The following is a 461,373-nucleotide window of genomic DNA, read 5'->3' as shown; positions in this document are numbered from 1 at the left end:
GGTGATTAGGCCGACCCAATAGCCGTATGGGCCTTGGCCGGTATAATTGGCGAGGACAAATCCGAGCGGCAGTCCGATAATCCAGTAGGCCAGGAGCGAAATCCAAAAGCCCGGGTTGACGTCCTTGTAGCCCCGCAGCACCCCTTGCACCGGCGTGGCGATGGCGTCGGAGATTTGAAAGAAGATGGCGTACACAAGAAAATGGGTGATTAGGACAATGACCTCCGGTTCATTTGAATATAGTCCGGCCACTTTTGAACGGAAGACCATCAGGATGACCGCTGTGAACAACGAAAGGGCGACGGCGGTACCGACGCCGAGGATACCGTATTGCTTCGCGTCCTTGAGCCGGTTTGCGCCCGCTTCATAGCCGACGAGAATCGTCAAAGCGAGGCAGATGCTCAGCGGGATCATATACAGGGTCGAAGCGAAATTGTTCGCCGCCTGATGCGCGGCAATCGTCAGCGTATCGAACCGGCTCATCAGCAGGGTCACGGCGGCGAATACTGCGGTTTCGAAGAAAATCGCGAAGCCCATCGGCACGCCGATCTTCATCAGTTCCTTCCATTTGGCCAGGGATACGCCGTGCAGCTTGCGGAAGATGCCGTAGCCCGCAAAAGGCTCGCGTTTATGTACGATCAGCAGCGCCAAGGCGAAAATGCACCAATAGGTAAATGCGGTCGCGATGCCGGACCCGATGCCCCCGAGGCGGGGAAAGCCGAGACGGCCGAAAATCAGCACGTATCCGGCGCCGACGTTGATCGGCAGCGAGACGAGGGTGATTAGCATCGAAACCCGCGTTTGACCGAGCGAATCGATAAAGGAGCGGATGATGGTATATCCGAACAACGGAATAATGCCGGTCGAGATCGCCACGAGAAAATAAAATGCGACATGATGAACTTTCGGCTCCAGGTTCATGCTGTTCAGCAGCGGGGAGAGGACCAGCCCGCCGATAAGGAGGATGGCAATGCCGACGGCGACGGCCAGCCACAACCCCTGCATGACATGATATCCGACCTTGCGATGTTCCCCGCGGCCGACCAACTGGGAAACGATCGGCGTAATCCCCATCAGGATGCCGCTGAGTCCGGTTTGCACCGGCACCCAGATGCTGGACCCGATCGCCGCTCCCGCCAGATCGGCCGCACTGGCATGGCCGGACATCGTCGTGTCAAAGAAGGTCATGAGCGACATCGTGACCTGCGTAATCAGGATCGGAATCAATATTTTCAAAAATTGAACGTACTTCTGCTTCAGACTATAAGTTTGGTTCATAAGCGGTAACTCCGTTTCTTCGAGTGAAAACCCGGGCGGGAGGCCCGGGTTCGGTATGATTTAAGTATAGATCATATTAAGGATGATGGCTGTTTGCTTATTTACTAGTAATCCACACCGGACGTGTACCGGTTATTGGCGTTCCAGAGCAAATATTCGTCGATCTCCATCTCGCTTAAGGCGCGGATTTGTTCCTCCACCTCATGCTTGCCGTATTTCGTATAATGACCCTTGCCCAGCCAGCTCGCCGTAAAATCCTGAATCCAAGGGCGGATAATCGGCTTCTCTTCGCCCAGCGGGTCCAGCTTCTTCAGCGTATCCGTCACCGCTCCCTTGATCGTTTGGTACGGAGCCTTGTCCGGGTCTGTGGCGTTGAACCAGCCGGTCGTGTAATGGCTCGGATAGATCATCGGACAGATGATGTCGACCTGGTTCGAGATTTTCACGAAATCCTGTCCGATCCCTTCGGCGGCCGGAACCGATGCGGCGTAGCCGAAAATGTCGACCGACACTTTGATGCCCAAAGGCTCGAGCTGCTCGCGGGCGTACTGGACAAAAGCGGCGACGGTGTCGATCCGGCTGAGCTCGTTCTTCGTATATTTGAGCGAGTCGGCCCGTTTCTCAAAACCTTCCGGAAAGCGGACATAGTCGAATTGAATCTCTTTGAACCCGTGTTTCGCGGCTTCTTTGGCGACTTCTATATTATAATCCCATACTTCCTTGCTATACGGATTGACGAAGCTGTCGCCTTTGCCGTTGCTCCAGACGGTCCCGTCGGCTTTGCGGAACGAGAGCTCCGGATTTTTCTTGGCCAAAACCGTATCCTTGAACACGACGATGCGGGCGATCGGATAGATATCGTGCTTCTCCAGCCGGGCCATCAAGGCGTCGACATCGCCGATGAACGGCTGGGGCTTGCCCATTTTCTGAAGCGTGGGATTATCCGTTTTGTAGGTAATGTATCCAGCGTCATCCTTAATGTCTATGACCATGGAATTAAGCTCGGTGCTGTCGACCAGATCGATCAGCGTATTCAGTCGCGAGCCTCCGGCGCTGTACGCGGTCACGTAAATTCCCTTGACTTTGGGTGCTTCTTCCTGCTTAAGCGATTGTGCCATCGCCGCAGGAGACAACGGATCATCGATCCGCCCCGCCGCCGCATTGGCGGCAAAAGTGCTGTAGGCCGACTGCAGGATCGCCGGCATTCTGCCCGGTTCCGCAGGCTGATCGGCCGGGGTTCCCCCGCTGCCGGTTCCCAAGGCCAGAAGTAAAAGTGTCCATAGGATGTTCATGTTATTCTCTCCCTTGTATGCGCTCGCTTTAGATTATATCCGATGACCGGTTTGCAGAAGGAACAGCTTTGTCACCATTGGCGCTTCTCTCGCTTGACGCTGCAATGTACTTTTTTTAAACGAATCGCCCCGTTCTTAAACGGTTGTTTTCGGACCGGCCGGTTTCATGTGCCGAAAAAAAGCCGCTTCTTCCGCTTTTGCAGAAGAAACGGCTTTGGCGACTCGGTGTTTATTTAATGAAGAAATGCGGAATTTTGATGCTCGCAGATGCTGAATTGAATAATTTCCATCGCATCTTCCGGTTCCAGGACGGTCATCCCATCGCGCAGGACGATCATGGAGTTCAGTTCCTTCTGATCGAAAAAAGGCAGCATATCCGGGAACCACTTCATGACAATTTGCTCCAGTTTTACCGTTTCCATTTCCACATCCATCACCCTTTCCTAAAAGAATCATTCGTTGCCGGAATCATTCCTACTTCGGAAAAGCATACAGCCTGTGAAATAAGGTAAAGCTGACCATGATATGGAGATTTTGAAGGAACCGCTGCTATAATTATATCACCAAACCTCACGAATTGGAACGGTAAACGCGCGTCTATGAAGGCTAGCGCCTGCGGAACGAACCCATGACGCCGACGGTTTCCACAATATTGACAAACGCGCCGGGATCGGTAGCTTTGATGATTTCTTTCAGTTCGGTAAGCTCATAACGGGTCGTTACGGTCATGAGCATATCTTTTTCCTTATGGGAAAACGCTCCTTGCGTCTTGATCAGAGTTACGCCGCGCGGGCGGGTGAGCAGCCGCTCCCGCAGTTCCTCCGTCCGGTCGGTAATGATAAAGAGCGTGACTTTGAGATGGTGGATATGGATAAAATCCAGCACCTTCCCCGCGAGGTAAATGGAAACCATCGAGGCGAGCGCCAAATTCCAGTTTCCTTCCAGATAGCCCATCGCTAAAATGACCAGGGCGTTCAGCCCGACGAGGAACTGGCCGACGGGGAAATCCCGGTACCGCGTAACGATGGAACCGACGATGTCGAAGCCGCCGGAAGAGCCGCCGACCCGGAAGGAGAAGCCGCTGCCAAGGCCGACCAGTACGCCGCCGAATACGGCGGAGAGCAGCGTATCCGATGCCAGCGCCCTCTCCGGGATCAGCGACATGAACCAGGTCACGGCCACGACCGACAGCATGCTTAGGCCGATAAACCGCTTGCCGAGCAAGAACCAGCCGGCGATAAGGATCGGCACATTGTATGCCAAGTACATGGTGTTGATGCTGAGCGGGGAGAAGTACCCGGTCAGCATGGCGAGTCCCGAGACGCCGCCGCTGAGCAGATGTTGCGGAACGAGGAACAGGTTGAAGCCGGATGCGATGCAGGCCGCCCCGATCAAGATGACGATACAGTTCCTGATTTCCTTTAACACTAAATTCACCTCGCGATAATATGCAGTATCTAAAGCCTGCTTGCTAGTATTCTTTATTTGTTTTGTGCTATAATGTTTGAGATATTCTTGAGTAGGGATGGATTTCCATTTTTAAACAGTATTTGCCGTTCGTAAAGATTTCGTTTTCCAGTCCGCTATGTAAAATTTCCGGTGAGATTGGATAGTCTATAAACGTTTAATGCTACTTAAGAATACAGTCAAGTTTGTGGAATGTCCACTATAGAAGGAGTATGAACAATTTGAACACATTTGCAGATTTCGGCCTAGAGCCTAAAGTATTACAAGCCATAACCGAACTCGGATTCGAAGAAGCGACCCCGATTCAAGCCAAGTCGATTCCGATCGCTCTCACCGGGCGCGATTTGATCGGACAGGCCCAGACGGGGACGGGCAAAACGGCCGCCTTCGGCCTTCCGCTGATCAACAGAATCCCTAAAGAAGAAGACCGCATCGTCGCATTGGTTATGACCCCGACCCGCGAACTCGCCATTCAGGTAGCCGAGGAGATCGGCAAGCTGGCCCGTTTCAAAGGTACGCGCTCCCTTCCTATTTACGGCGGCCAAGACATCGTCCGCCAAATTCGCGCATTGAAGAAGAAGCCTCAAATTATTATCGGTACGCCGGGCCGTTTGCTTGACCACATCAACCGGAAAACGATTAAACTTGACGATGTTCAAACCGTGGTGCTTGACGAAGCCGATGAAATGCTCGATATGGGCTTCATGGACGATATCCAGTCGATCTTGAAGCTCGTTCCGGAAGAGCGCCAGACGATGTTATTCTCCGCCACGATGCCGGCGAATATCCAAAAGCTGGCTCAGCAATTCCTGAAAAATCCCGAGCATGTCTCCGTCATCCCGAAACAAGTCAGCGCGCCGCTGATCGACCAAGCTTATATTGAGGTGCATGAACGTCAAAAATTCGACGCTTTGACCCGTCTCCTGGATATGGAATCGCCGGAGCTGGCCATCGTCTTCGGACGTACGAAGCGCCGGGTCGACGAATTGTCGGAAGCCCTGCAAAAACGCGGATATTCCGCGGACGGCCTGCACGGGGACTTGTCCCAGAATCAGCGCGATAACGTGATGCGCAAATTCCGCGACGGCAGCATCGACGTGCTCGTGGCTACGGACGTGGCCGCGCGCGGTCTCGACGTATCCGGCGTATCGCATGTCGTCAACTTCGACCTGCCGCAGGATCCGGAGAGCTATGTGCACCGGATCGGCCGGACCGGACGCGCCGGCAAGGAAGGCGCCGCCTGGTCGTTCGTCACGCCGCGAGAAATCGACCACCTGCATTTCATCGAGCGCATCACGCGCCATAAGATTGCCCGTAAGCCTCTGCCAAGCATCGCCGAGGCGATCGAAGGCAAGCAGCGGATTACGGCGGAACGCCTGCTTGAGCTGGTGGAAGCCGGCGAGCTGAACGAATACAAAGGCATCGCCATTCAGCTTCTGGAGCAATACGATTCCGTGAACCTGCTGGCGGCCGCATTCAAGCTGATCACCGGCGAGAAGAATGAGAAAGCGAATATCGAGCTTACGCCGGAAGAACCGATCCGCGTGAAACGCCGGAATCCGGATATCCGTTCCAGCGGCCGCAAGCCGTCCGGCTACGGCAACCGCGGAGGCGGCGGGTATCGCCGCGATAACCGCGACGGCGGGAGCCGCGGAGGTTACGGCAGCGGCAAAGGCGGGTACAACAAGGACGGAGGACGCGACTCCTACCGTTCCTCGTCCGACCGCAAGCCGCGCACTTCGAACTACAACGGCGGCGACCGCAGACCGTCCAAACGCAGCGACAGCTCGTTCGACAATTAAGAAGCAGCTTTCGCAAAAAGTCGCAAAGAAGACGAAGCCTCACTTCGTCTTCTTTGCTTTTTCATCATTAGTACAGAATTGTACGGGTGATGATAACAAGCAGGATGAACAATACGAGAATTGTTCCAGTCGAAGTCCAGAAGTGCCCATATCCTCCAACGTGGGACATGCGATAACCTCCTTTTAAATATTAGGTGGGTTAAATACGTAATATTGTATGGAGGGCAGGGCGCCCCAGTTTAGACAATAACCCAGAACCGTCAAAATAGGCGCTGGATAGTCGTTATGCAAACATGCTATAGTATTACATATGGACAAGACTTAAACATATCGGAGGGAGATTTTTACTTGGAACCAAAAGGTTTAATGGGCGGGTTTTATAAAATTACGGAATGGATTATGAGAGTGGCCGGCAGCAATTTGCTGTGGCTCATCTGCTCCCTGCCATTTTTGTTTTTTGCGTTTACCGCTTTCTTTCTGTCGGATTTTGGGTCGGATTTCTACTACCAGAACATTATTTTTATGGCTGTTTTGACACCGTTTACACTGTTCCCGGCCACATCCGCGCTTTTTTCGGTGACGCGCAAATGGGTGATGGGGGAAGCGGATGTAGGTGTAACAAGAACTTACTTCAAAGGATACAAAGAGAACTATAAGCAAAGCATGATCGGCGGCATTTTCTACACCTTGCTCACGGCGATTATGTACTTTGATTACACCGTCTACATGGAACAGTTCAATAATCTGCAGTTTATCGGAATCATCATCATGGTATTCCTGGTGATTCTGCTGGTTTCCTTGTTCCACTTCTTCTCTATGGTGGCTCATTACTATTTGAAGACTACCCAATTGATCAAAAACGCGGTCTTATTGACGATTCTCAAGCCGTTCCGGATGCTGTCGACGGTGATTTGCACCGGCGTCCTGCTATTTTTGACCTACCGTTTCCCGTGGCTGATCTTCTTCGGTCTCGCCAGCCTTACCGCGCTGGTCGCTTTCTTTAACTTCTATGCGGCTTATAACAAAGTCCAGGAGAAAGTGGAGAAGATGCGCGCGGCCGAGGAAAGCACGGATTCGGAAGCGGCGGATGGTGAAGGAGACGGAGAGGGAGCGCTTGAACTTACTTCCGGTGAAGGCAAAGAGAAGGAGTAATTCCTTTATCTTTCGGCAAAAGATGAGCGAATTTGCTTGTCAGCCAAGTTTACTTTTGGCCGCCGGAGTCCTATAATAGGAATACGTCCTGCGATGTGCGTTTCGGTTCTATGTTATTTTGAACCAATGACAATGTCTCGGGAGACTTACATTGCGTCATGGCTGAAAGGCCCTATCCGCTTGTGATGCGGGGACTTCAAAAATGCCGCTGCGGTCACCCACCTGCTGATGCAGGTTCGAGATAATGTAACCGGACGGCATAGGCGGGTCTACTTTTTTACAGGGAGAGCACTTTGAAATCTTTGGAACACCGGAGGCTTCAAGGTGCTTTTTTGTGCCCAAAAAACGCCATGGAAAACTTTTGTTTGTCGCTCAACAATGCTAAACTATACATATAGTGAAATCGCATACTTGTTGGTCAGTAGGATAAAGGAGGAAGAGCGGTTTGTCATTCAAAAGAACGCTTACCGGCATTTTTCGCAGTCAGGAAGGGACGAGCGACCGCGCGAAGGTGCCCGAATTAAAAACACGATATTATCAATTATCGAAAGACAAAATTTGGGAGGAAGTATCCTCAACTTTAAAAAAGGTGCCCGGCTACAAAGTGCTGCATGAAGTGCAGTCCGTCGGGGAAATTACGCTGGAGAAGCGCAGCACGTTCGGGCGGACGATGGATCTGACCGTGTCGATCGTATCGACCGGACCGATGCGCAGCGCCGTCGATATCTATTCGGCGACCCGCGGATCCCTCGGCGATCTCGGCGCGAATTACCGCAATATTCAGCAGTTGTTCTCCGTTTTGGACAAGAAGCTGGCAGCCTATAAGGTCGTTTCCTAGGAGCGCCGGCCCGGAAATATCACATGAAAAAAACGAGCAGGGGAGCTGTTTCCCCGGCTCGTTTTTGGTTTGGAGCTTGTTTGTAATTCGGGATGTATGCGAAAATCAGGATAGCAAGGCCTTGACGGCCGCTACCGGCTTCTCGTAATCCGGATGCTCGGACATTTCTTTCAGCACTTCGACGTAGCGGATGGTGTCGTCCTTATCCACGACGAATACGGCGCGGTGATCGAGCGCAAATTCTTTGATAAGCACGCCGTAAGATTTGCCGAAGGAGTTATCCTTATAATCGGACAAGGTGATCACGCGGTCGACGCCGGCGGCACCGCACCAGCGGGCTTGCGCGAAAGGAAGGTCAGCGCTGACGGTCAGAACGACCACGTCGTCGCCGAGACCGGATGCTTCCTGATTGAAGCGGCGGGTTTGCGCGTCGCATACGCCCGTATCGAGCGACGGCACGACGCTGATCAGCTTGATCTTGCCGGCGAAGTCGCCAAGCGTGGCTTCCTCCAGCAGGTTTTTGCTTAACCGGAAATCCGGCGCTTTGTCGCCGACTTTGAGTTCGGGGCCGATCAGGGTGAGGGGGTTGCCTTTAAAAGTCGCAACGTTTGTGCGTTCTTGGGTCATTTATTTCTCCTCCTAGTCATGAGATAATGGGATACAATCCTAATTATAATCGTTTTAAAAAAAGAAACCAACAATAGTAAAAACATGTAAAGGAAGGTTCGCAATGATTTTTATCCGCTATGAGAATTTACGAAGCTATCTCCGCTATTACCCGGTGACCTGCCTGATTTTGGCCGCCAATCTGGCGATGTTCGTGTTGGTCGCCTTTAACGGGGGGAGCGATAATCCCCTGACTCAGTTGAAATACGGGGCATTAACCAATATCGAACCCTTGGCGAGCGAATGGTGGCGGTTGTTTACATCGATGTTTCTGCATTCCGGCTTCAGCCATCTGTTCTCCAACTGTTTCGCCATTCTCGTCTTTACTCCGCCGCTGGAGCGTTTGCTCGGTCACTGGCGGTATGCTGTGCTGTATCTAGGCAGCGGGATCATCGGCAATCTCATTACCCTGGAGATCTATAACCGCTCCTTGGAGCCACATCTCTCCGTCGGGGCCTCAGGAGCCGTATACGGGGTTTACGGCGCGTTTCTGTACATCGCCCTGTTCCAGCGTCATATGATGGATGAGAGCTCGCGCAAGACGCTGTACAGCCTGCTGATCATCGGGGTTGTATTCTCGTTTTTGGTGCCTCAGGTGAACTGGATGGCCCATTTCGGGGGCCTGATCGGAGGCTTCTTCCTCTACGGAATCATTATCCGGCTGTTAAAACGCCGTTGAACACCCGGGAGGTCCATGGTACATTAGAGATAAGCCACCACATTTGTGAGATCTAGTGAAATATTAATATGTAAGCCCTTTTATTTGTAATCGGCCCTAATTCGGATTTTAAGAGCAGATGCGAAATGGAGCGATCGGATTCGTGGAATTGAGACAATTGCAGTACTTTCTTAAAGTGGCGAGAAAAGAGCATGTTACCCAGGCGGCAGAAGAGCTGCATGTGGCCCAATCCGCGGTAAGCCGGCAAATTCACCAGCTGGAACAAGAGCTGGGCGTCAACCTGTTCATGCAAAAAGGAAGGAATTTACAATTGACGGCCGTGGGCCAGCTTTTTTGTAGCCGTGTCGAAGGCATTCTGAAGGACTTGGACCGCGCGGTCAATGAAATCCATGAGTTTTTGGATCCCGAGCAGGGCGAGATCCGGCTCGGATTTCCCAACAGTCTGGGGATCCATATGATTCCCAGCGTCGTGGCCGAGTTCCGCAAATTATATCCCAATGTCAAATTCCGCTTCAGGCAAGGGACTTACCCGACATTGATCCGCGATGTCGTATCGGGCGAAGTCGATTTGGCGTTTATCTCGCCTTTCCCGGAGAACCATGATCAAGTGGTCGGAAATGTGGTGTTGACGGAGGATTTGGTGGCGATCATCCCGCCCGGCCATCCGCTGGCCGGCGAGCAGAGCATCAGACTGAATCAGCTTAAGGACGATAAATTTATTTTGTTCAGCAAGGGTTATTCGCTTAGGCCGATCGTGTGGCAGGCGTGTCTGGATGCCGGATTCACTCCGAAAGTCGCCTTTGAAGGCGAGGAAACCGACACGATCCGCGGTCTTGTCGGCGCGGGCATGGGCGTGAGTCTGTTGCCGGAAATGGCGCTGTTTCAAAGCTACACGCTGCAGCCTGCGCGGGTAAGGATTTCGGATCCTAAGGTGACGCGAACGATAGGGCTGATTCACCGGGCGGATGAGAAATTGCCGCTCGTTGCCCAGTCTTTTAGAATTTTCCTGCTCGAATATTTCGGACTGCAAATCGATACTCCGCCGAGTCAATGACCGGCGGCTTTTTTTATTTTCCCCATACAAAGAAACGCCTCCGCTGCGGTGAGCAGCGGAGGCGTTTTGGTCTTCATCATTATTTCCCGGAAAATCACCTTACTCCCGGTTGTTGCCGCCTACGAAAATGAGGATGTAACGGACCAGTTCAAGCAGGGAGATCAGTGCGGCGGCCACATAAGTCAAAGCCGCGGAGTTGAGCACCTTGCCGACGCCGCGTTCTTCCTGCTGCGTAACAAACCCTTGCTGCAGCATGATTTTGCGCGCCCGGTTGCTGGCGTTGAATTCGACCGGCAAAGTTACGAGCTGGAACAGTACAGCGGCCGAGAAGAAAACAATCCCCAGGCCGACGAGGTTCAAAGCTCCGAACAGAAAGCCGGCCAGAAGCAGAAACGGCGCGACCCCGGAAGCAAAATTCACGACCGGGAACATTTTGTGCCGCAGAACCAGCATCGGATAAGATTCCTTGTGCTGGATGGCGTGGCCGACCTCGTGGCAGGCTACCGCTACGGCCGAGATCGAGCTTTCGTAATAAACCGGCTCCGACAAGCGAACCACCCGTTTAACGGGATCGTAATGGTCGGACAAGGTGCCGCGCACGGGTTCGATCGGAACGTCGTACAGGCCGTTCGAATCCAACATGCGTCTGGCCGCGTCATGGCCGGTAAGTCCGTACATGTTCGGAACCTTCGCCCATTTCTTGAATGTGCCCGATACCTTTACCTGGGCCCATAAAGATAATCCGAATGCCAACAAAATCGCGATAAGCATTACGTCAGAATACATGATTCATTCCTCCAAGATAGTAAACATGATGGTCCAGGAAAAACTATTCTAACTGAACGGGCCTTGACTCAATAGGAATCTTAACGCTTCGATGCAAGCCAGGCTCTGTGGCATTAAATTGGTAAATGCGCGGCGGGCCTGCCCCGGCTTCAGACTCGAAATGAGCGGCTCGAGTTCCTTGACCTCGCGTTCGAGCTGCTGCATATGGATCTCAAGGGAGCTGAGCTTTTCGCTGACATGCTCTTCCTGAGAGACATTGTCCCATTGCTTCAGCTTTTCCCGGATTTCCTCCAGCAAGTATTTTTCCTGTTTCATCTGGTTAATACGTTCCAGCCTGTTCAAGGTTTCAGAACTGTATAAACGGTAATTCTTCTGCGTGCGTTTCTCGGGCGAGATCAAACCGAGTTTGGTGTAATAGTCGATAGTTCGCTCGCTGACATCCGCAGCCTTCGCCAGCTCGCCGATGCGGTATAGTTTCATAACTCCAATATGATCACCCCTCTCCATCCATTCTATTCTTATTATAGAGGTGTTACGGCTTATAATTGCCGCTTTATATTTGTATAAATATGATAACCGAATTACAACCGTACAGTCAAACGTCATACTTTATATCTTTCAGTAACTAGACTTAATTACAACTATATCTAACATTGTATGTTATATATTGAGCCGTTTTTTAGTTTTTTTCAAAAAAACTATTGTCATATTTGCATATTTGGCCTTATAATCACCTTAACATTTTATTTTGTGTTAGGAAATATGACATTGAGGAGAGGGTCTCATGAAAAAGAAATGGCTGTTTGGATTGTTGGGAGCAGTTGCCGCATTTGCATTTCCCGTATCGGCGTTTGCGGCCGAAGGGGAAGTCACCGCACCGGTTCTACAGGTCGGGTTGAATGCCGTATTTGTATTCCTGGCCTGTATGCTCGTATTCTTCATGCAAGCGGGCTTTGCTCTTTTGGAAGCAGGTACCGTACGGATGAAAAACGCCGGCCACGTTGCCGGTAAGACGGTATTGACGCTAGGCATCTCCGTCGTCGTCTGGTGGGCGTTCGGTTTCGGCCTCGGCTTCGGGGACGGCAACAGCTTCCTTGGTACGACAGGGTTTTTCTTCGGCGGTGAACAAGCGATCGGATCGTTCAGCGTATTTTCTGAAGTCGGCGTTCCATTAAATCTGATGTTCCTGTTCCAAATGGCTTTTGCCGCGGTATCTCTGGCTATCGCCTGCGGCGGTATGGCCGAACGCGCCAAGCTTAGCGTATATATCATCTTCGGCGCGCTGTTCCTGATCATCATTTATCCGGTTGTCGCTCACTGGGTATGGGGCGGCGGCTGGCTAGGCGCTCTCGGCATGCAGGATTACGCGGGTTCGACGGTCGTCCATCTGACGGGCGCGACGGCGGCGCTGGTCGCCACGTTCTTGCTGAAACCGCGTCTTGGCAAATACAACAAAGACGGCAAGCCGAACAGTATTCCGGGTCACAACCAAGTGCTTACCGTTCTCGGCGTAATCATCCTTTGGATCGGCTGGTTCGGATTTAACCCCGGCAGCGCCTTGACGCCGCTGAATGACGGATTTTTCGGTTACGTCCTGGTGACAACGAATCTGGCGGCAGCCGCCGGCGCAGTTGCGGCTTTGCTTATCTCCTGGGCCGTTATGGGCAAATCGGATATTCCGAGCATGCTGAACGGGGTGCTTGCCGCACTCGTGGCGATTACCGGTTCTTGTGCATTTGTCGAAGCATGGGCTGCTATTGTCATCGGTGCCGTAGCCGGCATCTTGACTTTCTTTACCGCAAGATGGTTTGAACGGGCCGGATTGGACGATCCGATTTACGCTTTCTCCGTACACGGCATCGCCGGGGTATGGGGCGCTGTCTCCACCGGTTTGTTCGCGACGCCTGAGCTGGCCGACACGGTCGGCGTCGGCACGGCCGGACTCTTCTACGGCGGCGGTTTCGGACAATTGGGAGTGCAAGTATTGGGGGTTATCGGAACCTTCGCTTTCGTACTGGCGATTTCTTTCATCGTCCTCGGTATTATGAAATGGACGATCGGTCTCCGGGTAACGGAAGAAGAAGAAATGATGGGGCTGGATATGAGCGAGCACGGAACTTACGGATATCCGGAGCAAATGAGCCTGCTGAATCAAGGCTCGGCGGCTCCCACATCCGGCGTAAAGAACGATACGGCGATTTAAATTCCATATGAAGTTAAGAATTCGCGGGTCATCTATGAAGAAATGGGAAAGGGAGTCGGCCTATGAGTCACGAAACGGCGATGAGCCAGGTCAGTTTTCAAGCGATCCGGTCGGCTTCCGCTCCGGAGCTGCTCAGATCGGCGCGATTCGAAGTGCAGCAATTCCTGTACGACAGGTTTGCAACGACGAAGATTGCAGCGTGGAACCGGCAAGTCGGAGAGCTTCATAACACCGTAATGGCGCGGGCCGCAGCTTTATGTGAGCAGCAGTTGGATGAGGAGGGCTTCGGCTCTCCTCCTGCTGCTTATGCCTTTGTCGTCTTCGGCAGCGCCGGCAGGGAAGAACAAACGCTGTGGAGCGATCAGGACAACGGAATAATCATTGAGAATAAAGATGATCCGGCGGTTTCGGCGTATTTTGAAATATTCGGATCGCGGCTGTCGCAGCTGTTGGAAGCGTCCGGATACCCGCCATGCCCGGGGAATGTGATGGTTTCGAACCCGCTTTGGCGAAAGCGAGTCAGCGAATGGACCGGTCAGTTCGAGGCCTGGAGGGAGGAGCTTGGCTGGGAACAGGTGAGATATCTTATGATTGCGGCGGATATGCGCTTCATCGCCGGCGATTCTCGTCTGTACGACAACGTGAGGCAATCGATGTACGAAATATTCGAGCGGACTTCTACGCCGGACCAGGAATTTCCGGCTGCGGTTCTGCGGAATACGGTCCGCCACAAAGCCGCATTGAACGTGCTGGGACAGGTGATTACGGAGCAGACCGGCGAGCATGCCGGTGATTTTGACGTAAAATACGGGCTGTATCTTCCTATTGTCAATGCGGTCCGGTACCTGGCCGTGGAATACGGGATCAACGCTTCATCGACATCGGAACGGCTCGCCCAGCTGAATCAGCTGGAAGCCGTGCCTTACCGGTGGCTGGAATCCTGCCAGAAGGCGTTTCATACCGCGCTGCGCTTCAGATCGATGACTTCCTATACCGATGAAGACGGCGTTTTGTCGGGAACAGGGTATTTGCCGGGAGCGATTCTGCGGCAAAAGGAAATCAAATTGGAGCTGCGCGAAGCGCTCAGCACGGTGAAGCTGATGTACCGGACATTGCAAAGACAGCAAAGATACGCGGAAAGGAAATGGCTATGAAGGAACCGATGAAGGGAAACGGCGGATTTTGGGAGGCGTTCAAAGGAGGAGGGGTTTCCCCCCGGATCGCTTCCATGCTCGGAGCGCCCAGCGCGCAGCAGATCGCGTTTGTGCGCTCGCTGACCAAGGGACAGCGCCGCCCGGAGACGCTTCACGTTCCGCTCAGCCAGCTTAAAACCGCTGTATTCGATTTGGAGACGACCGGTTTCCACTATCATTACGGGGACGAAATTTTGTCTTTCGGCAGCGTGAAGGTCGAAGGGGAAGAGATCACGGAGGAGATTTATTACTCGCTGTGCAAACCGGGTTGCACCGTTCCGGAGCGTATTGTGGAACTGACCGGGATCACGCAGGAGATGGTTCAGGATGCTCCGCCGCTGCTGCAGGCCTTGCGGGAATTTATGGCGTTTGTCGACGACCGGGTGCTGATCGCTCATGGCAGCGCGCATGACAAGGCTTTCCTGGATGTCGCCCTTTGGAAGACGACTAAAGCCCATCTTGGCCACCGGGTGCTGGATACGATGATGATCGCTCAGAAGCTGGAGCCGGAACGAAAAATATCGTCGCTCGACGATTGGCTCGAGGTATACGGCATTCCGGTAACGAAGCGTCATCACGCATTGGAGGACGCCAAAATGACGGCCGGGTTATGGAAGGTCATGATCGGGCGTCTTAAAGAGATCAATGTAATTACATTAGGCGATCTGTACGCTTTTCTGAGCAAGTCATAGGCAGGCTGCTTAAAGAGAGAGAATCGTTGTCCTGCTTTACAACAGAATAGGCGCGAAGAACGAAGCTGTCCGGCGAACCGGGCGGCTTTTCTTTATAATACGGCTTTCCGTCCTCCGTCCGGAAACTTCCGATGAGATAAACCGACAGAAGCGAGCCGAAATGCTGCAATGCGTTGAGATCCGACTTTGAAGGAAGCGGAGGCGAAGACGGATGGGAATGGAAGATGCCGAGCAGTCCTGGGGTAAAGCAGCAGCGGACCCACTCCTCCGGGTTCAGCGCAAAAGCGTGCAGCGGATGATCCGCAATATTGGCAAGCGGCCGATATTCCTCGATCACCGTTAGACCGTGAGCGGCCGTGCCGAACAGCGCGCCACAAGCTTCTTGCGGGAAGCGTTCCGTGCTGTCTTTGACCAACTCGGCTCTTGCGGAGGAAACCAGCAATACGGAATGATCTCGTTTCGGAGGCATGGCACAAGCTCCTTTTAGAATAGTAAATAATATTTATTCTTTAATTGTAACTATTTATAAAAAGAGGGTACAATGAAAAGGAAAACGCAGTTTGCAGTTTAAACGAAAGGCGCATATTAACCATAACATAAAAGGAAGTTAGATGATGAAACGGAATTTGTGGATATTGGCCGGCTTGCTGATCCTGCTATGCGCCGCCTTGTACCAAAACAACAAAACAGGGATTTTGTCCGTGTTCGGCTTGGGCGATGAAACGAATTCCGCCGCGGCGGGCCAAGGAAAATCGGTGAGCCAATTGGTGGCCGAAAACGCGCCCAAGCCCGGATCGAAAGCGCCGGCATTCTCGCTGACCGCCCTCGACGGTAAAACGTATCAAGTCGGCGGAAAACGCGACAAACCGCTGCTGCTGAATTTCTGGGCTTCCTGGTGCGACCCTTGCAAGGAAGAAGCGCCGGATCTCGTGAAGCTGGCGGAACAATACGGCGAACAGCTTGATGTCTATGCGGTCAACGTCACCTTCTATGATAAGCTGGAGAACGCCAAGGAATTTGTCAAAAATTACGGGTACACCTTCCCGGTCCTGTTGGACGAGAAGGAGGAGGCATACCGCAAATATAACGGCATCGCCTTTCCGACCAATGTGCTGATCGACGAGAACGGGATGATCCGCGATGTCATCGTCGGCACGTTGTCTCCGGAAGAGCTTGAGGCCAAGATCAAAAAGCTGCTGAATGCATGACTTACCCGCAAAAAAACCGTCAGAGCGCTTATATCAAGCGGTTCTGGCGGTTTTTTGAATGTACGCGTCAATGATTGACCAGGCCATGGGCGGCGGTAGGAATCTCGGTGTAATCCTCGCGTTTCGTCTGCCCGATCAGGGCGTAGCGAAGGCTGTCCACAAGCGCTTCCCAGCTCGCTTCGATGACATTGCCGGAAACGCCGACCGTGCTCCAGGAGTTCCCGTAATCCTTGGATTCGATCAAGACGCGCACTTTCGAAGCGGTGGCATCCTTGTCGTCAAGCACCCGCACCTTATAGTCGGACAGGTGGATCTCCTGCAAGCCGGGGTAATAGGTGATGAGCGCCTTGCGCAGCGCATTGTCGAGCGCGTTGACCGGTCCGTTGCCTTCCGCGGCCGTATAAATGCTGTTCCCGTCGATGTTCAACTTGACGAAGGCTTCGGAAATAACCGGCTTTCCGGCCGATTTCTCGACCAGCATCTTAAACGATTCGAATACGAACAGCTCTTTCAGATCGCCGTTCGCTTCCCGCAGCAGCAGTTCCAGGGAGGCATCCGCACCCTCGAATTGGTAGCCTTGATGCTCGAGATCCTTGATCTTCGAAATCACCGCGCGCGTGTTCTCGTTCTCGGGATCGAACGGGATGCCGAGCTCCTGTGCTTTGGACAGAATATTGCTCTGGCCGGCCAGTTCGGAGACGAGCACCCGCTGCCGGTTGCCTACGGTTTCCGGAGCGATATGCTCGTAGGTGCGCGAGTCGCGCAGAATCGCCGATACGTGAATGCCGCCTTTATGGGCGAATGCGGCCGTTCCGACATACGGCTGGTTGACCGGCATGTAGACGTTGGCGATCTCGCTGATATAGCGCGCCGTATTGGTCAATTGCTTGAGCCGGTCCGGCTCAAGCACCTCGTATCCGAGCTTGAGCTGCAAATTCGGAATGATGGAACAGAGATTGGCGTTGCCGCAGCGCTCGCCGTATCCGTTCATCGTTCCCTGGATTTGCTCCGCGCCGGCGCGCACGGCGCTCAGCGAATTGGCGACCGCCAGCTCGCAGTCGTTGTGAGTATGAATGCCGAGGCGGGAGGTCGTGACCGTTCCGGCCAGCACGCTGACGATATCGTGGACTTCATGCGGCATCGTCCCGCCGTTCGTATCGCACATGACGAGCCAGTCGGCGCCGGCTTCCTCGGCTTTGCGCATTACGGCAAGCGCATATTCCGGATTGTTCTTGTAGCCGTCGAAGAAATGCTCGGCGTCGAACATCACCTCAAGCCCATGGCGTTTCAGATAGGCGATGGAATCGTAGATCATCGCCAGATTTTCCTCCAGCGACGTCTGAAGCGCCGTGTGGACGTGGAAATCCCAGGACTTCCCGACCAGTGTTGTCGCCTTCACGCCGGATTCGAGAATGCGGTTCAAGTTGGCGTCATGTTCGGCTTGGCTGTCTTTGCGGCGGGTGCTGCCGAAGGCGGTGATTTTGGCGGACAGGCGAAGCTCCTGCACGCGCTTGAAGAATTCGATATCCTTGCTGTTGCTGCCCGGATTGCCGCCTTCGATATAATGGACACCCAGTTGGTCCAGCTTCTTGGCAATCTTCAACTTATCGTCAGCGGAAAGGCTGATCCCTTCGCCCTGCGTACCGTCTCGCAATGTGGTGTCGAAGATAGATATGGCCTTTGACATGATGGATGTCTCCCCCTTTGGATGTCCTCTATTATATAAGTTCCGATTTGATTTCTTATTATAGCATTAGTCATTTCAAATGTAACACGGTTTTTGCCGACAAGCGGGCGGAAGATGCGGAAATGGCTGAATTTGGCGGCGTTAGTCCCGTGAATTGCGGGGAAACCTGTAAGCATATTGACCGCCATTCGGCAGGAGGGGTATGCTGATATAAGAACGTTAAACGAGGGGACGGTCAAGAAAGTGCCAGTAAATATCGATGAATACTATCCCGCCCGCGGCCGGGTTGTGCTGCACGTCGATATGAACGCGTTTTACTGCTCGGTGCACGAGGCGGAGGAGCCGGAGAAATACAAGAACCGGCCGACCGCGGTGGCGGGCAGTGTCGAGCTGCGCAAAGGCGTGATTGTAACCTGCTCATATGCGGCGCGGAAGCGCGGCATTTCCACGGGGATGACGGTAAGCCAGGGCTTAAAGAAATGCCCGGAGCTGATCGTGATCCGGCCCGATTTTCATTTATACCGGAAATATTCAAAGGCATTTATGAATATCGCTTACGAGTATACTCCGCTTCTGCAAGCCGTTTCGATCGATGAGTGTTATTTGGACATCACCGGCTCGAAGCAATTCGGAACCCCGCCGGACATCGCCCGGGAAATTCAATCGAGAATTGCGCATGAGCTCGGGCTCCCGTGCTCGATCGGCATCGGGCCGAACAAGCTGCTCGCCAAAATGGCTTCCGATATGAAGAAGCCGAACGGAATTACGGTGCTGCGCATCCGTGACGTACCTGAGCTGTTATGGGGCAAACCCTGCAACGAGCTGTTTGGGATCGGCAGGAAAACGGCGGAGAAACTGAAGCGGATGCGAATTCATACGATCGGCCAACTGGCGGCGGCGGACGAGCGGCTATTGGCCGAGAAGTTCGGCGTGGCCGGACATTGGATGAAGCAGGCCGCGCACGGACTGGACGACTCCCCGGTGAGGGAGGAGCGCGAGGCGAACAAATCCGTCGGTCATACGACGACGCTGCCGCGCGACATCAGCCGAATGGACGAGGTCCAGCGCGTGCTGCTGAATTTGGCCGATCAAGTCACGCGGCGGCTGCGGCGGCAGAAGCTCGTGGCCCAGACGGTGCAAATTACGATCCGAACGCCGGACATGAAGACGATCACCCGCTCGCAGAGCCTGGAGACCGTCATCGACCGGACGGAGGATGTATACCGCGAAGCGTGCAAGCTGTACCGGCGTCACTGGAGCGAAGAGAAGCCGGTGCGCCTGCTCGGCATCACGCTGCAAAATTTGACGCCCAAAGAGGAATCCGCCTTGCAGCTTGACCTGTTCGATTATGAACAGCAGCCGCGGAAGGAATCCTTGACCAAAACGATGGACCTGTTGAGGGATAAATTCGGAGAAAACGCCGTTTTGACGGCCGGGATGCTCTCCGACGATCCTTCGGCCCTGATCCGGAACCACAAAATTCGCGGCACCTCGCTGCAGACCGATTTCCTGCGCGAGCCCCGGGACGAATAAGTTATTTCGATAGGTATAATACGGATTTTGAATTGAATTTGTCTTCACTTTGTATTATATTGAACTTGGTGACAATCTAGGCACCGGACTTGTACCGTTTATTCAGGAGGCAGAAAAGATGGCTAAATATACTTGGGTTGAGAAAGACACCTGCATCGCTTGCGGCGCATGTGGAGCGACAGCACCGGATATTTACGATTACGATGACGAAGGCTTGGCCGAAGTCATTTATAACAACGACGCCAACCGTGGTGTGACCGAAATCCCGGAAGATTTGTTCGACGATCTTCAGGATGCTTGCGATGGATGCCCGACCGATTCCATCAAGATCGCGGATACTCCTTTCAATAAAGAGGGTTAATCCGCCGTCCGAACGGTTTTAAAGACATCCCCCGTTTTTAAGCGGGGGATGTTTTTTATTTTAGCATAGGCCCTTTGTCGTGATTTTCGGGTCAACCGGGGGCGGGCGCTTTTCATTCGGACCGGTTATGCCGATATAGTGAGTAGGAATTTCGATAACTATTATTTCCATGTGGAGGTTTCGATGAGCGACTCGGCATACCTCAAGCAATTCGTGGAGAATCACCCCAAGAACAAAATGGCCTGGTATCTGCTGGGCAAGGAATATGAGGCCGCGGGCAAGGAAGGCAAAGCGCATTACTGTTTTATTCAGGCCGGAAGCGTGTATGAGGCGTTCGAATCGAGCAAAGTGCCCGCAGATCTGTGGCGGGAATATCAGGAGAACCTGCTGCAGGAACAAAAACGAAAGGCCAAGCGGAGCTCCTTGCTGCGCAAAACCGGGGTCGCGTTTTTGCTTCTGCTGCTGATTTGGCTGCCATCCGCGGGGGCTCCGGGGCAATTCGTCCGGCAGGCGGCATTGGACCCCGATGCGGTCTCAACCGGTCCGGAATCCGCCGGTCCGGAGGAGGGAGGACAGAAGAAGCCTGCCTCTGCACAGACACCAGTACCGATGGCCGCGAGAGGCTATACGGCAAAAACATATTTCGGCAATGACGCGGACAAGGTGATCGCCCTGGGCGCGGTGTTGGATGACGGAAAGGCTGCGGCCGCCCTGGAGACGGCGGTTCTCGGCATGCAGCGGTACGGCAAATGGTCGGTATGGTCGGACGACATGCCGGTCGTGTACGCGGTGACGCAGAGCCCGGATACCGGCAGGGCGACGGTTCAATCCTACGATGCCGAAGCTTGTGCCTGCGAGCCGCCGGATGCTTCCGAGCTGCAGGAAGGCGCTCCGGAATGGATCGCCAGGCAGGAATCGCTGGCCGTACTGTCGTCGGCAATGTTTCAATACAAGCTGGCGAAAGGCACATGGCCTACGAGTCTGGACGAATTGACGGGGACTTTCCCGGATAATTGGCTGGCGGGAAGTGATCCCGTGATGCGGGAGGCGTTCGCCGCATTAAAGGAGAGGCTTGAGCAAAGTGAAGGAGCGGACGGCGCGGGGGCAAGCGGAGGTCAAACGGCGGGAACGATAGCCTCGGGGGCTCTTCTCCCGGGCGGGGAACCGTTTTTTGTACAGCCCTTGGAAGTCATAGTGGACAAAAAGCAGCACCGGCTTGCGGTCGTAAGCGGGAGTATTATTGTCAGAAGCTATAAGGTCGGGCTGGGCGGGGACAACACCCCGGAAGGAACGTTCCGAATTTCGGATAAAGTCATCAACCCGAACGGGCGGGATGACGGGGAATTCGGCAGCCGCGGCATGCAGCTGTCGGACACCAATTACGCGATCCATGGGACCAATGAACCGGACAGTATCGGAAAAGATGAATCCCTTGGCTGCATCCGGATGACCAAAGAGGATGTCGAGGAATTGTTCGACCTGCTGCCGAAAGGGAGCAAGGTGACGATTGGAAAGGGGATTCTTCCGAAGCTGGATTCGGTACCCGAAACGCGGTTTGCATTGGGCGACCGTCAGGATCAGACCAATCCCCGACGTACATACCACTGGCTCAATTAGATTTGCGTGATTACGATGACGGCGATGACCGCGATGATGAGCACGGCGACTACCGAGCCGGTCCAGACCAGCGCTTTTTTGTTCACTTCATCTTTTTTCTGTTGAAGCGTCGGCGGCATGCGTTTGGTTGACATAGGATTCTTCCCCTTCCTTGATAAATAAACAGGAGTATTTCTCCTCTATTGTAATGGCTTTCACGGCAAAATTCCATATCCCCGGTTACCGCTTTCCGGCGGCAATAAACTTTTCTTTTCCGCCGGAAACCGCTAAACTGGATATGGAGTTTTTTTTGCCAGCCATAGAGACGTTTAGGAGTGAAGCAGACCAGATGTTGTATCGCAACTTGGGGAAACCCGTGTTTTTTAAATTGGATCCGGAAAAAGCCCATCACCTGGTGATCGGCGGTTTACATACAGCGGCAAAAGTCCCGGGGCTGGTTCCGCTGATGAGCGGAATGTACGGAATACCCAAGGTGCCGGAAATGTCCACGGAGTTGTTCGGGGTTACGTTTCCTTCTCCCGTGGGGCTGGCCGCCGGCCTGGACAAAAATGCCGAAGCGGTGGATGGTTTCTCCGCCATCGGTTTCGGCTTTATGGAAGTCGGCACGGTTACGCCGAAGGCCCAGCCGGGCAATGAACTGCCGCGGCTCTTCCGCCTGCCGCCGGACGAGGCTTTGGTCAACCGTATGGGCTTCAACAACCGCGGCGCGGAGGAGATGTCGAGGCGGCTCGCCGCTTTGAAATCCAGACCGATTCCGGTCGCGGTCAATATCGGCAAGAACAAGGTGACGCCGAACGAGGAGGCGCATCTGGATTATCAGAAGTGCATCTCGGTACTGTACCCGTATGCCGATTTCTTTGTGGTGAACATCAGTTCACCGAATACCCCGGACCTGCGTAACCTGCAGCATGGGAGCGAGCTGTCGAACCTGCTTGCGGCGGTGAAGGAAGAGATGAACGCCCAGGCCCGGCGCCACGGCAAGGATAAAGCGGTCCTTGTGAAGATCGCGCCGGATGTCAGCTTCGAAGAGCTTGAATATATGGTCGATACGATCCAAAAGGGCGGAGTATCCGGCCTCATCGCCACCAATACGACGATTTCCCGGGAAGGGCTTACCCACGCGAACGCCAAGGAAACCGGGGGCTTGAGCGGCAAGCCGCTGCAGCGGAGATCGACCGAGATCATCTCCCGGGTTTACCGGCAGACCGGCGGACAGCTGCCGATTATCGGCTCGGGCGGGATTTTTACCGCGGACGACGCTTACGGGAAAATCCGCGCCGGCGCAAGTCTGGTCGAAATCTATACGGCTTTGATTTATGAAGGCCCCGAAATCAACCGCAAGCTGCACAGCGGATTAAGAGAGCTGCTGAAGAAGGACGGCTTTGCCCATATTTCCGAAGCGGTCGGGGCCGATCACCGATAGGGCCTTTAAGAAGATAGGAGGCACAAAGATGGACAGTAGGGATTGGGGAACTTTTTTGCTACCCTATGAACAAGCGGTTGAAGAACTGAAGGTTAAATTCAAAACGATGCGGTCAGAACTGAAAAAACGCGAAGAATACGCCCCTATTGAATTCGTTACCGGCCGGGTCAAAAAGATATCCAGCATTCTTGACAAGGCCAAGAGGCTGAATGTGTCGATGGACGATCTGGAAACGGGCATCGAAGATATCGCCGGCATCCGCATCATGTGCCAGTTTGTCGAGGACATCCGCCGCGTGGCCCAGTATATCCGGCTGCGCAAAGATTTGCGGGTGCTCTACGAGAAAGACTATATTACCAATTACAAAGAAAGCGGATACCGCAGCTTCCATATGATCGTGGAATACCCTGTACAGACGGCGCTGGGTCAGAAAAACGTGCTCGCCGAAATTCAGATCCGCACGCTGGCGATGAATTTCTGGGCGACGATCGAGCATTCGCTGAATTACAAGTATAAAGACAGCCTGCCGGATGAAGTGCGGAAGCGGCTTAAGAAAACCGCGGAAGCCGCCAACATTCTGGACAACGAGATGTCCAGCATTCGCCAGGAAATTCTGGTGGCGCAGAAGAGCTTCGAGGACGACGCCAACATCGTCTCCCATCTGCTTGACGCGATTCATCAACTGTATTTCTACCATCTCGTGTCCGAGGCGATCGAAGCCCAGGAACGGTTTAACAAGCTGTGGGAAGCCCGCGACATGGAGGGAATCAAGGATTTGTACGTCGGGGTAAAGGGCCTGCTCAAGGCTTCCAAAAAGGTGGAGGAGCCCGGCGATGAGCTATGAGCCGCTGTATGTGGCGTACCTGATCTATTTCAACCGCGACCGCGATTACTTCGAGTGCCATGAGGTGCTTGAGGAACTGTGGTTGAAACGGGACAGGGACCCCCTTTACAAGGGGCTGCTGCAGGTGGCGGTAGGGCTTTATCATTTTCGCAACGGAAACGTAAGCGGGGGAAGCAAGATGCTTCATTCCGCGGCCGAGCGGCTCGCGCCCTACCCCGCGGACAGCCTCGGGATCGATCTCGGGAAGCTGCGGAGCGAGGCGGCGGAATATGCCCGCAAGCTGGACGATTACTCCCGTACCCCGTTCGATTATTACGATCTGGACATTGTGCTGCAGGACCCCGGACTGATCGGGGCGGTAGAGACGGCATCGCCGCGGATCGCCCCGAATATTCCGCAGCAACGCGGACCTCGGCGGGGAGAGAAGCATCAGGAGCGCGAACGGATCATGGAGCAAAGAAACCGGGAGCCGGAGAAAAGATCGGACAATTAGGAATCGGCAATTCTCCCGTCGTATTCATGGGCCAGCTAGGATTATCGGCTGGCCTGTTTTTATGGGACAATTATAATTTGGGCCATATCCTATGGTACAATTAACATTGTTTTGAATAACACGAGCTACGGATTGGAAGGTAGAACAGCGAATGGCGGTTCAATTACCTGCGGCATTTGTAACCAGAATGCAAGCCCTGCTGGGGGATGAATACGATGAATTTCTGTCTTCGTACGACAGTCCGCGGTATGCGGGCATCCGGGTCAATACGCTGAAGATCAGCGTGGACGAGTTCCGGGCAATTTCCCCGTTTGAATTAAAAGCCATCCCTTGGTGCGAAACCGGCTTTTATGTCGACGAGAGCGCGAAGCCCGGCAAGCATCCTTATTATCATGCGGGGCTTTATTATATCCAGGAGCCGAGCGCCATGGCTCCAGCCGAAGCGCTGGACGTTCTGCCCGGCGACCGCGTGCTCGATCTGTGCGCCGCACCCGGCGGCAAGTCGACGCAAATCGCAGCCAAGCTGGGCGGGAAGGGGCTGCTGGTGACCAACGATATCAGCACCGACCGGACGAAGGCTCTGGCCAAAAATATGGAGCTCTACGGCGTGCGCAATGCCGTGGTGCTCAACGAAACGCCGGAACGGATCGCGGCGGCGTTCCCCCATTATTTCAACAAAATCCTGATCGACGCCCCGTGCTCGGGCGAAGGCATGTTCCGCAAAGACGAGGATATGGCGCGGCAATGGGAGACGCATTCGATCGCGAAATGCACCTTGATGCAGCGGGATATCCTCAGTACGGCCGCGGCGCTGCTGTCTCCGGGAGGAAGGATCGTCTACTCCACATGCACGTTCGCGCCGGAGGAAAACGAGGCGCAAATCGCCGAGTTCCTGGAGCAAAACCCGGACTTTGAGATCGTTCCGTTGGATGAGACGACCGGATTCTCGCCGGGACGGCCCGACTGGGTCGCCTTGCTTGCGAACGGAAGCGAGGTGCTCGAACAGACAGGCGCGCCGGTGCCGGAAATATCGGAAGCGGCAGTTCGCCGGACCGCCGGCTGCGGCCGGCTGTGGCCGCATAAGGTGGCTGGCGAGGGCCATTTCGTCGCCGTCCTCCGGCATAAGGGGGAGCCTGTACAGTTAAATGAAGCGGATCCCGCAGACGTGATGACGCCGCATTTCGACCAAGGCGGCGGCAAATCGCGCCGAAAGGGACGGCCTGACGGCCCGGGAGGCCCGGGGAAGAAGGGACCCGACGAAGCGGAAATGCTGGGGAGATGGCACGCCTTTGCTTCGGAGCAGTTGGCGGTGGAGCCGGCAGGGAGCCCTCTGCTGTTCGGCGGGAATGTATACTTGTCCCCGCTGACCCGGCAGCAGCTTAGCGGTCTGAAAACCGTACGCCCCGGCTGGTATGTCGGCACGGTGAAGAACGGCAGGTTCCAGCCGGGCCATCCGCTGGCCGCGGCGCTCCATCCCGAGGAGAGCCTCCGGGCTTTAGAGCTGTCGCTTCCGGCAGGCGAAGCGGTGCGGTATTTGAAAGGGGAGACGTTGGAGATTCCCGCTTCGCGGATCGCTTGCGCCCCGGGAATCAAGCCCAAAGGCTATGTTCTAATCACGGTTGACGGATACGCCCTGGGCTGGGGAAAATGGCTGGACGGGCTGCTGAAAAACGAATATCCCGCCGGCTGGAGGTGGACATAAGTCATGAGTGAAGGCAAAAAAACGCAGCGGATCGATAAAATTCTCGGCTATCTCGGATACGGGTCCCGCTCCGACATCAAAAAGATGACGAAGCAGGGGAGAATCGCGCTGAACGGCGTAACGGTCAAGGACAGCGGGGCGCAAGCGAACCCGCTTGCCGACCTCATCGAAGTGGACGGGGAGCGGGTGTTTTATCGGGAATACGTCTATCTGATGCTGCATAAGCCTCCGGGGGTGATTTCGGCCACCGAGGATTTACGGGAGAAGACGGTGTTGGATTTGATTCCTCCGGAGTTCCGGGTCTTCTCGCCGTTCCCCGTCGGGCGGCTGGATAAGGATACGGAAGGCTTGCTGCTGCTGACCAACGACGGACAACTGGCCCACGACCTGTTATCGCCGCGCAAGCATGTGCCGAAGACCTATCTCGCCGACTGCCAGGGAACGATCGGGGAGCGGGAAGCCGGGCTGTTCGCGCAAGGCGTGGAGCTGGACGACGGCTATGTGACGCTGCCTGCCGAGATGGAAGTGCTGGAGCGCGGAGCTTATGAGAACGGCGAGGCAAAGACGGTGATCTCCCTGACCATTTCGGAAGGGAAGTTCCATCAGGTCAAACGGATGCTTGAAGCGGTCGGATCAAAAGTGACCTATTTAAAGCGGGTATCGATGGGCCCGCTCCGGTTGGACGATGCTCTCCCGCTCGGTGCTTTCCGCGAACTCACGGCGGAGGAGCTGGAAGCGCTGCATTCTTATAAAAATAAAAAATAATGTTCGAAAAGGAGTCCAGGAGATGAAATACAAACTGATTGCCCTCGATGTCGACGGGACCTTGCTAAACGACAATCATGAACTGACGGCTGGAACGGCGGAGACGATCAAGGAAATCGCCGGCCAGGGCACGGAATTCGTCCTGTGTACCGGACGCGCTCCGCGAAGCTCGCTTCCTTTCATGCGGGAGATGGGCCTGGACGGCTATATCATCACGCATAACGGTGCTGCGACGGTGAATGTGCAAACCGAGGAAATCGTCCACGAGTTTGCCATGGACCCGCGGGGGCTTGAACGCTTCATCGATTATTGCCGCGAGAACGGTGTTCATTACGATATCAATACAACATTCTCCTTATATGTTCCGGGAGCGTCCAGCCTCGACGAGGAAGCGCTGGATATGTACAAGCTCTACCTGATCGTACCGGAGGATTTGCCGGAGTGGTCCGAATTCAACGAACCGATCGTGAAAATGACGGTCACGGCCGAGAAGGAGGAGCTTGACCGGATTCAAGCGGAATGGAGCCTCTGGCCGCAGGAAGATTTCAATATATTGCGCAGCGGCGATTTTTTCATCGATATTATGCATAAGGACGCTTCCAAGGGAGCGGCGCTCAAAAAGCTGGCGGAAAAACGGGGCATTCCGGCGGAGGAGGTCATGGCGATCGGGAATTATTACAACGATTTGACCATGCTGACCTTTGCCGGACTCGGCGTGGCTATGGATAATTCCCCGCTGGAGGTCAAAGCGGCGGCGAACGCCGTGACCGCCTCCAACAATGAAGAAGGCGTGAAGCTGGCGCTGCAAAAATACTGCCTGGAGCAGTCTGTTCAGTAACTGGCGCCTTGTCCCGCGTGACAGGTGGATAATTTATAAGGACCCGGGGAACAACCCCCGGGTCCTTATCTATTCGTCCTTATGTTATTTACAGGACCCATGCGCGGGAAATGATAACCAGCAAGATGAAGAGCACCAGTATGGCTCCCGTCGAAGTGAAGCCGCCTCCGTAAACTTCTCCCATCGTTAATCCTCCCTTATTTCGAGAATGATCCCCGTAATTTCCCGGGATATCGTATCATATGCCGGGACAATCAAACGGTATGGACATCGGTCGGGAAGGACGGTGAAAATAGGAAAACCGCCTTGCGAGAAAGGTTGAACTAACCCGTTTATTACCATGAACCTGTGAAATAGTTATGAGATAATGGATTGAAAGCGTTTAAATGACGGGAGGATGGAATATGCCGAAGTTTTTAATCCGCAGAATGGGGCAAGACGACAGCTTTGCCCCTGTCGCGGACCTGCTAAACACGATCCGGACGGAGCCGACAACCTCAGAATTATTGAGAGAGGAAGAGGAGCAAGTTCCCCCGGGCAAGCTGCATTATAATGAAGCGGGCGAATTGGCCGGTTGGGACCGGCCGAAATGGCTGGCGGAGGACGGGAAAGGCAATATCGTCGGCTTTGCGATGGTTTCGCGCGCACCATGGACGGAACCCGGCCTGATGGAATTCACGCTGGTCATTCGTCCGGAGGTTCGCGGCAGCGGAGCGGGAACAGCGCTGTACGACGTTACCTTGCAATGGGCGGAGGAAGTCAAAGCTTCACGCTTGATCACCCTTATCCGGGATCAGGACGAAAGCTCGGTTGCTTTCGCGAACCGCCGGGGTTATACCGCGGAACGCCACATCTTCGAATCCGTTCTGGATTTGTCCGCATTTGACGGCGGCGGGGCATTGTTTGATTCCATTGGCTCTGCCGAGCAAGCCGGAATCTCGTTCACCACATTGGCGGATGAACCGGGGGAAGAGAGCGAGCGCAAGCTGTACGAGCTGTATAAAGCCACGGAGCCGGATATACCGGGTTATTCCGGAGACTACCCCTGGTTCGAAGAATGGAGGAAGTGGACGATCGGAAGAGCCGGCGTCCGTCCGGAGTTGGTCCGGATCGCCAGGGACGGAGACCGCTTTATCGGCGTGGCCACCCTGCTGCAAAATGAGCAAACCGGGGCGATGTATCATGAGTATACCGGGGTGCTCCGGGAATACCGCTGCCGCCGCATCGCGCTCGCCTTGAAACTGCTTGCAGTACGGAGGGCGATGGCGAGCGGCGTTCCGTATTTGCGGACGAACAATGATTCCATGAACGTCCCGATGCTGCGCATCAACCGCGATTTGATCGGTTTCCGGGCTGAGCCGGGCATGTTCAAGATGGTGAAGAAGCTCCGCTGATCTAACCGTGTAACGGACATACGAGGTCTTATCCGGTTAAAATCGGCGATTTTTATGATCTTCCGGACACGGGAGACGTTATTTGGCTATTATAGCCGAAAAACATAACGATTCTCCTCCAATAACGGATCGGATGTCCGCTGGTTTGCCAAACCGGCGAATTCGGGAGAAATAGCGTCCCTCGCGTCCGTAAAGCGACAAACAAACGGGGTTGCTCGCAAAAGGTTCGTACCTTTTGGAGAGCAACCCCGTTTTGCTGTTTGGCGGACAGCCATCCGTCAACATTAAGGCCGCCGCAAACCCTTGGGCAGATGGTTTTTGAGCTGGCCGCCGCTCGCCTTGCCCCAGCCGAGCGGGAAGCTGCCGCCGCCGCATTGCACGGTGACGAGGCACCAGCCGCGCAGGGCTTCCGGCACGGGGAGCGTCTCCCCGTGCAGATAGGCCGCCGCGGCGGGAGAATCCGCGGCGAGCGCATGAACGCGGGCGGCATCCCCCGCGCTCGCCGTCATCGCCAGCGCATGGGCCGGCTGGAAGCGGCCTTTGCGGTACTCGCCGAGCGCCAGGCCGGCGCGCGGCACCTTCAGCCCGGACAGGCGCTCCGCCGTCAGGGACAGCCCGGCGCTTTGCGGCAGCAGGTACAGCGCCTCGCCGAACAGGACCGGCTCGCCGCCGGTTTCCGCCGCCGGGAAGCCGGGCAGCTCCGCCGCGGCGAACTCGCGGAACGCGTCCCAGGCCGGGCCGGTGTCCCGGGCGCTGCGGCCATCGCGCGAGTCCCGCCCGGGGCGGCCGCCCTGGCGGCGCTTACCGCCCCCCGCCGGTGCGGCCATGGCCGCGGTATCGTCCGCCTCGCGCTCCAGCAAGGCCACATAGTGGCCTTCGCCGTCCTGGCGCTGCGGCCAGATCCGCTTCTCGGCCGCCAGCTTGAGGCAGGGGTACGCCGCCAGCAGGCGGGCGATCGTGTCCTCGTTCTCGCGGCGGTTGAACGTGCAGGTGGAATACGCCAGCTTGCCGCCCGGCTTCAGCATGGCGACCGCGTCCTGCAGGATATCCCATTGGCGCGCCGCGCACAGCTCCACCGCATCCGGCGACCACTCCGTGACCGCGTCCGGGTCTTTGCGGAACATGCCTTCGCCCGAGCAGGGGGCGTCGAGCATGATCCGGTCGAACGCGAGCGGGAACCGGGAGGATAACTCCCCGGGTGCCGCCTGGGTGACCACCGCGTTGCGGATGCCGAGGCGTTCCACGTTCTCGGCGAGTATCCGCGCGCGCTGCGGATGGATTTCATTGCTGATCAAGAGGCCTTCGCCCCGCATTTTCGCGGCGATTTGCGTCGTTTTACCGCCGGGGGCCGCGGCCAGGTCCAGCACGGTCTCCCCGGGCTGGGGATTCAGCAGCTCGACCGCCGACATGGCCGAGGGTTCCTGAATATAATATAGTCCGGCGGCATGGTAGGGATGCTTGCCCGGACGGTATTCTTCTTCATAATAGTAGCCCGTATCGCACCAGGGGACGGGGCGGAGTCCGAACAGCCGCATAATGTCCAGGGCGGCGGCCGATTCGGGGCTCGCCTTCAGTGTGTTAAGGCGCAGTCCGTATGTCCGCTTGCGCTCGTAGCTGCGGAAGAATTGCTCCGCTTCGGCTTCGCCCAGCATGTCCGTAATGAAGCTGCGATAGGCTTCGGGCAGGGATGGCTTGGTCATTGACGATAACTCCTTTTTAACGACAATTACTACTTTCGCAGTTTATCATATCCTTTTTTAATCTCAAAAGGGGAATGGATGTTCCGCTCGGCCTATGGCATAATGAAAATAGTGAAAAGGCAAGCGGTTCATCCGCAAACATAGAAAGAGAAGAGCAAAGGAGAACCCTTATGAAATTGCTGCAAGCCTTGTTTTTCCCTCCGGAACAGCCCGGGGGCGTGTCGTCGATGATCCCTTATTTGCAAGACCGCTTTAGACCCCCGCACTGGGAGATGGAGCTGTTTTCCATACCCAAGCGGATTCGCAACAAGGGCAGCGATCAAGTGCAATTTCATACCTTCGATTGGCGTGAATTCGAAGAAAGTCCGGTTGTGCAAAAATACGTGCAAACCTACCGGGACTACCTCTGGTGGACCCGACTGCGCATTCAGAAAAATTACGATCTGATCCATGCCCATCATCCGATCGCCGGACTAGCAATGAAGGAGGTTTTTCCGGAAACCCCGGTGATTCAAAGCATTCACTCCAGTTATGAGCGGGAGCTCATTCTGAACGGGCGCATTAAGGAAAACGGGCCGGAGCACCGTTTTTTGACTTCCATCTACAAAGAGCTGGAGCATAAAACCGACCGCTTATACACGGTCTCGCGCTCTTTCCGCGAATACTTGAGCCCGTATGTCGATTATCCCGAAAATATCGGCGTGATTCCGAACGGATTCGACGAGAAAAGATTCAAGCCTGTGCCGCACGAGAACGAGGTGGCGCAGCTGGTTACGGTCTGCCGGCTCGTTCCGGCCAAAGGGATCGATATTCTGCTTCAGGCTTGCGCCGAGCTGAAAGCCCGCGGGCAGTCCTATGTCCTGCACATTATCGGCGACGGGCCGATTCGTCAAGAGCTGGAGGGAATGGCTCAGCGGCTGGGCATTTACGAGGATACGATCTTTTACGGCTATACGCTGCATCCCGAGGAATTTATGCCGTTTTTTGATATTTTTGTGCTGCCGTCCCGCGCGGAAGCGTTCGGCTCGGTATTCGCGGAAGCCGCGCTGTGCAGCCTCACCCTGGTCGGCTCCGAGGTCGGCGGTATCGCCGAGCAGATCGTGAGCGGCTCGAACGGGCTGCTTGTGCCGCCGGAGAACCCGGTCGCACTGGCGGACGCGCTGGAGAAAGTCATCGTGGATCCGGCATACCGCTATGAGCTCGCCAGATCGGGGTCGGACCACGCGAAGAACCATTACTCCCTGAACCGGGTCGTTCACGAACTGAAGAAACTGTACCTGCAATTTGACCGATGAAAGAGTGATTCTTTATGTCTGCGTTTCGTTTCATTCATGCCGCCGATCTGCATCTGGACACTCCGTTTACCGGAATGTCCGCCCTGCCGGATCGGCTTCGCCGCCATCTTCAGGAATCCACCTTCGCCGCGCTCGGAGAATTGGTGGAGCTCGCCGTGTCCGAAGCCGCCGATTTCCTGGTGATCAGCGGGGACGTATATGACGCCTCCGACTCCTCCCTGCGGGCGCAGCTTCGGCTTAAGGAGGCTTTGGACAAGCTGGACGATCATGGGATCCCGGTATACATGATTCACGGGAACCATGATCCGCTCAGCGCAAGCCGGGTACGTCTGACATATCCGCGGAATGTGACCGTCTTCGGCGGGACCCGGCCGGAAAGCGCGATCGCCGGACGGCGCAGCGACGGCGCGCCCGTGGCGGCGGTCAGCGGGATTTCCTATCCGACGGCCGCGGTGACCGACAATACGGCGCTTTTGTTCTCGCGCGATCCGCAGTCCCCGCTTTATCATATCGCCCTCCTGCATGCCAATGTGGACGGACAAGAGGGACATGATGCGTATTCCCCCTGTTCATTAAACGATTTGCGAAATTCCGGGTACGATTATTGGGCTTTGGGCCATATCCACAAGCGGCAAATCCTCTCCGAATCTCCCTGGGTCGTTTATCCGGGTAATTTGCAGGGCCGCAGTCCGAAGGAGACGGGAGCCAAGGGCTGTTATCTCGTCGATGTATCGGAGCAGGGCGAAGCGCGGCTCTCCTTCAGGGAGCTGGATCATGTCCGCTGGAGCGAAGCGGAAATCCCGATCGAAGATTTACATAGCGAAGAGGCCTGGAAGGAACGGGTCGAGGAAAAAATGGAGGAGATCCGCGACCGGCTCGCCGGGAAGACCGGCATTGTCCGGTTTACGTTTACCGGTCGCGGTCCGCTGCATTCCATGCTGCAGAGCGGGCGGGAATGCGCCGACCTGCTGCTGGAGCTGCAGCGGCGGGAAAGCCTGGCGATGGAGATCGATCCCTCCTGGTCTTCGCACGGCATCGTGTGGCCCGCCGGCTTTAAAGTGAAAACGGGGATGGACCTGGACCGGGGCCGGCTTGTACGGGAGGACAGCTTCCTCGGCGAATTGCTGCGTTATGCGGATAAGGCCGGGGCTGCGCCGGAATTGCGGGATGAGGTAATCGAGGCCGCGCTCGCTCCGCTGATGGAGCACCGGCAGCTGCGAAGGCTGATGAAATCGCTCGGGTCCGCGGAGAAGCTGGATTTGCTGGAACGTGCCGGGGAGCTTGCCTCCTCCCTGCTGACGGAAGAGGGGAGAAGGGAGGGCTTCGGCTCATGAGAATCGAGAAGCTCAAGGTCAGCGGCTTCGGTCATCTGCACGGGCTGGAGGTGGAGCTCGATGCGCCCGTTACCGTGCTCTTCGGCCCGAATGAAGCCGGAAAGAGTACTTTGCTCGGATTCGTCCGCGCCATGCTGTTCGGCATTCCCTCAAGGGTCCATGGACCGCAGCGTTATGAACCGGTCCACGGCGGCCCGCACGGCGGTTCGATCGCCCTTCGCGGCGAAGACGGCTCGCAGTGGCTTATCGAGCGCTATGGCCAGCCGCCGGAAGGATCCGGGTCCGGAGGCAAGGGAGAGCTGCTCAGGATTGCCAGAACCGGCCCGGACGGGCAAATCGAAACGCTCTCCCAGGATGATCTGCAGCGCGAGCTGCTCGGCGGCATGTCGAAAGAAATGTTCCAGCAGCTGTTCGCCGTTTCGCTGACGGAGCTGCAGGAGGTGTCGGCGCTGCAATCCGAGGAGATGAGCGCGTTCCTGTTTCACGCCGGCATCGGCGGGGGCACCGCGGTACTGCGCGGCGAGAAGAAGCTTGTCCAGGAGATGGACAAGCTGTACCGCCCGCGCGGAAGAAACCAGGAGGTGGCGCAGCAGGTGCAGGCCGTGGAACGGCTGGAACGCGAAGCCGGAGCCGCGAAAGCGCTGCTCCCCCGTTACCGGGAAGTATTGGGGGAGCTTGAGCGGGTCGATGCCGGGCTGGCGGAAGCCGAGGCGGAGCTCGCCCGGCGCGGCAGGGAGGCTTCGCTGACGCGGAAGGCGGCCGACAACCGCGCCGATTGGCTGAAGCGGGAAGCGCTGCGCATCGAGCTGGCCGCTTTGCCGGAGCGGGCTCCCTTCCCCGAGCAGGGGCTGTCCCGCTGGGAGGCGCTGCAGGCGGAGAAGGAGCGCTTAAGACTTGAGGCCGGAGAGCTTGCCCGGAAGATTGACGCGCTGCATAAGGAGCTGGAAGCGTTGGCTCCGAACCGCGACCTGCTGGAGCGCGAAGCGGCCCTTCGCGCTCTAGCCGAGCGTTTGCCGGGCTACGAACGCCGGCTGCAAGAGCTGGTCGAGCTCGAAGCCGAAACGAAGCAGCTCGGCGGCAAGCTGGGCCAATGCCTGAGAAGCATTCATCAAGACTGGACGGCAGAGACGCTGCGCGATTTTGCCGGAACGGTGGGTGAACGCGAGAGCATCCGCCAATACATGGGCCGTTTCCATACCTACGACAAGGAAATGGACCTGCTGAATAATGAACGGTTCAAGCTGGAGCGGGAAGTCTCCGCTCTGAAGGCCGCCGAAAACGGCGCCGTCCGGCGGCTGACCGAGAGCGCGGGGACGGCCGGGACGGAGTTTGCGCAACTGGTTCCCCGTGACAGGGAAGAGATCCGAAAGCTGTGGAGCGAAATCAGCACCCTGCTGGACCGCTGGCGGGCGGCCGCATCCGCCCGGCAGGACGAGCGGAGAGCCGCGCAAGCGGAAGCCGCCGCAAGCGAGCGCATCGACCAGCTCTACCGGCGCTTGCTCGGCGGTGGGGCGGCGCTGACCGTACTGCTTCCGGCCGCACTGTGGCTGACGACGAAATCCGGCTGGGGGACGCTGCTCGCCGCGGCGGTTCTGCTCGGCTTCGACGTCTTTTTGGCCTCCGGCTTATTGAAGGGAAGCCGGAACGCCGCGAACCGCCGCGCCCGCGGCAGGCGGGCAATGCCTTCCGCGGCGCCGGGATCGGCCGAGGAAGCGCGGCTGCAGGAGCTTCTGCCGCGGCTTGTCGCGCACCCGCTCACAGCGGCGGGGAGCGCTGCGGGCGCCGCCGCTCGGACCGTCCCGCCCGAACCGGAGCGCTGGGACGAGGAAGAGCGCGCCTTGCGCCGCCTGATGGAGAGCTGGATGCTGTGGGATCAGCGCCATGAAGATCTTGCGGCGCAGGCGGAGGAGTGCCGGCTTAAGACCGCCGGGGCGCTGCGGGAACTGGACAGCCTGGAACGCGAACTGTCCCGCAAGGATGAACAGTTCGCCGGGCTGGCCCGCGAGTGGGAGGACTGGCTGCGCGTGCGGCGCCTGCCCGGCGATTTGTCGCCGGAAGCGGCGATGGACGTGTTCCGCCTCGCCGAACAGGGCTGCGACTGGCTCGGGCGGCTGGACGCCTTGTCCGCCAAAACGGCCGCGGCGCGGGAAGCTGCGGACGCTTTCGAGCGGGATTGCCGCCGCGAAGGGCTGCTCGGCGAAGCCGAAGGCGCCGCATCTTCCGGCGAGCGCCAGTCTGCGGCCGCCGGGCTGCGCAAGGCTTTGGCCGAGCTCGATGTCCAGCTCGACTTAAAGGCCCGGCGGGAGCGGCTTCGCGATAAGCTGATCCCGCTGGAGGAGGAGCTTGGCCGGACGCGCGACAGGCTTGATGCCGTGACGGATGCCGAGCGCCATTTGCTCGAGGAGAGCGGGGCCGCCGACGGAGAAGCTTATTTGCGTCACGGGGCGGAAGCGGAACGGCGGCGTCTGCTTGAGGCCGAGCTCCGGCAGATCGAGCTGGTGCTCTTTGGCGCGATCGGCGGGGAACACCGGCCGGAAGTGGAGGAGCTGCTGCGCGGCCGCGAAGAGGAAGAGCTGGCCCGGCTGGCCGAAGCGGCCCGCGTCCGGCTCGAAGACGCGGAGCGTGCGCGCCAGCGGCTGCAGGAAGCGCGCGGCCGGCTGCTGCAGGAGCAAGAGAGCCTGGAGGCCCGCGGCCTTCAGGAAGATCTCCAGCAGCAACTCGCGGAGCGGCAGGCGGCCTTGGAGGAGACGGTGGACCGCTATGCGGTGATGGCCGTCACCCGCGAGCTTATCGCGCGGGTCCGCAAAATTTACGAGGAAGAGCGCCAGCCCGAAGTTCTCAAGGCGGCCTCCGGCTATCTGGAGGAGATGACCGGCGGCGTATACCGGCGCATTCTGGTAAAGATGGGCAGCCAAGAGCTGATGGCGGAGCACCGCGATCACGGCCCGATCTCAAGCTCTTTCTTGAGCCGGGGTACGGCGGAGCAATTGTATCTGGCGATGCGGCTGGCTTTGTCGGATGCCGTGGCCGGCCGGGTCGGCATGCCGATTCTGCTCGACGATCTGTTCGTCAATTTCGACGCCGCCCGGCTCGCCGGCGCGCTGTCCGTACTTAAGCGGGTAGCGGACAAACATCAGATTATCATGATGACTTGCCACGCGCATGTGATGGAGGGAGTCAAGGCCCGGTTTCCGGAGGCGGCGACGATCACTATGCGGTAAGCAATGTTAGGAAATGCCTGCGGAAAACCAAAACCGGCGGAAGGCTTTAATCTCTGCCGTCGCCCGTTTGCCGATACATGGCGAGCATGACCGCCCAGACCAGGCTGAACAGACCGAACACGGGATAGAGCACGGACAAGAGCGAGCTGAAGCCGAACTGGCTTGTCAGATAACAGATCAGCAAAATGCCGAGCGAAATCAGCCGGGGGGAAACCTTCAGGCGCTGCTTGAGCTGCAGGGTTACGCCGTACACGTCGGCGACAAAGGTGCTGAATATTTCCATAAAAATAAGCAGGATATAAACAAGCTGGATCGTCGCTCCGAGCTGGCGGGCGATATGGCCCATCGGGATTTCGAACTGGACGATGCCGGGCATATAGGCCGACAAGGCGAAATGGCCGGCCATCAGCATAAAGCCGACGCCCGCCCCGCCGAGAATGCCGCCCCATATTACGGCTTTGCGGCTTTCGGTGTGTGCGCCGATCGGGACGAGCACGGCTTGCGCCATGGACAGGTTAAAGGCGGTGTACATCAGCGGGGAGGTCCAAGCGGCGGCGAGGCCGCTGTCGGTGCTCAGGGTGAAAAACCGCGCCGCCCCCGGCGAACCCGCCGTATTGATGATGACCGCAAGCGACAGCGTAATCATCAGCGGGACGACGACGGAATTCAGCTTCATCACGCCGCCGATGCCTCGTCCAAGCAGCAAATAGGTACATATCAGCGTCACCCATAAACCGACCTGGTAATGGAGCCCCAGATGTTCCATAAATACCGATCCGGCCCCCGCCAGCATGACGCTGTTGACCCCGATCAGCACAATTAGCGTAAATAAGCTTACCCCTTTGCCGACCGTCTCCCCGAATAGCTTGCGGTTGAGGTCTTCATAGGAGGCGGCCTTGATACTCCGGGCGAGCAGCATCATCTTGGTCCCGAGCCAAATAAACAAAAAGGCGGACAGGAGGATCGTCAGCGCCCCCCATTTGCCGTAACGGGTAAAAAACTGCAGGATCTCCTGGCCTGTCGCGAAGCCGGCGCCGACGACGGTACCGATATACGTAAAAGCAATCTGCAAAACTTTGACGGCATTTTTCATGGTTTTCCCCCCGGCCGATGTGCTATATATAGTACAAGGTATGTTGTCCGGGGACGGGACATGACTTGAAACCCTAAATGAGATGAACGATGGAGGAAATGGAATGGACAAATTGAAACGGCAAATTACGGAGCACGGCGTAGTGGTTTCGGACCAGGTGCTTAAGCTCGACGCGCTGCTGAATCATCAGATCGATCCGCAATTGACGATGGAAATGGGGCGACAATTTGCCGAGCGGTTTCGGGATTCGGAAGTAACCCGGGTCGTCACGGTCGAATCCTCCGGTATCGCCGTCGCCTTCGCAACCGCTTATGAGCTGGGTGTTCCGCTGGTGTTTGCCCGCCGGAAGAAGACGCTGCTCGCCGAGCCGGATATGCTGTGCGAACGGGTGCCTTCCTTTACCAAGGGAATTGTGACGGATATTTTGATTTCCCGGGAATTTCTTTCGCCGGACGACCGCGTTTTATTTATCGACGACATTATCGCCAACGGGGATGCGGCCAGAGGGCTGGTTAAGATCATCGAACGTTCCGGGGCGGAATTGGTCGGGGCCGGGATCGTCGTGGAGAAATGCTTCCAGCCCGGAGCAAGTTCGCTGCGTGAACAAGGCGTCCGGCTGGAATCGCTGGTACGGATCGCTTCGCTTGCGGACGGGCGGATTACTTTTGCGGACTAAACTGGGCAAATATTTAATTCGTTCCAATTTTGCAACAGTTCTTTGCAGGCCTTCTTTTTTTCGTTATAATGAGGATTACTAGGGAGAGGAGGCTTACAAAATGGGGGAAGAATCTGTAGTAAAGGCAGAGTTTTTTATTGCTAAATTGTCCGAAGCCAAGATAACCTTTGAGCGTGCCCTGGACTGCAAGCATACGGAATTTGACGACCTTTATCCCTATATGCTCGAGCATCCCCAGTTCTTCTGGTATAAGCGCTATGTGGCGTGGTCGCAACTGCTGACGATCGCCGGGCTTTGCGAGGAGCTTGGTATCGCCTGGAAAGAGGAGTTCAGCCCTCAACAGGTCGGTTATTTGCAGCAGCGGGTTATGTCCGCGAAGGTGCTTGATTTCTGGTTCGAGAAGAACGACAGCAAGGAGCATGCGCAGCGTTAAAGGAATGTCCGCAGTCATATCGGCAATTCATTGAATTCATCATGAAGGGTTGCAATGCCCGTCCATGATATGAAAAGACTCCGTCAGTTTGCTGCGGGGTCTTTTTTTGAACTAATATTATAGAAGCAGGCAGTTAAAAATTGATTGCAAGAGGCGGTGATAACGATGATTTCCGATGAGGAATTGAATCAATTCCGGTTGTCCGGCGAAAAGGTCCGGGTCGTAAGAGACGCCATTCCCGAGAACGATATCCGGGGGATTGTCGTCGCCTGGGACGATACCCATGTGCTAATCCGCAAGCCCAACAGAAATGTGGTCAAGCTGGACCGCAGTTACAGCTACGCCCCTTCGCGCGAGCCGCGGGTTTCGCCGGAGGAATAGGCATATTTTTCGCATAGCGGGACAACGTAGTAAGGTAAGAAGCCAATCCCTTGCAGAAAGGAAGCTCATGCCTTATGTCACTCGTCAACGACAAAATCAAAGCTTACAAGGACCAAATCAGCGCTTACGGCGAGGCGGTTCCCGGAGCGACCGAAGCTTATCACGCTTTTACCGGAGCGAGCTTCGAAAGCGGCGTGCTGGACGCGAAGACGAAGCAGCTCATCGCGCTTGGCATCGCTTTGTCAACCAATAACGAAGTGTGCACCTATTACCATGCCGAAGAAGCGAGATCCAAGGGTGCTACCGAAGCGGAGCTATTGGAAACGGTGGCCGTCGCCTCGGCCGCGCTGGCCGGAAACGCGCTGTCCCAAGGCGTGATCCGCGTGCAGGAGGCGCTGTCCGAGACGCCGATTCATTAGGCGTACGGCCCTTTGCGCTATCGCAAAACTAGGTGGATAGACAGAATTTACCCCCTGAGCAAACCGGCATAGAACCGGGCTCGGGGGAGTTTTTTTATACCATGAAATTAGGGGTGGAGGGGGCCATATCATTTCCCAAATAAGCCCGGATTCGCGAGGAAATTTCGCTCCTTAGCGCGGGCCATAAGATTTTCATATATCCGCGAAAGCCCTTATAAGTATACTCGGCCTCAATTCCTTCTTCGTTTTGGTGAAATCCGAGCAGTTTAATTCCGCGTCTCTTGAACTCCGCCTGAATTTCCTGCTGCACCAGCGAAGCTCGCCGTTCCGCGTTATGGATCATATCCGTGTAGAGCTCGGGGCTTTTGAGCATGCCGCTCTCCTCCAGAATCCGGGCATCCCGCTCCAAAATGCGGCGGATCATACGGAGAAGAATGACGCTCCGGATCAATGCCAACTCGTCTTCCGAAATGCCGGGCACCGCCATTGAAAACACCAACTTTCCATTTGAAATGAGAACTTATGTTCCTATTCTATACAAAACAACGGCGAATTAAAAGCGGGTGATTAAAATTTTGTTGAAGGAAATTGTTGACTTTGGGCAAATCGGCGTGGTATTGTATATCTTGTCGCTGCGGAAATTGTTCCGTAGGAAGACATTAAGCGGTCGTGGCGGAATTGGCAGACGCGCACGGTTCAGGTCCGTGTGGGCTAACCCCCCGTGGAGGTTCGAGTCCTCTCGACCGCATCGTTTCTGACCGGTGAAAAGTTCGCAATTTGCTCTCGGAGCAGGTTGCGAACTTTTTTTATTTTCTAAACGATGCGGATTGCGTTGTTTGTCCTTGTTGCATATTGCAAGCGCATACAAACGGAGTTAGGATATTTGAGAGGTGAACCGTATGATCAAAGACAAAGCATGGTTTTCCGTTCTCTTGGTCTGTATATTTATTTTGGCGTATTTGTTTATCGGCTTTGCCCGTTATTCGGGCAATATCGGGGTCATCGTCAAGGAGCTGCAAGGGCATGCCGAAGCAAGGGAGCACCGTTATCATGTTGTGCTGATCGAGCAGGAGCGCTTCCACCCCTATTGGGAGATGATTGAGAAGGGGGCTGCCCAAGCGGCTGAACAATACGGCCTTGATATCGAATTCGCCGGGGCGGTGCGGAACAACATGACAGAGCAATTGGACCTCTTGGAAAAAGCGATCGCCGCCCGCGTCGACGCTATTATAGTGCAGGGCCTGAATGAAGAGAGTTTCAAGCCGGTGATTGACAAAGCGGTCAAACGGGGCATTCCTGTTCTGACGATCGATACGGACGCCCCGGACAGCCGGCGGCTTGCGTATGTCGGTACGGATAATGTCGCCGCCGGCGAAATGATGGGCCGGCTGGTCGTCAAGACGGCGGGCGGCTCAGGAAAGATCGGCGTCATCATCGGCAGTGAGATGGCCGAAAGTCAAAACCAGCGGCTTGAAGGGTTGAAACGGATTGTCGCCCAGTACCCGGGTCTAGAGATCGTGGACGTGCGCAGCTCCAACATCTCTCAAATGGAAGCGATCCAGCAAGCGGCCGATATGCTGCGCCGGCACCCGGAAATTACGATCATGGTCGGTACGAGCGCTACCGATGCTCTCGGCGTCATGCAGGCGGCAAAAAGCTTGCGACGCGACGATCTTCTGATCATCGGATTCGATAATCAGAAGGAGACGCTGGAGGCAATTACGAATGGGGAAATCCAGGCTACCGTCTCACAGCAGCCTTTCCTGATGGGCGAAATGGCCGTTCGGCTGCTGTACGAACATTTCCAGGGTAAGCCTCTCCGTTCGACCTACCATACGGAGGTAAAGGTGTTGAACGAGAGCAACGTGCAGGAGGGAGAAAGCCTGTGAGTATCCGTCAAAAGCTGATTCTGTTCCTGCCGCTGCTGGTGCTGGTGATGAGCTCCGTATCGTTTTTTTTGTTCGAGAGCGGGCAAACCGTGCAACAAAGCTATCATTTGATGATAAAGCGTATTTTGCTATATAAAGAAGTGTCTTACGAGGTTGGCGAGAACATGCGGTCGATGAACCGTTTCATTATGCAGATGGACGAAGAGAGCTTGCCGGAGGTGACCCGGCATTTGAATGCGGTGAAACGGCTGCGGAGCGACCTCGACGAAATGGAAATGATCGGCGAAAGCGATCTCCCCCTGGTCAATTACCGGAATATTATCGATACGTTTCTGGAGCAATCCGAGGGTATGATCGAGCAGATTGAATTTCAGGACTCCAATACGATGGCCGGACAATATATCGATGCGGAACAAACCCAGCGTTTTATCCGCGAGGAAGCTCAGGAGCTCGTTGACCTGGAGTTGGAAAATTATAAACCGATTTATGAAGAGATGATGTACGCGAGCGGAAAACTGAACAAGCTAGGCATTCTGCTCGTTATTACGGCCGCGGCTTTCAGCATTTTGCTGGCGATGTGGCTGTCCGAAAGCATTACCGGGCCGATCCGCCGGCTCGTCGCCACCGCCAAGCAAATCTCCAAAGGACGTATGGACAAGAAGGCGCCCGAAAGCGACCGTAACGACGAGATCAGCATTTTGTGCCGGGCATTCAACGGCATGCTCGACAACATTCAGCGTCTTATGGCGGAAAACATCCAAAGTCTGGAAAGGGACAGGCTGGTCAAGGAGCTGGAGCTAAAAACGCTGCAAAGCCAAATCAACCCCCATTTTTTGTTCAATACGCTGAACTCCATATCCAAGCTGGCCTATATTGAGGGCGCCGAGAAGACGAGCGATCTCGCCGTCTCCGTGTCCCGTCTGTTAAGATACAATCTGCAAAAGCTGGATCAGGCGGTTACGCTGCGCGAAGAGGTGGCGCATGCCGGTGAATATATGAGCATCCAGAAAGCCCGCTTTCGCGACCGGATTGTTTTTATGACCGAGATTAACGAAGAAGTGCTGGATGGCATGATTCCGTGCCTTACCCTTCAGCCGATCATGGAGAATGCGTTCGTACACGGGATTGAGGAGATGGAGGAAGGCGCCGTTCTGAAGCTGTCGATCGGGAAAGGGGAAGACGGGACCGTGGATATCGAGATTCGCGACAACGGGGTCGGGATGAGTGCGGACAAGGTGGAAATGCTGCTGCAATCCATACAGGAAGAAGCCCCCCGTTTTGCCGGAAACGGACAATCGACAGGACTGGGCACGCATAACGTATTCAAAAGGCTGCATTTGTTTTTTGAGGGCAGGCAAAAAATCGAAATCGACAGCAAAGAAGGGGCCGGAACGGTGGTCCGGTTCAAGCTGCCTTATTGCAATAAGCCACTTTACCGGGGGGAGAATCCTTATGTACAGCTTGCTGATCGCCGATGACGAAGCGTTGGAACGGGAAGGACTTGAATTGATGATCAGCCGTATGCTGCCGGATACTTTTCGGTTTTACCATGCGGAGAACGGACGGCGCGCCATCCAGATGGCGGAGGAGCAGCGGCCGGATTTTATTTTTATGGACATCAAAATGCCGGGAATTCAGGGACTGGAAGCGGTCCGGGAAATTGCCGCCAGGACGCCGGAAACGCCGGTCGTGATCATCACGGCGCATGATTATTTTGCCTACGCCAAGGAGGGGCTCGCGCTGGGCGTCAGGGAGTATTTGTTGAAGCCGGCAAGAAAGGAGGAAGTGCTGGAACTGCTGAAAAAGCTGATCCGGGAGGCCGAGGAAGCCAAACGGGCGAGAAATGAGCGGCTTGAGCTTCAGGAGAAGCTCTCCCGGCTGCTGCCTTTGGCGGAAAATGAGCTGTCCCTGATGTTAATGCTGGAGTGTGTGCAAGAGATAGACTTAACGCAGCTGGCCGGCATGCTGAATCTGGATTGGAGCAAGGGATACGCGATGGTGCTGTCGTTTTCCAGGCAAACCTCCAAGGAGTGGCAGACCTTTCAGCTTGTCAAAAAAGAAATCTACGAGGCCGTAAAGCAGTGGTGCAAGCCGACCTTGTCTTGTATCGTCAGCCCGATCCTGGGCCACCAATTGGCCTTGTTCGTTCCGTTCCCTCCGGGCCGTCCGGCATATACGCAGCGGATGATGGCTCTTGAGTGGGGCGAGCGGTTGCGAAGCCAGGCGGTGGAGCGGTTCGGAGTACCGCTGTCGGTCGGGATCGGGTCCGTACGGGAGGGGTGGGAAGGGCTCGGCCGTTCTTACCGTGAGGCGGTCCGTGTCTGCTCCGAGGATCAGGAGTATGCCAATGTTCTGCATTATAATGACCTTGAGGAAAGCTCGGGCCGGATGACGCTGCCGCCGGAGGAGGAGAAGAAACTGCTTGATGCGCTGCTTCGGCATGATAAGCAGGAAGCCGCGGAGCGCTTCAATCGGTGGTACGATCGGCTCGAGCGGCAAGAACGGCTATTTCCGCATCTGCGCGGGGAAGTGATCAGCCTTCTGCTCTATCTGAACCGGACCGTCCGGGCGGGGAACGGAGCGGAACTGGTTTCCGCCTTAAACGGATTCGAGGATTCCCGCTCCCTTCGGGAAGGGGCGCTGCGGGAGATCTTAACCTGGATCGACGGGTTGCGCGAGGAGAAGGAACGAAATCGCACACATGTGCTGCAGCGGGCGCTGCTTTTTGTAGCCGAGCGGTACAAAGAGGATCTTTCGATGGAACAATGCGCGGAATATGTCAATCTCAGCCCTTATTATTTCAGCAAGCTATTTAAACAGCGGACGGGGGAAAACTTCAGCGACTACGTGACCCGCCTGCGCATCGAAGAAGCGAAGAAGCTGATGGGAAAATCGCAGCATTTAAGCCTGAAGGAAATCTGTTATGAAGTCGGCTACAAGGACCCCAATTATTTCAGCCGGGTGTTCAAGAAATCAGCCGGGATGACGCCGACCGAGTATCGTCAACAAAACGGAATATGATATACCTTTCTCTTGTTTTTCCGAATGGAAGGTCCTCGTCCCTGACGAGGACTTTTTTGCGTTAAGCCGGGCAAATTTGTCCAGTGAAAACAGCCGGATTGTTTTTCATTACATTTGACGGCAATGAATTGAAGAGGATGCGCAAAGAAGTGCTGGGAATCGGCGCTCTGTCTACCGCGATCGGGTGCTACAATTTTTTTGTAAGCGCAATCATTCAAGTGATAACGAAAAGGGGCGAAGGAAAAAATGGGAAAACGCAGTCATTTTATCGGATTAAGTCTTGCGGCGGTGTTGCTGGCCTCTTCTCTGGCCGGTTGCGGGATCGTCTCCAACAGTGCCGCTGAGAACAATGCTCAAGGCACGGCTAAAGGCGCGGACGACGGAAAAATCGTCATCGGGATGTCCCTGGATACGTTAAAGGAGGAACGCTGGCAAAAAGACCGCGACATTTTCAAGGCCAAAGTGGAGGAATTGGGAGGCGAGGTGAAGGTTCTGGCGGCCAACGGCGACGACGCGACACAGCTCAGTCAGGCCGAGCAGCTGATTTCCCAGGGTGTCGATGTACTGGTCGTTGTTGCGCATAATGCCGAAGCCACCGCTCCAATCGTGGAGAAAGCGCACAAGGAGGGCATCAAGGTCATCGCCTATGACCGGATGATCAACAATGCCGAAGTGGACTATTACATCTCCTTCGACAACGTCCGCGTAGGGGAATTGCAAGCCCAGGCCGTCGTCGATCAAGCCCCGAATGGGAATATCGTCTATATCGGAGGAGCGGATACGGACAATAACGCACATATGTTCAAAGAAGGGGCCATGAATGTGCTGAAACCGCTGGAGGAAAAAGGCGACATCAAAATTGTATATGACCAGTTTTCCAAAGATTGGAAGCCTGAGGAAGCGCTGAAAAACATGGAGAATGCCTTGACCGCCAACGGCAATGATATTCAGGGCGTGGTTGCCGCCAATGACGGAACGGCCGGGGGATCGATTCAGGCATTGAATGCCCAAGGCATGGCCGGCAAAATACCGGTGTCCGGGCAGGATGCGGATTTGGCCGCCGTTCAGCGGATCGCCGAAGGCACGCAGTTGATGACGGTCTACAAGCCGATTAAGCTGATCGCCCATACCGCGGCGGAAATGGCGATGGCGGCGGCCAAGGGGGAAGAAGTCAAAGCGGATAAGACGGTCAACAACGGCAAAATCGACGTTCCATCCGTTCTGCTCGATCCGATTCCGGTAAACAAGGACAATCTGAATGTGCTGATCGAAGACGGGTTCCACAAGTTGGAGGACATTTACAAGAACATTCCTAAGGATCAATGGCCAAACCCATAATCGATGGATGATTGCTGCCGAAAGCAGCCAGAGTGCGAAGCCGGGGAGTAACGCTAATCTCCTTGGCTTCGCGCATCCCTCATGAACGGCCAAGGAGGAGTGTAACTTATGAACGTGTTGGAAATGGTCAATATCAGCAAGGAATTTCCCGGCGTAAAGGCGCTTGACGACGTCAATTTCAAGGTGCTCAAGGGCGAAATTCACGCCCTGTGCGGAGAGAATGGAGCGGGAAAGTCTACGCTGATGAAAGTGCTGAGCGGGCTTTATCCCGCCGGGACCTACGTCGGGGATATCCTTATCGGCGGCGTGAAAAAGCAGTTTCACAACATCACGGATGCGGAAAAGGCCGGCATTGCCATCATTCATCAGGAGCTTGCGCTCGTTAAGGATATGACGGTGGGAGAAAATATTTTCCTGGGTGCCGAGCCCAAGAAACGCGGGATGATTCAGTGGGATGAATTATATCACCAGGCTTCCCAGTGGTTGAACAAGGTCGGGCTCCGCATTTCGCCCGATACCCGGATCGGCAGCCTGGGGATTGGCCAGCAGCAGTTGGTGGAGATCGCCAAGGCGTTGTCGAAGCATACGCAAATCTTAATTTTGGATGAACCGACGGCGGCATTAACCGAAAGCGAAGTGGCGATTCTGATGGGGATCTTAAATCAGCTACGCAGCGACGGAGTCACCTGTGTGTACATTTCCCACAAAATGCCGGAGGTGTTCGCGCTGGCCGATTCAATTACGGTGCTTCGCGACGGGCGTACGATAGCCACGCTGAACCGCAAGGAGACGAACGACGATCAGGTCGTGTCGCTGATGGTCGGCAGGGAGCTGACGGAGCGCTATCCCCGGATGGAGCATACGCCCGGACAAATCGTGCTGGAAGTGCGGGACTATTTGGTCTGGCATCCGGAGAAACGCAATCAGAAGGTGATCAAGGATGTCAGCTTTTCGCTGCGGCAAGGTGAAATTCTCGGAATCGCGGGGCTGATGGGGGCCGGGCGCACGGAATTGGTCAGCAGCCTGTTCGGTGCTTACGAGGGCAAAGCTTCGGGCGAGGTGCTTGTTGAAGGCAAATCCGTGCGAATTCGCAAGGTGGCCGATGCCATTCAAGCCGGCATCGCTTTGGTCAGCGAGGACCGCAAGCGGCAGGGGCTGGTCATGGGCATGGATGTCAAGACGAACACAACGATGGCGACGATGGGAAAAGTGTCCCGATGGGGAGTCATTAACGATAATGAGGAAATGAAATGGGGCAACAAATATGTGCACGACCTGAAAACAAAAACGGCGTCCTTGGAAACGCTCGTCGGCACGCTGTCGGGCGGGAATCAGCAGAAGGTCGTTATCGGCAAATGGCTGATGTCCGATCCGAAAATCCTCATTATGGATGAGCCGACACGGGGGATCGATGTCGGGGCCAAATACGAAATTTATCATTTGATGAACCGTTTGGCCAGCCAGGGAGTAGCTATCATTATGATCTCCTCGGAGCTTCCGGAGGTTCTTGGCATGAGCGACCGGATTCTTGTCATGAGCGAAGGAAGATTCGTCCGGGAGTTCCACTGGCGGGAAGCGACCCAGGAAAATATTATGCAAGCCGCAACGGGAGGGAAATAGCTATGGAGCTTCAAAAGGAATCGGTTAATCAAAACGGCCTCGCCGGCAAAACGTCGTTCTGGAGCAGCCTGTTCGGAAAAATGGACGTCCGCGCTTATACCATGGTCGGAGCGCTTGTCCTGATCTGGGTGCTGTTCGGAATATTGGATCCGACATTTTTAACGGCAAGAAATTTGTCCAATCTGTTTACGCAAATGTCGGTGACCTCCATCCTGGCGATCGGCATGGTGCTCGTCATCGTGGCCGGGCATATCGACTTGTCGGTCGGCTCGCTCCTCGGCTTGACGGGGGGGCTTGCCGCCATATTCAGCAACTGGCTGGGGCTTCCTCCTGTACTCGTCATTATCGGTACCCTGGCGGCCGGGGCCGTATTGGGACTGCTGCAAGGCTGGCTGGTGGCCTACAAAATGGTTCCCGCCTTTATCGTCACGCTTGGAGGCATGATGGTATTCCGCGGCGCGCTGATGGGCGTGACCGGGTCGATGACGATTCCGGTGTCCGATCCGGTGCTGGCGCTGCTCGGGAATGCGTATTTTGCCTCAATGTTCGGGATCGTTCTGGGGATTCTGGCGATCGGAGCCATTGTCTATAGCACGCTGAGCAAGCGCCGATCCCGGCGCAAATACGGCTTTGAAGTTTCGCCTTTATCCGTCGACATTCTGAAAATGATCGGGCTTTCGCTGCTGGTAATCCTGTTCGTGCTCGTCATGAACTCCTATAAAGGGATTCCTTTTCCGATTATATTCGTCATCTTGCTTGCGGCGATCTTCTATTTTTTGTCCACAAAAACAACCTTTGGCCGGCACATTTACGCGATAGGCGGAAATATGGAGGCGGCCCGGCTGTCGGGGATCAATATCCGGCGAAAAACGATGTTGATATTCCTGCTTAGCGGCCTGCTGGCCTCGATCGCGGCGATTGTGCTGACGTCCCGCCTGGCATCCGCGACGATTACCGCCGGGAATATGGCGGAAATGGATGCCATTGCCGCGTGCGTTATCGGCGGAACTTCCCTTATGGGCGGTGCCGGTACGGTGCTTGGCGCGCTGATCGGCGCTCTGGTGATGACATCGCTCGATAACGGCATGTCGTTAATGGGTCTGGAATCGTTCTGGCAATATGTGGTCAAGGGCTCGATTCTCGTCTTTGCGGTATGGCTGGATATTTCCAACCGGAGAAAGGCCGTTAAATAAGGATAAGGACAAGAGGTTCGGAGCCGCGGAGGGCAGGCGAAAAGCTTTGCCCTCTCCTCTTTGTTAACGTATAATCGGCTTGTGGATTCGAGAGCCGGGAAATGGGACGATCCCTTTAGAATAATCGGTTCTCAGGGGGAGTGAAGCGGATGAACATACAGGCTTTGAACGGGGAACTGCTGGAGCGTTTTATCGATTATTGCCGGAAGCACAGAACGGAAGTCGACGATTCTTTTTTGTACGAAGAGGATTTAAGGGATTTTAATATCGGGAAAGAAAATCCTACTTATGTCGCTGTGAATCAGCATGGCGAAATCATTGCCGCGGCTTCGCTCATTAAAGATGCCCATCATGCGCGCGGGAAAAAGGCGCGTTTCCGCATTTTCCATTCCGAAATTGCGGATGCCGGGATTTATAAGCGTTTGCTGGACGAGTTATTGAAGCATGGAGCGGGCCTGGAGCAATTTTTTGTTTTTGTGCCTGTCGTCCGGACGAACATGATAGAAATCGTGGAGGAGCTTCATTTCGAGGTCGAGCGGTATTCCTTCATTCTTGTCAGAGAAGGGGCGTCGCCCGCTCCTTACTTTCTGCCCGAAGGCTACAGCCTCGTTCCTTTCTCACCCGGGAGAGATGAGCAAATCTGGGCCGATGTGCGGAATATCGGGTTTGCCAAGCTGAAAGGAAGTCAAACGCCGATCACGGCGGAGATGGTGTCCAAGATGGCGGCGGATGACGATTATATCGACGGCGGAATGCTGATTTTGTACCATCATGACCGGCCGGTCGGAATTGTTCGCGGCGCGGATGACGAATATGAGGGCGAACCGATTATGAATATCGGGCCGCTCGCGCTGATCCCGGAGTATCAGGGCAAAGGTCTCGGAAGAATGCTGCTGAGAGCGGCGCTGCATTTTGCCAAGGAGAAGGGCTATAACCGGACGATTCTTTGCGTGAACGCCGAAAACGAACGGGCCAAGGCGCTGTATTTACAGGAAGGCTTCGTACAAATGGAAGCCGCGGCAAACTACCGGTATGAGCTTGGATCGGGAAATGCTTAGCTCAAATGATTCGGAATATTTTACCTGTTGACCGGTTTGGTTATGGATGATATTATAAATTTCGTTGCTGCGAAATAATGCATCAGCGAAAACGCGGTCGTGGCGGAATTGGCAGACGCGCACGGTTCAGGTCCGTGTGGGCTAACCCCCGTGGAGGTTCGAGTCCTCTCGACCGCATTAAAAAGTTTCAGTCTATGAACTGAGGCTTTTTTACTTTATCATATGATCTTCAAAAATTCTCCGCGAGATACTTCCTCCTAATCTCCTAACTTCCGATTTTTATTCTTCTAGAACATTCAATTTATACAATTATTCAATTAACTTTCTATTCAACCAACAGATACATTAATATGTTCATAGAATATTCCAAGATATATTTGCAGATATCAATTCTGGCGATGAATTGTGAAAACAATAGCCTAAATCGAGGCGTTATCAGACTGAAACATACTTAAGACTTAAATTCCATAAATAATCCTAATAGCAGGTATTAGAAAACGAAGGGAAATACCGTCGCATCGGTCCTATGATTTTAATTTTCGTGCTTTTCTTTTTATACGATAAAGCAACTTCATGTTTCAATCTATTATCATTAATTTTAGCCTTTATCTGTTGAGTAACTCATTTTAGTTGCTAAAGCCCCTCATTGACCTTCATTTGTCACAACTAGCATTTGCTCATCACCATTATCCCACTCGAAGACCCGTCACGTTCGATGACAAAATTTCACCCTTGGCTGTGGTTTTAATATATTCAGCAAATTAAGAAGTTCATTAACCATTGAAAGCAGAAGTATAGTCTTGTGGATCGCGCTCAAAATTAGATATATGAAAAGAAAACACTAATGAGATAAAATAAAATTTTTAACTTTAAAACTTATTTATCGCTTCAAGTTTATAGTCTCATTTATTAATCGCTACACAACCAAATGCCCCAAGTCTTTTACTTAACTGAAAATATATATATTGGAGGAATCACAATTTCTGTGGAGAATTATGTAAATATAATGACACAAAGGATGGTTTAAATGGACCGGGAGACTATGTTTAAGTTAATCCAAAAATATACTCAAGATGTTCCCTTAATTCTAATTGGTACCGGCGGTACAATGCCTTATGGAATCCCAGGGATGTCTCAATTAGCGAGTTATTTAATAGCTCAACTTGATTCAAAATATGATTTGGATGATAACTGGAGGACATTTAAAGACCGTTTAATTAATGGAAAAGATTTAGAGAGTGCATTGACGGGATTAAACTTACTTGATGAAATTATGCATGACATAACAACAAAAACGTGGGAATTAATCGCTGACTATGATTTACAGTTATTTTACAGAGTTTTAAAGAATGAAATTACTCTGCCTTTAGGAAAGCTTCTTCATGCAATGTGTGTACCCCATCCAAAGCAAGTAAATGTTATAACGACAAATTATGATCGGGTAATTGAATATTCTTGTGATCAATTCAATATATCAATTAACACTCTTTGTGATGGACGTTATATTCGAAAAATTGACATTCAATTAGCTAAGGGAAAGTGTAATGTTAATTTATTGAAGGTGCATGGATCTTTAGATTGGTTCGAACATGATAATGGGAACATATACTCTATACCTCTACAACGAAAAATACCAGAACAAATGCATCCAAAGATTATTCCCCCAGGTTCAGAAAAATATCGTTCCATAGCTCAACCTCCTTGTAGAGATGTAATACATATTGCGGATGACTTTATTGCAAAGGCTCAAAGCTTTTTATGTATAGGTTACGGATTTAACGATGAACAGATACAAACTAATATAATAAGTGCCATTCGTAAAGATAAACCAATTGTAATTGTTACTAAAAAGTTATCGGATCCAGCATTCAGAATGATAACTAGCAATGCGTCTAAGTATGTAATAATTCAAGAAAGTGATACACCAGGACTTACAGATTTTTTTATGAAAGAAGAGAAATACTCAGAAAAAGGGGACCTGTGGAAACTAGAAGAATTTTTCAATATACTCTATTAATTTTATGGAGGGTTATAAATGGCCATTTTTGAACTTCAGGATGATCAATCTGTTGGAAAAGTACAAAGTGTAGATACTACTTCCGTTGTTGTCAAGGTCAATAAAAGTGACATGCTCTCAAAACTACAAGTAAATCATTTGGTTGTAATTCGTGCTTCTAAACGTGGTCAGCATCTAATTGGACTGGTTGTAAAAATAATGCGTAAATTTGATGAGGATGTGGAAGAAGATCAAGATGAACGTCCATGCTCCAATGATATCGTTAAAATAACTTTAATAGGAACTTTCTTTGATAAGATTGGTAGTATATCTAATCAGTTTAAGCGTACGCTGGAATCAGTACCAGAGATTGATGCGGATTGTTTTATCATGGATGATAGTACGTTAACGAGCTTTATGGGAGTGATATCCCAGAATACCGCTGATGCTGATAATCCTTTAAGTATCGGAACCTATACGCTTAATGATAATGCGAGAGCTTGGTTGGACGGGAATAAGTTGTTCCAACGACATGCCGTTATTGCAGGAAGTACTGGTTCGGGGAAATCATATACAGTAGCTTCTTTGGTCGAACAGATTGCAAAACTGGAATCATCAAATGCCATTCTATTCGATATTCATGGTGAGTATGCTCCTATAACTGGAAAAGGAATCCAACATTATAAGGTTGCAGGTCCATCAGATATCGTTAAGGATGGTATTATGTTTTTACCCTATTGGCTGCTAACGTATGATGAAATGTTATCATTGATGCTTGACCGCAGCGATAGTAATGCTCCTAATCAGGCGATGATATTTAGCAGATCGGTTTTACTAGAAAAAGAAGAACTTTTAAAAGAACATGGCAAATCATTTCTACTTGATAATCTAACGATAGATACTCCTGTTCCATATAAGATTAATAATCTGATTAGACATCTAGAGGATTTAGATACTCAAATGGTACCTGGAGCAAATAATAGAGAAAAACAAGGAGAGTTCTATGGTAAATTATCAAGATTTATTCAAAGGCTCTCGGCTAAAATACAAGACAAGCGCTTAAACTTTATGTTTTCAAGCGATCCTGCACTACTTTCTTATGATTACATGAATTTACTATGTAAGGAATTGATGTCACCTGCTTCACAAGGAGGTGGTGTAAAGATTATAAACTTCTCTGAAGTCCCCTCTGACATTCTACCGTTAATGGTTTCTTTAATTGCTAGAGTTGTGTTTTCTATTCAGCAATGGGTAGATAAAAATAAAATACATCCAATTGCTTTGTTTTGTGATGAAGCCCATCTATATATTCCTGCAAATGTACAACAAGGAGTGGAAGCTTCAAGTTTGTTGAGTTTTGAACGAATTGCTAAAGAAGGAAGAAAATATGGTGTTGGTCTTGTAGTTATTTCGCAAAGGCCTTCAGAGGTCAATCGAACAGTACTTAGTCAGAGTAGTAATTTTATTGCTATGCGTTTAACTAATGCAGATGATCAGAACGTTGTGAAAAAGCTACTTCCAGATAGTTTAGGGAACTATGCTGAACTTTTGCCAATTTTAGATATTGGGGAAGCCTTAGTAGTGGGGGATGCTAGTCTATTACCAAGCAGAGTTAAAATTGCTGAACCTACTCAGAAACCCGACAGTGCAACAGTTAGGTTTTGGGATAAATGGTCGAAGGAAATAGTTCCTGATGTAATTGAAAGTGCTGTAGAATCAATGCGAAAGCAATCTAAAATTTAAGCTAATCTATTTTAGTTTTACCTGGACTATGTAGTAAAGGGGCTTATTTTGTATGGGAATAAAGATGCCAAAGGCTTATCATAAAATGAAAGACCAAATAGTTAGCATAGATATTGCTGACAAAGAAATGAACGGATTTTTGCTATGTCAAACCTCAAAGTGTCGCGTTCCCGTAATCTTTGTGGATGCTTATAAGAAAAGATATGCCGATAAAACGGTCATGGTAGCCCCTTACTTTCGCCTTGCGTCAAATGATAAGCCACATTTGAGGGAATGCAAATATAATACATTAGGGCAGATTGAGGCCATTGCGAAGGACTCAGATGATAACGTTCTTCGTGCTATCGAAGAAGGCCACTATAGTTTTCGACTTAATGTCATTGATGAGACACTTAGAACGTTAAATCAATTAGCTAAAGACGAATCTAACTCTGATGAGTCAGCCCCTTGGGTTTCAATGCCTCCGGCAAAAGTATATACCAACCGGGGGAAATTAGACTCCTATCTTTCTACGATGCAGAAGATTATGAAACTCCGCTCTCTAACAGAAACACATGATGAACTGAGAGAAATTATTTCTTTACAGTACGGAAAGCAGACTATTAAATGGAGTCGATTTTATTACACATCGGATGATTTCAAGAAATGTTATACCTATATAAAAAGGAATAATGTTACCCATCCATTGTGCCTTGAAGGAATTATAAAAGAAATTGCACCTCCACAAGAGAAATTTAAGTTTCATGTCCTCAAACTCCGTTTCCCTTGGGTAGAACCGGATAATGATAAGATTATAAACTTAATTGCTGTGGAGTTGGTCATTCAAAATGATAAAGTGCTCAGTTATATCCAGTCAAACTCAAGTTTTTACAATGTGGCTGTCTATTCGAAATTTTATGTAAACGAGTCGAAGGTACACATAAAGCAAAATCAGGAAGGAACAAAGAAAATGAGGTTTCTAAATATTAAGGGGAATCTGTATCACCCTAAACAGATTGTGCTGTTTTAACTCAGGCTTAGATTGCTTATCAAATAGTACTATATGTTTAAAAGAACTCTTTTCCGGAAGAATTTCATTTTTTTAGAAATTACATTGAACATAAATTTAGAAGAATGATTGATATGATTCATACAATGAAGATACCTAATATAACAATGATGTAGGTATGTTAAAGCTATAATTAATGAGGAGTATGAAGTAATAAGTATCACTTGTGTCTTGATTTTCCATAGCCGAGGTAGTTCTGAAGAAAGGGAAACTTTTTTTCCCTTGAAATGAAAAGAACATATAGGTCAGACGTCCAAATTCTACTTCTCTTTCTACTCTTTCTCAGAACCTTTCGTCGCAATAATTTGAATGGAATATAGCCCATAAATTTGATTTTACAAAGCCTTTGATAGCTTCCAAATCCCTCCTCGGGGATTTAGAATTCAAGAGGTTCGAGTCCTCTCGACCGCATCATATGTACAACGAACAAGCTCTTGACTCGCTTTTGAAGCGGATCAGGAGCTTGTTTGCATTTTCGGGAAATTGGATCAAGTCGGGTTAGCGATTGACATGGGGCAAAAGAATCTGTTAAATTATTAATCGTAAAAATTACGAATAAGGAGTTGTTTTAAATGAGAGTTGTCATTACCTTGGCTTGTACGGAAACGGGAGACCGCAATTACACGACCAGCAAAAACAAAAAGACGCATCCCGAACGTCTGGAATTGCGCAAATACTGCCCGCGGCTGAAAAAATATACGCTGCACCGCGAAACGCGTTAATGCAGGGAGGAGATCAAATCATGTTGGCTGAACAGGCAGGCAAAAAAATTCCGGTAACGGTTCTGAGCGGCTATTTGGGCTCGGGGAAAACAACGTTGTTAAATCATATTTTGCACAACAAAGAGGGCCTGAGGGTAGCGGTCATTGTTAATGATATGAGCGAGGTCAATGTGGACGCCAATCTGGTGAAATCGGGAAACGCTTTGTCGAGAACGGAAGAGAAGCTGGTGGAGATGTCCAACGGCTGCATCTGCTGCACACTCCGGGACGATTTGCTGCGCGAGGTACAAAAGCTGGCCGGCGAGGGGCGGTTTGATTATATTCTGATCGAATCGTCGGGAATCAGCGAGCCGATTCCGGTAGCGCAGACTTTTACTTATGCCGATCCAGATTTGGAGATTGATTTAACGGCTTTGGCCCGGTTGGATACGATGGTTACCGTCGTGGATGCCAACCGTTTCTGGCGCGATTTCGCATCGGGAGAAAGCCTGCTTGACCGCAATCAGGCGGTTGGAGAAGAGGATTACAGAGATATTGTGGATCTTTTGATCGATCAAATTGAAACCTGCGACGTATTGCTGTTGAATAAGTGCGATCTGGTGGAAGGGAACGAACTGGACAAGCTGGAGGCCGTATTGAGAAGGCTGCAACCGGCGGCAAAAATCATTCGTACCGTGAACGGCGTTGTGGATCCCAAGGAAATTTTGAACACGGGTTTGTTCGATTTCGAGAAGACCAGCTTGTCCTCGGGGTGGATCGCCGAGCTGTCTAAGGAAGGACATATTCCGGAAACCGAGGAGTATGGTATAGGGTCGTTTGTATATCGCAGCAGAATCCCGTTCCACCCGCAGCGTCTCGGCCGGTTCATGAGCAATTGGCCGGCGGAGGCGGTTCGGGCCAAAGGATTGGTATGGATCGCGGCGCGCGGCGATATGGCGGCCTCGTTAAGCCAGGCCGGTCCTTCCATCCAATTTGGCCCCGCAGGCTATTGGCTCGCGTCGCTTCCGGAGGAAGAGCAGCGCGAAGTGCTGGCAAGTGAACCGAAGATGGCTGCGGAGTGGGATCCGGTTTGGGGGGACCGGATGACCGAGCTTGTGTTTATCGGAATCGGCATGAATCAGAAGGATATCGAGGAAAAGCTGGACCGTTGCCTGCTGAGTGAGGAAGAAATGAAGCAGGATTGGAATGAATTCGTAAATCCGTTGCCTTGGGTCGAGGCATGATCCGGCCGGTCAATCGCGGGTGAATATAGGAGAACAGCCGCCTTCCGGTTTCTTGCCGAAAGGCGGCTGTTTGTTTGCCGCTTCACGCTTTGCTTGAAATTTGGCGTGCTGCCGCGTTCTTTCTTTCCGTCAGGAAGTAGAAAAAGGCGATCATCGGCAGAAGCGCTCCGATCAAAGCGCTGAGGTTCCATCCCCCATGGGCGTAAGACCAGCCGCCGAGGCTTGAGCCGATCGCCCCGCCGATAAAGAAGATGGACATGAACAGCCCGTTCAGGCGGCCGCGCGCCTCGCTGCCCAGCGAATAAATCACTCGCTGGCCCAGGACAAGGTTGCCCGATACGGCCATGTCGAGCGTAACGGCGGAGATCAGAAGCAGGGTCAGCGCAATCGGCGAATGCCCCTGAACCAGATAGGCGAGCAGATAGGACAATACGCCAATGATCAGCGCCAAGCCCGTCATCGGCCGGGTGAGGCCTTTATCCGCCAAGTGTCCGGCAATGGGAGCCGCCGCGGCGCCGCCCACACCCGCCAGCGCGAACAGGGCGATACCCTGCTGGGACATGCCGAAATCGTTGGCAAGCCTTAGCGGCACCGCGGTCCAGAATAGGCTGAAGGATCCGAATAAGCAGGCTTGATAAAAAGCGCGGCGGCGCAGGGCCGGCGTTTGCTTGAACAATGTGCCGAGGGAAGCGAGCAATTTGCCGTAATGGACGGTGCGCTCAGGCCGGCGCTCCGGAAGCGCGCGTGCAAGGACCAGCGTCAGCAGGGCGATTACGCCGGCCGATAGGAAGAAGATGGCCCGCCAGCCCCAGAAGCTGGCGATGAGGCTTGCCGCCGGACGGGCTAGCATAATTCCCAGCAGCAGGCCGCTCATGACATTGCCGACGACGCGGCCGCGCTGCTCTTCGGAGGACAGGTAGGTGGCATACGGCACAAGGATTTGCGCAACCACCGAGCCCAAACCGACGATCAAAGAAGAGGCGAGGAAGAGCGGCGCATTTGCGGCGAAGGCGGATCCTAGCAAGGCGAGTCCCGCAAGGATTAGGCCGGTTACCGCGAGCCGCCGGTTCTCCACAATATCGCTGAGCGGTACGATAAACAGCAGACCGGCCACGTAGCCGATCTGGGTAATCGTGACGATGAAGCCCGCCGCGGACGGCGAAATGCCGGTAGCCGCGCTGATGGGACCGACCAGGGTCTGCGCGTAATAGAGATTGGCGGCGATGAGTCCGCAGGAAGCCGCCAGCAAAAACATCATCCAGCTTGAAATGCTGCCTTTTGCGATAGGTTGTGCAGATTTCATAATGATACATCCTCCTTAAAATAAATACTAAACGTTTAGTTCACTAATTAGATATTCAAATAATATACTGAACGTATCGTTTTGTAAATAGTCAATTTTCATTTCCTTGGAGATTTAGTAGAATGAACGTATAGTTTTTGTTGATCTTGATGATGCGCCAATGAACTGAAGGAGCGAGTTCTTATGAATACGAAAAGAGGGCGTCCGCGCAATGTGGAAACCCAGAAAGCCATTCTGTCCGCCGCTTACGACCTGCTGCTCGAGACGGGCTTCGCGGCGGTCACCGTAGAAAAGATCGCCGAGCGGGCGGGCGTCAGCAAAGCGACCATCTATAAATGGTGGCCGAATAAAGCGGCCGTCGTTCTCGACGGTTATTTGTCCGCGGCGAATGCAAGGCTGCCTCTGCCGGATACGGGTGACATGTTCGAGGATATCCTCTTGCATGCCGCAAACCTGACCCTTTTCTTAACCAGCCGGGAGGGTAAAATAATTTCGGAAATCATCGGCGAGGGACAATTGGACCCGGGGCTGGCGGAGGCTTACCGGACCCGCTACTTCCATCCGCGCCGGCAGGAGGGGCGGCAGTTGCTGGAGCGGGGAGTGAAGAGGGGCGAACTGCGGGACGACATGGATATCGGAATTTGTATCGATCTGATTTACGGACCGATTTTTTACCGGCTGCTGCTCACCGGCGAACCGCTGGATGACGCTTACGTGCGGCAATTGGTTACTTTGGCTTTTGAGGGGATTGCGCGAAAGCGGTAACGGCTTGGTCTTCCTGTCTGTTATGATGAATAGACTAAGTGAAACGACCTAAAAATCATCGCTTATGTCTCTATTCCGCAGCCTATTTTTCAGGAGGTGGTCCCATGGCTCAAATCACGAAAAAAGCGCTGGCGGCATCCTTGAAAAAGCTTCTTAGGGAGAAGCCGCTGGACAAGGTGACGATCATTGATATCGTGGAAGATTGCGAAGTGAACCGTCAGACTTTTTACTATCATTTTCGAGATATTTACGATTTGATCGACTGGATTTTCCTGACGGAGGCGCTTGTCTCGATCGATGATAAAAGGACGTATGCAACCTGGCAGCAGGGTTTTCTGGAAGTGTTTCACTACGTCCTCGCGAACCGGAGCTTCGTCTCGAATGTGTACCATTCGGTGAGCCGCGACCAGCTGGAGCGTTATCTATACAGTGTCACGTACGATCTGCTGATCGGCGTGGTGGAGGAGCAAGCGGCCGGGATGCGGGTTCGGGAGGAAGACAAAAAATTCATCGCGGATTTTTACAAATTTGCTTTCGTCGGGTTGATGCTGGATTGGATTCGCCAGGGAATGAAAGAGGAACCCGTCAAAATTATCGACCGGTTATGCGTCCTGATACAAGGGGATATCGCCAGGGCGCTGGACAAATACCGGATAGATTGAAAAAGTAACGGGCCTATTCAAGGTTGTTTAGACAAACCGGCCCTTGTGTCTTAAATCTAGACAATATAGCCGCGGTGTCGAAGTTTTCGGCATCGCGGCTATATTGTCTATTAAAGCCGCCTTCCCAAAGGATTATGCTGGAGTCATCAAAGACAGGGAGGTATGTGAAATGTATTACTCGAACGGGAACTATGAGGCCTTTGCCCGCCCGGAAAAGCCGAAGGATGTGGACCGGAAATCCGCTTATCTGGTAGGCAGCGGACTGGCTTCGTTGGCGGCGGCCTGTTTTCTGGTCCGGGACGGACAGATGAAGGGGGAGCATATCCACATTCTCGAAGAAATGAGCTTGCCGGGCGGCGCCTGCGACGGGATCAAGGATCCGCAGAAAGGCTTTATTATCCGCGGCGGACGCGAGATGGAGAATCATTTCGAATGTCTGTGGGACTTGTTCCGCTCGATTCCTTCGATCGAGACGGAAGGCTTGTCGGTGCTGGATGAATTTTACCGGCTCAACAAGCATGACCCCAACTATTCGCTGATGCGGGCTTCCGTCAACCGGGGGGAGGATGCCCATACGGACGGCAAGTTTACACTCTCCGAAAAGGCCTCCATGCAAATCGTTAAACTGTTTATGAGCCGGGACGAGGACCTCTATGACGTCACGATCGACGACGTATTCGACGAGGAATTTTACGCCTCGAATTTCTGGCTGTATTGGCAAACGATGTTTGCGTTCGAAAAATGGCACAGCGCGCTGGAAATGAAGCTGTATCTGCAGCGTTTTATTCATCATATCGGAGGGCTGCCGGACTTCTCGGCGCTGAAATTCACCAAATACAACCAGTTTGAATCGCTCATTCTGCCGATGGTGAAGTACCTGGAGGATCACGGGGTTCACTTCCAGTATGATACTCAGGTGACGAACGTGATTTTCGATATCAAGGACGGCAGAAAAGCGGCCAAGCAAATGATTTGCATCCATAACGGCAAAGAAGAGACGATCGACTTGATCGAGGATGATCTGGTCTTTATCACCAACGGAAGCTGTACGGAAAATTCCTCCCTTGGCGACGACGATCATGCGCCCGTCATGAATACGGAGCCCGGCGAAGGCGGCTGCTGGCAACTGTGGAAGAACATTGCCGCGCAGGATCCTTCCTTCGGCCGTCCGGAGAAATTCTGCACCAACATCGCCGCCACGAACTGGGAATCGGCTACAGTCACTACGCTGGATCAGCGGATTCCCCGCTATATCGAAAAGATGAGCAAGCGCGATCCGTTCTCCGGCAAGGTGGTCACCGGCGGGATTATTACCGTGAAGGATTCCAGCTGGCTGATGAGCTATACGATCAACCGGCAGCCTCATTTCAAGCAGCAGCCCAAAGATCAGCTGGTGGTCTGGATATACGGCCTGTACACGGACGCCCCGGGCGATTTTGTCAAAAAGCCGATGAAGGAATGCACGGGAAGAGAGATCACCCAAGAATGGCTGTACCATATGGGGGTTCCGGAGGCGGAAATTCTCGAACTGGCCGCCACCGGCGCGCATTGCATTCCTTGCATGATGCCGTACATTACCGCGTTCTTTATGCCGAGAACGGAAGGGGACCGTCCGAAGGTCGTGCCGGAGGGCAGCGTCAATTTCGCCTTTATCGGCCAGTTTGCCGATACCGTTCGCGACACGGTGTTTACGACCGAATACTCGGTGAGAACGGCGATGGAAGCCGTGTACACGCTGCTTGACGTGGACCGCGGCGTTCCGGAAGTGTTCGCCTCCTGCTACGATATCCGGGTGCTGCTGGATTCGATGGCCAAGATGCTGGACGGGAAGAAGCTGACCGATCTTAAGCTGCCGTTCGTGGCGAAGCTGGTCGAGAAGCAGCTGCTGAAGAAAGCATCCGGCACGATTATCGGTGAGCTGTTGGAGAGATATAAGCTGATCTGATTAAAAATTGCCGGGATACAAAAGCAAAGCTGGTCCAATAAGAAAACAAAGAGCCCGGTTTTCGGGCTCTTTGTGATTCAAAAGGAAGCGCAGCAGGCTTTATGCTTCTTGCCGCTTCCGCAGGCGCAGGGATCATTTCGTCCCGGCGGTTTGCCTTTGAAAATATCCCGTACATTGCGTTCATACAGCTCGCGGCGCAGCCGGTCGCCCAGTTCCCGCATCCTTTCGTCGGCGTAGGCGTAAACCTGCATATAGCTCTGACAGAAATAATCGGGATCGGAACGGTCTTCTTCCGGATTCCATTTCCGGTTCCGGGGGCAACCGCCATAGCACAAGCGCTGCCACCGGCAGGAGCGGCATTTCTCCGGCAGGGCCGGCTTCATCCGGTGGAAACGTTCGTAATTGGGATGGGCAAGCATATCCGCGATGGAATCGCTTCCAACATTGCCGACCTTCCATTCCTCATTGATATAGAAATCGCACGGAAAGGCATCCCCGTTCTGCTCCAGCACCAGACTTGTCGGGCATGCCGCGCGATGCACGCATGACTCCGCTTCGCGATTCAGGTATACGCTGAGCATATTGTCAAAGAAGCGGACGGATAGGTCGGGCTTGCCGTCCCGATACCATTCGTCGAACACTTCACAAAGGAAATTCCCGTATTCATGGGGCGTTATTTCATAGACGCCCGGCCTATCGACTTGCTGGGATCTGAAATCCATGCAGGGAATGAATTGAACAAAGTTGAAGCCTTGCTCCCGGTAGAATGCCATCAGTTCCTTGGCCTTGCCGACGTTGCCTTTATGAATGACCGTCAAAATATTGAAATCGACCCGGTGGCGGCGGAGATGGTCGATACCGGCCATAACCCGGTTGAAGCTGCCTTTGCCTGCGGAATTGACCCGGCGGGAGTCATGAATCTCCTGCGGGCCGTCCAGACTGACGCCGATCAGAAAATGATAGGTTTTAAAGAATGATGCCCAGCGATCGTCGATCAGCGTGGCGTTGGTCTGCAAGGAATTGCTGATGACCGTATGCGGCGGAGCATGCAGAGCCTGCCGATAAACGACTTCTTCAAAAAATTCGTATCCGGCCAGCAGCGGTTCCCCGCCCTGCCAGGCGAAGGTGGCGCTGCCTTGGCTGTATTGCATGTAATCTTTGATGAATTTATCCAGTACGGCGGAGTCGATCCGGTTGATTGTCGGCCCGGGCTTCCCTCCGCAGGTGCTGTAATAACAGTAGTCGCAAGCCAAATTGCAATCTTCCGATACCGTCTTCCACATGACCCCGATACCGGAATGTCCGCTTGTGATGCAATTGCCGGACATGGCGATCCCCTCCCGTCTTCATGTTGTTCTGCCCGAATCCGCTTTACGATCATTCCGAAAATGGCGCTTTCGCGTTCGTATTCAGTCGCCTTCCCATTCATCCAGCAGCATGATGGCCGCTCCGGCGGCCACGGCCTCTTCTTTAAGCTGTCCCTGCGTAAAGACCGGACTATACTCGGGAAAGTGGTACGTATTCTTCTTGGCAACGTCAATCGAAGCGTTAAACACAAGCTGGTGGGCCCCGACAAGCGGTCCGCCCAAAATGACGCACTCGGGATGAAGGGCATTGATCAGATTGGCCAGCCCGATGCCCAAGTAGGCTGCCGTTTCCGCAAATTGTTCCGTAACAAGCAGGTCGCCTTGCGCGAGAGCTTCGGTCATGGTGGCAAAATTAACGCGCTCCGGGGGAGTCCCGGACAGAAGACTGCTACGTCCGATCTTGAGCTGCGTGCGGACACGCTCTTCCAACGAAGGAACCGACACGAACGCTTCCAGCGCTCCGTAGTTCCCTTTGCCGTGCAGTCTTGGCCCGTCCGTCTGAATGATCATTTGGCCGACCGCGCCTTCCGTGTCGACGGCTCCCCGAACGAGTTGGCCGCCGGACATCATGGCCGAACGGATGGTAACCCCGGCATGCACATAAAGGATATGCTGATAATTTTCGGTCCTAAGCGCCCAATGCTCGCCGATCAGCGCCGTGTTTGCGCCGTTGTCGAGCTTGACCGGAATCCCCAGCCGCTCCGCAAGCATTTCGCAAATCGGAACGTTGGTCCAGGAAGCGGCCGGGAAGTATTCCGGCTTCAGGATGATCCCTTTCTTCTGATCCAGCGGACCGACCGCGCCGATTCCCATGCCCAAAACGTCGCCGGACGAGATACCGTGCTCGTTAAGAAATTCCATGGCGCTGTTTGCGACATGATCAACGAGAAGCTCTGGCGTCATGTTGCCGTCCATCTCCCACCTCGTCATGGACAAAGTGTTGAAATGCATGTCATACAGTCCGAGCGAGGAATAAATCCGGGAGATTTCCAGTCCGAACAGATAGCGGTACTTTGGGTTCGTCCGGAACAGAATCGGCTTTCTCCCGCCGGTGGAGCTGCCGAGCCCGGAGACGACGATCAGCCCTTGGGAAGACATTTCATCGAGCAGGCGCGTCATGCTGCTGCTGGTCAAGGCAAAGTGATTTAACAAATCAGCTTTTGAAGCGGTCCCGAGATAGGAAATCCGATCATAAACCTGCTTCTTTATCGAAGGATTGGAATGAGGCATCATAGCAGTACTTCTCTCCATTTCCAAGTTAATTAGTCGGGATACTAAAAGTATAACGGGACCCTTGGACCAATTCCAGCTATTTTCATCTGAATAATTGACTTAATTTCAAAAAGAAATTTTCATCACTAAAATTCGCCCGGCTCAATCTCTAATTATGAGACAATAACGGAAATTTTACAATAAAATTCATAACTTTAATCCAAAATGAAATTAATTATGATAAAATACAGATATCTTACTTAAGAAGAGCAGAAAGAGATCGCAGAGGGTGAAACGGGATGAAGCAGGGGTTAACCCGAAAAATGGAGTTGATTTGGAGTATTTTTTGCGTGTTTTTTAAAATCGGCCCCTCCACATTCGGAGGCGGATATGCGATGATCGCAACCATCGAACAGGAAATCGTACGAAAAAAAGGATGGATGAGCGAGGAGGAAATGGGGGACATGGTGTCGGTATCCGGTTCCGCTCCGGGCGGGGTGGCCGTCAACAGCGCGGCGTTTATCGGCTATCGTCTCGGCGGAGTTCCGGGAGCCGTGGCGGCCGTTACCGCAATCACGCTGCCTACATTCCTAATCGTCTTTCTCCTAAGCTATCTTAGCGTCGTATTTAAAGATAATGCGAAGGTAGAAGCCGCATTAAAGGGCATTCATGCCGCCGTAGTCGCTTTGATTATTGTGGCGGCGGGCAAAATGTGGAAGTCGGCCATTCTGGATGCGGCTACGTTGATTCTGGCGGCTGTGTCGCTGATCCTGCTGTTATTCACGGGTATCCATTCGTTTTATCTGATTCTGGGCGGACCGGTTGCCGGAATATTGGTGGTGTTATACAAGCGAAAGCGTGGGATGGATGTAGTCACGGAAAAGGTACGTACGGAGGAGAAACAGGAGCTGCAATTTCCCGAATATTACATCTGAAGGGTGATCATCGAATGCTGTGGCAGTTGTTTTTGGTCTTTATCAAAGTAGGGCTTATTTCTTTCGGCGGCGGCTATGCCGTCATTACGCTGATTCAGCGCGAGGTTTCCGAAAAGAGATGGGTGAGCGCCGCGGATTTTCAGGAAATCGTCGCTTTGGCCGGAATGGCGCCGGGCTCGATTGCGACCAATACCGCCACCTTGATCGGCTACTCGGAGGCGGGCATTCTGGGGGCCATAGCGGCAACGATCGGCATCATTTTGCCGTCACTGATTATCGTCATTTTTATCGCGGCTTTCTTTCTTAAGCTGCAAAGCAATGATTGGATCAGATCTTCTTTTTACGGATTGCGTCCGATCGTGACCGGGCTTATCATATATGCCGCCATCCATTTCGGGTTTAGCGGACGGACCGAATCCTGGCTGAGCTGGTCGATGGCGGGGACGCTGTTGATTTGCGCCGGATGCTACCTCCTGGTCACCAAATACAAAGTGCATCCCTTCGGCGTGATACTGTTGTCGGCTGTGGCGGGGATCGTGATTTTCTGAAAAAAAGCGTGAACGAAAGGATCGTTCCTTCGTTCACGCTTTTTCATTTTCGTCAAAGCCGCAATCAGGCGTGATGGATTCTCGGCATAGGCAGCGGCTCTTTGCCGAGCTCGGCCCATACGTATTTTAGCAAGAGCTCGGTCTTTAGCTGCCCGTAATCCGGTTCGTCCCACAGGTTGTGGAGCTCGTTCGGGTCTTCCTGAAGATCGAAAATCTCGCCGTAGCGCTGATTATAGTAGACCGTAATCTTGTAGCGCGCGTCGACATAGGTCTTTTGGTGAATAGTCGTCGGTTCGTGCCGGAATTCGCAAATGGCATGGTCCCGTGCCTGTTCCTTGCGGCCCAGCCATACGTCCTTCTGATCGACGCCGGTCATCGCCGGAGGAACCGGGAGATTGCAAAAAGACAAAAAGGTCGGTGCCAGATCAACGAGCGATTGGATCGCGTCCGAACGTCGGCCGGCGGGAACGTGTCCGGGATATCTGACGATGAACGGAAGCTTGATCAGGTCCTCATAATGGAATCCGCCCTTGGCCTGAAGACCGTGCTGTCCGAAGAAATGGCCGTGATCCGTCGTGAAGACGACGAGCGTATTGTCGGCTAAACCCAGCTCATCCAGCTTGTCGAGAATTTTGCCGATATATTTGTCCATCATGCTGATCATTCCGTAATAGACGGCTACCAGCTTCTTCTTGTCGTAATCCGTAAGTCGCGCTTTTTCTCCGTATTCGTAATAATGATGGGAACGGTAGCCGTGGATGCCGAAGCCCGTCTCCATAAGGTGCGAGAAGTCCGGGTTCTCTTCCTGCGTCATGCCGAAGTGCGGCGGATTCCGGTCATGCTCTCCGGGAACCAGCGAAGGGATACTCAGCTGATCCGGGTCGTACATCGTGTCCCATGGCTCCGGTACCAAATATTCGGGATGCGGATCGAAGAAGCTGGCCCATAAGAAGAACGGTTCCCCGGATTTCTTGTGCTCCTCCAGACGGGCATTGCTTCGCTCGGCGATCCAGGCATTGTAATGATATTTCTCCGGAATGGGCCATTTGTATGTGATGGAGTGATCCATCGTTCCGGTCGGAGGAAGGAAGTAATCCCTCCAATTGTCACAGCCTTGCTCTTCCAGCCATAAAGCGTAATGCTGGCCGACATGGGCTTCGTTCGTATGATTGCGGGCCAATTCCACATGGTCAAATCCGTAAAAGGGTTCGCGGAACCGGCTCCAATAGTCTAAGTCCTGTAAAATCGGGTATGCTTCCTTCGATTCATATTCCTCAGTGGATTTTAACGGCTGGAAATGGGCCTTGCCGATCAGCGAGGTCCGATAACCCGCTTGGCTAAAGTCTTCCCCGACCGTGTGGCGGTCCTCCAAGAGCTTCGTCCCCAGCGTCCAGGAACCGTGCTGGCTCGGATACATCCCCGTGATGATGGAGGAGCGGCTTGGAGTACAGGTCGGATTAGGGCAATAGGCCCGCCCGAACGTCGTTCCTTGCCGGGCCAGCCGGTCCAAATTCGGCGTGGAGATTTCGGGTTGGAACGCGCCGATCGTATTCCAATGCTGTTGGTCGCTTGTAATTAGTAAAATGTTAGGTCTACTGGACAATATTTATCGCCTCCTAGTATGATAATATGTAAATATAAAGATTTTATAAATAGCTTAGTGTTATGTAGGATTTGTCATTTTGTTATATTCGAGGAGAGGTGAAGAATGTCTGAAGAGGTGCGGAATTTGCAGGAATACGAGCATGAGTTTGCCGAGTTCATTTATTATACGCCCGGCGAATTGGATAAGGCGGCGCGGTTGTGGCCGGTCCGGGCGGGCCGCAGCCTGGCCAAGCCGAATTACAAGGTAGGGCCGAAAAGGATTGAGTGCTACAGCCTTCATTTCGTGCTTGGGGGGAAGGTTTGCTTCGAATTCGGGAATCAGCGTATGGTTTTGCAAAAAGACGATCTTTTCTGTCTGTTTCCGGGCCGGACTTATCATTATTACATGATCCCTTCGGAAACGCCTCTGCAGATGAGCTGGCTGGCACTGGACGGAAGCAGGGTCAAGCCTTTACTGGAGCTGTCGGGTGTTACGCCGGAAACGCCGTTTGGCACCAAGAGGATCACCTCAAGGCTCAGGGAGACTGTTGACTGTATGCTCGGAACCATGGCGGGATATGAACATTGGAACCCGGTCGTATCTCTGGAACTTCAGGGACTTGTCTGCAAATTGCTTGCCTGCCTGGCCTTGAATCCGTCTCCCGTCCATCGGGCGGAGCCATCCGGATGGATTCGGGAGTGTATGGATTTCATGGACCTTCATGCCACGGAGGGTATTTCCGTACAGCAGGCAGCCGAGTTTGCCGGCGTACACCGTTCGTATTTTTCCAATGTATTTCGAAGTCAGGTTGGGGTGTCCCCCCAGAAATATATGCAAAAAATCCGTATGGAGAAGGCGAAGCGCCTGCTCGTCGAAACCAACGCTACCGTGACCGAGATCGCGCTGTCCCTGGGTTATCCGAATCTGTATACGTTTACCCGGGCGTTCAAGTCCTATTACAAGGCTCCTCCGCTGAACGTTCGCTCGGCAGGCGGCGGATAAACGGGCCGACCCGATTTTTGAGAGCGCTTACTTTAAGTGATTTTCCCTTATAAAGGAGAGGCCGACATGACACTTTCATCGCTTCGCAACAAAATTTCACCGAAGCTGGGGATTCAGGGGAAAATATTTATGGCATTCGGGCTGCTCAGCCTTCTTTCCATTGTGACTATTACCGCCATTATCTATATCAACATGCGCGAGACGATCAAGCATAACGCAATTACTTCGGTTGCGGACAGTATCCGCCAAGCCGACGAGTCGCTCAATCTCATGCTGGAAGAGATCGATCGTCTGAACACCATCGCGGTCACCAACAAGAATACGGTGATCGATACGGTGCTGAGCCCCAGCGAGGAAATCAGCTACGAATGGTTTCTGGAGCAGAAGCGGATCAATGAGTTTTTGTCGAGCCTGATCGATTACAAGCCTTATATATCACGTATCGCCGTCATCGGGTTAAACGGAAAGGTATTCTTCACGGGTAACCCGTGGATCGACCGAAACTTCCTGAAGACGGAGACGATGGAATTCATGCTGAACAACGGGGAACGTCACGCCTATTTAAAGCAGTCGGGCACCTCGGACGCCATTTCCGTCGGACGCGTCATTCGATATAACCGGGAAACGATCGGCGTGGTGATGGTGGATTTGAACTATGACTTCATCCGCAATACGTACGGCGTAAAACCGACTGCCGACAGTGTCCTTTATGTGCTGGATGAACGAATGGAGCTCGTGTACCGATCCGATTCCGCCCCGGCCTCGATCTCGCCGCAAATGGAAAAAACGATCTATGCCAATCCGCAAGCCACGGGGACCATCCAGGAGGCAAAGGAACAAAAGATAGACGGCAAATCCTATATCGTCGTCAGCCGCCGCTCCGAACATACGGGCTGGATTACCCGGGCGCTGATTCCTCTCGATTCGCTTCTGAGCGAGTCCGTCAAAATCCGCAATCTGATCGTAGAAGTATCGGTTATCGTCTTTATCGCGGTGCTGATCGGGTCGCTGCAGATGTCCTCCCGAACCACCCTTCATATCCGCCGGTTGAAAACCATGATGATGCGGGTCAAGGACGGAAATTTATCTTTTCCGAAAACAGAAATCAACACGAAAGACGAAATTGGCGAACTCTATCGCGTGTTCATCAGTATGGTCGACGAACTGAAACGGCTGATGGAGGACATCCGGATCAGCGAACAGGCGAAGCACGAGGCCGAGCTCACCGCCCTGCAAGCGCAGATCCGCCCTCATTTTCTGTACAATTCCCTCAATACGATCAAGTATCTGGCCAAGCTGAACGGTGTTCCGAATATCGAGGAGGTGTCCGGTTCCTTAATTGAGCTCATGCGCGGCGTGCTCGGGAATTCCAACGAGTTCCTCACAGTCAGGGAGGAGCTTGATTATGTGAACTGCTATGTATCCATCGTGAAGTACAAGTATATGGGGCCGATTCCGGTCCACATCCAAGTCGAAGATGACGCTCTGCTGGACTGCCGGGTATTGAAGCTGATGCTTCAGCCTATCGTGGAAAATGCCATTCTGCACGGCATAGGCCCGTCCGCCAAGGGGGGATTCATTCTGATCCGGGTTTACGGGGAGAGAGAAGATCTCCTAATTGAAATTATGGACAATGGTCCGGGCATGTCCCAGGAAAAAATGCATTCACTTTTGGAGGAGTCCGGCAGGAAGGAAAGTCCGTCGCGCTTCAGCGGAATAGGCGTAAGGAATGTACATGAACGAATCTGTCGGATGTACGGGGAACCGTACGGAATAAAACTGTTCAGCGAAGAAGGACTGTACACGAAGGTCGAAATCAGGTTCCCCCAAATGCGGGCTGCCGAAAATCTCCCGGAAGAGGTGAGTTAAACTGATGTTTCAAGTGCTGTTAGTGGATGACGAACCTTTGGTGCACCATCATCTTGGGACTCTGTCGGATTGGAGGAGCCATGGCTTTGAATTGTGCGGCGAAGCGTATAACGGGACGATGGCCCTCCAAATGATTGAACAATCGCGTCCCCATATCGCAATTATCGATGTCAGCATGCCCGGCATGAACGGGGTGGAGCTGCAGCGGACGATCAAGGACAAGTATCCGGCGGTAAAATCGATCATGCTCAGCAGCTATGACGATTACGATTATGTGCGCGAGTGTCTAAGGAACGGAGCCGTCGATTATTTGTTGAAGCACCGTTTGAACGACCAATCGTTGATCTCCATTTTGAAGAAAGCGGCGCAGGAACTGCAAGCGGAGACCGGACTGTCCGGCTCCCGCCCGGCTTACGGTAGAGAGGAAGAGGGAAAGGGCATGAGCACTGAAATATTCCGTGAGCAGGTGGTCCAATTGTTGGCCGGAAAACCCGGAGCCGCTCATGAACTGGAAAGCTATGTGCGTCGGAGCGGCTTTTTTTCCGATGCGGTATGTTATGCGGCGGCGGCGGTGCAAATCGTCCCCTTCCTTCTTCTAATGGAATCGCGCAGCGATGTGCAGACGAACCGCCTGGTTCGCCAAGCCGTGGAGCTTATGCAGCAGAGTCTGGGCGATCTGCCTGAGCGGGCGGTGGTGTACGTGGAGAATGGCCGTCTTGCCGTGGTGTTCGCGTTCGGGGAGCGGAGCGAGCAGGCTGCCGCCAGCGAAGCGGGCCGGCTTATGAGCAATGTCAGCCATTCGCTGGAGATGTTCCTGAATTTGAAATGCACTTACGCCATCGGACATATTTGCGGAAGTCTGTCCGGACTCGAAGCCAGCTACCGCGCCGCCGAACGGGCCATCGATTCTTCTCCCTCCCCGCAGGAGCCCGGGAGCGGATCAAGCAGTCCCCGCCTTGCGCTTAGCATCGAGGAACAGAAGCAGCTTCTTCTGTCGATGGAGAGACTCGACAAGGAGGGGGTCCAGCGGTCGATCGCCGCTGTATTCGTCTCCATTCGGAAGCATCCGCTCCATTCGCAAAGCGTGCAGATGATCGTCAGTGAACTGCTCTCGATTGGGGAAAAGGCCATGCCTGCGGATGAAGCGGCGGCAGGCGGATTGCCGTCGCGTGAAGAGCTGGGGAATATCGGCAGCATGGCGGGATTGGAGCGATGGCTGCAAGCTTATTTTGCGGGCCTCATGGACCGGCTTCGGGAGCGTCAGGCGGCAGGGCCCTATTCGAGGCATGTGTCCCAGGCGATCCTGCTCATTCTGGAGCGGTATCATAGCTATGTCACCCTGGAATTGGCCGCCGGCGCGATCGGGTTGAATCCTTCGTACCTGAGCCGGATTTTCAAAGAAGAGACCCGGATGACTTTCTCCGAGTATGTGAACCGCGTGCGCATCGACGCCAGCCGCAAGCTGCTGGAAAGCGGCCGGTATACGGTCAAACAGATCAGCAGCCAGGTAGGGTTCACGACCTACAACTATTTTTTCAAAGTGTTCAAGGAACTGACCGGCATGACCCCGCATGCTTATATGTCGGGCTCGCGGGAGCGGAGTGAATCCGTAAAATAAGTGTAGTAAATAGTCAAATATGTGGAATTTACCGCCCGAACGGCTGAATTATAATGGACACACATCAAGGAAAACGCTTACAACATAGATCAAGTGACATGAAGAAGGAGGTCGTATTCAACATGCAAAAACATTGGAGAAGAACGGCGATGAGCGCGATGATCATTGCCGCTCTGACGCTGGGAGGCTGCGGCTCGGCCAACGGCGGCAACAAAGAGGCGGCTCCACAGGCGGCGGGGGATCAAACGGTCAGCAAGGAAGGATTTCCGATCGTACAGGAGCCGGTGCAGCTGAAGATGTTCACCCGGATCGCTCCCGTGAACGGACCGTTCAAGGACATGCCGGTGTTTCAGGATTACGAAAAAATGAGCAATGTCCAGGTGGAATTTATCGAAGCGCCGACCGACGGTTTCGATGAGAGAAAGAATCTGTTGTTCGCGTCCAATGAGCTTCCCGACGTCTTGTACCGCTCTAATATTACGCCATTGGAAGCGGTTCGCTACGGAGCGGGCGGACAATTGATTCCTCTGGAAGATTTGATCAAGGACTATGCGCCAAACCTCAACAAGCTGATGGAAGAGTATCCGGAAATCCGCGCATCGATCACTACGCCGGAAGGACACATCTATACGATTCCGGGTATCGTTACGCTGGATTCGGCCCGGACGGACAAGAGATGGATCAATACCGCCTGGCTGGAGAAGTTGAACCTTGAGGTGCCCGAAACGCTTGACGAGTTGTATGACGTACTGGTTGCCTTCCGCGATCAAGATCCGAACGGAAACGGACAACAGGATGAAATTCCTTTGACCTCCCGTGTTGTCGGACTGCCTATCGTGACTGCATTCAGCGGATCGTTCGGCCTGGACCTACAGTTCGGCTACAACGTTAACATTGTTGACGACAAGGTCGAAATCTGGATGGGAAGCGAGCGCAACAAAGAACTGCTCATGTACCTGAATAAGCTGTATGCGGAAAATCTGCTGGATCACGAAGTATTCTCCCATACGGAAGCGCAATATTTGGCAAAGCAAGGATCGGGAAATACGGGTATGTTCTTCGATCAGACGAATAACAATTTCCTGCCGATTTCGGATCAATATACAGGTATCGCACCGTTCGAAGGCCCGCACGGCGACCGCCAGCAAAGCCAAAACGCTCCGGTTCCGCGCGACCAAGGTGCATTTGCCATCACATCTGTCAACAAATATCCGGAAGTGTCCATGCGCTGGATCGACTATTTCTTCAGCGACGAAGGATCGACCTTGCTCCGCTTCGGGCGGGAGGGCGAGCATTATGAACTGGTTGACGGGATTCCAACCTATAAGCCTGAATTCTCGACAGCCGAGACCCAGCCGAAGCTTACGCCATATGCCGGCGGAGGTGCGCCTCATCTGATAAGTGAATATGTAGGTTCGTACATCAATCCTCCGCAAGTTCAGGATGCGCAAAAGGCGCTGGACCCGTATATGCCGAAAATCCGCTATGCGGCTCCGATGTTCGACGAAGCAACGGCTCAAAAGGTCAATATTCTCCGCAACGATATCGACAAGTATTATGAAGAGCAAAGCACGAAGTTCATCGCGGGAGCGCTCAGCTTCGACAAGTGGGATGAGTTCCAGGCTACTTTGAAAAAGATGAACATTGAAGAGCTTCAGCAAATCTATCAAGACGCTTATGACAAAATGGCTAAATAAGGCAGATCCTCTATGGGATAGGAGTGGATGTTCATGAAGAACGCAGAAATCCATGAGACTGCCGCAGCGCCCCGGTTCCAACCGGAACGGGGCGGCCGCCTTATCAGGCAGATTGCCAAGAGATACGATTTGTATCTCATGCTGCTTCTGCCGATCGCATGGTATTTGCTGTTCCATTACGGCCCCCTCTACGGGCTGCAAATCGCGTTTAAAAATTTCAATCCGGGCAAAGGAATTCTCGGCAGCAGTTGGGTAGGCTTCGAGCATTTTCAGCGTTTTTTCGATTCGTACTATTTTTGGAGACTGCTCTGGAACACGCTGTCCATCAATCTGCTCTCTTTATTGATCGCATTTCCGATTCCGATTTTGCTTGCCTTGCTCATTAACGAAATTCGGAGCAAATCCTACAGCAAGCTGCTGCAAAACATTACCTACATTCCGCACTTTATTTCGGTTGTCGTTATCGTAGGCATTTTAACCGTGCTGCTCTCCACGAACGGCCCGATCAACATGCTGATCCAGGCTTTCGGCGGATCGGAAATCCGCTTTATGGAGTCGGCCGAGTGGTTCAAGACGATATTTATCGGCTCTAATATTTGGCAGAACATGGGCTGGCAATCGATCATATACATCGCGGCGCTGAGCGGAATCAATCCGCAGCTGTACGAAGCGGCCAAGATGGACGGCGCTTCGCGTCTGCGGCGCATATGGCACGTCTCTCTGCCGGGGATCGTCCCGGTCATCGTCATCCTGCTTATTTTGGACATCGGGCAATTCATGAACATCGGCTTCGAGAAAATTTTGCTCATGCAAAACAACTTGAACCTGGAAGCGAGCGACGTGATTTCCACCTTTGTGTACACGACCGGGATTTTGAAGGGAGAATACAGCTACACCGCCGCAATCGGGCTCTTCAACTCCTTGATCAACCTGACGCTGCTGTTGCTGGTCAACCGGTTTGCGCGCAAAACGTCGGAGACGAGCCTTTGGTAATGGAGGAGACGAATCATGGCTAAAGAAACGGTTATGAAAGGCCCATCGGACGAACGCTGGTTCGATGTTATCGTATATCTTATCGCGGCGGTGATTATTATCATCGTGCTCTATCCTTTGGTATTTGTGGTCAGCGCTTCGTTCAGCGACCCTGCAAGAGTATTGAACGGGGAGGTCTGGCTGTTTCCGAAGGGCGTAACACTCGAAGCCTATAAGAATATTTTGGACAATGACAAGATTTGGAACGGCTACCGCAATTCGATTCTGTATGCCGTTGTCGGTACGCTCATCAATATTGTAATGACGCTCCTGGCCGCTTACCCGTTGTCCAGGCCGGATTTGCCGGGTCGCAAGGGACTGATGCTCATTATCACGCTTACGATGTTCTTCAGCGGCGGTCTCATCCCAAGTTATATGCTCGTCAAGAGCCTTGGCATGGTCGACACGATGTGGGCGCTCATCATTCCCGGGGCGATCTCCACGTACAATCTGATCGTGATGAGAACATATTTCCAATCCAGCATTCCTTGGGAACTGCAGGAAGCGGCACATATCGACGGCTGCTCCAACTGGCGGCTGCTGATCAGCATTATTCTGCCGCTATCGAAGCCGATTCTGGCGGTCATGGTCTTGTTCTATGCGGTCGGCCACTGGAATTCCTTCTTTAATGCGCTGATCTATATCCGCACTGAAGATCTTTATCCGCTTCAATTGGTGCTTCGGGAAATCTTGATGATCAGCCAGTCTGTGGGCGTAGACGGCGGCAACGTCGGGATGGAGGAGAAAATTCTTCTCTCCGAAAGCATTAAATATGCGGTCATTATCGTATCCAGTCTGCCGGTACTGATCATGTATCCTTTTGTGCAGCGTCATTTCGTGAAAGGCGTCATGATCGGATCGATTAAAGGATAAATGGCAATGGAGGGTGTAAATTGAACAACGAAGCGAAGATTACAATCGATGGCAACCGGATAAGCGAGCATACGGTCAATCCGTACCTGTTCGGCCATTTCGTGGAGGATATACGGGATCATATGGAGGCCATGTTGGCCTTTCCATTGAAAGACATGGATTTTGAGAGCGAAGCGGAGAACGCGCCGGGAGTGTCGGGCAGCTGGTATGCCTATACGAACGGACGCAATACCAAGTATGCGCTGGAGGCCGCCGCGCCGAAGCATTCGGGCCGCGCTCAGCGAATCCGCATTCTGAGCGGCGACGAAGCTTATGCGGGCATCGCGCAGAAGATTGCGTTAAAAGGAGCGTTGGAGTATTCGGTCAAGCTGGTTGTACGGGCGTCCATCGAGCTTAATTATGTGATCGTTGAAGCGGTGGACCGGCGCAGCCAGGAACGGCTGGGTCTGGAGCGCATCGAACTGGCCGGTCACAATTGGCGGGAATATAACGCCGTGCTGGCCGTCAGCCGGGATAGCGCCGATGCGGAGTTCCGGATTTATGTGCCCGCGGAGCATCAGAGATGGCAAGACAGCGTATCCACCGGCTTGCTCTGGATTGATCATGCGTCCTTGCTTCCGGTGGATCATGTCGGATTGGTGAAGCGGGAAGTCGTTGAAATGACGAGGGACTTGAATCCCGGCATGATGAGGCTGGCCGGCAATTATATCAGCGCCTACCATTTTGAGCACGGCATCGGTCCTGAGCTTGAACGTCCGGTCATGTACAATGAGGCATGGGGAGGTTGGACCAGCAAATATTTCGGCACGGATGAATTTATCCGGTTTTGCCGGGAGCTTCAGGTAGAGCCGCTGATCTGCGTCAACGACGGTTCGGGGACTCCTGAGGAAGCCGCGCAATGGATAGAGTACTGCAACGGAAGCGCAGATACGCCAATGGGGGCGAAGCGTGCCGCGAATGGACATCCTGAACCGTACGGCGTCAAATATTGGGAGATCGGCAACGAGGTATGGGGGGCCTGGCAGGTGGGAACCTGTACGGGTGAACAGTTCGCCCGGCGAACCGTATCCTTCATCGAAGCCATGAAAGCGGCGGACCCTTCTATCATTATCCTTGCCTGCGGACATACCGATCAGGAATGGAACCGGGCGGTGCTGGATATCGCGGGGGAGCGCATCGACTACCTGACCCTGCATTTATATCATGGATACAATCGCTTTGCGATGGACCGAGGTACCCCTGCGGAGGAGCGCTATAAAGCGATCGCCACCTTCCCGGAATGGACGCGTCACAACATCGAGGAGACGAGAGCGCAGATACTCGCCAATCCGAAGCACAGCCATGTGAAGCTGGCGATTACCGAATACAATACGATGTACTACCCGAACAACGTCAGAAAAGGATTGCCGGATGAGCATACGCTAGGCGCGGCGGTTGCCAATGCCGCCAACCTGAACGAAATGCTTCGCGCCAGCGATCTGGTGCATATCGGCAGCTTCTCCGATCTGGTCAACGGATGGCTCGGGGGCTGTATCCGGGTAGGCGATTATTACGCCGATCAATACTGCGGCAAAACGCCGGGCTGGAGCGGGCATCCGCTTACCGTTTACGGTACGCCGACTTATGAAGTGATGAAGCTGTACGCAAACCGCGATATCTCGCGGCTGCTCCCCGTTGACGTTAGTTGCGGCACATTTTCCGTTCAAGCGGACATAACGACTCCGGTCGAACTTGATGCGCTGCCGGATTTGGACATCGCAGCCTGCACGAACGAGGACGGGAGCGTCATCACGGTATTTATCGTGAACCGCAGTCTGCAAGCAGTGAAGGCCGGACTGAATCTGCGCGGATCGGACTTAACCGGAGGTACGCTTCTGTATGAAATCACGGGGGATTCCGAGCGGGAGATCAATTCCGTGTTTGAACCGGACCGCATCGCCTGCAAGGTGAACGTGGTGCCCGCAGAAGCATGGAAAGCCGGTTACCCGCTGCGCCCTACATCCGTGTATGCGCTGGAAATTAGAACCAAGCATGAAGCAGGAGGTACAGAATGACAACCAAGGCATATACCAAGGATTACCCCAGACCTCAATTCGTTCGTGACGGTTGGCTGAATTTGAACGGCGAATGGAGCTTCCGCTTCGATGACGAAAATGCCGGGGAACGCGAGAAATGGCAGGAACGACTAGCGGGAACTCATACGATTACCGTTCCATATACGTACGAAACGCAAGCGAGCGGAATCGGCATCGAGGAGTTCCATTCGAAGGTGTGGTATAGCAAATCGGTTCATATTCCAAAAGAAGCCGAAGGGAAAAAGGTCATCCTTCACTTTCAGGCGGTCGATTATTTCGCCAAGGTATGGGTGAACGGCGTGTTGGCGGGCAGCCATCAAGGCGGTTATGCGGCGTTTTCCTTCGATATTACCCCGTATTTGGCGTTCGGATCCGACAATGTAATCACGGTGAAGGCGGAAGACAGCGACGATTGTACGCAGCCGAGGGGCAAACAGCGCTGGACGAAGGACAATTTCGAATGCTTCTATGTCCAGACTACCGGCATATGGCAAACCGTCTGGCTCGAATTCGTGGCAGAGCAGCGGCTTGACGCGGTGAAAATGACGTCGGATATCGACCGCTCCACGGTCTCCTTTGATTATCGGGTACACGGGTTGGAAACGGCGGCGGGAAAGGTGCGGCTGGAGGCGATCGTGACCTTGAAAGGCCGGCCGGTGAAGTCGGTGAGCCTGGCGATCGACCGGCCTCGTCTGACGGTGGAAATCGATTTGGTGCATGAGGCGAACGGGCCGTGGAGGAAATGCCTTTGGTCGCCGCAGCAGCCGAATTTATATGACGTGGAATTCAATTTATACGTGGATGATAAGCTCGTCGATAAAGTATTTTCCTATTTCGGGATGAGAAAGGTGTCTATCGAAAAGAGCAAAGTCTTGCTGAATAACGTGCCGGTTTACCAAAGGCTGATTCTGGATCAAGGCTACTGGACGGAAAGCCATCTAACGCCGCCAAACGAGGAAGCGATTATTGCCGACATCGATCACATCCTGGAGATGGGTTACAACGGCGTGCGCAAGCACATGAAAATCGAAGATGCCCGCTTCCTCTATTGGTGCGATGTAAAAGGGCTGCTGGTATGGTCGGAAATGGCGGCGACCTTCGAGTTTCATGACCGCGCGGTCGAGACGTTTACGAAGGAATGGCTGGAAATCGTCGATCAGCAATATAACCACCCCAGCATCATCACCTGGGTGCCGTTCAATGAATCATGGGGCGTTCCGTCGATCCTTCGCGACACCAGGCAGCAGAAATTCACCGAGGGGATCTATCACCTGACCAAATCGATCGATCCTTATCGGCCGGTGATCACGAACGACGGCTGGGAGCATACCGTTTCCGATATTTTGACACTGCATGACTATGTCGAAACCGGCGACGGGTTCTTAAGCCGGTATTCGGGGAACAAGGAGGCCATAGTAAACAAAGAGACCACCTGCAACCAATGGAAATACGCCTTGGCTGACGGGTACGGCTACAAGGGACAGCCAATTATCATCAGCGAGTTCGGCGGAATCGCGTTCCAATCGGACAAAGGTTGGGGATACGGACACCAGGTCGTTACGGAGGAGGAGTTCCTGGACCGTTTCGAAGGGCTGACCCGCGCGATCAAAAGCGTGGATTATATTTGCGGATACTGCTACACCCAGCTAACCGACGTACAGCAGGAAATTAACGGACTCCTGACGGAGGACCGCAAACCGAAAGTTCCGCTCGACAAAATCAAAGAGATTAATCTGAACTAACCGAAATTCAAGCACAAGAAGCCCGCCCTGCGGATAAATGGATGCTGCCCGCCATTTCCGGGATGCGGGCTTCAGGTGATTCAACAAGGAGCAGGAAAGCCGCTATCGCCGCATGCCATTGAATCGGAAATTCGATTTATTGACTCCATGGTCAAGAACTGATATGATGCCTCTATGAGCAGACCAAGAGAATTTGATGTTGATCGTACGCTTCATCAGGCCATGGAAGTGTTCTGGACCAAAGGGTTCAAGGCGACTTCCTACGAGGATATAACCCGTGCGACGGAAGTGAAGAAGCAGAGTTTGTATTGCGTGTTCAAGGACAAGCGGGAATTGTTCCTTAAAGCGCTGGCGCTTTATCGGGAACAGACCATAGCGAAGCTGGAAGAACTGGCCTCCCGGGAGGTGTCGCCCTTGAAGAAGCTGGAGGCCGTTTGCGAAGCTACGCTGTATCAGAACGACGAAGCAATCCACAGGGGCTGCCTCATGGTTAATTCCGCGCTGGAATTCGGAGACGACGACCGGGAGGTAAGCCGCGAAATATCGCTGATGTTCGAACAGGTCGAACGAATTCTTGAGAAGATCATTTGCGACGGCCAGGAGCAAAGGCTCATTACGACGAGCCGATCCGGCAAAGAACTCGCGGATTATTTGAACAACGTTCTTCGCGGGGCGAAGGTGATGGAGAAATCGGGCGACCCCAGAGAGAGGATCGCTGAGGTGCTGCGTACGTCTTTTGCGCTGATGGCGCCTTGATCACGCTCCCGCTCGTCTGCGAGGGTTAGGCGGGCGATTTTTTTTGCAGTGTTATTGACCACGCAGTCAATAATATGCGATAAAGGAGGTGAGGCTTAAGGATTGTAAGAGCACAAATGGGAAAAGATAAAATCAGGAAGCGTTTCATCCTTATGAAACGTCATCCCGGTTATTTTTATGTCATGTTATTGACTATTGGGTCAAAAATAATGATAATCCATGAAAAACAAATAAAATCATTTGGAGGTAGTTATGACTTACTCTCAATCCGTTCAACCCTTGTTCCAGCCGTTTACAATCAAAGATTTGCAGCTGTCCAATCGCATCGTCATGGCGCCGATGACCCGCAATTTTTCCCCGGAGGGCGTGCCCGGTCCGGATGTGGCCGCTTATTACCGCCGCAGAGCAGAGAACGGTGTCGGTTTGATCGTGACCGAGGGCACGATCATTGATCATCCGGATGCGTCCAATCAGCAAAACGTACCGCACATCTACGGCGAGGCGGCATTAAACGGTTGGGCGAACGTCGTGGACGAGGTGCACGGAGCGGGAGGACGAATCTTCCCGCAAATTTGGCACATGGGAGCCCGTGGCCATGTCAACGATTATACGGAAGCGGAGATCGCCGATATCGTTCAAGCCTTCGCGCGGGGAGCGGCCGAGGCCAAGCCGATCGGCTTCGACGGCATCGAGCTTCACGGCGCGCACGGATATTTAATCGATCAATTTTTCTGGGAGAAAACGAATCAGCGCACCGACCGCTACGGCGGCGACATGATGAAGCGCACCACCTTTGCGGTTGAGGTCATCGAAGCCTGCCGCAAGGCCGTCGGACCGGACTTTCCGATTGCGCTCCGCTTCTCGCAATGGAAGTCGGAAGACTATACGGCCAAACTGGCGTCGACGCCGGCCGAATTGGAGCAATTCTTGAAGCCGCTGATCGAGGCGGGCGTCGATGTGTTTCATTGCTCCACCCGCCGTTTCTGGGAGCCCGAGTTCCCGGACTCCGAGCTGAATCTGGCCGGATGGGTGAAAAAGCTGACGGGGAAACCGACGATTACGGTCGGGTCGGTCGGCCTGGACAGCGAATTTACGAGTTTCTTTTCCGAAGGGAAGGGCTCGGGTGTCACCAAGATCGACGGGTTGATTGAGAGACTGGAACGCGGAGAATTCGATCTGGTGGCCATAGGCCGGGCATTGCTGGTTGATCCCTCTTGGGCAAGCAAGATCCGCGACGGCCGGTTGGACGAGTTGATCCCCTTCACAAAGGAAGCTGTGCAAACCTTGTATTAATCCAAGAGCAAAAACACCGGGAACCCGGTGTTTTTTTGCGTTACGGCGGGATATTCATGCGAAAGAGGCGCGGGGGGAGCTTAACGGAAAGGGGGAAGTATTGCTTGTTGATAAGGATCGGACAGTACCGCCGCGCCTTATGAATATTGGTTTAATACCTCTTCCGCCAGCTTCCGGATCCGGTCCGCCATCTCGCTTGGCTCAATCACTTTGGCCGAGGTGCCTAACTGATAAAAGTAGTTGGTGACAAACTCCAACTCCCTCTTGTCAATATTGGCCTCAATATACCCATAACCCGGATCGACCGTTACGATATAAGGCTCTAACCAAGGCTGGCTGCGGCATTGTCTGATCCCTTCCCTGGTCAGTTCCGCATATAGACGGACAGGAAATTCCGGGGATTGCGCGTTTTGGTAATCCAACCAGTCGGATAAATTGGACGGCGGGTCGAGCTTTTTGCCCGTAAGCTCCAATGACAATATCCGATCCGCACGGAACAGACGGATTTCGTCAACGGCCGGATCGAATGCCGGCATGTACCAGAAGCCGTTGTAGGCATACAAACCGAGGGGAGCTATTTCTTTCGGCGTATCGTCCGTTTTTGAAGCGTATTCCATTTTTAACATTCGATTTTCCGCAGCGGCCTCGATAATTTCTTTGAGAAATGGAGAAGAGACGCTTCTTGTCGGCGTCCAGAACGATAAAACGGAATCGAGACGGGCAACTTTGTTTTTCGTATCATCGGGCAGGCTCGCGCATATCTTTCTCGAAACGGATTTCATGTCGATGGCAAAAGGCAGCGTCGGATAGTACTTCAAGGACTGGAAGGCAAAGAAAATGGCGAACGCCTCGTTCTCGTCCATTATGATCGGCGGCAAAAGTCGGTTGTTCAGTATTCGATAACCGCCGCCTCTGCCCGGTTCGGTGTACAGCGGAACCCCCATTTCGCTTAAATCCATCAAATACCTGTGCGCGGTCCGCACGGAAATAGCGAATTCGTCGGCCACTTCCTGTGCCGTAAACCGGCGCTTGGCATTCACATACATCATCAGATCGAACAATATCTTGGCTTTTAACATCATTCTCACCTCGTTGAAACCATGTCAGTTATTGTCATGTTTATAGTATATAATTCTCGCTGAAGATTGGCAAAAGAAAGGAGTAAATGATGGACAACCGGGATTTCATTCGGGTAATCGGAGCGAGAGAAAAAAATCTAAAGGGAATTCATCTGGCTATCCCGAAAAAACAAATTACTGTATTTGCAGGCGTATCCGGATCGGGGAAATCCGCGCTTGTATTCGATACGATCGCGGCGGAATCGCAACGGCAATTGAACGAAACCTACTCCAGTTTCATCCGCAACCGGCTTCCGCATTACGGCCAGCCCGAGGTGGAGGCTATTGAAAATTTGCCAGTGACCATTGTCATTAATCAGAAGAGAATCGGAGGTAACGCGAGGTCAACCGTCGGCACGGCGACGGATGTCCATGCTTTGCTGCGCCTGCTGTTTTCCCGGTTCGGGAAGCCGTTTGCCGGCGATTCGAGCGTCTTCTCCTTTAATAACCTGCAAGGGATGTGCCCGGAATGCGAAGGTTTGGGGAAGGCGAAAACGATCCTTGTCGACCGGCTGATCGACAGGGAGAAATCGCTCAATGAGGGGGCGATCCTGTTCCCGACATTCAAGCCCGGCGAGGTCCGGTGGAAAAGATATGTTTGTACGGGGCTGTTTGACAACGACAAGAAGCTGAAGGACTACACGAAAGATGAAATGGATACGCTGCTGTACAAAACGGGATTCAAGCCGCTGCATCCGACGAAGGACTGGCCGCCGACTTCTTTCTATGAAGGCGTCGTTCCGCGAATCAAGCGAACCTTTTTGGATAAGACGGATTCGAGAGACGCATCGCGGTATAAGGAAGCGATCGATCGCGTGGTGGCGGAAGCGAGCTGTGCCGCGTGCGGCGGCGGCAGATTAAATCAAGCGGTGCTGGCATGCAAAATAAACGGAAAAAGCATCGCGGACTGCTGCAATATGCAAATCAGCGACTTGATCCGGTTTATACAAACCGTTCGCGAGCCGGAAGCGCAGGCCGTTGCGGAAGCGATTGCGAAACGGCTGACCCACCTTATTTCCATCGGGCTCGGATACTTGCATCTGAACCGCGAAACATCCAGCCTGTCCGGCGGCGAGTCGCAGCGGATCAAAATGGTGCGCCAGCTCGGGAACAGCCTGACGGAGCTTGCCTATATTTTCGATGAACCGAGCATCGGCCTACATCCGCATGACGTCAGCAGGATCAACCGTTTGATGCAAGAATTGCGGGATAAAGGCAACACCGTTCTGATCGTAGAGCATGACCCCGATATCATGCGGATTGCCGATCATATTGTCGAAATGGGCCCGAGAGCGGGAACGAGAGGCGGCTCCATTGTATTTGAGGGAGATTTGGCCCGTTTATTGACGACGGACACCTTGACGGCCAAGGCTCTCAAGCGTAAACCCGCACTTAAGCATGAAGTCAGAAATCCGGCCGGATGGCTTGCCATCGAGCACGCAACGGCGAACAATCTACAAGATATAAGCGTTCGTATTCCTGCAGGAGCTATGACCGTAGTTACAGGAGTGGCGGGATCGGGAAAAAGTACATTGATCAATCTGGAGTTTGCCGGACGCCATCCCGAAGCGATTTTCATTGATCAGAATACGATCGGCGCTTCCAACCGCTCGAATATGGCCACCTACACCGGGATTTTTGATGCGATCAGGAGCCTGTTTGCCCAAGAAAACCGCGTGAATGCCGGGTTGTTCAGCTTTAATTCGCAGGGAGCTTGCCCGCATTGCAAAGGATTAGGGACGGTTTATACCGATTTCGCCTTCATGGACACCGTTGCTTCCGTTTGCGAAGCTTGCGGTGGCCGCAGGTTCACGGACGAGGTGTTGGCGATGACGTTTCGCGGTAAAAATATAAGCGATATTTTGGGGATGAGCGTCGATGAAGCGGCAGACTTTTTCCATGAAAAAGAAATCGCCTCAGTACTTGCAAAATTAAAAGAGACAGGGATCGGTTATTTATCGTTAGGGCAGCCGCTTAGCACCTTATCGGGCGGGGAGCTGCAGCGGGTTAAATTGGCCGCGGAGCTTGAAAACAGCGGGAATATATATGTACTGGACGAGCCTACTACGGGACTCCATATGTCCGATGTCGAGCGGTTGATCCGCATAATGAACCTCTTGGTGGAACAGGGCAGCACTTTGATTGTGATCGAGCACAATCTGGACGTCGTCTGCCAAGCCGATTGGATCGTCGATCTGGGACCCGGCGCGGGGGAGGATGGAGGAACCGTTCTGTTCCAAGGGCTTCCGAAGGATATTGTCGATTGCCCTGCTTCGCTGACCGGCAAATACTTAAAGAGAATGTTGGAAGGCCGCTGAAGGGAATTCCGAGAGGGCCGGAGCCGATTGGGGTTCCGGCTCGGTTTGTTGCGGTAAAGTTGTGCGCTACCTTCCCGCCATAACCGTAATCGAGAAAATATGCAAATTGGGGCAGTAAGGAAGCTTGAGCACCGAAAGAGGCTTGTCTTCGCTGATCGGAATATCATTGGCAAATACGTGACCTTCCTCCGGTGCAAATGGAATTTTTTCCTTTCTCTCGATCGGCGCCTGAATGGCAACCTCTTCGCCGTACCGGGGAGACCATGCCCAATCGGTTACCTTAATATTAAGGAAATCGGTTGTTCCGTCCGCGAAGATAAGCTCCAATTCTCCCTCCGGGTCTCCCCATTCTCCACAGCATAACAATCGGATTGTATTTCCGTGTAATTCGGGAAGCGGAACAGCTTGTCCGTCACAAGAAATATTGTCATAGCCAAAGCCGAAACGGGCAGCCATTTGAAAATTCGCACTTATATCGCTTGATAAAAAGACATGCTCCTCCAACCGCATGAATTCTCCTCCGCCGGTTAAGTCCGCAGCGGAGCCTTTGGCCCCGAAAGCCTGATTATTATAGAAGGGTTCCAGGTCAATACGATAAGCCTTACCTGTACCATGATTCTTTTGAGCAATTGCAGGTCTAACCGTTTGTTCTCCGGATGAAAGACCCGGGTTGGCATTCGCAATCGGCCCGATATCAAGAGCAAGCAAGAAGCGGGCGAAATCCTCCGATTTCAGCTTACTCAGGGCCTCCGCATGCAATTGTTCCAATATCGACAGCCTGTCGCGGATATAATTGAGGTTGATTTTGCCGGTCAAATCGAATTTCTTGATCACCGAGGCAAGGTTCTCCGCAATCTTGGCAATCTCGGTCACCAGTGTGATCAGTTCCCGTTCGGCATCGACGGTTACGAAGAATTGCCCGGTGACCTCCATCGAACCGGAAAAAAAAGACAAGGCATTAAACAGCTTGTCCGCATAAGAGGAGCCGTCGGTATCCGAACCTGATATTTGTTGTTCCAGCAAGGGGACGACACATCCGAAAAATTTCGAATGATCTGTTGGCAACGCTTTGTACCAATTCACATACCTTTGATTAAGCAGCTCATAGTTGGGCGGGATTCGTTTAAATGTAACGGATTTCCGGATTCCCGAATGATAGGCTTCACGAAGCGTGGACGATGCGTATTCGAAGAAAGAGTAATAGGTTTGCACCTCGTCGAGGATGGAAAATACGGCTTCCTTTTCGGAATACCCGCACAGCATGATCCAGTGCATGCCATGCCTTTTTCGGTATTCGTCACGATGCGGCAGGAAATAGGGATCGATCGCCACAAAGGCGATTTCCCCTTGCCGGGCCAATTGGTCCATGGAAGCCGTCAAATCGTCAAACCCGGGTTCATAAGCTGTTTTTCTTAACCCGAACGCCTCAAAATCTCCTCTAAGCATGATCGGCGAGGAATATTTGAAACGCGACAATCCTTGCACAATCATTTGATCATAGATCTCATTGGTATTTTCGAAGCAGTTATAGAATAGCAGTTCAATTTTAAATTCTTTAAATTTGAGATAACTTACAATCTGAGAGTGAACGCAATCGAAATACTTTTGATCATGGCGCCGAAAAGGTTTTTCAAGGAGTTTCCCCATTTCAATACCTCCATTCGACTACATTAAACTGTTTTACCAGCCTCTCTTGGAAGAGATTACAAGAATGATTTGTGGATGTCAAGATGGTTTCAAGCGGTTTATAAGCAGGAATTTGCTAGGAAAAATAAGTTGTAAATTTCCCTTTTCCTCATTATAGTTAGTTTGTTGGATATACAAAGTTTGGCAGCTTAAGAATCGGGGCTATGGGGAGAGAGAAAAGTGATTTACGGATTTTTGCTGTTATTGTTGGCGAGCTTTTTTCAGGGCAGTTTCGGACTTGGGATGAAGAAGTACCGGCCTTTTTCCTGGGAAGCTTTCTGGGTGCTGTTCTCGGTGGTCGGCATTCTGCTGATTCCGATCGGCTGGACCTGGCTGGAGGTTCCGGAGTTTATGGACTATATCCGCGAGACTCCCGCGGAGGTGCTGGGGCTGGCGGCTTTTTGCGGACTGCTGTGGGGGATCAGCTCCATTTTGTTCGGCAAGGCGGTCGATACGGTCGGCGTTTCCTTGACCTATGGCGTGAATATGGGAATCTCGGCGTCGCTGGGCTCCCTGATTCCCCTGATTATTTTCGGAAATATTCCGGTGCTCCGCTCCTTCATTCTCCTGCTTGTCGGCATGGTCATTATGCTGGTTGGGGTTGTCGTCATAACGAAGGCGGGGCTGGATAAAGAGAAGAGCCTCAAGACGAAAAGTTCTCCGCAAGGGAATGCGGGGGCGAAAGCGGAAAATTCGCTTTCCAAAGGGTTAATTATGGCTTTCCTTGCCGGTTTGGGCTCGGCCGCGATGAATATCGGCTTCGCCTACGCGAACAAGTCGCTGGATATTGCCGCGAGCCACGGGGTCGCGGAGATCAACGCCAGTCTGATTCCGTGGGTAATTACGCTGTCCGGCGGCTTTGTGGCGAATTTTGTGTATGCGCTGTTAATGCTGATCAAAAACCGGACCTATCGCGATTATACCGCCCCTGGGTCGGGAAAGGCTTATGTTAAAGCGATTGTGACTTCGTTCGTCTGGTTTTTTGCGCTTGGTTTATACGCCAAAGCCACCGTTATGCTCGGTCCGATCGGATCGAGCGTCGGCTGGCTGGCTTTTAACGGGCTTGCGCTCATCGTCAGCAACGCCTGGGGCTTAAAGGACGGGGAATGGAAAGGGTTTGCCAAGCCGAAGCAATGGCTGCTGGCGGGCAATGCCATCCTGATCGTGTCCTGGATCGTCGTCGGCATTTCCAATGCCCTGGCATAGCTGCAAATCTAAATTTTCGGCCATCTTCCTCATAGGGAGATGGCCGCATGTGTACGTTATACAAACAATGGATTTATTCGTTCAAATAAGTATTAATCCTGTTTGCCAGCGACCCTGCTACGGCAGCGGCTGATTTGCTGCCGGAGAAATAGTCTGTTGTCGCTTCGGCAATCATACTTAGCACCTGAGGGTCACGGTTGCTGTATTGACTGGCTGTTGACAATAAGCCCAACACCTTCTCAATATCCTCATCGCTAAAAGTCGGCGTTATTACGCTGCCATCCTTGCTTCTCATCGATATTTGCGGACCGTCCGCGCCGTCCCCGCTTCCCGATCTCGCCAGCATTTCCTGTGTCTCTGCCAGCTTAGCCTTGGCCGCCGCTTTGTTAACCGAAAAACTTCTCATCGCAGTGGAGGATTGCATTTCTTCGGACAGCAGGAATTGCACAAACGACCAGGCCGCCTCTTTCACTTGTGATTTGGCGTTCAAAGAGAGCACCCGGCTTGATTGGAACGGAATACCCTTCGCTGCGTCCTTGCCGGTTCCGGGTGGCTTGATCCAAGCTTGCGGGCTGCCGTCACTTCGCGGGAGAAGCGCGGCTTCCATCGGACCTGTCAACGTATGGTACTGAAAGCTGGCATTTTCCGGTCCGATCCCATCCGGGGTTGCAAGATCGTTATCATAGAGCCGTTTTATATTTTCCATGTACGTTTGAAACAGCGAGGCATCGAAAACTGCCTTATCTCCGTCTCTTTTGACCAGTTGGCCGTATACCGCTTCCGCCAGATTTTGCAGCAATTTTTCCGGCGTGATCATGGCAATACCGAATTTACCTTCGGCTTTCGCCGTTTCCAGCAGTTCAATGAACTGGTCCCAGGTCCATGTATCGTCGTTCAGGCCGTTTTGCTCCACCAGGGAGGCGTCTCCAAGTAAGAAATCCAGCGAGAAATCGATGGGAATTCCGTACCAGCCATCGCCTTGCGAGACGCCGTACAGAACATTTTCGTAATAGCCGGCTTTATCAAACCCGCTGTCTTGGGCTGCAAGCTCGTTCCAGTCCGCCAGAAGACCCTTGTCCACATACTCGTCAACAGGGAGATATTCGGTCGAAATGATGTCCGAGGCCTTGCCCGACATGAGGGCGGTATTGACGGTGTTCGCATATTTCTCCACGTCCTCCGGCTTCGGCCCGCTATCCGCGTCACCTCCCGATTTTATTATCACCTTGTCGCCGCTGCTCGTGTCCGCCGGCACCAGCTCCGAAATCTGAATATCGATGCCGGGATTGGCGGCTTCGAATTTCTGCTCGGCTTCCGCGAGGAACCTGTCTTTGGTCATAACGGTTATCGTAACGGCCGTGATATTGTCCGGAGCGCTAATTCCGCCAGCAGGGGAGGAAGAAGACCTGTTCCCGGATTGTTCCGCTCCGCCCCTTCCTCCCGAGCAGGCCGCAATCGCGGCTGACAGCAGCATTAAGGAGCCGATTTTGCAGGCTCGCCTCCATATTTTCATGTTCCATTCATTCCCTTCGTGAATTGTTAATAACGCACGCGATCCCCGTCGCCGATCGGCTCGCTGGACTCTGTGACATATTTGTCGCCGGGCATCAATCCGTCGATAATAACGGTGTCCTTGTTCTCGTCTTTGACCGTTATATAGGTTTTACTGACATAATAGGCAATGCCGAGCGGTCCGTCCTTTTCCGTTACGATAAATACGTAATATCCGTTGTTATCCGACTGGAGCGCGGATTTCGGAATCTTCATCCCGAAAAAGTCGCTTTGATGCGTGATGTCGACGGAGGCCTTGAGTCCCGGCTCCAGCGCGGCATCTTTTACGTCGAATGTAATTTTTTTGTTGCTTGCCCCGTATGCTCCGCTTTCGCTACTGCCGGTGTCCTCGATTTCGGAGATGACTCCTTCGATGGTCCGCTGCGGTGTTTCATCGAGCTTGACCTGTACCGTGTCGCCGATGCGGAGTGCGGAAGCATCGTCACTATCGGCAACCGTGGAAAATTGGTAGCCGGAGGCGGCACCGGCGATTTCGACGGCCGGTTGTCCGGGCGAGGCGACGCCGCCCTCGGCGGCGTTGACCGCGGTGACGACGCCATCCATCGGCGCCTTGAGGGTGCCTCCTTCCGCTATTTGCCGCTCCAGTTTGGCAACGGCCCGCTGCTGCACTTCCAGATCAAGCCGACCGGTCTCCAGTTCGCGTTTCATAGTATCAATGGCGTCTTGATCTTCTCCGCGGAGCGCTGTTTTCAACTGTGATGTCAACGTTTCCAGCTTAAATTCCAGCTGCTTGCGCCGCGCCTGCTCATCTTCCAGTATGCTTTCAGTCCGAGTGGTGTCGAACGTGACCAGCGCGTCGCCCTTTTGCACCCGGTAGTTCTTGCTGACGTGGATCTGCTTGACCGTCCATTCCGCTTCGGGATACAACAAGGCGGTGTATGCCGGCTGAAGAAACCCGTCTCCCGATACATTAAGATCAAGTCCGCCCGTTTCCGGCTCTTCGACGGCAACCTTTGGCAGGGACAGCCCTTGAATCGTGTTGGACAAGAACGTCAGCACGAGCAACAGAGTGAAGAAAAGCATAATACACCGGCGCAGCCGTTTTTTGCGCTTATGCAAGTCCGGCATGTTGAACTCCGGCATGTTGAAATTCATACCTGCACCTCCTTCCGGGTTCACCCTTTGATCCCCGACATTTGGATGCCTTCCACCAGATACTCCTCGCCGTAAAGGAATATCAGCACCATCGGGGCCATGTACAGCACGGATGAAGCGAAGGCGACGCCCCGCGATCCTGCCGCGATATCGGCCAAATAAAGCGAGAGCGGCTGGGATATTGGATCGCCGAGAAACAAGAGCGGCTGCTCGACCATGTTCCAGTTATCCACGAAGGATAAAAGAATGAGCGCGGCGACGCCCGGTTTGGTCAGCGGTAGGGCGATATGCAGGAAGGCGCGGATATGGCCTGCGCCATCGATTCTGGCCGCTTCGAGATAAGCGTCCGGAACGCATGCCATAAACTGCCGCATCAGAAATACGCCAAAGGCGGTAAAGATGCCGGGGAGAATAATCGCTCCGTAGCTGTTCAAGAGGCCGAGCTTATCGGCTACCAGATAATTCGGCACGAGCGTAACCTGGAACGGCATAAGCATCGTCAGCAAATAGACGAAGAACAGTCTGTTCTTTCCGGGAAAAGCCATTTTGGCGAACGCATACCCCGCTAAGGTGCTGACGATACACTGGCCGAGGATGATGGGGAGCGTCAGCTTGACCGAATTCCAGAAATGCAACAGATACTTCGGCCGCAATAGCAGCACCTCGCCGTACTGGGACAGTGTGGCCGTTTCCGGGACCAGCGTAATGTCCGAATTTGTGGGCGGGGCGGACGGGGCGGTATCGCTTGCGCTTAGCGCCTCGTAATGCCGTCCGATCTCCTCCTCGGCCATGAACGAATTGGTTACCGTCAGCACGACGGGAAACAGGACCGCAATCGCAATCAAGCCGAGGAAGACGACTTTTAAGGCGATACTTGTTCGACGCAGCGTAAGGCTCATGATTCGAGCGCCTCCCTTGACTTTCTTTCGCCCCGGAACAGGACAAACACCGTAATGCCGATTACGACTGACAGCAAGACGGCCGCCGCCGTCAGCTTCGGATACTCAAGCGATCGGAACATGTTATTCATGAAGTGCTGCAGCAAATAAATGGAATCCTGCGGATACGCTCCGGCGACCAGATACGTTTCGCGGAATACTTTGAACGACTGGACGATACTCATGACGAGCACGAAGAAATTGGTCGGCGCGAGCCCCGGCCACGTAATGCTCAGAAATTTGCGCACAGCCCCCGCTCCGTCGATCGATGCCGATTCGTATTGCTCCGCCGGTATGTTGGATAAGCCGGCAAGGAATAAGATGAGGTTATAACCGGCATTTTTCCAGATGAATACGATCAGCATAACGGCAAACGCCCACTTCGTATTCATCCAATCGACAGGGGACAGCCCCCGGTCGAGCAGGAAACCGTTGATAGCCCCGTTCCAGTGAAACAGCGTTTGCCACACCAGAATGACGGAAGCGACGGGAACGACCAGCGGCAGCACAAATATCGTCCGAAACTGTTGGCGAAAGGGCAGGTTTTCTTTCAAAAGCAGCGCGAGTCCCAGGGATACCGTAAACAGTAACGGAACACTAATGCCGGCAAACATCAGGGAATTGAGAAACGCCTTGCGGAATGAACCGCTGGCCCACAAGGCTTCGTAATTGCCAACCCCGACGAAATCGCCGTTCACGGGATTGTCGATGAGCGAGTAGTAAACGACGTACCCGAACGGGATGACGAAAAACAACAGAAACCCGCTAAGGCTCGGGGCCAGGAACAAGAGTGCGAACGGAGCATCCCGCCGGTATTTTTGCGAACATGACTTCAAATGATCTTCCCTCCCATCAGGCGCATCTTTCTATGCGCAGGTCTCCACTCGCCTTTCACATTTTATCCGGGCTGTGTGACAGCCGTGTGACAGGCTGCGGCGTGACAAAATAACTGTGACTCGCTTACAATGAGGCTGTATGAATGGAAAGGATGGATGGGAGTGACCGGCGGATATGAAACCGAAAGTGCTGATTGTCGAGGATGAACGGCGCATCCGGGAGTTAATCATCGATTTTTTGGAGGAAGAAAATCTCGATTGGTGCGAATGCGGGAATGGCGATCAGGCGCTGAGCGCGTTCCGGCGGGATAAGCCTCAGCTCGTCATTCTCGACATTCTGATGCCGGGGCTGGACGGGTACGATGTATGCGAGGCGATTCGCGGCGAATCGGATGTGCCGATCATTTTCCTGACCGCCAAATCGGAAGAAGAGGATATATTGCTCGGGTACGATCTCGGTGCCGATGATTATATAACCAAACCGTTCAGTCCGAAATTGCTGACGGCCAAAATTATGGCGCTGCTGAAACGGGCGGAGCGCTCGAGAGTTGTTCACGTTCCGGCAGGCGGAAATGAAGCCCGGTTATTGAAGGTGGGAGAAGAATTGGTGGTGGACCCGGAGACCCGGGAAGCGGTGCTGAACGGCAAATCGCTGGCGCTTACCCCCAAGGAATTCGATCTCTTGCTCCACTTCGTACGGAATCATAATCTAGTGCTTACGAGGGACAGACTGCTGGATGGAGTATGGGGGTATGATTATATCGGGGATGTCCGGACGGTGGACACTCATGTGAAGCGGCTGCGGCAAAAGCTGGGCGACCGGGCGGGATGGATCGTTACGATGAGGGGCGACGGCTACCGGATGAAGGTGACGCCATGAGCCGTATGACCCAATGGAAGCATTCCGTGGCGTTCCGGCTGTTCGCCGTTACTTTCCTCGTCGTTATGCTGTTTCTCGGCGGGCTGCTGGCGGCGCTTGCGGGGAGTTTTTCCTCGTTTTATGAACGGAGGCAGATCAAAGACATTACGGCGCAGATTAGCGGCATTCGGGACCGGTATGTGCGGGAAGGCATGCCGTCCTCGTCGGGGGGCGGGTTCCCTCTTTATTTCTACCGGTTTGAAAATGATTATTACGCGACTATATCACTGGTTACCTTGGAAAATGGCAAAACCATTGTCCGGCGGACCGCTCAACAGCTCGATGCCGACGACGGGTTGAGCGATATGCTGCCGACGCCCTTCCAGTTATACGGGCCGGACGGGCAGTTTAACAAGCTGATGCTGACGCTTCAACAATGGCGGCAAGACGGTGATGCGGTTCAACGTGTTATGTACGATCAGGCTACGCTGGTATATCGCCCGGAAGGAACCGGCGAGACGGAAAGCGGAAGCGATCAACTGGTCGCACTGGCACCGCTCGAGACCGACGGGCAGGGCAACGGGACCTTGCTGTTTGCCGTTTCCTCCCTCCAGCCGGTCATCGGAGCCGCGCGCGTTATCCGCGATTTCTCCTGGATCGCGTTTGGCGTCGCCGCGATGCTGGTGCCGATCCTCGCTTTACTGTACGCGGGCATTCTTACCAAGCCGCTCCGCTCCCTGAATGCGTTCGCCGGGAGGCTGGCGGCGCTTGATTTCTCGCGCCGCACGGGTTGGGTCCGCAAAGACGAGATCGGGGAATTGGCCCGCACGTTTGATTTTCTGGCGGATAACTTGCAAAGGACGCTGGGAGAACTTCATGAGGCGAATGACAAGCTGCGCGAAGATATTGAGCGGGAGAAGGAGCTGGAACGGATGCGCCGAAATTTCGTGGCCGGGGTGTCGCATGAGCTGAAGACGCCGCTCAGCCTGATCGGCGGATATGCGGAAGGGTTGCAGGACAATATCGGGTCCGGCGAAAAGCGGGAGAAGTATGCGGAAATCATTCTGGATGAGACGCGGCGCATGTCAACGATCGTCGCCGATATGCTGGACCTATCCCAGCTTGAATCCGGCCAGTACCGGATCAATCGGGAGAAGTTCGATCTCTTTGAATTGCTGGCGGAATCGGCCGCACGCGCGAAAGCGATCGGCGCGGGGAGAGACGTCAAGGTGAAATTATGTCTGCCGCCGGAGGAGGACACCGCCCCCGTCTCGGCCGACCGTTCCCGTCTCGGGCAGGTGCTGATCAATCTGCTGAGCAATGCGGTTCGCCACGCCCCGGCAGGAGGGAGGGTCACGCTGGCGGCTTCCCGCAGTGACAAGGAATGGGAGATTGCCGTGCATAATGAGGGGGAGCCCATCCCCGCTGAAGAGCTTCCCCGCATTTGGAGCCAGTTCTACCGAGTGGACAAGGCGCGCAGCAGGGAAAGCGGCGGAACCGGGATCGGGCTCGCGATCGTGAAGCAAATCCTGGAGTTGCACGGAAGCAGCTACGAGGCGCGGAATGAGCACGGTGGCGTGACCTTTGCCTTCACGCTGCCCTTAAACGCAGGAGAGCAGACGGGGCGGCTATCCGCAGGTTAGCGCTTCAAGCCGAGCCGTATCACATTGCGCAAGTCATTTCGCGAGGTTATCCAGAAGATGCGTTTGTTTGGATCCGCCGTGCAGCTCGCGGTACTGTCCCGGTGTCATGCCTTCCTGCTTGCGGAACGAGCGGATGAAGTTCTGCGAGTTGTTGTATCTTAACCGGGCCGCGATATCCTTGACCGGCATATCGGTCTCCGCGAGCCATTTTTTGGCCATTTTGAACCGGTACATGGTAAGGTATTCGCTGAAATAGGACTGGGTCTCCTTACGAAAAATGCTGCTGATATAGTTGGCATTGTAGTGAAGTCGCGAAGCGCACTCCTCCAATGTAAGATCCGTATCGTAATAATGATGCACCAGATCGATGATCTTCTCGGAGATATTGTGGTACTGGGCGTTTTGCCGGCTGTTGAAAATTTTAATGAGCGGATAGATGATCACGCTCCAGAACCAATCCTCGATTTCCGCCACGGTAGGCAGCTCCAGCAGCTCCTCGTATAGCGAGCCGTTTGCGTGATATATCTGATTCAAGCCGATGCCGGATTCCTGCATCATGATGAGCAGATTGTTGAGCAAACGGGTCAACGGAATTTGGTATTCCTGCGGAGTCAGCTCCTGGGCGAAAATCGATGCGAACAGTCCGCGGACCAGCTCTTTCGCCTTCTCGGTTTCCGCGAGTTTAATCGCGTCCATAAGATCGTTTTCTTTATGGGTCGGATAGTTCAATTTCAAATAATGCATGCCGGAGTTGATATTTTCGTACTGAATGATGACGCCTTTGCCCAGCTTGATCCGGTATTTTAACGCCTCGAGTCCTTCCTTGTAGGCGATCGGTAGTTTGTGGAAGGAATGGAACGAAAGGCTCAGGCCGATGCTTACCTGCAGCTTAAGACAGCTGTTGATTTCCTGCTGAAGCTGTTCGGTCAAGGAATACAGCAACCGATGGAAGACGGCTTCGTCCTGGTCCACGCTGCCGATCAGCGTCACGATGACCTGATCCATAATGACCGGAGCCAGCCGATTATCGGGGCTGACCAGTTCCTCGATCATATTGTTCGCGGCAAACAGCAGCAGGTTCAGATCCTTTTTCTCATAGGCCGAATTGTCGCTGAAATCGATCGACAGGGTAATGACGGCCATCGTCTTCCATTCGCGAATCTGGCGGCCGTAGCCGAATTGCTCCAGCTTGTCGAGCAGCTCGTTCTTTTTGTAATTGCCGTGGAAGGCTTGGGTCAGGGAAAAAATACGGACCTGCCGGATATGCTGGCTGATTTCCCGTTCCAGCTGCGATTTGGATTGGAACAAATGATGAACCTGCTCCCCGATCAATTGAAATTCATCGGCATGCTTCGTTTTAACATCGGTTTTGCGCTGCCCCATCTGATTCAACAGCCTTTCGATCGGCGTGTACATGCTGCGTGAGCCGACTCGGGCGATAAGAATGGAAAGCAGCAGCATGAACGCGCAGACGTAGAATGTATAAAAGCCGATTTTATTGGATTCCTTCGTCAGGCTGGCGATCGAGGTGACGGACAAATACCCCCACCCGTTGAGCTGGGACCGTAAAAAGCTGACGGAATACTCTTTTTTGTTAATGGTCGTCGTAAATTGCCCGGAAGCTCCGGCGTCGGCGGAAATGAGCGAAATATCATCTTTCGTGAATCCGCCTTCTTCAATCGGCATGCCGATAAGCGAGGAATCGGGATGGATCAGGATCCGGTTCCTTTCGTCGATGACGATAATATCGTCGAGCGGCTGCGCATCCGGATTGGCGGCGTCCTGCAGGCTGCAGGCCGGAATATTCGCCAGCGCCAGACCGTACTTGTGCAGCTTGTTGGTCGGGAGCTTTTTAATGAGACTGATGCTGTAGTTGCATTTTGCCGCGCCGACGCTTTCCTCGCTGTAGAACCAGGAAGAAGGGGTCAGAATCCACGTGGTATTGCTGGAAACCTCCAGCAGATTGGTAAGCTGCTCGTGGTCTTTGTATTCGTTCAGCCGATACAGCCCGGAATTTTTGATCATCCAGTTCTGCTGCTTGTTCAGCAGCACGACATCCTCCAGCCTCGTATCGAAGGATTGCATATTGCGGATTTCGGTGCGCAAATCGTTGTATAATTTGAAATCGCTTTCATTTAACGGGCTATCAAGCGCTTTTTTGAGCACGCTGGAGTTTACCACTTGATTCAAAGTTTGATTGACCGTAGTAAGCTTCCGCTCCACGTTGGAATTAATTTGTGCAATCAGCTCCATTTTGCTTTCGTTTACGTTCTTCTGAATTTCTTTGGTTGAGGTCAGATAGGAGAAGGACCCGATAAAGAGTACGGGAAGCGTACTGATGACAAAGGCAAAGATCGTCAGCTTGCTCAAGAAGCTTAATGGTCTCACTATAACTCAGCACCTTCATGGATAGATAGTCACTAGTCTTAGTGTATGCAATTTGGCAGATAATAACAATAATCATTTTCCGGACCGATAATCATTTCATCGATTGTTACGGTTAAGCTGTTAATTCCCCTAGCCAGAGCATGTATGATGTATATATGAAGGAAGGAGGACATCATGAATGTCTGGAAAATCCAAAGAGCGAACGAGAATCCAAATTTACCGCTTATTGCTGATAATTCCGATCTTGCTTGCGGGCGCTTGCGGTCGGGGATCCGGGGAGCCCGTTTCCGGCGACAGCGTTCCGTACATCTCGATTTTGGCTCCGCTTCATTTCCCGCAGCCGCCTGCCAAGGAGATTATGACGGAAATCGAAACCTTGTCCGGAGTGCAGCTCGATGTCAGTTGGATCCCTGAGGGGGTCTATACGGATAAAATGAATACGGGGCTGACGACCAATTCGCTCGCCAAAGTGACGTTTGTGAAATTTTCCGACTACAATTTGGTCAAAAACGCGATTCGTTCCGACGCTTTCTGGGAGATCGGGCCATATCTCCAGGATTACGACAACTTGAAAAATCTGGATTCCGCCATTCTCGAACAGGCTGCCGTAGACGGCAAAATCTACGGGTTGTATACGGAACGTCCTTCCTCCAGACAAGGGGTCATCATACGCAAGGACTGGCTCGATCATCTTGGGCTCGAAGAGCCCCGGACGCTGGACGACCTATACGAGGTCATGCGGCAGTTTACATATAACGATCCCGACGGGAACGGGAAGCGGGATACAATAGGGGTCGTCGACCGGAATGATCTTGTCTACGGGGTGTTCAAGACGCTGAGCTCCTATTTCGGCGCGCCGAACAATTGGAAGGAAGAGAACGGTCATTTCATTCCCGAATTTATGACGGATGAGTATATGGACACCATGAATTATATGAAGAAATTGTATGACGAGGGCATCATGAACCGGGATTTCGCCCTGACCAGCAAAGAAATTCAGCGCGACCGGTTTATCCGCGGCGAGGCCGGCGTCTTTATCGGCAGTATGACCGACGTGCAGCGGCTGTCCATCGAGGCCCGATCGCTCAACCCGGAGGCCGATTTTACGCTGGTCAACCGCATTGCAGGGCCGTATGGGTATAAGGTATGGTCGATTCCCAACTATAACGGCTTGTTCCTGTTCTCCAAGAAAGCGATTCCGACCGAGCAGGAGCTCAGGCAGGTACTGAAATTTTTTGACCGGACGATGGATAAGGATATCGCGAATTTGATGATGTACGGGGTGGAAGGGCGGCATTATGAAATCGAAGACGGAAAGGTGATCCTGCCCGAGGAAACCTCACAGCTTCGCGTCAATGAAGTAAACCAGCTCTATTCGCTGATGATCGCCGATATCGGCAACAAGAACATCATGGAGGTGGCGAAAAAGGAGCAGCTGACCGACCTGGCCGACCGGCTTAGCAAGGATAACGAGTCGTTTCTGGTCAACGATCCGACGGTTGCGCTCAGCTCGCCGACCTTTGACGAGAAGAATGCCGAGCTGTCCGCGCTGATCGCGGATGCGACATATCATTATATCCTTGGAAATATCGACGCCGACGGCTTCAGGCAGGAGATCGAGCGATGGAAGATGAACGGCGGAGAAGAGATTATGAAGGAATACGATGAGGCAAAAGCCTTGCGCCAACCTTGAATGATAGGTTGGGCAAGGCTTTTTTTATGGGATTTCCCGGGATCATAATCACGATAATCATTACTCCAGATGCCTTGTACCGCGCGGGCTTTCTGAACAAATGATTGTATTCGTAATTTAACCGGGCGTGTATGGTGAGGTTGTAACCAATTCCAATTCAAATGGAGGTCAACTTGGAATGAAGAAAAAGTCATTCACCATCTTGCTGACGGCATTACTTACGCTCAGCATGGCGCTGTCCGCCTGCTCCGGCGGAGGCGGCAACAAGGAGGCGACGGCCGATCCATCGGCTGCTCCCGCCAATACGGGTAAGGATGAGACGACGTCCGCTCCCGAAGAACCGACGAAAATTACGATTATGCTTCCGCTGAACACAACGGAAACACCGCCGGACACCATTAAGAATGAAATTGAAAAATTGACCAACACGAAATTGACCTATCAATTCTTCCCTGCTGATACGTACGAAGAGAAATTGAATACGTCCTTCGCCACCGGCTCCTTGCCGCAGGTGACTTATTTGAAAAACTCGACCACCTTCATTCAAATGAAGGAAGCGATCAAGGACGGCCAATTCTGGGAAATCGGACCGCTGCTTAGCGAATTCCCGAATTTGAGCAAGCTGAAACCTGAAATTTTGAATAACACCAAGGTTGACGGGAAGCTGTACTCGCTGTACATCGGCCGTCCGCTGGCGCGGCAGGGCATGATTTACCGCAAGGACTGGGCCGACAAACTGGGCCTAGGCGCACCGACCAACGTGGATGAACTGTTCGCCATGGCCAAGGCGTTCACGGAGCAGGATCCGGACGGCAACGGCCAAAACGATACGACGGGGGTCGCCGACCGGAACGAGCTCGTGTACGGCGCGTTCAAGACCGTGTCATCCTGGTTCGGTACGCCTAACTACTGGGGTACCAAGGATGGCAAGCTGGCGCCGGAATTTACATTCCAACAATATATCGACACGATGGACTTCTTCAAAAAACTGCGTGACGGCGGTTATATGAACCAGGACTTCGCGGCGACGAGCAAAACGGATGCCGTCAATATGTTCACCAGCGGCAAAGCGGGGATGTATATCGGCGGCTCCATGCAGGACATCGACTCCCTGCATAAGGATTTGATCAAAAACGTCCCTGACGCGGTGCTCGATACGCACAGTATGGTAGCCGGTCCCGACGGGAAATTCGCCCAATGGATGATTCCCGGCTACAACAACATCGTCCTGTTCCCGAAATCGGCGATCAAGGATGAGGCGGAACTCAAAAAGATCCTCGCTTTCTTTGACAAGATGATGACTCCTGAAGTCGCTAATGTGATGTACTGGGGGATTGAAGGCGTTCACTATACAGTGGTAGACGGCAAAGCCAAGGCGGCGGAGGACAAAGAGCTGATCGAACGCGAAGTCAAAGGCTTCAAGGACAGCGTGATCGGGGAATCCGAAACGAACGGCATGTACGAACCTTATAATGAGCTGCCGGGCCGGATTCATGCCGAAGAGCTTATTTTGGAGAACGTCAAGGTAGGTGTAGCCGACCCGACGGCCGCGCTGGATTCGCCTACGTACATGGAAAAAGGCGTCGAGCTGCAGCAAATCATTACCGACGCGACTTACCAATATATGTACGGCCAGATCGACAAGGCCGGCTTCGAGAAAGCGGTCGAGGACTGGATGAACCGCGGCGGGGCCAAGATCGTCGAAGAATATAACGCCGCCGCTGCCGCTCAATAACGGGTAGAGGAAGCTAATTCCGAAAAGGCCATTTGAGCCTTCTGTTCAATGGCCTTTTCGGTTCATTACCGCGACCTGCCGTCCGGCAGCCAAGGATTCGAATTATCAAGTAGAGAGGAAGAATCATAATGCAGGAAGTCACCGCTCGGCCCGACACAACCCTCCAATTGCGGCCCAAAAGCGAAAAGCGGAAACATGAGCTGAGAAAGCGGCTGTGGCGCAACAAATGGCTCTATGTGATGCTGCTTCCGGGAGTGCTGTATTTTATCATTTTTAAATATTTGCCGATGTACGGGTTGGTTATTTCATTTCAGGACTACAAGCCTTATCAGGGGATATTCGGCAGCGAATGGGTAGGGCTTGAGCATTTTCGCAGATTGTTTACGGAGCCGGAGTTTTTTAATATTTTGTGGAATACCATCGTGCTGTTTGCCTTGAATCTGTTCATCTATTTCCCGGTCCCGATTATCCTCGCCATGATGCTGAATGAACTGCGGGGCAATTTCTTCAAACGGCTGTTTCAAACCCTCGTCTATTTGCCGCACTTCATGTCATGGGTCATTATCGTCTCGATCTCCTATGTCATGGTGACGATGGACGGCGGGATTATTAACGAGCTGCTGGTATATTTCGGAATGGAAAAAATCAATTTCCTGCTCAGCCCCGGCTGGTTCCGGCCGATGTATATCATCCAGGTCATCTGGAGAGAGGCGGGCTGGGGAACGATCATTTATCTCGCCGCCATCGCGGCCATCGACCCCGGGCTCTACGAAGCCGCACGCATGGACGGTGCGGGAAGAATGCGGCAGATCTGGCATATTACGCTGCCGGCGATTCGCGGGGTTATCATCACCTTGTTCATTTTGAAAATCGGCCATGTGCTGGATCTCGGATTTGAACATGTATATCTGCTGCTGAACTCGATGAATCGGCAGGTGGCGGAAATTATCGATACGTATGTATATACCGCGGGCTTGAGACAAGGGCAGTTCAGCTACAGCACCGCGATCGGATTTTTCAAATCGATTATCGGCTTGATCATGGTCATGCTGGTCAACAGAATCTCCAAGAAAATGGGAGAAGAAGGCGTTTATTGAGATTGCAGGAGGAATCGTAAATGGTAGAAGACAGATCGATAAGCGGCCGAATTTACGCCGCGATCAACTTTACGCTGCTTGCCGTGATCGCGCTGATTACGGTGCTCCCCTTCGTCCACGTCGTCGCGGGATCATTCACGACAAGCGCGGAGCTCGCGGCTCACAAATTCGTGCTGATTCCGAGGATATGGAGCTGGGAAGCGTATAAATTCATTTTTTCTACGAACACGATATTCAGAGCGATGGGCGTATCCATCGGGGTTACCTTGATCGGCACCTTGTTCAGTATGTTGATCACCTCTCTGATGGCTTACGGCCTTGCCCGCAGAGACCTTGACGGGCGGAACGTCATCAACTTTCTGGTTGTATTCACCATGCTGTTTAACGGCGGCATGATTCCGACCTTTCTGGTGGTGAAAGAAATGGGCCTGATCGACACATACGCAGCGCTCATTCTGCCTTCGGCCATCAGCGCGTTTAATATGATTATCTTGAGAAACTTCTTTCAGAATATCCCGGAGGGGCTGGAGGAATCGGCGAAAATCGACGGCTGCAGCGATTTCGGAATTTTGTTTAAAATCGTGCTGCCCTTGTCCATGCCGGCTATCGCGACGATCTCCCTGTTCTATGCGGTTACTTACTGGAACACCTATATGAGCGCGATCCTGTATTTGGACGACAGCGCCAAATGGCCGATCCAGGTGTTGCTGAGACAGATCGTCGTCCTGGCGAGCGGGATGGATCACAGCGCGACCCTGGACGGCACGGTTCCGCCGCCGGATCAGACGATCAAGATGGCTGTTATCGTAGTGGCCACGCTGCCGATTCTGATGGTTTATCCGTTCTTGCAGAAGCATTTCGCGAAAGGCGCCATGCTGGGTTCGATGAAAGGCTGATAACAGGCTGATCCGTAAGGAAGCCGTGGAGAGAATATGTATATTGGAAGGAGCTTTGAAATGACGGTTCGTCGTCCGGACACACCGATGGAATGGGCCCGAAAGGCCTGCGATTCATTAATGGACACTTACGCCGCGGGCAATCTTCCCCCGGCGCACCGTTGGCATTACCACCAGGGAGTATTTCTGTGCGGCATGGAGCTCTTGTGGGAAGCCGTTCAAGATGACCGCTATATCGAATATATTCAGCAATATGTGGACGATCTGGTTGACGATCACGGCAATTTTTATTTTGCCCGGGACGAACTGGACGCCGTGCAGGCGGGACTTCTGCTCTTTAAGCTTCACGAGCGGACGGGCAAAGCGAAATACAGGGTTGCCGCGGATAAGCTGCGCAACCTGCTGCTGACGTTGAACAGAACCTCGGAAGGCGGCTATTGGCACAAGGATAAGTACCCGAACCAGATGTGGCTGGATGGGCTTTATATGGCCGGCGTATTCTCCTTGAAATACGCCAATGTCTATGCCGAGACCGCGCTGCGCGAGGTCGTGTTGCATCAGGAACGGCTGATGCGCAAGCATATGAGGGACGAAGCTACGGGCCTGCTCTATCACGCCTGGGACGAGAGCCGGCGCATGCCGTGGGCGAGCCCCGATACGGGCTGTTCGCCGGAATTTTGGAGCAGATCGCTCGGCTGGTACGGGCTGGCTTTAAGCCAATTCCTCGACCTGCTGCCGGAGGGGTACCCCGGACGTGAGGAGCTTGCGGAGGTGTTGTGCGATTTCGTCCGCGCGCTGATCCGCTATCAGGATCAAGAGAGCGGGTTGTGGTATCAGGTCGTCGATAAGGGGGACAGAAGCGATAATTGGCTGGAGACTTCCGGGTCCTGCCTCTTCGTATATGCGATCGCGAAGGCCGTAAAATCCGGCCTCGCGGAGGGTGATGCTTTGGCCGCCGCGCGGAAGGGCTATGAAGGCCTAACCCGGGTTGTGGAGTGGGATGAGCAGGGGCGGCTTCTGCTGCCTGACATTTGCATCGGCACCTCGGCCGGCGATTACGAGAATTACGTCACCCGTCCGAAGGTGAAGAACGATCTGCACGGGGTCGGAGCTTTCGTCATGGCATGCGTGGAGATGCAGCCCTTGATGACGCGGGTAGGAGCGAGTGAATCATGAGCCTATACAATATTGCCGATTACGGAGCGCAAAGAGACAGCGGCGTCCCGGCAACGGACGCCATCGCCGCCGCGATCGAGACGGCCGGCCGGGCCGGGGGCGGAACGGTGTACGTTCCGGCGGGAACCTATGTAACCGGGGCGATCCGGCTGAGAAGCCATATCGAACTTCGTCTTGCCCCGGGGGCCGTCCTGTCGTTCAGTACGAATCCGGACGATTACCCGGTCGTCGACTCCCGGTGGGAAGGGGTGCGGCGGCAGGTTCACGCCTCCTGCATCTACGGCGAGGACCTCGAGCAGGTATCGGTGACCGGCGGCGGCACGCTGGACGGGAACGGGCAGCCATGGTGGGATAAGCACAGGAATGCTTCGCCGGAGCTGCATTTTCCGCGGCCGAAGCTGATCAGCTTCGACCGCTGCCGGCGGGTGACGATCGCGGGCGTGACGCTCGTAAATTCCCCTTCCTGGACCGTGAATCCGATTGCGTGCTCCGATGTCACGATCGATAATGTGTCGATTTGTAATCCGGCCGATTCGCCGAATACGGACGGAATCAACCCGGAATCGTGCAGCAATGTCCGCATCGCGAACTGCCATATCGATGTCGGGGACGATTGCATCGCGATCAAGGCGGGCACTGAAGATACGAAGGAACGGATCCCGTGCGAGAATATCACGATTACCGGCTGCACGATGATCCACGGGCACGGCGGCGTCGTAATCGGCAGCGAAATGAGCGGGGATGTCCGCAATGTCACGATCGGCAATTGCATCTTTAAAGGAACGGACCGCGGCATCCGCCTGAAATCCCGGCGGGGCCGCGGCGGGACGGTCGAGGACATCCGCGTCGGCAATGTGGTGATGGAGGACGTGATCTGCCCGTTCATCATGAATCTCTATTATTTCTGCGGTCCGCGCGGAAAAGAGAAATACGTCTGGGATAAGAATCCTTATCCCGTGACGGAAGAAACGCCGAAATTCCGGCGGATTCACTTCGCCCATATTACCGCGCGGGAAGTTCACGCGGCGGCGGGGTTCCTGTATGGGCTCGCGGAACAGTATGTGTCGGAAATCACATTCGATAGTATCGACATTTCCATGGCGAAGGACGCCGTCCCCGGCAAGCCTGCGATGATGGCGGGGATCGAGGATATGAAGCGTCGCGGGTTCTACCTAGGCAATGTGAGGGATGTACGGTTTAACCGGGTGACGATTGAGAATCACGAAGGCCCGGCCTTTTACATCGAAAACGGGGAAGATGTGGAAATCGAAGGCTGCCGATCGAAGAATACGAGCAAGCCGGAGAAGCTGGTCGAGCAAGTGACCGTGAATCCTGCGGATCAGAATTTCACCGATGCCGAATAAACGGATTGTATTCGGAGGCGGGCTCGGATAATCGGATACCCGCGCGAAAGGAGCCGCTATTAAATGATTGTAGTAGGCAAACCCTCCTTCTGTGATTTTCAGACGATTCAGGAGGCGGTGAATTTTCTGGAACAGGGGTCTTCCGGGGAACAAGCAACGCTGTGTATTTTGTCCGGGATATATGAGGAGCAGGTACGGATCTACCGCTCGGACTTGCGCATCGTCGGGGTGGGCAGCGTTGAGATTACGATGAACCGCTGCGCCAAGGAGCGGGACGAACACGGGGAGGAAATCGGCACGTTTGCGACGCCGACGCTGTTTTTGGGCGGCATCCGCCTCGTCGTCGAGAACCTGACGATATCCAATACGGCCGGACCGGGAGAGCGGGTCGGTCAAGCGGTCGCAGTGACCGCCTATTGCGATCAGGCGATCTTCCGCAGTTGCTCCTTCAAGGGGTATCAGGATACGTTGTTTACGGGGCCTTTGCCGCCTAAGCCCAGGGAACGGCCGGAATTCGGCGGCATCCCGCTCAAGGAAGAACACGAATCGTACCGCCAGTTGTATCAAAATTGCTATATTGAAGGAACGGTCGATTTTATTTTCGGCGGAGCCACGGCTTATTTTGAGCAATGCGAAATCCGCAGCCTGCAGCAGCCGGCAGGGAAGAAGGGTTACATCACGGCGGCCTCCACGCCTCAAGGGCAGGCTCACGGCTATGTGTTCAACCGCTGCTTCCTGACCGCGGAGCCCGGCGTATCCGAGGTATTCCTGGGGCGTCCGTGGCGCGAATTTGCCAAAACCGTATTCGTGGACTGCCGTATGGAAGACCATATTCATCCTTTGGGCTGGGACAATTGGAGCGATCCGGCGAACGAGAAGACGGTATGTTATCGGGAATATGTTCCTTCCGGGGAGATGGCTGCCGCTTTGCGGCCGAAGCGTGTTCCGTGGGCCGGTTGTTTGGCGGCCGAAGAAGGGGATACGGATTATCGCAAGGAGCATATTTTTGCCGGAAGCGACTTTTGGAAGGGATGACGCTTCCCGGGACATACCGGGAAGAGGAAGACCTGAGAGTCGGGCGGCATAGCTGATCAGGATGGCAAGGAGTTGTTGAGTGTGGAACGGAAAGTTTTATCCGGCGGACCGGAGGTCATTACGCTCGGGGAATCGATGGGGCTGATGATCCCGCGCGGCTCAAAAGGGCTGGAGTACAGCCCGGAGGTGGAAATGTCGTTCGGCGGGGCTGAGAGCAATTTGGCCATCGGCCTGGCGCGGCTTGGGATCCGGGCGGGCTGGTGCGGACGGTTGGGCGACGATCCGGTCGGCCGCCGCATCCTTAAGGCGCTGCGGGGAGAGGGCGTCGACGTCTCTTGCGCCCCGCTGGCCGAGGGCGAGCCTACCGGATTGATGATGCGCGAGCAGGTCGGGAATAAGAGCTCGGTCTACTATTACCGCCGGGGTTCCGCCGCGAGCGCCATGCGGCCCGAGCATTTGGACGAAGCGTATATCGCCGGAGCGGATATTTTGCATCTCACCGGAATTACCGCGGCAATCAGCCAATCGGCGAGAGATACGGTGTTCGAGGCCGTCGCTTTGGCGAAGCGGCATGGAACCAAGGTCAGCTTCGATCCAAATCTTCGTTTGAAGCTGTGGAGCGCCGAAGAAGCTCGGCCGGTGCTGCTGGCGCTGGCGGAGCAGGCCGATTATTTCCTGCCGGGATTGGATGAGCTGAAGCAGCTTTATCGTAAAGAAACGCTGGAAGAGCTCCTTCCCGAGCTGGGTAAAATGTCCGCCGTGCATATCATCAAGGGCGGGCCCGGCGTGACCTACCTGTTGGAGAATGGTGAACTTAAGGAAGTGCCTTATTTTAAAGTCGATAAAGTCGTGGATACGGTCGGCGCGGGCGACGGCTTTTGCGCCGGTTTTCTGGCCGGGCTGAGACAGGGGCTGTCTCATGAGGAAGCCGTGCGTCAAGGCAATCTGATAGGCTCGATGGTGATTCAAGCTCCCGGCGATTGGGAGGGACTGCCCACCCTGGCCGAGGTCGAGGCCGCTTTGACCGGGCGGGGGCATGTGGAACGGTAACCTTTCTTTCTAACAATTACTTGTTGACTAGCTTGAAAATGCGTGCTAATATATATTCTGTTGCTGCAAAACATTGCATGTGACAGAATATGCGGTCGTGGCGGAATTGGCAGACGCGCACGGTTCAGGTCCGTGTGGGCTAACCCCCGTGGAGGTTCGAGTCCTCTCGACCGCATCAAGCCCTCAAACAGGCCTCTTCCTTGGAAGAGGCTTTTTATTTGGCCTCCGCAATTAACTCTGACGAATGATTATTGATCACTTCTCTCGGTTTTAAGGCTTTTTTTCTTCTGCGCTCCGGTCAGCCTCCACCGCTGCATTCAACTCATCCAAATAGTATCCTTGGTATTTACTGAATCTGCTCTTTCATGTATTTGTGCTTGTTGGCATTGGTTTTCAGATGTGTCGGTTCCGCAATGAGTACGCGGCGCCCACCATTTAATGGGAAATGGCTTAAAGTAGACGGTTCTCGACAGCCTAAGCCTCTGACTCAGAGACTTTTCACATTTGCATATTAATTTTGAATCATTCAATCCGCTTGTCACTGGCATTGGAGGGTAAGGTAACTTCCCGCTTCTCGCTTCTGCAAACCCTTCGTTTCCAAAAAAACGGAAAACCAAGTAGGCTATCCGTTTTTTCAACAGAAGATATTCCCGAAGTAAATAGCTCCGAAGTGATCGTAGTTAATGAAACAGCGGCAGTTTAGGACCTTATTCTCGGTCCAAAGCTGCCGCTGCTTAGATCTTAACATCCGCTTAGATGCTCTTTATGAGGAATGAATACACTGATGTGCTCCTCAAGAACTTGTGTTTATTTCCATTGCGCGATTTCGTGAATTGGGAATCGAACGGGAGGGCGGCCTTCGGCTGCCGCTTTGCCAATCGAAATAATAATGATTGGGATGTAACGCGCAGCATCAAGTTCAAACGCTTCCGCAATCTTTTCTTTGTTAAACCCGGCCATTGGATTGGTAGCATAGCCATGTGCGTAAGCTGTTAGTAATAATTGCATAGATACCAGTCCGCTGTCAACCATAATGGATTCACGCTTTTCTTGAACGGAGAAACGATCAAATAGCGGTACGACAGTCGAAAGGATTTTTTCTTTCATTTCCTGCGGCATGTGGCCCAGTTCTACTGCCTTGCCGTAAATTTCATCGGCACGGTCGGCAAACTGGAGATCGCCAAATACGGCAATGACAGCAGATGAGGTATAGATTTGCGTTGAATTAAACGGTGCAAGCTCGACCAATTTCTCCTTGGCTTCCTGACTTTCTATAACAACAAACCGCCAAGGCTGCAAATTGAACGATGAAGGCGCAAGAGTTGCTTCCTTCAAGATTTGGCTCATTTCCTCCCGGCTGATTTTCACCTCCGGATCGTATTTTTTTATGGTACGTCGATTGTGAATAACCTCGTTAAAATTAAAATCCAGATTAGATGTAGACATCATTTTTTTCCTGCCTTCTTTTGAATTATAGAATATCGGGAGAAGCGGTAGGGTTGCCGACAAGCAAACGGTCGATAATGTCGGTTAGCGCTTTTCTTTTCGCTTCATATTCTTGTTCACTCCAGTCAAAAATACCTTTGTCAAACCAGAATGAAGCGCCCACTAATAAAAACTCCACAGCCAATTCTGGTTGCCGAACATGGAATATTCCTTCTTCTACACCTAGTTGAACGATCTGTCGAGCGAAGGGGAGTAAAGCCATAATCTCGGCAACTATCCATTTCTGATGCAATGTACTGTTGATTTCTTGATGGAGGTAACCAAATACATCCTCGTCTTGTTCGTTCGGGAAAGCATCCGTAAACATACGTGTGAGCTTCTCAAGAGCATTCCATTGCGAACTTTCAACCAAGTTCTTTACTTTTTCGAGTCGCGTGGCCAACGTACGCTCGCAAGCGGCATTGACGACTTCTTCTTTGGACTGGAAATAGTAGTAGAACGTTCCTTGTGCAACTCCGATCTTCTTGACGATATCGCTGACCGAAGTCTGTTCATAGCCCTTGGAGGCAAATAGCTCCATTGCGGCATTCAAAATCTCATCTTTTCGTTCCTGTGGATCCTTGGAGATTCTGGGCATGTGAAGACCTCCTTTTTATCACTCCTGTCATAACTTAATATATCCAATTGACTGAATGTCAGTCAATGTTATAGACTTATTCTATCAATCGACTGACAGTCAGTCAATAAAAAGATCTGGAGGATTTTCATGAACAAACAAAAGATTTTATTCGTGCTTGGACTCTCTGCCGCGATAGTTTCTCTTGCGCAAAGCTTGTATGTCCCGTTGCTCCCCGACATGCAGCGTGACTTTCACACTTCCTTGTCTATGGCCAACCTCACCGTTACATTATTTACGATCGCGATGGCCGTGATGCAGGTAGTGCTCGGACCGGTTGTAGATCGAAACGGTCGCAAAAAAATTCTGATTCCCGGCATGATTGTATATGTATTGGCTACGATTGGCTGTATATTTTCTTTTTCGATTGAAACGTTGCTTATCTTCCGTGTTATTCAAGGAATTGGAGCGGCTGCTGTACCTCTGATTGCCGCAACCATGATTGGAGATATATTTGAAGGAAAGAAGCGGGCCGAAAGTATGGCCACATACCAAATGATCTTAGGAATCTCACCTGCAATTGGCCCTTTGATTGGCGGCTTAATCGGATCAGTGTTCGGATACTCTGGAGCCTTTGGTTTTGCGGCGGCAAGTGCTGTTATCATTACGTTTATCGCTCTGTTCCTACTCCCTGAAACCAAACCGACAACTTCAACCCCAACTGAAAAACAGTTTGGGCTAAAGGCATTCGGACGAATTTTTCAAAGTAAGACCGGCCGTGTCGTGTTGTTGAGTGGTTTTGTTCTCTATGATGTCTTTTACACATTTATAGTATTTCTGCCAACAATATTGGAGTCCCAATATGACTTGGGTGCTGCGAACATCGGCGTTTTTTCGCTTGCGTTAATGGCTCTTAATCTTGTCGGCAGCAAACTAAGTGGAAAACTTCAAACCAAAATCGGTTCTGTAATATCGTTGTTATGGGTCAGTTCCTCTATTGTGGTATGTCTTGTGATTTTTATTTTTGCGCTAAATTTTCGCTTATAACACTGCTTATAGCATTAATGCTTACTGGCTTTGTGAGCGGATTGGCTATGCCTACGCTGCCTACCCTATTATCAGCAGAATTCGTTCAAGAGCGAGCAACTGCGATGGGGGTCTACAACTTTGTTCGTTACTTGGGCATGGCTGCAGCGCCGATGATCGGGAGTGTTTTATATCCTCTTGGGGGCACGGCCTTGTTAATCGGGGTAACGGCTGTTTTTGTTGGAGTAGTTGTATTTGCCACTCGTAAATTATTGCCATTGAAGAATAAGCAGAGAGCCTGACTTTCAAGACTGGTTCTTATCGGTAAAACGATGTCTGCAAGAACGATAAAAACTCATTAATCCAGGTTACCTCTATAAAAAACAACATGAAAGTAACAATAAGGTTTATAGGATATATTTAACCGATCCTTACGATTAAGAACTAAAGGCCGCGAACGACATCTACGAACTCGGCGGCTCTAAGGTAACGATGCTTTCAATGAGTTCCATTGGGTTCGAGTAAAAACTTAACCTGCGTTCTGCCACCTGTTTGTAGAGCTCATTCAAGCTATCCACTCAAGCGCAATCTTTAAAAGATTTCAATGATTGTACAGGTTAAACGTTAAGGCATAGGTGAGGTCGCTGTAGAGCGACCTTTTTTATGTCGTGGCACAAAAAATTTTTCTTTAAAATTTTTGTAATCGGTATCAATCACATATTTCCCCCTTTTATTCGACATATAACGCCATAAAGAGCCAATATATGACATTGACATTAATATACTTCATTTGATAGGATCAATAAAAATTTATAATTCATACATGAATAGTTGGTTATAGAAAGGCGGTTCATTCCATCATGCAGCAGTCCTCATCGGTGACCTCCGTTTTTGCGCAGCCATATTCCGTATATGGAAGTCTGGAACAGGCTTTCGCTCAACAGTCAGCGGCAACCGTATCCCGAATATATGAGAGTCATGAGGAGCAAACGGTCGCTTTTTTTCTGATCAAAGGAAATAAGGAGGGACCGACCGTATGGATTCAGGCTGCACTTCATGGAGACGAGCATGACGGCATTATTACCTGCGCCAGAATCCTGGCCGATATTTCGCCAGAGCAGCTTCGCGGAAACCTGATATTATGCCCTGTCACGAACCCGACAGCCATGCTTGCGGGAACGAATGCAAGCCCGCTGGACGGTATCAACTTGAATCGGGTTTTCGGTCAAAACGCTAATTCCGATTCTTACTCCGGTCGCTTTGGTCGCTGGCTGGCGGACAAGATCTTGGCCCATACCCATTTTTTGATTGATCTGCACGGCGGTGGCCGCTGGTTGGATGTATGCCCGTTCGCGATGGTGGCAGGTGACCACGAAGGCGCATTCCATGATAGCTTGGCAGCCTTAAGGCAGGTGCCGCTTACGGCCACGTATATATGCCAGTCCGGAACCAAGGGAATGTTGATAAACGAAGTGTGCCAAAAGGGGATTCCCGCCGTGCTGCTGGAGAACGGAGGCGGCAATCGTTGGACAGATACCGCCGTTCATATGCATCTATACGCTGTGCGCATGATCCTGGACCAACTTGGCGTTTATTCATCTGGATTAGCGCCGCAGGCAGAAGCGATTCTTCACGCAAATCATTCTCCTGCCCGGATAACAGAGATTGCCGAAATAAGGTTTGAGACGAGCGGCATACTCACGTTCAGCCGACAAGCAGGGGAAAATGTTCGGCAGGGGGAAGAGCTGATGCGCATATTGTCATACCCGGGGCTGGAAGAGAAGTCCATAGCCTGTCCCGTGGAACATGGTGTCATTTTATCCATTCATGCAGCATCGACGGTCCATAAGGACGGTTATGCGGTCATGCTGGGCAAATTAGCATAATTTTTTTTAACGGGGGTTGTACATCATGAAATCGAGCAAGTTTCTCCTTATCCTGACACTGCTGGCGGTTTTCGCTGCAGGATGCTCAACAACAAGCAAATCGGAAGCGGGTGGGGAGGCCGCAAGTGAAGGTTCGGAGCAGAAACTGGAGATCACGATTGCCAGAGCATTTGACGTGAACGGCTTGGACCCCGGTTTTCTAACCGAAAATGCACAAGTCGTGGATAATATCTTTGACACGCTGGTCAAAAGAGATGAGAATGAAAATCTCGTCCCGGGTCTTGCGACAAGCTGGACCCAGATCGACGACACGACTTGGCAATTCAAACTGCGCGAGGGCGTAACCTTCACCAATGGTGAGCCGTTCAATGCCGATGCTGTTAAATACTCGCTTGATCGCGTACTTGATCCCGCGAACAATGCGCCGACTGCTAGCTACGTCTCCACAATCAAAGAAGTCAACGTCGTTGATGAATATACGGTCAACGTGGTGACAAAGAAACCTGACCCGCTTGTGCCAACCCGGTTTAATCGTTATCCAACCGAGATCGTACCTCCAAAATATGCCGAAGAAGTGGGACAGGAGCAGTTTGCTCAAAAACCGGTCGGCACGGGTCCTTACCAGTTCGTAAGCTGGGATAAAGGGAGCAACGTGGTGTTGGAAGCCAACGCTAATTACTGGGGCGGAGAACCTGCTGTCAAGAAAGTGACTTTCCGTTCCATCCCTGAAGCTTCGACACGTGTAAGTGCACTGTTAAACGGTGAGGTTGATCTTATCACAGCCGTATCTCCAGAAGATCGCGAAAAGATTGAATCCTCCTCTACAGCCCATCTATCCACTGTGGAACGCGCAGGTAACACCGTTTACGTCGGCTTCAAAACCGATGTGAAGCCATTTGATGATCCGAAAGTTAGACAAGCGCTTAACTATGCGATCGACGTGAAGTCCATCGTTGACAATGTGCTTCAAGGTGCTGCCGTTCAGACGAACAGCTTAATCGGCCCGAAAGACTTCGGATACGCGGGCGAACCGGAAGGGTATGGCTACGATCCAGAAAAAGCTAAGCAATTGCTCGCCGAAGCAGGATATCCGAACGGATTCTCCGCAACGCTGGATACCGTAAACTGGTATATCAAAAACACGGATGTGGCACAAGTCATTGCAGAACAACTGAAGGCTGTCGGCGTAAACATCAAAGTCAACAATGTGGAAAGTTCGGTGTATCGAACGCTCGTACCTGCGGGCAAACAATCCGACATGTACGTTCTAGGCTGGAGCAGTACCAACACGCTAGATGCAGACGCAGCGATCTACGCCATCCTTCGTTCAGGGGAGTCCTATTCGACCTATTCAAACAAGGACGTAGATGCCAAGCTGGATGAAGCGAGATCGGTTACAGACGAGAATCAGCGCAAGCAGCTTTACCAACAAATTCAGGATGAAGTGTTGATAGATGCACCACGCATTTTCCTGTACCAGGAGAACCAGTACTATGGCGTATCCGATCGGTTGAAATGGGACGGCCGAGTGGATGGCTCCATTCCGGTATCTACCATTACAGCAAGCAACAAGTAAATCGGCTGGCGTCAATGCGACCTGGCCATGACCGGATGGGAGTGTTAACCATTGAAGCATTACGTGCTGAAACGTTTGGGACAATCGGTACTTGCAGTCCTCGGTGCGGCAACACTTGTATTTTTCATTATCCGGTTGTCGGGTGATCCGGCGCGCCTGATGCTTCCGCCTGAAGCGAGCGAAGAACAGGTGACCGCGCTTCGGGAGAGCCTTGGCTTTAATCAGCCCCTCTGGATGCAATACATCGATTATCTGAAAAATCTGCTTACCGGCGATTTGGGAAATTCCCTGTATTACAAAGAATCCGCACTGAAGCTGGTGCTCGAACGGATGCCTGCAACCGTGGACCTTGCCATGTTCGCCATCATTATTGCGGTCACTGTCGGTTTGCTTGCCGGCATCGTGTCGGCTTACAAGAAAAACAGCTGGATCGACTATGTTGTCAATGCATGGATTTTCTTAACCCAATCGCTCCCGGTATTCTGGATCGGGATCGTGCTGATCATGATCTTCGCCGTTAACCTGCACTGGTTGCCGACTTCCGGCAACCGGGGGTTGGAATCGATTATTTTACCGGCGTTGACGCTGGCCGCATACCCGATCGCGCCGATCGCCCGCACCATGCGGGCATCGCTGATTGAAGTGATGGACAAAGGCTATATGATTACCAGCCAGGCTCAAGGCTTCTCCAAACCAAGCCGGATCTTGAAACGCGGACTCAAAAATGCGTTTTTGCCCGTCATTACCGTCATCAGCCTGGAATTCGGAGTCATGATCGCCGGCGCAGTCGTGACCGAAACGATATTCTCGTGGCCGGGCGTGGGGCAATTGATCATTCAAGGCGTCAGCAACCGCGATTTCCCGCTGGTGCAGGCGAGCATCCTCGTGATCAGCATCATATACATCGCTATTACGCTGTTGACGGACCTGATCTATCATCGCCTTGACCCGAGAATTAAAGTGCATTAAACGAAGAGAGGGATATCCATGAAAAAACGATCTCTGCTTCGCGCCAATGCCAAAGGCATTGCCAGCATTGGTTCGTTGACCGTCATTTTCGCGCTGACGGTTTTTGCCCCGCTATTCGCGCCGTTCGATCCGTACAGGCAATCCTTGCAGGATATTCTTATCCCGCCAGGGAGCACATATAGCGGACACGGAGGAATAAGTCTGCTGGGTACCGACCAGTTGGGCAGGGACGTGCTCAGCAGATTGTTGTACGGCGGCAGGCTGTCGCTCTGGATCAGCATCATTGCTGTAGCGATCTCCAGTGTGCTGGGTAGCGTCATCGGAATCGTTGCTGGATACTTCGGCGGTAAAACGGATGCGGTATTAATGCGTCTAGCCGACATTCAAATGTCCATTCCAAGCATGCTGCTGGCCATCGTTATGGTCGCTGTGCTCGGATCGGGCTTGACGAATATCGTCATTGTACTGGCGGTAACAGGTTGGGTGACATTTGCTCGGGTCGTTCGCAGCCAGGTGCTCTCCCTGAAAGAATTGGAGTACGTCGAAGCAGCCAAAGCGATGGGCGTGCCGAGTATCAGCATCATGGCGAGGCATATATTGCCGAATACCCTGTATACGATCGCCACGCAGGCCGCTTTGCAGATGTCTCATATGATCCTGCTCGCAGCAGCATTAAGCTTCCTCGGGCTCGGTATTGACGTGTCTACACCGTCTTGGGGCGGCATGGTGAATGACGGCAAAAGTTATATCAGCTCGGCATGGTGGTTGTCCACGATTCCGGGCATCGCCATTGCGCTGGTCATCATGACCATTAACTTGTTCGGCGATTGGCTAAGAGACCGAGCTGAGTTTCGATGAACACGAACGATGCGAACGGACAAGAATACTGCCTTTGCATTGGCAGATAGGAGGCTGAGGAGCGTGTACTTCATATCGCGAGAACGCATCGAGCAAAGTGGGATAGCAGATCCCGTGGTCGCGCAGCGTCTGATCGAGCGAACCTTCTGGCAGAAGGCACAGGGGACGGCCGTTGCCGCTCAGGAGGTAGCGATGGCTGCCGGAGCGAGGGAAGCGGGGGCATTCTATTCCCTGCCTGCGTATCTGGCGGAAGAAGGTGTAGCCGGTCTGAAATGGACTTCTCATGTACCACAACCGGATCACCGATTGCCATATACTCACCCGGTCGTTTTGCTCAATGAACTGGCCACGGGCAGGCCGCTTGCCCTCCTGGAGGGCGAGTTGATCAGCGGACTGCGCACAGGCGCGGTATCGGCTACAGCGATCAAAGCCTTGGCCGGATCTCAAGCATCATCGCTGTTCCTCTGCGGATCGGGATTCCAGGCGGGTCACCAGCTGCGCAGTATTGTACCTTTCATGCCCGAACTGAAGGAAGTTCACGTGTGGAGCCGTACGGCGCGCCATGCGGAGCAATTGCTGCAGAAGCATGCAGCCATGCTCGGAGAACGCGGCATTCATGCTCGCGTGCATCAATCTCTGCCGAAATGCCTCGATTGTGCAGAGGTGGTGATCGGCGCCACGGCCGCTTCGGTTCCATACCTGCATGCGGAGCACTTCGTCCCAGGCCATCTGTACCTTCATATCGGCATGCGCGACATTGATCCGAAAGCCATCGAATTATTTGACAATATCGTGTGTGACGACTACGAAGCCGGCGTTCCGTCGAGCAGCCAGTCGCTATTCGCGCTTGCGCGAAAAAAGCCGGATATTGTCCGCAAGGTGACCTTGCTGGAATCGCTTCTGGCTGAGCCCGATCAAGCAAAACAACGGCATCCGGAGCGTAAAACGATGTTTAACGCGTTCGGTCTGTCTATATTCGATCTCGTGCTTGCCTATGAAACCTTACAACGGCTTCTCGAACAGCCGGGAGCGAATGTGGTGCAGTTCGACCTTAGCAAGGAGAGAAGTAAATGACAGATAAACAACTCCTACGTATCGAGGAATTAGGCGTTCGCTTCTCTAAGCGTGATCAGCACATGGACGTACTTCACAATATATCGTTCGATATCCGCGAAGGCGAAATATTATGTCTTGTCGGTGAGTCGGGGAGCGGAAAGAGCGTGGCCGCCAAGTCGATTATGCAGCTACTGCCCCGGCCTGCCGCAGAATATGCCCATGGGCATATCTGGTTCAACGGTCTGGACCTGTTGACGTTAGACGAGAAGCAGATGGAGAGCATACGCGGCAAGCGAATCGCTATGGTATTCCAGGATGCCTTGAGTGCACTGAACCCGGTTTATACGATTGGAACGCAAATGGTGGACGTCATTCGTTTGCATGCTTCCGCTCGGATCAGCAAAAAAGCCGCGCTTGAAGAAGCGAAATCGTGGCTGAGGCAAGTAGAAATCCGGAATGTGGATGAGGTCGTGAAGCAATATCCATTTCAGCTATCCGGAGGAATGAGGCAGCGCGTAATGATAGCGATGGCCTTGTCTTCAAGACCGGAACTGCTCCTCGCGGACGAACCGACGACAGCACTGGACGTGACCGTGCAAGCACAAATTTTACGGCTGATTCAGAAGCTGAAAAAACAATATGGCATGACCGTATTGTTCATCACTCATGATCTTGGTGTTGTTCACGAGATTGCTGACCGGGTCATCGTAATGAGACATGGCAATTTGGTTGAAGAGGGTACGAAGGAAGACATATTCCACCGACCTGAACATCCGTACACGAAACAGTTGTTGAACAGCATGCCCCGCATTTATTTTGAGGGGGTGGACTCATGAACAAGCCCTTGCTAAAAGCTGAAGGATTAAATAAGGTATATCGGACGAAGAGTGGCGCCGATTTTGCGGCCGTTCGGGATGTTTCGTTTTATCTCCAACAAGGGGAGACGTTGGGTATTGTCGGTGAATCCGGCAGCGGCAAAACAACGGTTGCGAAAATGGTCGCTGGCATGATTCCTCTTACATCGGGAACGATTGCATTGGGCGACAAATCCTTGAGCAGCACGAAGCGAATTCGCTCCGTCAGACGCAGCATCCAATATGTATTCCAGGACCCGGTGTCGTCTCTAAATCCGAGATGGAAGATCCGTGACATTTTGGCCGAGCCGCTGAAGCTGTACTTTCAGCTCGGCGCCAAAGCGATTGACAGTCGGGTTGACGAACTTTTGGACGATGTCGGGCTGCCCAGGGAGTACAAATCCCGTTACCCGGGAGAGCTGTCCGGCGGACAATGCCAGCGGGTGGGCATTGCGCGGGCACTTGCGGCGGAACCCGCCGTCATCGTCTGTGATGAACCGACCTCGGCACTTGATATGACGATTCAGGCACAAATTCTGGATTTGTTAAAAAACCTTCAGCAAAAAAAGGGAGTTTCTTATCTGTTTATTGCCCACGGACTTGAGGTCATCTATAGCATTTCGCATCGCGTCATGGTCATGAAAGAAGGACAAATCGTGGAAGAGGGCGAGACTAAACATATTTTCCATGATCCGCAGCATGATTATACTCGGTCGCTGATTAAGGCGATCCCGCGAATCGATATTCCGCCATTCCAATAAGCAGTCGAACGATCCGTGCGCTTTTTTATGTCGCGTAACTTTACATGAATCAAGAGGAGGAACTTAATATGAGCAGTGTGGTACCCGCATTACAATACGAAGAGATGTCTCAGGAAGCCAAGGATTTCGTCGATGAGCGGATCAAAAGCGGCAGTCGCGTGACGAATATGGTCAAAACACTCCTATATTCGATGCCTTCCTTCAAGGCGATGGAATTTTACCCGGTACGCAATGAATTACAAAAAATCATCGGCAGCCGTGCGGTTTATTTTTACTGCTATGCCATTTCGACCGAGAACGAGTGCCTCATTTGCTCCACCTATCATGCCAAACTTCTTCGCGATCTGAACATCAGCTTCAATGAATTCGAATTCACCGAAATTGAAAAAGTACTGATAGATTATGGTCGTGGATTGGTCAACAATCCGAACTCCATCGATGAATCCATATACGACAGATTAAGAAAGGAATTCACATCGGAAGAGATTGTGCTAATCACCACTGTCGGATGCAAGATGATCGCATCCAACATTTTCAACGAGGCGATGAAGGTTGATCTGGACGAATATCTGTTCGAGGTCGAATTTGACAAAAACATACTGCCTGCCAAGTCTTAATCTTACGGATTGAGCTTGGGATTTGAAAAAAACATGATCGCTAAACGGCGGTCATGTTTTTTTCTAGTTCATGCGTTTAGCCGTCATACGCCTGGCCTGGAGACGCAGATTGGAACGGATGCCGGAGTCCAAGGCGCTGCGGCATGTCGGAGCATGGCAACTTTACGGCATCGTGAGCGGTCATATTTTTATCGGCTTACAGCCTTCGGGCGGCATTCATGAGGATCCCGAGTAAGCAAATGAAAGGCCCGCAAATCGCTATCTGCAGTTTGCGGGCCATTATGATAGTCATGCGTTGTAAAACTGGTCGGCTAAATCTTTTTTTCAAGGATAAGCGCAAAATATTCCATGTTTCTTGTTAAGAAGTCTTTGTTTTCAAAGGATGTATTTTGGATTTGATTATCCATATCTTTTAAGAAAGATGCCATATTCGAGGTATTCGCCTCTTCAAACCGGTTCTCGATTTTCGTGTTTTTCAAAACCTTGTCCACATTTTCGGTTTCGGCCCGGTATTCCTTTATCCATTGAGGGTTTTGGGCCATTTTTCGACTGAAATCCATCATGATTTCGGTAATACTCGTGCCGCTGCCGCCATTATGAATATCTTTAAGCGCTTCGGTTATTTTTCGACTGGCTTCAGGGTCGTACTTCTTCATCAAGTAATCGATATCAATATAATCTTCCGGTGCGCCTTCGGGTCTGCGATGCAGTTCGATATAGCTGGCCTGACCGGTCTTAGGGTCGACGGTTCTTGTTTGGGCGTACGCCGCGATCCTATTCATCGTAGAAAGGAACTCGTCCGCTTCACCTTCGGTCATGTAATTGTCCGCAATATATTTCGCCTGGGCCAGTCCGCTCTCAAGCAGCGCCGCTCTTTCGCCTTCATCCGAGACGGAGCCGTCGGGAATGAAATTTTGGCTGATTAAGAAATTTACGGCTTCTTCCACTTCCGGCGGCTTTCCGTTAAGCAATTGATTTAAAGAGGAATCAATCTCCGAAGTGAAGATCGGTCTTACCGAAAAATTATGTTTAATCTCGCCGACAGCCAATTCCCTGGCGCCCTCTCCGGCAGCCAGCCGCTTGGCCGCCTCGCTGATTTCGATTTTATCGTGTCCCGGAAGAGCGGGACCTGTTTCCAGTTTCGTTGAATTCGTATCTCGATTTGTAGTGTAGAGTCTTGGAAGTGATGAGATAACGTTACTTTCGATTTTCATACCATACCTCCTCATCAACTTTCAAAAATACCATGGATATACTTATTTATCGGTTATACCTCCTATTTTTTAACAGGAACAAATTTTTGGGTTAGGGGCTCAAATATCGGGCTCGTCTCTTACTTGGATAAACGGATGTTATAATGTTGCCGACAATAAAGCGGAAGCGACAGGGAGGACGGATATTCCATGTATGAAAAAACGAGCCGGACGCGGGTAAAGGGCTTCTTGCGCGCGGAAGGAAGAAAAGTGGTAAACGGGGACGGGGAAGAGATCATTCTCACCGGCTGGGGGCTCGGCAACTGGCTGCTGTGCGAAGGATATATGTGGCTGTCGCATCACAGCCGTTTTGACCGGCCGAGACGGATCGAAGCGGCCATCTCCGAGCTGGGCGGCAGCGATTATGCCGAATCTTTTTGGAAGCGTTTCTGGGATAATTATGTAACCCGGGACGATATTCGCCTTATGGCGGAGCAAGGCTACAATTCGGTGCGGATTCCGATCGGTTGGCGTGTGCTGATGGAGGAAGGGCCGGGGGTAGTCTGGAAAGAGGAAGGCTTCAAGCTGATCGAACGATGCCTGAATTGGTGCGAGGAGTTCGGGCTATATGCCTTCCTCGATCTGCACGGCGCGCCCGGCGGGCAGACGGGGGCGAACATCGACGATTCGGCCGACGATTACCCCCGCTTGCTGACCGATCCGGACAGCTGGCATAAAGGCGTCGAGCTGTGGAAGGAGCTCGCCCGGCGCTGCCGCGACCGCTGGATCGTCGGCGGTTACGATCTGCTGAATGAGCCGATTCGTCCGGGGGCGATGGAAGGCAAGCATGAATTTTACCTCGTGGAGCGGTTGGCGAGGTTCTACGAGGAGGTCATCGCCGCGATCCGCGGGATCGACCCTCTTCACATGCTCTCGGTGGAAGGGCATCATTGGGCAACGAATACGGCGGTGTTCTATAAAAGATACGATCCCAATATGGTCATCCATTTCCACCGGTACGCCTGCATGCCCGGACGGGAGGCATACGACGAATATTTGAAGCTGTCCGAACGTCTGGACCAGCCGCTGTGGCTCGGCGAATCCGGCGAGAACGACCTGGAATGGTTTGCCGCGATGTATCCGCTTGCGGTGTCGCTCGGGATCGGCTATAATTTGTGGCCATGGAAGAAGATGGACTGCCGGAACTCCCCTTACTCCGTGGACAAACCGGAGGGCTGGGAGGAGCTGCTGGCTTATACCGAGGGCGGTCCGCATCCGGGTTATGAACGGGCGCGGCAAATTCTGGACGGGTACCTGGAAAATATGAAGGTGGAGAACTGCACGGCGCATCCAGCCGTGACGGCCGCCGTCTTTCGCCGGCCGGGCTGCCGGGTGCGCGGCACGGACTTCGACGAGCTTCCCGGCAAAGGCGTGTCCTACAGCGGAGTTCGGCCGGAGGGCAATCTATATAAATACCGTTCCGACACCGGGATGCGGATCTTATCGATCACCGATGAACCGCAAACCAGGGAGTTCGTCTTTGACAGTGGCTGGAAATGGCTTGTCCTCGAACTTGGAGAAAAGGAATTCGCCGCCTACAGCTTCACTTCCGTCGCTGAAGGCGATGAGGTGACACTGGAGCTGATTTGCCGTGAAGCGGCAGTGGTGACGGTGCTTCAGGACGGCCGGGAACGGGTGCGGTCCGTTCTGTACGGCGGCGAGGGGAACGCCAACATGCCAAAGACCGTTAGCGCCGCGCTTGAGGCCGCGGAGAAGACGACGATCACGGTGAAGATCGACAGCGGCAGCATTGAGCTGCATGCCATCAGCATTAATGAATGAGAAATTAGCGTAGTTATCGGCAGATTTTTTGCACCTTACAAATTTATCTCATTCCAAGTAGGTTATATGTAAGGTTACGACTATTTAATGAAGGTTGAGACAGATCGGTACAACATCCTATAAAGGCTCATTCCGACCCGGAACAAAGGGGAGGGAGAGCCTTTTTTTATGGAGGCATTCCTTCCTAAAAAAACAATTGGGTCAATTGAGAATGAAAAAAGCAATCGCTTACATGTGATATATATGTTAGATTACATTACGTAGGATTTGACGAATTTGGAAACTATCAGGAAATTGGCCTGATTTCGGCGTTAAGTTAATTGACGCAGATCGTTCTTGAAAATATTATGAATGCAAATGAAAGTAATTTACAGCCAGCAGACTTACACACAGTGACAAGAGAGAGAGCGATTGGAGAGAGGGGGAGAACCGAGTATGGAATCCGGAAGATGCGGCGGTACCGGCGAACTTGAAGAAATCAGCCGTCATCCTTGCTACAACGAAGAAGCGCACCGATATTTTGCCCGGATGCATCTTCCCGTAGCCCCGGCCTGCAATATCCAGTGCCGGTATTGCAACCGGAAATTCGATTGTGTCAACGAGAGCCGGCCCGGCGTGGTGAGCGAAGTGCTCACACCGGAGCAGGCCGCCCAAAAAGCCGTCGGCGTAGCGGCCCAGTTGATGCAGTTGTCCGTTGTCGGCATCGCCGGACCGGGCGATCCGCTCGCCAATGCGGACCGGACCTTCGAAACTTTCCGCAAGGTCAGGAGCCGTGTGCCGGATGTGTCGTTATGCTTAAGCACCAACGGTCTGACGCTCATGGAGCACTTGGACGACATCGAGGAATTGGGAATCCGGCACGTGACGATCACGATCAATGCGATCGATCCCGATATCGGCAGCGACATCTATTCCTGGGTTTACGACAGCGGTATTCGGTATGAGGGAAGAGAGGCGGCGGAGCTGCTCATCTCGCGCCAATTGGCCGGACTTAAAGCCTTATGCGAGCGGGGGGTTTTATGCAAAGTCAATTCCGTGTTAATTCCGGGGGTCAACGATACTCACCTGCCGGCGGTCTCCCGAACCGTGAAGTCGCTGGGGGCGGCCATTCACAACGTAACGCCGCTCATCGTCGCGCCGGGGAGTCCATACGAACAAGAGGGCCGGCGGGCGCCCAGGCCGAAAGAGCTGCATGCGCTACAGGAGATCTGCGGCGGCGAGGGGATGAAAATCATGCGGCACTGCCGCCAATGCCGCGCCGACGCCATCGGGCTGCTTGGCCAGGACCGCAGCGCGGATTTCACCTGGGAGAAGATTGAGCAGGCGCCGCCGCTGAATCCCGAAGCCAGGGAACAATTGCAGGCCAGTCTGGAGGAGAAGGTGAGACAAAGGATGAACCGGCGGAGAGACCGGGAATCCCGGCCTTCGGACGACACCCAAGCATCCCGGGTGATGACGACCGTTGCGGTCGCTTCCAGGGGAGCGGGCAAAGTGAATCTGCATTTCGGCCATGCGCAGGAATTTATGATTTATGAAAGCGACGGAGAAGTCCTGAAATTTATCGGCATCCGCAAAGTCCAATCCTATTGCCACGGGCGGGCGGATTGCAACGGGGATAAAGAGGAAACGCTGCGGGAAATATGCTCCATCCTCAAGGATTGTCAGGTATTGCTCTGCTCCGGTATCGGCGATCATCCGCGCAAAACGCTGCAGTGCTGCGGCATTACACCGCTGGTACGCAAAGGCGATGCGGAGGCGCTGATTCTCGAGAGCGCTAAATATAGCAATTATTTTCAAAATACACCTATTTCGAAAGGATGATGTAACGTGAGACAAATCGCTTTTTACGGGAAGGGCGGAATCGGGAAATCGACGACTTCGCAAAACACATTGGCCCAGCTGGCCACGAAATTCGGACAAAAGACGATGATTGTCGGCTGCGATCCGAAAGCGGACTCGACGCGGCTCATTCTGAACACGAAAGCGCAGCAAACGGTGCTTCATCTGGCCGCGGAACGCGGAACCGTGGAGGATCTGGAGCTCGAGGACGTAATCCAAACCGGGTTCGGCGATATCCAGTGCGTGGAATGCGGCGGCCCGGAACCGGGGGTAGGCTGCGCCGGGCGGGGGATCATTACGGCGATCAACTTTCTGGAGGAGCAGGGAGCGTACGACGGACTTGATTTCGTCTCTTATGACGTACTCGGTGACGTCGTTTGCGGCGGGTTCGCGATGCCGATCCGCGAGAATAAAGCGCAGGAAATTTACATTGTCTGCTCGGGTGAAATGATGGCGATGTACGCCGCGAACAATATCGCCCGCGGGATTCTGAAATACGCGAACAGCGGCGGCGTTCGTCTGGGCGGCCTGATCTGCAACAGCCGGAACACGGACCGGGAGGATGAATTGATTACCGAGCTCGCGCGCCGGTTGAATACGCAAATGATTCACTTCGTGCCGCGGAACAACGTGGTGCAGCATGCCGAGCTGCGCAGAATGACGGTGGCTCAATACTCGCCGGAGAACGCGCAAGCGAAGGAATACGAAATTTTGGCCGACAAAATTCTGCATAACGATATGCTGACGATCCCGACGCCGATCTCCATGGAAGAACTGGAAGACCTGCTCATTAACTTCGGCGTCATTGAGGATGAAGAGAAGCATGTTCAAGCGATACTCGGGCAGCAAAAAGCGGTATAACCGCTTTTGCCGGGCGGTTCGCGATAATGACCTATAAATGAAACAAAAAATATAGCAAGGAGGAGGGGGAGCCATGAGTACGGACATCGACAGCAAACAAAAGCTAATCGACGAAATGCTGGAAGCCTATCCCGAGAAGGCCAGGAAAGACCGCAGCAAGCACTTTGAGGTCAATACCGAAGAATTGATCAACTGCGGCAAATGCGCCATCAAATCCAATATGAAATCGCGCCCGGGAGTCATGACGGTTCGTGGCTGCGCCTACGCCGGCTCCAAAGGCGTGGTCTGGGGGCCGATCAAGGATATGGTGCATATCAGCCACGGCCCGGTCGGCTGCGGCCAATACAGTTGGGGAACGCGGCGGAATTACGCCAGCGGTACGCTGGGGGTCAACAACTTCACGGCGATGCAAATCACGAGTGATTTTCAGGAGAAAGATATCGTGTTCGGCGGAGACAAGAAGCTGGAGGAAATCTGCCGGGAGATCAAGGAAATGTTCCCGCTCGCCAAAGGCATTTCCATTCAATCGGAATGCCCGGTCGGGCTGATCGGCGACGATATCGAGGCGGTGGCCAAAAAAATGTCCAAAGAGCTCGATATCCCGATTATCCCCGTCCGGTGCGAGGGCTTCCGCGGGGTGAGCCAGTCACTCGGCCATCATATCGCGAACGATGCGATCCGCGATTTCCTGATGGGCCGCCGCGAGCTCGAAGAATGCGGCCCATATGATGTCAGCATTATCGGCGACTACAATATCGGCGGGGACGCCTGGGCTTCCCGGATTTTGCTGGAAGAGATGGGGCTCCGGGTGATCGCCCAGTGGTCCGGCGACGGCTCGATCAACGAGCTGGCGATCGCCCACAAATCGAAGCTCAATCTGATTCACTGCTACCGCTCCATGAACTATATGTGTACAACGATGGAGCGCGAATACGGGATTCCGTGGATGGAATACAATTTCTTCGGCCCGACCAAGACGATCGAGAGCCTGCGCGCGATCGCCGACCGGTTCGACGATCATATCCGGGAAAATTGCGAGAAAGTCATCGCCAAATACCAAGGGCAAATGGATGAAATTATCGCCAAATACCGCCCGCGTCTTGAAGGTAAAAAAGTGATGCTTCTGATCGGCGGCCTTCGTGCCCGCCACACGATCGGCGCTTATGAGGATCTCGGCATGGAGATCGTGGCCACGGGTTATGAATTCGCCCACAAGGACGATTATACGCGGACCTTCCCCGATCTGAAGGAAGGAACGATCATTTACGACGACCCGACCGCTTACGAACTGGAGGAGCTCGCGCAACAGCTCGATATCGACCTGATGGGCTCGGGCGTCAAAGAGAAGTATGTGTACCATAAAATGGGTATCCCGTTCCGGCAAATGCATTCATGGGATTACAGCGGCCCGTATCACGGGTTTGACGGTTTCAAGGTGTTTGCCCGCGACATGGATATGACCCTGAACAGCCCGGTCTGGAGCCTGCTGGAGAAACCGCAAAGAAAGGCGGTGGGCGTATGAGTAAGGGGCCAGAAATCTACGATTTCAATACCCTGTTTCTACAGGACGAATATCAGGAGTTAAAGGAGCGGAAAAGAGCCTTTGAAGCGCCTTGCACGGCTGCGGAAGTGGAGGAGGCGGAAGCTTACTCCAAATCGGAGGAATACAAGGAGAAGAATTTTGCCCGGAACTCGCTGGTGGTCAATCCGGCTAAAGCCTGCCAGCCGCTCGGCGCGGTGATGGCCGCGCTCGGCTTTGAGAAAACCCTGCCTTTCCTGCACGGCTCCCAAGGGTGCACAGCTTATTTCCGCAGTCATTTGTCCCGGCATTTCAAAGAGCCGGTGCCGGCGGTTTCCTCGTCCATGACGGAAGACGGAGCGGTGTTCGGCGGCATGCGGAATCTGATCGAAGGCCTTGAGAACAGCATGGCGCTCTATAAGCCGGAGATGATCGCCGTTTCCACCACCTGCATGGCGGAGGTCATCGGCGACGACCTGAACGCTTTTATCGAGAACGCGCGGCAGGAAGGAGCGATCGGAAGGGAAGTTCCCGTGCCTTACGCGAACACGCCAAGCTTCGTCGGCTCCCATATCACGGGGTACGACGCGATGTTGAAGTCGATCCTGAGCTACCTGTCAACGCGCGAAGGAATTCCCGCGGCGACGGAAGGCGACGTGACGAAGCTGAATCTCATGCTCGGCTTCGAGCCGTATACCGGAAATTTCGGCGAGCTGCGGAGAATCATGGCCGCGTTTGGCGGTGGATATACGTTCCTCGGCGACCACAGCGGGAACTTCGATTCGCCGGCCAAAGGCGAATACAGCTACTACTATGGAGGAACGAAACTTGCCGATGTGCCGAAAGCGGCAAGCGCGCTCGGGACGCTGTCGCTCCAGAAGTACGCGGTAAAGAAGACGCTGGACTATATCGGCGAGAGCTGGGGGCAACCGGTCATTTCGATGCCGACGCCGATCGGCATTAAAGCCACGGACCGGTTGCTTCAAGCGATCTCTGAGCTGACCGGACTTCCCGTGCCGGAGGCGCTGACCGAAGAGCGCGGCAAGGTGGTCGACGCCCTGACCGATTCCCACAATTATCTCCACGGTAAACGGGTGGCGATGGCCGGGGATCCGGATCTGCTGCTCGGGCTGATCGGATTTTGCCTGGAGGTGGGGATGGAGCCGGTGCACATTGTCTGCACGAACGGCGATAAGGAGTTCCAAGAGGAAGCGGAGCGGCTGCTCGCATCGAGTCCGTACGGAGAAGAGGCGACGGTGCATCTCGGCCGGGATTTGTGGCATATGAGATCCCTCATGATCGGCGAACCGGTCGATTTGGCGATCGGCAGCTCGCATCTGAAATACGCGGCGAAGGACGCAGGAATTCCGCTGGTGCGGATCGGTTTCCCGATCTTTGACCGGCATCACATGCACCGCTATCCGATCGTAGGTTACCAAGGGACACTTAACGTCTTGACGCTGATCGTAAATACGGTATTGCAGCAATTGGATGATCAAGCGCCGGAATACGGCCTTGATCTTGTGAGATAAAGGCGTAAAGCTAAACCAACTTGGAAGCAGGGGAGTGGGTAGAGTGGAGGCGACTTCAAAAGTACAGGTACACGATTCGGATTGTTTGAATTTGAAGCCGAAGTCCCAAGCTTGTCCGCGCCCGAAGCCGGGGGAAGCCGCCGGAGGCTGCGCCTTTGACGGCGCGCAAATCGCGCTGCTCCCGATTGCCGATGCCGCGCATCTGGTGCACGGACCCGCCACCTGCATCGGAACGAGCTGGGAGAGCCGGGGCAGCTTGTCGAGCGGCCCCCGGCTCTCCGAGTACGGCTTCGGGACGGCGCTTGGCGAGCGGGATATTATCTTCGGCGCAGAGAAAAAACTGGCGGACAGCATCGATTATATCGCCGGACGCTTTAAGCCGCCCGCGATCTTCGTATACTCGACCTGCGTCACCGCTTTGATCGGCGAGGATCTGGACGCCGTTTGCGGAGCGGCCTCCCGGCGGTTGGGGCTGCCCGTGATCCCGGTCAACAGCCCCGGGTTCGTCGGCAGCAAGAACCTCGGCAACCGGCTGGCCGGCGAAGCGTTGATGCAGTATGTCATCGGCCGGAACGAGCCGGAGAGCTTGACGGGCTGCGAAGTGAACCTGCTCGGCGAATACAATATCGCCGGAGAATTGTGGGATATCGAACGGCTGATGAACCGGGCCGGGATTTCCATCCTGTCCCGAATTACCGGGGACGGACGATTCAAGGAGATCGGCTGCGCCCACCGGGCCAAGGTCAATATGGTCGTATGCAGCCGGGCCTTGTTGGGCTTGGCGAAAAGAATGGAACAAAACTACAAAATCCCTTATTTCGAGGGCTCATTCTATGGCGCAAAGGAGACCAGCTACTCCTTGCGCCAAATGGCTTATTTGCTGAACGACCGGGAGATCGAGCAAAGGGTGGACCGCCTGATCGCGCGGGAGGAAGCTCGGGTCGCGGCGGAGCTGAAGCCCTACCGCAAGCTGTTCAAGGGGAAGAAGGCGATATTGTATACGGGCGGCGTAAAAAGCTGGTCCGTTATTTCCGCATTAAAGGAGCTGGGCATCGAGGTGGTCGGCGTGGGAACGAACAAAAGCACGGCCGAGGATGTCGGCCGGATCGTCGACCGGATCGGCGAGGACGCCGATTATATCGCCGAGGGCGGGGCCAAGCGGATCTTGAGAGCCGTCAAGGAGCGGAAGGCGGACCTGATGATCGCCGGCGGCAGAAATATGTACGTATCGCTGAAGGAGCGGATTCCGTTCGTCGACATCAACCAGGAACGCCATACGGCTTATGCGGGATACGACGGACTGATCCGGCTCGCTGAGCAGATCGGCCACGCGCTGCTGCATCCGGTATGGAAGCTGGCCGAGCGCCCGGCACCATGGGAGGAGGTTGACCCGAATTATGGCCGTTAAACACACCGGCAAACCGGTCTCGGTGAATCCCCTGACCGTAGGTCCGTCCCTCGGCGGCGTGCTTGCCGTGCAGGGCTGCTACCGGGGAATCGCCCTGCTGCATGGCTCGCAAGGCTGCGCCGCCTTCTCGAAATCGCTCTTGACCCGGCATTTCCGCGATACAATCGCGGTGCAGACGTCGGCGCTGCAGGAGATGGACGTCATCTTTGACGCCGACCGTAATTTGGAGGAGGCGCTGAATGTCGTCATCGCCAAGCATCAGCCCGATTTGATCGCTGTGATCGGCACGGAGCTGACGGATGTGTCCGGAACGGACTATACTGCATTTGTGAAAAAGTACATGCGCGAGCGCGCTCTTCGCGATTTGCTGCTGGTCCCGGTGGCGCTGCCGGATTTCGGCGGCTCGCTGGAAGCGGGCTACGCCGCCGTCGTGGAAGGAATTATCGACGGGATCATCCAGGGCGAAGGAGGGAAAACGGCGGGGAAGCCGATCGCCGGGCAAATCAATCTGATCCCGGGCTCTTGCCTTACGCCGGGAGACGTGATGGAACTGAAGGAGATCATCAGCGATTTCGGTTTTGAAGTGATCACGGTGCCGGATCTGTCGACCTCACTGTCGGGCCATTTGCTCACCGGCTTCTCGCCGTTGTCGCGGGGCGGCGCACCGCTCGTTTCCTTGAAGCAGATGCTCCGCTCGCGCTACACGATCGCCATGGGGGCGAGCATGGAACGCTCGGCGCGGAGGCTGCAGAACGCCGCCGGCATTCCTTACAAGGTATTCACCGGAATGCACGGTCTGGGGGCTGCCGACGAGCTGCTGACCTTTCTGCAGCAATTGAGCGGGGTTCCCGTGCCGCTGCGCTACCGGTGGCAGCGCGAAAACCTGCTCGACAGCATGCTGGACGCCCACTTCCATTATGCCGGCGCTTCCGCGGTCATAGCGTTGGAGCCCGACCACGTTCTATCCATGGCCAACTGGCTCGGGGAAATGGGCGTCACGATCAAGGGGCTGGTCGCACCCTGCGAGACCCCGCTATTGCGGGAGTCGGAGCGGACGGTGTGGGTCGGAGACATCGACGATGCCGAGGAATTGGGCCGGGGAGCCGATATCTGGATCGGCAATGGCCACGGCAAAAAAGCGGCGAAGCGGGCGGGAGCGGCTTATCTCCCCGCCGGTTTTCCGGTGAGCGACGAGCTCGGCTCCTATATGACCGTGAGCGTCGGGTACCGGGGGGCGATGGAACTGGTGAACAAGGTCGGCAATCTGTTAATTCGAAGGGAGGAGGCGCGGCATGAAGGTCGCTTTTGCCAGCGATGACGGGCTTACAGTGAACGCCCACTTCGGTCAGAGTACGCAGTTCGTGATTTATAATGTGACAAAGGATGGGGTCGCCGAATTCCTGGAAATCCGCTACATTGCTCCCGATCGCGGCGGCGGGGACGAACACGGTAAAATAGAAGCCCGCATCGCGGCGATCGAGGATTGTTCGCTCGTATTTCTGATGCAGATCGGCGCATCGGCGGCGGCCCGGGTCACCCGCAAGAAATTGATGCCGGTGAAGGTGACGATGGGCAGCAGCATCCAGGGCCAGCTAGAACGGTTGCAGGAGATACTGCGCGGCAAGCCGCCGATGTGGCTGGCGAAAATTTTAAGCGAGGAAACGATAGAGAGCTCATAATCTTAGGAGGGGAAAGCGATGGCGGAGCAGGCGTTTGACCATGGGTATTTTGATGGGGAGACGGAAGTTCCTGGGGAAGGAAAGGACAGAGCGAAGGGATGGGATGAAGAGCGCCTTGGCGATCTGTTCGCCCGCAGTCTGGACCGTTCGCTGCAATTGAATGATCCGTGGGGCAAGCATACGGGTTTGCCTATGGATCAAAGAGCGGAGAAATTGTTTCTGTGCACTCCCGAGCAAAAACGGGAGCTCATGGCCGACTGCCATGTCTCCCCGATCATGCGGACCCAGGTGTCCGTATTTTTTCAAGCGGTTGCCAATACGCTGGAGCAGGTAAGCGGAGACATCATGCAAAGCATGGTCGAGGTGAATGACGAAGGTTTTGGCCGGGCGCTTGTGTATTCCGGGCGCACGGTGCTGGTGGCCGACAGTTTTCGCGGCGGATTTCCGTTTCCATTTGCCAAGTATGACAAGGCGCTGGTTTATGGGGTCTCCTGTATACGCGAAGGATTGCAAAACAGAGAGAGATTCATGGAATTGCAGCGATCTCCATTCTCTTAAAAACGGCGGGCAATCGATCGTTAGCGAAGGGCGGTGAGCGGATGGAGAGCGATAAGGCGTTTGGAGACGAGATGGAGAGGTTTTCCCGGCAGCTTCGGCTGCTGGGGGTAAACGGCCAGCGGAAATTGGGGCAAGCGACGGTCATGATCGCCGGCATCGGCGGACTCGGGGGTACGGCGGCCGTCTACTTGGCGGCGGCCGGCGTCGGGAAACTGATTTTGGCGCACGAGGGAGTCATCCATTTGCCGGATATGAACCGGCAAATCCTGATGGACTCCGCGCGGATCGGCGAGCAGCGGATGGCGACGGCGATGGCGCAGCTGCGGCGGATCAATCCGCATGTGCGGCTTGAAGGCCATCCGCTCAAGATAGAGTATGAGACGGCGAAGCCTTGGATCGAGGCGGCGGATATCGTGATCGACGCCAGGTACGACTTCCCCGAGCGGTATGAGCTGAACCGGCTCTGCGTCGACTGTGGCAAACCGATGGTCGAGGCGGCCATGTACGGCTATGAGCTGTCGCTGACAACGATCGTGCCCGGGGAGACGCCGTGCCTTGCCTGCGTGTACCCGGGGCCGCCCCGAGATTGGGAGCCCTTCGGGTTCCCGGTGCTGGGCGCCACCGCCGGAATGGCCGGCTGCCTGGCCGCGATGGAGGCGATCAAATGGATTGCCGGAACCGGCAAGCCGCTGCTCGGCATTATGCACCGGTTCGATACGCTGAATATGGAGAGCTACCGCTTCGGCTTAAAGCGGCGGGACGATTGCTCTTGCTGCGGGTCCAAGAACCGGGATGTCCATCGCACTGGTCCCGGAGTTGCCTACAAGGACAAAGCGGTGCTTTAACAATTTGATTCAAAAGGAGCGAGGAGCCGTGAAAAATCTGCGGATTTGTGATACGACGCTGCGCGACGGGGAACAATCGGCGGGGGTGTCCTTTACGCTGGAGGAAAAGCGGGACATCCTGGCCCAATTGGCGGGATGCGGCGTCGAGCAGGCGGAGGTCGGCATACCGGCCATGGGCGCGGAAGAGCAGCGCCACATCTACGCTTTGCGGGACATGGGGCTGCCGATTCGGCTGCTGACCTGGAACCGCGCCGTGCCGGCCGACATCGACAAAGCGCGGGAAACCGGGGTCGACTGGTGCCATATTTCCGTCCCGGTCTCCTCGGTGCAACTGGCGTCCAAGCTGGGCTGGACCCGCCAGGAGGCGCTGCTCCGGATTATGAAAGCCGCTGAATACGGAAGGAGCCGGGAGATGACCGTTTCGATCGGGATGGAGGACGCTTCGCGCGGCGACCCCGTGTTTTTGACGGAGCTTGTAACGCAGCTTTACGAGAAACTCGGAATCGTCCGTTTTCGCTATGCGGATACGGTCTCCCTGCATCATCCGGCAAGCATCGCGGACGGGATCGCTTCGCTGAGGGCGGGATTGCCGCGCGAAATCGAGCTGGAAGTGCACTGCCACAACGACTTCGGCCTGGCGACGGCCAATACCTTGAGCGGCATTGCCGCCGGGGCGGATTGGGCGAGCACGACGGTGGCGGGGCTCGGCGAGCGCGCCGGGAACGCCGCGCTGGAGGAAGTGGTGATGGCGTGGCGCCATCTCTACGGCGGCGAATGCGCCGTGAAGCCGGGAAGGCTTCAGGCGCTGGGGGAGACGGTGGCGCGGGCGGCGGGGCGCCGGCTGCCGGAAGCCAAGCCGATCTTGGGCTCGCTCGTTTACACTCACGAATCCGGGATCCATGTGGACGGCTTGGCGAAATGCGCGGATACCTATCAAAGCTTCGACCCGCTGGAGCTGGGGCGGGAACACCGCATTGTTCTGGGCACCCACTCGGGGCGCAGCGCCATCAGCTATGTGCTGGGGCGGGAGGGGATCGTTCCGGATCCCGCGATCTCCGAAAAGCTGCTGCGGCGCGTTCATCGGTACGCCCGCGAGCGGAAGGAGACGGTAGACGCGGGGAAGCTGCTGCGGTGGTGGGAGGAGTGCAGCAAGGAGCTTAAACCGAATGCGGCCGGGTACACGGTGAAGTGAATCGAAGGATCGAAGACGAACAGGTTCTTGCAGCGGCATTGTTGCCGCTGTACAAGAACCCGTTTTTGCGCTTGTCTCCCGTTTTTCGGGCTTATGTATCCGCAAAAGGCAGCACTACGATAGTCTCGTAACATTTTGCTTCGGCCTTCGTTTTGAGATAACCGCCGTATTTCTTGGCAATCCGCTGAATATTGGTCAGCCCGAGCCCGTGATAATCCGGGTGCTTCCCGAAGTCCTGGGCCCTCTCTCTCGTCCGGTCCTGGCGCGAATTGAGTACGCGGACAAAAAATGCCTGCGTATTCGTGGACATAAACAAATTGATGAACCGTTCCTCTTGGCTGGGTACGACCGAAGCGGCTTCGATCGCATTATCCAGCACATTGCCGATCACCACGCAGAGATCGTAACGATCCAGCTTGATCGCTTCGGCGACAATGCGAATGTCGTACTTCACGGCAATGTTGTTGTCCTGGGCCATATTCAGCGCATGGCTGACCAACGCATCGACCACCAAATTCCCCGTTTCAATCCGCAAGTAGGCATTGTTAGTGGCATCGAGGATTTGATTGATATGCCGGACGGCTTCTTCGCTTTTCTGTTTGAGAATGCAAGCGCGGATATATACCAGCTGTTTTTTTGTATCATGGATAATCCGCTTGATGCTCCGGAAGGAGTGGGCCGTTTTTGCATAAGTGTGATCCTGGTAGTCCATCTGCTTTTGCAACTGGTTGTTTTCCTCTCTTAGCCGGTTTTGCTCCATCACGCTGTCGAACAGGAAGAAGATCAGCAAATTGATGCTGAGTATTCCGATCGCGGATAAGATGCTCAACCAATTTCGCTGGGTATAAAAGAATAGCGTGTTTAAGATGATCAGGCTGAACAACAGCATAAGCCCAAGCATGAAATAATAGTGCCCGTTTAGCTTGTAGTCGGCTCCTTTCCGCTTAATATAGCGGAGAATAAGAATAAAAAGCAGCATCAGGCAGGTGGATGCAAACAATACGAGCTGCCTGCCCTCCAATTCGTTCAAGGTCACGGCATGCTCCAAGGACCGAAACCAGGAGAACAGATAATACGATAACAGCTCGGCCGCGGCACCCATCAGCAGGAACAGGAGGGAGAAAACAATGCGTGTCTGTATCCGTGCGGAGTAAAGCAGCGAAATCAGAAAGGAACTGGTGACGGACACGAGACCGGTCAGCAAGACGGGGAAAGCAACGGCGGATGACGCGAATAAAAGGCAGCCCGCGACAAAATAGCATATCCCGGTCCACCAGCCGGCTTTCTCCGGGGCGTGGAACAAGACCGTAAAATAACAGCGCAGCAGGAACAATTGCAGCAGTGTATTAACGATAAAGAGTCCGTTATTCAGCAGCGTCATCGCATATATCCTCTTTCATCAAATTGATCGAGCCTGAAGCGAACGTAAGCCTCGGTCACGCCTTTTTTGCGGGAGCGGCCCAAGGGGAAGGACTCTTTGTTGCACATAACAACCCTGTTTGCCTTGAATTTGTGAATATGCTCGAGGTTGACGATCGCGGACCTGTGTATCTGATAAAAACCGGCATCCAATTTGGCGGATAGCTCGGTCAGGGTTAATGTGGAGAGATAATCTTGATGCATCGTGATGATTTTCACGTGTAATTTACCGGCTTTGACCGCGGCGATGACCCGTGAGGCGGGTATCATGACTTCTCCGTCGATGGTCTTGATGGCGATATGCCGGCGGATAGCGGCGTTGATATAGCCGGTGGCCCTTTCCACAAGCGATTTAAGAGATTCATAGGATACGGGTTTCATTTCGAAATGATAGGGCTGCACCGAAAAACTGTCTGCCATATACTGGGGGAAATACGTCAAAAAGATGATTTGCACGCTGTGATCCGGCAGGCCGCGGATTCTTTGGGCGGTGTCGATCCCGCTGAGCCCGTTCATTTCCACATCCATAAAAAGCAAATGAAAAGCGTACCGCCCGTGCCGGCCATAGTGAAGCAGCAAATCTTCTCCGGATTGGAAATACTTCACTTGAAATTGCAACGGAAGAGTCTCGCCATAGCGAGCAAAAAATGACCTGAATTGCCGATGGATCTCCGGATCATCGTCACAAACGGCGATGCGAAGCATGCAGAGGCTGCACCTCCATTTCCTCTTCAACCATATATTTCAACTATATCAAAAACAACCCTGAAATACCTTACATGAAATGCTGTTCATCCTATAAAACTTGTATTTAATCCTTATACTACCATATTTACCTATAATATGCTATATTAAATAAGGGGGATGGAAGGATGATAGATTACTTTGTTAATAGTATTGCCGCGAAGACGGTTTCGCAGGGAATCGTCAGCAAGGAAGACGAACCGATTTTGCGTTACGGATTGCAGGCGATGGCGGAGGTTACCATTATTCTGATTACCGTGTTACTCATTTCCGCGGCATTCGGAATGATGACCGAAGCGATGGTATGGATGGGAACGGTGATTCTGTGCCGGAGCTTCGGAGGAGGATATCACGCAAAGACTTTTAAACAGTGTTATGTCGTATCCGCAACCATCTTTACGCTGACTCTGCTGACGGTCAAAATGATGCATTCCTATTTCCTGCCCTTGGGAATTATAAGCATCGCCGCCTCTGCCATTCTTCTATTATATTTGCGGAGCGCGAAGCGCGATCCGGAAGGCGGGAATGAAGAGGAATCATCCCGGTTCGGCGGAATCCTCAAGGCCGTTTACGCTTGCTTTGCGGGATTCATGCTCTTTTCGCTTCTGGTGTGGGGGATGAATTCTTACGTAATAACCGGTTTATTGGGCTTTCTTGCCTATCTGTTATCGGTTCTTATTCAAAACCAAAGGAGAGGATAAAGATGAAGCTTGCCAAATTGCCTTTGAAGGCGCTGAGCATGACGGCCGGATTGTTTGCGGTGATTGGAGCCAATACCCTTTGCTGGTGGTTCGTCCATGATCCGGAGAAACCGGAAGAGCTGAAGAAACTCCGGAAATTTTAATTATCCCGATTCATGAAGTGCAGCCAATAGGAGTATGCGAGAGAATAAAACTCTCCTTTTATCCCCGTCATACATAATTGAAAGGTTCATACTTTAAACGTGAAGAGGTTCATTGATTGCCGGTTGAAATGCGGCAAACAATGAACTTTTTTATTTCCGGCATACCTTTCGCCTGTCGGCGGTCCCGGCGCATAATCGGCCATGAGACAGTCATAATAAAAAAGATGACAACTTTAGATTTTGCTGGAAAGGCGGTTGGTGACGGGATGACGCTGGCGGAGTCGTTTTTTTATTTTCTGGCCTATTCGCTGCTTGGTTGGGTTTTGGAAAATGTATACAGCTATGTAACGACAGGCGTGTTCTGGAAGGAAGGTTTTCTTAAAGGCCCTTATAAGCCGATGTACGGCTTTGCGCCTTTGCTGTTGCTGTTGTTAGCGGGAACGGTTCGAAACTGGATTTCATTGCTGGTTCTGTGCATCGTGATTCCGACGGCGGTGGAATATTTGAGCGGTTATCTGCTGCTCGGTTTGTTCGGACGCAGGTTTTGGAATTATTCGGGTCACCGCTTTCAGCTTCACGGCCATATCTGTCTGCGGTTCTCGCTCTATTGGGGGCTGCTTTCGGTGATGGTGCTGCGGTTTGTTCATCCTTACATGGAGCGGATCTACAACGGGCTGAAACCGGCTTGGGATATAGCGGGACCGATTTTGCTGCTTCTGCTTCTGGCCGATTTGACCTGGACCTTCAAGGTGAGAAGAAGCGAATGGAAGCAAAGCCCGGTTTGACTTTACCAAGCGAAGATAAACTTAAATGAGGTGAGTAAATGCGGTATTGGAAAAAACGCAGCGTTGCAAACCGGACATGGGTGCCATTTTGCCTTCTGCTGATTCTGGCGCTGGTGTCGCCGGCTTCTCCAGGCGGTTTAGCGACGGTTGCGCATGCGTCCCCCGAATCGAATCCCATTCCAAAGCAAAATCCGGACAAGCCGTCCGTTCAAACCGAACGGAGGCTTGCGATCATAATCGATGACTTCGGTAACGCCATGGGCGGGACGGAAGACATGATCAACCTGCCGGTCAAGCTGACGGTGGCGGTGATGCCTTTTATGCGGACGACGGCGGAGGACGCCAAGCGGGCTCATGAGCGGGGACACGATGTGATCGTGCATCTTCCGATGGAGCCGAAACAGGGCAGGGCCGAATGGCTAGGCCCGGGGGCGATCCTATCCAAGATGAGCGACGAAGAAGTACGCCGCAAAGTGGAAGAAGCGATCGACAATGTGCCGTATGCCGCAGGGATCAATAACCACATGGGCTCCAAAATTACGGAGGATAAGCGGGTTATGGGGATCATTCTGGAGGTTTGCATGGAACGGGGGCTGTTCTTTGTCGACAGTAAAACGAATTACTGGTCAATCACTTCGGAGCTAAGAGCTTCCAAGGGACTGCCGGACCTTAACAACGATATCTTTCTGGATGATGTGCATAGTATCCGCCATATTACCGGCCAATTGCGGAAGGTGCAGGAATTGCTTGATCAGAAAGGAAAATGCGTGGCGATCGGGCATGTAGGGGTAAAAGGAAAGATTACCGCCGCCGCGCTGCAGCAGTCTATCCCCGAGCTGAAGGCCAAGGGAGTGAAATTTGTCGGCATATCGGAATTGGCCCGGGAATATTACATTCCCGGAACCCATTCGCGCCCGGGATTTACATTACCGTGAAATATTCGGCAATGCCTTGATAGATCGCCTCGGCGATTCTCTGCTGACCGCGCGCGCTTATCAGCATGGCGCGGTCTTCGGCGTTGCTGAGGAATCCGGTTTCCACGATGACGGCCGGCGAGTCGATATGCCGCAGGAGATAAAAAGGCTTGCCCAATTCGGGAATCCGGATGCTGGGCATTTCGTACAGATCGCATAGGGAATGCTGAAGCGAGTTGGCCAGCAACGCGCTTCTTCCTTCATCCTGGTGCAGCACCAGCGGGCCTCGTTTGGTCTTGTTCCGCCCCCAATTGACATGCAGGCTGACGACGATGGAAGAGGGCACCTGTTCACTCAGTTCTTTCCGTTGGGCGAGATCCCTCATATGCCGGGAACGGTTGTTCAGCCAGCGGTTTTCATCGCTAAGCGCATAGTCTCCGGTCCGGTTCAGAATGACGCGGTAACCGTGGCTTCTCATTACCATATAAAGGCGCTGCCCGATCGCCAGGTTGATGTCCTTCTCCAGAATATCGCCGTAGGAAGTACCTCCGTCGATTCCTCCATGGCCGGCATCGATCAAAATGACCGGTTCGGGGAAGGCATGGCGAAAATCATAATCATTCCCTCCGACCGAAGGCGCCGCCGGTGAAGAGGTGGAAGCGGGGCAATTCCATATGTTTAGCCCGATTAAGGCGGCGGCGAACAGGAATGCGATTCGTTTAATAATCATGGTGTCCATTCTCACCCTTTTCGGCTTCATATGATCAGCATTTGTTTCGGATATAGCTTGAGCGTTTGGCTGAAAAAACATGCATCCGCGTCGAGCGCCGTTTACAATGGCTATAATTTGAGCAAACTACAGTTGTGGATACGATACTGTGTACTTTAGGGGGAACGGTTAAAATGGCTACGATTAAAGGCGACGAACTGGTAAAGTACATCACGGAACGGGTTGTCGATTACGTGGAAACGCCGCGGGAGGCCCGCCGCGAGCGCTCGAAGGGAAAAGAACCCTGGAGCAGCCGTTGGTTCGGCCTGATCCCGATCTCGCTCTCGCTGTGGGTCGGGAAAATTCCACGCCGGCGCGAGCGGGAGAAGCAGACTTCGCGTCACGTGAAGCAAGGATAATTATTCAAGCGAACGGAAATAAAAAGCAGCAGACTCCAAAGCGCGGAGTCTGCTGCTTTTTTTCTATCACGGCGTTTCCGGGTAAACGACAAAGTCGCCGCTATCTTCAAGCGCACCGAGGGCGATCCATCTGCCGGAGTTCTTCGTACCGGTAAGCGCATAGATCGCAGAGATGCCGCTGCCCGTCTCGTCGTTCCATTTCTGATAGCCATAAATCGGTAAAGGGATATTATAAGTGCGGTCGGCGCCGGTAGCGGCGAACACCAGGCGCCGGTTAGCTTTCAATAATTGTTCGAAATTGCTTTGGCTCAGGTCGAACGCATCTCCCGCCATCCATAAAATATTGCCGTACGGATCGAAGGGCTCCGCAAGCCGGACGGTTTCTCCGGCCTTTAGGGCGGACTGTCCGCTCCCGGCCGCCTCTGTCGGCGGGACGTACCGGGCCGCCTGTCTGTTCCAGCTGCCCGTGGTCTCCGGCAGCAATTCCCCGGTCACGGCGTCGAGGAAATGGACGGTCCCGGGCTTGCCGGCCAGCGTGATCATCCACTCCGCCAGCACGGGACCGCCGTAGACCGGGGTAACGGTGTGGCCGGAGGCGCCCCGCGAGGGAAGCCCAAGCCCGGCGAGGCCGGATTCCAGCGCCGGAGCGGCAAAGACCGAATGCGGCCCGAGGCCGTATTCGACAAGCTTGTATTCGCCTGCCGACGGCGTGGCGGAAATAATGAGGTAACCCGCCGCCGGGTTGTCGGCGGGAGCGGAAGCCCGTGGGCGGACGGTGACCAGCCAGCTGTGCGTGCCGGGCCCGAGCGGCTCGATGACGGTGTCCGCATGAGCCCAGCCGGTAAAGGGCTCGGCCTGGGACAGCTGCTCGATCGCGCGGGCGGCAAAATTCCGCAGCTCCTTCGGCGCGGCCGGTCCCTCTTTGCCTGTCGCCGCCAGCGCCGGCGCGTCCTCTGTTGCGGCGAAAGTATAGGCGGTCTGGAGCTGGGCGCTCCCTGTACTCAATACCCCCAGACAAAGCAAAATTTTTATGATTTTCCCCGTTTGGGCTGAAATATTCAACAAGTTATCACCTCACGCTTCATATCGATTGCTTGTCCATTGTAGCCCGGGACAGGCTGAAAAGTGTGCTGTAATCTGTCGCGCGGCCGGGCCCGGGGAAGCTTCTATTTTTGCGTTATTTTAGCGAGCCGGGTCAGCCTCTGCTCATCGCGGCGAACGCAGGTGAAAGATGCCGCTGCCGAGAGCCGATACGACAATTCTCGGCTCGTATTGCCAGCGGATTTCCCCTTTGCGCGCTTCATACTGCTCCAGTACGGCCAGCTTTCGCTCTTCGTCCGGATCGTTAAGCAGGTCCTTATAGTAGGCGTCGATCAGCGCCAGCTCCTCGCCGAGCCTGTCCCTGGCCTCGTCGGCCCAGGAGCTGTCGTAGCTCTGCAGGATCTCGCCGATTCTCGCTTCCAGCGCCTGCCGGCCTTGGGGAAGCGAGAAGCTGCTCGGCGCGATGTGCATATTTTCCGGCATACGGGGGATAAGCGCTTTGCCGCTCAGCCTTGCGCCGAAATCTTCGTCGATCCGCCCGGTCAACAGGGATACGCCGATGAAATGCAGCTCCTCGCGCTTCATATCGCAGCAAAAATCGATTTTGTAGCGAACGCCGAGCCAAGGCTCGTACGCGGCCGGAAGCAGGGTGGACCGCTGCCTTGGGCCGGGATCCTCGAACAGGTACACGGTCCGTCCCCCCTGTCTCGCGGCGGCAAAAATCTGCTTCAGCCGCGGGCTGCCGAAGTACAGCTCCTCCTGCTGGATCCGCCCCGGCCCGAGGATGGGCAGCGGCCTCACCGCGCCGAAATGCCGCGCAAGCAAAGGATCCTCCTGCGCCGGAGCGGCGTTGTTCGCCTCGGAAGCCTGCTGCATATTCCGGTGGCGCTCGGCGTCAAAAATGAACGAGAAGGTCATCGTCTCCGGCGGCGTGCCGGTCCGCTCGATAAAGCCCCAGTAATAGGGGCGGTTCGTCAGCTCGCGGTCGGCGCGGGGCGACAGCTTGACGGTGACATGGTACGGCGATTTCTCGAGGAATTGGCATTCCGTCGATTCCAGATAGGTCATGACGAACTCGCGGATCTGTTCCTGTGTCATACTCAAAGGTAGCTCAACCTCCCATCAGCCGTTCTTCGAGTCCGGCGCTCCCGCTGTCCGCTTCGCCGCTGCCCATGCCGGCCTCGGCTTCCAGCTCCTCGCGGATGGAGTGCAGGGAACGGCCGAGCGAATCGACCCGGCTGGCGATTTCGGCTTCAGTGCCGGATTCCAGCAGGATTTTGTAGATGCTTTTTTCCAGTGAATCCTGTTTCTCAAACCGTTCCAAAATAACGTCGAGCTGCCCGATAACCATCTCGAACATATTGATTTTCTCATGCAGAAGGTTCAGGATATGCTCCTCGATCGTCCCTTTGGTCGACAGGTTGTAGATATGGACGTCATTCTGCTGGCCGAGCCGGTGCACTCGTCCGATCCGCTGCTCGACCCGCATCGGGTTCCAGGGCAGGTCGAAATTGATGATCTGGTGGCAAAATTGCAGATTGATGCCCTCGCCCCCGGCTTCGGTGGCGATCATGACCTGGGCCCGGCCGCGGAACAGGTCCATCATCCAGTCTTTCTTGCCCCGGTTCATGCCGCCGCGGTAAGGGACCGCCGTCAGGTTCCGGTCGCGGAAGTATTTCAGCAGATACTCCTGGGTGGCGCGGTATTCGGTGAACACGATTACCTTTCCCTCCATGCCGCGGATGAGCTCCATCGTTTTCTCCGCCTTGCTGTTGGCTTTGATCATTTTGATCAAGTCGACGAGCTCCCAGATTTTATCGCGAATCGGCGAATCGGGCGCCAGCTTCTTGGACAGGTTGACCAGGGTGACGAAGACCGCGTCCCGGCTGCTACACACTTCTCGTTGCAGGGTAACGAGCGAAAGCATGCTGTTCAGGTCGCCGCCGGCTGCATTATATTGGTCTTTGACAAAGGAAGTGACCCCGGCGTATAATTTCATTTCTTCGGGCGAAAGCTCGACATCGATATTTTTGACATTGCGCTTCGTGAATTCCAGCCCGCCGTCGCCGCGGCGGTTGCGGATCATGATTTTGGCTAGCTCGCCTTTGAGCTGGCCTTCGTTTTTCGGCACTCTTTTGTCGAATACGAAATTGGCCGCAAAATCGTTCTGCCCGCCCAGCTGTCCCGGTTTAAGCAGGGTGATCAAATTGAACAGTTCGCTCAAATCGTTCTGCACCGGGGTGGCCGTGAGCAGCAGGCAGTATTTCTTGCGCAGCTTGAGCATGAACTGGTAGTTGGTCGTTTTTTTGTTCTTGAGTTTATGGGCTTCGTCGATGATGACCATATCGTATTCGTTGCCGAGCAAAATCTCCCGGTGCGGGTCGCGTTTGGCGGTGTCGATCGAGGCCACGACGATGTCGTTCTGCCAGGAATGCTCCTTCTTCTGCGCGATCGCGGGAATGGCGAATTTCTGGTTCAATTCGCGCACCCATTGCAGGACCAGGGAGGCGGGAACGAGAATGAGGGCTTTGCGGACGAGTCCGCGAATGATATATTCCTTCAGGATCAGTCCGGCTTCGATCGTCTTGCCGAGTCCGACCTCGTCGGCCAGTATCGCCCGGCCGCGCATCTCGAACAGCACTTTGCGGGCCGTTTCGGTCTGATGCGGCAGCGGGGTGACCTGCTCTTCCGGCAGGTGCTTGAGGCACAGCATCTCTTCGAAGCTCGTTACGAGCGAAGCCGCTTCGGCCTCGCCGGCGAGGTTGAACAGCTTCCAATCGTCCCAAGGGCCGCCCTTGTCCATACGGGCTTCCAGATCGTCGTACCAGCTACGGTCGAATTGGACCGGAACGGCATTGACGGCTTCGACTCCGGCACCGGCCTTGGCTTCCGGTCCGGCATAATCGGCGCGGCGATCCGCGGCGGAACCTGGAGGATGCGGATTCATGATGTAAAACCTCCCTTATCGTAAGCGGCTGAGGCCGTTTCTTTTTTCTTGCAGAGTTAGGTGTAGTATGGACGAAAAAAGGAATCTTCATAACCTTGCGGCGGCTTTGCGTCGGGTGGAAGAGGCGGTGAGCAGGAGGCTTGCGGGGAGCCGATTTGGAAATTGTTTCAGTCTCGTTTCATGTGGAGCTGTCGAAAAAAGGAGCAATTCGGAGTAAAATGATGATCTTAAGGGCTTGGCCCATTTTTTAGGCTAAAATTTCATCTTCAATTGCTGTGACAACGAGATATTGTATAGTATAATGGTAATCGCACACAATATGTTGTGATTTTACATATTATATACCGTTTCTTTCGTGTGTATGACGGTTATAGTTTGGTAGGGAAAACGGCCAAAAAGAGCTTGAAATATGGCTGATTCGGCCTGATTCGGCCGATATGGTTCCCGCCAGAGTAACCGATATTTTTTTGTTTCGGCTGGAAATTGCGAACACTTTACGGTAGGGGGGAATTGGTGCTGAACGCTCCCGGTTCCGTTGATGCGAGCGAGAATACGGATTGTAGATGTATTGGCGGGATAAGGATAAGAAAAAGGGCCAATTCGACCGTTATTCGCAGGAATGGGGCAATTTTCGAGAATATAACGGCATTTTAGGAGCTTATTTGGACAAGAATGGCGATTTTTACTCGTTTTTTTAGGGAAACGGCTGAAATAGCGTGATTGAAATAGTGTCCTAAAATGCCGCTATGTGCAAATTTGATCCGCTTGAACCCGGCTTAAGAGGTAGAGGGGCGGAGAGGTTCTCGTTCAACAAAATTTAGCTTATGCTTTCGAAGCAAGTTTTGTTTCGAAGCAATTCTTGTAGCATATGTTCAACAAAATTTTTAGGAGGGTGTTTTCTTTGAAAACTGTGCAGAAACAGACCCTGGAAGGGCTTAGCGAGAAAATCTTTTTGGACCGGTACGCGTGGAAAGACGCGGATCCCAGCCATGCCAAGGTAGGCGACGTGGTCCTCGTCCTGACGAAAGACGATCCGAAATTCCCGACGAAGGAAGTCGGCGAAGTCGTGGCCCGTAACGGCCGGACCGTCACCGTCAAGACGCGCAAAGGCGAGCTCGTGGAGTCCGACGTCGAGAAGCTGACGCTGAATATCGAGAAAACACCGGAAGAAATGTGGGACCGCCTGGCGAACGCCATGGCTTCGGTGGAGGAAACGCCCGAGCTGCGAGCGGAGTGGGCGGAGAAGTTCCGCTATATTCTGGACGACTGGAAGCTGGTTCCGGGCGGCCGGATCGCGGCCGGTGCGGGCGCGAGCGATGAACTGACGCTGTTCAACTGCTATGTGATCCCGTCGCCGAAAGACAGCCGCGGCGGCATTATGGAAACTCTGTCTGAAATGACGGAAATCATGGCCCGCGGCGGCGGCGTCGGAATTAACCTCAGCTCGCTGCGTCCGCGTCGCGCCGTCGTGAAGGGCGTCAACGGTTCGTCTAGCGGCGCCGTATCCTGGGGCGGCCTGTTCAGCTACACGACCGGCCTGATCGAGCAAGGCGGCAGCCGCCGCGGCGCGCTGATGCTGATGATCAACGACTGGCATCCGGATTTGCTCGATTTTATTACGGTCAAACAAACGATGGGCCAGGTAACCAATGCCAACCTGTCGGTTTGCGTCAGCAACGATTTCATGAAGGCCGTGAAGGAAGACCTTGACTGGGATTTGGTATTCCCGGACACGACCGAAGAAAATTACAACGAAATTTGGGACGGCGATCTGGAGAAATGGAAAGCGGCCGGCCATAAGGTGATCCATTTCCGCACGGTGAAAGCCCGCGAAATATGGCACACGATTATGGAATCCGCCTGGAAATCGGCCGAGCCGGGCGTCGTATTCATGGAATATTACAATCAAATGTCCAACAGCTGGTACTTCAACCCGATCATCTGCACGAATCCGTGCGGCGAACAAGGGCTCCCGGCATGGGGCGTCTGCAACCTGTCGGCGATGAACTTGTCCAAGTTTTATGATGAAGCAACAAATGACGTCGCTTGGGACGAACTGGCGACCACGACCCGCTATTCGGTGCGGTTCCTGGACAATGTCATCAACAAGACGCCGTATCATTTCGAACAAAACGAGAAGAATCAGAAGAACGAGCGCCGCGTCGGCCTCGGCACGATGGGTCTGGCCGAGCTGATGATCAAGCTGAAGATCCGTTACGGCAGCCCGGAATCGCTCGTCTTCCTCGATAAACTGTACGGCTTCATCGCGAAGGAAGCGTATCTGGCTTCCGCCGACATTGCGGCCGAGAAGGGTTCGTTCCCGGCATTTGAAGCGGACAAATATTTGCAAAGCGGATTTATGAGAAATATGACGGAAGTGTACCCTGAAGTCGGCGAGGCCGTCCTTGAAAAAGGCATCCGCAACGTGACGATCATCACCCAGGCGCCTACCGGCAGCACGGGGACGATGGTCGGCACCTCGACAGGCATCGAGCCTTACTTTGCCTTTAAATATTACCGTCAAAGCCGCCTCGGCTTCGACGAGCAGTTCGTGCCGATCGCGCAGGATTGGATGGACGCCCATCCGGGCGAGAAGCTGCCGGATTATTTCATCACGGCGATGGACCTGTCCGCCGAGGATCATATCCGGGTGCAAGCGGCCATCCAGCGCTGGGTCGACAGCTCGATCTCCAAAACGGCAAACTGCCCGTCCGATTTCACGATCGAAGACACGAAACGGTTGTATGAGCTGGCGTTCGATCTCGGCTGTAAAGGCGTAACGATTTACCGCGACGGCAGCCGCGATACGCAAGTTCTGCAAACGGAGAAGAAAGAAGATAAAGCCGAAGCCAAGGCAGAAACGGCAACGGATACCGGGGAATCTGTCGACACGTCGATCGGGGAAGGCGCTTTGGAGGCGGAATTGGAGACGCTGGAAGGCTTGAATGAAAGCCTGGCGGTTTCCGAGGAAGCCGAGAAGAAGCCGGTTCTCGACAAGCAATACAAGAAGCGCCCGCAAGTGCTTCACGGCGCTACTTACAAGATCAATACACCGTTCGGCATGGCTTATATCACGATTAACGATCTGAACGGCATCCCGAGCGAAATCTTCCTGAATGTCGGGAAGGCCGGCTCCGACGTATTCGCCATGGCGGAAGCTTTGGGCCGCGTATGCTCCCTGTTCCTGCGCTACGGCGATCACGGCCACAAGGTAGAGCTGCTGATCAAGCACTTGAAGGGCATCGGCGGCTCCGGCGCCATCGGCTTCGGCCCGAATCGCGTGGAATCGATCGCCGACGCGGTGGCGAAAGCGCTGGAAACCCATGTGCAAAACGGCCCGTACGACGGCCATGATCCGGCTCCGGTCGCCGCTACTGTGGCGCATCATGAGGATCATGATCATGCGGCGAATCAGGGTTCTGCCGGAGGCTCGCATGCTCATCACGGCGCGGCGGCGACTTCCCGCGACCTGTGCCCGTCCTGCGGCTCCGCCTCGCTGATCAACATCGAGGGCTGCAAAACCTGCAGCAACTGCGGGTATAGTAAGTGCTCGTAAGGTTTATAAGCGAAAATGTTTTTACAAATATATAAATAGTTAATGAAAAAGGTTAGATCAAAGATACGCCATATATTAAATAGAAAAGATTTAGTTCCATAAAGATTGAAGACCACCGTTTAAGCGGTGGTCTCTTTTGTTGTTTGCGCATCGCCTGAAGCAAGCCTCCGTCTACCGCCACGGATTTGGAAGAACAGAAAGAACAGCGTAATGAGCAGCGGATAAATCATCGCCCAGCCGGTAAACGGAAATACGGCGGCCGTGGCCGCAAAAGATATCCAACTGATGACAACGCCGGCCCGGTTGCCCTTCAGCAAACGGATTCCGGCCGCGCAGCCGCCCATATAGGTCAGAATAAATGTCGCGTTTGGAAACTGGATCAGCGTGGCCAGGGATAGCGTTCCGGTTCCGTAGAGCAGCATTACAACCGCGAAACAGAGCATGAGGAAAATCAGTGCTCCCACCGGCGTATGAAATCGCAAGGACAGCATACTCCACCATTTGGGCGCTTTTCCCTCGCGGGCCATTGCGTAGGCGACCCGGGCGGCTGCCCCGGAATAAGCGATGATACTGGCCATACAGATAAACAGCCCGGTAACCCCGGCGATAATTCCTCCCCAGGAACCCAGCGGCTGGCTGATAATCCAGACCATCGAAGACTCCGAACCGCTCTTCAAATAGCTTTGCGTACCGACCGTAGCCAAAGCGGACATGAAATATAATATGCCTACGATTATGGCGGCGGCGGTTACCCCTTTGATCGCCGCTTTTTGCGGATCTTTGAATTCCTCGGACATGTGGGACACGGCTTCCCAGCCGATAAAACACCAGAACAGCATCGATGCCGCCTGTCCGACACTAAGCCACCCGTGAGGCACAAACGGCGTAAAGTGAACGCTCTCCATCCTCGGCAGCGCCGCCGCGAAGGAAAAGATCAATACGGCCGCGATCGCTATGACGACGGCAATTTGTATCTTTCCGGCCAATTGCATGCCGATCCAATTGGTGAAGAGGCCGATAGCCAGCATTGCAGCGGCAACAGCAATTTTGGCTCCTTCGCCTAAACCTAACGCGGCGGTCAGATATCCCGCTCCGGTCAAAGCGGCAACGGGCGCACCGATCGGGACCGACATCAGAAAAAACCAGCCGATAAGCGTTCCCGTCCGCTCTCCGTAAGCCAGCGTCACGAAATGGGAGACGCCGCCCGCGTTGGGATATTTGGCGGACAACAAGCCCATGGACAAAGCCATCGGAAGAATCAGCAGCGTCATAAATCCCCAGGCGAGCAGTGAGGCCGGCCCGGCCATTTCCGCCGCCAGTCCCGGAACGATCAATACGCCCGAGCCCAGCACGGCGCCGATATAAAGGGCAATCGCCTGCGGCAGGCCGATGCCCTGTTGTAGCTTAGATGAGGTTTCGTTCATTGTGCAATCCTGCTTTCCTTGTGTTTTTTTCTAGCGTATCAGATAATTAATCCATAGGAAAAACAGAATTATTGAATTTAATCCATCTGAAATTCCGATGGAAGGAGGGCTCTAAATGGAATCCCGCCATTTATTCACGTTTCTGGTGGTGGTCGAGACAGGCAGTTTCACCCGTGCCGCACAAAAGCTGGATTATGCGCAATCGAGCATAACGGCGCAGATCCAGACGCTCGAATCCGAAATTGGCCTGCCTTTGTTTGACCGGATCGGCAAAAAGATTATTTTAACCGATGCCGGACGCCGGCTGCTTCCCTATGCGCAGGAGATTTCCAAGATCCACGACATGGCCAAAAATGCTCTGCACATGGAGGCCGAAATAGCCGGTTCCCTGAAAATCGGCGCTCCGGAATCGCTTGCCGCCTTCCGTTTGCCCGAAGTGATCCGTGAATACCGTTTGCGTTATCCTCAGGTTCAGATCATTTTGAAGCCGGGACAATGCTGGGAACTGAGGGACATGGTCCGTTCGGGAGGATTGGATGTGGCTTTTTTGTTGGAGCCGGAGGTCGAGGACAGGGACCTGCATATCGAAACGCTTGTACAAGAGCCGATGGCGCTGGTTGCGCCGGCGGATCATCCCTTGCGGCATGAGGCGGAGGTCTTGCCGGCCAGGCTTAAGGATCAAACCATATTGTATACCGAAAGCGGCTGCTCTTACCGCACGTTATTTGAGCATGTACTCAACAGCCATGGCGTTTTTCCCGACCCCAGTCTGGAATTTTGGAGCATTGAGGCGATCAAACAGTGCGTCATGTCCGGCTTGGGCTTGTCTTTTCTGCCGTTTATAACTGTCCGTAGCGAGCTTAGGGAAGGCAAGCTGGTCAAGCTGAACTGGAACGATGAATCCCAGCGGGTAGCCACGCAGCTCGCTTATCACCGGAAAAAGTGGAGATCGCCCGCATTGGCGCAGTTTATCGATATGATCCAGGAGCGTGCCGAACGTTGGCGGGATGAAGCGGCAATTTGACCGGTTCTTTTGCAGACTGCCATAGCCTCATTGGCCTTTCCCGGTATTACCGGGGGAGGTCTATTTATGATGAAGTTGCTTCTGCTATTGAGAAACGCGTAGTAAAATGGATAAAACACGGGAAAAGGAGTGGAAGGAATGGAAGCTTTGCGGCTGGGTGATTTTACGGAATACCGTTTTCTATCCGGCGTTCAACTATCCCCAAACGGGAAGAACGCTGCATTTTGCGTGAAGAAAAGCAATCCGGAGAAAAACGGGTACCTTTCTGATTTATGGATCAGCGATGTAATCAGCGGCAAAACCCGGCAGTTTACGGGGATGGGGGATGTCGGTTCCGTGCAGTGGCTGGATGATGAGACGCTGTTGTTTCAGGCGAACCGGGAATCCAAGGGGAAGGAGCCGAATCCGTTGGAGCCTCAAACCCATTTCTATTCCCTTCGCATCGATGGCGGTGAAGCGCTTAGGGCATTTACGCTTCCGCTTCAGGTCACGGAAATGGTGCCGCTTGGAGGCAGCCGCTGGGCCGTTTGCGCTACATATGACAACAAGCTTCCCTCCCTTGAAGGTCTGTCAGATGAAGATAAGGAGAAGGCCCGCAAAACCTATGAGGCGGAGAAGGACTATACCGTATTGGACGAAATTCCTTTTTGGCAAAACGGCGAGGGAATTACCAATAAGAAGCGCAACCGGCTGTATCTGTTTGATTCAGCGGACGGCAGCCTTCTCCCGATCAGCGGCGAGTTGTTTAATGTATCGTTATTGAAAGGCAGTAAAGACAAGCTGCGATTGCTGTTTGCGGGGACTGAATTTTCCGCCAAAATGGAGCTGACCGAGTCGTTATGGACCTATGACTTGACTAGCAACGAAACCCGTGAACTCATTCCGGCTGGAAAATATCAATTCTATATCGCCGAGTTTCGCGGGGAAGATATCGTCTTTGCCGCATCGGAGTGCCGGAAATTCAGTATTAACGAAAATCCTACCTTTTCCGTGGTTGATCGAAGCGGGCAGATCACGCGATTTGCCGATCCTGATCTTTCTTTAGGAAATACAGTGGGTTCAGACAGCAGGCTGGGCGAGGGAAGGAGCTGGCTCGTAACCGATGAAGCCATCTATTCTATCGTGACGGATCGCGCTTGCTCCCGGCTCTGTAAAATCGCCTATAATGGAGAAATTGAATGGATCAGTCAAGCGGAAGGTTCGGTTGACAGTTTTTCACTGCTGGACGATACCTGCGTGTTTATCGGGATGCGGGGGCAGCGGTTACAGGAGCTGTACCGGTTAGACCTGCGTACGGGAGGGGAAACCCAACTAACCCATTTTAACGATGAAGTGTTGCGGGACAAATACGTTGCCGCTCCTCAACCGCTTTCGTTTGTAAATCAAGACGGCATCGAGATTGATGGCTGGGTGCTATTGCCGAAAAATTATGACGCAAGTCAAACTTATCCGGCGATTTTGGATATTCACGGCGGGCCGAAGACCGTTTACGGGACCGTGTTTTTCCATGAAATGCAGCTTTGGGCGAATGAAGGGTATTTCGTGCTCTTCAGCAATCCGCGCGGCGGCGACGGACGGGGGGATGATTTTGCCGATATCCGCGGCCGTTACGGGAAGATCGATTATTCGGACCTTATGGAGTTCACGGATCGGGTTCTGGCGGCTTATCCTGCGATCGACGTCAACCGGCTCGGCGTGACCGGCGGAAGTTACGGCGGTTTTATGACCAACTGGATTATCGGACATACCGACCGTTTTGCCGCAGCCGTTTCGCAGCGCTCCATTTCTAACTGGATTTCGATGTGTTGTACGACCGATATCGGGTATTATTTTGCAACCGATCAAACGGCATCGACGCCTTGGGACAATTTGGAGAGCATGTGGGAGCAGTCCCCGCTAAAATACGCCGACCGCGTTACAACGCCTACGCTGTTTCTCCATTCCGACGAAGACTTCCGCTGCTGGCAGGCGGAGGCGCTGCAAATGTTTACCGCTTTGAAAATGCACGGCGTGGATTCACGGCTATGTCTGTTCAAGGGCGAAAACCACGAGCTGTCCCGCGCGGGGAAACCGGAGCACCGGATCCGCAGACTGACCGAGATTTCGGAGTGGTTTAAAAGGTATTTGAAGAAGTGATAGAAGATAATTCGCAAGGGATACAGTGAATAAGGAAACATTTAGTTCCAAAAGTATTGGAGACTACTGCTCAGGCAGTGGTCTCTTTTTAGTTAAAGAATGGAGCGTCGGATTATAAGTGTAAAATTTTTAATGGGAGGGATTATGCAAATGTCCATTAGTGATCGTGAAGAACAGCATTTGAAAAGCTCCCCGTTATCATTGAGGGCAATCAGTTGTATAAATCGTATCCCGAGTTAATCACGCTATGCTCACCTGATGACTATCGTTCATTACAGCTATATGAGCATTTGATGAAACGAAAAGGATACAGCAAAAAAACAATCAGAGCATATATAGGACATGCAGAGCGCTTCATGCGACAATCAATTCGCATTCATATATAAACCAGGCGATTAGCGCTTTGCGTTTTTTGTTCCGAGATACGTTAAATATCCGAGAAATCCCTAACCATTGGGTTCGGCCCAAACGTAATAAAACGCTTCCGACCGTGCTTTCGGAACAAGAGGTTATGGCTATTTTTGAATCAACCTCAAATTTAAAACATCGATTGCTGCTCACTTTAGCATATTCCTCCGGGCTTCGGGTAAGTGAAGTAGTACGTCTCCCGATTGCGAGACATTGATTCATCCCGAAAGCTCATTCATATCCGGCAAGGTAAAGGTGGAAAAGACCGTTATAGCCTACTCTCTAATGCAGTTTTAGAGATACTGCGAGAATATCTGAATTCCCATGCTGTAACGGATTATCTTTTCCCTGGCGGAGATAAGATTGACCGTCATCTTTCTGAACGCACCGCACAATATGTATTCGAGCAGGCCAAAAGGAAAGCCGACATCCCCAAAAGGGCTTCTATTCACACTTTGCGGCATTCCTTTGCCACACATCTGCTTGAAGGGGGGACGGATCTACGGCATATCCAGGAATTGCTTGGTCATGCAAATGTGAAGACCACTCAGATTTACACACATGTCAGCCGGAAGGATCTGAATCGAATCCAGAGTCCATTAGATAGGATCATGGATAATAAATCCAAAGCCAAAAAGGAATAAACCTCATTTGCGTCAAATATACAAACAAGGAATATTATACGAAATCGCAAATCAAGCATTTTTGGAGATATTGGCGAATTCGGAGAAAAGACGTTATGTGAAATGGCAGCAAGATAAAAAGAAAGGAAAAAAAGATCATGAGAAACATTAATATTTCTTATATTGCTTTAATAGTTTCAATAACCGGGTTGTTAGTTTCTTTCATTAATGTAAACAGACAGAGAAAGGCTGCATATAAAAATGAAACCGAAAAATTCAAAAGAGACTTAAGATTAAAAGCAAATGATGAATTTATAGAATTGCTGTTTCAATTTCTTGAGAATACAAAAGAAATTCGGACTCTTAGTATTCCATTTGATGAGAGATACCTAAATACTGATATTAAAGTCAGAACAAAAGAATTTGATGAGAGATTTTGGAAAATTACAAAAACTTGGATTAAGTGCCATAGTGCATTAGAGACTTTTTATCTGAAACGCATTGTTGTAATAAAACAATATAGTGATTTGTACATAATAATAAGACAATCTGGAATTGAACTGGATAAAGCTCTGTGGGATTTGAAAAATGATTATATAGGAACAGAAGACATAACACTAATAAAAGATAAAGTAAATACATACCAACTAAAGGCTGAAAAGTTTATAAGTCTCCTTGAGGGAAGTATACAAAAGTTGCAAAAGGATTTTCTAGGGGATTTATTTGAATAGACTACTCGGAGAGGGCTGCCACATCATATAACATTGCATTCACGCTGCGGGCCATATAGCCCTGGGTCTGCCAGAAGAAAAGTCGAGGAAGTTGGGGCAGGCAGACAACCCTACGAACCTAACCGCGTCGCGGCCGCCCCATTGGGGCTTAAGGTTCTCGGGTTCGTGAATACGGGAACGTTAACCGAAATTGCTGAAACATCAATAAACCTAAACCCATCTGGAGGAAAGATGACAAAAAGATTGATAGAAATATTTGAAATAGCAAATAATAATTTCATTCAAAATGATTTAGAATTATTAAATTCTGAAGTGTCAGAGCGAACACTTTGTGGAGCGCTTATGATTCACTTATATGAAGTAATTAAGAAATCAGAGTTTTCAAGGTATAAAGTTGATGTAGAGTACAACCGCAATAAAAACGGGAAAGTAAAGACTCATGTTAAAACCATAAATGGACCTAACGATATTATTGTAAAGATAAACTGTGATCTAATTGTTCATAGTCGAGGCAACATTATAGAGCAGGATAATCTCATTGCACTTGAGATGAAAAAATCGAATAGGAAACAAAAAGATAAAGATGATGATAGATCGCGGTTAGTAGCTTTGACTAAAGATAGTTATGATGATATTTGGTCATTTGATGGTAAGACTTTACCAGAACATGTTTGCAGATATGGTTTAGGAGTCTACTATGAAGTCAATTACAAAGAGAGAGTCATATTAATAGAATATTATAAAACCGGTTATATGTTCAAAGAATACAAAATGAAGTTTTAACAACAAATGATTGAATTTTGAAAGTAAATCGAAGAAGTCAGCAACTTCAGTTAACACCATATTCACGCATCGGGCATTCGCCCTCGGTCCGGTACGAAGTTAGAAGTGAATCCGGAGAGGGATTTCAGTTTCAGGGAAGCGAGATCAGCCGGACACATCCGCACCGACTAACTGCGCAAGCGCAGCCGGCTCCTGGCGGAGCCTTAAGTCGGTGGGACGTCGTGAATACAATAACGTTATACGACAGGGTCTGAAATAAAAAGAAAAAAGCCCGAAGGCTCTTAAAGTTTTGTGATATGTAATTCATTGAAGAGATATAAGGCATCTTTAAATCCCTGCAGATATATTTTTCTTTCTAGAATTGCTTGTATTGAGATTTGAGCGTCTTCATAGAGGAATAAAGTATGTTGCAGGTTGTCGGGGAGGGATTCTCGTATTGTTTTGAAATACTGTACAGAATCATTTGATATTTCCTTGAACTCGGAGTTATTGGTTTTTATCTCATTATATAATGACTCTAATCGGTTACGAATCAGTGGATCAATCAAGGCCTCAAAAGAATTGCTCAAAAATCACACCTCCCAGGCAGATTTATATTTGCGAAATAAAGTTTAACTTCTCGAATATTATTTTACCATGATGAATCTTTATGTCAAGAGAACATAAAAATAATTTTGCTTACACAAATATTGTTTAATATAATTAAAGAAAAATTCAACTACCTTGTGAGGGATTTAGCAATGATAAGTTATAAACCATTACAAAAATTACTCATAGATAGAGACATAAAGAAACAGCAGCTATTAAAAATGACTGGAATATCGTCGGCAACAATGGCTAAATTGAACACGAATGAATACGTCTCTCTAGAAGTGATTGATAAAATCTGTTCAGCATTAAACTGTCAACCTGGTGATCTATTAGAGCATATCCCTGAATCTAAATAAGGAATAAAAAGAACTTGGAAATAAATGATGGGGGGGAATTCAAAGAAGAACCCCGTCGTATAACATTGCATCTACGCTGCGGGGCATTCGCCCCTTGGTTGTCAGATGTGAAATCAAAGAAGAATACTCAGACAACACACGACCCGACCTAAGATAAGAGCTATCTAAGGTCGGGTCGCGTCGTAGATGCGGAACGTTAGGTGAAATAACCGGAGAGCGATTTTATGGAGGTATCTCTATGAAGTTTTCATATGAACTCGATAGTATTGGCTGGGCCAATGTTTCTTTAGAGATTAATGATGAACAATATGACTTTTCTCCAAGTTATTTAACAAATGCATTAACAGACTTTTTAAGGGCTTTAGAGGTATTAATCCCTGAAGTAACAGAAAGTGATGAGATCAAGAAAGTTACAAATTTTTCGTGGAATTCGGAGCCGGCAGAACACGTATGGACACTGACTAGGAAGAATGAAATTATTAATTTAGAAATACATGAATATGAAGATGGAATAGATTGCGGGAAGAAGCAAGTGATATTTAACCAAGACATAAATCTTGAAAAATTTATCAAAGCAGTAGTCAGTAGTCTTACAATCTTATTAAGAAAGCATGGGATCGTGGGTTACAGAAAACAATGGTACTCAGAAGAATTTCCTTTAAGTAGTTATCTCATGTTAATGCAGTATTTAGCTGACAAGAAGATATCTATAACTAAATATAACGTAAATGAGTGGAATGAACATTTAAGATCTGATATTGAATCTGAATTTGAGTTGATTAAAAAGCATATGTAATGATTTGAATGTTGTTCAGGTTGCCGGTTACTTCAGCTAAAACCATATTCACGCATCGGGCCATCCGGCCCTCGGTCCGGACAGAGGAATTTCGGAGAAATGGGAACAGCCGGACAACCCTTCACTGGCTAAGTCCGTCGGATCCGGCGCTGGCGCGCCTTAAGCCAGTGAGGGTTCGAGAATACAAAGACGTTAGGTGAAATACCATAAATAATTTGGAGGTCAAATTTCAAGATGCTGAAACTAAAAGAAGAATCTCTCGATTGGTCTTTGAAGCATATTAATAAATACGGAGATTCCTATGTTTTTCCGAAGCTTTTTGAATTTGAAGCAATTAATGAAAATTGGCATGATATAAAAAAACATCTATTAGCTATCGATGTTTACTCTAATGGAGTAAGGCCATATAGAACTACTATTACACCGAAGAGCAGTGTCGGCTTTCGAATATGTACTCAATTAGATCCCCTAGATTCGATAGTGTATAACGCACTAATTTATGAGATACATGAAGAAATAGAAAATAAAAGGATACCAGCTGTGCATGATATCGTGTACTCATTTAGGTTAAATCCTGAGAGTGAGGGCACTCTGTTTGATACTGAATATAATTGGAAGAAGTATGAAGAAAAGACGAAAGATTTATTGGAATCAGAAGAATATTCGTATGTAGTGATGACAGATATTACAGACTTTTATCCAAGTATATATCTACACAATATCGAGACTCATTTGCGCGAATGTGTAAAGTTAAGCGGAAAGAATGCTCATGCTGAAACTTTAATTAATATAATTAAAGCTATGCACATTAGTCAAACTCATAAAGGACTTCCAATTGGCCCTCAGTTTAGTCGCCCAATAGCTGAGCTTGTACTAAATGAGATCGATCAGATACTTATTGATAATGATATTGTGTTTATTAGATATGTCGATGATTATCGACTGTTCTGTAAATCTGAGAATGAAGCGTATAAATCTTTAGCGTTCTTGGCACAAAAATTGTATGATATTTTGAACTTAAAATTAAATGAACAAAAAACTAAAATTCTGACCACTGATAGCTTTATTTCTAAGCATCTTTATTTGTATAAAGAAAGAGAAAAAGATAGGATAATCGAAGAATTCTATGAATTATTAGATAAGCTTGGAGTTAGTAGAGATTTCTATGGGGAGATTGATCTTTCTTCGTTAGAAGAAGAAGAAATAGAAAAACTTCAAGAGTTAAATATATTTGAGTTACTAGAAGAGGAACTCAGTAAAGATGATTTTGATATAGGTTTTGCTAAATTTCTTATCGGAAATTTAGCGCGCTTTGATAATACTGAAGTAGCAGAGTTAATATTGACAGAAGAAAATATGAGAAAGTTATTTCCTATTATTAAAACTATTATTAATCACCTTGAGCTAGTTAGATCTTATGGCGAAGAACAAAAGCACGAAATTGGAAGTAAAGTGATCAGTCTGCTTCAAAGTAGTTTTATGAGTGAGTTAGAGTTTAATAGGTCTTGGCTATTACATCTATTTTCTAATAATGACGAATGGAACAATGAGAAGTATTTTTCAGAATTAATAAAGAAATATGATGATAATTTTACAGTTAGAGAGTTGATTTTAAATTTAGGAAGATCAAAAAATCATAGATATTTTAGAGAAAACAAGTTTAGTATAATTTCTGATCCTTGGGTTAAGAGAGCTTTTCTAGTAGCAATTAGTTGTCTACCAAAGGATGAACGAAATCCTTACTATAAATCAAGAAGTTTGACCCAAAGGGATCTTTTGGAGCAAGTAGTAGAGAAATGGGCACAGAAAAACCCCTTTTAGAATATCTAAGAAGCATGGTACTTCACCTAACATTATATTCACGCTGCAGGGGTATTGCCCTTTGGTTGACAGGATGCATTACCATGGAAGAAGTTCCAGTCAACAAACGCCCCAGCCTAAGAAAAGAGCTATCTAAGACGGGGACGTTTCGTGAATACCAAAACGTTAGCTGAAATTCAAAAAGGAGATTATAAATGAAAAAAAGATTAGCTACTTATCATAATAAGCAGATAAATGTAATTAGAGGCTTAAAAGATGATGAATATACTCTACTAAATGAGCACATTGTTAGAATCAGAGAGTTTGAAATGAATTACAGACGAATTAATTATATTGCGCAAGCCTTAAAGGATTTAAATGTATTGATGTCCGACAGATTAAACAAATCTATAAAACCAAGTGATTTTGATACTAAGCTTTATATAAATATAATTAGTTTTCTAACTCTATTTAGAACATTTTTGGATCATTGGGAGACATACATAAAAAGAACCTATGGAAATAAATCGCTAGAAGTTACTAAATTTAAAGATTCTACTTCATTGGAATATGATAGATCATTCTCGTATCGTTTTATATATGAACTAAGAAATTTCAGTATCCATTGTGATATTCCACTAGACAATGTAAATATGAAATTGAATGAGGAGACAGAAGAAAAAACAATTAACATTTTTGCGAATAGGGACCAGCTATTAACTGTTTACGATTGGAAGCTTGTAATAAAAAGAGATCTGCTTGTAGGTCCACCAAATATTGATTTGTATGAGCATTTTGAGAGTGTAATTGAATCTGTAATAAATATACAAAGAGTTGCCATAAATTTATGTGACACAAGAAAGTTATTAGAAGCGGCGATGGGAATATTAAAAATAAAAGAGGAAAATAGTATGGCTTCAGATTTTATCATTATAGAATATACAGGGTTAAATAAAGATAGTAAGCCTGAAAATATTAATATTGAACATATCCCGATCGAATTCGCTACTTATGTGATTACTAATATTTTAAAAATAAAATAATGTAGGTTTATCTGGAAATTTTTAAACTTCAGCTAACAACGTATTCACGCATCGGGGCTTACGCCCCTCGGTTGTCAGATGTATAATCATGGAAGAGGCTCTGACAACAAACGACCCAGCCCAAGATAAGAGGTATCTAAGGCTGGGTTGTTTCGTGAATACCAGAACGTTAGCTTTAGCTGAAATAACCGAAAAGTGAAGAAGGTGAAGAACTAGTGTTTAACCTAGAAGCAGCAACAGGAAAATCGTTCAATGCACTGAATAATTATGTTTCAGAGGTAAAGAACAAAAATTCTGCAACCGCTGCTGCGACCTTTATTATTCATAATGATCGTATCGTGAATGAGTGGTATTCAGGAGTACATGATAATTTTTTAGAAAGTCGATTAGTTGATGAGGAATCACGATTTAATGTTGCTTCAGTCCGAAAGACATTTTTAGGGTTTGCTACTAGTCTTGCATTGCATCAAGGGAAGATCAGAAGCATTGATGATCTTGTAGTCGACTACTTAAATGACTTGGATAGGGAAGTATTAAATCATACTACAATAAGACATTTATTAACCCATACTCATGGACTGGAGAGTCTCGATAGAAGATTGTTTCTTCAAGGGACAGACTGGAAGTACAATAACGTCGGTGTTAATTTGCTTATCGAGATCATTCGGAAATTATATAAGATGCCCTTAGCACAATTAATTGAAGAATGTATATTTTCACCTACGGGATTTAATCAAACCGGATGGTGCAAAGATCAAAATAATAAATTAGTTTGGCTGAACGAACAATACAAAGATGATCAGGGTAGTGAAGCTAACTTATTTATTAGCACGAGAGAATTAGCTTATTGGGGTTATTTGCATTTAAATAAGGGAGCTATAAATGGGAAACAGTTATTAGCTAAAGAAATATTCGAACAAACCACTTCCATTATTAGCCTATCCGAATTAAAACCTGAATTACCAAGAAACGGATTTTTTTGGTTTATACAAGATGAGCCGCGTTCTTTAACGGAGTTAGGCAATAAACTTCCATCTGGTTCTTTCCAATCCTTAGGTGCTACCGGATGTGCATGTCTTGTCATCCCTAAGTATAAAACTGTGGCGGTAAGAATGTATAATCAGAACGGATCAAACCCAGAAGGATATGATTATCTTGATGATATAAAAACATTTGGGAATTTGGTATGTAAGTGCGTAGAGGACCAATAAATGTGAAAGTGGTTTCAACGAAGTCGGTTACTACAGATAACAACGTATTTATGCATCGAAGCTTACGCTCCTCGGTTGTTAGATGTATAATTATGGAAGTGGCTCAGACACCAAACGACCCAGCCCAAGATAAGAGCTATCTAGGGCTGGGTCGTTTCGTGAATACAAGAACGTTATCTGAAACTGCTTTGCAAAACTCTTTGAGAACGTGGATTTATTACTGCATTTAGACAATTGACAAAGTAAATGCAAGCTATCGTATTCAGAATACAGCTTCTTACTCCAACGCATGTTGACATTAGATGATAAAGGAGAACTAAGATGTACGACTATATCAAAATTCCAGAAATCACTGACGGAATTAAATTTGAATCATTAATACATGATCTTTATGCTGTGTATCTTGAGAGAATTCAAAAGAATGGAAGGTCCGGTCAAAGTCAAAATGGCGTTGATATATATGGCTATGATTCGAAAAAAGAATTAGTAGGGATACAATGCAAAGTAAAGTCTAAAGCAGATATAAGTGATAGAGGTTTTAGAAGAAGTCTAATTTCAGAGATCAAAAGCGAAGCTGAAAGGGCATCTAATTTCAATAAAAATCTAAAAAGATTTCTATTTACTACAACTGCTCCAAGAGATTCCAGTATTCAAAATGAAATAATTGATTTAGATAAAGAAGTGTACACGCTATATGGCTTCAATATTCAAGTACTTTTCTGGGATGATATAAGTGACATGTTGACTAGACAGAAGCATAAGGAAACCTTTATTAAATATTATAATGATCTAATAATTCGCGAGGAGATTATTGGGGCGGTTAAGTCAAAAGTATTAAGTCTTGTAGTAGGTATTGCTTCGCCCGAGAACTATTCTGGCTTCAGAGATGTAAGTTTATATCAGTTAGTATTAGGATATATTCCTAAACTCAATAAATATCCCAATGGAATTGAATACTACTCTAATTCATATATTTTGGGATGTTTCCAAACGAGGGGCATGGATACTTTCCTTATACCATGTTATCCGTCTGATTTAGAATATGTATTCGGCAAGAATAGAAGTTATAGAGATGTTTGCACTATAGTTGAATGGATAAACTCCATTGATATAGATAAGGAAATTAGTAACGAAACAAGGGAATACGAGTATTTATGGTCGGAAGAACGTTTTCAGGAATATATAGACCGATACGTTGCAGATTAACTATGTAATATATCTAGATAATATTGATTGAACAGTAATTTGTTTGTTATTCAAAGAAGAAGCAGCATCGGATAACACCATATTCACGCATCGGGCCATCCGGCCCTCGGTCTGGGAGGGGGAATTCGGGGAAGTCGAGTCAGCAGACAACCTTGCACTAGCTAAGTCCGTCGGACCCGGGGCTAGCGTCCCTTAAGCCATGAGGGTTCGTGAATACAAAAACGTTATCCGAAATACTCTAAAGAAAAGAAAAATATGAATATTAATTGAATAGTTCAATTGATTTAAAGAGGGAACCCTTTAATGATGAAACTCATAAAAACTAGCTTAACATTCATTTGCTTAGCAGCATATGTTCAACTTATTAGTTTGGTCTCGTTTGATGTTGCTAAGAGATATTATCCTTTTTTCAATGAATTAGATCCAGATAACGTATTTATGGTATTAGTCATTCACCATATTTTACAGGCATTAATAACGTTGTTAGCTATTATCGTTATTTCCAAGTTGCTGAATATACGTTTTAAGGATTTTGGGTTTAATTTAAATAAATTTAGGTATTCTATTGTATTTGTTTCTGTATTCCTTGGCGTATGGATCCTAATCCAAGCCGTTGTTGGCATTTATCTAATAAAACAGGTTGGAGTTTCTCCTGGCTTCACATTCCCGCTCAACTTCAGAAATTATATAGGCTATTATTTATTTGAGGTTCTTTTATCAGGAACAAGTGAAGAATTCATGTTTAGATCATTAGTAATAACTCTAATGTTGAGTTTATGGGGAAAGTATTTTTCCAATAGTAAAAGATTATCAATCATAGTTATATCTGCATCTACATTAATATTTATGATAGCTCATATTAATTTTAGTTTATTTCCATTTAAGATAACTCACTTTGACATACTTCAACAACTAACCTGTTTGGCGTCCGGTTTATGTTTTGGGTATTTGTTTATAAAAACAAAAAGCATTGTAGGATGCATGATTGCCCATAATCTGTTAAATGGTATTATAACATTCATGTCATTGCTGTTTGTTTTATCATTTAGTTGATGAATTGAAAGGTAAGTTAATTCGATGAAGTGAGCACATCGGATAAACACCGTATTCACGCTGCGGGGCTTACGTACCTTGGTTGTCAGATGTATAATCATGGAAGAAGCTCAGACAACAAACGACCCAGCCTAAGATATGAGTTATCAAGGCTGGGTCGTTTCGTGATACGAAGTCGTAAGGTGAAATAAGTAAAACTGAATTTTTGATGGAAGAACTAATTTGAAGAAGGAACTGTTCTTTATGATTAATGGTTACTTAGAAGGTCTAAGCAATTTGGTTACATTCTTTGGAGTTTGTTATGGACATAAGTATCAATTTATCGAATTAATGGATTGCAGAAACTTAATAATTGGAAGGACGAGTTGTTTTTAATTAGCGCCAATTGGTTTTTTTCATTATTTCGAATGCAAGATATTAAAGTTAGATATGGACAATTTGGTAGTAATGATCTTAAATCAGCCGAATATGATAAAGAATTCAATGATGTAAGTAATAGGTTAATTGAGTTGCTAACTGAATTCTTTGATGTATTTGATGTTGATGCCTACAGATTATTGACCGAAACTGAATATAAGGACGAATTTGATTGGGAACAGATTTATTTTCATGTAGATAATAAGATGTATGTCCTCGATCTATATCAGTGGGGTTAATCATAGAAACCACCTACTTCACCTGAACAACGCATTCACGCATCGACTAAGATAAGATATCTAGGGTGATGAGGGTTCGTGGATGCAAAACGTTTTTGAACCAACTCTTTTAAGTAGTTCGAAGGAGAGTTTAGAAGTGCAAAATAAGATATCAGTTGAGAATATGAGCAGCATATATGTTAAGGAGCCTCATCCAACTATATTAATTGATGGAAAGCCTTTGGATATAATGTTAAATGAAATTTGCCCAAATGAGTTGGTTTTTGGGTTAATTCCAACAATGGTAGATTGGATGAATTTTGATGAAGAGTTTAAACTAGTTGAGAATGTATTTGCCACAAGCCACGAATTAAAGATCATACCGATTCTAATGTGTCCGGATGATTGCGATTTATCTTGTACACTAATTGTTGCGGAAGAAAAAACTACACAGGATCAAGTAAAATGGAATCGAATTGGAATAGATATGAATAAGCCTAATGAACTGATTAACCAGAATAGATTTCTAGAATCTGGGGTTAAGTGGTTAGATAAAGTTCCAATAATGACATTTAGTAAAGAAGAATATATAAAATCGCTGGAGAAGATATATAGAAGAGCAAATTGATGAGTTTCGAAGATGCCAGGTGCACCGACGCATCGGGTTTTTGCCCCTTGGTTGTCAGATCGGGAAACATTTTAGAATGGTGTGAAAATATGCTAAAAGTCATGCTAGAAAACTTGCAGATTTTGTTCTCTGTATCATTTGGGTCTTTAATCCTGATTGGAGCAGTGGCTTTTCTGGCCGTTATGTTTATATACGCTAGAAAAGATACAGAGTTAAGTTATAGAAATAGGATCATCTTATTTTTCTATGTTGTCATTGCAGTCATATTAATAACTATTTTTTGTTTGAGTTTTTTGATTTTTTCCATGCATTTGTTATTTGCTTTGATTTACTTTTTTTGTTGGATCTTTGGTTTGAACCAGGTTATTTCTAACTATTTGGCATTAACAGTTACTTTTATCGGATTCTCTTTCATCCCTAAAAAAATTACAAAACCTATTTTGAAGTTATTTCCGACGGATTTTTATAATGATAAAAATGTGATGGCAAATATTCTTGTTGGATTTTTAGATGTTTTAAATATTAAAACAATAATTTATTTATTTTCGTTTATATTAGTGTTTTTAGCTGGGATAGAGTCGTTAAGCGGTATGGTGATTTTTCATAATGTCCTATTATGGATCAATATTAAACAAATTGTATTGGAGAGCGTCGTTACGTTTATTGCCTTTGATAGATTTTATAAAGCGATTGTTGAAGATTTCAATAAAAATAAACCAAAAATAATATCTATTTATAATATTGTTACTGATTATTTGAAAAAAAGTTAGCAGGTATCACGTGAAGATCACATGTCGGGCATACGCCCTCGGTCCAATTCTATTAACGACATTACAAAGAGAGGATGGGCGGCACTAACATGGAAAACGTATCAGATGCAGTTAAATCAGAATCTATAAAATCCTTTCAATCGACAATCCGCAAATCCAAAAACGGCTTGGCTCAGATGACTGAAAAAGGCGCCAGTACTACTTTAATAAGGAAACGACTCAATGCTCTTTACATTGGCTTAGCCATGCTGGAAAATGTTTGGAATCAAAAGCCTCATAATTATAACCAGGAAGATATAGCAGAAGCTCGTAATACTCTTAATGGCTTATTCCCATCCCTTGAAAACGTTTATTCAAAGTCAAAGGCAGGTAGTCCGCAAAGAACGCTTTTAGAACGAAGAATTAAAGCTTTGGAATTGGCTGTTCAAGCTATTGATAATCATTCCAAAGAATAACGAATCAGTAGTCAAAAGCTTAATAAGTAGATCGGGAGAGAAAGTACTTCCGAATAGCGTTTCGTGACTTACAAGTACGTTCGACGACAACAATGTAAAAAAATAAAAGGAGGGTTGTATTATGTCAAATCTTTTCTCCATACATAAAGGAACAAACGAAGAAGCGAATTATGTAAGAAATCAACTTATTGAATATAATGCCTTATATGCGCCAAATGGAATCTACGAAGAAGTCAATCTGTGTTTGAAGTCCGATAATCGAGATATAATTGCAGGGCTTAACAGCGCGGTATGTTGGAACTGGATGGAGATTGACATTCTGTGGGTTGAAGAGAAGCATCGTAAACAAGGACTTGGTAAAAGGCTATTAAATGAAGCCGAAAAAATAGCGAGATCAAAAGAGTGTACTTTCATTAAATTGAATACATTTAGCTTTCAGGCTCCTGAGTTTTATAAGAAGTATGGATATAAGGAAATTGCAATGATTGAGAATGCTCCACTTGGAAGCAATCATTATTACTTCAAAAAGGACTTGGTAGTTTAAATAAATGAGAATTAAACAAACTACTTAACTGGAGGAAGATTATGAACATAAGAACGATTAATAAGAATGGAGTAGAGATTGCCTCCGTTACCAGCAGTGAAGTATTAATCACTGATGTCCAATCCGCTTTGGATCTTATAGCGACGGTTAGTTATGAAGTTGGAACCAACAAAATCGTTTTAAACAAGTCGGTTATAAGTGAAGATTTTTTTGACTTGAAGACGCGGTTAGCGGGGGAAATCATTCAAAAATTTATAAATTATCAAACGAAAGTTGCCATTGTCGGTGACTTTTCGACGTATCAAAGTCAAAGTCTAAAAGATTTTATATATGAAAGCAACAAGGGAAAGGATTTATTTTTCTTATCGGATGAAGATCAAGCTATTGAAAAATTGTGCAGCATTTAAAATCACAAAAACTTGAAGGTTTACGGCCGGCTCCTGGTGAGCTTTAAGCCGGTAAGGCACCGCTACAATCATTCGAGCATCAGGCGAGCTTCTTCGGGGTTGCAGGTGAAGGAGCTGCAACGGCTGACTTCCGTTTGGTCAGGTCCGCCTTGCGCTGAAGCATGCCGAGCACGAGATCGGCGACAATCGCCAGGACCGCGGCAGGAATGGCGCCTGCAAAGATTCGCAGGGAGTTGTTGCTGTTCAGTCCCGCATAGATCTCCCTCCCCAAACCGCCTCCTCCGACGAGGGGAGCGATCGTTACAACGCCGACGGCGATGACGGCCGCAATGCGAAGACCCGACATGATGTACGTCAGGGAAAGCGGGAAACGCACTTTGACAAGTAGTTGAAGGGGGCTCATGCCAATTCCCTTTCCGGATTCAAGATAGCTGGCATCCACCTGTTTTAACCCGACGTACGTATTGCGTGCGATTGGATTCAGTGAGTACAGGAAGAGCCCAACCATGACCGTTTTCGTTCCGAGTCCCAGCCATAACATGAGCACCACGAGCATGGCCAAGCTCGGTACGACCTGAAGGATGTTGGTGATAAACAAAATGATTTTAGCGGCCCATTTGCTTTTGGAGCAGAGGATGCCGAGGGGCACCCCGACGATAAATGCCAGTCCCAGACCGATAACCACCATCGTAATATGCTGGATGAAATACTCCCAGAGCAATCCTTGATTTCGTGAGACGTACGACAAAAAGTCTGCAAATGTTAGATGTTCGTTTTCCATGCTTTCTCTCCTTTAGCTTTTTAAGAGGCCCTGCTCTTTTAGGTACGCAATTGCGACCTCCCGCTCGCTTTTCTTCTCAATGTCAACCTGATAATTAAGCGATACCATTGTATCTGCATCCAGAGCACCGATTAATGGTGCTATGGCATCCTCAATTTCAGGATGCTTCTTCAAAAGGTCTGAACGCAATACCGGACTTGCGTCATATGGAGGGAAGAACTGCTTGTCATCCAGAAGGGTTTGCAATTGGTAGGCCTTCAGCCGGGAATCCGTAGAATAGGCCAATACGATATCCACCTGCCGATTGGCTACCGCGCTGTAAACCAGACTGATTTCCATAGGGAAGATTTGCCCGAACGTAATGCCATACGCCTTGGAGAATGCCGGATACCCGTCCGCGCTTCGCTCCAGCCATGTGGTATCTACCCCAAGCTTCATATTGGACATGTCTTTTTTGATATCGGAAATTTTGCTATAGCCATTGGTTTCGGCTAGATCCTTTCTTACCGTGAAGGCGTAGGTGTTCTCAAAACCCAAAGGGTCCATCCAGGTAAGACCATAGTATTTCTGAAATCCTTCTTGCGCTTCCTTCAACACCTTGGCGCGGTCTTTGGTACCGCTGATCGGGAAATGCTTGTTGAAGATCTCACCGGTATATAATGTCGCCATCTGGACGTCGTTTCGTATCACCGCATTGAGAACCAATGGACTTGATGCCAGATCCGGAATAATATCCACCTTCAGATCGGTTTGATCTTCAATCAGAGCTTTATACATCTCGGCCAAAATCTTGGTTTCAGTAAAGGTTTGAGTGCCGATCGTAAGATCACTTTGAATTCCGCAGGCGGAAGTTAAAGCGGCAAGAGCCATCATGCAGACGAGCATAGGAATCCATTTCAGCTTTTTCAGTTTCATCACTCCTTCCTTATTCCGTCCGACTCGCCGTCCCAAATTGATGATGCTCATATGGCAGCGTCCCGGGTCTGATTCTGATGGTAGTGCTTGCTTAGCCAGCCTTCAACCAGACCAAGCAGACCGTCGGCTACAAGTGCCAGGAGAATAGCCCCGATGCCGCCGATGAATATCATCTCGGGCTTGTTGACACCAAGTCCCGATACAATAAGCTGGCCTAAACCCCCGGCACCAATGAGGGAAGCCAGAGTCGCCCAACTGATGATGTATACCGTCGTAATGCGGATACCGGACATGATGTAAGGAAGCGATAAGGGAAGCTGAATCCTCAAAATTATTTGGGCGGTACTGTATCCCATCCCCCTGGCCGAATTGAGCACACTTTTATCCACGGCATGAAAACCGTCGTAGGTATTCCGCAAAATCGGCATCAGGGAGTATAGAAAAAGCGCCAGTATGGCCGGCTTCATACCAATGCCGAGCAAAGGAATCAGAATTGCCAGAAGCGCCAGGCTCGGTACCGTCTGAAACAGGTTCGCAATGAAAAAGACGATGCTATTGATCCATCCTACCCGGTTGTATACCAAAAGAATGCCGATCGGTACGGCAATGATCGTTCCCGAAATCACGGCAGATGAGGAGAGGACCAGATGCTCCTGCAAGGCTTTCAGAATATCCGGAAAGCGATCCGTGATGAAATTCCAGAATGCGTTCATCTCACTCATCCTCTCCGTTCGGCTCCGGAGGAACTATCGTTGGATAGACTTGGGCCAAATGTTTAACGATACTGCCTCTTGTAATGAGCCCAAGGAACCGGTTGTTGTTACTGTCGACCACAGGGAGATTACTGAGCTGGTGGCTGTCCATGATCTCGATCGCCTGCGGCAGCGTGCTTCCCGAGGCAACGGAATAACGGACCGGATGCATAACGTCCGCCACGCTCTTGTCTTCCTCGCCGTATTGGTCGAGAACACGGTAGATCGAAACCGCTCCTTGAAGCTGCCGGTTACGGTCCACGATCAGCAGCGAATCAACCCGCTTCATTTCCATCATCTTGATGGCTTCAGCCAATCCCCTGCTCGGGAGTGCCGTGACCGGATTCGTAATCATCACTTCATCGACAAGCGGAATTTCATAAGCGCTCTCGTTTTCATTTTGCAGACGTTTCGAACCGATAAAGTCACGTACAAATTCATTGGCGGGATGTCGTAAAATGGCCTCCGGCCTACCTTTCTGAATCACTTCGCCATCTTTCATCAGCACGATGGTATCCGCAATTTTAATGGCTTCATCCATGTCATGCGTAACAAAAATAATGGTCTTATTGAGCTCCTGCTGAAGCCGGATCAGTTCATCCTGAAGCTGCTCACGGCTGATGGGATCCAGTGCGGAGAACGGCTCATCCATAAGGATGATATCCGGATCGGCCGCAAGCGCTCGCACGACGCCTACCCGCTGCTGTTGTCCGCCGCTTAGCTCGGATGGATAGCGTGTGCCGTATGTCGTATGGTCCAGCCCGACCATGTCCAACAGTTGGTTTACTTTTTGTTCTATTTTGTCCATATCCCATTTCTTCAGACGCGGAACCACCCCCGCATTCTTGGAGATATTCATATGCGGAAATAATCCGACGCTTTGAATGACGTAGCCGATATTGCGCCGCAGTTCAACCGGATTTAATCCGGAAATATCCTTACCGTTGATCAGTACTCTGCCCGAAGACGGCTTATTGAGCGCGTTGATGAGCTTCATCGTTGTCGATTTGCCGCAGCCGCTCGGTCCGATGAGGACGGTAATTTCCCCCTTTTTGAATTCAAGATTAATGTCTTTCAACGCATGAAAGCCATTGTCGTAAACCTTGTTCACATGCTCCAGTGCTATCATTCAATCGCCCCTTTACAAGCAGTATCCTTATTATGCGGAGCATTTGGCATATCATCCATGGAGACCCAATTTTTTTTGGAACCGGTTGAATTTTACCTCCGGCAGAGTAGTTGATTCTGCAACCCCTAACGCCATACAATATCAGTGAAGTCAAATGTGAATAGACAAAGAAGATGCTCAGACAACAAACGACCCGGGCCTAAGATAAGAGCTATCTATGGGATTTAGAGACATTAGAATATGAGATGATAGAATAATCTGTATGAAAAACATACGAAAGAAGGGAATATTATTGAATTCGATTGAAGGACGCTTAAAAGAACTTGGTAATAAGCGAAAGATAATGTTCTAGGGGTTCGTCGCGTAAAAATGTTACGGGGATGTGTGACTATGACTGATTTGAAAATTCGTAAAGCAGTTGAGAATGATGAAGCTTTTCTGTCGGAAATGTTGTTCCTTTCATTATTTACCCCTGAAGGTCAAGAGCCATTTAGCAAGGATATTTTAACTGATCCATCCATCTCAAAGTATGTAGACGGTTGGGGACGAGATGACGACATTGGCTTTATTGCGTTGATAGATGATGAACCTGTCGGATCTGTGGCAGCACGATTTTTTAGTGAAAATAACAAAGGATATGGATTTGTCGACTCGAAAACTCCGGAATTAGGAATGGCAATTAGGACGGAACATCGCGGTAAGGGAATAGGCTCTGTATTGTTAAACACGATCCTGAAAGAATTGAAAGATCGGGGAATAGATTCTGTTTCCTTAAGTGTTGATCCCGGAAATCCGGTGTTACGGCTTTATAAAAGGTTTGGATTTATTCAGGTGGGGATGGTTGGTACGTCAATTACAATGATAAAAAATCTTTGAAATTTACTTTTTTTCAAAGCCATAAGAACGCTTGTGCGCATATATAAATAAAGGTAAAATATAACTATTAGTTCAGAAAAGAATATTCTGACAACACACGACCCGGCCTAAGGAGAAAGTTACCCAAGGCCGGGTCGCGTTGTAAATGCGAGAACGTAAAAAGAAAGGAACGAAACAAATGAAGAATTCATATTCAATAACCGACCTTGAGCGATTCATAGTTGTTGCAAAGAGTAAGACATATGTAGGAGGGGCTCAAAAACTATTACCTTATAGGCTGGCGTCGAAAGATATACAGTTTGCAGATCATGAGTGGTCTTACCATGACAGTTATTTTGGCGACCAAGATTTCATTGGTCAAGAAGTCGTGTACTTTCATGCAGAGCCGGTTTGGGCCATGAATTATTATGGCTACATTTTGGATACCGAATTGATAAGCTCTCAAGAAGCAGGAAAGATGATTATGAATAGTTTAACGAAGTTGTATGCTGAAGGACGTTTTCTTGGCGGCTTTGAAACATCGGAGGATGAGCTGAGATATGATGATAGTAACGAAGGAGATATTAGGCATTTTAAAGGCAAGGAGAGAATATTTCGAAATCATATCCAAGTCTATGAATTAGTCTATCATGGAGGTTTGATTAAATAGACAAGAGAGTGGAGCTTATGATCAAAAGACAATGGATCATGAAATTTGTATGGATGCACAAATGGGTATTTTTAACCGGGTTCATCATCACTACATTAATGACGTTGACCAATTTGATTTATCCGTTCCTCAAAGATCGATAAAATTATCGAGATATTGAATTTAGAAGTAGATAAGAGGCCCTATAAGAAAATTGACGAGACAGATATCCATGTTGAAAATCTGAAATTCACTTATAAGGGCAACGATTCATTTGTTCTTGACGGTATTTCGTTCTCCGTGAGTAAGGGCGAGCATCTGGCCATCGTCGGGAAAAGCGGCAGCGGCAAGTCTACCATCTGCGTAACAGAAACGAAACGTATGATTTGCTTTTTCAAAATCAGTATCTAGCGGGTTAAAATGCAAACCATAGCCGAATCCCGAGTTTTGAGCAGGTACGGACCGGATTGAAGTCAACAAATAAGCTGAACCAGTCGTGGTATCAGCTTATTTGTTGTTTAAACTATTTTACGCTCCCCCACAAGCTTCCGCCGGGAAGGGGGCAAGAGCGTTCTTTTAACCAGGCGACGACAGGGATGATGCAGCCGCAAACTCCGCAGGTCGTTTTGTCCAATAGTTTGGGGCAAGTTTCGCAAAGGCGGAGTCTCTCATGATATTGTTCTTCGTTTACTCTAAGCTCGGGAGCGAAAGCCGAAGTTTTCAAAAGGCGTTCCATCTGGCTGTTCGTTATTTGATAATTGCCTCGGCAAGCCTTGCAGGAATTGTCCGCCATCACTTTGCCTTATGCCTTAGGCTTAAGTTCCAGTGTGGTGATTGACATCGCAGGCAGGGTCAGAGACAATTTATTGTTTTCTACGCCAAAAGCTTCGAATGATTTCGGAGCAACGGCCTCCGGTTGATCAAACGTGTTATGGGCGTCCATTTTGTCGCCGGCAAGCGTAATTCCGGTGATGGCCAAGCGCTCTAAATCGATGCCCCGGAGGTCAATAATCGGATTGGCTTCGGCATGATGCTGTAAATTGCATAAGCTGATGTGAATCGCTCCTTGCGCATCGCGCGACGCCGTTGCGGTTACCGCGGGGATTTCGGTGCCGCTGTCGTCCAAGGTGTAGCTTCCCGGGTCCAGAGACAGTTCAAGCAGGTCGGCGTCCTGATGGACTTTATACATATCGAAGACATGATATGTCGGCGTTAGAATCATTTTCTCTCCTTCCGTAAGGATCACGGCCTGCAGGACATTCACGGTTTGAGCGATGTTGGCCATGCGAACCCGATTGCTGTGCTTATGGAAAATATTGAAGGTCACCCCTGCGACCAATGCGTCGCGAATCGTATTTTGTTGATACAGGAAGCCCGGATTCGTACCCGGTTCGACGTTATACCAGGTTCCCCATTCATCCACAATCAGTCCGACACGGCGTTCCGGGTCATATTTGTCCATAATCGTACTATGACGGGTAATCAATTCATCCATACGCAGAGCTTTCTTGAGGGTCGTGAACCAGGCTGTTTCGTCGAAACCGGTCGCTTCACCTTTATCCTCCCAGGAATCATTCGGCAGTGTATAGTAATGCAGCGTAATCGAATCCATGAACCGGCCGGCCTCGCGCATCAGGACTTCCGTCCAATTGTAATCGTCCGAGTTCGGACCGCAAGCGATTTTGTGAATCTTATTATCGCCGTAATTCCGGACATAGGTTTGGAATTGACGATACAAATCGGCATAATATTCCGGACGCATGTTACCGCCACAGCCCCAATTCTCGTTGCCGATTCCGAAATAGGTTACCGCCCAAGGTTCTTCGCGGCCATTCTGTCCGCGCAGCTCGGACATCGGGGACACCCCGCCAAAGTTCAGGTACTCGACCCACTCGGACATTTCCTGAACGGTCCCGCTGCCGACATTTCCGTTAATGTACGGCTCGCATTCCAATTGCGAGCACAGCTCCATAAATTCGTGCGTGCCGAAATGATTGTTTTCGACCACGCCGCCCCAATGGGTGTTGATCATCCGCTTACGATCGCCCTTTGGACCTATGCCATCCTTCCAATGGTATTCATCCGCGAAGCAGCCGCCCGGCCAACGCAAAACGGGAATCTTGATCTGCTTAAGCGCTTTCACTACATCGTTGCGGATGCCTTTCGTATTGGGAATCGCGGAATCTTCCCCGACCCAAATCCCTTCATAAATACATCTCCCCAAATGCTCCGAGAAATGCCCGTAAATGTTGCGGTTGATTTTTCCTTTGCTTAGATCCGCGTTTAAAACACCCTTCATCGCCATGACATTTTTCAACTCCTTAATCGTTAATAAAAACATTAATAAAGTTATAATTTCATTTATAATTATAAGCTGGAAGATTTTGATCCGTCAAACCTTTTTTGTTCAAACAGATGCAGTGTGTTTAAAAGCAATGTCCTTCTTTTGTTGCCAAATCTTAAAGGTTTAAGTAATATAAATATTAATTAAATTGATAAGGAAGAATATTAAGATGAAACTTGACCTTACCGAAAAATCACTCCCCGTATACGAAGCCCTGGCAAGCTCGGTACGTCTTCACATGCTGCGGCTTCTGGCCGACGGCCCCATGAATATTAAAGAGCTGGCCCAAGCCGTTGAACTGTCGAGTGCCATCATGACCATGCATGTCCGGAAATTGTCGGAAGCCGGGTTGGTTGTTACTCAGATGGCCAAAGGAAAAAGCGGCCTGCAAAAAATCTGCTCCCTGGCGGTGAATGCCGCGGAAATCCAGTTTCCTGCCCTGCAAACCAACAAACGCCGCCTTAGCTATCGGGTGGAGATTCCGGTCGGGCATTATTCGGATTTTTATATTGAACCGACCTGCGGACTGGCGACTTTGGATAAGGTGATTGGAAATTTTGATGATCCGCGCTACTTCTGGGATCCCGAGCGGACTAACGCCGCCATCCTTTGGTTTGGCAAAGGATACGTGGAATATAAGGCGCCGAATTTTCTTTTGTCCACCCAGGAACCTAAGGAACTGGTGCTTACAATGGAGATTGCGTCCGAAGCGCCGGCCACGAATAATAATTATCCTTCCGATATCACTTTCACGATCAATGGACGAAAGGTTGGAATCTGGACCAGTCCCGGAGATTACGGCGATTATCGCGGCAAGTATACGCCCGAATGGTGGTCCTCTCATACCAATCAATACGGGCTGCTCAAGAAGCTTCGCATTACGGAAGAAGGTACATTTATGGACGGGCTCAAAATATCGGAGGTGACTTTGGCGGAAGTGGATATTTATAAAAAAGAGTGGACTTTCCGCTTATCGGTTGAGGATGATGCCATCCATCAGGGCGGATTAACCTTATTTGGAAAAGGCTTCGGCAACTATAACGAGCATTTGTCTGTGGAACTGTTTTACACGGAGAAGAATTAAACGGCCGGGAATATGTCGTTCAGACCCTGTGCTCAGCAGTGTGAAGGATATACGGTTGGATTAATCCAGGAATTTATATTTTCTCTCATATTAATTTGGGGTAGTCGATACTATTATAAATGTGTGAGCGTCTTAATAATAAGGGAAACACCGTATCCGTTGGTCGTGAGGGACACAGATACTATCCGCGAAATAGAGGTGTAATTCGATGGAGTCCACAATTGAGATTCGTCCATTAGTGGAGAATGACGATATGGATGACTTAATTAAACTATCCAAGGACTTTTTCAAGGAATACGAATCTAACCATGAGTTCTTCTTTAATATCGAACAATTGAATGATAAAGATATAATAGGGTATTTCTCCAACTGGTTTAACCAAGAGGATAAAGTTGCATATATAGCTATAGATGATCAAAAGATCATCGGTTACATAACAGCATATATTATGAATCAACCGGATTTCTGGGAGATTAAACGCGTGGGACATGTCTCTGGCCTTATGGTGGATTCTTCAATGCGCAGAAAAGGTATAGCTAAGGAATTAATGTTATCGGCCGTTTCGTTTTTTAAAGCTCGGGATGTGAAGTACTATACCTTGTTCACTTCAAGTAATAACAGCAAGGCAATAAAGTTCTACGAAAGTTTCGGTATGAATCCTTTATATACGCATTATTTAGGGAGTATCCAATAAGTAATTTTAAGGAGTCAAACTAATGAACATTAAAGTACACTTAACCGGTAAAGATGAATCCTATTTGATAAAAAACCTATATCCTCTATATTTGTATGATTTATCAGAACACTATGTTAGATATCCGAATATCCATGGGATTTTTGAGGAGAGTGACGATTTTAGAACATTGGGTGATCAATATGATGTGCAAAACATTTGGTGGGAAAAACCGGATTGTTTATACGCCTATTTGATCCTAGTTGATCAAAAGCCGGCAGGGTTTATTCTTATAGCTACGCCTCCACATTGCGCAAAAGGAATAGATTATTTTGTACATGAATTTTTTCTGCTTCGTCCGTTTAGGGGACGAGGAATAGCTGAGCGGGCGGCTATTGAAGTTTTTGAACAATTCAAAGGGAAATGGGAGTTGTTTACCAATCCATCTGAAAGAAATATCGTAGGGCAAAAATTTTGGAGAAAGACAATATCGAAATATAGTAATGATAATTATGTTGAATTGCTAGACGATACTTTTGACGGACATAAGCTGATTTTTAGATTTGATAATAGCTCAGACAACAAACGCCCCAGCTTAAGATAAGAGCTATCTAAGGCTGGGGCTTAATTATTTAAAGGATGAGCAAAAATGAAAAAAAATTCTAACTATCGTTTTATCAATCGTCTTTTTAGTGTGCATTAGTTTTGCCGTAAACGATTTAATAATGGTGAGAGGACTGATGTTTGAGGGGGTTTATGTAAATAAAATAGCTGATATTAATGAAATAAATCCTAGAAGGTAACTGATGTGAGTTGAATTTTCAAGCCTATCCGAAGAAGGATGATTTCATGAAAAAGAATTTTATATTAATTGAAGGTATACCTGGTTCAGGAAAATCTACATTCGCCCGTTTTTTGTCAAACCAATTTGAAAGGAATGGCCGTGCCTGCAGACTATTTCTTGAAACTACCTATGAGCATCCAATTATCGAGTCTACCGGTCGCGAGGATGATTCTTTGTTCATTAAGTCCTTTTATGATAGATGGTCTAAGTTTCTGGATAATTTACCGGAAGATGAAGTTGTCGTGCTGGAGTCTGCGTTTCTACAAAGCCCGATCGTTCATTTGCTTCATAAAGATGCGGATAGAGAACTAATAAAATCATTGATTATGAAAGTCAGCAACCGGTTAAGTATGGAAAATTGCACGTTGATCTACTTTTATCAGAAGGACGCACCCGCCGCCATAGACAAGATGCTTAAGGCCCGAGGCGGCAGAGAGTATTTATTGCACAAACATAATGAATATAAAGATGAGCCTTATTTCAGAAACCGAATAGAACAAGGGCCAGAGTCGCATATCTCATTTTTTTTGGAATATGCCGTGCTTGCCCATGAGGTGGTTCGTGAATTAACCATTTCCACTGAAATAATAGAGAATTCTTTTGCGGATTACGGGTCATATCAAAAATACGTCCTAGAAAAACTTAATTTAAAGCACTATCCCGATCCTGTGCTAGAAGCTTCACTAATGGAGAAATATTCGGGTTTATATCATAATAGGGAGATGGATCTAACCATTTCAGTAGAATTCATAAATGATGGTTTGTGGATTTTTGGAAATAAAAGCTTGAAGCCGAAAAGTTCCGACCAATTTTATCTTGATGACATAAGCGCGACTGTAAGATTTATTACAGATAAGACTAAAGTTACAGGGATTTTGATCACCGAAAAAGACTTATATGCCAACAGGAACGACCATGGTACAGCTTTTGAAAGGATTTCATAAAAGAACCAGATGATGATAAAAGTGTGGGCTCGAATGAAGCAATTCGAAGTGCCGGATGAAAGCAGGTTTTCAAATGACAAGACATAAGCTGGCAATACTAGCATTTATATTTGCCTCTTCATTAGTCGGTTGCACAAATAATCAAGCCTATGACGATGGAACAAATAACAATACTCAAGCAGCAAATTCTAATATGGATAATCCATATAGTTGGGAATTACAACTTGTTCCGGGAAATCCTATTGACGAGGCTTTTAAAAGTGATTTTGAAATCGCGTCATCCACACCGGAAATGAATTACCTGGCTAATACTTATCTTGAAGCATGGAAAATGGAATGGGACAATATAACAGATGTTCTGATGAATCAATATCAATTTGCTGAAGATAAGGAGGTGATTAAAACATACAAGCAAAGCTTTGAAGAATATGCAGAAAAAGTATTTGATGTGGAGTGGTTAAGCTATACGGACATAACAGTTCCGCTTGATGAACGTCATACGGTTGGTACGGGTGCTATAAGTTCATCAACGTTAGTAAAAGCTTATACATATAAGCGACAAGTATTGCTATTAATAGATAGGTACTACATCGATAATAACTATACCTACAAGTATAAAGGTTCCGGTGCTGAGTTGCTCAAATTAAGAGAAGCGGACTAATTAATTCAATGTTAGTAGCAGAGATAAAATTGGTGATTTTGAAATTTGAGGTGATTTCATGAAACGTATAGAAGATCATTTTGATCCATTCCCGGTTCTTGAAACCAACCGGATTTTATTAAGACCCATTACAACCATGGACGTCGAAGACATGTTCCAATATTGTTCCGTGCCGGAAGTGGCAAGGTATGCAACATGGGATTATCATAAAAGCATCGAGGATACGAAGGGGTTCGTTGACTTTGTTCTTGACCGATACAAAACCGATAAGGTGGGTCCCTGGGGAATTCAATATAAAGAAACGAACAAATTAATTGGAAGCTGCAGCTTCGTGAATTGGGATAATCATTGCTTAAGGGCCGAACTCGGCTATGTCCTGTCCACCGAATATTGGAATCAGGGTCTCATGACGGAAGTAGTGACGCGAATTGTTGAATATGCATTTAATGAACTTGAACTTGTGAGAATAGAGGCGAAATGTCATCCTGAAAACGCAGGTTCGGCCAGGGTCATGGAAAAGAGCGGGATGAAGTTTGAAGGGGTTTTGAGAAAATATATATGGGCAAAAGGGGAACTGCAGGACGTCAAGCTGTATTCCATCATAAGTGACGAATTAAAGGATAAGATGTTGATCGATCTGGGAGATTGAGAAAGGGGTAAAAGGATGAAAGCTGGTTTTTGGATAAGGTTGGGAGCCTCATTGCTGGATGGAATCATAGTTGGGATTCCGTTGGCCATACTGTCCTATATTTTTACCGGAAATTCCGATGATAACGTCGTGACCAATTTGATATCCTTTTTGTATACACTTCTTCTGCCTGTTATGTGGGAAGGGTATACAATCGGCAAGCGCATCTGCGGCGTGAAAATTAGAAAAGTAAGCGATCATTCCCCGCCAGGGATTGGAACCATGTTAATGCGAAACGTCGTTGCCGGTTTAATTTATACATTTACCTTTGGGATCGCCCTGATTGTCAGTGCATTTATGGTTGGACTGAGAGAAGACAAAAGATCGATCCATGATTTTATTGCAGGAACGGAAGTTGTCCATACATGAGTGGGGCGGAGCATGCGCCCTCATGTTCGGCCATTTTACTCGTCAATAGCATCTATACCCTGAGCAGCGGCCAAATGCGTACTTCAACGCCTTTCGAATAGTGAAACACGGGCGATACCTGTTCCACGGCGATATTTTGGTCAGTAAGCACGGTGTTTGTACGAATTTCCGCTTCCGCCCGCTGCAGACGCCAAGGCCGGTGGAGAATATCGCAGCGAAGCACGCGCCCCTTGGCATTCGTCGTGTAAAAGCAGTAGCGTTCGACCAGCCATTCATCGAAGCTATTCCTTGCGGCCGGATAAGGTTCGGAGATAGGGCGTTATATGAAATCGGCGAAAAAAAGATGATATAAAATACTATGAGAATGCTGAACTATAAGTATGATAAAATCAAGATAGGAAAAAGAACTGGGAAGAATTTGTGGGAGGTAGAACGAATGAAATGGCAAGAAGTAAGAGAATTGTTTCCTGACCAATTTGTTCTGGTGTCCATACTTAATTATCATGAGGAAGGCAACAAAAAAATAGTAGATGAAGTTGCACCAATTCGTACTATATCTGAGCAAGAGGCTAATAAAGAGTTTTTTCAAGCAGAGCCCGGGAATTTGGTATACCATACTTCAAATCAAGAATTTGTGATTCATCTTCGCCGGGACCCATTAATAAGAGTGAGACGTAGTAGTAATGAAAATTAACTATGATGGACAGTTAATTACGACGTCGCTTACCGTTACATTCAGAGGAAGAGTATTAAGAATAGATGATGTGATTATAGATACAGGGTCCTCACATACTATAATTAGTCCTGATATTTTGGAGGAAATAGGTGTGACCTACGAAACAGGTGATTCTATATATGAAGCATACGGGATTGGGGGAAGCGTTCCTTTCTATACAAAAATTATGGACAGGGTTGAAATAGGTACAAGAAGCATTGAGAATATAGAAATAGATGTTGGTATACTGCCAAAGGATCATAAAGGGTTACTCGGATTGGATATTCTCAAACAACACAGCTTTATTATTGACTTGAAAACATTAGAACTACGTACTTAACAAATAGAATGAATGAAATTAATAAGTGGAATCGGAGAAGTCGCCGACATCATATAACAATACATCTACGCTGCGGGGCATTCGCCCCTTGGTTGTCAGGTGTGAAAGCATAGAAGAATATTCAGACAACACACGACCCGACCTAAGATAAGAGTTATCTAAGGTCGGGTCGCGTCGTAGATGTGAAACGGTAGCTGCAATTGAGGCCGATGGAAGGTTCTTGTTTTCGCCTGGAACCAAAAGTAATCGACTCTCCGTTCCGCCGAACCGTCATATTGGCATGGGAATAGGGCAAATGACAAAAAATCCGCCCAAGAATAACGGTAGGCCAATGCATCGCATCCAGGCTAAAAAAATAGACTCCAGGTTTGCCGTCCGTCCTCACATAAGTTCGAATATTGAGTTCGGGAAAGGCATAAAACGCCGGAATTCCCCGGAAGCTTACCTTTTCCGTATTAAAAAGAACAAGGCCGATCCATCCCCATCCGTCGTAAGCATCGAGTTGGAGTCCTGCGGGTACCAGATTGCGCAAGACATCGATACGGATCGGGTAATGGATAAACAAGACATCAGTCCATGATTGCCTCATGATCCAGGGAAGCTTTGGGAGAGGCCATAGCCGATGCCCCGCGTCCCAGGCTTGATTTTCCTCATTTTGCGCCATCGGGAATCAACCTCGCTTTGTGTCGTCAAGTTCTTATTAAAAAGAACTAATCCTATCTTCACCAACAAAAACGTTTTATTATTCTTAATAAAAAGTCCACAATAGTCTAATCCCATGAAAACTAAATCGCCTTCGCGACGAAAGGATGAAGAATTAAATGAATTTCGCCCGATCGATTGAAAATATAATGAAGCAGCACAATGAAATTCTGCCCTTTTCAGGGGCAGTATTCGTTCAGAACCAGGGTGAGGCTTTTGAACAAGGTTATGGTTACGCAAATCGTTCCGAACGGATCGACAATGCGCCGAATACAAGATTCGGAATCGCATCGGGATGCAAGATTTTCACTGCGATAGCGATCAGTCAGCTTGCTCAAAACGGTTTGCTGTCTTTTGATACTTATTTGAAGGATTGTGTGGATATCAAATTCCCCCATTTCGATCCCGAGATTACAATACATCATTTGCTGACCCATAGTTCGGGAATACCCGATTATTTTGATGAGGAGTTTATGAATGATTTCGAAGATTTGTGGAAGATGAAACCTACATATACCTTTCAATCGCCTAAAGACTTTTTGCCGATGTTCCAGAATGAAACCATGAAGTTTAAGGCGGGGGAGAGATTCTCATACAACAACGCAGGGTTTATTGTACTAGGGTTAATAGTGGAGCAGGTTACGGGCATGGGATTTACGGCATATGTGGAGAAACATATTTTTGAGCGGTGCGGGATGGCGGATTCGGGTTACTTTAGAATGGATCGACTTCCGGGACGAACCGCTTTCGGCTATATAGACGAAGAATACAATTGGAGAAGCAATATTTTCTCCGTTCCGGTAATCGGCGGGCCGGATGGGGGAGCATTTACGACCGTGCGCGATCTGGTCCGATTTTGGAATGCGCTATTTCATCATGAATTATTGTCTGCGGAATATACAAAGCTCTTGCTGACTCCCCATGTAAAGGTGAACGAAAATACATCATACGGTTATGGCGTTTGGATCCGAATGTTGGATAATACCATATTTAAGTATTATGTCGTGGGAAGCGATCCGGGGGTAAACATGCAATCTTCGATATATTTGAAAGGGAATATACATGCTCATATTATCGGCAATACGAATAAAGGTGCCGGAGAGATAGCGAGTAAAATCGATGAATTTATTTATAAAGAACTATAAATATACTAGGTTTACACTGCAACACACTAAAAACTCCAGACAACAGCCAATCTGGCTGTCGCCTGGAGTTCTACATTAATATATCGGACTAAGAATTTGCATTCTCCAACTCCGGCTTAGTCTGTCTGGAATGCAATTTTTTCATGGCGAATCGGGCTATCGGCTGTGCGATCAGCAATTCAATCCAGAATGCCACACCAAAGTTTCTGGGCCAGATATGCAGGAAGTTTTTAAACGGTTCCAGGCTAATATGTTTGGTACCTACCCAAGTTCCGATAATGGACAGCAGGATGGATAACACCGTTACATTTAACACGATGGTTAATAATACTCTGGCGTTAAATCCGTCTGTCTTGCCGACGAATTTCGGCATCACTCGGCCTACAAGCGGCCCTGCGACTAATCTTACCAAGAGCACGACAATGACCCACATGACCGGAATAACCTTTAACGTATCCAAGTATACTCCCTTACTGAAGCCGCGTTCCAATCCCATGATGACCGGTGCGATGGTGTTTACTGAAATGATGGATACAATCAATAAAAACAATAAACTTTCTTTGCCGTTTTGAGGCAGTCTTGCTTCTCTGTGCAAGGTTTTCATCTCCATTAATATTTATATTTCAGATGGCAGATGTAAAATTCGAACAAAAAAAGCAAGGCCATTTTCAGATGGCCTTGCTCCATTGCTGCACACTGATTCATTAATTATAAAATTTCTTCGAAATATTTTCAAGCTAGCCAGTTCAAATCACTTTTGGCTGTTCACGGGTTGCTGGTTTGAATCCATGGTTTCCCAATGTATAATCATGGAAGAAGTTATATAGCACCAGGGAAGGCACCGTGAAAACAATCGGAGGTGTGTTCGGTGGGTTATGTTGAAGAGTTGAGAAAATTGGTTGGAAGCTATCCGTTGATTTTGGTTAGACCGAGTGTGGCAATCATGAATAAACACGGCCAGATTTTATTGGTTAAATACCGGGACGATTCATGGGGCATCCCGGGAGGCCTTATGGACCTCGGGGAATCGGTGGAAGAATGCCTTAGACGGGAAGTAATGGAAGAGTTGAATCTGGAATTGGGCATGCTTCAACTTTTTGGTGTATTTTCGGGGAAAGAGCTCTATGCAAAATTAAGGAACGGTCATGAATACTACAATGTCGTGGTGGGCTACATCTGTACGGAATTTGCGGGCGAGATCACGCCGGATGGCGATGAAGTAGTAGAAGCCGAATTTTATAATCTTAATGAAATTCCGGAAAGTACACAGCCATTTATTAAAGAAAAATTGAAACAATTAGAACAAAAGCATCAAACCGCGAAATGACCAGAGGAGACATTCATGGAATTCAAGTTCAGATTACTGGAACCTGCTGAAGAACCACCCATAGACTTATTGCTTCTTGCCGATCCATCGGAGAAGTTGGTGAGAGATTATTTGAGCAGAGGATCATGCTATATAGCCTCGAGCTCCAATGAAATTATTGGTGTTTTCGTATTGCTTAAAACGAGACCCGAAACGATAGAGATTGTGAATATAGCAGTACGGGAAGATTATCAAGGCAAGGGGATAGGCAGGAAACTTATTGAGTTCGCAAAGGAACAGGCAAAGAGAGATAAGGCGAAAACGATTGAAATAGGAACGGGAAATTCAAGTATCGGACAGCTATATCTTTATCAGAAATGCGGATTTCGGATTACGGGGATAGACAGGGACTTTTTCGTAAGACATTACGATGAAGCAATTTATGAGAACGGAATCCAATGCAGGGATATGATTCGGTTAAGTTTGGATTTATAAGTCACTCTGTCTACTACAAACCAAGGGAGGACTGTTATGAGATTTTTCATTGTCATTGGTTTGGTAGCAGTAATAATGAACTTGACAGGTTGTTCATCGAATCAAAAAACCTCCAATAATCCAATGCCGACTCCTGAAGCAGCAGGTTCCTTCAATAATCCGGTGCCTACTGTAACACCTGAAGGGGATAAAACGGATGAATTGGGAATCGTCCGAGATGAAAGATTTTATTCTATGAAATCGAAAGATTCTTCTCTCATCCAGCTAAAAAACGATGAAACATCCGTTCAAGAAGCATTAGGCCAACCATTGAAGAAAACAAGCCCGCAGCCGCTCGGCGACGGAGCGGATACTTTCAGCAAGATGCTTGGCAAGACGCTGGAATATGACGGGTTGTCGTTAAAATTCCTGGGTAAATCGGCCGAAGAGCTGTGGCTGTCCGAGATCGAAATAAGCAAAAGCGAGTACGAGACGTCGGAAGGAATTAAAGTGGGAGATTCTTTGGAAGCTTTGCAAAGCGCTTATCCGAGTATTAAATATATGGATACCATGCTCCTTGAGGATAAACCCAATTCCAAAGTATATGGATTCCGCCAGGATGAGCTTGGCTTCTTTGCGGATTTTATAGTTGACGGAAATGATCAAATAGAAGGAATTCACATGTACTTTGTGTTTGATTAACATGTTTCTTGCCTTTAAGGGTAATAAGCGAAGCGTACGGTAAACAGGTGACCTGGTCAAATTATAATGTCAGAAAACGGTAAGTATTCAAGAAAGTAATTAGGTTGAATTTTTAAGAGGATGGTATTTATGAACCTGCTGATTCGCGAGTTAAATGAGGACGATCCGGCTATCATCTCCGATGCTTTTCAAGAACAAGGCTGGAATAAACCCGTTGAACTGTATGAGGGATACCTTTCCGAACAAAAGAGGGGCGAAAGAATTACCTTGGTCGCCGAAGCCGACGGCGCTTTTGCCGGATATGTGAATGTGGTCTGGAAATCGTTCTACTCCTGCTTCAGAGATTCCGGAATCCCCGAAATTAGCGATTTTAACGTTCTGATCAAGTATCGGCGGATGGGCATCGGCTCCGCGTTAATGGACCAGGCCGAAGCCGTCATTAGCGAACGATCCGCGGTTGCCGGTATCGGGGTGGGGATTTTCTCGGATTACGGGCATGCTCAAATTCTTTACGTAAAACGCGGTTATGTTCCGGACGGAAGGGGGATTCACAACGGTCAACGACATATCCAACCTGGCGAGAACATCGTGGTCGATGATGACATTGTGCTGTATTTTGCCAAGCATTTAAGATGAGAGGAGCGAACGAATTGAAACGTGATTTGGCAAAGCAATTGACGCGTCAATATTTTGAATCATGGGTTACGGCGGATAATGAGAGGTTTATTAAAACTTTGCATGATAAAGCTGTCGTAAGAGAATGCAATGGGACGGTCATCGAGGGAATGGAGCAGTTGAAGGCCTGGTTCTCCGAGTGGAATGAGCACGGCAACAGTGTGGAGTATTGGGACATCAAAGTCTTCGGATGGGATGAAGAAGCGGATACGGCGTTTGTCGAATGGACCTTCAAATGCGTGTATGACAACCAGGAATATGAATGGGACGGGTCCAGCATCATCTATTTCAGGGATTCCTTAATCTATGAAATTAATGAGTATGAAATGAAAAAAGAAAAATTTTATCCTTTTAGGCGGTAGATGAGGGAGTTGTTAGCAAGGTGATTTTGGAAACAGAGAGGCTGGCCGTGCGCCGGTTTGAACCGGGAGACTGGAAAGACTTGCACGAATATTTATCTCAAGAAGAGGTGCTGAGGTACGAGCCCGGAACCGTGAGTGACGAAGCGGACTGCAAAAATATCGCGTTGGATCGATCAAATGATCCTCAATTCTGGGCTGTTTGCCTAAAAGAGAATCATAAAATGATCGGTCACGTCTATTTTGGCCGGAAGGAGCCGAGAGAATTTCTCACGTGGATGATCGGGTATATTTTTAACCCTGTATATTATGGACAAAGCTATGCGACGGAGGCGTGCCAACGGTTGCTAGCGTATGGCTTTGAAGAATTGGGGGCGCATCGGGTGATGGCTCTTTGCAATCCGGAAAACACGGCATCATGGAGATTATTGGAACGCCTGTCGATGCGCCGCGAAGGGCATTTCAAGAAGGAAGTATTTTTTAAGACGGCGGAAAACGGACAGCCGATTTGGCAGGATACATACCAATACGCGATTTTAAAAGAAGAACTTAGCTCCTTTTAGTTATACTTCCTTAGTTTTTTCAGCCCAAATAGAACAAGAATAGCGAAGAACAGCAGCATCATTCCTATAACCAGCATCATGGAATCCGCTCCGTAAATATCCGCAAAATAGGATGCGGCGATCAAGCCTAGCGAAGGGACGACGCTGGTAAACGAACCTAAGATCCCGAATACCCGGCCCTGAAGCTCTTCCGAAACCTCAAGCCGCAAAATAATATTAATGAGCAGGGTGCAAAACGAAAACATAACGCCGACGATCAGGATCACCGGGATCGCGGACGCGGCCGATGCGCTGGACGAAAGGATCATGTAGGCCGGCCCCATCAGCAACAAATTGAGCATAATCAGCTTGCCCCGCTTTTGAAATTTTGTCCCAAAGGCCACAATCATTCCCGCCCCCAGCATGTAACCGAGCGGAATACAAGCTTCGATCAGGCCGAATTGGAACGGATCCGCCCGCCATACATTCACCGCCATCACCTGTGTCAGCATGAGCGCCGACGTGAAGAACAGCATCAATGTCGGGGAAAGGATGATCACGGATTTGGCAAATGCATCGGTCCAAATGAACCGCAGACCCTTGATTAAATCCTGTTTGAAGGATTTGGCTGCTGCGGTCTTTGCGGTTTTGGGGGAAGGAAAAGAGCCGGCAAGCAGCACCAGGATGAAGGATAGCAGAAACGTAAATCCGTCAAAGGCAATCGCCCAGCTCCCCCCGAACGCGGCAACGAATATCCCTCCCACGGCAAACCCGACCGTCCTGGAAATGTTATCGCCAATGTTCATCAGGCCCGTGGCTCTTTGGATATGCTCCTTGCCGACAATATTAATCAGCGAAGCGTTCATGGCCGGCGACTCGAACAGGCCGAGGAAGGTAGTAAACCCGGTTAATAAAACAATAACAAAGAACGGAGTTTCGGGCAGGGAGATACATAATGCAATAATGAAGACGACCACACAGCGCAATAAATCCGAATACATCATGATGCGCCGGCGGTTCACCCTGTCGGCAAAGGTTCCCGCAATGGAGCCAAACAAGGAAGCTATCGCGAGGTTGCATACCAAAATCACCGTCATCATTTTAGCGCTGCCCGTTTCGGTTAATACCCATAGATTTAAAGCAATATTGTGAAAGGAATTTCCGAATATGGAAAGAATGTATGCGCCGAGAATAAAAAGAAACTGTTTATTGCTCCATAAGGCCGCTGCCGCTTTGGGCCGTTCGGCCGCCTGTTCCGCGGGTGAAACTTGAGCATCCAACATTTTAAAATCCTCCTATAACTTAATCGTTTAAGTGACGGTGGAGAAATTATTGCTCCACTTCAACCAGAAACCGGTTTTTTGCAAAAGACTCGTAATCGGCAGGATTTATCAATTTTTTCATCATTTCAAACGCGATGCTGCATTTATCGTTTCTAAAGATCACTTTACGGGTAGCTGCGGATAAAATCTCCGGACAGTGACAAGTACAGATTACGGCTATATTACCGGCAAGATTGGACCGTTCGAAGTAGCTGCCGAGAAATTCATTGACGACAATCACGTTTTCCCGGTGCGGACCTTCGGTAAAGCCGACCAAATCCGCAACGTTGTCGATGACAAAGATATCTTCCGTTTTCAGACCGGACGATTCCCGGATAAAGTTCACCAATCCTTGATTATGATAGTTCTCCATGACGAGGCAAGGCGGAGCATCAAAAAAGCGGCAAGCTTGCCGCAGGGCCGTTTGGTAATCGAACAGTATTTGATTAAATAGCTGGTCCTCAATAAGGCTGTCGATCAGAATGAGCGGCACTCCTTCAACAAATTTGGAGGAAATGCTGTAAAACACCTCTTCCTTAACATCAATCAGAAATACGGCGTCAAGCCTTCTTTCGACGATGACATCCATGGACGGGTTTGCGGGATTGAGGGAAATCAGCAAGGTATGATAACCCGCTGCCGTCAGCAATCTTTCCAGGCCGTCCACAAAGTGATGCTGACCGAACTGCTTCCAAAACGGCAAAGAGGTGTCTTTATTTATCAATATGCCGACTAAGCCCGTTTTTTTCTTGAGCGACCGGGCGGCAAGGTTCGGCACGTAATTCAGCTCTTTGGCAATATTGAAAATGAGTGACCGCGTTTCCTCCGGAATCGTCTGATTGGCGACACGATTTAATACGTAGCTGACGGTCGCCACCGAAACATTGGCCGCTTTGGCGATATCCTTCATGGTCGTTTTTTTCATAAGAACAGCTCCTAGAAGGTTTTGAAATAGTACAGGAAAATGCTTCCTTACAACCGTAGCTTAACCGATTAAGTTGAAGAAATCAAGACCAAAATCATGAGACATTTCTTTGTTTGTTGGAATCCAAAATATGGTACAATAGGCGAAACTAAAGTGTCGATGAATCGATGGAGGAAGAGAATGAAGCTAGTTATCCTGTTTGGTCCGCAAGCAGTCGGTAAAATGACGGTCGGGCAAAGCTTAGCCGAGATGACCGATTTAAAGCTATTTCATAATCATATGTCCATTGATTTCGTGGGTCAGTTCTTTGATTATGGAAGCCCCTCCGGAAAACGGTTAGTACACTTGATTCGACGTGAGATATTTGAAGAAGTATTGAAGAGCGACTTAGAGGGACTCATCTTTACCTATGTATGGGGATTCGATCTTCAAGACGATTGGGATTATATTAAGTGGCTCAAGGAGTTATTTGAATCAAGGGGCGGCAACGTCTATTTTGTCGAATTAGAAACGGTCTACGAAGAGAGACTGAAACGGAATAAAACCGAAAACAGATTATTCTATAAGCCCTCAAAAAGAGATACTGCAAAATCCGAGCAAGACTTAATTGCTACATATAAGAATCATCGTTTAAATTCGTACCCCGGAGAAATTACAGAGAAGCATTATATAAAAATAAATAATACAGACCTTGGGCCGGATACCGTTGCACAAATGATCAAAGATCACTTTTCTATTTGAACAGGCGATTGACCCGGCCGAAGATAGGAGTTATACAAGGACCAGGTATTTTGGTTTAACAAAAATAATCTTTTTTGGGGTGAAGTCGGTTGATGAAAGAGAAACTGTAATTCACATGCCAAGAGCAATGGATATAATAATATCTTTAAATATGGAGGTGGCTAATCCTTGGAAATAAAAAAATTATCTAAGTATTCCATCGATTCACTGGGCGATTATAGCTACACTTCAAGATTCAAGTATCAAGTCAGCAAAACAATAGATGAGAATGAGCTTTCAATTACTTTGAAAAAGGTCCCTTTAGAAAAGGAATACAATAAATCATACACTACAGACCAAAGTGACAGGTATAACCTTCTGCTTCCAATGGGGTATTCCTTTGGGGCTTATGAAGATGATAATTAGTTGGCATAGTTATTTGTGAACCACAAAAATGGAACAACACCATCTTTATATGGGAACTTCTAGTCTTGTCCCAGTACCGCGGGAGACATATTGGAACCGCATTAATAAATAAAATAACGGAACATGCAAATAGGGACGGATATAGAGCAATCAGACTAGAAACTCAAAATACGAATGTGCCTGCGATCTCTTTTTATCTTAAATGCGGTTTTACGATAGATGGCGTTGAATTGTCCTTGTACTCTAACACGGATGTGGAGAATGGGGAGGTTGCCGTTTTCATGTTGAAGAAAATAAGTGAGGGGTGATCAACATAAAAACTTTGATTCCCGGAACAATTTTGGGAGCGGTTACAGCTTTAGCATTCGGATTCTTAAGCGGTTGGGGGATGGCGGTAAAAGCAACCGGAGGGGCGGGCGTTATTTGTTGGTTGCTGGCGGGTATACTCTCGGGAGCTTTTATTAGCGGGGATCGAACTCGCGCAAATCATAATATTGAAACACCGGAGGATAAGGAGTTTAGTAGGAAATACTCGGGAATTTTGTTTTTGTTCGGTTTACCGTTCCTGGTAATAGCAGTCCTAATATTTTTAATAATGGGAGGCGAGTCTTTTGACTAAGTTTGAGTCCGGTTTAGTGAATTGGCATGAATGGGTGATTCGAGATGATGCGGCATCCGTTACTTCTTGGAAAGGGCACGAAGCTTTATGTTTAAACGGTTTGGCTTTTTTACCCGATGTCTCGTTATCGGAGGGAAGCATCGAAGTTTATGTCGGGGCGGATGATGTAAGTTATTGCGGAATCGCTTTTCGGATCGGGGATGTTCTGAATTATGAACTTGCTTATGCTCAGCCGCATACGAGCGGGAGATGGGATGCTCTGCAATACGACCCGGTATTTCATGGGACAAATACCTGGCAATTGTACTATGGAACCGGAGCTCAACAAGCAGCAGAAGTCCCCAAGGGAGAATGGCTCCGGTTAAGAGTGGACTTTAAAGATCGGCAGGCCATGATTCGGGTGAATAACGAAGCCCCACTATATATTCCTGAATTGGCTCATGACCATAAGGAAGGATTCATCGGCTTATGGAGCTATAAACCGGCTTATTTCCGGGATTTCCGCATCTCCGATTCTTGTAATGACATCATTAATCCGGTGGAAGCCACGACCGTACATAAACATAATTCCGGGTTCGTTGAAGCGTGGTTTCTGCATGGTTACGGACGTGTGGAGAGCGAGGCCAACGGGATTGTCAATTTGTCGCGATTCTTGCCTGAAACCGTGTCGGAGGCGAATTTGACGCGGAAATTCGTTTGTCATGAGGTTGGCGAAATGACGCTCGCTTTTGGTTTCAGCGATGAAATCTCAATCAAGGTCGATGGAGAGCTCCAATTTGCAGGCGAACATAAATTCAAGTCCTCCCCGAATTGGGCGGATCAAGGATATGTAAGTCCCGATAGGCAGGTAAAGTTATCCCTGCCGACGGGTGTTCACCAAATCGAAATCCTCATTCGAAGAACGGAGCCTTTCGGATTCGGCTTTATTTTCGCTTTAACGGGCGGCAATTACGAGCTTATGCCGTGTTGGGATAAATAATTTCGACATTCTTGGTGTCATTTTGTTCCTGATCATCGTCGGGATCGCCCAGGCTTTTGCAAAATAAGGCTTTAGGCGCTTCCGAATCTTTTATAATTAACGTCCCGCTCTTTAATCCGCTTTCTGTCTTTGCCAAACAAGCGCAGCGCCGACATGGCGCAAATTAGCGAAAATACCAGGAACAGCAGCGACCATACCAAAGCGGGGACCATCGTCATATTGGCCAGATTGGCGGCGTCTCCCGCCTGCCCCGGCCGGGTCAAGGACAGCAGCAGCAGCGTAATCGGGCCCATTACCGATTCTTCCAGGCAGAGAAAGGCGAGCAGCAAATAATAGAAATTCCGGAAGCGTCCGCCGATAAAATAAAACAGCAAATTCACCGCGATGAAAATAATCAGCCATAAGAGCCCGTAACCGGACCGCACAAAAAAGAGGATCGTGACCAGCGCAAGCGCACTGATGACCATCAGTCCTTGCGCTTGTTTGCGTTTGTAATAGCCGTAAAACATGGCGATCGCAAACAGCGAGGCCGTGGCATAACCGGCGAGAGATACCGCGACCTGGCTCCATCCCGGAGCCAGCACCGAATAGGTGACCCCGCTGTGATCGGGATTCAATTCGATCCGAAGCACGCGGCCGGATAGGAGCAGCGTCGCGACGGCATGGCCGAGCTCGTGAATCATCGTATCCAGCATGCGGAACCAGCCCGAGAATGGAATCAGCCTTGTCAGAAAGGCGGATCCCACAAGATACAGAACTACCTTGAGCCATTTATTCATAGAGTTTCCTTTCCGGAAAACAAAATAAAATTCCAGATTCGTTATTTTTCATTATAAATGAGTTCAAAATTGTATTCAAAAAGCGAACAAATTTTCGGTTCGATGATATAATGGATTCGTGATGGAGGTCTATGGAAAATGAACGATAGAACGGACATACATGACATTCATATAGACAAGGACCGGGAACATGCGGTACGGGAGCCGAAGCTTCGGTTTGCCGAAGTCGAGCTGGGAGTGCCGGAAGGGCGTGAGACCGAGCCGATCCGCAAAGTCGTAGCGCCGGAAGGCTGGGATCGGGAGCTGGATTGGCGGGAGAATTTCCGCTATATTTCCCGGGAGCAGCAATTCGTGCAAAAGGGCCGGGAACTGGAACAGCAGTCCGTGGATTATGCCGAGTTTGTTCCTTTTCAAACCTATTGGCCCACCTATGACCAAATGCAGCCGTTGCAGCTTCGCTGGTATTTGTACTGGCGCGGAGAAGTCCGGTCGGAACGATATCCCGACACGGACTTGTCCTATCTGTTCGTATACCTGTATGAGCTGATTCACGGCATCGGCTGGAGTGCTCCGCCCGAGGGGTACGAGCTGATGAACCGGGTATGGCGGGCATACCGGCAGCGGTATCCGAAGCTGGACGGATATGTACGGGAATGGCTGTTTGATTTCGCATTGGTATTCGGACTGGAGATGCCTTCCCCCGAGCCGATCCCGAAGCTTCCCCGCAATCTGTCCTATGAGCTGAAAGAGCTGGAATGGAAGCGGCGATTCGCGGCCGAGCCGTTATCACTATCATGGGAAATGATCCTGCCGCTGATCGACTACGAGGTGGAGAAGAGCCGTTTTTACGCCGGTGAAGGGCGGGCGGAATTGCGCAATTACGTCCCGAAAACGGTGGCATTGGTCGACGGCTATCTGGCCAAAAGCGCGGGAACCAAACTGATCGATCGCTTCAAGGCAAAGGAGCAAACCGTGACAAGGTACTTGTTCCGCAGCGCCGTTTATGATCATGAGCTGTATGGACGGACGAGGACGGTAAACGTGCGGCCGGTCAGTGACAATCCTCCTCTTCGCGCTTATTTAACCCAACTCGTCAGATTTACGGAGAATAAGCTGCGGGAGCTGAAAGGCTTTAAAGGCAAGCTACGGGGAATCGAGATCGAACCGGAGGTGGAGCGGCTTATCTCCCGTTTCTTGCGGCGGGAGTTTGAACACCGCAAGGCGGAAGAAGCCAAATCCAGGGCACCGAAGGTGAAGATCAACGCCGCGAAGCTGCGTAAATTGCGGCAGGAATCGGACGAGGTGCGGGATATGCTGCTGATCGAGGAGCTGCCGTCCGCCAACGGTGAACCTGTATCGTTGCAAACGTCGGTATCCGCGAAGCCTTCCGTGTCTCAAACCAAGCGGGACCGGAAATTGCCGATACCCGGTGAGCCGCTGCAGGCGGAGCTGGATTTTGAGCGGGGCTGGCAGGTGTTTGAGGATGAGCAGGCGGCGGATGAGAAAATATACGAACAGACGACCGAACAGATATATGAAAAAACGAATGAACGTCCGCCTGAAACAATGAAACTGGAAAATGCAGGAATACCGGGTGGATTACCCGGCGATGCACGGCATGCCGAAAGCGGAAATCCCGATACCACGGAAGAGCTTTCGCCGGAATGGCGGGAGCTGTCGGCCCGGTTATCGTCCGCACATAAACAAATGCTGTCCGCGATCCTAAACGAAGCGGACGCCTTCCTGCGGAACGGCATTGCCGAGCAAGCCGGTTCGATGCCGGAACTGCTGCTGGACGAAATCAATGAGCTTTCTATGGAGACGATCGGCGATCTGCTGATCGACGGCGATGAGATTGCGGAGGAGTACCGGGCAGAGCTTGCGGTGATCCTTTAGTAACGAACACGGAGATTATTGAGGTGAATGATTATGAAACAGGTTCAAATTCCGAAGCGGCTCACCACCGCGCTCGTCAACTCCTTGACGGCCGGGGTTGTCCCGCGGGTCGGACTGGAGCATATCGCGGTCGGCCGCAAGGCCGAGGTGGAGTCGATCCTGAATGACATGGACAATATCGCCGAGGGCGGGGCAGCTTTTCGGCTAATTACCGGACGGTACGGCAGCGGCAAAAGCTTTTTGTTCCAGATGATCCGCAATTACGCGATGGACCGCGAGTTTGTGGTGGCGGACGCCGACCTGTCGCCGGAGCGGCGGCTCGTCGGCACGAAGGGTCAAGGGCTAGCCACATACCGGGAGATGATGATGCATCTGTCGACCCGGACGAGACCCGACGGCGGTGCTCTGGAGCCGATGCTGCAGAAATGGATCGCCGCGCTTCAGCAGGAGGAGATGCGCGCAACCGGTCTGCGTCCCGGCGATCCTCAGCTGCTCGAAGCGGTGGAGCTTCGCATCTACGCGGTCAGCAACGAGCTGCAAAATCTGGTACACGGCTTTGATTTCGCCAAGGTGCTGGCCGCGTACTGGTCCGGCTATAAGCTCGGGGACGACGACCGGAGAGCGGCGGCGCTTCGCTGGCTGCGCGGGGAATATCCGACGAAGACGGAGGCCCGCAGCGAGCTTGGCGTCGGCGTCATCATCGATGACGACAACTGGTACGACTATATGAAGCTATGGGCGGAGTTTGCCGTGCGGATCGGCTACAGGGGACTGCTGCTGTTTGTCGACGAAGGCGTGAACCTGTACAAAATCACAAACAGCATCTCCCGCCAAAGCAATTACGAGAAGCTGCTGACGATGTTCAACGACACGATGCAGGGCAAAGCCCAGTACCTGGGCATCTACCTGGGCGGCACGCCGCAATTCGTGGAGGATGAGCGCAGAGGCTTGTTCAGCTACGACGCCCTGCGGTCGCGGCTGATGGACGGGCGCTACAGCAGCGGGACGCGGCGGACCTACACCTCGCCGATTCTGCGGCTGGACATGCTGTCGCACGAGGAAATCCTCATCCTGCTGCAAAAGCTGCGGGATATTCACGCCATGCATCACGGCTATGAACCCGAGCTTGCGGACGAGCAGCTGATCGCTTTTATGCAGGCGGCGGTGGGCCGGCTCGGAGCCGAAGAACTGCTGACGACCCGCGAAGTGGTGCGGGATTTCATGGACGTACTGCACATGCTGCACCAGCATAAGGACTTGACGTTCGAGGAGCTGATGGGCGAGCGCGAGCAGGAATATGCGGCGGCCAAGGCGGCTGCCGGCACCGGAAAAGCGAGCGGAGCGAACGACGAACTGGACGACTTCCTGGCGGAGTTTGAGCTATGAGCGGGGGAGGTCCGTTTTCCCGGTTGGCGCCGTTCATTCAGGAATACATTTACCGCAAGAAATGGGACGCCCTGCGCGAGGCCCAGATCGAAGCCTGCCGGGTTCTGTTCGATACGCCGCATCATTTGCTGATCGCCTCGGGGACGGCTTCCGGGAAGACGGAGGCGGCGTTTTTTCCGGCGCTGACCGAGCTGTACAATCGCCCTTCAGCCTCCGTCGGCATCCTTTATATCGGGCCGCTGAAGGCGCTGATCAATGACCAGTTCGAGCGGATCAAAGAGCTGCTGCGGGAAGGCGAGGTGCCGGTCTGGCACTGGCACGGCGACGTCGCCCAAGCGGAGAAAACCAAGCTGATGCAGCGCCCCTGCGGCGTGCTGCAAATTACGCCGGAATCGCTGGAAGGGCTGCTGATGAACCGCCCGAACGCGATCCCCGCGTTGTTCCGTGATCTGCGGTATGTCATGATCGATGAAGTCCACGCCTTTATGGGCGCGGATCGGGGGATCCAGGTACTCAGCCAACTGACGAGGCTGGAACGGATGGCCGGCTGTTCGCCGCGGAGAATCGGGCTGTCGGCCACGCTGAGCGATTACGATACCGCCGCGCGCTGGCTGGGGGCGGGAACCCCGCAGCCAGTCGAGGTCGTCTCGCCGCAGGGCGGGCGGAAGCTGAAGCTGTCGGTGGAGCATTTCTCGTTCCCGGACGCCCGGGACGAGCGGGAAGCCGAGCATCTGGAGCTGGCGAAGCGGAATTACTACAATTACATCTACGACCATACGCATCTGAAAAAAGCGCTCGTCTTCACCAACAGCCGCTCGGACGCCGAGATGACGACGCTGGAGCTGCGGCGGATCGCCGCGAAGCGGGAGGAGCGCGATGTATTCCATGTGCATCACGGCAGCATCTCCGCGATGCTGCGAGAGGAGACCGAGGCCGCGCTTCGCAGCGGCCCCGGGCCGGCGGTAGCCGCCGCGACGGTGACGCTGGAGCTCGGCATCGACCTCGGCGAGCTGGAACGGGTGATCCAGCTCGGGGCGCCGTACAGCTGCTCCAGCTTCGTGCAGCGGCTCGGCCGCTCCGGACGCCGGGGCGACCTGGCGTCCGAGATGATGTTCCTCGTCGCCGAGGAGGAGGACGAGGAGGCGCAGCTGCCGGCGCGGATGCCGTGGACGCTGCTGAGGGCGATCGCCGTCATCGAGCTGTACGTCCGCGAGCGCTGGGTGGAGCCGCCGGATCTGCGGCGGAAGCCGGTCGGCGTGCTCTATCACCAAACGATGAGCACGCTCAAAAGCATCGGCGAAGCCGAGCCCTCCGAGCTGGCGCGGGCGGTGCTGACGCTGCCGGCCTTTCGCGGCATCGAGCCGGAGGAATTTAAGGGGATGCTGCAATATTTGCTGCAGACCGATCACATCCAGCAAACGGAGGAAGGCACGCTGATCATCGGGCTTGGCGGGGAGAAGGTCGTGAACAACTACCGGTTCTACGCGGTATTTAAAGACGACGAGGAGCACTCCGTCTACAACGGCTCCGAGGAGATCGGCAGCATTACCACCGTACCGCCGCCGGGCTACTGCTTCACACTGGCCGGCAAGCTGTGGAAGGTCGAGGAAGTGGACAGCAAGCACAAAGCGGTGTACGTGAAATCCTCCAGAGGCAAAGTGGACACGCTTTGGCTTGGGGCCGGGGGCGATGTCCATACCCGGATCATGCAAAAACTTCGCCAGATCCTGGAGGAGAATACACTCTATCCGTATTTGGCCCCCGGCGCCGTGAACCGGTTGGAGCGGGCGCGCAGGCTGGCCCGGGAGAGCGGGCTGCTGAAGAGCCCGGTCATTCCGGCGGGCGGCGATTCGCTGTTCATTTTGCCGTGGGCGGGCAGCAAACAGTTCCGTACGCTGGAACGACTGCTCAAACATAATCTGTATGACCCGATGGGACTGCGCCAGGTCGTTCCGATGGAGCCGTATTACATGGTAGTATCTGGGAGAGCGGATGCGGCGGAATTGCTCGCAGCGATCCATAATGAACTGGCCGGTATTCCCGATGCGGAAGCGCTGCTGGATGCCGCCGAAGCCCCGTATCTCGGCAAGTATGACGAGTATGTGCCGCCGGAACTGGTGCGGCGCGCTTTTGCCGTAGACGGGCTGGATGTGAAAGGACTATCGGCAGTACTAAGGCAGCAAGCGTAAAAGACGGCCGGGCGTGAAGCAAAATCTGTTGAATTTTTTGGGAAGTGTCCGTTCGATCCGGCCGCTTCCTATATTACATAAATTGGAAGGTGATGACATGGCGGCAAAAGCGAAAATTATCGCTCCGCAGCTTCCGGGGGATTTAAGCGAGGTTGATTTGGACGATTTGCTTAATGACGAGGATCATGAACTGGTGGGCGGCATCATGAACGGCGCGCATTATGAATACCGGGTTTTGGAGAAATGCATTATGGCCAAGGTACAGCTTCGCGGCTGCTCCTTCGCCCATACCGCGTTTGATAGGATGGACCTGACGGACGCCGTGCTGGAAAATTGCGATCTGTCCAACGCGGTACTGGAGAAAGGGATCATTCACCGCGTGCATTTCAAAAACTGCAAATTGACCGGCGTGAATCTGTCCAAAGCCAACCTGGGGTCCGTGACGTTTGAAAACTGTGTCATGAACTTGTGCGATCTGGTGGAAGCCGCCGTGAAGCAGGTGAGGTTCACCGGGTGTTCCTTGCAGCATGCGAATTTTTACGGCTGCAAATTCAAGGATGTCGAACTGAATGAATGCGATCTGAACGAGGCGGATTTCAACGACACCTCCCTGAAAGGCATGGATATCAGCACCTGCACCTACGACCGGATCGATATCCCGGCGCAAGCCTTGGCCGGCTGTACCGTATCGCCCGAGCAGGCGATCGGCTTCGTCAAGCTGTTGGGATTGAAGGTGAAGGAATAAATCTAAAGGCGGCGACCATCGATGTCGTTGCCTTTTTTTGTTGACAAATGCAGGAAAAACAGCATATATAATAAGTAATAAGTGGTAAGTAGTAAGTAGTAAGTGAAATTTGTAATCCGGAGCGGAGGAGGATAACGATGACTGATCTGCGATTGGGACAAAGTTTTGCGCTGGTCGCATTGAATGCGCAGCGGAGCGCCGAGATGACTATGGTCAAGAAAGCGGCGCTTCGCTGCATGGCCGCCGCGGTCATTTTGGAGGTTTACTTGGACGGCGGTTTGACGCCGGTCAAAGGGCAATTCGTTCTGAACCAAGATGCGCTAAAGCCGTCGTCCAAGAGCGCCCCATACCGGGAAGCCGTCTTAACATCGATGGTTAGCCAACATCGGGAAAGAAGCGGCGATTTAAAATGGTGGCTGAAAAGGGCGTCCTTGTTATCCGGAAGAAAATTGAAGAATTTCGAGCGCGCGGTATCGGATTCGTTGAAGGAGAAAGGCCTGCTTGAAGAGATTCCCCATCTGCTGGCATGTGATTTGTATTTCGATTCCGCGGGCGTACCCGTCAAAGAATATCGCAGCTTGATGACCGAATACACCCGGATTACGGAGTATATTCGGGCGGAAATTCTGGAGGATGGGCCGGTTTCGGAAGAAACGATCTGTATGCTGTGGCTGCTGCGCGAAAGCGGGTGTATGCATGATCTGTTTTCGCGCAATGAACTGGATCAAGTAAGTGCCAAAATGTATGAATTATTCTCCAGCAATCAACTGGCCAAAGCCCTGCTTCCGATCCGCATCCGTCATGGCTTCGAAATGGCGGCCAAACAACTGCTTCATATGAAAACGAGGGCGATCAAAACCCCCGTGGGTGTCGGCCTTAATTTTGTATATCCGATCCTGGAGCGCTCGCAATCGGTGTTTATCGATACGGAGACGATGTTCCCCAATTCCGCCGAAAGACTTCGCGATGTGAAAAGGCGGCTGGAATCCAAGGGGCATGCCATTTCGGTACTGCGGGAAGGGCAGGTTCCGCTCCTGAAAATCGATAATATCACCTACGAAGCCGTACCCCATGCGATATACGGAAGAGTACCGATTCATGGCGTGCGTTTGCTTCCGAAACGCCCCGTTTAAAGGAGCCGGAGATCATGTCCAGACAACGTTCCATGGAATCCATTCTGGCTTCCGAATACGTAACGATCGGCGAATTGGCGAGACTTACAGATTCCCGTTACAGCACATTGAAGTTTTATACCGAAGAGGGTATGCTGCCTTTCGAACAAGCGGAGGAAAATTTGACCCGCCGATATAAAAGAGAGGAGACCGTCGCCCGTATTCTCCGAATCAAACAATGGAAATCGGACGGCTTATCCATACCGCAAATGAAAGAGGCGTTAGGCGTGAATCAGTAAACGCAGCCTTATCGACACCGGGAAACCCCGGTGTTTTATTTTTTTTGGAGCGACGGTCAAAGTCCCCGGTAAAGTGCGTAATTTTACTCCCGATATACGAAGGAATGCATCGTTGTACAAAGCGCCGATCGGCTTCATGATACGGATATACCGATTTCGGTAAAGCACGGGGAATGCATAAGACAGGGGGTTATTCATATGAAACGACGGTACATCTATATTTTTTTCGTTATATTGATAGGGGCGGTCGTTCTGGGCGTTTGGTCGCTCATGGGCCGGGTCCCGGACGAAAATACGTCCGCTGTTAAGGCTCCTGCCGTTCCGGCGGTCGCCGATCGCGCGCATAACGATCTCAAATATTTAACTCCGGCGTACGAGGTAAATGTGCACCATGACATCGTATATGCGAGCAAAAGAAACGAAACGGAAACCGAGGAGCCGTTAAAATTGGACTTGTACGAACCTCAAGGCGGTGAAGGCGAGTCAAAGCCGGTTTTCTTATTTATTCACGGAGGGGGCTATACGGAGGGGAGCAAATCCGATGCGGCGGATATTTCCATGCGGCTGGCCAGTCTGGGCTACGCCGTGGTATCCATGGATTACAGGCTCAAATCGGTCCCTTTTGCCGACTTCGCCCATACGCTGGGCGACGCCTACGAGGATATATCCGATGCAATCGGCTGGATTCGCCACAACGCCGCCGAATTGAATCTCGACGCAAGCCGAATCGCGATCGGCGGGGATTCCGCCGGAGGGTATTTGGCGCTGAATTTTACCAATGAATATTTGGAACGGGACCCCTCCAAGGTGCAGCCGATATTTGCGATCGTGGATATATACGGGGGGATGCCGGAGAATCGGGTTCATGGGCAGCTGCCCCCGGTCCTGATTATTCACGGGACGATCGATACGATGATCCCGTACCGGCAAAGCCTGGATCTGGAAGCGGCGCTGGAGGAGAGCGGGATTTATCATAATATGCTGACGATGGAAGGCGCCGGACATGATTATAAAAATGCCGATTATTTCGACGAGGTCGTTGAGACAATATCGCATTTTTTATGGAATGTCATGAGCGCGCCGGACGTCGAATGGCTTCCGGATAATGCGGGAACCGCCGTCGCGGCGGGCGACCCTCTCGATCTGGTCTTGCCGGAAGGCTATATCCGGAGTTCCGCCGAGGAACCGCTTGCCATTGCGATGCCGGAGGGTTGGACGCTGGACGATCCGGGGGACGGGCAAACCATCCGGGTACGAGTACCGGCGGGAATCGAGCCGGGAAATTACACGGTGGCTGTTTCAATCGACAAGGGGACGGACGATCCCGCTGTGGGCTTTGCCGTCAATGTCAAAGTGATTTCCCCTTTGCGCGAAACCTATGAAACGTATTATGATGCGGCGGACGGCGTGATCAAAACGCGTTTGCACATAACCAATCAATCGTCGAATCCGATGGACGGTTCGCTTGTTGTAAACTATGGAACGGAGCAAGGTGCCAGTGGCATCTTCGAGACATCCGTCAATGCGCTTGAGCCGGGGGGCGGCGCGACTTACGTTATCCCGGAGCTGGCAGCCGGAAAACGTGAATTAAGAGCCTTTGACAAAACGGGTTCCCTGCTGCAGACGAGCGAAGATGATGCTAACGCCCTAATCCTTCGTCCATCCGGCAATCCGCTGCAAATTGACGGGGATTTGCGGGATTGGGGCGGCACGGCGAGTTTCCCCATAACCGATGTTAAAATGGACGATTGGAAGGGGGCGGAGGACGCCGGCGCGACCGGTTATTTATCCTGGGATACGGACCGTTTGTATCTTGCGCTGGAGGTTACCGATGATACCCATTCTCAAAGTGCCGCCGGAAATGAGCTGTGGAGAGGAGACAGCATCCAGGTGGCGGTAGGTATCGCTGAGGAGGACGGCGGCACTCCGTCCGAATATCATGAAATGGGATTTGCCCTGGGAGACGACGGTCAAATGTCCCGGTGGCGCTGGATCGCGCCGGGCGGATTCCTTGCCGGCGAATTTCTGAGCAGCGATTTTGCCGCCGCTAGAAGGGACAATGCGACGGTATATGAGGCCGCCATCCCTTGGTCCGAGCTGATTGCGGACCGAACGCTTGCCGGGCCGGGGCTGAAGCTCAAATTTTCGCTGCTCGTCAACGACAACGACGGAGCCGGGCGCAAAGGCTGGCTGGAATATAACGGCGGCATAGGCACGGCCAAAGACATTAACGCCTTCGGGGATATTTTCTTGGCCGAATGAAGCCGCCGGGGGCTATTCCTGCCTGCTCACCCGGTGTATAATCAGGAGAAGAGCTCCGACGAACAACGAACGCCACAGCCTTGGATAAGAGCATCTAAGGCTGTGGCGTTGTTATTTTCAGCAGTTTTATATTGCTTGGGCAACGAAGCCTCATTCGGGAGGTACATAAATGGAAGTCTTACATAACGGCTATCTATACTCGGACGACAAGGCGAAGATCGACCGGCAAGCGGTGCTGGATTTTTTGGCCCAAAGCTATTGGGCAGGCCAAAGAGACACACAGCGCATCTTAAAATCCATTGAAACCTCGCACAGTTACGGGGTGTACCATGGCCCCGTGCAAATCGGGTTTGCCAGAGTGATTACGGATGAGGCGACCTTTTATTACTTATGCGATGTTTTTGTATTAAACAAATACCGCGGGCAAGGCATTGGGAAGAAGCTGATCCAACTCATCACCAATTCGGAAGAATACGCCGGGATGACGGGTGCGCTAGCGACAAGGGATGCTCACGGTTTATATGAACAATACGGGTTTGCAAAAGAGCCGAAGCTATATATGAGAAAGGTACCGGTGCAATAATGAAAGATTTGATGTCCCTGCTTGAGGCGCAAAATATAGACTACGAGATCCTGCAGCATAGTAAACAAATCAATACCGCCCAAGAAGGGGCGGAGTATTTCGGTATTCCCACGGGTCAGACAGCTCCGACGTTAATTTTGAAGACCGAGAAAGGGTTTTATGCGTTAATCCTGTCGGGGGACCATGGGCGGGTCGATTTAGAAGCGATAAAAGCACTGTTGCAAGTACAAGAAATTAGACTGGCCAAACCGAAAGAAGTCGAGCAGGTTACGGGCAGCGGAATTGGGAGCGTATCTTTAATTAATCCCGGGTTGCCGACCATTCTGGATGAAAAGCTGTCCCGTTATCCCTTTATTTATGGAGGCACGGGAGTACCGCAAACCACACTGAAGATTCAACCGCAGGATATTGCAAAATTAAATCAAATTATCGGATATATAAAATAGCCGAGGTGAATTCCATGACGCTCTCTTTCATAAATAAAGGCATAGGAGGACTGGAGTTCGTCGAACCGCTTTGGTACGGTCTGCGGGATCATCATGCCGGTAATTCGCCGAATTTTTCCCAGGCTATCACCAAACATCATTTCCAAGAGCGTTCGAACGAAATCAGAGCGAAGGCCGAACACGGCTCCGTCCATATTTGCCTGGTCCTTCACGAGGAGTCCGGGACCTATGTAGGTTACTGCATCAGTTCCATAAATGAAGCCGGGGAGGGCGAGATTGATTCCCTATTTATTATGGAGGCCTATCGGAAACGAGGTGTGGGAGACAGGCTGATGAACAATGCGCTGGAATGGTTTCGGAGTCGCCGTGTGGAAGATATAAGCATCAGCGTGATGGTAGGGAATGAATCGGCGTTTTCTTTTTATGAGAGGTACGGCTTCTATCCGAGAACTTATACTTTAAAGCTTAAGAATGAGCAGGTCTAAATTAGGAGGCTTCTATATGTTTAACCATAAGATCGACGATCGGATCGCATTGAAAATACTTGAACTACGGGACGCCGAAGAAGTGTTTCACCTAACGGACGGAAATCGGGAGCACCTGCGGCAATGGCTGCCATGGGTTGATGGAACCGTAAGCGTGGAACAAACAAAGAATTTCATCAAATCCTCTTTGGAGCAATTTGCGGATAATAACGGTTTTAATTTGGGGATTGTTTACGGGAACAAAATTGCCGGTTGCATCGGGGTACACAGCATTGATTGGAACAACCGAAAGACGTCCATAGGTTACTGGATAGGGGAAGAATATCAAGGCAAGGGAATAATGACAAGTTCGTGCAGAGGACTCATAAATTATATTTTTAATGATTTACATCTAAATAGAGTGGAAATTAGAGCTGCCGTTTTTAATTCAAAGAGCAGAGCGGTCCCCGAAAGGCTGAATTTTACGAACGAAGGAACGGTTCGGCAAGCCGAATGGTTATATGATCATTACGTCGATCATGTGGTCTATGGCATGTTAAACAAAGACTGGGATTGCAAGGGGAGAGAAAAGAATGCATAAAGCCATTGCCGTTATTTCCGATATTCATAGTAATACTTTGGCATTAGAAGCCGTGCTGCAAGATATTTCCCGCCGGGGGATCAACCTTATCGTCAATTTGGGAGACAGTTTATACGGTCCTGTCGATCCGATCGGGACTGCCGGGCTTTTAATGGAGCATGCCAATATCGTTCATATTATGGGGAATTGCGATCAAATTCTTTTGGAAGAGTCCAGCGATTCGGAAACGTACCGGTTTGTCAAACCCCGAATTACTTCTGAGATCGAACAATGGATTCGGTCTTTTCAAGATACCTGGGTATTTGAGGATCTTCTGTTTTGTCATGGGACCCCGTTTTCGAATAGCGAGTATTTAGTCGAAGAGGTTAATGAGCAGGGGGTTCGATACAAAAGTCCGGATCGGCTGGCCCTGGGCCTGAAAGAGATTTCGCAAAAATATATATTTTGCGGGCATAGCCATGTGCCTAAGACGATATTTTTACCTGACGGAAAATTGGTCGTTAATCCGGGAAGCGTAGGCTTGCCCGCTTACGAGGAAGAAGCGCCGTTTGCACATGCGATGGAATCCGGCTCGCCCTATGCCGATTATGCTATAGCCTATAAGACTGAAGCGGAAGGATGGAATATCGAGCATGTGATGGTTCGCTACGATTGGGAGCAAGCGGGCTCGATTGCGGAGCAAAACGGAAGAAACGATTACGCCGTCGCCATCAAAACCGGCAGGGCCACGCAATAACCCGAGGGAGGCCGTCGCTTGAATATTGTGATCAGAGCAGCTAACCAGGAGGAAATCCCCATTGTCCAGCAAACGATGCGGGACGCTTTTGAAGAATACAGAAACCGGCTAAACCCGCCGTCCGGCGCCTTAACCGAAGAAGTGGGCAAAATCCGCGAAAAGATCGCTGCGGGCGGGGCCGTCATTGCCTGGGAAGGAGACAAACCCGTCGGGTCGGCGCAGTACATTTTCCGTGAAGGCTATATGTATGTGGGCAGGGTCGCGGTAATTACCGGAGCCAGGGGCATGGGGATAGGCACGAAGATCATGAAATATTTAGAAGAGCTGGCTAAAGAGTATTCGTTCGGTGAAATACGCCTCGGGGTTCGCTTGTCCATACCGCAAAACTATAAATTTTATTTGAGCTTGGGGTATGAGGTCATTGAGCGGCATGAATACCCGGAAAAGACGGACGGCTGGTATATTATGAGCAAAAAAACAGAACTGACGGAAGGAAGTTTGCTATGTTGACCGATATGAAAGTAATTGTAACGGGTGCCGCTTCCGGTATCGGAAAAGAAATCGCAATCCAATGCGCGAAGGAAGGCGCGAAGATTATCGCTTGCGATATGAACGGTTCTTTACTGGACGAGTTAAAACAAACGCTAAGTTCGGCGGATCAACTGGATACCTATCGATTGGATGTAAGCAATTACCGTCAAGTCGCCGAGTTTTTTACATATATAAGGGAGAACCATGCCGATGTAAACGGTTTAGTGAATAACGCGGGAATTTATTTGGGCAAAAATATTTTGGATTATCAAGAAAATGAAATCGATAAAGTCATGGACGTGAATGTGAAGGGATGCATATACTTCTCCCAATTATTCGGAGCATTCATCATCGGGAAGAAGTCAAAAGGAGTCATCGTCAATATGTCGTCGGTGTCCGGCATTGAAGGAAGCTCCGATGCGATTTACGGGCTGTCCAAAGCCGCGATCCTAGGGTTGACTAAGAGCTGCGCGATGAATTTCTCCCCGTATATCCGGGTGAACGCCGTGGCGCCGACGATGGTCGAAACCCCCATGATGGACCATATTCCCGGCTGGAGGAAGGAACAGTATTTGGATCATCAGCTGATTAAACAGCCGCTAATGCCGGAGGATGTCGCTCATACCGTTACTTTTTTGCTGTCGGAGAAATCCGGCCATTATACCGGAGCGACCTTTGATCTTAACAATGGCTGTTATTTGAGATAGCCCGAAAGTTAAACGCGATTTTCGAATAAGTTCATAGTACAAACATCGCCCCAGCCGAGATATGATACATTCAGGTCTGGGGTCTTATTATTTTCCGAGAGTGGGGACATCTGTTCAAATGGAGAAATATTTAATCGTCACCTTTTTCCTGACTATGATTATACATACATGTGAGACGTTGTCGTACTCCTTGAGATTTGCCGGAGTCAAAACGGGCAAAATCGCCGTAGCGTTGTCCCTGACGGGAATTCTAGTGCTTGTGTCGAGAACGGCGAATTTGGTTCAAGCGCCGCTGACGGCAAAATTCATAGATTACGCCAGGGTGGATGCCTCGTTCGAATTACTCAGATATCTGAGAATTATCATTCTTTCATCATCGACGGGTACCTTACTGGCTATTGTCCTTTTTCCCACCTTTGTTCTACTATGGGGAAGGGTCATTTCCAAATTGGAGGTCGCTGGTTCTTTACCGAAGCTGCTTGCCAGTGTAACCTTAGGACAGATCAAAAATACGAGGCATTATTGGCGCAAGCCGTCCTTGAGATGGCGGCAATTTAGATACCTGGGCGTCTCCAATAGATTTATAATTATAAATGTATTTATAACGGCGTTCTATACCGTCGGCGTCCTGTCCTCGTTATATGCGGCCCATCTTGTGCCGAATTTGAGTACGACCGCATCCCAGGCATCCGGGCTGATCAACGGCATCGCCACGATTTTGTTGACGATATTTATCGATCCCCAGGTTGGACTGATTACCGACAAAGCGATCAATGACCGGAAATACAGCGACCAACTCGGAAAAATATTCACGCTCTTGATGGTATCGCGCTTTTTTGGCACGATGCTTGCACAATTGTTATTTCTGCCGGCCGCTTATTTTATAAGTGCGGTAGTGAAACTGATATAACCGACGGATACAATACTACATTAAACATTTACAGGTGAGAAAAGATGAGAATAGCTTTTTTTGATTCGGGCTTGGGTGGACTGACCGTATTATCGGCTGCAATGAAAAAGTTGCCTAAGGAGGATTTTTTGTTCTATGCCGATACGCTTCATGTTCCCTACGGGAGCAAGCCCGGCGAAGCCGTGAAGCAATATATTCATGAATCGGTGAAAACGATTATGCGGGAAGAGGTCAAAGCGATCGTCGTTGCCTGCAACACGGCGACCAGTCTCGCGATCGCGGAGCTCAGAAGCATGTACGATATTCCCGTCATCGGAATGGAGCCGGCGGTCAAGCCGGCGGTGGAACAGAACCGTGCCACAGGGAAAAGGGTCCTTGTTTTCGCCACACCTTTAACGCTGAAAGAGGCAAAATACATCGACCTGGTCAAACGCGTGGACGATATGAATATCGTAGATTCCATTCCATTACCGGAACTGGTGCAATATTGCGAAGCGCTCAATTTTGATAAAGGTGTCATCGCCGATTATTTGGCCGGAAAGCTGGACGGCGTTGACCTGAACCAATATGGAACCGTGGTTCTGGGCTGCACCCATTATCCGTTCTACGGAAAATTGCTTGCGGACATTTTACCGCCGCATATTCAGATCATCGACGGACGGACAGGGACGGTCAACCGGCTTGTCCAGGTGCTGAAAGCCCGACATTTATTAAGCGCAGAAGGGCAAGAGGACCTTAAATTTTTATGCTCCAGCAATTCCGTGCAGTATATAGAAAAAATGAAGGAAGCTTTAAGCCTGCTGAACCGGATGGAGGGAGAAAGCGAGAATGACGATTGGTAAACCGGGAGAGCTGGTATCCCTTTTTGATGGGACAAGTTAACTTTCCGCGGAGAACGCTCCCTTTTTTTGTTTTGAGAAGATTGTGCGATAAAGAGTTAGAAAAGGAGCAAGATGCCATGATTTCAGTCAAACCGATTCGGTACGAAGACCTTTCAGAATTATGTCTGCTGTACAATGAACTGATGAACAGTACGACCAACTATGATAAATTAGTCGAGACCTACCGCAAAATCGGCGAAAACGATGATTATATCCTGCTTGGGGCATATAATGACGACGGCTTGGCGGGTTCCTTGATGGGAATTGTCTGCGAGGATCTGGTCGGCGAATGCAAACCTTTTATGGTGATTGAGAATGTAATCGTGTCGCCGAAGGCGCGAAGACAGGGAGTTGCCACGCAGCTAATGCTGGAGATAGAAGACGTGGCCCGGAAGCGGGATTGCGGCTACATCATCTTTGTTTCCGGCGGACAAAGGAAGGAAGCCCATCGGTTGTACGAAAAGCTGGGATATAAGGACGAGAGCGTGGAAGGGTTCAGGAAGCACCTTCATTGAGGAAGGGGAATCCATGGAATGGAAGAAACGGATCGTTTAATTCATATTTTGCAAAAGAATGAACTTCTGATGCATGTGTTCGATAGGATGGAGCATGTTGAAATCGGAGCGTATTATATCGGGGCGGGATGCATTGCCCAGACGGTCTGGAATGAATTGACCCACCGGCCGTTTATGTACGGGATTGATGATATTGACATCGTCTATTTTAATAAAAATGATCTAAGCTACGAGGCGGAAGATGAAGTGATCCGGTACATTAAGGAAATGTTTTCAAATTTGCCGGTCAAGCTCGATATTAAAAATCAAGCCAGAGTGCATTTATGGTATCCGGATAAATTCGCCATAGATATAAAAGCATTTGAAACGCTCGAACAAGCAATCGATAATTGGCCTAGCACGGCAACGGCATTTGGTGTAAGGAAAGAACGGACCGGAAGCTGGAAAATCTATGCCCCTTTTGGCTTTGACGATCTTTTTCATTTAACAGTAAGAGCCAATAAGAAGCTCATTACCAAAGAAATCTATATGAATAAAGCCTTGAAATGGCAAGCCAAATGGCCGGAGTTAATTCTATTGGAGTGGGAGCGGGGAATAGATTATGTCCCAAGATGAAGTATTCGATATTTACGATGAAGAGATGACGAAGATTGGCGTGGAGCGGCGCGAAATTGTACATGCCAAAGGATATTGGCATCAAACTTTCCATTGCTGGATTGTCAATAGAACGCATAACGGCGGAGCAAAGCTGCTTCTGCAATTGCGTCATCCCGACAAGGATACATATCCCGGTTTGCTGGATATTTCAAGCGCCGGACATTTGCAGTCCGGGGAAACCGTGGAAGACGGCGTGCGCGAATTGGAGGAAGAGCTGGGAATCAGAGCGGCGATGGACGAATTAGTGTATTGCGGGATGGTACCGCAGGAAAAACAATTGCCGATGGGGCTGATCGACCGGGAATTCAACCATATTTTTATTTATGAGTTTGGGAAACCGCTTGAGGCATACGAATATCAGGCCGACGAGATTTCGGGATTGTTTTTCGCGGAGTTGGAAGATTTCAAGAGACTTGTTTCGGGCGAGGTCGATAGGATCGAGATTGAGGGGATCGTCAACGACGAATCCGAATATAGCGGGAGCTTGCGGCGAAGAGAGATCGGGCCGGATGATGTAACACCGAGGTCGGATGAGTATTACAATTTACTGTTTCAAAAAATCGCCGATTTGACGAGTTAAGCTCATGAAAAGGATGAACCGTAGACGGCTCCAGCTATTTTTACTGATCTTGTATACCTGCCTATTAGCCTACTGGATGCTCTTCGGATTCGGCAGATCGACCTACTCTGAGTATATGTACAATCTCAGGCCGTTTTCTACGATCGGGCAGTATCTGCAAGCTAGCGGCCCCGAATCGAAGGCTTGGATGATCAATTTGCTCGGAAATATCGGCGTGTTCATCCCGTTTGGCATACTGCTGCCTTCCGTCTTTCAACGGAAGATGACAAAGTCGTTTATCGCGTTTTTGTGCGGCTTGTTTATCCTGGAGTCTTTACAGCTCCTCCTGCGGCGCGGCAGCTTCGATATCGATGATTTTATTTTGAATTCCGCAGGATTTATGATCGGGTTTGGACTATTTAAAATAATACGAAAGCAGGCTGCCATATGATAACCACGGTATACATGGTTCGGCATAGTGAATCCATTAAAACGGATCCCGACGAGCGCATGCGCGGATTAACCGAGAAGGGGGTGGCCGATGCGCGGCAAGTCACGCGGTTATTGATGGATGAGGGAATTGAAGTGTTCATCTCAAGTCCTTACAAACGGGCCGTACTGACCATTGAAGAAGCGGCTCGGTGTGCCGGCAAGGAAATTGAAACATTTGAGGAATTAAAAGAACTTGCATTCGCGCCCGAGATCAAAGGCTTGCCCGACCCAGCCTTATTTCCCCATTTGGCGAAGATGTTCGGGGACCCCGATTTTGCCCTCCCTTGCGGGGAAACGGCGGCAGAATGCAGAAACCGGGCCGTGGCAACCTTAAAACAAATCCTGAACAAACATCGCGGCCGCAAAATTGCGATCGGTACGCACGGAGCCGTTATGACGCTGATGATGGGGTATTTTGACGAACGGTACGGCTTGGATTTTCTCAGACAAACATCGAAGCCGGATATCTACATAATGAAGTTTCACGGTGAGGAATTCATCCGTGCCGACAGGATTCTTCTAAGTCTTGCGGAAAGCGAAACCGGGGGAGGAAGCCCGGTGTGAGGAAATCCCCTGCCGCCATCCAATAACCCGATGTATAATCGAAAAAAATAGATCGACCGACAAACGCCTCTGCCTAAGAGAAGGATAGCTTAACTTTAGGCTGGGGCGTTTTGTATTTCGGGTAATGGAGGCAAATATGGATCCCAAGGCATTTGAAAAGGTCTTTTTGAAGCTTACCCTGCATCGTATGACGGATATGTATTTTGCGAAGCTAAAAGCTTGTCTGCAAGGACTTCCTCATGAAGCACTTTGGACGGAAAGCTATCCGGGCGGCAATACGACCGGCGGGATCGTTCTGCATATGAGCGAGCATATTGCAAGAAGCCGCTTGCGACTGTCGGGAATGGAAAGCGAGCTCCAGCAGGGATTCGAACAATATTTTCCGAATGAGTCTCTAACTTCAGAACAAGTAATTGAACTTTTTGAAGAACAGCTCAATCGGTGGAGCGGCATCATGGCTCGTTACATCCAGGGAGAGCTGCCTTTGGAGGCGGAGCAGGTTCACCAGCTTTACCATCTGGTCGAGCATGCGGGTTACCATCTGGGGCAGGTGATCGACCGGGTTCAGGGGGCGACCGGCAAGAAAGCGGAATTTTTCAATAAAGGCTTGAACGAAGCTTACTTGCGGCAACAAATCGAAGCGGATATACGGTAAACGGGGGGGGGGGATTTTTCATGAGTTCATATGAAGTGGTCAGTCTGGATCTGTTTCAAACGCTTGTCAATATCGAAATGAGAAGAACCAAAATTTGGTCGCCGATTCTGTCCGATCGGTTTACGGAGGAATTGGCCGCCGAATGCGGGGGCCGGCTGCTGCAAGGTTATTATAAATACAAACGGCATTTCTCGGAGCTAGAAGCTTTTACCTTGATTCAGAAAATATACGAAAGCAGCTTTGCTGAATTATTTACGGGGACAGGAATTACTTTTGATTGCGGCGAAGCGAACCGGATATTTTTCCGGGAACATACCTTGGCGGAGTTTTATGAGGATACGGTACCATTCCTGGACATGGTTACGGAAAAATATAACGTATGCATCGTAAGCGATGCGGATGACGATATGGTACCCTCCTTTTACAAGGATTACGGGATTCGCCTCTTCAACTCGGAGCAATACCGTTCTTACAAGAATGACGAACAAAACGCGATGTTCAAGGACATGCTCAGGCATTATCGGATCTGTCCGGCCAAAGCGATTCATATCGGCGACTCCGTGTCGGACGTGCTCGGCGCCAAACGGGAAGGAATCACCGCTTGCTGGCTAAACAGAAACAAGCTGAGTTGGGAGCATGAGGTCAAGCCGGATATTGTTGCGGAATCGCTCAACGAGTTAATAGGGATATTGTGAAATCACCGAAAAAAGGGTGACGAATGCCTATTCACTTTGCACCTTTGAAAAAGACGATCAATATGATGGGAAGCGGGGTAACCCCGCTTCTTTTTTTATTTTATCCGGCTGTTACTTTTCATAATATGGAGTCAAGCATTTGGTCGCTGGATTGCTGTTTAAACTTGAGGAAACGGCTGGATAATTGAGAAAAGATTAAAATATTCGCCTTAATTTCAGGATAACGCTAATTTTTTGCGAAATTTATTGATTATTTATAGTGTTTTATATATAATCATTCTTGCTTTAATTTTTAAAATCTGAAATGGAGGTTAGTGAATTGGGTAAGGCTCTTATTATTGGTGCTGGCGGTGTGGCCAGTGTGGTAGTTCACAAATGTTGCCAGAATCCTGATGTGTTTGAGGAGATTTGTATCGCAAGCAGGACACTGTCCAAATGCGACGCCCTTAAAGACAAACTGGATGGCGGCCGCACAAAAATTCATACCGCAAAGGTTGATGCGGATAATACGGATGAGGTAATCGCACTGATTAAGAGCTTTGGCCCCGACGTTGTGATCAACGTTGCGCTTCCGTATCAGGATCTGACGATTATGGACGCTTGCCTCGCCACAGGCGTTCATTACGTGGATACTGCAAATTATGAACCGCCGGATGTTCCGAAATTCGAATATAAATGGCAATGGGCTTATAAGGAAAGATTCGAAAAAGCCGGAATTACCGCCCTGCTGGGCAGCGGCTTCGATCCTGGAGTAACCGGAGTATTTGTCGCTTATGCGCAAAAGCACCATTTTGACGAAATTCATTCCATCGATATTGTGGATGCCAACGGGGGCGACCATGGGTATCCGTTTGCGACCAACTTTAACCCGGAAATCAACATCCGTGAGATTACTGCGAACGGCCGTTACTGGGAAGAAGGAAAATGGATCGAAACCGCTCCGCTCGAAATGAAGAAGACTTATGATTTGCCGGAAATCGGCCCGAAAAATATTTATCTGTTGTACCATGAAGAACTGGAGTCTTTGGCCGTGAATATCAAAGGCTTGAAACGGATCAGATTCTGGATGACCTTCTCCGACAACTACCTGAACCATTTGAAGGTTCTCGAAAATGTAGGCATGACGTCGATCAAGCCGATCATGTACGAAGGCAAAGAGATTATTCCGTTGCAATTCCTGAAAGAGATTTTGCCGGACCCGGCCACGCTCGGACCGAGAACGAAAGGCAAAACGAATATCGGCTGCATCATTCAAGGGATGAAAGACGGCAAGCCGAAAACGTATTATGTATACAACGTATGCGACCATCAGGAATGCTACCAAGAAGTCGGCTCGCAGGCGATTTCCTATACAACCGGGGTTCCGGCCATGATCGGCGCGATGATGATCATGAAAGGGCTCTGGAAGAAACCGGGCGTATTCAATGTGGAAGAGTTCGATCCGGATCCGTTCATGGACGCACTCAACAAATACGGATTGCCGTGGAAGGAAGAATTTGCGCCGGTACTGCTCGATCCGGTTGAGGTTCTGGCATGAGTCTGGATTTTAACGCATTGCCTTCGCCATGCTTTGTCGTGGATGAAGCGCTTCTCAAGCGAAACCTTGAAATATTGGACTCCGTTCAACAGCGCACGGGCTGCAATATCCTGCTTGCACTTAAAGGATTCGCGATGCATTCCACGTTTCCTTTAGTCGGTCAATATCTTAAAGGGATTACCGCCAGCTCTTTAAATGAGGCGAGACTCGGCTATGAGAAAATGGGCAAAGAGGTTCATGCTTACGCGCCGGCCTACGTAGAATCGGAATTTGACGAGCTGCTGCAATATTGCGATCATATCGTATTTAATTCATTCAACCAATGGAATAAATACAAGGCGAAAGTCCAAGGCGTTCAGGGGAAAAAGATCGAATGCGGCATTCGAATAAATCCTGAGTACTCGGAGAGCCATACGCCGATCTATGATCCTTGCTACAATCATTCGCGTCTGGGCGTTACCTTGTCGGGCTTCAAGCCCGAAGAATTGGACGGCATAGACGGACTCCATTTCCATACGCTATGCCAGCAAAATTCGGATACGCTCGAGCGCACGGTTCAAGTGGTCGAAGAGAAGTTCGGAGAATATCTCCACAAGCTGAAATGGATCAATTTCGGCGGCGGCCACCATATTACGCGTCCCGACTACGATATTGAAACCTTGGTCCGGGTCATTAACCGGATCAAGGACAAATACGGTGTACAAGTCTACCTGGAGCCGGGCGAAGCCGTTGCTTTAAATACCGGATTCCTGGTCGCCACGGTGCTCGATATTATCGAGAACGGCATGAATATCGGGATTTTGGATACTTCGGCCGCATGCCATATGCCGGACGTGCTGGAAATGCCTTACCGCCCGGAAATTATCGGGGCGGGCATGCCGAACGAGAAGGCGTATACGTACCGTTTCGGCGGGCTGACTTGCCTGGCCGGGGACGTGATCGGCGATTATTCGTTCGACCAGCCTTTACAGCCGGGAGACCGGCTCGTATTTACCGACATGGCGATCTATTCCATGGTCAAGACCAACACCTTCAACGGCGTGAATCTGCCGTCGATCGCCAGCTATAACGAGCAAGAAGGAATCAAGATCATCCGGCAATTCGGATACGAGGATTTCAGTTCACGGTTGTCATAACAGATTAGGACAGGAGCCATGCGCGGCTCCTGTCCTTTTTTGCATAATTTTTCTGCGGAGCAATTTGCTTATGGTTAAAAAATCACTTGAGTTCTAGGAAAATACAGGATATTGTCTTGATAAAGCTTTTTGCAGACTTCAAGCGACCTGAACACAAGGGATGGCAGAAAGAAGGAATCAATATGAAGGTCCAGTTATCGATTTTATCCAAACATGAGCAGGAGCTTTTTTACAACCTCTATAATCTCTATTTGTACGAACTGTCGTCATATACGCGGGAGGATATTCGGGAGAACGGCAAATACGACATGGGTAATAATTACTTATACTTGGAGAAAGAGGCGTTATTCCCGTACCTGATCTCGGCGGACAGCCGGATCGCGGGATTTGTGCTGATGTGCACGCCGCCCTATACGCCAAAGGGGATTCAGTTTTCGATCCAGGAATTGTTTCTGTTAAGAAAGTACAGAGGTCAGAATCTGGCCGCGGAAGCGGTGCGGCGGATATTCAGATTGCATCCGGGCAGCTATCATATCGAACAGCTGGCCAATAATCAGCCGGCCGTCTCTTTTTGGAAAAAGTTATATACAAAATTAAATATCGCATACAAGGAAGAACTTAATTCGATCGAAATGGACGGATTGCCGGGAGTTCATCATATTTTATCGCAAACCTTCTCCGTCTAGCGCCGTCGTATCGCTCATATTCTGTTTGATCACTAACAGAAAGGATGATGAAGTTATGGGATGGTTCGAACCGATCAACATCGTGGATAAATATAACCGGATCATCGGTATCCGAACCGCGGTTCCCGAGGACGCCGCGAAAATTTTAGCCCATACCCGGGCCGTTATATCGACCGAATCGTATCTGCTCACCGTACCCGAAGAGTTTGATATGACCGCCGAGCAGGAACGCGAGTGGATCGAATCCATGTTGAATCATGAGAACAGCTTGATTCTGGTTGCGGAAGAAGGCGAACGGCTGGTCGGGACCCTGGATTTCCACAGCGGGCAGAAGCAGCGCACCGCCCATACCGGATCTTTCGGAATGAGCGTCCGCGGCGATTATCAGGCGGGAGGGATCGGAAGAGCGCTGCTGCAAGCGTTGATCGACTGGGCGAAGAAGCGCAGCGGCATCGAAAAAATCAACCTCGAAGTATTCGCGAACAACACGAAGGCGATAGAATTGTACCGCAAAACGGGCTTTACCCAGGAAAGCCTGATGCGCAAGCAGATTAAGCTGCAGGACGGCAACTATGAGGATGTCATCGGGATGAGCTTGTTTTTGGATACGGTATGAGAGGAAGGGAAGGCGTATGAAGCTGGCTTTCGTCGTCTTTGACGGACTGACCTTTTTGGACTTGATCGGGTTTTACGATGTGATTTACAGGCTTAACTTGTTTGAACAAACCAAAGGGCTGACATGGGATTTTTGCGGTCCTGCGGAAGAGGTCAAAGACGAATTGGGGCTGACGGTCAAGGTGGGCAAAGTGTATCCTGATCTTTCGGCATACGATTTGATCTTTGTTCCCGGCGGGATGGGGACGAGAAGCCTTCGGTTTGACGAAACCTTCGTTTCCTGGCTTCGGCAGGCCGAACATTGCCGGTATATCGTGTCGGTCTGTACCGGATCGCTGCTGCTCGGGGCGGCGGGTTATCTGCACGGCAAAAGGGCGACGACTCATCCCGGCTCGTACGACCTGCTGGAACCTTATTGCCGGGAAGTCGTCAAGATGAGGATCGTAAGAGACGGAAATGTAATCACCGCCGGCGGCGTCGCTACTTTGATCGATCTTGCGTTGTATATGGTGAATATGCTCGCCGGAGAAGACGCGGCCCTGCAGGTTAAGAGGCAGATCGATTATCCTTATGAGGCCGAAGGGATCTGCGAATTTTAGACTGTCTGAGAAAGGAGCGGGACAAAGAGTGAGCCAAATCGTCAAAAATTATTACGATGACGGCGCCGAGCAGGAATGGGAGCGGCTGAGCGATCCCTACAATCAAGTCGAATGGATGTCGACCTTGCGGCTGATGGACCGGTATTTGCCGGATGCCGGGCATATTTGCGATATCGGCTCGGGGCCGGGAAGATATGCGATGGAACTGCTGCAGCAGGGCTATCGGGTTACTTTGTTCGATTTGTCGGCCAACGAGCTGAATATCGCAAGGAAGAACATCGAAGAGCTCGGGCTGCAGGCGGAAGCATACATATGCGAAGATGCGAGAAATTTGCGGGTTCTGGGTGCGGAAGCCTATGACGGGGCGCTCGTGCTCGGACCTTTATATCATGTATTGGAGGAAGCGGAGCGGCTGGAGATGGTCAAACAGGTTCACAGAATCCTGAAGCCGGAAGGCACCGCCATTTTTTCGTATATCAATTCCTGGGGATGTCTAAAGGCCGGCGTGACGGAGTTTAGTGAAACATTTCGCGATCCCGAGCGAATTTATGACTATTTGCAAGAGCAGCGGTTCGATGAGCTTCGCGGCTTTACCGAAGCTTATTTTTCGGTTCCGCACAGAGCGCTCGAGGAAGTAAAACGCGGCGGATTTGAGGTGATCTCCTGCGCCGGGGCGGAGAGCTTTCTGGCGGGCATGCGGACGGAGGTAACCCGGCTGTACCGGGAAGACCGCCAGGTATACGAAAACTTGGTGCAGGCGGCCAGCGAAATGAGCGAAGCTCCCCAATACCGGGAGGCTACGGAGCATTTCCTGATTGCCGCGCGGAAGAGTTCTATTTAGGAATAAGGAGCGGAGTTCTTATGGAAAAAAGGATGAACGGCACCTGCCTTGCGCCTTATGAGGCAGGGCTGGAGCTGACGGGAAGCCTGCTGCAGGATGTCGGCACGTTTTTCAAATTGCACGGCGATCAGGACACCTGGGATCATACCTTGAAGGTAACGAGCCAGGCGGTCCGCATCGCGCGGCTGTACGGCGTCGATCCGCAGAAGGCGGAGCAGGCCGCATTGCTTCACGATGTCAGCAATGTGATACCCGTAACGCAGATGCTTCAAGTCGCGAAGCAGCTGCCGATCGAGATCTTGGACGAAGAGCCGGGGTATCCCCGAATTCTGCATCAGAAGCTCTCACGCGCCATGGCGGAAATCATATTCGGCATTGCGGACGAAGATATTTTGAATGCGATCGAATGCCATACGACGTTGAAGCCCGGGGCTACCTTGTTCGACAAAGTGGTATTCATCGCCGATAAAGTGGCTTGGGAGCTGCCGGGAGAGCAAACCTATCTGGATGATATACGCCGCCTGGTCGACGGGCAGAAGCTGGATGAAGCGGCGTTTGCTTATACGGATCATGTGTGGAATCAGCGGGAGCACATGAAGCTGGTGCATCCTTGGCTGATCGAGGCGAGAGAAGAACTGCTGGTGCTGCTCCAGCGCGGGGCCAACCCCCTGAAGCATCATTTGTTGCGCATGTTCGATCAGATGGTGTGGGCCAACGGGGAAATTGTCAATCGGCTGCGAAGCGAAGAGGCGGAAGCCATACCGGAGCGCGCGCTTCGGCTGTTCGGGCATATTTTGGCGGCCGAAGCGGTATGGCTTTCCCGGCTGATCGAACCGAAGGCTCCGGCTAAGATCGCCATATGGTCCGAAGCGCCCCCGAGTCCGGAGCATTGCGAGCGGCAGGCGGCGGAGAATGCGGAGGGGTATCGGCGTTATTTTTCCGGTATCGAAGACGCCCATTTATACCGGGAAATCCATTACCATAGCACCAAAGGCGACCCGTTTACCGGCACCATCATCGATATATTGACGCATGTATTCCTGCATGGAAGTTACCATCGCGGACAAATCGCGACTTCATTGCGCATGGGCGGGCTAACGCCCCCGGAGACCGATTATATCAAGTATTATATTAGACCGGGCAGCGGAAAGGACGGTTTCACCGATGAAGCTTAAATGGCTGGAATGGGCCAAACAAATTCAAGCGATCAGCCAGGCCGGACTGGCTTATTCCAAAGACATTTACGATCTTGAACGGTTTCAAATGCTGCGTGATCTAAGCGTGGAAATCCTGAGCAAGTATACCGGAGTCGAGACGGAGCGGGTGAAGGCGCTGTTCGCCAATGAAACCGGGTATGCGACGCCGAAAGTGGATGTGCGCGGCGTAGTGTTCCGGGACGACAAAATTCTGCTCGTCCGGGAACGGATCGACGGAGCCTGGGCGCTGCCGGGCGGCTGGGCCGATATCGGCCTGTCGCCGAAAGAAGTGGCGGTCAAGGAAGTGAAGGAGGAAGCGGGGCTGGAAGTGTCCCCGGTTCGGCTGCTTGGCGTATTGGACAAGAAATTTCATGACCACCCTCCTGAAGCGTTTCATGTATACAAGATGTTTATTCTTTGCGAAATTACGGGGGGAGCGGCTCAGGCCGGAATGGAAACCTTGCAGGTTGGCTTTTTTGCAGAGGATGAGCTGCCACCGCTATCCGTGGAAAGAAATACGCCGAAACAAATTCAATGGCTGTTCGAAGCGAGAAACAGCCGGCACGATGTATGGCTGGATTAGGAAGGCAGGGGTAAGATGTTTCAACGAATTCATATCTTCGGGGCTTCCGGTTCGGGGACGACGACTTTAGCCCGGGCGCTTGCAAGCGAACTGGGATACTTCCATTTCGATACGGATGATATTTACTGGCTGCCGTCGCAGGAGCCCTTCACGTTAAAGCGCGAGATTCCCGAGCGGCAGGAGATCATTAAAGAGCTTATTTCCCGGCACCCGTCCTGGGTTTGGTCCGGTTCCATGTGCGGATGGGGCGACATGTTCATTCCTTATATCGAGCTCGCCGTGTTCCTGTGGATTCCGGAAGAGGAAAGAATACGGAGACTTTTGGCGCGGGAGGCTTCGAGATACGGGAAAGAGATCGAACCCGGCGGCGGCAGGCACGAGGCCCACCAAGTCTTTATCGACTGGGCCTCCCGGTATGATCGGGGAGGGATGGAGATTCGCAGCCGGACCTTGCATGAAGCATGGCTGTCCGAGCTCCGTTGTCCCGTTCTCCGGCTTGAGGGCGACGGACGGGAGAGCGTCGGCGGGAAGGTTGACCGCGTGTTGGCCGCGATCCGGGAGCTGTAAATATTCTGAATTAATTGAAAGGGAGGCGAGCAACCATGTTAAAGGCATTTATTTTTGATATGGATGGGGTCATTGTCGACAGCGAACCGTTTCACATCGATATCGACATCAAAACGATGAAACATCTGGGGCATGAAGTGGAAGAGAACGTCTTTATCAAATACGTCGGCATGACGAATCCCGAAATGTGGAAATCCGTACGCGAAGAGTTCAGCTTAGTACAATCGGTCGAAGAAATTATCGCCTACCAGTTGGGCCTTAAAATAACGGAGCTGGAGGCGATCGGGATGGAACCGATCGAAGGCATCCGGGAGCTGCTTCTCGATCTTAAAGCCCGCGGCATTCCAGCGGGCATTGCTTCCTCTTCGCCGCGCGTCTTCATTGAAGCGGTGCTGGGGAAGTTCGGGCTGGAGGAATTCTTCGCCGGCATTGCCAGCGGGGAAGAAGTGGAGAAAGGAAAGCCCGCGCCGGATGTTTACCTTGAAGCGGCCCGCCAATTGCGGGTGGAGCCCGAGCACTGCCTCGTCCTGGAGGATTCCCGGTTTGGCGTCGCGGCGGGAAAAGCGGCCGGCATGCGCTGTATCGGATATCTCAATCCGAATTCGGGCTTGCAGGATTTGACGCAGGCGGATGCGGTCGTGAAACGGATTTCCGATATTCATCTTGATGACTGGATGTAAGGAATGCAAGAGATGTAAGAAAGGAACAGTAAATGACTTCTAAATTGATCATCATTGAAGGATTGCCCGGTTCGGGCAAATCGACCTATGCAAGCTGGGCCGGTGAAATACTGGCCGGACAGGGGATGAAGGCAAACCTGTTTACGGAAGGAAATCCGGACCATCCCGCCGACTATGACGGCGTAGCCTGTTATAGCGAAGCGGAATACCTGAGGCTGCTCGGAGATATGGAGGCATATCGTCCTATCCTTGAGAACCACTCGGAGCGGCGGGGAGAATACCGTTTTATTCCATACCGCAAATTGAAAGAAGCGTACGCCCCGGATTTTCCCGATGAACTGGTCGGTATACTGATGCAAACCGATGTTTATGAGCTGCCCTTTGAACGGAACGCGGAAGTGATCGCGGAGAAGTGGTCGCATTTTGCCGATCAGGCTGCGGCGCAGGACGGGATTTACATATTTGAGTGCTGTTTTATACAGAATCCGCTGACGGTGGGCCTGGTTAAATATAACGTTCCGCAAACGGATGTTCTTGAGTATGTGAAAAGGCTGGAGCAAAGCGTCCTGAAGCTGGAACCGGTGCTGATCTATATCGATCAGGACGATGTGGAGCGTTCGTTTCTTAAAGCGGTCGCGGAGCGGCCGCGCGAGTGGGCGGACGGCTTTATCGATTACTACACGAATCAAGGATACGGACTAAGCCGCGGCCTCACCGGTATTGAAGGCACGATTGAAGTATTGAGGCACAAGCGTAAGCTCGCCGGGGAGATCATGGGCCGCTTGCAAATCCCCACAAAGGTGATCAACAATACGGCATTTGATCCGGTTAGGGGCAGGAGCGAGCTGCAAGGGATTCTGGAATCGCTTATCGTAACGGGCGGATGATCCGGCCGCTCGGAAAGGAAGGTGAAGGAAAGATGAGCTTGCCTGACGAAACCGGAAGCAGACTGGAATATCTGTTGGAAGGAACTTCTGTGCAGAGAGAAGTGTACCGGTTGTTAAAGCAATATCGCTTGTTCGAGATTTTGGAGGCTTATGATCCGGTTTTGGCGGGGACGGTCCCGCTCGATATCCAAATTGCGGGAAGCGACCTGGATATCCTGTGCGAGGTTCATGATTTTGCGGCCTTTGAAGCAATGGTGGAGCGGCATTTTGCCCATTTACCCGGCTTTGCGCTAGTCCGGCGCAGGGTAGAAGGGATCGAAAGGGTGAAAGTCAATTTTAATTGCGGGGATTGGCCGGTCGAACTGTTCGGACAACCGGTCCCGACTGCGGTGCAGAACGGGTACAGGCACATGATGGTGGAAGCGAGGATGCTGCGGCTGTATGGAGAATCGTTCAAGCGGCGCATCATCAAGCTGAAGCAAGGGGGTCTCAAGACCGAGCCGGCTTTTGCCCGTTTGCTTCGGCTGGAAGGCGATCCGTACCGGGAACTGCTTGCTCTGGAGAACCGGAAAGATCAGGAGCTGTTGGCTTTAATCGAGGAGGAGATTCATATTGAATCAGGGAGCAATGATCGGTCAGGGTAGAACCGCCGAAGTTTACGGTTATGGGGAAGGGAAAATTCTGAAGCTGTACCGTCCCGGCTTTCCCCTGGCGGCGATCAGGGAGGAATATGAAGCCTCAAAGCTGGTCTGCACTTTGGATCTCGACGCTCCGCAAACCTATGAAATGATCGAATCCGAACATCGCATGGGCATCGTTTATGAATATGCGGAGGGGCAGACTTTGCTGAACCGCATTTCAACCAAGCCTTGGACGGTTGCGGCGGGCGCGAGGCTTATGGCCGAGCTGCATTTCCGGATGCACCGGCAACAGGCCGGGCTGAAACGGAATCAGCATGACGCGCTGCGCCAGTCTATCCAATCTACCGATTTGCTGGATGAGCGTGAAAAGCGGACGATTACCGTCTTTCTGGATTCGCTTCCGAGAGCGGACAGTCTTTGTCATGGGGATTTCCATCCGGATAATATTCTGGTGGGCGATAGAAATTGGGTCATCGACTGGATGAATGCCGTTTCCGGCAATCCGGCCGCGGACGTGGCGCGGACCGTTCTGCTGCTGAGCCACGGCAGCATGCCCGAAGGGATCCCCGCAATTCAGCGGGGAATCGTTCAGTTTATCCGATCGCGGCTGAGAAACACCTATATCAAGCGGTATTTCCAATTATCCAAGCTCTCCTATCCCGAAGTGGAGCGCTGGATGCTCCCCGTCGCCGCCGCCAGGTTGATGGAGGGGGTGCCGGAGGCGGAAAAGCTGGCCCTGGTCAAAATGATTCGTGCCGGACTCGACAAAATGTAGCAGATGAACATTAGGAAGGTGAGATTATGCCCCATTTGATTGGCGAGAGAATTACCCTCCGGGAGTACCGGATGGAAGATTTGCCCCATATCCGCAGTTGGGTGAACGACGAAGAAATTACGGACACGTTAAGCGATATCTTTTTGTTTCCGCAAACCCATCATAATACGGAATCGTTTCTGCGCTCGATGGTAGAAGGCACTTCCGCCAGCAAAGGCTTCGTCATTGCCGAGAAGGACACGCTGGATTATATCGGGCAAATCGATTTGCATAAGCTGGACTGGAAAAACCGTTCGGCCGTCATGGGCATCGTTATCGGAAGAAAGGACATGCTCGGTCAAGGCTACGGGCGTGAAGCGATCAAGCTATTGCTCGGCTTTGTATTCGACACGCTCAATTTAAACCGGCTAGAGCTGGAGGTGCTCGGCAACAACGAGCGCGGCCGCCGCTGCTACTTGAGCTGCGGGTTCAAGGAGGAAGGAACCATCCGGCAGAAAATATTCAAACGCGGTAAATATATCGATGTGCAGCTGATGAGCATTTTGGCGGAGGAGTACCGCGCATTGTAACGGCAAAAGTCACAGCCGCTAGCGGCTCGCATGGCTCACATGTTGATTCCTGCGAAAATGCATCAACTTCGTCCCATAACCCGCCAACGGGCCGAATTATGAAAAAATTCCTGCACTCTATAGCAGGAATTTTTTTCTGTACATGGAGACATCAACGCAATAATTGCATTTTTGCAGGAATTTCGCTCTCTTTCCGGTTTGGTTTGCTTGCGTCCCCTTATCCGGTTTAATTCCCGACCTAACCTTCGAGTAGCTTCTTGAGCTTCAGCTCCGTCGCCGTCTGCGGCGCGGGCGTATAAATGCTCATCCGCAAATCGGCCTCGCCCTGGACCTGCAAGGATGACAGATTGAACAGCATCTTTCCGGCTTTCGCGTGACGGAATTCGACCATCACCTCGGGGGCCGCGCTGACCTCGCTCTGATTCCAGAGCTCCTTGAAATCGGGATACTGTGCCGACATCCGCTCGATAAAATCGGAATACCACGGGTCGGCGACATATTGTCCGTAGTAGGCGCGGAATATCGCCAGGAACCCTTTGACGAAATCGGCCCAGTTTACGGCCAGGCTGCGCAGCTCCTTTTTGTGGAATAACAGGTAGATCAGGTTTCTGTCCGGATCAGGTATCTGCTGGAAGTTGAGAAACACCTGGGCCGCCGCCGGATTCCAGCCGACGATATGGCAATGGCGATCCGAAATCAGCGTCGGACAATATTTCAGCTCCTCCAAAATTTTGTGCAGCGACGGGTTAATGACGGCTTTCTTCTCGCCGCTCAGCTCCGGATGAAATCCGTTATCCAGCGCGAGATCGAACAAATATTTGCGCTCGTCGCCGTTCAGGCGCAGCGCCCCGGAGATCGCGTCCAGAACGGAAGCGGACACCTTGATATCGCGGCCCTGCTCCAGCCAGGTATACCAGGTGGTGCTGACTCCGGCCAACTGGGCGACCTCCTCGCGTCGTAAACCGGGTGTTCTGCGGCGCGAGCCGAGCGGCAGTCCGACGGCGTTCGGATGCAGTTTGGCCCGCTGGCCCGTCAAAAATTGCGCTAAAGCCTTGCGGCGCGGATCGTCTTGCATATTATGGATAACCTCCTGTCATATGGCCAAGTCATTATTGTATTATCTATTATACTAGGATAACTAAAAACTTGTAATAGGATAACTACGCGATAAAATAAGGACAATGGCGTTTATTGGAATGGCCAGACGGATATAAAGGAGGCACCAGATATGGAACTTAACCAACAAAGAGTCGTCGTGACCGGCATGGGCATCATCTCCCCGCTCGGCAACGATGTGGACACGTTTTGGAGCAAGCTCAAAACAGGACAATCAGGCATTTCCACTATAGAAACCGATGATTTTGACATTGCGCAATTTGCGACCCGGATTGCGGGCCAAGTCCGGGAGTTCGATCCCGAGGCGGTCTTCGGCCGGAAAGAGGCGCGGAAGATGGACCGCTTCGTCCAGTTCGCCCTGTATGCCGCGGAGCAGGCGGTGCAGGATGCCCGCCTTGATACGGAGCGCATCGATAGGGAGCGCTTCGGCGTGTATGTCGGCTCCGGAATCGGCGGCATCAAGACGCTGACCGACAATATGGAGGCGTATCAAAGCCGCGGCCCGGGCCGGGTCAGTCCGAGCCTCGTGCCGATGATGATCTCCAATATGGCGGCGGCGCAGATCAGCATCCGCTTCGGGGCGATGGGGCCGACGATGGCGCCGGTGACCGCCTGCTCGATCGGCAATACCGCGATCGGCGAAGCGTTTCGGCTCATCTGCGGCGGAGAGGCGGATGTCATCGTCGCCGGCGGCGCGGAAGCGGCGATCCACCCGCTGTCGCTGGCCAGCTTCGGCAACGCCACGGCGCTGTCGAAGCGGGGCGGCGCGCCCGAGCGGGTCAGCCGTCCGTTCGCGGCGGACCGGGACGGCTTCGTCATGGCCGAGGGCGCGGGCATCCTGGTGCTGGAGTCGCTGGAGAACGCCCTGCGCCGGGGCGCCCCGATCCATGGCGAAGTGATCGGCTACGGCGCCAGCTCCGACGCCTATCATGTCGTCGCTTCGCATCCGGAGGGAACGGGCGCCTACCTGGCGATGAAGCGCGCGCTGCAATCGGCCGGCATCGATCCGGCCGAGGTCGATGTCGTCAGCGCCCATGCGACGAGCACCCAGGTCGGCGATTCGGCCGAAACCAAGGCACTCAAGCGGCTGTTCGGGGAAGCGGCGTACCGCATTCCCGTAACCGCGAACAAATCGATGACCGGGCATATGTTCGGCGCCGCGGGGGGCGCGGAGGCCATCGCGCTGGTAAAGAGCCTGGGGGAAGGCGTGATTCCCCCGACGATCAATCTCGAGCAGCCCGATCCGGAATGCGATCTGGATTACGTCCCGGGGGCGGCCCGGGAGGCTGCCCTGAACATCGGCATCTCCAATTCATTCGGCTTCGGCGGCCACAACGCCGCTATCGTACTGCGGCGCTATTCGGAATAACGGATCAAATAAACAGCAGCCTGGTTTTTTCTCCAGGCTGCTGTTTTCATGATGATACTGTATCGAGGGGAGTAAGGTGGAAATATCGGTCCGCGTCCGTGTTATTTTTGCGGAAATCGCTCGGCGTGCAGCCGGTCCAGGCCGCGAACTGGCGGCTGAAGCTCTGCACGTTCTCGTATCCGATGCGGTATGCGATCCGCTCGATCGTATCGCTGGTGGTAGCGAGCATATGCATCGCTTCCTGTTGCTTGAGGACCATGAGGTATTCGCGCGGCGGCATGCCGAACGCTTCCCGAAAAATGCGGTGGCAATGCCTGCGGCTTATGCCTAACCGGCGCGAAATATCCTCCAGCCAGTCCGCCGCGGCTTCCCCGTCCGCAGCGGAATCGCGATCATTTTGCCGAAGCACCAACCCCTGGATCTCCCGGGCGATCTCGACCGGAAGTTCGGTTTGGAAGGCGCTGTTACCGGTCGCTTCGCCGGAAGCGAAGAAGTGGTCCTGCATATGGCTGAGAATGGCGAACAATTCCCGCAGCAGAGCCATTTTCTGGCCGTTTTCATCATACAGCAAATCCATCATATTCCGCATTAACGGAACGAGCTTATCGTTTAACGGATGGCCGGACGGGTAAAACCCCTCGTTGCGGGCCCCGATTCTATGCAGGAACGCCCAGTCCTCCAGATGTATGTGCATCGTAAAAAAAGCGGCCCTCTCGGTCTGGCGCGCCTGGAAGTCATGCACCTGCATCGGCGATACGACGATTAAATCGCCTGCCTGCTGCTCATATTCCTCGGCGCCGAGAACGGCCGTCTGGCTTCCCTCCAGCACGAGCAGCATCTCAAGCATCGTATGATGCACATGCCGGCCGCAGATCCACCCTTTTTCGACATGCCGGGTATGGGGGGAGAACAGGCTGACCTCCGACCGGAAATGGGGAAACACCCGCTCCGGATATTTTAAGTTGTTCATGCCGCAAGTCAGCTCCTTGATGTCCGATTTGGTTAAATGTTATGTGAAACGGGGCCGAATATGTTATAGAGAAAGCCGGGCGGTAGACGTATACTAAACACTGTTATTCAGCCCATACATACTACTATCATAAGCGAAAAAGCGGGTGAAACCTATGGCAAAAACGGAATCAAGTCTGGATTATTCCAAAGTCTTCGAGAGCGAACGGGGGGCGAAAATAAAGCCGTTCAGCTTGCTGGCGAAACTTTACCGGGATCATGTCGGCAAGGTGGCGTTGTCGGCGCTCTTTTATACGGTCAAGCATTCTCCGACCTGGGTGTTGTCGATCATTACCGCCAACATCATTAATATCGTAAGCTATCCCGAGCGCCATACGATGCGCGAGTTCTGGATCAATCTGGCGGTCATTATCGTGCTTATTCTGCAAAACATTCCGATGCAGACACTACATATCAGCTATATCAGCAAAGCCGTCCGCCATGTGGAAGCAGGCCTGCGCAGTACGCTGGTCCGCAAAATGCAGCAGCTCTCGCTCAGCTATCACGGCGACATGAACGCCGGACGGCTGCAGTCGAAAATACTGCGCGATGTCGAGGCGATCGATTTTCTATCAAGACAGATGTTCATGAGCATCATACCGGCGGGCATCAACTTGATCATCGTGATCGGGCTGACGCTGTACAACAGCTGGATGGTGTCCTTATTCTTCGTGCTCATGGCCCCGCTGTCGATATTGCTGGCCCGGTTTTTCCGTTCCAAAATGTCGCAGCGCAACCGTGAGGTACGGCGGAATATCGAGGAGATGTCGGGCAAGGTGTCCGAGACGGTGGAGATGATCCCGGTGACCCGGGCTCACGGCCTGGAGGACGTGGAGATCCGCAAGGTCGACTCGGCGCTGCAAAACATCCGCGAACGCGGGCACCGTCTCGACGTGCTGGAAGCCTATTTCGGCTCGGCCAGCTGGGTCGTTTTTCAATTATTCCAGGTAGGCTGTCTCTTCTTTACCGCCTTTTTGGCCTATTTGGGATACATGGAAATCGGCGATATCGTGATGTACCAAAGCTTTTTTAACATGATTATCGGCTCCGTCAGCTCGATTCTGAACGTGTACCCGAATCTGGTCAAGGGCTTCGAATCGCTGCACTCGGTGACCGAGGTGCTGCTGTCTCAGGAAACCGAAGAATACAAAGGCCGGCAGAAGCCGGATAAGATCGTGGGCGAATACCGCTTTGAGGGAGTCAGCTTCCAATACAAAGGCTCGGATCGCCACGTGCTGGACCATTTCTCGCTGGAGGTGAAGCCTGGCGAAACGGTCGCTTTTGTCGGGGAGTCGGGCTCGGGCAAATCGACCATCCTGAATCTGATCATCGGGTTTTACAAACCGCAGGCGGGCAACATTTGGATCGACGGCATCCCGATGAGTGAGCTCAGCATGACCAAATACCGCCAATCTCTGGCGATTGTGCTGCAGAACAACATATTATTTTCCGGAACGATCCGGGAAAATATCACCTACGGACTGCCGCACATTTCCGAGGAGAAGCTGCAGCAGGCGATCTGGATGGCCAACCTGCAGGATGTTATCGACAGCTTGCCGGACGGGCTGGAGACGTCGATCGGCGAGCACGGCGGCCGGCTGTCCGGCGGCCAGCGCCAGCGGATCGCGATCGCCCGGGCGCTCGTCCGCGACCCGCGGATCATCATCCTGGACGAAGCGACATCCGCGCTCGACAATTTGTCGGAGCGCCATGTACAGCAGGCGATGGAGCAGCTCATGCGGGGCAGAACGACCTTCATCGTCGCTCACCGCCTGTCGACCGTCAAGAACGCCGACCGGATCGTCGTCCTGAAGAAAGGCAAGGTCGTCGAGTCGGGCACTTATGACGAACTGCTTGCGCTGAAGGGCGAGTTTTACAAGTTGAAGAATTTGTAGTGATTATATAGTTGAAATTTGATATCATCAGTGATATTATTTATATCACAAATGATATCAGTCATCTATGTTCCTTGACAAAAAAATAGAAAAGAGGTTGTCGCATGAACGAAGTAATTTTCTACACAACCGCGAAGGGAAATTCCGACGTGGAAGACTTCCTTCGAAAACTTGACGCACAAGCAGTTGCCGGCGACAAAAGCTCTGAGGAATTATTGGATAATATCCTTTATGTCATTGACAGAGTGGAGGATGGCATGCCTCACGCGAGAAGCTTGCAGAAGGGAATCCGTGAACTTCGGCCTGGCCCTTATCGTATCACTTATTTCAAATGGAGGGATAAGCTTGTCTTGCTTACAGTGTTTAAGAAGCAATCGCAGCAAACTCCAGCTCATGAAATTGAGCGAGCGGTACGACGAATGAAGGACTGGATTTCGCGTCATGGTAAATAGTAGAACGGGGGTCCTTTGTTCGGCCCCCGAATTCCACAATAGTCCTAGGAGGTGGAAACATATGGACAATAATGAATTTAAAACGTGGAGTAACATAAAAAAAGAACTAAACTATAAGACTTCTTTGGAGAAAGAAGTGATTACCGAGACGGCCCGGCTCGTAAATGAGATTGTGCGCCGACGCAAAGAGACCGGCTTGAGTCAACGTGAAGTAGCCGAAAGGGCTGGCATAACACAAGCTCAAGTCGCGCGATTGGAGACTGCTGCCACTGTCCCGTCGATCGAAACGATATTAAAAGTATCCTTAGCGCTTGGTTTGAAAATCGAATTTTCATTATCCAATGAAGAACAATCTGCCGCCCTAGCCTATTAACAAAATCGTGTGATGTGATGGAATTTGAATACTTCGTTCATGCAGATCTGGAGCCGAAAGGCTCCTCTTTTTTGTGTCCATGCGACTTTTTTGGCAACTTTCCAGCCTCTGGAAACGTCTTTCTGTTTGAATAAACAAATATAGATTTTTCCAGGGGGCGAAATTGGAATGAAAAGATGGGGTATTTGGGCGATTGCACTAAGTTTGGTCTTGTCATTGCTGCTTGGCGGGTGCGGAAGCGCCAATCTTGCCGACGGCGACACTGCAGTCAGTAATGATAGTGGGGGAGCGGGTGCAGCGGATAAGGCGTCTATCGCGGCGGAGACGACAGAGGCGGAAGCTCCGGCCGCGAACGGGGGCGGGACTCCGTCAGAGCAGGCGGCCGCAGGTGGGGATTCCGGCTCCGCAGCAGCCGGTTTTCAAGGCTCGAACACAGCGCTGGGACTTAACAAGAAGTTGATTTACCGGGCGAATGTGACGATGGAGGTTAAAGATTACGGCAAAGCGCAGTCGGAAATCCGCAATTTGATCACTCTGACTGGCGGGTATATCGTGGAGTTTTCCGAAACGAAGTCCGAGTACGAACTTGGCGGCAATTTCATTCTGAAGGTTCCAGCCGACGGGTTTTCCCCGTTTTTGGACCGGCTGGCGCAGCTTCAGCCCGAATCGTTGCAGCAAAGCATTGAAGGACAGGATGTGTCCGAAGAGTACGTGGACTTAGAGTCCCGGCTCAAAGTGAAGCAGGCGATGGAAGCGAGATATTTGAAATTCGTCGGTGAAGCCACCAAAACGGCCGATCTGGTTGAATTCGCCAACGAATTGGAGCGGATTCAGACGGAGATCGAGCAAATCAAAGGCCGGATGCGTTATATCGATAACAATGTCTCGTTCTCCACGATCGAAATTCGCGTATTTCAGCCGGTAGAAAATTCGCTCATCAAACAGGAGGAAAAACAGGACCCGCTCTGGAAACGGGCGCAAAATGCTTTAACCGGCAGTATCGATGTTATCTCCATGCTGCTGCAATGGCTAGTCATTGTCATATCCGCTTTGTTGCCTCTGATCGTGATCGCTGCGGTGATTCTGGCGATCATCTGGCCGCTGCGGAGAAGGAAACAAAAGCAGCGTATCGGTGTGAAGCCGGAATGGCCGGCGGGGCAAGTCCCGTCTCTGCCTCAAAAAGAGGAAGTATCCTTTGAACAATCGGATACGCCATCTAAGGCCGACCAAGAGGATGAGGATTTGAAATAAGCGATTAGTTTGAAACCCGGAAGGGAGACCGTAATGGGATTTCTTCTTCCGGGTTTTATTTTTGATTGAAGATTATCTGATGCTAAAATGAGGAATTGGGGGACTTTTAGTATATTTTAATATAATAGAATCTATCAGATTTAAAAAGGGAATATAGCGCTGTTTTTGGAGTTTCTTGTAGAATTGCATCGCATAAAACTCGTTAAATTTGTCGACTGTAATTTTCTGATTGTCAAGGATATTTTTCTCACTTGAATCTGTTGACAACAATTTTTTTTTGAAATATATTGAAAATGTAATCAAGGAATTACCTGATCCTCATAATAATTGAATATTTGGCACACTAACCGAAAGGTTAGGTCGCAAAGCCTTGGAGTCTAATAATCGCCAACGATTTATGACCGTCCGGCTGCATAACAATGTTTTTATTGTTTATGTAGCCGGTTTTTTATTTTTCCGTCATTCTCAAACGGCACCGCCCGAGAGAAATAAATTTCCGGCAGTAAGGAGGTAGGGAACAGAGCTTAAAGGAGGATATTTATGAAAATATGAGGAGGAATCTATGAAACGCAGGTTAAGGTTGGCCATTTCTTGGTTATGCATGCTTTCACTTCTACTCGGTCCCGTAACCACGGTCGGAGCGAATTCGGGCGATAAATCCGGGCTCAAGCAAGGAGACATCAGGCTGAACAAAACAGCCGAACCGACGGGGAACTTTGGCGAATGGCAGGTTACACTGAGCGTTGAGGGGAAAAATCGCCAAACCAGTTCCGATGTCGTACTGGTTATCGATAATTCCGGGAGTATGGAAGACAAAGAAAAAATAGACCATGCCAAGAAAGCGGCCAAAAAATTTGTGGACTATTTGCTTCTTGACGGAGCGGACACGCAAATTGCCGTCGTGTCTTTTAGCAAAACGGCAAAGGTTGACTCCGGATTTAAGGGAGCGAATAAGAAGGAAGATCTAAAGAATGCGATCGATCAAATCGATTTAGGTTCCGGAACCAATATCCAGGCAGGGCTAAAAACCGCCAGAGGGCTCTTTGAAGAGGGTTTTAACGGGAAAGGAACAAATCAGAGAAATGCCAAAAACAAAGTGATCATCGTCTTAAGCGACGGAGAACCGACCTACAGCTATAAAGCTTATAATGCTGAAAGATATAACTGGCCGGGAAGAGAACACCATTTTATTTTGTCCAATTTTAAATACAACGAGTTAGTTGGAAAAGGTGAAGACTATGAATTGGATAAAGAATATCCGGTTGGAAATTATCGCGTAAAAGACAATGGCATTGGAACTTTGTCCGAAGCAAAGATCGTTCAGAAAAAAGGCATCGATATTTACTCAATCGGTCTGGATGTTTATCAAAATACCAATGCCTCATATGTAATTAATAACATTCAGAACAAAGGTTATTATCCTGCCGATAGCGACGAACTGGAAGAGATCTTCAGTAAGCTGGCCGGCAAGATTTCTTACGCCGCCCAGGACGCGATGGTTATCGACCCGATGGGTGAGATGTTTGATCTTGCCTCGTTGGACTACTCGGCCTCTCAGGGTGAGGTAAACTGGGATCCCGAAACCGAGACATTTACCTGGAAAGTTGGGACAATAGCGGAAGGCCACCCTGCGACATTTACTTATAAAGTGGTTATTGATCTATCCAAAAGTCCGGAATTGGATAAAAAATACCCTACGAATGGCCGAACGACGATTGACTACACCAATATAAAGGGTGAATCGGCATCGAGGGATTTTCCAATTCCTAAAGTAAAAATAACCAACGGGCACATTTTAATGAAGGGCTACCAGGTTAATGCCGACGGTGAGCCAATCGACGCCGACGGCAATGTGGTACCTCGTGACGAAGCGGAACTGCTGTACACGGAGTCTTTCAAAGATAAAAAAGGCAGCGATGCACTAAATATCAAGGATGGACCATTCAATGTTCCGGCCAAAGAGGTTGAAGGTTTCGAGTTGAAAGTTGGGGAAAATCCGACGACTGTTTCGCTTACTAAAAATCAGCCTTACCAAATCGTCTGGTTTGGATATGCTAAAGTAGATAACGAAAGATCCTTGACCGTAAGATACGTGAACGGGGAAACCGGTGAAGATCTTAAGGACCCTGATAATAGCTACACCGGCAAGGTGGGCGAGAAAATCACCCTATCTGCCGAAGATATCACGGATACGGTAACGGGCGCAGTTTACAAACCGCACAGCTATAAAGTTTCTTACACCTTTAAAGCACAGCCTGTCCATCAGGAATTTGAATTCATCTACTCGCTGAAAGAACAGCCTCAGGAAGAGCGTACGGTCCAGGTCAACTACGTAGACCGGGAATCGGGCGAGCCTCTTGCGGATCCAACGTTCCATACCGGTAAGGTTGGAGAAGTCCTGGTGCTGGAAGCGAAGCCGATCACGGTAACGGGCGCGGTTTACACGCCTGAAGAGTACACGCATAGCTATGAAATAACGTTTAAAGATGATCAGGAGCACACCTTCTACTATAATCTCGGCGAACCGGAAGAAGATGTGTTCGGACTCACCGTCTACTATCTTGACCGGGCAACGGGCGAGGCGCTGGCCTCCGAGGATGTATTCAAGGATGTAGAAGGTGCCGAACTAACGCTGTCCGCAAAAGCAATCGAGGGTTACACTCCGGAGACGGAACGCTACGTTTATACGTTTACCGATGAAGAAGAGCAGGTACACGTCTTCTATTACACGAAGAATGAAGCGCCTGCGGAGCAGCAAGTGACCGTCAAGTATTTGCGCAGCGGTACGGATGAAGAACTGGCGAGTCCGACAACCGTGAAGGGTATAGCGGGCGAGACAAAAACTCTTAGGGCGAAATCGATATCCGGCTATACGCCGGTGGACTCGACTCATTCCTACACGTTTAGCGATGAAGAAGGCCAGGAGTATATTTTCTACTACACCAGAAATTCGTCCCGTTCGGGAAGAACGAGCTCGTCGACAACGAGCACAACGACCGAAACGCCGCTGCCGCCATTGCCGCCGCCTCCGCCGGCGCTGGAAACGGAGAACCATTACGACTACATCAATGGGTATCCGGATGGCACGGTCAAACCGCTGAACAACATTACCCGCGAAGAAGTGGCCGCGATTTTCTATCGGTTGCTGGCGGATGACAGCCGCTCCGCTTATCTGAAGACGGATAATTCCTTCTCCGACGTGGCCGCTACGCGCTGGTCCAACCAGCATATTTCCACGATGGAGAACGCGGAAGTGATCACGGGGTATCCGGACGGTTCCTTTAAACCGGGACGCTATATTACCAGAGCCGAGTTTGCGGCGATCGCTTCCCGGTTCGACAAGCTCGACGAACGGCAGAACGATATGTTTACGGACATCACCGGACACTGGGCGGAGAAATATATCGCCTCCGCCGCCAATAAAGGCTGGATCAAAGGATATGCGGACGGAACGTTCAAACCGGATCAATACATCACCCGGGCCGAGGCCGCCGCCTTCATCAACAGCGTGCTGAATAGAAAAGTGGATAAGAACGGCATTCATGAGGACGCCAAGATGTGGCCTGACAACTTAAAAGGCACATGGTATTATTATGATATGCTGGAAGCAACCAATCATCATGAGTACACCAGAGAAGAAGATGCTAAAGTCGAAGTTTGGGAAGAAGTAAAACCAAACCGGGTTTATCCTTAACAAATAAACCAGGCTCCTTTTCGGTTAAGAAACATGACCTGAAGGAGCCTGGTTTTTATTGTGCGTTCGAGAAGAGCTTGTCCAAAAAGTCATAGGTCAGAGGCATGTCCTCTTTCAGCTTGTTGCGGGTCGTATCATTGTAAAAATATAATGTTGCGGTTTCCGCAAAATATTCCGTCGAATAAGCCGATACATAACCGTCGCCGCTATAGTCGACATTTGCTTCCTTCTTCCACACGGCGAGAAAATCGGAGGAGGAGCTGATGTTGTTCAAAACAATACGGTCGATCGCATGGAAGGTTTCGTGAAGCTCCAGGTTTTGTCCGCTGTGTCCTTTGCCTTTATTGCTGTAGCCGATTCTCGCGATCACCACGTTCGAGCTGACACCCGGCACGTCGTCCCAGGTCAGGCCGGTATTTTCCCAACCTCTCGGCGTAACGCCTTTGAATGCGGCGAATTCCGGTTCATCCGTAATCTTGCCGCTGACAAGCTTGATCCGGACATCGTGATCCTTCAAACCTTGCAGCAGAGACGCGGGGATCGAAGCAAGCCGGGTCATCATCTTATCGGCTTCGTCTTTGTTATAATCGCCTTTCGGCAGAACGACGATATCGCCGACCAAATCATAATTATTTGCTTCGGCATGCGCCGGGACTACCGTTAGATTAATGGCAAATACAAGAGCGATAACCCAATAGAAAATACGCTTCATGATCAGTTCCTCCCGAACGGCATTCCAAAGAATGCATACTGACCGAGTTAGGAAGGAACGAAACCCGTTGAACTTCCATATCGGCAACTGGCTGGCATGACGGATGATCCGTTGTTAGCCCCTATAGTTTTGCGTCCCCATCTTTCGATGGATTTGCCTTTGACAATATGAAAATATGAAAATTTGAAACTCAAGTTTCAGCTTTAGGGCAGAAATAAAAAACCTCCTTACCGAGGTAAGGAGGCGACAATGCAGCATTAAAGTCGTTGATCCTCTTATCGGTAGCTGGCTGGCTTAGCGGGAGTACCGCCTTAACCCCTATAGCTTTGCGTCCCCGCTTTTCAACGGGTTTGCCCTTATCAATAAATGGAAGCAAAACAGGAAAATATATCAATTTTCCTATCCTTAGGATAAGTCTAATAGACTAGACAGTCAAGCGTTCCAGCAAAAAATGTCGTTCTTCGTAAGCAATTTTAATCATAATGATAGTTTAATAGTATTCATTCTAATATAGTTGGTATATATATGCATTCAAATTAAGGAGCAGCTAGATCATGCCTAAGAATAAAACTATGAAAATAAGGCTTTTTCTCTTTCTATCGATAGCAGCAGTGATGGTACTGCCGGTCGCCGGTTGCGGATTCGGAGGATCGGGCGGTACGGACCCGGCGGAAGACCCGAGCGCTAGCGGGGGCGAGCCGGTTATTGAGCGCTACACTGGAGCGAAGAGCAGGGAAATTCCTTTTGTCTATACGGCAAAAAAGGAACTGTCGCTTACATTTAACGGCATGGGCGACCAAGCTACGATGAAGTCGCTTTTGGATGAGCTGGAAAAATATCAAATCAAGGCGACCTTTTTTCTCCCGGGGATGAGGGTGGCCGAGGAGCCGGATATCGCCGCGGATATTTTGGCGAGAGGGCATGAGATCGAGAATAATACGCTCAATCAGTTGGACCTGCTTAAACTGGACTATGAGCAAATATATAAAGAAGTCAAACTGAGCAGCGATGTCATCGAAAGGGAAACCGGCGTCCGTCCGCGCTATGTACGCACCAAATCGGGCGATTACAACGGAGACCTGCCGCTCGTCGCCGCTCAGCTCGGGATGGAAGCCGTGGTCAGCTACAATATCAATCCGAAGGACCGGGATATGAAAAGCGCCGAGGAGATCGGCGAATATATCAAAAGGTACATTCATCGCGGCGGCATTATTTCATTGAACACCGATATCAATCCGGAGGTCATTCCGGCGGTTCGCTATATTAAGGAAGCGGCGGACGAAATCGGGTATCGGCTGGTCACCCTGGAGCAGCTGGTTCAGGACGGCGGCGTAAGGAAGCCGCTGGAGCAAATTCCGGGCTATGACGCGGCGCAAATCAATCCCGACTACCATAACGCCAATTATCAACTGCTTTATAAAGTAGAGACCAACCAAAAGCATGTCGCCCTTACGTTTGACGACTGGGGCAGCGACAAGACCGTAACCCGAATTCTCGACATTTTGGCGGAAAAAGATGTGCAGGCCACCTTCTTCCTGCGGGCCAAAGGGGTGGAGGACAATCCTAATCTGGCCCGGGCTATGGTCGAGGGAGGCCATGATGTGGCGAACCATTCCTACAGCCATCCGGTCGTCACCTCGCTGACCCCGGAGGACTTGCAGGAGGACATCGTAAAGGCCCACCGGGTCATTACGGAAGCGATCCAGCAGCAGCCGGTTATGCTGTTCCGTCCCCCGACCGGCGTGGTTGACGACGAACGGGCAAAGGCCATTTCGGCGGCCGGGTACCCGAATATCGCGATGTACGACGTCACGACGCTGGATTGGGACGCCTCGAACAGCGCCGACGATATTCTGAATGGAGTAATGACGCAGACAAAGCAAGGTAGCATCATCCTGCTCCACATGCTCGATGATATTCATACGATCGAGGCGTTGCCGAAAGTGATCGACGGTTTGCGGAACAAAGGCTTCACCTTTGTCAAAATGGCGGATCTGATCCAAGAACAGCAATAGAAATTTTTTACGACAGCGGGGAACTGACATCATGAGACTATACGAAAATATCGCCGCCCAGCGCGAAAATCTGGCCGTGATCGGCCTGGGTTACGTCGGCCTGCCCATTGCGGTCGCTTTCGCCAAGCGCGCCGGTGTCATCGGCTTCGACGTGAACGAGAAGAAAGTAGAGGCCTACCAAAAGGGCATAGATGTTACCGGGGATCTAGGCGACGAGGCGATCGCAAGCTGCGGGGTGGAGTTTACCTGTGATCCCGAGCGGCTAAACGGGGTGCGCTGCTTTATCGTCGCCGTGCCGACTCCGGTTCAGAGCGGGAATGTGCCGGATTTGCAATTTGTGCGAAGCGCCAGCATGCTGGTCGGCCGGAAGCTGACCCCGGGCTCCGTGGTCGTATTCGAATCGACCGTGTATCCGGGAGTGACCGAGGAAACCTGCATTCCGGTGCTGGAAGCGGAATCGGGCCTTCGCTGCGGCGCCGATTTCAAAGTCGGCTATTCCCCGGAACGGATTAATCCGGGAGATCACGTGCACCGTCTGGAGAATATCGTGAAAATCGTATCCGGCAACGACGAAGAGGCGCTCGATTTGGTAGCGGGTCTATATGAACTCATCATCAACGCCGGCGTACACCGCGCGGAGAGCATCAAGGTCGCCGAAGCGGCCAAAGTGATCGAGAATGCCCAGCGGGACATCAATATCGCGTTCATGAACGAATTGTCGATGCTGTTCCATGAGATGGACATCGATACGAATGCGGTGCTGCGGGCCGCGGGAACCAAGTGGAATTTCCTGCCGTTCAGGCCGGGATTGGTCGGAGGGCATTGCATCGGCATTGACCCTTATTACTTGACCTATAAAGCCGAGGACAGCGGGTATCATTCCAGGATTATTTTGGCCGGGCGCCATATCAATGACGGGATGGGCAAATACATCGCTCAAAATATCATCAAACTTCTTGTCCGCCAGCAAATGGATCTGAAGAAGGCGAAGATCGCCATTATGGGCTTGGCTTTTAAAGAAGATTGCCGGGATATCCGGAATTCGAAGGTGATCGATATTATCCGCGAGCTCCAAGATTACGGCATTGAGCCTCTGGTGGTGGACCCGCTCGTCGATCCGGCGGAAGCCTATGAGGAATACGGCGTCGAGCTTTGCGGATTCGACGCCCTGAAGGAGCTGAACGTCGCCGTGGTCGCCGTCGCGCACCGCTGTTTCGCGGAGCTTGCGTTTTCCAAAATTAACGAAATGTATGACCGCGACCAAACGAAAATTATGTTCGACATTAAAGGGATCTATAGGAAGACCGATTATATACAACACGGTTTTCAATATTGGAGTCTGTGAGACGAGGATTGGTGACATCTAAGGTGAGTACAAGAAAGAAACCAACCGGGGAAGAAAAGCTGACCGTATCCCGCGCCGACCGGCGAACGCTATCCTATGTTCCCGATCCGGAGCAGCTTCGCCAAAGCGCCGACCGCAGAGGAGTCCGGGCCGCGGGAGAACACGCGGCAGAGGCGGACCCCGACTATATCGACAGGCTGCGGATGCTTAGTCTCAGATATGTGGCTGATTTTGAAGTTCTGCTTATCCCGAACGGACGAAAGAAAAAGCGCGGGGTATCCGGCCGGGCCGAGGATATATCGGCGACCGGAATGCTGATCGAGCTTGACGATTCGGATTCCTCCACTACCTTTAAGGTCGGAGACCGGGTGAATGCGAGGTTTCGCATTCCTCCCGGAACGATGCCGGAAGGCTTTGAATCTTCGGTCAGCATCGACGCCACTGTTGTCAGGCTATTTACCAAGGCAGAGGAATCACAGGAACAACGAATGCTGGCGGTCGAGTTTGCCAAGCCCTTAACCTCCTATTTTCAACGGAAGCGGTGGGGATATTCGGTCTATTCCGCCAGCGCCATCTTATTGGCGGCCGCCGTATTTATTATGCTGATGCGCGCGGAGAGCATTATTTATTTCAAATACAACTCGACGCTGTATTTGTACAGCTTGATTGCGGCGGCATTCCTGCTGACGCGGTATTTGTTCGGGGCGCTATACCGCGATGTTCCGGTCAATCCCGATTACACGCCAGGCGTATCGGTCATCATTCCGTGCTTCAATGAAGCGGAGTGGATCGGGCGGACGATCCTAAGCTGCATTAATCAGGATTACCCCGTCGACAAGCTGGAGGTCATCGTCGTGGATGACCGGTCGACGGACGGCTCCGCCGACCGGATTCGCAGCACGATCGAGCAGATTCACCGCGAAGCGGAACGTTACGCGACAAGGGACCGGCTCAAGTTCATCGCGCTTGAAGACAACGGCGGCAAACGGGTGGCTCTGGTGAAAGGCGTCGAAATGGCCAAGCATGACCTCGTCGTGTTCGTCGATTCGGACAGCTTCCTCGAGCCGACGGCGATCCGCCATTTGGTGCAGCCGTTTCAGGATCCCAAAATGGGCGGCGTGGCGGGGCGAACCGATGTAGAGAACAAATATACGAACACGGTGACCAAACTGCAAACGGTCCGTTATTACATTGCCTTCCGCATCATGAAAGCCGCCGAGTCCTGGTTCGACAGCGTGACCTGTCTGTCCGGTCCGTTGTCCTGCTATCGGAAGGAATTGATCGTACGACATTCCGACGCCTGGTTGAACCAGAAATTTCTTGGCCAGCAGGCCACCTTCGGCGATGACCGCAGCATGACCAATTTCATTTTAAAGACGCACCGGACAGGCTATCAGGATTCCGCCATCTGTTCGACCATCGTCCCCTCGAAGATGGACGTATTTTTAAAACAGCAGATGCGCTGGAAGCGCTCATGGCTGCGCGAATCGCTGCGGGCCGCCTTGTTCATATGGCGCAAGGAGCCGTTTATGGCGCTGTTTTTCTATATCGGCCTGATCGTACCGATCGCCGCGCCCGTCGTGGTGTTGTACAATCTTGTCTTTGTGCCGATCGCCTACGGGATTTTTCCGACCACGTTTTTGATAGGACTGCTGATGATGGCTCTATTGATGAGCCTGGCCCATTTGCTGTTCCGCAAGAGCAGGCTGTGGGTATTCGGCTTCGTCTTTTGCGCGTTTTACGAGTTCGTGCTCCTTTGGCAGATGCCGGTGGCCTGGGTTACATTCTGGAAGTCGACCTGGGGCACGAGAGAAACGCCGCAGGACGTCGAGGCCAAGAAGAAGAAAGAAGCGAGAAAAAACAAATCTAAATTCAAATTGCCATTTTAAGGCAGCGGAGATTTGACTTGAAGCGAGGATGGCAGACATGGTAAACAGAAAGCGGAATCCCGCCCTGAACGTCCGCAGAAAAAACCGGATCAAAGTGGAGAAGACGATACTTCAGGCCCTTATTTTACTTGTCCTGGGCGCGCTTTTGATCAATGCCCTATTCCATATCCAAAGGTACAGGGAGCCGGATAAATCGGAATGGACCGCACGGCAGCAGGGGTTTATCGCGATCTCCTATTTCGGCGTCGGTCGCTCCGGTTCGGCGAAGCTGGTGGCAAAGCGCCAATTGGACGAGCAGCTTCGGGCGTTGCATGATCTGGGATACGTGACGATATCTCAGCAGGATATTATCGACTATTATACAAAAGGCAAGCCGCTGCCGGATAAAGCGCTGTTCCTGTCGTTCGAGGACGGGCGCAATGATTCCGCCTTGTTCGCTCAGCCGCTGCTGGAGAAATATAATTACAAAGCCACGTTTCTGTCGTACGCGGATAAAATGGGCAACAGCGAGCGGAAGTTTTTGCAGCCGAAAGAAATGCTGCGGATGACCAAGACGGGATTTTGGGAGCTGGGAACGAACGGATACCGGCTTAGTTATATTAACATTTTCGATAAAGAGGGGCGATTCCTTGGCCAGAAAGCGGAGAAGGAATTGACCGACAAGTCGCAGATTGAATACTACAATCATTATTTGATGGATTTTATCCGCGACGAAAATATGATTCCGCTGGAGGACCGCGACGAGATGGAAGCGAGAATCAAAGGGGATTATGACGCGATGCAAGACATCTACACGGAAACGCTCGGTTATGTTCCTTCCGTATATATGATCATGCACGCCAACGCGCTCGGAGAAGGAATGAACCGGCTCGTGACGGAGGCGAACAATGACAATATCGGCAAGCTGTTCCGCATTCACTTCAACCGGGAGGGGAAAGCGCTGAATAGCCCTGACGAATCGATCCTTGATCTGACCCGGGTCCAGCCAGCCCCGTATTGGTCCACGAACCACCTGCTGATGAAAATAGCGAAGGATACCGGCGAGCCTGTCAGATTTGTTCAAGGCAACGAGCGGGAGGCGGAGCAATGGAACCTGGAAGCCGGAGCGGCCGAGTTTAAGGATAACGAGATCATTTTGACGTCATCTCCGGGCGAATCGGGACAATTGATCTTAAAGGGATCGGAAAGTACCCGGGATGTTACGGTAAAAGCCGAGGCATTGGGCAATGTGGTAGGCAAGCAAAGCATTTATTTGCGCTACGATCGGGAACGGGACTCTTTTGTCCGTTTGATTCTGGAAAATAACGATATCCGGTTGGAGCAGAAAAAGCCCGGCCAAACGGAGGAACTGCTGTTTTCCCGCGAACTGGACCCGGTTACCTGGTCTCCCGACGATCTGGCCTTTGACAAGGCCTCCGTCTATACGAAGGCACAGACCGCGGCCGGAACGGCGTCCGGTGAGGACGAATACCCGATTAATATCGGAGGCAACCGGAGTATCGAGCTTGCAATTAATGGGAGTACCTTAAAGCTGACCGTGGACAAGCAAGTGCTGCTTGCGGGAATGAAGATCGACGAATCGATTGCCGCGGGCGGCGTTGCGTTTGCTTCAGAGTACAATGAGCACAACAAGAAAGACGATATTTACGACGCGGTTTTCAAAAATGTGGAGATATTGGACACCGATGACGCGAGCGGCAAAGAATCACACTTGTTCAGCAATCGGTCCGCCGGCTTTAAAGGGTTGATCGCCAAAGCCCGCGAAGCGGTAAATAACGCCGTCGATTGGGCGATTGAAACCTTTTAGATCCAGAGCAAAGAGAGGAGGTAGTATGCCGTTGTTAAAAAAACGGAGAAAAGCCGGAATCGCCGCCGTCCTGCTAGCCGCGGTTTTGGTCTTGGCCGGAGCGGCTTTATTTTGGCGGCTGGCCCGGGAGGAGCCGAAGGCAGCCCAAGAGCCAGCCGCCGACGCGGACATCGAATTGTCGGCCTGGCTGGCGGACTGGCAATGGCAGGCCGGACTGGAGGATGCCGGGGAGATCGGCTCCGGTCTGCAAGGCCTGCAGTTGTTCGCGGTCTATTTCAATCAGGACGGCCGTCTCTACTTTACCGAGGCACTGCGGGAGGCGCTGCCGGATATTCATGAAATTGCCGGAGATGCGACGGAAAGCATTGGGCTGACGATTGTCAACGACCGGATTAACCCGGACGGGACCTCGGTGCAAAAAGACGCCGAGCTTGTGTCTAAGCTTATCGCCACGGAAGAGAGCCGTACCCGGCATATTGCCGAAATTATGGAAACGATGTCCTCTTATCATTTGGACAGGATCGAAATCGACTACGAGAAAGTCAAGGACGAGGACTGGGAACGTCTATGTCTTTTTTACGATGAACTTTACGATGAGCTGCAAAGTGCGGGCAAATCGCTAAGAATCGTATTGGAGCCCGGGGCGCCGCTGGATTCGGTGAGCCTGCCGGAAGGCCCGGAATATGTGATGATGGCGTACAATTTGTACGGAACCCACAGCGGACCGGGGCCGAAGGCGGACTATGCCATGATCCGCAAGCTGGCGGATAAGATGGCGAGGCTGCCCGGGGACCCGGTCATGGCTTTTTCAACAGGAGGCTTTGATTGGGCCGAGTCCGGGGAGATCACCTCGGTGACCGAGCAAGCGGCGGAGAAATTGGCCGGAGGGCAAGGGGAATCCTTGATAAGGGATGATCAAAGCGGAGCACTTTCATTCAAATACCGGGACGACAAAGGTTTGACGCATACCGTGTGGTACGGTGACGGACAGACGATGGCCGGCTGGATCCAAGCCGCCGGAGATCAGGGAATAACGAAGATCGCGATCTGGAAGCTGGGTGGACTGGGCCAGGGAACTTTGGACTATTTTCGGGCTATACCCTTGTAATCTATATGATATATGTTACTCTATTCCTAGATTCAGCATCATTTTACATAGTACTGGTCATATAGAACTTGCACGATTATGGAAAAACCTGGTGAAAGCCGGAGACGCAAAGCTACAGGGCCTCCGCCTTTAAGGGCATGGCAGCCTATAAATAAAGAATCCGGCGAAAATATAAGGCAGACAACTACTACTAGACCGGTTCTGCAGCGTCGCCTCGAACGTCCGGGTTCGGGGCTCTTGTTTTCTATCGTACATCGTATTCTTTGATTTAGAAGCCATATTCGGCAAACTACTTTGCTATATTTGGGAGTCTACTTATGAAAGTAATCCTTGTGGATGATGAACGGCTTGCTTTGAACCATCTGGAACAACTGTTGCAAAAACTGGACATGAACCTGGAAATTATAGGGAAATATACAAACCCTCTGGAAGCCAGAAGCGAGATCATTCGCCTTGAGGCGGAGATTGTATTTCTTGATATCCATTTGCCGGAGCTTAACGGAATCGAACTTGCCGAACAAATTATTGAGCGGAAACCCCGGACGCAAGTTGTTTTTGTGACGGCTTTTAATGATTATGCGGTGAAAGCCTTTGAATTGAATGCCGTTGATTATATTATGAAACCGATAAGCAAAGAGCGTCTGGCGAAAACGGTGGAGCGAATCACGGCAAGGGCCCAAGCGGTGCCGGATCACGAAGTTGCGGATTCCGCCGACCGGCATATCCGGATAAATATGTTTAGACAAGTCAGCATCGAAACGGAGCAAGACGGACGTATTTTGCCGCAATGGCGAACGACCAAAGCCCAGGAATTGTTCATGTACTTGCTCCAGCACCGTGGGCAATTGATCCGCAAATCAACCTTGACCGATATGCTTTGGCCGGAATATCAACCGGATAAGGTGTACGCCCAGCTTTATACGACTATATATCATATCCGTAAGACGCTGCAGCCTTTTGGGGATCACATTCAAATCGTCAACACCACGGAGGGCTATATTTTGCAATTGGACCGGATCGAACTGGATATCGAAGAATGGGAAGCCCGGCTAAGAGCCCTGCCGCCGATCTCGGCCGAATCCATCCCCCGGCATGAAGAGGTATCGAAGATGTATACCGGCGACTACCTGCAGGAATACGGCTATTGGTGGGCCGAAGGAGAGCGTCAGCGCCTAAGAAGCCTGCGTATCGACTCTCTGTTCCTCATCGCCGATTGGTATGCCGCGGAAGAGCTATGGAACAAAGCGGCCGCAAGCTATCAAACGATCTGCGATTTATATCCGCTGGAGGAGAAGGCTTATTTAAGCTTGATGCGGATATTCGCGGCCCAGAATAACCCGGCCTTGGTAGAGCGTCATTACAATCTGCTCAGGACCATTTTGCGGGAAGAATTGAACGTCCAGCCCAGCGGTGAGGTTCTGAGGTGGTATGAGAGCTGGGCGGAGCGGCGCTTTGTCTGAAGCTTTTTATTGGATGCCTGCCCGGACTCGGCTTGCAATTAAGATGGAGGTAACGCACACGCAATAATTGGCGAACTAAGGAGCTTTCCCGGGGACATCTTCCCTCGGAGGGCTCCTTTTTGCAGGTTTAGAAATTGTATAGTTTCGAATGTTATATTGAAAGGATATGATGATATCCGAATTGAATGGCAGCGGACCAGACAAAATACTGACCCTCATCACTTGCCATCCTTTTAAAACCCTACTCACCGGCTTATTATTCAAGCCAAGCCGGAAGCGGATGAATAACCCCTGTTGAATTATGAACTGCGGGAGGAAACGGTATGACCTCTGATCTTTTCTACTTGTTGTCCGGCAGCTGCCTGATTCTAATGATTTGCGGCGTGCTCTACATCCGTTTCTTGCTTGCGGAACGGAAAACGCTGAGGGAGCTGGCTTACCGCGATCCGATCACGGGATTGCTGAACAGGAACGGTTATCAGCAACTCTGGACGCAATACCGCGGGAAATACAGACTTGCTTTCTTAAGTCTCGACTTGGACGGATTCAAGGAAATCAACGATACTTACGGCCACGCCGCGGGGGATCAGCTATTGCAGGAAATAAGCCTGAGCTTGCAGCAGATCACCAACAACAACCAGCAGGCATTCCGGATGGGCGGCGACGAATTTTTAATCATTTTGAAAAATTGCGAACCGGCGCTGGTCGAAGTCATAGCCGAGCTGTTGCTGAACAAAATCGAACGCCCGTATTTTATTCAGGATCGGGATATTTCCGTAACCGGGAGTATCGGGATCAGCATTCGTCATGCCACGCGCGCGGACTGGCCAGTTATGATGGAAGAGGCCGACAGGGCGATGTATTTTGCCAAGCAATTGGGGAAAAATTGCTACTGTGTCTATGCCAATTCCCGTCAAGAACAGGCAAGTTATGTGGACAGCACAAAAGCACAAAAGTCCATATAGAAGATCACTTTAATAACGTTACTCCTGGTGGATAACATAGTAGAATAGGATTAGCCATACCAGAATCCCGAACCATTCAGGAGGATGTTTCAATGCCTATTTATTTCGATGAGAATCATGGACTGTTTCATCTGCAATCGCAAAATTCCAGCTACCTTATTCAGTTGGTTCGCGGCTATCCGGCTCATGCCTACTACGGCTCAAAACTGCGGCAAGACGGCAATTTGGCGGGAATCCTGAATTTTCAGGAACGGGCCTCCTTTTCCCCGAATCCTATTCCCGATGACAAATCCATTTCGCTTGACACTTTGCCGCAGGAATATCCGCAGTACGGTACGAGCGATTTCCGCAGCCCGGCCTACCAGGTCAAATTGGGGAACGGTACGAAGGTTACCGAGCTTTCCTATAAGGGCCACCGGATTGTGCCGGGGAAACCGCGGCTCGAAGGGCTGCCCGCCGTATATGCGGAGCAGGAGAGCGAGGCCGACACCTTGGAACTAGAACTGTTGGATGCGGTTTCAGGGCTGACTGTTATTTTAAGCTATACTGTATTTACTGATTTCGACGCAATTGCCAGATCGGCAAGGTTCGTGAACGAAGGCAACGAGCCGGTGCAGCTGGAGCGGGCGCTAAGCGCTTCGCTCGACTTCGCCGATGCCGAATATGACGCGCTGTATTTGTCCGGGGCCTGGGCCCGGGAGCGTCATATCCAGCGAAGAAGGCTGGCCCCGGGGGTAACGGGCATCGGCAGCCGCCGCGGCTCAAGCTCGCACCAGCAAAATCCGTTCATCGCGCTGCTTCGTCCCGACGCGAACGAACGCCAGGGGGAAGTGTACGGATTTAGCCTTGTGTACAGCGGCAATTTCATCGCCGAAGCCGAGGTTGAGCAATTCGGCACGACGCGGCTGCAGATCGGACTCAATCCGTTCGGCTTCAACTGGCGACTGGAACCGGGAGACAGCTTCCAGACGCCGGAAGCCGTTATGGTATATTCGGGGGAAGGCCTTGGCGGCATGTCGCGGACCTTCCACCGTTTGTACCGGACGCGGCTTTGCCGGGGAAGTCATCGCGACCGGGTCCGGCCGATTCTGGTCAACAACTGGGAAGCGACCTATTTCGATTTCAACGCCGACAAGATCGAGGCGATCGCCAAGGCGGGCAGCGAGCTCGGGATCGAGCTGTTCGTGCTTGACGACGGCTGGTTCGGGCGGCGCGACAGCGACAACAGTTCGCTGGGCGACTGGTTCGAGGATCGCCGCAAGCTGCCGAACGGGCTTGAAGATCTGGCGCGGCGGGTGAACGCTGCCGGGCTCCAGTTCGGCCTGTGGGTCGAACCTGAGATGATCTCGCCGGACAGCGAGCTGTACCGCAGCCATCCCGACTGGTGTCTGCATGTACCGGACCGCCGGCGCACGGAGGCGCGGGACCAGTTGGTGCTCGACATGTCGAGAGAGGATGTCCGAGCTTATTTGTATGAGCGGCTGAGCGATATTTTCCGGAAGGTGCCGATTTCTTATGTGAAATGGGATATGAACCGGAATATGACGGAGATCGGCTCGGCGGCCGCCCCGGCCGAGCGGCAAGCGGAAACCGCGCACCGCTATATTCTGGGTCTTTACGAACTGCTTGAGCGGCTAACGGCTGAATTTCCGCATATTTTGTTCGAGAGCTGCTCCGGCGGCGGCGGACGCTTCGATCCGGGCATGCTGTACTATATGCCTCAAACGTGGACGAGCGACGACACCGATGCGGTGGAACGACTCAAAATCCAATACGGTACCAGCCTCGTTTATCCCATATCGACGATGGGGGCGCATGTATCGGCCGTGCCGAACCATCAGGTCGGCCGGACCACTTCGCTGACCTTCCGCGGGGATGTGGCCATGTCCGGCAACTTCGGTTATGAGCTAGATTTGACCAAATTTACCGCGGAGGACAAAGAGATCGCCAAGCGGCAGATTCAAAGCTACAAAGAAATTCGCGGTCTCGTTCAGCAAGGGGATATGTACCGCCTGCTCAGTCCCTTCGAAGGCAATGAGACGGCCTGGATGTTCGTCAGCCCGGACCGGGACGAGGCGCTTCTGTTTTACTTTAAAGTGTTGGCGGAGCCGAACGCTCCGCTGCGGAATGTAAAGCTCGAGGGGCTGAATCCGAACAAGGACTACCGGCTCGAATCAAGCGGCGAAATTTTCGGCGGTGACCGTCTAATGTCCGTGGGGATTCCGGTGTCTTCCCTCCACGGCGATTTTGCCAGCATGTGGGTACGGCTTGTGGTCGTCAACTGAATCAAAGAATTGGAAAGAGCCCAGGGCAGGAAGCGTCCCCGGGCTCTTTTTTCATAAGCATTTATGATTCATTGCTTATCCATACAGCCCGGAAACATCCCGGTCGAGATAGCGATCCGGTTCCAGCTGTTGATCAGGTTGATAGCAAAGATGAGATCGGCAAATTCTTTCTCACTGTAAAAAGACCGAACCCGGTCAAACAGCTCTTTGGGCACGCCTTTTTCCGAGATCAAAGTCACGGCTTCCGTCAGCTCCAACACCGCTCTCTCTTGCTCCGTATAGCAGGGCGACTCACGCCAGACGCTGATCAAGGCGATTCTTTGTTCGCTCTCGCCGAGCTTGCGCAGCTCTTTGGTATGCATGTCGAGGCAAAAGGCGCAGCCGTTGATTTGCGAGGCGCGAATTTTGATCAGTTCGTACATGATTCGGTCCAAACCGTTTTCCCGGACCCACTGCTCCAGCCGGCTCATGGCCCGGTACAATTCCGGATTGGCGGTATAATGATTCATTCGGATGTTCATTTAACAATCCCTCCACTTTATTAATGATGATTTCGCTTCATCATAATTAAAGACAAGTGAGGAGATCATTTTGTGACGGAGCCCCGATAAGTTTATCGGGATTGGTGATGAGATAGATGTTCCGGATTTGTCCGTTCTCGTCACCTTCAAACAGGATCACTTTACTGGCTGTTCCGTCCCGGTAATGAAGAAGCGCAGGCTCCCCGTTGATCATGGCGGGCACAAGATTACCCTGCAGAGAGCCTTTGCGGGTGATTCCGTTCCAGAAGGCGATAATCCGGCTCCGGGACAGGATCGGGCGAATGGCCGAACGAACTTTGCCGCCGCCGTCGCTCCACATGACCGCATCCTCGCGGATCATCCCCAGCAGCGGGGAGAAATTTCCGGTACGCGCGGCCTTGAGAAAAGCGCCGACCCAATCGGACACGAGGCGGGATTGCTCGGGCGACTGCCGGAAATCGTGTATTTCGGGGCCTAGTTTTTGCCGGGCCCGGCTCAGCAGCTTCCGGCAAGCCGCTTCGCTCTTGTCCAGAATCGCCGCGATCTCGTCGTAACCGACGGCAAACGATTCGCGAAGCACAAAGACCGCCCGCTCATCGGGGGTCAGCCGCTCCAGCATGACCATGAAGGCATAGGAGACCTGCTCTTCCCTTATCAGCGGTTCCTCCTCCCGTTGTACCGCTGCATCAAATTGCGGTTCCGGCAGCCAGACTCCCTTGTAAGATTCACGGGATATCCGTGAAGATTTCAGCACGTTTAAGCTGCGGTTTACGACGGCGCGTCTGAAATACGGCACCGGGCTCAGGATATGTTCCAGATCATCTTTATGTTCAAACAAGGCAGCAAACGTGTCCTGGACGATATCCTCCGCCTCGGCCCAGGAACCGGTCAAACGGTAGGACAAAGATGTCAATACCGATTTATTTTCTTGATATAGCTGTTCCAATTCGGTTATCGGGATAACCTCCTTTACAATACAAGCGCCTGCCAGACAACAAGCTTTCCATTACACTATATCAAAAGAAAGAGCGCCCTGTCTTATATAAACAGGGCGCCCGCAACTGATTAAAATTTGAAAATATGTATCGTTTTCTGCAGTTGGAATACGGCATTTTTCATCGCTTCGGTTTCTTCGGCCATCGCTTGAATCGAGGTGATTTGCTCGTTCATCGATGCGGATACCTGCTCTGTTCCGGCCGCCGATTGCTGTGTAATCGCCGAAATGTTCTGAATCGATGCGGAAATGTGATGGGCGCTTTCCAGCATCGATTCGCTTTCTTTGGAGAAGGCGGAAATCAGCTCGGTAATATACTGGACGCTTTGCACGATTTGTTGGAAGATTTGTTCGGACTCCTGGATCATTTCGCTTTGCTGACGGACGACGTCTTCATTGATCTTGATATTCTGGCCGGCAAGCTTCACATCCTGCTCGATGCTGCGCACCAGGTTGAACACCTCTTTGGTCGACGAGGTCGCCTCCTCGGCCAGCTTCCGGACTTCCTGGGCGACCACGGCAAATCCGGCGCCATGTTCGCCGGCACGGGCCGCTTCGATAGAAGCGTTAAGCGACAGCAGGTTGGTTTGATCGGCAATTTCCGAAATCGTCGCCGTAATTTTCGTAATCCCTTGCGCATTTTTTGCCAGAGCGTCGATCGACTCGGCCACTTTCCCGGTGGCTTCGATATTTTTCCGCATCCCGTCGGCCTGCATGGATACGGAGTCGCGTCCTTTCTCGACCAGCTGCAGCATTTCGCTCGAACGGGCGTTCATTTCCCGTGTGGAATCGGTGTAGTTGCTTACTTTGGTTTCGATCTCGCCGATGGAGTCTTTCATTCCGCTAACGTCCTCGGAAATTTCATTGGCGCCCAACGCGAGCTCATTGGAGGAGTGGGCTACCTGAGTCATAACGTCGATTAACTCCTGATTCCGGTCGGAGATGGCCCGGCTCGAATCCATAACCTTGCGGGTAATCTCGGAAGTCTCCTGCAAAATCTTGCGCAGCTTGTCCACCATGCTGTTGAAAGAACGGTTCAAATCCTCCAAGCCCCCGGATTCCATGATCCGGCTCGTGAAATCCCCTTTTGCAATTTTCGCGGATGCGCTCGTAATATCGTCAAAAGATCCCGTGAGCGAATTTTGCACATACCGGGTAAGCGGATAGGTAAGCGCTCCCAAGATGACGATTAAAACAATCCCTATGAGCAGTTTACCTACGATCGCAAACACGATCAGAGCGGGGACGGCAAACAGCGCGGCCACGAGATAGCAAGCGGCGGGTATTTTTTTGGTTAGGGGCAGTCCGTTGAACCATGACATGGGTAAAATGACCTCCTACTAAAGAAATAGTATATATCTACCATAATTATAACATCGACCGGTCAATGGGGATAGACCAATTATGCGCGCATCCGCGCATTTGCGTCATTGTTCGACCTTTTCGCATATCCGCGCATAGCCTAGCCGGGAACTGGGGAAATTAATAGCCGACAGGCTCTGAAATACTTGACAAAGGTGGATGAAAAAGTTATATAAAATTTACTTATATTTCGCATGCGAAATATTAAAGTGTATAATTAAAATTTAAAGGATGAACGCCGTTTGGACCAGAATGAATCGATGCAGGAGATTGTGGAATCGTTTCGGGAGCTCAGAAAGTCGTACTACCGGCTGTTGGCCGATCAGGCCGACCGGTCCGGGATCTCGGTAACCCAATACCTCGCTTTAAGAGCGATCCGGAACCAGCCGGGGATCGGTATGGGCCAGTTGGCAGGTGCGATTCGGCTTGAGAACAGCACGGTCAGCGGGCTGGTAGACCGCCTGGCGAAGGCGGGGCTAGTGGAGCGCGAGCGCCGCGAACACGACCGAAGATCCATCGCGCTGCATCTCACGGAGATGGGAAGGGAGGTTGAGCATCAGACCAAACTGAAAATAAACCGCTCCTTACATCATGTGCTTGAACTGCCTAGGCATGATATCGATCATCTGCTTGAAACTCATAGAAAAATCATAGAGATCATTGAAAAAGTGAGAGAAGGAAACCAACTATGAACAAAAATTCGAATGCAGGAGCTGCGACCTATAAGAAATGGCCGATTGTGATGGCATTGCTGATCGGCGCCTTTGTTTCGATTTTGAACCAGACGCTGATGAATGTGGCATTGCCGCATATGATGGCTGACCTCAATGTGACGGAAACGACCATTCAATGGCTGGTTACTGGCTTTATGCTGGTCAACGGGGTGCTGATCCCGGTCAGCGCGTATTTAATGGAACGCTTTTCGACCCGTACTTTGTTTATTTCGGCAACCTCGCTGTTTGCGCTGGGGACCTTGATATGCGGGATCGGCTTGGATTTCACCATGGTCCTCATCGGACGTATCATTCAGGCTGCCGGGGCGGGGGTGCTCATGCCGCTTATGACCGTTGTCTTCCTGTCGATTTTTCCGATCGAAAAACGCGGCCAGGCGATGGGCACGATGGGGATCGCGATGGTGTTCGCACCGGCCATCGGCCCGACGTTATCCGGTTGGATCGTTGAGCATCATCCCTGGAATATGCTGTTCTGGATCGTGCTGCCGTTCTCGATTCTTTCCATCATTCTGGGGATTATCTTTATGAAAAATGTTACCGAGGTGTCCCGGCCCAAGCTGGACTATTTCTCGGTGGTTTTATCGACGCTCGGATTCGGCGGAGTGCTGTACGGCTTCAGCGAGGCAGGCAGCGCCGGATGGGGCGCGATCGAAGTTATAATCAGCCTGATCGTCGGCGTCGCCGCTGTCGCCTTGTTCCTGTGGCGCCAATTGAGATCCAAGCATCCGATGCTGGAATTCCGGGTGTTTAAATACGATATGTTCTCGCTAACGACCATCATCAATGTCGTCGTGACAATGGCGATGTATGCGGCGATGATTCTGCTGCCGATTTATTTGCAGACGATCCGCGGTTTTTCCCCGCTTGAATCGGGGCTGCTGCTGATGCCCGGGGCGATTTTGATGGGGATCATGTCCCCGATTACAGGTATTATTTTTGACCGGATCGGCGCCAGATGGCTTGCCGTCGTCGGCCTGGCGATCACCATCGTGACCACCTGGGAGTTCAGCAAGCTGTCCGACAGTACGACATATACGCATTTGATTTTCATGTACACAGCCCGGATGTTCGGGATGTCGATGCTGATGATGCCGATTCAGACCGCCGGTTTGAATCAGCTGCCGTCAAGACTTAACGCACACGGCACGGCGATGTCCAACACGCTGCGGACGATTGCGGGAGCCCTAGGCACCGCCTTGCTCGTCTCCGTCATGTCGTCTCAGACGAAGGAACGGGCGGCCGAGCTGATCGTATCCGCCGGCATTAACCCGAAAGATCCCGCGAACGCCGAAGCGTTGGCGCAAATAACGAAGGAGGCGACGATCCACGGGATCGACTACGCATTCGTTATCGCCACGGGCATTACGGTCATCGCCTTCGTCCTTTCCTTCTTCATCCGCAAGGTGAAGATCAACAAGGAAGGGCAGGCCAAGAAGGTCGAAGTCAAGCCGGCGAAGGCTTGAGATTGCCCATGAGAAAAAAAGGCTGGTGCCAAGAGGCACCGGCCTTTTTTGCAGAGTTATATTAAGAAATGTTGATGAGCACATCCGGGCGAGACGTCTGTGTTTGCAAATCCATTGGCACCGGGTCGGATAATTATGATACCTTCCTTAGTAGAAATTCAATTACTTTAACTACACGTTCTAGATTATTAAATAAAAAGAGCAAAATAGGGGATTTCATTATTACTTTTGTGTAACAGACGGCACCTAGATAACTTAAATAATTGCTAGCAACAGAAATACACTTTAACAATTTCATATTGGACACTCCTTATTAGGTTTGTCCAATATGTTTTTTGAGCATCTGTAGACTCAAAAAATAGAGAAACATAGATCAGGAAAATAGGAACATACGATCTCTTTTCACAAAATTGTCAAATTTAATAGTCTAAAATTAATATAAAAGTAAAATATTACCTTAATTATCGTCCGAATCCTAGGGGCTTTCACGATAAAAAGATGCAAAAGTGCATCCTTTTTTCTATGAACTGCCTTTTTCAGGTTAAATTCCTGCGAATGTGCATTTTTTTTCCATGATTGCCCCCGGGCGGCCCGCAATTGCGATAAATTCCTGCATAATCGCAGGAATGCCCGGTCCATATCTTTTACCGCGCCAAAAGATGCATTATTGCAGGAATTCTACGCAGAAAAAAAGCCGGCCCTCATTGAAATAATCCAATGAGGGCCGGCTTATATTATCGGTTTTAGCCCAGTGTTACGACCACTTGGTGTACACCGCCGTCGCCAAACGGAGCGATGATGTTGCCTTCAACGGCTTTGCCGTCGACGTTCATGCTCTTGACGCCTTTGGACACATGATCCGGGTTGTTGATTTGGATCACATAAGTGTCGCCGCGGAATACGCGGGTGATTTCGAAACTGTCCCATGCGGCAGGGATGCAAGGCTCAACCTTCAAGCCGCGGAAGTCGGCTTGAATGCCGAGGATCGCTTGCGTGATCGCCACATAGTTCCAAGCCGCCGTCCCGGTCAGCCAGGAGTTCTTCGCTTCGCCGTGGCGTACCGCATCTTTACCGGCGATCATTTGCGAGTAAACATACGGCTCCGTCCGGTGAACTTCGCTGATGTCCTCGAGGTAAGCCGGAGCGATCTTCGAATATACTTCGAATGCTCTGTCGCCATGGCCGAGTACGGTTTCCGCGATCATGATCCACGGGTTGTTGTGGCAGAAGATACCGGCGTTTTCTTTGTACCCTGGCGGATAAGTCGAGATCTCGCCCAGGTTCAGATAGTATTTGGAATACGGCGGTTGTTGCAGTACGATGCCGTATTTGGTATCCAGTTTTTCCTTAACGGAAGTCATGGCTTTATCGGCAAGACCTTCTTCTACGCCGATGCCGGCCATAACGCAGATGCCTTGCGGCTCGATGAAGATTTGACCTTCTTCGTTTTCTTTGCTGCCGATCTTGTCGCCGTAGTGGTCGTAAGCGCGCAGGAACCAGTCGCCGTCAAAGCCGTGTTCCAGCGTAACCGCACGCATCTTGTCGGCATGGCCGGCAGCTTGCTTCGCTTCGTCTTCCAGACCGCGCATCCGGCAAATTTCCTCGAAATCAGGGCTAACGAACACGAACAGACCTGCGATAAAGACGGATTCGGCTGTTCCGCCAGCGATATTCTCGGTTGTTTGGAAAGATTCGCCCGGCTCCTTGGAGAAGCAGTTCAGGTTGAGGCAGTCGTTCCAGTCCGCGCGTCCGATCAACGGCAAGCCGTGAGGACCGAGGTTGTTGATAACGTGATAGTAAGAGCGTTTCAGGTGCTCAAACAGCGTCGCGGTGTTGTCCGGATTGCTGTCGAACGGTACTTGCTCATCCAAAATGCTTACGTCTCCGGTTTCTTTGATGTAAGCGGCCGTGCCCAGAATCAGCCACAACGGGTCGTCGTTGAAGCCGCTGCCGACTTCGTTGTTGCCTTTTTTGGTGAGCGGTTGGTATTGGTGATAAGCGCTGCCGTCTTCGAATTGCGTGGCGGCGATATCGAGAATCCGCTCTCTGGCGCGTTCCGGAATTTGGTGCACGAAGCCGAGTAAATCCTGGTTGGAGTCGCGGAAGCCCATGCCGCGGCCGATACCGGATTCAAAGTACGATGCGGAACGGGACATATTGAACGTAACCATACATTGATACGGATTCCAGATGTTGACCATCCGGTTCAGCTTGTCGTCGCCGCTCTTGATTTGATATTTGGACAGCAGACCTTCCCAGTAGGAAGCGAGGTCCGCCAAAGCTTTATCCACGTCGGCATCGGTAGCGAATTTCTCGATCATAGCCACTGCAGGCTTCTTGTTGATCACGCTAGGAGCTTCCCATTTCTCTTCTTCCGGCACTTCCACATAACCGAGGATGAAGACAAGGCTTTGTTCTTCGCCTGGAGCCAAAGTCAGCTTGACTTGGTGGGAACCGATCGGCGACCAGCCGCTAGCCACGGAATTCTTCGCTTGGCCGGCGATAACGGCTTGCGGTTCATGCAGGCCATTGTAAAGGCCGACGAACGATTCGCGGTCCGTGTCGAAACCGTCGATTTTGCGGTTGACGGAGTAGAAGGCATAGTGATTTCTGCGTTCGCGGTATTCCGTTTTGTGATAGATGACGGAATCCTTCACTTCGACTTCGCCGGTGCTGAGGTTACGCTGGAAGTTCGTCGAATCGTCTTGAGCGTTCCAGAGACAGAACTCGGCAAAAGAGAAGAGGGATACCGTTTTGTTGGCCGAACTCGTATTTTTCACGGTCAAGCGATGTACCTCGCCGTTATAGCCGAGCGGCACGAAAGCAAGCTGGTTGACGGAAATTCCGCCGCGCTCGCCGGTGATCGAAGTATAGCCGAGGCCATGGCGGCATTCGTAGAAATCGAGATCGCGTTTGACCGGCATCCAGCCCGGAGTCCAGAAATCGTCGGTGTCGTGATCGCGCAAATAGTAGTAACGGCCGCCGGTATCCAGCGGAATATTGTTATAACGGTAGCGGGTGATGCGGCGCAAGCGCGCATCGCGGTAGAACGTATATCCGCCAGCGGTGTTGGAGATCAGTCCGAAAAATTGTTCATTACCCAGATAGTTGATCCATGGATAAGGGGTTTGCGGTGTGTTGATGACATATTCTTTGCGAACGTCGTCAAAATGTCCGAATTTCATGAATAATAGCTCTCCCTTCATTTATGAACGCGCGTTTACAAAAAGTAAAATGCACTACCCCGCCCACAGGAGGGCGGAGAGCATTTTGCGGCTCGTGCCGCGAGCCGTTACCCCGTCATTAATCCCGGGCCGGCTTGCAGGAATCCCGGATGACGAGCCGGGTCGGAAAACTCTCCGTGCTGAAGGCGGGTGCCTCGGCATTACAGAGGCCGATCACCTTTTCCACAGCCGCTTTGGCCATATCGTCGATCGGCAGCTTGACCGATGTCAGCTTGGGGCTGACCCGGGCGGAAAGCTGAATATCGTCGAATCCGATCAGTGAGATATCGTCGGGTACGCTTATGCCGTGTTCGGCAAACGCTTCCATGGCGGATATCGCCATATCGTCGTTGGAGCTGAACAGGGCGGACGGGAGCTTGCCGGCGGAAGCCAGTCTGGCAGCTTCCCGGTAGGCGGTTTCCTTCAGAAAATCGCCCTCCAAAATGAAGTCCTCCACGAGCGGGAGCCCGTGCCTTTTCAGCGTGTTCTCGTAAGCCATGTACCGTTCGCGGCCCGAGAAAGTATTCATTCTTCCTTTGATGATCCCGATTTCCCGGTGGCCGAGGCCGATCAAATATTCGATCGCTTCCACGGTTCCTTCATAGTCCATCGAGTTGATGACGGCCAGATGGTTCTTGTTGAGCCGCTCGGCCATAATCTCGGCGATGTCGTAGTCGACAATGACGAGCGGGGCCTCCTGGCCGACCAGCTCACGCACGAGCTCGATGTCCTTTTGCGTACCGACGAGAATGCCTCCGTCAATCCGTTTTTGCAGAAACGCCTGCTTGATCTTCTGGAAATCCTCCGGCGAGTACACGGTATGAATGAGTACATAAAAGCCGCGGGCATTGGCCGTGTCGATGACAAGATCGACGATCGGGGCAAAGTAGCTGTTCTGGTAGATGCGGCTTGCATTTTCCTTCTCGTTCATACTGATGGCGAACAGCCCGATCGTGTCCGTCCGCTTGCCGGCCAGCGCTCTCGCGAAGCTGTTGGGCTCGTACTGATACTGCTCGATGACGCGCAGTACCTTCGCCCGGGTCGCTTCGGGAACGTTGGAATAATTGTTGATGACGCGGGATACCGTGCTGCGCGATACCCCCGCCAACTTGGCGATATCTTCGCTGCGCATGTGCTTCCCTCTTTCTTGTAAACGCGCGTTTATACCCCTATTGTAGTGCAAGCGTCCGCGTAAATCAATTCCTTATTTTTAACTATTATGCGGCTATTGTGCCGCGGCCTCGCTCTCCAGATAACGTTCGATGAAATGAAGCGCTTTGTCCCGGTTTTCCCCGCCGCTTCGGATCGTGATGATCATATCCTGCATGAAAAGCGGCAGCTCTTTCGCCATGGGACTGTCGGTCACCTTGATGCCGTATACGTGATCCTCGGTATCCTCTTCGGCCCGGCCCTTAATGATGTTATCCTCCTGCAGGAGTGGCTTCAGATCGCTGGCGGCCAGACTGTCCAGATTTTCGAAGACGCCGCTGTTGGCCAGCCAATCGAATGTACCCTGGTCGAGAATGTACACGTCCGGTCTTTCCGTCGCAAGCAGGGCGAACGCTTTTTGCTGGTAAGCCATATCCACCTGAGTCATGCTTTCGCTTTGGGACGGGACGTAGGTCAACGTCAGCTCGATTCTTTTCCATTCGGGGAACTGGGCGGTCATGAACTGCTCAAGCCCTTCGTCGCCTCCCTGGTTCTCGTCCGAAGCGTAGTTGCCGACAAACATCACCGATAGATCGACGGGAGGAAGCGCGGCCAGTCTTTTCTGCTCTTCCCGGTAATTGACCAGGGCGGTAATCCCGACAATGACGGCAATGACGGCGATAACCCCGATAATGACCCGGGTTTTGTAAATGCGGAAGAAATCATCGATCTTCTCGGCGGTTCCGGCGAATTTGCCCCATTTTTTGAAGCGCTGCCGGCTCGCCTCTTCGATCTTGTTGCGGTCTTCGTAACCGATAATGGTTTTGTAGGCTCTCAGCTTTTGCTCGTACTCGCTTTCTCCGGCTTCATTGGCGTCCTCAGCATCCGTCTGCCGCGAACGCGATTTGCGGAGCACAATTTCGAAAGCTCTTTCCACTTCCTCTCTGGAAGCGTTCTCGGGAAGACCCAGTAATTCGTAAGCCTTTTTTAAATCGTCCATCGCTGCTCTCCTCGTCATGTGTTTTAATCAAAAATCACTAGAATAATAGAATCTCTACTCTATATTATACTTGGGATTCGGAGCGAAGTGAAATGAAGCGCAAGGGGAGAGGAAGGAGAGCAAAAAAGCCGACAAGGAACCGGGTTCCCGGTTCCTTGTCGGTCAGCCGTTCAGGCGAATGTCTACTGAATCCGGCGCATAGACAGGATCATATTGTGCCAATACCCCGTGTCGAGAGAGCTGACTTCCACGCCGGGATCTCCCCAGGTATGGATGAATTTTCCGTCTCCGATATAGATGCCGACATGCCCGGGGATTTTGTCGTTATCAAACCTGCCCGGCACCTTAAAAAAGATGAGATCCCCGGTTTGCAGATTCGCCCGTTCCACGGATGTGCCGAGCTCGGCCTGATCCCTCGCGAGCCGGGGAAGGCTGATTCCGTAACGTTTGAACACGTGGCGGGTGAAGGAAGAGCAATCGAAGGTTTTGCTCTGCTCGTAAGCCGCCGCCCCGAATTCGTAAGGCACGCCGAGGAATTGCTTGGCATAGGAGACAAGCTCGCTCCTGTTCGCGGGCAGGCTAAGGATGTTCATCCGGTTATATCCGCCGGTTTGCGGAGCGGCCGTTCGTAGCCCGCCACCCTTGGTCCCTGCGGAACGGTCCAGCGAGCCGATCCGGAGTTCGCCGGTCCGGCCGTCCTTTTGGACATCGGTCTGCAGCAGCTCGCCCAGAGCGCGGGCCGTCATGCATGTCGTTCCGTTCTGGCGGACCGGGGCGTCCGACAGCGATACTTGTTTGCCGAAGGAGAGCGCCGTGCGCTGGCTCGGATGAACCTGATACATCACATCGGTATATCCCAACTGGGCCGTATTGTCGGTTTCCTTCAGGCGCAGGCCGAGGCTTTCCGCGACCCGGGTCAGCGGAATCCAGTCGGAATCTTTCGTGGCGCCGTCGTTATTTGGGTTGCGGATCACCGGGTTTTCCCCGGGAGGAGCCGACTGTGCGGAAGGATTGGCGTTATTTGTGTTTGTGCCGCCGCAGGCGGCGCAGCCAACCGCAAGGAGGCCGGATAGAATTAGGCAGTATATCTTTTTCCACTTGTTGCTGATCATGATTCGCAGACACTCCATTCTTCCGAAGGTTTCGCCCGGGTTCGCCATCTTTCCGTACGATAGCCGGGCGGGTCGATATCGGGTCGATAATTGAAGTATGGTGAAGTAAAGATTTTTTATGTATAGCGGAGTGATTTTTCTTCGGATTTCTGTGTACCGAGCGCCTTCCTTGTGAGCGGTCGGGATGACTTTTGCCGCGGTATTTTGTATAATCCATAGCAGGTTGCATGCTTTCATTGCTGACTTAGACTTATATGAATTTACGATAGGCACAAAGCTTGCCCGAAGGGAGATTATTAAAGGATGGCACAAACTGCAGCGAACGCATTCGAAGGTACTTTTCAAGGGGAGCCGGCGGTATATCTGAAAGCGGGAAAATATGAGGCTGTTATGCTGCCGGGCGTCGGCGGCAATCTGATATCGTTCCGCGATACCGAAAGCGGTTACCGTTTTCTGCGCGAACCGGCGGAAGGAGAGATGGAGGACTTTAAGAGCAACCCGGGCGTATACGGAATTCCGGTGCTGTTTCCTCCGAACCGGTATGAGGACGGACTATTCCCTTGGAAGGGGGAAGTGTATCGTTTCCCGGTGAATGAAGCCGCAACGAACAATCATCTGCACGGATTTTTACATACGGCCGGCTGGCAGGTAGAGGATTTCGGGCAAACGAAGCTGGAAAGCTATGTTACGGTGAAAGCAGCCGTTGACGAACAGCATCCCGCATTTCAATATTTGCCTTTCCGCTTTACGGTCAGACTGACCTATAAGCTGAGCGACAACGGGCTGTCCCAGCATCTGTTCGTCAAGAACGACGGGGACAAGGAAATACCATGCCTTATTGCCTTCCATACGGCGGTGAACGCTCCGTTTGCTCCGGGAAGCGAAGCGAAGGATTACAAAGTGAAGCTGACGATCGGCGAACGCTGGGAAATGAGTCCGCGTATGCTTCCGACAGGTTCCTATCAGCCGCTGACCGAGGATGAACTGAAGCTGAAGGGGGAAGGGGTATATCCTTTCTATGCTTCCATGGACAATCATTACACGGCGGTGGCGCAAAACGGCAGAAACCGGATGGAACTGACCGACGAGAAACTCGGCGCCACGCTGGTGTACGATGTGGGGACCTCCTACAAGCAATGGATGATCTGGAATAACGGGGCGACGGAAGGATTCTTCTGTCCCGAGCCGCAAATCAATCTCGTCAATGCGCCGAAGTCCGATCTGCCCGCAGAAGAAATCGGGCTGTTCAGCCTTGCTCCGGGCGAGATTTGGGAAGAGACCTCCCGTTTGTATCTGAAATAAAGTCTGCTCATGGAAAAAGCAGCCGTTACGGTACGTTCATTCGTACCCCGGCTGCTTTTCCTTTGCTTCTCGGCACTGCTTGGCTGCCGGTGAAGCTTAACCGACTTGGTCGATCTCCTGCGATCTCCGTCGGCTCGAATCCGGAAGCAGGCGCTTGATCTGCTCCAGGTTTCGTCTGGGAACATGGATTGTTTTGATACCGTGCGTTTCATCGCGGAACATGACCACATTATCGCGGATTTCCGAGATTTTAGACAGATTGACGTAGCAGTTGGTGCTGATGCGGTAAAACGAGGGGTCCGAGACGAGCTTCGAGGTTTGTTCGGCAGAGAGTCTCTGTTTTATACTGTAATTTCTGCCATGGAAACAGACCAGCCCATGAGCCCCGATTTTGAAGAAATACGTGTCATGCGGGTTTAGGTCCTCATACACGTCTTTTTTCTCCGATCCGACATTCATCATTCCAAATTCCCCCTTTAGATGATGTTGTGGAAGCGCTTGCAGTATACCATATTTTTGCGCTTTTGTGTAGAGGATTCATTTAAAACTTTAAACAAATTTTTAGCGGCTCGGCTGGACTTTTTTCCGGAATTAAGGAAAAATATAAGGGAAATTGTGATTATTCAAAGGAGGCAACGATCTTGTCGCAAACAAAAGAACGCCTGCTGCTGTTTATCGGCTCGTACGCCGAAACGGCGGATCCCGGGGTTTACGTATATGAACTGGATGTTGAAGCGGAGCAATTTCGCCGGCTGGATGCCGCATCGGGAATGAAAAATCCGACATTTCTCAATGTGCAGGCCGAAAGCGGCAAGTTGTACGCCATTTCGGAAACGAAGACAGAGGACGGGGAAAGAACCGGGGAGATCGTCTCGTTAGGGATCGTACCGGCCAAAGGGACCTTGGCGGAGTTAAACCGAATTCGCACGATCCGCCCCTCGACCTCGCATATTCAAATCGATCACGCGGGCAAGTTTGCTGCGGTGTCGGGGTATCATGGCGGAAATGTGGGGCTGATCAAGCTGTCCGAGGACGGACAACCCGCCTTGCTAACGGATGAACGGCAGCATGAAGGACACGGGGCGGACCCTGTCAGACAGGACCGCCCGCACCCTCATTCTGCGCAGTTCAGCCCGGATGACCGCTACATGCTGGTTGCGGATCTCGGACTAGACCTCGTCCGGACTTATGAAATCGACCGCACCGCCGGAAAGCTGATTCCTCGAGGCGACGCCATGACTCCACCGGGCTCCGGACCGCGGCATCTGGCGTTTCATCCGGCAGGGAAATTTGTATATTCGATCAATGAAGTCGGGAATTCGATTACGGCGTACGAATACGATGAAGCCGGAGGCCGCTTGACCCCGCTGTCCACGCTGTCTACGCTCCCCGACGATTTCACCGGCGAGAATACGACCGCGGAAATCGCCATCTCCGCGGACGGACGGTATTTGTACGGGTCGAACCGCGGCCACGACAGCATCGTTCAATTCCGGATTCAGGAGGACGGGGAGCTAGCCTATGTCGAACATGTACCGACTGAAGGAGGCCATCCCCGCCATTTCGCGCTGACGCCGGGCGGCGATTATCTGGTCGTAGCCAACCGCGATTCGAACAATCTCGTATTATTCCGGGTCGACCGGGAAAGCGGCCGATTGCAATTTACCGGGCGCACGGCCGAAGTGTCCAAACCGGTCTGCGTGCAGCCCGTATTGTTCCGGCTGTAATCTTGTAACCTAAAGCTAAGTTCCCATCTACTCCGTGAACAGGCCCGACCTCTTGATGCCGTCCCAAAGCGTTTGGAATTGCGGAATATCGATTTGCTGGGCGGCATCGGACAAAGCGACTTGCGGTTCGGGGTGAACCTCGACCATGACCCCGTCGGCGCCGGCGGCGAGAGCGGCTTTGGCGCAAGGAAGCAGGATGTCCTTACGTCCCGTCGAATGGCTGACGTCAACCAGCACGGGCAGATGGGTTTCCTGTTTCAAGAGCGGCACAGCGGAAATATCCAGCGTGTTGCGCGTCCATTTTTCGTAGGTACGGATGCCGCGTTCAATCAGCATGACATTGGAATTTCCGCCGACCACGATATATTCGGCGGCATGAATGAACTCCTCGAGCGTGGCGGCGATGCCCCGCTTCAATAGCACGGGAATACTCGCTTCGCCCGCCGCTTTCAGCAGCTCGAAATTTTGCATATTCCGGGCCCCGATTTGAATGATATCGATGTACTTCTCCGCCAGCGCGATATGGCCCGGATGCACGATTTCGCTGATTATGGAGAGGCCGAACTCATCCGCGACTTCCTTCAGCATTTTCAAGCCCTCTTCACCGAGGCCCTGGAAATCGTAAGGGGAGGTCCGCGGCTTGAAGGCCCCGCCTCTCATGATTTTGATACCCGCATCCTTTAAGGCGGACGCGACTGCGCGCAGCTGCTCGTACGATTCCACGGAGCAAGGCCCAGCGATCATGACCTGCGCCGCTCCGCCGATCAGGGTGCCATTGACGTCGATTACCGTATTGTCCGGCTGTTTCTTGCGGCTGACCAGCAGTTGTCGTTTGTGGTCCTCCTCCTGGAGATTCAGCGATGCTTTGAAAATCTCCTTAAAAATATGCTTGACCTCCGCGTTTTTGAACGGTCCGGGGTTGCGCTTGGCGAGCTCTTCGAGCATTTCTCTTTCCCGCACGGGATCGAACTTCGGAACCCCTTGTTTTTCTTTGATTTCCCCGATCCGGCGGACGACTTCCGCGCGTTCGTTCAGCAATACCAACAGCTGTTGATTGATACCGTCCAATTTTTCCCGCAATTCCTCCAAAGGCTGGCTCATTGTAAATCACTCCTAAAATAAATTTGATTTGCAGGCCCAAAAACAAGAAAAAGGTTGTCTGTCAAGGGACGGGGTTACCGCGGTACCACCCTTGTTAGACAACCTTTCAGTTTCTCGGCTTATAGCACGGATAACGGTGTGCGGCCGGAGTTCCCTATTTCCCTGGCGGGGTTCAGGAATCGACTCGGGAGCGAACTTCCGCGGCGCGGCTCCAGCGGGGTGCTCTCAATCTCCGGCACCGCCGTCCCTGTCTGGACGCATCCTTGTACTTTTCTCCGTCATCGTCGTTCGAGAGATTCATTACGTAATTACACGAGATTATATGCATGATCTGGAAAAAATGCAAGAACGCGCAGGCCCGCGAAGAAACTGTAAAGCTGCGTTGCGATAAAGTTGAAAATAACCGGGTTCGAACAAGCTGTGATCACTTGCTTTTCATATTCCCGCTCGCTTAAGATGAAACTATAGGATTTTCAAGTCTATACATAAAGGGAGCAGGTTGCTTATAATGACGTTTTTTAAAGAATTGTTTCAAATCCCTGGTTTCCGCAGGGTACTCGCCCTGATCGTGGCGGTATTGGTGCTGTATTATTCGCGCAGCATGCTCAATATGATCCTCATCACGTTTATTCTGACCTATCTCATCAACCGGTTGAACAATTTTATTTCCCGGAATGTGAATAAAGTCGTCCGTATCAACAGGAAAATTATCGTCCTCTTCATTTACGTCGTTATGATTTCGCTGCTCGTCTTCGCCATTTATTATTACCTTCCGGTATTTATTACCGAACTGACTGATTTGGTGAACCAAGTCATTTCATTTTACGATAATCCTCCGTCCAATCTGCCGGACAATATCATTCTGAATTTCCTGGTGGAATCGTTAAAAGATATAGACCTGTCCAAATATATCGACAGCGGATTCAATTTTCTGGTCAGCACCATATCCGATATCGGCAAATGGAGCCTGAATTTGTTTGTGGCCATCGTCCTCAGCCTGTTTTTCCTGCTGGAGAAAGAAAAGGTGACGAATTTTACCGCGAAATTCAAAGCCAGCCGGGCATCGTTTCTGTTTGTGGAGCTTGAATATTTCGGCAAAAAATTCGTCTCCTCGTTCGGTAAAGTCATTGAGGTTCAATTTTTGATCGCGCTGGTCAATTCAGTGCTTTCCACGATTTTTCTGTGGATTTTCGGATTCCCGAACCTGTTCGCCCTGTCGATCATGATCTTTCTGCTCGGTCTCGTTCCGGTCATGGGCGTCATCATTTCGCTGATTCCGCTCTGTGCGATCGCGTTCAAAATCGGCGGATTGATCAAAATCGTCTATGTGCTGATTATGATCGCCGTAGTTCATGCGGTGGAGACGTATTTCCTCAATCCGAAATTCATGTCGAACAAGACGCATCTGCCGATCTTTTACACGTTCCTGGTTCTGCTTGTCGCGGAGCATTTCTTCGGGGTTTGGGGGCTGATCGTCGGCGTACCGGTGTTTATGTTCCTGCTCGATATTTTGGAGGTTCCGGTCGGAACGGGCAAGAAGCTGCCGAAACCGGCGTCGAACGAAAAATAAACCGCGGGAACACCTGGTCTGTAGTAATTAGGCAAAATAATAGCGCCCAACCGGGCGCTATTTCTTATAAAGCAACCAATTCGAACCGGTCCTTATGACATAAATTTAAGGGTTTGCCCAATTGATATGGTTCGTATGGTATTCGATGGTCGGATGACCGGGCGACTTGTCCTTCCAGGTGCGGTGAATCATTTTTTTTAGTCTCTCCGGCAGATCGGCTTTGATTTTAGCGGCTTTTTCCTTATCGATCTTTCCTTCGGCGACGGCCTGATCGATATTTTGGGACGCCTTCTCCGTCAGCTTCTTTAGATATTCGTCCTCGCTCCAGCCCTTTGTCGTCTGCACGACTTGCAGCAGGGATTTCCCCTGTTTCAACTGCTCGACAATGCTTTTAGGCGGAACGCCGAGCAAGGCGGCCGTATCCTTCACTATGTGCCCGCCATGGACATGACGTGGATGGTGATGTTTGGCATTAGGGTCCTTGGTTGCTTCCGGGGTTTGCTTGATCTGAGTGTCCTGGGGTGCCCCGGCATAAACGGCGCCGGCAGCGACGGGAGCCAAGGCAAGGATGAATGCCAAACCGCTTGCGGCAAGACCTTTTAGCTGTTTCATAGACTTTTTCCACCTCTTCGTTTAGAATAATTTGGGCCTTACATTGTCTTAGTCTTGACCAAATGTGGAGAATCATTTCAATTCGGGTAAAAATAACATAAGCGAGAGTTTAACAGGAGGAATTTGTCGTGACGTTTGGCGCTAGAATGCTGAAGACCGGAGTGGCGGTAACACTGGCTTTATACCTGGTGAGCTGGTTGAATTTATCTTCTCCGGTCATCGCTGCGGTAGCCTCGATTTTTGCGATGCAGCCGTCGATTTACCGGTCATGGAGATACTTGATCGACCAATTGCAAACCAACACTTTGGGCGCCATATTGGCGATGCTGGGGGGGATTCTGTTCTCTAATGAACCGATCGCCGTCGGGCTCGTCTGCATTATTGTCATCATGATCTGTCTTAAATTGAAAATGGGGGATACGATCGGGATCACGCTCGTTACGGTCGTAGGCGTCATGGAAGCATCCGGACAATGGGAGTTCGCCCTTAACCGGTTTGCGCTCAGCCTCATCGGCATTCTGTCGGCTTTCGTCATTAACATTGCCCTGTTTCCGCCAAAGCCGAGAGTGCAATACATCAAGCAAATTCGCGGAACGTTCGATCAGTTGTCGCTGCTTATGCGAACGGCGGTCTCCGATGAGATCAAGGAATCGGTGTTCCGCGGCGAGAAGCGCAAGCTGGAGGATACGATCAACTCGCTCGTCGATAAGTACAAGCTGATGGAGGAAGACCAGAAGAAGCTGAAAACGCCGAAATTCAGCCAAAGCCGGCAGCTTGTCGTCTATAAGCAGATGCTCACCACGCTGCGGGCCGGTTATGATGTGCTGGAGGCGGTGGAGCAGCATTATTTTCAGGCGGTGCGGACTCCGGAGCTTAACGAGGAATTCGATCAGCATTTGGAAAAACTGATTAAATTCCACGAACATATTATGCTGAAATTTGACGACAAGCTGAAGCCGAACTCGCTGGAAGCCGAACAATTCGAGCAGGAGAACGACGAGTTCTTGCGCGGGATGCTCGACCGTTACGCGCTCCAGCGCAAAGGGATTCTGCGCCTGTCGATCGTTTCGGCCCAGATGTACGAATACGGCCATCAATTGGAACGATTAAACCGGCTGGCTGATCATTGTGATTCAACGGGGGAAGCGTAAATCTAAAAAAGTCCTGCCAGAAGGCAGGACTTTCAATTTATGGTTTGAATCATTCGTAAATACGGATTCATGTGCATAATAAAAAATAAATTAAGGATTGAATTTGGGGCATAGAATGGATAGAATAGAACATGCACTGTAAAATATAAATAATTAATTGTAAATATCCTAAATGGATTATATCACAAATGAAATTCATTGTCAATAGTCATTTTCGGTTAATGCATTAAGAGCGGAAAAGTAGGATATACAAGAGGAGCGATCACAGTGAGCGGAAACGATAACGTTTGGCAGGAAGAACAGCGGCGCGTGGAAATTGTGGCGGACCGGATCGAGGACAATATTTCCCGGCTGGAAAAAGAGGTTGGCCATGTGCGAGGAGATGTCGTCACCATGCGGAAAGAGTTTTGGGACGAGGTGACGATCAACTTCAGTGAAGCGGATGACTTGGGCGAAACGTCGACAAGCCTGCGCCAGCAATCCCAGGTCTTGTCGGAGCGGGAAAAAAGACACCTGTTCGCCTCGAAAGAGCTCGGCAAGATGAAAAGGCTGAAGCAATCGGCGTATTTCGGGCGGATCGATTTCGCCGAGGAAGGACAAGAAGAGGAAGCGATCTATCTCGGTATCGCCTCGCTGCTGGATGAGGGGGGCGATTCTTTTCTTATTTACGACTGGCGGGCGCCGATCTCCAATCTATACTACGACAGCGTCCCGGGTCCGGCTTCTTACGAGACGCCGTCGGGGACGATCGAAGGGACGATGTCGCTCAAACGGCAGTTTGTCATTCGCGGCCGCGAGATCAAAGTGATGTTCGACACCGGAATGACGATCGGCGACGAGCTGCTGCAGCAGGTGCTCAGCCGCAGCTCGGACGCCCAGATGAAGAGCATCGTGGCGACGATCCAGCGGGAACAGAACCGGATTATCCGCGACGACAAGAGCCGCATGCTGATCGTACAAGGGGCGGCGGGGAGCGGGAAAACATCCGCCGCGCTGCAGCGGGTCGCCTATCTGCTTTACAAGCACCGCGACACGCTGCAAGCCGATCAGATGATCCTTTTCTCGCCGAACCCGATGTTCAACAGCTATGTATCCACGGTGCTGCCGGAGCTAGGCGAAGAGAACATGCTGCAAACCACGTTTCAGGAATATTTGGAGCACCGGCTGGGCCGGGAATTCCAGCTTGAGGATCCGTTCATCCAGATGGAATACGTGCTCTCCGGCGGGGAGGACGAGACTTATGACGCCCGGATCAGCGGGATCCGCTTCAAATCGTCCTCGGATTTCCTCGATATCTTTAACCGGTACAAGGAGCTGCTCGAACGCAAAGGTATGAAATTCAAACCGCTCCGTTTTCAAGGCAAGGAAGTGATCGGTGCGGAGGCGATTGCGAAAGCCTTCTATGCCTTTGATCCCGCTATCCGGCTCGCAAACCGCTGCGAATTGCTGAAAGACTGGCTGCTTAAGGAGCTTGCCGCCTTCGGCAAGAATGAGCTGAACGAGCCGTGGGTCGAGGAGCAAATCGGGCTCCTGGATACGGAGGATTACCAGCGGGCTTACCAGCGCATGCGCCGGAAGCGGCGGGGGAAGGACGATCTTTTCAACGAATATGAAGAAGAGAAAACAATCCTGGCCAAAATGGTCGTCAGCGATAGGTTGAAGCCGCTCCGTAAATGGGTGAAGTCCCTGCGCTTTGTGGATGTGACCCAATTGTACCGGCAGCTCTTTCAAGGGCCGGAATTGATCAAGGAGCTGGGCTCCGGCGAGCTGCCAAGCGAATGGGACGAAATCTGCGAGCAAACGCTGCGTAAAATTTCCGCGGGGGAATTGTTTTACGAAGATGCCACTCCGTTTCTCTATTTGAAGGAGCTGATTCTGGGCTTCCGCTCGAATACGGCGATCCGGCATGTGATTATCGACGAAGCCCAGGACTATTCGCCTTTTCAGCTTTATTTCCTCAAGCGGCTGTTTCCGCGCGCCCGCATGACGGCGCTCGGTGATCTCAATCAGGCGATCTACGCGCATGCATCGGTCCTTCAGCAATCGAACGCTCTGACCGATCTGTACGGAGCGGGTGAGAGCGAGCAGATCACCCTGGTGCAGAGCTACCGCTCCACCCGGGAAATCGTGGAATTTACGCGGGGCATGATTCCCGGCGGCGAGGCGATCGTTCCGTTTAACCGGGAAGGCGATAAGCCGGAGGTGATCCTGGCGAGGGACAGAGCCGAGCTTCACGGCCGGATTTCCCGGGATATCGCGGCGCTGCGGGCGGAAGGCTACGAGATGATCGCGGTCATCTGCAAAACGGCGGCCGAGAGCTTGAGCGCGTACGAGGCGTTCTCCGCCGAGCTTCCGGTAAAGCTGATCAAGAAGACGACATTGTCGTTCGAAAAGGGGATCCACATTATTCCGGCTTATTTGGCCAAAGGCGTAGAGTTTGACGCCGTGCTGATTTATGACGGATCGGACCGGATTTACACCCGTGAGGCGGAGCGCAAGCTTTTCTACACGGCGTGTACGAGGGGCGTGGTTTTGGTATGCACCGTTTCTGGCCATACCCGCGCTGTGCCTGATCTCGATCGTGCTGGTCGGTTTTATGGTCAAGGAACCGAAACGGGAAGAGGCCAAACCGATAAAGGAATTTCTTCAATCGTTAAAATCGGTATTTGCCGAGAAGGGGCGCTGGTTGTACGCGATTTTTATCATCGGCGGGATCTGCATGTTCCTGTTGTTTGGGGTGTTGTTTTACTTGTCCGACGAGCTTGAGAAAAAGCACGGGCTAGACGGCGTTGTCAAAGGACTCGTACTGGCGATTCCTCTGGCGGCGCTTTGCCTGGCTTCTTATTTGACCGGCAAGAAGATCGGCAAGAACAAAAAACTGATGAAATGGTGCGGCGTGATCGGATTGGTGCTCGCCACGGGCGCTTTTTTCGGCATCAGTCTGTTCAATAATATTTATTTTGTGATCGCCTGCCTGATTGTTTCCGGAGTCGGCATCGGCATCGTCCTTCCCAGCTCGGATGCGCTCATCACCGAAGGCGTCGAGATGGAGCTGCGCGGGACCATTACTTCGATATACAGCAGCATGCGGTTTATCGGGGTGTCGCTCGGTCCCCCGGTCATTTCGGTACTGGTTCACGCCGGCCATATGTTGATGTTTATCGTCATTGGAGCCGTAGCGCTCATCGGCGTCATCCTGCTTCTGTTCATGGTCAAACCGGAATCCGGCGAAGGCAGAGGCAAGAAAACGAAGGCACCGCGCCCGGTGCATCAAGGCTAAAATTTTGTCCGTGATTTTTCTCCTAGCTTTCTTTCCTGACGCCCTCCTATAATAGCAAATTATTACTTTTCTTTATTTGAGAGGAAGTCGTCAGGTGAATAAAAAGAAAACTTCGGGGATATGGTGGCTGGTCGGAATCGCGGCGGTTCTGATCGTCATCCTGCTGGTGGCGAGATTCGCCTCGGAAGGGAGCAAGGAGGCGCTCTATCCCGATTTGGCAAAGGTCGACGCAGGGGAGGTTCCGCAAGGCTTCGACGAGGCGCATCAGCCCTACCTCGGCAACCCGGACGCTCCGGTGACGATCGTCGAATTCGCCGATTACAAATGTCCGGCCTGCAAGCGCTGGAAGGATGAGGTGCTGACCGAACTGAAGCGGGAGTATTTGGATACCGGGAAAGCGGTATATTATTACGTCGACTTTCCATTCCTGTCTCCGGACTCCACCCTGGCCGCATTGGCCGGGGAAAGTCTATTCCAGCAGAATCAGGATTATTTCTGGACGTATTTTGATCTAATGATGCAAAATCAAGGACATAAGGAAGAGGAGTGGGCGAACCGGGATTTCATCGTGCAGCTCGTGAAAGAGAAGATCCCGGAAGCCGATCTGAAGCAATTTGAACAGGATTTGGACGGGCGGACATATATCGCTAATGTGAAGAAAGATTTCATGATCGCCGAGAATCATGGCGTGGACGGAACGCCGACCGTTTTTGTCAACGGACAAGCGGTGGAGGATATATCCTTCGAGGGGATACGGAATTTTATCGAGAACCGATGAATCTCAAACGGCGGATCTTGCGGCTGAAGTGCAGCCGCAGGAGCCGCTGTTCTTTTTTTGCAACGTTTTTGGTATGATATTAGCTGGATTAAAGATGGCATTTCCGGGAGGCATAAACAGATGAATGCAAAACAAGCGGCCGGATACCGTGCAGCCGAATGGGTTGAGGACGGTATGATCGTCGGCCTTGGGACGGGCTCTACGGCTTATTATGCAATCGAGAAGATCGGATTAAGGGTCGCGGAGGGGCTGAAGATCAAGGCGATCGCTACCTCCAAAGCATCGGAGGAGCTGGCGGCGAAATATGATATTCCGCTTATAAAGTCTTCGGAAGTGAAGCGGCTCGACATCGCGATCGACGGCGCCGACGAAGTGGATCCCGACATGGCTTTAATCAAAGGCGGCGGGGGCGCGTTGCTGCGCGAGAAGCTGGTGGCGATCAACAGCGACCGCTTCATTGTCATTGCCGACATTGGCAAAATGGTAGCCCGGCTCGGGCAGTTCAAGCTGCCGATCGAGATAGTTCCGTTTTGTTATGAATGGACGCTTGAACAATTGCGGAACCGGTACGATATCGATTTTGCGATGCGGATGCGGGACGGCGGGCTTTACGTTACCGACAACGGCAACTATATCGCCGACGCCGCATTCGGCAGCATCGAGTTTCCAGCGCAGCTTAGTCATGAACTGAAAATGATGACGGGTGTGGTTGATCACGGACTGTTCGTCGATATCGCCCAGACCGTGGTGGTCGGCTATGACGACGGGCGGACAGAGGTCATCGAGAAGAAAAACTGAGGGGGCGGCTTTTTTGCTGAAACAAGTGACAACTTTTCCCCCGGATGCGGCGCTTTCCGAACTGATGGAGTACGCCGTGGGCTTCGAGCCCGAGCTTGAGGACCGAGCGTGGGAGCTGTATCGTACCGGGGGCGGCGCTGCGCTATACGGCTATGAGGACGAAGGAGAATGGGTCGGGCTGATCGGCGCTAGAACGAACTCGGATAACACGCTGGAGATTTTGCATCTCGCGGTTCATCCCGAGGACCGGCTCAAAGGCTATGGCCGCGGCCTGATCATGGAGACGCTGCTGCTCATTAAGCCGAAGGCGGTGACGGCCGTTACCGATGAGGACGGGGCCGACTTTTTTCGCAATATCGGCTTTACCGTGCAAGGATTTATCCCCGACGGGGGCGGCGAAGAGCGTTTCCGGTGCCTTTACGAAGCCGAAGAGGAAGAATAAATTATAAATAAAAAATCGCGGGTTCCTTCCATACCGGAGGGAGCCCGCGATTTTTTTTGGAAATTGCCTGGGCGGAACTATAAAGTCATCGATTTAAAATAACTGCGTACCGCCCATTTCCGTTCATGCCGCTTCTTATATTTCGGCAGGCTGCGGTAGACGGCGATCGACTCTTTCAATGCGAGTTTGGCATCATCCTTGCGGCCCAGCGATTGATAGAGGCTGCCGAGCAAATAGCAGGCTTCGCTGGAAGAGGATTGGATCTCGCCGAACTTGGCGGCATATTCGAGCGCCTTCTGCGCATCCTTCTCGCGGAAAGCCGTAGCCAAGTGCAGGTAAGGCTGGCCGTACCGGACGCGCTCATTTATGCTCAGTGCGTGTAAAATATGCCCTTCGCCTTCCTCGAGCCGGCCGACTCCAATCATCGCCGTGCCGAGATCATCCCAAAATTCCGCCGATGATTCGGAATAAGGCTGAACTTCCTCCAGCAGCCCGAGCGCCTCTCTGAATTTCTTCTTGTCAAGAAGCAAGCCGGCCAGTTCGCGTTTGGCGGAAACGTCGAAATGATTGAGCGATAATTGCTGCCGCAGCTTGGAGACGCGGCGCTGCCTTTTGAACGGCTTGGATACGCTCGGAAACAGTCCGACAAACCGCCGGTCAAGGAAATATACAATCAGGAGCAGAATCAGAATGGCGATGAGCGGATTCCCCGTCAGCCATGACAAAAAAATAAAGATCATTACCTTGCTCATGAATTCCTCCACCTATCGTCATAATTTCCAATTATACCATAGATGGAATATCCGGAGAGGATAAAAGCCCCTATTCATTTGGGTATAAATAAGAGTGTCCTTTGATTTGTAAAGAAGCCGCCCCTTCGGGACGGCCTCCGATTATTTCGCGGGAGAAACGGCGTCGGCTTACTGGTAACCGCGCGACTCGAAGCCCGAATGCCCCATACCGGATTGCCCCATACCGGATTGCCCCATACCGGACTGTCCCATACCGGACTGTCCCATACCGGATTGGCCGTAACCGGACTGGCTCATTCCCGCTTGGCCGAAGCTTTGTCCGCCTACCGGGCGGATGCCGATCGGCGGTCTGAACTCGCCGGCGGTACCGAAGCCGCTTGATTGGGAGGTGGCGTACTGCTCGATTTGGCCGGCCAATTGGGCGATCTGATGATATTGCTGCATGGCGGTTTGATGGCCTTGCAGGGCGGTTTGGATCGTTTGGGCCGCCTGGCGTTCGCGCTGGACGATTTGCTCCAGTTGGACCGCATTTTGCTTTTCTTGTTCCAGCAATTGTTGATACATCATGGTCGCCTGACGCGTCGTTTGCTCCAATTGTCTCGTCAACTGCTCGATCTCCCGGACTTGCTGGGATGGGTTGTTGAACATGGTTACAATAGCCTCCTCTATGGCGGATTTAATTTTCTTGGATGTAAATCCATGGTTATGTTGCCCGGTAAAATTAAGGATATGCATTCATCAGGCCCGGCGAGGAATACAATTGCCTATAATGTGGAAGCGTAACTTGATAATGGACGAAAGGGAAGGTGACAAATCCATTGTTTAAACTCGTACTTATCAGACATGGCGAAAGCGAATGGAACAAATCCAACCTGTTCACGGGCTGGACCGATGTCGATCTATCCGAGAAGGGGGTTCGGGAAGCGAAGGAAGCGGGAATTTTGCTGAAGGAAGAAAAGTTCGCGTTCGATATAGCCTATACTTCCTACCTGAAACGGGCGATAAAAACGCTGTATTTTATCCTGGACGCCATGAATCTGCTCTGGATCCCCGTCCACAAAACATGGCAGCTTAATGAGCGCCATTACGGGGCGTTGCAAGGATTAAGCAAGCTAACCACGGCTCAGAAATACGGGGAGGAGCAAGTTCTAAAGTGGCGCAGAAGCTATGATGTTCTCCCTCCGGCGCTGACGAAAGAAGACGAGCGTTATCCCCGCAATGATCCAAAATACAGAGATGTGCCGGATCAATATATTCCGCTCACGGAAAGCCTTAAAGAAACGATTGTCCGGGTGGAGGATTACTGGGAGAGAGAAATAAAACCGCAAATTCTCGCCGGCAAAAAAGTTATCATCGCCGGGCACGGCAACAGTTTGCGGGCGCTGATCAAATACTTGGAAAACATGAGCGCCGAGCAGATTGTCGATCTCAATATCCCGACCGGAACTCCGCTGGTTTATACCCTTGACGATGATTTGAAGCCGGTGGAGAAATATTACCTCGGCAGCGAAAAAAAGGTCGAACACAAAATCGAAAAAGTGGCCGATCCGGACAAAATTATGGAATAATCGGCACAAACGACGGAAACTCCGCCCATGCAGGGTGGAGTTTTTGACTTAATCGCGCTCAAGCTTTCTATGATTTCGGACCCTATCTAAAATGTATTGCAGCCGCTATGAATCTGTCTATACTGATTCTATTCTTTTGAATACGATGTAGCATAACTTTGAAGGGAGTTGTTAAGTGATGGCGTCGATCCTCGGCTATGATGCGACATATACTTCGGCAAATATGCTGCCTGGAATAGAGTTAATCGGAGGGAGAGAAATAGCGAGAGTGGCTGTATTCATCGATCCTGCAAATCCGGCATCTTTCAATGCAAGAGTGGAGTTGAAGGGGAATATCGGGATATTCACGAATGATGCGGAGGGGAATCCCACCTTTAATGTTATTATTTTCAGAAACGGAGTGGAAATCTATCGCGCAACAAGTGAAATTGACCTCGCATTAAATACTATTACAAATCAGATTGTAAGTGTCATGGCAATAGATGGAGCGATTCCGGGTTTGCAAACTTATCAATTAGCCGTTGAACCTGAACCTGGAGATGCCAACCAGATTTTCGTCAGGGGCCCCATTGCCTTTTCCGCTACAGTGATAGGGTTATAGTTATTATCTATTTGCCCCGGTCTGCCTCTTGAGCCTCTCAATAGGTTTATCAAAAAGCTCTCACCGATAGCCGTGAGAGCTTTTTCGCTATGATAAATTTTCATCTAAAAGTTACGTTTTTGTAAATAATTTATATACTTTAATTTGGAAAAGGCTTATACTAAACATATTAGAATTATTGCGACCATGAAAAATCTCGCATTTTCTTCGTAAAGATCGCTCTAGAAAGGAGTGCGTATTTATGGAGTCGATTGAACTTTTGAAGAAACGCTATAAGTCGCTGGAGAGCCGGGTTCACAGTTTTATTCTCGTTCATTCCGGCATTGAGTATGTTCCGGGTTCGTCGGAATGCGTGGAAGGCGGCGCCTTCGCCTGGTCCAAGCTTTCTCCCGAGGCCAAAATCGTACAAATTGAACTCTACCATGAATATATATCCCTGATCAAGCAGGCCAGGAAGCATTTAGAGCTGAACGGCAGCCCTTACCTGGACACTTTCGACCACAGCTGCTCCGAAGTGAAATCCTATTTAAAGCAGGAGAACCTGGTCTGGGGGTCATCCCTGCAGGACGTATTCAACAGCGTAAAAAAAGAACTGGACCTGCAGCGCGGCCTGATCGCCCAGCCGGTGTTGATTTGACTCCATAAAATATGGCAGCTCAAGAGGGCCGACGGCTTTAAGTGATAGCTAATAGAAATGACCGCTTTCTTTTGTAGGAGGGCGGTCATTTCTTTTTATGAAAAAACAAGTAACTCTTCTAACCAGTCTTCATATACTTCAATCATTACCAGACGCACATATGGCCTTGTGAGAGATAGGAAGACCACGAAGCAATATCAATTTATGGCCACTCTTATGAGTGGTTTTTTAAGTGTTCGACGAAGATTTCAGGTAGTGTCGGTGAATTTGGTCATCAAATATAAAAAAAGGACAAAAGCCCTTGTAGAAATTCCTGGCCACAAGAGCTTTTGTCCGGGCGCCCCTTCCGGGACGCCCATCATGGGAGAGGAGAAACCGGACGAAGAGCTTATGGGGAAACGTAAGTCTTCTCCGCGGTTGTCTACGACATTTGTGATGTCGATAGTTCAAGTGTTGTCCGATCTTTGCCGGTTTATACATCCTGCGCCAAATTCTTATGCGAATTCGGTTTTTCAATCTCCAGGCGATTATGGTACGATATCGACAGGCATTTGGCGAAAGGAAGGAAAGAATGCATGAGAGTAATTTCGGGCAGCGCCCGGGGAAGAGCGCTAAAGTCGGTTCCCGGCATGGGGACAAGACCTACCACGGATAAGGTAAAGGAAGCCTTGTTCAGTATGATTGGGCCTTATTTCGATGGGGGTGCCGCGCTGGATTTGTTCGCCGGTACCGGCGGGCTCGGCATTGAAGCGCTTAGCCGCGGTATGGACAAGGCAGTGTTCATCGATCAGGAACACAAAAGTATAGAAGTGGTTCGCGCCAATTTAAAAGCGACGGGCCTGGAGAATAAAGCCGAAGTTTACAGAAACGATGCGGAGCGTGCGTTAAAGGCGCTCGCCAAACGGGGGACGGCCTTCGATCTGGTGTTCCTCGACCCGCCGTATCGGCTGAAGCACGGGGAGAAGCTGATGGAGACAATGAGCAGCCTGCAGCTCCTCAATGAGAAAGCAACCGTGGTTTTGGAATACGAATCATCCTTCGTTTACCCGGAGAGTTTCGGTCGGTTTACAGAAATGCGCAAGGCGCAGTACGGCGAAACGGCCATTTCCATTTACCGCTACAACAATGAAGATACAGAAACGAGTCCGGGCGAAGAACCGGGCGGGGAGGACTAACATGGAACATGAGTTTAAAACACCGCGCATCGCGGTCTATCCCGGAAGCTTCGATCCGGTAACCAAAGGGCATATGGACATTATTCAGCGGGCGTCGCGCCAGTTTGACAAGCTGATCGTAGCGGTGCTGAACAATTTAAGCAAAAACCCGCTGTTTACGGTAGAAGAACGGAAAGATTTGCTGAGATCGGTTACCGGCCATTTGCCTAATGTGGAAGTAGACAGCTTTCGCGATTTGCTGGTGAATTATATGAATCATAAGCAAGCCCATGTCATCGTAAGGGGAATCCGGTCGGTAACGGATTTCGAATACGAGCTGCAGCTTGCTTCGACCAATCAGAAGTTGAATAGTGATGTGGAAACGATTTTTATGATGACGAATCCGAAATATTCTTATTTAAGCTCCAGTGTCGTCAAAGAGATCGCTTACTTCAATGGCGATGTCAGCGATCTGGTTCCGTTCGAAGTGGAGAAGGCGCTTAAGCAAAAATATAGCTGAAGCAAGCACCTCGGCGCTTGCTCCGTCAGTAGGCGGAATTAGCGGGAACGGCTTTTTCCGCCGGTTGATAACAGGGATAATACTGTAAGTCCGGCGATGAGCGCCAGAAGCAGCCAGAATTGAATTCCGACAAACCGGCCGATCAATCCCCAATCGGGGAGAGGGAAAGAGAAGAAGCTTCCGTGCGAGACTCCGGGGGCTTGCAGCTCCGCGGCAGCGGGAAGAGCCCCGGGAAACCATCGTGACAGGGGACGCCATAGCACTAGAGTCAATACATAGGCGTAGGCTCCATGGATAAGACGACTGATGATAAAAAGACGGCTGCCGATCCCGGCCGGCCGCAGCAGCGCGCGTACCTGCAGGAATGCGCAGATTCCGCTCCAGCCAAGGATCGCCCCAAGCAAGGCGCAAACAATTGCCGGAGGCATGGAGAGCTGTGACACCGCATAAGCTCCAAGATGGGCTTCAAGCAATCCGGCGATGGAGAACGAGGGGATAAAGTCCGGAAGTGCGGAGGCGAGGACATGAATGACGACCGCAAAAATAAGCATGTATCCGCCGGTCGTCATTAACGTTTGCACCCCGGCGGCCACGGAGTCGCCAAGCAGTTTGCCGAACCCGCGGCCATCGGCTTCGCGGGCCGCTTCCATCTCCCGGACGGCGAGGCGAAGTCGGGAAACGGACGGCCTCGGCCCCATAGACCGATGGCCGGCCGCTTGGCGGTTTCGCCGCGAGCGCACTCCGGGAGTCAGCCAATGAAGGGTGATCCCGGCGGCAAGCCCGGAGATCCAATGAACGGCTAGCAGCAGCAGACCAAGCTCTTCACGGCCGAGAAAGCCCGCGGCCACAACGATAACGAGCAGCACCGGGCTGGCGAAGTGGGCGGCCCCGGTCATTCTCTCCGCCTCTGTGGCGGTTATTTTGCCTTGCTTGTACAAAGAGACCGCGGCGGAAGCGGCAGCCGGAAAACCGGCGGTGAGCCCGAGCGGAAGCACCCAGCCGAACGAGCCGGGCAGCCCGTAGCCTCTTCTTGCGAGCGGCTCCATGAATACGCCGAGTCCATGGGCGAACCCGCCGGCGAGTAAAATTTCGGACAAGACGAGAAAAGGCAGAAGGGCCGGGAATACGATTCGCCACCAGATGGCCAGGCCTTGGCCGGAAGCCTTGAAGGCTTCGCCCGGCGCGTAAACGATGCAGATCACGAGCAGGACGGCGGCTAGCCCGAACAGCAGAGTCGCCGGCAAACTGCCGCCGGTACGGCGCTCGCTTGGCAATAGGTTCACCTTCTTCGATAGAAAATGGATGATTTGTACAAGTTATATGCGATAGAAGCCGAGTACATGCCTCCAAGGGAAATAGAGGGGCGGTAGAAAAAGGGGGGATTTTTCGATGCGTAAAACGCGATCGGCGGCCATCAAGCTGGGATTGTATTTCATATCATTGGCTATATTGATCTATGTCGTCGTATATATGCCGACGCCTTATATGATCAATCAGCCGGGGTCGGCGGACGAGGTAAAGCCGATGGTCAGCGTTCCGGCGGGGGATCCCGAGGAAAAAGGGACCTTCATGCTGACGACGGTGTCGGTCAGCTACGCCAACATCGCGCTGCTCATTACGGCGGAGTTCAAGCCCCACGCGCAAATCGTCCGCAAGGAGCCGGACCGTAACCAGGAGCAATACGAAACCGAGCAGAAATATTATATGAGCACCTCGCAATCGAGCGCGGTCATGGCGGCTTATAAACATGCCGGAGTCGATTATGACGTCGTTCCGGAATATGCTTTTATTGTCGGCTTTTCCAAAGAAGTAACGCCGAAAGGAGATTTCCATCCCGGAGATATCATCCGAAAAGTGAACGGCCAAACCATCGGGAAATTCGAAGAATTGTCGGCGGCGCTGTCCGGGAAATCCGTAGGAGAACAAGTCGATCTGGAATTGGAGCGCGGCGGCAAAGCGATCAAGCAGCAGGTTGCGCTGGTGCAGATCGGCGAGCAGGACGGAAAACCGAAGGCGGGGCTGGGCGTCAGCGTCGGCGAGGTACTCAAAGTCCAGCCCAAGGATAAAGACAAGGAAGTTCATTTTGCCGACACGCAGATCGGCGGACCTTCCGCAGGACTGATGTTTACACTGGAAATTTACAATCAGCTGACCCCGGGAGATCTTAGCAAAGGCTACCGGGTGGCCGGCACGGGCACGATGTCCGAGGACGGCACCGTTGGCCCGATCGGCGGGGTACAGTTTAAAATCGTCGCCTCCGAGCGGCAGAAGGCGGATATATTTTTCGTGCCGGAAGACAATTATAAAGAGGCCAAGGCCAAAGCCGACGAAATCGGCAGCGGCATGAAGCTCGTCAAGGTGAAAACGGTTGACGACGCGCTGCGTTATTTGGAGGAATTGACTCCCAAATCTTGATTCACAGCCGAATCGGCGGCTGGCGGTAATCCCGGAGCAGGTTCTCGGCGGCCCGGCGCGGCATGGCGTTGCCGTAAACGGCCGAAGCCCGGAGGTCGAGGTCAAGCTGCGGGTCGTTCCGTCCCGCCGCTCTGGTGACGACGGGCAGGGAGGCGGTCCGTTTCATCCGCTTCAGCAGGTCTCTCCCGGCATCGCTGAATCCGAGCACCCGCAAATAGCCGGGGCCCGCGGCCAAAGCCTCCGGCGATAAGGCGGCGCGGTCATGCTGGAGCAGAACATGCAGCAGCGTGCGCTGCAGCTTGGTATGGGTGTAGCGCTTCGTTTTGAGCAGCTTGAGCAACTCGTCGACCGAAGGTTCTTCGATCCGGGTCAGCGCTTTTTTGATCCGGTATTCCAGTCCTTCGGTCATCTCGGGGTGGGCGGCGAGCTCCTCGGGCGAAGCGAGGAGCAGCCGGTGGAACAGCTGCGGCGCAAAGCTGTTCCACGTCACGGGCCCGCGGCCGGCGGCGAATTCGCGGGCCAGAATCGCCGCCGTCTGCGGCGGCACGTACGGCCGGGCGGCTTCGACGCCGCCGCTGCCCGCCAGCAGCAGCGCCCGCACGGCGGTGGCGCTGGCGATCGCGGCGCTGGCCGGCGCCGCGTCGTGGTAGCCCGCGGCTTCGCGTCGCACCGTGAGCGGGGCGATGCCGCTCCCCAGCCGCCGCAGCGCGATGAGGTAATGCAGCCCCAAGCTGTTGTTGGGCTGCATTAGCAGCGCCCGCGCCGCGGCGGCGTCCATGCCGGGGCCGGCGCAGGTGCGCGCGGCCGCCGCGGCGAAGGCGGCGGGGTAGCTCGCCCCCGTGGCGAGCTCCTCAGCCACCGCCGCCTTCAGGGCGGCGCTCTCGTCCGCCAGCCGCTCCGCGAGCGGCTGCAGGGCCTCGAGCGCCCCGGCCTCGCTGCCGAAGCACAGATGCGTCACGAGGCCGGTCGCCGCCAGCAGCGACACCGCCCCGTGCGCGAACCATTCGGCCGGCTGCACCGCATAGGCGACCGGCAGCTCCAGCACGAGATCGGCGCCCAGATAAAGCGCCATCTCGGTTCTCGCCCACTTGTCGACGATGGCGGGCTCGCCGCGCTGGAGGAAGTCGCCGCTCATTACGGCGACGGCGGCCTCGGCTCCGGCGAGCCGTTTCGCCTCCTTGAAGTGGTAGGCATGTCCGTTGTGAAGCGGGTTGTATTCCACAATCAATCCGACAATATTCACGAATCTTCTCACCTTTTGGGTATATTTAATTATGAATATATCACAAGTAAGGGCTTGAGACCGAATACGCCCGAATGACGGGGGACGGGAAATCCCGCTTTACTGTTGACAAAACTTACTTAAAATCGGTATAATAATTTTTGTTTGTTTGGAGTGATATTCATGATTTTACATTTTCGTCAGTTGGCTTCGTCCGATCGGCCGGTGGAGTTCCGCCAGGCATTGGATGTGAGCCGTGTCGTCAAGGGCCGCAAGGATATTGCCGGAGCCGGGCCGTTGCAAGCCGATCTGCGGGCTGAGTCCGCGGGAGGCGGCGTGGTGAAGGTGACCGGGAAGCTTACGGGGAAGCTGGACATGTCCTGTTCCCGTTGCCTGAAACCCTTGAGTCACGAAGTCGATATCGTATTTGATGAAAGCTTCAAGCAAAGCGATCATCCCGAGACAGAGTCGCAGGACGATGACGAGGATATTCAATTCGTGGCCGAGGATCAGGTCGATCTCACGCCGTATATCGAAGAAGCCTATCTTCTGAATTTGCCTTATGCGGCCTTGTGCAAAGAGGACTGCAAGGGGCTTTGCCCTTCTTGCGGAACGGATCGGAACGAGCGGGATTGCGGCTGCAATACGGAGCGGATTGATCCGCGCTTGGCCTCGCTCGGCGATTTCTTTAAAAAGTAAGCAAATGATGTTGTTAAATCACCGGATCCCGGGTTGACTTGAATAAGGAGGTGGGAACCATGGCAGTACCTCAACGGAGAACGTCCAAAACGCGCCGCGACAAACGCCGCACGCACTTCAAATTGGCTGTGCCGGGCATGGTAAAATGTGAACAATGCGGAGAATTGAAGCTTGCTCACCACGTATGCAAAGTATGCGGAACATACAAATCGAGAGAAATCATCAACTCGTAAGTTGAGATGACTCTAACGAACTCCAATAGTATCTCATCTAGGTGAGATGCTATTTTTTTTGGCATGGCCCCGGAATATTTGGGAGGGGGGTCCTCTTTCTTTTTTGCGGGAGATGTTTTATACTAAAATTTAGTACCAGGTTCTAAAATCAAGAGATAATTGCTGTGATATAATCCTGTTCTTCAGAAGGGGGGAGACCTATGGAGCGCTTACCCAAAAAAGCAAGGCAGCAGCAGCTCGTCAAATTGATCGAAGACAATCCGTTCGTGACGGATCAGGAGCTTACCCGGCAGCTTAAGGTCAGCATTCAGACGATCCGGCTGGACCGTATGGAACTGGGTATCCCCGAGCTGCGCGAGCGGATGAAGCAGATGGCCGAGCGCTCCTACGACCAGGTTCGTTCCCTGCCGCTGCATGAGGTGATCGGGGAAATCGTCGATTTGCAGCTTGACAAGAGCGGGATTTCCATATTTGAAATTCGCGAGGAGCATGTGTTTTCCCGGACGGGCATCGCTCGGGGCCATCATGTGTTTGCCCAGGCCAATTCGCTGGCCGTCGCTGTCATTAATGATGAAATCGCGCTGACCTTCTCTGCGGATATCCGGTTTATTAGATCGGTTCATTTGGGGGAAAAATGCATCGCCAAGGCCTATGTCCGCCCACCTTCTTCCGGCGGCAAGGGGAAGGCCAAGGTTGAAGTCTTCACTTATGTCGGTGAAGAGATGGTATTTCAGGGGAACTTTGTCGTCTATCGTTCAACGGGCGATGACAACGCTAATTAAGAAGGGGGAAATCAGGCATGCGAATCGCGATTGACGCGATGGGGGGAGACCATGCGCCGCAGAGCGCGGTGGAAGGCGCACTGGCCGCGGCCCGGGAATGGAGCGATATCGATATCGTTCTCGTCGGACGTAAGGATGCTCTTACACCGCTGCTGAATAATGCGCCGTCCAATCTGTCGATCCATCATGCGGAAGAGGTGATCGAAGCGGAGGACGAACCCGTCAAGGCGGTCCGCCGCAAAAAGGACGCCTCGATGGTTGTCGCCGGCCGCCTGGTGCGGGAAGGCGAAGCCGCCGCGATGATCTCGGCCGGCAATACCGGCGCACTGATGACGACGGGCCTGCTCGTGGTCGGCCGGATGGAAGGGATCGAGCGCCCCGCGCTGGCGCCGATGATCCCGACGCTAGACGGACGCGGCGTACTGGCGCTGGATCTGGGCGCCAATATGGACGCGAAGCCCGAGCACTTGGCGCAGTATGCGCAGATGGGCAGCGTCTACCGCCAGAAGGTGCACGGCATTGCCAAGCCGCGCGTCGGGCTGCTCAACGTCGGCACCGAAGCGGGCAAAGGCAACGAGCTGACCAAGGCGGCTTACCCGCTGCTTGAGGAGCTGCCGATCGAATTTGTCGGCAATGTGGAGGCTCGCGACGTGCTGACCGGTGCCTGCGATGTGCTTGTCTGCGACGGCTTCGCCGGCAATATTTTGCTCAAGACACTGGAGGGGACGGCCGGGGCCGTATTCTCGCTGCTGAAGCAGGAATTCACAAAATCATTGAAAAATAAACTCGCCGCGGCCATGCTCTTGCCTTCGATGCGCGGACTCAAGGGAATGCTCGATTACAAGGAGCATGGCGGGGCGCCGCTGCTCGGACTCGGCGGGCTGGTCGTCAAGGGACACGGCTCGTCGGACGGGGAAGCGATCAAGAATGCTGTCCGTCAGGCCCGGGCGGCGCTGCAAAGCCGGCTTACGGAGAGCATTGCGGAAGAAATCAGCACGAAGCGGGAGGCAAATTCATGAAATTACGTTCAGTAGGCATCGTCGGTTTCGGCAAATATGTACCCGAAAAAGTGTTGACGAATGCGGATATGGAAAAAATGGTCGATACGAACGACGAATGGATCGTGACGCGGACAGGCATCCGCGAGCGCCATATCGCGGCGCCGGAGCAGGCAACCTCGGATCTGGCTTATGAAGCGGCCGTACGGGCGCTTGCTTCCGCCGGACTGGCGGCGGAGGATGTCGAGCTGATCATCGTGGCGACGGTTACGCCGGATATGACGTTCCCTTCGACCGCCTGCATCCTCCAGGATAAACTCGGCGCGAAGAAGGCCGCGGCTTTCGATCTGTCGGCGGCTTGCTCGGGCTTTGTGTACAGCATGGCCACGGCAAACGGTTTTCTGCAAACCGGGATGTACAAAAACGCACTCATTATCGGAGCCGATACTTTATCCCGAATTACCGATTATACCGACCGCAACACATGCGTGCTGTTCGGCGACGGGGCCGGCGCGGTCGTGCTCGGCGAAGTGCCGGAAGGCCGCGGCTTCCTTTCCTTCGATCTTGGAGCCGAAGGCGCAGGCGGCCCGCTGCTCAAACTGGAAGGCGGCGGCTCTCGCATGCCGGCATCCCAGGAGACCGTGCAGAGCGGAAAACACTTCATTTATATGAACGGGCGCGAAGTATTCAAATTCGCCGTACGGGTCATGGGTTCGGCTACGGAGGAAGTGCTGCGCAAGGCCGGGAAGACCAAGGAAGACATCGACCTGTTCGTACCGCATCAGGCCAATATCCGGATCATCCAATCCGCGATGCAGCGGCTTGAATTGCCCGAAGAAAAATGCGTCATCAACGTCGACAAATACGCGAATACGTCCGCGGCGTCGATTCCGCTCGCGCTCGTGGAGGCGGCGGAAGAGGGGCGGATCAAGGAAGGCGATACCGTGCTGCTTGTCGGCTTCGGCGGCGGCCTGACCTGGGGCGCTTCCGTGCTCGTCTGGTAATGGGCCTGTGGCTTCCCTAGTTTAGAACGCAAGGAGTGTATCACGAATATGGGAAAAATCGCTTTTGTTTTTCCGGGACAGGGTTCCCAAACGGTAGGAATGGGAAAAGATATATATGACAGCTTGCCGGAAGCCCGGCGCTTGTTTGAACAGGCCGATGCCGTGCTCGGTTTTCCGCTGACCCGGCTTATCTTTGACGGCCCGGAGAGCGAGCTGAAGCAAACGGCCAACACGCAGCCGGCGCTGCTGACGACCAGCGTCGCTCTCTATGAGGCGTTTGCGGCCAAAGGCTTCAAGCCCGATTATGTCGCCGGGCACAGCCTTGGCGAATACAGCGCGCTCACGGCCGCAGGCGCGCTCTCTTTCGAGGATGCCGTAGCGACCGTGCGGGCGCGCGGCGAATTCATGGAGCAGGCGGTGCCCGGCGGACAGGGCGCCATGGCGGCCGTGCTCGGCGGCGAGCGGAACGCGCTCGCCGGCCTGTGCGAGGATATCGCCAAGGGCGGCGACGCGGTCGAACTGGCCAATATCAACTGCCCGGGGCAAATCGTCGTGTCCGGCAGCAAGGAAGGGGTGGCCAAGGTCGGCGAGCGGGTGAAGGAGATCGGCGCCAAGCGGGCCATCCCGCTGGAAGTCAGCGGGCCGTTCCACTCGTCCTTGATGACATCCGCCGCGGAGCGCCTGGAAGACAAGCTGGCGAGCGTGACGATTCAAGATGCCGCCATTCCGGTCGTCGCCAATGTGACGGCGCACCCCGTTCAAGAAGCGGCCGAAATCTCCGCCTTGCTCGTGAAGCAGGTGTACAGTCCCGTTCTGTGGGAAGACACCGTGACCTGGCTGATCGCTCAAGGAGTGGACACCTTCGTCGAATTTGGCCCGGGCAGCGTGCTGACCGGTCTGATCAAGAAGATCGACAAGAGTGTGCGGACCTTTAACGTCAGCGGGCTGGACGGTCTGGAACAGACGGCGGCGGCGCTGCGGGAAAATCAATAAAACGTTTACAAATTATGTTCTTTTCTAGTATTTTTATGGAAGGGGATGAATAAGGTATGTCTAAGATCCTTGAGGGGCAAAATGCGCTCGTTACCGGCGCATCGCGCGGTATCGGACGGAACATCGCTTTGGCGCTGGCCGAAGCGGGCGCGAACGTCGCCGTGAACTATGCCGGAAATGAGGAGGCCGCCGCCCGCGTCGTGTCGGAAATCGAGGCGCTCGGCGTTAAAGCGTACGCGGTCAAAGCCCATGTCGGAAGCAGCGAGCAATTTGAGGATATGGTCAAAGGCGTGCTTGAGGCCTGGGGCAAAATCGATATCCTCGTAAATAACGCGGGAATTACCAGAGACAACCTGATTATGCGGATGAAGGAAGAGGAGTTCGACGCCGTTATCGAAACGAATCTGAAAGGCGTATTTAACGGAATCAAGGCCGTAACCCGCCCGATGATGAAGCAGCGCTCCGGCAGGATCATCAATATCTCCTCCGTAGTCGGCGTGCTCGGCAATGCGGGCCAGGCGAATTACGTCGCCGCCAAAGCCGGCGTGATCGGGCTGACGAAGTCGTCGGCGCGCGAGCTTGCTTCGCGGGGAATCACCGTGAACTGCATCGCCCCCGGCTTTATCGAGACGGATATGACGGACCAGCTGTCGGAAGAACTTCGTCAAGGCATGCTTAGCGGCATTCCGCTCGCCCGGCTCGGACAGCCGGAAGAAATTGCCAAAGTGGCTCTATTCCTGGCCTCGGACGGCGCGTCCTATATGACGGGACAGACGCTGCATGTCGACGGCGGAATGTATATGTGATTGGCAATCTCGCTTCTATGGCATTTTATTATTAATTCTCGTATAATACCAAAGAGGAGGTGAACCGGAATGTCCGATGTATTGGATCGCGTTAAACGCATTGTGGTGGATCGCCTTGGTGCAGATGAAGCCGAAGTAACGCTGGAAGCGTCTTTCAAAGATGATTTGGGTGCTGATTCGCTCGATGTCGTGGAACTGGTCATGGAGCTCGAAGATGAATTCGACCTGGAAATTTCAGACGAAGATGCAGAGAAGATTACGACCGTAGGTGAAGTTGTAAACTACATACAATCTCATACCTAAAGTCATCTTAAAAAGTCCCGTACCTCCTTATCAAGCAGGCGGGACTTCTCCTCATCTTGCAAGGAAGATAGAAGAAACCGACAGAATTTTTTACACATGAAGTCTACACGAGGTGAGTGTGTTTGAAGCATAGAGTTGTGGTAACCGGCATGGGGGCCGTGACGGCGCTCGGTAAAGATCTGGACACGTTTTGGAGCAATTTGACGCAAGGCAAATCCGGCGTATCCGCGATCGAGTCGTTCGACGTCAGCGAATATCCTACCCAAATTGCCGCTTCGGTGAAGGATTTCAATCCCGAAAATTACATGGATCGTAAGGAAGCAAGAAAGATGGACCGCTTCGTCCAGTTTGCGGTGGCGGCTGCAACCAGCGCCCTCAAGGACAGCGGACTCAATATCGCCGAGCAGGCCGACCCGGAACGGGTTGGCGTGATGATCGGCTCGGGGATCGGCGGACTGGGCACATGGGAGGACCAGCATAATGTATTGCTGCAAAAGGGTCCGAAGCGTGTCAGCCCGTTCTTTATTCCCATGATGATCGCGAACATGGCCTCCGGGCATGTGTCGATCCTGTTCGGAGCGAAGGGCCCGAACAGCACGGCGGTGACTGCGTGCGCGACCGGAACTCATTCCATCGGCGATTCGTACAAGCTGATTCAGCGCGGAGATGCCGATGTGATGATTTGCGGCGGCGCGGAAGCAACGATCCGCCCAACCGGCCTGGCCGGTTTCTGCGCGATGCGGGCGATGTCGACCCGCAATGACGAGCCGGAGAAGGCGAGCCGTCCGTTCGATGCGGAACGGGACGGATTCGTGATGGGCGAGGGCTCGGGCATTCTGATTCTGGAATCGCTGGAGCATGCGCAAAAACGCGGCGCGAAAATCTACGCCGAGGTGATCGGTTACGGTTTAAGCGGAGATGCCCATCATATGACGGAGCCGGACCCGAACGGTCCGGAACGCTGCATGAAGATGGCGCTGCGCGACGCGGGGATCGATCCCGGCGAAGTGGATTATATCAACGCGCACGGCACCTCGACGCCGGTCGGCGACCGGTCGGAAACGATCGCGATCAAGAACGCGTTCGGCGAACATGCGTACAAGCTCGCGGTCAGCTCGACCAAGTCGATGACGGGCCATCTGCTCGGTGCAGCCGGGGGCGTGGAAGCCGTCATTTGCGGATTGACCCTGAAGAACGGAGTCATCCCTCCGACGATCAATCTGGAGCATCCCGATCCGGAATGCGATCTGGATTATGTTCCGAATGTGGCGAGAGAAGCGAATGTACAAGTGACCATGTCCAATTCGTTTGGCTTTGGCGGGCATAATGCCACGATTATTTTGAAGAAATTCCAAGCATAAGGGGACAGTCCGTTGAGTGGAGATATGAAGCAGTTACAACAAAAACTTCAACTGGCCTTCCAAAACAAACAGCTCCTTAAACAGGCTTTTACCCATGCGTCGTACGTCAACGAACACCGGTTCAGTCAGCACGAGGACAATGAACGGCTCGAATTTCTCGGAGACGCGGTTCTGGAACTGACGGTTTCGGAACATTTGTACCGGATCTTCCCGGATCGGCCGGAGGGCGAATTGACCAAGCTGCGCGCGGCGATCGTCTGCGAGCCGTCGCTGGTGAAATTCGCCGAGAATTTGGAATTCGGCAAGTACGTTCTTCTCGGCAAAGGCGAAGAATTGACCGGGGGAAGAACCCGTCCGGCACTGCTGGCGGACGTATTCGAGTCTTTTGTAGGCGCACTTTATCTGGACCAGGGGTTGGAGGCGGTCACGGCCTTTCTGCACCGGCATGTGTTTTCCCAGATTTCGCTGGACGGCAAGCTGCAGACGACCGATTACAAAACGGAGCTGCAGGAGCTGACCCAGCATCACAATATGGGAGCGCTGGAGTACCGGATTATCGAGGAACGCGGCCCCGCTCACGAACGCGAATTCGTGTCCGAAGTGTTTATGGACGGCCGCGGTCTGGGCCGGGGAACCGGCCGGTCCAAGAAAGAGGCCGAACAGCAGGCGGCGGCCGTCGCTTTGGAGCGGCTCAAGCAGGCGGAGCGGAATCCTTCGTAATTCCGCTTCCTTGAGGGCTGCGGCAAGCGGCGAACTGCAGGTGAAGGCAAAGGTAAAAGGACTACCTCGCTTTGGATTGCAGCCTAAGTCGGGCTTTGGACCGGCTTAGGCTGTTTTTGGTTCATTCGGATGGGGAATGTTGCGTTATATACAACATTTTGGCTTGCAAACGTATATTTTGTCCGCTTAAAGCTGTAATTTGTACAGGATTTTTATCATTCAAAGCCTGGATGAAGTCTATCCGGGTCAAAATCCTGTATATACTGCAACATTTAAGAGGCTCGGCGCCTCTGACAAGCCAATATGTTGTATAGAATACAACAATTAAGTTAGGGACTGCGGCAAAGAGGGAGCGGTTTTCTTTTTCAGTAAGGAGCATAGGCCCAATGAATATGGCCGTTTCGCTTGTCCCACTGCGCTGCCTGCGTATGGTACAATACTCGTTAGAGGTGATCGTGAGCGTATGTTTTTGAAACGGATCGAATTAGCTGGTTTTAAATCTTTTGCCGACCGGACGGAAATGGAGTTCGTCCGGGGCATTACCGCCGTGGTAGGGCCCAACGGCAGCGGAAAGAGCAACATTTCCGACGGAATCCGCTGGGTCTTGGGCGAACAGAGCGCCAAATCGCTCCGCGGCGGCAAAATGGAAGACATCATCTTCGCCGGCAGCGACGCGCGCAAAGCGGTGAATTTCGGAGAGGTGTCGTTGACCCTCGACAACGGGGATCACGCCCTGCCGCTCGATTTCAGCGAAGTGACGGTCACCCGGCGGGTTCATCGCAGCGGGGACAGCGAGTATTTTATCAACAAGCAATCCTGCCGGCTCAAGGATATTACCGAATTGTTTATGGATACCGGGATCGGCAAGGAAGCCTATTCGATTATCGGACAGGGGCGGATCGAGGAAATTCTGAGCACCCGGTCGGAGGATCGGCGGGGCATTTTCGAGGAAGCTTCCGGCATTGTGAAATACAAAAGCCGCAAGCGCGACGCCCGGCGCAAGCTTGACGAGACCGAAGCGAATCTGCTGCGCATTCACGATCTGATCAGCGAGCTCGAGGACCAGATCGGTCCGCTCAAAGAGCAGTCGGATAAAGCTTTGAAATTCAAGGAACTGCGCGAGCAGTTGAAAAATAAAGAAATTTCCCTGTATGTGCACCAAATCGAGCAGATTCATCAAACCTGGAGCGAAGCCAACGCCCGGCTGACCAAACTGCAGGAAGAGCAGCTCGCTTTATCCACGGTCGTATCGGCCCATGACGCGAAGCTGGAAAATGACCGGCTCGCGCTGCGCCAGGTCGAGGAGACGATCGAGAAGCTACAGGGCCAGCTGCTGGAATTCAGCGAAGGCTACGAGAAGACCGAGGGCTTCGGCGAAGTGCTCAAGGAGCGGGCGAAGAACCTGACGCAAAACCGCGATCAGCTTCGGCAATCGCTCACCGTGAGCGAGGAGCGCTACGCGCAGCGGTCCGCGGAGATGGAGGAGCTGGCCGCCAAGTTCACGGCGGCGGAGAAGCAGCTCACGCAGCTGCGCTCCGAGTTGTCGGCTGAGGAGGCCAAGCTCGTCGGCGTCACCGGCGGAATCAGCCAGGAGCAGGAAGAGAGCCTGAAAGGCAAACTGCTTGAAATCATGAACCTGATGGCCCAAACGCGGGGTGAGATCCGTTACGCCGACCAGCAGAAGGAGAGCGTACAGCGCCGGATGGAGCGCTCGGAGGAAGAAGGAGCCAAATGGCGGGACGAGCTCGAACGGCTGAAAGACAAGAAGCGCGAGCTTGAACTCGCCTTGGAGCAGCTCGGCAAGGAGATTGCCGAGCTGCGCGGCAAGTATATCTCGGAAAGTGAACGGGTGCAATCCCTGCAGAAGCTGGCCGAGGAGAGCCACAGCGGCATCCGCAAATGGGAACAGAAACGCGAAGCGCTGGTGTCCCGGCGCGATACGATGAAGGAAATGGAAGAGGATTTCGACGGCTTCGCCCTTGGCGTTAAGGAAGTATTGAAAGCCGCGCGCAAGTCGGTCCTTAACGGGGTACACGGGGCCGTCGCCGAGCTGATCAGCGTGCCGCAGAAACTGGAGATCGCCGTGGAGACGGCGCTCGGCGCCGCGATGCAGCATATCGTCATGGAGAATGAGGCCGTCTCCCGGCAGGCGATCGCCTTCCTGAAGCAACGCCAGCTCGGCAGAGCGACCTTTCTCCCGCTGGACGTCATCCGGCCGCGGCAAATCTCCCCCGCCGACAAGCGGCAGCTGGAAGATGCCGACGGCTTTGTCGGCATCGGCGCGGAGCTCGTCGGCTTTGAGCCTCGGTATGCCGACATCGTCGGCAGTCTGCTCGGCAATGTGGTCTTCGCCAGCGATCTGGAGCGCGCGAACAAGATGGCGGCGCGCTGCCAATACCGGTTCCGCATCGTGACGCTGGAGGGCGATGTCGTCAATGCCGGTGGTTCGATGACCGGGGGCAGCCAGCACCGGAAGAACAGCAATCTGCTGGGCCGCAAGCGCCAGTTGGAGCAGCTTGATGCCGATATCGCCGAAAGCGAGAATATGCTGGACAAGCTGCGCAAGGGTCTGAAGGACATCCGCGAGCAGGCGGAATCCGCCGAGCGGGAGCTGACGAGATTGCGCGAAGCCGGGGACCACAAGCGGACGGAGGAGCAATCCGTCGCCGGGGATCTGAAGCAGGTCGACCACGAATGGAAGCATGTCTCCGAACAATTCCAGCTGTACGGGCAGGAGAAAGGCCATTACCTCAAGGAATTGGAGGAGCTCGACAAGAGCAAGGCGGCGGGCGAGGCCAAGCTTAAGGAGCTGGGTCAGGAGGAGCAAACCGTTCAGCAGTCCATACAGGCGGCCGAGTTTGCCCGCAAGGCCAACGAGTCGGCCAAGGAAGAGCTGCAGGATTTGCTGACCGGATTGAAGGTCCGCGAGGGCAAGCTTGACCAGGAAGGCTCCTCCTTGCGCGATCAACTGCGCCGTTCCGAGGAGGACTGCGCCGTACTTAAGCGGGAGCTTGAGCAAAACCGCAGCATTTTACAATCGATCGAGGCCGACTTGGAGCAAAACGAGCGGCAAAGCGTCAGCCAGCGCGAGGAGCTGAACGATTACAAGCTGAAGAAAGAGCGCGCCGGCGAGCAGCTTGAGCTGGAGCGGGCCAATCGGACCGTGCTGACGAAAAAGCTGGAGGAAGGCGAGAGCGAAACGAAGGAGCAGCGGCTTGGACTGAAAAACGTCGAGGAGCAGCTCCGCCAGACTGAAATCCAGGCCAACCGCCTCGATGTCGAGCTGGATAATATTTTGCGCAAGCTCGCCGAAGACTACGAATTGAGCTATGAGCGGGCCAAGCAGTTATATGCGGTACCCGAGGACGTGACGCAAACGCAGGGCGAGGTCAAGGAACTGAAACGTCAGATTTCGCTGCTCGGCGAGGTCAACTTGGGCGCGATCGAGGAGTATCAACGGGTCAATGAGCGCTACCAGTTCCTCAGCGAGCAGAAGAATGACCTCGTCGAGGCGAAAACGACGCTGTACCAGGTAATCAAGGAAATGGACGATGAAATGTCCAAGCGGTTCAAAACGACCTTCGACGCGATCCGCCGGGAATTCGTCATCGTGTTCTCCAAGCTGTTCGGCGGAGGCAGAGCCGATCTTATCCTGATCGACCCGGACAATTTGCTGGAGACCGGGATCGATGTCGTGGCCCAGCCGCCGGGCAAAAAGCTGCAAAATCTGCAGCTCCTGTCGGGCGGAGAGCGCGCCTTGACCGCAATGGCATTGCTGTTCGCGATTTTGCAGGTCAAGCCCGTGCCGTTCTGCGTCCTCGATGAAGTCGAGGCGGCGCTGGATGAAGCGAATGTCGTCCGGTTCGCCCAGTATTTGCGCGAGTTTTCGGAGCAAACGCAGTTTATCGTCGTGACGCACCGCAAAGGGACGATGGAGGAAGCGGACGTGCTGTACGGCGTGACGATGGAAGAGGGCGGCGTGTCCAAGCTTGTCTCCGTCAAGCTGGAGGACGAGGAATCGATGGAGATTGCCTGAGTGTATAAAATAGGAGGGAACCTATGAGTTTCTTTAAAAAACTGAAAGATAGCATCGCGTCCAAAACCGAATCCGTGACGAAACAGTTTAAGGACGGTTTGGAGAAAAGCCGCAAGGGCTTTGTGGAAAAAGTCACTGAGCTCGTTACCCGGCGCAAAAAAATCGACGAGGAATTTTTCGAGGAGCTCGAAGAAATCCTCATCGGGGCCGACGTGGGCGTCAATACGGTGATGAACCTGATCGACGATCTGCGGGCCGAAGTGAAGAAGCGGAAAATCGAGGAGGCTTCCGAACTGCAGCCGATATTATCCGAGAAACTGATCGGGCTGCTGCGCGGCGACGAAGATAACGAGCTGAGATTGAATCCGGACGGCATCACCGTCATCTTGTTTGTCGGCGTCAACGGGGTCGGCAAGACGACGACGATCGGGAAGTTGGCCCACCACTTTAAACAGCAGGGCAAAAAGGTGATTATGGCGGCGGGCGACACCTTCCGCGCGGGTGCGATCGAACAGCTGGAAGTGTGGGGCCAGCGCGTCGGCGTCGAGGTGATCAAGCAGCAGGCCGGCTCCGATCCGGCGGCGGTCATGTTCGATGCCGTGCAGGCCGCCAAGCAGCGGGGCGCCGACATATTGCTGTGCGACACGGCCGGACGGCTGCAGAACAAGACTAACCTCATGGAGGAGCTGAACAAAATTTTCCGCGTCATTCAGCGGGAAATTCCGGATGCGCCGCATGAGGTGCTGATGGTGCTGGACGCCACCACCGGACAGAACGCGCTCAGTCAAGCCAAGCTATTCGGCGAGAAGAGCGGCGTGACCGGCCTTGTGCTGACCAAGCTGGACGGCACGGCCAAGGGCGGGATCGTCATCGCGATCCGCCAGGAGCTGAGCCTGCCGGTGAAGCTCGTCGGTCTCGGCGAGAAGATGGAGGATTTGCAGAAATTCGATTCCGAGCAATTCGTCCACGGTCTTTTCGCGGGGCTGATCCGGGAAGAAGACGAAGCCGAAGAGGAACGGGAGTAACTTTTTTGGGCGGATGACCGTATATTGAGTGATATGTACTCAATAATCCAATGTGACGGGAGGCGAAATGATGGCCAATACGCATACCTATCCGCGCCGGGAGGAGATCGCCAACGCGATTACCCACGGGATCGGAGCGATGCTCAGCATAGCGGGACTGGTGCTGCTGATCGTCTTTTCCAGTTTGAAAGGCACCGCATGGCATGTCGTCAGCTTTACGATTTACGGCGTGAGCATGCTGCTGCTGTATTTGAGTTCCACCCTGGTGCACAGCTTCAAGGAGGGCAAAGCCAAGGATTTGTTCGAGATTTTTGACCACTCCTCCATTTATATCTACATCGCAGGCACGTACACACCGTTTCTGCTGGTAGCGATCCGTGGACCGCTCGGCTGGAGCTTGTTCGGGGTCATCTGGGGCATCGCCCTGGCCGGCGTTGTGTTCAAGGCGTTCTTCGTCAAACGGTTCCTGTTCATGTCGACGTTCTTCTACTTGATCATGGGCTGGCTGATCGTCATTGCCTGGGGACCGCTGACGGTCGCTGTGCCTTCTGAGGGGATTGTGCTGCTGGTGACAGGCGGACTTCTCTATACGCTCGGTACGATATTTTATGTGTGGCGGGCTTTTCCTTTCCATCATGCGATATGGCATCTGTTCGTACTCGCCGGAAGCGTTACGCATTTCTTTGCGATTTTGCTGTATTTGCTTCCGAATTGGTAGAACAGGGCCTTAGGCAAAACTGAAATCATGTAAAAGAACCTTCGGTACCATTGGATTATGGTGTTGAAGGTTCTTTTTTGAACTGGCGAAAAATTTTATTATTATATTTATTGCATCATTCAGAAGGATGTTAAGGAGAATTACTTGACAAGGGATTCTCCATCCGGTATGATAAGGAACGTTGATGCGCTGTAAAGTGTTTTTCCTTGACGGAGGGGGTGCCCAGATGAGTCAAGAGAATAGGCTTGAGAAGACAAACCGGATCAACCTTTTGTTCGATTTTTACGAAACCCTGCTGACCGAAAAGCAGCAAACGTTTCTCAAATATTATTTTCTCGACGATTTTTCCTTGGGCGAAATCGCCGCGGAGTTTGGAATCAGCCGCCAGGCGGTTTACGAGCATATCAAGCGGGCGGAAGAGATGTTAGAGGTATACGAAGAGAAGCTGGGCCTGCTCCGGAAGGATGAGCAGCTCGGCGAATTGCTGGCTCGGCTTGAGAAAGTGCTGGATGACAGCGGGATGTCCGAGGTACATAAAGAGACGGCAAAGCGCCTGCTGCGCCAGGTTGGACAACTGTAATGTCGCCGGCTATTAGCAAAGACAAGGGAACGAACGGAGGTGACCTAAAGAATGGCTTTTGAAGGATTGACAAACCGCTTGCAAAGCGTATTCAGCAAGCTGCGCGGCAAAGGGAAGGTTTCGGAAGACGACGTGAACGAAGCGATGCGCGAGGTGCGCCTCGCGCTCTTGGAAGCCGATGTCAACTTTAAAGTGGTCAAGGATTTTATCGCCAAAGTGAAGGAAAAGGCCGTCGGCAGCGAGGTCATGGAGAGCTTTACGCCGGGCATGGTCATCATCGACATCGTCAACAAGGAACTGACGGAGCTGATGGGCGGCAGCCAGGCGAAGCTGGCGAAGAGCAACCGGCCGCCGACCGTCGTGCTGATGGCGGGCTTGCAAGGTGCCGGTAAGACGACGACTTCGGCCAAATTGGCCAAGCTGTTGCTGAAGGGCAATCATCGCCCGCTGCTGGTTGCGGGGGATATTTACCGGCCGGCTGCGATCAAGCAGCTGCAGGTGCTTGGCGAACAGATCAAGGTGCCGGTATTCACGCTTCCTGAGGGCAACAGCCCGGTGGAAATCGCCCGTCAGGCTTTGCAGCATGCCAAGGATAACGGCAATGACTACCTGCTGATCGATACGGCGGGCCGGCTGCATGTCGACGACGAACTGATGGAGGAGCTCCGGCAGATTCATGAGGTGACAAAGCCGGACGAAGTTCTCCTAGTCGTCGACGCCATGACCGGTCAGGACGCCGTGAATGTGGCCGACAGTTTCAACAAACAGCTTGAGCTGACCGGCGTTGTGCTGACCAAGCTCGACGGGGATACCCGCGGCGGCGCGGCCTTGTCGGTAAAGGCGGTCACAGGCTGCCCGATCAAGTTTGCCGCACTCGGGGAGAAGATCGACGCGCTCGAGCCGTTCCATCCGGAGCGGATGGCGTCGCGGATTCTCGGCATGGGCGACATGCTGTCGCTGATCGAGAAGGCGCAGTCCAATATCGACGCCGAGAAGGCGAAGGAAATGGAACGGAAAATGCGCAACGCGGAATTTACGTTCGATGATTTCCTGGAGCAGATGGATCAAGTCAAGAAGCTCGGTCCGATCGACCAGATTATGGATATGATTCCGGGCATGGGCAAGATGAAGCAGATGAAGGACATCAAGGTCGACGAGAAGCAAATGGGCCGGGTGGAAGCGATCGTGCATTCCATGACCAAAGAGGAGAAGCAGAACCCCGATATGATTAACCACAGCCGGCGCAAGCGGATCGCCGCCGGGAGCGGAACCACGCTCGCGGATGTCAACCGCCTGATCAAGCAGTTCGACGAGATGCGCCGGATGATGAAGCAGTTCTCCGATATGATGGGCCCGAAAGGCAAGGGCTCGAAAATGATGAAGCAGCTCGGCAAGGCCGGCAAGGGCATGAGATTTCCGTTCCGGTAAGGGCCCGTGCCTAACCGGATGAAATATTATTTTGTAGGATTGATTCTTTAAAGGAGGTGAATTTCGTGGCAGTTCGTATTCGTTTGAAACGCATGGGCGCTCATAAAGCTCCTTTCTATCGTATCGTGGTGTCGAATTCCCGTTCCCCGCGTGACGGCCGTTTTATCGAAGAGATCGGTTTCTACAATCCGGTAGCTGAGCCGGCAGTAGTGAACATCGATGAAGAAAAAGCATTGAAATGGCTGCAGGACGGTGCGCAAGCATCCGATACCGTTCGCAACCTGCTCAGCAAAGCGGGCGTAATGAAGAAATTTCATGAGCTTAAGCAGCAGAAATAAGTGCTGATTCGGAGGGTCTCATATGGAACAATTAGTCGGCGTTATTGCGAAGGCTCTTGTTGATCATCCGGACGATGTCCGTGTGAGCGTTGTGGAGAAGGAACACCTGATTGTGTATGAGCTGTCCGTACATCCCGATGATGTGGGGAAAGTGATCGGCAAGCAGGGGAGAATCGCCAAGGCGCTCCGCACGGTTGTAGCATCGGCAGCCGTCAAGATGGATAAACGGGTTACCGTTGACATCATGTCTTAAAGATATACGAAAGGGGGTTAGGATGTTTGTCCTAACCCTTTTTCGTACATGCTGAAGCTGGGGGAAACGGGAGATGAAGAAGACCGGATATTGGCGGTTTGCCGCTCTTATTTTGTTTGCGTGTTTGCTAGTAAGCCTATTTTTCAACGTAAAATGGTTACCCTACAAACAAACGCAGCAGCAAAGCTATTCCCTACTGTTGGATCAATCCTTTAATTATGGGATCGATTCGGCCGTGACGGAAACGGATTCCGTCATCGAACAACTCCGAGGCCGCGCGGCGGACGAAGAAATTCTGCTGGGGCTCGGCAATGTATCGGCGAAATAAATTGATCAGGAATTTGGAGCTTTTGACTACGGATTTGTCGGAATTGCACGGGCAGTTTAACGGCGATCGGCTCGCCTTGGAAGAGCCGACGGGGATTGAACAGGAGTGGCGTGAAGCGGTCCGGAGCATCGTACTCCGCAATGACGGATTTGAGCTGTACGAACGAATGAAAGTTAAATACGGCTTTGATGCGGATGAGGACGTTCCGCCGTTGTAGTCTGACAAGTTTTAGGGAGGTTATTATGGATTCATTTTTGTCGGTAGGAAAAATCGTGAATACGCACGGGATTCGCGGCGAAGTGAAGATCTTGCCGCATACGGATTTTCCGGAGGTGCGTTTCGCTGCGAAAGCGAAGCTGCTTATCGTGCATCCGGAGCAGGGCGGGAAATTTGAGGTAACGGTCGCCGTGGCCAGACCTTATAAGCAGATGTACATCGTAAAATTTCAGGAATTCGGAGACATCAACGAGGTTGAGAAATATAAAGGTTATGATCTGAAGGTACCCAAGGAAGATACGGTGGAGCTTCCGGAAAACGAATATTATTTCCATGAGATCATCGGCTGCCGGGTTGTTGACGACGAAGGTAACGAGATCGGGGTAATTGAAGAGATTCTTCGCCCGGGCGCCAATGACGTATGGGTGGTCAAGCTGCCTTCCCGCAAAGAATTGCTGCTGCCGGTGATCGACGACGTGGTCCTGGATGTCGATGTAGAGTCCAAGCTCGTTAAGATTCATCTCATGGAAGGGCTGTTGTAACGATGCGCATGGACGTTCTGACTTTGTTCCCTGAAATGTTTGAAGGGGTTTTTTCGAGCAGCATTCTCGGCAAAGCTCGGGAAAAAGGCATCGTATCCTTGAACGCGGTCAATTTCCGGGAATATGCAGGAAACAAGCATGGTACCGTTGACGATACGCCATATGGCGGCGGGGGCGGGATGGTGCTGAAGCCGGAGCCTATTTTTCATGCGGTCGAGGATTTGCTGGCCCCGAGGGCGGAAGAAGCCGACAAGGCGGAAGGCGGTTTCTCCCGAGCCCCGCGGATTATTTTGATGTGCCCGCAAGGGGAAACATTTACGCAGCGCAAGGCAGAGGAACTCGCCGGCGAAGAGCATCTGATTTTTATTTGCGGACACTATGAAGGCTACGACGAACGGATCCGGGAACATCTCGTGACCGATGAATTATCGATCGGTGATTATGTGCTGACGGGGGGAGAGCTGCCGGCAATGGTGATCATCGACAGTATCGCGCGCCTCTTGCCCGGCGTGCTGGGCAATGAAATGAGCGCGGTCACCGATTCGTTCAGCACCGGGCTGCTGGAGTACCCGCACTATACCCGTCCTGTTGAATTCCGGGGCTGGAAGGTGCCGGACATTTTGCTCAGCGGCCATCACGCCAACGTCGCCGACTGGCGGCGCAAAGAAGCGCTGCGCCGCACCTGGCGGCGGCGTCCGGATTTGCTCGTTACACTCGACTTAACCCCGCAGGATGAAAAGTGGCTGAAGGAGTTTCAGGAACAAGCGGAAGAGGAAAATTAATAATACAGCAAAAAAGAATCGCAGTCTGGGCTGCGGTTCTTTTTTTTGCATTAAAAGGGGAGATGGAAAGCCGTTTGTTGTTGCGTAATATTCATGTTGGATAATAAACAAGATTGAGTGGAATAATGTTATTCCGTGTCCGGAAAATGACTGCCTACCTTTATAGTCTAGAGTGACGATTCCGTGACAAAGATGCAAAAGCCGCTGAAATGGGTAATAAAGAGACGGCAAGGTTGTCCGAGCAGGTTCGACTGATTTAGGAGGCATGAAAATGGAACAACAACCGGAACAACAGGAAAAACAGCAGCAATCCCAGCATGACAGCATGCAATGGGAGGAAGAACGTCTATTGACGGTTGATGATATTTTGGAATTTTATGCGAGACGGCAATAGCTTTTGAACAGGCTAAAATTGATGCCTAAACGCACAGGCCAAAAATAACTCCGCCGATGGAGACAAGCGCTTTTCTTTTAACCAGGCAAAGCCGATCTCTCTAATACAATGGGGTTTGGATAAGGGGATCCGTTTGATTTTATCTCGGGCGACTCCATGAAATTCGGGGATTATGGTGACTCCGAGTCCGGCGGATACCAGACCGGCCAACGTAGAAACGTCATCACCCTCATATTTGACGGCTGGAGCAAATCCGGCTTCGGCACAAAAACGGCGTATTATTTCCTGCATTTCGACTTCTTTATAACCTATAAAAGAATCCTTGGACAACTCCGCAAGTTCTATCGAGGTTTTGTCCGCAAGCCGATGATTTGAAGGTACGTATACAAACAATTCCTGATGCAGAAGAGGCCGCCAACGGATATCGGGATGTTCTTCGAATTTGCTGATCAGGCATAAATCAACTTCTCTATCGAGGAGTTGATTTATGCTGTTTGATATTTTATTTTGATGAAGCTGGATATTTACATGGGGATATTGCTCCGTAAACCGTCGAAGGATATCGGGCAGAATCGTAATGCCCAATGTTTGAAGAAATGCGAGAGAAACGGTTCCCATGTAGGGATTTTTTAATTGGTTCACCTCTTCAATTCCGAGCGATAATTCCTTCAATCCGCGTTCTACCCGGTTCAAAAATACCTTTCCATACCGGTTAAGCTTAACGGAACGCCCTGTCCGTTCAAACAGGAGAACTCCGAGCTCTTCCTCCAACTTGGCAATGGAACGGCTGAGTGCCGGCTGGGAGATGGATAGAAGCTCCGCTAATTTTCTGAAATGTTCGGTTTTTGCGACCACCTGGAAATATTCAAGCTGCTGCCATTCCATCGGATACATGACCTCTTTCTGTTTTATTGATAACCTAAAGGTATCATTTTTATAAAAAAAATAAAATGGACGTTATTATTATCCGAACGATACACTGGAAATAGTATAAACAAGGGTTAAGAAAGAGATGAAATGTGGTGGACAGTATAAAAAAATCCAATTCAATGGCAGCGAAGGGAATTAAAGCAAACACGATTCCTTCGGCTTTTAAGCAGGCTTTTCAATTACAGAACAAACCTTTTCCATATCTGAAGGCGCTTCGAGCCGCTTTTGTATCGGCATTCCCTGTGGTTATCGGAATTTTATTCAATCATTTGGATTACGGATTGTTGGCCAGCCTCGGGGGGTTTACCTACTTGTATGTGTTTAACCAGCCCTATGCGCAAAGAGCCAGAAGGATATTTGTGATCATGCTGGGGCTTACTCTTTCCGTCATATTGGGAACCTTAATGGCTCCTTATCCGCTTGGTGCAGCCGTTGTCATGACGTTCGTAGGAGCTGTACCTGTATTTATTTTTGGGGCTTTAAGAATTACAGGACCGTCGGCTATTTTTTTCGTATTGACTTATGCCATGGCTACAGGCATGCCGGTCGATCTCTCCCTGGCCCCGCTCCGCGGCGGGCTTGTGTTTTTGGGCGGAGCTTTGGCATGGGTCGTCAGTATGCTCGGTTGGTTCATAAACCCGCATAAACCCGAATTGGATGCGGTGAAAAAGGTTTATTCCGAGCTAGCGAAGCTATTGGATGCAGTTGGCACGGAAAAGATGAATACGGCCCGACACCGGACCGTCGAGGCGCTGAAAGAAGCCGAAAACACCTTGTTGGCGGGATATTCATCCTTAACCGAAACGGACAACTTCAAGCGGCTTTTGCTGTTGAACGAGTTAGCCAATGATATTTTTCTGCAAATTCTTGAAGCATCGTTTGAAAGAAAGTCCAAAATACCTGAAGAATTAGTGGATTCCATGATAATTATTGCAAACTCTATCGAAAACAAAACAGCCGGCGACAAGAGTTTCCCTGGACCGGAGGAATTTAACGGTGAATTAAAGGATTTATGTAAAAGCATTGACCGTGCCTATGCGCTATTGGACGGCTCGCCGGACCTGTATCGGAAAAATATCGTGATCTCAAAACCCAAATTAAAAACGGTGCTTATGGGAAGCTACGATAAAAATTCAATCGTATTTTTGACGGCGCTGAGAACGGGAATCGTCATATTTTTTGCGGCAGTGGTTGCCATTTCTTTTGATTTTCCGCGTTCCTATTGGATTCCTTTGTCCTGTGCCGCGGTGATGGCGGGATCTACTTTTGTCGGTACTTTTCACCGCTCCATTCAAAGGGCGTTGGGGACCGTTGTTGGCGTTCTGATTGCGAGTCTCATTCTGGCCCATGTTCATAACGGCTACACTGTTGCTTTGGTTATATTTGCACTAACGTTTCTTACAGAGACGTTTATTGTTCGAAGCTATGGCGTTGCCGCCATGTTCTTTACACCTTCCGCTCTCGTTATGGCGGAGTACTCGACACAGCAGTTTGACTTCTCGTATTTTGCCTCGGTAAGAATTGTCGATATTATCGTGGGCAGCATCATCGGTCTTGCCGGAACGGTATTGATCGGAAGAAGGCTGGCATCCAATTTGCTGAACCATTATATCGCCAAGACGCTCCGGAGTCAGGGACAGTATTTGGTCAGATTGTTCTCCGGAAACAACGGGCAAATCTCAATCGATGAGAGTAAAGAACGGAGAAAGATGCAGACCAATACGCTTAATCTTTTGTCGGTTTATTCAACGGCATTAGGAGAGCTGCATATCAACAAGGAGAAGCTGGATTCCGTCTGGCCGGTCATTTATTCGATTGTGCAAATGGGTTACTTCCTCGACGCCAGCCTGAAATATAATGAGCGGCCGGTACTCGCCGATGAAGATTTGTCCCAGCTGTTGTACATCTTTGAAACGATGGCTATGGAATTCGACTCCAAACAGCCGCTGACCATAAAAAATATCCCTGCACTTGAAGGCTTCTCCAAGATCAGCAATGAAATAGCCACGCTGCAAAACTCGGTGCACTTATGGAGTCAGATTAACTAACGACAACTACGCAGAGATTGCGAAAGAGATGGCGGAACAACAGAAGAAATTCAATATGATAGAAGAAAGCGCTAAGCCAAACTAGGGAGCATTTGCGACGGTAAACGGAATTGATGCAGCAAGTGCGCTGGAGAGTTTACAATTGTCGGTAAAGTCGGAATCGCCGTTACGGTAAACGAAGTGGACACCGTACAATCGGCAGCTTGCCGGACGCATTACTGGCTACGTCAGCGTAACGGTCGGGCCGGATCGTTTGACTGGAGCGGTGGACACGTATCAAAACAACGTCGGCCTCACGGAACGGACCGTAATGGCGAAATTAATCAGAGTTAAAATGCTGAGCACCGCGAGATTGAATACGACGACGAGCGCTATATGAAGACTGAGGGACTAGTGAAGGCTGGCATATTTTACGAAGTGTCGTGGATTACTCGTCTTTCCCAGTCGGTGCGTTTTATCTTACGCAGGACGCAAATGGCTATGTCTATGCCCTCGACGAGGATGGTGATCGCGATTACGGAACTCACGAAGATTATACTTTTTTTCGCCACGTCGAATCTGTGCCAATCTTCGGCCGAAATCCGCGAAGCCATTGAACGGAAACGCGCTGAAATCGCTGAGTTCGAAGTGCATCTTGAAATCCGCGTTGACGATTATGTGCGCGTGGTTAATCACACATGTGACGAAGAGTTTGCAGTAGGCGATATCGCGAGGATGACGCATATTGACGAAGACGACGCTAGTCTCCCACACAGCAATTATCGGAAATGTTTACGATTGGGTCAACGCTGAATACGTCGTCAAAATCTCCGCAGCCGAAGCGAAAGCAGTAATAATCGCGCAGATTGAGGAGGTGTTTGGGGAGGCGGCCTAAACAATATTAAAACGAGAGGTTCCAGTGAAAGGGGTAATCACTGGAGCCTCTGGCAGCGCTTGCTAACTCGGGAATCTACGAGATTTAGGCCTCGGATTACATTGGCTAGATTGCCTTTTCTCATTTATAATCTGTTCAACGAGTTGCTTTTTCAATGCGTTTTCCCCTATAGCCGTACTTTGAAGTATAGCTGCTATCCCAACAGTAATAACGAGAATAGCCCCGCAAACGTAGGCTCCTAAATCACCAAAGAGTTGTTTCGCGAAAGGAGTGATTAGGCCGAATGCTAGAGAAACGAAAGCAAGAACTAAAGCAGTCTGTTTTTGTTTTTCTTCCTCAGAGACATAATAGGCTCTAAGCTGATGCAGTTCTGTTTCAGAGTATTGCTTAAATTCGTTAATTAGCTTTTTAGTTTTACCGAGGACTTTTTTGCTCATTTGAACATCAACCTTTTTGATTAAATGTTAATTTTTTTCGGGAGGAGATTCTATGAAAATTAATATACTTCCTGATAATCGCTCGGCGGTATCCAACGGGAATATCGCAAGGTTGTACGGAAGGCGCGCGTTGGGGATCACGTTAAGATTGTCGGCGTTACCTGGTCGGGTGATCCGACCGCATACGAGATCGGAGATACGCTTTGCATAATGAGCTTTGACGGTGGTTGGCTCGTTATGAATCGAACGTTTTCGGATGGGGCGGACGCTATCTTAGACGAAGAGGAGTACGCAGTCCTCCGACCGACATCATCTGCAATTTCGGCTGCCGCCTAACCACCGCGATTATCGTGCCTACTTGCTGTGGAATTATTACGCAGTGGTGTTATTGCAGTGGTGCGCCCTTATACGGTATAATATGGTTACCGCGGTGGACGATCGTGTACGTGCGTACGGACGAACGTTGATATAGCGCGGTTTATTGCGTAGTTGTGATCGGGGTATGGCGCAGTCAGGTAGCGCGCACCCTTGGGGTGGGTGAGGCCGTGGGTTCGAATCCCGCTACTCCGACCATATCATTTATCGGCAAGTTGCACTCTTGGTACATACCACTTCTTCGCTTGCGGTGTTGCAGGTTGAACGGGTGGTTTTTTTTGTTATCCCAAAAATTCGTATACTTTATTGTAGTTGCTTAATAATTTGAACTTTCAGGTTATATTATATGGAAGGAAGAAAATGATGTCGGCCGGCCCCCCTGCCTGCAAGACATAAATTTCTTGCTATACCCTCTGAAATGTGATAAAATTCTTTTTGTTGTGAATTCGGTGGTCCGCTGCGGATGATGAGGGAAAACATGGGGTTTTCCGGAAGAGGCATGAACACCTGAGTGGAAGGAGGGAGTCCTAGATGAATATCGTACAAGCGATTACGCAAGAACAACTTCGCAAAGATATTCCGAGCTTTCGTCCTGGTGACACTTTGAAAGTGTTCGTTAAGGTTATTGAAGGATCTCGTGAACGTATCCAATTGTTCGAAGGTGTTGTGATCAAGCGTCGTGGCGGTGGAATCAGCGAAACTTTTACGGTTCGTAAAATTTCCAACGGTGTAGGCGTGGAAAGAACTTTCCCGCTTCATTCCCCGAAAATCGATAGAATCGAAGTGGCTCGCCGTGGTAAAGTGCGTCGTGCGAAGCTGTACTATCTTCGTGAACTTCGCGGTAAAGCAGCGAGAATTAAAGAAGTGCGTCGTTAATTCATTAACGATCAGGGGGGCTTGGGTGATCAAGCCCCTTTACTATTTTTAAATAAGGTTATTCGTTACATATTCCCTTGATAAAGAGAGGTCAGGATCCATGGAGCATCAAGTTCAATCCGAGCAATCGGTCCAATCGGAAAACCTGCAGGACCCGCCCAAGAAAGAAAAAAGCGAGGCGCTGGAGTGGCTGAAAGCTATCGTCATCGCCGTCGTACTGGTTCTCCTGATTCGCTGGCTTTTCTTCGCGCCATTTATTGTCGACGGTCCCTCGATGCAGCCGAATTTTCATACCGGGGAAAGAATTATCGTGAACAAAATCATCTATGATATCCGTGCGCCTAAGCACGGAGAAGTGGTCGTGTTTCACGTGCCTTCCGAAGGACGCGACTTTATTAAGCGGATTATCGGCGTTCCCGGAGATACGGTCAAGGTGGAAGGGGATACGGTTACGGTCAACGATGAAGTGATTGAGGAACCCTATATTCAAGATGCCTTGAATGCCAAACATGAAAACAATGAACTTTACAATACGGAATCGAATTTCCCCAACGAGCAGGTTCCCGACGGAGTCGTACCTGAAGGATACGTGTTCGTGCTTGGCGACAACCGCTCCAACAGTACGGATAGCCGGCGGATCGGATATGTGCCGTACAGCGATATCATCGGTCGTGCCGACCTCGTATTTTGGCCTCTGGAGGATATCGAGCTGATTAAACATTAAAAGACATCCGGTTGGGCAACTGACCCGCGAGCTAGAGGTGAAATAGATGACAATTCAATGGTTTCCAGGGCATATGACCAAGGCGCGCCGCCAGATCGAAGAGAAGCTGAAGCTGATCGATGTAGTGATTGAACTGGTGGATGCGCGGCTTCCTTTATCCAGCAGAAATCCGATGATCGATGAGATTTTACAAGGTAAACCTCGTCTCATCGTACTCAACAAGGCGGATCTTGCCGATCCTGCGGTGACGAAGCAATGGATAGAATACTTTAAGCAAGAGGGATTTATGGCTGTTCAAGCCGACGCCTCGAGCGGGCAGGGGATAAAGGAAATCCCGCTGTTGGCCAAAGAGCTGATGAGAGAGAAGATTGAAAAGCAACTGGCTAAAGGAGTTAATCCCCGCGCCGTGCGCGCTTTGATCGTCGGGATTCCGAATGTCGGCAAATCCACGCTGATCAATCGCCTGGCGGGACGCAATATTGCGGCGACGGGCGACCGTCCCGGGGTGACCAAGGGGCAGCAGTGGATCAAGGTGGGCACGGACATGGAATTGCTGGATACGCCGGGGATTCTCTGGCCGAAATTCGAAGATCAGAACGTCGGGTATCGCCTGGCGCTGACGGGTGCGATCCGCGAGGAGATACTGAACGTGGAAGATATCGCCTTTTTCGGCGTAAAATATTTGGCTAAATATTACTGGGAACCGCTCAAGGAACGGTTCGATCTTAAGGATCGGCCCCAGGATTTTGAGAACCCGGATGAGATTGTGGCCGTCATGGAAGCGGTTGGCCGCAAGCGGGGCTGCATTGTGAGCGGCGGGCGCGTCGATCTTGAAAAAGCATCCGGTATCCTGCTGCGGGAGCTCCGGTCCGGAAAGCTGGGCAGATACACCCTGGAGGCTCCATATTAAGCCGGTTTTGATAGTAGGTTTAGTCGAGTTCATCATAAAGCATGGAACCCTTGCGGGGGTTCATGCTTTTTTTGCGTTTAATCGTGAATTGGGCAAAAGATTTCAGAGAATTCAGTCGGAATACTTCCAAAATGGGGACGAGATACCGATATTACAGGTAAGCGGATCGGATAGCTCATTCGGACAGTCTTGATTTGATTTGATTTGAATTGAAGTGGAGCCATTTTACTGGATATTTAGTATATACTTGATAAAAATCATCAGGATAAGTAAGCTTGTTATGAGGGTTCGGAACTAAGGAGGCATTATGAGCGATTTATTGATGTACGAAAAAGAGCATTGGCCGTCTTACCGCCATATTGCCGGCATTGATGAAGTAGGACGCGGATGTTTGTTCGGCGATGTCGTGGCGGCGGCGGTTATTTTACCGCAAGGATTGGTACTTGAGGATGTGAATGATTCGAAGAAGCTTAGTCCGAAGAAGCGCGACATGCTGTACGATGTGATCATGGAGCATGCCATTGCGGTCGGTATCGGGTATGCCGACGCGGCAATGATTGACCGGATTAATATAAAACAGGCGACAAGACTGGCGATGAAGCAGGCGGTAGAACGGCTCACCGTTCCCCCGGATTATCTTTTGATCGACGCGGAGAAAATCGATGCGGAAATTCCGCAGCTGTCCGTCATCAAAGGCGACGCCACCAGCCAGTCGATCGCGGCGGCATCGATTGTCGCCAAAGTGACCCGGGACAGGCTTTGTCAGGGAGAATGGGATGCGCGATATCCGGAGTACGGGATTGCGATACATAAAGGATATGCTACAAAGCTGCATCGCGAGCAAATCTTGGCGCTGGGGCCTACGCCCATGCATCGGAAAAGCTTTATGCGCAACTTGTATGTGGAGGAACAGACCTTATTTTAAACCTACCCGCCCCAAAAGGCGGGTTTTCCATATCAAATACGGGCGGATGGGAGAGAAAGCATGAATATCGGACCGTTGATTCGCAGTATGATGGGCGATAGCCAGGCCGGGACACCAAAATCTTTGGAATTGAAGGCGGGTCAGGTGGTCAGAGGGACCGTGCTGAGCGTATCGGAAGACGGGCAGGAGGCTGTCATTCAAGTTCAAGGCGTCAAGCTGCACGCTGTACTGGAAACGCCGCTGAGGGAAGGGCAAACGACCCTGCTGCAGGTGCAGCCGGAGACGGCGGACGGGCTAATGAAGCTGAGGCCGATGAGTTCCTCGCCGGGCGCCGAGCTGTCGGCGGCTTCTCTGGGCAAAGCGCTCCAATCCTTGGGACTGGAGGATACGGCTGCAAACCGCGAGCTGCTGCAGTTAATGCAAAAAAATGGTATGCCGCTGACCAAGGAGAATGTATCGCTGATCTTACAGGTGGCCGGGAATAAGCCGAGCGGCATACCGCTGTCGGAGTGGGTTCAGGCGACCGGTATCGCTTTTAGCCGGGGGCTGCCGGTGACCGGCGAGTCGGTGGCGGGTTTGCATCAGGCGGTGTTTGGACCGCCGCTGCATACGTTATTGTCTTCTCTGGAGGAGCAGATGACGAACTTTCTCAGTCAATCCGCAAGAGTCTCGGATGAGCCTGCGGGATCCGGGATAAGCGGCAGAAATGCCGGAGGCGTGACGATTCCGGGGCAGCAAGCGCAACTAGAGACGACCACTGCCCTATCGGGGAATGCGACATCTTCTGGTTCGGGTGCTGCGGCGGGCGGTATCGGGACGACGGGAGTTCCCGCCCAACCGAATCAAGCGGCCGGACTGGTGCAGATGGCGACGAGCGGAGCTTTTGCGGGTGCGGCTGAGGGCCAGACGCCGCTGCTTGTCAATCCGGGCGGCGGAGCTACGGCGAACCTGTCAGGCGGCGCTTTACTGGCGAAGCTCCAGGCGGTGCTGGCGGAGCTGGATACGGCCATGCTGCAGGAGAGCATGGCCGGACCGGCGCCCGGCCCCCGGTCGGGGGCCGGCGGGTCTTCTCCCAGCGGGGGAACGCTGGGAGGCAGCGGCGCCGCCGCCGAAGGTGCGACGGCAACGCCGCAGGCGCAGGGCGAAGGGGCCGCTGGCCCTTCGCCGGCAGGCACGCGTCCAACCCACACGGCGGAGCCGTGGGTGGGACGCGTGCTGAAGCTGCTCGGTGCGGAGCACGAGCAGCAGGTGCGCGCGGCTGCGCCTAGCGCAGCGGCAGCGCAGCCGGCGCAAGCGCAAGAAGCGCCGCCTGCGGCGGGCGCTTCGGCTAGAGGGCTCGCCGGGGGCGCGGAGCTGCCCGGCGGCCAGACGCCCGGCAGCGGGCCTGTGGGCGCGCCGGAAGAGGCGCCGCTGCAGCATAGAATGGCAGCGGCAGGCACTGCTGCGCCAGCCCCGGCAGCCGCCGAGGAGTCGGCTGCGCTGCGCAGCTCCGCCTTAGGCGGTGGCTCCGCCGCGCAGGACACGCTCAAAGGCCTGCTGCTGCAGGTGGCTGCCGCCGACGATTTGCCCGCGCCGCTCCAGGAAGCGGCGCGGCAGTTGGTACAGCAGTTGACCGGCCAGCAGCTGCTGCTCAATACCGACCGCACCGCCCCCTTTGCCCAGGTGACCATGTTTCTGCCTTTTTTCGGGCCGGACGGCAAGCAAACCGCTTCGGTGCATATCGAATCGCGCCGCGGGCGCAAAGGTGAACTCGACCCCGACAACTGCCGACTATGGTTTGACCTGCAGATGAAGACGTTGGGCCAAATTATGGTCGACGTACAGGTCGCCGACAAAAAGGTATTGCTGAAAATATTCAGCGAGCGGGAAGCGGTCGGCACCTTCCTGGAATCCAGGGAGGAAGAAATCGACGTAGCGCTGCTAAATGCCGGTTACCGTTTGTTGTCCATGAAATCAGAGCCGCTGATCCGAGGGGAAGGCGAAGAAGGCGGTGCAGCCGACTTAAGCCTGCCCCTGACGTATGCCCCAAGCCCGTATAAAGGGGTGGACTACCGCGTATGAGCGAACAGCCGAAGCAACCGAATCTTGAGCTGAAAAAAGCGGTGGCCCTAAAGTATGACCCCGGGCAGGACGGGGCTCCGGTCGTCGCCGCCAAAGGAAGCGGACTGCTGGCGGAACGCATCTTGGAGACGGCGAAGGAGCACGGTATTCCCGTGCAGGAGGATGCGGCGCTCGTCGAGGTGCTGTCCAAGCTCGATTTGGATCAGCAGATCCCTACGGAATTATACGAGCTGGTAGCGGAAATTCTCTCGTTCATATACCGCTCCGACAAAATGGCGGAAAGAGGGTTACGCCTTGAGTAATCTGAACAAGAACAAAAGCCTGACGGACGGGCGTAAAGAGCTGGGCCGCAAAGCAGAGCAGGCCGCTTGCGATTACCTGCAGGCACAAGGCTACACCTTGCTGGAACGCAATTGGAGTTGCCGCTCGGGGGAAATCGATTTGATCGCTTTTTGCGAAGATACGATCGTGATCGTGGAGGTGCGAAGCCGCAGCCGGAAGGCTGCGGCTTTCGGCACGCCGGAGGAATCCGTGACCGCACGTAAAATCAAGCAGGTCCGCGACACGGCCGCCGTATATCTTCACCTTTCCGGCCAGTCCGAAGCGAATGTACGTTTTGATGTGATAGCGGTGACCTACGGCGCTGCAGGGGAGCTTGATATAAATCATATTGAGGCGGCATTTTGATTTTTATGGTAAAGGAAGTGAATAATAGACTTTTTAGCAGTATGTTAATATTTCTACATCTTATTTTCAAATATAATTTTCCCTATTAGGCTTCGAAGTTAATCTTATAAATTCTTCAGTAAAAAAAAGTGTTGTTTTCAATATAAATGAGAACTATACTAAAAAATGACAATTGAGATTTAAGCAGGATCATGTTTACAACAAGACTCGACTCGCTCATTATCTAGTCATAAATGAGGAGGAGTATAGTACATATGATGTATCGCAATTTGTTGGACATGCTGCAGGAACGAGAACGGCAATTCCCCGACAAAAGAGCTTTTGTATATCTGCAAAACGGAGAAAACGAAAGCGAAAATGCCACTTATTCGGAATTGTACAAATCCAGCGTAAAGGTAGCGGCATATCTACAATATCTCGAGCTCAAAGGAGAACGGGCTTTGATTTTGCTGCCAAGCGGTATTGAGTATATTGTTGCTTTTCTGGGTTGTCTGCAAGCCGGGGTCATTCCCATACCGGCGTATCCGCCGACCAAATCCCGTAATAACGACCGTTTGTTGTCCATCTATGAAAATGCCGAGCCCGGCCTTATTATTCTCCCTTCCCGTGCCATGACGGCAAAATTACCCGCTGCCATGCGCGATGCCCCGATCATCCTCATCGAAGAAATGCTCGAAAATCAATTTCCATACGATTCGATGGTTGAAACCATAGAGCCGGACGATATCGCATTCCTCCAATATACTTCCGGTTCTACGAGTACCCCGAAAGGCGTCATGGTCACTCACCGGAATTTACTACATAATTTTAACCTCATGGCAACTCAATTCGGGCATTCCGTACATACACGCATAGTCACCTGGCTACCGTTCTATCATGATATGGGTTTGATAGGAAATATACTGCAAAATATCTATAACGGAGGCATGTGTTACATCATGGCTCCATTGGATTTTATCCAAAAACCAGTACGCTGGTTGAATGCGATTTCCAAGTATTCCGCCACTTATAGCGGCGGACCCGATTTCAGTTACCAACTATGCAGCCGGAATATAACGGAGGAAGAGAAAAGTTCGCTTCGCCTGGACTGTTGGTCAAGCGCGTACTGCGGTTCGGAGCCGGTACATGCCGAAACCTTGCGCATGTTTTATGAAAGCTTTAGAGATTACGGTTTACGAAAGGAGTCTCTGCTGCCCGGTTACGGACTTGCCGAATTTACCCTGTGCGCAACGGTTAGCCGTGCGCAGACCGGCCCCGTCGTACAGGCGGTGGACGAGGAAGCGCTGCGCCGGAACGAAATCGTTCCTGTCTCCGAACAAGCGGACGGAGGCGTCCGTCTGGTAAGCAGCGGCGTAATATCGGATTTCCTGAACGTGGAGATCGTCAACCCGATTACACGGGAACCTTGCCAGACTAACCAAATCGGTGAAATTTGGCTGCGGGGCGAAAGCGTGGCCAAAGGTTATTGGAACGACCCGTATAAGAGCCAGGAAGTTTTCCAGGCGGCAAAGGCGCAGGGCCGTGAAGGGGATTTCTATTTGCGGACCGGCGACCTCGGTTTCATTTGTAACGGCGAATTGTTCGTGACCGGCCGATGGAAAGATTTAATAATTATTCGCGGGCAAAATTATTATCCGCAAGATATCGAATGGATAGCTGCAAGCAGCCATGAGGACCTCCATGAAACGAACGCGGCGGCTTTTTCGATCGAGCGCCAAGGCAGCGAGAAACTGGTCGTTGTTTGTGAAATGAAACGCGAACTCCGCCATAAATCCAAAGCACGGCAGCTTGATTTGACGGCCATGCTCGAGGAGGTGGCGCGAATGATTCGCACCCGAATTTTGGACGAACTGCAAATCGAGGCGTACGATATTCGGATTGTTCCGCCGCTGGGTATACCGAAAACCTCCAGCAGCAAAGTTCAGCGAGGTAAATGCAAAGCGATGTATTTGAACGGAACGTTGCCGCAGTGGGGTGAAGATGTTGAAAGAGCAATCGAAGCGAGATTATGAAGCGATAACGGCATGGTTTATTCGGGAAATCGGCAGGGTAAAAGGACTGGACGGCAGCCGGATCGACACCCGCGTCACTTTTCACTACCTGGGGCTGGATTCGGAAACGCTTGTAACGTTGACGGGGGGCTTGGGCGCCTGGCTGCAGCGGGAAGTGGAGCCGACCGCGCTCTGGGAACACCCGTCCATTCACCTGGCGGCGCAGCACTTTTCCCAGGAAGAAGCGGAGATCCCTATTACGGCGGGGCAAGTTGCGAAAGCGGCGGTCACTGGGCGGGGAATCGCGATTGTAGGCATGGCCTGCCGCTTTCCTCAATCACCGAACTTGTCGGTATTTTGGACAAATTTATTGGAAGGAAAAGATTGCATTTCGGAAATTTCCGGTAAGCGATTGCCGGATCATAACGCATCCGATCAACGTGTTGCCGGATGGATCGACAGCCCCGATCTGTTCGATCATGAGGCTTTTCGCATTTCGCCCCGTGAAGCGGAGCAGATGGACCCGCAGCAGCGGATGCTGCTCGAAGTCACGGCCGAGGCGCTGGAGGATGCGGGATTGACGGTTGAGCGATTGAACGGTTCGCGAACCGGCGTTTTTGTCGGCATTTCCAGCAATGACTACGGCGCCGGCCCGTTAAACAACATAGAGCGGAGCGATATTTATGCGGTTACCGGCAATGCAAAAAGCATCGCCGCCAACCGGATTTCTTACGTCTGGAATTTACGCGGTCCGAGCATGGCCGTCGATACCGCTTGCTCGTCTTCGCTTGTCGCCGTCCACCTGGCTTGCCAAAGCCTGCTGACGGACGAGTGCGATACGGCGATCGCGGGCGGAGTGAATCTGCTCCTAAATCCGGCGATCAGCCGGGCGTTTCACGAAGCCGGGATGCTTGCCGCCGACGGGCACTGCAAGACGTTTTCCGCCCGGGCGGACGGTTATGTGCGCGGCGAAGGGGCTGGAGCGGTCATCCTGAAGCAGCTTGATGCGGCACGGCGTGACGGGGATCGCATCTACGGCGTCATCCGCGGAAGCGCGGTCAATCAGGACGGCTTGAGCAACGGGCTGACGGCTCCCAACGCCGGCGCCCAGGAGGAGGTATTGCTTGAAGCTTACCGCAGGGCCAACGTTTCGCCGTGCGATATCGATTACGTGGAAACGCACGGAACCGGTACTCCGCTGGGGGATCCTATTGAAGCGAATACGCTCGGCAAAGTGCTGTCGCCAAACCGGGATGTTTCCAAACCTTGTGCCATCGGCTCGGTGAAAACAAATATCGGCCATCTGGAGGCGGCGGCGGGAATCGCCGGCCTGATTAAAACCGCGCTCTGCTTGCATTTCGGACAGTGGGTGCCCAGCCTGCACGCAGATCCGCCGAACCCCCTCATCGCTTTCGACGAGCTGCCTTTAAGAGTCGTGCAGCATAGTGAAGCCTGCGGCCGTCCGGAAGGGGAACGGCCATTGCTGGCCGGGGTCAGCGCGTTTGGGTTTGGTGGCACAAATGCACATGCGGTGATCGAGCAGTACTCCCCCGTTCCGCTTTATGCCGACCGGCAACCACCGAAACGGCTGCTGCTTATCCCAGTTTCGGCCCGCTCGCCGCGGGCGCTGAGGTCCCGAGCCGCAGATATGGCCCTGTTTTTGCGGAGCTGCACGGACGACAGGCTGGACGATGTTGTCTATACGGCACAGAGCCGGAGAACCCATCACGCCTGGAGAGCGGCCGTGATCGGGCAAAGTGGGCCGGAACTGGCCGAACGGTTGGAGCGGGCTGCAGTGCCTTCGGCGCCGGGGCGCCCCCCCTCGGGGATCTTGTTCGTGTATTCCGGCCAGGGAACGCAGTGGGCCGGAATGGGACGCGTCTTGTTCGAGTCCCAGCCTGCATTCCGACAAGCATGGATGGAGTGCGACGAATTGTGGAGGAACATCGCAGGTTGGCCGCTGTTGCCAAAGCTACTTGGCGATGAGGCTTGGGCGGAACGGACGGATATTGCCCAGCCGATGGTTTTTGCGCTGCAAGTTGCCCTTACCGCTTTATGGCGGAACTTCGGAGTCGTCCCGGAGGCGGTTGCCGGTCACAGCATGGGGGAAATTACGGCCGCCTATACTGCCGGTGTTTTGAGTCTGGAGGACGCTCTGCGAATCCTCTATTGGCGCAGCCGTTTGATGCAATCCTCGTTCGGAGATGGCGCGATGCTGGCCGTGCATGCTCCCCATGAGGAAGTTGCTCGGATGCTGGACCAGGGAGGCTGGTCTTCACTGGGAATTGCGGCAGTCAATAGCGGAACATGGACCGTTGTTGCCGGAGATGCGGATGACGCCGAGAGGTTGGAAACCGGCTTGGCCGGAGCGGTTAAATGCCAGTATGTTTCCCGCCATTTCGCATTTCACAGCGCGCAGATGGACGAGCACCTCCCCAGGCTGCGCGCTGAAATCTCAGCGGTCAGACACAGCTACGCCCGGATACGCTGGTATTCTACCGTTACGGCCCGCAGAGAAACCGGCTTGCGCCTCGGCCTCGCGCATTGGGAGAACAATATGCGCCGGCCGGTTAGGTTTGCGGAGACGCTGAATGTGGCCAAAGCGGATGGCTGCGCCACTGTCGTTGAAATCGGGCCGCACCCTTCATTAATGCCGCATATTGAAGAGATGTTTTCGGATGTGCCGGAACGACTGCTGCTGTACTCCATGCGCAGATATGACGAGGAACGTTCTTTCCTGAGCGGGCTTCAGGATTGGTATTTGCGCGGAGGAGCAGTCCGCTGGCCTTCGGCCGGCGGAACCTGTGTTTCACTGCCGGCATATCCTTGGGAACACCGCAGCTTCTGGACCGATATCGATTTAGCCTTCAAATCCTCGGGCGTAACTCCCGGCCCTCCGGAAGGTGGCTTCGATGTGGTCGAAGCTGTTCCGCCGGCAAGCGGGCCGGCCGATCCGGTGCGGGAAATCTTAGGTGCGGCGGGGCAGCCAGAACGGCTGCGTTCTATTCTCGAAGCGTACCTGCAACAAGTCGTGGCCGATGTCCTGAGGATCAGGGATGGAGCGGGGCTTCCCCCCGATAAGCCGTTGATTGAATTGGGGCTGGATTCGATCATGGCGCTGCAAATCAGAAACCGGTTGGAGACGGCTCTCGGTGCGGCGCTGCCGGTCAGCGGATTTTTTGACGGAATGACGATCCAAAAGGCGGCGGCGGATCTCGCAAACTTATTGTCGGAGCCGGCGCCTACGCCGCCGGCCGTTCTGCCTGATAACGTTAAGGAGCAAAAGCTGATGAATTCGTTGCAATCAGGGGACTCGCGAATTGAAGATTTGTCCGATGAAGAAATCGAGCGTATGCTGCTGCTGTTGTCCGAGGACAACGGTTAATACCAAAGCTTTGAAGAGGCAGGGGAAAAAATGAAGCGATCGGAAACGTTCATTAACGAGTTGCCGCGCGCGCAAAAGGAAGAAATGCTGCGCCGGTTGTTAGATCAACGTTCGGCGAAAAGGTTAAAGAAGGTTTCTTACGGTGAGCGGGCCCTCTGGCTGCTGCACCATAAAGATCCGGACGACTGCGCGTATCATGTGCAGGCGGCATGGGATATCGGGAAGCCGCTTGATGAGCGTCGGCTTTACGAAGCTGTCAGCTGGTTATACGAACAGCACGACGCCTTGCGTACAACCTATTTTGAAGAGGCTGGGGAGATCTATCGAAAAATCACCCCGGCAGGGCAACCCGATTTTCACGTCGTTCATCTGCCCGGCTGGAACGACGAAACAAACGGTCGGTTTCTGGGCGATCTGCGCGAACCCTTCAACCTGGAAGAAGGCCCATTAATTCGTTTTCGATTGTATGTAACACCCAATGACCCCGCAAGGCTGTTGTTATCTATACATCATATAATCACCGACGCCTGGTCGCTCGTCATGATGCTAAACGAGCTATTTTCCCTATACGAGCAGGGAGTCGATAAACCGCGGGGAGAACAGCCGGATTTTCCGGGGCCGCTGCCGGCTCCTGGCGGTTACGAGGATTTTGTCGCATGGCAAGAGCAATATTTGAACAGCGAGCGCGCCGAGCGTGACCGGGCGTTCTGGAACGGCGAATTTTCCAAACCGCTGCCGGCTCCGCCGCTGCTCCGGCAGCGTTCCGAATCGGACAGCCTCGAGGCGGGAACCAACCGGTTCCGGTTCAGCGAATCGCTTTCCGCCGACATCGTCGCGCTAAGCCGAACTTGCGGCGTCACGGTCAACACGCTGCTGATGGCCGGGTATGCGGCCATGCTACACTGCTGCAGCGGACAAGGCGAGCTCGTTATCGGCACGTTTACCGCCGGAAGAAACGCCGCGAAATTCGAGCATACGCTCGGCTACTTTGTCAACACGTTGCCGATGCGTCTGACGGTTGGACCAGCCATATCTTTTTCCGAATTGATTGTTTCCGTCAAAAATAAACTTGTCCAAGCCATCGAGCATCAGGATTACCCTTATCCGCTCATTGTTCAGCATGTGCAGCAGCAGGGGGAACAAGCGGGAGCGCCGCCGCTGATTCAAACGGCGTTCGTTATGGAACGTGCCCAGGGGAGTAACGGGCAGTCTCCGCTGTTCACGGGACAGCAAGGCGAAGAGATCGCCTGGGGCTCGCTTCGCTTAAACCCGGTTGCGCTGCCGACGATCGGCGCTCCGCTCGAATTTACTTTAATGATGGAAGAAACTGAACGGTTCTTGGGCGGGGCGGTGATTTGCCGGCCGGGCTGTTACAGCGGCACATTCATCCAAGGTTGGATCGCGTCATTTACACGGCTGATGAAGCAACTGGTCGAAGCTCCGGAGCGATCGCTGGAAGACGCCTGGAAGCGGCAGACACCGGCCGCTTGGCTAACGGATGAGACCGTTTTGACAGCCAAACGGGTCTGTATGCATCATTTGCTGGAATATCAGGCGCGGCATCGACCGCAGCAACTGGCGATTTCTTGTCCGTCCGGCCGCTTAAGCTACGACGAACTAGAGCGAAGCGCGAACCGGTTGGCACGATATTTGCGAAGAATCGGTGTCAAACCGGGAGAATTCGTCGGCGTGAGTCTGGAACGTTCGCCGGAGCTGATCATCTCCGCATTCGCCATCCTTAAAGCCGGGGCGGTTTATGTTCCGATCGATCCGACCTATCCCGAGCAGCGAAAAAGCTATATGGCCCGGCACGTGAAGGTGTCCGCCATGATTGCGGATTCCGCCGCACGGGGATCGTTTGGCGAAGGGATCCCGCATGTATGCCTTGACGAATCGGCCCAAGCGATCGGCGCTGAGCGTCCGGACCCGGTCGAAGTCGAGCCGTTAACGGATATCGGCGATCTGGCTTATGTCATTTTCACGTCAGGCTCGACCGGCGATCCCAAGGCCGTGCTGGTGGAGCATCGGGGAATCTGGAATATGGCCGAAGCCCAGCGCATGTATTTCGGAATAAGCGAATCGAGCAGAATTATGCAGTTCGCTTCGCCCAGCTTCGACGCCTGGATTTTCGAACTGGTGATGGCGTTTCGCAGCGGGGGTGCTTTATTCATACCGCCGCAGGAAGCATCGCTCCCGGGGCCGGAAATGTCGGCTTGGCTTGAAAGGGAGAAGATTACCCATGCCGTGCTTCCTCCGTCGGTATTGGCGCTATTGCCTGACGGGGGGCTGGACCAACTGGAAGTGATCATCTCCGCGGGCGAAGCCTGCAGCGCCGAATTGGTTCGCCGCTGGGCGCCGGGGCGCCGTTTTTTCAACGCCTACGGTCCTTCCGAAACGACGGTATGGGCGACCGTGAAGGAGTGCGGCCCTCATGACGCGATCGTGTCGTTGGGTGAGCCGATCCCCAATATGGAAGTGCATGTGTTCAATGACGAGATGGAGCCCGTCTCCGCCGACGAAGTGGGCGAATTGTACATTGCCGGCGTCGGCATTGCCCGCAGCTACTATAACGATCCGGAACGAACCGCGGCGAAATTCGCCCGGCATGCCGCGCCGGAACGGATAATTTCGACCGAAGGAACGGAAGAGGTATTGTTGCGAAGCCGGCGCATGTATCGGACAGGCGATCTGGTCAAAAAACGGGAGGACGGCAGCCTGGAGTTCGCCGGACGCAAAGACGACCAGGTTAAAATCCGCGGGATCCGGATCAATTTGGGCGAGATCGAAGCCCGATTGGCGGCTTGCGAGGGGGTAACCGGATGTATCGTGCTGCCCGTTGCCGAGTCCGGCCTGCCCGGGATGAAGCTGGCTGCATTTGTGTCGCTGCGGACGCGACAATTCGCGGATGAACACCGACTGCGGCGGTATCTGGAACAATGGTTGCCTCCCGCGCTGGTTCCGTCCCGCTTTATTCTGCTGGATCGCTTTCCTTTGACACCGAACGGCAAAGCGGACAGGAAAGCGCTTTTGGCCGCGCTCGCCGACGAAAGCGCAAGTGCCGCTTCTCCCGCGATTCCGGGCTTAAGCCCGACGGAGGAATTGCTGCTGGAACAATGGAGGAGCCTGCTTCAACGTTCTGATCTGGACTTAACGGATTCGTTTTTCGCCGCCGGGGGTCATTCTCTGCTTGCCGTCCAGCTTGCTTCCCGCATCCGCCAGGTGTTTGACGTGGATGTTCCCGTCCGCCGTCTCTTTGAAAAACCGACGCTTCAAGAAATGGCCGCCGAGATCGACCGCCGCCTCGCCGGAGACGACGTGGAGCAAGAGAGCGAACCGCAAATTGAGGAGGCGTCGCCCGGGGATAAAATGCGGATTCCACTTACCGGTTCGCAGCAAACCGTATGGTTTATGCAATCGCTGGACCTGGAAGAGAGGGCCTATTTGCTACCTGGTGCTGTATCCTTCCAAGGGCCTCTTAATATCTCTGCGCTGGAATCGGCGATCCGCGATTTGATCGGTAGACACGATGCGCTGCGGTTGCGCGTTGACCCTCAGGAGGGACTTCCTTGCATGGTCACGGAAGAGTCCGGGAAGTACCGGCTGGTCGTAAAAACCTGCACGCCGGCCCAGGCCGAAACGGAAATATTCGCGGAATGCCGGACGCCGATCAAAGTTTCCGACGGCCGGTTGTTCCGGATCGTTTTGTGGGATGCCGGCGGAGATCGATATTTTCTGACCCTTGTCGTCCATCATCTCATCATGGATGGTTGGTCAATGAGCGTTCTGCTTCGCGATCTTGGCTTGCTGTACGAAGGTTACGTTAGCGGCCGCAAAGCGCAACTGCCTCCCGTGAACCTGGGATACGCCGATTACGCGGTTTGGGAATGGCGCCGAAGTCGTTCTGACCGTTACACGAGACAAATCGCGTATTGGACGGAAGAATTTAAACACGGCATTCCGGCGTTGGAATTGCCGGCCGATTACGCCAGACAACCGCAATTGTCTTACCCGGGAAATAGCGTGAAACGGCAATTGTCGACAGAGCTTGCCGAAGGGCTTCAGCGGTTGGCCCGTCGCAGCGGGTGTACTTTGTTCATGACGCTGCTGGCTGTCTTCGACGTATTGCTGTACCGTCTGAGCGGCCAATCCGATGTTGTCGTCGGCGTCCCGACCGCCGGAAGGACCGCCAAGCCCCTGGAACCGGTCGTCGGTATGTTCGTCAACACCTTGCTGCTTCGCAGTGAAGTAACGGACGAACTGTTGTTCAGCGATTTGTTGCGGCGGGTCAGGGAGACAGCACTCTCCGCATACGCCAACCAGGATGTCCCGTTGGAGAAATGGGTGAAGGAGCTTGATTCGGCACGGGATACCGGACTTTCCTCCTTGTTTCGAGTGATGTTCAACATGCTGAACATGCCTCCGGTTCACATAGAGATGCCGGGGGTGAAGACGGAGATTCTCGAAATCGCGGACCCTGTATCGAAGTTCGAGCTGACGCTGTACGTTCGGGAAAATGCGGATGGCCTTGCGTTGGAAGCGGTATACGCGGCAAATTTGTTCGCCCCGGAACGGATCCGGGAAATGTTGGCCCAGTATGAACGGCTGTGCGTTCAGATTGTCGGTCGTCCGGAAGAGCCGATCGGGCGTTATTCCTTGTTGCCGGACGGGCCCGCCGCACCATTGCCCGACCCGCGCTGTCCGCTAGTGGCGCCTGGTCGCGGCGAATGGTTGCAAATCGATCGCATGTTTGCGGCGGCGGCCGCGAAGTACGCAGACAACACGGCGATCATCGAGCCCGACGGCGCGCCGCTGACTTACCGGCGGATCGATGAACGAAGCGAAACGCTGGCGAACCGGTTAATGCAACGAATGGAAGGCGAACGCAAGGTAATTGCGATCCTCGGACATCGCAGCGCGGCGTTCATCGTTTCTGTATTGGCCGCGTTAAAGGCGGGGGCGGTATTTGTCATCTTGGACCCTCGCGATCCGCTTGACCGTTTGATCGCGAGAGTGCGAAAACTATCGGGGTACGGGCTGATCGTTGCGGGACAGGAAGAAAAGACGGTGGCGGAAGCCGAGGCCTTGGCGCGGGAAGTGTGCTTCGTCCTTAATGTTCGGGAGGACCTCACGCTTACGGATCGGCCTGCAGGCGGACGCCTGCCCGTTTCGCCCGCCCCGACTCCGGCGGAAGCGGCGTATATTCTGTTCACCTCCGGCACGACGTCCGAACCGAAGGCGGTCGTTTGCGGTCATGAGCCGCTTGCCCGGTTCGTCGGCTGGTATCTCGATGCATTTCGGGTGGACAGCGGCGATCGCTTCAGTATGTTGTCCGGGATGGGACATGATCCGCTGCTGCGCGATATGTTGGTGCCGCTGTGCGCCGGCGCCGCCGTGTGCATTCCGGATGAGGGGCGTATGGCCTTCCCCGATTACGTCACCGCATGGATGCGCGTCAACCGTATCTCCATAGCGCACTTAACCCCGGCTATGGCTGCGGTAATCAAGGGGGCGAGCAAATACGGCGATCGGCGGGAACCGCTGGATCGATTGCGATGCGTGATTTTCAGCGGGGATGCCTTGTCGGCTTCCCATATTTCCGCCATAAGGGATATTGCGCCGGACGCCCATTGCTACAACGGCTACGGTACGACGGAGACGCCGCAGCTCATGAGCGTTTATCCGGTCGCAAAGGAGGGCATACCCAGGATCGCTCTGGGGCAAGGAAGGGCGGGCGTCCAGTTGCTCGTCATGGGCCCCGGCGGCGAGCTCCGGGGGGTGGGTGAAACCGGCGAGATCGTCGTTCGTTCCCCTTACCTGGCGCTTGGCTATTTGAACGCTACGGAAGACGACGACAGTCCTTTCCGCATTAATCCTTATACTCTTTTGCCGGGAGACCGCATATACAGGACAGGGGATTGGGGCCGTTATAACCCCGACGGTACAATTGAGTTTTTGGGCAGGAAATCCGGCTATGTCAAAATTCGCGGGCATCGCGTACAAACGGCGGAGATCAGGGATGCGATCATGGAGTACCACGGTGTTTCCGATAGTGCGGTCCGTTTCGAGGCAACTGCGGGCGAACGCCTGATTGCGTATATCGTGCCATCAGGCGCAGCGTTTAGGCCGGAAAAACTGAAGCTTCATCTCAGGGATAAGCTGCCGGAATATATGATGCCGTTTGCGTTTGTGGAGGTGAAGGAAATACCGCTCACCTCCAACGGCAAAGTGGACTTTGCCAGACTGTCCAAATATGCGGCGGAGCCGGTCCGGATTCCGGGGAACGGCCTTCTCTCCCCGGCAACGAAGTTGCAGCGCGAAATCGCCGATATTTGGAGAAAGGCGCTGCAAGTACAGGAGGTCGGCGTCGAAGATCATTTCTTCGAGATCGGCGGGCATTCCCTGCTGCTGATTCAGGTTCATCAGAAGCTCGAAGCTTTATTGGGCAGGGGCGTTCCTATCGTGACGTTGTTCCGTTATCCGACCATCGCCGACCTGGCGGCTTATCTGGAGGGGGCGGAGGAGGAAACCGCGGCCGCGGACGGTGAAAGTCCGGAAGCGGAAGCCAGGCGGAATAAGCGGCTGGCGGCGATAAAGGCGCAAAAGGCGCGACGAAAGGGGTTGGATATATGACCGGAGCCGAGATGGAAAGCAGTATCGCGATCATCGGTATGAGCGGCAGATTTCCCGGCGCGCAAAATGTTCGCGAATTTTGGACCAATGTGCGGGAAGGGCGCGAATCGATCCTGCCGCTGAGCGATGAGATGCTGAGAAAGGCCGGCGTCGATGAGGTACGGCTTGCCGATCCGCAATACGTCAAGGCGGCTCCCTTGATTGCGGGGCTGGATCTGTTTGATTATACGTTTTTTGACATGAGCAAACGGGAAGCGGATATGCTCGACCCTCAACACCGTTTCCTGCTGATGTGCGCTTACGAGGCGCTGGAGGACGGCGGTTACGCCTCCGATCGTTATTCCGGAGAAATCAGCGTTTTCGCCGGTTGCGGATTTAATGGCTACCTGTTCCAAAACATCTTGGCGCATCCGGAAAATATCGCGGAGGAGGACTTGCAACTGCTTCTGCAGACGAACAGCAACGACTACGCGAGCACGCGCATTTCCTACAAATTGAACTTGCGCGGGATAAGCGTCAATGTGCAGAGCGCATGCTCGACCTCGCTGCTCGCGGTACATCAGGCTTGCCAAAACTTGTTGATGTACCAGTCCGATATGGCCTTAGCGGGAGGAGGTTCCCTGCGTATTCCCGACGAGGAAGGATATATGTATCGCGAGGGGGGGATTTTTTCGCCGGACGGGCACTGTCGGGCGTTCGACGCCGACGCTCGCGGGACGGTATTCGGCAGCGGGGCCGGAATGGTGCTCTTGAAAAGACTGGAGGATGCGCTTAAGGATCACGATCATATCTATGCCGTCATCCGCGGCAGCGCGGCGAATAATGACGGTTCCGGGAAGGTTGGTTATACCGCTCCCAGCGTGCGGGGACAGCGGGACGTTATCGTGGAAGCGTTGGCTATAGCAGGCATTACTCCGGATACGATCGATTACATCGAGGCTCACGGGACGGGTACGCCGTTGGGCGATCCGATCGAAATCGCGGCGCTGCAGGAGGCGTTTGGGGAACGGGAGAGCGGACGCTGCGCGATTGGTTCCGTCAAAACCAATATCGGGCACTTGAACGCCGCCTCCGGCATAGCCGGGCTGATTAAAACGGCGTGGATGCTTGAGCAGCGCGAAATTCCGCCAAGCCTGCATTATTGCACGCCCAATCCGGCGATCGATTTCGACAAGGGTCCGTTTTACGTCAATACGCGGTTGCGGAGCTGGGACGAAAGCGTCGGGCCGCGGCGGGCAGGGGTAAGCTCGTTTGGCATCGGCGGGACGAATGTTCACGTGGTTCTTGAGGAGGCACCTCGCTCACCAAGGGAAGATTCCGGGAAGCATGAGGTTAGACCGGTAGAGGCGGCGGAGGAAGTGTTGCTTGTTTCGGCGAAAACTCCGGACGCTGCCGGACGTCTGATCGATTCGGTCGAATCTTATCTGCTGGAGCGCCCGAACATTGATAAAGCGGCCGCAGCATTTACGCTGCAGACCGGGCGGTCCGGATTCGCTCACCGCCAAGCCGCACTGTGGGACCGGCAAGGCGGTATCCAGCGAATTGGGCAACGTAAAGCGCCCGATGCCGCTCCCGGAGTTATTTTTATGTTTCCCGGGCAGGGAAGCCAATACGTCGGCATGGCGGCAGGATTGTACGATCAATTTCCCTTGTTTCGGACCTATGCGGACGAATGTTTTCATAAGCTTAATCTGCTGACGGGAAAGGACTACGGTGCGCTGCTTCTGGATCGGAGCGAAGGCGGGGTTGACCCCGCTGAGCTGCAGCGCACTTCCGTCGCCCAGCCGCTTTTGTTCGTCGTGGAATACGCGCTGGCCAAATGCTTGGTGGACTGGGGAATTCGCCCCGCCGCCATGATCGGGCACAGCCTGGGCGAATATACGGCAGCTTGTATGGCGGGCGCGGTTTCGCTGGAAGACGCGCTGGCGCTGATTGCCGAAAGGGGCTTCCTGATGGAACAAACTCCGGCCGGCGGTATGATGGCGGTATTTGCTTCGAATGAACAAATTGAACCGTTATTGAGCGAAGGGTGTTCCCTGTCCGCCGTGAACTCCAAAACATCCTGTACGGTCGCCGGAGAGAAAGTTGCGCTGGATCGCCTTGCCGTCCTGCTGCAGCGTGCGGGAATCGAATACCGGTTGTTGGAAGTCAACCATGGATTTCATAGCTCGCTGATGGATTCGGCGTTGGAACCGTTTGGCCGGGCTGCTGCCCGCTGTAAATGGACAGCTCCCAATATTCCGTTTGCTTCCAATGTTACCGGGGATTTCATCACGGATGAGCAGACGAAAAGCGCCGAATATTGGCGAAGTCATTTGCGGAGCACGGTGCAGTTCGCACGCGGCATCGACACTTTGCTGCGCGGGGAGCCCTGCTTATGGCTTGAAGTCGGCCCCGGCAGAACTTTGAGCCAGTTTGTTCTGCAACAATCGGTTTCGGCGGAGACGGCGGGTGTCTACAGTTTGCTGCCCCGCCGCCAGGAACAGGCATCCGATCGCGCCCTGCTGTTGAAAGGGCTGGCCCAGTGCTGGTTATCCGGAATTACTGTTCAATGGGAGCGGCTGCACGACCCAGCGACAGGACGTATCCCGCTTCCGACATACCCTTTTGAAGGCAAACGCTGCTGGTTTCACAGCGGGTCAGAAGGCCGGGACGAACCCGCAGACCGGGCGGAGGAGCAGGAAAGCTCGATCCGTTCGCATATCTCGGCGGACTATATCCCCCCGGAGGACGGGGTACAGGAAAAGCTGGTGCAGGTTTGGGAGCAGGTGCTTGGCGTCAAGCCGATTGGGATCCGGGACGATTTTTTTGAATTGGGCGGCCATTCCCTGCTGGCGACTCAGATCATTTCCAGGCTGCGAAATTTATTTCCGCAGATCGATTTCCGGTTTGACCGTCTGTTCGCCTATACCACTATTGAAGAGATTGCCGGGCAAATTGAAATTCAGATGATCGAGTACTTGGAGAACCAGGTTTGATACCAAACGATAGGAAGGTGAGAGCGTGGAAATCAATCGCGAGTTGGAGCAGCGGCGCTCCAAACTTTCAGCGAAGCAGCTCCGTTTGCTGGAACAATGGAAACAAAAGGAGGCTGCTCCCACCTATACGATTCCTCCGGGCGGCGGGAAATACAATGGCACCGTATCCCCCGCGCAACGGAGGCTGTGGTTTATGGATCAGCTGCTGACAGACAAGTCGGCCTATAACATGTACGCCGCCGTCCGGCTGAAAGGGCCGCTTCGGCCGGATAAGGCGGAGGCCGCCTTTCGTGCCGTCTATTCCCGGCATGAAAATTTGCACGCGAATTTTGTGGAGCGGGATGGACGGCCGGTTGTGGTTATGGATCTCCACGAACCGGCTGCAATGGCACGACATGACTTCAGCACTCTTGATCCGGAGGCTTCTCTGGAAGCTGTCGAATCGTTGCTGCAAGCCTTTATATCGTATCCGTTCGATCTCGCTGCCGAACCGCTGTTTCACGCCATGTTGGTCCGGCTCTCCGGCGAGGAACATATTTTGGCCGTTTGCATGCATCATATCGTATCGGACGGATGGTCGATGGGAGTCCTGCTGAAAACGTGGATGCAGGCTTATCAAACATTAATGACCGGGGCGGAGCCCGACTTTCCGGAATTGCCGGTAAGTTACGCGGACTATGCGAATTGGCAAATCGCCAACCTGGAAACAGGTAAATGGGACGGCCATTTGGCATACTGGAAGTCGCGAATAGAGGGGGCGGGAACGGCCGCTCTTGCGCCGGACAACCGTTACCCCGACGAGGAGGGCCATAGCGGCGGCGAGGTGCGGTTTAGCTTGCCGGACGAGCTTTGCGGCAAGCTTGCCGCGTTTAGCGCCGCTTCCGGCATCACGATGTTTGCTGCCCTATTCTCTCTTTTTAATATTCTGCTTTACCGCTACACCAGAGAAACGAAGATTGTCATCGGCACGCCGATCGCCAACCGGAATTATACCGAAATCGAAGAATTGGTCGGTTACTTTGCCAATTTACTCCCGCTCCGGACCGATATCGATCCGAATTCGAGCTTTCGCGAATTGGCCGGACAGGTCATGCGTTCCGCCATGGAGGACTATACCCACCAGGATTATCCGTTCGATCGGCTTATCGAGGTACTTCAACCCCGGCGGACGCAGCAATTGATACCGCTTGTACGCAACCTATTTACGTATCAGAACTATGCGATTCCGCCGCTAAGTTTGGCGGGGGTGGAGGCGGAATATCTGCCCTTGTACAATTTCACTTCCAAAAGCGACCTTTTATTGTCCATGGTAACTCGGGACGGGCGGATTGAAGCGAGGCTGGAATACGACCGGCGGTTGTTCCATCATGCGACCATGCAGCGTTTTGCACGGAACTTTGTCCGGCTGGCCGGCTCGGCAATGGAGCAGCCCGATCTGCCGGTCAACCGACTGGAAGTGCTCGAAGAGGAGGAAGTCCGGCAGAAAACGACGCGTTCGTCCGTTACGTTGGATGGCGGGCTGTATGTGCTGCACCGCAAGTTCGCCGAAGTGGCCGGACGCTTTGCCGAGCGAACTGCGCTCCAATACGGTTCCGAACGTTGGACCTACCGGGAGCTTGATCAGTACGCCAACCGGATCGCCCATTACATCAGCGAACAGGGGGCGGGTCCGGGACAATTCGTCGGTCTGTTCGTCGACCGCTCCCCGCTCGTTGTGGCCGGTATTCTCGGCATACTCAAAGCCGGTTGCGCTTATATTCCCGTGGATCCGGCCTACCCGCTGGAGCGAATTGCCTTTATGCTCAAGGATGCGGGTTGCCGCTTCGTCTTGACCGATAACGAGACATCCTCCCGTTTATCCGAGGCGGAATGCCGAATCGTCAATATGGCCGCCGAGGAGCGGGCGATCACCGAGATGCCGGCGACCGCCCCGGAACATGCGGCCGAAGTCGCGGATGTCGCGTATATGATCTATACTTCCGGCTCCACCGGAACGCCCAAAGGCGTGCTCATCGAACACGGCAACGTAAGCCGTTTGTTTGCTTCGACGCAAGATCTGTTTCATTTCAATGAACATGACGTGTGGTCTTTATTTCATTCGTATGCATTTGACTTCTCGGTTTGGGAAATATGGGGTGCGCTGCTTTACGGCGGCAAGCTGGTCATTGTGCCGAGCGACGTTACGCGTTCCTTCGAGCAATTTTACAAGCTGCTTGTCCGGGAGGGGGTTACCGTATTAAATCAGACACCCTCTGCTTTTAAGCAATTGATGCATACCGAAGAAATGCTTTGTTCCGAGCCGCAAGGGCAGATGCTTAACGAACTGCGCTATGTCATATTTGGAGGCGAGGCGTTGGAGCCGGCTTCCCTGCGGCCATGGGTGGCTCGCCACGGTGACGACCGTCCTCGGCTTATAAATATGTACGGGATTACCGAAATCACGGTTCATGCGACGTATCGCCGGATCCTGCTGGAAGATCTCGACAGCGGCTGCGGGAACATCATCGGCGGTCCATTGCCGGATATGCACGCGTATGTTCTGGATGAAAATCTACAACTGCTTCCCGCTGGTGCGGTAGGAGAGCTTTACATCGCTGGGCCGGGCTTATCGCGCGGCTACTGGAACCGTGAAGATCTGAACCGCTCCAAATTTGTCGCCGATCCATTCATCTCCGGCGATCCGCACGGCGGAAAGCTATGCGAAGGGAGAATGTACCGCTCCGGGGATCTGGCCCGCTGGACACACGCGGGCGAGCTGGAGTACATGGGGCGTATAGACGATCAGGTAAAGGTTCGCGGTTTCCGCATCGAACTGGGTGAGATCGAAGCCGCGCTGCAGCAGAACGAATTCGTTTCACAAAATGTGGCTACCGTGGAATTTAACGATTTTGGCGATCCGAAAATCGTCTCCTACTATATCCCCCATGAGCGCGGGATGATGGAGTTGAGCCGGGAGCTGCAGCGTGAGGAGCGGGCGGCGAATCGCTGGGAATCGGTTTTCGACGGAGTATACCAAGCGGCAAATCCCTACGAGGATAAATCGTTTCACATCGCCGGCTGGAACGACTCTTACACCGGAGGAACCATAGGCGAAGAGGAGATGAAAGAGTGGACGCAAGAGACGGTTTCAAGAATCAGAAGATACCGTCCGCGCCGCATTTTCGAGATCGGCTGCGGGACGGGGCTGTTGTTGTTTCGGCTGGCCCCCGGCTGCGAATCTTACACCGCCGTCGATTTTTCCGAGCAGGCTATCGATTACGTGCAAAACCATTTGTCTTTACTGGGACCCGATGCCGGAAAAGTGCGGCTGTTCAAGGCCAATGCACATGACATTGCAGGTATTGACGTTCAAGAGGCCGATATGGTTATTATCAACTCGGTTGCCCAGTATTTTCCCGATGACCAGTATTTAAACCGGGTGTTGGAACTGGCGGCCGCCAAGCTGCGCAAGGGAGGATGCATTTTTCTCGGCGATGTGTGCGGGTTAATGTTCGCCGAAGTCCGGGAGGCGTCCATCGCCCGAACAAAGGCCGATTCATCCATGAGTGTCGCTGATTTCAACCGGTTTGTAAGTTACAGAATAACCCGTCATAATGAGCTGCTGCTGGATATCGATTATTTTCACGGGTTGGGCGCGTTCCTTCCGGATCTGAGGCATGTGGAACTGCTGTACAAGAGAGGGAAGTTTCATCATGAAATGAACAAGTTTCGCTTCGATGCCGTCCTGCATACCGGACCCGAACCTGTATGGGATATCGCAGCTGAGTACGACTGGCAGCAAATGTCCGCGCAAGGCGTGCAAATCGGATCACTGCGCTCCAAACATGAACAGCAGTGCTTTGTCATTCGGAATATTCCGAATGCCCGGATCGAGGCGGAATGGGATTTTGTGAAGTGGTGCCGTCAGGCGAATCCGCAGGCTTCCATCTCATCCTATCCGGGTGCGGGACAAACGCAAAAAGCGCCTGACCCTCAAGTGGCACTTATGGCCTGGGGGGGCGATTCGCATCGCCTGGAATTTGCGGTTACCCGTTCGGCGGCTGCCGGCTGCCTCGATGCCGTCTTATATCCGGCGGCCGGGGAGAAGCTTGTCCCGGGATTTGAACTTTCCTCCCTTCCGGCAAAGGAGCGGCCCGGCGTAAGCGATCCGCTTCGCGCCAAACTGGAAGCCGCCATGGGACAGCGCATTAAAGCGTTTTTAAAGGGGCTGCTGCCGGAATATATGATCCCCGCCGAATTTGTCGCCCTGGAAAGTTTTCCGCTTACCGTGAACGGCAAGATCGATCGCGGCCGGCTGCGTCTTCACAAGCCTTTCCTTTTAAAGGAGGCTGATCCCCTATCCGGGAATGGCAGGGCAAGGACTCCCGCCGAGGAAGCGATTCGGGATTTATGGCTTGAATTGCTCGATATCGGGGATGTCGGCCCGGAAGAATCTTTCTTCGAAGTGGGCGGACATTCCTTGCTGGCTGCACAAATGATGTTCCGGATCAGAAAGACGTTCCAGGTAAATATCCCTTTACTGCAGTTGATGCAGGAACCGACGATTCGCGGCATTGCGGCGGCGGTCGAACGCACATTGGCGGACCGGTCGGCGGTCGATCTGGACTTGCCGGCGGAGGCTGTTCTGGATGATGACATTTCCGCCGCGCATTTGCCGGCAGCTTCCCGTAATGAGCAGCCTGCCGTGCTACTTACCGGGGCAACCGGATTTTTCGGAGCTTTTCTGCTGAGCGAACTGCTGGTGAAGGGGCATCCGCTTGTTTACTGCCTGATACGCGCGGTCAATGCGGACGAAGGCTACCGGCGGATCGTAGATTCGCTAAGGCAATATGGACTTTGGAACGAGGCCTGGCAGCGGCGCATTGTCGCTGTTACCGGAGATCTGGCGCTTCCGGGGCTCGGCCTGGAACCTGCCGTTTATAACGAGCTTGGTGACGTCGTCTCGGCGATTTATCACAACGGCGCCGCCGTCAATTTTGCCCAACCTTACGCCTCACTAGCCGCCGCCAACGTGAGCGGCAGTAAGGAAGTGTTAAAACTGGCAGTTACCAAATCATTGAAGACCGTCCATTTTATATCAACTTTATATGTATTTACACCGGAAGATATAAAAAGGAAAAAGATCATCCTCGAGAATGATGTGCCTGCTCACCATGAGTGTTTACAATTGGGGTATACACAGACCAAGTGGGTTGCCGAACAATTAATGAGGCAAGCGCGTTTACGGGGGATCCCCGTGAAGGTGTTCAGGTTGGGGCGCATTGCCGGCGACAGTCAAACCGGAGCCTGTCAAGAGAATGATTTCTTCTGGCGAGCGATCCGTTTATGTCTTCGGCTTGGATTGTTTCCGGATATCGATTTTCCTTTCAATTTGATTCCCGCCGACAGGGCGGCACAGGCCGTTGTCGCATTGGCGGAACAGGAAGAGGCGCATGATCCGGCATACCATCTATTGGGCGCAAACCACTGTACTTTTTATCAAATTTTAAAAATATTCCGCGAGCGGGGATATCCGTTCGAATGTTTGCCTTGGGAACAATGGAAAGCTCGCGTGGAGGAGCGGCTGGTGCAGAGCGGCGATGATGAGGATATTTCGCTCCTGCCGTTTATCGGAGAAATGGCGGGAGCAACGGAAGCGCCGCAATTCGATGCAGCGTATACAAATTCGGTGTTGAGCCGGTTATCGCTACCCGCAGCGAAGGTGACGGAAGATTTGTTGGGTCTCTATGTCGATTATTTTGTGGACCGCGGTTTTTTTAAACCGCTGATCATTTCCGATTAAGGGGTGAAACATTGATGGATAAATTAGTGATGGATGAAGCGAAGATGAAACGGTTGACGGAGCGGATGAAAGGTCAGATGAACATCAGTTGGGCGAAGGAAGCGCTAATGCTGAAGCGCTTTGGCGTGGAGGACGGGCAGTCGATCCTTGAAATCGGGTCCGGCCCCGGCTTTATCACCGATCGGCTGGCCGAAATGTATCCGAGCAGTCCGGTAACGGCCGTAGAAATCGAACCTTATTTTGCCGCCTACGCAAGGTCGCATCTGATCCCAAAGTGGGGAGAAAGGGTCCATGTTGTGGAGGATGATGTTACGGAGCCGAGAAACTTGCCGTCTGGCCAATACGACGTGGCGATTGCGCGATTAGTGTTTCAACATTTGTCGGCTCCAGAAGCTGCGGCCAGTCAACTGTACCGTTTATTGAAACCGGGAGGAAAGCTGATCGTGCTGGATGTCGACGATGCGGTCTGGGGAATCGTTGATCCGCTTATTCCCGAGCTCGGCTTCATTCTAAATCAGCATGCTAAGGAACAATCGGCGGAAGGCGGCGACCGTTTCATCGGCCGAAAATTGTGGAGGATATTGCGGGGGGCCGGATTTGTCCAGCTCGATTTGCAAATGATCGCTTCCCATAGCGATGAACTGGGGCTTGAGGCTTTTGTGCCGCAAACCGATCCGGAAGAGATGAGAACGATGGTGAACAGCGGTTTCATTACGGAGCGGGAGTTAGAATCCGCGCAAGCGGCGATCCGAAATTTCTTAAACTTGCCGGATGCTTACGCATTGTTGCTTATGCTCGCCTTTTATGGGGAAAAGCCACATTCCCGGAACTGAAGAGGAGATGGTTTCATGAGTACAATGGCTCGGTTAACAGGGCCGATGCGCAATTTGCTGCTTGTCGTGCTGATTTATCATCTAGCCATATGGATGGATCTGATTGCCACCCTCCAATACTGGGGCTTTGACCTAGGGGCGGACCCTGTTGAACTCGGCATTCTGGTGATGAGCTTTTCCGGTTCAATGGCTTTTGCCGGAGCTCTGTTCGAGGGGCGCGTCCGCACGGGCCAACGCTTCATTTTGATTGCCGCAGCCTTGGGAGGCGCGATGTGCATGGAGGTGTATCCGCTTTTTCCCTCGGTGGCATTCGGCATTATTCCTATTATTGTAAAAGGCGGGTTAATCGGGCTTATGGCCGGAGCGCATAAGGCCTGTATGGAGCGTCTGTGCGTTCATGGCGAACTCGCGAAAGTGGACGAATTATTCGAGTGGTGTGCGGCGGCGATGAAATTTGCGGGTCCTTTGGTGGCTGTTATCATCATCGGAAGCGGCATCGGGGTTATTCCCGTACATATTTCGTCAAGCCTGTACGTTCTGGCGGCGCTCGCCGCCTTGTTCCTCCCGAAGCTGAACGGCGAGGCTGCTTCCATCGAATATCCGGTTGACACTGAGCCCCGTTCCGATTCGCTGTTGTTAATCGCAGGGTTGGTCGCGCTGGCGGCGATGTCGTTGTTTGTGACCGTCGGCGACTCACAGCTCGTGATTTTATTTAGGGACGTGTATGCCTGGAACGATGCGGTTCCGGTGGCTTTAGTCATGGCTGCCGCCGGAATCGGCACTTACCTCGTGCGCTTTTGGCAAGCGGACCGCCGTTCTTTTGTCTGGGTCGGTATCTCCTGTTTGGCACTTGCCGCGGCTTTTTTCGTGCTGACCGGCGGGATTCAGGTGCGGATGCCGCTTATCTGGGTACTCCTGGTGTTTCTGGTTGCGGGTGTATTTTGGCAAGCGGGGTTCACCGTTTATTTGCGGAAGATTTCCGGAGACGAGGCCGGTTCCGCACGATTTGGAATCATTATGGCCGCGACCTATATATCGGGCCCTCTGTTCGGAGGAATAATGGTTAAAATGATCGGAATTCAGCACGTTTATCAATTGGCCGGGTTAAGTCTTCTTGGTATTGCCCTTGCGTTTGGCATCATCTATGCTGCCCGTCAAACCTTGACTGCGAAGTTGAAAACAAAGAAAGGGTGAAGATACGATGGCGACGGCTAACGTAGGGCTATGGAAAAATAAAAATATAATGTATCTGTTCGCGTCGCAAATTTTTTCCGCCCTGGGTGACGGTATATGTTTACTGGCAATTCTCACCCTGTTTGGCTTGGAAAAAGACGCATCACCTATGGAGATGGCTTATGTAACGTTGTCGCTGGGCCTGCCTTTCGTACTGTTTGGTCCGATGACCGGAGTACTGGCCGATAAATTCGAACGCAAAAAACTGATGATCATATCCGATTTGTGCCGCTGTGTTATTATGCTGGCCGTCGTGGTATCCGTAAACCAAATCTGGATCCTGTATGTTTTGTTCTTTTTGAAAGGAACGTTCGAGTCCTTGTTCACCCCTGCCAAGAACGGAAAATTAAAAGAATATGTCCGTACAGAGCAGATGGAGCAGGCGGTGAGTATAACGACCGTGATCGATTACGGCTCCAAAATCGTCGGCCCCGCGGCCGGCGGTATCTTGGTGGCGTACCTCGGTGTGAATACGGCGTTTTATACCAACGCGGTCACCTTTTTACTTTCCGCCCTGTGTCTGCTCGGTTTGGGGAAACGTTCAGTTTCGGGAGAGGAGGGATCCAATACAGATGAACGTAAAGAGTCGTTCATGGCTTTGTTCCGTGGTGGCTTAAGGTTCATCCGGAATAACCCTACGCTGCTCTATGGACTCCTCGCCTTCAGCATTGCGATGTTCGTCCTGACTTTGACCGATAGCCAGCTAGTTGTACTGATACGAGAGCTTCCCAAAGTTCCATCTTCGCTGTTCGGCATGGTCATGGGGGCGGTGGGGCTGGGCACCCTGGTCGCCGCAGCATTGCTCTCGCAAATCAAATTGCGGAATGCCGTCCCGTATATGGCGATCGGGTGCCTCGGAGTAGGCCTTTCCTTTTTCCTGATCACGCTGTTTACACAGCGGGCGCTCGGCGGCGTGTGGAGTTGGTATTTGCCGCTAGGACTCCTGGGCGGGTCGTTTGCAGCCCTTGTGTTCGTTCCCTATCAGACGATGGCACAGAAAATGACGCCCGAATCTTTGACCAGCCGGGTGTTTGGCGTCATCGGCAGCTTCAGTACGTTGGCGACCATTATCGGTCCGCTGCTGGGCGGGGTATTTATTCAGGCTTACGGCATCTTTACCGTCTTCTATATTGCGAGTGCGCTGCTGGCGGTGACGAGTGTTGTCCTGATCGGCGTTTCGCGGCTGGCTCCCAAAGGGGAGCGAGATCTCACGATGTCTCAAGCCCAAGAAGTTGGTGACAAACTATGAAGTTGTTTTGTCTTCCGTATGCGGGGGGATCGGCCGTCTCAATCTATAATCCTTGGAAGGCAAAACTCGCGGATGCGGATATCGATGTAATACCTGTCGAATTACCCGGCAGAGGAAGGAGAATACGGGAAGCTTGCCTAAGCAGTCTGCGCGAAATGGTCGAGGATAGCTGCATAACCGTCGCGGAAAACTGCGGAGACGAGCCCTACGGTTTATTCGGTTATAGCATGGGAGCTCTGATCGCTTATGAACTGTACTATACACTAAAGTGCCAGGGCTTCAACACACCTGCAAGGATGCTGCTCGCGGCAAAATCTCCGCCTGATGTTCAGGTAAAGCGAAGGTTACATGAGCTGCCGGATGAGGCATTCAAGCGGGAAATCTGCAAGCTTGGAGGAACACCGCCTGCCGTTCTGGACGACCCCGAGCTGGCAGAGATATTTTTGCCCGTTCTGCGGGCGGATTACACAGCCCTTGAAAATTACGAGTTCCGGCCGTATAAGGAGAAACTGCGCGCAGATGTTTCGATTCTATACGGTATGGATGACGACACGACGGAGGACAACATCGGGGGCTGGGATCGCTTCGCAGCCAATCCATGCCGTTTCTATGCTTTTTCCGGCGGCCATTTTTTTATCAAAGAGGAGACTGCGATCTTAAACGAGATTCGCGCGATAGCAGGAACGAAATAGGAGGAATCTTCATGGCGGAAATACTGCGCGTAAATCAAGCCAGCAAAGCGTTTGGCGAAAACGAAGGACGCACGCTTGCCCTGAACGGGGTCAGCGCGGGGATCCGGCAAAATGATTTCGTCGTCATTCTGGGGCCAAGCGGCTCGGGTAAATCGACGCTGCTGCATTTGTTATCGGGACTGGAACGCGCGGATACGGGCGATATTTTCTTCCGCGAAAACAATTTAAGCCGGTATAACGACAGGCAGTTGCGCCATTTCCGCCGTCTCCACACGGGTTTCATTTTTCAGGAGTACCATCTTATCCCGAATTTGACGATGCGCGAAAATATTGAGCTTGGACGCTATTTGCAAAAGGATGGCCTCGATATCGGGGAACTCGCGGACGAATTGAATTTGGGCGGTTTGGAGGGGAGATTTCCCCATGAACTGTCAGGCGGACAAAAGCAGAGGGTCGCGATCGCCAGAGCTTTGATCAAAAAACCGGATATTTTGTTCTGCGACGAGGCGACCGGGGCGCTCGACGAAGAAAACAGCAAACAAGTGCTGAGAATCTTGCAACGAGCGCGCCGCAAATACGGACTCACCGTCGTCTTCGTCACTCATAATTTGGCCATCGCGCAAATGGCGGATCAAATCGTCAAGCTGAACAGCGGGCGTCTGTCCGAGGAAATTCGCCCTACGAAGCCGTTGGATGTGGACAATATCGACTGGGGCTAATCATCCGTGAAGGAAGTGAAGCATTATGAAAACGATGTTGAAATGGGTATGGCGGGATATTCTGCGAAATCGGCTACAATCGCTGCTGATCGTCATGCTCATTACGGCAACGGCTTTCATCTATCTGTTTATCCGTTATGCTTCGGACGGAATCGCAGAGGATTATAACAAATTCATTGCCACGCAGCGGCAAGAGGAGTTTGCATTTACCTTAAATTTGGCGTCGTCTCTGGATCAGGAACAGCAGTGGGTGCTGCTTTCAAGGTCGGGAATATCCCGGCAGAAGTTCGACATGCTTGGTTTCAACAACGTCCGGGAGAAGTATCGGCTGAATTTTGCTTCTATGGAAATCCGGGAGGCGGAGCGCTTAAGCCGACAGTATCATTTCGAATATGAACAAAAGGTATATAAAACAGAGCGGGTAAACGGGATCACGATCGAATGGGGCCCCAGCCACGGTCCCCGTAAAATCGACCTCATTTACATAACCGATGGCCGGCTGCCCGAGAAACAGGGGGAAATCGTGCTCCCTCGCAACGGGGAAGCCGTTTTGCCTTCCGCGATCGGCCGGACGATTGAATTAAATAATCGGACGTACACGGTAGTCGGAACCTTCATTGAACCACAGCGGCTTAAACAAGTGTCCACCGACCCGGCTCAGCATCTTTCCATCTACATGTGGCCCGCCGATTATGATCGTCTATCACTCACGGAACAGACTTTGTATGCAGCCCGCTTCCCCAACGCAGAAACCGCCTCGGAGCGGGATGAAGCGTTGGCTCGGATGAGGGAGGACGCGAGCTTTGCCGCGATTAACCCAGCTGACCAAAATCCCGATGCCTCAGAATTGATCCAGGGGATCGCTTCCAATCAGGGGATGTCGTATACATTTCTGTTTGTTCTGGCTTTATTATGCGGTGGGATTTATTACGTTTTTCTCGATCGGCGGTTAAATGCGGTAAGGCAGTCCTGGGGCACGCTCACAGCCATGGGATATTCGCCCGGCCAAGTGATCACGGCCTTTCTCGCGGCTCACTCCACGGTGTGTTTGGCGGGGGTTGCGCTCGGATGGGCCGCGGCTTATAACGCGGCCAGTCTGCTTATCGGGCAGTTTCAAATGCAGTATGTGCTGCCGTCTTTCCCGAGGAGGGCTTCCGTCACTTCGGTGTTAATCGGAGTTGCGTTTATCTTTGTCGCTTTTTTGCTTCCATTATATATGAAGCTGAGGATGTTCGCGCGGCAGTCCCCGCTGACTATGCTGCGGCCGGCTATGTCTTCATCTCCAAAGCGCATGGCTCGGCGGCTTGCCGCCTGGACCGCAGGATGGCCTTTCCCAACCCGCATCAAATGGCGGATGGCCCTCCGCAGTTCCCGCGTTATCATTTTACTGGGCGTCACGGTCATGTTGTCTTCCATGATGTTTATGCTTGGATTTTCGCTGCACCGCTCAAGCCTCGATTCCGTCAACAGCGAAATTGCGGGTATCGGCTATAATTATGACCTGCGATATAATGAGGCTGATATAGAGCAGGGAGAAGGGGCGGGAGGTTATTATTACCGGCTTGAAGGCAAGTATTTCGCCTGGGAAGACAACAAGTCCGGGAAACAGGGCTTTCAGGGCAATCTGCTAGCCTGGGACGGCGGCGACGCTTGGCTTAACCTGTTATCGCGCGGTGGTCAATCCGTTAACGATGCTTTGGAGCAAGGGGCCGTCGTCCATTATTCCAAAGCCAAATTGTTGGGCCTGCAAGTGGGAATGGTCCTTACCGTTCGAGCCGATAACGTGGAGATGAACATCCCGATTCGCGCTTTTGCTTACAACGGAGATCCGGACACGGTTTATATGAAGAAAGCGAAATTGGCCGAGAATCTGGGGCTATCTCCGAATATCTATAACGGTAGATTCAGCCTGGAATCCGATCCGGGCGGTTCGGGGATGAGACCTGCCGAAACGATTTCCGTCCGGGCTGCATATCAAGAGCGGCTGAGCCAGGCTTCGTCGTCTCAGTTCAGCGCCGTACTGAACCAAGTGCTGGGAGGAATTATCGCGATTATAATGATGATGCTGATCAGCGTGATTATCACGGAAGAAAACAGACAGAACATGGCCGTGCTGCAATGGATGGGGTACGAACCTGCGGAGATAAGGGATATGCTTATTAACGTATATGCTCCGGTACTGTTCGCGGCCTATATGATTACCCTGCCGCTCTCGGCGGCGGGAGTTTCGTATATTCTGCGCGTTGTCTCGGTAAATACCAACGACTACATTCCATTCATATTCAATGGTTGGATTTTAATCGGGGTACTGGCTTTGATATTGCTGGTTTATTATGGAGTTATCTTTCTTTCCTCACAAAAAATAATCAAGAAAACCGCCGGTATCCACCCGCAAGAGTGATAGGAAAGTCACTCTTACGGGTGCTTTGGAGCCATCACCCGCTCACATCCTGCGGCCTCTGGTCCAACTGACGGTACTGTATCGCTTCCGCGACGTGGGCGGGCAAAATTTCCGCAGCCCCTTCCAGATCGGCGATCGTGCGCGACAGCTTAATTATGCGGTCATAGGCCCGCATGCTTAACCCGAGCGCATCGAAAGAGGTTTTGAGCAATTGTCCGGCGTCCGGATGCAATTTGGCGAACCGGCGCAAGTAGCTGCCGGACAGTTCACTATTCCGGGATATGCTGTGGCCCCGGTACCGCCTGATCTGAGCATATTCGGCTTTTTCCACTTCTTCTCTCATCTCCTCGGAGGATAGCGGGTGCTTGTCCTCCTGCCAGCCGCTCGGCCGCGGCACCTCCACATGCATATCTATCCGGTCCAGCAGGGGACCGGATATTTTCTCGCGATACTGAGCGATGCGAAAAGGGGTGCAGGTGCACGCCGGCTGCGGCGGTTCTGACCCGAAATATCCGCATGGGCATGGGTTGAGCGAAACCGCCAGCAGAAAATGAGCGGGATAAGTAAACGAAGCTCTGGAGCGGCTGATCGTAACGATGCGCTCCTCCAAAGGCTGACGCAGCACTTCCAGCGCCTGGCGCGAGAATTCCGGCAATTCGTCCAGAAAAAGAATGCCGCGATGGGCGAGGCTAACCTCGCCCGGCTTCGGAATGCTTCCCCCGCCGATCAGGCCGCCGGCGGAAATCGTATGATGCGGCGCGCGGAAGGGGCGGCGCGTGATGAGACCGCTGTCCAGTTGCTTTAATTTACCGGCGGAGCTGTAAATTTTCGTAACCTCCAGCGATTCCGCCGGAGTCAGCGGCGGCAGGATGCTCGGAAGGCGGCGGATCAGCATCGTTTTGCCGGTGCCGGGCGGGCCGATCAGCATAATATTGTGCATCCCCGCCGCCGCGATCGTCAGTGCCCGCTTGATGTGGCGCTGTCCCAGGACGTCGCTGTAATTTTCCGCCTGGGTCCGGGGGGATGGGCCCGGCTCGCCGAATAAAGCGGCGGGTTTACTCTCTCTTCGCCGTTCCAAATGGGAGAGCGACTCCAGGACGATCCCCTCCTTTCCGGTTTCTCCCGGATTTACTCCCTCGGGGATAAGCTCATTTAAATGACGGAGCCCGTATACCGTTATTCCATCCAGAAGCAACGCCTCCGCAACGTTCTCCTCCGGGATAAGAACCGCCTGAAATCCTCGGCGCCGGGCCAAATCCACCATCGGCAGAACGCCCGGAACTCCCCGTAGCGCGCCGTCAAGCGACAACTCGCCGATTATCAGAATTTTCTCATGTCCGGGAAGAATAATCTGGCGGCTGGCGTACAGTATGCCAAGCGCGATCGCCAAATCGAAAGCGGCCCCTTCCTTACGCAAGTCGGCCGGAGCAAGGTTAATCGTGACCCGCTGCAGCGGAAAGGCAAGCCCGCAATTTTTAATCGCGGCCCTGACCCGGTCCACCGCCTCGCGCACCGCCGAATCCGGTAAACCGACCACATTCGTCTGCGGAATGCCGCTGCTCAAATCCACTTCCACTTCGATCAGGACCCCGTCGATCCCGTACAAACAAGCGCTATACAATTTGCCGTACATCACAAAAACACCTCTCCCCCGATTCTTTCCGGGCCGGGAAAACGCATGTGGCCCTTGAAAAGGAAAAAAGGTGCTTCCATATTTTCCGTATGCTCTTTGTTTCGTATCTTAGTAGGTTATTCGTTAAAAGTCAATATTCGGATCATATCAAGGATAGGGGGGAGTACCAAATGAAAAGGCCGAAATAATTTACCGTCAATAAATATGCAACTATAAAACTCACATTACCAAACAATTAATGCAAAATTGGAAGAACCCCAGATCGATTCGGTTTGATCGCAAACCGATATGGCTAAATAAGGGATGTAATCAATTCGATAAAATTAGTTCTTTGTTTTGACTGTAAACACTGAGTGCGCTTTCACGGAAAACATGTTTCGACTCGGTTAGTCAGGAAATAATCGGTGATAAACTTCCACTTGATCCATATCGATATGAGATCAAAATCATATAAAAAAGTTGTGTATAAATTATGAACATTTTAAGGAAAGCGTTTTAAAATCATGTTACAATGATTTGGGTTTTATTTTGTTGCTTACCAATATACCGCCTATTGATAGGAGGATTCCAAGCATGAATATCCATGAATATCAAGGAAAAGAAGTCCTGAAGCAGTACGGGGTTGCCGTTCCCGAGGGACGGGTGGCATTTACGGTCGATGAAGCCGTGGAAGCGGCGGAAGCGCTGGCTAGTCCGGTGGTCGTCGTCAAGGCGCAGATTCATGCCGGAGGCCGGGGGAAAGCCGGCGGGGTAAAAGTGGCAAAAAATTTGGACGAAGTTCGCGGTTACGCCGCCGAGCTGCTCGGCAAAGTGCTGGTTACCCACCAGACCGGACCGGAGGGCAAGGAAGTGAAGCGGCTGCTGATCGAGCAGGGCTGCGACATTAAGAAAGAGTATTACGTCGGCGTCGTTGTGGACCGGGGGACCGGGCGCGTCGTCATGATGGCTTCCGAGGAAGGCGGCACGGAGATTGAAGAAGTGGCGGCGAAGACGCCTGAGAAAATATTCAAGGAAGTGATCGACCCGGCGCTGGGGCTGCAGGCCTACCAAGCCCGCAGACTGGCGTTCGCGATCAACATTCCGAAGGAGCTGGTAAACAAGGCGGCTCAGTTCATGCTGGCCTTGTATGAAGCGTTTGCGGATAAAGACTGTTCCATCGCGGAGATTAATCCGCTGGTCGTTACGGGCGACGGAAACGTGATGGCGCTGGACGCCAAACTCAATTTCGATTCCAACGCCCTGTTCCGCCATAAGGATATTATAGCGCTGCGCGATCTGGAAGAGGAGGACGAGAAGGAGATCGAAGCGTCGAAGTACGATCTCAGCTACATTGCGCTGGACGGCAACATCGGCTGCATGGTGAACGGCGCCGGCCTGGCGATGGCCACGATGGATATCATCAAATATTACGGCGGCGATCCCGCCAATTTCCTTGACGTAGGGGGCGGCGCAACCGCCGAGAAGGTAACGGAGGCGTTTAAGATTATATTGTCGGATGCCAAGGTAAAAGGCATCTTCGTCAATATTTTCGGCGGGATCATGAGATGCGATGTGATCGCGTCGGGGATCGTCGAGGCGGCGACCCAGGTCGGACTGGACCGTCCGCTGGTTGTCCGCCTTGAAGGCACGAATGTGGAACTCGGCAAAAGTATTTTGGCCGGATCGGGCCTGGCGATCGTATCCGCGGATTCGATGGCTGACGGAGCCCAGAAAATCGTTTCTTTAGTATCCTAAAGGGGGAGGCCCAAAGTATGAGTATTTTGGTGAATAAAAATACAAAAGTCATTACCCAGGGGATTACGGGGAAAACGGCCCTGTTCCATGCCAAAGGCGCGCTCGATTACGGCACGCAAATGGTCGGCGGCACGTCGCCAGGCAAGGGCGGGACTACGGTAGAAATCGCGCTTGAGAACGGAGGAACCGCCAGCCTGCCGGTGTTCAACACGGTCCGGGAAGCCAAAGAAGCCACCGGGGCGACGGCAAGCGTCATTTACGTGCCGCCGGTCGCGGCAGCCGATTCCATTCTGGAGGCGGTGGAGGCCGAGCTGGATCTCGTTATTTGTATCACGGAAGGGATTCCGGTGCTGGATATGGTGAAGGTAAAGCGTTACATGGAAGGCAAAAAGACAATCCTGATCGGTCCCAACTGTCCGGGCGTCATCACGCCGGGAGAATGCAAGATCGGGATCATGCCGGGCTATATCCATCTGCCGGGCCATGTCGGCGTCGTCTCGCGAAGCGGAACGCTCACCTATGAGGCGGTCCATCAGTTGACGACCCGCGGCATCGGGCAATCCTCGGCGGTCGGCATCGGCGGCGACCCGGTGAAGGGGTCGGAATTTATCGATATTTTGCGGATGTTCAATGAAGATGACGATACCCATGCGGTGATCATGATCGGAGAAATCGGCGGCACCGCGGAAGAGGAAGCCGCGGAATGGATCCGCGACAATATGAAGAAGCCGGTCGTCGGCTTTATCGGCGGCGTGACGGCTCCTCCGGGCAAACGGATGGGGCATGCCGGGGCGATTATCTCCGGTGGCAAGGGCACGGCGAAAGAGAAGATCGCCAAGCTGGAGGAATGCGGCATCCGCGTGGCGCCGACGCCTTCCGAAATGGGAGCGACGCTGGTTAGCGTACTTGAAGAGCGGGGAATTTTAAATAGCTGCACGACACATTAAGGCGATTCTGTTATAATAAGGAAAAGGTAAGCAACCTTCAGGTCCACGGGACGGAGGGTTGCTTTTTTTATGGCTATTTTGATAGGGGAGTGAGGGAATGAATGGATAAGCGTTCAATACTGATCGGTTTGCATGAAAGCCCGGGGATCGGCTGGAAAAAGATAGCCGGCATTTTGTCGGGAAATGACGATTGGGAGCATGCGCCGGATTTTAGTCCCGCGGATTGGATGGAGCGTGGCCTGGAAAGCGAACTGGCCCTGCGGATGAGCCAGGGTTTTACGCCAAGCTGGATCGAGGCAAGGATGGAACTGATGGACCGGAAAGGAATTCGTCCAATCACGGTTTACGATCCTTCGTATCCTATATTAATGAAGGAAACGGGCAGACCGCCCTGGGTGCTGTACACTATCGGCGATACCAAGCTCCTGGCGAGCCTCTCGATCGCCATGATCGGGACGCGGGTGCCGACCGCGTACGGGCGCAAAGTAGCGACCTGGCTGACCGAAGGCTTATGCGCTCAAGGCGTTGCGATCGTCAGCGGGCTGGCGCGCGGAATTGACGGGATATGCCATCAGGCCGCGCTAAATGCCGGAGGCTTGACGATCGCGGTGCTCGGCACGGCCATCGATGTCGCCTATCCCCGCGAGCATGCCGGGCTCTACAGGCAAATCGCCGAGCGGGGGCTGATCTTGTCCGAATACCCGGTCGGTACGCAAGGCCGTCCCGGGATGTTCCCGCAGCGGAACCGCATCATCGCCGGCCTCAGCCGCGGAACCGTCGTGGTCGAGGCCGATGTTCGCAGCGGCTCGCTGATCACGGCGGATCAAGCGTTGGAGGAAGGGCGCGACGTGTTTGCCGTCCCGGGGCCGATCACCTCGCCGAAAAGCCGGGGAACGCTGGGGCTGATCAAACAAGGCGCCAAGCTGGTGATGGAGCCGGGCGACATTTTGGAGGAATACGGCCCTTGGCTGAAGGGTGTTTCCAGGGAAACTCCGCCTGTTGCCGACGTGAACGAGTTGACAATTGAGGAGCGGCGAATATACCATATGTTGGAGCAGGGGAATACCAGTTTTGAAGGATTGATGGAGGAGTCCGGATGGGATTTTGGACTTTTACATTCAGTTCTGTTATCTTTAATCATGAAAAAAGCGGTAGTCCAACTGCCGGGATTTGTTTACAAGATTATATAGTCCGATCTAACCAAGAATAACTTGACATAAAGGCTATATTTCTTTTCACTTGAGCATAAGTTTCTAGTCGTTTGAGAGGAGGATGAACCTGTGGCGGATTCACTCGTCATCGTGGAATCGCCTGCCAAGGCGAAAACGATCGGCAAATACTTGGGGAGTAAATACATCGTGAAAGCCTCAATGGGTCATGTTCGCGATTTGCCCAAAAGCCAAATGGGGGTTGAAGTAGAAAACGACTTCAGTCCGAAGTATATAACAATCCGTGGGAAGGGTTCAGTATTAAAGGAATTAAAGGATGCCAGCAAAAAGGTCAAAAAGATTTATCTGGCGGCTGACCCCGACCGCGAAGGTGAGGCGATAGCCTGGCACTTGGCCCATGTACTGGATGTGGATCAGACGGAAACCTGCCGTGTGGTCTTTAATGAAATTACGAAGCAGGCTGTCAAGGATGCTTTTAAAACGCCCCGCAAGATTAATATGGACCTCGTAAACGCCCAGCAGGCGAGACGCATACTCGACCGTTTGGTCGGTTACAAGATCAGCCCGCTGTTATGGAAAAAAGTAAAGAAGGGCTTGTCGGCAGGCCGGGTTCAGTCGGTTGCCGTCAAGATTATCCTCGACCGGGAAAATGAAATCTCGGCGTTTGTACCCGAGGAATACTGGAGCATCACGGCCAAGCTGAAGACCGGAGGGACGCCGTTCGAAGCGAAATTCCACCAGTACAAAGGCGAAAAGCTGGAGCTCGGAAACGAGGAGCAGGTCAAGGAGATTCTGAAGTCGATTGAACGCGCCGAGTATACAGTGGCCGATGTCAAAGAAAAAGAACGGCTTCGTCATCCGGCCGCGCCGTTTACGACGAGCTCGCTGCAGCAGGAAGCGGCCCGCAAGCTGAATTTCCGCGCGGCCAAAACGATGTCCGTTGCCCAGCAGCTATATGAAGGCGTCGACCTCGGCAAAGAGGGCACGGTCGGCCTGATCACGTATATGCGTACGGATTCGACCCGGATCGCGGCTTCGGCGCAGGAGGAAGCCAAGGAATATATTCAGGAGAAGTTCGGAGCGGATTTCGTTCCGGAATCGCCGCGCCAATATTCCAAGAAGGCGACAAATGCCCAGGACGCGCACGAAGCCGTCCGTCCGACCTCAGCGCTGCGCGATCCGGAGTCGGTCAAGGCGTTTACGAGCCGCGACCAATACCGCCTTTACAAGCTGATCTGGGAGCGGTTCATGGCCAGCCAAATGGCTTCCGCCGTCCTGGATACGATGTCCGTCGACATCGCCGCGGGCGACGCGGTCTTTCGCGCGGTCGGCTCCAAAGTCCGTTTTCCGGGATTTATGAAGGTGTACGTGGAAAGCAATGACGACGGCACGAGCGAGGATGACAAGTTTCTGCCTCCGCTGCACACCGGGGATAAACTGGCCCTGGAGGAGATCGACCCGAAGCAGCATTTCACCCAGCCGCCGCCAAGATATACCGAGGCCCGGCTCGTCAAGACGCTGGAGGAGCTTGGCATCGGACGCCCGAGTACGTATGCTCCGACTCTGGAAACGATCCAGAAACGCGGTTACGTGGCGATCGAAGAGAAGAAATTCGTGCCGACCGAGCTCGGGGAGCTGATCATCGAGCAGATGGAGCAATTTTTCCCGGAAATTCTCGATGTGGAATTCACCGCCCATATGGAGGACGACCTCGACCATGTAGAGGAGGGCTCCGAGGATTGGGTGAAGGTGCTCAGCGAGTTCTATGAGACCTTCGAGAAGCGGCTGGAAGTCGCCGAGGAAGAAATGAAGGAAATCGAAATCGCGGACGAGATTTCCGACGAGATTTGCGAGAAATGCGGCCGCCATATGGTTTACAAATTGGGCCGGTTCGGCAAGTTCCTGGCTTGCTCGGGATTTCCGGATTGCCGGAACACGAAGCCGATCATCAAGGACATCGGCGTCACCTGCCCGAAATGCAAGGAAGGCCATGTGGTGGAACGGCGCAGCAAGAAAGGAAGAGTATTCTACGGCTGCAACCGGTATCCGGAATGCGATTTTGTCTCCTGGGATAAACCTTCGCCGAAGCCGTGCCCGAAATGCGGCTCGCTGCTCGTGGAGAAGCGGAACAAGCAGGGAGGCAAGCTGCAGTGCACGTCTTGCGATTACGTGGAGCCGATTGAGGAACACGATGACGAGACCGCGGCCGAATAAGATGAGAGAGAAGAGTAAGAACTGGGGGGAACTAACGTGACAGACACTGGAAGGGTAACCGTGATCGGCGCGGGGTTGGCGGGCAGCGAAGCCGCCTGGCAGCTCGCGAGCCGGGGCGTGCCCGTGACTTTATACGAAATGCGGCCGGTCGTGAAGACGCCGGCCCACCACACCGACAAATTCGCCGAGCTCGTCTGCAGCAACTCGCTGAGGGCGAACGGCCTTACGAATGCGGTCGGGGTGCTCAAGGAAGAGATGCGGATGCTGAACTCGCTGGTTCTGGGCGCCGCCGACCGTAACGCCGTGCCAGCCGGGGGTGCATTAGCCGTCGACCGGGACGGCTTTTCCGACGAAATTACGCGGACACTGCACGAGCATCCGCTGGTTGAGGTCGTTAATGAAGAGATTACCGAAATACCGCAGGACGGCATTGCGATTATCGCGACCGGCCCGCTGACCTCTCCGGCGCTGTCGGAACAAATCCGCAAATTGACCGGCGAGGATTATTTCTATTTCTATGATGCGGCCGCTCCGATCGTGGAGAAGGACTCCATTGATATGAACAAAGTATATCTTGCATCCCGCTACGACAAAGGGGAGGCCGCTTACCTCAACTGCCCGATGACGGAGGAGGAATTCGACGCTTTTTACGAAGCGTTAATCACTGCAGAAGTGACACAGCTTAAGGAATTTGAAAAGGAAGTCTATTTCGAAGGCTGCATGCCGATTGAAATTATGATGCGCCGGGGCAAGCAGACGGCCCTGTTCGGCCCGATGAAGCCGGTCGGCCTGGTCAACCCGCACACCGGCAAGCTTCCGTACGCGGTCGTTCAGTTGCGCCAGGACAATGCCGCAGGCACGCTCTACAACCTGGTCGGTTTCCAGACCCACTTGAAGTGGGGGGAACAGAAGCGGGTCTTCTCTATGATTCCGGGCTTGGAGAATGCGGAATTCGTCCGCTACGGCGTTATGCACCGCAATACGTTTATCAATTCTCCGCGCTTGCTGGAGGCTACCTATCAGTTGAAAAAGGCGCCGAAACTCTTTTTTGCCGGGCAAATGACCGGAGTGGAAGGATACGTGGAGTCGGCGGCGTCCGGACTGATCGCGGGCATCAACGCCGCGCTTGCCTTTGCCGACAAAGAAGGCATCGTCTTTCCGGCGGATACGGCGCTCGGCAGCATGGCGCGCTATATCACGACCGCCGATTTCGAGCATTTTCAGCCGATGAACGCCAATTTCGGCCTGTTCCCCAAGCCGGATGTCCGCTACCGCAAAAAAGCGGAGAAAAACGAGGCGCTCGCCCGCCGAGCGCTGGACAGCCTGCGTTCTTTTATCGAGGGCAAGGGGCTATAGCGCACGGCGAGAACATATCTTAATAGAGATTGGAGATTATCCAGCTACGTATAACACGAGGGAAGGAAGCGGTATTCATGGTTCCTAGTTTTCATGCCACTACGATTTGCGCCGTCCGTCATAACGGCAAAGGAGCGATCGCCGGGGACGGGCAGGTTACTTTTGGCGAAAACGTCGTGATGAAGCAGACCGCGAAGAAAGTCCGCAGATTATACAGGGGTCAGGTACTGGCCGGTTTTGCGGGCTCCGTGGCCGATGCGATCACTTTGTTCGATAAGTTTGAGGGCAAGCTGGAAGAGCATCACGGCAATCTGCAAAGAGCGGCCGTGGAGCTCGCCAAGGAGTGGCGGATGGACCGCGCGCTCCGCAAGCTGGAAGCGCTCATGATCGTGATGGATCATTCCGGCATGCTGCTGATCTCCGGAGGCGGCGAAATCATCGAGCCGGATGACGACGTGCTGGCGATTGGTTCGGGCGGGAATTTTGCGCTCTCGGCGGCCCGGGCGCTCAAACGGCATGCCGGTCAGCTGGAAGCTAAAGATATCGCCCGTGAAGCGCTTCAGGTCGCTTCCGAGATCTGCGTATACACAAACGGCAATATCATTGTTGAAGAATTGTGAACGGAGGGGACGGGATAAGTTATGCCAAACGGAAATTTAACGCCGCGACAAATCGTCGCCGAATTGGATAAGTATATCGTCGGGCAGAAACAGGCGAAGAAATCCGTCGCGGTCGCGCTCCGCAACCGGTATCGGCGCAGCCTGCTCAGCGAAGAGGTTCAGGATGAAATCGTACCGAAGAACATTTTGATGATCGGCCCCACGGGGGTCGGGAAAACCGAGATTGCCCGCCGTCTTGCCAAGCTGGTAGGCGCTCCGTTCATCAAGGTGGAAGCGACAAAATTTACGGAAGTGGGCTATGTGGGCAGAGATGTCGAGTCGATGGTAAGAGACCTCGTCGAAACCGCCATCCGCACCGTCAAGCTGGAGCGCACGGAGAAGGTCAAGGACAAGGCGGAGGAACTGGCCAATGAACGGCTGGTGCAAATCCTCGTTCCTTCCGAAAGCAAATCCAAAAACAACCGCAACCCGTTTGAAATGCTGTTCGGCAATGCGAGCGGAAGCGAAGGCAAGAACGCCCAGGAGCAAAACGACGAGGACGGCAATCTGACCGAACGGCGGCGCCAGGTACGCTTCAAGCTGCTGGCCGGGCAGCTGGAGAACGATATCGTCGAGGTCGAGGTGGAGGATAATTCCCCGACCATGATGGATATGTTTGCCGGACAAGGAAACGATCAGCTCGGTATGAACATGCAGGAGATGTTCGGTAATTTGCTGCCGCGGCGGACCAAAAAAAGAAAGCTGTCGGTGAAGGAAGCGCGGAAAGTGTTGACGCAGGAGGAAGCGTCCAAGCTGATCGATCACGACGACCTCATCCAGGAAGCGGTTGAACGCGCGGAACAATCGGGCATTATTTTTATCGACGAAATCGATAAAGTCGCAAGCAAGGGGCAGGGCTCCGGTCCCGACGTATCCCGCGAAGGCGTTCAGCGCGACATCCTGCCGATCGTGGAAGGCTCCACGGTCATGACGAAATACGGTCCGGTGAAGACCGATTATATCCTCTTTATCGCGGCCGGAGCCTTCCACGTCGCTAAGCCCTCGGATCTCATTCCCGAGTTGCAGGGGCGTTTTCCGATCCGGGTGGAGCTCGGCAGCCTGTCGCTGGACGATTTCGTGTCGATTCTTACCGAGCCCAAAAACGCGCTGACCAAGCAATATAGTGAATTGCTGCGGACTGAGAATATCGAGATCGATTTTTCGCCGGAAGCCATCAGGGAAATTGCGCGGATTGCGGCAAGCGTCAACGCCAATACGGAAAATATCGGGGCCAGAAGGCTCCATACCATCCTGGAGAAACTGCTGGAGGATCTGTCGTTTGAAGCGCCCGAGCTGACCTTGGATAAAATGACGATCACTCCGGAATATGTGCGCGAGAAGCTCGGGGACATCGCCAAGGACAGGGATTTGAGCCAGTATATTTTATAAACCGGATATCTTCCAAATCAGCTAATTATTTAATAAAAGGCCGTAGGACCTAAAGCTATACAGGGGTCCTACGGCCTTTGTCGTGTTATTAGCGCAATGTTAAAAATTAATAAAATCAAATTTTTGTCGATATTTTTCGAATAACTTGAAAATATTTCATAAAGTGCAAAATTTATCGGTAATTTTGTCAAAGATAGTCCTTTTTTCTTATTGTAATAAAATGAAATCTCCCTGAAACTTAGGATATATGACATTCTGCTAAATTTTGCTACACTAGGACGTCAGAAAGATGACGAAAACGTAATATTTGTCGAAAAAAGAGGAATTGTTTGGATGATTGTTGAATATCTAAACCTAGATTTTTTTCGACATTTTAAGGGGGGATAGTTAGATGCAATTATTGAACGGTACGGGGTTTCGGGCGCTGGAAACCGCATTGCAGGCGGCCAATCTCAGGCAGGGTGTTCTTGCCAATAATATCGCAAATGTGGACACCCCTTATTTCAAACGGTCGAGCGTTTCTTTTGAAAGCCTGTTGCAAAATGAGATGAACGGCACGACTCCGTCGCTGGAAGGACGCCGTACGAACGCAAGGCATTTCACCATAGGTCTTTCGTCCCTTTTGCCTGAGCCGGCAGTGACGACGGATCAATCCACAGTGATGAACAACAACCTGAACAATGTGGATATTGATAGCGAGATGACGCAACTTGCGGAAAACCAGTTGCGCTACAATTCCTACATAGAACAAATTAATTACCAAATCAAAATGAAGCGAACCGCATTGGAAAGGGGATAACGGACAGTGAACATCAGCAACAGCTTTAGCATCAGCGCATCGGCATTGACTGCCCAGCGCCTCCGGATGGACGTAATCTCGTCGAATATCGCCAATGCCGAAACGACAAGAGCGCAGGTCGTGGACGGCAAAGCCGTTCCTTACCGCCGGAAGATGGTCGTCATGGCGCCGATGAAGACGGAATTTGGCCAGGTGCTCGATTCGGCAATGGGGAAAACCCAGGCAAGCCGGGGCGTCAAGGTCACGGAAATCAAGGAAGACGCTTCGGAGTTTAAGCCGGTTTATAATCCGACACACCCGGATGCGGACAGCGAGGGCTATGTTTATATGCCGAATGTGGATATTTTGAAGGAAATGGTTGATGCCATTTCGGCCACCCGCTCGTATGAAGCGAACGTTACCGCCTTGAATGCCAGCAAAGCGATGATCACAAAAGCGCTGCAAATCGGTAAATAAAAATATCAAACAGTAAGGAGTGTTGACCATTGATACAGGCGATAAACTTGAATCATTTAAAGACTGTGGAAGATATTGCCTCGCCGACCAAGCCGGCCTCTCCTACCCCGGCGGAAGCCATGAAGGACTTCGGCTCCTTTCTGTCGGAGGCCTTGGAGGGAGTGGCCGCCCAGGAGCAAAACGTTCAAAGCATGAACAGCAAATTTATGCTGGGGGAAGTAAGCGCGGACCAGGTGATGATCGCCTCCGAACAAGCCATGTTAAGTTTACAGTTGACTACGCAAGTTAGAAACAAAGTGATAGAAGCTTACCAAGAGATAATGCGTACGCAAATTTAACAAATTTAGCATGCTTCGGATGAGGTGACATTGTGAATGAGAGAATTGTCCAATACCGGGACAAATTGACCGGGTATTGGAGCCGTTTTAGCAAAAAACAAAAAATATTACTGATTTCCACGATAGGCATTATCTTGTTGGCCATAGTTCTGCTGACCGTACAATTTTCCAAAACGGAGTACGAGGTGGCCTTCACCAATCTCGATTCCACGGATGCCGCGGGAATTATCGAATATTTGGAGTCCGGCGGAATTCCGTATAAACTCGGTCCGGACGGAACGAGCATATCGGTTCCCAGCAAAGACGCGTCCCGCGTCAAGGTCGATGTAGGTTCGCAAGGGATCGTCCAGAACGGATCCATCGGATGGGAAGCTTTTAACGAAAGCTCCTCGCTGATCGGGATGACGGATAATGAATTCAACGTCAAATATAAAAGTGCCTTAAACGGTGAAATTGAACAGCTATTGAAACGAATGCAGGGGGTTAATGATGCTAAAGTGCTGATCAACCTTCCGGCGGAGAACGTATTTGCAAGCCCCAACGAACAGGAGAAAGCATCCGCCTCCGTGGTGGTGTCGTTCAAACCGGGCTATCGTCCGAGCCAGGAAGCGATTGACGGCTATTTCAATCTCGTAAAAACTTCGGTTCCGAATTTGCCGATCGAGAACATATCGCTATCATCCAGCAATGACACAGTGCTGCTGCCGACGGGGCAGGGCGGACAGACCGGTTCGCTGATGACGGCCGTACAGGAAAATATGGCTCTGCAGAAAAAATTCGAGAGCGACGTAAAGCAAAGCGTCAAACAATTTTTGGCGACATTGATGGGCCAAGACAAGGTTGAGGTTCTGGTCACATCCAAGCTTAATTTCGACCAGGTAAGCCAGAAGGAAAATCTCGTGACCCCGGTGGATACCGAAAATATGAAAGGTATCGAGATCAGCGCCCAAAAAATTCAAAAAAGCTATACCGGCGCGGCAAACCCCGAGGGCGGCGTAGCGGGCACCGGAGAAACGGACGTAGCCAACTATCCTGCGGCCGATACGAGCGGCGCAGGCGCATCCTCGGAAGAATCGTCTTCGACGATCAACTACGAGGTCAACCGGATCACCAAAGATATCGTGGCCAGTCCATACGTTATAAAGGATTTAACCATTAATGTGGCCGTTGAACCACCGGATGGGCAACAAACTTTGGACGATACGACCCAAACGGCCATCGAGAACATTTTGACCAACATTGTCGGCTCCTATTTGGCCGATTCAGGTACTACTTATACAGACGCAGATTTGGAGAGAAAAGTTTCTGTTTACTCGCAACCTTTCCACAGCTCGGGGGCAAACACATCCGGTTTGAGCCTTTCCAGTCCGGTGGTATGGGGCGTTGGCGCCGCGGCGCTGCTCGCGATCGCGGGAGTCGTATTCCTGCTGATCCGCCGCAACAGAAACAAACAAGAAGAAGCGGAAGAAGAAATTCCGTTGCCGCTTACGCCGGAGTTTCCTTCCATTAATTTGGAAACTGTCACAAACGAGAACCAAGTGCGCAAACAGCTGGAGACGCTGGCCAAGAAGAAGCCGGACGAATTCGTCAACTTGCTTCGCACCTGGCTGGCTGACGAATAGAGGTGAACGCATTGTCAAAAACAAATTCCCAGGTGTTGAGCGGCAGACAAAAAGCGGCGATTTTGCTGATTACACTGGGCCCGGAAGTATCCGCGCAAATCTTCAAGCATTTGCGTGAAGACGAAATTGAGCAGTTGACGCTGGAAATCGCCAATGTGCGCAAGGTTGACAGCGCCGAGAAAGACATGATCATGGCCGAGTTTCATCAGATCTGTCTTGCCCAAGAATATATCACTCAAGGCGGGATTACGTACGCCAAAGAAATATTGGAGAAAGCCTTGGGTCAATCCAAAGCGATCGACATTATTAACCGGCTGACCGCGACCCTGCAGGTAAGACCGTTCGATTTTGCCCGCAAGGCGGATCCGAACCAGATCTTGAACTTTATTCAGAACGAAAACGCCCAAACGATCGCGCTCGTTCTCTCCTATCTGCAATTTGAGCAGGCGGCGGTAATACTTTCCTCGCTGCCGCAGGAGAAGCAAGCCGAAGTCGCCAGAAGAATCGCCGTGATGGACAGCACTTCACCGGAAGTTATCTCCCAGGTGGAGCGGGTTCTGGAGCAGAAGCTGTCCGCTACGGTAACTCAGGACTATACGAGCGCCGGCGGCATAGAGGCGATCGTGCAGATCCTGAACGGCGTCGACCGCGGGACGGAACGCACGATTCTGGATTCCCTGGAAATTCAGGATCCGGAACTTGCCGAGGAGATCAAGAAGCGGATGTTCGTGTTCGAGGATATCGTCAACATCGACAACCGCTCGATTCAGCGGATCATTCGCGATATCGAAAACGCGGATTTGCAGCTTGCGCTTAAAGTGGCTAGCGAAGAAGTCCGCGAGGCCGTATTCCGTAACATGTCGAAGCGCATGAGCGATACGTTCAAGGAAGAAATGGAATTTATGGGGCCTGTGCGGCTTCGTGACGTGGAAGAAGCTCAAACCCGCATCGTAGCGACTATCCGCAGATTGGAAGACGCAGGGGAGATTATAATCGCCCGCGGCGGAGGAGATGACATCATTGTCTAATTTGATCAAAGTATCCCAATACGTGCCGGTAGACATACTTAAACAGCTCAATGTGGCCAAAACGTATGAAACACACGAGGAACAACGATCAGATGATGATTACCCGGCCGAGGCCAGAGAGGATGAACGGGCGGCACAAGATGCGGCCGCCGAAGAGATCCGGCAGCAAATGCTGGCCGATGCCAAGGAATTCGCGGAAAACGAAATCAGAGCCGCTTCCGAACAGGCCGAACGTCTGCTGGCCGATGCCAGGGAGCAAATCGAGACATGGTGGAACGAACGCAGGGAACAGGATGAACATCTCGTGGAAGCTGTCAAATCCGAAGCGTTCAACGAAGGATTCGAAGAAGGCAAGCAACAGGCCATGCAGGCGCTGGAATCGGAGATCCGGGAGATGATGGATGAAGCGAGCGCCGTCTTGAAGCAGGCCTACGTCGAAAAGGAGCGGATCATTCAGGAAGCCGAGCCGTTCCTGGTGGACTTGAGCTGTGCGATCGCGGAGAAAATTGTCGACAAGCAGCTCGATGTGGAGCCGGATTATACGGTCGAACTGATCAAAAAGAGCCTGTCGCGCAAAAGGGAGCAAGGCGTATTGACGCTCTGCGTGGCGCCGGCCCAATTTGCGTTCGTGCAGGCGGCAAGGGAAGAGCTCAGCCTGGTGATCGATTCCCAGGCCGAGCTGCAAATCCTTCCCGACCCGACCGTTCGGGACCGCGGCTGCGTCATCCGCTCCGTCTTCGGCAGCGTGGACGCACGCATCGACACCCAGCTTGCGGAAATCAAAAAAGAGCTGCTGCGCATTTCGCGGCAGACCGAGGAACGGGGCGAAGTCGATGGCGAGCATTGATGCAGGACGTTATATCGACCACCTGCGGCAGCTTGATCCGGTTCGGATTAACGGCAAGGTAACCCAGGTAATCGGTCTGATGGTAGAATCCGAGGGGCCTGACGCAAGCGTCGGGGATGTCTGTTACATTTATCCGACCAAATCGTCCCAGCCGCTGCAGGCGGAGGTCGTCGGTTTCCGCGACAACAAGGTGCTGCTGATGCCGCTCGGGGAATTGACTTCGATCGGCCCGGGCTGCGATGTCGTCGGAACCGGCAAGCCTTTGACGGTTCAGGTCGGCTCGGAGCTGCTCGGCAAAGTTCTGGACGGATTGGGCCAGCCGCTTGACGGCTCGGTGCTTCCGTCGCGCATGGGGCACTACTCTACCAACAACAAGCCGATGAATCCGCTGAACCGGCCGCGCGTCGTCGAGCCGATCAGCATCGGCGTCAGGGCGATCGACGGGCTGCTGACCATCGGCAAAGGCCAGCGGGTCGGCATTTTCGCCGGTTCCGGGGTCGGCAAGAGTACCCTGATGGGTATGATCGCCCGCAATACGGCGGCGGACGTCAACGTGATCGCCCTGGTGGGCGAACGGGGGCGCGAGGTGCTTGACTTCATCGAGCGCGATCTGGGGCCGGAAGGGCTCGAACGCTCCGTTGTCATCGTGGCGACCTCGGATCAGCCGGCCCTGATTCGGATGAAGGGGGCGCTTATCGCGACCGCGATCGCGGAATATTTCCGCGACAGGGGCCTCAACGTCATGCTGATGATGGATTCCGTCACCCGATATGCGATGGCTTTGCGGGAAGTGGGGCTCGCGATCGGCGAGCCGCCGGCGATGAGGGGCTATACCCCGTCCGTATTCGCGGCCTTGCCTAAGTTGATGGAGCGGGCCGGAACCGGTCCGACAGGTTCGATTACGGCGTTCTACACCGTACTGGTCGACGGCGACGACATGAACGAACCGATCGCCGATGCGGTGCGGGGGATCCTGGACGGACATATCGTACTGAACCGCAATTTGGCGAACAAAGGCCATTTTCCGGCGATCGACATCCTGGCCAGTATCAGCCGTGTAATGAAGGACATCGTCGCCGATGAACAAAACGATGCTTCGGAAAACTTGAAACGGCTGCTTGCGGTCTATAAAGATTCCGAGGATCTGATCAATATCGGAGCGTACCAGCAAGGCTCCAATCCGGAGATAGATGAAGCGATCGGCTATATCCAGAGCATTTGGAATTTTACAAAGCAAAAGGTAAACGAAAAGGTTACGCTGCCGGAAGTGCAGGAACGATTAATTTCCGAATTCGCGAGGAGCTGACAGGTAAAGGATGAAATTCCGTTACGTCTATCAAAAAGTCGTCGACTTGAAAACGAATGAGAAAACCCAGGCCGAATGGATGCTCTCGGCGGCGGTCGGCATTCTCCAGGAGGAGCAGCTATCGCTGGAGCAGCTGCTTGAAGAGCGGGCCCGGACGCATGCCGCGCTTCAAACCGAAATGGAGAATAGGGCTCCGATGATTAAGCTGCAGGAGCTTCAGCGGTATATGGATCATCTCGAGGATTGCATTACCCGGAAAATGGGCGATGTACACCGGGCGGAATTAAATGTGGACAGCAAGAAGAGCGTGCTGAACAGCAAGATGAAGGACGAGAAGGTCTGGCTCAAAGCGAAGGAAAAGGCGAAGGAAAAATTTCAGCATGAGATGCTTCTTCGGGAACAAAACGAACTGGATGAAATCGCTACGGTCCGGTTCGCCATGAGGGCCCGGTAAAGCGCGAACTCAAAAAGCCGCTCGACAGCACACTTTTTGAACCGCTTTTAAAGGAGCTCCGGCGCTGTTTTGCGAAGGAGGAGTGAAGATGGCAAAGACTGAATTGGATGAGGAGCTGGAGCCCGAGGAATCTGGCGGGGGCTTTTCGCGGATATTGTTTTTTCTGACCCCGATATTGTTTACCGTCGTTTTACTCGCCGTGCTTCTGACCCTATTCAATCTTAATTTCAGAAATGCATTGCTGGAAATCGGCGAAAAGATACCGATCGTCAAAAATTTCATTCCGGATTCGGCCGTTTCGGGGTCCGAGAAGGAAAAAGACGATGCCAAGAAGCAGAAAGAGAGCACGGAAGCAACGCTGAAACAGCTTAAAGAGCAGGTGGCCGAGCAGGAAGAGCAATTGAAGGAAGCGAACGAGCAGGTAGCCGAGAAGGACAATCGGGTGAAGGAACTGCAGGAGCAGCTCGACACCGCCCAGGAGACCGCGGAGGAGCAAAAGCAGGCGGAAGAAGAGGCGGCATATCAGAAAGAAGTCAAGAAGCTGGCGCAAATCTATTCCGAAATGAGCCCCAGCAAAGCGGCCGCCATCTTCGACAAGCTTACAACCGAAGAGACGCTGCAGATGTTCAGTGTCATGAGCAATGAAAGCAAGGTAGCGATCCTGGAGAAGATGGATCCGCAAAAGGCGGCCGATATCTCGATTAAGCTCAAGGATGTTAAACCGGCGGAAGATATGGCGATTGCCGCGCTGCAATCCAGGCTCAAGAAGGAAGCGGCCGCGGAGACGCCGGCCCAGCCGGCGAATACCGGACTTGACGATGCGCAGCTTGGCCAAACTTTTGCCTCGATGTCCGCGGATTCCGCCGCCAAGCTGATCATCCAGACTTATAAAGCCAGTCCGGATAAAGCTTTGAAGATCTTAAAAGCGGTCAACGACACGGCGCGCTCGAAAATATTGGACGCGATGACCGAAGAAGACGCCAATTTATCGGTTAAAATCGTTAATCAGCTCGTAAGCAAATAAGTAAGTTGTTCCACCCGGCTTTTATTACCTCTCGGGAAAGGAGGTGAAACAGAAAATGGGTCAAACATTACCAAGCGTATCCGTATCGACAGGATCGGCCGTGAGCGGCTTGTGGAACGGATCGGGCGGCAAGAGCACAGCCGGCCAAGAAGCGGCAGGGGTCACATTCGATCAAACGCTGCTGACCATGCTTGCCGGCGGGGTTAAACCGCAGGAAGGGCAATTTACCGGTCAGTTGGCGCTGCTCGCAGGGCTTGCGAATCAAGGCGAAGGACTGAACGCGGAAGGCGAAGGAAGCGAGGACCTGAACGCATTGCTGGAAGGGCTGATGCAACAGCTTGACGGGTTGGACGAAGCTCTGGCGGAGAACGAAGATCTGCTGGCCATGTTGCAAGGCTGGCTGCTGAATGTTCAAACGCTGCTGCAAAATAACGCAGCCGGGCAAGCGAACGCGGAAGGCGCGGGCGAGATGGCTTTATCCGCATTGGGCGAAAACCCGCAAACCGTTAAATTTGCGGTTCAGGATGCTTTGCTGCAGCTTGCGGCTACTTCGGCAGCTAAGGCTTCAGGAGTTCAAAACGCCGGAGAAGACGCAGTCCAGGCGAAGACACTGATGGAATCGCTGCAAAGTATGCTGGCTTCCGCCGGGTTGAACGGAGAGAAACCGGCAACCGGGAAGACATTCGCGCAAACGGCGCATGCACAGGCAAACCTGTTGGACGGCAATTCCCAGCAGCTTGGTCAAGCGGGACAAACCGGCAACCCGAATCCGCAAATCGACCGGGCGAATGTCCAAATCGTAACGCAGACCGCTAATGCGGCGGAGATAGGCTCCCAGGCGTTAAACATTCCGGCAGTGATCAACGCCGATGATTCCGCGGAAATGGGCAATGAAGGCAACGACGGCGACCATCCGCTGCAATCCGGCAGCATCGTAACCGCAGGGCAACTGGCGCTCCGCGAAAGCGCTACGGCTCCGCTGAAAACGGCCGCGACGCCTCATGTGCCGGTTGAGAAATTCGGCGAGGAGATGGGACGGTTCATCGTAAGCAAGCTGGACATCGTGAAGGCGGGCGGAACGTCCGAAGCGAGAATTTCCCTCTATCCGGAGCATTTGGGCCAGGTTGATGTGAGAATCACGCTGCAAAACGGCCATATGATCGCTCAGTTTATGACGGAGCACGCTTTTGCCAAAGAATCGCTGGAAGCTCAAATGGCTCAACTCCGGCAGGCTTTGCAGGCTCAAGGATTACAGGTCGGCAAGCTTGAAGTGACGCAAAATGCGGCATTGTCCTCCCATATGTACCAGGATGGACGCCAGCAGGGAAGCGGCGGGAATCAACAGCAAGGCGAGAAGCGTCAGCGGGTTGCGGAGGAAATCCAAACCGTGAACGATTTGAGCGAAGAATGGAACGAATGGTTAAGCGGACAGCATGCCGGTGAAGAAGGATATTCCTTCACGGCGAAAGCTTAGGTGAAAGGAGGAAACGGTATGGCGGATGTGATCGCATCAAAGGTTGATTGGCCGAACTATTCATCGTCGAATACGGTGAAAAAGGCGACGGGGGACAGCTCTTTGGGTAAAGACGAGTTCCTGCAGCTATTGATTACGCAGCTATCGAACCAGGATCCGATGTCCCCGCTCAGCGACACGGAATTCATCGCACAGATGGCGCAATTCAGCTCGGTGGAGCAGTTGATGAACATCTCCGGCCAGCTTGATGCCATGAGCCAATCGCTCGGTATGGTCTCCGGTTTGATCGGCAAGCAGGTGACTTGGACCCAGGATGCCACGGGCAATGATTCGCTCGAATATTCCATCGACGGGGAGAACGGTTCGGGGACCACGACCCTAAGCGGCATTGTTGAATCCATTATTGTCAAGGATGGTGTGCAGTACGCTCAGGTGGGAGAATATCAGGTGCCTTTGACCGATATTACCCAAATCCAGGATCCTTCTGAAGGCGGTTCGGATGATGAGGCGAACGCGGAATGAATGAGCCGATTTCAGTAGGGCAGTTATTTCCCGGCAGAGTCGGTCCGGGCGCGCTTCTGCAGCCCAAAAAGCAGACCGCTGCGGATTCCGCCGGTTCGAGAACTTCGTTTAGTGAACTGCTGAACGACAGGCTCCTAAGCTTTAGCAACCATGCGGTAAAACGTTTGGAGCAGCGCGGCATTCAATTGAAACCGGAGCAGATCACCCAGATTGAATCCGCAATTGACAGTGCGGCCGCCAAGGGGGCCAAAGACTCCTTGATTCTAATGAAGGATCTTGCATTCATCGTCAATGTGCACAACCGGACGGTCGTTACCGCCATGGACAGCAAGAGCATGCAGAGCAATGTTTTTACCAATATCGACAGTGCTGTAGTTATTTCATAGGCTGGCCCGGGTACGGATAGCCTTTTCGCGGCCGCTGAACGACGGATGCGGCCGTCAAACCAGATTATAGTTTAAGGAGGATTTACTATATATGCTGAGATCATTGTATTCGGGCGTGTCCGGGATGCGTGGGTTTCAAACGAAGCTTGACGTCATCGGCAACAACATCGCCAATGTAAACACGACGGGGTTTAAATCGAGCAGCGTTTCCTTCAGCGATATCATGAGCCAAACCGTGTCCGGTGTAACGGCTGCGGTCGAAGGGGAAAACGGCGGTGTGAACGCCCAGCAGATCGGCCTCGGCGTTTCCATGGCCGCCATTAATACAAACCATACGAACGGCAGTGCGCAAACGACGAACAATCCGCTCGATTTGCGGATTGACGGGGACGGCTTTTTCTTGGTCAAGCTAACGGCGGAACAAGATCCTCCTTACCTGACCAGAGCCGGGGATTTCCATCTTGACGCTGCACGCCAGCTGGTTACTTCCGACGGGTTGTTTGTCTGCGACATCAATGGAGATCCGATTACCATTAATGATGACACTACCGCGTTTACCATCTCCCAGGACGGAACGATCGTCCAAACATCCGAAGCGGGCACCGATACGGCGGTTGCGATCGGGGTGGGAGTGGTTACCAACCCGGAAGGTCTTGAGAAGATTGGCGGCAATTTGTACCGTATCACGCTTAACTCCAGTTTGGACGGGGAATTTGAACCGCTTGCGGCAAATGACGGCGCGACGGGAACCGGCGCAATTGTAGCCGGTCAGCTGGAGATGTCCAACGTCGAGCTGACGGCGGAGTTTACCGAAATGATCGTGGCTCAGCGCGGATTCCAAGCGAATTCCCGTATCATCACCACTTCCGACAGTATTTTGGAAGAAGTCGTCAATCTGAAGCGTTAGGATGAAGGATAGCGGGGGGAGGATTACCTTCCTTCCCCCCGCTTACTTGGGAGGATTACCATGATTTCTGTAACACGACTCAACGGTTCGCCAATGTGGCTTAACGCGCTCATGATCGAAACCGTGGAAGAAACACCCGATACATACGTAACCCTTGTAACCGGCAAGCGTATCATCGTGCTGGAAAAGGCGGAGGAAGTCATCGCCATGGTCAAGGAGTACTACAGCGAAATCGGCATCCACGCAGCAACCATAAAAGTGCAGCAAACGGAGGAATTGTCATGAAAAAAATGGCGCCATGGCTGATTACGATACTGCTTGCGATTACACTGATCGTAATGGCCGCTTTCCTGCTGGTTAATCAAATGACAGGCCCTGCCAAAGGCGGACAAGTCAAGGCCGCGGTCGACGAGGTAGAACTGCCGAAGCATTTGACGGCGGATGAAATAGTAAGTGTCACTTCGACGATCGATGACATCAAGACGAATCTGTCCGATCCGAACTACGTCGTCATCATGGATTTTGCGTTCCAGCTCGATAAAGACACTTCCAAAGAAGCGTTTGATAAAATCAAAGACTACAAAATCAAGCCGATTATTATTAAAACGCTGGCGGATACAAAGCCGGAAGAATTAACGGGAGCCAAGGGCAAAGACAATTTGAGCTCCAAACTGCTTAACCTGCTCAACAAGTCCCTGCCGGAAGGAAAATTGATTCAAATCGATATTACCGACTTCATCATGTCAACGATCTAGACAATATCGGTCTATGATTATTTTCTTAAGGGGGTGAGATGTATGGTAGATGTATTGTCGCAAAATGAGATCGATGCCTTGCTGGCCGCGCTTTCTTCGGGCGAAATGGACGCCGAGGAGCTGAAAAAGGAAGAAACGCAGAAGAAAATCCGGGCTTACGATTTCAAAAGAGCGGTGCGGTTTTCCAAGGATCACATCCGCAGCTTAACCCGAATTCACGAAAACTTTGCCCGTTTTCTCACCACCTATTTCTCAGCACAGCTACGGACTTTTGTTCAGATCAATGTGGTTCAGGTCGAACAGCTCCCATACGACGAATTCATTCGCTCCATTCCGAAGATGACGATACTCAACATCTTTGAAGCCGAGCCTTTGGAAGGCAGAATGGTGCTGGAAGTTCACCCGAACGTAGCCTTTGCCATGCTGGACAGACTTCTCGGAGGCATAGGAACGGCGCCGTCCAAAATCGGTTCCTTGACGGAAATCGAGACGATTATTATGGAACGGATTTTCAGCCGGGCGTTTGAAAGCCTGCAGGAAGCCTGGAAAACCGTAATCGATATCAATCCGCGGATGGAAGGGCTGGAGACGAACCCGCAATTTATGCAGATCGTTTCTCCCAACGAGACGATCGCACTCATTTCGCTGAGTACGAAAATCGGGGACACGTCGGGCATGATTAATCTTTGTATTCCTCATGTCGTGATCGAGCCGATCATGCCTAAGCTTTCGGTGCACCATTGGTTTGTCTCACAGAAGAAATCGCGTGCTCCCGAAGAGGTCGACGCCTTGCGCCACCGGGTTAATAAGGCTAAGCTGCCGGTCGTGGCGGAGCTCGGTGAATCGCAGATCACCGTCCAGGAATTTTTAAGCCTATCCGTAGGCGATGTTATTTCCTTAAACAAACCGGTTCAGGAGGGGCTCTCCATCCGGGTCGGCGATCGGCTGAAATATATTGGAAGCCCGGGTACGCTCAAAGATCGCGTCGCCGTTCAAATTGATGAAATTGTCAGCGAAGGAGTTGAGGAACTTGACGAGTAAAGATTATTTATCCCAGGAAGAAATAGATGCCCTGTTGAAGCAGACGAGCATGGACTCGGCACCCGAACCGACAGTATCCGATTATTTGTCCCCGCTGGAACAAGACGCGTTGGGCGAGATCGGAAACATCACTTTCGGAAGCGCGGCAACGGCTCTTTCGACATTGCTTAACAAAAAAGTGGATATTACCACGCCTAAGGTATCCATTATTACGCGTTCCCAATTTGAAACCGAGTTTCCCAAACCGCATGTGGCGATCCACGTCCAATATGTGGACGGTTTTGAGGGCGTCAATTCACTGGTCATCAAAACGCGGGACGCTCAGGTCATCGCCGACTTGATGCTGGGCGGAGAAGGAAATCCGGCCGAAGAGGAGCTTAACGAGATTCACATCAGCGCCGTACAGGAAGCGATGAACCAGATGATGGGCTCTTCCGCAACCAGTATGTCGACGATCTTCAACCGGTTCGTCAACATCTCCCCGCCGGGGATCGACATATTGAACATGACGAACGGCAGTGGAGTGGGCAGCCTGCCTTCCGATGAAACGCTGATCAAAATTTCGTTCCGGCTCACGATCGGGGATTTGATCGATTCGACGATTATGCAGCTGCTGACCGTCAATTTTGCCAAAGAGATGGTCGACAGTCTGATCAACGGGTCGTCCTCGGATACGGCGGCTCAAGAAACTGCGGCCGCGGCCGCTCCGGCGCCCGCTTATGAACCGCCTGCGTCGGCCTACGAACCGCCCGCGCCCGCTTACCAGCAGCCGCCGATGTCGGCTCAGCCGACGATGCCGCCAATGCAGCAACAGCCTCCGATGCAGCCGCAGCAAGGCTATTATTATCCGCCTCAGGACCGGCCTTACAGCGAGCCGCAGCATTACGGCGGGATGCCGGGACGCGGGGTGAATGTTCAGCCTGTGCAGTTTGCCAACCTGGCAAATCCGACTTTCGGGCAGGCGGACGTAAATAATTTAAACTTATTGATGGACATTCCCCTTAAGGTCACCGTAGAATTAGGAAGGACCCAAAAGCAAATTAAGGATATCTTGGAATTGTCCCAAGGTTCGATTATCGAGCTGGACAAGCTTGCCGGCGAGCCGGTGGACATTTTGGTGAACAACAAACTGATCGCCAAAGGCGAGGTCGTGGTTATCGACGAGAACTTCGGCGTTCGCGTTACGGATATCGTAAGCCAATGGGACCGCATTCAAAAATTACAATAGTAGAAGTTTAGGGAGGATTTTAAATCAATGGCAAACCGAATTCTAATCGTAGACGATGCAGCTTTTATGAGAATGATGATCCGCGATATTTTGACGAAGAACGGGTTCGAGGTTGTCGGTGAAGCGCAAGACGGCGCACAAGCGATCGAAAAATTCAAGGAGCTGCGCCCCGATCTCATTACGATGGATATCACGATGCCGGAAATGGACGGTATTGCAGCGCTGAAGGAGATCAAGAAACAGGATCCGAACGCTAAAGTGATTATGTGCTCGGCGATGGGCCAACAGGCGATGGTTATCGACGCGATCCAGGCGGGAGCCAAGGATTTCATCGTGAAGCCGTTCCAGTCCGACCGCGTCATCGAAGCTATCAATAAAACGCTTGGTTTGTAGGCCGAAACTATGATTCTGGCACAATCCGAACCGCCGGAGTATGTGGGCGGGGATATCAATATATGGGGTGACCTGGTTACGGTCATCGTTGTATTGGCGATCATCATCGTCTTGATCGTGCTTTTAATTCGCTTTCTCGGCAAGAAGAATCGCTACTTAGCCCAGAGCCGCTCCATCCGCACGATGGGGGCCATCGGCCTGGGACCGAACAAGTCGCTGCAGGTGATCGAAGTCGGAGGCACGATCTATCTTGTCGGTGTAGGCGAAAATATCACTCTGGTCGACAAGATTTCCGATCCGGAAGAAGCGCTACGGTTGCAGCAGGCTTTTGAAGAGGAGGGGACGGAATTTTCCGGCTTTGCTTCGGCCGTTTCCGGACTAATCTCCCGCTTCCGCAAGGAGCCCGAGGAGGTCTCGGAAGAGCTGGAGGGCACCTCCTTTCACGAGGTGTTTCATTCTCAACTGCAAAAGATGCCGAACCGCAAGCGCCAACTGGAAGAACTTATGAAGGATCAGGAAGAACATTCTACAGATCGGTTGAGGGATTCATGAAGAACAAAATCCTAATTGCGACCCTGCTGCTGACTTTATGGAGCGTGTTTGCGGTTGCCGTCGCTTCCGCCGAGCCGGTCGATCCGATTCCCGGCATAAACATTCAAATCGGAGGGGAAGACGCCGGTTCCGGAGCCGGGACGAGCTCATTATCCCTGATTTTGATCATAACCGTGTTAAGCGTGGCTCCGGCCATTCTCGTGCTGATGACCAGCTTTACCCGGATCGTGATCGTGCTTGGATTTGTCCGCAGCTCGCTGGGAACGCAGACGATGCCTCCCAATCAGGTGCTTGTCGGACTGGCTCTGTTTCTTACGCTGTTTGTCATGAGCCCGACATTGTCGACGGTGAACGAGGTGGCTTTGCAGCCTTATATCAAAGGGGAAATAAGCCAGACGGAAGCGCTCGAAAAAGCGGCGGAACCGATGAAGAAATTTATGTACTCGCATACGCGGGAAAAAGACCTGCAATTGTTTATGGGATATACCAAAACCGAAAAGCCGGAGAGCTATGAAGATCTCCCGATTACGGTGCTGGTGCCGGCGTTCGCGATCAGTGAACTGAAGACGGCGTTTCAAATGGGCTTTATGATCTTTATTCCGTTTTTGATCATCGATATCGTCGTTTCCAGCGTATTGATGGCGATGGGGATGATGATGCTTCCGCCGGTGATGATTTCGCTGCCGTTCAAAATTCTGCTCTTCGTGCTGGTGGATGGGTGGTATCTGGTCGTCAAATCGCTGCTTGCCAGCTTCACCCCTTAGCAAGGGCGGACCGGCTCGTAAGCGGGTTATATCAATATTTTGTATGAGGGGGAGACGGTTATGAGTTCGGATTTCATTATTGGTTTGGCCGGACAAGCCGTTTATACCGTTCTGAAGGTCAGCGCCCCGATGTTGCTTATCGGTCTGGTCGTCGGGTTGATCATCAGCATCTTCCAGGCGACAACCCAGATCCAAGAGCAGACCCTGGCTTTCGTTCCGAAAATCATCGCCGTGCTGCTTGCCCTGTTATTGTTCGGGCCGTGGATATTATCGACGCTCGTGGATTTCACTTACGGGATTCTGAACAATCTCTCTAATTATATCGGTTAGGCCTGAGCGAATATGGAGATCATTTTGCACGGAATTTCTGTCTTTTTGTTGATTTTTTGTCGAATGACGGCGTTTTTTACCGTGGCACCCGTGTTCGGCTCGCGTAATATTCCGACGACATTCAAGGTAGGGCTATCCGGAATCGTCTCTCTGCTCATTGTGTTGATCCAGGGAACGAACCAGGTCTTGCCGAATGATCTTGGATATATCCTGCTGATTATGCGCGAGGTGCTAATCGGACTGCTCATGGGGTATGTGGCCAACTTGATCTTTTCCGTAATTCAGACGGCCGGGTCGTTTATCGATATCCAGATCGGCTTCAGTATGGCCAATGTGATCGACCCGATGACCGGGACATCCACGCCCATCATCGGCAATTTTAAGTACATTATCGCCACGCTGCTGTTCCTCAGCATCAACGGGCACCATTATTTGCTGGACGCGGTAATCCGCAGTTACGACTGGATCCCGCTCTCCAATGATGTTTTCCAAAGATTGTATCACGGGAATGTCGCGGAGTTTTTGGTCAGGACGTTCAGCCAGTCGTTTACGCTGGCTTTCCAAATGTCTGCCCCGCTGGTGGTGGCCCTGTTTCTGACGGACGTCGCACTGGGCTTTCTGGCGCGAACCGCTCCCCAGTTTAATGTGTTTGTCATCGGGATTCCGGTGAAAATCATTGTGGGGCTGGCGGTGCTGCTTCTTCTGGTGCCGAGCTTTGTGTACGCGTTTGGACATTTGTTTGAAGTTATGTTTCAGGCGTTGCGCGACTTATTCGGCACGCTGGGAAATCGTCCGACGTAGAAGGGAGATAATCGCTTGTGACCTATCGGTATAGTCTCGATTTGCAGATGTTTGCCGGAGAAAAGACCGAAAAGGCGACGCCCAAAAAACGTCAGGATGCAAGAAAAAAAGGCCAGGTGGCGAAAAGCCAGGAAGTGCCGGGAGCGCTTATTCTTCTAGGCTCTTTTATGTGCCTGATGGCGTTCGGCGGATATATCAAGGACCGGCTGGTATCTTTGTTTAGCGATGTTTTTTATCACCGCCTGACGATGGAGGTAACGCAGGAGAATGTGATGATCATGCTCGGCGACTATGCTGTCCAGATTCTACTGCTGCTTGCCCCGGTATTTCTGGTCGTCGTCGTAATCGGGATCGTTGCCAACTACGGGCAGATTGGTTTTTTGCTAACCGGCGAGCCGCTGAAAATGAAATTAAACAAACTGAACCCCATTCAAGGGTTCAAAAAAATATTTTCGATGCATGCGCTCGTGGAATTTTTAAAATCGGTATTGAAACTGAGCATCATCGGTTATCTGGTCTATTCCACCATTTGGGGGGCAAAGAAGTACATCGCTTCGCTCGGCCTGATCCCGGTGGAACAGGCGTTTCAGTTTACGTCGCAGCTAACGATGAATATGGGCCTGAAAATCGCCGCGGCTTTACTCGTTTTGGCGGCAATGGATTACATGTACCAAAGGTATGAACATGAGAAGAATTTGAAGATGTCCAAACAGGACATTAAGGACGAGTATAAGAAAATGGAAGGCGACCCGCTCATCAAGGGCAAAATCCGGGAAAGGCAGCGCCGCATGGCGATCCAGCGGATGATGCAGGAAGTGCCGAAGGCCGACGTGATCATTACGAACCCGACTCACTTTGCCGTGGCGCTGAAATATGACGGATCGCAAATGGAGGCTCCGCAGGTCGTGGCCAAAGGCCAGGATTTCGTCGCGCTCCGGATCAAGGAGATCGCGAAGGAGCACGGGGTCGTGACTATCGAAAACAAGCCGCTGGCAAGGGCGCTGTTTCAGCGCACGGAGATCGGGGATACGATCCCTGGTGATCTGTTCCAGGCCGTTGCCGAAGTATTGGCTTATGTATACAAATTGCAAGGTAAAGCGAAATAAGATCGGGATCGGAGGAAGAACCGGTGAAGAAGTTCAAAGATTTATTCATCCTAGTCGGCATTATCGGTATTGTTCTAATCATGATTGTCCCGATCCCGACGCTGCTTCTGGATATACTGCTCGTCATCAATATATCTTTGGCCCTGATGATATTGCTGGTGGCCATGAACACCAAGGAAGCGCTGCAGTTCTCCATCTTTCCCTCTTTGCTGCTGATTACGACCCTCTTCCGGTTGGCGCTCAACATATCGACGACGAAACTGATTCTGGGTCAGGCAAACGCCGGCCATGTCGTCGCTACCTTCGGTTCTTGGATTTCGGGAGGACAGCCCGTTATCGGATTTATCGTGTTCCTGATTTTGGTGGTAGTACAGTTTATCGTGATCACGAAGGGCTCGGAACGCGTGGCGGAAGTTGCGGCGCGCTTCACCCTCGACGCGATGCCGGGGAAGCAGATGAGTATCGATGCGGATCTGAATGCCGGCTTGATCAATGAGCAGCAAGCCCGCGAACGGCGCGGCAAAATTGAACGCGAGGCCGATTTTTACGGCGCGATGGACGGTGCGAGTAAATTCGTCAAAGGCGATGCAATCGCGAGTATCATCATCCTGCTCATCAACCTGATCGGCGGCTTTATTATCGGCATGACGATCCACGGCATGAGCTTCGGCGACGCGCTCGGAACTTATTCCATCCTGACGATCGGGGACGGGCTGGTCAGCCAGATTCCGGCGCTGCTCATTTCCACGGCTTCGGGGATCATTGTTACCCGCGCTTCCTCCGAAGGAAACCTGGCCGACGATATTACGGGACAGTTGTTTACATACCCTAAACTGCTTTACATCGTGGCGGGAACGGTTACGCTGCTCGGCCTGTTTACGCCGATCGGTCCTTGGACAACCCTTCCTTTTGCCGGACTCATGGTATTTGCCGCGAGAAGGATGCAAAAGAATATGAACCTCAAGCAAATCGAGCAGGAGATTCAGGAGGAGGAACAACAAATCGAGGAGGTACGCAGCCCGGAGAGCGTGATCAACCTACTGCAGGTCGATCCGATCGAGTTCGAGTTCGGATACGGCCTCATCCCCTTGGCCGATACGGGGCAGGGCGGGGATCTGCTTGACCGGATCATCATGATCCGGCGCCAATGCGCCCTGGAAATGGGGCTTGTCGTTCCGGTGATCCGAATTCGCGACAATATTCAACTAAAACCGAATGAATATGTCATCAAAATTAAAGGAAATATCGTAGGCGGCGGTGAATTACTACTTAATCACTATTTGGCGATGAGTCCGGGGATGGACGACGACTCGATTACGGGTATCGAGACCCAGGAGCCGGCCTTCGGGCTACCGGCACTTTGGATCGATGAGGCTACCAAAGACCGGGCGGAGCTGTCCGGTTATACCGTGGTGGACCCGCCTTCGGTCGTGGCGACGCATCTTACGGAACTGATCAAGAAGCACGCCCATGAGCTGCTGGGACGTCAGGAAACCAAGGCGCTCATCGACAATCTCAAAGAGAATTACGCGGTCCTTGTCGACGAGCTGATTCCTTCCGTTCTTTCGGTGGGGGATGTGCAGAAAGTACTGGCCAAGCTGCTGCGCGAGAAAATATCGATCCGCGATATGGTAACGATTTTCGAAACGTTGGCGGATTACGGCACCTATACAAAGGACCCCGACATTTTGACGGAATATGTCAGACAAGCGCTCTCAAGACAAATTACGCAGCAGTACACGCGGCAGGGCGAAACGATGCGGGTCATCACCGTCGGGCCGAATCTGGAGAAGAAAATCGCGGACAGCGTTCAGCAGACGGATCAAGGCAGCTATTTGGCGCTGGATCCGACTTCGACCCAGACCTTGTTCCAGAAGCTCTCGGAGCAAATTAACCGCCTGCTGCAAACGGGCCAGCAGCCAATCGTGCTGACTTCGCCGACGATCCGTATGTACCTTCGCCAAATTATTGAAAGAAGCATGCAGGATATACCGGTGCTTTCCTATAGTGAACTTGAACCGAATGTAGAAATTCAAAGTGTCGGAGTGGTGAACTTATGAGGGTAAAACGTTATATCGTCGACACGATGCCTGACGCCATGTCCAAAATACGCGGCGAGCTTGGAGCCGATGCCGTCATCTTAAGCACCAAGGAAATGAAAGTCGGCGGCTTCATGGGCATGTTCGGCAAGAAGAAAATCGAGGTCATCGCCGCTTCGGAAGGCAGCGAAACGCCCGGTGCCAAGCCGAAAGTGCAGCAGCCTGTCCGAGCCGCCGCGGCGCCCGTCGCCCGGCAAGCCGTGCCGGACGCCTACCGGCGGACATCGCAGCTGGCCGTTCCCCGCTCCGCCTCGGCGGGAACGGGTGCGGCGGCGGGCGAGTCGCCGCCGGTCCAGGCCGGCTCTCCGGCGGCCTCGACCGCTACGGCGGTGAGGCCGGATGAAAAGACTTCGCCAAAGGCCCGGCAATTGACGGAGCCTGCGGCGAGCCGGAGTCCGCTTTCGCCCGCGATGAGCGAAACGGAAAAAGCAAGGCACGAGGCGGCCGCCGGCAAATGGGACGAAGCGCTGCGCCAAGCGGCGCTGGAAACGTCCGCGCCGCCGGCAGCGCCACGGGTGAATCAGACGTACAGCCTCAAGGAGGAGCGGCTGCTTGAGGAGCTTCGGGAGATGAAAGCCTGGATAGGACAGCTGGCCAGACAGCAGCAGCATAACCGGGAGCTGCCGGAGCCGCTTGCCTCGATCAAAAGCCGGCTCGAAAGCCAGGAGATTTCCGCCGAACTGATCGACAAATGGCTGGACGCCGCTTACGAACAATGGATCGAATCGGGCAAGGTGGAAGCGGATGGGGCTCTGGAGGAAAGGGTAAGAACGGAAGCGGACGCCTTTTTGCAAGACAGAGTCGACGATGGGATTCGGGACGATACGAGAATCGTATATATCGCCGGTCCCACCGGGGTCGGCAAGACGACCACGATCGCCAAGCTGGCCGCGGATCAGATTTTCCGGGGACATAAGAAGGTAGGCTTTATTACGGCGGATACGTACCGGATCTCGGCGATCGAGCAGCTTCGCACGTATTCCTCGATTCTGAATGTGCCGCTGGAAGTCGTACAGTCCCCTGGCGATGTGCAAAGAGCGATGAAGCGGCTCTCCCATTGCGACCTGATATTAATGGATACGGCGGGACGCAACTATCTGAATGAAATCCATGTGGCCGAGCTCCACAGCTTGCTCAGCACATCGGAACAAAGCGAAACCTATCTCGTGCTCAGCCTCACTTCCAAAACGCAGGACATGAGAAAGATCACGGAGCATTTCAGCCGTTACGGGCTGGATAAAGTGATATTTACCAAGCTGGACGAAACCGAAAGCGTCGGCCCTATGTACAATCTCCTTAAAGACTTCCCGCTGCGGGTTTCGTACATCGCGAACGGCCAGAACGTACCGGACGATCTATTGCCCGCGGATCGGAAGCTGCTGCTCGATCTGATTATGGGAGTACGAACATGATGAATGACCAGGCCCAAGCGCTTCGACAGCTCGTAACGTCAAGGGCGGGTTCTCCCGAACCCGCAGACAAAAAAAGCGCTGCCCGCATTATTACGGTGAGCAGCGGCAAGGGCGGAGTGGGGAAATCCAACTTCACCTTGAATTTTGCCATCGCCCTGAAATCGTTGGGGCGGAAGGTGCTCATCTTTGACGCGGATATCGGGATGGCCAATATCGATGTTCTTATGGGCGTCCGCCCAAGATACAGCCTGTATCATCTGTTGAAGGGCGAACGGGATATTTTGGAGATCATCGAGCTTGGCGCCGGCGGAGTCCCCTTTATTGCCGGAGGCTCCGGGATGGCGGATTTGTTCAACCTCTCGGAAAATGATCTCGACTATTTTACATCGCAAATCGAGGCCGTTTCGGAAGATATGGACTATATCATTTTTGATACCGGAGCGGGCTTGTCCAAAGAGACTTTGAAGTTCATTACCGCCGCCGACGACTGTCTGGTCGTTACGACCCCGGAACCGACCTCGATTACGGACGCCTATGCGCTGGTCAAGGTCGTGCACGGGATGGACCGGGAACTTTCGTTCCGACTGGTCGTGAACCGGGTTTCCGGCGAACATGAAGCGCGCCAGGTCGCGGACAAGATATCATTGGTCGCGAGGCAGTTCCTGAATGTTGAAATCCCGCTGCTTGGCTACTTGAGCGACGACGCGCATGTCATGCAAGCGGTAAAGAAACAGATTCCCTTTACGGCCGCTTTCCCCGGCTGTACGGCCGCACGCGATATACAGCGCCTGGCCATGAAGTATATGGATGTTCCACAAGCTAGGAAGAATGATACTTTGTCAGGAATCAAGGGATTTATGCATAAGTGGCTGAGACGTACGACATGATTCTGCATGAAGGACAGGAGTGGAACGAAATATGCCTTATCGGGTGATGGTGGTTGACGATTCGGCGTTCATGCGCAAGATCGTATCCGATCTCATCGAACAGGATCCGGATTTCAAAGTGGAGGGTACGGCAAGGAACGGGCGTGAAGCGGTCGAACTTATCGAAAAGCTTTCACCGGACCTCGTGACCCTTGATGTCGAAATGCCGGAATTGAACGGACTTGACGCTTTAAAGGTCATTATGAAGCGCCATCCTTTGCCGGTCATTATGCTGTCGGGCATCAACGAGCAAGGAATGCGCGAAACGATCATGGCCTTGGAACTGGGCGCTTTCGACTTTATCCGCAAGCCCTCGGCGTCGACCAGTTCGCATGATATCGAACAGGTCGGCAAGGAGCTGCGGGAGCAAATGCGGGCGGCCATGGCGGCCAAAGAACGGCGGGAGGCGAGAATCGCGGCCTTGGAGGCCAAGAGGCCGGAGCGGCTTCCACCCGCAACCGGGGGCGGAGGCGGGACTAAGCCCCCGGCCTTGCGCCCGGACGCCGCGAATAGCGGGCGGGCTCAGCCCAAGAGCGCGGCCAAGCTTCCCTCCGGGGCCGGAAACGGAGACAGCCGCCTGAAGCGGAGTGCGGCGCCGGAGATTTCCAAGCCGCGTCCGGCGGCGGGGACAAGGCCGGGTTCCTCCGGCAGCCCGGCCGCCGCGGCGGAAGCCGGACCGGCGAAGCCTCCGCGGGAGGCGAAGCCGCCGGAGCGGCGGGCGATTCCTCCAGCGGAGGCGACTTCGGCGGCGGCGGGGGCAAACAAGCCGGTCAAACGGCTTGGCAAGCTGCCGCAGGCAAACGGGGCGTCCGAGGGTATGGCCGCCCCGCCGCAGCGCCAGAAGCCGTCTGCGGATACGCGCCGGACAAGCTTCACCGATCTCGTGGCGATCGGCACTTCAACCGGCGGACCGAAAGCTTTGAAAGCCGTGCTGGAGAAGCTGCCGGGTTCCTTCCCGGCCCCGATCGTCATCGTGCAGCATATGCCGCCGAACTTCACCAAATCGCTGGCTCAGCGCCTGAACAGCCTGAGCGAGCTGACGGTGGTGGAGGCCGAGGACGGTATGAGGCTTCAGGCGGGGACGGCCTATGTCGCTCCAGGCGGACGCCATTTGAATGTAGTTCCCGCTTCGGACGGAACCTTCAAGCTCTCTCTGACAGATCAGGAGCCCCGGAACGGGCATAGGCCCTCCGTGGATGTTCTGTTCGATTCGCTCCTGCCTTTGGGAATGCTGAAGCGGCACGCGGTCCTCTTGACCGGAATGGGCAGCGATGGCGCCAGAAGCATGAAGCGTCTGCGCGATGCCGGCGCCGTCTCGACGATCGCCGAGAGCGAGGAGACCTGCGTCGTATACGGCATGCCGAGATCGGCGGTCGAGCTCGGCTGCGTCGGACAAATTTTGCCGCTCTATGAGATCGGGTCCAGACTTGCACAAGTTGTGAAATAATCGGAATCTCTTGAAGGAGGTGCCTCACCATGGACATGAACCAATATTTATCCATGTTTATCGATGAGTCGAATGATCACTTGCAATCATTAAACGAAAATATGCTGGAGCTTGAGAACAACCCCGAAGATCTCGGAATCGTCCAAGTGATCTTCCGGTCCGCCCATACCCTGAAGGGGATGGCTGCGACAATGGGCTTTGAGGATTTGTCCTCACTTACGCATCAAATGGAAAACGTGCTGGACCTGGTGCGTAACGAAAAGCTGAAAATGCAGGACTTTATCTTTGATACGCTGTTCCAAAGCCTGGATGCTCTGCAAGCGATGGTTCAGGATATCACTCAAGGGGGAGACGGGAAAGCGGACGTCAGCTCCATTGTAGCTTCCCTGCAGGCGATTGTACGCGGCGACGCTTCACCGGCCGGCCAAGGGGCGGGGGCTCAGGCTTCGGCGGCAAGCGGTGCCGCCAGCGCGGCGGCGATTCAATTGGACGAATACCAATTCTCCGTACTCGAACAATCGATCGCCGAAGGCCATAAAGTGATGCATATCTCCGTTGCCGTCCGCGAGGATTGCCAACTGAAGGCCGCGCGGGCTTACCTCGTATTCGACCTTCTTGAGCGCTACGGGGAAATTGTGAAATCCTTTCCTTCCGTGCAGGAGATCGAACAGGAACAATTCGACCGCAGCTTTTCACTATATTACATAACGCAAAAAGAGGCTGCCGAACTTCAAAGCATGATTATAAATCTATCCGAAATCGATTCGGCCGAAGTGATGCTGTTGGATCATGAAACACTAGGACAGCTTAGTTCGGGCAAAAAAGAAACCGCATCTGCGGCGGCCGTCGCGGAACCGGCCGCGAGCGAAGCCGCGAAGCCGGAGGCCAGCAAGGCGGCCAAGCCGGAAAACGGCAAGAGCGGCGGACGCCCGGCAGGCGGCGCGAACGCTCCTTCGAGAACGATCCGGGTCGATATCGACCGGCTCGATGTGCTGATGAATCTGCTTAGCGAGCTGCTGATCGACCGCTCGCGTCTGGAGCAGTTGGCGCACGAGGTCAAACGGACCGATCTGACCGAAACGGTAGAGCATATGAGCCGGGTCGGCAGCGACCTGCAAAATATCGTGCTTAAACTACGGATGGTGCCGATCGATACGGTATTCAACCGGTTTCCGCGGATGGTTCGCGACCTGGCCAAATCGCTGGACAAGAAGATTGACCTGATCATCGTCGGCGCCGAAACGGAGCTTGACCGGACGGTGATCGACGAGATCGGCGACCCGCTGGTGCATTTGCTGCGGAACGCCGTGGACCACGGTGTGGAGTCGCTCGCGGAACGGATCGCCGCAGGCAAACCGGAAACCGGAACGGTCAATTTGCGCGCCTTCCACAGCGGCAACCATGTATTTATCGAAATCGAGGACGACGGACACGGCATCGACCGTGACAAGGTGTTGGCGAAAGCGTTGAAAAACGGAGTCGTCTCGGAGGCCGAAGCCGCAACCATGAGCGACGAGCAGATCTATATGCTGCTGTTCGCGCCGGGCTTCAGTACGGCCGAGGTAATTTCCGACATTTCCGGACGCGGCGTCGGCCTCGATGTGGTCAAATCGAAGATCGAATCGCTCAGCGGGGTGGTGTCGGTCGAGTCGAAGCTTGGCAAGGGGACGAAATTCTCCGTCCAGCTCCCATTAACCTTATCGATCATCTCGGCGATGCTGCTCAAGGTCGGTTCGGAGAAATATGCGATTCCGCTCTCCTCCATTGTGGAAACGGGATTGATCAAACGCGACCAAATCCGCAAAGTACACGGCTACACGATGATTCCGTACCGCGATACCCATATTCCGTTAATGTCTTTGGCGCAGTTGTTTGACGTACGGGATTTTGACGAGCAGTCCGAGGAAGAGTCGGAAATCGTCGTCGTTCGCAAAGGCGAGCGTCTCGCCGCGCTTACGGTGGAGGACTTTATCGGGCAAAACGAAATTGTCATCAAGAATCTCGGCAAATATTTGCCGTCCATCCAGGGCGTAGCCGGTGCAACCATTCTGGGAGACGGCCAAGTCGCGCTCATCGTCGATCCGAACGCTTTCATTAAATAACATGATGTTTTAACCGGACGGACATAGGTGTTCGGGACGGGACTATTAAGGAGGGATTTTCCATGGGAGAGGAAATTAAAGTCATCGTTTTCAAGCTGGGTCAAGAGGAATACGGCATCGAAGTGGACAAGGTCCAAACGATCGAGCGTATGATGCCGATCACCCGCGTGCCCAAAACCTTTTCTTTTGTCAAGGGGGTCATCAATCTGCGCGGCGTTGTAATTCCGGTCATCGATCTGCGCGGCCGTTTCGGACTTCCCGAGGCGGAGCATACGGACCAAACCCGGATTATTATCGTTGCGGCTAACGAGTTGGAAGTCGGGTTTATCGTCGATTCGGCCAACGATGTCATCGATCTGAATACGGATTCGATCGATACTCCTCCGGATGTTGTCGGCGGTGTGAAAGCGAAATACCTGCAGGGCGTGGCCCGGTTGTCCGACGAGCGCTTGCTCGTGATGCTGAATTTGTCGGAAGTGCTGAACCGCAGCGAAATCATTCAATTGGAAAGCTTAGAGGGATAAAACGTGGATCTGTTCAAGAACTTTGAGGAATTTAAAATGGACGTATTGAAAGAGGTCGGGAATATCGGTGCCGGAAACGCGGCCACCGCACTTTCCAGACTGCTGGACAAGCCGATCGACATGGCGGTTCCCAAAGTTCAGATGCTGCCGTTCGAAGCGGTGGCCGAACGGGTGGGCGGTGCCGAGAAGGTCGTATTGGCCGTTTTCTTTCGGGTAGTGGGGGATACGCCGAGCAATTTGTTCTTTATCCTCACTCCCGAAGCGGCCAAGAAGCTGCTGCACCGGCTGGCCGGGATCCAAGTCGAAAGCGAGGACAGCTTTTCGGAGATGGAATGGTCCGCTTTGTCGGAGATCGGCAATATTTTGGCGGGCTCTTACATTTCCTCTCTGGCCGATTTCACCTCGCTCTCGATGACACCGACCGTCCCGGCGCTGGCGCTGGATATGGCCGGTGCCATTCTAAGTTACGGTTTGCTGCAATTCGGAGAAATGGGTGATTCCGCCCTGCTGATCGACACGACCTTTATCGAAGGCCAACACGAGGTGGAAGGACAATTTTTCCTCATACCAGACCCCGAGTCCTTTGCCAAAATTTTCGCCGCTTTGGGAGTACCGACCGAGCCATGATCGACGAGCAGCATATCGTTAAGGTCGGCATGGCGGATTTAAACGTCATTCGCGGCCAGGGCTTGATTCGCACTACCGGGCTGGGATCTTGTGTCGGGGTAACATTGTATGATCCCATGCTGAAGCTGGCGGGCCTTGCGCATGTCATGCTTCCCTCTTCCGAAATCGCCAGAGAAGGAGCCCTCAACATCGCTAAATATGCGGATACCGCGATTCCCGAATTGCTCGGGCGGCTGCTCTCGCTCGGCGCTTCGCAGGGCAGGCTCGTCGCCAAAATGGCCGGCGGGTCGCAAATGTTTACGTTTGCGGGAACCGGGGATTCGATGCGAATCGGACCGCGAAACGTGGAATCATGTAAAACGATGCTCACCGAGCTCGGTATTCCGCTGGTTGCCGAAGATACGGGGGGGAATTTCGGAAGAACGATAGAGCTTAACTGTGAAACGGGTATTTTATTCATACGCAGTGTACAAATGGGTATAAAGGAATTGTAGCCATGTCTGGAAAAATTCGCATCTATTTTTTGTTCGGTTTTATCGGCTTTTTAGTCACTTATGCGGTATCGGCCGGAAACAACTTGTTTACGACGAGTTTGTTCCGGGGGCTTATTGGGTTTGCAGCTTGGTTTGCGCTGAGCTATGCGGCAGGCTGGGTCATCAATTTCCTCAAGGAACAGGAGACTCCGCCGGACGTTAAGGAGCTAGCGGCCAAGCTGGATGAAGAGGAAATAGGAAGCAGTCTCGATATAACTACGCCCGATCAGAACGACGAATTGATTGATTTATTGAAGCAAACTCCGGATAACGGGCAACAGGGCGAAGAGTTTACGCCGCTCCAACCGCCGAAATTGGTTAAAACCCAGGGCGATGGCGATAAAGATCCGGAAGAACTGGCCAAGGCCGTTCGTCACCTGACAGAAAACTAAGGAGGGTGAAGGCAAGTGAACGAGCAGAAGACATCCCCTCTGAACTATGCCGATGTTTGGGAAAGATGGAAAGAACACGGCGATTTGGAGGCCAAGAAACAACTTATCGAGAAATATCTGCATATTGTCGACTACGTTTCGGGACGTCTGGCTGTCGGTTTGCCCAAGAATGTTTCAAAAGACGATTTATCCAGCAACGGCGTAATGGGACTGATCGATGCGGTGGAGAAATTCGATTACAAACGCGGCCTTCAGTTTGAAACATACGCTTCCTGGAGAGTCAGGGGAGCTATCTTAGACGGACTGCGCCAGGGGGACTGGGTCCCCCGTTCCGTTAGGGAGAAGGCCAAAAAAATTGAAGAAAGTTATCAGCAGCTTGAGCAGCAATATCTTCGAACCGTCACGGACGCTGAAATGAGCGAGCATTTAAATATCAGCGAAAAGGAATTTCAGAGCATGCTTCAGGAGGTTGCCGTCATGACGATCTGCTCTCTGGAAGACCCGATCCGTGAAGAAGAATCGGAGACGCGGCTAAGTTTGCTTATTGACGATAAAGCCAAGAACCCCGATTATAAAGTACAGGAGTTCTATTTGCGGGAATCGCTGGCCAAAGGGATCGAAAAATTGACGGAGAAAGAACGCACGGTTGTTTCTCTGTTATATTATGAAGATTTATCTTTAAGCGAAATTGCCGAAGTGATGTCGCTGTCGCCCTCCCGAATTTCCCAACTGCATTCCAAGGCGATTCTGCGGCTCCGCGGCAGCTTGGAAAAACAGCGAGATTTGCTGATGCGGGAGGATTAAGGGCTTATTTCTATTAGGAAGATGGAAGGAGGAACGGCTGATGGAATACACGGATGAGTTACGGCAGATTCTTAGTGTCACAATCAACGACGACAAGACGGTTGCCTACTTGCAGTTTGCGAAGAAAGATGAAGAATTCTCCTGCACCCTTGAAGCGCTTCAACATTTTTTGCGTTCCGAAGGCTTGAATTACGGTATCCAGGAAGATATCGTGAAGCGGTTTGTGATCAACCCGCGGGAATACTTTTACAGCAAAACCCCGATCGCGATCGGGGTGGAGCCTCAGCAGGGAGAAGACGGCAAGATCCGGTATGCGGTTCCTATGGAAGAAGACATCAGATACCAGCCGCTCGAAACCGATGACGGAAAAGTCGATTATAAGGAAGTCACCCGGTTGAACAATGTTCGAAAAGGGCAGCTGATTGCCGAATTAGTTCCTCCGCTCCCAGGACGGCCGGGAACCGCCGTGACAGGGGAGCCAATCCCGAATAAGCCGGGAAAAGAAGCCAGATTCAAAATCGGGAAAAACGTGGTGCTGAATCCCGAGCAAACCGCGCTCTATGCAGCGATTGACGGCCTGGTTACCCAGACCGACAAAGGCAAGCTGAATGTGTTCCCCGTCTATGAAGTCAACGGAAATGTCGATTACAGCACGGGAAATATCGATTTCGTCGGCACGGTCGTTATCCGCGGCAATGTTCTGACCGGTTTCAAAGTCAGCGCGGCCGGGGATATTCGTGTTGTCGGCGGAGTGGAAGGGGCGGAGCTGCATTCGGAAGGCTCCATCGAGATTACCGGGGGCATCATCGGCTATAACAAAGGCTTGATCAAAGCCGGAAAATCGGTCAAAAGCTCCTTCATTCAAGACGGAAACGTGTTGGCCGGCGAGGATGTCATCGTCACGCAGAGCATTATGCATTCCAATATCCGTGCGGGCAGAGACGTTATTTGCAGCGGTACGAAAGGGTTGATCGTCGGCGGAAGCATTCAGGCCGGCGAGAAAGTCACCGCCCGGATCATCGGCAACCCGATGTCGACAACGACGTCTATCGAGGTTGGCGCCCTGCCGGAGCTGCGCAATGAACTGGTCGATTTGCGCCAGCAGGTGAAAGACATTATGGCGAACCTCGATAAGTCGGAGAAGGCGCTGACTCTGCTTGACCAGCTTGCCTCTTTGGGCAAGCTTACGCCGGATAAAGTGGAAATGCGCGCCAAGCTGAATATGACCAAGAAATTGCATCTTAAGGAAATCAACGATTTGAAAGAGCGGATGCTGAATATCGAGAAGGCGCTGGAGGATACCGGAAAAGCGCGGGTGGATGTCCTGAAAATGATCTACGGCGGCTCCAAAATTGTTATCGGTCGGTATACCAAGTACATTAAAGAGCCGATCTCCCGGATGTCGTTCTATTTCTTGGAAGGGGACATTTCCATGTCGCCTTATGTCTAGGAGTTATGTCGATTGAAACGATGAGGTGATCCCATGAACTTGAAAGCTGTGGAAATGCAAATCGCCGTTCCCCGTACGAACGAGGCGGGACGCATTCAGCATGAAGTACAGCAGCGGCCTCTGATCGATCAAAGCTTACTCTCCGCGGAAAATATCAAGCAACATGAGCAGCAGCGTCAGCGGAGCGCAATCGTTGACGAAAGCGCACAGAATCGCACCGTGAAACGGGATGGAGACCCTCAAGGCGAGCGTCAGGGACAAGCTTCCCATGGCGACCAGACGGAGGATCAGGAGAAAGAACAGAAGCATCCGGCCGAACATCCTTACAAAGGGCATCATATCGATTTGTCTCTCTAGTTTATTTATACAGCAAAAGGTGAGGATTACATTGTCATTTTCAGATCCATGGTTTTATGTCGTACTTCTGGGTGCGGCCGCGCTGGTGTATGCCCTGCTTCTTCCGACACGCAAGAACGCAGCCGCGGCAAACCGGGGCGATGCCGGCGAGCTGGAGGCGACATTGGAGCAGTACATGGCGGAGATCGAAAAAGAGAACGAGGAACTGATCGATCTCGTGGCGCAGATGAAGCAGGATTTTACGTCCAAGCAGCTCGCGCAGCAGGAAATGCTCACGGAGCTGCGGCAGCGGCTTTCCGAAGTCGAATATACCGCGCGGCAGGGTGCATCGCGCTTGGAACAATTGGAGCAGACATCCGTGAATGTACCGGGCGGCGATTCCGGGTCCGGTGCCGTAACGCAGGCCGAGGAACCTGTAGAAGCGGCACCGTCATCTATAGAAGAAACTGTTTCGGAAGCCGAGCAAACGGCCGTTGAAGACGCGGCCGAAGAATCGGAAGCACCGGAAACGGTTAAGGACAGATATCCCGAACTGTTTGATCTGTACGCCAAAGGGAAATCAATCGATACGATCGCCAAGACCGTCGGCCTTCAGCGCGGGGAAGTGCAGCTCATTCTTCAGCTTGCCAAGAGGGAGGAATCCCTATGATCCGGAATCGCCAGTTTATGCTTGGCCTTGGAAGCGGACTCATTGCGGGAGCCTTGCTGCTGCAAGTCATGATGATCGGACAAGGGCAAGGAAGCGGGCTGCAGACGAAGAAGCAGGTCGAGCAGGCGGCGGCTTCCCTGAATTTGAAGGTGGTAGAAAGCGACCAGGAGCTGCTTACCGAGGAAGAATGGAGAGCGAAGACCGAGGAGGGTCAAGCCGAAGCGGGGCAGGAAGCCGAGCAAACGGACATTCCCGTTCCCGACACACCGGATACGCCGGCCGAGCCGCAGGCTCCCGAGGCGCTTGACAAACCCGGAGTCGATGCCGTACCGGAGACGGCTGCTCCGCCCGAGCCAACGGAACCGAAGCAGGCTTCCGTGGAATATAAAATCGCCTACGGCAGTACGCTGACGGCTGTGGCGGAAGGGTTGTTCCAATCGGGAGTCATCAGCGACAAGGACGCCTTTTTGCAGGAAGCGAAAAAAAGAAAGATCAACAGTAAAGTGCGTACGGGTACATTTACTTTTCAAGTCGGGGAAGATTACGACTCGATCATCGCCAAAATATCGCCGGGTGCCGCAGATTAGTCTAAAGCCGGCATACTTTGAGACGAGCTCCTGACCGGGAGCTTTTTTTGCGGGGATTTATGGGTTCGGGAAATTATGGCGCAAAGTTGCGGGTACAAGCAATAAACTGCGGTTGCATCGCCTTTTTACTTATGGTATATTAAATGACGGTGTTATAACGCACGCATGTTGATTGCGCGAAGGGTGCTCCCTTGCAGGGAGTCTTGGCGGAAGATGACACAGGCGGAGGAAGCATCAAAAAAACCAAACTAGGAGGTGCGTGAAGATGGCAGTAATTTCCATGAAACAACTGCTTGAAGCAGGGGTTCACTTCGGACACCAAACTCGTCGTTGGAATCCGAAAATGGATCGTTATATCTTCACCGAAAGAAACGGTATTTACATTATCGACCTGCAAAAAACGGTCAAGAAAGTCGAAGAAGCTTATAACTTCGTTAAGAGCATCGCCGAAGAGAATGGCACCATTCTGTTCGTGGGCACGAAGAAACAAGCTCAAGACTCCGTGAAGGAAGAAGCGGAACGCGCTGGTCAAGTCTACATTAACCAACGCTGGCTCGGCGGTACGCTGACCAACTTCCAAACGATCCAAAAACGGATCGACCGCTTGAAACAGCTTGAAACTTGGGAAGAGGACGGCACTTTCGGCGTTCTGCCTAAGAAAGAAGTTATCATTCTCCGCAAGGAGAAAGATCGCCTCGAGAAATTCCTCGGCGGGATCAAGAACATGAAGGGCTTGCCAAGCGCTCTGTTCGTCATCGATCCGCGCAAAGAACGCATTGCGGTAGCCGAAGCCCGCAAATTGGGTATCCCAATCGTAGGTATCGTCGATACGAACTGCGATCCGGATGAAATCGACTACGTGATTCCTGGTAACGACGACGCGATCCGCGCGGTTAAACTGCTTACCAGCAAAATGGCGGATGCCGTAATCGAAGCGAACCAAGGCGAGCAAACGACCGCTTAAGCCTTCGTTCCGTATAACCTTTGAAATTAAATGAAAAAGGGTGGTTGGTAGGTGCATAACCTCTCACTGCCCTTTTTTTGAGAGTTATTTGATGGTGAATGTATTCCAATTCTAATGTGGAGGTAATTAAAACATGGCTGTTGATGCAAAATCCGTAAAAGAACTGCGCGAAAAAACCGGAGCAGGCATGCTGGACTGCAAAAAAGCGCTTGAAGAAGCAAACGGGGATTTGACGAAAGCGACGGAACTTCTCCGCGAGAAAGGTCTGGCTGCCGCGGCAAACAAAGCCGGACGCGTGGCAACGGAAGGTGTTGTCGAATCTTATATTCATGCCGGCGGCCGAATCGGCGTACTGGTTGAAATCAACTGCGAAACCGACTTTGTGGCCAAAACGGATCAATTCAAGGAATTCGCCCGCGACATCGCCATGCACATCGCGGCTATGAGCCCGCGCTATGTTCGCCGTGAAGAAGTACCGCAAGAAGAAGTGGAAAAGGAAAAAGAAATTTTGAAGGCTCAAGCCCTGAACGAAGGCAAGCCGGAAAAAATCGTCGAAAAAATGGTCGAAGGCCGCATCGGCAAATATTATGAAGAGTTCTGTTTGCTGGAGCAAGCGTTCGTTAAAGATCCGGACAAAACGATCGCCCAACTGGTCAATGAGAAAATCAGCACCATCGGCGAAAATATCTCCATCCGCCGCTTCGTTCGTTATGAACTGGGAGAAGGCTTGGAGAAAAAAGTGGACAATTTCGTTGAAGAAGTTATGTCCCAAGTGAAGCAATAAGCTAAACAAAAACATAAATAAATACGTTACGCAGCAATGTACGTTTAAATAGTTGGAACACGCCGTGTTCCTTCTTTTTTAACCAAACGCCCTTTTTTCGTTTTTTGAACAAAAGGGGAGATTTATAGTGGAGGTATACATTTGAAACAGCCAGTTTATAAGCGCGTTGTCTTGAAGGTCAGCGGTGAATCGCTTGCCGGACAAAGTGGATACGGTATCGATGCCGAGACGATTTCGTCGATTGCGCAGCAGGTGAAAGAAGTTGTCGAGCTCGGAGTCGAAGTCGCCATCGTATGCGGAGGCGGCAACATTTGGCGGGGAATCGCGGGCAGCGCCAAAGGGATTGACCGCGCCACGGCGGACTATATGGGGATGCTGGCCACTCTAATGAACTCGCTGGCCTTGCAGGATGCGCTCGAACAAATCGAGGTCCCTACACGGGTACAGACCTCCATCGCAATGCAGCAAATCGCCGAGCCTTACATTCGCCGCCGGGCGATCCGCCATCTGGAGAAGGGCAGAGTCGTGATTTTCGCCGCGGGCACGGGCAATCCGTTCTTCTCGACCGACACGACGGCAGCGCTTCGCGCCGCGGAAATCGAAGCCGATGTCATTCTGATGGCGAAGAACAAAGTCGACGGCGTGTACTCGGCCGATCCTTTTGTCGATCCGACCGCCGAAAAATTCGAGGTGCTCACTTACCTGGACGTGCTCAACAAAAATTTGGGCGTTATGGATTCGACGGCATCCTCGTTATGCATGGACAATAACATTCCGCTTATCGTATTTGCCATCACGGAGCAAGGGAATATCAAGCGCGTCGTCCTGGGTGAAAAAATCGGGACGATTGTCAAAGGGAGTGTAGATTAATGCCGCAAAGTATCAAAAAACATGCCGAAGAACGCATGGACAAAGCGATCCAGGCGCTTAGACGGGATCTTGCGACGCTGCGGGCTGGCAGAGCGACGCCTGCGCTGCTCGACCGCATTCAGGTTGAATATTACGGGGCGCCGACTCCGGTCAACCAGCTTGCCAACATCAATACCCCGGATTCCCGCACCCTCATGATTCAGCCGTGGGATAAATCGTCCCTGAGCGACATTGAGCGCGCGATCTTGAAATCCGACCTTGGCCTTACTCCGGCGAATGACGGATCATCCATCCGTCTTTCCATTCCGCCGCTTACGGAAGAACGCCGCGTGGAATTGGTCAAGATGACGAAGAAGTTCGGCGAAGAGGCGAAGGTGGCCATCCGCAACATCCGCCGCGACGCGAACGACGATATTAAGAAGTTGGAGAAAACCGATATCTCTGAAGACGAATCGCGCAGACACCAGGAAGATATCCAGAAAACGACCGATAAATTTATCGCGGAAGTGGATAAAGTGCTTGCTGCGAAAGAAAAAGAGATCATGGAAGTTTAAGAGACAAAAGCGGCCCCTCCTTTTACGGTGGGGTTTTGTCTCTTTTTCATCACCGGTTGGAGGAAAAGCGATGAACAAAGTTTTTGGGTCCTGGTGGAAAAAAGATAATAATTCCGCAACAGAGCTTCAGGGAAGCGAAAATATCCCGCGGCATGTCGCCATCATTATGGACGGTAACGGCCGTTGGGCGCGCAAGCTTGGATTGCCGCGGATCGTCGGTCACCGGAACGGCATGAAGGCCGTCAAACGGGCAACCACGGCGGCGGATGAAATCGGCATCTCTATTTTGACGCTTTATGCCTTCTCTACGGAAAATTGGAAGCGCCCGAAGGAAGAAGTCGATTTTCTGATGTCGCTGCCGCAGGAGTTTTTGGCGCTGGAACTTGAGGAATTGATCCAGAAAAATGTTCAGGTTCGGATGATGGGCCATACGGACCGTCTGCCCGGCCATACGATCGCCGCTATGGAAGAAGCGATTGAGCGGACCAAGAATAATACGGGACTTATTTTGAATTTTGCGCTCAATTACGGAAGCCACCGCGAGATCACCGAGAGCGTCAAGCAAATCGCCCGGGAGGTTCAAGCGGGCAAGCTCGACCCGGAGGCGATTACGCAAGAGTTGATCGGCTCGCGGCTACTCAGCGGGGATCTGCCGGACCCCGATTTGCTGATCCGTACCGGAGGCGAGCTCAGGCTCAGCAATTTCATGTTATGGCAGACGGCGTACAGCGAACTGTGGTTTACCGAACAGTACTGGCCTGAGTTCGGACGGGAGCAGCTGTTTGCGGCCGTCGCCGAGTATCAGAAACGCACCCGGCGGTATGGCGGATTATCCTAGCGGACGGAAGGTGTAGACAGTTGAAGCAACGGTTGATTACTGGAATTGTGGCCGGAGGCGGATTTCTAGGCCTCTGTCTTGTCGGCGGGATATGGTACCATGTCCTGGTGCTGATGATGGCGCTGATCGGTTACTATGAGTTCGTGCGGATGACGAAGGTTCCGCCTTTCGGCGGTACCGCCGCACTGGGGTATGTGGGCGTCCTCTACGCGGTGTTTCCGTGGAGGCTGCTTGGACTGGACATGCCTTTAAGCGTCATGGCGGTATTTTGGCTGCTCATGCTGCTGTTTCTTATCGTCACCGTGCTGACCAAAAACGAGACACCGATCGCCAGGGTGGCCATGCTGTTTCTGGGCATGGTTTATGTCGGGCTGGGCTTTTCTTATCTGGCGGCAACGCGGAGCATGCCGGACGGCCACGGATTGTTCTGGACGTTCCTGATGCTGGCCGCGATTTGGAGCAGCGACGCGGGGGCGTATTTTAGCGGCCGCAGGTTCGGCAAACACAAGCTGTGGCCGGCGATCAGCCCGAACAAAACGGTGGAGGGCGCCATCGGCGGCGTCGTGTGCGCGGTCATTGCCGCCATCCTCTTTGCGGTGTTCTCCGGCGGCCTGCTCGGTATCGGCAGAGCGCTGCTGCTCGGCGTATCGGCCGCGGTGGTCGGCCAATTGGGTGATCTCATCCAATCGGCTTACAAACGGGTATACGGCATTAAGGATTCCGGCAGCTTGCTGCCCGGACACGGCGGTATTTTGGACCGGTGCGACAGTTGGATCGCGGTGTTTCCGTTCATACATATTTTATCGCTGTTGCCGGTAATTTGATGAATTGAAATTGCGAGGTGCGCATGATGAAGAAAATAGCAATTATCGGCTCCACCGGCTCGATCGGCACGCAGACGCTGGACGTCGTGAGCCAGCATCCCGGCGAATTTTCCGTTGAAGGGCTGGCGGCGGGTGCCAATGCCGATCTGTTTGTGGAACAGGTCCGTCGGTTCCGCCCGAAGACAGCTTCGGTGGCGACCAAGGAGATTGCGGACCGGGTCCGTCCGCTGATTCCCGCGGAAGTGAAACTGTACTACGGGGAAGAGGGGCTTGTGGAAGTTGCGGCCGGAACGGATGCGGAGACGGTCGTTACGGCGATCGTAGGAAGCGCCGGACTGCCCGCGACGCTCGCGGCCATCTCCGAGGGCAAGCATATCGCCCTGGCGAATAAGGAGACGCTCGTGACCGCAGGTCATTTGGTAACCAAGCTCGCTAGGCAAAAGGGAGTTTCTTTGCTGCCTGTCGACAGTGAGCATTCGGCGATTTTCCAGTGCTTGAACGGCGAGCGGATGGAAGACTTGGAGCGGCTGACCCTGACGGCATCGGGAGGATCGTTCCGTGACCTTACTCGTGAGCAGCTCCGGAACGTGACCGTCGAGGACGCGCTGAAGCATCCGAATTGGTCGATGGGGGCAAAAATAACGATCGACTCGGCCACGATGGTCAACAAAGGATTGGAAGTGATCGAGGCCCGATGGTTGTTCGGAGTGGATTTTGAACGGATCGGCGTTTTGCTCCATCCGGAAAGCATCGTCCACTCTTTCGTTGAGTATCGTGACGGCAGTGTGATCGCGCAGATGGGTACGCCCGACATGCGGGTACCGATCCAATATGCGCTTACCTATCCGCAGCGCTGGAATTCGGACACAAAACGTTTGTCTCTGGCGGAGGTGGGACAGCTCCATTTTCGTGAGATGGATTTCGTTCGCTTCCCTTGTTTAAGACTGGCCTTTGAATGTGGTAAAATAGGAGGAACAGCGACGAGCGTCTACAATGCGGCCAACGAGGTCGCCGTCGCGAGATTCTTAAACAGGGAAATTCCGTTTTTGCGGATTGAACACATCATCGAAAGCGTGCTTTCCGTTCATAAAGTGCAGGCCGATCCGAGCTTGGAAGAGATCGGGGAAGCCGACAGATGGGCCAGAGAGACCGCCCGATCTTTGTAGTTCTCCTCGGAAAAAGTTTTCCGAAAAGCGGAAAAGCACGGATCCCGGTATTCTCTTGTACCAGTTCGGAGAATAATGATAATCTATAAGAACGTTGGACGATCCGTGCCCGAGAAGGAGGATGACTTAGGATTGGAATTGCTGAAGATTATATTTTTGACCGTTCTCATGTTCTTTGTGATTGTCACGGTGCATGAATGGGGACATTACTTCTTTGCCAAACGCGCGGGGATTCTCGTGCGTGAGTTTGCGATCGGTTTTGGTCCGAAACTGCTATCCTTCAAGCGGGACGAAACGCAGTTTACCCTTCGGCTGCTGCCTTTTGGCGGATATGCCCGGATGGCCGGGGAAGATCCGGAGATTGTGCAGATCGCGAACGGCCAGACCGTTGCGGTCCGGTTGGAAGGGGAAGAAGTTAAGAAAATCTATCTTGACCGGCTCGACAGCCGAAAGAATGTCATCCGCGGCGAAGTTACGGATGTCGATCTCGAGGACCGGCTGCAGATCAAGCTGGACGTTGACGGGGAAGCGCTGAGCTACCGTGTGCATCCGCAAGCGATGATGGTCGCGAAAGGCAAAGAGACGCAGATCGCACCGAGAGACCGCCAGTATGCCAGCAAAACGGTTGGCCAGCGGGCGTTGTCCATCTTTGCCGGACCGATGATGAATTTCATTCTCGCATTCGTGCTGTTCGCCTTGCATATTCAAATGGCTGGTATTCCGCTCGAGAATCCGAGCCATCTGGAGATCGGCGAGGTAATGAAGGGCATGCCGGCGGAAGAAGCCGGCGTGAAGCAGGGGGATATCATCGAATCGGTTAATGGCAACGCGATCGGTACGGATGCGAACAGCCTGATCGAGATGATCAAGGCCTCCCAGGATAAACCGATGGAGTGGACGGTGAAGCGGGGCGACGAAACGCTGACGATTGCGATCACCCCACGGGGCGTGGAGAATGAAGAAGGCGGCAAAGTGGGCAGCACGATCGTGACCTTCTTCCCGACGCGGAGCGCATCGTTCGGTGAGACATTCACTGTGGCGGGGAAAAACATGGTCAATACGACCGAAGCGATCTTTCTCGGCTTTAAGCAGTTGATTCAGAAGTTCTCGATGGACGATCTGGGCGGACCGGTCCGCACCTTTGAAGTCACGGGACAAATCGCCAAGCAGGGCATCGACCAGCTTACTTATTGGGCGGCGATTCTCAGCCTGTACTTGGGAATATTCAACCTGCTGCCGATTCCGGCACTGGACGGAAGCAGACTGATCTTCCTCGGCGTGGAGGCGCTGCGCGGCAAGCCGGTGGATCCGAACCGGGAAGGGCTGGTGCATTTCATCGGCTTTGCGATGCTGTTCCTGCTGATGATTGCGGTAACCTATAACGATATTTTACGATTGATCGGATAAATTTTTGGGGATTAGAAACGGGAGGACAAGGGCTACATGGCAAATGAGGATAAACAATTCGTAACGGAAATCACTCCGCAGGATGAGGATTTTTCCCGCTGGTATATCGATGTCATCAAGAAAGCTGATCTGATGGACTATTCCCCGGTACGGGGCTGCATCGTGTTTAAACCGGACGGATATGAAATCTGGGAGCATATTCAGGAGGAACTGGACCGCCGCTTTAAGGAGACGGGGCATCGCAACGCCTATTTTCCGCTGTTCATTCCCGAGAGCTTTTTCCAGAAGGAAAAAGAGCATGTGGAGGGCTTTAATCCCGAACTGCCTTGGGTGACCGAGGCGGGCGGCGAGAAGCTGGAAGAGCGTCTGGCTATCCGCCCTACTTCGGAAACCATGATCGGGCATATGTACGAAAAATGGATTCAGTCCTACCGCGATTTGCCGGTATTGATTAACCAATGGGCGAATGTGGTCCGCTGGGAAAAGCGGACGCTGCCGTTCCTGCGCACGAGCGAATTCCTGTGGCAGGAGGGCCATACTGCCCATGAAAACGAGCAGGATGCGCGTGAGGAAACGATGCGGATGCTGGAAATTTACCGCGATTTCGTGGAAAATTATTTGGCGATTCCGGTCATTGTCGGTCAGAAGACGCCATCGGAGAAATTCGCCGGCGCGGTAGACACATACTCCATCGAAGCGATGATGAAGGACGGGCGCGCCGTGCAGGCGGGGACCTCCCATTACCTCGGCACGAATTTCGCGAATGCGTTCGATATTCAGTATTTGAACCGCGACAATGTGCGGGAATATGTGCATACGACGTCCTGGGGCGTCAGCACCCGGCTGATCGGATCGCTGATCATGGTGCACGGGGACGACCGCGGTCTGGCGCTGCCGCCGAAGGTAGCGCCGAAACAGGTCATGATCATTCCGATCGGCCCGCCGAAAACCCGCGACGCCGTCGTCGGCCGGGCGGACGAGCTGTTTGCCGAACTGAAGCAAGCCGGCGTGCGCGTCGGCATCGATGACCGGGGCGACATCCGGCCGGGCTGGAAATTCAACGAGTACGAAATGCGAGGCGTTCCGGTCCGTCTGGAAATCGGACCGCGCGATATGGAGAACGGGGTATGCGTGCTTGTATCCCGGATCAGCGGCGAGAAGAAAGTCGTCTCCCAGGATAACCTGGTGGAAGAAGTCAAAGCGATGCTGGAGCAGGTTCACAACGAGATGTTTGAACGGGCCAAAGCGTTCCGCGAGGAGCATTTCTACTCGGTCGATACGCTGGAAGAGATGAAAGCCAGCATGGACGAGAAGCGCGGCTTTACCTTGGCCGGCTGGTGCGGCTCCGAGGCTTGCGAGAGCCATGTCAAGGAAGAAACGGGCGCCACGAGCCGGAATATTCCGTTTGAGCCGGAAGTCACAAAAACGACTTGTCTCGTATGCGGGGAAGCGGCGAAGCATACCGTTGTTTTTGCCAGAGCCTATTAATCATAAACTCATCTATTGGAAGGCTTCCGGCAGGAAACTGCCGACAGGTGACTTATCCCTGTCGGCTCTTGCTTCGGAAGCCTTGTTTTTTAAGACAATGCTGTTAAGTCGTTACCGTTTTTCGCATGGGAGGGGAAAGCATGTCCGACGCCAAGGGGAGAAGAACGCGTCTCGAGCTGTTGATGAAACAGGCGGAAATGCCGGCATCCGTGGTCGATCCGTATTTTCTGGACGGATATATCGACCAAGTGGAAGTTAGCCGGAGCAACAAGGATTGGAAGATTACACTGATCAAAAGCACATTGGTTCCGGGACAGGTATACCGGACTTTTTGTCTGAAGATCAAGGAACGAATGGAGCATATCGCGCATATTTCTTTTTTATTCCGCTATGAGGACGGGGTGGCTGCGGCGGAGATCGTGCAGGAGTACTGGAAGCTGTTTCTGGAATGGGTGCAGCGGGAAGTTCCGTCCGTAAACGGCTGGATGGCGAGAGCCGCCCACGAAGTGGACGACGATCTCGTCTCGGTCACCTTCACGGACTCCACCTCACTGGAGCTCGCCCGCAAGAAAGGCATCGACCGGGCGATCACCGTATTTTACGAGCAGTATTTTGGTCTGAGTCTGCGGGTCAAGCTGCTGACCGGCGAGCCTAACAGCGAAATGTTTGAAGAGTTCCAGCAGCGGATCGTTGAGGAAGAGCGGGAAGTGATCCAGCAGCTGATGGAAAGCATGGCCGTGGAAGCTCCTCCGGAAGAGGTTGACGGCGAGGTCATTAAGCTGCAGATCGGATACGATATCAAGGAACAGCCTGTACCGATCCAGGACATTCAGGACGAAGAGAAGAAGATTACCATTCAGGGTACGATTTTCGGGCTGAACCGCAAAGAGCTGCGTAACGGGAATACCTTGTTTATTTTTAACCTGACCGACTTTACCGATTCTCTGCAAATGAAGTTGTTTGCCAAGAATAAGGAAGATCTGAAGGTCATGGGACAGCTGGCCAACGGCAAATGGATTAAAGCGCGCGGCAAAGTGGAAATGGACCGCTTCATGCAGATTCCCGAGCTGGTGATGATCCCGTCGGATCTGTGCGAAATTTCCGCGCCTCCCGGCCGGAAGGATAACGCCGCGGAGAAACGCGTGGAATTCCATCTGCACACGACGATGAGCGCGATGGACGCGGTGACGCCGATCGGCGATTACGTTAAAATGGCGGCGAAATGGGGGCACAAAGCGATCGCCGTTACCGATCACGGCGGGGTGCAATGCTATCCCGACGCGGCCAAAGCGGCCAAGAAGAACGGAATTAAAATGATTTATGGCGTCGAGGCCAACGTGGTCAACGATAATGTGGCGGTTGTGCTGAACCCCCGTCCCGAAGATCTGAAAACGACGACTTTTGTCGTCTTCGATATCGAGACCACGGGGCTTTCCGTGACGCAAAACAAAATTATCGAAATCGCCGCTGTCAAAATGGAAGAAGGCAAAGAAATCGACCGGTATGCAACCTTTGTTGATCCGCATGAGCGCATTCCTTATAACATTCAGCAACTGACCAATATTACCGATGAGATGGTTCAGGGCGCGCCCGATGTGGAGCCGGTGCTGAAGCGGTTCGTGGAATTTGCCGGCGATGCGGTGCTTGTCGCCCATAATGCCCGGTTCGACGTCGATTTCGTAAACGCCAAGCTGAAGGAACTGGGTTTGCCGCAGATGGATAACCCGGTGCTCGATACGCTCGAGCTGGCCAGAATGCTGTTCCCGACAATGAAGAATCACCGCCTCAATACGCTTGCGGCCAAATACAAAGTATCGCTGGAAAGCCATCACCGGGCGATTGACGATACGGTGGCGCTGGGGCATATTTTGAACGGGCTGCTCGATGATGCGGCTAAAATAGAAGGCATTACGTCATTGGAACGGCTGAATGACAAGGTCGGTAAGGATCTGTCCAACGCGCGTCCGTTCCATTGCGGCATTTACGCCCTTAACATGACCGGCAAGAAGAATCTCTTCAAGCTCGTGTCCATGTCCCATACCGAATATTTCAAACGGGTGGCCTGTATTCCGAAATCGAAGCTGGTCGAAATGCGCGAGGGGCTGCTCATTATCTCCGGTTGTGAAAAAGGAGAATTTTTCGAAGCGGTGCTGAACAAATCGGTGGAGGAAGCCGAAGGGATCGCCGAATTTTACGATGTACTGGAAATTCAGCCGCTCACGATGTATATGCATCTCGTCGACAAGGGACTGGTCGGCAGTGTGGAAGAATTAAAGATCGCGATTCGCAAGGTGATCGAGATCGGCGAAAGACTCGGCAAACCGGTCGTAGCCACCGGCAATGTCCACTATCTTGATCCGCGCGACAAGCTGTTCCGCGACATTACGATTCACGGGATTACGGGCTTCAGCCCGCTGAAGGATATCCGCAAGCCGGACGCGCATTTTCGTTCGACGGACGAGATGCTGGAGGAATTTGAGTTTCTGGGAAAGGACAAAGCTTTCGAAGTCGTCGTGAAAAATACTTCCGAGCTGGCGGACCGCTTCGAGGAGCTGGAACTGTTTCCGGACAAGCTGTTTACCCCGATTATCGAAGGGGCGGAAGAGGAAATCCGCAATACTTGCTACCAGACGGCCAGATCGATTTATGGCGATGATCTTCCCGAAGTAGTGGTCAAACGTCTGGAAAAAGAGCTCGAGCCGATTATCAAATACGGCTTCTCGGCCAACTATCTGATATCGGAACGGCTGGTTAAAAAGTCCAACCAGGACGGATATCTCGTCGGTTCGCGGGGATCGGTCGGTTCTTCCGTGGTGGCGACGTTCCTTGGCATCTCCGAGGTTAACCCGCTGCCGGCCCATTATATTTGCAAGAATTCCGACTGCAAATACAGCGAATGGTTTCTCGACGGCAGCGTGCCTAGCGGATTCGACCTGCCGGACAAGGATTGTCCGAAGTGCGGGAACAAGCTGAAAGGAGAAGGTCAGGACATCCCGTTCGAGACGTTCCTTGGCTTTAAAGGCGACAAGGTTCCCGATATCGACCTTAACTTTTCCGGGGAATATCAGCCGCAGGCCCACAACTTCACCAAAGTCATGTTCGGGGAGAAGAACGTTTTCCGTGCCGGAACGATCGGTACGGTCGCCGAGAAGACGGCGTTCGGCTTCGCGAAGAAGTATGAGGAAGAGCATCACAAGCATTGGCGCGGCGCCGAACTGAACCGGCTGGCCGCCGGCTGTACCGGCGTGAAGCGGAGCACGGGCCAGCACCCGGGTGGTATCGTCGTCGTGCCGGACTATATTGAGGTGGAGGATATTACTCCTGTCCAATACCCTGCGGATGACACGGGGGCCGAATGGAAGACGACGCATTTTGATTATCACGCTTTTGACGCGAATCTGCTCAAGCTTGATATTCTGGGCCATGATGATCCGACGATGATGCGGATGCTGCAGGATTTGACCGGTCTCGATCCGACGACGATTCCGATGAACGATCCGAAGGTCATGAGCATGTTCAATTCCACCGAAGCGCTGGGCGTAACGCCGGAGCAGATCCGCACCCCGGTCGCAACCTACGGGATCCCGGAGATGGGGACGAAATTCGTGCGTCAGATGCTTGTGGAATCGCAACCGTCCTCGTTTGCGGACTTGCTGCAAATTTCGGGACTGTCCCACGGTACCGGCGTATGGCTCGGGAATGCCCAGGAACTGATCAAGAACGGCACGTGCAACATCAAGACCGTAATCGGCTGCCGGGACGACATTATGCTGTACTTAATCTACAAGGCGGGTATGGACGCCGGCCTGGCGTTTAAAATTACGGAGAGCGTACGGAAGGGCAAAGGCTTGACACAGGAATGGATCGATGAGATGAAAAAATGCAAGGTGCCGCAATGGTACATTGATTCCTGCCTGAAAATCCAGTACATGTTCCCGAAAGCGCATGCCGCGGCCTATGTCATTTCGGCGGTGCGGACATCGTATTTCAAACTGTATTATCCGATCGAGTTCTATGCGACCTACTTCTCGGTGCGCGGCGAGGATTTCGATATCGAGCTGTGCTGCCAGGGTTATGAAGCGATCTACCGTAAGATCGAGGAGATCGAAGCCAAGGGGTTCCAGGCGCTGCCGAAAGAGAAAAACATGCTGCCGATTCTGGAAATGGCGCTTGAAATGACAGCGCGCGGCTTCCGGTTCAAGGGAATCGACCTTTACCGCTCCGACGCGACGAAATTCATCGTCGACGGCGACGCGCTCATTCCTCCGTTCTCCGCGCTCGCCGGGATCGGCGACAACGCGGCGAAGAACATTGCCGCGGCCAAGGAGCAAGGCGAATTCCTCTCGATCGAGGATTTCCAGCAGAAATCGAAGGCAAGCAAAACGATCGTCGAGCTGCTCGGTTCGATGGGCTGCTTCCGGGGTTTGCCGGAAAGCAATCAGCTTTCGCTGTTTTAGCCCGTCGTAAAGGCGTTTTACTTGTCACTCCAACCGGACTATGTTATAATTTTTTTGGTAATCATGGAGATAGAACCGTTGTTTAAAGAGTGGGGAAACCCACTCTTTACTCTTTGGTATACAGGAAAGAACCATATGGAGGTAATGTACGCTTGAGCACACCGAAAATCAAAGCGGCCGTGGAAGAGATGGTGACCCCCTTTTTGCAGGAGAACGGCTTTGAACTGGTAGACATCGAGTACGTTAAGGAAGGAAGCAATTGGTTCCTGCGCGTATTCGTCGATAAAGAGGGAGGCATCGATATCGACGATTGCGGCCGGATCAGCGAAGTTTTAAGCGCCAAGCTGGATGAGAACGATCCGATTCCATCCGCTTATTTTTTGGAAGTATCCTCTCCCGGGGCGGAACGCCCGCTGAAGAAGGCGGAGGATGTGGCCAAGGCCGTCGGCAAGGATGTGTTTGTGACTACATATGAACCGGTAGACGGCTTGAAGGAATTTGAAGGCCGGCTCCTTTCGTTTGCGGACGAACGCCTGGTCGTCGAAGTCGGGAACAAGAGCCATACCATTCCATACAGCAAGGTAGCCAGCGCTAGGTTGGCCATCATTTTTTAACAACGATCAACAACGGCAGGGGACAATGAAAGGGGGAACTCGAGGCAAATGAGTATGGATTTTATCGAAGCGATGAACGAGTTGGAAAGGGAAAAAGGGATCAGCAAAGATATTTTGTTCGAAGCGATTGAAGCCGCGCTGATCTCCAGCTACAAGCGAAATTTCAATACGGCGCAAAATGTGCGCGTGGATATGAACCGTCATTCCGGCGTCATTAAAGTGTTTGCCCGCAAGCTGGTGGTGGAGGAGGTGCTCGATCCGCGCACGGAAATTTCGCTGCCGGCGGCGCGGGAAATCAACCCGAACTTCCAGCTTGAAGATGTCGCGGAAATCGAAGTGACGCCGCGCGATTTCGGGCGCATCGCCGCCCAAACCGCTAAGCAGGTTGTCACGCAGCGCATCCGCGAGGCGGAACGCGGTCTGATCTACAACGCGTTTGTGGAGAAAGAAGAAGATATCGTCACCGGGATCGTACAGCGTCAGGATTTGCGCAATATTTTCGTCGATCTGGGCAAAGTGGAGGCTCATCTGCCGCTGAACGAGCTGATGCCGAACGAGAAATTCAAGCACGGCGACCGGATCAAGGCTTATATCACCAAGGTGGAAAATACGACGAAGGGCCCGCAAATTTTGTTGTCCCGCACTCATCCAGGCCTTTTGAAACGTTTGTTTGAACTGGAGGTTCCGGAAATTTTCGACGGCGTAGTAGAGATTCGTTCCGTTGCCCGCGAAGCGGGATTCCGTTCGAAGATCGCCGTGTATTCGCGCAACAGTGAAGTCGATCCGGTCGGCTCCTGCGTCGGCCCGAAGGGAACGCGCGTGCAAACGATCGTAAACGAGCTGCGCGGCGAGAAAATCGATATCGTTCGCTATTCCGACAATGTCGAGGAATATGTCGCCAATGCGCTCAGCCCTTCCAAAGTGCTTGAAGTTCAAGTCTTTGAAGCGGAGAAAATGGCTCGCGTCATCGTGCCGGATTACCAGCTGTCGCTGGCGATCGGTATCAAGGGCCAGAACGCCCGGCTTGCCGCCAAACTGACCGGCTGGAAAATCGATATCAAGAGTGAAACCCAGGCGGAAGAGGAATTCGGAAGAGAGAAAACCGACCAGGACGAACTGCCGCAAGATTCCGTTTCCGTCGATTGATCAGCAAGTATGAAACGGGGGTCCGGTTTGGATGAAAACTAGAAAAATACCGCTGCGCAAATGCGTCGCCTGCCAGCAGATGATGCCGAAGAAATCGTTGATCCGCGTCGTCCGTTCGCCGGAAGGCGAAGTATCGATCGACCTCACCGGCAAGAAATCGGGGCGCGGGGCTTATCTTTGCGGCCAGGTATCCTGCTTCAAACTCGCCCACAAGAACCGCGCGCTCGACCGGGCCTTAAAGGCCCCGGTAGGGCAGGAGGTTTATGAACAGCTGGCCCGCGATTTCCTGGCCGTTGAAGAGGAGTTCATCGCCGGCCGGGATCAGGCCGGGGAGGACGACGATGAGTAAGGCGCTGTCTTATCTGGGACTGGCGACGCGGGCAGGGAAATTGTTGAGCGGGGATGAACTGGTGCTGAAAAGCATCCGCTCATCCGAAGCGAAGCTGGTTATCGTTGCCGGCGATGCTTCCGCCAACACCAGAAAGAAATTTACCGACAAGTGTACAACCTACGAAGTTCCTTTGATCATCGGTTTCGATCGGGAGCGGCTCGGTTCGAGCGTGGGCCGGCCCGAACGGGTCGTGCTGGCGCTGACGGATCAAGGGTTTGCCGATATGATCACAAAAGAAATCGAGAAAACGCCGGAGGTGGAGTATATTGAGTAAACAAGAGAACAAAGATAAACTCAGTGTGTATGAATACGCCAAATCGCTTAATATGAGCAGTAAAGAAATTATTACGATTCTTAAGCGTCTTAATATTCCGGTCAACAATCATATGAGTGTGATGGAGAATGATTCCGTCGCTCGTGTGGAGCAGTTCTTCAAGGATATTAAGAGCAACGCCGCGGCGAAAAGAGAAAATACGGGACGCGCTGAAGCTCCAGCCAAATCGCCGGCTCCGGCTTCCGCAGGAGGAAGTCAGACACCGAAATCATCGGCCGGGGATCACTCCGGACAGCGTGGAGACCAGGGCCGAAACGTCCCTCACAATCAAGAGCAAAAGCATCACAAAAATCAACAAGAAAAGCAGGTTAGCATGAATAATAAATCAAATAACAACTCATCCTCTGCCTCAGGCAGCACACAAGCCGTTCAAGAAAGATCGAATCGCCAGTCGGGCGGAAGCCATATGAATCAATCTTCCCGTCCTCAGAATTCCCAAGGGAACGGCCAATCGCAAGGTCGTGGTCCGCAGCAAAACCGCAACCAAAACCAAGGCGGCGGAGCGCGGAACGACGCGTCCCGTTCCGGTAATAACGGTGCCCGCAATAACCAACCGAACCGCGGCGGCGGTTCCAACGGCACCGGCGGAAATACCGGTTACGCCGGCGGCAATAGAGGCCAAGGTGGGCAAGGCGGTCAAAACCAGGGCCAAAGAAAAGGCAATAACAACAATTACAATAAATCCGGCAAAAACTTTGACGATAACCGTCAGGGCGGATTCAAGAACAACAATCGCGGCGGTAAAGGCGGCCGTGGTGGCAGAGGCAATCAGAATCATCAGCCGCCGCGTGAGAAGATCGACAACACGCCGAAGAAAATTATCGTTCGCGGTACAATGACCGTTGGCGAAACCGCCAAACTGCTTCATAAGGATGCTTCCGAGGTAATCAAGAAGCTGATCCTGCTCGGCGTCATGGCGACGATCAATCAGGAACTCGATATCGACACGATTCTGCTGCTCGCCGGAGAATTCGGTGTGGAAGTGGAAGTGAAGATCCCTGTCGAGGACGATCGCTTTGAAACGATTGAAGAAGTCGACGACGAAGCCGATTTGAAGGAACGTCCACCGGTCGTTACGATTATGGGTCATGTCGATCACGGTAAAACTACGCTGCTTGACGCCATTCGCTCGACGAATGTTACAGGCGCCGAAGCCGGCGGGATTACCCAGCACATTGGTGCTTATCAGGTTGAAATCAACGGCAAGAAAATTACATTCCTGGATACTCCGGGTCACGAAGCGTTTACCGCAATGCGCGCCCGCGGCGCTCAATTGACCGATATCACGATCATCGTCGTGGCCGCCGATGACGGCGTGATGCCGCAGACGGTCGAAGCTGTCAACCACGCCAAGGCCGCAGGTCTGCCGATCATTGTGGCCGTCAACAAGATTGACAAGCCGGACGCTAATCCGGATAAAGTGAAACAGGAATTGACCGAATACGGTCTTGTTCCGGAAGAATGGGGCGGAGAAACGATCTTCGTCAATGTATCGGCCAAACAGAAAATGGGTCTGGAAGACCTGCTGGAAATGATTCTGCTCGTGGCGGAAGTCAATGAATATAAAGCCAATCCCAACAAGCGCGCTCGCGGCGCCGTCATCGAAGCCGAGCTCGACAAGAGCCGCGGACCGGTTGCCCGCGTGCTGGTACAGCACGGGACGCTGAAGGTCGGCGACGCATTCGTGGCCGGCAACAGCTTCGGCCGGGTCCGCGCCATGGTCAACGACAAAGGCCGTCGCCTGAAAGAGGCGGGACCTTCGACGCCGGTGGAAATCACCGGTCTGACCGAAGTGCCGCAAGCCGGCGATCCGTTCATGGTGTTCGAGGACGAACGCAAGGCACGCTCCATCGCGGACAAACGGGCAACGGCCCAGCGCCAGTCCGATCTCGGCGCCAACACGCGCGTGACGCTCGACGACTTGTTCCGGCATATTAAAGAAGGCGAGATCAAGGATTTGAACGTCATCATCAAAGCAGACGTACAAGGCTCGGTCGAAGCCCTCAAAGGCTCTTTGGAGAAAATCGAAGTGGAAGGCGTACGCGTGAAAATCATTCACAGCGGTGCCGGCGCCATTACGGAATCCGATGTTATTTTGGCCGCGGCTTCGAACGCGATCATTATCGGCTTCAACGTTCGTCCGGATAGCCAGACGAAGGCGACGGCGGAGCAGGAGAAAGTCGATATCCGTCTCCACCGCGTCATATACAACGCGATCGAAGAGATCGAACAGGCGATGAAAGGCATGCTCGATCCGGTTTACAAGGAAGCGGTCATCGGCCATGCCGAAGTGCGCAGCACGTTTAAAATCAGTAAAGTCGGAACCATTGCCGGCTGTATGGTCACTTCGGGCAAGATTTCGCGCAATGCGGAAGCGCGCCTGATCCGCGACGGCATCGTCATTTATGAAGGCAAAATCGACTCGCTTAAACGGTTTAAAGATGATGCGAAGGAAGTCGCGCAGGGTTACGAATGCGGGATTACCCTCGATAATTATAACGACGTCAAGGAAGGCGACGTTATCGAAGCGTTCATTATGGAAACCGTTCAACCGAAATAAGGTGGGGTGTCACTCATGGCCAAAAATCGTACCGGCCGCGTAGCTGAACAGATCAAGAAAGAACTTAGCCTGTTGATCCAAAGCGAGCTGAAAGATCCTCGCATCGGATTTGTCACCGTGACCGGGGTCGATGTGACAAACGATCTATCGCAAGCGACCGTATATTTGAGCGTGTTCGGAGATGAAGAAAGCAAGCAGAATTCGTTGAAAGGGCTGGACAAAGCGAACGGATTCCTGCGGACCGAAATCGGCAAGCGGATACGCCTCAGACATACGCCGGAGTTGATTTTCAAAATCGACCAATCGATCGCCTACGGAAGCCGAATCGAGAAGCTTCTCAGCGATATATCGGAGGAACACGAAAATTAGAATTTAAAGGAGACGGCAATGCAGACCAATGAACGGGAGTTCCGGCAAGCGCAGCAGTTTTTGACGGAGCATGATCATTTCCTCGTAGTGTCGCATGTACAGCCGGACGGAGATGCGGTCAGCTCTACCCTTGCGGTGGGCTGGCTTCTCTCATGTCTGGGTAAAAATTACGTCATGGTCAATGAAGGGCCGATTCCGCAGCGGATGGAGTATTTGTGGAAAGCGGAGGACATCGTCGATTTATCGCAAACGCCGGTTGCCGAAACCTATAAACACGTCATCTGCGTAGATTGTGCGGATTTCAAGCGGACAGGCAAGAGCAGTTTGCTGTTTTCCGAGGATGCCGAAATCTTGAATATTGACCATCATCCTACGAACGACGGGTATGGAACCTTCAACCTCATCGTTGCCGATGCGGCCGCTACCGTGGAAATATTGTACGATTTGATCACTTTTATGAATATTGAACCGGATCAAAATATGGCGACGGCGATCTATACCGGACTCTTGACCGATACCGGCGGATTCCGTTATTCCAGCACTTCCCCCAAAGTGATGGCAACCGCCTCCAAGCTGCTGGAATACGGTGTGGACGGACCCGGATTGTCCGAGCTGTTGCTGGAGCAAATGACCTTGCCGCAGCTGCGGCTGCTTACCCGGGCGCTGAACGGGCTGCAAATGACCGAAGACGGGAAGATCAGCTGGGTTTCCGTCGATGACGAGGATATGCAGGCGGTGGGAGCGATTCACGAGGATTTGGAAGGCATCGTAAATTACCCCCGCAATATTCAGGGGGTTGAAGTCGGCTTACTGTTTAAAGTCATCAATGAGAACGCGGTGAAAGTAAGCATGCGTTCGGCGGGAAAAGTCGATGTAGCGAGCGTGGCGCAGCATTTCGGCGGCGGCGGACATGTCCGGGCCGCGGGCGCGCGGATCGAGGGCATGCTGGAATCCATCGTGCCGCAAGTCATTGAGCAGGTGAAGCGGCAGCTATGAACTCTTATGAAGGCATTCTGCCCATTCTGAAACCCGCCGGATTCACTTCGCACGATGTTGTCGCCAAGAGCCGCGGCATCCTCAAGATGAAGCGGATCGGGCATACGGGCACGCTGGATCCGGCTGTTACCGGTGTGCTTCCGCTATGCCTGGGACGGGCGACCCGCATGGTTGAATACTTACAGGAGCTGCCGAAGGAATACGAAGCCACGCTGGTGCTGGGGTTGGCGACGGACACTGAGGATATGTCCGGTACGGTCGTGGAGCGGCTGGAACAAGTCTCCGTCACGGAAGCAGAAGTGCGCGCGGTATTGGAGAGATTCGTCGGGACCATCTCGCAAATTCCGCCGATGTATTCCGCGCTTAAGCAGGACGGGAAACGTCTCTATGAGCTGGCTCGCGAAGGCAAAACCGTGGAGCGAAAGCCGCGTGAGGTAACGATTTACGAACTGGAGCTGCTGGGCTTCTTCCCCGATCCCGTACATCCGAAAATCTCTTTCCGCACCTTATGCTCCAAAGGAACCTACATCCGGACGCTGTGCGTCGACATCGGACGGGCGCTGGGCGTTCCGGCCGTGATGGAAGAACTGAAGCGGACGATGTCGGCGGGCATCCGGGAGGACCGCTGCTTGACGCTGGAGCAACTGGCGCAGGAGGCCCGGAACGGAGCTTTGCAGGAACGGCTGATTCCGGTCGATCAGGCCGTAAGCCATTTGCCCGCACACACCGTGCGGGAGGAGAAGGTGATGGCCGCTCTGCAGGGACAGCGTCTGTCGCGGTCGGCGGTTGAGCCGGAAGCGGCCCCGGGAACAGTGCTCCGTCTCTATAGTCCGGAGCGCCGGTTTCTCGGCATTTACCGCGTAGAGGAGCCGGGAGGCGCCGTAACGCCGGTGAAAGTCTTTTCTTAATCCAGCTATAATCTAGCGAATCCGTGAGAAATTGCAGGTGAAACAATTTTGGAAACGATAAATTTGACTTATCCATTGAAGGACGACCTTATAGCTTCCCTAGCCAAGCCGCAAGTGCTGGCGATCGGCCAGTTTGACGGGCTGCATCTCGGCCATGCCAGCGTCATCGAAACCGCGGTCAAGCTTGCGGGAGAGGCCGGACTTCCTTCCGCGGTTATGTCTTTCCATCCGCACCCGAAAGAGGTCATGAAGAAAGGCGATTACGAGGGTTACCTCACCCCGCCGAGGGAGAAGGAGCGCGTTCTTCGCGGGATGGGCGTGGATTACTTATATATTGTGGAGTTTAATGAAGCATTCTCGCGTGTCAGCCCGGGCGATTTTGTACGCGGCATGCTGATGCCGCTGCAAACACGAACTGTGGTTGTCGGCTTTGATTTTCATTATGGTTTCCGTGGCGAAGGAAATGCGGAAATGCTGCGCGAACTGAGCGGGAACACCTTGGATGTGCATATCGTGCCTCCGTTTCTGATCGAAGGGGAGAAGGTCAGCAGCTCGGATATCCGCAAAGCTTTGCAGGAAGGCAATGTCCGGCAAGTCGACCGCTGGCTGGGCCGCCCCTATACGATGACAGGGACGGTGATGCACGGGGAAAAACGCGGGCGTTTGCTCGGGTTCCCGACGGCCAACCTGCAGCTTGACGAGCCTTATGTGCTGCCGGCCAAAGGCGTATACGCCGTCCGTGTAAATTATGGGGGAACTTCGCTGTCCGGCGTAATGAACGTAGGCGTCAAACCGACGTTTCACGATGATGCGCTGCGGCCTTCGCTGGAAATTCATTTATTCGATTTTCATAGCGATTTGTATGGCGAATCTCTGCTTGTGGAGGTTTACGAATTCATCCGCGAGGAGCGGAAATTTGCCGGAGTCGATGAACTGGTGGCGCAAATTACGAAGGATGCGGAGACCGCAAAGCAGCTCCTTAGCTGCGAGGATTGAGCAAAGGCGCGCGGCATTTACTTTTGTACCGTATTTATGCTATACTAATATACGTTGTTTATGTGAAGATATTTCACTTAAACAGGATAACCTTGGCTTGGTTGCCGGTCTCACCGTCCGGTTACTAGGCTAACGGCGATTAGATAAAGGAGGTGAACAGGATGGCATTAACTCAAGAGCGCAAGCAACAACTGATTGAAGAGCACAGAACTCATGAATCCGACACAGGATCCCCAGAGGTGCAAATTGCTATCCTTACGGAGAACATCGTGAATTTGACGGACCACTTGCGTACGCACAAGAAGGACCATCATTCCCGTCGCGGTCTTCTGAAAATGGTCGGTCAACGCCGTAAGCTGTTGGCTTACCTGAAGAACAAAGACGTTAAACGTTACTCCGCTTTGATCGAGAAGCTCGGATTGCGTCGTTAATTTGCCTTTGTTTTACCGAAAGCAGCCTGGCCCGCGCCGATTCGCCGATGAAGCGAACCGGCGCGGCTGCCGGGTTGCTTTTTAAAAGGCTGGAAATGTATACGTTTTTGCAGAGCTCTATATAACGCCCCTTAAGCTCCGTCAGGAGCTTTTGTTAGCTGGAAAACCTCCATCTAATTCCGCCAAAGGCTTCTAGTTTTAGTATAAAGCAGGTAATTAGCGGGAGGTTTTCCAGTTAGCTTTAGGAAATTCGGGTGAATTAGCGCTGCTTATACGGATGTTCCGGCCGATGACGCCGCAAGGCGTTTTTTCTTGTGGGATGGACAAGTTTCATCGCATCTCTGCCTTCTCCGCATGACTCTTGTTTATGAATCGGGGAAAAGCAGGAAATAATGAGACTTGTACCGAACTGTTATTTGTGATAAGGAGGGATTTCATGGAAAAACATGTAAAAATGCAGTTGGGAGGAAGACCTCTTATACTGGAAACCGGACGTTTGGCTAAACAGGCGAACGCAGCGGTAATGGTACGGTACGGCGAGACGGCTGTATTGTGTACGGTTACGGCCTCCGCGGAGCCGAAGGATCTCGATTTTTTCCCGCTGACGGTTAACTATGAAGAGAAGCTGTATGCCGTAGGTAAAATTCCCGGCGGGTTCATCAAACGGGAAGGGCGTCCGAGCGAGAAAGCGATTCTGGCCAGCCGTTTGACCGACCGCCCGATCCGTCCGCTGTTCCCGGAAGGGTTCCGCAATGACGTGCAGATCGTGAATCTGGTCATGAGCGTGGATCAGGACTGCGAACCCGAAATCGCCGCAATGATCGGCACTTCGGCCGCACTGAGCATCTCCGACGTGCCGTTTAACGGACCGATCGGCGGGGTGGCTGTCGGCCGGGTTAATGGCGAGTTCGTGATCAACCCGAATATCGCCCAACAAGAGGCGAGTGATATTTACGTCGTTGTAGCAGGTACTAAAGACGCGATCATGATGGTAGAAGCGGAAGCGAATGAAGTTCCTGAAGAAGTAATGCTCGAAGCGATTATGTTTGGTCATGAGGAGATCCAAAAGATCGTAGCCGTTATCGAGGAGCTTGTATCCATTGCCGGTAAGGAAAAAATGGAAGTGAAGCTGCACGCCGTCAATGATGAGGTAAACAATGAGGTCCGTGCATTTGCCGCAGACCGTCTTGTGGAGGCCGTGAAAATAGCCGAGAAGCATGCACGCCAAGACGCGATCGATGCGATTAACGATGAGACGGTAGCCCATTTCGAGGAGAAGTACATAGATTCTCCGGAGCTTCTTGCCGATGTCAAAGAAGTGCTTCATGATATCGTCAAGGAAGAAGTGCGCCGCCTGATTACGCATGACAAAGTCCGTCCGGACGGCCGAAAGCTGAATGAAATTCGTCCGATCGAATGCGACATCAGCCTGCTGCCGCGTACGCACGGTTCGGGTTTGTTTACCCGCGGACAAACGCAGGCTCTCAGCGTATGTACGCTTGGCGCTTTGGGCGATGTGCAAATCTTGGACGGCATCGACCTGGAAGAATCGAAACGGTTTATGCACCATTATAACTTCCCGCCGTTCAGCGTCGGCGAAGCCCGTCCGCTGCGTGCGCCGGGACGCCGCGAAATCGGTCACGGGGCGCTTGGCGAAAGAGCCCTGTCGAAGGTCATCCCGCCGGAATCGGAATTCCCGTATACGATCCGCCTCGTGTCGGAAGTGCTGGAATCCAACGGTTCGACTTCGCAGGCCAGCATTTGCGCCAGCACACTGGCGATGATGGATGCCGGGGTACCGATCAAAGCTCCTGTTGCCGGCGTGGCGATGGGTCTGATCAAGGACGGGGAACATGTCTCGATTTTGACGGATATCCAGGGGATGGAAGACCATCTCGGCGATATGGACTTCAAAGTGGCCGGAACCTCAGAAGGCGTTACCGCGATTCAAATGGATATCAAGATCGACGGCATCGACCGTCAGATTTTGACGGATGCGCTGACTCAAGCCCGGGAAGGACGCATGTTCATCCTCTCCAAGATGCTGGAACGCATTCAGAAGCCGAAGGAACATTTGTCTCCTTATGCGCCTAAGATCATGATCATGAACATCAATCCGGACAAAATCCGCGATGTGATCGGAGCCGGCGGTAAAGTCATCAACAAGATCATCGAAGAAACCGGCGTCAAGATCGATATCGAACAGGATGGCCGCGTATTCATCGCTTCGGCCAACGAAGAGATGAACAACAAAGCGCGCTCCATTATTGAAGGCATCGTGAAGGAAGTCGTGGTCGGCGAAATTTATGTGGGCACGGTGAAACGGATCGAGAAATTCGGCGCCTTCGTGGAAATTTTGCCGGGTAAAGACGGTCTTGTGCATATTTCGCAGCTTTCGGCGGAACGGGTCGGCAAGGTGGAAGATGTCGTGTCCATCGGGGATACGGTCACCGTTAAAGTCACGGAAATCGACCAGCAGGGTCGGGTCAACCTTTCCCGCAAAGCGGTATTGACCGCTCAAACGGAAAACTCGCCGTCCTGATTGCTGCAAGCACATCTTGCTGCGGAAAAAGAGGCAGAATGAATCAATTCTGGCTCTTTTTTATTTTTTCGAAGGGAGACCGACGTTTCGTGGAACTGTCAAAATCGCAATCTTCGGCATTGGAGTACATTACCGGATATGCGCGGACTTACAAGCGGGAGGCCGAACAGACGATTTCTGAAGTGCTTCACATGTCCAATATTTCAAAACATGAATATGAAAGCGCGGTTCTGAAGCTAAAATCCCACGCGAAAATCGCGCTCCATTTCCATCCCGACCGCCCGGTATCGAACGGACTAAATATTGCCGATCTACTGCTGGAACAAGGCGAATATAAAAGCCAGTTTGAAACCTTTATATCGAACGGAAGTGTGTCCGCTTATCCCGGCGGTCTGCGCGATAACTGGGAAAAGAAGCTTTTCGGCGGGGCCTACCAAGAGGAAGGAACAACCGGCCGTGAACGGCCCAAATACGGGGCGTTAAACCTGATGCTGCACGCGGATGGACCCGCTCCTCGGTTCGGCTCCTGCTACCTTCTTCTTTCGCCGTCCGTATCTCGCCGTTCTACATACACCTATTTGGATTCAAACGAGGATACCAAAGAAAAGGGAACCTATGCCGAGTTCGATTTGATTATGGCCGCTCTGATGAAGGAAACCTTTATAAGAGACTCTGCCCTCGGCGAAAGAAATTTGACGCCGTCCAAATTGGTTCATCATCTGCTGCATCAATTGGAGTCTCCGGTTGCCGAAATCATCGGGAAGGAGCCGAACCGGAATTTAAATTTTTATATAGAAGCTCAGGTTCACGGCAGCGTATCTCTGCGCGAGGATGCGGAAGCGTTGGTTGCGGATCCTTCCTTTATCGGAACCGCTGTCGGGGATACCTTGGAGCAATTATGCGAGAAGTATCGGATCGAGCTTTATTGGCATAAGGGTTCCGTGCTTCAGGTGAAGGAGGTTCCGGCGGATTTCCGCGGCCCGTCGATGCCTTCTTTGGCCGAGCGAGTCGCGCATCATAATAGAATCGATGCGTACCGCATCGGCTTGGCCGCGGCGGATTTGAAGCGGGATCCGGCGTCGTGGGGCGACAGAGGGAACTATGAGGAGGTTCTTCAGGAGCTAAAGCTGTTGTGGCATGTTCTGGTGAAATACGGAAAGCCGGCGATGAAGTCTTCCATGTAAAGCCCTCCGAAAATTTCGCTTGTCCGCATAAAACAGCGCCGCCGCTCATATGATGAGGACAAAACCCCTTGAAGGGATGAGTCTGTCATGAATCGGAAAAAAGCCGGAATCGTAATGCTTTGCCTTCTTCTCGTGTTTGTACTGGGGCAATTTGCCGGGATTCGCGAATTTGTGGAGGGAGGCGGCAACAACCGCGAAGGCGAACAGGACGCATTTGGGGATTTCGCCGATAGCCGGGGGGAAGAGCGGTTATTGGCGAAAATCACCGAGGAGGCGGCCAAACGGAGAATCGAACCGGTAGACGCCGTTGTGGACCGGGTATGGCACGCGATTCCGGGCTATAACGGCCGGGAAGTGGACATTCAGGGCACGTTTCAGAAAGCGCGGTTAAAGCCGGAAGGCGCGGAAATCGAGTATGTCTATAAGGAAATTAAGCCGAAAGTCAATCTGGACGATTTGGGGGCGCATCCCGTTTACCGCGGCAATCCCAATAAGCCGATGGTCGCTTTCATGATCAATGTCGCCTGGGGCAACGAGTATATTGTGCCTATGCTGGATACGCTGGATGAGGCTAAAGTGAAGGCGACGTTCTTTTTTGACGGGAGCTGGCTCAAGAAGAACGCCGATTTGGCAAAAGAGATTCAAAAACGCGGGCATCAGTTGGAGAACCACGCATACTCCCATCCCAATATGAGTCAATTGGAAGACAGCCGGGCCAGGCTGGAAATTTCGAAGACCAAGGATTTGTTGAAGGAAACGCTCGGCGTGGAAAACCGCTGGTTTGCTCCGCCATCCGGGGATTTCGACGACAGAACGGTGACTTTGGCCGCGGAGCAAGGGTTAAAAACAGTGCTGTGGACAGTCGATACGGTCGATTGGAGAAATCCGCCGGCCGACACCGTCATTAACCGAATCTCTAGCAAAGTGGGACCCGGATCGCTGATTCTGATGCATCCGACCGCTTCCTCCCGTGACGCCCTGAAAGGGATGGTCAAGGTGATCCGAAGCAAAGGGCTGCAACTGGGGACGGTGGACGAGACGCTGTCGCCGGATCGGGTAGATGTGCCGCAGAGTTGAGGAAAGTGATTTTTTTTGGTAGGATATTGTTGCATTTGAAGTATGTTTTTTATGCTTCGTAAAACTTTTAGGAGGGCCAGTCGTGAACAAAACGCAGTTAAAAAACGGCCTTCGGGTGGTTATGGAGAAAATACCGACCTGCCGCTCGGTGTCGTTCGGCATATGGGTGAAGACCGGATCCCGCAATGAGACGCCTGAGCAGGGCGGAATTTCGCATTTTATTGAACACATGCTGTTCAAAGGCACGGAGCGGTACAGCGCCAAAGACATCGCCGAACAATTCGACGCGATCGGCGGCAATGTGAACGCCTTCACATCGAAAGAATATACGTGCTTCTATGCCAAGGTGCTGGATGAGCATTTGCCGATAGCCGTGGATGTGCTCTCGGATATGTTTTTCCGCTCGTTGTTTGATGGAGAAGAATTGCGCAAAGAGAAAAATGTGATTGTGGAAGAGATTTCGATGTACGAGGATACGCCGGACGATATGGTCCACGATCTGCTGGCGGAAGCTGCGTACGGCAGCCATCCGCTTGCATTGCCCATCCTCGGCACGGAAGAGAAATTGCGCGTCATGGAGCCGGATCATTTGCGGGCATATATGAGAGAGAAGTATACGATCGAGAATACGGTCATCGCGGTCGCGGGCAATATCGATGATTCGATTCTCGAACTGCTCGAGAAATACTTCGGAGATTTCGCCAACCATGGCGGCGCGGATTCGCTTTCGGCTCCCGACTTTCTCGGCGAGCTCAAATTTTTCCGCAAAAAAACCGAACAGAATCATATCTGCCTCTCTTTTCCGGGGCTGCCGATCGGAGATAAGAATCAGTACGCGATGGTGCTGCTGAACAATGCGCTCGGCGGGGGCATGAGCTCTCGGCTGTTCCAGGAAATACGCGAAAAAAGAGGCCTGGCTTACTCCGTCTATTCCTATCACAGTTCCCACGCGGACAGCGGTTTGTTTACCGTGTATGCGGGAACGGCGCCGAAGCAGACGAAGGAAGTCCTCGATTTGACCACGGAAATTTTGCATGAGGTGGCGGAGAAGGGGATTACGGACAGCGAGCTGCATAAGGGCAAGGAACAATTAAAAGGAAGCCTGATTCTGAGCCTAGAGAGCACCGGAAGCCGAATGAACCGCCTGGGCAAGAACGAATTGATGACGGGGCGCCATTATACGCTGGATGAAATGATCGCCCAAATTGAAGCCGTAACGATGGATCATGTGAACGACGTGCTGAAAACGATGTTCAGCCGGCCCTATGCGCTCGCTATGGTCGGCGCTTCGGACCGCGCGTTGGCGGGAATAAGGAGAGATGAACTTGTCATTTGAAGTACAGATCAAGAGAATTCAAGGAAACGAAGATATCGAGCTGCCGCGCAAAATGTCGGAGCTGGCCTCCGGCTTTGATTTATACGCGGCGGTAACGGAGGATATGACGCTGCTGCCGGGGCAGCGCGGCCTGGTACCGACCGGGATCGCCATCGCCATGCCCGGGGGGCTGGAAGCCCAAATCCGCCCGCGCAGCGGGCTGGCGAACAAGCACGGCGTCACCTGCCTGAACACGCCGGGCACGATCGACGCCGATTATCGCGGGGAGATCAAAGTGCTGCTGATCAACCTGGGCCAGGAGCCGTTCATGATCCGGCGCAATGAACGGATCGCGCAAATGGTGTTCCAGATCGTACCGGAAGTAAGTCTGCTTCAAGTGGACGAGCTCTCGGAAACAGAGCGTGGAGCCGGAGGTTTCGGGCATACCGGAACCAAGTAACGTATCGGGCGCAGGGCGCCATTTTCTAACGGACAAACGGGGCGCCATTTTGAGCAAACCGGCATTGTAAAATTTTTAACGGACACGTAGCCCTTTATTCAACGGAATTTTTCGTGAAATAGGGTAATTCCTAAGATTTAACGGCCCTAGTGTCCGTTAATTTCTAAAATCAGTGAACTTTCGGGGATTAACGTCCCTCATGTCCGTTATGTCTCAAAAATCGGGGTTGTCACTTAAGGTTCTGACCTTAGGAGACAACCCTTTTTGTTTATACTATCTATTTCGTCTCTTGACTTATGATTTCTTTTAATTTCTCCATCTGTGGATCTCGGCCGTCGATAATATCCTGTCTGGTCGTGTGCACAAGAATGTCGGGCATCAGCGCGGTTTCCGCATCCAGTTCGCTATTCGGGCGCTTGAACTGTTTATAAGAAACGGTGAATTGGAAGCCGGAATGCGGTAGCGAAAATCTAAGAATATCTCCGTAGCTTGACGGCTGATTGCCGGTCGGTTCCCCGATGACGGTTCCGAGTTGGTTATCTTGAATAACTACGGCAAACCAATTGCCCGAACTAAAGGTCTTGGGAGAAGTAAGAACATACAGTTGTCCGGAAAAGGAGGGAGTACCGGGATTTGTTACATGCACCTGATATGGATCATAAGCTATGTACCCACTGTCCTGTTCTTCACCTCTTTGTTCGGTCGCTTGTTTTGAGTAGCGTACCAGGCCTGTATAACTATTGTACTTATTAAGCCCGTTCATATAGCGTAAAAATTCATCTATCACTCTTGAGTCTCCGCCCGTATTGTTTCTTAGATCAACTGCGACGCGCCGAATGTTGCGACTTGCCGCTTCGGTAAAAAAGCTCTCCACAATATCGATATAATCTTGGTTGAAGTCACAAGTATTAATGCGCAGGGTTCCTATTGACAACTCTTCATCAAAACTGTAACCATAATCCGTATTCCCGGTAACGTAAGGGGTCTGCATTGTCTCCCAGGGGCTCGAAGGATTAAAACGCAATTCCAAATTCAGAAGATTGCCTTCACGCTCAACCGTAACAGGAACCTTTCCATTTTGAACGAGGTCTAAATGCCGTAAAAAGGCGCTGCTCTTAAACATGCCGACTCCGCTGATTTTAACCCATTGTTCATTTTCCGCGGGTACTACCCGGGTTAGTTCCTTTAACAGCTCGTCTGGGGCAAGTCCGCCTACGTTCACCAACAAATCTCCGCGCTTGAGTTCGTGTACGGAATTCAACACAACCGGCCCCTCTTGAGTCCAATAGATTGGCAATGTGATCGCCTCACTCCCGGTAAAAAAAGGGCTCATTGCCGTATGCCCATCGTGAAGCAAAGTAACGATATTATTCGCGGCAAAATAAAACTCCTCTTTCGTCAGAGGCTGCTGAATCTGATTATAAATTTCGCCGATCGTATGCCGCTGACTCTCGCTCCATCCCTCAATTAAGGAAGGGTGCACCTCTTCCAGCGTCTTCACCAAAAAATCCAAATCTTCGGTCATCTCTTGTACAGTCATGGTTGCGGGCTGGGCGGCGGTATAGTCCGCCGCATTTGCGGAGAGGGTCCCTTCCAAGGGGGAGGTTTCCTCCAATGCGGGCTTAGCCGGTTCGGAACCGGAGCCTTTGCCCCCGTGATCTGGATAGAGCAAAATGACCAGTACGCCGAGAAGCACAATCAGGGCGCCTGTACCAAACCTAATTAACGTTTTCCTCATAAGATATCGAAGCTCCTCTTCTAATTTGTTCCATTTTAGGGGCTTGCGATATGGATTTACTATGAATTTTTGCACCTAAGCCAAAGGAAAACATCAGTCTTTCACCACTTTATGGGCTCCGGCATAAGATGCTTTATACTTTGTGGCCTGGAAGGAGTGCCGAATTTGATGTTAACCGGTCTAACAATCGTCTTTTTGGGCGGAGATGCCCGCCAGGTGGAAGTGATCAATAAATGCGTGGAAATGGATGCGACGGTGCGCGCCGTCGGGTTTGAACGGCTGGGCACTCCCCTTGTCGGCGCCTCTTATCATACGCTGACTCCGGCTTTGCTCGAGGAAGCGGATGTCATCGTGCTTCCGGTAGTCGGCTGCAATGATCAAGGGGAGATAGACGCTCCATTTTCCACCGGTACATTGACGCTTAAGAAAGAACTGTTTTCCGCGGTGAAGGAAGGCGTTTTGGTTTATACAGGTATGGCGAAGAACTATTTGAAGAAGCTGACAGAAGAATGCGGCCTACGCCTGATCGAAATGCTGGACCGCGACGACGTGGCGATCTACAATTCGATTCCGACCGCCGAGGGTGCGGTGATGATGGCGATTCAGAATACGAATATCACCATCCACGGTTCGATTTGCATGGTGCTGGGGATTGGACGAACGGGATTCACTCTGGCGCGGACGCTGCAGGGATTGGGAGCGAATGTGCAGGTGGGAGTACGGAAGGAAGCGGATTTCGCCCGGGCGGTGCAAATGGGCTGGAAGCCTTTTGCAGCAACGGATTTGAACGCTTACACGGGCGCCGTTGACTTGATTTTTAATACGATTCCGACTATGATAGTCACAGCGCAAATCATCTCGAAATTGTCCCGTGAGGCGGTGATCATCGACCTTGCTTCGGCTCCCGGCGGAACGGATTTCCGCTTTGCCGAGAAACGCGGAATCAAGGCGCTCCTTGCTCCCGGTTTGCCCGGAATCGTCGCTCCCAAAACGGCCGGAATCATCATGGCGAATACGCTCTGTCAGTCGATTCTGGAGGAGTTTCATTTACGGGGGGATGAAGAGTGAACTGGCAAGGGAAAACGGTAGGATACGCCGTGACGGGATCGCATTGCACATTGGCCGAGGTTATGCCGCAAATTCAGCGGTTTGTCGACGACGGGGCCAAGGTGGTGCCGATTATTTCGAACTCCGTTTTGAGTACCGATACCCGGTTCGGCAAATCGGAAAATTGGCAAAAACAGTTGAAAGATATAACAGGGAATGATATCATTTCTTCAATTGTCGACGCCGAGCCGCTCGGGCCGTCCAAACTGCTCGATGTTTTGGCGATCGCTCCCTGCACGGGAACTACGACGAGCAAACTTGCGAACGCCATGACCGACAGCCCCGTGCTGATGGCCGCCAAGGCGACGCTCCGCAACGGGCGTCCGGTCGTCATTGCGGTGTCGACCAATGACGGATTGGGGTTCAATTTGGCGAACATCGCCAAGCTGCTCGTGGCCAAGAACATCTACTTTGTTCCGTTCGGCCAGGATAATCCGGATAACAAGCCCAATTCGCTTGTGGCGCGGATGGACCTTGTGCCGGAGACTTGCTATGCGGCGATGGAAGGCAGACAGCTTCAACCGCTTATTATCGAGAGATTCAGAGACTAAAGACCGATTATTCCGTTTTCATCAATTTCTAGTGGATCCATATTATTCATTATAAATAGTTTTATAGAGAAGGGGAGACGTGCCAGATGAGCAATAGGAAATTTAATGTCGCCGTAGTCGGAGCGACGGGTGCCGTAGGGGAACAAATTATCGGGTTATTGGAGAAAAGGGACTTTCCGGTAGAGAAGCTCAAGCTGTTGTCTTCCGCCCGTTCCGCAGGAACCGTGCTCCGCTTTAAGGGACAGGAAATTACCGTTGAAGAAGCTGGCCCGGACAGCTTTGAGGGCATCGATATCGCGCTGTTCAGCGCGGGAGGAGATGTCAGCAAAGCGCTTGCCCCGCACGCCGTACGCCACGGCGCCGTCGTGATTGACAATACGAACGCCTTCCGGATGGAAGAAACGGCGCCGCTCGTCGTGCCGGAAGTTAATGAACATATGATCGACAAGCATCAAGGCATCATAGCCAATCCGAACTGTTCGACCATTCAAATGGTGGCGGCTCTCAAACCTTTATACGACCGTTACGGTATTTCGCGGATTATTGTCTCGACCTATCAGGCGGTATCCGGCGCTGGTGCGAAAGCGATCAACGAAATGAAGCGCCAGAGCAAAGCGGTTCTGGAAGGAACCGCGGTCAATCCGGATATTTTGCCGGTCGGATCCTTGCCGGTAAAACATCAGATCGCCTTCAACGCGGTGCCGCAAATCGACAAATTCCAGGATAACGGCTATACACTGGAAGAAATGAAAATGGTCCGCGAAACGAAGAAGATCTTCGGGGACGACTCCATTCAGGTTACGGCGACTTGCGTCCGTATTCCGGTGGTGTACGGCCATTCCGAATCGGTCTACGTCGAGCTTAAGAACGATTACGAGCTCGAGGACATCAGAAGCCTGCTTGCGAACGCACCCGGAGTTACCTTGGTTGACGATCCGTCAACACAAAGCTATCCGCTCGCGACGGACGCCGCCGGCAAGAGCGATGTGTTCGTCGGCCGGCTGCGCCGCGACCTTGACCATCCCCGCGGGCTGAATCTGTGGATCGTTTCGGATAACCTGCTCAAAGGAGCGGCCTGGAACGCCGTACAGATCGCGGAAATTATCGCGGCCCGGCAATAATCTCCGCTTAATCGCTTATAAACGTAAAGAACAACGGAAGAATCAACGTTGAATGTTGCTTTGCTCCGCTTAATCAAACTGGAGGAATATCCATGCGCATTTTAGTGCAGAAATTCGGTGGCACTTCTCTCTCGACCCCTGAGGCGAGAGGGAAGGTCATCTCGCATATCCGCCGGGAACTGGATAACGGTTACCGGCTTGTCGTTGTGGTTTCGGCCATGGGCCGCAAAGGAGACCCTTACGCCACGGACACGCTCCTTGATCTCATCGCGTCGGAGGGAGGAAAGCTCCCTTCGCGCGAGCAGGATTTGCTGCTTTCCTGCGGTGAAATCATCTCGGCCGCCAAGCTTTGCAGCTTGCTTAAGGAAGGATCGATTAGCTCCGTCGTGCTGACGGGCGCCCAGGCCGGCTTCCGTACGGATAGCCAATTCGGCAACGCTAGAATCCTGGACATCGTTCCGACGAGAGTTCTGGAAGAACTGGAGCGGAGCGATGTCGTAATCGTAACCGGTTTTCAAGGACAGAACCAAGACGGCGACTTTACCACTTTGGGTCGGGGCGGAAGCGATACGTCGGCAACGGCGCTGGGTGCGGCGCTGCATGCCGAAATGGTCGACATTTATACCGATGTGGACGGAATTTTGACCGCCGATCCCCGGATCGTGGAAGACGCCCGGCCGCTCGATTACGTCAGCTATGCGGAAATTTGCAATATGGCTCATCAAGGAGCCAAAGTTATCCACCCGCGCGCGGTGGAAATCGCCATGCAATCCGGAATCCCGGTCCGGGTCCGGTCCACCTTTTCGCAAAGCGAAGGAACCCTTGTCGCCAATCCGGAAGGATTCAAGGACGTCCAGCTGGGAATTGTGGATCGCTATGTGACCGGGATCGCCTATGTGGCCAATGTGACACAGATCAAGGTCGAATCGACCGGTGACGGGGCGGACAACCTGCAGCTGCAGGTGTTTAAGGCGATGGCGGAAAATGCGATCAGCGTCGATTTTATTAATGTAACCCCGTCGGGCACGGTTTATACTGTATTTGACAGCGATTCGGCAAAGGCGCAGGCGGTACTCAAGGAGTTGGGGCTCAAACCCCAGATCCTGAGCGGATGCGCCAAAGTGTCGGTCATCGGCGGCGGAATCAATGGTGTACCGGGGATTATGGCCCGGATTGTCGAGGCATTGACGGAACAAAAAATTCAGATACTCCAATCGGCTGATTCCAATACGACGATCTGGGTGCTTGTCAACAAGGAAGATATGGTGCAAGCCCTTCGCGCTTTGCATGCCAAATTCGAACTCGGCAAGTAAAACGCGGGCAGGAAAAAGATCTGACCACAAAAAGGAGGAGACAACGTGGATTTCGGCAGATTGATTACGGCGATGGTAACTCCCTTCGGCCCTCAGGGCGAAATCGACTGGGAGCAAACCGGCAGGCTTATGGATTATTTGATCGAAGAACAGAAATCTGACAGCCTTGTCGTATGCGGTACGACAGGGGAGTCTCCGACACTTAGCGATGAAGAGAAATTGGAAATGTTCGCGTTTACCGTCAAACATGCAGCCGGGCGCTGCAAAATTATCGCGGGTACGGGCAGCAACAATACCGCGCATTCGATCCATTTATCCCGGAAAGCGGAAGAGATCGGCGTGGACGGACTGCTGCTCGTAGCCCCGTACTACAATAAACCGAACCAGGAGGGGCTGTACCGGCATTTTGAGGCGATCGCGGCAGCGACCAAGCTTCCGGTGATGCTGTATAACGTTCCGAGCCGCACCGCCGTCAGCCTAAGCAAGGAAACGACGCTGCGTCTGGCAAGCCTTCCGAACGTTGTCGCTACGAAAGAATGCGCTCCGCTCGATCAGGTTGCCGGGGTTGCCGCGGAAGCACCCGCGGGATTCAAGGTATATTCCGGGGACGATTCTTCCGCGCTGCCGGCGATGGCCGTCGGCGCTTACGGTGTCGTAAGCGTAGCCAGCCACATCGTCGGACCGGCAATGAAGGATATGATCGGCCAGTTCGTAAGCGGGAATGTGGCGGCGGCGGCAGGGCTGCATCAAAAGCTGCTGCCCGTATTCAAAGGATTGTTCGAATGCCCGAACCCGGTCGCCGTCAAATATGCGTTGAACGAGTTGGGGTATTCCGTCGGATCCGTACGGCTTCCCTTGGTGCCGCCGAACGAAGAAGAAGCGGCCCGAATCCGTAAGTTGCTCGGCTAAAGACAATAATATGCTATATTTCCAGAAACCGATGTCTGCGGGGCAGGCATCGGTTTTTTGGCTATGGAGCAAGGTAACGGTATGTGGCGGCGGAGCGGCTGACTTGTGTTTTGCCAAAATAATCATGTATAATGATTTCAAGTGACTGGGTGCGGTGAATTAAATAGTTAAGAATAGATTATGAAAAGCACTGATCGGTGCGTTTCCATTACAAAATTACGACGTCCAAACATTTAGGAGGGTTAGATTCACTTGTCCAAAAAAATGAATACTGATAAATTGATGATCTTTGCCCTGGGCGGCGTCGCGGAAATCGGGAAGAACATGTATGTCGTTCAATACGGCAATGACATCGTGGTCATCGACTCCGGTTTGAAATTTCCGGAAGAGGACATGCTCGGCATCGACATCGTAATTCCCGACATCACTTATCTGACGGAGAACCGTGATAAGGTGAGAGGTATCGTCCTGACGCATGGTCATGAAGACCATATCGGCGGCTTGCCTTACGTGCTCAAGAACTTGAACGTTCCGGTTTACGGAACGAAGTTGACTTTGGGCCTGGTGGAGAACAAGCTCAAGGAAGCCGGTCTGCTCGGAGAGACGAAGCGCGTATTGATTCATGCGGATTCGGAAATTCAATTGGGCTCGACGATGAAAGCGACATTTTTCAGAACGAATCACAGTATTCCCGACTCGGTCGGGGTTTGCATCGAAACGCCGGAAGGCAATGTAGTGCATACGGGGGACTTCAAATTCGATCATACACCAGTCAATGATCAATTTGCCGATCTGCACCGGATGGGGGAAATCGGGAAGAAAGGCGTTCTGGCACTGCTGTCGGACAGCACGAATGCGGAAAAGCCCGGATTCACCCCTTCGGAGAAAAACGTAGGCATCGTGCTTGACGATATTTTCCGGAAAGCGCAGCAACGCGTGGTGGTGGCTACATTCGCTTCGAATGTCCATCGCATTCAGCAGGTGATCGACTCGGCCTTTAACACCGGCCGCAAGGTAACGATTATCGGCCGCAGCATGGTCAATGTCGTTACGATCGCTTCGGAGCTCGGTTATCTGAACGTTCCGGAAGGGATTCTGATCGAACCGGAAGAAGTCAACAAAATGGCCGCCGACCGTGTAGTCATTCTGTGCACGGGAAGCCAAGGCGAGCCGATGTCGGCATTGACGCGCATGGCGCGTTCCACCCATCGCAAAGTGGATATTCTGCCCGGGGATACGGTCATTATCGCCGCGACTCCCGTACCGGGCAATGAGAAATATGTGGGCCGCACGATTGACGAATTGTTCCGCTTAGGGGCGGAAGTCATATACAGCGGTTCCAACTCCGGAGTTCACGTCTCCGGGCACGGCAGCCAGGAAGAACTGAAATTGATGCTCAATCTGATGCGGCCTAAATATTTCATTCCGATTCACGGCGAATATCGGATGCTGCGCAAGCACGCACAGCTCGGCCAATCGGTCGGCGTCGATCCGGACAACATTTTCCTTGTCGATATCGGCGATATCGTCGAAATTCAAGGCGGCGCAGCCCGCAAAGCGGGGAAAGTACCTGCGGGCAATGTGTTAATCGACGGGCTCGGCGTCGGCGACGTAGGCAATATTGTCCTGCGCGACCGCAAGCTTTTGTCCCAGGATGGCATTCTGGTCGTTGTCGTTACGCTGAGCAAGCAGGATGGAACGATCGTATCGGGACCGGACATCATTTCGCGAGGTTTCGTCTATGTCCGCGAATCCGAAGGTTTGCTGGATGAAGCGAACCGGATCGTGTCCAGCACGCTGGAGAAGCTCATGAGCGAAAATGTCAACGAATGGGCTTCGCTGAAGACGAGCATCAAAGACTCGCTTGGCCGGTTCCTGTTCGAACAGACCCGCCGCAGACCGATGATCCTGCCAATCATTATGGAAGTCTGATTCCAATTGTATAGTTAGGCACACAGTCGCCTCTTCTCCCGCCGGTAATATTGGACGGTTCCTTGCGGGAGAAGAGGCTTTTTATGTTGTTTTTTTATAATTGAAGGTCATGATTTCCAGGGAATAGAAGGCCCGCGCAGGTCGGTATACTAACTTCATGTCCGGATATGGAGTCAATGGGCGAATACATGGCCTTGATGGCGGGAAGGAAGCGTGACATCATGAATCACCTATTTGGCAGCACAGCTAAGAATCAGGAGCCGGAGGCCCCGCAGGTACAGCCTGACACCGATAAAAAAGTTCCGGCGGCGTCGGATATCATTCAGCAGCTTGGACAGACGGCGGTCCCGACGCAGGGCGAATCCAATGTGTACTGCCTGACGATTATCGGTCAGATCGAGGGACATCTCGTACTGCCGCCGCAAAATAAAACGACCAAATACGAGCACTTGATTCCCCAGCTCGTGGCCGCCGAGCAAAATCCGCGGATCGAGGGTCTGCTGATCATTCTGAATACGGTGGGAGGCGATGTCGAGGCGGGGCTGGCGATCGCGGAGATGATCGCATCCCTGTCCAAGCCCACCGTTACCGTCGTGATCGGCGGCGGACACAGTATCGGCGTACCGATTGCCGTGGCGGCGGATTATTCGTTCATCGCGGAAAGCGCGACGATGACGATTCATCCCATCCGGATGACGGGGCTGGTCATCGGCGTCCCGCAAACGTTCGAGTATATCGAGAAGATGCAGGAGCGGGTCGTCCGTTTCGTCACCGCGCATTCCAAAATTCCGGAAGACACCTTTAAAGAGCTGATGTTCAAGACGGGCGAATTGAATCGGGATATCGGGACGGCTGTGGGCGGCAACGATGCGGTGAAATACGGCTTGATCGACGGAATCGGCGGAATCGGCGAAGGGCTTGCCAAACTGAATTCGCTTATCGAATCGCGGAAAAGCGAACAAGCGGCGGGAGGGATCACCCAATGACCCATTACACCATCCTGCCCGAAGAAGCTTATTGGGAGCAGCCGGAGGTCGCCGGGATGTACAACGAAATCGAAGTGGGCGGGATATTGATGCAGGTCCGCATGGAACCGGGAAACCGGGCGACGATTATCCGCCTGCTTCGCTGCGATTTGAATGATTACTTGAATCCGGCCTACGCGCCCGGACGGCAAATCGTGTTTTTGCCGATGCTTTTGAAATAGGCTTCTGTTTCACGAACATCTGGTACCCTCCGGTGATTATGGTATAATATTCATCTGGGGGGTGTTCCTGTTTGGCACGCAAACGCAAGAAGAAAAAAGCGGCATTGGGGAGTATGCTAAAATTTGAAATCTATGGGATCATCCTGATCACCTTATCCATCATCGCCTTGTCCGGGGAAGCGGCGGTCGGCAGAACGCTATCGAAAATGTCGGCGCTTATCCTCGGCAAGTTTTATTTTGTCATCCCTTTAATCGGCATTTATGTGGGACTGGCCGTTATGATCGGACGGAAATGGCCGACCAAATGGACAACCCGCCGCAGCGGGGTGCTCCTGGCGGTGCTGGCTTTTGTGCTGATGAGCACGATCTCGGCGATGGGGCAAAAGCTTACGCCCGCCGTACCGTTAAATTTCGGCAATATTATGGGGCAAATTCAGCGTGATCTTCAAGGCGCCCTGTTTCAGACGGCTTCGGCATCCGGCGATTCCGGATTCAGCCTGCTCCATTTGAACATCAGCGGCGGATACATAGGCGGCCTGGAATTTGCGCTGCTGTACTCGTTATTCGGCATGGCGGGAGCCAAGTTGATCATGATCGTGATGCTGATCATCAGCTTTATGCTCGTAACCGGATTGTCTTATGTCGATCTGGGACGGCTGCTTCGTACGAAGATGGGCGGTCTTGGGCAGCAGCTCGGCCACAAAATCCGGATGCTCCGGCCGGTTCCGGTGACCCATAAGGCCAAGCGGACGCCGAAGCCGAAGCCCGCCGCCGTGCAGGTTCAGGATACGGAAGACGTTGAGGAGGAAGAGGAACAGTTGCCTCCGATTAAGAAACCAAAACAAAAACCGGTTTTCTTCCAACTGCTCGGGTTTAAAGGCCAGCCTGCGGCCGAAGGGCCTGCTCCCGGTGATCCCGCTCCGGCGGAGGATGAACCGGAAGCACCGCACAACATCAATTGGAATGAGCTGCAGTATGACGGAGCGGCGCGGAGCGGCGGCGCATATCCCGGAGATGATACGGCCGTTGGAGATACCGGGCCGATCATCCGCGACTTCTTCGATAACATCCAATTGGAATCTCTTCCGGGTGAGGATGAACCGGAACCCGAAGGGGAAGAGCTTCCGGGAGGAATGCCCGGGTTGAGCGGGGAAGCGGCGGCGGAGGGCGCCGGATTGCCGCCCGACGGCGAATCTCCGGCCTTAGACGATGCCTTGACGGAAGCCGTTGACGGGGCCCTAAGCCCGGCGGCTGAAGACAATGAAGCAGGCATACCGGCCGCTCCGCCTAAACCGGCGCCGAAGCCGTACAAGCTGCCGTCGTTCCGGCTGCTCTCCAAACCGGCGGGCAGCGGAAAGGCCGGCGATCAGGCCGATTATATGCAGACGGCCCGCAAGCTGGAAGCCACGCTGGAGAGCTTCGGCGTTCGCGCCCGCGTGCTCGAGGTCGTGCGGGGACCGGCGGTGACACGCTACGAGATCCAGCCCGATATCGGGGTCAAGGTGAGCCGGATCGTCAATCTCACCGACGATATCGCGCTGGCGCTGGCCGCGAAGGACATTCGGATGGAGGCCCCGATTCCGGGCAAATCGGCGATCGGGATCGAAGTGCCTAATAACGAAGTGTCGCTCGTAACGATGCGGGAGGTCATGGAAACGCCGACCTTTATGGAGGCGGAATCCAAGCTGACCATCGCGTTCGGCCGCGACATATCGGGGCAAACGATCATCGGCAACCTGGCAAAGATGCCCCATCTGCTTGTGGCGGGGGCGACGGGCTCGGGCAAGTCGGTCTGCATCAACGGCATCATCACCAGCATTTTGTACAAAGCCAAGCCGGATGAGGTCAAATTTATGATGGTCGACCCGAAAATGGTCGAACTGAACGTATACAACGGAATCCCGCACCTGCTCACGCCGGTCGTGACCGATCCGCGCCGCGCTTCGCTGGCGCTGAAGAAAATCGTCGTCGAAATGGAAAAACGGTATGAACTGTTTTCCAAATCGGGCGCGCGCAACATCGAAGGCTACAACTTGATGATGAAGGACAATCCGGACGCTATTCTGCCGTATATCGTCGTCATCGTGGACGAGCTGGCCGACCTGATGATGGTCGCGGCAAGCGATGTCGAGGACGCGATCGCCCGGCTCGCCCAGATGGCCCGCGCGGCCGGCATCCATCTTATCATTGCGACCCAGCGGCCGTCGGTCGACGTCATCACCGGCGTGATCAAAGCGAATATTCCGTCGCGGATCGCGTTCGGGGTATCGTCGCAGGTCGATTCGCGGACGATTCTGGACATGGCCGGCGCCGAGAAATTGCTCGGCCGCGGCGATATGCTGTACATGCCGATGGGCGCCTCCAAACCCGTGCGCGTGCAGGGAGCGTTTATGAGCGATCAGGAAGTCGAAACGATCGTGAATTATGTACGCGGTCAAGGGCAAGCGGAGTATGACGAAAGCCTCGTTCCGGAAATCGAGGAAGAAACCAATGAGCCGGAAGAGGTGCTCGACGAGCTGTACGATCAGGCCGTGCAGATCGTGCTGGAGGCCAAGCAGGCGTCCGTATCGCTGCTGCAGCGGCGGATGCGCGTCGGCTATACACGAGCGGCCCGACTGATCGATTCGATGGAAGCCAGGGGCATCGTAGGCCCTTACGAGGGCAGCAAGCCGAGGGAGGTGCTCGTCTCCCTGGAGCAATTCAAAACGAGCAAAATTTCATCTTAACCGGTGGTCAAGAACCTCACGCCTTATGATTAAGGCGGCGGGGTTCTTTTTTTATCCCTTATCGGATGAGGCAGTTGCAGGATTGTTTTTCTGAGTGCATAGGAAGGGGCATGGCTTGTCATAATAAGGTCAACCATCTATGTTAATTCCACTAAAGAAAGGTAGAGCTAAACGATATGAAAAACATGAAAATATGGTTTGCCGCCGGTTTAGTGCTGCTTTTGTTCGGAATCGTCTATGGATACAGCCAGCTCCGGCATTCGAACGATGTGGACACAAAGAAAGATATTCCGCAACATGCCGTACCTGTGTTCAGCGAGCAGGTCATCGATTACGGCGCGTTCGGCAAGGACGTTTACGAACTGCAGGGACGCCTCGGCTTCCTGGGATTTTACCACGGCAAACTTGACAGCCAGTTCGGTCCGAAGACCCGGGATTCGCTTAAATGGTTTCAATCCGAATTCGGGCTCAAGGTTGACGGCCTGGCCGGTCCGAAAACCAAGCTCAAGCTGTACAATGCCACAACGGAATGGAAGCCCGGAATGGAATATGTAAGCCAGGAACCGACACAGGAGGAAACTCCAACCCCGACTCCAACCACACCTGCCAAAGAAAATACGGAATCCGCGGAGTTGTCGCCGTCGAATGGGATGGGCCTGTCGGAGAACGACCTGAAAATTATGGCCAATGCGGTCTACGGCGAGTCGCGGGGCGAACCGTTCGAAGGTCAGGTCGCCGTTGCGGCCGTCATCTTGAACCGCGTAAAATCTCCGAGCTTTCCGAATACCGTTTCCGGCGTTATCTTCCAGCCGGGAGCCTTTACCGCGGTTGCGGACGGACAAATTTGGCTCGAGCCGAACGAAAACGCCCGTAAAGCCGTACAGCAAGCGTTGAACGGCTGGGACCCATCGGGGGGCTGCCTGTACTATTTCAACCCCGAGACGGCGACTTCCAAATGGATATGGTCCCGGCCGCAGGTGAAAACCATAGGCAAACATATTTTCTGTATGTAGCCTTGAAATTCGGCTTTTTCAACGTTGAACATTCGCTCCGAGATAAAGAAGCAGCCGCTTGTACGCCAGGTTGCTTCTTTCCTTTGAATTGGTATAGAATGGAACTGATTTCTTCATTAAACAGCGTGCAGTACAGTCTCTCGTAAAGGAGTTTTGGTCTTGAACAAGAGTAATTTCGAACGCGGCAGCGCGGGTCAGATCCGGATTCATGTTCTGCCAACGACCCGCTTCAAGACGTTTGCCGTCTCCCTCTATGCGGGCATCCCGCTGGACAGCAAGACGGTAACCACGACGGCATTAACCCCCTTTGTGTTGAGAAGGGGCACGGCATCCCATCCGGAGACGATTCAGTTCCGGGAGCAGCTTGAGCGCATGTACGGCGCCGGCTTCGGCTTTGATGTTTATAAACGCGGGAATTACCAAATTGTGCAATTTCGCATGGATACAATCAACGATTCGTTCGTGCAAAGCGACGAGTCGCTGTTGGCCCAAACCTTTGCTTTTCTCGGCGGAGCCGTAACGGCGCCGGCGCTGGAGAACGGCGCATTCCGTTCCTCCTATGTGGCTTCGGAACGGGAGAACGTACGTCAGAAGCTGGAGGGCATCATCAACGACAAGATCCGGTACGCCGCGGAGCGGTGTATCGAGGTGATGTTCGAAGGCGATCCTTACCGGCTCCATCCGCTGGGACAGCGCAGCGATCTGGACGGCATCACGCCGGAATCGCTGTACCGTGCCTACCAAAGCTGGCTTGCCCAGGCGAGCCTTGACCTCTATGTCGTCGGGGACACCTCGCTTTCCGAGGTTCAGGAGCTGGTGGAACGGCATTTTGCGCTGAACCGTTCTTCCTCGCCGGAGTATACCCCGGAGCAAGGCAGTGCGAATGTCAAGGAAGTGCGCACCGTCAAGGAGAGCCTCGACGTCAATCAGGGCAAGCTGAATTTAGGGCTCCGCACACCGGTAACCTACGGGGACGACCGGTATGCCGCCGCCTTGCTTTACAGCGGGATTCTGGGCAGCTATCCGCATTCCAAGCTGTTCATGAATGTCCGCGAAAAAGCCAGCCTCGCCTATTACGCAGCCTCGAGATATGACGGCCATAAAGGAATGGTGTCGATCCAGTCGGGGATCGAGATCGAAAATTACGACAAGGCGCTGCGAATTATCGAAGAACAGTTGTCCAGCATGCGCGCCGGCGACATCAGCGAGCTGGAGATGAGCCAGACGAAAGCCATGATCCGCAACGGCCTGCTCGAAATGCAGGATTCCGCATTCGAAATGATCGCCTACGATTTCAATCGGGTGCTGTCCGGCAAGGATCGGCCGGCGGAAGAGCTGCTGAGCCAGGTGGAGCGGGTGACGCCACAGGACGTCGTTGCTGTCGCCGAGACGGTGAAGCTCGACACGATTTACTTTTTGACAGGGAACAAGGAGGGATGACCGGTGGAAGCTATCACCTATGATGCCGTAAAGGAAACCATATACCGCGAGACGATGGACAACGGGCTGCAGGTGTACGTTCTGCCCAAACCGGGATTCCGGAAAATATACGCCACATTCGCCACGAAGTTCGGTTCGGTCGACAACCATTTCCGGGTGCAAGGGCAGGAGGAGAATTCGGTTCCTGACGGCGTCGCCCATTTTCTGGAGCATAAAATGTTCGAGGAGCCGGAAGGCGACATCTTCGCCAAATTCGCCGCCCAGGGAGCATCGGCCAACGCTTTCACGAGCTTTGACCAGACGGTATATCTGTTCTCCGCAACCGAGAACATTAAAGAAAATTTGGAGACGCTGATCAATTTTGTCCAGCATCCTTATTTTACCGACCAAAATGTGGAGAAGGAAAAAGGCATCATCGGCCAGGAAATCGGCATGTACCGCGACAATCCCGACTGGCGGGTGTACTTTGGCCTGATCGAGGCCATGTACAAGGTGCATCCGGTTCATATCGATATCGCCGGGACGGTGGAATCGATCGGTACGATCACGAAGGAAACGCTGTACACTTGCTACAACGCTTTTTACCATCCCAGCAATATGCTGCTGTTTGTCGTCGGCGGCGTGAATGCCGAGGAAGTGTTCCAGCTGGTCCGGGATAACCAGGCCAAGAAGGAGTACCCGCCTCAGGGGGCGATCGACCGCTTGTTTGACGAGGAGCCGCTCACGGTGAATGAATCGCGCCGGGAATCGAAGCTTCCGGTATCTCTGCCTAAATTGTTGTTCGGCTTTAAGGAAACGAAGCTGGGCTTCACTGGCAAAGAGCTGCTTCGCCGAGATCTTGCGACCAAGCTGGCGCTCGATCTGCTGCTCGGCTCCAGCACGAAACTGTATCAGAAGCTGTATGACGAGGATTTGATTTCCGACAGTTTCTCACATGAGTACAACAGCAATCCGAAATATGCGTTTTCCGCCGTCGGCGGGGACACAAAGGATCCGGAACGGCTGATGAAGACGATTACGGAGGAAATCAAGAAGGTCTGCGACTCGGGGTTCCGGGAAGAGGACTTCGAGCGCGCCCGCAAGAAGAAGATCGGCGGCTATTTGCGCATGCTGAATTCGCCGGAAAATATCGCCCACGAATTCACCCGATACCGCTTCCGCGGCGGAGATTTGTTCGAGGTGCTGCCGATCTACGAATCGCTGACATTGGATGAGGTCAACGCGCGATTGCGCGAGCACATCGACTGGGAGCAGCTGGCCGTCTCGTTGGTGGTGAGTCCGTAAATATGAGCTTGAATCATGGGATGGGAACGGATAAATCAATCGGGGAAATGACCGTGCTCGTCACCGGCGCCAGCCGGGGCATCGGAGCGCAGATTGCGCTCCGGTTCGCCTCCGTGGGCATGAATGTGGTAATTCATTATATGAATTCCCATGAAGCCGCCAACGAGGTGGCCCGCCAGTGCCTCGACTTCGGCGCGAAGGTGTTCACGGTGTCCGCGGATTTGCGCAGCAGGGAACAGATTATAAGAATGAAGGAAAAATTGGAAAGCCACGGGCTTAAGCCCGATATTCTCGTGAACAATGCCGGCATTTCCCATTATGGGCTTTTGTCCGACGTCGATGAAGAGGTCTGGGACGATATCATGGCCGTCAATTTAAAGAGCGTGTTTCTTTGCAGCCAGATCTTCATGCCGGACATGATTTCGCAGCGCTTCGGGCGGATTATCAATGTATCTTCGGTTTGGGGCATCTCCGGCGGTTCCTGCGAGGTGGCCTATTCCGCCGCCAAAGGCGGCGTCAACGCCTTCACCAAGGCGCTGGCGAAGGAACTGGCACCCTCCGGGGTTACGGTGAACGCCGTCGCCCCGGGGGCGGTTAAAACCGATATGATGGGGCGTTTTGACGAAGAGGAGCTGCGGCAGCTTGAGGAAGAGATTCCGGCGGGAAGGCTAGGCGATCCGGGGGAAATATCCTCGCTCGTTTATTTTCTCGCTTTGCCCGAGTCCGGCTACATTACAGGACAAATTATCAGCCCGAACGGAGGCTGGGTTACCTGATTTCCCCTGCGGCGCTCGGCGCATAAATCGCCGGGGAAAATCGCATATTACGACTGTTGATTATAAATCGTCAAGCCGAAGGAGGATTTAATCAATGTCAACAGTCATTAAAAATTTCGATACTTGGAAGAAGTTTCTCGGCGACCGCGTCCAGCACGCGGAAAGCACGGGCATGAGCGAGGATGCCATAGCAAACCTGGCTTATGAGATCGGCGGTTTTCTTGACGACAAGGTGGATCCTCAGAACGAAGCCAACCGCACCCTGAAGGAACTTTGGGAGGTGGGCGACGAAGAGGAACGTAAAACCATCGCCAAATTGATGGTGAAACTGGTTAAGAAAGCATAGACCGCTATTTGGAAAAGCTCCCCCAAAAAGGGAGCTTTTCTCCCATTTATTCCCCTAGCTTGCCTTTCAAATCTATTTTATATATCATAAAACACGTATCATATTCCGTTCGACCTAAGTTGAGACGTTTTCGGCTCGGCAATCTTTTCTTCGCGCCCGGCAGGAAATCGGACCTTATTTGTCGAATGGGGGTAACAAGGTAAAGGAACTAAAGAAGGTGTATGCATGGAGCCGAAACAATGGTATTTGGAATATAGAATACATAAAAACCGCCCAGGTTTGCTGGGGGATATCGCCTCCACGCTCGGCATGCTGGGAGTCAATATTTTAACGATAAACGGGGTCGAAGGCGAAACGCGCGGCCTGCTTCTGGAAAGCGATGACGACGGCAAAATCCAATTGCTCGATCAGATGTTGAATAAGGTCGACAGCATTACGGTCACCGCTTTGAGAAGCCCGCGGCTTGTCGATTTGTTGGCCGTCCGCCATGGACGGTATATTAACAGGGACTCCGACGATAAGAAAACTTTCCGGTTTACCCGTGACGAACTCGGGTTACTTGTCGACTTTTTGGGGGAAGTATTAAAAAGAGACGGACATCAGGTTATTGGTCTTCGCGGCATGCCGCGCGTCGGCAAGACGGAGTCCATTATCGCGGGCAGCGTCTGCGCGATGAAGCGCTGGACCTTCGTGTCCTCGACCCTGCTCCGTCAGACCGTTCGCAGCCAGTTGTCCGAAGACGAGATGAATCCGCATAACGTATTCATCATCGACGGAATCATCAGCACGCTGCGTTCGAACGAGCGCCATTATCAATTGCTCCAAGAGCTGATGGAAATGCCTTCCGCGATCGTGATCGAACATCCGGATGTATTTGTCAAAGAAACCGAGTATACATATGACGATTTTGACATTATTATCGAATTGCGTAACAATCCTGACGAGCAAATCGTTTATGATACATTCACGACAATTTATTCCGACGATCTATAAGGGCTATCGGCCGTTAACTAGATATAGAAGCGAATCGGGTAGAACCGTATTTCAAACAACTACAGGAGGTGATGGTCGTGTCGGAATTGGGCCAGAAATTAAAGGAAGCCCGACTAGCCAGAGGTTTGTCTCTGGATGATGTACAAGAAATGACGAAAATCCGCAAGAGATATTTGGAAGCCATCGAAGCGGGGGACTATAAAGTGCTGCCCGGAAGTTTTTATGTGCGGGCTTTTATTAAAACCTATGCCGAAGCGGTGGGCGTTGACGCGGATGAACTGCTGACCGAGCATAAGCAGCATGTGCCCGAAATCGCTCCCGAGCCGACGATGGAGCCGGTTCTGCAAAGACGCCGCAGCTCGCGGACGACGGAAAGGAATTCGAAATGGCTGTCGACGACGCTGATGTGGTCGTTTGCCGTGCTGATTCTGATCGTGATCTATATGTATTTCAGCGTTTGGGGCAAATCGGACGAAGCGAAGAACGATCAGCCGGATAAGACGCCGGTGACCGATGTCAGCCAGCAGAACAATGGAACGGGGAACGGGAGCAACAAAGGCGGCCAGAACGGAACCAACGCCGGAGACGGCAGCAACGGAGCGGCGAACGGGGACGGGACCGGGACCGGGACCGGGAACGATCCGGGAAATAACGGCAGCGGCAATGCCGGTTCGGACGACGCCGCGAATTCGGGGACCGATAGCGGCTCTCAGGATGCGGTTGTTGTTGTTCCGGACGGCAAGGAGGGCAGCACGACCAAATTCCTCGTGGATGGCCCGGACAATCAGCCTGTTCAGGTAGTGATTACATCCACCGGCAAAAGCTGGGTCGAAGTCCGCAAGGGAGACAAGAACGGGGAGAAATTATATTACCAAAATACGTCCGAGAACGGCGGGGATGTGCTGACGTATGATCTCGGCCCTGAGGGATTGTTCATCAAGTCGGGGGCGTCTTCGAAGACGACGATCACCGTTGGCGGCCAGGTTGTGACCGACGGCAAAAACACCTCGAAGATTCAACTGAATTTGGGGAACGCCGCGGATGCCGAGGGCGCCGCAAATAGCGGCGATTCCGCCGATAACGCAACAACAACGGATAATGCGGGTACGGACGGCGAGTAATCCTTAATTACGCGCAAAATCGGGCAAATTACCGGAAAGGATGAGAAATGATGGCTTCCGAAAGCTCTTTTGACATTGTTTCCAAAATGGATATGCAGGAACTGACCAACGCGATTGACCAAACCGAGCGGGAAATCGCCAACCGGTTTGATTTTAAAGGCAGCAAAAGCGAACTGAAAGTCGAGAAGGATGTGCTTGTCGTCGTCTCCGATGACGAGTACAAGCTGAGTGCTGTAATCGATATTTTGCAGTCCAAGATGATCAAGCGCGGCCTGCCGATCAAAAACCTCGATTACGGCAAAGTCGAGCCGGCCTCGTTGGGGACGGTGCGCCAGCGGATCAATTTGAAGCAGGGGATCGACCAGGAGAACGCCAAGAAGATCAATGTCCTGATCCGCGATTCCAAGCTGAAGGTGAAGAGCCAGATACAGGGCGATCAAATCCGGGTTACAGGCAAAAGCAAAGACGATCTGCAACAGATCATGCAACTGCTCCGCAAAGCGGATCTTACCGTCGATTTGCAATTTACGAATTTCAAATAAGCCGACGCCGAAAGTCTCACGCTACGCATCCCTTGCGCCGCGCGGGGCTTTTTTGGTTGGGAAACGCGTTTTTGACAGTGCCGATGAGGAAATATTATACTTAATTAGGTTTTTGTATTTTCGGATAACGGATTATGGCTTTAGCAATGGGGGATCGAACTCATGACAGAAAAAGTGAAAATCGTTACGCTGGGCTGCGAGAAAAACCTCGTCGATTCCGAAATCATGTCCGGTCTGATCGACGAGCGCGGGTACTCGCTGGTTGACCGGCAGGAGGATGCGACGGTGATTATCGTCAATACCTGCGGCTTTATTGACGCGGCCAAAGAGGAATCGGTGAACGCGATTCTGGAATTGGCGGAACTGAAGGAGACCGGCAAATTGAAGGCGCTCATCGTGTCTGGGTGCTTGACGCAGCGGTACAAGCAGGAGCTGATGAAAGAGATGCCCGAGATCGACGGAATCGTGGGCACGGGCGATTTTTACAATATTAATCGGATTGTGGACGAAGCTTTAAAAGGAAAAAAACCGATTCATGTCGGAAACCCGGTGTTTAATTATGAACAGAGCTTGCCCCGCAAGCTGTCGACGCCCCGGCACACGACTTATGTGAAAATCGCCGAGGGCTGCGACAACAAATGCACGTTTTGCAGCATTCCGATCATGCGCGGGCATTTCCGCAGCCGCTCGATGGAATCGATTCTGGCCGAGGTGGCGCAGCTTGCCGCTCAAGGCGTCAAAGAAGTCAGCTTGATCGCGCAGGATTCCACCAACTATGGCACCGATCTTTACGGGGAGTACAAGCTGGCCGAATTGATGGACAAGGTGAGCGGCGTGCCGGAAATAACCTGGGTTCGGTTGCATTATGCTTATCCGGGATTTTTTACCGATGAGCTGATCGAGACGATCGCCGCGAACCCGAAGATTTGCAAATACGTGGATATGCCGCTGCAGCACAGCGAGGACACGGTATTGAAGCGGATGCGCCGGCCGGGGCGGAATCGGGATATCCGGGAACTGATCGCCAAAATCCGGGACGGGATCCCGGGAGTTTCCCTGCGCACTTCCCTGATCGTCGGCTTCCCGGGGGAGACCGAGGAGGAATTCCGGGCGCTTTGCGACTTTGTCCGGGAGATCCGCTTCGACCGGCTCGGCGTCTTTACATATTCCAAGGAAGAAGATACTCCGGCCTCCCGGCTGCCGGACCAGATCGACGAGGAAGTCAAGGAATGGCGGGCCAACACGCTGATGGAAATTCAGCGTTCCGTCGCCAATGAGAACAGCGGCAAATATATCGGACAAGTGCTCGATGTGCTTGTGGAACGTTACGATGGCCGGAGCGACGTATATGTGGGACGTTCGCAATACGATGCGCCGGAGATAGACGGTCAAGTGTTCGTCTCCAACTGTTCCGCCGGCATCGGGGACATCACGAAGGTCCGGATTACGCACGCTTATGATTACGATCTGTCAGGGGAGGCAGTTTAAGTGAATCTACCCAACCGTATTACGCTTGCACGCATTTTCATGATCCCGGTCATGCTCGTATTTTTGCTGTTCGATTTTGAATGGTGGTCTTACGAATTAACGCTCGGCACGTATTCGCTGCCCGTAAACCACTTGATCGCCGCCGTCATATTTATCGTGGCGGCCAGCACGGACGGTATCGACGGCTATATCGCCCGCAAGTATAACCTTGTTACGAATCTCGGGAAATTGCTGGATCCGCTCGCCGACAAGCTGCTGGTTGCCGCCGCGCTGATCGCGCTGGTTGCCATGGGCAGATGCGACGCCTGGATCGCGGTGATTATCATCTTCCGGGAATTTGCCGTTACCGGACTGCGCGAAGTCGCGCTGCTGGAAGGCTCGGTCATCGCCGCGAGCAAATGGGGCAAAGCCAAAACGATCACGCAGATCGTCGGGATTTCGGCGCTGCTATTGAACAATTTCCCGTTCGCATGGCTGCACTTCCCGTTTGATCAAATCGTGATTTGGCTGGCCGCAGTCATAACGATCTACTCCGGAATCGATTATTTCGTGAAGAACAAAAGCGTACTTAACCTATCAAAAATGTAAACATTAGCGCCTCCGAAAGGAGAAATGACAAATGAAAGCCGAAATTATCGCAGTCGGTACCGAGCTGCTGCTCGGTCAAATCGTAAACTCAAACGCGCAGTATTTGTCCCGCGAGCTGGCGGCTCTCGGAATTGACGTATATTTCCAGACCGTGGTGGGAGACAATATGAACCGCCTGTCCGAGGCCATAAAGCTGGCCGCGGAGCGGGCGGACCTGCTGCTCTTTACCGGCGGCCTCGGGCCGACCCAAGACGACCTGACCAAGGACGCCGTAGCGGCGGTTCTGGGCAGATCGCTGCATATCGACCGGATGGCGATGGACCATGTGGACCGGTACTTCAAAGACCGGGGCGCCCCCATGACGGAGAACAACATCCGTCAGGCGCTCAGCATCGACGGCAGCACGCCGCTGCCGAACGAGACCGGACTCGCGGTCGGCAATGCCGTCGCGGCGGACGGGAAGTTCTATGTATTGCTGCCCGGCCCGCCGTCGGAAATGAAGCCGATGTACGAAAACCAGGCCAAGCCTTGGATTATGCAGCATGTGCTGACGATGGAAGAGCCGCTGTATTCCAAAATGCTCAAATTCGCCGGCATCGGCGAATCCGGGCTGGAGACCAGGCTGCTGGATCTGATCGAGAATCAATCCGATCCGACGGTCGCCCCCTACGCCAAGGAAAGCGAAGTCACGATCCGCATTTCCACCAAGGCGAAGACCGAAAGCGAAGCGATGGATAAGCTGGACAAGCTGGAGGCCGAGATCGCCTCCCGGCTGCCGGATCATCTGTACGCGAACGAGGATGTGCCGATCGAGAAAACGATCGTCGACATGATGACGGAGCAGGGGCTTACCGTCAGCGCCGCGGAGAGCTGCACGGGCGGTCTGCTCATGCAGTCGCTGACGAGCATCCCCGGCAGCGCCGCCGTATTCCTCGGCGGCATCGTCTGCTACTCCAACGCCATGAAGGAGAAGCTGCTGAACGTGCCGCACGATCTATTGGAGGGCGAGAACGCGCCCGGCGCCGTCAGCGCCGAAACGGCCAAGGTCCTGGCCGAGCAGGTGCGGATGATCGTCGACACCGACTTCGGCCTGTCGATCACCGGCGTGGCCGGCCCCGCTTACTCCGAGCGCAAGCCCGTCGGTCTCGTGTATATCGGCATATCCCGCCGCGGCGGCGACACCGCCGTATACGAGCTCAACCTAAAGGGCAACCGCGATACGATCCGTTTGCGTTCCGCCAAAACGGTTCTCTATCACCTGTGGAAGCAGCTGAAGGCGGAGCAGAGCGGAAAGTAACGGCATCTTGCCATGAATACAGGACACAAGATATAATGAACTTACGGAAGAACCGTAGCAAATCGTTCGTTTTGCTGCGGTTCTTTTTTTGCGTAGAGAATTGGCCATTTATAGTAAGTCAGACACCTGGATTCCTAGTTTTATTCGCGAGGAGGAGATAATGGAATAAAAGACAGTTTGCTTACCGCCATAGTAATTTAACGCCTAAGTAAGCGAATCCCCGTAGGGGACAACGCCTACCAAGCAAGAAGCAGCAGTAAAGACTCGCCAAAGTAGCAACCCGCCTCAAGGCTCTGCACCAAAGCGAGCGAATCCCCGCAGGGGAGAGCAACCGCCAAGCACGAAGTAGCAGTAAAGACTCGTCAAAGTAGCAACCCGCCACAGGCTCTGCACCATAGCGAGCGAATCCCCAAAGGGGACAGCGCCCACCAAGCACGATAGTAACAGCAAAGACCACCATAGTAGCAGTGCGGGCCCCGCAGGAGCGCGAGCCAAAAGCGTGCCCGCAGGGCGACAAGCGGCTCATTGCACGTTGGCCCCTGGGGTGCGTCCGAAAGCAGCAGAAGTCCGCAGCGTGTTTCAGGCAACCCGGGTGCGCCATAAGTAAGACGGACCCGAAGGGGGAAAAGCGTTCCACGCACAAAGCCCAAGGTTCCTTCCCCAAAAAAATGGGAAGGAGCCAGGCAGGAGGAGCGCCTCTGTCACTCCAACGTTATTCCCCATGGCGGGTGTCCCGAGGGCTGCAAGCCCTGGGGGCCCTCCCTTACGGTAAGGGAGGGTTTGGGAGGGTTGAGTCCCGGTTTGGGAGGGTTGAGATTTTTACGAATGTATGTTCGAAAAAGTGCTTGGCAAACGTTCCAAAACAAGGTACAATTATAAATGTAAGAAATACGTTTTCAATCATATTTAAGGATGTGAGCTGATTGTCAGATCGTAAAGCTGCGCTGGATATGGCGCTTCGTCAAATAGAAAAACAATTCGGTAAAGGTTCGATCATGAAGCTGGGCGAATCGACGCATATGCAAGTGGAGGTTATACCAAGCGGATCGCTGGCGCTGGATATCGCGCTCGGAACCGGCGGATTTCCGCGCGGCCGGATTATCGAAATATACGGACCGGAATCTTCCGGTAAAACGACGGTGGCGCTGCATGCGATCGCCGAAGTGCAGAAGGCCGGCGGACAAGCCGCATTCATCGACGCGGAGCATGCGCTCGATCCTTCTTACGCCAACAAAGTAGGCGTAAATATCGACGAGCTGCTGCTGTCCCAGCCGGATACCGGCGAGCAAGCGCTCGAAATCGCCGAGGCGCTCGTGCGAAGCGGCGCCGTTGACATTATCGTCATCGACTCCGTGGCCGCCTTGGTTCCGAAAGCGGAAATCGAAGGCGAGATGGGCGACTCCCACGTGGGTCTTCAAGCCCGCCTCATGTCCCAGGCCCTCCGCAAATTGTCGGGAGCGATCAGCAAGTCGAAGACGATTGCGATCTTCATTAACCAGCTCCGCGAGAAAGTGGGCATCATGTTCGGTAACCCGGAGACGACTCCAGGCGGCCGGGCCCTGAAATTCTATTCCACGGTTCGCCTTGACGTGCGCCGTGTGGAATCGATCAAGATGGGCAATGATGTGGTAGGTAACCGGACGCGGATTAAAGTCGTCAAGAACAAGGTGGCTCCTCCTTTCAAACAGGCGGAGATCGATATTATGTACGGAGAAGGGGTCTCCAAAGAGGGCAGCATCATCGATATCGGCGCGGAGCTGGATATCGTGGACAAGAGCGGCGCCTGGTACTCCTTTGCCGGGGAACGTTTGGGCCAAGGCCGCGAGAATGCGAAGCAATACCTTAAGGAGCATCCGGAAATCTCTAACACGATCGAGCAAAAGATCCGGGAAGCCAGCAGCTTGACTACTTCGGTAGCTGCTGCGTCCGCCAGCGAAAAAGAGGCGGAAGCCGCGGAAGAAATGGCGCTTTTCGAAGAAGAATAAACCGATACGGCCCAAAGCGCTCTGTATCCGGATTTACCCGGAGCGGAGCGTTTTTGCTATAGCCGGGCCTTTTAACATAAGTGACAAAGGAGCGAAACCAGTGGAACAACGCTTTGGTGGCAAAGGGAACCCGGGCCGGGAACGGTCGGGCGGCCGGAAAGACAAGAAAGAGGCGGGCGAAATCGTAGACATTTCGGAAGAGAGCTTCTGGGAAATGGACCGACGGGCCGCATCCGCGAGTCGTTCATCATCCGAGGATACTCAACAAGGTAAAGGCGGCTTGGGCGACTTCCCCGAGGACGAGGAGCTGGCGATCACTTCCGTATCGCTCTTGAAGCGGCCGAAATTCCGGTACCTGATCTCGTTCGGTCCGTATTCCCTCGAGGTTCATGAGGATGTCATGATCAAATTCCGGATGATCAAGGGCGCGGTTTTTACCAAAAGCGAGCTTGAGGAAATCGTGTCGGCGGATGAAGTCCAGCGGGGCTACGCGGATGCGCTGCTCTATTTAAGCCGCAAGCCGCGTACCGCTTTTGAAGTCGGGATGCGGCTCGGCGAAAAGGGCTGGAGCGAGGAGACGCGGGAGAAGGTCATCTCCAGACTGACGGCGGAAGGGCTGCTCAACGATGCGGCTTACGCGCAGGAGTGGGCCGGACAGCGCGTCCGGGGCCGCGGCAAAGGCAAGCTCTGGGTTCGCCATGAACTTCGCCAAAAGGGCGTTTCCAAGACGCTGATCGAGGAAGCGCTCGGAACGGTGAGCGAGGATGACGAATTTGCCAGCGCCATGGAACATGCCGCCAAGAAGTGGCGGACGACCGCAGGCGAGCCGACCGATCGAAAGCGCAAGACGGGAGCCTTTTTGCTGCGCCGGGGATTCTCGGGAAGCCTGGTTTCCCGCGTCGTTCGCGAGTTAAGCCAAAATGACGGAAACGGCGGCGAGGATGAGTGGGAGGATATGTAACTGGAAAAACAGACATTGCCTGTCATCTGCTTGACAATATATTTCGTCAAATAATACAATGAACATGAATCTATTTTTGTTTGAGCCCTTTTTTTCCTTCCAAAATTGCGGGCTCCTTAAAGATTCTATTTGTCAGATCATGAAGGCCAACAATTTCGATTATGACTTGGGGACTCCGGTCGCCGCTTTAGGTTCGGAGAACCTTGCCTCAGGCAGGCCTGTAATGAATTCTTTGTATGATGATGAATGAGTTAATTACAACTGCAAACATCCCAAGGAATGCCTTGGAGGAAACAACGGGGAGGTGAACAGATGAGTATAGGAATCTGGATCGTTCTCGTTGCAGCCGCTTTATTCTTTGGGTTCGGGATCGGATATTTTATTCGCAAATCTCTTGCAGAAGCTAAAATTTCCAGTGCGGAACAAGCTGCAAGCCAAATCTTGGAGAACGCGAAGAAGGACGCAGAAGCACTGAAAAAAGAAACGGTTCTGGAAGCGAAGGACGAAGTCCACAAGCTGAGAACCGAGGCTGATAAAGACATTCGTGAACGTCGGAATGAAATTCAACGACAAGAAAGACGATTGTTGCAAAAGGAAGAGTCGCTGGATAAAAAATTGGAATCGCTGGAACGTAAAGAAGAGCAAGTGGCCGGCAAAGAGAAACGAATTGAAGAAACCCAGCAGCAGATTGACCTGATTTACAAGAGTCAGGTTCAAGAGCTTGAACGTATTTCGAATTTGAGCATGGAGGACGCACGCACCATTATTTTGAACAATGTGGAGCAGGAGGTCCGCCATGAAACGGCTCAAATGATTAAAGAGATCGAACAGCAGGCGAAAGAGGAAGCGGATAAGAAATCCCGCGAAATCATTACGCTGGCCATTCAGCGTTGTGCCGCGGATCATGTCGCGGAAACGACGGTATCGGTAGTTACGCTGCCGAACGAAGAGATGAAGGGGCGGATTATCGGACGCGAAGGCCGCAATATCCGCGCTCTGGAAACGCTCACCGGGATCGATCTTATTATCGACGATACACCGGAAGCGGTCATCTTGTCCGGCTTTGATCCGATTCGCCGCGAGATCGCCCGTACCGCACTGGAGAAATTGGTGGCGGACGGACGGATTCATCCGGCGCGGATTGAAGAGATGGTCGAGAAATCTCGTCGTGAGGTTGACGAACGCATTCGCGAATATGGCGAGCAGGCTACCTTTGAAGTTGGCGTACATGCGCTGCATCCGGATTTAATCAAAATTTTGGGACGGCTCAAGTTCCGGACAAGCTATGGACAAAATGTGCTGAAGCATTCAATGGAAGTGGCTTATCTGGCCGGACTGATGGCCGGAGAGCTGGGCGAAGACATTACGCTCGCCAAACGTGCCGGACTTCTGCACGATATCGGTAAAGCGCTTGATCATGAAGTGGAAGGATCTCATGTCGAAATCGGCGTGGAACTGGCTAAGAAGTATAAAGAGCATCCTGTCGTAATCAACAGTATCGCTTCCCACCACGGGGACTGCGAGGCAACTTCGGTTATTGCGATGCTGGTCGGCGCGGCGGACGCCTTGTCCGCGGCACGCCCCGGAGCTCGCCGCGAAACGCTGGAGACTTATATTCGGCGTTTGGAGAAGCTCGAGGAAATTTCCGAATCGTTCGAGGGCGTGGAGAAATCGTTCGCCATTCAAGCGGGCCGCGAGGTGCGCGTAATGGTGCAGCCTGATAAGATCGACGATGCGGACGCCTTCCGTCTGGCAAGAGACATTACGAAAACGATTGAGAATGAGCTCGATTATCCGGGCCATATCAAGGTCACCGTCATTCGCGAGACTCGGGCGGTTGAATACGCTAAGTAAAGGTTATGCTGAAAAGTGGCCCCCTGTGGGCCGCTTTTTCATTGCTTGCCGGAACATCGATTGCATTTTTAAGGAGGAAGTACCATTAAAGTTCTGTTTATTGGAGATATCGTAGGGAACACGGGACGCAAGGCGCTAAGGGAAACGCTCCCGCAGCTTAAAACGAAATACAATCCGCACATCATTATCGCCAACGGGGAGAATGCCGCGGCCGGGCGGGGGATCACCGCCAAAATCGCCAGAGAATTTTTTGAACTCGGCGTCCACGGCTTGACGATGGGCAATCATACTTGGGACAATAAAGAGATATTTGACTTTATCGACGACGAACCGCGCATGGTGCGGCCGGCCAATTATCCTCCCGGGACGCCGGGACTCGGCTACACGGTCATCCGGGGGAACGGGAAAGAGCTGGCGCTCGTCAACCTGATGGGGCGTACCTTTTTGCCGGCGATCGAGGACCCTTTCCGGATGGCGGATGACATTATCGTCGTCTTGTCCAAGAAACATAAATGCATTCTCGTCGACTTTCACGCGGAAGCCACTTCGGAGAAAATCGCCATGGGCTGGCATCTCGACGGCCGCGCTTCGCTGGTGGTCGGTACGCATACGCATGTGCAGAGCAATGACGATATCATTTTGCCGCAAGGAACGGCGTATATGACGGATGCCGGGATGGTCGGTTCCCGGGAAGGCATTCTTGGCATGGAGCGTACGGCCGTGCTGCGCAAATTCACGACCCAACTGCCGGTGCGTTTCCAGGTTGACGAGGGCAAGTGGCAATTCCACGGCTGCGTGGTGGATATTGACGAATCGACCGGTCGCGCTCGAAAAATCGAGAAAATCCGTCTGCTTGAAGACGAGTGGATCATGAACTAAAGCTTACCGTAAGGCCTTTTGGGAAAAAAGCAGGAATTTTTTGACCGTTCACGAATATGTTCTAAGTAGTGGGATCGATCAAACCATTATTCCCAGGAGGTACTTACCATGGAAGTATTAAAAGTTTCAGCAAAATCCAATCCTAACTCCGTCGCCGGTGCGCTTGCTGGAGTATTGAGAGAACGTGGCGCTGCTGAACTTCAGGCCATTGGGGCGGGTGCACTCAACCAAGCCATTAAAGCGGTAGCGATTGCCCGGGGATTTGTGGCGCCAAGCGGTGTCGATTTGATCTGCATTCCGGCATTTACCGATATCGTGATCGACGGCGAGGATCGGACGGCTATCAAATTAATCGTAGAGCCCAGATAATCATTGATAGGATATGGAAGCCTGTTTACGTTAAAGTAGACAGGTTTTTTTGCATTTTTTTCGGCTGGTCCGGGTAATAAACTATGTGGGCGAAAGCGGAGGGATGGATTTGGCTTACAAGATTGTGGATTTTCATTGCGATGCGCTGGGGAAAATGCAGCTTGACCCGAAACTGGATTTTATCCGGGATGAGCGGCTGGACGTCAATTTCGAGCGAATGGCGGAAGGCGGAGTCGGCTTGCAATGCTTTGCGGTGTTTCTTTCGGAGCGGCTCGGCGAGCCGCAGTTCGAGCATATTTTGGGTCAGATCGATCTGTTTTGCGAAAAAGTCGTCGGCGCCGGAGTCGCCGCCATTACCTCGGTTGAGGAACTGGATCGGGCCGAAGCGGCGGGGCAGCCCGGAGGGCTGCTGTCCATCGAAGGAGCGGATGGGCTGGAAGGCAGCCTGCATTACTTGCGGCTCGGCTACGAGCGGGGAGTCCGCTTTTTGGGATTGACCTGGAATTTTGCCAATTGGGCGGCGGACGGCATTCTCGAACCCCGAGGAGGGGGCTTTACTCCGGAAGGGGTGGAGCTTGTAAAGACCTGTCATGAGCTTGGGATCATGCTGGATGTATCTCATTTATCAATCAAAGGATTCTGGGAGCTTGCCGCTATGGCGGAAAAAGCGAAAATCCCGTTTATCGCCTCCCATTCCAACGCCTACAGCATCTGTTCCCATACCCGGAATTTGCGGGATGATCAAATCGCGGCAATCATCGCCTTGGGCGGCCGGATCGGAATCACCTTCGTCCCTTGGTTTGTCAAGAGCGCATCCGAGGTGAAAGCCGAGGATATTTTGCCGCATATCGATCATATTTGCTCGCTTGGCGGGGAGGGGAATATCATATTCGGCTCGGATTTCGACGGGATCGAAACGCATATCGGCGATTTACGCCATGCAGGTCAGTACGCCCAATGGGGTGAAATGCTGCTCAAATATTATCCCGAGCGGCTCGTAAAAGGGTGGCTGTCCGGCAATGCGCTGTCATTTTTAAGAATGTGGTTGCCATCAACAAAGTAAGCGCTTTAATTAATGCATTTGCGAGAATGATTTCATCGAAAACTACTATATGAAAAAGGGTAGAAAACGCTTGCTTTTTGTATGGTTGAGACATAAAATTGACATGACTCTGAAACAGAATGTTCACAATTAACCAGGTTATTTATCTATTATGGGTTGACATTCTGTTTGCACTTATATCATTTCTCGAGCGATACCATAAAGGGGTGGGCGATCTTGATTAGTCAATTGTCTTGGAAGATCGGTGGTCAGCAAGGGGAGGGCGTCGAAAGTACGGATCGGATCTTTTCAACGGCTCTTAATCGACTGGGTTATTATTTATACGGTTACCGGCATTTTTCTTCACGCATCAAAGGCGGCCATACAAACAATAAAATCCGGATCAGCACCAAGCCGATTCGCGCGATTTCCGACGACTTGGACATTTTAGTCGCTTTTGACCAGGAAAGTATCGACTTGAACGCGCATGAACTGCGCAGCGGCGGTGTCATTGTGGCCGATGCCAAATTTAATCCCGCGGTACCGGAGGGCGTGGACGCAAAGCTGTTCCCCGTTCCGATTACGAGCATCGCGGAAGAATTGGGCACCTCGCTGATGAAAAACATGGTTGCTTCCGGCGCGTCCTGGGCGCTTTTGGGCCTGCCGCTGGAAGTGTTCAATAAAGCGGTCGAAGAAGAATTCGGCCGCAAAGGCCAAGCGATCGTGGAGAAAAATATCGAAGCGGTCAAACGCGGCGCGGATTATGTGCTGGAGCTGGCGGGCGGTCCGCTGGACGCCTTCAAGCTGGAGCCCGCGGACGGCAAGCAGAAGCTGTTCATGATCGGCAACGATGCGATCGGCCTTGGCAGCGTGGCGGCGGGATGCCGGATCATGAGCGCTTATCCGATCACTCCGGCCTCGGAAATTATGGAGTATTTGATCAAAAAGCTGCCGAAGTTCGGCGGCACCGTCGTTCAAACGGAGGATGAGATCGCGGCGATCACGATGGCGATCGGCGCAAGCTATGCCGGCGTCCGAACAATGACCGCTTCGGCCGGCCCGGGGCTGTCGCTGATGATGGAAGCGATCGGTCTTGCCGGCATGACGGAAATCCCGGTCGTGATCGTCGACACGCAGCGCGGCGGTCCGAGTACGGGGCTGCCGACCAAACAGGAGCAAAGCGATATCAGCGCCCTGATCTACGGGACGCACGGGGAAATCCCAAAAATCGTCATTGCGCCAAGCTCGATTGAAGAATGTTTCTACGACACGGTTCAAGCCTTCAACCTGGCGGAAAAGTATCAGGTGCCGGTCATTCTGGCGACCGATTTGCAATTGTCGCTGGGCAAGCAATCCTGCGAACTGCTCGATTTCGAGAAAATCGTAATCGACCGCGGATTTTTGGTCAAGGACATTCCGGACCGCGAGGATTCGAGTATGTTCAACCGTTACGCCTTTACCGACAACGGCATTTCCCCGCGGGTGCTGCCGGGCGAGAAGAACGGCATTCACCATGTCACCGGCGTCGAGCACGACGAAGCGGGGCGCCCTTCGGAAAGCCCGGTGAACCGCAAGAAGATGATGGATAAGCGGCTCCGCAAGCTGGCGAAGCTGGAAGTGGAGAATCCGATCCACCTGCATGCGCCGCACGCCGAACCGGATCTGCTCATCGTAGGCATGGGCTCGACCGGGGGGACGATCGATCAGGCCCGCTTGCGCCTAAACGGAGAGGGTGTCACCTCGAACCATATGACGGTCCGTTTGCTTCATCCATTCCCGGTTGATGCCGTCCGCGAGCAAATGGAGAAGGCCAAGAAAATCGTCGTATTGGAAAACAACGCGACAGGCCAACTGGCCAATCTCATCAAAATGAATGTCGGATATCACGACAAGATCGTAAATATCCTGAAATATGACGGCAATCCGTTCCTGCCTTCCGAAGTATTCGAGAGATGCAAGGCTGCGGCCGGGATCAAATCACAGGAGGAGTTGGTGAAAAATGGCAACCTTTAAAGAGTTCCGTAATAACATCAAACCGAACTGGTGCCCGGGCTGCGGCGATTTCTCGATCCAGGCCGCGATCCAGCGCGCTTCCGCCAACGTCGGTCTGGAACCAGAAGATCTGGCCGTCATTTCCGGCATCGGCTGCTCCGGCCGGATCTCCGGATATATCAACGCCTATGGCCTGCACGGAATTCACGGCCGGGCGCTCCCGATCGCTCAAGGCGTCAAACTGGCCAACCGCGATTTGACGGTCATCGCCTCCGGCGGCGACGGCGACGGGTTTGCCATCGGGATGGGGCATACGGTTCACGCGATTCGCAGGAATATCAATATTACTTACATCGTAATGGATAACCAGATCTACGGCTTGACGAAAGGTCAAACCTCGCCGCGCAGCGGCGAAGGATTCAAAACGAAGAGCACACCGGAAGGCTCGGTGGAATCGACCTTGTCGCCGCTGGAAATCGCGATCGCTTCCGGAGCCACTTTTGTCGCCCAATCGTTCTCCAGCGACATCAAGCAGCTCACCTCGCTGATCGAGCAGGGGATTCAGCACGAAGGCTTCTCGCTGATCAACGTGTTCAGCCCTTGCGTCACATTTAACAAAGTCAATACGTACGACTGGTTCAAGGAAAATATCATCGATCTGGCGACCGTGCCGGACTATGATCCAACTAACCGGGCGATGGCGATGGCGAAGCTGATGGAAACCGGCAGCATGATCACGGGTCTCATCTACCAGAACAAAGAGAAGAAGAGCTACGAAAATGTCGTACACGGGTTCAAAGCCGAGCCGCTGGCTCATCAGCAGCTGGCTTTGCAAAAGAGCGAGTTTGACAATCTTGTAGCAGAATTCGTATAAACTCCCGAAAAGGTGTCCGCGGATAACGGACACCTTTTCCTTTTTGTTTAAAATAGGTGTATAATGGGTAACGATATGAATCGTCATCGATATAGAGAATATACGAGGAGTGTTTCAAACATGAGCAAAACTGTACCCGTCGGCGTATCGGCACGTCATATTCATCTGACTCAAGAACATATTGAAGCTTTGTTCGGCCAAGGCTATCAGCTTACGGAATTCAAGCCGTTGTCCCAACCCGGACAATTCGCGGCCAACGAAACCGTAGCGGTCATCGGTCCGAAAGGCGAATTCGCCAAGGTCCGCATTCTGGGACCTGCGCGCCCTGCTTCCCAATTGGAGATTTCCCGCACGGACTCGTTCGCGATCGGCGTAAAGGCCCCGGTTCGCGAATCCGGCAACATTGACGGAACTCCGGGAATCAAGGTGAAAGGCCCGGCCGGCGAAATCGAGCTGGAACAAGGCGTGATCGTGGCTGCACGCCATATTCATTTCCATACATCCGATGCCGAGAAATGGGGCATCCAAGACAAGCAACTGCTTAAAGTCCGCCTTGGCGGCGAACGCGGCCTGGTCCTCGAAAACGTCATCGCCCGCGTTTCCGATTCCTTCGCGCTGGACATGCATATCGATACGGACGAAGCAAATGCCGCAGGCGCAAGCACGGGAGATACAGCCGAGATCATCGACTAATATCCCTGTCCGTGAGAAAGGACCCCGCTGAATAGCGAGGTCCTTTTTTCTTCCTTCCGAAAACTTGATTGGATTATTCCAATTAAGCTCCCGAAAAAACGTCTTTTATGAAATTTAAGTTGGAAATTTCCAATGGGGAGAGCTAAATTCAACCCATTCAGATCATTTTGAGATCATCCCATTGGATTTTTCCATACCGATGAAGCTTATCGAAAAAGAGGCGCACTTTAGTTGGATATCTACAGTTGAGCAGAACAGCTACGGCCGGCTGCTTATCCCCCGTGTTCGATCGAGACGGCATGCGCAATGCAAGGGATGCTCTCTCCCTGCTGGTAGGAGAGGGGGGAGAGGAGAGCGCCGGTGGCGACAACGAGAATCCGTTTCAGCTCGCCTTTCCGCACTTTCTTAAGCAGGTGCCCGTAGGTGACGACCGCCGAACAGGCGCAGCCGCTGGCCCCGGCCTGAACCTTCTGCTTCTTGTAATCGTAAATCATCATCCCGCAGTCCTGATAGTTCGTCTCCTTGATCGGGACTCCGTGTCTTTCCAGCAGTTCATTGGCGATTTCGTGGCCGACCTTGGACAAATCGCCGGTCACGATCAGGTCATAATGCGACGGCTTGATGTCCAAATCGCGGAAATGGGCCTCGATCGTGTCCACGGCGGCCGGCGCCATGGCCGCGCCCATGTTGAACGGATCGCTGACGCCCATGTCGATGACGCGGCCGATCGTGGCGGAGGTAACCACCGGCGCGGATTCGTCGCCTTCCAGGGACAATACGGCCGAGCCGGAACCGGTGACGGTAAATTGTGCGGTCGGCGGTTTTTGCGAGCCGTATTCCGTCGGATAGCGGAACTGCTTCTCAACGCTGGCGTTATGGCTGCAAGTCCCGGCTACCGCGTATTTCGCCCCGCCGGAATTAACGACATACGAAGCCAAAGCGAGGCTCTCCATCGAGGTCGAGCAGGCGCCGAACAACCCGAGATACGGGATGCTGAGCGTTCTCGCGGCAAAGCTGCTGCTGATGATCTGATTCATGAGATCGCCGCCGAAGAAAAACTGTACCTGCTCCTTGGTGAGCCCCGCATGTTCAATGGCGAGCGAAGCGGATTCTTCGAACAGTACTTTCTCCGCCTTCTCCCAACTGTCCTGTCCCAGATACAAATCGGCGTGCACGATGTCAAAGTCGTCGGCGAGAGGACCCTGGCCTTCAAAAGGACCGACAACGGTCGCCGTGCTGATGATTTTGGGCCGGCTTGCGAATACCCAGCTTTGATGTCCTTTTAACATCGCTTAGTGTCCTCCTCCCGCAAATCCCGGAACGAATACGGCGTAGATTAGCCCGATGATAAAAGCGGCCACCGTCCCGAAGACGATGACAGAGCCGGCGAGCTGAAACATGCCGGCGCCGACGCCGAGCACGAGCCCTTCGCTGCGGTGCTCGATCGCCGAAGAGGCTACGGAGTTGGCGAACCCTGTCACGGGAACCGCGGTTCCGGCGCCGGCCCATTGCGCGATTTTGTCATATACTCCGAGGCTGGTCAAAATGACGGACAAAATCACCAGTACAGCGACGGTAGGGTTGCCCGCCTCCTTCTCGCTAAAGCCGCCGTAGGCGATAAAAGCCTGACGAATGCATTCCCCGATCAGGCAGATGAGACCCCCGGACAGAAAAGCCCGGACGCAGTTGGCCATAACGGGCCGCTTGGGCTCGATGTCCGCCGCGAGCCGCTGGTATTGCTGCTGAGTCGGGGATAGCTTCTTGTTTTTTTGTTTGGCCATGAACTTGCTCCTCCTTTATCTAGCCAACACCGGCTTAATATTTTGAATGACTTTCTGCAGCTCTTCGGAACATGAGGTGTACAATTGTTTGGCGGAGGGTTCTTCGCTCGAAAGGGCGTACATTTCCAGGTCGGCTTCGCATTTTTTGAGCTGGGCCAACAGAGTAGCTTTCACCTGGGGCTGGGGAACCTGGATGTTGTCGTCGTACAAATCGGCATAGAACTGCCCTAACCCGTCAACCTGCCCCAGATTGACATTGTCAAGAGAAACGCCGAGCTTTCCCAACTCGGTGTGCAGCCATTGCCGGTTAAAGCCGAGGGTCGCCAGCGGCTCGTCCATAATGTTTCCGTCGATAATGACGGTTTGCGGTTCCGGCTCCGGCGGAGCCTTGACCCCAAGCGCGGAAAGCGTCAGCGGCTGGTATTCCTTTTTCAGCAAGGCGTTGATTTCCCCGTCGGGCTCGATGACGGCGAATTCGACCTGAGCCGTTTGAAAAATGCTCTTTTTCCGCAGTTGTTCCAGTAGCTCGTCGTTGGTCAGTTTTTCTTTCTTGAGATTCTCCTCCATAATCTTTCCGTCTTTGATCAAGACGGTCGCTTTGCTGTCGATCCAGTCTCGGGCCTTCTTACTCTTGAGCTGCAAATATTCGATGCCCAATGATACGAGGAACCAGACGCCCATGGAAATGATACCTAAATACCAGTGCGTATCTACGTCGACCGATAGATAGGCGGTGATGCTCCCGATTGTGATCCCGGTGATATACTCGAAGAAGGACAATTGGGAGATCTGTCTTTTACCCAGCAATCTTGTCAAAACAAAGAGGATCAACGCGGAAACCAGTGTCCGTACAATGACTTCCAGCCATATCGGCATAGCTTATGCTCCTTTCCATTTCCGGAAAATGAATTATTCCAATTATGCGCGGGCCGGCCTTTTTTTAACGAACACAAATTTTGGGATTCTAAATAACCGCATAAACCGACTTGAGCCGGGTTACATTAACTTTCGTTCGAAACAAGCGAAAATGGAGCAAGGTGGTGAGCAAAATGACGGTATCAGCCCAAGTGAAAACGACCCTGGCATCGCTGAAAAGCGCCCAAGCCAACCTCGAGCAGTTTGCCCTGAACACGCAAAATCAGGAGGCAAAGAACCTGTTCACGGATGCGGCCCAGCAAACTCAGCAAATCGTTACCCAGGTGGAAAGCCGGGTACAACAGCTGGAAAATGAAGAGCCCCAGTATAAAGGCTTCTAAAAAATATCGTTCGTATGTTGTTGATGAGAAAAGACCCGTTCATTTTGGACGGGCCTTTTTGCGTGCTGAGCGGCGCTCGCTTTTTCCCATTGATCTGGATATCACTTTTGAATCATGTTATAATTTGGTGTAATGCATTTTTAACAACTTAGTGAACTTCCACGTCATAAGATAGATGGGCAAAAAGGAGTGAGCCGACATCATGGCTAAAGAAACGAAGGATTACTCCAAGTATTTTGACTTCTCGGACGCCAAAGTCATTTCGGAGGACGAACGGGGAAAGAAGATCAGAATCCGGGGACGCGAGATCCAAATACTTTCGGAACCGAATCATCGCATCGAGAAGCAGCGCGGGAAAGAGGAAATTCAAGTGCTGTACGAAAATGCGATTCCGGAGGACATGAAAACGATTGGCGCCGGTAAGCATTATATTGTGTATACATTCGGCTGCCAAATGAATGAACATGATACGGAAACGATCAAAGGCCTGCTGGAACAGATGGGCTACCGTCCGACGGAGGACCGCAAGGAGGCCGATATTATTCTGCTGAATACCTGCGCCATCCGGGAGAATGCCGAAGATAAGGTGTTCGGTGAGCTTGGTCATTTGAAAGGCCTCAAGACGGAGAAGCCGGACCTGCTGCTCGGCGTCTGCGGCTGTATGTCACAGGAAGAAAACGTCGTCAACCGCATTTTGCAAAAGCACGGTTTTGTCGATATGATCTTCGGAACGCACAATATCCACCGGCTGCCGCATCTGATCCGGGAAGCGCTGTTCAGCAAGGAAATGGTCGTCGAGGTATGGTCCAAAGAAGGCGACATCATTGAAAATCTCCCCAAGAAACGCGAAGGCATGCGCGCTTGGGTCAATATTATGTACGGGTGTGACAAGTTCTGCACCTATTGCATCGTTCCGTTTACCCGCGGCAAGGAGCGCAGCCGCCGGCCGGAAGATGTCATTGCCGAGGTACGGGAGCTGGCGCGGCAGGGATTTAAGGAAATTACGCTGCTCGGGCAAAACGTCAACGCCTACGGGAAAGATTTTAACGATATTAAATATACGTTCGCGGACCTGATGGATGATATCCGGAAGATCGACATCCCCCGGGTTAGATTCACTACGTCCCACCCGCGCGATTTTGACGATCATCTGATCGAAGTGCTGGCCAAGGGCGGAAACCTGGTCGAGCATATTCATTTGCCGGTTCAATCGGGCAGCAGCGATGTACTGAAGAAGATGAGCCGCAAATATACCCGCGAGTCGTATCTGGAACTGGTTCGCAAAATCAAGGCCGCCATCCCGAACGCGGTGCTGACGACGGATATTATCGTCGGTTTCCCGGGTGAGACGGAGGAGCAGTTCCAGGAGACGTTGTCCCTGGTGCGCGAAGTGGGATACGATTCCGCCTACACCTTCGTTTATTCTCCGCGCGAAGGCACGCCTGCGGCCGTCATGGAGGACAATGTTCCTTTGGAAGTGAAGAAAGAACGTTTGCAGCGGCTTAATGAAGTCGTGAATGAACATAGCAAGCTGAGCAACGATACGATGCTCGGCCAAGTCGTCGAGGTCCTGGTCGAAGGCGAGAGCAAAAACAATGCCCAAGTGCTTTCCGGCCGGACGCGCAGCAATAAGCTGGTGCATTTCGAAGGCGGCTCCGAATTGATCGGCCGCTTTGTCAACGTGGAAATCACCGACCCGATGACTTGGTATATCAAGGGCAGCATTGTGTCCGAGCCTGTATCTTCGGCGAACGCCGGATAATTGTCATATATTAGCGGGGTCAAGGAGGTTATTATCTTGGAAGAACACCATCAGCATCAGGATCATACCGATTGCGGCATTCCCAAATTCGATTCCCGCGATCTGGTGATCCGTGAGGATATTATGGCGAAAGCGAAAGAATTGGCCGCGCTGATCGGAACTAGCGAAGAAGTCCGGCAGTTCCAGAAGGCGGAAAAGCTGATTCAAAACCATGAGCGGATCCAGCCGCTGATCAGCGCGATCAAGAAGAAACAGAAGGAAATCGTGGCGTTCGAGAGCTTTCAAAATAAGGCCATGGTCGAAAAAATCGAGCGCGAGATCGCGGAACTGCAGGACGAGCTGGACGGCATTCCGCTCGTCACCGAATTCCAGCAGAGTCAAAGCGATATCAACTATTTGCTGCAGTTGGTCGTCTCGGTGATCCGGGACACGGTTTCCGAAAAAGTGAATGTGGAATCGGGCAGCGAGCCGGCGGCGACTTCCGGCTATGGAGAGTAGAACAATGAAGTCGGTGCGGGAGAAAATCTTCCGCACCTTTTTATTCATACAATACGGATGAGATTCGCCTTTGAATCGGTGCCATGACATAATGTAGCGGTTTAGCGGGCATCGTGATAAGAGATGCTTGAACAAGATAGGGGTGGCGATTCATGGATTGGGACGAAATTATGAAGAAAGAACAGGAGTCCTTCTGGGGGCTGCTTGGCATGAAGCTTATTTCGGCCGATGCCAAACGGGCGGAAATCGGACTTTCTGCCGAGAAGCGGCATCTGAACTCGATGGGTATAGTCCATGGCGGAGTGCTGTCGTCCATGATGGATCAGGCAATGGGCGTGCTTGTCGCGACGGCGAGAGACGGCGTATTCGGCGTTACTACGCATTTAAACGTCAACTTTCTGAACCCGATGCGGGAAGGGGAACTCATTGCGTCCGCATATCTCCTGCATGAGAGTGCCCGGACGATGACGCTCCGGGCCGAAGTCGCAAGCGGCGAAGGGGTGCTGGGCTGCATTTCTACGGCAACATTTCGTTTGCCCCGCCCGCATGAGCCCGGAAAGAATAAACACTAAAGTTATTAATGTGATGAAATAAATACGATGTGGTGATCTTGATGAGCAATGAGAAGCGGCAAGCAGAGCCTGAGAATGAAGTAAAGAAATACCGCACCCCGGACGGAATCCCGGCGGATATCGTCATGTTTACTTTATCAAGGCAAGAACGGAAAGCATCGACCAAGTCGCTGCCTCATTTTGACCTGAAGGTGATGCTGATCCGCCGCAGAAGCTGGCCTTTTGCCGGCGCATGGGCGCTCCCGGGCGGATTTTCGCAGGAGGATGAGTCGCTCTATGAAACGGCCCGGCGGGAGTTGAAGGAAGAAACCGGGGTCGACGGCCGTCATTTGGAATATTTGGGCGTGTACAGCAAGCCGGGGCGGGATCCGCGCGGCTGGATTATCTCCCATGCCTTCTTTGCCTTGGTGGAGGAAGAGGTGCTGGAGAAACGCCAATCTGCGGATGATGCGCAGGAGGTTGGGCTGTTTACGGTTAAGGAGGCGCTGGGGGAACTGGACCTGGCGTTTGACCATCGCGAAATTTTGCAGGACGCTTACCGGAGAATCCAGCAGCAAATGCTGCAAACTACGATCGCCAAGCAGTTTTTGCCGCCGCATTTTACGCTCGGTGAGCTGTATCAGGTCATTCAAACCGTCGTTCCCGATTTTGCGGAGCTCAATTTCATCCGTAAAATCACGTCGACCCGCAGCCGGCAGGGAATTCTGGAAGAGGTACGCGACGAGAACGGTAAACCGCTGCTTTCTAATCAGTATTCCCAGCGTCCGGCCCAGTTGTATCGGTTCACCGATTTCACGCCTCAGCTGTCGATCTATACCTAGCGCGGGCATCGCATTATACATAGGCCCATAAGTTACTGGATATGGTTAGTGGATTGAATGAAGAATAAGACGAAATGAAAAAAGATGATATGAAAAAGATGATAAGAAAGATAAGGATGCTGCCCTTTCTGTCACCAGGACAGCCAGAGAGGATGAGACACCATGCAAACGGAACATTTGGCGCTGCATACGGACAAATATCAAATCAACATGATCTACGCGCATTGGATCAACGGCTCCCATCTGCGCAAGACGGTATTTGAAGCATACTTCCGCAAGCTTCCTTTCGGCAACGGATACGCCGTGTTTGCGGGCCTCGAGCGGATTGTGAATTATATCCGGGACCTTCGCTTTACCGAGGAGGATCTGCGCTTTCTCGCCAAGCAGGAGGAGAATTATAAACCGGAGTTTCTGGAGCTGCTGCGGAATTTTCGATTCCGGGGGACGATTCATTCGTTTCGCGAAGGGGATCTTTGCTTCCCGAACGAACCGCTTATCCGGGTGGAAGGTTCGATCCTGGAGACGCAGCTCATCGAAACGGCAATGCTTAACTTTATGAACTTTCAAACCTTGATCGCGACCAAGGCGTCGCGGATCAAGCGGGTGGCCGAACATGACGTGCTGCTGGAATTCGGGACACGCCGGGCCCAGGAAGCCGATGCGGCGGTCTGGGGAGCCCGGGCGGCGTATATTTCCGGCTTCGACGCCACGTCCAACCTGCTGGCCGGAGAGATCTTCGGCATTCCGACCAAAGGAACGCACGCGCACTCCTGGGTGCAGATTTTCGGTTCCGAGCAGGAGGCGTTTGAGATTTACGCCAAAGCGATGCCGGACCATGTATCCCTGCTGGTCGATACGTTCGATACGCTGGAGAGCGGGGTACCGAACGCTATCCGTACGGCCAAGCTGCTCGAAGCCAGGGGCAAGCGGCTCGGAAGCATCCGGCTCGACAGCGGCGACCTCGCCTATTTATCGGTTCAGGCGCGCAAAATGCTGGATGAAGCGGGACTCGATTATGTAAAAATCGTCGCGTCCAACGATTTGGATGAAAACACCATCTTCAATCTTAAAGCGCAGGGAGCCAAAATCGATACCTGGGGCGTCGGGACCCAGTTGATCACGGCGGCGGACCAGCCGGCTCTGGGCGGCGTTTATAAGCTGGTTGAACGCGAGAACAACGGGGTGATGGAGCCGACGATCAAAATTTCCGGCAACCCGGAGAAGGTCACCTCGCCCGGCAAGAAGGACGTGCTGCGGATCGTCAGCAAGGAAAACGGCAAGGCGATCGCCGACTATGTCTGTTTGCCGCATGAGGAACAGGCCCGAGACGGCGGCAAGCTGCGGCTGTTCGACCCCGTTCATCCGTACCTCAAGAAGACGGTCAAGGACTACGAATCGGTTTCGATGCTCCAGCCGATCTTTGTGGACGGGGAGCTGGTTTACGAGCTGCCGGATTTGCAGGGGATACGGGAGCATCACAAAGCCCAGCTTAACATGTTCTGGCCGGAATATCTGCGCAAGCTTAACCCGGAAATTTACCGGGTCAACCAAAGCCAGGAAGCCTGGGAGCTCAAGCAAAAGTTGATCGAACAGTATATGAGTCAAACGGAAGAATAATAGTATTTATTACAACAGTTTCACGGGCTTGTCTAGGCAGGCCTGTGGGACTGTTTTTTTGTGTGGGGACTGGAAGTACGGGCAATAGGCAATGTCTCGCAGGAATTTATTTCTCGGGAAAGCGCAGGAATCGATTTTTTTGCCAAGTGTTCGGCAGCTTTTCGACATTGTGTGATATTTATGACATCCCGCGTACAAATGTCACATTGAGATTGTCCATATGACATTTGTTACATTCGTCACACTGCTTCTGTGATAAATTGAAAAATTAATGAAGCATTATTTTTGTGTGATTTTTTTAACTCATTTTGCGTCGTTATGATTTCGCGGCAGCGAAGAAGGGAGTCAAACGCGTGGTACAATTGCCGAAGCTGAACGAACTTGGATTTTTCGAAATCCGTCTGGAATCCATCGGGGGACTGGGGGCCAATCTCGCGGGAAAAATGCTTGCCGAAGCCGGAGTGGAGGGGGCGGGCCTGAACGGGGTCAGCTTCTCATCCTACGGGTCGGAGAAAAAGGGTTCACCCGTCAAAGCGCATATCCGTTTTTGCGATATGGATACGCAGATTCGCGACACCTCACCGGTAGAACGGCCGCATATCGTCGGTATCTTCCAGGAGGCGCTGGCGAAGACGGTCAACGTCATTAGCGGGATTTATGAAGACAGCACCGTGCTGGTGAATTCGCGCAAGACGCCGGAACAATTGAAAGAGAAAATGAAGCTGATCGGCGGGACCATCGCGGTGATCGATGCGACCGGTATTGCCCTGGAAGAGAAAAACCGGGTCAATATGGCGATGCTCGGCGCGATGTTCCGCCTTTGTCCGTTTCTGGATCCGGAAACGATGAAGGACGTCATCCGCAAATCGCTGGAGAAAAAATATCCGCAAACGGTCGCGCCGGCCTTGGCGACGTTCGAACGCGGCTATAACGAAGTGGTCTTTCAGACCTTCGAATTGCCGGAAGGCGTGGCCATGCCGGCTTTCGTCCGGGCGGACACGCCTGTGCTCGGCTACGAAACGCAGCCGATCGGCGGGATTATTTCCAACCCGGGCAACAGCATGCTGAAGGATTTGAGCATTTCCCGCTCCGGCATGATGCCTCATTTCAAAGCGGAATCCTGCATTCATTGCGCGGGCTGCGACAATGTCTGCCCCGACAACTGCTTCGTCTGGGAGGAGCTTCCGGACAAGAAGGGCCGTCCGCAAATGTTCCTGAAAGGCATCGATTATCAGTATTGCAAGGGCTGTCTGAAGTGCATCCATGCCTGCCCGACGGACGCTTTGTCCGGAGAGCGGGAGGAAGACGGATACGCCGAGCAGAACCGGGTACCGCATCTGTTCGATCTGGCGGTTCTCTAATTTATATACGGAAGGGCGGTAAACATAAATGGCGATAAATTTGGAAAAAGAGCGCAGAACTGCCAAAGTGGAGGAGCGCGTCGTTTACGAGTCGGGTAACGAGATGGCGGCCTACGCCGCCCATCAGATCAATTATCATATCATGGGTTATTTTCCGATCTCTCCGTCCACGGAGGTCGCCCAATTTCTCGATTTGATGAAAGCGAACGGACAGCATGACATCAAGCTGATCGCTTCGGACGGAGAGCATAGTTCGGCGGGGATTTGCTACGGGGCGTCCACCGGCGGCGGCCGCGTGTTCAACGCGACGAGCGCGAACGGATATATGTATATGCTGGAGCAGATGCCGGTTCAATCGGGAACGCGCTTCCCGATGGTCATGAACCTCGTCTGCCGCTCGGTATCCGGGCCGCTCGATATTCACGGCGACCATTCGGACCTTTATTTTGCCTTGAATACGGGCTGGCCGATTTTGATGTGCCGCGATCCTCAATCGGTATACGATATGAACATCTTGGCGCTCAAGCTGGCGGAAGATCCGGAAGTCCGGCTGCCGGTGCTCGTTGCCTCGGACGGTTATTTCACCTCCCATCAGAAGCGCAGAGTCCGCACGTTCGCCAATAACGAAGATGTGCTGAAATTCGTCGGCGAACGTCCGCCGGGGGGCTTCCCGCATACGCTGGATCGGAACAACCCGATCACGGTCGGCCCATACATGAATGAGCCCGACTATATCAATAACAAATATCAGCAGTCTCAGGCGATGTACAACGCGGAGCATGTGTTCGAACGGATCTCCGCCGAGTACGCCGAATTGACCGGGCGCGAATATCCGCTGCTTGACCTGTACCGGATGGAGGACGCCGAGGTCGCCGTGTTCCTGATGAATTCGGCCTCGGAAATCATCAAGGATGTGGTCGACGAATTACGCCGCCAAGGCATCAAGGCGGGATCGATCGCGCCGAATATCATCCGCCCGTTCCCGCAGAAGCAAATCGCCGAAGCGCTGAAGAACGTCAAGGCGCTTACGATCGGCGACCGCGCGGATTCCTTCGGGGCCCACGGCGGCAACATGAGCCATGAGATCAAATCGGCGCTGTTCACTTACGGCAACCGTACGACGAAAGTAATCAGCCGCGTTTACGGGCTGGGCGGCAAAGAGTTTTACGCCGAGGACGGCCATCATTTGTTCTCGCTCGCCATCGAAGCGGCGAAAGAGAATGAAGTTAAGGTGCCGTTCGATTACTACGGCCATACCCCGGGCGATAAAGAAAAAGCGCCGCAGCGGGTAATCAAGCCGCTGAACTTTGAAGACCTGAAGACCGGTCTCATCACGGTCACGAAAAACGAAGAAACCGGCAAGCTCGGCGTCAAAATTCCGCCGCTGCGCGCCTTGACGAAGAAGCCGAAACGGCTTGCGCCCGGTCACGGGGCCTGCCCGGGCTGCGGTATTTTCTCCGGGCTTGAGCTGTTCTTCAAAGGCATCGAGGGCGATATCGTAGCCTTGTTCCATACGGGCTGCGCGATGGTAACGACCACGGGCTATCCTTATTCGTCCCATAAAGCGACGTACATCCATAACCTGTTCCAAAACGGGGCCGCGACGATGTCCGGTCTGGTGGAAATGTTCTGGGAGCGCAAACGCAGAGGCGAATTGGACGAACTCGGCTTGAAGGACGATTTCACCTTCGTCATGGTCACCGGGGACGGCGGGATGGACATCGGCATGGGGCCGGCGATCGGCGCCGCGCTGCGGAACCACCGGATGATTATCGTGGAATACGACAATGAAGGCTACATGAACACCGGGGCGCAGCTTTCTTATTCGACGCCGCTCGGCCATCGGACTTCGACGTCCAATATCGGCTCGGTGCAGAAGGGGAAATCGTTCCAGCATAAAGATACGGCGCAAATTATGGCCGCCACCAATATCCCGTACGTGTTTACGGGCAGTGAAGCATACCCGCAGGATCTCGTGAAAAAAGCGGCCAAAGCCCAATGGTACGCACAGAACGAAGGCCTGGTTTATGGTAAAATATTGATAGCGTGTCCGCTCAACTGGATTACCAAGGATGATGAAGGAACGCAAATCGTGGATGCGGCAGTGAACTCCTGCTTCTTCCCGCTGTATGAAGTGGAGCATGGACAAACGACGATCACTTACAATCCGGAAGAGAAAAACAAACGGGTTCCGCTGACCGATTGGCTGAAGACGATGGGCAAAACCCGCCATTTGCTGAAACCGGAAAATGCTCCGGCGCTCAAAGAGTTTGAAGAAGAAGTGGAGCGCCGCTGGACCGTGCTTAAAGTCAAGCATGAGCATCCTTTTCTGTAAGGATGGCTCCGGGTTGACGGATAATGCCGGACAAAGACGGGGAACCGCCATCATCGCGGCAGCGCCGAACCTTGACTAGACCAGAGGAGGAAGACATATGGAACAATTTCGGGCTTTTCGCGTGCATCATGATGAGGCGGGTTTTCGGACGGGAACGGAGTCCGTTGCCTTGGAAGACTTGCCTGCAGGGAATGTACTGATCTCCGTGCATTATTCCAGCGTCAATTATAAGGACGGACTGGCTTCAACCCCGGACGGGAAAATCGTCCGGAATTATCCGATTACCCCCGGCATCGATCTGGCCGGGGAAGTGACGGAATCGCAGGACGAACGGTACCGTCCCGGCGATTTGGTGCTCGCCACCGGCTATGGCCTCGGTGTGAGCCATGACGGGGGCTACGCCGAGTTCGCGCGCGTTCCGGGCGACTGGCTCGTGCCTCTGCCGGCCGGGCTCACTCCGCTGGAAGCGATGGCGATCGGGACGGCCGGGTTCACTGCCGCGTTGTCGGTGGAGCGGCTGCTCGTCAACGGGCTGAGCCCGGCTAACGGTCCGGTGCTGGTCGCTGGGGCTACCGGCGGCGTGGGCAGCATAGCCGTCTGCATCCTGGGCAAGCTCGGCTTCGAGGTCGCCGCCGTGACCGGCAAGCCGGACGCTGCGGACAAGCTGCTTGCCCTGGGCGCCAGCCGGGTGCTCAGCCGCGAGGAAGCCGCCTCCGGCGCCAAAGGGGCGCTCGGCAAGGCGCAATGGGCGGCCGTCGTCGACCCGGTCGGCGGCAGCGTCACCGCCGATATGCTGAAGAGCGTGAAATACGGCGGCTCCGTCGCCTTGTCCGGCATGGCCGCCGGCGGCGGCCTGGATACGTCGGTTTACCCGTTCATTTTGCGCGGGGTGAACCTGCTCGGCATCGACTCCGTCGAATGCCCGATGCCGCTGCGGCTGAAGCTGTGGAGGCTGCTGGCCGGTGAATGGAAGCCGGAAGCGGCGCTCCAAGATTGGGTGACAGTGTACGGGCTGGAGCAGCTTCCCGAAGCATTGGGTACGGTGCTCGGCGGCAAAGCGGTCGGCCGTCAGGTGATTTCGCTGAAATCGTAAACCGAATGAAAAGGCTTGTATTCCCTCACGGGGATGCAAGCCTTTTTTGTAAGAATCTTACGGGTATGGACCCATCCGTGGTTTAGGTATACACTAAGAAAGTGTTTTTCAAGAGAGGGTGGGTAAAATGAATAGAAGTTTGACTCCCAAAGCGACGTTTGGACTGGTCGTTTTTTTGGTCGTGGTTTGGGGCATCAATTGGCCGCTCACGAAAATGGCGCTCCCGGAAGTACCGCCGATTTTATTTTCCGGGATTCGCACTTTATTGGGCGGCATTCTTCTGCTGATGATCGCGATCCGGCATAGATCCGGTTTGCGCTGGAAGGAGAATAAAGGGGTGTATCTGATATTGGCGCTGTTTAACATTATCGGGTACTACGGATTGCAGACGGTCGGTATCGGATATTTACCTGCGGGACTGTTTTCCACCATCGTCTTTCTGCAGCCGGTGCTGCTCGGCTTATTCTCCTGGATCTGGCTAGGAGAAAGCATGTCTTGGCTCAAATGGGTCGGTTTAATCATAGGCTTCGGCGGGGTGGCGCTTATTAGTCTGGGCGGCCTTCAAGGACACCTGTCTCCGGTCGGCATTGTACTCGCGCTTCTTTCGGCGCTGTGCTGGGCGATCGGCAGTATCTATATGAAGAAAAAAAGCGCGCAGCTCGATTCGCTCTGGGCCGTAACGGTACAAATGCTGATCGGCGGGGCGTTTCTTACTTTGGCGGGTTCAGCGACGGAAAGCTGGGGAGATATTCACTGGACGGCTTCGTTTATCGGGCTGCTGCTGTTTATCTCGATCTTCGTGATCGCCGCGGGCTGGCTGGTTTATTTCAAGCTGCTGGACAGCGGAGAAGCGAGCACGGTGGGATCCTATACATTCGCTATCCCGGTGCTTGCGAGCATTTTCAGTATTTTCCTGCTTGGAGAATCCATTACGCTCACCTTGGTGTTGGGCTTGCTGCTGATCTCGTTCAGCATCGGTCTCGTAAACCGGAAAACCGCACCCAAGAGTTTGCCGGCTTCGGCCGAAAAGCAACCGTGCCAGCAAGGATAAAAGATTCGCGGTTGATGTATCGCTAGCCGCATTTGGTATAAAATGGTCAAGTGCGAGGCATTCTAACCCCATCGTTTCATGAATGAGCAATTGAAAAGGTGGGATGGTGATGAGATTGTGGACGGCAGGACTAAGCGCCGTACTGGCGCTGTCGCTTGCGGCGGGCTGCGGCGACGGAGCGCGGAACATGGCCCGGGATGAACTTAACAAGTACAACATGAAAAGCTATAACGAAGGAAATGCCCGCCAGTTGTCCCGGGGCGCAACGCTGAATACCGCGCTGCTTCAGGCTTTGAAAGCCGAGTGCGCCAACCGCGGCATCCGGCTGACGCATGAGACCTATGCGGAAGGGCTTGACGGCAACATCAGCTATAGTTATTTCATTAACGGCGATGCGCGTCATTTTTTGCTCGTTCATGTTTATCCCAGCGAAAGCGACCGGGTCCGGGAGATCGGGGAAATGTACGGAGCCGGGGATGGGCGAGCTAAAGCCGCGGCGGCCAACGAAGCGTCCGTCATTGCGCAGAAGGGCAATACTGCTCTAGTTTACGCTTCCAGCGGAATTCAAAAATCCAAATACAGCGAGGATGTCAAGTCGGTTTTTCATTCGGTGTTAAGCGGAATGAACGACCGGTCGGCGCCTTAAACAGCAATAACCCCTCTTAACGGACGGAAGGCAAGAATCAACGCTTCCGTACCGAAGAGGGGTTTTTGGCCTGCTGCAATCGGTTTATTTTTTGTAGATTTCACGCATCACATGTCTAAGCTCCGGCAGGATGATCTTTTCCATCGCCAGCTTTACCGCTCCCTGCGAACCCGGCATCGAAAATACGGCCATATTGCCGATCGTTCCCGCGACCGCCCGGCTCAAGATCGCGGCGGGACCGATATCCTCCGTATAACTGAGATAGCGGAAGATCTCGCCGAAGCCTGGCATCTCCTTGTTCAAGAGGCTTCGTACGGCCTCCAGGGTAGTGTCCCGCGGCGCAATACCCGTGCCGCCGCTGAGCAGCACCGCTTCCACCTCGCGGCTGGTCACCGCTTCGCGCAGCAGCTGGCGGATGCCGTCATACTCGTCTTTGACAATGGTATATTTGACTACGTTGTATCCATTTTCTTCAAGCAGCTGCTTCATCAATTGGCCGCTTGCATCGTTCTCGGGGGTCCGTGTGTCCGAAACGGTAACGACCATGCAGGCGACCTCCCGGGGCGCTTCCTTGCGGTGCTCGTCTACGGATCTTATCATCGTTCGTATCCTTTCTGTGTGAGGATTTTGTAATTATAATTTACCACAACAGGTAAGAACGGTTCACTTCATTTGAGTAAAGGCCGCGAAGGACACGGAAGTTGCATGATCGTAAAGTTGGTGTAAACTCGCTCTCATGGACAGTTAAGAAAGACCACGGAGGAATCGGAGAATGGAAGCGACGGGAAAGGCAATTCCCATTTATATTTTGGCGGGATTTTTGGGCAGCGGAAAAACGACGCTGCTGCAGCGGTTGTTGTCATATTGGAAGGATAACGGGCTGCTGCCCGCGGTAGTGATGAACGAGATTGGCGAAGTAAATCTGGACGGCGTAATCGTCGGCGAGGAAGTGCCGATGGCCGAAATGCTCGGAGGCTGCATTTGCTGCACGATCCGGGACGATCTCAGCATGCAATTGTACGAATTGGTCAAAACGGAGCGGCCGGATCTGGTCGTGATCGAAGCGACGGGGGCGGCCAATCCGCTGGAAATTTTCGATGCGGTGACGGAGGCTTCCCTTTATTTGAAGCTGGAAATCATGCCGATGATAACGGTTGTGGACGCGGCTCACCTGGCTGAGTTGTACGCCTCGCAGCAGGGGAAAACCTACCGGCTCATGCTGGACCAAATCCGCTGCGGCTCGCGGCTCATTCTGAACAAAATCGACCGGATCGGCGCCGAAACACGCACGGAAATGGAGGGACTGTTGGCCCGGCTGAACCCGTACGCCCGCATCATCCCTGCGGTGAAATGCGAGGTGGATCTCCCGTTATTACTCGAAGGCGGCGGCACAAGCCCTCGGGACCAGGGCGAAGGAGATTCGGGCCGTGACCATTGCTCGGCTCATGACCAAGGCCATCATGTGCATGAGGGAGATCATGAACACGACTCTCATATACATGAAGCCAATGAACATCAAGGCCATCGCCATGAAGGACACACTCACACTTCGCATGATCATGTGACCGTCTACACGCACTACTTCAACGGACCCGTTGACAGCGTGGAATTCGAGCAATTCATTGCGGATTTGCCGCGAGAAGTTTATCGGGGAAAAGGGATATTACGGTTTGCCGATACGTCCAGCCGGTTCTTGTTCCAGTATGCGTACCGCGAGGCCGACTATCTAAAAATAACGCCGCAAGGCGATGTCCCGGACGTGGCCGTATTCATCGGCGAGCATTTCGACCGCGAGGCGCTGGCTGGGCAGCTCAAAGCTCTGGAGAAAAACGCGGGGACGGTATAAAAGGGGAAGTCCATTGTCCGTTTCATATCAGCTGGGTATCATTTCCTTTTCGTTTCAGCTTCTCGAAAGAATGGTAATACATAGTGAGCATGTTGGTACTTGCAACTCATCATCGGGAGGTAATTGAACTATGATCCAGGAAAAATACCGCGAAACCATCGAAGCTTGTCTCGAGTGCATGAATGCATGTAATTACTGCTATGTCTCCAGTCTGAAAGAGTATGAACTGGCGATGCTGAGAGAATGTATCCGCTTTGACCGGGAGTGCGCCGATATTTGCGCCTTTACCGCGGAAGCGTTGTCCCGGAATACGCCGTTTGCGGCGGAAATTTGCGAGCTCTGCGCCAAGGCGTGCGATGCGTGCGCGGAGGAATGCGAGAAGCATGAGCATGATCATTGCAAGGATTGTGCGGCCGCCTGCCGCCGCTGTGCGGAAATTTGCCGCAAAATGAAAGGTGCCGCTTAATAAAGCAATTAGCCTTGCTTGATAAAATATTCGGCAATTGCAGCAACTTTTGGAAAGGCGGTCCCGTCTAGAAGGGCAGAGGTGATGATTAATGAAAAATGGAAAGTTCAAAGCAGCGGCCGCTTTGCTGTTGTCCGGTTCGATGCTTCTTGCTTCATCGGCATCGGCTTTCAGCGATGTCCAGGGACAGGATGCAAAAATCACCGAGTCGCTCCAAACGCAAGGGATCATCCAGGGATTGACCAAAGACAAGTTTGCTCCTCACAGCAAGCTGACCGGCGCTCAGGCGGTACAGATGATCGTTCAAGCGCTGGATTTGGAAAATAATCTGGATTACGCCGCCTCCAAAAAGGCGAACGGGAACAAATTCTGGTACACTCGGGCGCTGGAAATCGCCGAGGCCAATGGAATCGAGTTCCCTAAGGGCTTTAAGTGGAACAGCGAGATTACCAAAGAGGAGTTCGCATATATTTTGGACCAGGCGATCTCGGCGACCGGCGATTATCCGATGATCAAAATGTACATTGACTTCAAGGATGCGGATGACGGAAATGTGCTCTATTCAGGCAGTATTCAAAGATTGCTGCTGATGAAGATCACCGAATTGGACGAAAAAGGAAAGTTTTATCCCACGGCCGCAATGACCCGTATTGAAGCGGCCCGCATGGTATACAATGCCGCACAATTCGTCGAAGAAGCCAAGGAAAACGAGGCCCCATCGAAGGAAGAAGTTACCTTTAACGTGGAGAAGGTCAACAATCAAATCAATAAGGTTGTCCTGACCCGCCATGAAGCGGGAAATCCGGGTTACGGCATTTCCGTCGCCAAGATCGAATTCATGAAGAGTAAGGCGATTATTTACTACGAGCTGTTGTCTCCGGAGCGGAACAAATTTTATCCTCAGGTTATTACCGATACCAAAACGGAAACTTATGTTTCGAGCAAATACAGCGTGGAAATTAAAGAACTGAAAGACTAGAGCAGGGAGCCGGAGGTCATAGGACCTCCGGCTTTGCCTGTTTATACACTGCAAAAGCGATCACTAAGAGCAGTAAATTATGTATGCGAGGGCGAGGCAGCAGGTGTATAAGCGATTCCGTCGATCATGACGAGGCAGTCCTCGTCGATAAACTCCGTGGTCGTGGTCATTCTGGCGGGAAAATGGTCCTTGGCAAAATAATCGAAAAAAATCTTTTCCATTTCCGGCAAATCCGCAATATGCTTGAGATAGACCGAAATCTTGACGATCCGATCTAGGGAAGCGCCGCATTTCCGAAGCGTATTGTCCAAGTAAACGATGGCATCGCGGATTTGCTCCGCAAACGTCGCGCCCTCCCCCCGGTGCAGCCCGAGAAAAATATAATCTCCGGCAACGACCGCTGAGGAATAACTAAACGGAGTTGTTACTCTTTCAACCATCTGGACATCTCCTTATCACAATTTACCATTTCGAATCAATAATAGAACATAGGTTCGTATTTTGCAAGTGGATATTTATAATATCAATCGGAGGAAAACATGATCATCAATCAACAGGTTTTTCAGGTAAATGATCTGAGCTATACAATCAGATCGGCTAACGTTAATGATGCGGAAGCATTGTCGGAGTTAAGAGTCCGGATTGACGGGGAAACCGAAAATATGGACCGTGAAAAAGGGGAAGCATTTATCGATACGGCGGGATTTCGGCAAATCATCAACAAGGACGCCGAAAGCCCGAGAAACTTGTTTCTCGTAGCCGCTTTGGATCATGCGATCGTAGGTTATTCAAGATGCGAAGGCGTTGATTTAAGCCGTTTTGCGCATAAAGCGGAATTCGGGGTGTGCGTGCTGAAGGATTTTTGGGGGCATGCGATCGGCAGAAATCTCCTACAGCAGTCTCTGGTATGGGCCGATGACAACGACATTACGAAACTGACGCTGAACGTGTTGGAAACCAATGAGAAGGCGATCAAGCTGTACGAAAGCTTCGGCTTCGAAATCGAGGGACTGT

General features: G+C 52.4%; 432 protein-coding genes, 4 tRNA genes, 1 other RNA gene, 1 pseudogene and 3 riboswitches (2 of these 441 cut by a window edge). Of the genes and pseudogenes, 363 read left to right on the top strand and 75 right to left on the bottom strand.

Annotation, left to right across the window (positions count from 1 at the left end):
- From V3851_RS06790 to V3851_RS06775, 4 genes are all read right to left on the bottom strand, one after another.
- On the bottom strand, positions 1-1,278 hold the 5' portion of the coding sequence (locus V3851_RS06790; RefSeq protein WP_331845762.1) for an MATE family efflux transporter. 96 nt of this gene lie to the left of the window's left edge; the window shows 1,278 of its 1,374 coding nt (coding positions 1-1,278); the start codon lies at positions 1,276-1,278; the stop codon falls past the left edge of the window.
- 104 nt (positions 1,279-1,382) lie between these two features.
- Positions 1,383-2,570 (bottom strand): putative glycoside hydrolase, encoded by a 1,188-nt coding sequence (locus V3851_RS06785; protein ID WP_331845761.1) that lies wholly within the window; start codon positions 2,568-2,570, stop codon positions 1,383-1,385.
- A gap of 233 nt (positions 2,571-2,803) precedes the next feature.
- On the bottom strand, positions 2,804-2,998 hold the full coding sequence (locus tag V3851_RS06780; protein ID WP_331845825.1) for a hypothetical protein: 195 nt from the start codon (positions 2,996-2,998) through the stop codon (positions 2,804-2,806).
- A gap of 178 nt (positions 2,999-3,176) precedes the next feature.
- A complete protein-coding gene (locus V3851_RS06775) occupies positions 3,177-3,998 on the bottom strand; it encodes a YitT family protein (protein ID WP_331845760.1) in 822 nt (273 codons plus the stop codon).
- A 260-nt stretch (positions 3,999-4,258) separates the two neighbouring features.
- Here V3851_RS06775 and V3851_RS06770 point away from each other — a divergent pair, with 260 nt between their 5' ends.
- Positions 4,259-5,839, top strand: a complete 1,581-nt coding sequence (locus V3851_RS06770) for a DEAD/DEAH box helicase (protein WP_331845759.1) — start codon at positions 4,259-4,261, stop codon at positions 5,837-5,839.
- Positions 5,840-5,906: 67 nt separating this feature from the next.
- On the opposite strand, the gene V3851_RS06765 is transcribed toward V3851_RS06770, so the two are convergent.
- Positions 5,907-6,008 (bottom strand): sporulation protein YjcZ, encoded by a 102-nt coding sequence (locus V3851_RS06765; RefSeq protein ID WP_331845758.1) that lies wholly within the window; start codon positions 6,006-6,008, stop codon positions 5,907-5,909.
- Positions 6,009-6,187: 179 nt separating this feature from the next.
- Between V3851_RS06765 and V3851_RS06760 the strand changes: the two genes are divergently transcribed.
- The 3 genes from V3851_RS06760 to V3851_RS06750 all read left to right on the top strand — a co-directional run bounded on the left by V3851_RS06760 (position 6,188) and on the right by V3851_RS06750 (position 7,829).
- Positions 6,188-6,991, top strand: coding sequence for a YesL family protein (locus V3851_RS06760; protein ID WP_331845757.1), 804 nt, complete (start codon positions 6,188-6,190; stop codon positions 6,989-6,991).
- A gap of 82 nt (positions 6,992-7,073) precedes the next feature.
- A non-coding RNA gene (gene ssrS, locus V3851_RS06755) (6S RNA) lies at positions 7,074-7,265 on the top strand.
- A 171-nt stretch (positions 7,266-7,436) separates the two neighbouring features.
- On the top strand, positions 7,437-7,829 hold the full coding sequence (locus V3851_RS06750; protein ID WP_331845756.1) for a DUF1499 domain-containing protein: 393 nt from the start codon (positions 7,437-7,439) through the stop codon (positions 7,827-7,829).
- Positions 7,830-7,934: 105 nt separating this feature from the next.
- On the opposite strand, the gene tpx is transcribed toward V3851_RS06750, so the two are convergent.
- Positions 7,935-8,456 (bottom strand): thiol peroxidase, encoded by a 522-nt coding sequence (gene tpx, locus V3851_RS06745; protein WP_331845755.1) that lies wholly within the window; start codon positions 8,454-8,456, stop codon positions 7,935-7,937.
- Between the two features lie 103 nt (positions 8,457-8,559).
- Here tpx and V3851_RS06740 point away from each other — a divergent pair, with 103 nt between their 5' ends.
- Positions 8,560-9,174: a rhomboid family intramembrane serine protease gene (locus V3851_RS06740; RefSeq protein WP_331845754.1), complete on the top strand. Its 615-nt coding sequence runs from the start codon at positions 8,560-8,562 to the stop codon at positions 9,172-9,174.
- 142 nt (positions 9,175-9,316) lie between these two features.
- On the top strand, positions 9,317-10,228 hold the full coding sequence (locus V3851_RS06735; protein ID WP_331845753.1) for a LysR family transcriptional regulator: 912 nt from the start codon (positions 9,317-9,319) through the stop codon (positions 10,226-10,228).
- 99 nt (positions 10,229-10,327) lie between these two features.
- Here the strand turns inward: V3851_RS06735 and V3851_RS06730 are convergent, their stop codons facing one another.
- On the bottom strand, positions 10,328-11,014 hold the full coding sequence (locus V3851_RS06730) for a zinc metallopeptidase (RefSeq protein ID WP_331845752.1): 687 nt from the start codon (positions 11,012-11,014) through the stop codon (positions 10,328-10,330).
- 48 nt (positions 11,015-11,062) lie between these two features.
- Complete coding sequence (locus V3851_RS06725; protein ID WP_331845751.1) at positions 11,063-11,494, bottom strand: MerR family transcriptional regulator; 432 nt, start codon at positions 11,492-11,494, stop codon at positions 11,063-11,065.
- Between the two features lie 304 nt (positions 11,495-11,798).
- Here V3851_RS06725 and V3851_RS06720 point away from each other — a divergent pair, with 304 nt between their 5' ends.
- The 3 genes from V3851_RS06720 to V3851_RS06710 all read left to right on the top strand — a co-directional run bounded on the left by V3851_RS06720 (position 11,799) and on the right by V3851_RS06710 (position 15,102).
- The gene (locus V3851_RS06720) at positions 11,799-13,217 is read left to right on the top strand and encodes an ammonium transporter (RefSeq protein WP_331845750.1); all 1,419 of its coding nucleotides are present in this window, start codon (positions 11,799-11,801) and stop codon (positions 13,215-13,217) included.
- A gap of 62 nt (positions 13,218-13,279) precedes the next feature.
- Positions 13,280-14,371, top strand: a complete 1,092-nt coding sequence (locus tag V3851_RS06715; RefSeq protein ID WP_331845749.1) for a DUF294 nucleotidyltransferase-like domain-containing protein — start codon at positions 13,280-13,282, stop codon at positions 14,369-14,371.
- Positions 14,368-15,102: an exonuclease domain-containing protein gene (locus V3851_RS06710; RefSeq protein WP_331845824.1), complete on the top strand. Its 735-nt coding sequence runs from the start codon at positions 14,368-14,370 to the stop codon at positions 15,100-15,102. Before V3851_RS06715 ends, V3851_RS06710 begins: the two co-directional genes overlap by 4 nt.
- On the opposite strand, the gene V3851_RS06705 is transcribed toward V3851_RS06710, so the two are convergent.
- A complete protein-coding gene (locus V3851_RS06705; RefSeq protein WP_331845748.1) occupies positions 15,062-15,571 on the bottom strand; it encodes a Mov34/MPN/PAD-1 family protein in 510 nt (169 codons plus the stop codon). The genes V3851_RS06710 and V3851_RS06705 overlap by 41 nt on opposite strands.
- A gap of 145 nt (positions 15,572-15,716) precedes the next feature.
- On the opposite strand from V3851_RS06705, the gene V3851_RS06700 reads away from it, so the two are divergent.
- The gene (locus tag V3851_RS06700) at positions 15,717-16,310 is read left to right on the top strand and encodes a TlpA family protein disulfide reductase (RefSeq protein WP_331845747.1); all 594 of its coding nucleotides are present in this window, start codon (positions 15,717-15,719) and stop codon (positions 16,308-16,310) included.
- Positions 16,311-16,377: 67 nt separating this feature from the next.
- Here V3851_RS06700 and cimA read toward each other — a convergent pair whose 3' ends face one another.
- Positions 16,378-17,997 carry a citramalate synthase gene (gene cimA / locus V3851_RS06695; RefSeq protein ID WP_331845746.1) on the bottom strand — a complete coding sequence of 540 codons (1,620 nt, stop codon included), beginning with the start codon at positions 17,995-17,997 and terminating at the stop codon, positions 16,378-16,380.
- A 243-nt stretch (positions 17,998-18,240) separates the two neighbouring features.
- Between cimA and V3851_RS06690 the strand changes: the two genes are divergently transcribed.
- From V3851_RS06690 to V3851_RS06680, 3 genes are all read left to right on the top strand, one after another.
- On the top strand, positions 18,241-19,530 hold the full coding sequence (locus tag V3851_RS06690) for a DNA polymerase IV (RefSeq protein ID WP_331845745.1): 1,290 nt from the start codon (positions 18,241-18,243) through the stop codon (positions 19,528-19,530).
- A 118-nt stretch (positions 19,531-19,648) separates the two neighbouring features.
- Positions 19,649-19,891 carry a ferredoxin gene (locus tag V3851_RS06685; protein ID WP_331845744.1) on the top strand — a complete coding sequence of 81 codons (243 nt, stop codon included), beginning with the start codon at positions 19,649-19,651 and terminating at the stop codon, positions 19,889-19,891.
- 183 nt (positions 19,892-20,074) lie between these two features.
- Complete coding sequence (locus tag V3851_RS06680) at positions 20,075-21,508, top strand: L,D-transpeptidase (RefSeq protein WP_331845743.1); 1,434 nt, start codon at positions 20,075-20,077, stop codon at positions 21,506-21,508.
- Here the strand turns inward: V3851_RS06680 and V3851_RS06675 are convergent.
- Positions 21,505-21,642 (bottom strand): hypothetical protein, encoded by a 138-nt coding sequence (locus V3851_RS06675; protein WP_331845742.1) that lies wholly within the window; start codon positions 21,640-21,642, stop codon positions 21,505-21,507. The two genes, V3851_RS06680 and V3851_RS06675, sit on opposite strands and share 4 nt — an antisense overlap.
- A gap of 194 nt (positions 21,643-21,836) precedes the next feature.
- Here V3851_RS06675 and V3851_RS06670 point away from each other — a divergent pair, with 194 nt between their 5' ends.
- From V3851_RS06670 to V3851_RS06645, 6 genes are all read left to right on the top strand, one after another.
- A complete protein-coding gene (locus V3851_RS06670) occupies positions 21,837-22,931 on the top strand; it encodes a quinone-dependent dihydroorotate dehydrogenase (RefSeq protein ID WP_331845741.1) in 1,095 nt (364 codons plus the stop codon).
- A gap of 28 nt (positions 22,932-22,959) precedes the next feature.
- Positions 22,960-23,775 carry a GTP pyrophosphokinase gene (locus tag V3851_RS06665; RefSeq protein WP_331845740.1) on the top strand — a complete coding sequence of 272 codons (816 nt, stop codon included), beginning with the start codon at positions 22,960-22,962 and terminating at the stop codon, positions 23,773-23,775.
- Positions 23,765-24,268: a DUF309 domain-containing protein gene (locus tag V3851_RS06660; protein ID WP_331845739.1), complete on the top strand. Its 504-nt coding sequence runs from the start codon at positions 23,765-23,767 to the stop codon at positions 24,266-24,268. Before V3851_RS06665 ends, V3851_RS06660 begins: the two co-directional genes overlap by 11 nt.
- Positions 24,269-24,419: 151 nt before the next feature.
- Positions 24,420-25,970, top strand: a complete 1,551-nt coding sequence (locus tag V3851_RS06655) for an RsmB/NOP family class I SAM-dependent RNA methyltransferase (RefSeq protein ID WP_331845738.1) — start codon at positions 24,420-24,422, stop codon at positions 25,968-25,970.
- A 3-nt stretch (positions 25,971-25,973) separates the two neighbouring features.
- The gene (locus V3851_RS06650) at positions 25,974-26,735 is read left to right on the top strand and encodes a pseudouridine synthase (protein WP_331845737.1); all 762 of its coding nucleotides are present in this window, start codon (positions 25,974-25,976) and stop codon (positions 26,733-26,735) included.
- Between the two features lie 22 nt (positions 26,736-26,757).
- Complete coding sequence (locus V3851_RS06645; protein WP_331845736.1) at positions 26,758-27,573, top strand: Cof-type HAD-IIB family hydrolase; 816 nt, start codon at positions 26,758-26,760, stop codon at positions 27,571-27,573.
- Positions 27,574-27,661: 88 nt separating this feature from the next.
- Here the strand turns inward: V3851_RS06645 and V3851_RS06640 are convergent, their stop codons facing one another.
- On the bottom strand, positions 27,662-27,757 hold the full coding sequence (locus V3851_RS06640) for a YjcZ family sporulation protein (protein WP_331845735.1): 96 nt from the start codon (positions 27,755-27,757) through the stop codon (positions 27,662-27,664).
- 220 nt (positions 27,758-27,977) lie between these two features.
- On the opposite strand from V3851_RS06640, the gene V3851_RS06635 reads away from it, so the two are divergent.
- Positions 27,978-28,967, top strand: coding sequence for a GNAT family N-acetyltransferase (locus tag V3851_RS06635; protein ID WP_331845734.1), 990 nt, complete (start codon positions 27,978-27,980; stop codon positions 28,965-28,967).
- A gap of 284 nt (positions 28,968-29,251) precedes the next feature.
- Here the strand turns inward: V3851_RS06635 and V3851_RS06630 are convergent, their stop codons facing one another.
- On the bottom strand, positions 29,252-30,667 hold the full coding sequence (locus tag V3851_RS06630) for an RsmB/NOP family class I SAM-dependent RNA methyltransferase (RefSeq protein ID WP_331845733.1): 1,416 nt from the start codon (positions 30,665-30,667) through the stop codon (positions 29,252-29,254).
- Positions 30,668-30,837: 170 nt separating this feature from the next.
- Here V3851_RS06630 and V3851_RS06625 point away from each other — a divergent pair, with 170 nt between their 5' ends.
- Genes V3851_RS06625 through V3851_RS06615 form a run of 3 tightly spaced genes read left to right on the top strand, consistent with a single transcriptional unit; the run spans position 30,838 to position 36,517 of the window.
- On the top strand, positions 30,838-31,962 hold the full coding sequence (locus tag V3851_RS06625) for a glycosyltransferase family 4 protein (protein ID WP_331845732.1): 1,125 nt from the start codon (positions 30,838-30,840) through the stop codon (positions 31,960-31,962).
- Positions 31,963-31,976: 14 nt separating this feature from the next.
- Positions 31,977-33,296 carry a metallophosphoesterase family protein gene (locus V3851_RS06620; RefSeq protein WP_331845731.1) on the top strand — a complete coding sequence of 440 codons (1,320 nt, stop codon included), beginning with the start codon at positions 31,977-31,979 and terminating at the stop codon, positions 33,294-33,296.
- Positions 33,293-36,517, top strand: a complete 3,225-nt coding sequence (locus V3851_RS06615; RefSeq protein WP_331845730.1) for an AAA family ATPase — start codon at positions 33,293-33,295, stop codon at positions 36,515-36,517. Before V3851_RS06620 ends, V3851_RS06615 begins: the two co-directional genes overlap by 4 nt.
- Positions 36,518-36,563: 46 nt before the next feature.
- On the opposite strand, the gene V3851_RS06610 is transcribed toward V3851_RS06615, so the two are convergent.
- Positions 36,564-37,610, bottom strand: coding sequence for a YkvI family membrane protein (locus tag V3851_RS06610; RefSeq protein ID WP_331845729.1), 1,047 nt, complete (start codon positions 37,608-37,610; stop codon positions 36,564-36,566).
- A gap of 103 nt (positions 37,611-37,713) precedes the next feature.
- Between V3851_RS06610 and V3851_RS06605 the strand changes: the two genes are divergently transcribed.
- From V3851_RS06605 to V3851_RS06590, 4 genes are all read left to right on the top strand, one after another.
- Complete coding sequence (locus V3851_RS06605; RefSeq protein WP_331845728.1) at positions 37,714-38,286, top strand: xanthine phosphoribosyltransferase; 573 nt, start codon at positions 37,714-37,716, stop codon at positions 38,284-38,286.
- A 100-nt stretch (positions 38,287-38,386) separates the two neighbouring features.
- The gene (locus tag V3851_RS06600) at positions 38,387-38,719 is read left to right on the top strand and encodes a hypothetical protein (protein ID WP_331845727.1); all 333 of its coding nucleotides are present in this window, start codon (positions 38,387-38,389) and stop codon (positions 38,717-38,719) included.
- A 165-nt stretch (positions 38,720-38,884) separates the two neighbouring features.
- Entirely contained in the window at positions 38,885-39,100 is a 216-nt protein-coding gene (locus tag V3851_RS06595) for a hypothetical protein (protein ID WP_331845726.1), read from the top strand.
- A 74-nt stretch (positions 39,101-39,174) separates the two neighbouring features.
- Positions 39,175-39,519 carry a carboxymuconolactone decarboxylase family protein gene (locus V3851_RS06590; RefSeq protein ID WP_331845725.1) on the top strand — a complete coding sequence of 115 codons (345 nt, stop codon included), beginning with the start codon at positions 39,175-39,177 and terminating at the stop codon, positions 39,517-39,519.
- Between the two features lie 94 nt (positions 39,520-39,613).
- Here the strand turns inward: V3851_RS06590 and V3851_RS06585 are convergent, their stop codons facing one another.
- On the bottom strand, positions 39,614-40,006 hold the full coding sequence (locus V3851_RS06585) for a hypothetical protein (RefSeq protein ID WP_331845724.1): 393 nt from the start codon (positions 40,004-40,006) through the stop codon (positions 39,614-39,616).
- A 176-nt stretch (positions 40,007-40,182) separates the two neighbouring features.
- Here V3851_RS06585 and V3851_RS06580 point away from each other — a divergent pair.
- From V3851_RS06580 to V3851_RS06515, 14 genes are all read left to right on the top strand, one after another.
- Positions 40,183-40,267: transfer RNA gene (locus V3851_RS06580), tRNA-Leu, on the top strand.
- A gap of 151 nt (positions 40,268-40,418) precedes the next feature.
- Positions 40,419-41,408 carry a sugar-binding protein gene (locus V3851_RS06575; protein WP_331845723.1) on the top strand — a complete coding sequence of 330 codons (990 nt, stop codon included), beginning with the start codon at positions 40,419-40,421 and terminating at the stop codon, positions 41,406-41,408.
- A complete protein-coding gene (locus V3851_RS06570) occupies positions 41,405-42,886 on the top strand; it encodes a sensor histidine kinase (protein ID WP_331845722.1) in 1,482 nt (493 codons plus the stop codon). The genes V3851_RS06575 and V3851_RS06570 overlap by 4 nt, the downstream gene beginning before the upstream one ends.
- On the top strand, positions 42,861-44,429 hold the full coding sequence (locus tag V3851_RS06565) for a response regulator (protein ID WP_331845721.1): 1,569 nt from the start codon (positions 42,861-42,863) through the stop codon (positions 44,427-44,429). Before V3851_RS06570 ends, V3851_RS06565 begins: the two co-directional genes overlap by 26 nt.
- Positions 44,430-44,675: 246 nt before the next feature.
- Entirely contained in the window at positions 44,676-45,767 is a 1,092-nt protein-coding gene (gene xylF, locus V3851_RS06560) for a D-xylose ABC transporter substrate-binding protein (protein WP_331845720.1), read from the top strand.
- Between the two features lie 108 nt (positions 45,768-45,875).
- Entirely contained in the window at positions 45,876-47,387 is a 1,512-nt protein-coding gene (locus V3851_RS06555; RefSeq protein ID WP_331845719.1) for a xylose ABC transporter ATP-binding protein, read from the top strand.
- A 2-nt stretch (positions 47,388-47,389) separates the two neighbouring features.
- A complete protein-coding gene (locus tag V3851_RS06550) occupies positions 47,390-48,580 on the top strand; it encodes a sugar ABC transporter permease (protein WP_331845718.1) in 1,191 nt (396 codons plus the stop codon).
- Between the two features lie 149 nt (positions 48,581-48,729).
- Positions 48,730-49,638: a GNAT family N-acetyltransferase gene (locus V3851_RS06545; RefSeq protein ID WP_331845717.1), complete on the top strand. Its 909-nt coding sequence runs from the start codon at positions 48,730-48,732 to the stop codon at positions 49,636-49,638.
- Positions 49,639-49,731: 93 nt separating this feature from the next.
- Positions 49,732-49,815, top strand: a tRNA-Leu gene (locus tag V3851_RS06540).
- 850 nt (positions 49,816-50,665) lie between these two features.
- Positions 50,666-51,655 (top strand): SIR2 family protein, encoded by a 990-nt coding sequence (locus V3851_RS06535; protein WP_331845716.1) that lies wholly within the window; start codon positions 50,666-50,668, stop codon positions 51,653-51,655.
- 18 nt (positions 51,656-51,673) lie between these two features.
- Complete coding sequence (locus V3851_RS06530) at positions 51,674-53,377, top strand: ATP-binding protein (RefSeq protein ID WP_331845715.1); 1,704 nt, start codon at positions 51,674-51,676, stop codon at positions 53,375-53,377.
- A 52-nt stretch (positions 53,378-53,429) separates the two neighbouring features.
- Positions 53,430-54,386, top strand: coding sequence for a hypothetical protein (locus V3851_RS06525; RefSeq protein ID WP_331845714.1), 957 nt, complete (start codon positions 53,430-53,432; stop codon positions 54,384-54,386).
- A gap of 611 nt (positions 54,387-54,997) precedes the next feature.
- A complete protein-coding gene (gene rpmG / locus V3851_RS06520) occupies positions 54,998-55,147 on the top strand; it encodes a 50S ribosomal protein L33 (protein ID WP_331845713.1) in 150 nt (49 codons plus the stop codon).
- 20 nt (positions 55,148-55,167) lie between these two features.
- Positions 55,168-56,370 (top strand): GTP-binding protein, encoded by a 1,203-nt coding sequence (locus tag V3851_RS06515; protein ID WP_331845712.1) that lies wholly within the window; start codon positions 55,168-55,170, stop codon positions 56,368-56,370.
- 82 nt (positions 56,371-56,452) lie between these two features.
- Here V3851_RS06515 and V3851_RS06510 read toward each other — a convergent pair whose 3' ends face one another.
- Positions 56,453-57,673 (bottom strand): MFS transporter, encoded by a 1,221-nt coding sequence (locus tag V3851_RS06510; RefSeq protein WP_331845711.1) that lies wholly within the window; start codon positions 57,671-57,673, stop codon positions 56,453-56,455.
- A 183-nt stretch (positions 57,674-57,856) separates the two neighbouring features.
- Between V3851_RS06510 and V3851_RS06505 the strand changes: the two genes are divergently transcribed.
- The 3 genes from V3851_RS06505 (at position 57,857) to V3851_RS06495 (ending at position 61,045) form a co-directional block, all read left to right on the top strand.
- The gene (locus V3851_RS06505; protein WP_331845710.1) at positions 57,857-58,438 is read left to right on the top strand and encodes a TetR/AcrR family transcriptional regulator; all 582 of its coding nucleotides are present in this window, start codon (positions 57,857-57,859) and stop codon (positions 58,436-58,438) included.
- Positions 58,439-58,542: 104 nt separating this feature from the next.
- The gene (locus tag V3851_RS06500) at positions 58,543-59,100 is read left to right on the top strand and encodes a TetR/AcrR family transcriptional regulator (protein WP_331845709.1); all 558 of its coding nucleotides are present in this window, start codon (positions 58,543-58,545) and stop codon (positions 59,098-59,100) included.
- A 169-nt stretch (positions 59,101-59,269) separates the two neighbouring features.
- Positions 59,270-61,045 (top strand): oleate hydratase, encoded by a 1,776-nt coding sequence (locus tag V3851_RS06495; RefSeq protein ID WP_331845708.1) that lies wholly within the window; start codon positions 59,270-59,272, stop codon positions 61,043-61,045.
- Positions 61,046-61,122: 77 nt separating this feature from the next.
- Here the strand turns inward: V3851_RS06495 and V3851_RS06490 are convergent, their stop codons facing one another.
- Both V3851_RS06490 and V3851_RS06485 read right to left on the bottom strand, forming a co-directional pair.
- Complete coding sequence (locus tag V3851_RS06490) at positions 61,123-62,373, bottom strand: anaerobic sulfatase maturase (RefSeq protein ID WP_331845707.1); 1,251 nt, start codon at positions 62,371-62,373, stop codon at positions 61,123-61,125.
- A gap of 81 nt (positions 62,374-62,454) precedes the next feature.
- The gene (locus V3851_RS06485; RefSeq protein ID WP_331845706.1) at positions 62,455-63,645 is read right to left on the bottom strand and encodes an ROK family protein; all 1,191 of its coding nucleotides are present in this window, start codon (positions 63,643-63,645) and stop codon (positions 62,455-62,457) included.
- A gap of 278 nt (positions 63,646-63,923) precedes the next feature.
- On the opposite strand from V3851_RS06485, the gene V3851_RS06480 reads away from it, so the two are divergent.
- Positions 63,924-64,559, top strand: a complete 636-nt coding sequence (locus V3851_RS06480; RefSeq protein ID WP_331845705.1) for a chromate transporter — start codon at positions 63,924-63,926, stop codon at positions 64,557-64,559.
- Between the two features lie 14 nt (positions 64,560-64,573).
- A complete protein-coding gene (locus V3851_RS06475) occupies positions 64,574-65,107 on the top strand; it encodes a chromate transporter (RefSeq protein ID WP_331845704.1) in 534 nt (177 codons plus the stop codon).
- Between the two features lie 64 nt (positions 65,108-65,171).
- Here V3851_RS06475 and V3851_RS06470 read toward each other — a convergent pair whose 3' ends face one another.
- Positions 65,172-66,710: a sulfatase family protein gene (locus tag V3851_RS06470; RefSeq protein WP_331845703.1), complete on the bottom strand. Its 1,539-nt coding sequence runs from the start codon at positions 66,708-66,710 to the stop codon at positions 65,172-65,174.
- Between the two features lie 105 nt (positions 66,711-66,815).
- Here V3851_RS06470 and V3851_RS06465 point away from each other — a divergent pair, with 105 nt between their 5' ends.
- From V3851_RS06465 to V3851_RS06420, 10 genes are all read left to right on the top strand, one after another.
- Positions 66,816-67,694: an AraC family transcriptional regulator gene (locus V3851_RS06465; protein ID WP_331845702.1), complete on the top strand. Its 879-nt coding sequence runs from the start codon at positions 66,816-66,818 to the stop codon at positions 67,692-67,694.
- Between the two features lie 66 nt (positions 67,695-67,760).
- Entirely contained in the window at positions 67,761-69,563 is a 1,803-nt protein-coding gene (locus V3851_RS06460; protein WP_331845701.1) for a sensor histidine kinase, read from the top strand.
- A 4-nt stretch (positions 69,564-69,567) separates the two neighbouring features.
- Positions 69,568-71,181, top strand: a complete 1,614-nt coding sequence (locus V3851_RS06455) for a response regulator (protein WP_331845700.1) — start codon at positions 69,568-69,570, stop codon at positions 71,179-71,181.
- Between the two features lie 122 nt (positions 71,182-71,303).
- Positions 71,304-72,878 (top strand): extracellular solute-binding protein, encoded by a 1,575-nt coding sequence (locus V3851_RS06450; protein ID WP_331845699.1) that lies wholly within the window; start codon positions 71,304-71,306, stop codon positions 72,876-72,878.
- Between the two features lie 33 nt (positions 72,879-72,911).
- On the top strand, positions 72,912-73,871 hold the full coding sequence (locus tag V3851_RS06445) for an ABC transporter permease (protein WP_331845698.1): 960 nt from the start codon (positions 72,912-72,914) through the stop codon (positions 73,869-73,871).
- Positions 73,872-73,886: 15 nt separating this feature from the next.
- Positions 73,887-74,783 (top strand): carbohydrate ABC transporter permease, encoded by an 897-nt coding sequence (locus V3851_RS06440; protein WP_331845697.1) that lies wholly within the window; start codon positions 73,887-73,889, stop codon positions 74,781-74,783.
- A 20-nt stretch (positions 74,784-74,803) separates the two neighbouring features.
- Complete coding sequence (locus V3851_RS06435) at positions 74,804-76,837, top strand: alpha-L-arabinofuranosidase C-terminal domain-containing protein (RefSeq protein WP_331845696.1); 2,034 nt, start codon at positions 74,804-74,806, stop codon at positions 76,835-76,837.
- Positions 76,834-78,600, top strand: coding sequence for a glycoside hydrolase family 2 protein (locus V3851_RS06430; protein ID WP_331845695.1), 1,767 nt, complete (start codon positions 76,834-76,836; stop codon positions 78,598-78,600). The genes V3851_RS06435 and V3851_RS06430 overlap by 4 nt, the downstream gene beginning before the upstream one ends.
- Before the next feature lie 174 nt (positions 78,601-78,774).
- Positions 78,775-79,356 (top strand): TetR/AcrR family transcriptional regulator, encoded by a 582-nt coding sequence (locus V3851_RS06425; protein WP_331845694.1) that lies wholly within the window; start codon positions 78,775-78,777, stop codon positions 79,354-79,356.
- Between the two features lie 252 nt (positions 79,357-79,608).
- On the top strand, positions 79,609-80,649 hold the full coding sequence (locus V3851_RS06420) for an NADH:flavin oxidoreductase (RefSeq protein WP_331845693.1): 1,041 nt from the start codon (positions 79,609-79,611) through the stop codon (positions 80,647-80,649).
- Positions 80,650-80,786: 137 nt separating this feature from the next.
- Here the strand turns inward: V3851_RS06420 and V3851_RS06415 are convergent, their stop codons facing one another.
- Positions 80,787-81,728 carry a helix-turn-helix transcriptional regulator gene (locus V3851_RS06415; protein WP_331845692.1) on the bottom strand — a complete coding sequence of 314 codons (942 nt, stop codon included), beginning with the start codon at positions 81,726-81,728 and terminating at the stop codon, positions 80,787-80,789.
- A gap of 86 nt (positions 81,729-81,814) precedes the next feature.
- Here V3851_RS06415 and V3851_RS06410 point away from each other — a divergent pair, with 86 nt between their 5' ends.
- Positions 81,815-84,085 carry an excinuclease ABC subunit UvrA gene (locus V3851_RS06410; protein WP_331845691.1) on the top strand — a complete coding sequence of 757 codons (2,271 nt, stop codon included), beginning with the start codon at positions 81,815-81,817 and terminating at the stop codon, positions 84,083-84,085.
- Between the two features lie 66 nt (positions 84,086-84,151).
- Here the strand turns inward: V3851_RS06410 and V3851_RS06405 are convergent, their stop codons facing one another.
- Complete coding sequence (locus V3851_RS06405; RefSeq protein ID WP_331845690.1) at positions 84,152-85,576, bottom strand: cysteine peptidase family C39 domain-containing protein; 1,425 nt, start codon at positions 85,574-85,576, stop codon at positions 84,152-84,154.
- 375 nt (positions 85,577-85,951) lie between these two features.
- Between V3851_RS06405 and V3851_RS06400 the strand changes: the two genes are divergently transcribed.
- A complete protein-coding gene (locus V3851_RS06400) occupies positions 85,952-86,977 on the top strand; it encodes an L-rhamnose/proton symporter RhaT (RefSeq protein WP_331845689.1) in 1,026 nt (341 codons plus the stop codon).
- A 73-nt stretch (positions 86,978-87,050) separates the two neighbouring features.
- Here the strand turns inward: V3851_RS06400 and V3851_RS06395 are convergent, their stop codons facing one another.
- From V3851_RS06395 to V3851_RS06380, 4 genes are read right to left on the bottom strand one after another with little or no spacing between them, the layout of a single operon-like run.
- On the bottom strand, positions 87,051-88,490 hold the full coding sequence (locus V3851_RS06395; protein WP_331845688.1) for an ABC transporter substrate-binding protein: 1,440 nt from the start codon (positions 88,488-88,490) through the stop codon (positions 87,051-87,053).
- Positions 88,491-88,516: 26 nt separating this feature from the next.
- On the bottom strand, positions 88,517-89,644 hold the full coding sequence (locus tag V3851_RS06390) for an efflux RND transporter periplasmic adaptor subunit (protein WP_331845687.1): 1,128 nt from the start codon (positions 89,642-89,644) through the stop codon (positions 88,517-88,519).
- Between the two features lie 20 nt (positions 89,645-89,664).
- On the bottom strand, positions 89,665-90,543 hold the full coding sequence (locus V3851_RS06385; RefSeq protein ID WP_331845686.1) for a carbohydrate ABC transporter permease: 879 nt from the start codon (positions 90,541-90,543) through the stop codon (positions 89,665-89,667).
- Entirely contained in the window at positions 90,540-91,418 is an 879-nt protein-coding gene (locus V3851_RS06380; RefSeq protein ID WP_331845685.1) for a carbohydrate ABC transporter permease, read from the bottom strand. Before V3851_RS06380 ends, V3851_RS06385 begins: the two co-directional genes overlap by 4 nt.
- Before the next feature lie 175 nt (positions 91,419-91,593).
- On the opposite strand from V3851_RS06380, the gene V3851_RS06375 reads away from it, so the two are divergent.
- Entirely contained in the window at positions 91,594-92,298 is a 705-nt protein-coding gene (locus V3851_RS06375) for a response regulator transcription factor (protein WP_331845684.1), read from the top strand.
- Positions 92,295-93,920 carry a sensor histidine kinase gene (locus V3851_RS06370; RefSeq protein WP_331845683.1) on the top strand — a complete coding sequence of 542 codons (1,626 nt, stop codon included), beginning with the start codon at positions 92,295-92,297 and terminating at the stop codon, positions 93,918-93,920. The genes V3851_RS06375 and V3851_RS06370 overlap by 4 nt, the downstream gene beginning before the upstream one ends.
- Positions 93,921-93,953: 33 nt before the next feature.
- Here the strand turns inward: V3851_RS06370 and V3851_RS06365 are convergent, their stop codons facing one another.
- Positions 93,954-96,308 carry an AraC family transcriptional regulator gene (locus tag V3851_RS06365; protein WP_331845682.1) on the bottom strand — a complete coding sequence of 785 codons (2,355 nt, stop codon included), beginning with the start codon at positions 96,306-96,308 and terminating at the stop codon, positions 93,954-93,956.
- 178 nt (positions 96,309-96,486) lie between these two features.
- On the opposite strand from V3851_RS06365, the gene V3851_RS06360 reads away from it, so the two are divergent.
- The 9 genes from V3851_RS06360 to V3851_RS06320 all read left to right on the top strand — a co-directional run bounded on the left by V3851_RS06360 (position 96,487) and on the right by V3851_RS06320 (position 106,529).
- Positions 96,487-98,001 carry an extracellular solute-binding protein gene (locus V3851_RS06360; protein ID WP_331845681.1) on the top strand — a complete coding sequence of 505 codons (1,515 nt, stop codon included), beginning with the start codon at positions 96,487-96,489 and terminating at the stop codon, positions 97,999-98,001.
- Positions 98,002-98,179: 178 nt separating this feature from the next.
- Positions 98,180-99,736, top strand: a complete 1,557-nt coding sequence (locus tag V3851_RS06355) for an extracellular solute-binding protein (RefSeq protein WP_331845680.1) — start codon at positions 98,180-98,182, stop codon at positions 99,734-99,736.
- 128 nt (positions 99,737-99,864) lie between these two features.
- Positions 99,865-100,833 (top strand): ABC transporter permease, encoded by a 969-nt coding sequence (locus V3851_RS06350; RefSeq protein WP_331845679.1) that lies wholly within the window; start codon positions 99,865-99,867, stop codon positions 100,831-100,833.
- A gap of 20 nt (positions 100,834-100,853) precedes the next feature.
- A complete protein-coding gene (locus tag V3851_RS06345) occupies positions 100,854-101,729 on the top strand; it encodes a carbohydrate ABC transporter permease (protein WP_331845678.1) in 876 nt (291 codons plus the stop codon).
- Positions 101,730-101,789: 60 nt separating this feature from the next.
- Positions 101,790-102,905 carry a glycoside hydrolase family 88/105 protein gene (locus V3851_RS06340; RefSeq protein ID WP_331845677.1) on the top strand — a complete coding sequence of 372 codons (1,116 nt, stop codon included), beginning with the start codon at positions 101,790-101,792 and terminating at the stop codon, positions 102,903-102,905.
- Positions 102,902-104,269 carry a glycoside hydrolase family 28 protein gene (locus tag V3851_RS06335; RefSeq protein ID WP_331845676.1) on the top strand — a complete coding sequence of 456 codons (1,368 nt, stop codon included), beginning with the start codon at positions 102,902-102,904 and terminating at the stop codon, positions 104,267-104,269. The genes V3851_RS06340 and V3851_RS06335 overlap by 4 nt, the downstream gene beginning before the upstream one ends.
- Positions 104,270-104,335: 66 nt before the next feature.
- Positions 104,336-105,304 carry a pectinesterase family protein gene (locus V3851_RS06330; RefSeq protein WP_331845823.1) on the top strand — a complete coding sequence of 323 codons (969 nt, stop codon included), beginning with the start codon at positions 104,336-104,338 and terminating at the stop codon, positions 105,302-105,304.
- 135 nt (positions 105,305-105,439) lie between these two features.
- Entirely contained in the window at positions 105,440-106,354 is a 915-nt protein-coding gene (locus V3851_RS06325) for a sugar kinase (RefSeq protein WP_331845822.1), read from the top strand.
- A 91-nt stretch (positions 106,355-106,445) separates the two neighbouring features.
- Positions 106,446-106,529: transfer RNA gene (locus V3851_RS06320), tRNA-Leu, on the top strand.
- A 632-nt stretch (positions 106,530-107,161) separates the two neighbouring features.
- On the opposite strand, the gene V3851_RS06315 is transcribed toward V3851_RS06320, so the two are convergent.
- Together V3851_RS06315 and V3851_RS06310 are read right to left on the bottom strand one after the other, a co-directional pair.
- Positions 107,162-107,800, bottom strand: a complete 639-nt coding sequence (locus tag V3851_RS06315) for a nitroreductase family protein (RefSeq protein WP_414859276.1) — start codon at positions 107,798-107,800, stop codon at positions 107,162-107,164.
- Positions 107,801-107,825: 25 nt separating this feature from the next.
- Positions 107,826-108,437 carry a TetR/AcrR family transcriptional regulator gene (locus V3851_RS06310; RefSeq protein ID WP_331845674.1) on the bottom strand — a complete coding sequence of 204 codons (612 nt, stop codon included), beginning with the start codon at positions 108,435-108,437 and terminating at the stop codon, positions 107,826-107,828.
- Positions 108,438-108,566: 129 nt separating this feature from the next.
- Here V3851_RS06310 and V3851_RS06305 point away from each other — a divergent pair, with 129 nt between their 5' ends.
- The 11 genes from V3851_RS06305 (at position 108,567) to V3851_RS06255 (ending at position 118,254) form a co-directional block, all read left to right on the top strand.
- Complete coding sequence (locus V3851_RS06305; RefSeq protein ID WP_331845673.1) at positions 108,567-109,463, top strand: MFS transporter; 897 nt, start codon at positions 108,567-108,569, stop codon at positions 109,461-109,463.
- Positions 109,397-109,744, top strand: coding sequence for an MFS transporter (locus V3851_RS06300; protein WP_331845672.1), 348 nt, complete (start codon positions 109,397-109,399; stop codon positions 109,742-109,744). Before V3851_RS06305 ends, V3851_RS06300 begins: the two co-directional genes overlap by 67 nt.
- Positions 109,745-110,302: 558 nt before the next feature.
- A complete protein-coding gene (locus V3851_RS06295; RefSeq protein WP_331845671.1) occupies positions 110,303-111,328 on the top strand; it encodes a M14 family metallopeptidase in 1,026 nt (341 codons plus the stop codon).
- Between the two features lie 25 nt (positions 111,329-111,353).
- The gene (locus V3851_RS06290) at positions 111,354-112,904 is read left to right on the top strand and encodes an ABC transporter substrate-binding protein (RefSeq protein WP_331845670.1); all 1,551 of its coding nucleotides are present in this window, start codon (positions 111,354-111,356) and stop codon (positions 112,902-112,904) included.
- 51 nt (positions 112,905-112,955) lie between these two features.
- Positions 112,956-113,873, top strand: a complete 918-nt coding sequence (locus V3851_RS06285) for an ABC transporter permease (protein ID WP_331845669.1) — start codon at positions 112,956-112,958, stop codon at positions 113,871-113,873.
- Between the two features lie 18 nt (positions 113,874-113,891).
- Positions 113,892-114,731, top strand: coding sequence for an ABC transporter permease (locus tag V3851_RS06280; protein ID WP_331845668.1), 840 nt, complete (start codon positions 113,892-113,894; stop codon positions 114,729-114,731).
- Positions 114,732-114,845: 114 nt separating this feature from the next.
- Entirely contained in the window at positions 114,846-115,805 is a 960-nt protein-coding gene (locus V3851_RS06275; RefSeq protein ID WP_331845667.1) for a hypothetical protein, read from the top strand.
- The gene (locus tag V3851_RS06270) at positions 115,802-116,623 is read left to right on the top strand and encodes an ABC transporter ATP-binding protein (protein WP_331845666.1); all 822 of its coding nucleotides are present in this window, start codon (positions 115,802-115,804) and stop codon (positions 116,621-116,623) included. The genes V3851_RS06275 and V3851_RS06270 overlap by 4 nt, the downstream gene beginning before the upstream one ends.
- On the top strand, positions 116,620-117,402 hold the full coding sequence (locus V3851_RS06265) for an ABC transporter ATP-binding protein (protein ID WP_331845665.1): 783 nt from the start codon (positions 116,620-116,622) through the stop codon (positions 117,400-117,402). Before V3851_RS06270 ends, V3851_RS06265 begins: the two co-directional genes overlap by 4 nt.
- Before the next feature lie 68 nt (positions 117,403-117,470).
- Entirely contained in the window at positions 117,471-118,019 is a 549-nt protein-coding gene (locus V3851_RS06260) for a carboxymuconolactone decarboxylase family protein (RefSeq protein ID WP_331845664.1), read from the top strand.
- Positions 118,020-118,128: 109 nt separating this feature from the next.
- Positions 118,129-118,254, top strand: coding sequence for a hypothetical protein (locus V3851_RS06255; protein ID WP_331845663.1), 126 nt, complete (start codon positions 118,129-118,131; stop codon positions 118,252-118,254).
- 76 nt (positions 118,255-118,330) lie between these two features.
- Here V3851_RS06255 and V3851_RS06250 read toward each other — a convergent pair whose 3' ends face one another.
- Positions 118,331-119,233, bottom strand: coding sequence for a hypothetical protein (locus V3851_RS06250; RefSeq protein WP_331845662.1), 903 nt, complete (start codon positions 119,231-119,233; stop codon positions 118,331-118,333).
- Between the two features lie 189 nt (positions 119,234-119,422).
- Here V3851_RS06250 and V3851_RS06245 point away from each other — a divergent pair, with 189 nt between their 5' ends.
- The 11 genes from V3851_RS06245 to V3851_RS06195 all read left to right on the top strand — a co-directional run bounded on the left by V3851_RS06245 (position 119,423) and on the right by V3851_RS06195 (position 132,487).
- Positions 119,423-121,054 carry a glycoside hydrolase family 5 protein gene (locus tag V3851_RS06245; RefSeq protein ID WP_331845661.1) on the top strand — a complete coding sequence of 544 codons (1,632 nt, stop codon included), beginning with the start codon at positions 119,423-119,425 and terminating at the stop codon, positions 121,052-121,054.
- Between the two features lie 435 nt (positions 121,055-121,489).
- Entirely contained in the window at positions 121,490-122,875 is a 1,386-nt protein-coding gene (gene nifB / locus V3851_RS06240) for a nitrogenase cofactor biosynthesis protein NifB (protein WP_331845660.1), read from the top strand.
- Positions 122,876-122,881: 6 nt separating this feature from the next.
- Entirely contained in the window at positions 122,882-123,754 is an 873-nt protein-coding gene (gene nifH, locus V3851_RS06235; protein ID WP_331845659.1) for a nitrogenase iron protein, read from the top strand.
- A 73-nt stretch (positions 123,755-123,827) separates the two neighbouring features.
- Positions 123,828-125,276, top strand: a complete 1,449-nt coding sequence (gene nifD / locus V3851_RS06230; protein WP_331845658.1) for a nitrogenase molybdenum-iron protein alpha chain — start codon at positions 123,828-123,830, stop codon at positions 125,274-125,276.
- Positions 125,273-126,805: a nitrogenase molybdenum-iron protein subunit beta gene (nifK, locus tag V3851_RS06225; protein ID WP_331845657.1), complete on the top strand. Its 1,533-nt coding sequence runs from the start codon at positions 125,273-125,275 to the stop codon at positions 126,803-126,805. The genes nifD and nifK overlap by 4 nt, the downstream gene beginning before the upstream one ends.
- Before the next feature lie 43 nt (positions 126,806-126,848).
- Positions 126,849-128,213: a nitrogenase iron-molybdenum cofactor biosynthesis protein NifE gene (gene nifE / locus V3851_RS06220; protein ID WP_331845656.1), complete on the top strand. Its 1,365-nt coding sequence runs from the start codon at positions 126,849-126,851 to the stop codon at positions 128,211-128,213.
- Complete coding sequence (gene nifN / locus V3851_RS06215; RefSeq protein ID WP_331845655.1) at positions 128,203-129,531, top strand: nitrogenase iron-molybdenum cofactor biosynthesis protein NifN; 1,329 nt, start codon at positions 128,203-128,205, stop codon at positions 129,529-129,531. Before nifE ends, nifN begins: the two co-directional genes overlap by 11 nt.
- Positions 129,506-129,892 (top strand): nitrogen fixation protein NifX, encoded by a 387-nt coding sequence (gene nifX / locus V3851_RS06210; protein WP_331845654.1) that lies wholly within the window; start codon positions 129,506-129,508, stop codon positions 129,890-129,892. Before nifN ends, nifX begins: the two co-directional genes overlap by 26 nt.
- 18 nt (positions 129,893-129,910) lie before the next feature.
- The gene (locus tag V3851_RS06205; protein ID WP_331845653.1) at positions 129,911-130,450 is read left to right on the top strand and encodes a DUF269 domain-containing protein; all 540 of its coding nucleotides are present in this window, start codon (positions 129,911-129,913) and stop codon (positions 130,448-130,450) included.
- Between the two features lie 41 nt (positions 130,451-130,491).
- On the top strand, positions 130,492-131,295 hold the full coding sequence (locus V3851_RS06200; protein ID WP_331845652.1) for a HesA/MoeB/ThiF family protein: 804 nt from the start codon (positions 130,492-130,494) through the stop codon (positions 131,293-131,295).
- Positions 131,296-131,323: 28 nt separating this feature from the next.
- On the top strand, positions 131,324-132,487 hold the full coding sequence (locus V3851_RS06195) for a homocitrate synthase/isopropylmalate synthase family protein (RefSeq protein WP_331845651.1): 1,164 nt from the start codon (positions 131,324-131,326) through the stop codon (positions 132,485-132,487).
- A gap of 91 nt (positions 132,488-132,578) precedes the next feature.
- On the opposite strand, the gene V3851_RS06190 is transcribed toward V3851_RS06195, so the two are convergent.
- The gene (locus V3851_RS06190; RefSeq protein WP_331845650.1) at positions 132,579-133,868 is read right to left on the bottom strand and encodes a sensor histidine kinase; all 1,290 of its coding nucleotides are present in this window, start codon (positions 133,866-133,868) and stop codon (positions 132,579-132,581) included.
- Positions 133,865-134,611, bottom strand: a complete 747-nt coding sequence (locus V3851_RS06185; protein ID WP_331845649.1) for a LytR/AlgR family response regulator transcription factor — start codon at positions 134,609-134,611, stop codon at positions 133,865-133,867. The genes V3851_RS06190 and V3851_RS06185 overlap by 4 nt, the downstream gene beginning before the upstream one ends.
- A 167-nt stretch (positions 134,612-134,778) precedes the next feature.
- Here V3851_RS06185 and V3851_RS06180 point away from each other — a divergent pair, with 167 nt between their 5' ends.
- From V3851_RS06180 to V3851_RS06165, 4 genes are all read left to right on the top strand, one after another.
- Entirely contained in the window at positions 134,779-135,351 is a 573-nt protein-coding gene (locus V3851_RS06180; protein WP_331845648.1) for an accessory gene regulator ArgB-like protein, read from the top strand.
- A 2-nt stretch (positions 135,352-135,353) separates the two neighbouring features.
- The gene (locus tag V3851_RS06175; RefSeq protein ID WP_331845647.1) at positions 135,354-135,494 is read left to right on the top strand and encodes a cyclic lactone autoinducer peptide; all 141 of its coding nucleotides are present in this window, start codon (positions 135,354-135,356) and stop codon (positions 135,492-135,494) included.
- 266 nt (positions 135,495-135,760) lie between these two features.
- Positions 135,761-136,279, top strand: a complete 519-nt coding sequence (locus V3851_RS06170; RefSeq protein WP_331845646.1) for a putative ABC transporter permease — start codon at positions 135,761-135,763, stop codon at positions 136,277-136,279.
- A 38-nt stretch (positions 136,280-136,317) separates the two neighbouring features.
- Entirely contained in the window at positions 136,318-137,214 is an 897-nt protein-coding gene (locus tag V3851_RS06165; RefSeq protein ID WP_331845645.1) for a divergent polysaccharide deacetylase family protein, read from the top strand.
- Here V3851_RS06165 and V3851_RS06160 read toward each other — a convergent pair.
- Entirely contained in the window at positions 137,201-137,923 is a 723-nt protein-coding gene (locus V3851_RS06160; protein ID WP_414859266.1) for an N-acetylmuramoyl-L-alanine amidase family protein, read from the bottom strand. The genes V3851_RS06165 and V3851_RS06160 overlap by 14 nt on opposite strands.
- Before the next feature lie 173 nt (positions 137,924-138,096).
- Between V3851_RS06160 and V3851_RS06155 the strand changes: the two genes are divergently transcribed.
- The gene (locus V3851_RS06155) at positions 138,097-138,321 is read left to right on the top strand and encodes a YqzE family protein (protein ID WP_331845644.1); all 225 of its coding nucleotides are present in this window, start codon (positions 138,097-138,099) and stop codon (positions 138,319-138,321) included.
- 66 nt (positions 138,322-138,387) lie between these two features.
- Here the strand turns inward: V3851_RS06155 and V3851_RS06150 are convergent, their stop codons facing one another.
- The 3 genes from V3851_RS06150 to V3851_RS06140 all read right to left on the bottom strand — a co-directional run bounded on the left by V3851_RS06150 (position 138,388) and on the right by V3851_RS06140 (position 142,309).
- The gene (locus V3851_RS06150; protein WP_331845643.1) at positions 138,388-139,383 is read right to left on the bottom strand and encodes a hypothetical protein; all 996 of its coding nucleotides are present in this window, start codon (positions 139,381-139,383) and stop codon (positions 138,388-138,390) included.
- Positions 139,384-139,527: 144 nt separating this feature from the next.
- Entirely contained in the window at positions 139,528-140,466 is a 939-nt protein-coding gene (locus tag V3851_RS06145) for a YqhG family protein (protein WP_331845642.1), read from the bottom strand.
- A gap of 7 nt (positions 140,467-140,473) precedes the next feature.
- Complete coding sequence (locus tag V3851_RS06140) at positions 140,474-142,309, bottom strand: DEAD/DEAH box helicase (protein ID WP_331845641.1); 1,836 nt, start codon at positions 142,307-142,309, stop codon at positions 140,474-140,476.
- Positions 142,310-143,210: 901 nt separating this feature from the next.
- Between V3851_RS06140 and V3851_RS06135 the strand changes: the two genes are divergently transcribed.
- Positions 143,211-145,865 (top strand): adenosylcobalamin-dependent ribonucleoside-diphosphate reductase, encoded by a 2,655-nt coding sequence (locus V3851_RS06135; RefSeq protein WP_331845640.1) that lies wholly within the window; start codon positions 143,211-143,213, stop codon positions 145,863-145,865.
- Positions 145,866-145,984: 119 nt separating this feature from the next.
- Here V3851_RS06135 and V3851_RS06130 read toward each other — a convergent pair whose 3' ends face one another.
- Positions 145,985-147,289 carry an amino acid permease gene (locus V3851_RS06130; protein WP_331845639.1) on the bottom strand — a complete coding sequence of 435 codons (1,305 nt, stop codon included), beginning with the start codon at positions 147,287-147,289 and terminating at the stop codon, positions 145,985-145,987.
- Between the two features lie 115 nt (positions 147,290-147,404).
- Between V3851_RS06130 and V3851_RS06125 the strand changes: the two genes are divergently transcribed.
- The 5 genes from V3851_RS06125 (at position 147,405) to V3851_RS06105 (ending at position 152,994) form a co-directional block, all read left to right on the top strand.
- Entirely contained in the window at positions 147,405-148,313 is a 909-nt protein-coding gene (locus tag V3851_RS06125; protein WP_331845638.1) for a LysR family transcriptional regulator, read from the top strand.
- Between the two features lie 138 nt (positions 148,314-148,451).
- On the top strand, positions 148,452-150,449 hold the full coding sequence (locus V3851_RS06120) for an alpha/beta hydrolase family protein (RefSeq protein WP_331845637.1): 1,998 nt from the start codon (positions 148,452-148,454) through the stop codon (positions 150,447-150,449).
- 611 nt (positions 150,450-151,060) lie between these two features.
- Positions 151,061-151,501 carry a tyrosine-type recombinase/integrase gene (locus tag V3851_RS06115; protein ID WP_331845636.1) on the top strand — a complete coding sequence of 147 codons (441 nt, stop codon included), beginning with the start codon at positions 151,061-151,063 and terminating at the stop codon, positions 151,499-151,501.
- A 137-nt stretch (positions 151,502-151,638) separates the two neighbouring features.
- Complete coding sequence (locus tag V3851_RS06110; protein ID WP_331845635.1) at positions 151,639-152,211, top strand: hypothetical protein; 573 nt, start codon at positions 151,639-151,641, stop codon at positions 152,209-152,211.
- A gap of 165 nt (positions 152,212-152,376) precedes the next feature.
- Positions 152,377-152,994 carry a hypothetical protein gene (locus tag V3851_RS06105; RefSeq protein ID WP_331845634.1) on the top strand — a complete coding sequence of 206 codons (618 nt, stop codon included), beginning with the start codon at positions 152,377-152,379 and terminating at the stop codon, positions 152,992-152,994.
- Between the two features lie 281 nt (positions 152,995-153,275).
- On the opposite strand, the gene V3851_RS06100 is transcribed toward V3851_RS06105, so the two are convergent.
- Positions 153,276-153,563, bottom strand: coding sequence for a hypothetical protein (locus V3851_RS06100; RefSeq protein ID WP_331845633.1), 288 nt, complete (start codon positions 153,561-153,563; stop codon positions 153,276-153,278).
- 171 nt (positions 153,564-153,734) lie between these two features.
- On the opposite strand from V3851_RS06100, the gene V3851_RS06095 reads away from it, so the two are divergent.
- The 12 genes from V3851_RS06095 to V3851_RS06040 all read left to right on the top strand — a co-directional run bounded on the left by V3851_RS06095 (position 153,735) and on the right by V3851_RS06040 (position 164,489).
- Positions 153,735-153,941 (top strand): helix-turn-helix domain-containing protein, encoded by a 207-nt coding sequence (locus V3851_RS06095; protein WP_331845632.1) that lies wholly within the window; start codon positions 153,735-153,737, stop codon positions 153,939-153,941.
- Between the two features lie 238 nt (positions 153,942-154,179).
- Positions 154,180-154,737, top strand: a complete 558-nt coding sequence (locus tag V3851_RS06090) for a hypothetical protein (RefSeq protein WP_331845631.1) — start codon at positions 154,180-154,182, stop codon at positions 154,735-154,737.
- A 234-nt stretch (positions 154,738-154,971) separates the two neighbouring features.
- Complete coding sequence (locus V3851_RS06085) at positions 154,972-156,558, top strand: RNA-directed DNA polymerase (protein ID WP_331845630.1); 1,587 nt, start codon at positions 154,972-154,974, stop codon at positions 156,556-156,558.
- A 194-nt stretch (positions 156,559-156,752) separates the two neighbouring features.
- Positions 156,753-157,580, top strand: a complete 828-nt coding sequence (locus V3851_RS06080; RefSeq protein WP_331845629.1) for a hypothetical protein — start codon at positions 156,753-156,755, stop codon at positions 157,578-157,580.
- A gap of 215 nt (positions 157,581-157,795) precedes the next feature.
- The gene (locus tag V3851_RS06075) at positions 157,796-158,791 is read left to right on the top strand and encodes a serine hydrolase domain-containing protein (protein ID WP_331845628.1); all 996 of its coding nucleotides are present in this window, start codon (positions 157,796-157,798) and stop codon (positions 158,789-158,791) included.
- A gap of 321 nt (positions 158,792-159,112) precedes the next feature.
- Positions 159,113-159,997 carry a hypothetical protein gene (locus V3851_RS06070; protein WP_331845627.1) on the top strand — a complete coding sequence of 295 codons (885 nt, stop codon included), beginning with the start codon at positions 159,113-159,115 and terminating at the stop codon, positions 159,995-159,997.
- Positions 159,998-160,300: 303 nt separating this feature from the next.
- Positions 160,301-161,050 (top strand): CPBP family intramembrane glutamic endopeptidase, encoded by a 750-nt coding sequence (locus tag V3851_RS06065; RefSeq protein ID WP_331845626.1) that lies wholly within the window; start codon positions 160,301-160,303, stop codon positions 161,048-161,050.
- A gap of 738 nt (positions 161,051-161,788) precedes the next feature.
- Positions 161,789-162,313, top strand: coding sequence for a hypothetical protein (locus tag V3851_RS06060; protein ID WP_331845625.1), 525 nt, complete (start codon positions 161,789-161,791; stop codon positions 162,311-162,313).
- Positions 162,313-163,083: a hypothetical protein gene (locus tag V3851_RS06055; protein WP_331845624.1), complete on the top strand. Its 771-nt coding sequence runs from the start codon at positions 162,313-162,315 to the stop codon at positions 163,081-163,083. Before V3851_RS06060 ends, V3851_RS06055 begins: the two co-directional genes overlap by 1 nt.
- An 89-nt stretch (positions 163,084-163,172) precedes the next feature.
- A complete protein-coding gene (locus tag V3851_RS06050) occupies positions 163,173-163,538 on the top strand; it encodes a hypothetical protein (RefSeq protein ID WP_331845623.1) in 366 nt (121 codons plus the stop codon).
- A gap of 121 nt (positions 163,539-163,659) precedes the next feature.
- Positions 163,660-164,082, top strand: a complete 423-nt coding sequence (locus V3851_RS06045; RefSeq protein ID WP_331845622.1) for a GNAT family N-acetyltransferase — start codon at positions 163,660-163,662, stop codon at positions 164,080-164,082.
- A 41-nt stretch (positions 164,083-164,123) separates the two neighbouring features.
- Positions 164,124-164,489 carry a DUF4180 domain-containing protein gene (locus tag V3851_RS06040; RefSeq protein ID WP_331845621.1) on the top strand — a complete coding sequence of 122 codons (366 nt, stop codon included), beginning with the start codon at positions 164,124-164,126 and terminating at the stop codon, positions 164,487-164,489.
- A gap of 79 nt (positions 164,490-164,568) precedes the next feature.
- Here the strand turns inward: V3851_RS06040 and V3851_RS06035 are convergent, their stop codons facing one another.
- Genes V3851_RS06035 through V3851_RS06020 form a run of 4 tightly spaced genes read right to left on the bottom strand, consistent with a single transcriptional unit; the run spans position 164,569 to position 168,066 of the window.
- A complete protein-coding gene (locus V3851_RS06035; protein ID WP_331845620.1) occupies positions 164,569-165,270 on the bottom strand; it encodes an ABC transporter permease in 702 nt (233 codons plus the stop codon).
- 12 nt (positions 165,271-165,282) lie between these two features.
- Positions 165,283-166,185 (bottom strand): osmoprotectant ABC transporter substrate-binding protein, encoded by a 903-nt coding sequence (locus tag V3851_RS06030; protein WP_331845619.1) that lies wholly within the window; start codon positions 166,183-166,185, stop codon positions 165,283-165,285.
- A 47-nt stretch (positions 166,186-166,232) separates the two neighbouring features.
- On the bottom strand, positions 166,233-166,898 hold the full coding sequence (locus tag V3851_RS06025; RefSeq protein ID WP_331845618.1) for an ABC transporter permease: 666 nt from the start codon (positions 166,896-166,898) through the stop codon (positions 166,233-166,235).
- A 1-nt stretch (position 166,899) separates the two neighbouring features.
- Positions 166,900-168,066 (bottom strand): ABC transporter ATP-binding protein, encoded by a 1,167-nt coding sequence (locus tag V3851_RS06020; protein ID WP_331845617.1) that lies wholly within the window; start codon positions 168,064-168,066, stop codon positions 166,900-166,902.
- A gap of 390 nt (positions 168,067-168,456) precedes the next feature.
- Here V3851_RS06020 and V3851_RS06015 point away from each other — a divergent pair, with 390 nt between their 5' ends.
- The 4 genes from V3851_RS06015 (at position 168,457) to V3851_RS26935 (ending at position 169,981) form a co-directional block, all read left to right on the top strand.
- Positions 168,457-168,942, top strand: a complete 486-nt coding sequence (locus V3851_RS06015) for a GNAT family N-acetyltransferase (RefSeq protein WP_331845616.1) — start codon at positions 168,457-168,459, stop codon at positions 168,940-168,942.
- A 178-nt stretch (positions 168,943-169,120) separates the two neighbouring features.
- On the top strand, positions 169,121-169,591 hold the full coding sequence (locus V3851_RS06010) for a DUF5680 domain-containing protein (protein WP_331845615.1): 471 nt from the start codon (positions 169,121-169,123) through the stop codon (positions 169,589-169,591).
- A gap of 17 nt (positions 169,592-169,608) precedes the next feature.
- Positions 169,609-169,734 (top strand): hypothetical protein, encoded by a 126-nt coding sequence (locus tag V3851_RS06005; protein ID WP_331845614.1) that lies wholly within the window; start codon positions 169,609-169,611, stop codon positions 169,732-169,734.
- A 13-nt stretch (positions 169,735-169,747) separates the two neighbouring features.
- Positions 169,748-169,981 carry an ATP-binding cassette domain-containing protein gene (locus V3851_RS26935; RefSeq protein ID WP_414859265.1) on the top strand — a complete coding sequence of 78 codons (234 nt, stop codon included), beginning with the start codon at positions 169,748-169,750 and terminating at the stop codon, positions 169,979-169,981.
- A gap of 112 nt (positions 169,982-170,093) precedes the next feature.
- Here the strand turns inward: V3851_RS26935 and V3851_RS06000 are convergent, their stop codons facing one another.
- Together V3851_RS06000 and V3851_RS05995 are read right to left on the bottom strand one after the other, a co-directional pair.
- Positions 170,094-170,363: a DUF6171 family protein gene (locus V3851_RS06000; RefSeq protein ID WP_331845613.1), complete on the bottom strand. Its 270-nt coding sequence runs from the start codon at positions 170,361-170,363 to the stop codon at positions 170,094-170,096.
- 9 nt (positions 170,364-170,372) lie between these two features.
- Positions 170,373-171,875, bottom strand: coding sequence for an alpha-N-arabinofuranosidase (locus V3851_RS05995; RefSeq protein WP_331845612.1), 1,503 nt, complete (start codon positions 171,873-171,875; stop codon positions 170,373-170,375).
- A gap of 208 nt (positions 171,876-172,083) precedes the next feature.
- On the opposite strand from V3851_RS05995, the gene V3851_RS05990 reads away from it, so the two are divergent.
- The 7 genes from V3851_RS05990 (at position 172,084) to V3851_RS05960 (ending at position 177,177) form a co-directional block, all read left to right on the top strand.
- The gene (locus V3851_RS05990; protein ID WP_331845611.1) at positions 172,084-172,998 is read left to right on the top strand and encodes an ArsR/SmtB family transcription factor; all 915 of its coding nucleotides are present in this window, start codon (positions 172,084-172,086) and stop codon (positions 172,996-172,998) included.
- Between the two features lie 208 nt (positions 172,999-173,206).
- A complete protein-coding gene (locus V3851_RS05985; RefSeq protein WP_331845610.1) occupies positions 173,207-173,692 on the top strand; it encodes a GNAT family N-acetyltransferase in 486 nt (161 codons plus the stop codon).
- A gap of 22 nt (positions 173,693-173,714) precedes the next feature.
- Complete coding sequence (locus tag V3851_RS05980; protein WP_331845609.1) at positions 173,715-174,275, top strand: GNAT family N-acetyltransferase; 561 nt, start codon at positions 173,715-173,717, stop codon at positions 174,273-174,275.
- Positions 174,276-174,520: 245 nt separating this feature from the next.
- The gene (locus tag V3851_RS05975) at positions 174,521-175,459 is read left to right on the top strand and encodes a P-loop NTPase family protein (RefSeq protein WP_331845608.1); all 939 of its coding nucleotides are present in this window, start codon (positions 174,521-174,523) and stop codon (positions 175,457-175,459) included.
- A 73-nt stretch (positions 175,460-175,532) separates the two neighbouring features.
- Complete coding sequence (locus V3851_RS05970) at positions 175,533-176,120, top strand: hypothetical protein (protein WP_331845607.1); 588 nt, start codon at positions 175,533-175,535, stop codon at positions 176,118-176,120.
- Positions 176,121-176,178: 58 nt separating this feature from the next.
- Positions 176,179-176,769 carry a GNAT family N-acetyltransferase gene (locus V3851_RS05965; RefSeq protein ID WP_331845606.1) on the top strand — a complete coding sequence of 197 codons (591 nt, stop codon included), beginning with the start codon at positions 176,179-176,181 and terminating at the stop codon, positions 176,767-176,769.
- 15 nt (positions 176,770-176,784) lie between these two features.
- The gene (locus tag V3851_RS05960; protein WP_331845605.1) at positions 176,785-177,177 is read left to right on the top strand and encodes an RDD family protein; all 393 of its coding nucleotides are present in this window, start codon (positions 176,785-176,787) and stop codon (positions 177,175-177,177) included.
- Between the two features lie 52 nt (positions 177,178-177,229).
- Here V3851_RS05960 and V3851_RS26930 read toward each other — a convergent pair whose 3' ends face one another.
- Positions 177,230-177,490 carry a DUF2071 domain-containing protein gene (locus tag V3851_RS26930; protein ID WP_414859275.1) on the bottom strand — a complete coding sequence of 87 codons (261 nt, stop codon included), beginning with the start codon at positions 177,488-177,490 and terminating at the stop codon, positions 177,230-177,232.
- A gap of 123 nt (positions 177,491-177,613) precedes the next feature.
- Between V3851_RS26930 and V3851_RS05955 the strand changes: the two genes are divergently transcribed.
- Entirely contained in the window at positions 177,614-177,871 is a 258-nt protein-coding gene (locus tag V3851_RS05955; RefSeq protein ID WP_216478731.1) for a hypothetical protein, read from the top strand.
- Positions 177,861-178,232, top strand: a complete 372-nt coding sequence (locus tag V3851_RS05950) for a retropepsin-like aspartic protease (protein ID WP_331845604.1) — start codon at positions 177,861-177,863, stop codon at positions 178,230-178,232. Before V3851_RS05955 ends, V3851_RS05950 begins: the two co-directional genes overlap by 11 nt.
- A 154-nt stretch (positions 178,233-178,386) precedes the next feature.
- On the opposite strand, the gene V3851_RS05945 is transcribed toward V3851_RS05950, so the two are convergent.
- Positions 178,387-178,896, bottom strand: coding sequence for a YqjF family protein (locus V3851_RS05945; RefSeq protein ID WP_331845603.1), 510 nt, complete (start codon positions 178,894-178,896; stop codon positions 178,387-178,389).
- 157 nt (positions 178,897-179,053) lie between these two features.
- Between V3851_RS05945 and V3851_RS05940 the strand changes: the two genes are divergently transcribed.
- Entirely contained in the window at positions 179,054-180,079 is a 1,026-nt protein-coding gene (locus tag V3851_RS05940) for a serine hydrolase domain-containing protein (protein WP_331845602.1), read from the top strand.
- 88 nt (positions 180,080-180,167) lie between these two features.
- Here the strand turns inward: V3851_RS05940 and V3851_RS05935 are convergent, their stop codons facing one another.
- Positions 180,168-180,674, bottom strand: a complete 507-nt coding sequence (locus V3851_RS05935; protein ID WP_331845601.1) for a hypothetical protein — start codon at positions 180,672-180,674, stop codon at positions 180,168-180,170.
- 273 nt (positions 180,675-180,947) lie between these two features.
- Here V3851_RS05935 and V3851_RS05930 point away from each other — a divergent pair, with 273 nt between their 5' ends.
- The 6 genes from V3851_RS05930 (at position 180,948) to V3851_RS05905 (ending at position 184,158) form a co-directional block, all read left to right on the top strand.
- Positions 180,948-181,406 carry an NUDIX hydrolase gene (locus V3851_RS05930; RefSeq protein WP_331845600.1) on the top strand — a complete coding sequence of 153 codons (459 nt, stop codon included), beginning with the start codon at positions 180,948-180,950 and terminating at the stop codon, positions 181,404-181,406.
- Positions 181,407-181,421: 15 nt separating this feature from the next.
- Positions 181,422-181,880 (top strand): GNAT family N-acetyltransferase, encoded by a 459-nt coding sequence (locus V3851_RS05925; RefSeq protein ID WP_331845599.1) that lies wholly within the window; start codon positions 181,422-181,424, stop codon positions 181,878-181,880.
- 36 nt (positions 181,881-181,916) lie between these two features.
- A complete protein-coding gene (locus V3851_RS05920; protein WP_331845598.1) occupies positions 181,917-182,561 on the top strand; it encodes a hypothetical protein in 645 nt (214 codons plus the stop codon).
- Between the two features lie 129 nt (positions 182,562-182,690).
- Entirely contained in the window at positions 182,691-183,197 is a 507-nt protein-coding gene (locus tag V3851_RS05915; RefSeq protein WP_331845597.1) for a GNAT family N-acetyltransferase, read from the top strand.
- Positions 183,198-183,211: 14 nt separating this feature from the next.
- Positions 183,212-183,598 (top strand): nuclear transport factor 2 family protein, encoded by a 387-nt coding sequence (locus V3851_RS05910; RefSeq protein ID WP_331845596.1) that lies wholly within the window; start codon positions 183,212-183,214, stop codon positions 183,596-183,598.
- Between the two features lie 20 nt (positions 183,599-183,618).
- On the top strand, positions 183,619-184,158 hold the full coding sequence (locus tag V3851_RS05905) for a GNAT family N-acetyltransferase (RefSeq protein WP_331845595.1): 540 nt from the start codon (positions 183,619-183,621) through the stop codon (positions 184,156-184,158).
- On the opposite strand, the gene V3851_RS05900 is transcribed toward V3851_RS05905, so the two are convergent.
- A complete protein-coding gene (locus tag V3851_RS05900; protein ID WP_331845594.1) occupies positions 184,155-185,420 on the bottom strand; it encodes an MFS transporter in 1,266 nt (421 codons plus the stop codon). The genes V3851_RS05905 and V3851_RS05900 overlap by 4 nt on opposite strands.
- A 46-nt stretch (positions 185,421-185,466) precedes the next feature.
- Complete coding sequence (locus V3851_RS05895) at positions 185,467-186,384, bottom strand: LacI family DNA-binding transcriptional regulator (protein WP_331845593.1); 918 nt, start codon at positions 186,382-186,384, stop codon at positions 185,467-185,469.
- Positions 186,385-186,564: 180 nt separating this feature from the next.
- Between V3851_RS05895 and V3851_RS05890 the strand changes: the two genes are divergently transcribed.
- The 5 genes from V3851_RS05890 to V3851_RS05880 all read left to right on the top strand — a co-directional run bounded on the left by V3851_RS05890 (position 186,565) and on the right by V3851_RS05880 (position 189,128).
- Positions 186,565-187,125 carry a DEAD/DEAH box helicase family protein gene (locus tag V3851_RS05890; RefSeq protein ID WP_331845592.1) on the top strand — a complete coding sequence of 187 codons (561 nt, stop codon included), beginning with the start codon at positions 186,565-186,567 and terminating at the stop codon, positions 187,123-187,125.
- 168 nt (positions 187,126-187,293) lie between these two features.
- Positions 187,294-187,530, top strand: a complete 237-nt coding sequence (locus tag V3851_RS05885; protein ID WP_331845591.1) for a hypothetical protein — start codon at positions 187,294-187,296, stop codon at positions 187,528-187,530.
- A gap of 5 nt (positions 187,531-187,535) precedes the next feature.
- Positions 187,536-187,838 carry a GNAT family N-acetyltransferase gene (locus tag V3851_RS26925; protein ID WP_414859274.1) on the top strand — a complete coding sequence of 101 codons (303 nt, stop codon included), beginning with the start codon at positions 187,536-187,538 and terminating at the stop codon, positions 187,836-187,838.
- Positions 187,839-187,918: 80 nt separating this feature from the next.
- Positions 187,919-188,149 carry a DUF5316 domain-containing protein gene (locus V3851_RS26920; protein WP_414859273.1) on the top strand — a complete coding sequence of 77 codons (231 nt, stop codon included), beginning with the start codon at positions 187,919-187,921 and terminating at the stop codon, positions 188,147-188,149.
- Positions 188,142-189,128: a LamG domain-containing protein gene (locus V3851_RS05880; RefSeq protein ID WP_331845590.1), complete on the top strand. Its 987-nt coding sequence runs from the start codon at positions 188,142-188,144 to the stop codon at positions 189,126-189,128. The genes V3851_RS26920 and V3851_RS05880 overlap by 8 nt, the downstream gene beginning before the upstream one ends.
- Before the next feature lie 71 nt (positions 189,129-189,199).
- Here V3851_RS05880 and V3851_RS05875 read toward each other — a convergent pair whose 3' ends face one another.
- Entirely contained in the window at positions 189,200-189,907 is a 708-nt protein-coding gene (locus tag V3851_RS05875) for a M50 family metallopeptidase (RefSeq protein WP_331845589.1), read from the bottom strand.
- 138 nt (positions 189,908-190,045) lie between these two features.
- Between V3851_RS05875 and V3851_RS05870 the strand changes: the two genes are divergently transcribed.
- The 37 genes from V3851_RS05870 to V3851_RS05690 all read left to right on the top strand — a co-directional run bounded on the left by V3851_RS05870 (position 190,046) and on the right by V3851_RS05690 (position 221,104).
- The gene (locus tag V3851_RS05870; RefSeq protein ID WP_331845588.1) at positions 190,046-191,803 is read left to right on the top strand and encodes a TerB N-terminal domain-containing protein; all 1,758 of its coding nucleotides are present in this window, start codon (positions 190,046-190,048) and stop codon (positions 191,801-191,803) included.
- A gap of 33 nt (positions 191,804-191,836) precedes the next feature.
- Positions 191,837-193,189: an ATP-binding protein gene (locus V3851_RS05865; protein WP_331845587.1), complete on the top strand. Its 1,353-nt coding sequence runs from the start codon at positions 191,837-191,839 to the stop codon at positions 193,187-193,189.
- Positions 193,186-195,378 carry a DEAD/DEAH box helicase gene (locus tag V3851_RS05860; RefSeq protein WP_331845586.1) on the top strand — a complete coding sequence of 731 codons (2,193 nt, stop codon included), beginning with the start codon at positions 193,186-193,188 and terminating at the stop codon, positions 195,376-195,378. The genes V3851_RS05865 and V3851_RS05860 overlap by 4 nt, the downstream gene beginning before the upstream one ends.
- Before the next feature lie 97 nt (positions 195,379-195,475).
- Positions 195,476-196,123 (top strand): pentapeptide repeat-containing protein, encoded by a 648-nt coding sequence (locus tag V3851_RS05855; protein ID WP_331845585.1) that lies wholly within the window; start codon positions 195,476-195,478, stop codon positions 196,121-196,123.
- Positions 196,124-196,260: 137 nt separating this feature from the next.
- On the top strand, positions 196,261-197,256 hold the full coding sequence (locus V3851_RS05850; RefSeq protein ID WP_331845584.1) for a GPP34 family phosphoprotein: 996 nt from the start codon (positions 196,261-196,263) through the stop codon (positions 197,254-197,256).
- A gap of 14 nt (positions 197,257-197,270) precedes the next feature.
- Positions 197,271-197,534 (top strand): helix-turn-helix domain-containing protein, encoded by a 264-nt coding sequence (locus tag V3851_RS05845; protein WP_331845583.1) that lies wholly within the window; start codon positions 197,271-197,273, stop codon positions 197,532-197,534.
- 198 nt (positions 197,535-197,732) lie between these two features.
- Positions 197,733-199,796 carry an alpha/beta hydrolase fold domain-containing protein gene (locus tag V3851_RS05840; RefSeq protein ID WP_331845582.1) on the top strand — a complete coding sequence of 688 codons (2,064 nt, stop codon included), beginning with the start codon at positions 197,733-197,735 and terminating at the stop codon, positions 199,794-199,796.
- A 169-nt stretch (positions 199,797-199,965) separates the two neighbouring features.
- On the top strand, positions 199,966-200,379 hold the full coding sequence (locus V3851_RS05835; RefSeq protein WP_331845581.1) for a GNAT family N-acetyltransferase: 414 nt from the start codon (positions 199,966-199,968) through the stop codon (positions 200,377-200,379).
- On the top strand, positions 200,379-200,825 hold the full coding sequence (locus V3851_RS05830; protein ID WP_331845580.1) for an aminoacyl-tRNA deacylase: 447 nt from the start codon (positions 200,379-200,381) through the stop codon (positions 200,823-200,825). The genes V3851_RS05835 and V3851_RS05830 overlap by 1 nt, the downstream gene beginning before the upstream one ends.
- A gap of 14 nt (positions 200,826-200,839) precedes the next feature.
- Positions 200,840-201,310 (top strand): GNAT family N-acetyltransferase, encoded by a 471-nt coding sequence (locus V3851_RS05825; protein WP_331845579.1) that lies wholly within the window; start codon positions 200,840-200,842, stop codon positions 201,308-201,310.
- 16 nt (positions 201,311-201,326) lie between these two features.
- A complete protein-coding gene (locus V3851_RS05820; protein WP_331845578.1) occupies positions 201,327-201,890 on the top strand; it encodes a GNAT family N-acetyltransferase in 564 nt (187 codons plus the stop codon).
- Positions 201,883-202,626, top strand: a complete 744-nt coding sequence (locus tag V3851_RS05815) for a metallophosphoesterase family protein (RefSeq protein WP_331845577.1) — start codon at positions 201,883-201,885, stop codon at positions 202,624-202,626. The genes V3851_RS05820 and V3851_RS05815 overlap by 8 nt, the downstream gene beginning before the upstream one ends.
- 27 nt (positions 202,627-202,653) lie before the next feature.
- Complete coding sequence (locus V3851_RS05810; protein ID WP_331845820.1) at positions 202,654-203,136, top strand: GNAT family N-acetyltransferase; 483 nt, start codon at positions 202,654-202,656, stop codon at positions 203,134-203,136.
- The gene (locus V3851_RS05805; protein WP_331845576.1) at positions 203,130-203,864 is read left to right on the top strand and encodes an SDR family NAD(P)-dependent oxidoreductase; all 735 of its coding nucleotides are present in this window, start codon (positions 203,130-203,132) and stop codon (positions 203,862-203,864) included. The genes V3851_RS05810 and V3851_RS05805 overlap by 7 nt, the downstream gene beginning before the upstream one ends.
- Positions 203,865-203,982: 118 nt before the next feature.
- Positions 203,983-204,774, top strand: a complete 792-nt coding sequence (locus tag V3851_RS05800; RefSeq protein WP_331845575.1) for a lipid II flippase Amj family protein — start codon at positions 203,983-203,985, stop codon at positions 204,772-204,774.
- Positions 204,775-204,818: 44 nt separating this feature from the next.
- Positions 204,819-205,616 (top strand): glutamate racemase, encoded by a 798-nt coding sequence (gene murI / locus V3851_RS05795; protein ID WP_331845574.1) that lies wholly within the window; start codon positions 204,819-204,821, stop codon positions 205,614-205,616.
- 116 nt (positions 205,617-205,732) lie between these two features.
- A complete protein-coding gene (locus V3851_RS05790; RefSeq protein ID WP_331845573.1) occupies positions 205,733-206,170 on the top strand; it encodes a GNAT family N-acetyltransferase in 438 nt (145 codons plus the stop codon).
- Positions 206,171-206,188: 18 nt separating this feature from the next.
- A complete protein-coding gene (locus tag V3851_RS05785) occupies positions 206,189-206,785 on the top strand; it encodes a nucleotidyltransferase family protein (RefSeq protein ID WP_331845572.1) in 597 nt (198 codons plus the stop codon).
- A complete protein-coding gene (locus tag V3851_RS05780; RefSeq protein WP_331845571.1) occupies positions 206,772-207,407 on the top strand; it encodes an NUDIX hydrolase in 636 nt (211 codons plus the stop codon). The genes V3851_RS05785 and V3851_RS05780 overlap by 14 nt, the downstream gene beginning before the upstream one ends.
- Positions 207,408-207,411: 4 nt before the next feature.
- Positions 207,412-207,837, top strand: coding sequence for a VanZ family protein (locus V3851_RS05775; RefSeq protein ID WP_331845570.1), 426 nt, complete (start codon positions 207,412-207,414; stop codon positions 207,835-207,837).
- Positions 207,834-208,442, top strand: coding sequence for a histidine phosphatase family protein (locus tag V3851_RS05770; RefSeq protein WP_331845569.1), 609 nt, complete (start codon positions 207,834-207,836; stop codon positions 208,440-208,442). Before V3851_RS05775 ends, V3851_RS05770 begins: the two co-directional genes overlap by 4 nt.
- Positions 208,443-208,578: 136 nt before the next feature.
- On the top strand, positions 208,579-209,097 hold the full coding sequence (locus V3851_RS05765; protein WP_331845568.1) for a hypothetical protein: 519 nt from the start codon (positions 208,579-208,581) through the stop codon (positions 209,095-209,097).
- A 20-nt stretch (positions 209,098-209,117) separates the two neighbouring features.
- Positions 209,118-209,792 (top strand): HAD family hydrolase, encoded by a 675-nt coding sequence (locus V3851_RS05760; RefSeq protein WP_331845567.1) that lies wholly within the window; start codon positions 209,118-209,120, stop codon positions 209,790-209,792.
- Between the two features lie 319 nt (positions 209,793-210,111).
- A complete protein-coding gene (locus V3851_RS05755; RefSeq protein WP_331845566.1) occupies positions 210,112-211,329 on the top strand; it encodes a saccharopine dehydrogenase family protein in 1,218 nt (405 codons plus the stop codon).
- Complete coding sequence (gene nspC / locus V3851_RS05750; protein WP_331845565.1) at positions 211,326-212,465, top strand: carboxynorspermidine decarboxylase; 1,140 nt, start codon at positions 211,326-211,328, stop codon at positions 212,463-212,465. The genes V3851_RS05755 and nspC overlap by 4 nt, the downstream gene beginning before the upstream one ends.
- 182 nt (positions 212,466-212,647) lie before the next feature.
- Positions 212,648-213,151 (top strand): GNAT family N-acetyltransferase, encoded by a 504-nt coding sequence (locus V3851_RS05745; RefSeq protein WP_331845564.1) that lies wholly within the window; start codon positions 212,648-212,650, stop codon positions 213,149-213,151.
- A 55-nt stretch (positions 213,152-213,206) separates the two neighbouring features.
- A complete protein-coding gene (locus V3851_RS05740) occupies positions 213,207-213,767 on the top strand; it encodes a GNAT family N-acetyltransferase (protein ID WP_331845563.1) in 561 nt (186 codons plus the stop codon).
- A gap of 16 nt (positions 213,768-213,783) precedes the next feature.
- On the top strand, positions 213,784-214,365 hold the full coding sequence (locus tag V3851_RS05735; protein WP_331845562.1) for a DJ-1/PfpI family protein: 582 nt from the start codon (positions 213,784-213,786) through the stop codon (positions 214,363-214,365).
- Positions 214,366-214,393: 28 nt separating this feature from the next.
- Positions 214,394-215,206, top strand: coding sequence for a class I SAM-dependent methyltransferase (locus V3851_RS05730; RefSeq protein WP_331845561.1), 813 nt, complete (start codon positions 214,394-214,396; stop codon positions 215,204-215,206).
- Between the two features lie 20 nt (positions 215,207-215,226).
- On the top strand, positions 215,227-216,381 hold the full coding sequence (gene yqeK / locus V3851_RS05725) for a bis(5'-nucleosyl)-tetraphosphatase (symmetrical) YqeK (protein ID WP_331845560.1): 1,155 nt from the start codon (positions 215,227-215,229) through the stop codon (positions 216,379-216,381).
- Complete coding sequence (locus V3851_RS05720; protein ID WP_331845559.1) at positions 216,371-216,985, top strand: NUDIX hydrolase; 615 nt, start codon at positions 216,371-216,373, stop codon at positions 216,983-216,985. The genes yqeK and V3851_RS05720 overlap by 11 nt, the downstream gene beginning before the upstream one ends.
- A gap of 15 nt (positions 216,986-217,000) precedes the next feature.
- Positions 217,001-217,552, top strand: coding sequence for an AAA family ATPase (locus V3851_RS05715; protein ID WP_331845558.1), 552 nt, complete (start codon positions 217,001-217,003; stop codon positions 217,550-217,552).
- A 35-nt stretch (positions 217,553-217,587) separates the two neighbouring features.
- On the top strand, positions 217,588-218,232 hold the full coding sequence (locus V3851_RS05710; RefSeq protein ID WP_331845557.1) for an HAD family hydrolase: 645 nt from the start codon (positions 217,588-217,590) through the stop codon (positions 218,230-218,232).
- Positions 218,233-218,264: 32 nt separating this feature from the next.
- Positions 218,265-219,119: a P-loop NTPase family protein gene (locus tag V3851_RS05705; RefSeq protein WP_331845556.1), complete on the top strand. Its 855-nt coding sequence runs from the start codon at positions 218,265-218,267 to the stop codon at positions 219,117-219,119.
- A 32-nt stretch (positions 219,120-219,151) separates the two neighbouring features.
- Complete coding sequence (locus V3851_RS05700; protein WP_331845555.1) at positions 219,152-219,763, top strand: DUF4269 domain-containing protein; 612 nt, start codon at positions 219,152-219,154, stop codon at positions 219,761-219,763.
- Positions 219,732-220,535: an aminoglycoside phosphotransferase family protein gene (locus tag V3851_RS05695; protein WP_331845554.1), complete on the top strand. Its 804-nt coding sequence runs from the start codon at positions 219,732-219,734 to the stop codon at positions 220,533-220,535. The genes V3851_RS05700 and V3851_RS05695 overlap by 32 nt, the downstream gene beginning before the upstream one ends.
- A gap of 26 nt (positions 220,536-220,561) precedes the next feature.
- On the top strand, positions 220,562-221,104 hold the full coding sequence (locus V3851_RS05690) for a GNAT family N-acetyltransferase (RefSeq protein ID WP_331845553.1): 543 nt from the start codon (positions 220,562-220,564) through the stop codon (positions 221,102-221,104).
- A 238-nt stretch (positions 221,105-221,342) separates the two neighbouring features.
- On the opposite strand, the gene V3851_RS05685 is transcribed toward V3851_RS05690, so the two are convergent.
- Positions 221,343-222,179: a helix-turn-helix transcriptional regulator gene (locus V3851_RS05685; protein WP_331845552.1), complete on the bottom strand. Its 837-nt coding sequence runs from the start codon at positions 222,177-222,179 to the stop codon at positions 221,343-221,345.
- Between the two features lie 153 nt (positions 222,180-222,332).
- Here V3851_RS05685 and fabF (V3851_RS05680) point away from each other — a divergent pair, with 153 nt between their 5' ends.
- On the top strand, positions 222,333-223,589 hold the full coding sequence (fabF, locus tag V3851_RS05680; protein ID WP_331845551.1) for a beta-ketoacyl-ACP synthase II: 1,257 nt from the start codon (positions 222,333-222,335) through the stop codon (positions 223,587-223,589).
- Positions 223,590-223,635: 46 nt separating this feature from the next.
- On the opposite strand, the gene V3851_RS05675 is transcribed toward fabF (V3851_RS05680), so the two are convergent.
- Complete coding sequence (locus tag V3851_RS05675) at positions 223,636-224,559, bottom strand: helix-turn-helix domain-containing protein (RefSeq protein WP_331845550.1); 924 nt, start codon at positions 224,557-224,559, stop codon at positions 223,636-223,638.
- A 154-nt stretch (positions 224,560-224,713) separates the two neighbouring features.
- On the opposite strand from V3851_RS05675, the gene V3851_RS05670 reads away from it, so the two are divergent.
- The 5 genes from V3851_RS05670 to V3851_RS05650 all read left to right on the top strand — a co-directional run bounded on the left by V3851_RS05670 (position 224,714) and on the right by V3851_RS05650 (position 232,262).
- On the top strand, positions 224,714-226,492 hold the full coding sequence (locus V3851_RS05670; RefSeq protein WP_331845549.1) for an ABC transporter ATP-binding protein: 1,779 nt from the start codon (positions 224,714-224,716) through the stop codon (positions 226,490-226,492).
- A 104-nt stretch (positions 226,493-226,596) separates the two neighbouring features.
- Positions 226,597-226,944 carry a type II toxin-antitoxin system RelE/ParE family toxin gene (locus tag V3851_RS05665; protein WP_331845548.1) on the top strand — a complete coding sequence of 116 codons (348 nt, stop codon included), beginning with the start codon at positions 226,597-226,599 and terminating at the stop codon, positions 226,942-226,944.
- A gap of 61 nt (positions 226,945-227,005) precedes the next feature.
- Entirely contained in the window at positions 227,006-227,317 is a 312-nt protein-coding gene (locus V3851_RS05660; RefSeq protein ID WP_331845547.1) for a helix-turn-helix domain-containing protein, read from the top strand.
- A gap of 168 nt (positions 227,318-227,485) precedes the next feature.
- Entirely contained in the window at positions 227,486-228,568 is a 1,083-nt protein-coding gene (locus V3851_RS05655) for a DUF4349 domain-containing protein (protein ID WP_331845546.1), read from the top strand.
- Between the two features lie 327 nt (positions 228,569-228,895).
- A riboswitch (cyclic di-GMP riboswitch) is annotated at positions 228,896-228,985 on the top strand.
- 145 nt (positions 228,986-229,130) lie between these two features.
- Positions 229,131-232,262 carry an S-layer homology domain-containing protein gene (locus V3851_RS05650; RefSeq protein WP_331845545.1) on the top strand — a complete coding sequence of 1,044 codons (3,132 nt, stop codon included), beginning with the start codon at positions 229,131-229,133 and terminating at the stop codon, positions 232,260-232,262.
- A 55-nt stretch (positions 232,263-232,317) separates the two neighbouring features.
- On the opposite strand, the gene V3851_RS05645 is transcribed toward V3851_RS05650, so the two are convergent.
- On the bottom strand, positions 232,318-232,974 hold the full coding sequence (locus V3851_RS05645; protein ID WP_331845544.1) for an anthrax toxin lethal factor-related metalloendopeptidase: 657 nt from the start codon (positions 232,972-232,974) through the stop codon (positions 232,318-232,320).
- Positions 232,975-233,053: 79 nt separating this feature from the next.
- Positions 233,054-233,142: riboswitch (cyclic di-GMP riboswitch) on the bottom strand.
- Between the two features lie 109 nt (positions 233,143-233,251).
- A riboswitch (cyclic di-GMP riboswitch) is annotated at positions 233,252-233,339 on the bottom strand.
- A gap of 207 nt (positions 233,340-233,546) precedes the next feature.
- Here V3851_RS05645 and V3851_RS05640 point away from each other — a divergent pair.
- The 8 genes from V3851_RS05640 (at position 233,547) to V3851_RS05605 (ending at position 245,848) form a co-directional block, all read left to right on the top strand.
- A complete protein-coding gene (locus V3851_RS05640; protein WP_414859272.1) occupies positions 233,547-234,989 on the top strand; it encodes a polysaccharide deacetylase family protein in 1,443 nt (480 codons plus the stop codon).
- Between the two features lie 31 nt (positions 234,990-235,020).
- Positions 235,021-236,334, top strand: coding sequence for a nucleotide sugar dehydrogenase (locus V3851_RS05635; protein WP_331845542.1), 1,314 nt, complete (start codon positions 235,021-235,023; stop codon positions 236,332-236,334).
- 23 nt (positions 236,335-236,357) lie between these two features.
- On the top strand, positions 236,358-238,223 hold the full coding sequence (locus V3851_RS05630; RefSeq protein WP_331845541.1) for a glycosyltransferase: 1,866 nt from the start codon (positions 236,358-236,360) through the stop codon (positions 238,221-238,223).
- 37 nt (positions 238,224-238,260) lie between these two features.
- On the top strand, positions 238,261-240,030 hold the full coding sequence (locus V3851_RS05625) for a polysaccharide deacetylase family protein (RefSeq protein ID WP_331845540.1): 1,770 nt from the start codon (positions 238,261-238,263) through the stop codon (positions 240,028-240,030).
- Between the two features lie 31 nt (positions 240,031-240,061).
- Complete coding sequence (locus V3851_RS05620; protein ID WP_331845539.1) at positions 240,062-241,138, top strand: glycosyl hydrolase family 18 protein; 1,077 nt, start codon at positions 240,062-240,064, stop codon at positions 241,136-241,138.
- Between the two features lie 317 nt (positions 241,139-241,455).
- Positions 241,456-242,598 (top strand): response regulator, encoded by a 1,143-nt coding sequence (locus tag V3851_RS05615; RefSeq protein WP_331845538.1) that lies wholly within the window; start codon positions 241,456-241,458, stop codon positions 242,596-242,598.
- A gap of 323 nt (positions 242,599-242,921) precedes the next feature.
- Positions 242,922-243,563 carry a GGDEF domain-containing protein gene (locus V3851_RS05610; RefSeq protein WP_331845537.1) on the top strand — a complete coding sequence of 214 codons (642 nt, stop codon included), beginning with the start codon at positions 242,922-242,924 and terminating at the stop codon, positions 243,561-243,563.
- Between the two features lie 92 nt (positions 243,564-243,655).
- Complete coding sequence (locus V3851_RS05605; RefSeq protein WP_331845536.1) at positions 243,656-245,848, top strand: alpha-galactosidase; 2,193 nt, start codon at positions 243,656-243,658, stop codon at positions 245,846-245,848.
- Between the two features lie 68 nt (positions 245,849-245,916).
- On the opposite strand, the gene V3851_RS05600 is transcribed toward V3851_RS05605, so the two are convergent.
- The 3 genes from V3851_RS05600 to V3851_RS05590 form a co-directional block, all read right to left on the bottom strand.
- The gene (locus V3851_RS05600) at positions 245,917-246,369 is read right to left on the bottom strand and encodes a carboxymuconolactone decarboxylase family protein (protein ID WP_331845535.1); all 453 of its coding nucleotides are present in this window, start codon (positions 246,367-246,369) and stop codon (positions 245,917-245,919) included.
- Between the two features lie 46 nt (positions 246,370-246,415).
- Entirely contained in the window at positions 246,416-247,315 is a 900-nt protein-coding gene (locus V3851_RS05595; protein ID WP_331845534.1) for a sigma-70 family RNA polymerase sigma factor, read from the bottom strand.
- Positions 247,316-247,434: 119 nt separating this feature from the next.
- Positions 247,435-248,685, bottom strand: coding sequence for a methyl-accepting chemotaxis protein (locus tag V3851_RS05590; protein WP_331845533.1), 1,251 nt, complete (start codon positions 248,683-248,685; stop codon positions 247,435-247,437).
- 282 nt (positions 248,686-248,967) lie between these two features.
- Between V3851_RS05590 and V3851_RS05585 the strand changes: the two genes are divergently transcribed.
- Together V3851_RS05585 and V3851_RS05580 are read left to right on the top strand one after the other, a co-directional pair.
- Positions 248,968-249,417, top strand: a complete 450-nt coding sequence (locus V3851_RS05585; protein ID WP_331845532.1) for a MarR family winged helix-turn-helix transcriptional regulator — start codon at positions 248,968-248,970, stop codon at positions 249,415-249,417.
- Positions 249,414-250,922, top strand: a complete 1,509-nt coding sequence (locus V3851_RS05580; protein WP_331845531.1) for a DHA2 family efflux MFS transporter permease subunit — start codon at positions 249,414-249,416, stop codon at positions 250,920-250,922. Before V3851_RS05585 ends, V3851_RS05580 begins: the two co-directional genes overlap by 4 nt.
- A gap of 743 nt (positions 250,923-251,665) precedes the next feature.
- Here V3851_RS05580 and V3851_RS05575 read toward each other — a convergent pair.
- The 4 genes from V3851_RS05575 to V3851_RS05560 form a co-directional block, all read right to left on the bottom strand.
- Entirely contained in the window at positions 251,666-254,107 is a 2,442-nt protein-coding gene (locus tag V3851_RS05575) for a GH36-type glycosyl hydrolase domain-containing protein (protein ID WP_331845530.1), read from the bottom strand.
- Positions 254,108-254,225: 118 nt separating this feature from the next.
- Complete coding sequence (locus tag V3851_RS05570) at positions 254,226-255,278, bottom strand: LacI family DNA-binding transcriptional regulator (protein WP_331845529.1); 1,053 nt, start codon at positions 255,276-255,278, stop codon at positions 254,226-254,228.
- Between the two features lie 93 nt (positions 255,279-255,371).
- The gene (locus V3851_RS05565; protein WP_331845528.1) at positions 255,372-256,295 is read right to left on the bottom strand and encodes a molecular chaperone DnaJ; all 924 of its coding nucleotides are present in this window, start codon (positions 256,293-256,295) and stop codon (positions 255,372-255,374) included.
- A 182-nt stretch (positions 256,296-256,477) separates the two neighbouring features.
- Positions 256,478-257,407: a C40 family peptidase gene (locus V3851_RS05560; protein WP_331845527.1), complete on the bottom strand. Its 930-nt coding sequence runs from the start codon at positions 257,405-257,407 to the stop codon at positions 256,478-256,480.
- Between the two features lie 303 nt (positions 257,408-257,710).
- Between V3851_RS05560 and V3851_RS05555 the strand changes: the two genes are divergently transcribed.
- Positions 257,711-258,709 (top strand): aldose 1-epimerase, encoded by a 999-nt coding sequence (locus V3851_RS05555; protein ID WP_331845526.1) that lies wholly within the window; start codon positions 257,711-257,713, stop codon positions 258,707-258,709.
- Positions 258,710-258,805: 96 nt separating this feature from the next.
- Here V3851_RS05555 and V3851_RS05550 read toward each other — a convergent pair whose 3' ends face one another.
- On the bottom strand, positions 258,806-259,171 hold the full coding sequence (locus V3851_RS05550) for a LytTR family transcriptional regulator DNA-binding domain-containing protein (RefSeq protein WP_331845525.1): 366 nt from the start codon (positions 259,169-259,171) through the stop codon (positions 258,806-258,808).
- 179 nt (positions 259,172-259,350) lie between these two features.
- Between V3851_RS05550 and V3851_RS05545 the strand changes: the two genes are divergently transcribed.
- A complete protein-coding gene (locus tag V3851_RS05545; RefSeq protein ID WP_331845524.1) occupies positions 259,351-260,436 on the top strand; it encodes a lactonase family protein in 1,086 nt (361 codons plus the stop codon).
- A gap of 27 nt (positions 260,437-260,463) precedes the next feature.
- On the opposite strand, the gene V3851_RS05540 is transcribed toward V3851_RS05545, so the two are convergent.
- A complete protein-coding gene (locus tag V3851_RS05540; RefSeq protein WP_331845523.1) occupies positions 260,464-261,537 on the bottom strand; it encodes a bifunctional 3-deoxy-7-phosphoheptulonate synthase/chorismate mutase in 1,074 nt (357 codons plus the stop codon).
- A gap of 508 nt (positions 261,538-262,045) precedes the next feature.
- Between V3851_RS05540 and V3851_RS05535 the strand changes: the two genes are divergently transcribed.
- Positions 262,046-263,107: an AI-2E family transporter gene (locus V3851_RS05535; protein WP_331845522.1), complete on the top strand. Its 1,062-nt coding sequence runs from the start codon at positions 262,046-262,048 to the stop codon at positions 263,105-263,107.
- A gap of 105 nt (positions 263,108-263,212) precedes the next feature.
- Here V3851_RS05535 and V3851_RS05530 read toward each other — a convergent pair whose 3' ends face one another.
- Positions 263,213-263,719: a hypothetical protein gene (locus tag V3851_RS05530; RefSeq protein ID WP_331845521.1), complete on the bottom strand. Its 507-nt coding sequence runs from the start codon at positions 263,717-263,719 to the stop codon at positions 263,213-263,215.
- A gap of 128 nt (positions 263,720-263,847) precedes the next feature.
- Between V3851_RS05530 and V3851_RS05525 the strand changes: the two genes are divergently transcribed.
- The 6 genes and pseudogenes from V3851_RS05525 to V3851_RS05500 all read left to right on the top strand — a co-directional run bounded on the left by V3851_RS05525 (position 263,848) and on the right by V3851_RS05500 (position 270,168).
- Entirely contained in the window at positions 263,848-264,870 is a 1,023-nt protein-coding gene (locus tag V3851_RS05525) for an FUSC family protein (RefSeq protein WP_331845520.1), read from the top strand.
- 261 nt (positions 264,871-265,131) lie between these two features.
- A pseudogene (gene helD, locus V3851_RS05520) lies at positions 265,132-267,408 on the top strand (RNA polymerase recycling motor HelD); the annotation flags it as partial.
- Positions 267,326-268,150 carry an MFS transporter gene (locus tag V3851_RS05515; RefSeq protein ID WP_331845519.1) on the top strand — a complete coding sequence of 275 codons (825 nt, stop codon included), beginning with the start codon at positions 267,326-267,328 and terminating at the stop codon, positions 268,148-268,150. The pseudogene helD and the gene V3851_RS05515, both read left to right, overlap by 83 nt.
- Before the next feature lie 94 nt (positions 268,151-268,244).
- On the top strand, positions 268,245-268,928 hold the full coding sequence (locus V3851_RS05510) for a DsbA family protein (RefSeq protein ID WP_331845518.1): 684 nt from the start codon (positions 268,245-268,247) through the stop codon (positions 268,926-268,928).
- A 120-nt stretch (positions 268,929-269,048) separates the two neighbouring features.
- A complete protein-coding gene (rpiA, locus tag V3851_RS05505; protein WP_331845517.1) occupies positions 269,049-269,726 on the top strand; it encodes a ribose-5-phosphate isomerase RpiA in 678 nt (225 codons plus the stop codon).
- A gap of 13 nt (positions 269,727-269,739) precedes the next feature.
- Complete coding sequence (locus V3851_RS05500; protein WP_331845516.1) at positions 269,740-270,168, top strand: GNAT family N-acetyltransferase; 429 nt, start codon at positions 269,740-269,742, stop codon at positions 270,166-270,168.
- Between the two features lie 77 nt (positions 270,169-270,245).
- On the opposite strand, the gene V3851_RS05495 is transcribed toward V3851_RS05500, so the two are convergent.
- Together V3851_RS05495 and V3851_RS05490 are read right to left on the bottom strand one after the other, a co-directional pair.
- Positions 270,246-270,920 (bottom strand): tetratricopeptide repeat protein, encoded by a 675-nt coding sequence (locus V3851_RS05495; protein WP_331845515.1) that lies wholly within the window; start codon positions 270,918-270,920, stop codon positions 270,246-270,248.
- A 168-nt stretch (positions 270,921-271,088) separates the two neighbouring features.
- A complete protein-coding gene (locus tag V3851_RS05490; RefSeq protein ID WP_331845514.1) occupies positions 271,089-271,568 on the bottom strand; it encodes a hypothetical protein in 480 nt (159 codons plus the stop codon).
- Between the two features lie 170 nt (positions 271,569-271,738).
- On the opposite strand from V3851_RS05490, the gene gpmA reads away from it, so the two are divergent.
- From gpmA to coaD, 5 genes are all read left to right on the top strand, one after another.
- Positions 271,739-272,488, top strand: coding sequence for a 2,3-diphosphoglycerate-dependent phosphoglycerate mutase (gpmA, locus tag V3851_RS05485; protein WP_331845513.1), 750 nt, complete (start codon positions 271,739-271,741; stop codon positions 272,486-272,488).
- A gap of 175 nt (positions 272,489-272,663) precedes the next feature.
- Positions 272,664-273,089, top strand: a complete 426-nt coding sequence (locus V3851_RS05480) for a hypothetical protein (RefSeq protein WP_331845512.1) — start codon at positions 272,664-272,666, stop codon at positions 273,087-273,089.
- 241 nt (positions 273,090-273,330) lie between these two features.
- Positions 273,331-273,726 (top strand): hypothetical protein, encoded by a 396-nt coding sequence (locus V3851_RS05475; protein ID WP_331845511.1) that lies wholly within the window; start codon positions 273,331-273,333, stop codon positions 273,724-273,726.
- Positions 273,727-274,301: 575 nt separating this feature from the next.
- Positions 274,302-274,901 carry a 16S rRNA (guanine(966)-N(2))-methyltransferase RsmD gene (gene rsmD / locus V3851_RS05470; RefSeq protein WP_331845510.1) on the top strand — a complete coding sequence of 200 codons (600 nt, stop codon included), beginning with the start codon at positions 274,302-274,304 and terminating at the stop codon, positions 274,899-274,901.
- Position 274,902: 1 nt separating this feature from the next.
- Entirely contained in the window at positions 274,903-275,400 is a 498-nt protein-coding gene (gene coaD, locus V3851_RS05465; protein ID WP_331845509.1) for a pantetheine-phosphate adenylyltransferase, read from the top strand.
- 38 nt (positions 275,401-275,438) lie between these two features.
- On the opposite strand, the gene V3851_RS05460 is transcribed toward coaD, so the two are convergent.
- Positions 275,439-276,674 (bottom strand): nucleoside recognition domain-containing protein, encoded by a 1,236-nt coding sequence (locus V3851_RS05460; RefSeq protein WP_331845508.1) that lies wholly within the window; start codon positions 276,672-276,674, stop codon positions 275,439-275,441.
- 115 nt (positions 276,675-276,789) lie between these two features.
- On the opposite strand from V3851_RS05460, the gene V3851_RS05455 reads away from it, so the two are divergent.
- Complete coding sequence (locus tag V3851_RS05455) at positions 276,790-277,815, top strand: SepM family pheromone-processing serine protease (RefSeq protein ID WP_331845507.1); 1,026 nt, start codon at positions 276,790-276,792, stop codon at positions 277,813-277,815.
- Between the two features lies 1 nt (position 277,816).
- On the opposite strand, the gene V3851_RS05450 is transcribed toward V3851_RS05455, so the two are convergent.
- Positions 277,817-279,058 (bottom strand): nucleotidyltransferase, encoded by a 1,242-nt coding sequence (locus tag V3851_RS05450; RefSeq protein ID WP_331845506.1) that lies wholly within the window; start codon positions 279,056-279,058, stop codon positions 277,817-277,819.
- 162 nt (positions 279,059-279,220) lie between these two features.
- Between V3851_RS05450 and V3851_RS05445 the strand changes: the two genes are divergently transcribed.
- From V3851_RS05445 to V3851_RS05340, 22 genes are all read left to right on the top strand, one after another.
- Positions 279,221-279,736: a YceD family protein gene (locus tag V3851_RS05445; RefSeq protein ID WP_331845505.1), complete on the top strand. Its 516-nt coding sequence runs from the start codon at positions 279,221-279,223 to the stop codon at positions 279,734-279,736.
- A 59-nt stretch (positions 279,737-279,795) separates the two neighbouring features.
- Positions 279,796-279,969 (top strand): 50S ribosomal protein L32, encoded by a 174-nt coding sequence (rpmF, locus tag V3851_RS05440; protein ID WP_331845504.1) that lies wholly within the window; start codon positions 279,796-279,798, stop codon positions 279,967-279,969.
- Positions 279,970-280,169: 200 nt separating this feature from the next.
- Positions 280,170-280,751, top strand: a complete 582-nt coding sequence (fapR, locus tag V3851_RS05435) for a transcription factor FapR (protein ID WP_331845503.1) — start codon at positions 280,170-280,172, stop codon at positions 280,749-280,751.
- A 17-nt stretch (positions 280,752-280,768) separates the two neighbouring features.
- Positions 280,769-281,770 carry a phosphate acyltransferase PlsX gene (gene plsX / locus V3851_RS05430; RefSeq protein WP_331845502.1) on the top strand — a complete coding sequence of 334 codons (1,002 nt, stop codon included), beginning with the start codon at positions 280,769-280,771 and terminating at the stop codon, positions 281,768-281,770.
- The gene (locus V3851_RS05425) at positions 281,767-282,753 is read left to right on the top strand and encodes a beta-ketoacyl-ACP synthase III (protein ID WP_331845501.1); all 987 of its coding nucleotides are present in this window, start codon (positions 281,767-281,769) and stop codon (positions 282,751-282,753) included. Before plsX ends, V3851_RS05425 begins: the two co-directional genes overlap by 4 nt.
- A 48-nt stretch (positions 282,754-282,801) precedes the next feature.
- On the top strand, positions 282,802-283,746 hold the full coding sequence (fabD, locus tag V3851_RS05420) for an ACP S-malonyltransferase (RefSeq protein ID WP_331845500.1): 945 nt from the start codon (positions 282,802-282,804) through the stop codon (positions 283,744-283,746).
- A gap of 56 nt (positions 283,747-283,802) precedes the next feature.
- The gene (gene fabG / locus V3851_RS05415; protein ID WP_331845499.1) at positions 283,803-284,552 is read left to right on the top strand and encodes a 3-oxoacyl-[acyl-carrier-protein] reductase; all 750 of its coding nucleotides are present in this window, start codon (positions 283,803-283,805) and stop codon (positions 284,550-284,552) included.
- 69 nt (positions 284,553-284,621) lie between these two features.
- The gene (gene acpP, locus V3851_RS05410; RefSeq protein ID WP_018750834.1) at positions 284,622-284,855 is read left to right on the top strand and encodes an acyl carrier protein; all 234 of its coding nucleotides are present in this window, start codon (positions 284,622-284,624) and stop codon (positions 284,853-284,855) included.
- A 122-nt stretch (positions 284,856-284,977) separates the two neighbouring features.
- Positions 284,978-286,216, top strand: coding sequence for a beta-ketoacyl-ACP synthase II (fabF, locus tag V3851_RS05405; RefSeq protein WP_331845498.1), 1,239 nt, complete (start codon positions 284,978-284,980; stop codon positions 286,214-286,216).
- Between the two features lie 12 nt (positions 286,217-286,228).
- Complete coding sequence (rnc, locus tag V3851_RS05400) at positions 286,229-286,936, top strand: ribonuclease III (protein WP_331845497.1); 708 nt, start codon at positions 286,229-286,231, stop codon at positions 286,934-286,936.
- A gap of 463 nt (positions 286,937-287,399) precedes the next feature.
- On the top strand, positions 287,400-290,972 hold the full coding sequence (gene smc, locus V3851_RS05395; RefSeq protein WP_331845496.1) for a chromosome segregation protein SMC: 3,573 nt from the start codon (positions 287,400-287,402) through the stop codon (positions 290,970-290,972).
- A 23-nt stretch (positions 290,973-290,995) separates the two neighbouring features.
- Positions 290,996-291,997 (top strand): signal recognition particle-docking protein FtsY, encoded by a 1,002-nt coding sequence (gene ftsY / locus V3851_RS05390; protein ID WP_331845495.1) that lies wholly within the window; start codon positions 290,996-290,998, stop codon positions 291,995-291,997.
- A gap of 70 nt (positions 291,998-292,067) precedes the next feature.
- Positions 292,068-292,715 carry a PAQR family membrane homeostasis protein TrhA gene (gene trhA / locus V3851_RS05385; protein WP_331845494.1) on the top strand — a complete coding sequence of 216 codons (648 nt, stop codon included), beginning with the start codon at positions 292,068-292,070 and terminating at the stop codon, positions 292,713-292,715.
- A gap of 226 nt (positions 292,716-292,941) precedes the next feature.
- Entirely contained in the window at positions 292,942-293,295 is a 354-nt protein-coding gene (locus tag V3851_RS05380) for a putative DNA-binding protein (RefSeq protein ID WP_331845493.1), read from the top strand.
- Between the two features lie 51 nt (positions 293,296-293,346).
- Entirely contained in the window at positions 293,347-294,723 is a 1,377-nt protein-coding gene (ffh, locus tag V3851_RS05375) for a signal recognition particle protein (protein WP_331845492.1), read from the top strand.
- 65 nt (positions 294,724-294,788) lie between these two features.
- Complete coding sequence (rpsP, locus tag V3851_RS05370; RefSeq protein ID WP_114495920.1) at positions 294,789-295,061, top strand: 30S ribosomal protein S16; 273 nt, start codon at positions 294,789-294,791, stop codon at positions 295,059-295,061.
- A gap of 22 nt (positions 295,062-295,083) precedes the next feature.
- Positions 295,084-295,314: a KH domain-containing protein gene (locus V3851_RS05365; RefSeq protein WP_331845491.1), complete on the top strand. Its 231-nt coding sequence runs from the start codon at positions 295,084-295,086 to the stop codon at positions 295,312-295,314.
- A 73-nt stretch (positions 295,315-295,387) separates the two neighbouring features.
- Positions 295,388-295,642, top strand: a complete 255-nt coding sequence (locus V3851_RS05360) for a hypothetical protein (RefSeq protein WP_331845490.1) — start codon at positions 295,388-295,390, stop codon at positions 295,640-295,642.
- 22 nt (positions 295,643-295,664) lie between these two features.
- Positions 295,665-295,859: a hypothetical protein gene (locus V3851_RS05355; protein ID WP_331845489.1), complete on the top strand. Its 195-nt coding sequence runs from the start codon at positions 295,665-295,667 to the stop codon at positions 295,857-295,859.
- Between the two features lie 22 nt (positions 295,860-295,881).
- The gene (gene rimM / locus V3851_RS05350) at positions 295,882-296,400 is read left to right on the top strand and encodes a ribosome maturation factor RimM (RefSeq protein WP_414859271.1); all 519 of its coding nucleotides are present in this window, start codon (positions 295,882-295,884) and stop codon (positions 296,398-296,400) included.
- 2 nt (positions 296,401-296,402) lie between these two features.
- A complete protein-coding gene (gene trmD / locus V3851_RS05345; RefSeq protein WP_331845487.1) occupies positions 296,403-297,182 on the top strand; it encodes a tRNA (guanosine(37)-N1)-methyltransferase TrmD in 780 nt (259 codons plus the stop codon).
- Between the two features lie 271 nt (positions 297,183-297,453).
- Positions 297,454-297,576 carry a hypothetical protein gene (locus tag V3851_RS05340; protein ID WP_331845486.1) on the top strand — a complete coding sequence of 41 codons (123 nt, stop codon included), beginning with the start codon at positions 297,454-297,456 and terminating at the stop codon, positions 297,574-297,576.
- Positions 297,577-297,588: 12 nt separating this feature from the next.
- Here V3851_RS05340 and V3851_RS05335 read toward each other — a convergent pair whose 3' ends face one another.
- A complete protein-coding gene (locus V3851_RS05335) occupies positions 297,589-298,461 on the bottom strand; it encodes a LysR family transcriptional regulator (RefSeq protein WP_331845485.1) in 873 nt (290 codons plus the stop codon).
- 137 nt (positions 298,462-298,598) lie between these two features.
- Here V3851_RS05335 and V3851_RS05330 point away from each other — a divergent pair, with 137 nt between their 5' ends.
- Both V3851_RS05330 and V3851_RS05325 read left to right on the top strand, forming a co-directional pair.
- The gene (locus tag V3851_RS05330; RefSeq protein WP_331845484.1) at positions 298,599-300,554 is read left to right on the top strand and encodes an FUSC family protein; all 1,956 of its coding nucleotides are present in this window, start codon (positions 298,599-298,601) and stop codon (positions 300,552-300,554) included.
- A 724-nt stretch (positions 300,555-301,278) separates the two neighbouring features.
- Positions 301,279-301,428, top strand: coding sequence for a hypothetical protein (locus tag V3851_RS05325; RefSeq protein WP_331845483.1), 150 nt, complete (start codon positions 301,279-301,281; stop codon positions 301,426-301,428).
- 62 nt (positions 301,429-301,490) lie between these two features.
- On the opposite strand, the gene V3851_RS05320 is transcribed toward V3851_RS05325, so the two are convergent.
- Positions 301,491-301,865: a hypothetical protein gene (locus V3851_RS05320; RefSeq protein WP_331845482.1), complete on the bottom strand. Its 375-nt coding sequence runs from the start codon at positions 301,863-301,865 to the stop codon at positions 301,491-301,493.
- Between the two features lie 496 nt (positions 301,866-302,361).
- Here V3851_RS05320 and V3851_RS05315 point away from each other — a divergent pair.
- The 19 genes from V3851_RS05315 (at position 302,362) to V3851_RS05225 (ending at position 336,316) form a co-directional block, all read left to right on the top strand.
- Positions 302,362-302,438: transfer RNA gene (locus tag V3851_RS05315), tRNA-Pro, on the top strand.
- 333 nt (positions 302,439-302,771) lie between these two features.
- Positions 302,772-303,116 carry a 50S ribosomal protein L19 gene (gene rplS / locus V3851_RS05310; protein WP_331845481.1) on the top strand — a complete coding sequence of 115 codons (345 nt, stop codon included), beginning with the start codon at positions 302,772-302,774 and terminating at the stop codon, positions 303,114-303,116.
- A 100-nt stretch (positions 303,117-303,216) separates the two neighbouring features.
- Positions 303,217-303,840, top strand: coding sequence for a signal peptidase I (gene lepB, locus V3851_RS05305; RefSeq protein ID WP_331845480.1), 624 nt, complete (start codon positions 303,217-303,219; stop codon positions 303,838-303,840).
- A 46-nt stretch (positions 303,841-303,886) separates the two neighbouring features.
- A complete protein-coding gene (gene ylqF, locus V3851_RS05300; RefSeq protein WP_331845479.1) occupies positions 303,887-304,750 on the top strand; it encodes a ribosome biogenesis GTPase YlqF in 864 nt (287 codons plus the stop codon).
- 307 nt (positions 304,751-305,057) lie between these two features.
- Positions 305,058-305,675, top strand: a complete 618-nt coding sequence (locus tag V3851_RS05295; RefSeq protein ID WP_331845478.1) for a ribonuclease HII — start codon at positions 305,058-305,060, stop codon at positions 305,673-305,675.
- A gap of 60 nt (positions 305,676-305,735) precedes the next feature.
- Positions 305,736-307,736, top strand: a complete 2,001-nt coding sequence (locus V3851_RS05290; protein ID WP_331845477.1) for a flagellar hook-length control protein FliK — start codon at positions 305,736-305,738, stop codon at positions 307,734-307,736.
- Positions 307,733-308,038: an EscU/YscU/HrcU family type III secretion system export apparatus switch protein gene (locus V3851_RS05285; RefSeq protein ID WP_331845476.1), complete on the top strand. Its 306-nt coding sequence runs from the start codon at positions 307,733-307,735 to the stop codon at positions 308,036-308,038. The genes V3851_RS05290 and V3851_RS05285 overlap by 4 nt, the downstream gene beginning before the upstream one ends.
- Positions 308,031-308,423 (top strand): YraN family protein, encoded by a 393-nt coding sequence (locus tag V3851_RS05280; protein WP_414859264.1) that lies wholly within the window; start codon positions 308,031-308,033, stop codon positions 308,421-308,423. The genes V3851_RS05285 and V3851_RS05280 overlap by 8 nt, the downstream gene beginning before the upstream one ends.
- A gap of 254 nt (positions 308,424-308,677) precedes the next feature.
- A complete protein-coding gene (locus tag V3851_RS05275) occupies positions 308,678-310,435 on the top strand; it encodes a fatty acyl-AMP ligase (protein ID WP_331845475.1) in 1,758 nt (585 codons plus the stop codon).
- Positions 310,404-313,799, top strand: a complete 3,396-nt coding sequence (locus V3851_RS05270; RefSeq protein ID WP_331845474.1) for a type I polyketide synthase — start codon at positions 310,404-310,406, stop codon at positions 313,797-313,799. Before V3851_RS05275 ends, V3851_RS05270 begins: the two co-directional genes overlap by 32 nt.
- A gap of 30 nt (positions 313,800-313,829) precedes the next feature.
- Entirely contained in the window at positions 313,830-320,429 is a 6,600-nt protein-coding gene (locus V3851_RS05265) for an amino acid adenylation domain-containing protein (RefSeq protein ID WP_331845473.1), read from the top strand.
- Positions 320,426-323,407: a type I polyketide synthase gene (locus tag V3851_RS05260; protein ID WP_331845472.1), complete on the top strand. Its 2,982-nt coding sequence runs from the start codon at positions 320,426-320,428 to the stop codon at positions 323,405-323,407. Before V3851_RS05265 ends, V3851_RS05260 begins: the two co-directional genes overlap by 4 nt.
- Positions 323,408-323,432: 25 nt before the next feature.
- The gene (locus tag V3851_RS05255; RefSeq protein ID WP_331845471.1) at positions 323,433-329,189 is read left to right on the top strand and encodes an amino acid adenylation domain-containing protein; all 5,757 of its coding nucleotides are present in this window, start codon (positions 323,433-323,435) and stop codon (positions 329,187-329,189) included.
- A gap of 14 nt (positions 329,190-329,203) precedes the next feature.
- On the top strand, positions 329,204-330,022 hold the full coding sequence (locus V3851_RS05250; RefSeq protein WP_331845470.1) for a class I SAM-dependent methyltransferase: 819 nt from the start codon (positions 329,204-329,206) through the stop codon (positions 330,020-330,022).
- A 15-nt stretch (positions 330,023-330,037) separates the two neighbouring features.
- Entirely contained in the window at positions 330,038-331,216 is a 1,179-nt protein-coding gene (locus tag V3851_RS05245) for an MFS transporter (RefSeq protein ID WP_331845469.1), read from the top strand.
- A 7-nt stretch (positions 331,217-331,223) separates the two neighbouring features.
- The gene (locus tag V3851_RS05240) at positions 331,224-332,504 is read left to right on the top strand and encodes an MFS transporter (RefSeq protein WP_331845468.1); all 1,281 of its coding nucleotides are present in this window, start codon (positions 331,224-331,226) and stop codon (positions 332,502-332,504) included.
- Entirely contained in the window at positions 332,501-333,196 is a 696-nt protein-coding gene (locus V3851_RS05235; protein ID WP_331845467.1) for a thioesterase II family protein, read from the top strand. Before V3851_RS05240 ends, V3851_RS05235 begins: the two co-directional genes overlap by 4 nt.
- 11 nt (positions 333,197-333,207) lie before the next feature.
- Entirely contained in the window at positions 333,208-333,915 is a 708-nt protein-coding gene (locus V3851_RS05230) for an ABC transporter ATP-binding protein (RefSeq protein ID WP_331845466.1), read from the top strand.
- Between the two features lie 25 nt (positions 333,916-333,940).
- On the top strand, positions 333,941-336,316 hold the full coding sequence (locus V3851_RS05225) for an ABC transporter permease (RefSeq protein WP_331845465.1): 2,376 nt from the start codon (positions 333,941-333,943) through the stop codon (positions 336,314-336,316).
- 34 nt (positions 336,317-336,350) lie between these two features.
- On the opposite strand, the gene V3851_RS05220 is transcribed toward V3851_RS05225, so the two are convergent.
- Positions 336,351-337,949: a YifB family Mg chelatase-like AAA ATPase gene (locus tag V3851_RS05220; RefSeq protein WP_331845818.1), complete on the bottom strand. Its 1,599-nt coding sequence runs from the start codon at positions 337,947-337,949 to the stop codon at positions 336,351-336,353.
- 573 nt (positions 337,950-338,522) lie between these two features.
- On the opposite strand from V3851_RS05220, the gene sucC reads away from it, so the two are divergent.
- The 69 genes from sucC to dut all read left to right on the top strand — a co-directional run bounded on the left by sucC (position 338,523) and on the right by dut (position 408,134).
- The gene (sucC, locus tag V3851_RS05215) at positions 338,523-339,683 is read left to right on the top strand and encodes an ADP-forming succinate--CoA ligase subunit beta (protein ID WP_331845464.1); all 1,161 of its coding nucleotides are present in this window, start codon (positions 338,523-338,525) and stop codon (positions 339,681-339,683) included.
- 17 nt (positions 339,684-339,700) lie between these two features.
- Complete coding sequence (gene sucD, locus V3851_RS05210; protein ID WP_331845463.1) at positions 339,701-340,630, top strand: succinate--CoA ligase subunit alpha; 930 nt, start codon at positions 339,701-339,703, stop codon at positions 340,628-340,630.
- A gap of 101 nt (positions 340,631-340,731) precedes the next feature.
- Positions 340,732-341,820, top strand: coding sequence for a DNA-processing protein DprA (gene dprA, locus V3851_RS05205; protein ID WP_331845462.1), 1,089 nt, complete (start codon positions 340,732-340,734; stop codon positions 341,818-341,820).
- Between the two features lie 90 nt (positions 341,821-341,910).
- The gene (gene topA, locus V3851_RS05200; RefSeq protein ID WP_331845461.1) at positions 341,911-344,013 is read left to right on the top strand and encodes a type I DNA topoisomerase; all 2,103 of its coding nucleotides are present in this window, start codon (positions 341,911-341,913) and stop codon (positions 344,011-344,013) included.
- 21 nt (positions 344,014-344,034) lie between these two features.
- A complete protein-coding gene (trmFO, locus tag V3851_RS05195) occupies positions 344,035-345,369 on the top strand; it encodes a methylenetetrahydrofolate--tRNA-(uracil(54)-C(5))-methyltransferase (FADH(2)-oxidizing) TrmFO (protein ID WP_414859270.1) in 1,335 nt (444 codons plus the stop codon).
- 77 nt (positions 345,370-345,446) lie between these two features.
- Entirely contained in the window at positions 345,447-345,989 is a 543-nt protein-coding gene (hslV, locus tag V3851_RS05190; RefSeq protein WP_331845459.1) for an ATP-dependent protease subunit HslV, read from the top strand.
- A gap of 21 nt (positions 345,990-346,010) precedes the next feature.
- Positions 346,011-347,417 carry an ATP-dependent protease ATPase subunit HslU gene (hslU, locus tag V3851_RS05185; RefSeq protein ID WP_331845458.1) on the top strand — a complete coding sequence of 469 codons (1,407 nt, stop codon included), beginning with the start codon at positions 346,011-346,013 and terminating at the stop codon, positions 347,415-347,417.
- A 391-nt stretch (positions 347,418-347,808) separates the two neighbouring features.
- Positions 347,809-348,216: a flagellar basal body rod protein FlgB gene (gene flgB / locus V3851_RS05180; protein WP_331845457.1), complete on the top strand. Its 408-nt coding sequence runs from the start codon at positions 347,809-347,811 to the stop codon at positions 348,214-348,216.
- 6 nt (positions 348,217-348,222) lie between these two features.
- Positions 348,223-348,672, top strand: a complete 450-nt coding sequence (gene flgC / locus V3851_RS05175) for a flagellar basal body rod protein FlgC (RefSeq protein ID WP_331845456.1) — start codon at positions 348,223-348,225, stop codon at positions 348,670-348,672.
- A 29-nt stretch (positions 348,673-348,701) separates the two neighbouring features.
- Positions 348,702-349,010, top strand: a complete 309-nt coding sequence (gene fliE, locus V3851_RS05170; protein ID WP_414859263.1) for a flagellar hook-basal body complex protein FliE — start codon at positions 348,702-348,704, stop codon at positions 349,008-349,010.
- 32 nt (positions 349,011-349,042) lie between these two features.
- A complete protein-coding gene (gene fliF, locus V3851_RS05165) occupies positions 349,043-350,632 on the top strand; it encodes a flagellar basal-body MS-ring/collar protein FliF (protein WP_331845455.1) in 1,590 nt (529 codons plus the stop codon).
- Between the two features lie 11 nt (positions 350,633-350,643).
- A complete protein-coding gene (gene fliG / locus V3851_RS05160; RefSeq protein WP_331845454.1) occupies positions 350,644-351,660 on the top strand; it encodes a flagellar motor switch protein FliG in 1,017 nt (338 codons plus the stop codon).
- Positions 351,653-352,507 (top strand): FliH/SctL family protein, encoded by an 855-nt coding sequence (locus V3851_RS05155; protein ID WP_331845453.1) that lies wholly within the window; start codon positions 351,653-351,655, stop codon positions 352,505-352,507. The genes fliG and V3851_RS05155 overlap by 8 nt, the downstream gene beginning before the upstream one ends.
- Positions 352,494-353,813, top strand: a complete 1,320-nt coding sequence (gene fliI / locus V3851_RS05150) for a flagellar protein export ATPase FliI (protein ID WP_331845452.1) — start codon at positions 352,494-352,496, stop codon at positions 353,811-353,813. The genes V3851_RS05155 and fliI overlap by 14 nt, the downstream gene beginning before the upstream one ends.
- Before the next feature lie 10 nt (positions 353,814-353,823).
- Entirely contained in the window at positions 353,824-354,267 is a 444-nt protein-coding gene (fliJ, locus tag V3851_RS05145) for a flagellar export protein FliJ (RefSeq protein WP_331845451.1), read from the top strand.
- An 88-nt stretch (positions 354,268-354,355) separates the two neighbouring features.
- Positions 354,356-355,291 (top strand): MotE family protein, encoded by a 936-nt coding sequence (locus V3851_RS05140; protein ID WP_331845450.1) that lies wholly within the window; start codon positions 354,356-354,358, stop codon positions 355,289-355,291.
- A gap of 55 nt (positions 355,292-355,346) precedes the next feature.
- Positions 355,347-356,765 (top strand): flagellar hook-length control protein FliK, encoded by a 1,419-nt coding sequence (locus tag V3851_RS05135; RefSeq protein ID WP_331845449.1) that lies wholly within the window; start codon positions 355,347-355,349, stop codon positions 356,763-356,765.
- Between the two features lie 18 nt (positions 356,766-356,783).
- On the top strand, positions 356,784-357,287 hold the full coding sequence (locus tag V3851_RS05130) for a flagellar hook capping FlgD N-terminal domain-containing protein (protein ID WP_331845448.1): 504 nt from the start codon (positions 356,784-356,786) through the stop codon (positions 357,285-357,287).
- Complete coding sequence (locus V3851_RS05125) at positions 357,284-357,673, top strand: TIGR02530 family flagellar biosynthesis protein (protein ID WP_331845447.1); 390 nt, start codon at positions 357,284-357,286, stop codon at positions 357,671-357,673. Before V3851_RS05130 ends, V3851_RS05125 begins: the two co-directional genes overlap by 4 nt.
- Before the next feature lie 91 nt (positions 357,674-357,764).
- Positions 357,765-358,580, top strand: a complete 816-nt coding sequence (locus V3851_RS05120) for a flagellar hook-basal body complex protein (RefSeq protein ID WP_331845446.1) — start codon at positions 357,765-357,767, stop codon at positions 358,578-358,580.
- Positions 358,581-358,640: 60 nt separating this feature from the next.
- Positions 358,641-358,865, top strand: coding sequence for a flagellar FlbD family protein (locus V3851_RS05115; protein ID WP_331845445.1), 225 nt, complete (start codon positions 358,641-358,643; stop codon positions 358,863-358,865).
- Positions 358,862-359,335: a flagellar basal body-associated FliL family protein gene (locus V3851_RS05110; protein WP_331845444.1), complete on the top strand. Its 474-nt coding sequence runs from the start codon at positions 358,862-358,864 to the stop codon at positions 359,333-359,335. The genes V3851_RS05115 and V3851_RS05110 overlap by 4 nt, the downstream gene beginning before the upstream one ends.
- Before the next feature lie 42 nt (positions 359,336-359,377).
- Positions 359,378-360,376, top strand: coding sequence for a flagellar motor switch protein FliM (fliM, locus tag V3851_RS05105; RefSeq protein WP_331845443.1), 999 nt, complete (start codon positions 359,378-359,380; stop codon positions 360,374-360,376).
- Entirely contained in the window at positions 360,366-361,604 is a 1,239-nt protein-coding gene (gene fliY / locus V3851_RS05100) for a flagellar motor switch phosphatase FliY (protein ID WP_331845442.1), read from the top strand. Before fliM ends, fliY begins: the two co-directional genes overlap by 11 nt.
- A gap of 27 nt (positions 361,605-361,631) precedes the next feature.
- Positions 361,632-361,997, top strand: coding sequence for a response regulator (locus V3851_RS05095; RefSeq protein ID WP_331845441.1), 366 nt, complete (start codon positions 361,632-361,634; stop codon positions 361,995-361,997).
- A 9-nt stretch (positions 361,998-362,006) separates the two neighbouring features.
- Positions 362,007-362,549 (top strand): flagellar biosynthetic protein FliO, encoded by a 543-nt coding sequence (locus tag V3851_RS05090; RefSeq protein ID WP_331845440.1) that lies wholly within the window; start codon positions 362,007-362,009, stop codon positions 362,547-362,549.
- A complete protein-coding gene (fliP, locus tag V3851_RS05085; protein WP_331845439.1) occupies positions 362,546-363,313 on the top strand; it encodes a flagellar type III secretion system pore protein FliP in 768 nt (255 codons plus the stop codon). Before V3851_RS05090 ends, fliP begins: the two co-directional genes overlap by 4 nt.
- 60 nt (positions 363,314-363,373) lie before the next feature.
- Positions 363,374-363,643, top strand: a complete 270-nt coding sequence (gene fliQ, locus V3851_RS05080) for a flagellar biosynthesis protein FliQ (RefSeq protein WP_331845438.1) — start codon at positions 363,374-363,376, stop codon at positions 363,641-363,643.
- Between the two features lie 12 nt (positions 363,644-363,655).
- Positions 363,656-364,444 carry a flagellar biosynthetic protein FliR gene (gene fliR / locus V3851_RS05075; RefSeq protein WP_331845437.1) on the top strand — a complete coding sequence of 263 codons (789 nt, stop codon included), beginning with the start codon at positions 363,656-363,658 and terminating at the stop codon, positions 364,442-364,444.
- 47 nt (positions 364,445-364,491) lie between these two features.
- Positions 364,492-365,550, top strand: a complete 1,059-nt coding sequence (gene flhB / locus V3851_RS05070) for a flagellar biosynthesis protein FlhB (protein WP_414859269.1) — start codon at positions 364,492-364,494, stop codon at positions 365,548-365,550.
- 23 nt (positions 365,551-365,573) lie between these two features.
- Complete coding sequence (gene flhA, locus V3851_RS05065; protein WP_331845435.1) at positions 365,574-367,610, top strand: flagellar biosynthesis protein FlhA; 2,037 nt, start codon at positions 365,574-365,576, stop codon at positions 367,608-367,610.
- Entirely contained in the window at positions 367,607-369,061 is a 1,455-nt protein-coding gene (flhF, locus tag V3851_RS05060; RefSeq protein WP_331845434.1) for a flagellar biosynthesis protein FlhF, read from the top strand. Before flhA ends, flhF begins: the two co-directional genes overlap by 4 nt.
- The gene (locus tag V3851_RS05055) at positions 369,061-369,948 is read left to right on the top strand and encodes a MinD/ParA family protein (protein WP_331845816.1); all 888 of its coding nucleotides are present in this window, start codon (positions 369,061-369,063) and stop codon (positions 369,946-369,948) included. The genes flhF and V3851_RS05055 overlap by 1 nt, the downstream gene beginning before the upstream one ends.
- 31 nt (positions 369,949-369,979) lie before the next feature.
- On the top strand, positions 369,980-371,434 hold the full coding sequence (locus tag V3851_RS05050) for a protein-glutamate methylesterase/protein-glutamine glutaminase (protein WP_331845433.1): 1,455 nt from the start codon (positions 369,980-369,982) through the stop codon (positions 371,432-371,434).
- 29 nt (positions 371,435-371,463) lie between these two features.
- Positions 371,464-373,536 carry a chemotaxis protein CheA gene (locus V3851_RS05045; RefSeq protein WP_331845432.1) on the top strand — a complete coding sequence of 691 codons (2,073 nt, stop codon included), beginning with the start codon at positions 371,464-371,466 and terminating at the stop codon, positions 373,534-373,536.
- 62 nt (positions 373,537-373,598) lie between these two features.
- Positions 373,599-374,060 (top strand): chemotaxis protein CheW, encoded by a 462-nt coding sequence (locus V3851_RS05040; protein ID WP_331845431.1) that lies wholly within the window; start codon positions 373,599-373,601, stop codon positions 374,058-374,060.
- A 36-nt stretch (positions 374,061-374,096) separates the two neighbouring features.
- A complete protein-coding gene (locus V3851_RS05035; RefSeq protein ID WP_414859268.1) occupies positions 374,097-374,687 on the top strand; it encodes a chemotaxis protein CheC in 591 nt (196 codons plus the stop codon).
- Positions 374,684-375,181: a chemotaxis protein CheD gene (locus V3851_RS05030; RefSeq protein WP_331845429.1), complete on the top strand. Its 498-nt coding sequence runs from the start codon at positions 374,684-374,686 to the stop codon at positions 375,179-375,181. Before V3851_RS05035 ends, V3851_RS05030 begins: the two co-directional genes overlap by 4 nt.
- A 2-nt stretch (positions 375,182-375,183) precedes the next feature.
- Positions 375,184-375,612 (top strand): hypothetical protein, encoded by a 429-nt coding sequence (locus V3851_RS05025; protein ID WP_331845428.1) that lies wholly within the window; start codon positions 375,184-375,186, stop codon positions 375,610-375,612.
- Positions 375,613-375,627: 15 nt separating this feature from the next.
- On the top strand, positions 375,628-376,416 hold the full coding sequence (locus V3851_RS05020) for a FliA/WhiG family RNA polymerase sigma factor (RefSeq protein WP_331845427.1): 789 nt from the start codon (positions 375,628-375,630) through the stop codon (positions 376,414-376,416).
- Between the two features lie 40 nt (positions 376,417-376,456).
- Positions 376,457-377,866, top strand: a complete 1,410-nt coding sequence (locus V3851_RS05015) for a DUF342 domain-containing protein (protein ID WP_331845426.1) — start codon at positions 376,457-376,459, stop codon at positions 377,864-377,866.
- A gap of 33 nt (positions 377,867-377,899) precedes the next feature.
- Entirely contained in the window at positions 377,900-378,223 is a 324-nt protein-coding gene (locus V3851_RS05010) for a hypothetical protein (protein ID WP_331845425.1), read from the top strand.
- 31 nt (positions 378,224-378,254) lie between these two features.
- Positions 378,255-378,872, top strand: coding sequence for a DUF6115 domain-containing protein (locus V3851_RS05005; protein WP_331845424.1), 618 nt, complete (start codon positions 378,255-378,257; stop codon positions 378,870-378,872).
- Positions 378,869-379,459, top strand: a complete 591-nt coding sequence (locus V3851_RS05000) for a hypothetical protein (protein ID WP_331845423.1) — start codon at positions 378,869-378,871, stop codon at positions 379,457-379,459. The genes V3851_RS05005 and V3851_RS05000 overlap by 4 nt, the downstream gene beginning before the upstream one ends.
- A gap of 265 nt (positions 379,460-379,724) precedes the next feature.
- Positions 379,725-380,423 carry a 30S ribosomal protein S2 gene (gene rpsB, locus V3851_RS04995; RefSeq protein WP_331845422.1) on the top strand — a complete coding sequence of 233 codons (699 nt, stop codon included), beginning with the start codon at positions 379,725-379,727 and terminating at the stop codon, positions 380,421-380,423.
- A 133-nt stretch (positions 380,424-380,556) separates the two neighbouring features.
- Positions 380,557-381,207, top strand: coding sequence for a translation elongation factor Ts (tsf, locus tag V3851_RS04990; RefSeq protein ID WP_331845421.1), 651 nt, complete (start codon positions 380,557-380,559; stop codon positions 381,205-381,207).
- Positions 381,208-381,348: 141 nt separating this feature from the next.
- Positions 381,349-382,077, top strand: a complete 729-nt coding sequence (gene pyrH, locus V3851_RS04985) for a UMP kinase (protein WP_331845420.1) — start codon at positions 381,349-381,351, stop codon at positions 382,075-382,077.
- Positions 382,077-382,631, top strand: a complete 555-nt coding sequence (gene frr / locus V3851_RS04980; RefSeq protein WP_331845419.1) for a ribosome recycling factor — start codon at positions 382,077-382,079, stop codon at positions 382,629-382,631. The genes pyrH and frr overlap by 1 nt, the downstream gene beginning before the upstream one ends.
- 70 nt (positions 382,632-382,701) lie before the next feature.
- The gene (locus V3851_RS04975; RefSeq protein ID WP_331845418.1) at positions 382,702-383,469 is read left to right on the top strand and encodes an isoprenyl transferase; all 768 of its coding nucleotides are present in this window, start codon (positions 382,702-382,704) and stop codon (positions 383,467-383,469) included.
- Positions 383,470-383,489: 20 nt separating this feature from the next.
- Positions 383,490-384,293, top strand: a complete 804-nt coding sequence (locus V3851_RS04970) for a phosphatidate cytidylyltransferase (protein ID WP_331845417.1) — start codon at positions 383,490-383,492, stop codon at positions 384,291-384,293.
- A 26-nt stretch (positions 384,294-384,319) separates the two neighbouring features.
- Positions 384,320-385,459: a 1-deoxy-D-xylulose-5-phosphate reductoisomerase gene (locus V3851_RS04965; RefSeq protein ID WP_331845416.1), complete on the top strand. Its 1,140-nt coding sequence runs from the start codon at positions 384,320-384,322 to the stop codon at positions 385,457-385,459.
- Between the two features lie 132 nt (positions 385,460-385,591).
- Complete coding sequence (rseP, locus tag V3851_RS04960) at positions 385,592-386,866, top strand: RIP metalloprotease RseP (protein WP_331845415.1); 1,275 nt, start codon at positions 385,592-385,594, stop codon at positions 386,864-386,866.
- A 36-nt stretch (positions 386,867-386,902) separates the two neighbouring features.
- Complete coding sequence (proS, locus tag V3851_RS04955; RefSeq protein WP_331845414.1) at positions 386,903-388,354, top strand: proline--tRNA ligase; 1,452 nt, start codon at positions 386,903-386,905, stop codon at positions 388,352-388,354.
- 140 nt (positions 388,355-388,494) lie between these two features.
- Positions 388,495-392,811, top strand: a complete 4,317-nt coding sequence (locus V3851_RS04950) for a PolC-type DNA polymerase III (RefSeq protein ID WP_331845413.1) — start codon at positions 388,495-388,497, stop codon at positions 392,809-392,811.
- A 152-nt stretch (positions 392,812-392,963) separates the two neighbouring features.
- The gene (gene rimP / locus V3851_RS04945) at positions 392,964-393,425 is read left to right on the top strand and encodes a ribosome maturation factor RimP (RefSeq protein WP_331845412.1); all 462 of its coding nucleotides are present in this window, start codon (positions 392,964-392,966) and stop codon (positions 393,423-393,425) included.
- Positions 393,426-393,473: 48 nt separating this feature from the next.
- Positions 393,474-394,571 (top strand): transcription termination factor NusA, encoded by a 1,098-nt coding sequence (gene nusA / locus V3851_RS04940; protein WP_331845411.1) that lies wholly within the window; start codon positions 393,474-393,476, stop codon positions 394,569-394,571.
- 31 nt (positions 394,572-394,602) lie between these two features.
- Entirely contained in the window at positions 394,603-394,920 is a 318-nt protein-coding gene (gene rnpM, locus V3851_RS04935; RefSeq protein WP_331845410.1) for an RNase P modulator RnpM, read from the top strand.
- Positions 394,913-395,236 carry a YlxQ family RNA-binding protein gene (locus V3851_RS04930; protein WP_331845409.1) on the top strand — a complete coding sequence of 108 codons (324 nt, stop codon included), beginning with the start codon at positions 394,913-394,915 and terminating at the stop codon, positions 395,234-395,236. The genes rnpM and V3851_RS04930 overlap by 8 nt, the downstream gene beginning before the upstream one ends.
- Positions 395,229-397,856, top strand: coding sequence for a translation initiation factor IF-2 (gene infB / locus V3851_RS04925; RefSeq protein WP_331845408.1), 2,628 nt, complete (start codon positions 395,229-395,231; stop codon positions 397,854-397,856). The genes V3851_RS04930 and infB overlap by 8 nt, the downstream gene beginning before the upstream one ends.
- A gap of 15 nt (positions 397,857-397,871) precedes the next feature.
- On the top strand, positions 397,872-398,225 hold the full coding sequence (gene rbfA, locus V3851_RS04920) for a 30S ribosome-binding factor RbfA (RefSeq protein WP_331845407.1): 354 nt from the start codon (positions 397,872-397,874) through the stop codon (positions 398,223-398,225).
- Between the two features lie 18 nt (positions 398,226-398,243).
- Positions 398,244-399,221: a DHH family phosphoesterase gene (locus V3851_RS04915; RefSeq protein ID WP_331845406.1), complete on the top strand. Its 978-nt coding sequence runs from the start codon at positions 398,244-398,246 to the stop codon at positions 399,219-399,221.
- The gene (truB, locus tag V3851_RS04910) at positions 399,218-400,129 is read left to right on the top strand and encodes a tRNA pseudouridine(55) synthase TruB (protein ID WP_331845405.1); all 912 of its coding nucleotides are present in this window, start codon (positions 399,218-399,220) and stop codon (positions 400,127-400,129) included. The genes V3851_RS04915 and truB overlap by 4 nt, the downstream gene beginning before the upstream one ends.
- 48 nt (positions 400,130-400,177) lie before the next feature.
- The gene (locus V3851_RS04905; protein WP_331845404.1) at positions 400,178-401,125 is read left to right on the top strand and encodes a bifunctional riboflavin kinase/FAD synthetase; all 948 of its coding nucleotides are present in this window, start codon (positions 400,178-400,180) and stop codon (positions 401,123-401,125) included.
- A 161-nt stretch (positions 401,126-401,286) separates the two neighbouring features.
- Positions 401,287-401,556 carry a 30S ribosomal protein S15 gene (gene rpsO / locus V3851_RS04900; protein WP_331845403.1) on the top strand — a complete coding sequence of 90 codons (270 nt, stop codon included), beginning with the start codon at positions 401,287-401,289 and terminating at the stop codon, positions 401,554-401,556.
- Between the two features lie 436 nt (positions 401,557-401,992).
- Positions 401,993-404,098 (top strand): polyribonucleotide nucleotidyltransferase, encoded by a 2,106-nt coding sequence (gene pnp / locus V3851_RS04895; RefSeq protein ID WP_331845402.1) that lies wholly within the window; start codon positions 401,993-401,995, stop codon positions 404,096-404,098.
- A gap of 89 nt (positions 404,099-404,187) precedes the next feature.
- Positions 404,188-405,282, top strand: a complete 1,095-nt coding sequence (locus V3851_RS04890) for a DUF3626 domain-containing protein (protein ID WP_331845401.1) — start codon at positions 404,188-404,190, stop codon at positions 405,280-405,282.
- A gap of 87 nt (positions 405,283-405,369) precedes the next feature.
- Positions 405,370-406,359, top strand: coding sequence for a polysaccharide deacetylase family protein (locus V3851_RS04885; RefSeq protein WP_331845400.1), 990 nt, complete (start codon positions 405,370-405,372; stop codon positions 406,357-406,359).
- 82 nt (positions 406,360-406,441) lie between these two features.
- On the top strand, positions 406,442-407,695 hold the full coding sequence (locus V3851_RS04880) for a M16 family metallopeptidase (protein ID WP_331845399.1): 1,254 nt from the start codon (positions 406,442-406,444) through the stop codon (positions 407,693-407,695).
- Positions 407,685-408,134, top strand: a complete 450-nt coding sequence (gene dut / locus V3851_RS04875) for a dUTP diphosphatase (RefSeq protein WP_331845398.1) — start codon at positions 407,685-407,687, stop codon at positions 408,132-408,134. The genes V3851_RS04880 and dut overlap by 11 nt, the downstream gene beginning before the upstream one ends.
- A 277-nt stretch (positions 408,135-408,411) precedes the next feature.
- Here dut and V3851_RS04870 read toward each other — a convergent pair whose 3' ends face one another.
- Positions 408,412-409,872, bottom strand: a complete 1,461-nt coding sequence (locus V3851_RS04870; RefSeq protein ID WP_331845397.1) for a S41 family peptidase — start codon at positions 409,870-409,872, stop codon at positions 408,412-408,414.
- 168 nt (positions 409,873-410,040) lie between these two features.
- Between V3851_RS04870 and dpsA the strand changes: the two genes are divergently transcribed.
- The 29 genes from dpsA (at position 410,041) to pduL (ending at position 442,275) form a co-directional block, all read left to right on the top strand.
- On the top strand, positions 410,041-410,940 hold the full coding sequence (gene dpsA / locus V3851_RS04865; RefSeq protein ID WP_331845396.1) for a dipicolinate synthase subunit DpsA: 900 nt from the start codon (positions 410,041-410,043) through the stop codon (positions 410,938-410,940).
- On the top strand, positions 410,937-411,530 hold the full coding sequence (locus tag V3851_RS04860) for a dipicolinate synthase subunit B (RefSeq protein ID WP_331845395.1): 594 nt from the start codon (positions 410,937-410,939) through the stop codon (positions 411,528-411,530). Before dpsA ends, V3851_RS04860 begins: the two co-directional genes overlap by 4 nt.
- A gap of 86 nt (positions 411,531-411,616) precedes the next feature.
- Entirely contained in the window at positions 411,617-412,651 is a 1,035-nt protein-coding gene (locus V3851_RS04855; RefSeq protein WP_331845394.1) for an aspartate-semialdehyde dehydrogenase, read from the top strand.
- A gap of 92 nt (positions 412,652-412,743) precedes the next feature.
- Positions 412,744-413,964, top strand: a complete 1,221-nt coding sequence (gene dapG / locus V3851_RS04850; protein WP_331845393.1) for an aspartate kinase — start codon at positions 412,744-412,746, stop codon at positions 413,962-413,964.
- Positions 413,965-414,009: 45 nt separating this feature from the next.
- Complete coding sequence (gene dapA / locus V3851_RS04845; RefSeq protein WP_331845392.1) at positions 414,010-414,873, top strand: 4-hydroxy-tetrahydrodipicolinate synthase; 864 nt, start codon at positions 414,010-414,012, stop codon at positions 414,871-414,873.
- Between the two features lie 252 nt (positions 414,874-415,125).
- Positions 415,126-416,805 (top strand): ribonuclease J, encoded by a 1,680-nt coding sequence (locus tag V3851_RS04840; protein ID WP_331845391.1) that lies wholly within the window; start codon positions 415,126-415,128, stop codon positions 416,803-416,805.
- 221 nt (positions 416,806-417,026) lie between these two features.
- Positions 417,027-417,791 (top strand): ClpP family protease, encoded by a 765-nt coding sequence (locus tag V3851_RS04835; RefSeq protein ID WP_331845390.1) that lies wholly within the window; start codon positions 417,027-417,029, stop codon positions 417,789-417,791.
- Positions 417,788-418,012: a YlzJ-like family protein gene (locus V3851_RS04830; protein WP_331845389.1), complete on the top strand. Its 225-nt coding sequence runs from the start codon at positions 417,788-417,790 to the stop codon at positions 418,010-418,012. The genes V3851_RS04835 and V3851_RS04830 overlap by 4 nt, the downstream gene beginning before the upstream one ends.
- A 71-nt stretch (positions 418,013-418,083) precedes the next feature.
- On the top strand, positions 418,084-420,738 hold the full coding sequence (locus tag V3851_RS04825) for an FtsK/SpoIIIE family DNA translocase (protein ID WP_331845388.1): 2,655 nt from the start codon (positions 418,084-418,086) through the stop codon (positions 420,736-420,738).
- 176 nt (positions 420,739-420,914) lie between these two features.
- A complete protein-coding gene (gene sleB, locus V3851_RS04820; protein WP_331845387.1) occupies positions 420,915-421,751 on the top strand; it encodes a spore cortex-lytic enzyme in 837 nt (278 codons plus the stop codon).
- A gap of 159 nt (positions 421,752-421,910) precedes the next feature.
- On the top strand, positions 421,911-423,191 hold the full coding sequence (gene yfmF, locus V3851_RS04815; protein ID WP_331845386.1) for an EF-P 5-aminopentanol modification-associated protein YfmF: 1,281 nt from the start codon (positions 421,911-421,913) through the stop codon (positions 423,189-423,191).
- A 3-nt stretch (positions 423,192-423,194) separates the two neighbouring features.
- Complete coding sequence (gene yfmH, locus V3851_RS04810) at positions 423,195-424,475, top strand: EF-P 5-aminopentanol modification-associated protein YfmH (RefSeq protein WP_331845385.1); 1,281 nt, start codon at positions 423,195-423,197, stop codon at positions 424,473-424,475.
- Positions 424,476-424,477: 2 nt separating this feature from the next.
- Positions 424,478-425,251: an elongation factor P 5-aminopentanone reductase gene (gene ymfI, locus V3851_RS04805; RefSeq protein ID WP_331845384.1), complete on the top strand. Its 774-nt coding sequence runs from the start codon at positions 424,478-424,480 to the stop codon at positions 425,249-425,251.
- Positions 425,252-425,345: 94 nt separating this feature from the next.
- On the top strand, positions 425,346-425,597 hold the full coding sequence (locus tag V3851_RS04800) for a DUF3243 domain-containing protein (protein WP_331845383.1): 252 nt from the start codon (positions 425,346-425,348) through the stop codon (positions 425,595-425,597).
- Positions 425,598-425,822: 225 nt separating this feature from the next.
- The gene (locus V3851_RS04795) at positions 425,823-426,590 is read left to right on the top strand and encodes a DUF3388 domain-containing protein (protein ID WP_331845382.1); all 768 of its coding nucleotides are present in this window, start codon (positions 425,823-425,825) and stop codon (positions 426,588-426,590) included.
- A gap of 71 nt (positions 426,591-426,661) precedes the next feature.
- Complete coding sequence (locus V3851_RS04790; protein WP_414859262.1) at positions 426,662-427,711, top strand: helix-turn-helix domain-containing protein; 1,050 nt, start codon at positions 426,662-426,664, stop codon at positions 427,709-427,711.
- Positions 427,712-427,761: 50 nt separating this feature from the next.
- Positions 427,762-428,253, top strand: a complete 492-nt coding sequence (locus V3851_RS04785; protein ID WP_331845380.1) for a YajQ family cyclic di-GMP-binding protein — start codon at positions 427,762-427,764, stop codon at positions 428,251-428,253.
- 162 nt (positions 428,254-428,415) lie between these two features.
- Positions 428,416-429,741 carry a 30S ribosomal protein S12 methylthiotransferase RimO gene (rimO, locus tag V3851_RS04780; RefSeq protein ID WP_331845379.1) on the top strand — a complete coding sequence of 442 codons (1,326 nt, stop codon included), beginning with the start codon at positions 428,416-428,418 and terminating at the stop codon, positions 429,739-429,741.
- Positions 429,742-430,329 carry a CDP-diacylglycerol--glycerol-3-phosphate 3-phosphatidyltransferase gene (gene pgsA, locus V3851_RS04775; RefSeq protein WP_331845378.1) on the top strand — a complete coding sequence of 196 codons (588 nt, stop codon included), beginning with the start codon at positions 429,742-429,744 and terminating at the stop codon, positions 430,327-430,329.
- Positions 430,330-430,360: 31 nt separating this feature from the next.
- Entirely contained in the window at positions 430,361-431,626 is a 1,266-nt protein-coding gene (locus V3851_RS04770; RefSeq protein WP_331845377.1) for a competence/damage-inducible protein A, read from the top strand.
- A 923-nt stretch (positions 431,627-432,549) separates the two neighbouring features.
- A complete protein-coding gene (gene recA / locus V3851_RS04765) occupies positions 432,550-433,611 on the top strand; it encodes a recombinase RecA (RefSeq protein WP_331845376.1) in 1,062 nt (353 codons plus the stop codon).
- A gap of 100 nt (positions 433,612-433,711) precedes the next feature.
- Positions 433,712-434,572, top strand: a complete 861-nt coding sequence (locus V3851_RS04760) for a regulatory protein RecX (RefSeq protein ID WP_331845375.1) — start codon at positions 433,712-433,714, stop codon at positions 434,570-434,572.
- A 312-nt stretch (positions 434,573-434,884) separates the two neighbouring features.
- Positions 434,885-436,426, top strand: a complete 1,542-nt coding sequence (rny, locus tag V3851_RS04755) for a ribonuclease Y (protein WP_331845374.1) — start codon at positions 434,885-434,887, stop codon at positions 436,424-436,426.
- A gap of 84 nt (positions 436,427-436,510) precedes the next feature.
- Positions 436,511-437,305, top strand: a complete 795-nt coding sequence (locus V3851_RS04750; RefSeq protein WP_331845815.1) for a TIGR00282 family metallophosphoesterase — start codon at positions 436,511-436,513, stop codon at positions 437,303-437,305.
- A 108-nt stretch (positions 437,306-437,413) separates the two neighbouring features.
- Positions 437,414-437,674 (top strand): stage V sporulation protein S, encoded by a 261-nt coding sequence (locus V3851_RS04745; protein WP_006286829.1) that lies wholly within the window; start codon positions 437,414-437,416, stop codon positions 437,672-437,674.
- Positions 437,675-437,777: 103 nt separating this feature from the next.
- On the top strand, positions 437,778-438,737 hold the full coding sequence (locus V3851_RS04740) for a dipeptidase (RefSeq protein ID WP_331845373.1): 960 nt from the start codon (positions 437,778-437,780) through the stop codon (positions 438,735-438,737).
- 216 nt (positions 438,738-438,953) lie between these two features.
- The gene (locus V3851_RS04735) at positions 438,954-440,729 is read left to right on the top strand and encodes a 2-oxoacid:acceptor oxidoreductase subunit alpha (protein ID WP_331845372.1); all 1,776 of its coding nucleotides are present in this window, start codon (positions 438,954-438,956) and stop codon (positions 440,727-440,729) included.
- Positions 440,716-441,582, top strand: coding sequence for a 2-oxoacid:ferredoxin oxidoreductase subunit beta (locus tag V3851_RS04730; protein WP_331845371.1), 867 nt, complete (start codon positions 440,716-440,718; stop codon positions 441,580-441,582). The genes V3851_RS04735 and V3851_RS04730 overlap by 14 nt, the downstream gene beginning before the upstream one ends.
- A 120-nt stretch (positions 441,583-441,702) precedes the next feature.
- Positions 441,703-442,275 (top strand): phosphate propanoyltransferase, encoded by a 573-nt coding sequence (gene pduL / locus V3851_RS04725; RefSeq protein WP_331845370.1) that lies wholly within the window; start codon positions 441,703-441,705, stop codon positions 442,273-442,275.
- A gap of 272 nt (positions 442,276-442,547) precedes the next feature.
- Here pduL and spoVAD read toward each other — a convergent pair whose 3' ends face one another.
- The 3 genes from spoVAD to V3851_RS04710 are packed head-to-tail and all read right to left on the bottom strand — an operon-like array spanning position 442,548 to position 444,932.
- Positions 442,548-443,564, bottom strand: a complete 1,017-nt coding sequence (spoVAD, locus tag V3851_RS04720; protein ID WP_331845369.1) for a stage V sporulation protein AD — start codon at positions 443,562-443,564, stop codon at positions 442,548-442,550.
- A gap of 3 nt (positions 443,565-443,567) precedes the next feature.
- Positions 443,568-444,056, bottom strand: coding sequence for a stage V sporulation protein AC (gene spoVAC / locus V3851_RS04715; protein WP_331845368.1), 489 nt, complete (start codon positions 444,054-444,056; stop codon positions 443,568-443,570).
- A 15-nt stretch (positions 444,057-444,071) separates the two neighbouring features.
- Positions 444,072-444,932 carry a DUF421 domain-containing protein gene (locus tag V3851_RS04710; protein WP_331845367.1) on the bottom strand — a complete coding sequence of 287 codons (861 nt, stop codon included), beginning with the start codon at positions 444,930-444,932 and terminating at the stop codon, positions 444,072-444,074.
- A 173-nt stretch (positions 444,933-445,105) separates the two neighbouring features.
- On the opposite strand from V3851_RS04710, the gene V3851_RS04705 reads away from it, so the two are divergent.
- The 11 genes from V3851_RS04705 (at position 445,106) to V3851_RS04655 (ending at position 457,068) form a co-directional block, all read left to right on the top strand.
- The gene (locus tag V3851_RS04705; protein ID WP_331845366.1) at positions 445,106-445,312 is read left to right on the top strand and encodes a DUF1657 domain-containing protein; all 207 of its coding nucleotides are present in this window, start codon (positions 445,106-445,108) and stop codon (positions 445,310-445,312) included.
- A gap of 202 nt (positions 445,313-445,514) precedes the next feature.
- Positions 445,515-447,074 carry a tRNA (N6-isopentenyl adenosine(37)-C2)-methylthiotransferase MiaB gene (miaB, locus tag V3851_RS04700; RefSeq protein ID WP_331845365.1) on the top strand — a complete coding sequence of 520 codons (1,560 nt, stop codon included), beginning with the start codon at positions 445,515-445,517 and terminating at the stop codon, positions 447,072-447,074.
- A gap of 36 nt (positions 447,075-447,110) precedes the next feature.
- Positions 447,111-447,572 (top strand): YlbF/YmcA family competence regulator, encoded by a 462-nt coding sequence (locus V3851_RS04695; RefSeq protein WP_331845364.1) that lies wholly within the window; start codon positions 447,111-447,113, stop codon positions 447,570-447,572.
- A gap of 152 nt (positions 447,573-447,724) precedes the next feature.
- The gene (locus V3851_RS04690; protein ID WP_331845363.1) at positions 447,725-448,144 is read left to right on the top strand and encodes a PaaI family thioesterase; all 420 of its coding nucleotides are present in this window, start codon (positions 447,725-447,727) and stop codon (positions 448,142-448,144) included.
- A gap of 41 nt (positions 448,145-448,185) precedes the next feature.
- Positions 448,186-448,965 carry an NUDIX domain-containing protein gene (locus V3851_RS04685; RefSeq protein WP_331845362.1) on the top strand — a complete coding sequence of 260 codons (780 nt, stop codon included), beginning with the start codon at positions 448,186-448,188 and terminating at the stop codon, positions 448,963-448,965.
- Positions 448,966-449,127: 162 nt separating this feature from the next.
- The gene (locus V3851_RS04680) at positions 449,128-450,582 is read left to right on the top strand and encodes a nicotinate phosphoribosyltransferase (RefSeq protein ID WP_331845361.1); all 1,455 of its coding nucleotides are present in this window, start codon (positions 449,128-449,130) and stop codon (positions 450,580-450,582) included.
- 353 nt (positions 450,583-450,935) lie between these two features.
- On the top strand, positions 450,936-451,943 hold the full coding sequence (locus V3851_RS04675) for a 2-oxoacid:acceptor oxidoreductase family protein (RefSeq protein WP_331845360.1): 1,008 nt from the start codon (positions 450,936-450,938) through the stop codon (positions 451,941-451,943).
- Positions 451,944-451,971: 28 nt separating this feature from the next.
- A complete protein-coding gene (locus V3851_RS04670; protein WP_331845359.1) occupies positions 451,972-454,278 on the top strand; it encodes a thiamine pyrophosphate-dependent enzyme in 2,307 nt (768 codons plus the stop codon).
- 97 nt (positions 454,279-454,375) lie between these two features.
- Positions 454,376-455,371 (top strand): acrylyl-CoA reductase family protein, encoded by a 996-nt coding sequence (locus tag V3851_RS04665; RefSeq protein WP_331845358.1) that lies wholly within the window; start codon positions 454,376-454,378, stop codon positions 455,369-455,371.
- Positions 455,372-455,498: 127 nt separating this feature from the next.
- A complete protein-coding gene (locus tag V3851_RS04660; protein WP_331845357.1) occupies positions 455,499-456,422 on the top strand; it encodes a DMT family transporter in 924 nt (307 codons plus the stop codon).
- A 109-nt stretch (positions 456,423-456,531) separates the two neighbouring features.
- Positions 456,532-457,068, top strand: a complete 537-nt coding sequence (locus V3851_RS04655) for a hypothetical protein (RefSeq protein ID WP_331845356.1) — start codon at positions 456,532-456,534, stop codon at positions 457,066-457,068.
- Positions 457,069-457,152: 84 nt separating this feature from the next.
- Here the strand turns inward: V3851_RS04655 and V3851_RS04650 are convergent, their stop codons facing one another.
- Positions 457,153-457,668, bottom strand: coding sequence for a MogA/MoaB family molybdenum cofactor biosynthesis protein (locus V3851_RS04650; RefSeq protein ID WP_331845355.1), 516 nt, complete (start codon positions 457,666-457,668; stop codon positions 457,153-457,155).
- A 172-nt stretch (positions 457,669-457,840) separates the two neighbouring features.
- Between V3851_RS04650 and V3851_RS04645 the strand changes: the two genes are divergently transcribed.
- The 3 genes from V3851_RS04645 to V3851_RS04635 all read left to right on the top strand — a co-directional run bounded on the left by V3851_RS04645 (position 457,841) and on the right by V3851_RS04635 (position 460,359).
- Positions 457,841-458,914 (top strand): CobW family GTP-binding protein, encoded by a 1,074-nt coding sequence (locus tag V3851_RS04645; protein ID WP_331845354.1) that lies wholly within the window; start codon positions 457,841-457,843, stop codon positions 458,912-458,914.
- A 130-nt stretch (positions 458,915-459,044) separates the two neighbouring features.
- Positions 459,045-459,380: a four-helix bundle copper-binding protein gene (locus V3851_RS04640; protein WP_331845353.1), complete on the top strand. Its 336-nt coding sequence runs from the start codon at positions 459,045-459,047 to the stop codon at positions 459,378-459,380.
- 91 nt (positions 459,381-459,471) lie between these two features.
- A complete protein-coding gene (locus tag V3851_RS04635; RefSeq protein ID WP_331845352.1) occupies positions 459,472-460,359 on the top strand; it encodes an S-layer homology domain-containing protein in 888 nt (295 codons plus the stop codon).
- Between the two features lie 77 nt (positions 460,360-460,436).
- Here V3851_RS04635 and V3851_RS04630 read toward each other — a convergent pair whose 3' ends face one another.
- Positions 460,437-460,799 (bottom strand): RidA family protein, encoded by a 363-nt coding sequence (locus V3851_RS04630; RefSeq protein WP_331845351.1) that lies wholly within the window; start codon positions 460,797-460,799, stop codon positions 460,437-460,439.
- 99 nt (positions 460,800-460,898) lie between these two features.
- On the opposite strand from V3851_RS04630, the gene V3851_RS04625 reads away from it, so the two are divergent.
- Positions 460,899-461,373, top strand: the 5' portion of a protein-coding gene (locus tag V3851_RS04625; protein WP_331845350.1) for a GNAT family N-acetyltransferase. 80 nt of this gene lie beyond the right edge of the window; the window shows 475 of its 555 coding nt (coding positions 1-475); it begins with the start codon at positions 460,899-460,901; its stop codon lies off the right edge, out of view.

Origin of the sequence: Paenibacillus haidiansis, assembly GCF_036553665.1 — a bacterium.
Classification (GTDB): Bacteria; Bacillota; Bacilli; order Paenibacillales; family Paenibacillaceae; genus Fontibacillus; species Fontibacillus haidiansis.
The sequence above is the reverse complement of the archived record's forward strand: the minus strand, read 5'-3'. Positions and strand labels throughout refer to the sequence as shown.

Coding starts and splice junctions, on each gene's coding strand:
- V3851_RS05770 (WP_331845569.1), top strand. CDS start 207,834: ATGATAACCACGGTATACATGGTTCGGCATAGTGAATCCATTAAAACG.
- V3851_RS05855 (WP_331845585.1), top strand. CDS start 195,476: ATGGCGGCAAAAGCGAAAATTATCGCTCCGCAGCTTCCGGGGGATTTA.
- V3851_RS06650 (WP_331845737.1), top strand. CDS start 25,974: ATGAGTGAAGGCAAAAAAACGCAGCGGATCGATAAAATTCTCGGCTAT.
- V3851_RS05445 (WP_331845505.1), top strand. CDS start 279,221: ATGATTTTACATTTTCGTCAGTTGGCTTCGTCCGATCGGCCGGTGGAG.
- V3851_RS04650 (WP_331845355.1), bottom strand. CDS start 457,668: ATGATAAGATCCGTAGACGAGCACCGCAAGGAAGCGCCCCGGGAGGTC.
- V3851_RS05685 (WP_331845552.1), bottom strand. CDS start 222,179: ATGCAAGACGATCCGCGCCGCAAGGCTTTAGCGCAATTTTTGACGGGC.
- V3851_RS05965 (WP_331845606.1), top strand. CDS start 176,179: ATGAAACGTATAGAAGATCATTTTGATCCATTCCCGGTTCTTGAAACC.
- V3851_RS06440 (WP_331845697.1), top strand. CDS start 73,887: ATGGCTAAAGAAACGGTTATGAAAGGCCCATCGGACGAACGCTGGTTC.
- V3851_RS04950 (WP_331845413.1), top strand. CDS start 388,495: ATGTCCGACGCCAAGGGGAGAAGAACGCGTCTCGAGCTGTTGATGAAA.
- V3851_RS05055 (WP_331845816.1), top strand. CDS start 369,061: ATGAATGACCAGGCCCAAGCGCTTCGACAGCTCGTAACGTCAAGGGCG.
- V3851_RS05775 (WP_331845570.1), top strand. CDS start 207,412: ATGAAAAGGATGAACCGTAGACGGCTCCAGCTATTTTTACTGATCTTG.
- V3851_RS05840 (WP_331845582.1), top strand. CDS start 197,733: ATGAAACGACGGTACATCTATATTTTTTTCGTTATATTGATAGGGGCG.
- V3851_RS04965 (WP_331845416.1), top strand. CDS start 384,320: ATGAAGAAAATAGCAATTATCGGCTCCACCGGCTCGATCGGCACGCAG.
- V3851_RS05050 (WP_331845433.1), top strand. CDS start 369,980: ATGCCTTATCGGGTGATGGTGGTTGACGATTCGGCGTTCATGCGCAAG.
- V3851_RS05710 (WP_331845557.1), top strand. CDS start 217,588: ATGTTAAAGGCATTTATTTTTGATATGGATGGGGTCATTGTCGACAGC.
- V3851_RS04730 (WP_331845371.1), top strand. CDS start 440,716: ATGGCAACCTTTAAAGAGTTCCGTAATAACATCAAACCGAACTGGTGC.
- V3851_RS05380 (WP_331845493.1), top strand. CDS start 292,942: ATGAGTCAAGAGAATAGGCTTGAGAAGACAAACCGGATCAACCTTTTG.
- V3851_RS05975 (WP_331845608.1), top strand. CDS start 174,521: ATGAAAAAGAATTTTATATTAATTGAAGGTATACCTGGTTCAGGAAAA.
- V3851_RS06600 (WP_331845727.1), top strand. CDS start 38,387: ATGGGGGAAGAATCTGTAGTAAAGGCAGAGTTTTTTATTGCTAAATTG.
- V3851_RS05635 (WP_331845542.1), top strand. CDS start 235,021: ATGAGACTATACGAAAATATCGCCGCCCAGCGCGAAAATCTGGCCGTG.
- V3851_RS06355 (WP_331845680.1), top strand. CDS start 98,180: ATGAAGAAAAAGTCATTCACCATCTTGCTGACGGCATTACTTACGCTC.
- V3851_RS06655 (WP_331845738.1), top strand. CDS start 24,420: ATGGCGGTTCAATTACCTGCGGCATTTGTAACCAGAATGCAAGCCCTG.
- V3851_RS05650 (WP_331845545.1), top strand. CDS start 229,131: ATGAAACGCAGGTTAAGGTTGGCCATTTCTTGGTTATGCATGCTTTCA.
- V3851_RS06060 (WP_331845625.1), top strand. CDS start 161,789: ATGCAAAACGTTTTTGAACCAACTCTTTTAAGTAGTTCGAAGGAGAGT.
- V3851_RS05765 (WP_331845568.1), top strand. CDS start 208,579: ATGGATCCCAAGGCATTTGAAAAGGTCTTTTTGAAGCTTACCCTGCAT.
- V3851_RS05010 (WP_331845425.1), top strand. CDS start 377,900: ATGAACTTGAAAGCTGTGGAAATGCAAATCGCCGTTCCCCGTACGAAC.
- V3851_RS05425 (WP_331845501.1), top strand. CDS start 281,767: ATGAAATTACGTTCAGTAGGCATCGTCGGTTTCGGCAAATATGTACCC.
- V3851_RS05335 (WP_331845485.1), bottom strand. CDS start 298,461: ATGGAATGGCAGCAGCTTGAATATTTCCAGGTGGTCGCAAAAACCGAA.
- V3851_RS06395 (WP_331845688.1), bottom strand. CDS start 88,490: ATGAAAATATGGAGGCGAGCCTGCAAAATCGGCTCCTTAATGCTGCTG.
- flgB (WP_331845457.1), top strand. CDS start 347,809: ATGCAATTATTGAACGGTACGGGGTTTCGGGCGCTGGAAACCGCATTG.
- V3851_RS05900 (WP_331845594.1), bottom strand. CDS start 185,420: ATGTTGGATGCTCAAGTTTCACCCGCGGAACAGGCGGCCGAACGGCCC.
- V3851_RS06740 (WP_331845754.1), top strand. CDS start 8,560: ATGATTTTTATCCGCTATGAGAATTTACGAAGCTATCTCCGCTATTAC.
- V3851_RS05575 (WP_331845530.1), bottom strand. CDS start 254,107: ATGAAATTCGGACATTTTGACGACGTTCGCAAAGAATATGTCATCAAC.
- V3851_RS05800 (WP_331845575.1), top strand. CDS start 203,983: ATGGAGAAATATTTAATCGTCACCTTTTTCCTGACTATGATTATACAT.
- V3851_RS05830 (WP_331845580.1), top strand. CDS start 200,379: ATGAAAGATTTGATGTCCCTGCTTGAGGCGCAAAATATAGACTACGAG.
- V3851_RS05530 (WP_331845521.1), bottom strand. CDS start 263,719: ATGAAACAGCTAAAAGGTCTTGCCGCAAGCGGTTTGGCATTCATCCTT.
- dapG (WP_331845393.1), top strand. CDS start 412,744: ATGCGCATTTTAGTGCAGAAATTCGGTGGCACTTCTCTCTCGACCCCT.
- V3851_RS05785 (WP_331845572.1), top strand. CDS start 206,189: ATGGAAGAAACGGATCGTTTAATTCATATTTTGCAAAAGAATGAACTT.
- V3851_RS06155 (WP_331845644.1), top strand. CDS start 138,097: ATGGCTACGATTAAAGGCGACGAACTGGTAAAGTACATCACGGAACGG.
- V3851_RS05895 (WP_331845593.1), bottom strand. CDS start 186,384: ATGAAAAAAACGACCATGAAGGATATCGCCAAAGCGGCCAATGTTTCG.
- V3851_RS06305 (WP_331845673.1), top strand. CDS start 108,567: ATGAACAAACAAAAGATTTTATTCGTGCTTGGACTCTCTGCCGCGATA.
- V3851_RS06200 (WP_331845652.1), top strand. CDS start 130,492: ATGGAGAGCGATAAGGCGTTTGGAGACGAGATGGAGAGGTTTTCCCGG.
- rpiA (WP_331845517.1), top strand. CDS start 269,049: ATGAATGCAAAACAAGCGGCCGGATACCGTGCAGCCGAATGGGTTGAG.
- V3851_RS04640 (WP_331845353.1), top strand. CDS start 459,045: ATGATCCAGGAAAAATACCGCGAAACCATCGAAGCTTGTCTCGAGTGC.
- V3851_RS05990 (WP_331845611.1), top strand. CDS start 172,084: ATGAAACTTGACCTTACCGAAAAATCACTCCCCGTATACGAAGCCCTG.
- V3851_RS06490 (WP_331845707.1), bottom strand. CDS start 62,373: ATGTCCGGCAATTGCATCACAAGCGGACATTCCGGTATCGGGGTCATG.
- V3851_RS06000 (WP_331845613.1), bottom strand. CDS start 170,363: ATGGCGGACAATTCCTGCAAGGCTTGCCGAGGCAATTATCAAATAACG.
- nifX (WP_331845654.1), top strand. CDS start 129,506: ATGAAGGTCGCTTTTGCCAGCGATGACGGGCTTACAGTGAACGCCCAC.
- pnp (WP_331845402.1), top strand. CDS start 401,993: ATGGAAAAACATGTAAAAATGCAGTTGGGAGGAAGACCTCTTATACTG.
- V3851_RS05270 (WP_331845474.1), top strand. CDS start 310,404: ATGTTGAAAGAGCAATCGAAGCGAGATTATGAAGCGATAACGGCATGG.
- V3851_RS05660 (WP_331845547.1), top strand. CDS start 227,006: ATGGACAATAATGAATTTAAAACGTGGAGTAACATAAAAAAAGAACTA.
- nifN (WP_331845655.1), top strand. CDS start 128,203: ATGGCCGTTAAACACACCGGCAAACCGGTCTCGGTGAATCCCCTGACC.
- fliR (WP_331845437.1), top strand. CDS start 363,656: ATGGAGATCATTTTGCACGGAATTTCTGTCTTTTTGTTGATTTTTTGT.
- V3851_RS05030 (WP_331845429.1), top strand. CDS start 374,684: ATGATCGACGAGCAGCATATCGTTAAGGTCGGCATGGCGGATTTAAAC.
- V3851_RS06050 (WP_331845623.1), top strand. CDS start 163,173: ATGGAAAACGTATCAGATGCAGTTAAATCAGAATCTATAAAATCCTTT.
- V3851_RS05955 (WP_216478731.1), top strand. CDS start 177,614: ATGAAATGGCAAGAAGTAAGAGAATTGTTTCCTGACCAATTTGTTCTG.
- V3851_RS06700 (WP_331845747.1), top strand. CDS start 15,717: ATGAAACGGAATTTGTGGATATTGGCCGGCTTGCTGATCCTGCTATGC.
- V3851_RS05625 (WP_331845540.1), top strand. CDS start 238,261: ATGGTAAACAGAAAGCGGAATCCCGCCCTGAACGTCCGCAGAAAAAAC.
- V3851_RS06340 (WP_331845677.1), top strand. CDS start 101,790: ATGACGGTTCGTCGTCCGGACACACCGATGGAATGGGCCCGAAAGGCC.
- fabG (WP_331845499.1), top strand. CDS start 283,803: ATGTCTAAGATCCTTGAGGGGCAAAATGCGCTCGTTACCGGCGCATCG.
- V3851_RS06325 (WP_331845822.1), top strand. CDS start 105,440: ATGGGGCTGATGATCCCGCGCGGCTCAAAAGGGCTGGAGTACAGCCCG.
- V3851_RS04975 (WP_331845418.1), top strand. CDS start 382,702: ATGAACAAAGTTTTTGGGTCCTGGTGGAAAAAAGATAATAATTCCGCA.
- V3851_RS06030 (WP_331845619.1), bottom strand. CDS start 166,185: ATGAAACTGAAAAAGCTGAAATGGATTCCTATGCTCGTCTGCATGATG.
- rny (WP_331845374.1), top strand. CDS start 434,885: ATGAGTATAGGAATCTGGATCGTTCTCGTTGCAGCCGCTTTATTCTTT.
- V3851_RS05555 (WP_331845526.1), top strand. CDS start 257,711: ATGGCACAAACTGCAGCGAACGCATTCGAAGGTACTTTTCAAGGGGAG.
- V3851_RS05225 (WP_331845465.1), top strand. CDS start 333,941: ATGAAAACGATGTTGAAATGGGTATGGCGGGATATTCTGCGAAATCGG.
- V3851_RS06120 (WP_331845637.1), top strand. CDS start 148,452: ATGGAAGCTTTGCGGCTGGGTGATTTTACGGAATACCGTTTTCTATCC.
- V3851_RS06165 (WP_331845645.1), top strand. CDS start 136,318: ATGCGGTATTGGAAAAAACGCAGCGTTGCAAACCGGACATGGGTGCCA.
- V3851_RS06475 (WP_331845704.1), top strand. CDS start 64,574: ATGCTGTGGCAGTTGTTTTTGGTCTTTATCAAAGTAGGGCTTATTTCT.
- V3851_RS04710 (WP_331845367.1), bottom strand. CDS start 444,932: ATGCCGATATGGCTGGAAGTCATTGTACGGACACTGGTTTCCGCGTTG.
- V3851_RS06125 (WP_331845638.1), top strand. CDS start 147,405: ATGGAATCCCGCCATTTATTCACGTTTCTGGTGGTGGTCGAGACAGGC.
- V3851_RS06045 (WP_331845622.1), top strand. CDS start 163,660: ATGTCAAATCTTTTCTCCATACATAAAGGAACAAACGAAGAAGCGAAT.
- V3851_RS04705 (WP_331845366.1), top strand. CDS start 445,106: ATGACGGTATCAGCCCAAGTGAAAACGACCCTGGCATCGCTGAAAAGC.
- rpsO (WP_331845403.1), top strand. CDS start 401,287: ATGGCATTAACTCAAGAGCGCAAGCAACAACTGATTGAAGAGCACAGA.
- V3851_RS05290 (WP_331845477.1), top strand. CDS start 305,736: ATGAATATCGGACCGTTGATTCGCAGTATGATGGGCGATAGCCAGGCC.
- V3851_RS06175 (WP_331845647.1), top strand. CDS start 135,354: ATGAAGCTTGCCAAATTGCCTTTGAAGGCGCTGAGCATGACGGCCGGA.
- V3851_RS04680 (WP_331845361.1), top strand. CDS start 449,128: ATGCAAACGGAACATTTGGCGCTGCATACGGACAAATATCAAATCAAC.
- V3851_RS05675 (WP_331845550.1), bottom strand. CDS start 224,559: ATGAACAACTTAAAATATCCGGAGCGGGTGTTTCCCCATTTCCGGTCG.
- V3851_RS05295 (WP_331845478.1), top strand. CDS start 305,058: ATGAGCGATTTATTGATGTACGAAAAAGAGCATTGGCCGTCTTACCGC.
- fabD (WP_331845500.1), top strand. CDS start 282,802: ATGGGAAAAATCGCTTTTGTTTTTCCGGGACAGGGTTCCCAAACGGTA.
- V3851_RS05700 (WP_331845555.1), top strand. CDS start 219,152: ATGAGCTTGCCTGACGAAACCGGAAGCAGACTGGAATATCTGTTGGAA.
- V3851_RS06370 (WP_331845683.1), top strand. CDS start 92,295: ATGAGCCGTATGACCCAATGGAAGCATTCCGTGGCGTTCCGGCTGTTC.
- V3851_RS04690 (WP_331845363.1), top strand. CDS start 447,725: ATGGATTGGGACGAAATTATGAAGAAAGAACAGGAGTCCTTCTGGGGG.
- nspC (WP_331845565.1), top strand. CDS start 211,326: ATGAGTCTGGATTTTAACGCATTGCCTTCGCCATGCTTTGTCGTGGAT.
- V3851_RS05610 (WP_331845537.1), top strand. CDS start 242,922: ATGACCTCTGATCTTTTCTACTTGTTGTCCGGCAGCTGCCTGATTCTA.
- V3851_RS06505 (WP_331845710.1), top strand. CDS start 57,857: ATGAATACGAAAAGAGGGCGTCCGCGCAATGTGGAAACCCAGAAAGCC.
- V3851_RS06725 (WP_331845751.1), bottom strand. CDS start 11,494: ATGAAACTATACCGCATCGGCGAGCTGGCGAAGGCTGCGGATGTCAGC.
- trhA (WP_331845494.1), top strand. CDS start 292,068: ATGGCCAATACGCATACCTATCCGCGCCGGGAGGAGATCGCCAACGCG.
- V3851_RS05970 (WP_331845607.1), top strand. CDS start 175,533: ATGACAAGACATAAGCTGGCAATACTAGCATTTATATTTGCCTCTTCA.
- V3851_RS05640 (WP_414859272.1), top strand. CDS start 233,547: ATGAAAATAAGGCTTTTTCTCTTTCTATCGATAGCAGCAGTGATGGTA.
- V3851_RS06160 (WP_414859266.1), bottom strand. CDS start 137,923: ATGATTATTAAACGAATCGCATTCCTGTTCGCCGCCGCCTTAATCGGG.
- V3851_RS05550 (WP_331845525.1), bottom strand. CDS start 259,171: ATGATGAATGTCGGATCGGAGAAAAAAGACGTGTATGAGGACCTAAAC.
- V3851_RS06270 (WP_331845666.1), top strand. CDS start 115,802: ATGACAGATAAACAACTCCTACGTATCGAGGAATTAGGCGTTCGCTTC.
- V3851_RS05040 (WP_331845431.1), top strand. CDS start 373,599: ATGGGAGAGGAAATTAAAGTCATCGTTTTCAAGCTGGGTCAAGAGGAA.
- V3851_RS05590 (WP_331845533.1), bottom strand. CDS start 248,685: ATGTCATGGTTCAACGGACTGCCCCTAACCAAAAAAATACCCGCCGCT.
- fliI (WP_331845452.1), top strand. CDS start 352,494: ATGGCGAGCATTGATGCAGGACGTTATATCGACCACCTGCGGCAGCTT.
- V3851_RS05850 (WP_331845584.1), top strand. CDS start 196,261: ATGACTGATCTGCGATTGGGACAAAGTTTTGCGCTGGTCGCATTGAAT.
- V3851_RS06375 (WP_331845684.1), top strand. CDS start 91,594: ATGAAACCGAAAGTGCTGATTGTCGAGGATGAACGGCGCATCCGGGAG.
- V3851_RS05960 (WP_331845605.1), top strand. CDS start 176,785: ATGAAAGCTGGTTTTTGGATAAGGTTGGGAGCCTCATTGCTGGATGGA.
- V3851_RS05240 (WP_331845468.1), top strand. CDS start 331,224: ATGGCGACGGCTAACGTAGGGCTATGGAAAAATAAAAATATAATGTAT.
- V3851_RS06640 (WP_331845735.1), bottom strand. CDS start 27,757: ATGGGAGAAGTTTACGGAGGCGGCTTCACTTCGACGGGAGCCATACTG.
- V3851_RS06665 (WP_331845740.1), top strand. CDS start 22,960: ATGGACAGTAGGGATTGGGGAACTTTTTTGCTACCCTATGAACAAGCG.
- fliQ (WP_331845438.1), top strand. CDS start 363,374: ATGAGTTCGGATTTCATTATTGGTTTGGCCGGACAAGCCGTTTATACC.
- V3851_RS06670 (WP_331845741.1), top strand. CDS start 21,837: ATGTTGTATCGCAACTTGGGGAAACCCGTGTTTTTTAAATTGGATCCG.
- V3851_RS06250 (WP_331845662.1), bottom strand. CDS start 119,233: ATGAAAATCGAAAGTAACGTTATCTCATCACTTCCAAGACTCTACACT.
- V3851_RS06350 (WP_331845679.1), top strand. CDS start 99,865: ATGCAGGAAGTCACCGCTCGGCCCGACACAACCCTCCAATTGCGGCCC.
- sucC (WP_331845464.1), top strand. CDS start 338,523: ATGAATATCCATGAATATCAAGGAAAAGAAGTCCTGAAGCAGTACGGG.
- rpmF (WP_331845504.1), top strand. CDS start 279,796: ATGGCAGTACCTCAACGGAGAACGTCCAAAACGCGCCGCGACAAACGC.
- V3851_RS05820 (WP_331845578.1), top strand. CDS start 201,327: ATGTTTAACCATAAGATCGACGATCGGATCGCATTGAAAATACTTGAA.
- V3851_RS05580 (WP_331845531.1), top strand. CDS start 249,414: ATGAACAAAAATTCGAATGCAGGAGCTGCGACCTATAAGAAATGGCCG.
- V3851_RS05705 (WP_331845556.1), top strand. CDS start 218,265: ATGACTTCTAAATTGATCATCATTGAAGGATTGCCCGGTTCGGGCAAA.
- V3851_RS06070 (WP_331845627.1), top strand. CDS start 159,113: ATGTACGACTATATCAAAATTCCAGAAATCACTGACGGAATTAAATTT.
- V3851_RS06510 (WP_331845711.1), bottom strand. CDS start 57,673: ATGAAATCTGCACAACCTATCGCAAAAGGCAGCATTTCAAGCTGGATG.
- V3851_RS06485 (WP_331845706.1), bottom strand. CDS start 63,645: ATGATGCCTCATTCCAATCCTTCGATAAAGAAGCAGGTTTATGATCGG.
- V3851_RS05110 (WP_331845444.1), top strand. CDS start 358,862: ATGAAAAAAATGGCGCCATGGCTGATTACGATACTGCTTGCGATTACA.
- V3851_RS06565 (WP_331845721.1), top strand. CDS start 42,861: ATGTACAGCTTGCTGATCGCCGATGACGAAGCGTTGGAACGGGAAGGA.
- V3851_RS26920 (WP_414859273.1), top strand. CDS start 187,919: ATGGCGGTAAAAGCAACCGGAGGGGCGGGCGTTATTTGTTGGTTGCTG.
- V3851_RS05360 (WP_331845490.1), top strand. CDS start 295,388: ATGAAGAAGACCGGATATTGGCGGTTTGCCGCTCTTATTTTGTTTGCG.
- V3851_RS06620 (WP_331845731.1), top strand. CDS start 31,977: ATGTCTGCGTTTCGTTTCATTCATGCCGCCGATCTGCATCTGGACACT.
- V3851_RS06280 (WP_331845668.1), top strand. CDS start 113,892: ATGAAAAAACGATCTCTGCTTCGCGCCAATGCCAAAGGCATTGCCAGC.
- hslV (WP_331845459.1), top strand. CDS start 345,447: ATGGTTCCTAGTTTTCATGCCACTACGATTTGCGCCGTCCGTCATAAC.
- V3851_RS06110 (WP_331845635.1), top strand. CDS start 151,639: ATGAGAAACATTAATATTTCTTATATTGCTTTAATAGTTTCAATAACC.
- V3851_RS06090 (WP_331845631.1), top strand. CDS start 154,180: ATGAAGTTTTCATATGAACTCGATAGTATTGGCTGGGCCAATGTTTCT.
- V3851_RS05230 (WP_331845466.1), top strand. CDS start 333,208: ATGGCGGAAATACTGCGCGTAAATCAAGCCAGCAAAGCGTTTGGCGAA.
- cimA (WP_331845746.1), bottom strand. CDS start 17,997: ATGTCAAAGGCCATATCTATCTTCGACACCACATTGCGAGACGGTACG.
- V3851_RS05035 (WP_414859268.1), top strand. CDS start 374,097: ATGGACGTATTGAAAGAGGTCGGGAATATCGGTGCCGGAAACGCGGCC.
- lepB (WP_331845480.1), top strand. CDS start 303,217: ATGGAGCATCAAGTTCAATCCGAGCAATCGGTCCAATCGGAAAACCTG.
- V3851_RS04630 (WP_331845351.1), bottom strand. CDS start 460,799: ATGGTTGAAAGAGTAACAACTCCGTTTAGTTATTCCTCAGCGGTCGTT.
- V3851_RS06010 (WP_331845615.1), top strand. CDS start 169,121: ATGAAGAATTCATATTCAATAACCGACCTTGAGCGATTCATAGTTGTT.
- V3851_RS06585 (WP_331845724.1), bottom strand. CDS start 40,006: ATGGCGGTGCCCGGCATTTCGGAAGACGAGTTGGCATTGATCCGGAGC.
- sleB (WP_331845387.1), top strand. CDS start 420,915: ATGAAAAACATGAAAATATGGTTTGCCGCCGGTTTAGTGCTGCTTTTG.
- hslU (WP_331845458.1), top strand. CDS start 346,011: ATGCCAAACGGAAATTTAACGCCGCGACAAATCGTCGCCGAATTGGAT.
- V3851_RS06515 (WP_331845712.1), top strand. CDS start 55,168: ATGTTGGCTGAACAGGCAGGCAAAAAAATTCCGGTAACGGTTCTGAGC.
- ftsY (WP_331845495.1), top strand. CDS start 290,996: ATGAGTTTCTTTAAAAAACTGAAAGATAGCATCGCGTCCAAAACCGAA.
- V3851_RS06085 (WP_331845630.1), top strand. CDS start 154,972: ATGCTGAAACTAAAAGAAGAATCTCTCGATTGGTCTTTGAAGCATATT.
- V3851_RS05825 (WP_331845579.1), top strand. CDS start 200,840: ATGACGCTCTCTTTCATAAATAAAGGCATAGGAGGACTGGAGTTCGTC.
- V3851_RS05980 (WP_331845609.1), top strand. CDS start 173,715: ATGAACATTAAAGTACACTTAACCGGTAAAGATGAATCCTATTTGATA.
- V3851_RS04660 (WP_331845357.1), top strand. CDS start 455,499: ATGAATAGAAGTTTGACTCCCAAAGCGACGTTTGGACTGGTCGTTTTT.
- V3851_RS04930 (WP_331845409.1), top strand. CDS start 394,913: ATGAGTAAGGCGCTGTCTTATCTGGGACTGGCGACGCGGGCAGGGAAA.
- V3851_RS04785 (WP_331845380.1), top strand. CDS start 427,762: ATGGCTTCCGAAAGCTCTTTTGACATTGTTTCCAAAATGGATATGCAG.
- V3851_RS06710 (WP_331845824.1), top strand. CDS start 14,368: ATGAAGGAACCGATGAAGGGAAACGGCGGATTTTGGGAGGCGTTCAAA.
- V3851_RS06525 (WP_331845714.1), top strand. CDS start 53,430: ATGGGAATAAAGATGCCAAAGGCTTATCATAAAATGAAAGACCAAATA.
- V3851_RS05135 (WP_331845449.1), top strand. CDS start 355,347: ATGGGTCAAACATTACCAAGCGTATCCGTATCGACAGGATCGGCCGTG.
- V3851_RS06720 (WP_331845750.1), top strand. CDS start 11,799: ATGAAAAAGAAATGGCTGTTTGGATTGTTGGGAGCAGTTGCCGCATTT.
- V3851_RS06310 (WP_331845674.1), bottom strand. CDS start 108,437: ATGCCCAGAATCTCCAAGGATCCACAGGAACGAAAAGATGAGATTTTG.
- V3851_RS05920 (WP_331845598.1), top strand. CDS start 181,917: ATGAGATTTTTCATTGTCATTGGTTTGGTAGCAGTAATAATGAACTTG.
- fliM (WP_331845443.1), top strand. CDS start 359,378: ATGGTAGATGTATTGTCGCAAAATGAGATCGATGCCTTGCTGGCCGCG.
- V3851_RS06295 (WP_331845671.1), top strand. CDS start 110,303: ATGCAGCAGTCCTCATCGGTGACCTCCGTTTTTGCGCAGCCATATTCC.
- V3851_RS05000 (WP_331845423.1), top strand. CDS start 378,869: ATGATCCGGAATCGCCAGTTTATGCTTGGCCTTGGAAGCGGACTCATT.
- V3851_RS06645 (WP_331845736.1), top strand. CDS start 26,758: ATGAAATACAAACTGATTGCCCTCGATGTCGACGGGACCTTGCTAAAC.
- V3851_RS05120 (WP_331845446.1), top strand. CDS start 357,765: ATGCTGAGATCATTGTATTCGGGCGTGTCCGGGATGCGTGGGTTTCAA.
- V3851_RS05045 (WP_331845432.1), top strand. CDS start 371,464: ATGGACATGAACCAATATTTATCCATGTTTATCGATGAGTCGAATGAT.
- nifB (WP_331845660.1), top strand. CDS start 121,490: ATGGAATCCGGAAGATGCGGCGGTACCGGCGAACTTGAAGAAATCAGC.
- V3851_RS06550 (WP_331845718.1), top strand. CDS start 47,390: ATGGAGCTTCAAAAGGAATCGGTTAATCAAAACGGCCTCGCCGGCAAA.
- V3851_RS05945 (WP_331845603.1), bottom strand. CDS start 178,896: ATGGCGCAAAATGAGGAAAATCAAGCCTGGGACGCGGGGCATCGGCTA.
- V3851_RS04835 (WP_331845390.1), top strand. CDS start 417,027: ATGAATCACCTATTTGGCAGCACAGCTAAGAATCAGGAGCCGGAGGCC.
- yqeK (WP_331845560.1), top strand. CDS start 215,227: ATGGAAAAAAGGATGAACGGCACCTGCCTTGCGCCTTATGAGGCAGGG.
- V3851_RS05235 (WP_331845467.1), top strand. CDS start 332,501: ATGAAGTTGTTTTGTCTTCCGTATGCGGGGGGATCGGCCGTCTCAATC.
- V3851_RS06245 (WP_331845661.1), top strand. CDS start 119,423: ATGTATGAAAAAACGAGCCGGACGCGGGTAAAGGGCTTCTTGCGCGCG.
- V3851_RS05025 (WP_331845428.1), top strand. CDS start 375,184: ATGTCTGGAAAAATTCGCATCTATTTTTTGTTCGGTTTTATCGGCTTT.
- V3851_RS06630 (WP_331845733.1), bottom strand. CDS start 30,667: ATGACCAAGCCATCCCTGCCCGAAGCCTATCGCAGCTTCATTACGGAC.
- V3851_RS06190 (WP_331845650.1), bottom strand. CDS start 133,868: ATGACGCTGCTGAATAACGGACTCTTTATCGTTAATACACTGCTGCAA.
- V3851_RS06410 (WP_331845691.1), top strand. CDS start 81,815: ATGATGGACAACCGGGATTTCATTCGGGTAATCGGAGCGAGAGAAAAA.
- ylqF (WP_331845479.1), top strand. CDS start 303,887: ATGACAATTCAATGGTTTCCAGGGCATATGACCAAGGCGCGCCGCCAG.
- V3851_RS05220 (WP_331845818.1), bottom strand. CDS start 337,949: ATGTACGGCAAATTGTATAGCGCTTGTTTGTACGGGATCGACGGGGTC.
- V3851_RS05535 (WP_331845522.1), top strand. CDS start 262,046: ATGACGTTTTTTAAAGAATTGTTTCAAATCCCTGGTTTCCGCAGGGTA.
- V3851_RS05245 (WP_331845469.1), top strand. CDS start 330,038: ATGAGTACAATGGCTCGGTTAACAGGGCCGATGCGCAATTTGCTGCTT.
- V3851_RS05655 (WP_331845546.1), top strand. CDS start 227,486: ATGAAAAGATGGGGTATTTGGGCGATTGCACTAAGTTTGGTCTTGTCA.
- V3851_RS06615 (WP_331845730.1), top strand. CDS start 33,293: ATGAGAATCGAGAAGCTCAAGGTCAGCGGCTTCGGTCATCTGCACGGG.
- V3851_RS05815 (WP_331845577.1), top strand. CDS start 201,883: ATGCATAAAGCCATTGCCGTTATTTCCGATATTCATAGTAATACTTTG.
- V3851_RS04885 (WP_331845400.1), top strand. CDS start 405,370: ATGAATCGGAAAAAAGCCGGAATCGTAATGCTTTGCCTTCTTCTCGTG.
- rpmG (WP_331845713.1), top strand. CDS start 54,998: ATGAGAGTTGTCATTACCTTGGCTTGTACGGAAACGGGAGACCGCAAT.
- V3851_RS06080 (WP_331845629.1), top strand. CDS start 156,753: ATGAAAAAAAGATTAGCTACTTATCATAATAAGCAGATAAATGTAATT.
- V3851_RS06425 (WP_331845694.1), top strand. CDS start 78,775: ATGAGCAGACCAAGAGAATTTGATGTTGATCGTACGCTTCATCAGGCC.
- V3851_RS06315 (WP_414859276.1), bottom strand. CDS start 107,800: ATGTCTACATCTAATCTGGATTTTAATTTTAACGAGGTTATTCACAAT.
- V3851_RS06660 (WP_331845739.1), top strand. CDS start 23,765: ATGAGCTATGAGCCGCTGTATGTGGCGTACCTGATCTATTTCAACCGC.
- fabF (WP_331845551.1), top strand. CDS start 222,333: ATGGAACTTAACCAACAAAGAGTCGTCGTGACCGGCATGGGCATCATC.
- V3851_RS05365 (WP_331845491.1), top strand. CDS start 295,084: ATGGAACAATTAGTCGGCGTTATTGCGAAGGCTCTTGTTGATCATCCG.
- V3851_RS06705 (WP_331845748.1), bottom strand. CDS start 15,571: ATGCCTCCGAAACGAGATCATTCCGTATTGCTGGTTTCCTCCGCAAGA.
- V3851_RS05605 (WP_331845536.1), top strand. CDS start 243,656: ATGCCTATTTATTTCGATGAGAATCATGGACTGTTTCATCTGCAATCG.
- V3851_RS05125 (WP_331845447.1), top strand. CDS start 357,284: ATGAATGAGCCGATTTCAGTAGGGCAGTTATTTCCCGGCAGAGTCGGT.
- flhF (WP_331845434.1), top strand. CDS start 367,607: ATGAGGGTAAAACGTTATATCGTCGACACGATGCCTGACGCCATGTCC.
- V3851_RS04915 (WP_331845406.1), top strand. CDS start 398,244: ATGCAGACCAATGAACGGGAGTTCCGGCAAGCGCAGCAGTTTTTGACG.
- V3851_RS06035 (WP_331845620.1), bottom strand. CDS start 165,270: ATGGAAAACGAACATCTAACATTTGCAGACTTTTTGTCGTACGTCTCA.
- V3851_RS05140 (WP_331845450.1), top strand. CDS start 354,356: ATGGCAAAGACTGAATTGGATGAGGAGCTGGAGCCCGAGGAATCTGGC.
- V3851_RS06465 (WP_331845702.1), top strand. CDS start 66,816: ATGTCTGAAGAGGTGCGGAATTTGCAGGAATACGAGCATGAGTTTGCC.
- V3851_RS05665 (WP_331845548.1), top strand. CDS start 226,597: ATGAACGAAGTAATTTTCTACACAACCGCGAAGGGAAATTCCGACGTG.
- V3851_RS05760 (WP_331845567.1), top strand. CDS start 209,118: ATGAGTTCATATGAAGTGGTCAGTCTGGATCTGTTTCAAACGCTTGTC.
- V3851_RS06635 (WP_331845734.1), top strand. CDS start 27,978: ATGCCGAAGTTTTTAATCCGCAGAATGGGGCAAGACGACAGCTTTGCC.
- V3851_RS04830 (WP_331845389.1), top strand. CDS start 417,788: ATGACCCATTACACCATCCTGCCCGAAGAAGCTTATTGGGAGCAGCCG.
- V3851_RS06345 (WP_331845678.1), top strand. CDS start 100,854: ATGGTAGAAGACAGATCGATAAGCGGCCGAATTTACGCCGCGATCAAC.
- V3851_RS05860 (WP_331845586.1), top strand. CDS start 193,186: ATGAGCGGGGGAGGTCCGTTTTCCCGGTTGGCGCCGTTCATTCAGGAA.
- V3851_RS06290 (WP_331845670.1), top strand. CDS start 111,354: ATGAAATCGAGCAAGTTTCTCCTTATCCTGACACTGCTGGCGGTTTTC.
- V3851_RS04855 (WP_331845394.1), top strand. CDS start 411,617: ATGAGCAATAGGAAATTTAATGTCGCCGTAGTCGGAGCGACGGGTGCC.
- murI (WP_331845574.1), top strand. CDS start 204,819: ATGAGAATAGCTTTTTTTGATTCGGGCTTGGGTGGACTGACCGTATTA.
- pduL (WP_331845370.1), top strand. CDS start 441,703: ATGAGCAAAACTGTACCCGTCGGCGTATCGGCACGTCATATTCATCTG.
- V3851_RS05645 (WP_331845544.1), bottom strand. CDS start 232,974: ATGAAGCGTATTTTCTATTGGGTTATCGCTCTTGTATTTGCCATTAAT.
- V3851_RS06390 (WP_331845687.1), bottom strand. CDS start 89,644: ATGAATTTCAACATGCCGGAGTTCAACATGCCGGACTTGCATAAGCGC.
- V3851_RS06545 (WP_331845717.1), top strand. CDS start 48,730: ATGAACATACAGGCTTTGAACGGGGAACTGCTGGAGCGTTTTATCGAT.
- rplS (WP_331845481.1), top strand. CDS start 302,772: ATGAATATCGTACAAGCGATTACGCAAGAACAACTTCGCAAAGATATT.
- V3851_RS05340 (WP_331845486.1), top strand. CDS start 297,454: ATGGAACAACAACCGGAACAACAGGAAAAACAGCAGCAATCCCAGCAT.
- trmD (WP_331845487.1), top strand. CDS start 296,403: ATGCGCATGGACGTTCTGACTTTGTTCCCTGAAATGTTTGAAGGGGTT.
- V3851_RS06715 (WP_331845749.1), top strand. CDS start 13,280: ATGAGTCACGAAACGGCGATGAGCCAGGTCAGTTTTCAAGCGATCCGG.
- V3851_RS06480 (WP_331845705.1), top strand. CDS start 63,924: ATGAAGCAGGGGTTAACCCGAAAAATGGAGTTGATTTGGAGTATTTTT.
- V3851_RS05875 (WP_331845589.1), bottom strand. CDS start 189,907: ATGAATAAATGGCTCAAGGTAGTTCTGTATCTTGTGGGATCCGCCTTT.
- V3851_RS05565 (WP_331845528.1), bottom strand. CDS start 256,295: ATGGACGATTTAAAAAAGGCTTACGAATTACTGGGTCTTCCCGAGAAC.
- V3851_RS06065 (WP_331845626.1), top strand. CDS start 160,301: ATGATGAAACTCATAAAAACTAGCTTAACATTCATTTGCTTAGCAGCA.
- tsf (WP_331845421.1), top strand. CDS start 380,557: ATGGCTGTTGATGCAAAATCCGTAAAAGAACTGCGCGAAAAAACCGGA.
- V3851_RS06590 (WP_331845725.1), top strand. CDS start 39,175: ATGTCACTCGTCAACGACAAAATCAAAGCTTACAAGGACCAAATCAGC.
- V3851_RS05560 (WP_331845527.1), bottom strand. CDS start 257,407: ATGATCAGCAACAAGTGGAAAAAGATATACTGCCTAATTCTATCCGGC.
- V3851_RS06610 (WP_331845729.1), bottom strand. CDS start 37,610: ATGAAAAATGCCGTCAAAGTTTTGCAGATTGCTTTTACGTATATCGGT.
- V3851_RS06040 (WP_331845621.1), top strand. CDS start 164,124: ATGAACATAAGAACGATTAATAAGAATGGAGTAGAGATTGCCTCCGTT.
- V3851_RS06300 (WP_331845672.1), top strand. CDS start 109,397: ATGGGTCAGTTCCTCTATTGTGGTATGTCTTGTGATTTTTATTTTTGC.
- frr (WP_331845419.1), top strand. CDS start 382,077: ATGCCGCAAAGTATCAAAAAACATGCCGAAGAACGCATGGACAAAGCG.
- plsX (WP_331845502.1), top strand. CDS start 280,769: ATGCGAATCGCGATTGACGCGATGGGGGGAGACCATGCGCCGCAGAGC.
- fliJ (WP_331845451.1), top strand. CDS start 353,824: ATGAAATTCCGTTACGTCTATCAAAAAGTCGTCGACTTGAAAACGAAT.
- V3851_RS05130 (WP_331845448.1), top strand. CDS start 356,784: ATGGCGGATGTGATCGCATCAAAGGTTGATTGGCCGAACTATTCATCG.
- V3851_RS06415 (WP_331845692.1), bottom strand. CDS start 81,728: ATGTTAAAAGCCAAGATATTGTTCGATCTGATGATGTATGTGAATGCC.
- V3851_RS06625 (WP_331845732.1), top strand. CDS start 30,838: ATGAAATTGCTGCAAGCCTTGTTTTTCCCTCCGGAACAGCCCGGGGGC.
- V3851_RS06005 (WP_331845614.1), top strand. CDS start 169,609: ATGATCAAAAGACAATGGATCATGAAATTTGTATGGATGCACAAATGG.
- V3851_RS06420 (WP_331845693.1), top strand. CDS start 79,609: ATGACTTACTCTCAATCCGTTCAACCCTTGTTCCAGCCGTTTACAATC.
- V3851_RS05890 (WP_331845592.1), top strand. CDS start 186,565: ATGAAGCTAGTTATCCTGTTTGGTCCGCAAGCAGTCGGTAAAATGACG.
- V3851_RS06765 (WP_331845758.1), bottom strand. CDS start 6,008: ATGTCCCACGTTGGAGGATATGGGCACTTCTGGACTTCGACTGGAACA.
- sucD (WP_331845463.1), top strand. CDS start 339,701: ATGAGTATTTTGGTGAATAAAAATACAAAAGTCATTACCCAGGGGATT.
- V3851_RS04770 (WP_331845377.1), top strand. CDS start 430,361: ATGAAAGCCGAAATTATCGCAGTCGGTACCGAGCTGCTGCTCGGTCAA.
- V3851_RS05570 (WP_331845529.1), bottom strand. CDS start 255,278: ATGCGCAGCGAAGATATCGCCAAGTTGGCGGGGGTATCGCGCAGCACG.
- V3851_RS06335 (WP_331845676.1), top strand. CDS start 102,902: ATGAGCCTATACAATATTGCCGATTACGGAGCGCAAAGAGACAGCGGC.
- V3851_RS05015 (WP_331845426.1), top strand. CDS start 376,457: ATGGAATACACGGATGAGTTACGGCAGATTCTTAGTGTCACAATCAAC.
- V3851_RS05925 (WP_331845599.1), top strand. CDS start 181,422: ATGGAATTCAAGTTCAGATTACTGGAACCTGCTGAAGAACCACCCATA.
- V3851_RS06595 (WP_331845726.1), top strand. CDS start 38,885: ATGATTTCCGATGAGGAATTGAATCAATTCCGGTTGTCCGGCGAAAAG.
- V3851_RS05600 (WP_331845535.1), bottom strand. CDS start 246,369: ATGAACATCCGAATGAATCATTATACCGCCAATCCGGAATTGTACCGG.
- V3851_RS06535 (WP_331845716.1), top strand. CDS start 50,666: ATGGACCGGGAGACTATGTTTAAGTTAATCCAAAAATATACTCAAGAT.
- V3851_RS05265 (WP_331845473.1), top strand. CDS start 313,830: ATGAAGCGATCGGAAACGTTCATTAACGAGTTGCCGCGCGCGCAAAAG.
- V3851_RS04645 (WP_331845354.1), top strand. CDS start 457,841: ATGGAAGCGACGGGAAAGGCAATTCCCATTTATATTTTGGCGGGATTT.
- flhB (WP_414859269.1), top strand. CDS start 364,492: ATGTTTGCCGGAGAAAAGACCGAAAAGGCGACGCCCAAAAAACGTCAG.
- V3851_RS06430 (WP_331845695.1), top strand. CDS start 76,834: ATGACAACCAAGGCATATACCAAGGATTACCCCAGACCTCAATTCGTT.
- xylF (WP_331845720.1), top strand. CDS start 44,676: ATGGGAAAACGCAGTCATTTTATCGGATTAAGTCTTGCGGCGGTGTTG.
- V3851_RS05515 (WP_331845519.1), top strand. CDS start 267,326: ATGACGGATCGGACCGGATTTACACCCGTGAGGCGGAGCGCAAGCTTT.
- nifK (WP_331845657.1), top strand. CDS start 125,273: ATGAGTAAGGGGCCAGAAATCTACGATTTCAATACCCTGTTTCTACAG.
- V3851_RS05320 (WP_331845482.1), bottom strand. CDS start 301,865: ATGAGCAAAAAAGTCCTCGGTAAAACTAAAAAGCTAATTAACGAATTT.
- V3851_RS06140 (WP_331845641.1), bottom strand. CDS start 142,309: ATGAATCCGCATCCTCCAGGTTCCGCCGCGGATCGCCGCGCCGATTAT.
- V3851_RS06130 (WP_331845639.1), bottom strand. CDS start 147,289: ATGAACGAAACCTCATCTAAGCTACAACAGGGCATCGGCCTGCCGCAG.
- V3851_RS06405 (WP_331845690.1), bottom strand. CDS start 85,576: ATGATTGTGCAAGGATTGTCGCGTTTCAAATATTCCTCGCCGATCATG.
- rimO (WP_331845379.1), top strand. CDS start 428,416: ATGACAGAAAAAGTGAAAATCGTTACGCTGGGCTGCGAGAAAAACCTC.
- V3851_RS06575 (WP_331845723.1), top strand. CDS start 40,419: ATGATCAAAGACAAAGCATGGTTTTCCGTTCTCTTGGTCTGTATATTT.
- V3851_RS06680 (WP_331845743.1), top strand. CDS start 20,075: ATGAGCGACTCGGCATACCTCAAGCAATTCGTGGAGAATCACCCCAAG.
- V3851_RS05950 (WP_331845604.1), top strand. CDS start 177,861: ATGAAAATTAACTATGATGGACAGTTAATTACGACGTCGCTTACCGTT.
- V3851_RS05835 (WP_331845581.1), top strand. CDS start 199,966: ATGGAAGTCTTACATAACGGCTATCTATACTCGGACGACAAGGCGAAG.
- V3851_RS05745 (WP_331845564.1), top strand. CDS start 212,648: ATGAAGGTCCAGTTATCGATTTTATCCAAACATGAGCAGGAGCTTTTT.
- V3851_RS06605 (WP_331845728.1), top strand. CDS start 37,714: ATGGACAAATTGAAACGGCAAATTACGGAGCACGGCGTAGTGGTTTCG.
- V3851_RS05845 (WP_331845583.1), top strand. CDS start 197,271: ATGTCCAGACAACGTTCCATGGAATCCATTCTGGCTTCCGAATACGTA.
- V3851_RS06785 (WP_331845761.1), bottom strand. CDS start 2,570: ATGAACATCCTATGGACACTTTTACTTCTGGCCTTGGGAACCGGCAGC.
- ymfI (WP_331845384.1), top strand. CDS start 424,478: ATGAGCTTGAATCATGGGATGGGAACGGATAAATCAATCGGGGAAATG.
- spoVAD (WP_331845369.1), bottom strand. CDS start 443,564: ATGTTAAAAGGACATCAAAGCTGGGTATTCGCAAGCCGGCCCAAAATC.
- V3851_RS05790 (WP_331845573.1), top strand. CDS start 205,733: ATGATTTCAGTCAAACCGATTCGGTACGAAGACCTTTCAGAATTATGT.
- V3851_RS05275 (WP_331845475.1), top strand. CDS start 308,678: ATGATGTATCGCAATTTGTTGGACATGCTGCAGGAACGAGAACGGCAA.
- V3851_RS04800 (WP_331845383.1), top strand. CDS start 425,346: ATGTCAACAGTCATTAAAAATTTCGATACTTGGAAGAAGTTTCTCGGC.
- V3851_RS06675 (WP_331845742.1), bottom strand. CDS start 21,642: ATGTCAACCAAACGCATGCCGCCGACGCTTCAACAGAAAAAAGATGAA.
- V3851_RS06555 (WP_331845719.1), top strand. CDS start 45,876: ATGAACGTGTTGGAAATGGTCAATATCAGCAAGGAATTTCCCGGCGTA.
- V3851_RS06460 (WP_331845701.1), top strand. CDS start 67,761: ATGACACTTTCATCGCTTCGCAACAAAATTTCACCGAAGCTGGGGATT.
- V3851_RS06185 (WP_331845649.1), bottom strand. CDS start 134,611: ATGCTTCGCATCGCCGTTTGTGACGATGATCCGGAGATCCATCGGCAA.
- V3851_RS05455 (WP_331845507.1), top strand. CDS start 276,790: ATGCGTAAAACGCGATCGGCGGCCATCAAGCTGGGATTGTATTTCATA.
- V3851_RS06730 (WP_331845752.1), bottom strand. CDS start 11,014: ATGTATTCTGACGTAATGCTTATCGCGATTTTGTTGGCATTCGGATTA.
- tpx (WP_331845755.1), bottom strand. CDS start 8,456: ATGACCCAAGAACGCACAAACGTTGCGACTTTTAAAGGCAACCCCCTC.
- V3851_RS05715 (WP_331845558.1), top strand. CDS start 217,001: ATGTTTCAACGAATTCATATCTTCGGGGCTTCCGGTTCGGGGACGACG.
- V3851_RS04685 (WP_331845362.1), top strand. CDS start 448,186: ATGAGCAATGAGAAGCGGCAAGCAGAGCCTGAGAATGAAGTAAAGAAA.
- V3851_RS04665 (WP_331845358.1), top strand. CDS start 454,376: ATGGAACAATTTCGGGCTTTTCGCGTGCATCATGATGAGGCGGGTTTT.
- nifD (WP_331845658.1), top strand. CDS start 123,828: ATGAGTACGGACATCGACAGCAAACAAAAGCTAATCGACGAAATGCTG.
- V3851_RS05285 (WP_331845476.1), top strand. CDS start 307,733: ATGAGCGAACAGCCGAAGCAACCGAATCTTGAGCTGAAAAAAGCGGTG.
- V3851_RS06055 (WP_331845624.1), top strand. CDS start 162,313: ATGAGTTTCGAAGATGCCAGGTGCACCGACGCATCGGGTTTTTGCCCC.
- acpP (WP_018750834.1), top strand. CDS start 284,622: ATGTCCGATGTATTGGATCGCGTTAAACGCATTGTGGTGGATCGCCTT.
- V3851_RS05805 (WP_331845576.1), top strand. CDS start 203,130: ATGTTGACCGATATGAAAGTAATTGTAACGGGTGCCGCTTCCGGTATC.
- V3851_RS05260 (WP_331845472.1), top strand. CDS start 320,426: ATGACCGGAGCCGAGATGGAAAGCAGTATCGCGATCATCGGTATGAGC.
- fliP (WP_331845439.1), top strand. CDS start 362,546: ATGAAGAACAAAATCCTAATTGCGACCCTGCTGCTGACTTTATGGAGC.
- V3851_RS05495 (WP_331845515.1), bottom strand. CDS start 270,920: ATGAGCAAGGTAATGATCTTTATTTTTTTGTCATGGCTGACGGGGAAT.
- V3851_RS06205 (WP_331845653.1), top strand. CDS start 129,911: ATGGCGGAGCAGGCGTTTGACCATGGGTATTTTGATGGGGAGACGGAA.
- rpsB (WP_331845422.1), top strand. CDS start 379,725: ATGGCAGTAATTTCCATGAAACAACTGCTTGAAGCAGGGGTTCACTTC.
- rsmD (WP_331845510.1), top strand. CDS start 274,302: ATGAGAGTAATTTCGGGCAGCGCCCGGGGAAGAGCGCTAAAGTCGGTT.
- V3851_RS05985 (WP_331845610.1), top strand. CDS start 173,207: ATGGAGTCCACAATTGAGATTCGTCCATTAGTGGAGAATGACGATATG.
- nusA (WP_331845411.1), top strand. CDS start 393,474: ATGAGTATGGATTTTATCGAAGCGATGAACGAGTTGGAAAGGGAAAAA.
- dprA (WP_331845462.1), top strand. CDS start 340,732: ATGGATAAGCGTTCAATACTGATCGGTTTGCATGAAAGCCCGGGGATC.
- V3851_RS06095 (WP_331845632.1), top strand. CDS start 153,735: ATGATAAGTTATAAACCATTACAAAAATTACTCATAGATAGAGACATA.
- V3851_RS06360 (WP_331845681.1), top strand. CDS start 96,487: ATGTCTGGAAAATCCAAAGAGCGAACGAGAATCCAAATTTACCGCTTA.
- V3851_RS05735 (WP_331845562.1), top strand. CDS start 213,784: ATGAAGCTGGCTTTCGTCGTCTTTGACGGACTGACCTTTTTGGACTTG.
- V3851_RS05995 (WP_331845612.1), bottom strand. CDS start 171,875: ATGGCGATGAAGGGTGTTTTAAACGCGGATCTAAGCAAAGGAAAAATC.
- rnpM (WP_331845410.1), top strand. CDS start 394,603: ATGAAAACTAGAAAAATACCGCTGCGCAAATGCGTCGCCTGCCAGCAG.
- smc (WP_331845496.1), top strand. CDS start 287,400: ATGTTTTTGAAACGGATCGAATTAGCTGGTTTTAAATCTTTTGCCGAC.
- V3851_RS06685 (WP_331845744.1), top strand. CDS start 19,649: ATGGCTAAATATACTTGGGTTGAGAAAGACACCTGCATCGCTTGCGGC.
- proS (WP_331845414.1), top strand. CDS start 386,903: ATGGCAAATGAGGATAAACAATTCGTAACGGAAATCACTCCGCAGGAT.
- V3851_RS06260 (WP_331845664.1), top strand. CDS start 117,471: ATGAGCAGTGTGGTACCCGCATTACAATACGAAGAGATGTCTCAGGAA.
- coaD (WP_331845509.1), top strand. CDS start 274,903: ATGGAACATGAGTTTAAAACACCGCGCATCGCGGTCTATCCCGGAAGC.
- V3851_RS05740 (WP_331845563.1), top strand. CDS start 213,207: ATGGGATGGTTCGAACCGATCAACATCGTGGATAAATATAACCGGATC.
- V3851_RS05540 (WP_331845523.1), bottom strand. CDS start 261,537: ATGAGCCAGCCTTTGGAGGAATTGCGGGAAAAATTGGACGGTATCAAT.
- V3851_RS05250 (WP_331845470.1), top strand. CDS start 329,204: ATGGATAAATTAGTGATGGATGAAGCGAAGATGAAACGGTTGACGGAG.
- V3851_RS05940 (WP_331845602.1), top strand. CDS start 179,054: ATGAATTTCGCCCGATCGATTGAAAATATAATGAAGCAGCACAATGAA.
- V3851_RS05780 (WP_331845571.1), top strand. CDS start 206,772: ATGTCCCAAGATGAAGTATTCGATATTTACGATGAAGAGATGACGAAG.
- V3851_RS04795 (WP_331845382.1), top strand. CDS start 425,823: ATGGAGCCGAAACAATGGTATTTGGAATATAGAATACATAAAAACCGC.
- V3851_RS06020 (WP_331845617.1), bottom strand. CDS start 168,066: ATGATAGCACTGGAGCATGTGAACAAGGTTTACGACAATGGCTTTCAT.
- V3851_RS04635 (WP_331845352.1), top strand. CDS start 459,472: ATGAAAAATGGAAAGTTCAAAGCAGCGGCCGCTTTGCTGTTGTCCGGT.
- V3851_RS04745 (WP_006286829.1), top strand. CDS start 437,414: ATGGAAGTATTAAAAGTTTCAGCAAAATCCAATCCTAACTCCGTCGCC.
- V3851_RS06455 (WP_331845700.1), top strand. CDS start 69,568: ATGTTTCAAGTGCTGTTAGTGGATGACGAACCTTTGGTGCACCATCAT.
- truB (WP_331845405.1), top strand. CDS start 399,218: ATGAACTCTTATGAAGGCATTCTGCCCATTCTGAAACCCGCCGGATTC.
- V3851_RS05115 (WP_331845445.1), top strand. CDS start 358,641: ATGATTTCTGTAACACGACTCAACGGTTCGCCAATGTGGCTTAACGCG.
- V3851_RS06015 (WP_331845616.1), top strand. CDS start 168,457: ATGACTGATTTGAAAATTCGTAAAGCAGTTGAGAATGATGAAGCTTTT.
- V3851_RS05690 (WP_331845553.1), top strand. CDS start 220,562: ATGCCCCATTTGATTGGCGAGAGAATTACCCTCCGGGAGTACCGGATG.
- V3851_RS06025 (WP_331845618.1), bottom strand. CDS start 166,898: ATGAACGCATTCTGGAATTTCATCACGGATCGCTTTCCGGATATTCTG.
- V3851_RS06500 (WP_331845709.1), top strand. CDS start 58,543: ATGGCTCAAATCACGAAAAAAGCGCTGGCGGCATCCTTGAAAAAGCTT.
- V3851_RS05720 (WP_331845559.1), top strand. CDS start 216,371: ATGAAGCTTAAATGGCTGGAATGGGCCAAACAAATTCAAGCGATCAGC.
- rbfA (WP_331845407.1), top strand. CDS start 397,872: ATGGCCAAAAATCGTACCGGCCGCGTAGCTGAACAGATCAAGAAAGAA.
- V3851_RS05475 (WP_331845511.1), top strand. CDS start 273,331: ATGGAGTCGATTGAACTTTTGAAGAAACGCTATAAGTCGCTGGAGAGC.
- V3851_RS05615 (WP_331845538.1), top strand. CDS start 241,456: ATGAAAGTAATCCTTGTGGATGATGAACGGCTTGCTTTGAACCATCTG.
- V3851_RS04655 (WP_331845356.1), top strand. CDS start 456,532: ATGAGATTGTGGACGGCAGGACTAAGCGCCGTACTGGCGCTGTCGCTT.
- V3851_RS05870 (WP_331845588.1), top strand. CDS start 190,046: ATGAACGATAGAACGGACATACATGACATTCATATAGACAAGGACCGG.
- fapR (WP_331845503.1), top strand. CDS start 280,170: ATGGAGCGCTTACCCAAAAAAGCAAGGCAGCAGCAGCTCGTCAAATTG.
- V3851_RS05090 (WP_331845440.1), top strand. CDS start 362,007: ATGATTCTGGCACAATCCGAACCGCCGGAGTATGTGGGCGGGGATATC.
- V3851_RS06385 (WP_331845686.1), bottom strand. CDS start 90,543: ATGAGCCTTACGCTGCGTCGAACAAGTATCGCCTTAAAAGTCGTCTTC.
- V3851_RS05865 (WP_331845587.1), top strand. CDS start 191,837: ATGAAACAGGTTCAAATTCCGAAGCGGCTCACCACCGCGCTCGTCAAC.
- V3851_RS06445 (WP_331845698.1), top strand. CDS start 72,912: ATGAAGAACGCAGAAATCCATGAGACTGCCGCAGCGCCCCGGTTCCAA.
- miaB (WP_331845365.1), top strand. CDS start 445,515: ATGGCTAAAGAAACGAAGGATTACTCCAAGTATTTTGACTTCTCGGAC.
- V3851_RS06530 (WP_331845715.1), top strand. CDS start 51,674: ATGGCCATTTTTGAACTTCAGGATGATCAATCTGTTGGAAAAGTACAA.
- V3851_RS04670 (WP_331845359.1), top strand. CDS start 451,972: ATGGCGATAAATTTGGAAAAAGAGCGCAGAACTGCCAAAGTGGAGGAG.
- ffh (WP_331845492.1), top strand. CDS start 293,347: ATGGCTTTTGAAGGATTGACAAACCGCTTGCAAAGCGTATTCAGCAAG.
- V3851_RS06450 (WP_331845699.1), top strand. CDS start 71,304: ATGCAAAAACATTGGAGAAGAACGGCGATGAGCGCGATGATCATTGCC.
- V3851_RS06495 (WP_331845708.1), top strand. CDS start 59,270: ATGTATTACTCGAACGGGAACTATGAGGCCTTTGCCCGCCCGGAAAAG.
- V3851_RS05095 (WP_331845441.1), top strand. CDS start 361,632: ATGGCAAACCGAATTCTAATCGTAGACGATGCAGCTTTTATGAGAATG.
- V3851_RS06180 (WP_331845648.1), top strand. CDS start 134,779: ATGATAGATTACTTTGTTAATAGTATTGCCGCGAAGACGGTTTCGCAG.
- V3851_RS05490 (WP_331845514.1), bottom strand. CDS start 271,568: ATGTTCAACAACCCATCCCAGCAAGTCCGGGAGATCGAGCAGTTGACG.
- V3851_RS04740 (WP_331845373.1), top strand. CDS start 437,778: ATGGATTTGGCTTACAAGATTGTGGATTTTCATTGCGATGCGCTGGGG.
- V3851_RS05670 (WP_331845549.1), top strand. CDS start 224,714: ATGGCAAAAACGGAATCAAGTCTGGATTATTCCAAAGTCTTCGAGAGC.
- V3851_RS04790 (WP_414859262.1), top strand. CDS start 426,662: ATGGTCGTGTCGGAATTGGGCCAGAAATTAAAGGAAGCCCGACTAGCC.
- dpsA (WP_331845396.1), top strand. CDS start 410,041: ATGTTAACCGGTCTAACAATCGTCTTTTTGGGCGGAGATGCCCGCCAG.
- V3851_RS06265 (WP_331845665.1), top strand. CDS start 116,620: ATGAACAAGCCCTTGCTAAAAGCTGAAGGATTAAATAAGGTATATCGG.
- V3851_RS04870 (WP_331845397.1), bottom strand. CDS start 409,872: ATGAGGAAAACGTTAATTAGGTTTGGTACAGGCGCCCTGATTGTGCTT.
- V3851_RS06170 (WP_331845646.1), top strand. CDS start 135,761: ATGACGCTGGCGGAGTCGTTTTTTTATTTTCTGGCCTATTCGCTGCTT.
- spoVAC (WP_331845368.1), bottom strand. CDS start 444,056: ATGGCCAAACAAAAAAACAAGAAGCTATCCCCGACTCAGCAGCAATAC.
- V3851_RS05915 (WP_331845597.1), top strand. CDS start 182,691: ATGAACCTGCTGATTCGCGAGTTAAATGAGGACGATCCGGCTATCATC.